The sequence below is a fragment of the Leptotrichia sp. oral taxon 417 genome, from assembly GCF_013394865.1.
Taxonomy (GTDB): domain Bacteria; phylum Fusobacteriota; class Fusobacteriia; order Fusobacteriales; family Leptotrichiaceae; genus Leptotrichia; species Leptotrichia wadei_A.
The window spans coordinates 1,614,802-2,076,174 of sequence record NZ_JABXYV010000001.1 but is presented as its reverse complement, the minus strand read 5'-3'; the positions used below and the strand labels follow the sequence as shown (position 1 = coordinate 2,076,174).

The 461,373-nt window shown below is 30.4% G+C and carries 399 protein-coding genes, 11 tRNA genes, 3 rRNA genes and 6 pseudogenes (2 of these 419 cut by a window edge); 318 read left to right on the top strand and 101 right to left on the bottom strand.

The features are described 5' to 3' along the window. From HW276_RS09505 to HW276_RS11860, 21 genes and pseudogenes are all read left to right on the top strand, one after another. On the top strand, window positions 1-568 hold the 3' portion of the coding sequence (locus tag HW276_RS09505) for a hypothetical protein (RefSeq protein WP_178938286.1). 326 nt of this gene lie to the left of the window's left edge; the window shows 568 of its 894 coding nt (coding positions 327-894); its start codon lies off the left edge, out of view; it ends in the stop codon at window positions 566-568. 16 nt (window positions 569-584) lie between these two features. Further along, window positions 585-1,223, top strand: a complete 639-nt coding sequence (locus tag HW276_RS09500; RefSeq protein WP_178938285.1) for a hypothetical protein — start codon at window positions 585-587, stop codon at window positions 1,221-1,223. Between the two features lie 64 nt (window positions 1,224-1,287). Then, window positions 1,288-1,722 carry a hypothetical protein gene (locus tag HW276_RS09495; RefSeq protein WP_018499355.1) on the top strand — a complete coding sequence of 145 codons (435 nt, stop codon included), beginning with the start codon at window positions 1,288-1,290 and terminating at the stop codon, window positions 1,720-1,722. 15 nt (window positions 1,723-1,737) lie between these two features. Then, window positions 1,738-2,214: a phage head-tail adapter protein gene (locus HW276_RS09490; protein WP_178938284.1), complete on the top strand. Its 477-nt coding sequence runs from the start codon at window positions 1,738-1,740 to the stop codon at window positions 2,212-2,214. A gap of 174 nt (window positions 2,215-2,388) precedes the next feature. Then, window positions 2,389-2,724 carry a hypothetical protein gene (locus tag HW276_RS09485; RefSeq protein WP_255460438.1) on the top strand — a complete coding sequence of 112 codons (336 nt, stop codon included), beginning with the start codon at window positions 2,389-2,391 and terminating at the stop codon, window positions 2,722-2,724. 27 nt (window positions 2,725-2,751) lie between these two features. Next, window positions 2,752-3,900: a leucine-rich repeat domain-containing protein gene (locus HW276_RS09480; protein ID WP_178938283.1), complete on the top strand. Its 1,149-nt coding sequence runs from the start codon at window positions 2,752-2,754 to the stop codon at window positions 3,898-3,900. Window positions 3,901-3,902: 2 nt separating this feature from the next. Further along, window positions 3,903-4,379, top strand: a complete 477-nt coding sequence (locus tag HW276_RS09475; RefSeq protein ID WP_178938282.1) for a T6SS effector amidase Tae4 family protein — start codon at window positions 3,903-3,905, stop codon at window positions 4,377-4,379. Window positions 4,380-4,614: 235 nt separating this feature from the next. Further along, the gene (locus HW276_RS09470) at window positions 4,615-4,869 is read left to right on the top strand and encodes a hypothetical protein (protein ID WP_255460437.1); all 255 of its coding nucleotides are present in this window, start codon (window positions 4,615-4,617) and stop codon (window positions 4,867-4,869) included. Between the two features lie 41 nt (window positions 4,870-4,910). Continuing rightward, a complete protein-coding gene (locus HW276_RS09465; RefSeq protein WP_178936919.1) occupies window positions 4,911-5,177 on the top strand; it encodes a hypothetical protein in 267 nt (88 codons plus the stop codon). A 51-nt stretch (window positions 5,178-5,228) separates the two neighbouring features. Beyond that, window positions 5,229-6,455, top strand: coding sequence for a sel1 repeat family protein (locus HW276_RS09460; RefSeq protein ID WP_178938281.1), 1,227 nt, complete (start codon window positions 5,229-5,231; stop codon window positions 6,453-6,455). A 75-nt stretch (window positions 6,456-6,530) separates the two neighbouring features. Then, window positions 6,531-6,683 (top strand): hypothetical protein, encoded by a 153-nt coding sequence (locus HW276_RS11880; RefSeq protein ID WP_255460436.1) that lies wholly within the window; start codon window positions 6,531-6,533, stop codon window positions 6,681-6,683. Continuing rightward, entirely contained in the window at window positions 6,683-7,462 is a 780-nt protein-coding gene (locus tag HW276_RS11875) for a hypothetical protein (protein ID WP_255460435.1), read from the top strand. Before HW276_RS11880 ends, HW276_RS11875 begins: the two co-directional genes overlap by 1 nt. Next, entirely contained in the window at window positions 7,374-8,186 is an 813-nt protein-coding gene (locus tag HW276_RS11870) for a phage baseplate assembly protein V (protein ID WP_255460434.1), read from the top strand. Before HW276_RS11875 ends, HW276_RS11870 begins: the two co-directional genes overlap by 89 nt. A 16-nt stretch (window positions 8,187-8,202) precedes the next feature. Next, entirely contained in the window at window positions 8,203-9,195 is a 993-nt protein-coding gene (locus tag HW276_RS09450; RefSeq protein ID WP_178938280.1) for a lipopolysaccharide assembly protein LapB, read from the top strand. After that, window positions 9,188-9,316 (top strand): hypothetical protein, encoded by a 129-nt coding sequence (locus HW276_RS11865; RefSeq protein WP_255460433.1) that lies wholly within the window; start codon window positions 9,188-9,190, stop codon window positions 9,314-9,316. The genes HW276_RS09450 and HW276_RS11865 overlap by 8 nt, the downstream gene beginning before the upstream one ends. A gap of 95 nt (window positions 9,317-9,411) precedes the next feature. Continuing rightward, window positions 9,412-9,627 (top strand): hypothetical protein, encoded by a 216-nt coding sequence (locus tag HW276_RS09445; RefSeq protein WP_178938279.1) that lies wholly within the window; start codon window positions 9,412-9,414, stop codon window positions 9,625-9,627. Between the two features lie 67 nt (window positions 9,628-9,694). Further along, window positions 9,695-10,453 (top strand): sel1 repeat family protein, encoded by a 759-nt coding sequence (locus HW276_RS09440; protein ID WP_178938278.1) that lies wholly within the window; start codon window positions 9,695-9,697, stop codon window positions 10,451-10,453. Window positions 10,454-10,484: 31 nt separating this feature from the next. Continuing rightward, on the top strand, window positions 10,485-11,807 hold the full coding sequence (locus HW276_RS09435; RefSeq protein WP_178938277.1) for a hypothetical protein: 1,323 nt from the start codon (window positions 10,485-10,487) through the stop codon (window positions 11,805-11,807). A 154-nt stretch (window positions 11,808-11,961) separates the two neighbouring features. Then, window positions 11,962-12,522 (top strand): hypothetical protein, encoded by a 561-nt coding sequence (locus HW276_RS09430; protein WP_178938276.1) that lies wholly within the window; start codon window positions 11,962-11,964, stop codon window positions 12,520-12,522. 298 nt (window positions 12,523-12,820) lie between these two features. Continuing rightward, window positions 12,821-13,721, top strand: a pseudogene (locus tag HW276_RS09425) (IS30 family transposase). A 271-nt stretch (window positions 13,722-13,992) separates the two neighbouring features. Then, a complete protein-coding gene (locus HW276_RS11860; protein WP_255460432.1) occupies window positions 13,993-14,127 on the top strand; it encodes a hypothetical protein in 135 nt (44 codons plus the stop codon). An 86-nt stretch (window positions 14,128-14,213) separates the two neighbouring features. Here the strand turns inward: HW276_RS11860 and HW276_RS09420 are convergent, their stop codons facing one another. From HW276_RS09420 to hrcA, 8 genes are all read right to left on the bottom strand, one after another. Continuing rightward, window positions 14,214-14,876, bottom strand: a complete 663-nt coding sequence (locus tag HW276_RS09420) for an MIP/aquaporin family protein (protein ID WP_178938275.1) — start codon at window positions 14,874-14,876, stop codon at window positions 14,214-14,216. Between the two features lie 411 nt (window positions 14,877-15,287). Further along, window positions 15,288-16,478 carry a molecular chaperone DnaJ gene (gene dnaJ / locus HW276_RS09415; RefSeq protein ID WP_178938274.1) on the bottom strand — a complete coding sequence of 397 codons (1,191 nt, stop codon included), beginning with the start codon at window positions 16,476-16,478 and terminating at the stop codon, window positions 15,288-15,290. A 119-nt stretch (window positions 16,479-16,597) separates the two neighbouring features. Further along, window positions 16,598-17,080, bottom strand: coding sequence for a phosphatidate cytidylyltransferase (locus tag HW276_RS09410; protein ID WP_178938273.1), 483 nt, complete (start codon window positions 17,078-17,080; stop codon window positions 16,598-16,600). A 186-nt stretch (window positions 17,081-17,266) separates the two neighbouring features. After that, on the bottom strand, window positions 17,267-18,196 hold the full coding sequence (locus HW276_RS09405; protein WP_255460431.1) for an aldose 1-epimerase family protein: 930 nt from the start codon (window positions 18,194-18,196) through the stop codon (window positions 17,267-17,269). A gap of 22 nt (window positions 18,197-18,218) precedes the next feature. Further along, the gene (locus tag HW276_RS09400; RefSeq protein ID WP_178938272.1) at window positions 18,219-18,806 is read right to left on the bottom strand and encodes a hypothetical protein; all 588 of its coding nucleotides are present in this window, start codon (window positions 18,804-18,806) and stop codon (window positions 18,219-18,221) included. Window positions 18,807-19,063: 257 nt separating this feature from the next. Further along, window positions 19,064-20,890 carry a molecular chaperone DnaK gene (gene dnaK, locus HW276_RS09395; RefSeq protein WP_178938271.1) on the bottom strand — a complete coding sequence of 609 codons (1,827 nt, stop codon included), beginning with the start codon at window positions 20,888-20,890 and terminating at the stop codon, window positions 19,064-19,066. Between the two features lie 99 nt (window positions 20,891-20,989). Further along, on the bottom strand, window positions 20,990-21,553 hold the full coding sequence (gene grpE, locus HW276_RS09390) for a nucleotide exchange factor GrpE (RefSeq protein WP_178938270.1): 564 nt from the start codon (window positions 21,551-21,553) through the stop codon (window positions 20,990-20,992). Window positions 21,554-21,571: 18 nt separating this feature from the next. Next, the gene (hrcA, locus tag HW276_RS09385; protein ID WP_178938269.1) at window positions 21,572-22,585 is read right to left on the bottom strand and encodes a heat-inducible transcriptional repressor HrcA; all 1,014 of its coding nucleotides are present in this window, start codon (window positions 22,583-22,585) and stop codon (window positions 21,572-21,574) included. 334 nt (window positions 22,586-22,919) lie between these two features. Here hrcA and HW276_RS09380 point away from each other — a divergent pair, with 334 nt between their 5' ends. Beyond that, entirely contained in the window at window positions 22,920-24,617 is a 1,698-nt protein-coding gene (locus tag HW276_RS09380) for an AAA family ATPase (RefSeq protein WP_178938268.1), read from the top strand. Between the two features lie 235 nt (window positions 24,618-24,852). Here the strand turns inward: HW276_RS09380 and HW276_RS09375 are convergent, their stop codons facing one another. From HW276_RS09375 to truA, 4 genes are all read right to left on the bottom strand, one after another. Then, on the bottom strand, window positions 24,853-25,539 hold the full coding sequence (locus HW276_RS09375) for an N-acetylmuramoyl-L-alanine amidase (protein ID WP_178938267.1): 687 nt from the start codon (window positions 25,537-25,539) through the stop codon (window positions 24,853-24,855). Window positions 25,540-25,696: 157 nt separating this feature from the next. Further along, window positions 25,697-25,936: a hypothetical protein gene (locus HW276_RS09370; protein ID WP_178938266.1), complete on the bottom strand. Its 240-nt coding sequence runs from the start codon at window positions 25,934-25,936 to the stop codon at window positions 25,697-25,699. A gap of 208 nt (window positions 25,937-26,144) precedes the next feature. Beyond that, window positions 26,145-26,621, bottom strand: a complete 477-nt coding sequence (locus tag HW276_RS09365; RefSeq protein WP_178938265.1) for an N-acetyltransferase — start codon at window positions 26,619-26,621, stop codon at window positions 26,145-26,147. A 42-nt stretch (window positions 26,622-26,663) separates the two neighbouring features. Beyond that, the gene (truA, locus tag HW276_RS09360; protein ID WP_178938264.1) at window positions 26,664-27,422 is read right to left on the bottom strand and encodes a tRNA pseudouridine(38-40) synthase TruA; all 759 of its coding nucleotides are present in this window, start codon (window positions 27,420-27,422) and stop codon (window positions 26,664-26,666) included. Window positions 27,423-27,586: 164 nt separating this feature from the next. Here truA and HW276_RS09355 point away from each other — a divergent pair, with 164 nt between their 5' ends. From HW276_RS09355 to HW276_RS09195, 33 genes are all read left to right on the top strand, one after another. Then, a complete protein-coding gene (locus HW276_RS09355; protein WP_178938263.1) occupies window positions 27,587-28,072 on the top strand; it encodes an HMA2 domain-containing protein in 486 nt (161 codons plus the stop codon). 26 nt (window positions 28,073-28,098) lie between these two features. Beyond that, window positions 28,099-28,470 carry an HMA2 domain-containing protein gene (locus tag HW276_RS09350; protein ID WP_178938262.1) on the top strand — a complete coding sequence of 124 codons (372 nt, stop codon included), beginning with the start codon at window positions 28,099-28,101 and terminating at the stop codon, window positions 28,468-28,470. 30 nt (window positions 28,471-28,500) lie between these two features. Then, the gene (locus HW276_RS09345; RefSeq protein ID WP_178938261.1) at window positions 28,501-30,684 is read left to right on the top strand and encodes a heavy metal translocating P-type ATPase; all 2,184 of its coding nucleotides are present in this window, start codon (window positions 28,501-28,503) and stop codon (window positions 30,682-30,684) included. 36 nt (window positions 30,685-30,720) lie between these two features. Continuing rightward, window positions 30,721-31,467 carry a hypothetical protein gene (locus tag HW276_RS09340; RefSeq protein ID WP_178938260.1) on the top strand — a complete coding sequence of 249 codons (747 nt, stop codon included), beginning with the start codon at window positions 30,721-30,723 and terminating at the stop codon, window positions 31,465-31,467. A gap of 151 nt (window positions 31,468-31,618) precedes the next feature. Then, window positions 31,619-31,906: a hypothetical protein gene (locus HW276_RS09335; protein WP_178938259.1), complete on the top strand. Its 288-nt coding sequence runs from the start codon at window positions 31,619-31,621 to the stop codon at window positions 31,904-31,906. A gap of 494 nt (window positions 31,907-32,400) precedes the next feature. Next, the gene (gene gpmA / locus HW276_RS09330; RefSeq protein ID WP_147004277.1) at window positions 32,401-33,087 is read left to right on the top strand and encodes a 2,3-diphosphoglycerate-dependent phosphoglycerate mutase; all 687 of its coding nucleotides are present in this window, start codon (window positions 32,401-32,403) and stop codon (window positions 33,085-33,087) included. A gap of 320 nt (window positions 33,088-33,407) precedes the next feature. Then, window positions 33,408-33,806 (top strand): DUF2721 domain-containing protein, encoded by a 399-nt coding sequence (locus tag HW276_RS09325; RefSeq protein WP_147004276.1) that lies wholly within the window; start codon window positions 33,408-33,410, stop codon window positions 33,804-33,806. Window positions 33,807-33,926: 120 nt separating this feature from the next. Next, entirely contained in the window at window positions 33,927-35,267 is a 1,341-nt protein-coding gene (gene glmU, locus HW276_RS09320) for a bifunctional UDP-N-acetylglucosamine diphosphorylase/glucosamine-1-phosphate N-acetyltransferase GlmU (protein ID WP_178938258.1), read from the top strand. Between the two features lie 74 nt (window positions 35,268-35,341). Beyond that, a complete protein-coding gene (locus tag HW276_RS09315) occupies window positions 35,342-36,334 on the top strand; it encodes a ribose-phosphate pyrophosphokinase (RefSeq protein WP_178938558.1) in 993 nt (330 codons plus the stop codon). After that, a complete protein-coding gene (locus HW276_RS09310; RefSeq protein ID WP_255460429.1) occupies window positions 36,327-36,953 on the top strand; it encodes an L-threonylcarbamoyladenylate synthase in 627 nt (208 codons plus the stop codon). The genes HW276_RS09315 and HW276_RS09310 overlap by 8 nt, the downstream gene beginning before the upstream one ends. A gap of 21 nt (window positions 36,954-36,974) precedes the next feature. Beyond that, window positions 36,975-37,448 carry a viral A-type inclusion protein gene (locus HW276_RS09305; RefSeq protein ID WP_178938256.1) on the top strand — a complete coding sequence of 158 codons (474 nt, stop codon included), beginning with the start codon at window positions 36,975-36,977 and terminating at the stop codon, window positions 37,446-37,448. 37 nt (window positions 37,449-37,485) lie between these two features. After that, entirely contained in the window at window positions 37,486-38,694 is a 1,209-nt protein-coding gene (locus HW276_RS09300; RefSeq protein ID WP_178938255.1) for a GspE/PulE family protein, read from the top strand. A gap of 233 nt (window positions 38,695-38,927) precedes the next feature. Further along, window positions 38,928-39,004: transfer RNA gene (locus tag HW276_RS09295), tRNA-Pro, on the top strand. A 13-nt stretch (window positions 39,005-39,017) separates the two neighbouring features. Then, window positions 39,018-39,093 (top strand) — tRNA-Gly (locus HW276_RS09290). Window positions 39,094-39,124: 31 nt separating this feature from the next. Then, window positions 39,125-39,200: transfer RNA gene (locus HW276_RS09285), tRNA-His, on the top strand. 6 nt (window positions 39,201-39,206) lie between these two features. Next, a tRNA-Lys gene (locus HW276_RS09280) sits at window positions 39,207-39,282 on the top strand. Between the two features lie 23 nt (window positions 39,283-39,305). After that, window positions 39,306-39,389 (top strand) — tRNA-Leu (locus HW276_RS09275). A gap of 201 nt (window positions 39,390-39,590) precedes the next feature. Then, on the top strand, window positions 39,591-41,756 hold the full coding sequence (locus HW276_RS09270) for a Tex family protein (protein WP_178938254.1): 2,166 nt from the start codon (window positions 39,591-39,593) through the stop codon (window positions 41,754-41,756). A gap of 415 nt (window positions 41,757-42,171) precedes the next feature. Further along, window positions 42,172-43,734, top strand: a complete 1,563-nt coding sequence (locus tag HW276_RS09265; RefSeq protein ID WP_178938253.1) for an L-lactate permease — start codon at window positions 42,172-42,174, stop codon at window positions 43,732-43,734. Between the two features lie 258 nt (window positions 43,735-43,992). Beyond that, entirely contained in the window at window positions 43,993-46,782 is a 2,790-nt protein-coding gene (gene ileS, locus HW276_RS09260) for an isoleucine--tRNA ligase (RefSeq protein ID WP_178938252.1), read from the top strand. Window positions 46,783-46,828: 46 nt separating this feature from the next. After that, window positions 46,829-47,353: a signal peptidase II gene (lspA, locus tag HW276_RS09255; protein WP_370464649.1), complete on the top strand. Its 525-nt coding sequence runs from the start codon at window positions 46,829-46,831 to the stop codon at window positions 47,351-47,353. A gap of 6 nt (window positions 47,354-47,359) precedes the next feature. Next, window positions 47,360-48,070: a hypothetical protein gene (locus tag HW276_RS09250; protein ID WP_178938250.1), complete on the top strand. Its 711-nt coding sequence runs from the start codon at window positions 47,360-47,362 to the stop codon at window positions 48,068-48,070. A gap of 27 nt (window positions 48,071-48,097) precedes the next feature. After that, window positions 48,098-48,973, top strand: a complete 876-nt coding sequence (gene glyQ / locus HW276_RS09245; protein ID WP_178938249.1) for a glycine--tRNA ligase subunit alpha — start codon at window positions 48,098-48,100, stop codon at window positions 48,971-48,973. 43 nt (window positions 48,974-49,016) lie between these two features. Then, window positions 49,017-50,285, top strand: a complete 1,269-nt coding sequence (locus HW276_RS09240) for an AAA family ATPase (protein ID WP_178938248.1) — start codon at window positions 49,017-49,019, stop codon at window positions 50,283-50,285. Then, the gene (locus HW276_RS09235) at window positions 50,275-50,805 is read left to right on the top strand and encodes a hypothetical protein (protein WP_178938247.1); all 531 of its coding nucleotides are present in this window, start codon (window positions 50,275-50,277) and stop codon (window positions 50,803-50,805) included. Before HW276_RS09240 ends, HW276_RS09235 begins: the two co-directional genes overlap by 11 nt. A 47-nt stretch (window positions 50,806-50,852) precedes the next feature. Continuing rightward, window positions 50,853-52,889, top strand: coding sequence for a glycine--tRNA ligase subunit beta (gene glyS / locus HW276_RS09230; RefSeq protein WP_178938557.1), 2,037 nt, complete (start codon window positions 50,853-50,855; stop codon window positions 52,887-52,889). Window positions 52,890-53,324: 435 nt separating this feature from the next. Continuing rightward, window positions 53,325-54,434, top strand: coding sequence for an OmpA family protein (locus HW276_RS09225; RefSeq protein WP_178938246.1), 1,110 nt, complete (start codon window positions 53,325-53,327; stop codon window positions 54,432-54,434). Between the two features lie 435 nt (window positions 54,435-54,869). Beyond that, window positions 54,870-55,307, top strand: coding sequence for a CGGC domain-containing protein (locus HW276_RS09220; RefSeq protein ID WP_010126594.1), 438 nt, complete (start codon window positions 54,870-54,872; stop codon window positions 55,305-55,307). A 22-nt stretch (window positions 55,308-55,329) separates the two neighbouring features. Further along, complete coding sequence (locus tag HW276_RS09215) at window positions 55,330-55,650, top strand: HPr family phosphocarrier protein (protein WP_178938245.1); 321 nt, start codon at window positions 55,330-55,332, stop codon at window positions 55,648-55,650. Window positions 55,651-55,702: 52 nt separating this feature from the next. After that, window positions 55,703-57,505 (top strand): S1 RNA-binding domain-containing protein, encoded by a 1,803-nt coding sequence (locus HW276_RS09210; RefSeq protein WP_178938244.1) that lies wholly within the window; start codon window positions 55,703-55,705, stop codon window positions 57,503-57,505. A gap of 232 nt (window positions 57,506-57,737) precedes the next feature. Further along, window positions 57,738-58,679, top strand: a complete 942-nt coding sequence (locus HW276_RS09205; protein ID WP_178938243.1) for an aminotransferase class IV — start codon at window positions 57,738-57,740, stop codon at window positions 58,677-58,679. Between the two features lie 527 nt (window positions 58,680-59,206). Then, window positions 59,207-60,304 (top strand): RNA-guided endonuclease TnpB family protein, encoded by a 1,098-nt coding sequence (locus tag HW276_RS09200; RefSeq protein WP_178938242.1) that lies wholly within the window; start codon window positions 59,207-59,209, stop codon window positions 60,302-60,304. Window positions 60,305-60,422: 118 nt separating this feature from the next. After that, the gene (locus HW276_RS09195; RefSeq protein ID WP_370464648.1) at window positions 60,423-61,322 is read left to right on the top strand and encodes a family 1 glycosylhydrolase; all 900 of its coding nucleotides are present in this window, start codon (window positions 60,423-60,425) and stop codon (window positions 61,320-61,322) included. Window positions 61,323-61,446: 124 nt separating this feature from the next. On the opposite strand, the gene HW276_RS09190 is transcribed toward HW276_RS09195, so the two are convergent. The 3 genes from HW276_RS09190 to HW276_RS09180 form a co-directional block, all read right to left on the bottom strand. Further along, window positions 61,447-62,190 carry an NAD-dependent protein deacylase gene (locus tag HW276_RS09190; RefSeq protein ID WP_178938241.1) on the bottom strand — a complete coding sequence of 248 codons (744 nt, stop codon included), beginning with the start codon at window positions 62,188-62,190 and terminating at the stop codon, window positions 61,447-61,449. Between the two features lie 58 nt (window positions 62,191-62,248). Continuing rightward, window positions 62,249-63,181, bottom strand: coding sequence for a dihydroorotate oxidase (locus HW276_RS09185; RefSeq protein ID WP_178938240.1), 933 nt, complete (start codon window positions 63,179-63,181; stop codon window positions 62,249-62,251). A gap of 145 nt (window positions 63,182-63,326) precedes the next feature. Next, window positions 63,327-64,358: a lipopolysaccharide assembly protein LapB gene (locus HW276_RS09180; RefSeq protein WP_178938239.1), complete on the bottom strand. Its 1,032-nt coding sequence runs from the start codon at window positions 64,356-64,358 to the stop codon at window positions 63,327-63,329. 311 nt (window positions 64,359-64,669) lie between these two features. Here HW276_RS09180 and HW276_RS09175 point away from each other — a divergent pair, with 311 nt between their 5' ends. After that, on the top strand, window positions 64,670-66,664 hold the full coding sequence (locus tag HW276_RS09175) for a translation factor GTPase family protein (RefSeq protein ID WP_178938238.1): 1,995 nt from the start codon (window positions 64,670-64,672) through the stop codon (window positions 66,662-66,664). A gap of 161 nt (window positions 66,665-66,825) precedes the next feature. Here the strand turns inward: HW276_RS09175 and HW276_RS09170 are convergent, their stop codons facing one another. Further along, window positions 66,826-69,228, bottom strand: a complete 2,403-nt coding sequence (locus HW276_RS09170) for a glycyl radical protein (protein ID WP_178938237.1) — start codon at window positions 69,226-69,228, stop codon at window positions 66,826-66,828. Window positions 69,229-69,274: 46 nt separating this feature from the next. Further along, window positions 69,275-70,093, bottom strand: coding sequence for a glycyl-radical enzyme activating protein (locus HW276_RS09165; protein ID WP_178938236.1), 819 nt, complete (start codon window positions 70,091-70,093; stop codon window positions 69,275-69,277). A 539-nt stretch (window positions 70,094-70,632) separates the two neighbouring features. Between HW276_RS09165 and HW276_RS09160 the strand changes: the two genes are divergently transcribed. The 3 genes from HW276_RS09160 to HW276_RS09150 all read left to right on the top strand — a co-directional run bounded on the left by HW276_RS09160 (window position 70,633) and on the right by HW276_RS09150 (window position 72,675). Then, complete coding sequence (locus HW276_RS09160; protein ID WP_178938235.1) at window positions 70,633-71,358, top strand: transaldolase family protein; 726 nt, start codon at window positions 70,633-70,635, stop codon at window positions 71,356-71,358. A gap of 173 nt (window positions 71,359-71,531) precedes the next feature. After that, the gene (locus HW276_RS09155) at window positions 71,532-71,816 is read left to right on the top strand and encodes a hypothetical protein (RefSeq protein WP_218975057.1); all 285 of its coding nucleotides are present in this window, start codon (window positions 71,532-71,534) and stop codon (window positions 71,814-71,816) included. Window positions 71,817-71,904: 88 nt separating this feature from the next. Further along, complete coding sequence (locus tag HW276_RS09150) at window positions 71,905-72,675, top strand: DeoR/GlpR family DNA-binding transcription regulator (protein ID WP_178938234.1); 771 nt, start codon at window positions 71,905-71,907, stop codon at window positions 72,673-72,675. A gap of 335 nt (window positions 72,676-73,010) precedes the next feature. On the opposite strand, the gene HW276_RS09145 is transcribed toward HW276_RS09150, so the two are convergent. Beyond that, on the bottom strand, window positions 73,011-75,275 hold the full coding sequence (locus HW276_RS09145) for a bifunctional (p)ppGpp synthetase/guanosine-3',5'-bis(diphosphate) 3'-pyrophosphohydrolase (RefSeq protein WP_370464637.1): 2,265 nt from the start codon (window positions 75,273-75,275) through the stop codon (window positions 73,011-73,013). 493 nt (window positions 75,276-75,768) lie between these two features. Here HW276_RS09145 and sufC point away from each other — a divergent pair, with 493 nt between their 5' ends. The 7 genes from sufC to sufU all read left to right on the top strand — a co-directional run bounded on the left by sufC (window position 75,769) and on the right by sufU (window position 82,886). Next, window positions 75,769-76,515 carry a Fe-S cluster assembly ATPase SufC gene (gene sufC / locus HW276_RS09140; RefSeq protein ID WP_147004248.1) on the top strand — a complete coding sequence of 249 codons (747 nt, stop codon included), beginning with the start codon at window positions 75,769-75,771 and terminating at the stop codon, window positions 76,513-76,515. A 15-nt stretch (window positions 76,516-76,530) separates the two neighbouring features. Further along, window positions 76,531-77,961: a Fe-S cluster assembly protein SufB gene (gene sufB, locus HW276_RS09135; protein ID WP_018450889.1), complete on the top strand. Its 1,431-nt coding sequence runs from the start codon at window positions 76,531-76,533 to the stop codon at window positions 77,959-77,961. Between the two features lie 126 nt (window positions 77,962-78,087). Next, complete coding sequence (gene sufD / locus HW276_RS09130) at window positions 78,088-79,215, top strand: Fe-S cluster assembly protein SufD (RefSeq protein ID WP_178938233.1); 1,128 nt, start codon at window positions 78,088-78,090, stop codon at window positions 79,213-79,215. Window positions 79,216-79,318: 103 nt separating this feature from the next. Beyond that, entirely contained in the window at window positions 79,319-80,410 is a 1,092-nt protein-coding gene (locus tag HW276_RS09125) for a site-specific DNA-methyltransferase (RefSeq protein ID WP_147004245.1), read from the top strand. Continuing rightward, complete coding sequence (locus HW276_RS09120; protein WP_178938232.1) at window positions 80,391-81,191, top strand: HinfI family type II restriction enzyme; 801 nt, start codon at window positions 80,391-80,393, stop codon at window positions 81,189-81,191. The genes HW276_RS09125 and HW276_RS09120 overlap by 20 nt, the downstream gene beginning before the upstream one ends. A gap of 10 nt (window positions 81,192-81,201) precedes the next feature. Beyond that, window positions 81,202-82,407 (top strand): SufS family cysteine desulfurase, encoded by a 1,206-nt coding sequence (locus tag HW276_RS09115; protein ID WP_178938231.1) that lies wholly within the window; start codon window positions 81,202-81,204, stop codon window positions 82,405-82,407. Window positions 82,408-82,445: 38 nt separating this feature from the next. Beyond that, entirely contained in the window at window positions 82,446-82,886 is a 441-nt protein-coding gene (sufU, locus tag HW276_RS09110) for a Fe-S cluster assembly sulfur transfer protein SufU (RefSeq protein WP_178938230.1), read from the top strand. An 85-nt stretch (window positions 82,887-82,971) separates the two neighbouring features. Here the strand turns inward: sufU and HW276_RS09105 are convergent, their stop codons facing one another. From HW276_RS09105 to HW276_RS09090, 4 genes are all read right to left on the bottom strand, one after another. Further along, window positions 82,972-84,303 carry a spherulation-specific family 4 protein gene (locus HW276_RS09105; RefSeq protein WP_178938229.1) on the bottom strand — a complete coding sequence of 444 codons (1,332 nt, stop codon included), beginning with the start codon at window positions 84,301-84,303 and terminating at the stop codon, window positions 82,972-82,974. A 385-nt stretch (window positions 84,304-84,688) separates the two neighbouring features. Further along, window positions 84,689-85,267, bottom strand: coding sequence for a 5-formyltetrahydrofolate cyclo-ligase (locus HW276_RS09100; protein WP_178938228.1), 579 nt, complete (start codon window positions 85,265-85,267; stop codon window positions 84,689-84,691). A 105-nt stretch (window positions 85,268-85,372) separates the two neighbouring features. Beyond that, the gene (gene cobU / locus HW276_RS09095; RefSeq protein ID WP_178938227.1) at window positions 85,373-85,960 is read right to left on the bottom strand and encodes a bifunctional adenosylcobinamide kinase/adenosylcobinamide-phosphate guanylyltransferase; all 588 of its coding nucleotides are present in this window, start codon (window positions 85,958-85,960) and stop codon (window positions 85,373-85,375) included. 259 nt (window positions 85,961-86,219) lie between these two features. Beyond that, window positions 86,220-86,876, bottom strand: coding sequence for a metalloregulator ArsR/SmtB family transcription factor (locus HW276_RS09090; RefSeq protein ID WP_060917655.1), 657 nt, complete (start codon window positions 86,874-86,876; stop codon window positions 86,220-86,222). A gap of 202 nt (window positions 86,877-87,078) precedes the next feature. Between HW276_RS09090 and trxA the strand changes: the two genes are divergently transcribed. The 19 genes and pseudogenes from trxA (at window position 87,079) to HW276_RS08995 (ending at window position 106,197) form a co-directional block, all read left to right on the top strand. Beyond that, window positions 87,079-87,390 carry a thioredoxin gene (gene trxA, locus HW276_RS09085; RefSeq protein ID WP_060917656.1) on the top strand — a complete coding sequence of 104 codons (312 nt, stop codon included), beginning with the start codon at window positions 87,079-87,081 and terminating at the stop codon, window positions 87,388-87,390. Window positions 87,391-87,605: 215 nt separating this feature from the next. Then, window positions 87,606-88,541, top strand: coding sequence for a thioredoxin-disulfide reductase (gene trxB / locus HW276_RS09080; protein WP_178938226.1), 936 nt, complete (start codon window positions 87,606-87,608; stop codon window positions 88,539-88,541). 447 nt (window positions 88,542-88,988) lie between these two features. Beyond that, complete coding sequence (wzy, locus tag HW276_RS09075) at window positions 88,989-90,401, top strand: O-antigen polysaccharide polymerase Wzy (protein WP_178938225.1); 1,413 nt, start codon at window positions 88,989-88,991, stop codon at window positions 90,399-90,401. A 16-nt stretch (window positions 90,402-90,417) separates the two neighbouring features. Then, entirely contained in the window at window positions 90,418-91,362 is a 945-nt protein-coding gene (locus HW276_RS09070) for a hypothetical protein (RefSeq protein ID WP_178938224.1), read from the top strand. A 21-nt stretch (window positions 91,363-91,383) separates the two neighbouring features. Further along, window positions 91,384-91,866, top strand: a complete 483-nt coding sequence (locus HW276_RS09065; RefSeq protein WP_178938223.1) for a GNAT family N-acetyltransferase — start codon at window positions 91,384-91,386, stop codon at window positions 91,864-91,866. Then, a pseudogene (locus tag HW276_RS09060) lies at window positions 91,853-92,200 on the top strand (glycosyltransferase family 32 protein); the annotation flags it as partial. The gene HW276_RS09065 and the pseudogene HW276_RS09060, both read left to right, overlap by 14 nt. Before the next feature lie 69 nt (window positions 92,201-92,269). Beyond that, on the top strand, window positions 92,270-92,386 hold the full coding sequence (locus tag HW276_RS09055; RefSeq protein ID WP_080680096.1) for a MarR family transcriptional regulator: 117 nt from the start codon (window positions 92,270-92,272) through the stop codon (window positions 92,384-92,386). A gap of 7 nt (window positions 92,387-92,393) precedes the next feature. Further along, on the top strand, window positions 92,394-92,579 hold the full coding sequence (locus HW276_RS09050) for a hypothetical protein (protein ID WP_005899771.1): 186 nt from the start codon (window positions 92,394-92,396) through the stop codon (window positions 92,577-92,579). Window positions 92,580-92,810: 231 nt separating this feature from the next. Beyond that, on the top strand, window positions 92,811-94,058 hold the full coding sequence (locus HW276_RS09045) for an RNA-guided endonuclease TnpB family protein (RefSeq protein WP_178938222.1): 1,248 nt from the start codon (window positions 92,811-92,813) through the stop codon (window positions 94,056-94,058). Between the two features lie 29 nt (window positions 94,059-94,087). Then, complete coding sequence (locus tag HW276_RS09040; RefSeq protein ID WP_255460427.1) at window positions 94,088-94,564, top strand: hypothetical protein; 477 nt, start codon at window positions 94,088-94,090, stop codon at window positions 94,562-94,564. Between the two features lie 101 nt (window positions 94,565-94,665). Then, on the top strand, window positions 94,666-95,439 hold the full coding sequence (locus tag HW276_RS09035; protein ID WP_178938221.1) for an endonuclease/exonuclease/phosphatase family protein: 774 nt from the start codon (window positions 94,666-94,668) through the stop codon (window positions 95,437-95,439). A gap of 32 nt (window positions 95,440-95,471) precedes the next feature. Beyond that, the gene (locus tag HW276_RS09030) at window positions 95,472-96,305 is read left to right on the top strand and encodes a glycosyltransferase family 2 protein (protein ID WP_147004232.1); all 834 of its coding nucleotides are present in this window, start codon (window positions 95,472-95,474) and stop codon (window positions 96,303-96,305) included. Between the two features lie 16 nt (window positions 96,306-96,321). Continuing rightward, entirely contained in the window at window positions 96,322-97,506 is a 1,185-nt protein-coding gene (locus tag HW276_RS09025) for a CDP-glycerol glycerophosphotransferase family protein (RefSeq protein ID WP_178938220.1), read from the top strand. Between the two features lie 66 nt (window positions 97,507-97,572). Further along, window positions 97,573-97,662, top strand: a pseudogene (locus HW276_RS11975) (hypothetical protein); the annotation flags it as partial. 576 nt (window positions 97,663-98,238) lie between these two features. Then, window positions 98,239-99,486 (top strand): RNA-guided endonuclease TnpB family protein, encoded by a 1,248-nt coding sequence (locus HW276_RS09015; protein ID WP_178938218.1) that lies wholly within the window; start codon window positions 98,239-98,241, stop codon window positions 99,484-99,486. Window positions 99,487-99,568: 82 nt separating this feature from the next. After that, on the top strand, window positions 99,569-102,148 hold the full coding sequence (mutS, locus tag HW276_RS09010) for a DNA mismatch repair protein MutS (RefSeq protein ID WP_255460426.1): 2,580 nt from the start codon (window positions 99,569-99,571) through the stop codon (window positions 102,146-102,148). A 17-nt stretch (window positions 102,149-102,165) separates the two neighbouring features. Continuing rightward, window positions 102,166-104,619, top strand: coding sequence for an LptA/OstA family protein (locus tag HW276_RS09005; RefSeq protein ID WP_147004229.1), 2,454 nt, complete (start codon window positions 102,166-102,168; stop codon window positions 104,617-104,619). A 271-nt stretch (window positions 104,620-104,890) separates the two neighbouring features. Then, the gene (locus HW276_RS09000; RefSeq protein WP_178938217.1) at window positions 104,891-105,565 is read left to right on the top strand and encodes a hemolysin III family protein; all 675 of its coding nucleotides are present in this window, start codon (window positions 104,891-104,893) and stop codon (window positions 105,563-105,565) included. Between the two features lie 53 nt (window positions 105,566-105,618). Further along, the gene (locus HW276_RS08995; protein WP_178938216.1) at window positions 105,619-106,197 is read left to right on the top strand and encodes a helix-turn-helix domain-containing protein; all 579 of its coding nucleotides are present in this window, start codon (window positions 105,619-105,621) and stop codon (window positions 106,195-106,197) included. A 101-nt stretch (window positions 106,198-106,298) separates the two neighbouring features. Here HW276_RS08995 and lgt read toward each other — a convergent pair whose 3' ends face one another. From lgt to kdsA, 3 genes are all read right to left on the bottom strand, one after another. After that, a complete protein-coding gene (gene lgt, locus HW276_RS08990) occupies window positions 106,299-107,195 on the bottom strand; it encodes a prolipoprotein diacylglyceryl transferase (protein ID WP_178938215.1) in 897 nt (298 codons plus the stop codon). A 72-nt stretch (window positions 107,196-107,267) separates the two neighbouring features. Continuing rightward, on the bottom strand, window positions 107,268-108,356 hold the full coding sequence (locus tag HW276_RS08985) for an alanine--glyoxylate aminotransferase family protein (RefSeq protein ID WP_178938214.1): 1,089 nt from the start codon (window positions 108,354-108,356) through the stop codon (window positions 107,268-107,270). Window positions 108,357-108,391: 35 nt separating this feature from the next. Further along, window positions 108,392-109,228 carry a 3-deoxy-8-phosphooctulonate synthase gene (kdsA, locus tag HW276_RS08980; RefSeq protein ID WP_178938213.1) on the bottom strand — a complete coding sequence of 279 codons (837 nt, stop codon included), beginning with the start codon at window positions 109,226-109,228 and terminating at the stop codon, window positions 108,392-108,394. A 249-nt stretch (window positions 109,229-109,477) separates the two neighbouring features. On the opposite strand from kdsA, the gene HW276_RS08975 reads away from it, so the two are divergent. The 16 genes from HW276_RS08975 to aroC all read left to right on the top strand — a co-directional run bounded on the left by HW276_RS08975 (window position 109,478) and on the right by aroC (window position 124,730). Next, a complete protein-coding gene (locus tag HW276_RS08975) occupies window positions 109,478-110,281 on the top strand; it encodes a mannose-1-phosphate guanylyltransferase (RefSeq protein WP_178938212.1) in 804 nt (267 codons plus the stop codon). A 42-nt stretch (window positions 110,282-110,323) separates the two neighbouring features. Further along, window positions 110,324-111,304, top strand: coding sequence for an SIS domain-containing protein (locus HW276_RS08970; protein WP_178938211.1), 981 nt, complete (start codon window positions 110,324-110,326; stop codon window positions 111,302-111,304). Window positions 111,305-111,330: 26 nt separating this feature from the next. Further along, a complete protein-coding gene (gene rlmB, locus HW276_RS08965; protein ID WP_178938210.1) occupies window positions 111,331-112,029 on the top strand; it encodes a 23S rRNA (guanosine(2251)-2'-O)-methyltransferase RlmB in 699 nt (232 codons plus the stop codon). Between the two features lie 213 nt (window positions 112,030-112,242). Further along, a complete protein-coding gene (locus HW276_RS08960) occupies window positions 112,243-112,824 on the top strand; it encodes a hypothetical protein (protein ID WP_178938209.1) in 582 nt (193 codons plus the stop codon). A gap of 35 nt (window positions 112,825-112,859) precedes the next feature. Then, complete coding sequence (locus HW276_RS08955) at window positions 112,860-113,132, top strand: DUF1871 family protein (protein WP_026231249.1); 273 nt, start codon at window positions 112,860-112,862, stop codon at window positions 113,130-113,132. A gap of 148 nt (window positions 113,133-113,280) precedes the next feature. After that, window positions 113,281-113,520: a type B 50S ribosomal protein L31 gene (locus HW276_RS08950; protein ID WP_006806019.1), complete on the top strand. Its 240-nt coding sequence runs from the start codon at window positions 113,281-113,283 to the stop codon at window positions 113,518-113,520. 603 nt (window positions 113,521-114,123) lie between these two features. Continuing rightward, window positions 114,124-114,444 carry a putative heavy metal-binding protein gene (locus HW276_RS08945; protein ID WP_178938208.1) on the top strand — a complete coding sequence of 107 codons (321 nt, stop codon included), beginning with the start codon at window positions 114,124-114,126 and terminating at the stop codon, window positions 114,442-114,444. Between the two features lie 53 nt (window positions 114,445-114,497). Next, on the top strand, window positions 114,498-115,517 hold the full coding sequence (aroF, locus tag HW276_RS08940; protein WP_178938207.1) for a 3-deoxy-7-phosphoheptulonate synthase: 1,020 nt from the start codon (window positions 114,498-114,500) through the stop codon (window positions 115,515-115,517). A 21-nt stretch (window positions 115,518-115,538) separates the two neighbouring features. Continuing rightward, window positions 115,539-116,540: a lipopolysaccharide assembly protein LapB gene (locus HW276_RS08935; RefSeq protein WP_178938206.1), complete on the top strand. Its 1,002-nt coding sequence runs from the start codon at window positions 115,539-115,541 to the stop codon at window positions 116,538-116,540. A gap of 345 nt (window positions 116,541-116,885) precedes the next feature. Beyond that, on the top strand, window positions 116,886-117,761 hold the full coding sequence (locus tag HW276_RS08930; protein WP_218975007.1) for a prephenate dehydrogenase: 876 nt from the start codon (window positions 116,886-116,888) through the stop codon (window positions 117,759-117,761). Window positions 117,762-117,894: 133 nt separating this feature from the next. Then, window positions 117,895-118,986: a 3-dehydroquinate synthase gene (gene aroB / locus HW276_RS08925; protein ID WP_178938204.1), complete on the top strand. Its 1,092-nt coding sequence runs from the start codon at window positions 117,895-117,897 to the stop codon at window positions 118,984-118,986. 118 nt (window positions 118,987-119,104) lie between these two features. Next, window positions 119,105-119,641 (top strand): DUF2262 domain-containing protein, encoded by a 537-nt coding sequence (locus HW276_RS08920; RefSeq protein ID WP_178938203.1) that lies wholly within the window; start codon window positions 119,105-119,107, stop codon window positions 119,639-119,641. 45 nt (window positions 119,642-119,686) lie between these two features. Continuing rightward, the gene (locus HW276_RS08915; protein ID WP_178938202.1) at window positions 119,687-120,217 is read left to right on the top strand and encodes a DUF2262 domain-containing protein; all 531 of its coding nucleotides are present in this window, start codon (window positions 119,687-119,689) and stop codon (window positions 120,215-120,217) included. Window positions 120,218-120,255: 38 nt separating this feature from the next. Beyond that, entirely contained in the window at window positions 120,256-121,551 is a 1,296-nt protein-coding gene (gene aroA, locus HW276_RS08910) for a 3-phosphoshikimate 1-carboxyvinyltransferase (protein ID WP_178938201.1), read from the top strand. A 94-nt stretch (window positions 121,552-121,645) separates the two neighbouring features. Beyond that, window positions 121,646-123,598: a peptidase gene (locus tag HW276_RS08905; RefSeq protein ID WP_178938200.1), complete on the top strand. Its 1,953-nt coding sequence runs from the start codon at window positions 121,646-121,648 to the stop codon at window positions 123,596-123,598. Between the two features lie 34 nt (window positions 123,599-123,632). After that, a complete protein-coding gene (gene aroC / locus HW276_RS08900) occupies window positions 123,633-124,730 on the top strand; it encodes a chorismate synthase (protein ID WP_178938199.1) in 1,098 nt (365 codons plus the stop codon). Between the two features lie 54 nt (window positions 124,731-124,784). Here aroC and HW276_RS08895 read toward each other — a convergent pair whose 3' ends face one another. The 7 genes from HW276_RS08895 to HW276_RS08865 are packed head-to-tail and all read right to left on the bottom strand — an operon-like array spanning window position 124,785 to window position 133,312. Further along, window positions 124,785-125,750, bottom strand: a complete 966-nt coding sequence (locus tag HW276_RS08895; RefSeq protein ID WP_178938198.1) for a M23 family metallopeptidase — start codon at window positions 125,748-125,750, stop codon at window positions 124,785-124,787. Between the two features lie 38 nt (window positions 125,751-125,788). After that, complete coding sequence (coaBC, locus tag HW276_RS08890) at window positions 125,789-126,997, bottom strand: bifunctional phosphopantothenoylcysteine decarboxylase/phosphopantothenate--cysteine ligase CoaBC (RefSeq protein WP_178938197.1); 1,209 nt, start codon at window positions 126,995-126,997, stop codon at window positions 125,789-125,791. Window positions 126,998-127,051: 54 nt separating this feature from the next. Further along, window positions 127,052-128,503 carry a cysteine--tRNA ligase gene (gene cysS, locus HW276_RS08885; protein WP_178938196.1) on the bottom strand — a complete coding sequence of 484 codons (1,452 nt, stop codon included), beginning with the start codon at window positions 128,501-128,503 and terminating at the stop codon, window positions 127,052-127,054. A 57-nt stretch (window positions 128,504-128,560) separates the two neighbouring features. Beyond that, the gene (locus HW276_RS08880) at window positions 128,561-129,040 is read right to left on the bottom strand and encodes a hypothetical protein (RefSeq protein WP_178938195.1); all 480 of its coding nucleotides are present in this window, start codon (window positions 129,038-129,040) and stop codon (window positions 128,561-128,563) included. A gap of 50 nt (window positions 129,041-129,090) precedes the next feature. Beyond that, window positions 129,091-129,756 (bottom strand): retron system putative HNH endonuclease, encoded by a 666-nt coding sequence (locus HW276_RS08875; protein ID WP_178938194.1) that lies wholly within the window; start codon window positions 129,754-129,756, stop codon window positions 129,091-129,093. Beyond that, window positions 129,740-130,942, bottom strand: a complete 1,203-nt coding sequence (locus tag HW276_RS08870) for an AAA family ATPase (protein ID WP_178938193.1) — start codon at window positions 130,940-130,942, stop codon at window positions 129,740-129,742. The genes HW276_RS08875 and HW276_RS08870 overlap by 17 nt, the downstream gene beginning before the upstream one ends. Window positions 130,943-130,972: 30 nt before the next feature. Beyond that, on the bottom strand, window positions 130,973-133,312 hold the full coding sequence (locus HW276_RS08865; RefSeq protein ID WP_178938192.1) for an endonuclease MutS2: 2,340 nt from the start codon (window positions 133,310-133,312) through the stop codon (window positions 130,973-130,975). Window positions 133,313-133,581: 269 nt separating this feature from the next. On the opposite strand from HW276_RS08865, the pseudogene HW276_RS08860 reads away from it, so the two are divergent. The 3 genes and pseudogenes from HW276_RS08860 to adhE form a co-directional block, all read left to right on the top strand. After that, window positions 133,582-133,692 (top strand): annotated as a pseudogene (locus tag HW276_RS08860) (zinc ribbon domain-containing protein); the annotation flags it as partial. A 162-nt stretch (window positions 133,693-133,854) separates the two neighbouring features. Continuing rightward, window positions 133,855-136,656: a phosphoenolpyruvate carboxylase gene (gene ppc / locus HW276_RS08855; protein ID WP_178938190.1), complete on the top strand. Its 2,802-nt coding sequence runs from the start codon at window positions 133,855-133,857 to the stop codon at window positions 136,654-136,656. A gap of 300 nt (window positions 136,657-136,956) precedes the next feature. Next, window positions 136,957-139,584 (top strand): bifunctional acetaldehyde-CoA/alcohol dehydrogenase, encoded by a 2,628-nt coding sequence (gene adhE / locus HW276_RS08850; RefSeq protein ID WP_178938189.1) that lies wholly within the window; start codon window positions 136,957-136,959, stop codon window positions 139,582-139,584. A gap of 44 nt (window positions 139,585-139,628) precedes the next feature. Here the strand turns inward: adhE and cobJ are convergent, their stop codons facing one another. The 3 genes from cobJ to HW276_RS08835 form a co-directional block, all read right to left on the bottom strand. After that, window positions 139,629-140,378, bottom strand: a complete 750-nt coding sequence (cobJ, locus tag HW276_RS08845; protein WP_178938188.1) for a precorrin-3B C(17)-methyltransferase — start codon at window positions 140,376-140,378, stop codon at window positions 139,629-139,631. 92 nt (window positions 140,379-140,470) lie between these two features. Further along, window positions 140,471-141,835, bottom strand: a complete 1,365-nt coding sequence (locus tag HW276_RS08840) for a PFL family protein (protein ID WP_147004203.1) — start codon at window positions 141,833-141,835, stop codon at window positions 140,471-140,473. A 27-nt stretch (window positions 141,836-141,862) separates the two neighbouring features. Then, complete coding sequence (locus HW276_RS08835) at window positions 141,863-142,138, bottom strand: ACT domain-containing protein (RefSeq protein ID WP_178938187.1); 276 nt, start codon at window positions 142,136-142,138, stop codon at window positions 141,863-141,865. Window positions 142,139-142,404: 266 nt separating this feature from the next. Between HW276_RS08835 and sppA the strand changes: the two genes are divergently transcribed. Both sppA and HW276_RS08825 read left to right on the top strand, forming a co-directional pair. Continuing rightward, a complete protein-coding gene (sppA, locus tag HW276_RS08830) occupies window positions 142,405-144,192 on the top strand; it encodes a signal peptide peptidase SppA (protein ID WP_178938186.1) in 1,788 nt (595 codons plus the stop codon). Window positions 144,193-144,410: 218 nt separating this feature from the next. Continuing rightward, entirely contained in the window at window positions 144,411-145,268 is an 858-nt protein-coding gene (locus tag HW276_RS08825; RefSeq protein ID WP_178938185.1) for a YitT family protein, read from the top strand. 164 nt (window positions 145,269-145,432) lie between these two features. Here HW276_RS08825 and HW276_RS08820 read toward each other — a convergent pair whose 3' ends face one another. Beyond that, window positions 145,433-146,530, bottom strand: a complete 1,098-nt coding sequence (locus HW276_RS08820) for an RNA-guided endonuclease TnpB family protein (RefSeq protein ID WP_178938184.1) — start codon at window positions 146,528-146,530, stop codon at window positions 145,433-145,435. Between the two features lie 288 nt (window positions 146,531-146,818). On the opposite strand from HW276_RS08820, the gene ahpC reads away from it, so the two are divergent. From ahpC to HW276_RS08805, 3 genes are all read left to right on the top strand, one after another. Continuing rightward, window positions 146,819-147,385 (top strand): alkyl hydroperoxide reductase subunit C, encoded by a 567-nt coding sequence (gene ahpC, locus HW276_RS08815; RefSeq protein WP_147004199.1) that lies wholly within the window; start codon window positions 146,819-146,821, stop codon window positions 147,383-147,385. Window positions 147,386-147,443: 58 nt separating this feature from the next. Then, the gene (locus HW276_RS08810) at window positions 147,444-148,076 is read left to right on the top strand and encodes a thioredoxin family protein (protein ID WP_010128384.1); all 633 of its coding nucleotides are present in this window, start codon (window positions 147,444-147,446) and stop codon (window positions 148,074-148,076) included. 236 nt (window positions 148,077-148,312) lie between these two features. After that, complete coding sequence (locus tag HW276_RS08805; protein ID WP_178938183.1) at window positions 148,313-149,410, top strand: RNA-guided endonuclease TnpB family protein; 1,098 nt, start codon at window positions 148,313-148,315, stop codon at window positions 149,408-149,410. A 168-nt stretch (window positions 149,411-149,578) separates the two neighbouring features. Here HW276_RS08805 and HW276_RS08800 read toward each other — a convergent pair whose 3' ends face one another. From HW276_RS08800 to argS, 7 genes are all read right to left on the bottom strand, one after another. Continuing rightward, window positions 149,579-150,055 (bottom strand): hypothetical protein, encoded by a 477-nt coding sequence (locus HW276_RS08800; protein ID WP_010128382.1) that lies wholly within the window; start codon window positions 150,053-150,055, stop codon window positions 149,579-149,581. Window positions 150,056-150,074: 19 nt separating this feature from the next. Next, the gene (locus HW276_RS08795) at window positions 150,075-150,707 is read right to left on the bottom strand and encodes an RNase H1/viroplasmin domain-containing protein (protein ID WP_178938182.1); all 633 of its coding nucleotides are present in this window, start codon (window positions 150,705-150,707) and stop codon (window positions 150,075-150,077) included. Window positions 150,708-150,713: 6 nt separating this feature from the next. Next, on the bottom strand, window positions 150,714-151,424 hold the full coding sequence (gene fabG, locus HW276_RS08790; RefSeq protein WP_178938181.1) for a 3-oxoacyl-ACP reductase FabG: 711 nt from the start codon (window positions 151,422-151,424) through the stop codon (window positions 150,714-150,716). Between the two features lie 159 nt (window positions 151,425-151,583). Beyond that, window positions 151,584-152,081, bottom strand: coding sequence for a septal ring lytic transglycosylase RlpA family protein (locus tag HW276_RS08785; protein ID WP_021746977.1), 498 nt, complete (start codon window positions 152,079-152,081; stop codon window positions 151,584-151,586). 151 nt (window positions 152,082-152,232) lie between these two features. Then, window positions 152,233-153,087, bottom strand: coding sequence for a polysaccharide deacetylase family protein (locus tag HW276_RS08780; protein WP_178938180.1), 855 nt, complete (start codon window positions 153,085-153,087; stop codon window positions 152,233-152,235). A 20-nt stretch (window positions 153,088-153,107) separates the two neighbouring features. After that, window positions 153,108-153,395, bottom strand: a complete 288-nt coding sequence (locus HW276_RS08775; protein WP_018499676.1) for a hypothetical protein — start codon at window positions 153,393-153,395, stop codon at window positions 153,108-153,110. 347 nt (window positions 153,396-153,742) lie between these two features. Beyond that, complete coding sequence (gene argS / locus HW276_RS08770) at window positions 153,743-155,467, bottom strand: arginine--tRNA ligase (RefSeq protein ID WP_178938179.1); 1,725 nt, start codon at window positions 155,465-155,467, stop codon at window positions 153,743-153,745. 380 nt (window positions 155,468-155,847) lie between these two features. Between argS and HW276_RS08765 the strand changes: the two genes are divergently transcribed. The 28 genes and pseudogenes from HW276_RS08765 (at window position 155,848) to ilvC (ending at window position 182,885) form a co-directional block, all read left to right on the top strand. Next, window positions 155,848-156,642, top strand: coding sequence for a lipopolysaccharide assembly protein LapB (locus HW276_RS08765; protein WP_178938178.1), 795 nt, complete (start codon window positions 155,848-155,850; stop codon window positions 156,640-156,642). A 31-nt stretch (window positions 156,643-156,673) separates the two neighbouring features. Continuing rightward, window positions 156,674-157,414 carry a tetratricopeptide repeat protein gene (locus tag HW276_RS08760; protein ID WP_178938177.1) on the top strand — a complete coding sequence of 247 codons (741 nt, stop codon included), beginning with the start codon at window positions 156,674-156,676 and terminating at the stop codon, window positions 157,412-157,414. A 346-nt stretch (window positions 157,415-157,760) separates the two neighbouring features. After that, the gene (locus HW276_RS08755; RefSeq protein WP_147004193.1) at window positions 157,761-157,922 is read left to right on the top strand and encodes a LemA family protein; all 162 of its coding nucleotides are present in this window, start codon (window positions 157,761-157,763) and stop codon (window positions 157,920-157,922) included. 216 nt (window positions 157,923-158,138) lie between these two features. Further along, window positions 158,139-159,812 (top strand): dihydroxy-acid dehydratase, encoded by a 1,674-nt coding sequence (gene ilvD / locus HW276_RS08750; protein WP_178938176.1) that lies wholly within the window; start codon window positions 158,139-158,141, stop codon window positions 159,810-159,812. Between the two features lie 103 nt (window positions 159,813-159,915). Further along, window positions 159,916-160,785 (top strand): alpha/beta hydrolase, encoded by an 870-nt coding sequence (locus HW276_RS08745; RefSeq protein WP_178938175.1) that lies wholly within the window; start codon window positions 159,916-159,918, stop codon window positions 160,783-160,785. Between the two features lie 163 nt (window positions 160,786-160,948). Next, the gene (ilvA, locus tag HW276_RS08740) at window positions 160,949-162,172 is read left to right on the top strand and encodes a threonine ammonia-lyase (protein ID WP_147004590.1); all 1,224 of its coding nucleotides are present in this window, start codon (window positions 160,949-160,951) and stop codon (window positions 162,170-162,172) included. 33 nt (window positions 162,173-162,205) lie between these two features. Continuing rightward, window positions 162,206-163,927 carry a biosynthetic-type acetolactate synthase large subunit gene (gene ilvB, locus HW276_RS08735; RefSeq protein ID WP_178938174.1) on the top strand — a complete coding sequence of 574 codons (1,722 nt, stop codon included), beginning with the start codon at window positions 162,206-162,208 and terminating at the stop codon, window positions 163,925-163,927. Next, a complete protein-coding gene (gene ilvN / locus HW276_RS08730) occupies window positions 163,920-164,408 on the top strand; it encodes an acetolactate synthase small subunit (RefSeq protein WP_147004189.1) in 489 nt (162 codons plus the stop codon). The genes ilvB and ilvN overlap by 8 nt, the downstream gene beginning before the upstream one ends. 121 nt (window positions 164,409-164,529) lie before the next feature. Continuing rightward, window positions 164,530-165,279 carry a class I SAM-dependent methyltransferase gene (locus HW276_RS08725; protein WP_178938173.1) on the top strand — a complete coding sequence of 250 codons (750 nt, stop codon included), beginning with the start codon at window positions 164,530-164,532 and terminating at the stop codon, window positions 165,277-165,279. Window positions 165,280-165,388: 109 nt separating this feature from the next. After that, on the top strand, window positions 165,389-166,921 hold the full coding sequence (locus tag HW276_RS08720; protein ID WP_370464647.1) for a 2-isopropylmalate synthase: 1,533 nt from the start codon (window positions 165,389-165,391) through the stop codon (window positions 166,919-166,921). Between the two features lie 22 nt (window positions 166,922-166,943). Further along, the gene (locus tag HW276_RS08715; RefSeq protein ID WP_255460425.1) at window positions 166,944-167,390 is read left to right on the top strand and encodes a DUF1016 N-terminal domain-containing protein; all 447 of its coding nucleotides are present in this window, start codon (window positions 166,944-166,946) and stop codon (window positions 167,388-167,390) included. Between the two features lie 128 nt (window positions 167,391-167,518). Further along, a complete protein-coding gene (locus tag HW276_RS08710; RefSeq protein ID WP_178938171.1) occupies window positions 167,519-168,082 on the top strand; it encodes an NAD(P)H-dependent oxidoreductase in 564 nt (187 codons plus the stop codon). A 59-nt stretch (window positions 168,083-168,141) separates the two neighbouring features. Beyond that, window positions 168,142-168,348: a PspC domain-containing protein gene (locus HW276_RS08705; protein WP_255460424.1), complete on the top strand. Its 207-nt coding sequence runs from the start codon at window positions 168,142-168,144 to the stop codon at window positions 168,346-168,348. Window positions 168,349-168,396: 48 nt separating this feature from the next. Further along, window positions 168,397-168,873, top strand: coding sequence for a hypothetical protein (locus tag HW276_RS08700; RefSeq protein WP_178938170.1), 477 nt, complete (start codon window positions 168,397-168,399; stop codon window positions 168,871-168,873). Then, window positions 168,848-169,693 (top strand): metallophosphoesterase, encoded by an 846-nt coding sequence (locus HW276_RS08695; RefSeq protein WP_178938169.1) that lies wholly within the window; start codon window positions 168,848-168,850, stop codon window positions 169,691-169,693. The genes HW276_RS08700 and HW276_RS08695 overlap by 26 nt, the downstream gene beginning before the upstream one ends. 19 nt (window positions 169,694-169,712) lie before the next feature. After that, on the top strand, window positions 169,713-170,552 hold the full coding sequence (locus HW276_RS08690) for a YwqG family protein (protein ID WP_178938168.1): 840 nt from the start codon (window positions 169,713-169,715) through the stop codon (window positions 170,550-170,552). A gap of 37 nt (window positions 170,553-170,589) precedes the next feature. Beyond that, entirely contained in the window at window positions 170,590-171,264 is a 675-nt protein-coding gene (locus HW276_RS08685) for a Fic family protein (RefSeq protein WP_178938167.1), read from the top strand. Window positions 171,265-171,325: 61 nt separating this feature from the next. Continuing rightward, a complete protein-coding gene (gene leuC / locus HW276_RS08680) occupies window positions 171,326-172,744 on the top strand; it encodes a 3-isopropylmalate dehydratase large subunit (protein WP_178938166.1) in 1,419 nt (472 codons plus the stop codon). 874 nt (window positions 172,745-173,618) lie between these two features. After that, entirely contained in the window at window positions 173,619-174,194 is a 576-nt protein-coding gene (gene leuD, locus HW276_RS08675) for a 3-isopropylmalate dehydratase small subunit (protein ID WP_178938165.1), read from the top strand. Between the two features lie 231 nt (window positions 174,195-174,425). Next, window positions 174,426-174,971 (top strand): DUF2262 domain-containing protein, encoded by a 546-nt coding sequence (locus tag HW276_RS08670; protein ID WP_178938164.1) that lies wholly within the window; start codon window positions 174,426-174,428, stop codon window positions 174,969-174,971. Window positions 174,972-175,050: 79 nt separating this feature from the next. After that, a pseudogene (locus HW276_RS08665) lies at window positions 175,051-175,155 on the top strand (type II toxin-antitoxin system mRNA interferase toxin, RelE/StbE family); the annotation flags it as partial. 14 nt (window positions 175,156-175,169) lie between these two features. Further along, entirely contained in the window at window positions 175,170-175,955 is a 786-nt protein-coding gene (locus HW276_RS08660) for an OmpA family protein (RefSeq protein WP_178938163.1), read from the top strand. A gap of 48 nt (window positions 175,956-176,003) precedes the next feature. Beyond that, window positions 176,004-176,792 carry a toxin-antitoxin system YwqK family antitoxin gene (locus HW276_RS08655; protein WP_147004171.1) on the top strand — a complete coding sequence of 263 codons (789 nt, stop codon included), beginning with the start codon at window positions 176,004-176,006 and terminating at the stop codon, window positions 176,790-176,792. A gap of 47 nt (window positions 176,793-176,839) precedes the next feature. Then, the gene (gene leuB, locus HW276_RS08650; RefSeq protein ID WP_178938162.1) at window positions 176,840-177,898 is read left to right on the top strand and encodes a 3-isopropylmalate dehydrogenase; all 1,059 of its coding nucleotides are present in this window, start codon (window positions 176,840-176,842) and stop codon (window positions 177,896-177,898) included. A 266-nt stretch (window positions 177,899-178,164) separates the two neighbouring features. Then, window positions 178,165-179,856, top strand: coding sequence for an AAA family ATPase (locus HW276_RS08645; RefSeq protein WP_178938161.1), 1,692 nt, complete (start codon window positions 178,165-178,167; stop codon window positions 179,854-179,856). Between the two features lie 38 nt (window positions 179,857-179,894). After that, window positions 179,895-180,680, top strand: coding sequence for an ABC transporter ATP-binding protein (locus HW276_RS08640; protein WP_178938160.1), 786 nt, complete (start codon window positions 179,895-179,897; stop codon window positions 180,678-180,680). Between the two features lie 37 nt (window positions 180,681-180,717). Further along, the gene (locus HW276_RS08635; protein WP_178938159.1) at window positions 180,718-181,788 is read left to right on the top strand and encodes a DMT family transporter; all 1,071 of its coding nucleotides are present in this window, start codon (window positions 180,718-180,720) and stop codon (window positions 181,786-181,788) included. An 86-nt stretch (window positions 181,789-181,874) separates the two neighbouring features. Continuing rightward, window positions 181,875-182,885 (top strand): ketol-acid reductoisomerase, encoded by a 1,011-nt coding sequence (ilvC, locus tag HW276_RS08630; RefSeq protein WP_178938158.1) that lies wholly within the window; start codon window positions 181,875-181,877, stop codon window positions 182,883-182,885. 288 nt (window positions 182,886-183,173) lie between these two features. Here the strand turns inward: ilvC and HW276_RS08625 are convergent, their stop codons facing one another. The 6 genes from HW276_RS08625 to HW276_RS08600 all read right to left on the bottom strand — a co-directional run bounded on the left by HW276_RS08625 (window position 183,174) and on the right by HW276_RS08600 (window position 196,207). Then, window positions 183,174-184,949 carry a L,D-transpeptidase family protein gene (locus HW276_RS08625; RefSeq protein WP_178938157.1) on the bottom strand — a complete coding sequence of 592 codons (1,776 nt, stop codon included), beginning with the start codon at window positions 184,947-184,949 and terminating at the stop codon, window positions 183,174-183,176. A gap of 34 nt (window positions 184,950-184,983) precedes the next feature. Continuing rightward, on the bottom strand, window positions 184,984-186,630 hold the full coding sequence (locus tag HW276_RS08620; RefSeq protein WP_178938156.1) for a L,D-transpeptidase: 1,647 nt from the start codon (window positions 186,628-186,630) through the stop codon (window positions 184,984-184,986). Window positions 186,631-187,079: 449 nt separating this feature from the next. Beyond that, the gene (locus HW276_RS08615) at window positions 187,080-188,285 is read right to left on the bottom strand and encodes a MalY/PatB family protein (RefSeq protein ID WP_178938155.1); all 1,206 of its coding nucleotides are present in this window, start codon (window positions 188,283-188,285) and stop codon (window positions 187,080-187,082) included. A 17-nt stretch (window positions 188,286-188,302) separates the two neighbouring features. Next, window positions 188,303-189,883: a tetratricopeptide repeat protein gene (locus HW276_RS08610; RefSeq protein WP_178938154.1), complete on the bottom strand. Its 1,581-nt coding sequence runs from the start codon at window positions 189,881-189,883 to the stop codon at window positions 188,303-188,305. 90 nt (window positions 189,884-189,973) lie between these two features. Further along, window positions 189,974-191,644 (bottom strand): formate--tetrahydrofolate ligase, encoded by a 1,671-nt coding sequence (locus tag HW276_RS08605; RefSeq protein WP_178938153.1) that lies wholly within the window; start codon window positions 191,642-191,644, stop codon window positions 189,974-189,976. Between the two features lie 219 nt (window positions 191,645-191,863). After that, the gene (locus HW276_RS08600) at window positions 191,864-196,207 is read right to left on the bottom strand and encodes a PolC-type DNA polymerase III (RefSeq protein WP_178938152.1); all 4,344 of its coding nucleotides are present in this window, start codon (window positions 196,205-196,207) and stop codon (window positions 191,864-191,866) included. Window positions 196,208-196,394: 187 nt separating this feature from the next. Here HW276_RS08600 and nadE point away from each other — a divergent pair, with 187 nt between their 5' ends. The 3 genes from nadE (at window position 196,395) to HW276_RS08585 (ending at window position 198,985) form a co-directional block, all read left to right on the top strand. After that, window positions 196,395-197,132, top strand: a complete 738-nt coding sequence (gene nadE, locus HW276_RS08595) for an NAD(+) synthase (protein WP_147004157.1) — start codon at window positions 196,395-196,397, stop codon at window positions 197,130-197,132. A 1-nt stretch (window position 197,133) separates the two neighbouring features. Next, window positions 197,134-198,330, top strand: a complete 1,197-nt coding sequence (gene pncB / locus HW276_RS08590) for a nicotinate phosphoribosyltransferase (RefSeq protein WP_178938151.1) — start codon at window positions 197,134-197,136, stop codon at window positions 198,328-198,330. A gap of 118 nt (window positions 198,331-198,448) precedes the next feature. Further along, window positions 198,449-198,985 (top strand): adenylyltransferase/cytidyltransferase family protein, encoded by a 537-nt coding sequence (locus HW276_RS08585; RefSeq protein ID WP_178938150.1) that lies wholly within the window; start codon window positions 198,449-198,451, stop codon window positions 198,983-198,985. 198 nt (window positions 198,986-199,183) lie between these two features. Here HW276_RS08585 and HW276_RS08580 read toward each other — a convergent pair whose 3' ends face one another. Then, complete coding sequence (locus HW276_RS08580; RefSeq protein ID WP_178938149.1) at window positions 199,184-200,068, bottom strand: fructose bisphosphate aldolase; 885 nt, start codon at window positions 200,066-200,068, stop codon at window positions 199,184-199,186. Window positions 200,069-200,267: 199 nt separating this feature from the next. On the opposite strand from HW276_RS08580, the gene HW276_RS08575 reads away from it, so the two are divergent. The 4 genes from HW276_RS08575 to HW276_RS08560 all read left to right on the top strand — a co-directional run bounded on the left by HW276_RS08575 (window position 200,268) and on the right by HW276_RS08560 (window position 203,510). Then, window positions 200,268-200,987, top strand: a complete 720-nt coding sequence (locus HW276_RS08575; RefSeq protein ID WP_147004153.1) for a YebC/PmpR family DNA-binding transcriptional regulator — start codon at window positions 200,268-200,270, stop codon at window positions 200,985-200,987. 68 nt (window positions 200,988-201,055) lie between these two features. Beyond that, a complete protein-coding gene (locus tag HW276_RS08570) occupies window positions 201,056-201,787 on the top strand; it encodes a tRNA1(Val) (adenine(37)-N6)-methyltransferase (RefSeq protein WP_178938148.1) in 732 nt (243 codons plus the stop codon). A 248-nt stretch (window positions 201,788-202,035) separates the two neighbouring features. Next, window positions 202,036-202,758 carry a queuosine precursor transporter gene (locus HW276_RS08565; RefSeq protein ID WP_178938147.1) on the top strand — a complete coding sequence of 241 codons (723 nt, stop codon included), beginning with the start codon at window positions 202,036-202,038 and terminating at the stop codon, window positions 202,756-202,758. A 47-nt stretch (window positions 202,759-202,805) separates the two neighbouring features. Beyond that, a complete protein-coding gene (locus tag HW276_RS08560) occupies window positions 202,806-203,510 on the top strand; it encodes a radical SAM protein (protein ID WP_178938146.1) in 705 nt (234 codons plus the stop codon). A gap of 142 nt (window positions 203,511-203,652) precedes the next feature. Here the strand turns inward: HW276_RS08560 and HW276_RS08555 are convergent, their stop codons facing one another. Beyond that, entirely contained in the window at window positions 203,653-204,033 is a 381-nt protein-coding gene (locus HW276_RS08555) for a hypothetical protein (protein WP_178938145.1), read from the bottom strand. Window positions 204,034-204,365: 332 nt separating this feature from the next. On the opposite strand from HW276_RS08555, the gene HW276_RS08550 reads away from it, so the two are divergent. The 17 genes from HW276_RS08550 (at window position 204,366) to HW276_RS08475 (ending at window position 221,194) form a co-directional block, all read left to right on the top strand. Continuing rightward, the gene (locus HW276_RS08550) at window positions 204,366-204,503 is read left to right on the top strand and encodes a hypothetical protein (RefSeq protein WP_178938144.1); all 138 of its coding nucleotides are present in this window, start codon (window positions 204,366-204,368) and stop codon (window positions 204,501-204,503) included. Between the two features lie 26 nt (window positions 204,504-204,529). Beyond that, window positions 204,530-205,264: an LPS export ABC transporter ATP-binding protein gene (gene lptB / locus HW276_RS08545; RefSeq protein ID WP_178938143.1), complete on the top strand. Its 735-nt coding sequence runs from the start codon at window positions 204,530-204,532 to the stop codon at window positions 205,262-205,264. Window positions 205,265-205,277: 13 nt separating this feature from the next. Continuing rightward, window positions 205,278-205,898 carry a Type 1 glutamine amidotransferase-like domain-containing protein gene (locus HW276_RS08540; RefSeq protein WP_370464636.1) on the top strand — a complete coding sequence of 207 codons (621 nt, stop codon included), beginning with the start codon at window positions 205,278-205,280 and terminating at the stop codon, window positions 205,896-205,898. A 51-nt stretch (window positions 205,899-205,949) separates the two neighbouring features. Further along, entirely contained in the window at window positions 205,950-208,565 is a 2,616-nt protein-coding gene (gene alaS, locus HW276_RS08535; protein WP_178938142.1) for an alanine--tRNA ligase, read from the top strand. A gap of 98 nt (window positions 208,566-208,663) precedes the next feature. Further along, window positions 208,664-209,080, top strand: a complete 417-nt coding sequence (ruvX, locus tag HW276_RS08530; RefSeq protein WP_178938141.1) for a Holliday junction resolvase RuvX — start codon at window positions 208,664-208,666, stop codon at window positions 209,078-209,080. Window positions 209,081-209,377: 297 nt separating this feature from the next. Then, window positions 209,378-210,595: a protein translocase subunit SecD gene (gene secD, locus HW276_RS08525; protein ID WP_178938140.1), complete on the top strand. Its 1,218-nt coding sequence runs from the start codon at window positions 209,378-209,380 to the stop codon at window positions 210,593-210,595. Then, window positions 210,585-211,556: a protein translocase subunit SecF gene (gene secF / locus HW276_RS08520; RefSeq protein ID WP_178938139.1), complete on the top strand. Its 972-nt coding sequence runs from the start codon at window positions 210,585-210,587 to the stop codon at window positions 211,554-211,556. Before secD ends, secF begins: the two co-directional genes overlap by 11 nt. A 66-nt stretch (window positions 211,557-211,622) precedes the next feature. After that, window positions 211,623-212,720: an alanine racemase gene (gene alr / locus HW276_RS08515; protein ID WP_147004143.1), complete on the top strand. Its 1,098-nt coding sequence runs from the start codon at window positions 211,623-211,625 to the stop codon at window positions 212,718-212,720. A 10-nt stretch (window positions 212,721-212,730) separates the two neighbouring features. Then, the gene (locus HW276_RS08510) at window positions 212,731-213,312 is read left to right on the top strand and encodes a CvpA family protein (protein WP_147004142.1); all 582 of its coding nucleotides are present in this window, start codon (window positions 212,731-212,733) and stop codon (window positions 213,310-213,312) included. A 65-nt stretch (window positions 213,313-213,377) separates the two neighbouring features. Continuing rightward, complete coding sequence (locus HW276_RS08505) at window positions 213,378-214,475, top strand: LptF/LptG family permease (protein ID WP_147004141.1); 1,098 nt, start codon at window positions 213,378-213,380, stop codon at window positions 214,473-214,475. A 13-nt stretch (window positions 214,476-214,488) separates the two neighbouring features. Beyond that, window positions 214,489-215,565: an LptF/LptG family permease gene (locus HW276_RS08500; RefSeq protein ID WP_178938138.1), complete on the top strand. Its 1,077-nt coding sequence runs from the start codon at window positions 214,489-214,491 to the stop codon at window positions 215,563-215,565. A 153-nt stretch (window positions 215,566-215,718) separates the two neighbouring features. Continuing rightward, window positions 215,719-216,939 (top strand): pitrilysin family protein, encoded by a 1,221-nt coding sequence (locus HW276_RS08495; protein ID WP_147004139.1) that lies wholly within the window; start codon window positions 215,719-215,721, stop codon window positions 216,937-216,939. A gap of 53 nt (window positions 216,940-216,992) precedes the next feature. After that, complete coding sequence (gene rodA, locus HW276_RS08490; protein WP_147004138.1) at window positions 216,993-218,099, top strand: rod shape-determining protein RodA; 1,107 nt, start codon at window positions 216,993-216,995, stop codon at window positions 218,097-218,099. Window positions 218,100-218,120: 21 nt separating this feature from the next. Then, a complete protein-coding gene (locus HW276_RS11855; protein WP_255460422.1) occupies window positions 218,121-218,363 on the top strand; it encodes a S4 domain-containing protein in 243 nt (80 codons plus the stop codon). A 44-nt stretch (window positions 218,364-218,407) separates the two neighbouring features. Further along, entirely contained in the window at window positions 218,408-219,055 is a 648-nt protein-coding gene (locus HW276_RS08485) for an RluA family pseudouridine synthase (RefSeq protein ID WP_255460421.1), read from the top strand. A 305-nt stretch (window positions 219,056-219,360) separates the two neighbouring features. Further along, window positions 219,361-220,212, top strand: coding sequence for an acetyl-CoA carboxylase, carboxyltransferase subunit beta (gene accD / locus HW276_RS08480; RefSeq protein WP_178938137.1), 852 nt, complete (start codon window positions 219,361-219,363; stop codon window positions 220,210-220,212). 34 nt (window positions 220,213-220,246) lie between these two features. After that, the gene (locus HW276_RS08475; RefSeq protein ID WP_010128486.1) at window positions 220,247-221,194 is read left to right on the top strand and encodes an acetyl-CoA carboxylase carboxyltransferase subunit alpha; all 948 of its coding nucleotides are present in this window, start codon (window positions 220,247-220,249) and stop codon (window positions 221,192-221,194) included. Window positions 221,195-221,384: 190 nt separating this feature from the next. Here HW276_RS08475 and HW276_RS08470 read toward each other — a convergent pair whose 3' ends face one another. The 4 genes from HW276_RS08470 to HW276_RS08455 all read right to left on the bottom strand — a co-directional run bounded on the left by HW276_RS08470 (window position 221,385) and on the right by HW276_RS08455 (window position 223,610). Beyond that, window positions 221,385-221,789, bottom strand: coding sequence for a hypothetical protein (locus HW276_RS08470; RefSeq protein ID WP_010128485.1), 405 nt, complete (start codon window positions 221,787-221,789; stop codon window positions 221,385-221,387). A gap of 42 nt (window positions 221,790-221,831) precedes the next feature. After that, window positions 221,832-222,185, bottom strand: a complete 354-nt coding sequence (locus tag HW276_RS08465; RefSeq protein WP_147004134.1) for an AtpZ/AtpI family protein — start codon at window positions 222,183-222,185, stop codon at window positions 221,832-221,834. A 74-nt stretch (window positions 222,186-222,259) separates the two neighbouring features. After that, window positions 222,260-223,048, bottom strand: coding sequence for a class I SAM-dependent methyltransferase (locus HW276_RS08460; protein ID WP_147004133.1), 789 nt, complete (start codon window positions 223,046-223,048; stop codon window positions 222,260-222,262). 127 nt (window positions 223,049-223,175) lie between these two features. Next, a complete protein-coding gene (locus HW276_RS08455) occupies window positions 223,176-223,610 on the bottom strand; it encodes a hypothetical protein (protein WP_178938136.1) in 435 nt (144 codons plus the stop codon). A 245-nt stretch (window positions 223,611-223,855) separates the two neighbouring features. On the opposite strand from HW276_RS08455, the gene HW276_RS08450 reads away from it, so the two are divergent. Next, window positions 223,856-225,568, top strand: coding sequence for a proline--tRNA ligase (locus HW276_RS08450; protein ID WP_178938135.1), 1,713 nt, complete (start codon window positions 223,856-223,858; stop codon window positions 225,566-225,568). Between the two features lie 115 nt (window positions 225,569-225,683). Here the strand turns inward: HW276_RS08450 and HW276_RS08445 are convergent, their stop codons facing one another. From HW276_RS08445 to HW276_RS11850, 6 genes are all read right to left on the bottom strand, one after another. Beyond that, window positions 225,684-226,049, bottom strand: coding sequence for a Rid family detoxifying hydrolase (locus HW276_RS08445; RefSeq protein ID WP_147004130.1), 366 nt, complete (start codon window positions 226,047-226,049; stop codon window positions 225,684-225,686). A 105-nt stretch (window positions 226,050-226,154) separates the two neighbouring features. Next, window positions 226,155-228,515 (bottom strand): patatin-like phospholipase family protein, encoded by a 2,361-nt coding sequence (locus tag HW276_RS08440; RefSeq protein ID WP_178938134.1) that lies wholly within the window; start codon window positions 228,513-228,515, stop codon window positions 226,155-226,157. A 28-nt stretch (window positions 228,516-228,543) separates the two neighbouring features. Continuing rightward, complete coding sequence (locus HW276_RS08435) at window positions 228,544-229,260, bottom strand: YjjG family noncanonical pyrimidine nucleotidase (RefSeq protein ID WP_147004128.1); 717 nt, start codon at window positions 229,258-229,260, stop codon at window positions 228,544-228,546. Between the two features lie 405 nt (window positions 229,261-229,665). After that, complete coding sequence (locus HW276_RS08430) at window positions 229,666-230,664, bottom strand: hypothetical protein (protein WP_178938133.1); 999 nt, start codon at window positions 230,662-230,664, stop codon at window positions 229,666-229,668. A 53-nt stretch (window positions 230,665-230,717) separates the two neighbouring features. After that, window positions 230,718-231,995: a hypothetical protein gene (locus tag HW276_RS08425; protein ID WP_178938132.1), complete on the bottom strand. Its 1,278-nt coding sequence runs from the start codon at window positions 231,993-231,995 to the stop codon at window positions 230,718-230,720. A gap of 25 nt (window positions 231,996-232,020) precedes the next feature. Further along, complete coding sequence (locus HW276_RS11850; RefSeq protein WP_255460420.1) at window positions 232,021-233,277, bottom strand: YARHG domain-containing protein; 1,257 nt, start codon at window positions 233,275-233,277, stop codon at window positions 232,021-232,023. A gap of 270 nt (window positions 233,278-233,547) precedes the next feature. Here HW276_RS11850 and HW276_RS08415 point away from each other — a divergent pair, with 270 nt between their 5' ends. The 32 genes from HW276_RS08415 to HW276_RS08260 all read left to right on the top strand — a co-directional run bounded on the left by HW276_RS08415 (window position 233,548) and on the right by HW276_RS08260 (window position 267,041). Next, on the top strand, window positions 233,548-234,786 hold the full coding sequence (locus HW276_RS08415) for a family 10 glycosylhydrolase (protein WP_178938131.1): 1,239 nt from the start codon (window positions 233,548-233,550) through the stop codon (window positions 234,784-234,786). 210 nt (window positions 234,787-234,996) lie between these two features. Continuing rightward, entirely contained in the window at window positions 234,997-236,238 is a 1,242-nt protein-coding gene (gltS, locus tag HW276_RS08410; RefSeq protein WP_178938130.1) for a sodium/glutamate symporter, read from the top strand. Between the two features lie 354 nt (window positions 236,239-236,592). Further along, window positions 236,593-237,489, top strand: coding sequence for a F0F1 ATP synthase subunit A (gene atpB, locus HW276_RS08405; protein WP_178938129.1), 897 nt, complete (start codon window positions 236,593-236,595; stop codon window positions 237,487-237,489). A 128-nt stretch (window positions 237,490-237,617) separates the two neighbouring features. Further along, on the top strand, window positions 237,618-237,860 hold the full coding sequence (gene atpE, locus HW276_RS08400) for an ATP synthase F0 subunit C (protein WP_018450788.1): 243 nt from the start codon (window positions 237,618-237,620) through the stop codon (window positions 237,858-237,860). A 159-nt stretch (window positions 237,861-238,019) separates the two neighbouring features. Further along, window positions 238,020-238,508 carry a F0F1 ATP synthase subunit B gene (gene atpF, locus HW276_RS08395; protein WP_147004122.1) on the top strand — a complete coding sequence of 163 codons (489 nt, stop codon included), beginning with the start codon at window positions 238,020-238,022 and terminating at the stop codon, window positions 238,506-238,508. Window position 238,509: 1 nt separating this feature from the next. Further along, window positions 238,510-239,037 (top strand): ATP synthase F1 subunit delta, encoded by a 528-nt coding sequence (gene atpH, locus HW276_RS08390; protein WP_178938128.1) that lies wholly within the window; start codon window positions 238,510-238,512, stop codon window positions 239,035-239,037. Window positions 239,038-239,055: 18 nt separating this feature from the next. Further along, window positions 239,056-240,561, top strand: a complete 1,506-nt coding sequence (atpA, locus tag HW276_RS08385) for a F0F1 ATP synthase subunit alpha (RefSeq protein WP_178938127.1) — start codon at window positions 239,056-239,058, stop codon at window positions 240,559-240,561. Between the two features lie 15 nt (window positions 240,562-240,576). After that, window positions 240,577-241,437 carry an ATP synthase F1 subunit gamma gene (gene atpG / locus HW276_RS08380; RefSeq protein ID WP_147004119.1) on the top strand — a complete coding sequence of 287 codons (861 nt, stop codon included), beginning with the start codon at window positions 240,577-240,579 and terminating at the stop codon, window positions 241,435-241,437. Window positions 241,438-241,507: 70 nt separating this feature from the next. Continuing rightward, window positions 241,508-242,905, top strand: a complete 1,398-nt coding sequence (atpD, locus tag HW276_RS08375; protein ID WP_178938126.1) for a F0F1 ATP synthase subunit beta — start codon at window positions 241,508-241,510, stop codon at window positions 242,903-242,905. Window positions 242,906-243,010: 105 nt separating this feature from the next. Further along, a complete protein-coding gene (atpC, locus tag HW276_RS08370; RefSeq protein ID WP_018498553.1) occupies window positions 243,011-243,400 on the top strand; it encodes an ATP synthase F1 subunit epsilon in 390 nt (129 codons plus the stop codon). Window positions 243,401-243,748: 348 nt separating this feature from the next. Continuing rightward, the gene (locus HW276_RS08365; RefSeq protein ID WP_178938125.1) at window positions 243,749-244,747 is read left to right on the top strand and encodes a DUF4912 domain-containing protein; all 999 of its coding nucleotides are present in this window, start codon (window positions 243,749-243,751) and stop codon (window positions 244,745-244,747) included. Window positions 244,748-244,778: 31 nt separating this feature from the next. After that, a complete protein-coding gene (locus HW276_RS08360) occupies window positions 244,779-245,162 on the top strand; it encodes a VOC family protein (protein WP_178938124.1) in 384 nt (127 codons plus the stop codon). 117 nt (window positions 245,163-245,279) lie between these two features. Beyond that, a complete protein-coding gene (dapB, locus tag HW276_RS08355; protein WP_178938123.1) occupies window positions 245,280-246,014 on the top strand; it encodes a 4-hydroxy-tetrahydrodipicolinate reductase in 735 nt (244 codons plus the stop codon). A 198-nt stretch (window positions 246,015-246,212) separates the two neighbouring features. Further along, entirely contained in the window at window positions 246,213-246,617 is a 405-nt protein-coding gene (locus HW276_RS08350) for a MarR family transcriptional regulator (RefSeq protein ID WP_178938122.1), read from the top strand. Between the two features lie 63 nt (window positions 246,618-246,680). Continuing rightward, entirely contained in the window at window positions 246,681-247,280 is a 600-nt protein-coding gene (locus HW276_RS08345; RefSeq protein ID WP_178938121.1) for a peptidylprolyl isomerase, read from the top strand. 33 nt (window positions 247,281-247,313) lie between these two features. Next, complete coding sequence (locus tag HW276_RS08340) at window positions 247,314-248,516, top strand: argininosuccinate synthase (RefSeq protein WP_178938120.1); 1,203 nt, start codon at window positions 247,314-247,316, stop codon at window positions 248,514-248,516. A gap of 586 nt (window positions 248,517-249,102) precedes the next feature. Beyond that, the gene (gene metF / locus HW276_RS08335) at window positions 249,103-249,978 is read left to right on the top strand and encodes a methylenetetrahydrofolate reductase [NAD(P)H] (protein WP_147004111.1); all 876 of its coding nucleotides are present in this window, start codon (window positions 249,103-249,105) and stop codon (window positions 249,976-249,978) included. 36 nt (window positions 249,979-250,014) lie between these two features. Beyond that, window positions 250,015-250,827 (top strand): pyridoxine/pyridoxal/pyridoxamine kinase, encoded by an 813-nt coding sequence (pdxK, locus tag HW276_RS08330; protein WP_178938119.1) that lies wholly within the window; start codon window positions 250,015-250,017, stop codon window positions 250,825-250,827. A 383-nt stretch (window positions 250,828-251,210) separates the two neighbouring features. After that, window positions 251,211-252,359 (top strand): cysteine desulfurase family protein, encoded by a 1,149-nt coding sequence (locus HW276_RS08325; protein WP_178938118.1) that lies wholly within the window; start codon window positions 251,211-251,213, stop codon window positions 252,357-252,359. A 39-nt stretch (window positions 252,360-252,398) separates the two neighbouring features. Continuing rightward, on the top strand, window positions 252,399-253,589 hold the full coding sequence (gene thiI / locus HW276_RS08320) for a tRNA uracil 4-sulfurtransferase ThiI (protein ID WP_178938552.1): 1,191 nt from the start codon (window positions 252,399-252,401) through the stop codon (window positions 253,587-253,589). Between the two features lie 182 nt (window positions 253,590-253,771). Then, a complete protein-coding gene (locus tag HW276_RS08315) occupies window positions 253,772-255,388 on the top strand; it encodes a YhjD/YihY/BrkB family envelope integrity protein (RefSeq protein ID WP_178938117.1) in 1,617 nt (538 codons plus the stop codon). Between the two features lie 35 nt (window positions 255,389-255,423). After that, a complete protein-coding gene (locus HW276_RS08310) occupies window positions 255,424-256,860 on the top strand; it encodes a DNA recombination protein RmuC (RefSeq protein WP_178938116.1) in 1,437 nt (478 codons plus the stop codon). 211 nt (window positions 256,861-257,071) lie between these two features. Continuing rightward, complete coding sequence (gene nadR / locus HW276_RS08305; protein ID WP_178938115.1) at window positions 257,072-258,145, top strand: multifunctional transcriptional regulator/nicotinamide-nucleotide adenylyltransferase/ribosylnicotinamide kinase NadR; 1,074 nt, start codon at window positions 257,072-257,074, stop codon at window positions 258,143-258,145. 289 nt (window positions 258,146-258,434) lie between these two features. Then, window positions 258,435-259,946: ribosomal RNA gene (locus HW276_RS08300) — 16S ribosomal RNA — on the top strand. Between the two features lie 38 nt (window positions 259,947-259,984). Further along, window positions 259,985-260,061: transfer RNA gene (locus HW276_RS08295), tRNA-Ile, on the top strand. 11 nt (window positions 260,062-260,072) lie between these two features. Next, window positions 260,073-260,148 (top strand) — tRNA-Ala (locus HW276_RS08290). Window positions 260,149-260,230: 82 nt separating this feature from the next. Continuing rightward, window positions 260,231-263,133, top strand: a 23S ribosomal RNA gene (locus HW276_RS08285). Between the two features lie 59 nt (window positions 263,134-263,192). Next, window positions 263,193-263,305: ribosomal RNA gene (rrf, locus tag HW276_RS08280) — 5S ribosomal RNA — on the top strand. Together the 16S, 23S and 5S rRNA genes with 3 tRNA genes alongside form the textbook arrangement of a ribosomal RNA operon. A 16-nt stretch (window positions 263,306-263,321) precedes the next feature. Then, window positions 263,322-263,398: transfer RNA gene (locus HW276_RS08275), tRNA-Asn, on the top strand. 398 nt (window positions 263,399-263,796) lie between these two features. Continuing rightward, complete coding sequence (locus HW276_RS08270; RefSeq protein WP_178938114.1) at window positions 263,797-265,023, top strand: ABC transporter substrate-binding protein; 1,227 nt, start codon at window positions 263,797-263,799, stop codon at window positions 265,021-265,023. 282 nt (window positions 265,024-265,305) lie between these two features. Further along, window positions 265,306-265,998, top strand: coding sequence for a GTP-binding protein (locus tag HW276_RS08265; protein WP_147004103.1), 693 nt, complete (start codon window positions 265,306-265,308; stop codon window positions 265,996-265,998). A gap of 245 nt (window positions 265,999-266,243) precedes the next feature. Continuing rightward, window positions 266,244-267,041 carry an ATP-binding cassette domain-containing protein gene (locus HW276_RS08260; RefSeq protein ID WP_218975045.1) on the top strand — a complete coding sequence of 266 codons (798 nt, stop codon included), beginning with the start codon at window positions 266,244-266,246 and terminating at the stop codon, window positions 267,039-267,041. A gap of 94 nt (window positions 267,042-267,135) precedes the next feature. On the opposite strand, the gene HW276_RS08255 is transcribed toward HW276_RS08260, so the two are convergent. Together HW276_RS08255 and HW276_RS08250 are read right to left on the bottom strand one after the other, a co-directional pair. Further along, complete coding sequence (locus tag HW276_RS08255; protein ID WP_178938113.1) at window positions 267,136-267,825, bottom strand: YoaK family protein; 690 nt, start codon at window positions 267,823-267,825, stop codon at window positions 267,136-267,138. Window positions 267,826-267,872: 47 nt separating this feature from the next. Then, on the bottom strand, window positions 267,873-268,562 hold the full coding sequence (locus HW276_RS08250) for a response regulator transcription factor (RefSeq protein WP_178938112.1): 690 nt from the start codon (window positions 268,560-268,562) through the stop codon (window positions 267,873-267,875). Window positions 268,563-268,871: 309 nt separating this feature from the next. On the opposite strand from HW276_RS08250, the gene HW276_RS08245 reads away from it, so the two are divergent. From HW276_RS08245 to HW276_RS08200, 10 genes are all read left to right on the top strand, one after another. Beyond that, the gene (locus tag HW276_RS08245) at window positions 268,872-270,407 is read left to right on the top strand and encodes a hypothetical protein (protein ID WP_178938111.1); all 1,536 of its coding nucleotides are present in this window, start codon (window positions 268,872-268,874) and stop codon (window positions 270,405-270,407) included. A 94-nt stretch (window positions 270,408-270,501) separates the two neighbouring features. Continuing rightward, window positions 270,502-271,737 carry a histidine--tRNA ligase gene (gene hisS / locus HW276_RS08240; RefSeq protein WP_178938110.1) on the top strand — a complete coding sequence of 412 codons (1,236 nt, stop codon included), beginning with the start codon at window positions 270,502-270,504 and terminating at the stop codon, window positions 271,735-271,737. A 17-nt stretch (window positions 271,738-271,754) separates the two neighbouring features. After that, window positions 271,755-272,057 (top strand): hypothetical protein, encoded by a 303-nt coding sequence (locus HW276_RS08235; RefSeq protein ID WP_370464635.1) that lies wholly within the window; start codon window positions 271,755-271,757, stop codon window positions 272,055-272,057. A 15-nt stretch (window positions 272,058-272,072) separates the two neighbouring features. Beyond that, window positions 272,073-272,258 carry a DUF3791 domain-containing protein gene (locus HW276_RS08230; protein ID WP_370464634.1) on the top strand — a complete coding sequence of 62 codons (186 nt, stop codon included), beginning with the start codon at window positions 272,073-272,075 and terminating at the stop codon, window positions 272,256-272,258. Between the two features lie 123 nt (window positions 272,259-272,381). Next, complete coding sequence (gene aspS, locus HW276_RS08225) at window positions 272,382-274,163, top strand: aspartate--tRNA ligase (protein ID WP_178938108.1); 1,782 nt, start codon at window positions 272,382-272,384, stop codon at window positions 274,161-274,163. A 71-nt stretch (window positions 274,164-274,234) separates the two neighbouring features. Then, complete coding sequence (locus tag HW276_RS08220; RefSeq protein ID WP_178938107.1) at window positions 274,235-274,450, top strand: zinc-ribbon domain-containing protein; 216 nt, start codon at window positions 274,235-274,237, stop codon at window positions 274,448-274,450. A 184-nt stretch (window positions 274,451-274,634) separates the two neighbouring features. Next, entirely contained in the window at window positions 274,635-275,618 is a 984-nt protein-coding gene (locus HW276_RS08215) for a DNA polymerase III subunit delta (protein ID WP_178938106.1), read from the top strand. 371 nt (window positions 275,619-275,989) lie between these two features. Next, entirely contained in the window at window positions 275,990-277,087 is a 1,098-nt protein-coding gene (locus tag HW276_RS08210; protein ID WP_178938105.1) for an RNA-guided endonuclease TnpB family protein, read from the top strand. Between the two features lie 134 nt (window positions 277,088-277,221). Then, complete coding sequence (locus tag HW276_RS08205) at window positions 277,222-277,770, top strand: flavodoxin family protein (protein WP_178938104.1); 549 nt, start codon at window positions 277,222-277,224, stop codon at window positions 277,768-277,770. A gap of 6 nt (window positions 277,771-277,776) precedes the next feature. Beyond that, window positions 277,777-278,406: a hypothetical protein gene (locus HW276_RS08200; RefSeq protein WP_178938103.1), complete on the top strand. Its 630-nt coding sequence runs from the start codon at window positions 277,777-277,779 to the stop codon at window positions 278,404-278,406. Between the two features lie 225 nt (window positions 278,407-278,631). On the opposite strand, the gene rpsT is transcribed toward HW276_RS08200, so the two are convergent. Beyond that, the gene (gene rpsT, locus HW276_RS08195; RefSeq protein ID WP_147004090.1) at window positions 278,632-278,898 is read right to left on the bottom strand and encodes a 30S ribosomal protein S20; all 267 of its coding nucleotides are present in this window, start codon (window positions 278,896-278,898) and stop codon (window positions 278,632-278,634) included. Window positions 278,899-279,229: 331 nt separating this feature from the next. Between rpsT and gpmI the strand changes: the two genes are divergently transcribed. From gpmI to HW276_RS08045, 29 genes are all read left to right on the top strand, one after another. Continuing rightward, complete coding sequence (gpmI, locus tag HW276_RS08190) at window positions 279,230-280,765, top strand: 2,3-bisphosphoglycerate-independent phosphoglycerate mutase (RefSeq protein WP_147004089.1); 1,536 nt, start codon at window positions 279,230-279,232, stop codon at window positions 280,763-280,765. 454 nt (window positions 280,766-281,219) lie between these two features. Continuing rightward, window positions 281,220-292,385, top strand: coding sequence for an autotransporter-associated N-terminal domain-containing protein (locus tag HW276_RS08185; protein WP_178938102.1), 11,166 nt, complete (start codon window positions 281,220-281,222; stop codon window positions 292,383-292,385). Window positions 292,386-292,891: 506 nt separating this feature from the next. After that, a complete protein-coding gene (locus HW276_RS08180) occupies window positions 292,892-296,293 on the top strand; it encodes a DUF4132 domain-containing protein (protein ID WP_178938101.1) in 3,402 nt (1,133 codons plus the stop codon). A 34-nt stretch (window positions 296,294-296,327) separates the two neighbouring features. After that, window positions 296,328-296,858, top strand: coding sequence for a hypothetical protein (locus tag HW276_RS08175; RefSeq protein ID WP_178938100.1), 531 nt, complete (start codon window positions 296,328-296,330; stop codon window positions 296,856-296,858). 9 nt (window positions 296,859-296,867) lie between these two features. Continuing rightward, a complete protein-coding gene (locus HW276_RS08170; RefSeq protein ID WP_178938099.1) occupies window positions 296,868-297,833 on the top strand; it encodes an FAD:protein FMN transferase in 966 nt (321 codons plus the stop codon). Window positions 297,834-297,863: 30 nt separating this feature from the next. Continuing rightward, window positions 297,864-299,537: a ClC family H(+)/Cl(-) exchange transporter gene (locus HW276_RS08165; RefSeq protein WP_178938098.1), complete on the top strand. Its 1,674-nt coding sequence runs from the start codon at window positions 297,864-297,866 to the stop codon at window positions 299,535-299,537. Window positions 299,538-299,667: 130 nt separating this feature from the next. After that, the gene (locus HW276_RS08160) at window positions 299,668-302,316 is read left to right on the top strand and encodes a valine--tRNA ligase (RefSeq protein WP_178938097.1); all 2,649 of its coding nucleotides are present in this window, start codon (window positions 299,668-299,670) and stop codon (window positions 302,314-302,316) included. A 203-nt stretch (window positions 302,317-302,519) separates the two neighbouring features. Next, on the top strand, window positions 302,520-302,675 hold the full coding sequence (locus HW276_RS08155; protein ID WP_010128571.1) for a hypothetical protein: 156 nt from the start codon (window positions 302,520-302,522) through the stop codon (window positions 302,673-302,675). Between the two features lie 45 nt (window positions 302,676-302,720). After that, window positions 302,721-302,834 (top strand): lipoprotein, encoded by a 114-nt coding sequence (locus tag HW276_RS08150; protein ID WP_172617466.1) that lies wholly within the window; start codon window positions 302,721-302,723, stop codon window positions 302,832-302,834. Between the two features lie 28 nt (window positions 302,835-302,862). Continuing rightward, on the top strand, window positions 302,863-303,291 hold the full coding sequence (locus tag HW276_RS08145) for an NfeD family protein (RefSeq protein ID WP_010128573.1): 429 nt from the start codon (window positions 302,863-302,865) through the stop codon (window positions 303,289-303,291). Between the two features lie 31 nt (window positions 303,292-303,322). Further along, the gene (locus HW276_RS08140; protein WP_010128574.1) at window positions 303,323-304,231 is read left to right on the top strand and encodes an SPFH domain-containing protein; all 909 of its coding nucleotides are present in this window, start codon (window positions 303,323-303,325) and stop codon (window positions 304,229-304,231) included. Between the two features lie 140 nt (window positions 304,232-304,371). After that, window positions 304,372-305,226: a patatin family protein gene (locus HW276_RS08135; RefSeq protein WP_255460415.1), complete on the top strand. Its 855-nt coding sequence runs from the start codon at window positions 304,372-304,374 to the stop codon at window positions 305,224-305,226. Between the two features lie 182 nt (window positions 305,227-305,408). Beyond that, complete coding sequence (locus HW276_RS08130) at window positions 305,409-306,857, top strand: alcohol acetyltransferase (protein ID WP_147004080.1); 1,449 nt, start codon at window positions 305,409-305,411, stop codon at window positions 306,855-306,857. 48 nt (window positions 306,858-306,905) lie between these two features. Then, complete coding sequence (locus HW276_RS08125) at window positions 306,906-307,586, top strand: DUF6320 domain-containing protein (RefSeq protein ID WP_178938096.1); 681 nt, start codon at window positions 306,906-306,908, stop codon at window positions 307,584-307,586. A 178-nt stretch (window positions 307,587-307,764) separates the two neighbouring features. Then, the gene (locus HW276_RS08120) at window positions 307,765-308,418 is read left to right on the top strand and encodes an MliC family protein (protein ID WP_178938095.1); all 654 of its coding nucleotides are present in this window, start codon (window positions 307,765-307,767) and stop codon (window positions 308,416-308,418) included. 465 nt (window positions 308,419-308,883) lie between these two features. Next, complete coding sequence (locus tag HW276_RS08115; protein ID WP_218975004.1) at window positions 308,884-309,618, top strand: hypothetical protein; 735 nt, start codon at window positions 308,884-308,886, stop codon at window positions 309,616-309,618. Window positions 309,619-309,734: 116 nt separating this feature from the next. Continuing rightward, on the top strand, window positions 309,735-311,063 hold the full coding sequence (locus HW276_RS08110) for a B12-binding domain-containing radical SAM protein (protein WP_178938094.1): 1,329 nt from the start codon (window positions 309,735-309,737) through the stop codon (window positions 311,061-311,063). Beyond that, window positions 311,047-312,975 (top strand): GH3 auxin-responsive promoter family protein, encoded by a 1,929-nt coding sequence (locus HW276_RS08105; RefSeq protein WP_178938093.1) that lies wholly within the window; start codon window positions 311,047-311,049, stop codon window positions 312,973-312,975. Before HW276_RS08110 ends, HW276_RS08105 begins: the two co-directional genes overlap by 17 nt. After that, the gene (locus HW276_RS08100; RefSeq protein ID WP_178938092.1) at window positions 312,972-314,294 is read left to right on the top strand and encodes a B12-binding domain-containing radical SAM protein; all 1,323 of its coding nucleotides are present in this window, start codon (window positions 312,972-312,974) and stop codon (window positions 314,292-314,294) included. The genes HW276_RS08105 and HW276_RS08100 overlap by 4 nt, the downstream gene beginning before the upstream one ends. Window positions 314,295-314,625: 331 nt before the next feature. After that, entirely contained in the window at window positions 314,626-315,930 is a 1,305-nt protein-coding gene (locus HW276_RS08095; protein ID WP_178938091.1) for a B12-binding domain-containing radical SAM protein, read from the top strand. Continuing rightward, window positions 315,927-317,249, top strand: a complete 1,323-nt coding sequence (locus HW276_RS08090) for a radical SAM protein (RefSeq protein WP_178938090.1) — start codon at window positions 315,927-315,929, stop codon at window positions 317,247-317,249. The genes HW276_RS08095 and HW276_RS08090 overlap by 4 nt, the downstream gene beginning before the upstream one ends. A gap of 91 nt (window positions 317,250-317,340) precedes the next feature. Beyond that, window positions 317,341-318,357, top strand: coding sequence for a contractile injection system protein, VgrG/Pvc8 family (locus HW276_RS08085; protein ID WP_255460414.1), 1,017 nt, complete (start codon window positions 317,341-317,343; stop codon window positions 318,355-318,357). 40 nt (window positions 318,358-318,397) lie between these two features. Then, window positions 318,398-318,877, top strand: coding sequence for a toxin-antitoxin system YwqK family antitoxin (locus HW276_RS08075; RefSeq protein ID WP_370464646.1), 480 nt, complete (start codon window positions 318,398-318,400; stop codon window positions 318,875-318,877). A 20-nt stretch (window positions 318,878-318,897) separates the two neighbouring features. Further along, complete coding sequence (locus HW276_RS08070) at window positions 318,898-319,176, top strand: PAAR-like protein (protein ID WP_178938089.1); 279 nt, start codon at window positions 318,898-318,900, stop codon at window positions 319,174-319,176. 198 nt (window positions 319,177-319,374) lie between these two features. After that, window positions 319,375-319,512 (top strand): hypothetical protein, encoded by a 138-nt coding sequence (locus HW276_RS08065; RefSeq protein ID WP_178938088.1) that lies wholly within the window; start codon window positions 319,375-319,377, stop codon window positions 319,510-319,512. 12 nt (window positions 319,513-319,524) lie between these two features. Next, on the top strand, window positions 319,525-320,196 hold the full coding sequence (locus HW276_RS08060) for a hypothetical protein (protein ID WP_178938087.1): 672 nt from the start codon (window positions 319,525-319,527) through the stop codon (window positions 320,194-320,196). 43 nt (window positions 320,197-320,239) lie between these two features. Beyond that, window positions 320,240-320,743, top strand: coding sequence for a hypothetical protein (locus tag HW276_RS08055; protein WP_178938086.1), 504 nt, complete (start codon window positions 320,240-320,242; stop codon window positions 320,741-320,743). An 8-nt stretch (window positions 320,744-320,751) separates the two neighbouring features. Continuing rightward, complete coding sequence (locus HW276_RS08050) at window positions 320,752-321,729, top strand: hypothetical protein (RefSeq protein ID WP_178938085.1); 978 nt, start codon at window positions 320,752-320,754, stop codon at window positions 321,727-321,729. A 27-nt stretch (window positions 321,730-321,756) separates the two neighbouring features. Continuing rightward, a complete protein-coding gene (locus HW276_RS08045) occupies window positions 321,757-323,091 on the top strand; it encodes a radical SAM protein (RefSeq protein ID WP_178938084.1) in 1,335 nt (444 codons plus the stop codon). A gap of 219 nt (window positions 323,092-323,310) precedes the next feature. Here the strand turns inward: HW276_RS08045 and HW276_RS08040 are convergent, their stop codons facing one another. Then, window positions 323,311-324,174, bottom strand: coding sequence for a lysophospholipid acyltransferase family protein (locus HW276_RS08040; RefSeq protein WP_178938083.1), 864 nt, complete (start codon window positions 324,172-324,174; stop codon window positions 323,311-323,313). A gap of 601 nt (window positions 324,175-324,775) precedes the next feature. Here HW276_RS08040 and HW276_RS08035 point away from each other — a divergent pair. The 15 genes from HW276_RS08035 to HW276_RS07965 all read left to right on the top strand — a co-directional run bounded on the left by HW276_RS08035 (window position 324,776) and on the right by HW276_RS07965 (window position 342,155). After that, on the top strand, window positions 324,776-325,516 hold the full coding sequence (locus HW276_RS08035) for an MBL fold metallo-hydrolase (RefSeq protein ID WP_178938082.1): 741 nt from the start codon (window positions 324,776-324,778) through the stop codon (window positions 325,514-325,516). After that, window positions 325,497-326,441: a GNAT family N-acetyltransferase gene (locus HW276_RS08030; protein WP_178938081.1), complete on the top strand. Its 945-nt coding sequence runs from the start codon at window positions 325,497-325,499 to the stop codon at window positions 326,439-326,441. The genes HW276_RS08035 and HW276_RS08030 overlap by 20 nt, the downstream gene beginning before the upstream one ends. Before the next feature lie 214 nt (window positions 326,442-326,655). Further along, window positions 326,656-327,885 carry a chloride channel protein gene (locus tag HW276_RS08025; protein WP_178938080.1) on the top strand — a complete coding sequence of 410 codons (1,230 nt, stop codon included), beginning with the start codon at window positions 326,656-326,658 and terminating at the stop codon, window positions 327,883-327,885. Window positions 327,886-328,108: 223 nt separating this feature from the next. Beyond that, window positions 328,109-328,471, top strand: a complete 363-nt coding sequence (locus tag HW276_RS11845) for a DUF333 domain-containing protein (protein WP_255460413.1) — start codon at window positions 328,109-328,111, stop codon at window positions 328,469-328,471. A gap of 114 nt (window positions 328,472-328,585) precedes the next feature. Then, window positions 328,586-331,054 (top strand): ATP-dependent DNA helicase, encoded by a 2,469-nt coding sequence (locus tag HW276_RS08015; protein ID WP_178938079.1) that lies wholly within the window; start codon window positions 328,586-328,588, stop codon window positions 331,052-331,054. Window positions 331,055-331,116: 62 nt separating this feature from the next. After that, window positions 331,117-333,180, top strand: a complete 2,064-nt coding sequence (locus HW276_RS08010) for an HD family phosphohydrolase (protein ID WP_178938078.1) — start codon at window positions 331,117-331,119, stop codon at window positions 333,178-333,180. Window positions 333,181-333,208: 28 nt separating this feature from the next. Further along, window positions 333,209-333,685: an rRNA maturation RNase YbeY gene (gene ybeY, locus HW276_RS08005; protein ID WP_178938077.1), complete on the top strand. Its 477-nt coding sequence runs from the start codon at window positions 333,209-333,211 to the stop codon at window positions 333,683-333,685. A gap of 36 nt (window positions 333,686-333,721) precedes the next feature. Beyond that, window positions 333,722-334,552 (top strand): diacylglycerol kinase, encoded by an 831-nt coding sequence (locus HW276_RS08000; RefSeq protein WP_178938076.1) that lies wholly within the window; start codon window positions 333,722-333,724, stop codon window positions 334,550-334,552. A gap of 176 nt (window positions 334,553-334,728) precedes the next feature. After that, entirely contained in the window at window positions 334,729-335,811 is a 1,083-nt protein-coding gene (gene prfA, locus HW276_RS07995) for a peptide chain release factor 1 (protein ID WP_178938075.1), read from the top strand. After that, entirely contained in the window at window positions 335,804-336,943 is a 1,140-nt protein-coding gene (prmC, locus tag HW276_RS07990) for a peptide chain release factor N(5)-glutamine methyltransferase (protein ID WP_178938074.1), read from the top strand. Before prfA ends, prmC begins: the two co-directional genes overlap by 8 nt. A gap of 73 nt (window positions 336,944-337,016) precedes the next feature. Then, on the top strand, window positions 337,017-338,090 hold the full coding sequence (locus tag HW276_RS07985; RefSeq protein ID WP_178938073.1) for a hypothetical protein: 1,074 nt from the start codon (window positions 337,017-337,019) through the stop codon (window positions 338,088-338,090). 100 nt (window positions 338,091-338,190) lie between these two features. Further along, window positions 338,191-339,213, top strand: a complete 1,023-nt coding sequence (gene queA / locus HW276_RS07980; protein ID WP_178938072.1) for a tRNA preQ1(34) S-adenosylmethionine ribosyltransferase-isomerase QueA — start codon at window positions 338,191-338,193, stop codon at window positions 339,211-339,213. 161 nt (window positions 339,214-339,374) lie between these two features. Further along, a complete protein-coding gene (locus HW276_RS07975; protein WP_178938071.1) occupies window positions 339,375-340,427 on the top strand; it encodes a hypothetical protein in 1,053 nt (350 codons plus the stop codon). A 25-nt stretch (window positions 340,428-340,452) separates the two neighbouring features. Then, window positions 340,453-341,142, top strand: coding sequence for a PspA/IM30 family protein (locus HW276_RS07970; RefSeq protein ID WP_178938070.1), 690 nt, complete (start codon window positions 340,453-340,455; stop codon window positions 341,140-341,142). A gap of 29 nt (window positions 341,143-341,171) precedes the next feature. Then, the gene (locus HW276_RS07965; RefSeq protein WP_178938069.1) at window positions 341,172-342,155 is read left to right on the top strand and encodes an SPFH domain-containing protein; all 984 of its coding nucleotides are present in this window, start codon (window positions 341,172-341,174) and stop codon (window positions 342,153-342,155) included. A gap of 291 nt (window positions 342,156-342,446) precedes the next feature. Here the strand turns inward: HW276_RS07965 and HW276_RS07960 are convergent, their stop codons facing one another. Beyond that, window positions 342,447-342,947, bottom strand: coding sequence for a TlpA disulfide reductase family protein (locus HW276_RS07960; protein WP_147004055.1), 501 nt, complete (start codon window positions 342,945-342,947; stop codon window positions 342,447-342,449). Between the two features lie 326 nt (window positions 342,948-343,273). Between HW276_RS07960 and HW276_RS07955 the strand changes: the two genes are divergently transcribed. Then, window positions 343,274-344,284: a YiiG family protein gene (locus tag HW276_RS07955; protein WP_147004054.1), complete on the top strand. Its 1,011-nt coding sequence runs from the start codon at window positions 343,274-343,276 to the stop codon at window positions 344,282-344,284. 324 nt (window positions 344,285-344,608) lie between these two features. On the opposite strand, the gene HW276_RS07950 is transcribed toward HW276_RS07955, so the two are convergent. The 5 genes and pseudogenes from HW276_RS07950 to HW276_RS07930 all read right to left on the bottom strand — a co-directional run. Beyond that, window positions 344,609-344,684: transfer RNA gene (locus HW276_RS07950), tRNA-Thr, on the bottom strand. 162 nt (window positions 344,685-344,846) lie between these two features. Continuing rightward, complete coding sequence (locus HW276_RS07945) at window positions 344,847-344,990, bottom strand: hypothetical protein (protein WP_172617465.1); 144 nt, start codon at window positions 344,988-344,990, stop codon at window positions 344,847-344,849. 14 nt (window positions 344,991-345,004) lie between these two features. Further along, the gene (locus HW276_RS07940) at window positions 345,005-346,141 is read right to left on the bottom strand and encodes a toxin-antitoxin system YwqK family antitoxin (protein ID WP_178938068.1); all 1,137 of its coding nucleotides are present in this window, start codon (window positions 346,139-346,141) and stop codon (window positions 345,005-345,007) included. A 64-nt stretch (window positions 346,142-346,205) separates the two neighbouring features. Further along, the gene (locus HW276_RS07935) at window positions 346,206-347,294 is read right to left on the bottom strand and encodes an SMI1/KNR4 family protein (protein WP_178938067.1); all 1,089 of its coding nucleotides are present in this window, start codon (window positions 347,292-347,294) and stop codon (window positions 346,206-346,208) included. 75 nt (window positions 347,295-347,369) lie between these two features. Further along, window positions 347,370-347,563: pseudogene (locus tag HW276_RS07930) on the bottom strand (ISLre2 family transposase); the annotation flags it as partial. Window positions 347,564-347,948: 385 nt separating this feature from the next. On the opposite strand from HW276_RS07930, the gene HW276_RS07925 reads away from it, so the two are divergent. The 10 genes from HW276_RS07925 to HW276_RS07880 all read left to right on the top strand — a co-directional run bounded on the left by HW276_RS07925 (window position 347,949) and on the right by HW276_RS07880 (window position 357,549). After that, complete coding sequence (locus tag HW276_RS07925; protein ID WP_018449618.1) at window positions 347,949-348,206, top strand: SemiSWEET family transporter; 258 nt, start codon at window positions 347,949-347,951, stop codon at window positions 348,204-348,206. 335 nt (window positions 348,207-348,541) lie between these two features. Beyond that, complete coding sequence (locus HW276_RS07920; RefSeq protein ID WP_178938066.1) at window positions 348,542-349,183, top strand: TraX family protein; 642 nt, start codon at window positions 348,542-348,544, stop codon at window positions 349,181-349,183. Between the two features lie 16 nt (window positions 349,184-349,199). Further along, a complete protein-coding gene (nth, locus tag HW276_RS07915) occupies window positions 349,200-349,847 on the top strand; it encodes an endonuclease III (RefSeq protein ID WP_147004050.1) in 648 nt (215 codons plus the stop codon). Between the two features lie 121 nt (window positions 349,848-349,968). Beyond that, complete coding sequence (locus HW276_RS07910; protein WP_147004049.1) at window positions 349,969-351,462, top strand: D-alanyl-D-alanine carboxypeptidase family protein; 1,494 nt, start codon at window positions 349,969-349,971, stop codon at window positions 351,460-351,462. 259 nt (window positions 351,463-351,721) lie between these two features. After that, window positions 351,722-352,468, top strand: a complete 747-nt coding sequence (gene kdsB, locus HW276_RS07905; RefSeq protein WP_178938065.1) for a 3-deoxy-manno-octulosonate cytidylyltransferase — start codon at window positions 351,722-351,724, stop codon at window positions 352,466-352,468. 36 nt (window positions 352,469-352,504) lie between these two features. Beyond that, the gene (locus tag HW276_RS07900) at window positions 352,505-353,947 is read left to right on the top strand and encodes an alpha-amylase (RefSeq protein ID WP_178938064.1); all 1,443 of its coding nucleotides are present in this window, start codon (window positions 352,505-352,507) and stop codon (window positions 353,945-353,947) included. Between the two features lie 55 nt (window positions 353,948-354,002). After that, window positions 354,003-354,146, top strand: a complete 144-nt coding sequence (locus tag HW276_RS07895; RefSeq protein WP_172617464.1) for a hypothetical protein — start codon at window positions 354,003-354,005, stop codon at window positions 354,144-354,146. A 31-nt stretch (window positions 354,147-354,177) separates the two neighbouring features. Continuing rightward, a complete protein-coding gene (gene proB / locus HW276_RS07890) occupies window positions 354,178-355,320 on the top strand; it encodes a glutamate 5-kinase (protein WP_178938063.1) in 1,143 nt (380 codons plus the stop codon). Between the two features lie 41 nt (window positions 355,321-355,361). Continuing rightward, on the top strand, window positions 355,362-356,618 hold the full coding sequence (locus HW276_RS07885; RefSeq protein ID WP_178938062.1) for a glutamate-5-semialdehyde dehydrogenase: 1,257 nt from the start codon (window positions 355,362-355,364) through the stop codon (window positions 356,616-356,618). A 58-nt stretch (window positions 356,619-356,676) separates the two neighbouring features. Beyond that, entirely contained in the window at window positions 356,677-357,549 is an 873-nt protein-coding gene (locus HW276_RS07880) for a tetratricopeptide repeat protein (protein WP_147004044.1), read from the top strand. 412 nt (window positions 357,550-357,961) lie between these two features. Here HW276_RS07880 and HW276_RS07875 read toward each other — a convergent pair whose 3' ends face one another. After that, complete coding sequence (locus HW276_RS07875; protein WP_178938061.1) at window positions 357,962-358,186, bottom strand: heavy-metal-associated domain-containing protein; 225 nt, start codon at window positions 358,184-358,186, stop codon at window positions 357,962-357,964. A 201-nt stretch (window positions 358,187-358,387) separates the two neighbouring features. Here HW276_RS07875 and HW276_RS07870 point away from each other — a divergent pair, with 201 nt between their 5' ends. The 12 genes from HW276_RS07870 (at window position 358,388) to HW276_RS07815 (ending at window position 367,451) form a co-directional block, all read left to right on the top strand. Then, window positions 358,388-359,038: a class I SAM-dependent methyltransferase gene (locus HW276_RS07870; protein ID WP_178938060.1), complete on the top strand. Its 651-nt coding sequence runs from the start codon at window positions 358,388-358,390 to the stop codon at window positions 359,036-359,038. Window positions 359,039-359,211: 173 nt separating this feature from the next. Continuing rightward, window positions 359,212-359,430, top strand: a complete 219-nt coding sequence (gene infA, locus HW276_RS07865) for a translation initiation factor IF-1 (RefSeq protein WP_006805851.1) — start codon at window positions 359,212-359,214, stop codon at window positions 359,428-359,430. A gap of 21 nt (window positions 359,431-359,451) precedes the next feature. Beyond that, window positions 359,452-359,565 (top strand): 50S ribosomal protein L36, encoded by a 114-nt coding sequence (gene rpmJ / locus HW276_RS07860; protein WP_015770204.1) that lies wholly within the window; start codon window positions 359,452-359,454, stop codon window positions 359,563-359,565. Window positions 359,566-359,775: 210 nt separating this feature from the next. Then, entirely contained in the window at window positions 359,776-360,141 is a 366-nt protein-coding gene (gene rpsM, locus HW276_RS07855) for a 30S ribosomal protein S13 (RefSeq protein ID WP_021744138.1), read from the top strand. A 31-nt stretch (window positions 360,142-360,172) separates the two neighbouring features. After that, window positions 360,173-360,562, top strand: a complete 390-nt coding sequence (gene rpsK / locus HW276_RS07850) for a 30S ribosomal protein S11 (RefSeq protein WP_147004041.1) — start codon at window positions 360,173-360,175, stop codon at window positions 360,560-360,562. Window positions 360,563-360,590: 28 nt separating this feature from the next. Continuing rightward, window positions 360,591-361,178 (top strand): 30S ribosomal protein S4, encoded by a 588-nt coding sequence (rpsD, locus tag HW276_RS07845; protein ID WP_018451246.1) that lies wholly within the window; start codon window positions 360,591-360,593, stop codon window positions 361,176-361,178. A 30-nt stretch (window positions 361,179-361,208) separates the two neighbouring features. After that, a complete protein-coding gene (locus HW276_RS07840) occupies window positions 361,209-362,183 on the top strand; it encodes a DNA-directed RNA polymerase subunit alpha (protein WP_146964627.1) in 975 nt (324 codons plus the stop codon). A 54-nt stretch (window positions 362,184-362,237) separates the two neighbouring features. Continuing rightward, window positions 362,238-362,612 carry a 50S ribosomal protein L17 gene (gene rplQ, locus HW276_RS07835; RefSeq protein WP_147004040.1) on the top strand — a complete coding sequence of 125 codons (375 nt, stop codon included), beginning with the start codon at window positions 362,238-362,240 and terminating at the stop codon, window positions 362,610-362,612. A gap of 292 nt (window positions 362,613-362,904) precedes the next feature. Then, entirely contained in the window at window positions 362,905-364,500 is a 1,596-nt protein-coding gene (locus HW276_RS07830) for a subtype B tannase (RefSeq protein ID WP_178938059.1), read from the top strand. Window position 364,501: 1 nt separating this feature from the next. Beyond that, entirely contained in the window at window positions 364,502-366,298 is a 1,797-nt protein-coding gene (locus tag HW276_RS07825) for a sensor histidine kinase (RefSeq protein ID WP_370464633.1), read from the top strand. A 203-nt stretch (window positions 366,299-366,501) separates the two neighbouring features. Beyond that, window positions 366,502-366,918, top strand: a complete 417-nt coding sequence (locus HW276_RS07820) for a Fur family transcriptional regulator (RefSeq protein WP_147004037.1) — start codon at window positions 366,502-366,504, stop codon at window positions 366,916-366,918. Between the two features lie 35 nt (window positions 366,919-366,953). Continuing rightward, the gene (locus tag HW276_RS07815) at window positions 366,954-367,451 is read left to right on the top strand and encodes a ferritin (RefSeq protein ID WP_147004036.1); all 498 of its coding nucleotides are present in this window, start codon (window positions 366,954-366,956) and stop codon (window positions 367,449-367,451) included. Between the two features lie 290 nt (window positions 367,452-367,741). Here the strand turns inward: HW276_RS07815 and nadR (HW276_RS07810) are convergent, their stop codons facing one another. The 6 genes from nadR (HW276_RS07810) to HW276_RS07785 form a co-directional block, all read right to left on the bottom strand. Then, on the bottom strand, window positions 367,742-368,902 hold the full coding sequence (gene nadR, locus HW276_RS07810) for a multifunctional transcriptional regulator/nicotinamide-nucleotide adenylyltransferase/ribosylnicotinamide kinase NadR (RefSeq protein ID WP_255460488.1): 1,161 nt from the start codon (window positions 368,900-368,902) through the stop codon (window positions 367,742-367,744). Between the two features lie 176 nt (window positions 368,903-369,078). Then, window positions 369,079-369,498: a transcription antitermination factor NusB gene (nusB, locus tag HW276_RS07805; RefSeq protein WP_178938056.1), complete on the bottom strand. Its 420-nt coding sequence runs from the start codon at window positions 369,496-369,498 to the stop codon at window positions 369,079-369,081. After that, the gene (gene amaP / locus HW276_RS07800) at window positions 369,498-370,181 is read right to left on the bottom strand and encodes an alkaline shock response membrane anchor protein AmaP (protein ID WP_178938055.1); all 684 of its coding nucleotides are present in this window, start codon (window positions 370,179-370,181) and stop codon (window positions 369,498-369,500) included. The genes nusB and amaP overlap by 1 nt, the downstream gene beginning before the upstream one ends. Window positions 370,182-370,368: 187 nt before the next feature. Further along, window positions 370,369-370,764: an Asp23/Gls24 family envelope stress response protein gene (locus HW276_RS07795; protein WP_147004032.1), complete on the bottom strand. Its 396-nt coding sequence runs from the start codon at window positions 370,762-370,764 to the stop codon at window positions 370,369-370,371. A gap of 112 nt (window positions 370,765-370,876) precedes the next feature. Next, window positions 370,877-372,232: an acetyl-CoA carboxylase biotin carboxylase subunit gene (accC, locus tag HW276_RS07790; RefSeq protein ID WP_147004031.1), complete on the bottom strand. Its 1,356-nt coding sequence runs from the start codon at window positions 372,230-372,232 to the stop codon at window positions 370,877-370,879. Window positions 372,233-372,316: 84 nt separating this feature from the next. Further along, window positions 372,317-372,724, bottom strand: a complete 408-nt coding sequence (locus tag HW276_RS07785) for a biotin/lipoyl-containing protein (protein ID WP_147004030.1) — start codon at window positions 372,722-372,724, stop codon at window positions 372,317-372,319. Between the two features lie 252 nt (window positions 372,725-372,976). On the opposite strand from HW276_RS07785, the gene coaE reads away from it, so the two are divergent. Genes coaE through yihA form a run of 3 tightly spaced genes read left to right on the top strand, consistent with a single transcriptional unit; the run spans window position 372,977 to window position 375,033 of the window. Next, window positions 372,977-373,591, top strand: a complete 615-nt coding sequence (gene coaE / locus HW276_RS07780; protein WP_178938054.1) for a dephospho-CoA kinase — start codon at window positions 372,977-372,979, stop codon at window positions 373,589-373,591. A 35-nt stretch (window positions 373,592-373,626) separates the two neighbouring features. Then, on the top strand, window positions 373,627-374,427 hold the full coding sequence (locus HW276_RS07775) for an LCP family protein (protein ID WP_147004028.1): 801 nt from the start codon (window positions 373,627-373,629) through the stop codon (window positions 374,425-374,427). A gap of 15 nt (window positions 374,428-374,442) precedes the next feature. Then, window positions 374,443-375,033 (top strand): ribosome biogenesis GTP-binding protein YihA/YsxC, encoded by a 591-nt coding sequence (gene yihA, locus HW276_RS07770; protein ID WP_178938053.1) that lies wholly within the window; start codon window positions 374,443-374,445, stop codon window positions 375,031-375,033. Window positions 375,034-375,352: 319 nt separating this feature from the next. Here yihA and HW276_RS07765 read toward each other — a convergent pair whose 3' ends face one another. Beyond that, entirely contained in the window at window positions 375,353-376,876 is a 1,524-nt protein-coding gene (locus HW276_RS07765; RefSeq protein WP_178938052.1) for a YifB family Mg chelatase-like AAA ATPase, read from the bottom strand. A gap of 165 nt (window positions 376,877-377,041) precedes the next feature. Continuing rightward, window positions 377,042-377,479, bottom strand: coding sequence for a Dps family protein (locus tag HW276_RS07760; protein ID WP_178938051.1), 438 nt, complete (start codon window positions 377,477-377,479; stop codon window positions 377,042-377,044). 207 nt (window positions 377,480-377,686) lie between these two features. Between HW276_RS07760 and HW276_RS07755 the strand changes: the two genes are divergently transcribed. The 11 genes from HW276_RS07755 to HW276_RS07705 all read left to right on the top strand — a co-directional run bounded on the left by HW276_RS07755 (window position 377,687) and on the right by HW276_RS07705 (window position 404,194). Then, the gene (locus HW276_RS07755) at window positions 377,687-379,030 is read left to right on the top strand and encodes an ISLre2 family transposase (RefSeq protein ID WP_178937091.1); all 1,344 of its coding nucleotides are present in this window, start codon (window positions 377,687-377,689) and stop codon (window positions 379,028-379,030) included. A gap of 216 nt (window positions 379,031-379,246) precedes the next feature. Continuing rightward, window positions 379,247-386,383 carry an autotransporter-associated N-terminal domain-containing protein gene (locus HW276_RS07750; protein WP_178938050.1) on the top strand — a complete coding sequence of 2,379 codons (7,137 nt, stop codon included), beginning with the start codon at window positions 379,247-379,249 and terminating at the stop codon, window positions 386,381-386,383. A gap of 292 nt (window positions 386,384-386,675) precedes the next feature. Beyond that, window positions 386,676-393,011 (top strand): autotransporter-associated N-terminal domain-containing protein, encoded by a 6,336-nt coding sequence (locus HW276_RS07745; protein ID WP_178938049.1) that lies wholly within the window; start codon window positions 386,676-386,678, stop codon window positions 393,009-393,011. 140 nt (window positions 393,012-393,151) lie between these two features. Continuing rightward, window positions 393,152-393,844, top strand: coding sequence for a hypothetical protein (locus HW276_RS07740; protein ID WP_178938048.1), 693 nt, complete (start codon window positions 393,152-393,154; stop codon window positions 393,842-393,844). Between the two features lie 42 nt (window positions 393,845-393,886). Further along, window positions 393,887-394,852 carry a lipopolysaccharide assembly protein LapB gene (locus HW276_RS07735; protein WP_178938047.1) on the top strand — a complete coding sequence of 322 codons (966 nt, stop codon included), beginning with the start codon at window positions 393,887-393,889 and terminating at the stop codon, window positions 394,850-394,852. Between the two features lie 349 nt (window positions 394,853-395,201). After that, window positions 395,202-397,880, top strand: a complete 2,679-nt coding sequence (gene leuS, locus HW276_RS07730; RefSeq protein ID WP_178938046.1) for a leucine--tRNA ligase — start codon at window positions 395,202-395,204, stop codon at window positions 397,878-397,880. A gap of 50 nt (window positions 397,881-397,930) precedes the next feature. Beyond that, window positions 397,931-398,854, top strand: a complete 924-nt coding sequence (locus HW276_RS07725) for an SDR family oxidoreductase (RefSeq protein ID WP_255460410.1) — start codon at window positions 397,931-397,933, stop codon at window positions 398,852-398,854. A 254-nt stretch (window positions 398,855-399,108) separates the two neighbouring features. Continuing rightward, entirely contained in the window at window positions 399,109-400,053 is a 945-nt protein-coding gene (locus tag HW276_RS07720; protein WP_255460409.1) for a LysR family transcriptional regulator, read from the top strand. A gap of 242 nt (window positions 400,054-400,295) precedes the next feature. Continuing rightward, complete coding sequence (gene metE / locus HW276_RS07715; protein WP_178938045.1) at window positions 400,296-402,584, top strand: 5-methyltetrahydropteroyltriglutamate--homocysteine S-methyltransferase; 2,289 nt, start codon at window positions 400,296-400,298, stop codon at window positions 402,582-402,584. Window positions 402,585-402,665: 81 nt separating this feature from the next. Next, window positions 402,666-403,811 (top strand): 5-methyltetrahydropteroyltriglutamate--homocysteine S-methyltransferase, encoded by a 1,146-nt coding sequence (locus tag HW276_RS07710; RefSeq protein WP_147004011.1) that lies wholly within the window; start codon window positions 402,666-402,668, stop codon window positions 403,809-403,811. Between the two features lie 122 nt (window positions 403,812-403,933). Beyond that, window positions 403,934-404,194, top strand: a complete 261-nt coding sequence (locus HW276_RS07705) for a DUF1858 domain-containing protein (protein WP_255460407.1) — start codon at window positions 403,934-403,936, stop codon at window positions 404,192-404,194. 63 nt (window positions 404,195-404,257) lie between these two features. Here the strand turns inward: HW276_RS07705 and HW276_RS07700 are convergent. Both HW276_RS07700 and HW276_RS07695 read right to left on the bottom strand, forming a co-directional pair. Beyond that, window positions 404,258-404,342, bottom strand: a tRNA-Leu gene (locus tag HW276_RS07700). Between the two features lie 34 nt (window positions 404,343-404,376). After that, window positions 404,377-404,462 (bottom strand) — tRNA-Leu (locus tag HW276_RS07695). Window positions 404,463-404,625: 163 nt separating this feature from the next. Here HW276_RS07695 and HW276_RS07690 point away from each other — a divergent pair. The 22 genes from HW276_RS07690 to HW276_RS07590 all read left to right on the top strand — a co-directional run bounded on the left by HW276_RS07690 (window position 404,626) and on the right by HW276_RS07590 (window position 425,024). After that, complete coding sequence (locus HW276_RS07690) at window positions 404,626-405,618, top strand: ABC transporter ATP-binding protein (RefSeq protein ID WP_178938044.1); 993 nt, start codon at window positions 404,626-404,628, stop codon at window positions 405,616-405,618. 33 nt (window positions 405,619-405,651) lie between these two features. Further along, window positions 405,652-406,623, top strand: coding sequence for an ATP-binding cassette domain-containing protein (locus HW276_RS07685; protein WP_178938043.1), 972 nt, complete (start codon window positions 405,652-405,654; stop codon window positions 406,621-406,623). A gap of 3 nt (window positions 406,624-406,626) precedes the next feature. Then, window positions 406,627-407,589, top strand: coding sequence for an oligopeptide ABC transporter permease (gene opp4B, locus HW276_RS07680; protein ID WP_146964568.1), 963 nt, complete (start codon window positions 406,627-406,629; stop codon window positions 407,587-407,589). A gap of 11 nt (window positions 407,590-407,600) precedes the next feature. Beyond that, window positions 407,601-408,536, top strand: a complete 936-nt coding sequence (locus HW276_RS07675; protein ID WP_178938042.1) for an ABC transporter permease — start codon at window positions 407,601-407,603, stop codon at window positions 408,534-408,536. A gap of 26 nt (window positions 408,537-408,562) precedes the next feature. Then, a complete protein-coding gene (locus HW276_RS07670) occupies window positions 408,563-410,344 on the top strand; it encodes an oligopeptide ABC transporter substrate-binding protein (RefSeq protein WP_178938041.1) in 1,782 nt (593 codons plus the stop codon). 123 nt (window positions 410,345-410,467) lie between these two features. Then, entirely contained in the window at window positions 410,468-412,948 is a 2,481-nt protein-coding gene (locus HW276_RS07665; protein ID WP_178938040.1) for a glycogen/starch/alpha-glucan phosphorylase, read from the top strand. A gap of 282 nt (window positions 412,949-413,230) precedes the next feature. After that, window positions 413,231-414,415, top strand: coding sequence for a chorismate mutase (locus tag HW276_RS07660; protein ID WP_178938039.1), 1,185 nt, complete (start codon window positions 413,231-413,233; stop codon window positions 414,413-414,415). A gap of 43 nt (window positions 414,416-414,458) precedes the next feature. Further along, window positions 414,459-415,178: a 16S rRNA pseudouridine(516) synthase gene (locus HW276_RS07655; protein WP_178938038.1), complete on the top strand. Its 720-nt coding sequence runs from the start codon at window positions 414,459-414,461 to the stop codon at window positions 415,176-415,178. Between the two features lie 138 nt (window positions 415,179-415,316). After that, window positions 415,317-416,132, top strand: coding sequence for a shikimate dehydrogenase (locus tag HW276_RS07650; RefSeq protein ID WP_178938037.1), 816 nt, complete (start codon window positions 415,317-415,319; stop codon window positions 416,130-416,132). 69 nt (window positions 416,133-416,201) lie between these two features. Continuing rightward, window positions 416,202-417,023 (top strand): hypothetical protein, encoded by an 822-nt coding sequence (locus HW276_RS07645; RefSeq protein ID WP_178938036.1) that lies wholly within the window; start codon window positions 416,202-416,204, stop codon window positions 417,021-417,023. Window positions 417,024-417,126: 103 nt separating this feature from the next. Continuing rightward, window positions 417,127-417,972 (top strand): hypothetical protein, encoded by an 846-nt coding sequence (locus HW276_RS07640; RefSeq protein ID WP_178938035.1) that lies wholly within the window; start codon window positions 417,127-417,129, stop codon window positions 417,970-417,972. Window positions 417,973-417,991: 19 nt separating this feature from the next. Beyond that, window positions 417,992-418,180, top strand: coding sequence for a DUF4250 domain-containing protein (locus tag HW276_RS07635; RefSeq protein ID WP_178938034.1), 189 nt, complete (start codon window positions 417,992-417,994; stop codon window positions 418,178-418,180). Window positions 418,181-418,303: 123 nt separating this feature from the next. Then, entirely contained in the window at window positions 418,304-418,798 is a 495-nt protein-coding gene (locus HW276_RS07630; protein WP_178938033.1) for a shikimate kinase, read from the top strand. Window positions 418,799-418,822: 24 nt separating this feature from the next. Next, entirely contained in the window at window positions 418,823-419,263 is a 441-nt protein-coding gene (gene aroQ, locus HW276_RS07625) for a type II 3-dehydroquinate dehydratase (protein WP_147003998.1), read from the top strand. Between the two features lie 25 nt (window positions 419,264-419,288). Beyond that, complete coding sequence (locus HW276_RS07620) at window positions 419,289-419,723, top strand: HutP family protein (protein WP_147003997.1); 435 nt, start codon at window positions 419,289-419,291, stop codon at window positions 419,721-419,723. A gap of 28 nt (window positions 419,724-419,751) precedes the next feature. Then, complete coding sequence (locus HW276_RS07615) at window positions 419,752-420,426, top strand: HAD family phosphatase (RefSeq protein WP_178938032.1); 675 nt, start codon at window positions 419,752-419,754, stop codon at window positions 420,424-420,426. A gap of 30 nt (window positions 420,427-420,456) precedes the next feature. Further along, complete coding sequence (locus HW276_RS11840) at window positions 420,457-420,645, top strand: hypothetical protein (RefSeq protein ID WP_255460406.1); 189 nt, start codon at window positions 420,457-420,459, stop codon at window positions 420,643-420,645. 5 nt (window positions 420,646-420,650) lie between these two features. After that, a complete protein-coding gene (locus HW276_RS07610; RefSeq protein WP_255460405.1) occupies window positions 420,651-421,433 on the top strand; it encodes a dipeptidase in 783 nt (260 codons plus the stop codon). A 27-nt stretch (window positions 421,434-421,460) separates the two neighbouring features. Next, on the top strand, window positions 421,461-422,189 hold the full coding sequence (locus HW276_RS07605; RefSeq protein WP_178938031.1) for a gamma-glutamyl-gamma-aminobutyrate hydrolase family protein: 729 nt from the start codon (window positions 421,461-421,463) through the stop codon (window positions 422,187-422,189). Between the two features lie 243 nt (window positions 422,190-422,432). Then, window positions 422,433-423,263, top strand: a complete 831-nt coding sequence (locus HW276_RS07600; RefSeq protein WP_178938030.1) for a tetratricopeptide repeat protein — start codon at window positions 422,433-422,435, stop codon at window positions 423,261-423,263. Window positions 423,264-423,285: 22 nt separating this feature from the next. Beyond that, window positions 423,286-424,227 carry a DUF4037 domain-containing protein gene (locus HW276_RS07595; protein WP_178938029.1) on the top strand — a complete coding sequence of 314 codons (942 nt, stop codon included), beginning with the start codon at window positions 423,286-423,288 and terminating at the stop codon, window positions 424,225-424,227. Window positions 424,228-424,400: 173 nt separating this feature from the next. Further along, a complete protein-coding gene (locus HW276_RS07590) occupies window positions 424,401-425,024 on the top strand; it encodes a DUF4125 family protein (protein ID WP_178938028.1) in 624 nt (207 codons plus the stop codon). A gap of 297 nt (window positions 425,025-425,321) precedes the next feature. On the opposite strand, the gene HW276_RS07585 is transcribed toward HW276_RS07590, so the two are convergent. From HW276_RS07585 to HW276_RS07510, 16 genes are all read right to left on the bottom strand, one after another. Next, window positions 425,322-426,134 carry a lipopolysaccharide assembly protein LapB gene (locus HW276_RS07585; RefSeq protein WP_178938027.1) on the bottom strand — a complete coding sequence of 271 codons (813 nt, stop codon included), beginning with the start codon at window positions 426,132-426,134 and terminating at the stop codon, window positions 425,322-425,324. Between the two features lie 11 nt (window positions 426,135-426,145). Then, window positions 426,146-426,649, bottom strand: coding sequence for a very short patch repair endonuclease (locus tag HW276_RS07580; RefSeq protein WP_178938026.1), 504 nt, complete (start codon window positions 426,647-426,649; stop codon window positions 426,146-426,148). 181 nt (window positions 426,650-426,830) lie between these two features. Next, window positions 426,831-427,385: a hypothetical protein gene (locus tag HW276_RS07575; RefSeq protein WP_178938025.1), complete on the bottom strand. Its 555-nt coding sequence runs from the start codon at window positions 427,383-427,385 to the stop codon at window positions 426,831-426,833. After that, window positions 427,385-428,827 carry an adenylosuccinate lyase gene (purB, locus tag HW276_RS07570; RefSeq protein ID WP_178938024.1) on the bottom strand — a complete coding sequence of 481 codons (1,443 nt, stop codon included), beginning with the start codon at window positions 428,825-428,827 and terminating at the stop codon, window positions 427,385-427,387. The genes HW276_RS07575 and purB overlap by 1 nt, the downstream gene beginning before the upstream one ends. Window positions 428,828-429,082: 255 nt before the next feature. Beyond that, window positions 429,083-429,547, bottom strand: a complete 465-nt coding sequence (locus tag HW276_RS07565) for a hypothetical protein (RefSeq protein ID WP_178938023.1) — start codon at window positions 429,545-429,547, stop codon at window positions 429,083-429,085. Between the two features lie 64 nt (window positions 429,548-429,611). Beyond that, window positions 429,612-430,049: a rhodanese-like domain-containing protein gene (locus HW276_RS07560; RefSeq protein ID WP_178938022.1), complete on the bottom strand. Its 438-nt coding sequence runs from the start codon at window positions 430,047-430,049 to the stop codon at window positions 429,612-429,614. Window positions 430,050-430,067: 18 nt separating this feature from the next. After that, window positions 430,068-430,553, bottom strand: a complete 486-nt coding sequence (locus HW276_RS07555) for a hypothetical protein (RefSeq protein ID WP_178938021.1) — start codon at window positions 430,551-430,553, stop codon at window positions 430,068-430,070. Between the two features lie 29 nt (window positions 430,554-430,582). Continuing rightward, window positions 430,583-431,881, bottom strand: coding sequence for an adenylosuccinate synthase (locus HW276_RS07550; protein WP_178938020.1), 1,299 nt, complete (start codon window positions 431,879-431,881; stop codon window positions 430,583-430,585). 306 nt (window positions 431,882-432,187) lie between these two features. Beyond that, a complete protein-coding gene (locus HW276_RS07545; protein WP_147003979.1) occupies window positions 432,188-433,828 on the bottom strand; it encodes a Na/Pi cotransporter family protein in 1,641 nt (546 codons plus the stop codon). A 166-nt stretch (window positions 433,829-433,994) separates the two neighbouring features. Beyond that, window positions 433,995-434,813 (bottom strand): oligoendopeptidase, encoded by an 819-nt coding sequence (locus tag HW276_RS07540; protein WP_178938019.1) that lies wholly within the window; start codon window positions 434,811-434,813, stop codon window positions 433,995-433,997. 226 nt (window positions 434,814-435,039) lie between these two features. Next, window positions 435,040-435,687 (bottom strand): OmpA family protein, encoded by a 648-nt coding sequence (locus HW276_RS07535; RefSeq protein ID WP_178938018.1) that lies wholly within the window; start codon window positions 435,685-435,687, stop codon window positions 435,040-435,042. 278 nt (window positions 435,688-435,965) lie between these two features. Further along, complete coding sequence (locus tag HW276_RS07530; RefSeq protein ID WP_178938017.1) at window positions 435,966-436,244, bottom strand: hypothetical protein; 279 nt, start codon at window positions 436,242-436,244, stop codon at window positions 435,966-435,968. Next, the gene (locus HW276_RS07525) at window positions 436,245-436,994 is read right to left on the bottom strand and encodes a hypothetical protein (protein WP_178938016.1); all 750 of its coding nucleotides are present in this window, start codon (window positions 436,992-436,994) and stop codon (window positions 436,245-436,247) included. A gap of 12 nt (window positions 436,995-437,006) precedes the next feature. Next, on the bottom strand, window positions 437,007-438,497 hold the full coding sequence (locus HW276_RS07520; RefSeq protein WP_178938015.1) for a dynamin family protein: 1,491 nt from the start codon (window positions 438,495-438,497) through the stop codon (window positions 437,007-437,009). Between the two features lie 210 nt (window positions 438,498-438,707). Beyond that, complete coding sequence (locus tag HW276_RS07515) at window positions 438,708-439,022, bottom strand: hypothetical protein (protein WP_178938014.1); 315 nt, start codon at window positions 439,020-439,022, stop codon at window positions 438,708-438,710. Window positions 439,023-439,052: 30 nt separating this feature from the next. Beyond that, window positions 439,053-439,658, bottom strand: a complete 606-nt coding sequence (locus HW276_RS07510) for a lysozyme inhibitor LprI family protein (RefSeq protein WP_178938013.1) — start codon at window positions 439,656-439,658, stop codon at window positions 439,053-439,055. 452 nt (window positions 439,659-440,110) lie between these two features. On the opposite strand from HW276_RS07510, the gene HW276_RS07505 reads away from it, so the two are divergent. The 11 genes from HW276_RS07505 (at window position 440,111) to secA (ending at window position 454,171) form a co-directional block, all read left to right on the top strand. After that, window positions 440,111-441,088, top strand: coding sequence for a tRNA-dihydrouridine synthase (locus tag HW276_RS07505; RefSeq protein WP_178938012.1), 978 nt, complete (start codon window positions 440,111-440,113; stop codon window positions 441,086-441,088). A 282-nt stretch (window positions 441,089-441,370) separates the two neighbouring features. Then, window positions 441,371-442,684, top strand: a complete 1,314-nt coding sequence (locus HW276_RS07500; protein WP_178938011.1) for a hypothetical protein — start codon at window positions 441,371-441,373, stop codon at window positions 442,682-442,684. Window positions 442,685-442,899: 215 nt separating this feature from the next. Beyond that, window positions 442,900-443,385, top strand: a complete 486-nt coding sequence (locus tag HW276_RS07495; RefSeq protein WP_178938010.1) for a YhcH/YjgK/YiaL family protein — start codon at window positions 442,900-442,902, stop codon at window positions 443,383-443,385. 182 nt (window positions 443,386-443,567) lie between these two features. Then, window positions 443,568-444,530 (top strand): LD-carboxypeptidase, encoded by a 963-nt coding sequence (locus HW276_RS07490; RefSeq protein ID WP_178938009.1) that lies wholly within the window; start codon window positions 443,568-443,570, stop codon window positions 444,528-444,530. A gap of 159 nt (window positions 444,531-444,689) precedes the next feature. Next, on the top strand, window positions 444,690-445,952 hold the full coding sequence (locus HW276_RS07485) for a TolC family protein (RefSeq protein WP_178938008.1): 1,263 nt from the start codon (window positions 444,690-444,692) through the stop codon (window positions 445,950-445,952). 152 nt (window positions 445,953-446,104) lie between these two features. Further along, window positions 446,105-447,424, top strand: a complete 1,320-nt coding sequence (locus HW276_RS07480; protein WP_178938007.1) for an efflux RND transporter periplasmic adaptor subunit — start codon at window positions 446,105-446,107, stop codon at window positions 447,422-447,424. A 44-nt stretch (window positions 447,425-447,468) separates the two neighbouring features. After that, window positions 447,469-448,161 (top strand): ABC transporter ATP-binding protein, encoded by a 693-nt coding sequence (locus HW276_RS07475; RefSeq protein ID WP_021746030.1) that lies wholly within the window; start codon window positions 447,469-447,471, stop codon window positions 448,159-448,161. Continuing rightward, the gene (locus HW276_RS07470) at window positions 448,162-449,376 is read left to right on the top strand and encodes an ABC transporter permease (protein WP_178938006.1); all 1,215 of its coding nucleotides are present in this window, start codon (window positions 448,162-448,164) and stop codon (window positions 449,374-449,376) included. Window positions 449,377-449,695: 319 nt separating this feature from the next. After that, entirely contained in the window at window positions 449,696-450,883 is a 1,188-nt protein-coding gene (nspC, locus tag HW276_RS07465; RefSeq protein ID WP_178938005.1) for a carboxynorspermidine decarboxylase, read from the top strand. A gap of 136 nt (window positions 450,884-451,019) precedes the next feature. Next, entirely contained in the window at window positions 451,020-451,433 is a 414-nt protein-coding gene (locus HW276_RS07460) for a hypothetical protein (RefSeq protein ID WP_178938004.1), read from the top strand. A gap of 77 nt (window positions 451,434-451,510) precedes the next feature. Continuing rightward, window positions 451,511-454,171, top strand: coding sequence for a preprotein translocase subunit SecA (gene secA / locus HW276_RS07455; protein ID WP_178938003.1), 2,661 nt, complete (start codon window positions 451,511-451,513; stop codon window positions 454,169-454,171). A gap of 155 nt (window positions 454,172-454,326) precedes the next feature. On the opposite strand, the gene HW276_RS07450 is transcribed toward secA, so the two are convergent. The 3 genes from HW276_RS07450 to HW276_RS07440 form a co-directional block, all read right to left on the bottom strand. Then, window positions 454,327-455,631, bottom strand: a complete 1,305-nt coding sequence (locus tag HW276_RS07450) for a thymidine phosphorylase (protein WP_178938002.1) — start codon at window positions 455,629-455,631, stop codon at window positions 454,327-454,329. Between the two features lie 164 nt (window positions 455,632-455,795). Continuing rightward, window positions 455,796-456,836, bottom strand: a complete 1,041-nt coding sequence (locus HW276_RS07445; protein ID WP_178938001.1) for a BMP family protein — start codon at window positions 456,834-456,836, stop codon at window positions 455,796-455,798. A gap of 152 nt (window positions 456,837-456,988) precedes the next feature. Continuing rightward, window positions 456,989-461,373, bottom strand: partial view of an autotransporter-associated N-terminal domain-containing protein gene (locus HW276_RS07440; RefSeq protein WP_178938000.1) — the 3' portion only. Its footprint extends 2,674 nt past the window's final position; 4,385 of the gene's 7,059 nt are visible here — the last part of the coding sequence; its start codon lies off the right edge, out of view; it ends in the stop codon at window positions 456,989-456,991.

Here is a 461,373-nt window from a genome sequence, read left to right as displayed (position 1 = left end):
AGGGATAGTCAGCGGGATAATGGGAACACTTGGTATGGGAACATTATTTAACCAATATAAAAGTGTAAAACACTTATTTGACAAAGATAATGAAGCAGGAGAAGAACTTCCAGAAGTCTCATTAAGCAGCAACCTCTTATCATCAAGCGGAATTACTGAATCAGTCGAAAAAAAAACAAAAGAAAGCAGTAAAAGCAAACTTGTTTCTCAAGTATTAGGAGTAAGTTCAGCACTTCCAATGACAAATTCGTTTACAAATGGAATAGGAAATAGCCTGAAAGGAATGTTTGGAGGACTTGGAAATTTCGGAGAAAGCAATTCATATGATCAAAATAAGCAGAATGTGAAAGAGCTATCATTGTGGGCAATGACTTATGGAGATGAAAAATCAACTAGGGATGTAATGGTGCAGACAGATTTGGGAGGAGGAAAGACGTTTGAGCTTTATTTTCCTAAAATGTATGTTTCTGGTTTTGATCAAAGATTTAATACTAGAGCTGGAGAAGGATATTTTGAATTAGAATTAAAACAGACAGCTTTCAATGAAAGTGATATAAATTTAAATTAAAAGGAAGTTATAGCATATGAATAGAAAAGGTAAAATAACAGCAATAGAAATTAATGAAATAAAAAATGCTTTAAAGTATGGTTATATACATTATAGAGAATTAGATAGTTTTTTTAGAAATAATCTTTTAGGCTCAGATCCATTAATGATAAGGACTTATGTTGAAGAAATTACATTTAAAGTAGTAAAAACTATAGAAGATAATATAAACCCAACTAAACTTCCTTATAATGCTACGAGAAATTATTATTATAAACTATACCAATATATTAAAAGATCAGGTACAATTTTTAGAATCATAGATGATGATGATAAATTAAGAGAAGTAAGAAACGGTCGAGAAGTTTATGAACATTTATCTTATTTATTGGCAGAAGGGAAATATAATAAAGAAGTTAGAAAGAGTAATAAAATAACCAAAATTATTCAAAGCATTATAGAAAAAGGTTTACAAGAAATGCAAAAAAAAGTTTCTTCATTTGTTTTTGGGCTTTTAGAAATAAAAGAAGTAGAAAACCAAAGAGATTTATTAATAATTTATGTATTATCTACTTTATCAGTTGATCAAAAAGAGATAGAAAGAATAATAAAAGAACTAGATTCAGAATTAAGAAAAGGAAAAGATGCTAATAACAATAATAAATATTTATTTTAAAGACGGATTCTTATAAAAATATTAGATATATATAAAAATTTTTTGAATTAAGAGGAAATATAATATGAAAAAATGTATAACTATAGTATTAATTTTTTTCTCATTAATTATTGTATTTATAATTAGAGAAAAACAAAATAATATAAAATGTAAAATAAATTCATTAGAAGAAGAAAAAGAATATTACTTTAATTCGTATCAAGAACTTAAAAAGAAAAATATAAAGTTATACAAGTTAGACGATAACCAAAATTTGGTGGAAGTAAAAAGTAGCTGGGATATCATAGTTTCTTTAGGAATGATTCTAAGTTATGGTGAAAGTAAACGAAATTTTTTTGATTCTAAAAAAGTTGTTTTAAGTAAAATGTTGGGGTTAGAAAAAAATGAAAAAAATATTTTAATTTATATTCCAAAAGAAAAAGAAAAAGATATACTTTCTAAAGCTTCGAAATATCAAAAAATGAATGCATGTAGTCTAATGGAAATATTAAAAAACTAAAAGAGGAAATCAACTATGAATAAATTTTTTAAATTAACATTATTGTTTGTTTCCATTATTGTGGTTATCTTACTTTATAAAAATCATTCAAAAAGAGTAAAAGTAAATGTGTCCGATTGTCCAAATAATCGCTATATGGCAAACAGAAAAGAATACTACCAAAAAAATTATAAAATTTTTAAGGAAAGGAACATAAAATTTTATATAGATGATGAAAATGGAAAAATGCGAGAAATTACTAATCAAGATGAGTTTTTTACTTCATTAAGAGAAGCCAAAGATTATGCTTATGAAATAGTTGGGGAAAAATGGTTTTATACAAAAAGAAAGTTATTTGGGATAGCATTTGGAATTGATAGGGAAGCAAAAATAAAATATATTTTAGTACCAGAAGAAGAAAAGAAAAATATATTAGAAAATATAGACAAATATCCTAAAAAGAATATAGAAGATAGATGTGTATTAGTAGAAGTGTTAAAAGGTAATTATTAAGAATATTAGAACTAAAATTAACTTTGGATTTTAAGTTAAAAAGTAAAAATGAAATATTAAAACTGAAAAGGGAGAATATATGACAGATTATTATAAAATACTAGGTGTTTCAGAAGATGCTGATGCAGCAGTAAAAGCAAACTTGTTTCTCAAGTATTAGGAGTAAGCTCAACATTGCCAATGACAAATTCGTTTACAAATGGAATAGGAAATAGCCTAAAAGGAATGTTTGGAGGACTCGGAAATTTTGGAGAAAACAATTTATATGATCAAAATAAAGAAAATGTGAAAGAACTGTCAATGTGGGCGATGACTTACGGAGATGAAAAATCAACTAGAGATGTAATGGTGCAGACAGATTTAGGGGGAGGAAAGACGTTTGAGTTGTATTTTCCTAAGATGTATGTAGATAGTTTTAATCAGGATTTTAGTGTTGGAAGTGGAGAAGGTTTTTTTATTTTAAAGTTAAAACAAACAGGATTTAATGAAGATAATAATACTTTAAAATAAAAATTATAAAAGTAATGGAGATAAGTGATGAAAATTAGAAAAATATTAATAAAAAATAGAATTATAATATTATTTATTTTAATTTTTTTTATTAATTGTACTAAAAAAATAAATAATAAGAATTTAGAAAAAAGAAATAGCACAGTAGATTTAAAAGAAAAGTATTTAAATTATGGAATAGATTTAGAAAATGTAAAAGATAATTTAGTGATATTAAAAAAAATAAATAATAATTATTTTATAAATTTTAAAGATCCTATTTTAGTAACTTGTAAATATAATAATAATAATAATATTGAAAAAATTTTTTTTGAAAATGTTAATTTAAACGAAATTTATAATATTGATTGCATTTCAAATTACGATAAAAATAAAGAATATTTAAAATGGTTTATTAATTTAAAAAGTATGGAAAATTATGAATCTAAAGATTTAAAAAATTTACCTCCTAAACTAAAAAAACAAATAGAAACAATATCAATTGATGAGTTTTATAGAGGAGATACCTTTGATATTAATGAAATTATTGAGTTTAAAAATTTAAAAAATATTACAGTGGTAGATAAAAAATTAAAAAACTTTAATAAAATGGAAAATTTTTTAGAAATAGAAGAAATTAATTTAGATTCTGTAGAAATAGTAGATAGTGATTTAAGTATTTTTGATAATAAGTTAAATAATTTTACTAAATTGATGAAGTTTAAAATTTTTGATGTGAAAGAATTTAAAAATATAAACATATTAAATAATTCCCCTAATTTAAAAATTTTAAACATTGCTGGAGTTGAGAACATCAAAAATATAGATATTTTAAAAAATTTTAAAAATTTAGAAGAAGTTGATATTTCCAATAATAAAATAAGTGATATTTCTCCATTAAAAAATTCTAAAAATATTAGAATACTATCAATAAGTAATAATTTAGTTAAGGATATTGAGGTAATAAAAAATTTTAAAAATTTAAAAGAAATTTATATTCCTCACAATAAAATAAAAGATTTAACTCCCTTGAAATCTTTAGAATTTTTAGAATACATTCTTTTAGATGATAAAACAAGTATAACAGAAATTAAAAAAATTTTACCTAAAAGATTATATAAAAATGCAAAAATATACACAGATGATGCTGCCTATTTAGGATTAATAGAAGTGTCTTATGAAAAAGGAGAAAATTAAAAATGTATAATATAGTAAAAAATTATCCAAGATATGAGACTATTAATAGTAAAGATTTAGTAAAAAAACTATTTAATTCAAGAAGATTACTAGATTTATCAGCCCCTAATACATGTGCAATAAGAGTATCAGAGGCTTTAAATAAAGCAGGAGTTACAATAGACGGTACTATTTTATCTGAAAATGAATATGAAAAAGGGAAAAATGGTAAATTGTATGTATTAACAGCTATGGGAATGAAAAGATATTTAGAAAAAAAATATGGAGGGCTTGCTAGATATTCTGTTAATACTCCTGAATTATATAGAAGATTTCGTCAATTACTAGGATCAGGAATTGTTATATTACAGCCAAATTCTAAAAGCTTTACAGGACATGCTGATATATGGTTTGAAGAAAAATTTGTTGGAAAGAATTATATACATAATAAATGGGTTAAAGAAGTTTATATTCTTCCAAGCTTTAAACTAAAAAAATAAATTTAATATTGCAAACTATAAATAAAATAAAAAACTAGATGATAGTAGCAATATATTTTAATTGTGAATAACTTTTTTATTTGATTGTCTATTAATTTATAGATAGAAGTTTTAATCTTTCAAATTTTAAAAAATGGAAAGGAGAGGAGTTTTATTTGGAAAATTATTATAAAACACTAGGTGTTTCAGAAGATGCTGATGCAAAAGAGATAAAGGCAAAATAAGAAAACTAGCGATGAAATATCATCCAGACAGGAATCCTGATGGTAAGAAAACTGAAGAAATTTTAAGACAATCAGCGAGGCGTATGAGATACTTGGAGATGAGAATAAAAGAAAAGAATACGATGAGAAGAGGAATAATAAGGGAAATGCTGGAAGTCAAAGATTTGGTGAGAAGAAATCAAGCAGGGCAGAACAGAATAGTGAATCAGCTAAAAGGGGGGCTGAGGCATTTTTCCGTAATTTTTCAGCAAATCCAAATGATATAAAGAATATGTTTGAAAGTGCTAAGGATGGTTTAAAGGAAGGGGTGAAACCAGAAAAAAATATATTTAGAGAAGTGTCAAGCGAATTAAAACCTAAAAAAGTAGGATGGAATATAATAAAAGAAAAATTAAAGAAAGCAACAGTGAATTATGAAGTGTACGATTATATAAATCATCATGTCCCAGAACACAGAAACTTTTTAAAATTTTTTTATCCTAGTAATAATCGATATAGACGGAGTATAGAGTATATGAAAAATAACAAGTATCTTATTATGACTGAAAAAGACAATACTAAACCATTGTTCTAAATAAACATCATAAAGTAAAATTTAATATTATTTTGTAGGAGAAAAATTATAATGAAAAAATTTATTTTGATAATCTTTTTTTGTATATTAATGAGTTGTGGAAATCGAGAAAAAGAAGTAATAATAGAAGATATTGATGATGTTTCTTTTCATCAGGAAAACAAAAAAAATCCTCAAAAAGCTCAATTAATGGCAAGAATTGCCTATGAATTGAACAGAGAAAACTATAAAGAAGCAGAAAAGTATTTTTTAAAAGTGGCAAAATATGACAAAACTGCTTATGTTTCAATTGCAGATATGTATTATGAACATATTGATGAAAATGAAGGGAAAAAGAGGTATGAGATAGCTTTTGAAAAAGGAAATAAAAAGGCAGGTACAATTTTAGGTATGATTGCTGAGGATAATAATGATTATAAAAAGGCGGAAGAATGGTACAAAAAATCATTGGATAAAGAGAATGTATTAGGATATAAATCTTTTGCTACGTTTTTATATAAAACAAATAGGAAAAATGAGGCTGAGAAATATTTTATAGAAGCTGGAAATCGCAAAGATGCGGATTCGATGTTATACTTAATAAAAATATATTATATGAAAAAAGATAATGAAAAATTGAAATACTGGCAAGATAAAATATTAAATACAAAAGAAATTTTTAGATTTGATGATGAAGCAAATGATTTACTGGAATACAGTTTATCAAAAGATAGAATGGATAAAGAGTTCTTTGAGTTGTATATAAAAGGAGAGGAAAGTATTTTAAAAAAAGATTATGATACAGCAGAAAAATATTTTTTACAAATGGAGAAGTTAAAAAAAGAAGGAATTTTGTATACAGCTGATTTTTATTATCGTTTTAAGGATGAAAAAGAAAAAGGGATGGAAAAATATAAAAAAGCATATGAAAATGGTTTAAAGAAAGCTGCTGTTTTTATAGGAATTATTGAGCATAGAAATAGAAATATTGATGAAGCAAAAAAATGGTATAGGATAGCAGCGAATGCAGAATACACTGATTCACAAATATATTTAGCACAAATTTTGGAAGAAGAAGGTTATAAACTCGAATCTTTTGATTTGTACTTAAAAGCAGCTGAGCTAAAAGATTATAGAGCAATTGATTATTTGTTAAAATATTATTATAGAGAGAAAAATTTGAAAGAAATAAAAAAATGGGTAGATGTAGTTAAAAAATCAAATGGATTAAAAAATTATAGTGAAGCCTATAGTGGAAGAATAAAGGAATATGAAAAATTTTTAAATAAAAATAATTAAAATTTATAGTTAGAAAAGTTATAATTGCAAATCAATTTTAATTTAAAATAAAAAATATAAAAGGTAGGTTAAAAAATGGAGAATAATTTAAATAATCAAGAGCCTGTAGAATTTTTTTCAGCTGAAAGAATAAAGGTAGAAATTGATGGACAGCAGATACTTTGGAGAGATATGAATCTTGAAATAGATTCAAAGATAGGGGAACATACAATTGGGAAAATAAAATAATGGCATCACCAAACCAGTTAAGTTTATACGATGCCCTGATAGATAAAAAAGGCGACAAGACAATAGTAGTTACAGGAAGAAGCAACATATCGGATGAAGCAGGAAATGCTACAGATAAAATATTCTTAAATGGAGCTATAAGCAAACTTAGGATAAAGGAAACAAAGGCAGGAGCGTTGGCAGTTGAATTATTGTGCAGTTCAAAGAGCATACTTCTTGACAGAATACCAAGATACCGTTCATTTCAGGATCCGACACTTACATATATAGATATAGCACAGGAAGTGAATAAAAATTATAATGATGGAGAAACATTGGTAAATGTAGGGGAAGATATGAAAGAAGTCTCAAGAATGACAATCCAGTATAACGAAACAGACTGGGAATATATAAAAAGACTGGCTTCATATACAGGACAGCCAGTAATCCCTTATTATGATAAAGTGCTAGTTGGATTCTTGAAAAATCAGGCTGTGCAGACACCGAATACAACATATTCCCAATATGGAAAAAGCAAGAAAAATAAAAGGACAATGTATAAAATAACAGGAACAGAAGTATATCCCGTTTCAGCCCCAATAAAATTAAAGACTAGAAACAGGGCAGGCGGAGAAGAAACTGAAAACGACTATTACGTTATAGAAACCAGAATATACAACGAAGGAAATATGTTAAAATGTGAATACACACTTGGAAAACAGACAGACTACGATACCACACGAAAAGATAAGAGGAGCAGTAATAGAGGCGAGAACAGTACATATTGCAAGAACAGATGAGAGCAAGAGTGAGCATGGAAGAACTGATGGGAGTTCAGATAATCTTGAAGGCAGAACAATTGGAGCAAAGCCACTTAATAAGTATATAGAAAAAGCTGAAAATCAAAATGCAAACGTAAAAGAAAGAGTTAAAGCAAGTGATATAGCTGTAATGATATTAGATTTAACGGAAGGATTTCTAAAATTGGGAGAAAATGGGCAGTCTTTTGAAGATAAGTATGCAGGAAAGAGTTATTTTCCATATGTAACTCCGTATAGTCAAAGTAATACAGGGTTTACACCAGCACCAGAAGCAAATGACAGAGTGGCACTCTATTTTCCGAATGGAAATGAAACACATGCAATAGTTTTAGGAGCGGTTAATAATGATGGAAATGGTAGATTTACTGATGTGGCTAACAGGAATTATCATGTTGGAGATTCGGACTTTAATATGGTGCTTGCGACTAATAGTTTGTCAACAATGGCGGCAAGTTCAATTTCACAGACTGCTAGCAGTATATCGGAAAGTGCGGACAGTATTTCTGAGAGTGCGGGGAATATAAACAATATAGCTAATAGTTATTCTGAAATTATTAAAAACGAAAAAGCAATTTTAGCAAAAAATATTGTACAAGTTGCTCAAGAAAATATTGATATGCAATCAAATGGAGATACAATTGTGAATTCAGATGGATTTTCTGTAGTAAATGGTGGAGCAAATGTATTTATAAATAAATCTTAGTATAGAGGTGATATAAATGAAAAAATTTTTTTTAATTGTTATTTTAAGTTTATTTTTATTAAACTGTTCTAATGATACAAGAAAAGGAGAAAAAGAAAAATTAATTCAGGCAAAATCAGAAATAAAAAAAATAGGGAAAAATCCCTCAAAAGAAGAAATTAATAAAATTTATGTGAAAGGTTTAGAATTAAATAAAATATATCCTGAAATTTCAAAAAAATATTTTGAAAGTATAGAAAAATATGATGCAAGAGCAGGTTATCAAATAGCATTATACTATCAATTTAAAAATAAAAATATTTATCTAGAAAAATTAAAAAAGGCTTCAGATAGAGGCATTGAAGAGGCAAGTAGAAAATTAGGAGAATACTATTTTACAAATAAAGAATATAATTTAGCAGAAGAGTATCGATTAAAAACTTTAGAACAAGGAAATTATTCCTATGAAAATTTTGATCAAGCATTATTTTATTTGACTTTTACTTCAAATCCAATAAGTTATACCAATAAAATAGAAAATTTTTTAAAAAAAAATGAAGATAATATAAATATTAAATTATTAAAAGCTAGATACTTAGTAAATCAAAAAAAATATGTAGAGGCTGAAATTTTATATAAAGAATTAATACAAGAAAGTTTTAAAGACAATGAATATGTTGCAGAAGAATTATTAGGGAAATTTTATATAGAAACAGAACAATATGAAAAGTCAGAAGAATATTTATTAAAAACATTAAAAAAATATGGAAATCGTAAAAAAACAATCGATATTTTATTTAATTTGTATATTAGGACAAATTCTAATAGTAAAATAAAAAAATTAATTCTTAATTTATCAGAACCTGAAAGAGAAAAATATTTGTTTAAATTAGCAGGATATTATAAAAATAAAAAAAAATATAATGAAGCTAAGAAAATTTATGCAGAATTAGTTAAAAAAGATAAGAAATATGATAAATATTTAAAAAAATTAGAATATTTGATAAAGGATTTGGGTAAAAATGAGTAAAAAAAATATATTTATTAAAATGTGGAATGGTTTTCTTACAACTTTAAATGATTTTGCTCATTGGAAAGAAAATGAAAAAAAGCAAGAAAAACAGCAGAAGAAGCAGAACTTATATTTTTAGATAAAAAATGGAATGGAAGTTATATAACCTTTGGTGCAAGATTATGGTGTTCTAAACAGGAAGCTTCCGTTTATGAAGAAACTGGAAATAGCATAATGTTTACCCCAACACATGCTAGTGCTTTTTATAAATTAAATGAAAATAGTAGAATGGGTACAACAGTAGACAAAGATCCAGAAATTTTTTATATACAAGGTACCATAAAATGTACAAAGAGTGGAAATTGTATAATAAATAATTGTGGTGCAGATGAGTGGGAGGAAACGTCAGATGTTATGATAGAAGAAGGAAGAAAAAGCAGGAAATTTTGAAAAGGCGGAAAAATGGTACAAACGAGGTGTAAAGAATAACAAAGGATTATCTGCATATGCATTAACAATGTTTTATTACAATAGAAATGATAAGGAAAAATCTAAAATATATTTAAGGCAGGCTGCTAATAAAAAAGAAGGCCAAGCAATTTATTTTCTTGCAAAAATGTACTATAAAGAAAAAAATTGGGAAGAACTAAAAAAATGTCAAAAACAAATACTAGAAGAAAAAGAAATTTATCGTGTTAAAGATTATATGAAAAAAGACATTGAATACATGCTTGGGACGGAAAAAGAAAAGCAGTATTTTGATTTAACAGAGGAAGCAAATAAATTTGTTGAAAAAAAAGATTATGAAAAAGCTGAAAAAATATTTTTAGAAGCTGCAAAACTTAATAATGAAGGTTATTATGAAATAGCAAAAATGTATGTAGATATATCAAATGAAAAAGCCGTTGAAAAGTATAAAATTGCTTATGAAAAAGGAGTTGCAAGAGCAGCAGGAGATGTTGGATCATATTACTATGATGAGAAAAAAGATGTGGAAACGGCTAAAAAATGGATTCAAATGGCAATTGATGGGGGAGATGTTGATTCTAATTTTTATTTGGGCGAGATTTATGAAGATGCAGGAGATTTAAGACAGGCATTAAAATATTACTCTATTCCTGCTAATAATAAAAAAGCAATAGCAATGTCGATAGCAAGAAGTTTAGCTTCTGAATTGGGTGATAAAAAATTAGCTGACTACTGGTATAATAAAATATTTTCTGAGCCAGGTATAGAACAATTGAGTGAACAATTAGTTATAGGACTGGGTAAATAAAAAAATTTTAAGTATAATTGGAGAAGTGTTTATGAAGTTAGGAAAAATAGAAAAATATAAACTTAAAATATTATTAACATATAAATTATGTCAAAATTCAATGAAAAAAGAAAGTATTTTAAAAAGTCAAAAAATAAATATTCAAAATATTACTGATGAAATAACAGGAATAGAATTTTTTAAAAATGATGAAAACTATAATACAAATCTTGAATTACAAATTTTAAAGGAAATAAAAGAAGATAATAATGTTTTCATAATTGATTTTTCCAATAAAAATAATCCTCAAATTTTAAATAAGGAGTTAATTGTTGAAAATATAGATAAAAATTTATTTAAATATTTTAAGGACAGAAATGAATTTGCCAACAGAATTCATCTTACGATTTTCAATTATAAAAAGTTAATTAGTTCAGATTATTTTGGAAGGCTTCTGTTTACTGAAACTCCACTTTCATTTTTATTTTTAGATATTTATGATAAACAAATTAATGATGAGAATGAATTTGAGGTGGAATATATTATTCAGTCAATACCAATAGATGAAAAAATACCTGTTAAACTAATATTCAAGTTGGATGAAGAAGAAAAAAATAATATAAAATTGAATTTCAGGATGGACTATTATGATAACAGGATGAGCAGGAATGTACTTGTTTCAAAGGTTCGGGATTTGTTAAAAAAGGAAATCTTTGAAAAGATGGATTTTGATCTGGGTTTATCAGGATATTATATTTTGGACAAGGAAAATTTTAAGATAAAGGGAATAAAAGCGGAACAGAAAATTAAAATAGATGATAAATTATACAAAAGGAAATTTTTTATAAAAGAAGAAATTGAAAATGAAGAGTCAGAGATAAAATCAAATGAAGAAATTACTGAAAAAGATAGTTTGTTGCAAGTCAAAACCCAAAAAGTTGAAAAACTAAATGAAAATAAATTGACTGAATTAGAAAAAACTTCATTTAAAAAGCCTAAAAAACCCAAAGAACAAACTTACGACAATATCCGCAACAGGCTACTTCCACTTCTAAGAGAAGATGATAAAATAATATTTCCAAAAGAAGAGTTTTTAGAAAGAGTGAAACTTTTTGATGAAGCTGAAAAAATGAGGACATTTAATGTGATAAAGTCGGCTGTTGAACATGATAATTATTGTGTGAAATTTGAAAAAGGCAAGACAATAAGGAAATATGAAGTTATAAAGGCTTTTGGAGAAATGCTGGGAATTGCTATTGGAGAGGAAGTTGTGGAAAATGTGGAAGAAACAGAAGTAGAAGAAGAAAAGAAATTTACGCCACAGCAGTTGAGGAAGAAATATTTTCTCAAAAGAATGAAAGGGGAAGACAAATAGAAATAAGAAAATTAAGGATTTTTAAAAAAAGAGGTTTTGAAGGTTTTTGAAGAAATTTTTGATGTGTAGTTTTAATTTAAATTAAGGGGTTGATGATAGAATGAGGAAAATTTTGTTATAAAAACTGAATTGATGAAGAAAGGAAAAAATAAAAATGAGATTATTTTATGAAGACGAATTGAGAAGAAAGTCGTATAACGAGATGTACCAGATTGCAGTAGAGGAAAAACTTGTGGATATATATTTGGAGAATCCTACCAGGGAGGAACTGATAAATATTCTGTTAAAATTTAGAGGGGCAAGGCCAGATTACAGTATTAATAAATATAATGAAAATGGGCTTCCTATGGTTCAAGCTCTGTTTGATGACAAGTTAAGTGTTAGGATTCACCACGAAAATGAGATAAAGATACCGCACAAGATAATTTTGTATAAGGATTTGAATTTAACAAGGGAAGATAACTATAAGATAATTATTCCTGATAAAATTGGGAATGCAAATGTATTTTTGGTAAATGCAAATAACTATGTCTGTGGAATATTTAATCTTGAGAAGGATCTTGAAAAAAATGATGAATACTATTTGACGTGCAAGACAGAGTTTTTAAGGGTAGAAAAGTTAAGAAATAATAAATTTTCATTTTTATTCTTTAAGTCAGATGACCTGAAATATATAGACTTTGAAGGACTTTTGAATGTTCCAATGAGAAACTAATATTGAGTGAATTATCAGAAGGAGAGTTTGAGTTGGTAGTTAAACAAAGTCCAAATTCAGTGAATAGAATGGAAGTGGGCAAAATGAGGTTTAATTTTGTGGTTTTATTTTTACTGTTAACCGCTATTGCTAGTGCAATTCCTCTAAATGAAGTTAGCGGAATAAAGAAATTGAGTAACTGCAATGAATGATAGATTGTATAATAAAATGCAACAAATTTTAAAATAAAATAGAACTCATGATAATTTCGTGTTAAAATGTTAGTAACCACAAAAACATTAACGAAAGGAAATATATCATGAGTCATAAATATTTTACCATAAATGAAAGAAATAAACTAGAGGTTTTGCTAAAAGAAAATTACAAAATAGCTAGAATTACTGAAATTCTTGAAAAAGATAGGACTACTATTTATCGAGAAATTAAGAGAGTTAAAGGTGAATACTGTGCTGAAAAAGCTCAAATAAATGCCAATTAAAAAAGGTAGAAATTACAAAATCACTTCTGAATTAAAGAATTTGATAGAGTCTAAACTTTGTGAAAGGTGGTCGCCAGAACAAATTGTAGGACCAGAACTAAAAGGAAAATTATCTTTTAAAACTATTTACAACTGGCTGTATAAGAATTTTTTTGATGTATCAAGAAAAGGAAAAACAGCGAAAACTAAAGAAACGAGAGGAAAATTTAATATTGGAAAGTCAATTAGTGAAAGACCAGAAGAAGTCAAAAAAAAGAAGTTTTTGAACATTGGGAGTTGGATTCCGTAGTTTCGTCAAGAGGAGAGAGCAAAGCTTGTTTTGCAACATTTGTGGAGTTAAAGACGAGATTTTATGTAGCAATAAAAATGCCAGATAGAAGTAAAAATTCGATGTTGGAAGCAATAAAGCAGTTAACATCAAATATTCCGAAAGAAGTTTACATCAGATAGAGGAAAAGAATTTTCATGATGGAAAAAAGTAGAGGAAATGGGAATAGATTTCTATTTTGCAGATCCTTATTGCTCATGGCAGAGAGGATGCAATGAAAATAGTAACGGTCTTCTAAGAGAATTTTAACCAAAGAAGACCGATATATCAAAAGTAGAAACAGAAGACTTGCTAAGAACCTTAATGCTAATAAATTCAAGACCTAGAAAATGTTTAAACTATGCAACACCATTTGAAAAATTTTTACATGAAATTAAATTTGAGGAAATTTGAAAAATGTTGCATTTAATATTACAATTTAGGGTGAGAATTTGAAATTTTATGAAAAGAAATTTTAAAAAAGTAACTGAAATTTTACTGGCAACTTACTGACAACTTTTATCTTTCAAATACACATTTTTAGCTAAATAACTATGCGTGGGCACCATTTAAACAAAAAAATAAATATAGTATTTATATTAACATAAAGATTCATAAAGTTATTGTGGATGATTTATGTTTTTTTTTATTAAAATTTCAATTTCTTGTTATGATGAAGCTGGAAATGAATTGGGGAAGACAGGAAGATACAGTTGATAATGCTGGGATAAATGAGAAATGGGAATTTAAAGCTGCATTTATAGGAACTAAACTCGAAAGATGTGATGTTGACAATAGTATTAGGATTTTAAAAAAATAAAAATTAAATAAAAACTGCACTTAAATAAATAAGAAATGCAGTTTTTTTAGTTTATTTTTAAAAGGAAAAATAACTTTTAATTTTCGTTATTCTTCAATTTCAGCAGATAACCATTTATAACAAAGGGCTGCTAATGCTCCACCAATTAGAGGTGCTACAATAAATACCCAAACTGATGTTAATGCATCTCCACCCATAAATAATGCTGGGCCAAAACTTCTTGCTGGATTTACAGATGTTCCTGTAAAGTGAATTCCAAAAATATGAATTAAAGTTAATGACAAACCGATTACTAATCCTGCAACCGCTCCATTTGAGACTTTTGAAGTGACTCCTAAAATTGCGATTACAAATACAAATGTTAAAATAATTTCAATTAATAATGATTTTCCAATACTTGCATCAAATAATCCGTTTGTACCTAATCCATGTTCTTTTCCAATCAATGACATTAAGATAAATGCTCCAAAGATTCCTCCTAAAAATTGAGCAATAACATATCCAATAAAGTCTTTAATGCTCATTTTTCCTGATAATAAAACTCCGATCGAAACTGCAGGGTTGATATGGCATCCTGATATGTTTCCGATTGAGTAGGCCATTGCTACGATTGATAATCCAAATGCAAAGGCTGTTGCTAAGTAGGCGACATTGACTTCGCTACCTTTTGTACCTAAAACTGCTGCAGTTCCACAACCGAATAGAACTAGGACAGCTGTACCAATAAATTCTGCTACATACTTTTTCATTGTACTTTTCCTTCCTTTTTTTAATTTTTTGAATTAATTAATATTATACTTTAAAATAATGTGATTTTTGTTATTATTCTATTATAATATTCTTGTTTTTAGGAATATATTCAAATTCTTTTGATATTAGTATTTGATATATTTGATAACTTAAGTTTTTTACCTGCTTCAGGATATTTGTTTTACTAAATTTTAAGTTTACATAGTTATCAAAGGTTTATTGTTCTCAATATTAAATTTCATTAAATTAAAATTATATTTTATTTATTGACAAAAGTCTTTAATCTTTGTAAGTAAATCTGGTATCAAAGGGAATAATAAAAAAATACTCCAATTAATTTAAATCAGAGTATTTTTATTTAAATATAGTATAATTTTTATCAATCTTTATTTTTATGATTGCCAGAATTTTCAATTTTCAAATTTACTGAAAAATCTTTTTATTTTGTCTTTAAATGAATGAGCTTTTTTATAATTTTTCTTATTGTCAAGCGAACCGTCAAATTCACGTAAAATTTCCTTTTGCTTGTCAGTAAGATTTGTTGGAGTTTCTACTTTTATTTCTACAATTTCATCTCCTCTGTTTTCACTTCGGCTATATTTTATTCCTTCATTTTTCAATCTAAAGATTTTTCCGTTTTGAGTTCCTTCTGGAATTACAATTTTTTTCTTACCATTAAGTGTAGGTACTTCTACTTCGCCACCTAAAATAGCTGTTGTCATTTTTAAAGGAACTTCACAACGAATGTCATATTCACTTATTCTATCAAAAATATCATGTTTTGCAACAGTTATATATACTCTTAAATCTCCAAAGATTCCACCGTTTGCTCCTGCATCTCCACATCCTCTTACTATTAATTTTTGTCCAGTTTGAAGACCTGACGGGAATCTTACCTTTTTCGTAAATGTTTCTCTTTCCAAACCTGTTCCATGACAAGTATGACATTCTTTTTCAGGTATTTTTCCAGTTCCGTGACACTTATCACATTCTTGTATTCCGCTTGCCATTCCAAATAATGTTCTTTGCTGAACTTTTATATGTCCCGAACCATTACATTTATCACATGTTTTTGTACCGTGTCCAGGTTCAGCACCGCTTCCATGACAAGTGTGACATTGTCCATTTCTTTTATATTTTAATTCTTTTTCTACACCAAAAGCCACTTCTTCAAGAGTTAATACCAAGTTGTATCTTAAATCATCTCCTCTATGCACTTTTGGTCCTTGACTTTGAGCTTGACCTCTTCCACCAAAAAAACTTCCAAAGCTTCCAAAAATATCTCCTAAATCTTCAAAATCAAATCCGCCAGCACCGCCAAAACCTTGTCCACCGAAGCCTTGTCCACCAAAGCCACCTGCTCCAGCTCCTCCATTTTCAAATGCCGCATGTCCATACTGGTCATAAGCCGCTCTTTTTTGCGGATCGCTTAATACTTCATTTGCTTCCTGTACTTCCTTAAATTTGGCTTCAGCTTCAGGATTATCCTTATTTCTATCTGGATGATATTTTTTCGCCATACTCCTATACGCTTTTTTTATATCCTGTTCCGAAGCGTTTTTAGGTACGCCAAGCACTTCATAATAATCTTTTTTTGCCATTTTCTATCTTTTATCCTTTCCGCTTCTGCAAATTTTATTTTATCTATTTATGTTTTTTATTTTTTATAAATTATAATTATTTATTCAAAAACTTTAATTTTATTTTTGGTACAATAAATTTAAATACTTCCAATTAAACTTATTAATCCAAACAATATTAACATTTCGTTAGTTATATTTTCTACACCTCTAAAGTACAATATAGAACCTGGATTTTTATAAAATACAAATAGTACTGTTAAGGCAATTAATAAATATAAAATCCCTGTAATGGAATCCTTTCCTTTTCTAGACTCTCTTATTTTATTAAAAATTGAACTAATTGAAATAAATATGGCAACTCCATATAAAAATGATTTAAAACTTATATTCAATTGAAATATATGAATTAAAACTAATAAAAAAGTTTCAACAATCGCATTTCCAAATCCTATTTTTAGTGATTTGCTAACGAAAAAACAAATTCCTAACATGATTATAAAATATATAATTATATGTAAATTAAAGAAATTAATGCCATAATTATAAAATAATCTTCCAAACGAAAATGCACCTACAAAAATTGAAAACTTTTTTAAATTATTTTTTAGTACATCTAACATTTTCACTTCCTTCTATTATAATTCCATAAAAATATTGTCAACTAATGGAACTTATAATTTTTTAGTCTACATTAAACCTTAAATATCATACTAAAAATATAATTGTTTAATAATCAGTTTTAAAGTTAATTGAATATATTATAACTTAATTTTCCAATAAATCCAATATAAAATTTAAATTTTTGTTTATTTTTTTCCTTCAATAACTAATTTTGCAAAAAATTCCTCTCCAGCTTCCAATTTCAAAATTCCAATTTTTTCTTCTAATTTCCCGCTCGTATTCTCAAAATCAGAAATTCCATACCAAGGCTCTATGCACACAAACGGAGCTTTCGATTTGCTCCAAAATGCAACATAATGAAAACCTTTATATTTAACACTTAACTCTTTTGAATTTTTACTATTTTTTATCACAACCTTTTCTGATTTCAAGTCTTCAAAAATTATCGCATCATCATCAAACACTGTTTCAGTAATATGCAATTTATTTTCATTATTCAAGCAATCAGCTTTTTCATCTAAAACAAGCCCTTTTTCATTCAATTTATATTTCTTTGAAGTCTCATTTTTCTCAAATTCCAAATAATAATCACTCAATTTTATGTCATCATTTACATCAAGTGCAAATGCAGGATGTGTTCCAAGCGAAAAATATATATCAGAATCATTTTTATTCACAACATTATACCCGATCTCCAGAGTATTTCCAACAATTGTATAAGTTATAAACAATTCAAACTCAAACGGATACTTCTCCAAAGTTTCCTTATTAGAAGAAAACCTAAACTTCAAAAAGTTTTCAGACTTCTCAACCAGTTCAAAATCCTCAGTCCGAGCAAACCCATGCCGTGTAGAAATTTCATACTTTTCCCCATCAAAACTATAAGCCCCATTTTTTATAGTTCCAACAAACGGAAACAGCACAGGCGAAGTAGCAGCCCAAAACTCAGGCTTTCTGTCCCACATAAACTCTTCTCCATCCACTTTATAACTTCTTAATTCCGCTCCTCTATCTGCAACTGCAATTTCAACATTCCCATATTTTAGGGTATTTATTGTACTTTCCATCTTTAACACATCCTTTTTTAAAGATTTTCTCAAATTTTTATACATCATTTTATCATCCTATTTGTTTAAATTACATTTCAGTCTCAAGTAAGGCTCTATATTTTTCTAATTTGTTTACTTCTTCTTCAGAAAATAAACAACATCTTCTATCTTTATGTAATTTAGCCATTTTTTTTAATTCATCATATGCTATTTTCTTTCTGTCTGATTTTAGTTTATTTTTATCATACTTTTCAATAAAAGAAGAAAGCACGTTTAATCTTTCAATTAATTCTATTTTTTCTTCTATTTTAAGCTGTTCTTTATACAATATCATACAAGATATTAATAAAAATAAACTTTCAGGGGTATTTTTTAAATCTAACAAATTTATTTCATTTCCATTTTTTAAGTAATGTACTACTGTGAATAATACGGTGATCAAACTTATTACTATTAAAATTATTTCCATTAAGTAAAATTCTGTATCAGAATCTTTTCCGAATTTTATATACCCAAGTTTACCATGTATTGCTAAAAATAAAACGAAGAATATAAAAAAACCACCAAAAACTGCTATATATAATAATATAGAATTTGCCCCCTTTTCTAATGACAATTTTCCTACGAATATGCCAAAAAAAATAGCTCCAAGTAGAATTGAAAATTTTTCTATCACTTTTAAAAGTAAAGGTCCCATTGTTTTCCTTTCTTGATTGTATAAAATAAATTTCTACAATCTTTTTTATTTTAATTATATAAGAAAATGAAACAATATTCAAATTTTTTTATTTACAGAATCGATTGAGTTCATTGAGATTCATTGAATTTATTATTTTTTATAATAATTTTATTTTAACAATTATTTTTTGCAAAAGAAGGAGAACTAATTCCCCTTCTCATTCCTATTTTTCACTTTAAATTTCTATTTCTTAATTAATCCACAACTTCTGCATCTTCCACATCATCAGAACCAGAATTATTGTTATCTCCAGCTGTTTCTCCACCTTGTGCTTGTTGTTGAGCCGCTGCTGCTTCTTGGTACATTCTAGTTGCAAATCCTTGAGATACTTTCGACAATTCTTCGATTCCTTTTCTGATTGCTTCGATGTCGTCTCCATCTTTTACTTTCTTCAATTCTTCGATTGCTTTTTCGATGTCTTCTTTTTCAGTTCCTTGCAATTTAGATTCATTTTCTTTTATAGTTTTTTCAGTTGCAATTACTAATTGGTCAGCTTGGTTTCTAGCTTCTACTAATTCTTTAAATTTAGCATCTTCAGCTTCATTTGCTTCAGCATCTTTTTTCATTTTTTCGATGTCTTCTTTAGATAAATTAGATGAACCAGAAATTGTTACTGTGTTTTCTTTTCCTGTTCCTAAATCTTTAGCAGATACATGCACGATACCATTTGCATCAATATCAAATGTTACTTCGATTTGAGGTACTCCTCTTGGTGCAGGTGGGATGTCGTTCAAGTTAAATTCTCCTAATTTATGGTTGTCAGCCGCTCTAGCTCTTTCCCCTTGCAATACAACGATTGATACTGCTGGTTGATTATCTGCTGCTGTTGAGAATACTTGTGATTTTTTAACTGGCACAGTAGTATTTCTATCAATGATCTTAGTAAATACTCCACCCATTGTTTCAATTCCTAATGACAATGGAGTTACATCTAATAACAATACGTCTTTAACGTCTCCCATTAATACTCCACCTTGAATAGATGCTCCTGCTGCTACAACTTCATCAGGGTTAATTGATTTATTAGGTTCTTTTCCAAAGAATGATTTAACCCATTCTTGAACTGCTGGGATTCTTGTTGATCCACCAACTAATAAGATTTCATCAATTCCACTTGGATCTAAGTTTGCATCTTCTAACGCTTGTTTAACAGGCCCTTTAGTTGCTTCAACCAAGTCTTTTGTCAATTCATCAAATGCTGCTCTAGTTAATTTCTTTTCCAAATGTTTTGGTCCACTTGCATCCATTGTGATGAATGGTAATGAAATTTGTGTTTCTAATGTAGTTGACAATTTTTTCTTAGCATCTTCTGCTGCATCTTTCAATCTTTGAATTGCCATTTTATCATTTCTTAAATCAATTCCAGTTTCTTTTTTAAATTCATCAGCTAACCAGTCAATAATTTTTTGGTCAAAGTTGTCTCCACCTAAATGGTTGTTTCCTGAAGTTGAAATAACTTCTACTACTCCATCTCCAATTTCCAATACTGATACGTCAAATGTACCTCCACCTAAGTCAAATACTAGCACTTTTTCTTCTTTTTTCTTATCCAATCCATAAGATAATGCTGCTGCTGTTGGTTCATTAATAATTCTTTTTACTGTAAGTCCTGCAATTTCTCCTGCATCTTTAGTTGCTTGTCTTTGAGCATCAGTGAAGTAAGCTGGTACAGTGATTACTGCTTCTGTTACAGTTTCTCCTAAATAGCTTTCAGCATCTTTTTTCAATTTTTTCAAAATCATTGCTGAAATTTCTTGTGGTGTATAATCTTTTCCATGAATATTTACTTTATAATCTGATCCCATTTGTGTTTTAATTGAAATTACTGTTGAATCAGGATTTGTAATCGCTTGTCTTTTAGCAATTTCCCCAACTATAATTTCTCCATTATCTTTAATATTTACTACTGAAGGTGTAGTTCTTCCTCCATCACTATTTGGTATTATCGCAAAGTTTCCACCTTCCATAACTGCCACGCAGCTGTTTGTTGTCCCTAAATCTATTCCTATTATTTTACTCATATATATCATTCTCCTTAATTTTCAATTTATTTAATTTTTTTATAAAAGTATTATTTTAAAATTTATTCTTTGAATTTTCAAATTATAACTTTTACAAAATTACTTTTTATTAACTGTTACCATCGCTGGTCTAATAACTTTTCCTTTCAATTTATATCCTTTTTGGAACACTTTCACAATAACATCATTGTCTAAATCTTCCACATTTTCAGTCATCATTGCTTGATGTTCATAAGGATTAAATTTCACACCTTCCGCTGCTTCCAATTCTTCAACACCTTCTTCAGTCAAAAGATTTCTCAGATTTCTCAAAATCATATTAACTCCTTCAACCAATGCGTCAAAGTTTTTAGTTTCAGCAGAAGCTTGTTCAGCTCTTTCTAAATTATCAATATTATCTAATAATTTTGTAATAATACCTTCCGAAGCATATTTTTTCATTTCAGCAACTTCATTTTCTTTTCTTTTTGTGAAGTTTTGAAATTCAGCTAATTTTCTTGTATAAGAGCTCTTCCATTCTTCCAAGTCCGCCTCAAGTTTTGCGATTACTTCGCAAGGATTTTCTTCTTTAACTTCCTCTTTTGCAGTAGAATCAGCTTTAGCTTCTTTAGTTTCTTTATCTAGCGTTTCTTTTACTTCTTTTTCTAAATCTTTTTCAGACATTTAAAAACCCCGCTCTCTTTATTGTTTATTTTTTTGATTTAATAATTGATTTACTTCTTCTGCTACATATTCAACTAATCCAACTGTTTTTGAATATTCCATCCGCTTTGGCCCAATTACACCGATAATTCCTCTCGCATTATTTAACGTATAAACTGAAAACACGAATGAGAAGTCTTCAAGTCCTGCAATTTTCAAATCTTCTCCAAAAATTACATTTACCTCTCCATCCTTAAACTCTTCCATTTGCAAAAACTGTGAAAATATATTTCGCAAATCATTTGGGTTATTAAACAATTTTACACGATTTATAATGTTCATTACATCGGATGTATTGTTTTCAATAAGATTTGTTCCGCCTTCAAAAAATAACTTTCCTTCATCTGAAATCCCGTTGCCTTGAAAATCGCTTTGTGAAAATAAATTTGTATTTGTGAAAAAATCCTTTAAATCAGATAATGTAAAATACTGACTATTTGCAATTTTTTCATTTAAGAAATTATTTATTTTCTCAACTTCGCTTTCAGTTACAGGATTTTCCAAAAAGATATTCAAATTTTTTGTAAGGGATGAATTCATTACAACCACAGCAAGTACAGTCGTGTCATTAATATGCACCAGTTTTACTTTTTTTACACCTTCCTGCGTAAATGCCGGCTCTAAAACGACTCCAGCATATTGACTAATCTTTGACAATAACCTGGATGTTTCTTCAAATATCATATCAATTTGATTCATCCGTTTATTGTACGCCTGCATGACTTTTGCCTTTTCTTCTTGGGAAATATCCCTAATTTTCAAAAGCTCATCGACATACAGCTTATATCCTTCACTTGTCGGAATACGTCCAGAAGATGTATGTGTTTTTGCAATCAGACCCTTATCTTCCAAATCTGCCATTGTATTTCTGATAGTGGCTGAAGACACTCCAATATTATATTTCTTCTCAAGTGTCCGTGATCCCACGCTCTCGCCAAATTCCAGATAATGTTTGATAATAGCCTTTAAAATTAATTGCTCTCTATCATTCATCTCGGCACCTTCCTTATTTTTTGTTAGCACTCTCTAACTTAGGTTGCTAACTACAAATATATAATATTACATTTTTTCAAATTTGTCAACACTTTTTTTAAAAATTTTTTCATTTTTTTTAAAAAATTTTAATTAAGATCAAAAAAGTATTATAAATAGGCTATTCATAACAGTTTTAAATATTTAAATAAATAAACATTTTCAATTGATATGCTAAAAATTATAAAAAAATTTTATGATAAATTTACTGAAAAGTATCAAGTAATGTAATTGACAAAATGTTTATATTTTTGATAAAATTGAAAAAAGTATTTAAAAAAAAGGGGGAATTATTATGAAAAAAAGGAAAAAGAAATTACCGATTGGATTATCTGATTTTAAAGAAATTATAGAATACGATTACTATTATTTTGACAAAACTAAATTTATTGAAAATATTTTAGAAGATCGTTCAAAAGTAAAATTATTCACTCGTCCAAGACGATTTGGGAAAACACTGAATATATCGATGTTGAAATATTTTTTTGATGTTAAAAATAAAGATGAAAACAAAAACTTATTTGAAGGACTTAATATTTCTAAAAGTGAATATTTTAATAAACAAGGGGAGTTTCCCGTAATTTCAATTTCGTTTAAAGATTATAATGAAAAAAAGTGGGAAAGTGGATTTAGAGAAGTTAAAGGAATTATTGAAAGGCTTTATACAAAATATAAATTTTTAACTGAAAAAATGGACGAAATTGAGATTGAAAAATTTAATTCAGTAAGAAGAACTTTAGATTTAGCAGATTGGAAAAATTCTTTGTTAAATTTGTCAAAATATTTGTATGAATATTATGGGAAAAAGGTGATTGTATTAATTGATGAGTATGATCAGCCAATAATAAATTCCTATATAAATGGTTATTACAACGAAACTATTGATTTTTTCAAAAGTTTTTACGGATCTGTTTTGAAGGATAATGAATATCTTGAAATGGGTGTAATAACTGGAATTTTAAGAGTTGCGAAGGAAAATATTTTTTCAGGGTTGAATAATTTGGAAGTTCATACGATTTTGGATAGTGAATTTACGGAATATTTTGGGATTATGGAAAATGAAGTTGAAGATGCTTTGAAAGATTTTGGTTTGGAATATGAGTTGGAAGATGTTCAAAAATGGTACAATGGTTATTTGTTCGGAGATACAAAAGTGTATAATCCTTGGTCGATTATTAATTTTTTGAAAAAGGGGAAATTGCGACCTTATTGGGTAAATACAAGTGGGAATGGATTGATTCAGTTATATTTGGAAAAATTGAAGAATGAGATTTTTGATGAGTTTTCAAGACTTTTAAATAAAGAAAATATTTTTGAAACGATTAATGATAGTATGACTTTTGGAAATTTAGAAGCTAATTTTGAGAAAAATATATGGAACTTATTTTTTCATAGTGGATACTTAACTTTAGCCAAAAAAAACGATGAAGATGAAGAAGAAGTTTATTTGAAAATTCCAAATGAAGAAATTTTGAAGATGTTTTCTAAAATGTTTATAGAAGTTTATTTTAGAGATTCTAATAATTTTTCAAAATTTACTAATGCATTAAAAAGTGGAGATATTGAAAAATTTAAATTTGAACTGAATAAAATTTTATTGGAAAATACTGGAATTTTTGATGTAAATGGAAATTATAAAGAGCAATTTTATCATGGATTGATGTTGGGGTTGATTTTGAAATTAAGAAATGAATATGAAATTACATCAAATGGCTTTGCAGGAAAAGGTAGATATGACTTGCTTTTGAAACCTAAAAATATTTTAGGAGGAAGAGAAGGAATAATTTTTGAGTTAAAAATTGTGAATTTAGTTGAAAAATTAGAAAAAGATAATTTAAAAAAGAAACTTGAGAAAGAATGCGAGATTGCATTAAGACAAATTGATGAAAAAAAATATTCTTCAGTTTTGAGAAACGCTGGGGTTGAGAAAGTTTTAAAGATTGGGATTGCATTTTTGGGGAAAGAATTTGAGGTGAAATTTGATAGAGATTAGTTGAAATGAAGTGGAAAAACTATTAAATTTTAAATAAGATTAGATGTTAAAAAATAAAGGCTGTTTTGGGATTAGCAGCCTTTTTATAGTGGAAAAAATTTTTTGATTTTAAGAAATATTATTTTATTTTTAAAAATTAAATAATGAGGTATAATATTAGTGAATTAATCTTTATATAAAAAAGTCTGCCAATTATGACAGATTTTTTTATTGTTCAAATTAAAATAAAATTTTGTTATTTTTCTCTAAAATATTTTTCAATTCCATTTACAATCCCTTTTACCATCACATTTTGGAAGTCAGGAGAAGCCATTTTTCTATCTTCCTCAGGATTTGTCATGAATCCCATTTCTAGTAATGTGTTTGTAACTGTTGACCAGTTTGTTCCTGTCAGGTCATCTCTGTAGGAAACGCCTCGGCTTTTGAAGCCTGTTGCTTTTGTGTATTCTGACAGGATTGCTTTTGAGAATTTATCGCTTGATTGCTGTACGCTTTTTGTGTACGGATTTTTAGATGATGATGTAAGTACAGTTGCTCCTCTGTTACTGCTTCCTCCTGCATCTGCATGTAATCTTAAATATACATCACAGCCTTCTTTATTTGTCATTAAGGCTCTTTCTTTGTTGCTTATATTTACATCATTTTTTTCTCTTACCATAAATACTGAGTATCCTTTATCCTTTAAAGCATCTCTTAATTTTAAGCCTACTTCAAGGGCTAACTGATATTCAGGCTTTTTAGTTGCAACACCTCTTGTTCCGTAAGCTACTTTTGGTCTTCTTTTGCTTGAACCAGGCGCTATTTCTTCAGTTTGCATATTTCCTTTTGCTTGGTGTCCTGGATCAATACATACTTTTTCAGCTGCATTTGCCAATCCTGAAATGCTGCTAATTAAAATTGCTAATTTTAATAATAATTTCATAGTTGATTCCTTTCTTTTTTTATTTTTAAATTTATTTATTTTATTATTTGAGTATAAAAATTAGATTTTTAATGTTTATTGTCTGGTAAAAATAGAAATTTCTAAAATTACTAAAAAGTATTGGAAATTTTTTGACTTAGTTTGTTACAAAATAAATTTAATTGTAGAGATATTCATTTCCTGTGAAGTACAGGTTTTTATATCCATTTCCTTCAAAATATACTCTGTAAACGCTTCCATATGCAGCTGATGCAAAAGGATGACCGCTAAAATTAAATCTTTTTCCTGATTTTAAACTTACGCAAATATTATCTGACACTATTTTGCAACGTTCTACGTATCTTGAGAAACTAAGAACGCTAAATAATAAAAATATTCCTAATATTAATTTTTTCATAATTAATCACTCCTCAATATAATTTTATGGGGGGTATTACAATTAATATATTTAATAATTTTAAAATTTTGATTAATTTTTTACCAAACAATAAAAGTGTTCCTCAAATTTTAAATACATAAAAATTAAGTTGCATTATATTATATCTTTATTTTATTTGATTATCATTTTAATTTTATTATATAAAAGTTAATAAACAAAATAATTCTTATTTTATCGAATATCTCATCAAATATCGTTCAACATTGTCTCCATATTCGTTATCTAAATTATCCACTATTTTAAATCCCAATTTTTCATAAATTCTTTTCGCAGTAAAGTTATCCATATCAACAGTAAGTTCTATTTTTTTTATTCCCATTTCCTTCAAAGTTTCCATTACAAATTGAAGAAGTATTCTAGCATATCCGTTTTTTTGAAATTTTGGGACAGTAGAAACTCCATAAACATAAGCAATTTCCCTGTCAAAACTGTTTAAAACCTCAATAACCGACATTAATTCATCCTTACTGTCTTTATCATCGCTTAACATTGCAAAAACTTTTCCATATTTAGCAAACGGCTTAATATTCCAGTTCCCAACAGTTGCTTCTCCAAAAACTTCGTTTTCATGTTCTACAATTTTAAATAACAAATCTGAATCTTTTTTTGCATCCAGAATTTTTATTTTATAATTTTTTTTCATAAAACCTCTCTTTCTTTTTTTTCTTTTTTTAATAATAACTTTTTAGTAATTCACTTTATACAGATATAACCCTTCTGAAGGTGCTAAAATCTTTTTATTATCAGCATCAGGATTTTTTAGCCTTTTTATAATATAATCTTCTTTTTCTTTTCCAAAATAAACAGCAAGTGCTGAGCCAATCATAATTCTGACCATAGTTTTTAAAAATCCATTTCCGCAAATTTCAATATTTACCTGATTTTTCCCGAATTTTTTATCATAATAGCATTTTATATAAAAAATTTCTCTCACAGGATTTCTATAAGCCTTGTCCTTTTTCATAAAACTGCTGAAATCGTGTTTTCCGATAAAGGAGTCCATTATTTTCTGAAATTTTTCTACTTCCACTTTCTCTTTAAGACCAGTTATGTAATTTGACTCAAATGGCGTAATATCCTCCTCTGCTCTCATAATATATAAATAAGCCCTATTTTTAGCATCAAAACGTGCATTAAAATTTTCATTTGCTTCTGTGATATTTAAAATTTTAACCTCACCTTTCAAAGATTTATTAATTTGCCTTTTTATTGCTTCCAGAGGAATATTGCCGTCAATTAGAAAATTAGAAACTTGTTCTATTGCATGAACGCCTTTGTCAGTCCTTCCTGAAGAAATCATATTTATATTTTGGGAAAATGTTTTTAAAATTACTTTTTCAATTTCTCCTTGAACAGTTTTTATATTATTATCCTTTTGCCTTTGAAATCCCGAAAACTTGCTTCCATCATATTGATAAATGATTTTTACATTTCTTTTTTTCATATTTTTCCTTTTTATTTTTCCTTTTTCTTTTTTATATTGTATCGTTAATTTTGTCTAAAGTAAAGGTAAAAATAAAAATTTAAAAAGATTATGAAGAAAATCTATCTTGTAATTTAAAATGAAAAGGTATATAATGAATTATAAAAAAGGTTAAGGAGTCGGTTATGTTACAAAGTTTTTATGGCGTTATTCAAGTGAAACATTATCAAAATGGGCGTTTGCGGTTGCAGACAGAAGTGCTGAAGGATGACGAGGAGATAAAAAAGGAATTTTTAAATAATATTCGTAAAATAGAAGGAATAAATTCTGTGGAAGTTAATTCTGTTACTGGAAGTATTCTGATTTATTTTGATGAAAAAGTTATTGAAAGTTCTTTTTTGTATTTGGTAGTGTTGAGATTGCTTCATTTGGATGAGGAAGCCTTGAAAAATAAACCTGGGAGAATAAAAGAGTTGTTAAAACAGGTATTTGAATCAGCAGATATGGCTGTTTATAACAAGAGTAAAGGTTATTTGGATTTGAAGACATTAACTGCAGGTATTTTTATTTTTTATGGAATAAAAAAAATATGGAAAGTTCCAGGATTACCTAAAGGAGCTACATTGTTATGGTGGGCTTCTAGACTTTTATCAGATGAGAAAAGAAAATAGTAGACAAAAAATTGAAAGGGAAAAACATGTTAGAAAATTTTTTTAGAACAACATATCTGATGTTTAATCAGATAAAGGTAGTGCACAGTATTCCTGGAAGACTTAGGCTATTCGTTCCAAATTTATCAAAAGTTCCAGAGGAATTAAAAAAATATGATAATGAAGTAAAAAAACTTATTTTGTCGAAAAAAGGGATAAAAAGTGTTGAATATTCGTATATAACGAATAAAATTTTGCTTTATTATGATCCAAATTTGATTTCAGAAAAGGAAATATTGGAATGGATGAATAAAGTTTGGAAAACAGTGATTAATCATCCTGAATTGTACGAAAATAAATCCTTGAAAGAAATAGAAGATAATCTGGAAATTTTTTATGATTTGATAAAAAGACTTTAAGTTTGTGGAATAAAAAGAAAGGAAAATTTTATGGCTGGTAGAAATTATTTGCTAAATTGTGAGATTTTGCATGAAATTCGTGGGAGAATCAGAATTCGTTCAAGAGCGTTAAAATATCTTGGCGTTCACAAAGAAGAAATAACAAAGCGTTTAATGCAAGTTCATTATATAAAAAGTGTTGAAATTTCAACTATTACAGGTTCTGTACTTATTTATTTTGATAACTTTTCGCTAACTGGAGAAAATTTTGTATCTTTGCTTCAAAATACATTGAATGGGTATTTGGTGGATATTTACAAAAATGAGAAAAAACAAGCATCGAATAAATATGTGATAGAAAGACGATTACAAGAAGAATCACCAAAAGAAATTATGAAAAATATTGGAGCGGCAGTATTATTGCTTTTGCTTCCAGGTCCAAAAACGAGATTGACTGGAATTAGAAGATTATTTAATTACAAAACTATTTCAACAATTTCTTTGGCATTGCCTGTTTTAAAAAATGGAATTTTGTCATTGATTCAGAATAAGCGTCCGAATGCGGATACATTGAGTTCTACGGCGATTGTAAGTAGTATCGCTTTAGGAAGTGAGCGAACAGCTTTGACAATTATGATTTTAGAAAGAATTGCAGAACTTTTGACGGCTTATACTATGAAAAAAACTCGTGGCGTAATTAAAGATATGCTAAGTGTTGGAGAAAACTATGTTTGGAAAGCGTCTGAAGATGAAGACCAAGTGGCGAAAAAAGTTCCAATTGAAGAAATTAAAAAAGGTGATTTGATACTTGTTCAAACTGGAGAAAAAATAAGTGTCGATGGAACAATTGAAAAGGGAAGTGCGGTAATTGACCAATCGGCGATTACTGGAGAATATATGCCTGTTAAAAAAGAAACAGGACAGGAAGTTTTTGCTGGAACGCTTTTGAAAAGCGGAAATATTACTGTAAGAGCTGAAAAAGTTGGAGATGACAGAACGGCTTCAAGAATTATAAAATTGGTGGAAGATGCTTCATTTAACAAAGCGGACATTCAATCTTACGCCGATGCATTTTCTGCACAGTTGATTCCGTTAAATTTCCTTCTTGCTGGAATAGTTTATGCTTCAACTAGAAATTTACAAAAGGCGTTGAGTATGCTTGTAATTGATTATTCATGCGGAATAAGATTGTCGACAGCGACAGCATTTTCTGCTTCAATTAATACAGCTGCTAAAAACGGAATCTTGATTAAAGGAAGCAATTATTTGGAAGAACTTTCAAAGGCTGATACTGTAATATTTGATAAAACTGGAACAATTACAGAAGGAAAACCTAAAGTTCATACAGTAAAAACTTTTGCTAAAAATATGAAAGATAATAGAATGATTGCATTAGCTGCGGCTGCTGAAGAAACTTCTACACACCCTTTGGCGAGTGCGATTTTAAACGAAGTAAGAAATAGAGGATTAAAAATACCACGACATAAAGAAGATGTAATTAGAGTGGCAAGAGGAATCGAAACTTATGTAAATAAGGATATTATTCGTGTGGGAAGCAGAAGATACATGGAAGAAAACAATATTTCAGTAGAAATATCAACTGATGTGGTAAAAGGAATGCAAAATAATGGAGAAATCGTTATTTATGTGGCTAAAAATGAGAATTTAATCGGTGTAATCGGAGTTTCTGATCCACCAAGGGAAAATATCAAAAAAGCTATGAACCGTTTGAGAAATCAAGGAATAGACGATATTGTGCTACTTACGGGAGATTTGAGACAACAGGCTGAAACCATTGCAAATAGTATGTCGATGGATAGATACGAATCTGAATTGTTACCAGAAGATAAGGCGAAAGATATATTGAAATTCCGTTCAATCGGATCAAAAGTTATTATGATTGGAGATGGAATAAACGATGCTCCAGCTCTTTCTTACGCAAATGTAGGAATAGCACTTGGAAGCACTAGAACAGATGTCGCAATGGAAGCTGCCGATGTTACAATAACTTCTGACGATCCGTTGTTAATACCAGCTGTAATCGGTTTAGCTAAAAATACTGTAAAAATTATAAAACAAAATTTTGCGATGGCGATTGGAATAAACAGTTTTGCACTTGTATTAGGTGCGACAGGATTGCTACCAGCAATATATAGTTCAGTTTTACATAATTCAATAACAATTTTAGTAGTTGGAAATTCATTAAGACTTCTAAAATATGATGTCAATAAATAGAATTTTTGTGGCGTATCTGATTTTGGAGGAAATTATATGAAAAAATTAACTTTGACGGTATTGCATAAGTTACCGAATCGTGTCAGATTTAAAGTTTCACACGAAATTATTGACACAAAAAAATTTTTTGAAACAATAAAAGTTGGAGCAAAAAGTACAGCGTTACGATATAATAAAACTATAAATACATTGCTTATAACTTTTGAGCCAGAGGAAATTACGATTGATGAAGTGATTTATCGAACTGCGACAGCATTATCAGTTGAGCACGGCATGACTTCAGTAAAATTAGTGGAAGATTTTGAGGAAAAATCAATAGATTCGTTGTCTGTATATTCTGGAGCTGCGATTTTGCTTTCTTTCTTGTACGGACTTGGAAAAAGTAAAATTGAAAAATTACAATTGGATATAAATAATTTTACAGCGGGACTTACGACAGCGGCAATTATGGAACATGCCTATATGGAAACACAACGAAAAGGTTTCTTTGACATTGAAATTTTACCAGCATTGTATCTTTTAAGATCCTATATGGCGAATAGATCAGTTACAGCAATAGCACTTATGTGGCTTACAACTTTTGGACGACACCTTGTATTAAATAATGTATCGAATAAAGAAGTGAGAATTTATCGGTTAAAAGCTGAAAATGGGAAATTCCATTATGTTGTGGATGTGAAAAATGATAAAACTATTGAGAATGTAAGTGATTTAATAGATCATATATTCTTTAGCAAGAGATCAGATGAAGATTCGGATGATAAATATATAGCTTTGAAATAAATTGTGATTTAAAGTAAAAGAATTTAACAAAAGATATCAAGAAATCACCAGATTCTACAAGTAGGAGTAATTCACATAGTTATAAAAAAATATTAATATATAATTATTTGAAAAAATATAATAAATAAATTAAAAATTTGGAGGTAATAAAATGATAAAATTCGGAAGTATAAAGAAAGAGCATTTAGTGGGAGCGGCAGTTGGAGTGGGAACAGTTGCAGTTGGTTACTATTTATACAAAAAAAATCAAAGCAAAGTTGACAGTTTTTTAAGAAAACAAGGGATAAATATAAAAACATCTTCAGAAGCAACTTACGATAACATGAATCTTGAAGAATTGATGACAACAAAAGAACGTCTTGAAGATTTAATTGCTGAAAAAGAATTATCTACAAATACAGCTGTTTCAGAAACAGTTGTGGAAGTTGAAGAAAAATAGTTGATTTTTTAAGATTAAGCTGATAAAAATTAATTAAAATTAGAGTTTAAATAAATAGACCAGTTGTAATTTTTGAGTTCAATTTTAAAGCAGTTTTGCTGCAATTAAATATAAAAAAGTTTATGAAATAGTGCAAGAATACTCGGAATTTTAGTTGTGAGATGAATTGCACGAAAATTTAGTAAGCATATGGAAAAATTTTAGTAGATAAAATGTAGAATATGTAATATAATATCTTTGATTGAAGACTGTAATGGAGTATTAAATATTCTAAAGAAAAGTAAAGTTGTGGACTTAAATGTTGTCCTATACAATAGGGGTGAGCTGAACACGCCTAAAAGAATAAGGATAGTTGTTGTGCTATCAAGATTCTTAGAAAATTTTTAAATACTTTTAAAGATTTTAAAACCCTGCGACTTTAGTCGTGGGAGGTTCAGGTTTTTAAGCATAAAATGTGTAACATTAATAAAAATATTATTTTAAGGAGGAAACTTATGAAATTAGTATTAATCAGACATGGTGAAAGCCAATGGAATTTGGAAAACAAATTTACTGGTTGGAAAGATGTGGATTTGAGTCCTAAAGGAGTTGAAGAAGCAAAAGCTGGAGGAAAAGCATTAAAGGAAAAAGGATTAGTTTTTGATGTTGCTTATACTTCTTACTTAAAAAGAGCTATCAAAACTCTAAATTATGTTTTGGAAGAATTGGATGAATTGTACATTCCAGTTTACAAATCTTGGAGATTGAATGAAAGACACTATGGTGCATTACAAGGATTAAACAAAGCAGAAACTGCTAAAAAATACGGAGACGATCAAGTTCTTATTTGGAGAAGAAGTTTTGATGTTGCACCACCTGCAATTGACAAATCAAGTGAATATTATCCAAAATCAGACAGAAGATATGCTGATTTAACTGATGAAGAAGCACCACTTGGAGAAAGTTTGAAAGATACAATCGCAAGAGTGTTACCTTACTGGCATTCAGATATTTCAAAAAGCTTAAAAGAAGGTAAAAATGTTATTGTAGCAGCTCATGGAAACAGCTTGAGAGCATTAATAAAATATTTGTTAAATATTTCAGATGAAGATATCTTGAAATTAAACTTAACAACTGGAAAACCATTAATTTTTGAAATAGATGAAAACTTGAACGTTGTTTCATCACCAGATTCTTTTTAGTTAAAGCATGATATAATTTTAGCAAGGATGAATTTAAATAATCCTTGCGTTTTTTGTATTTTTTAAAAATACAAGCTTGAAACTAATGTTGTAGCAGGACTGCTTTAAAATCGAACTTGAAACAACTGGTCTATTTATTTAAACTCTAATTTTAATTAATTTTTATCAGTTTATTAGGCATATTTTTTATTTAGTAATAGATTTCTGTTGGCTTTTATTTAGCAGTATTTTAAAACTTTTTGTTATCAAATAAATAAAATATTTTTTTATTTTTAAATGGATTTTAGAATAAAAATAAATTTTAAAGGAAGGTGAAAAATATGACTTTGGAAATAACTACACCTGCAGTTCTTTTTCCTACCGTATCTTTACTTTTGCTTGCATACACAAATAGGTTTCTGGCACTTACAGCGATTGTGAGGCAGATGGATTCAAGCGGGGAAGTGGAGCATGAGTTTTATCAAGTTAAAAATTTGAGAAAAAGGCTAAATTATATAAAAAAAATGCAGTATTTTGGAGTTTCAAGTCTGTTAATGTGTGCCATTTCTATGCTATTTTTATTTCTTCAAATGGATTTTATTGGGAAAATAAGTTTTGGAATAAGTCTTGTATCGTTGATAGTTTCACTATTATTTTCACTTTTGGAAATTCAAATTTCGCTAGAAGCTTTGAGAATTCATTTGAATCATAATAGTGAGAGTGAGGAGAAAAATAAATAAAATTTTTTTATCATTTGACATAAATTAGAAAAAATTGATATAATTAGTGTGTAAAGTATAGTTTGAGTAAAAATTAAAGACAAATATTTTAATTGTTGATTATTAAATTAAGGAGGAAGGATGATTTCGGTAATTTTGGCGGCTGGAAAAGGGACTAGAATGAAGTCTGAGCAGTCTAAGGTTTTGCACAAGGTAAATGGTGTTCCGATGATTAGAAGAGTTGTGACTGTTCTTGAAAATATTGGGAATAAAAAAAATGTTTTTATTTTGGGGCATAAAAAGGAAGATGTGCTGGCTGAAATGGGAGATGTTGATTTTGTTACACAAGAGGAGCAGCTTGGGACAGGACATGCTATTTTGATTGCAAAGGATAAAATTAAGGAATATGGTGAAGATGTGCTTATCACTTGTGGAGATACGCCTCTTTTGAAGGAAGAAACGCTGAAAAAGCTAAAGGATGCTTTTGAGGAAGGAAAACTTGACTGTATTGTGCTTTCCTGCAAGGTTAAGAATCCGTTTGGATATGGACGGATTGTTAAGGAAAATGGAAAAATTTCAAATATTGTCGAAGAAAAGGAAGCAGATGAAAATGAGAAAAAAATAGATGAAATTAATACAGGAGTCTATATTTTTAAAAATGAAAGTTTGCTTTATGCAATTAAAAAAATTGACAATAACAATTCAAAAGGTGAATATTACTTGACTGATGCCATAAAAATTTTGACAAGTGAAGGATATAATGTTGACAGTTTTCAAATTGAAGATGAAGATGAAATTTTAGGAGTAAATTCTAAGGTTCAGTTGGCACAGGCAGAGAAAATTTTGAGAAATAGAAAAAATATTGAACTGATGGATAGTGGTGTAATTTTGATTGATCCAGATGCGACTTATATTGAAGATAATGTTCAAATTGGGCAAGATACTGTAATTTATCCAAATGTTACAATTCAAGGAAATACTAAAATTGGAAAAAATTGTGAAATTTTAGGAAATACTAGAATCGAAAACTCTGTAATTGCTGATAATGTTAGAATAGAAGCCTCTGTTGTAGAAAAGTCAACTCTTGAAGAAGGAGTAACTGTAGGGCCGTTTGCACATTTACGACCAAAGGCATACTTAAAAGAAACTGTGCATGTTGGAAACTTTGTGGAAATAAAAAACTCTACTCTTGAAAAGGGTGTAAAAACAGGGCATTTGACTTATATTGGAGATGCTGAAATTGGGCAAGATACAAATGTTGGCGCAGGAACTATTACTTGCAATTATGACGGGAAGAATAAACATAGGACAAAAATTGGAAAGAATGCATTTATTGGAAGCAATTCAATAATTGTAGCACCTGTGGAAATAGGAAATGAAGTTTTGACAGCTGCAGGTTCGGTTATAACAGAGGATATTCCTGATGAAGCGCTTGCTTTTGGAAGGGCAAAACAGGTAAATAAGGAGAAAAAAAATAAATAATTAGAAATAGGGAAATGTCAGAAAATAAAAAGTTAATAAAAATAAAAAATATTAATGAGAGAAAGGGAAATAAAATGATAACATTAACCAAAGAAGACAAAGACAAAATTAGAGTATTTGCAGGAACATCAAGTGAAAAATTGGCAGAAAAGATTGTAAAATACTTGGATATGGATTTATCAGCTGCTGAAATTGTAAAATTTGCTGATGGAGAAACTTTTGCAAAGGCGAAGAAAAGTGTACGTGGCTGTAAAGTATTTATTGTTCAGTCTACTTCAAAACCTGTAAATGAAAGCCTTATGGAACTTTTAGTCTTTATTGATGCAATTAAAAGATCTTCAGCCAAGGAAATTATCGCTGTAATTCCTTATTATGGATATGCAAGACAAGATAGAAAGGCAAGTCCAAGAGAGCCGATTACATCAAAACTTGTTGCAAATTTGCTGACAGTTGCAGGAGCTACAAGAGTAATTACAATGGACTTGCATGCAAGACAAATTCAAGGATTTTTTGACATTCCAGTGGATCACATGGAAGCATTGCCAATTTTGGCAAAACACTTTATAAAATACGGATTTAGCCCAGAAGATACAGTTGTTGTATCGCCTGATGTTGGTGGAGTAAAAAGAGCTAGAGGACTTGCAAACTGGCTGCATACACCGCTTGCAATAATTGATAAAAGACGTGCCAAGGCAAATGTTTCAGAAGTTATGAATATTATTGGTGATGTAAAAGGTAAAAAGGCTATTTTGATTGACGATATGATTGATACAGCCGGAACAATTTGCAATGCTGCTCAAGCTTTAATTGACAAGGGTGCTTTGGAAGTTTACGGATGTGCAACACATGCTGTTTTCTCTGATCCTGCAGTTGAAAGATTAAAAAAATCAGCATTTACTGAAATTGTAGTAACAGATACTATTCAATTGCCTGAAGATAAAAAATTCGATAAATTAAAAATATTGACAACAAGTAAAATGTTTGCAGAAATAATAACTAGAATAGCTACAAATAATCCAATAAGCGGTTTATTTGAAATGCCAGTTGATGATGGAAATGATGACTAAGATTGATAAAGATAAAAAAAGTAAAATTGAAAAAGCTATAAAAATTTTAAAAAATGGAGGAGTTGCTGTATTTCCTACAGATACTGTCTATGGAATTGGCTCTCTTCCTGAAAAGAAAGCTGTTGAAAAAATTTATAAAATAAAAAAACGTGATTTTTCTAAAAAAATAATCGCATTAATTAGTAATAAGGAAATTTTGAAGGATCTGGTAAATGAAACTGAAGAAAATATGGAAAAAATTTCTAAAATTCTCAATGAATACTGGCCAGGAGAACTGACGGTCATTTTTCGTGCAAATTGTAATTTTACAAGGAAATTTGATGAAAATATGGAAACTGTTGGGATTCGGATTCCAAAAAATAAAATTGCTTTGGAAATAATAAAAGAATCTGGAGGAATATTATTGACTTCAAGCGCTAATATTTCAGGTGAAAGTTCGGTTAAAAAAATTGAGGATTTAAGTGAAGAATTGCTAAAAAATGTGGATATTGTTATTCCAAATGAAGAATCAGAATTGACAGGGAAGCCGTCTACAATTGTAAAATTTGAAAATGGAGAGATTACGTTATTACGAGAAGGTAATATTTTATTTGAGGAAATAGTAAAAAAATTAAAATGATAAAAAAAGAAAGGAGAATTTATGGCAAAAATGGTAAATCCAAATACTGTTAGCAATATGGATTTAATAAATGCAAAATCACAGGCTAAAATGCAGCAGCTTGTGCAAAAAATTGGAAAAGGGAAAAGAAAAGTCAATGTTACATTTTCAAAAATGTCAAGAAGTTATTTGGCAAAAATGATTGAGGAAATGAGAAAAATGATGAGCCAATATGAAAAACAGCTGCCAAATGTATTTAGTTTCTTTAAATATTTGGAAAATGAAGTTAAAATTACAAAGGCAAATAAAAAGGAAAAAACTAAAAATGTAAAATTGTCTTACGAAGAAGTTGACTTTTTTAAACTGCAGCTAAAGGAAACATTAAAAGGGATTGATGCTCAACGTGCGACTTTGAAGTGGTACAATCTGATTAAAAAGGGATTGTTTAAAACATTGAAAAAACAGACAGAATTGGTGCTGGAGGAATTTAGCAGCGGAACTGTGAAAAAGAAATAATTGAAAATATAAAAGCGGGAAGGGAAAATTGAGGACAATGAATGAAAAAATAATTGAAAAGGCAAAACTAAAGGATGTTGTCGATAATAAAAAGAATAGTTTTTTATCAAAAGATACTGTTTCTTATTTAAATGAAATTGTAAAGACTGGATTTAAGGAGCGGGCTAGTGATATTCACGTGAAATTTGACCTGCTGGAAGGAATGGAAATAAAATACCGGGTTGACGGCTATCTGAAAGAAAGCCAGAAATTGTATGAAGCAGTGAATAGAAAAGTTCTTGAAAAAAATATTACAGAAATTATTGCCAGAATGAAAATTTTGGCTGGAATGAACGTTGCAGAGAAAAGAAAGCCACAAGATGGCAGCTTTTCTTTTTTATTAAATGCAAAAAATACAAATAAACGTTATGATATAAGGGCTGCCTATATGCCGACAGCTGGCGGGGAGACTATGGTTTTACGTATTTTGGAAAATTATTTAAAGGATATAAAACTTGAAACATTGGGATTTTCAAGTCAAAGCATTAAAATGTTAAATGAAACTTTAGATAGAAAATATGGAATGATTCTCGTAAGCGGGCCTACAGGTTCTGGGAAATCTACAACATTAAAATCCCTAATAAATATGCTAAATAATGGAAGAAAAAAAATCATAACCGTAGAAGATCCAGTTGAAAGCAAAATTAATGGGACTGTTCAAATACAGATAAATCAAGAAATTGGAGTAACATTTTCTGAAGTTTTGAAAGCCACATTGAGAAATGATCCTGATATTATCGTAATTTCTGAAATTAGAGATGAAATTACTGCAGAAATAGCTGTAAGAGCTGCATTGACAGGACATCTTGTAATTTCCACAATTCACACAAATGATGCTGTTTCTACGTTAATTAGGCTAGTGGATATGGGAATTCCGAAATATTTGATACTAGATTCATTAATTGGAGTTATTGGACAGAGGCTAGTTGGAAAAAGATGTCAGAAGTGCATGGGAGAAGGCTGTGATGAATGTTCTAGCGGATATAGCGGAAGAATTTCAATAAATGAAATACTCGTGTTAAATCAAGATGTACGGAATATTTTGAAGGAGGACAATCACCTTGGATCTGAAACTAAAAATAAATTGAAGACTCTAAACCAAAAATATGAAAATCAGAAGTGTTTTATTGATTTTATGGAAGATGCTAATGAAAAAATTGAAAAGAAATTGATTTTTGAAAGAGAAAAGGGAACTATTATTTTTTAAAAATTATTAATCAGTATTATAAAATTTTTTGAAATTATATTTGTTTTGCTCAAACTCCAGATTGATTATATTTTAAAGGGGTTTGAGCATATTTTATAAAACTGGATTTTAGTTAAATTTAGAAATATGTAAAAAAAATTCAAAAAAAGTGTTGACATTAATTTGAAATTATGATATTATATTCCTTGTCCGAGAGTGATTGATGAAAATGAAAAAATCACTTGTTGAAGGGACGGTGTATAGCGCAGTTCGGTAGCGCACCTGCCTTGGGAGCAGGGGGTCGCAGGTTCAAATCCTGCTACACCGACCATTTTAGAAGTTTTGCGGGAGTAGCTCAGTTGGTAGAGCGTCAGCCTTCCAAGCTGAATGTCGCGAGTTCGACCCTCGTCTCCCGCTCCATTTTATTTAGAAAGAAAAATTCATATATATGGTGATCGTAGTTCAGTTGGTAGAGCGCCAGTTTGTGGCACTGGTTGTCGCGGGTTCAAGTCCCGTCGATCACCCCATAATATGAGCCATTAGCTCAGTCGGTAGAGCACTTGACTTTTAATCAAGGTGTCACTGGTTCGATCCCAGTATGGCTCACCATTTGTTAAAATAAAATTTTTTTTGCGAGAGTGGCGAAATTGGTATACGCACTAGACTTAGGATCTAGCGTCTTCGACATGTGGGTTCGAGTCCCACCTTTCGCACCATAAAAGCCCACACGAAATAGTGGATTAGTTCAGTAGTATCAGCACTTTTAAAAGGTTGATATTTTTTTTTGCAAATATTTGCCCTTTAAAATTTTCAACTCATCTCATAAAATTATTCAACTGGTTATTTTTTATAAATTATGCTAAAATAGTTTTGGTAAATTTAAAATAAAAAATTAAATTGCAAATGGAGGAAAGACATTGGATATTTTAAAAAATGTGGCAAGTGAGCTAAAATTTGGCGAGTCACAAGTGGAAAATACAATAAAACTTTTTGATGAAGGGGCAACTGTGCCGTTTATTGCTCGTTATAGAAAAGAAGTTACGGGAAATTTGGACGAGGAGCAAATTAGGGATGTAATTGAGAAAGTTACTTATTATAGAAATTTGGAAAAGAGAAAAGAAGAAGTTTTAAGACTTATAGAAGAGCAGGGAAAATTGACTGATGAACTGAAAAATAGCATAACTTGTGCAACAAAACTTCAGGAAGTGGAAGATCTTTATTTACCTTACAAAAAGAAGAAAAAAACGAAGGCGGATATTGCGAAAGAGCAAGGGCTAGAACCTTTGACAGAATTTGCGTTGATGCCGACAACTACTTTTGAGATGTTAGAGAAAGAAGCGGAAAAATATTTGAGTGAAGAAGTTTTGTCGATTGAAGATGCGATTAATGGAGTGCATTTGATTATTGCACAAAATATTTCAGAAGATGTGAAAATAAGGGAATTCTTGAGAGATAAAATTTCAGAATTTGGAATTTTGGCTTCTAAAGTTGTGGAGAAAAATAAGGAAAATGATGAAAAAGGGGTTTATCAGGATTACTATGATTATTCGGAGCTTGTTAAAAAAGCGGCTTCTAATAGAATTTTGGCGATAAATCGTGGGGAAAAAGAAAAAATATTAAAAGTTGACATTGAAATTGACGAAAAAACTGAAAAATTTATAATGGACTTTATTTTGGATACTTTTGAAAATAAAAATTTAGTTGAATTTTTGAGTGAAGTTATAAAAGATTCACTGGATAGACTGGCTTATCCGTCGATAAAAAATGAAGTGAGAAATATTTATACTGAAAAAGCTGAGGAAGAAGCGATTAATATTTTTTCTGAAAATTTAGAAAAACTTCTTTTACAACCGCCTTTGAGTAAAAAAACATTGATGGGCCTTGATCCTGGTTATAGAACAGGTTGCAAACTGGTAATTATTAATAAAGACGGTTTTTATGAAACAAACGATGTGCTTTTCTTGGTTGAAGGAGTGCATAATCCAAAACAGCTTGAAACGGCAAAGAAAAAAATATTGGATTACATAAAAAAATACGATGTTGATATTATTGCAATTGGAAATGGGACAGCTTCTCGTGAAACTGAAAGTTTTGTGGCAAATGTTATAAAAGAGGCATCAAAACCTGTTTCATACTTGATTGTAAGTGAGGCAGGAGCTTCAGTTTATTCAGCTTCAAAAATTGCGATTGAGGAGTTTCCTGATTTGGATGTAACGGCGAGAGGAGCGATTTCGATTGCTAGAAGAATTCAAGATCCGATGGCTGAGCTTGTAAAAATTGATCCAAAATCAATTGGAGTTGGAATGTATCAGCACGATGTAAATCAAAAAAAATTGAATGAAACATTGGAACAAACGATTGAGCATGTTGTAAATAATGTTGGAGTCAATATTAATACGGCTTCTTGGGCATTACTTAGTTTTGTTTCAGGAATTAAGAAAAATGTAGCAAAAAATCTTGTAGACTATAGACATGAAAATGGAGATTTTAAGGATAGGAAAGAATTGAAAAAGGTAAAAGGGCTTGGAACGAAGGCGTTTGAACAAATGGCAGGATTCGTTGTAGTGCCTAATAGTAAAAATCCTTTGGATAATACGATAATCCATCCAGAATCGTATCATATCGCTGAAACTATTTTGAAGGAAGCAAATTGTAAGGTTGACGATTTAAAATCTGATTTGGATGAAGTTAGACAGAAATTGAAAACAGTGGATTTGGACAAAATTATAAAAGAAAATGATTTTGGACCACAAACTGCAAAAGATGTTTACGAAGCGTTGTTAAAAGATAGAAGAGACCCAAGAGATGAGTTTGAAAAACCGTTATTGAGATCGGATATTTTAAATATGGATGATTTACAAGAAGGAATGGTTTTGGAAGGAACTGTGAGAAATGTCGCTAAATTTGGGGCTTTTGTGGATATAGGACTAAAAGGGGATGCACTGCTTCATATTTCTGAAATTTCTGACAAATTTGTTAAAGATGCAACAAAAGAGTTATCTGTGGGGCAAATTATTAAAGTTAAAATATTGTCGCTGGATAAAGAGCGTGGAAGAGTGGGACTTACGAGAAAAGGATTATAAAAAAATTTAAAAAATATTAAAAAAGTGCAGATATTATAAAAAAATAAAAAATTTTTAAAAAAATATTTGTACTTTTTTGAAAAATTTGATAATATATAAGTGAGAAATTTGGGTTATTAAAAAGTTATAAATATTATTTTAAATTATAAACTTCTAATTCTTGCAATAGAAATGTTTAGAAACTTATGATTTTATTTATATCAAGTAGACAAGTCTCTTTGTCAAATGATCATAGTAAAATAGTTTATGTAGTTGTCAAGCAAGTCTAAAAAAATATAACCTAAAAAAATTTAAAGAATTTTTAAAAAACCAAATTAATTTTAAAAAGTAAAATATTTTATGTATTTTAAATTTTAAAAGAAATTTTTCTTTTTAAAACTTTTTTAAAAAAAATATAGAGAAGGAAGGTTCGGAAATGGGATTATTTTTAATCGGATTAGTGCCAATAGTTGTATTTTTGATACTATTAACTTTTTTGAAAAAATCAGCTATGTTTAGTGCGTATGCCAGTTTAGTAGTGGCAATTATTTTAAACTTTATTGTTCCTGGATGGCAAATGCCAGTTCAAGGGGTTATCGCTTCAATTATTGAAGGATTTGCAACAGCGTGGATGCCTATCGGTTTTGTAGTATTTGCTGCATTGTTTGCTTATGATTTATCAGTAAAAACTGGTAAAATTGAAACAATCAAATCAATGTTAGGAAGCATTTCAACAGATAAAAGAGCTCAAGCATTGATATTAGCTTGGGGATTTGGTGGATTTATAGAAGGTATTGCAGGATATGGAACAGCAGTTGCGATTCCAGCAGCAATCATGGTTTCATTAGGATTCACTCCACTAAGTGCAGCTTTAATTTGTCTTATTGCAAACTCAACACCAACAGCGTTTGGAACAGTTGGACTACCAGTTACAACAATGATTTCAAACTTTAAATTGAATGCTGGAGAAACAGCATTTTACACATCATTATTATTATTGTTATTGACATGTATTATACCATTTATCTTGGTAATAATGGCTAATAAAGAAATTGATGGTGGAAAAAATGCAGCATTTGGAAGAGGAATTTTACCTGTAGTTATTGCTTCGATTATTGGTTATTTAACACAACCATTTATCGCAAAAGCAATGGGTGCAGAATTACCAACAATTTTATCAAGTTTATTTGCAATGATCTTAATGATAGTTGCTACTAAAATCTTTATTAAAGAAGATGAAAGTGCAAAATCTAATAAAGGTCAAGCTATTACTGGAAAAGATGCATTTATGGCTTGGATTCCATATATTTTGATGATAATCTTAATTATTGGAACAAGTCCAGTTGTAGAAGCTGTTCATAAAGCGTTAGAACCAACAACTACACATTTCAATTTTGCTTTAGGACATGAAGCTACATGGTTTAAGGATAAAGGAGATCCAAGCGTAATATTCAAATGGATTTTAGCACCAGCTGCACCATTATTTGTTGCAACTGTTATAGCAGGATTCATTCAAGGTGTAAAACCAAAAGTTATGGCTGAAACATTAAAAGAAACAATTTTAAGTAAATTACCTTCAGTTGTGGTAATTATGGGAATTGTGGCATTATCAGTAGTAATGAAACATAGTGGAATGATTGAAAGTATAGCAAAAGGATTTGCTGCAACAGGTAAATTCTTCCCAGTAATTTCGCCGTTCCTAGGAACTATCGGTACATTCGTAACAGGAAGTGACTTGGCATCTAACTTATTATTCGGTGGAGTTCAAGTAAATATAGCAGGATCGCATGATGCATTGAAAGCATTGTATATTGCCGCTGGTACAGGTGGAGCAACAGGAGGAAAAATGATTTCTCCGCAAAATATTGCAATTGCCGCTTCAACAGTTGGATTGATGGGTAAAGAAGGAGATATGCTTAAATTCACTGTTAAATATTCAATAGCTTATGCAGCTGTTTTAGGTATTTTAACATTCATCGGAGCAGGAATACTTCATTAAAAACTTAAAACTAAGAATTATGAAGTTTTAAAAAAATAAATGCAATAAATAGTTAATAAAAAGGAGAATACTGAAGTTATAAAAATTTTAGTATCTCCTTATTTATTTAAAAAATTAAATTTTGCTGCCAAATAAAATATTATTTTATTTTTTAAGCGGGATTTAGTGAGAGTTATTTAAAAATGTATAAAATTGTGATATAATAAAAGACATAAAAACAGTAAAAAAAATAATTTTAAATAAAAGTAGGAGGAAGTAATGTCAGAAAACAACAATCCAGAAAAAGTGGATTATGCAAAAACGCTTAATTTGCCAAAGACAAGTTTTAAAATGAAAGCTAATTTGGCACAAAAAGAACCTTTGACATTAAGGGACTGGAAAAAAGCTGAAATTTATGAAAAATCATTGAAAGAAGGAGCACCATTTTTTGTGCTTCACGATGGACCGCCTTATGCGAATGGAGATATTCACATTGGACATGCGTTAAATAAAATACTGAAGGATATTATCTTAAAATATAAGAGATTAAGAGGTTATAATGCACCGTATATTCCAGGATGGGATACTCACGGACTTCCTATTGAGTGGAAAATAATGGAAGAACTTGGGGAAAAAGCAAAAAATATGACTCCACTGCAAATTAGACAAGAATGTAAAAAATATGCATTAAAATGGGTGGAAAAACAAAAAGAAGGATTTAAAAGACTTGGAATTTTAGGAAACTGGGATAATCCTTATATCACTTTAAGACCTGAATATGAAGCAGAACAATTAAAAGTATTTAAACAAATTTATGAAAATGGATATATTTATAAAGGGTTAAAACCAGTATACTGGTCGCCAACTACTGAAACTGCACTTGCAGAAGCAGAAATTGAGTATAAAGATGTAACTTCTCATTCAATTTATGTAAAATTTGAAGGGGAAAAAGATTTGACTGATAAATTAGGTGTGGATGAAGCAAGTATTTTAATTTGGACAACAACACCTTGGACATTGCCAGCAAACTTGGGAGTATTCTTACATCCTGAATTTGATTACGGATTGTATAAAACTGAAAAAGGTAATCTTGTAGTTGCAAAGGACTTGGCTGAAGATGTGTTTAAAACATTGGACTTGTCGTATGAATTATTAAAAGAATTTAAAGGGACAGAATTGGAATATACTCATTATCAACATCCGTTCTTAGATAGAAAAGGGTTAGTAATGAATGCTGATTATGTAACAATAGATGCAGGTACAGGAGCAGTTCATACAGCGCCTGGACATGGGGCAGATGACTATAATTATTCATTGAAATATAACATTGGAATTTTGTCGCCAGTAGATGATAAAGGGCATATGACTAAAGAAGCTGGAAAATATGAAGGAATGTTCTATGCAAAAGCAAGTAAAGCGATTGTTGAAGACTTGACCGAAAGCGGACATATGTTATATCACACAACTTTTGTTCACTCGTATCCACATGATTGGAGAAGTAAAAAACCAGTTATTTTCAGAGCAACTGAACAATGGTTCATTAGCATTGACGAAAGCGATATTAGGGAAAATGCATTAAAGGCATTGGAAAATGTTGAATTTGTGCCATCTTGGGGTAAAAATAGAATTGGTTCAATGTTAGAAACTCGTCCTGACTGGACTATTTCAAGACAAAGAGTCTGGGGAGTGCCAATACCATTATTTTACAATAGAGCGACTGATGAAGTTATTTATGAGCCAGAAATTATGGATAGAATAATTGAATTGGTTAAAAAAGAAGGAACTGATATTTGGTGGAAATATGAAGCCAAAGAAATTATTGGGGATGAACTTTTAGAAAAATATAATTTAAAAGATGTGGATATTAGAAAAGAAAGAAGTATAATGGATGTCTGGTTTGATTCTGGAGTTTCGCATAGAAGTGTGCTAGTGCCAAGAAACTTGCCAAGACCAGCAGATTTATATCTTGAAGGAAGTGACCAGCACAGAGGTTGGTTCCAATCTTCACTATTGACATCAATTGCAAGTACAAAAGATGCACCTTACAAGAGAATATTAACTCACGGATTTACAATGGACGGACAAGGTAGAAAAATGTCTAAATCACTTGGAAATACAATACTTCCAAAAGATATTACAGAAAAATACGGAGCAGATATTTTAAGACTTTGGGTATCATCAGTAGATTACAGAGAAGATGTGAGAATTTCTGAAAACATTTTACAACAAATGTCAGATGCATACAGAAGAATTAGAAATACAGCAAGATTCTTGATGGGTAACTTAAATAACTTTGACTATGCAAATGATAAAGTTGACTATAAAGATATGTTTGAAATTGACAAATGGGCAATGCACAAACTGGAAGAATTAAAAGAAAAAACAACTGAATATTATGATAAATACGAATTTTACAGTTTATTCCAAGAAATTACATATTTCTGCTCAATGGAAATGTCTTCATTCTATCTTGACATCGTAAAAGACAGACTTTACTGTGAAGGTACAACTTCAATCGAAAGAAGAAGTGCTCAAACTGTGCTGACAGAAGTTCTAAAAGTGTTAGTAAGAATTATTTCACCAGTATTGTCGTTTACTGCTGATGAAATTTGGGAAAGAATTCCAGAAGCGTTAAAAGAAGAAGAAAGTGTGCATTTATCAAAATGGATTGAAGCAAATCCTGAATACTTAAATGAAGAGTTGGCTAAAAAATGGGATAAAATCGCACGTCTAAGAAGAGAAGTGAACAAAAAGCTGGAAGCAGAAAGACAGACTGGATTAATAGGACATTCTCTTGATGCAAGAGTTCTTTTAAATATTGCCAATGATGAATATTCATTTATAAAAGATTATACAGAAAATGAAGTTTCTGATTTATTTATCGTATCTCAAGTTAAATTTGTAAATGATAATTTAGCAGAAAGTGAAATCGAAGGAATAAGTATAAGTGTGGAAAAAGCGTCTGGAGAAAAATGTGAAAGATGCTGGAAGTATGATGAAGAAGTTGGGCACGATCACAATCATTCAGATGTTTGTCCGAGATGTGCAAGCGTTTTGGAAAAAATGTAACATAAAATTTATTTTGTAAAATAGGACTAAATACAGCTAAATAAAAATAACTTATTTAGTTCGTTTTTTACAAACATGTGTTAATAAAAAATGTGAGGAGAAAAGAATGCCTTATATAATTATTATTTTGGTTTTAGCTGCATTAGATCAAATTACAAAGCAGTTAATGTACAATGTAGCAGGTGGAATACAAGGTTTTTCAATACCATTAATAAAAAGATTTTTTCATTTGACTTATGTTGAAAATCACGGTGGAGTTTTTGGACTTTTGCAGGGTAAAATCAACCTTTTTACGATAGCAAGTACGGTTCTGATTATATATGTAGTCGCTATGGAATATAAGAATTTTAAAAATTATAGCAAATGGACTAAAATAGGAGTGGCAGTAATTGCTGCTGGAGCTTTGGGGAATATGATTGATAGAATTTTTCGGGGATATGTAATTGATATGATTGATTTTCGGGGAATTTGGGTTTTTGTATTCAATGTGGCGGATATGTATGTACATATTGGTATTTATATTATTATAATTGATTATTTGGTGAGAAAATATTTGAAAAAAAATAGGTGATAATATATGTTTGGAGCAGTATATTTGGCAATGATGCTATTTCGGGTTTTAGTTGTGATTATTGCTGTTATGGCTATTATTATTTCGGTTTCTAAAAATAAGTTAAGAACAATATTTGGAATAGATATTGCGATATTGATTTTTACAGTTTTGTTTTTCTTTGTGTGGTTTCCAGTTAAGGAAAATACAGTTTTGAATTTAAAAAACGGATATTCAGTGAGTACAGAGTATAACGAAGCGATTCCAGAAGTGAACTATTATTTGTCAAATATAGGATATTTGGGGAAATTAGGAAAAATAAAAGGTAGTTGGGTAGGATATGTGTACAATGCCAACGAAGCGATTGCTGAAGTTTTTTATGTAAATGCAGATTTTGACTTAATGGAAGATGAAAAAAACAAACAGGAAGAAATGAAGGAAATTGATAAAAAATCAGGATATTTTATTATTAATTCAAAAGAACAGACACTGCATTTAACAGAAGAACAAGTAAAAGAAAAACTGAAAATAAAAAAAGTTAATCTGAAAAATCCAAAAAAAATTATAAGAAAATATGGAGAAAAGAAAGAATTATCAACTTTCTATAAAATAGCAGAGGATTATTTTTTGCCAAAGAAAATAGGTGCTACAGCATTTAATGTTATCAAATACGTTATTATTTCACTGCTGATTTTAGTAGCAGTGTATTTAAAAAAACGTTTGAATAAGAAAAAATAGTAAAATATAGAGAAAGGATAGAGAAAAATGACTTTTCAGGAAATTATATTAACTCTTCAAAAATTTTGGGGAGATAAAGGATGTATAATATCAAATCCGTATGATATTGAAACAGGTGCAGGAACATTTAATCCAGATACTTTTTTGATGTCATTAGGGCCTGAACCTTGGAATGTTGCCTATGTTGAGCCATCACGTCGTCCAAAAGATGGAAGATATGGTGAAAACCCTAACAGAGTGTACCAACATCATCAATTTCAGGTAATTATGAAACCATCACCAGAAAATATTCAAGAACTTTATTTAGAAAGTTTGGTTGCACTAGGAATTGATCCGAAGGAGCACGATATAAGATTTGTAGAGGATAACTGGGAAAGCCCTACACTTGGAGCGTGGGGATTAGGATGGGAAGTTTGGCTAGATGGAATGGAAATTACGCAGTTCACGTATTTTCAGCAAGTTGGAGGACTGGAAGTGAAAATCGTTCCATCAGAAATAACTTACGGACTTGAAAGAATTGCACTTTATTTACAAAATAAAGATGATGTAAAAGATTTAGAATGGACAAAAGGTGTAAAATACGGAGAAAGAAGATTCCAGTTTGAGTATGAGTTATCAAAGTACAGTTTTGAAGTAGCAGACGTTCCAATGCATTTCCAACTTTTTGATATGTACGAAAAGGAATCTAAAAATTGTCTAAACAACGATTTAGTATTCCCAGCTTATGAATATGTTCTAAAATGCTCACATACATTTAATAACCTTGATGCAAGAGGGGCAATTAGTACAACAGAAAGAATGTCTTATATTTTAAGAATTAGAGATTTGGCCAAGGGATGTGCAGAAAAATTTGTAGAAGCTAGGGAAAGATTGGGATTCCCATTGCTGAATAAAAATAAATAGACATAAAAGAGGGGGATTCTTCTTTTGAAAGGAGGGCTGTTGAATGAAATTGTCGATAAGAAATGTTGGGAAACTGAAGGAAGCTGATGTTGAGATAAATGGGATAACTGTTATTGCGGGAGAGAATAATACAGGAAAAAGTACAATAGGGAAAGTTTTGTTTTCAATATTTCAAAGTCTGTATAAGCTGGATGATCAAATTATAAGAGAAAAAAGAAACACTATTAAACATAATTTAGAATTACTTTATGTTCATGCTACAGGTTCGTTTTTTTATAATGTTGAGTTCAAAGAAATTATTGATGAAATTTTGATTGAAGGATCAAAATACGATATTGAAATATTAAAAAATAAAATTTTAGAATTTATCTCAAATAATAGTGAGAAAACAAAAAATGAGATACCTGAAGAACCTGTAAAAAGAATATTTGATTTGCTGAAAATTCCTAAAAAATCATTTGTTTTAGCAATATTAAATAGAAATTTTAGTAATGAATTCAATAATCAAATAACGAATATATATACAGAATTAGTTGGAAATATAAAATTAAAAATACAAGATAAAGAAAGTTTCTTAAGTATTGAAAATAATATAATAAAAGAAATAAAAAATGAACACTTTTTAAATACAGAAATAGTTTATATTGATGATCCTTTTATACTAGATGATTTAACAGATGAATTGTTTGTAAGAAATGCAATAAAAAATACTGATTATAATACTATTTATAATCATAAAAATTATTTGAAATATAAATTAATACAAAAAAAAGGTAGTTTAGTAGATGAAATTATATTAAATTCTAAATTAGAAAAATTCTATCTGAAATTGAATGAATTATTTGAAGGGGATATTATTTTAAGTAATAGGGGAAATTATGTTTACAGGAGAAAAAATAAAGGGAATGAACTTAATTTAATAAATTTATCAGCAGGATTAAAATCTTTTGCTGTTTTAAAAATGTTATTTATTAATAATACACTTCAGGAAAATGGTACTATAATTTTAGATGAACCTGAAATACATCTTCATCCTGAATGGCAAATAAAATTTGCAGAATTAATTGTATTGTTGCAGAAAGAGTTTAAAATGCACATTTTACTAACAACACACAGTCCTTATTTTCTTAAGGCTATTCAAGTTTACTCAAAAAAGTATAAAATATCAAATAAATGTAAATATTATATGAGTGAATTGGATGGAGAACAAGCAATTTTAGTTGACAAGACTAACAAAACAGATGATTTATTTTATAAGTTAGCTATTTCTTTTGAAAATTTGATGAATGAGGAAGAATTGTATGAAGATTAGTGATTTGAGAATAGAATGTAAGTCAACTTTGAAAAAAACTTCAAAGGATGATAGCAATAATTATATGACAAATTCTGATTTGCAAGTAATTGATTTTGATTGTTTAAAAGATAAATATACAGGGAAGATAGAGTTTAAGGGAGTAGGTATTAAATCAAATGATGCTTTGTTTATTCAAGATGAAAATTATGTCTTTATTGAATTTAAAAATGGAGAAATGAAAAATATCAAAGAATTTGAACTTCATAAAAAGATATATGACAGTGTGCTTATATTTTGTGATATTTTTGATAAAACATTGAAAGATACTAGAAAAGAATTGGATTATATTTTAGTTGCTAATTTTTCAAATTCTGAAAGAAATGATAAAAAATTGTTAGATAACTTGTTAAAGACTGTAAAAATTGAGGAAAGGTTGAGAGCTGGGTTAAGAAATTTTAAAGGTTACTGCTTCAAAAATGTACACACCTACTCAAAAGAGGAATTTGAGGAAAAATTTGTAAGAAAATATGAGAAATAAATAAAAAATGAAAAAAGATGAACAGAGTACCGAAAGGAGTGAAAAAATTGAATTTTCTTTTTGAAATAGGATTGGAAGAATTGCCTGCACAATATGTGGATAAGGCGGAAAAGGATCTGAAAAAAATAATAGAAAATGAATTAAAATCTGAAAGAATCAAGTTTTCAGAAATTGAATCGTTTAGTACGCCTAGAAGGGTTACAGCGATTATAAAGGATTTGGCTGAAAAACAGGATGACTTGGATAAGAAAAGTGTAGGGCCTTCAGTTGAGATTGCTTATAAGGATGGACAACTTACGAAAGCTGGTGAGGGATTTGTGAGATCTCAGGGTGCTACGGCTGATGATATAAAGATTATTGAAAATGAAAAAGGGAAGTATATTTCGATTGAAAAGTTTATTGCAGGGAAGGATACTAGGGAGATTTTACCTGAAATATTGAAAAATGCGATAAAGAAAATAGAGTTTGAAAAATCTATGAAATGGGCGGATAGAACATTTAGATTTGTAAGACCGATTAAATGGTTTGTGACTTTATTTGATAATGGGGAAATTTTACCTTTTGAGTTTGAAGGGCTAAAAGGTGGGAATAAGACTCGTGGAATGAGATATTTTGCTTCTCAGGACATTGAGATTAATAATCCGCTTGATTATGAAAAGATATTGCTTGAAAATTTTGTTATTGTGAATGGTGAAAAAAGAAGAGAAGAAATTTTGAAAAGCATAAAAGAAAATGGTGAAAAGGATGGAGATACTGCGATAATCAATAAATATTTATTGGATGAAGTGGTTAATGTGGTAGAATATCCTTATGCAATAAAGGGTGAATTTAACAAGGATTATTTGCAGCTTCCTGAAGATATTATAACAATTACATTGGAAACTCACCAAAGATATTTTCCAGTAAAAGATAAGAATGGGAAATTGTCAAATAAATTTATTGTTATAAGAAATGCGCCTGAATATTCAGAAACTGTTAAAAAAGGGAATGAAAAGGTTGTAGAGCCAAGACTTGCCGATGCGAAATTTTTCTTTGATGAAGATTTAAAAGGTAAATTTGCAGATAATGTGGAAAAACTGAAGGAAGTTACTTTCCAAAAGGATATGGGAACAATTTTTGAAAAAGTTAAAAGAAGTGAAAAAATTGCTGAATATCTGATTTCAGAGTTAAACTTGACTGATAAGAAGGAAAATATCATAAGAACTGTAGATTTGGCAAAAGCAGATCTTGTTTCAAATGTAATTGGAGAAAAGGAATTTACTAAGTTACAAGGATTTATGGGTTCCGTTTATGCTCAAAAGCAAGGTGAGGATAAAGATGTAGCACTTGGAATTTTTGAACATTATTTGCCACGTTATCAAGGGGATAAATTGCCTACGACTGTGGAAGGTGCAATTGCTGGAATTGCTGACAAGATGGATACAATAATTGGATGTTTTGCAGTTGGATTAAAACCTACAAGTTCTAAAGATCCTTACGCTTTGAGACGTGCTACACAAGGAATTATTCAAGTTGTATTAAATTCAAAATTGTCTTTTGATTATAAGGAATTAATTGAAAAAGCTTATGAAATTTTCTCGGCAGATAAAAAAGTATTGGAAAAGAATGTCGTGAAGGATGTAACGGAATTTTTCAAACAAAGAATAATTAATGTGCTTTCTGAAAAATACAAGAAAGAACTTATAAATTATGAAATAAATCTTGAAAACAATGTTGTAGAATTGGATAAGAAATTATCTGAACTTCTAAAATTATCACAAACTGAAAATTTTGAGATTTTAATAAATCTTTTAAAACGTGTAAAAAATATTGTTAAAGATGAAAAAAATGTAAATCTAAATATTGACAGCGCATTATTTGAATCAGATGAAGAAAAAGCATTATACAATTTTGCAAATCAGTTGGAAAGTATTGAAAATGCAGATTTTTCAAGTTATATTGAAACATTATTAAATAATGCCGATACAATTAATCAATTTTTTGATAATGTAATTATTAATGCTGATGATGAAAAATTAAGAAATAATCGTATTGCATTATTGAAAAAACTAGAAAATTCTATTGATAAAATGATAAACATATAACTTAAATTTTGGCAATTTACACAGAAATAACACTTTGAAATCAAACTAAAAAGTAATAGTTATTCTGATTAAATCTAAAGTTTAATCTAATTTTATACAGTTTGAATTAATTATTTGGCTAATATAATAGTTTATAGGAAAATAAAAAAAATGAAATTTTAAAGTGACTAATAAGTCAATAAAATTAGGTTATTTTATAGGAAATAGTAGTAAACATAATACTTAAAATAGAATATTGGTTAATTTTTTTATTGACTTTTTGTTAAAAAAGTGATATTATAACTTGTAAACGGAAAGTTTTAACTATAATAATAAATTAATTAGTAAAAACATTGATTTTTCTCTTAAAATATTGTATAATCTAAAAGAGGATTAGGAGAAAGAAGTACTAATTTAAAAAGTTAGAGTAAAAAATAAAATTCGGGAGGAATTAAAATGAAAAAATTAGTTATTTTAGGAACAGCTTTATTGGCTTTAAATGCTGTAGCATCTGAAGTACAAGTTAAAAGTGGATATGATTTCTACAGAAAATTTAAAGCAGGTTCAAGTGATCTTAGTGATGATTATGAACTTAAACATGGACCAACACTTGGTTTAGAATATATTGTTGATAACCAAGGTGAATTTGAATGGGGATTAGGAGCAGAATACAAATTATCTGCTAATTCTGGAAAATTAATTAGAAAAGATGACAAAGCTAAATTAATGAGAAGTGTTCCAGTTTACGCATTAGGTAAATTCAACTTAATCACAACAAACAATGGAAATGATGCTTTATATGTATTAGGAAGAGCAGGATATAACTTCGCTCACGGAACTAAAAATTTAGCAGATGCTAAAGTTAAAGGTGGATTATATACTGCAGCAGGAATTGGTACTGAATTTGGGCCAGTTTCATTAGAAGCTATTTATGAAAGATCAGGTGTTAAAGTTAAAGGATTTGTAGATTCAGCAGGAAATTCTGTTGAAAGAACAAGAAACTACAATGATTCAGTAGGAGTTAGAGTAGGATATAGATTTGGACAATTGAAAAATGACAGATCACCTAAAATCATAACTCAAACAGTTGAAGTGCCTGTACCAACTCCAGTGCCTGCACCAGCTCCAGCACCAGAACCAATTGTTAAACCAAATACTGCTGTGTTACCATTTAGTTGTGAAACTGATACAAAAAAATGTGTAATCAGAGGATTTAAAGTAGATGGTAGAGTACCTAACGAAGGTGAAGCTGCTGACTTGAGAACTATCGCAGGTGTAATTAACCAATTTGCTGATGGTGGATCAATTGATTTCGTTGGACATACAGATTCAACTGGATCAGCTGCTTATAACCAAAAATTATCAGTAGCAAGAGCACAAAACGTAGCTAGATTATTAAGAGACTACGGATTGAAAAATTCTATTTCTTACGGAACAATCACTGGTCAAGGAGAAAGCAATCCAGCTGACACTAATGACACAGTTGAAGGAAGATACAATAACAGAAGAGTTGAATTATTCTTCCAAAACGTTGACTTCACTAACGTAAGATTTATTACTCAATAATCTTTAAAATAAAAGGTTTAAAATATAAATTTTCGGAGAGGCATTTAATTATGTCTCTCTTTTTTACTATACAAAAGAATTACTAATACTATGTCTTTTTATAGTAAAACTGTCTTAAAACTAAACTAATACTAAACTCCATTTGAATAACGAATATGTTGTAAATCTTTTTAGCAGATTAAACCTGATATTTATTTTCAAATAATTAAAATAAATATTTGCTTTTTAAACGGGGAATAGTATAAATATAAATTTCTCGCAAAAGAGTCAAATTAAAATATAGTTTCCATTTTTAAATGAAGTTTAGTAGAAATAGACTTAATATTTAATTTTTATTTTTACAGAAAAAAATTAGATAAATATTGATTTTTAATCTAATAAATGATATTATTTAAATAGGTTTTAAGAGTTGCGAATATATTTTGAGGTGGTGTTATGGATTTATCAAAAATTAAGCTGGTCGTAATAATTCAATGTGAAATTGCAAAAAGACGTTGCAGCGGATATCATTGCAGCCAGTCATTTTACGAGAGAAGTGGTGGATTTTCAAAATATCCTATGGAGCAGGATATGAGAGTTTTGATGTTTCAATGTGGAGGATGTAATGGGAAAGGAGTTAATTCTCTTTTATCAAATGTGAATAAATGCCTGAAAAAGGAAGGGAAGATTACGCCAGAAGAAGTGGCTATACACTTTGCTTCTTGTGTTACGCTTGATAATCATCATTCTTCCAGATGCATGTTTTTAAATTATATGAAACAGCAAGTTTCTAAAACTCCATTTAAGGATTCAATTATTTTGGAAGACACCTGGCATTCTAAAACTGCTACTAGAAGACGTGCAGAAGGGATTTACAAAACAAATAAAAACTAGGAAATATCAGGAAAGGAAAGCTATGAAGGAAATTATTGTAGAAATAAAAAACGATCAGGGAGTCCATGCACGGCCATCGGGGCAGATTGTGAATATTGCCAAAAAGTATGATGTGGCTTTGGAAATAGAAAAAGTTTTTGAAAATGAACAGGCAGAAAATAACAAAGAAGAAAATGAAAAAATTGATGGAAAAAATGTATTTGGAGTTATGATGCTTGGAGCAGGAAAGGAAGAAAAATTGAGACTTAGGGCAATTTCAGAAAATGGAGGGAATCCAGAAGAAGAGATTAAATTGCTGGAAGAGTTAAGACAATTAATAGAAATTAATAAATTTTTTGAATAAATATAAAGAAGGGAGAAGGACTGGCTAATTTTAGGCAGTTCTGAAGTACAAAATGAGCGAAAAAGAATTTGAGACATTATTGGAGGATTATTTACCTGAGGAAAAAAAATCGGGAGATGTAGTTGAAGGAATTATTACAAGAAAAGAATTGGACTATGGATTTCTTGATTTGAATGCAAAAAAAGAAGGAAGAATTTATGCTAGTGAAGTTAAAGACTTTGAAATTGGAGATAAAATTGAAGTGAAAGTTTTGAGGGAAGATGAGGATAACATCATTGTTTCAAAATTTGTGCTAGATAGAGCTAAGGAATTGGCATCATTTAATGTTGATGATATTGTGACTGGAGAAATTGTTAAGAAAATCAAAGGGGGATATACTGTAAGAATTGGGAAAAATGAGGCATTTTTACCATTTTCTCTGGCTAGATTTGAGAAAGATAAGGATTATACAGGACAAAAATTTAAATTTATTATAAAAGAAAAAAACAGAAGCAATATAACTATTTCAAGAATTGACTTGATAAAAATCGAAGAGGAAAAATATTTTGAAAGTGTTAATGTTGGAGATGTAGTTACAGGAAAAGTTAAGGAAATATTTGATTTTGGAATTATATTGGATTTAGGGGCTGCAAGCGGATTTGTTCATATTTCTGAAGTTTCTTGGGATCAAGTGGATAATTTGCATGAAAGATATAAAATTGGAGATGAAGTAACTGCTAAAATTATTGAAAAGGATGTTGAAAAAAATAGATTAAAGTTAAGCATAAAGCAGTTATCAGAAGATCCTTGGGTTGCATTTGAAAATAGCCATAATGTTGGAGATGTGGTTGAGGCTGTTGTTAAAGATGTTCTTGATTTTGGGATAGTTGTAACTGTTGATAGGAATTCTGGATTTGTACATGTTTCAGAGCTTGCTTGGCACAATGGATCTAAAGAATTGAAAAATTATAAAGCGGGAGATAAATTTTCTGCAAAAATTATTCAAATTGAAAATGAAAAGAAAAATGTTAAATTAAGTGTAAAACAACTTTCAGAAAATCCTTGGAATACAGTAAAGGAAAAATATCATATAGGAGATATTATTGAAAAGCCAATAACAGAAGTATTTGATTTTGGATTATTAATCTCGCTTGAAAAGGATATTGACGGACTTTTACATGTTTCTGACTTGTCATATAAGAGAGAATCTAATCTAACTTCAAAATATAAGGCTGGAGATTTGATTAAATTTAAAGTAGTTGACTTTAATGATGAGAAAAATAGAGTTACTTTAAGTGCAAAAGCACTGCTTGATGATAAATGGGATGTTCTTGAAGAAACTTATGACTTTGATAAATCATATAAGGGAAAAGTTATGAATGTTCAAGATTATGGAATTTTTGTTGAACTTGAAAAGGGAATAGAAGTGTTTATCCATAAAAATGAATTTTCTTGGGATAAAAGAGAACATAAGGAATACAAAGTTGGCGATGAAGTTGAATTTAAAGTGATCGTAATTGACAAAATTGAGAAAAAATTATCTGGAAGTATTAAGCAATTGGAAAAATCGCCTTGGAAGGAAGTTACTGAAAAATATAAAAAGGGAAATATTGTAAATACTGAAATTGTGGAAATTCAGGAGAATTTTGCGCTTGTTAAATTAACAGACAGATTTAATGGAATTGTACCAAAAAGAGAATTGACAGAGGACTTTTTGAAGGATATTTCTGAAAAATTCTCAGTTGGAGATAAAGTTGAGGCTGTTATTACAGATATAAATGAAAAGAGAAAATCTATTGCATTATCTTTGAAAAAAGTTCAAGAAATGGAAGAAAAGAAAGAAATGGATGAGCTTATGAAAGTTTATGGAGTTTAATTTTGCCAAACTTAACAATAACTGAAAAAATACTATTTGCAAGGGGGATTCCCCCTTGTTGCTTATATAATTTTAAAGATTTTAGAACCCTGCGACTTTAGTCGTGGGAAGTTCAGAAAGCATAAATTGGATATATAGTTATGTATAAAAAATAAATTTTACATAATTTAAAAAAAGTGCTAAAATATAATAGTAAATATTAGAACATTGAAATTATATGGAGGTAAATTTAATGGCAGGTAAAACTGAATTTATGAAATATGCATATTTCGATAAAGAAATAGTAGAATTTGAGAAAGCGACAGTAAGTATTGCAACTCATAGTTTACAATATGGAACAACTTGTTTCGGTGGAGTTAGAGGATACTACAGAAATGGGAAAGTAGCAATTTTTAGATTGGAAGATCACTATAAAAGACTTATGACAGCTTCAAAAATGTTAGGTTTTGAATTTTTCATGGAATGGGATGAATTCAAAAATATCGTAACTGAATTAGTTAAAAAGAACGATATTAAAGAAGATTTCTATATGAGACCGTTCATTTTCTGTAAAGAACCAAGATTATCACCTAAAAAAGCAGGACTTGATTTTGATTTAGCAATTTATATGTTGCCACTTGCAGATTATGTAAGTACAAAAGGTGGATTAAGATTGATGAGTTCAACTTATAGAAAATATAACGATTCATCTATCCCAACTAAAGCAAAAGCAGGTGGATCTTACATCAATTCATTCCTAGCTACAAGTGACGCTCAAAGAAATGGTTACGATGATGCGTTAATGTTTGATGATGCAGGAAATGTAGTAGAAGTTTCTGTTGCAAATATTGTATTAATCTACAGAGATCAAGTAATTATTCCTGATACAGGAAATGCAGCACTTGAAGGAATTACAGTAAGATCAGCATTAGAATTATTAGAATACAACGGATACAAAATCAACCGTGGAAAAATTGACAGATCAATGGTATTTACAGCAGATGAATTGTTAGTAACAGGAACAGCAATGAAAATCACTTATGCTGAATCATTAGACCAAAGACCAATTGGACAATTAGACTTCCATGCTGAACCAAAACCTGGTAAATTCTATGAATTGTTAAAAGGTGAATATGAAAAAGTTATTAATGGAGATCACGAATTATCTAAAGAATGGTTATTTGTTGTTGAATAATAAATTTCTTTAAATTTAAAATAAAAAATAGAATATAATGAAATAAAAATACACTGAAAGTGCTATAAAAAGTATTGAAGGTGTATTTTTTTATTATAAACTTGTTTTTTTTATTTTAAAAAAAACTTGTAATTGGAAAAAATTAGGAGTACAATATAATTAAAGAGGAAAGAAAACAATGGTTTAAATAAAGTTTGGACAATAATTAGAAATGGATAAAAAGGATATAATTATTGGGAAATTAAATAGTAATGTAAAATTTGGGAAGAGAGATGGTTGATCATAATCATCTCTCTTTTGAAGTTATGAAGATTTTTTAATTTTAAAAATTTTTAACAAAAAGATAGCAAGAAGTCGTAGGCTTTCTATAAGTGGGAGATGAATTGCTTTTTTTGTAAAAAAAATTGAAAAAAGGATACACCTATGATACAATTTTTGTATAAAATATCGAAGAAAAGTCATTAATGATAAAATCTCTAAAGAAATAATTAAAAATAATATTCAAAATCAAAAGGAGGTGTAATTTTATGAAATATAATTTGGCATTCAAATACAGAATTTATCCAAATAAAGATCAGGAATTATTGATAAATAAGACTTTTGGATGTGTTCGTTTTGTTTACAATACGATTTTGTATACTGCGAATAAATTTTATGAAGAAACTGGAAAAAATAAAATAATTACACCTGCTAGTTTGAAAAGTGAAAATCAATTTCTAAAAGAAGTAGACAGTCTAGCACTTTCAAATGCTCAATTGAATGTAAAACGATCGTTTACGAATTTCTTTCAAAAGAGGGCAAAATTTCCAAGATTCAAATCTAAAAAGAATAATGTTAAAAGTTACACGACAAATTGTGTGAATAATTCAATACGAATTGAGGAAAACAAATATTTGGTTTTGCCAAAATTGAAAAAAGTTAAATTAAAATATCATAGAGAAATACCGAAGGATTACAAGATAAAGTCAGTAACATTGACAAACAGTAATGGAAATTACTATGTTTCTGTTTTGACAGAATTTGAAAAAGAAATTCAAAAAATGTCAAGTAATGATAAAGTGATTGGACTTGATTTTTCGATGTCTGAATTATTTGTCAGTTCTGAAAACCAAAGGGCTGATTATCCAAGATATTTTAGGATGTTGGAGAAAAAATTGAAAAAATTACAAAAATCATTATCGAGAAAAGTGAGATTTTCTAAAAATTGGTATAAACAAAAAATGAAAATATCAAAATTGCATGAATATATCAAAAATTGTCGAAGAGATTTTCTACATAAATTATCAAAAAAATTGTCTGAAACATATAATGCTGTGGTTGTTGAGGATTTGAATATGAAAGGGATGAGCCAGGCATTAAATTTTGGGAAAAGTGTAGGAGATAATGGATGGGGAATGTTTTTGAGAATGCTTGAGTATAAACTGATGTTTTTAGGGAAACAATTTTTGAAGATAGATAAGTGGTTTCCATCGTCGAAAACTTGCAGTAGATGTGGAAATGTTAAAGAGAAACTGGAATTATCAGAAAGAAGTTATAAATGTGAGTGCTGCGGGATTGAAATTGATAGAGATTACAATGCGGCACTGAATATAAAAAACATTGGAAAAGCGATGTTGGAATATTAAGAAAATAAAAGAAAACAGGGCAGGGACTGCCCGAAGAGCTTGGTAAATATATTTGGCTAATAAAAGCAGATACTTCCCAAGAAGCTCCCGCTTCTAAAAGCGGGAGTAGTTCACTGAAATAAATTCTGTTTTACACGCTCCATTTATAAGTGGAGGAATTCCAACTGATGGAGAAGTAAAACCAACTAAACAAGAATTGTACCAAGCTGTCCACAATGAATTAGTAGCTTCTGCATTAGTCACAAAAGTTGGACATGAAATTAATCCAGATTTTAAAATAGGATGTATGATTTTATCAATGCCAGCTTATCCAATGACATCACATCCGCTTGATATATTAGCTGCAAGAGAATTTGAAAGAGAAAATTATTTATTTGCTGATGTGCATGTAAGAGGGAAATATCCAGCTTATGCGAAAAGATATTTTAAAGAAAATAATATAAATATTGAATTTGCTGAAGGTGATGAAAAATTATTAGCTGAAAATCCAGTTGATTTTGTATCGTTCTCGTATTATGTGAGTGTTGCTGCAGCACATAATCCGCAAGATTATCAAGTTGGAAAAGGTAACTTGCTAGGTGGATTGAAAAATCCATATTTAGAATCAAGTGAATGGGGTTGGCAAGTTGATCCAGTTGGACTTAGAATTGTATTGAATGATTTTTATGACAGATACCAAATTCCATTATTTATCGTAGAAAACGGACTTGGAGCAAAAGATGTTTTAGTTGATGGACCTAATGGCCCAACAGTTGAAGATGATTATAGAATTGATTATTTGAGAAGACATTTGGAACAAGTGAGAGAAGCGATTGAAGACGGAGTAGAAGTGCTAGGATATACTTCTTGGGGTTGTATTGATTTAGTTTCTGCATCAACAGCTCAAATGAGTAAAAGATACGGATATATTTATGTAGACAGAAATGATGATGGAACTGGTTCATTAAATCGTTATAAAAAGAAATCTTTTGACTGGTACAAAAAGGTAATTGCAAGTAATGGAGAAGATTTAGATTAATGTTTTGAGTAATTTTATACTATTTCCCATTTGAATGGGTCTTAGGATTAATAAAAATAAAATTGGTGCTATTTATTTTTTGAAAAATTAACAAATTTTTAGCACCAAATATTTTTTATTTAACTTAAATTATTTTTTTTAATTTTTTAAAAACTTCTCCAATACTTTCATGTATAACTAAATTTGCAAAATGATCCTGTTCGGTTTTAGATTTATTTATTAAAACAAGATTTTTTCCTTGAAAGTATTGAACTAAGGAAGCGGCTGGATATACAACAAGCGAAGTTCCGCCTATAATTAGCGTATCAGCTCTTGATATTTCATTTATTGCATTTCTAAAAGTGTCTGGATCTGGCACTTCTTCATATAAAGTGACATCTGGCTTTATAGTTCCTTTACATTTTGGACAATGCGGAATGCTTTTAGTTTTGCAGATTTCTAAAAATTCTTCTAAATTATATTTATTGCCACAAATGACACAAGTATTTTTATCAACTGTTCCGTGCAGTTTTAAGACATTTTTACTGCCAGCCATTTCGTGAAGGCAATCAATATTTTGAGTTACTATAGCCGTTAATTTTCCATTTTCTTCTAATTTTGCCAAGTATTTATGGGCAAAGTTGGGTTTTGCTTCTGGATAAACAAGATGTTTTTTGTAAAAGTCGTAAAATTCTTCTGGGTATTTTTCGTACATTGTGTGGGAAACAAGCTCTTCTGGAGAAAAATTTCTGTCCAGTTTTAAGTTATAAACTCCATTTGCACTTCTAAAATCGGGAATTCCTGATTCTGTAGAAACTCCCGCACCTCCAAAAAAAACGATTCTTTTACTTTCATCAATTATTTTTTGAAGTAAACTTATTTTATCCATTTCTTTATCACCTTGCTTTGTATTTTTTGTTTTATTTTTATTATTTTAATTTAAAAAATTATAAATATTTCAATTTTCCTTTAAAGTCCTCAATAGTTTTATATCCCTTTTTATCCATAATAGCCTTTAATTCATTAGTTATTCTTTCAAAGGCAGAAGGTCCTTCCTTATGTAAAGTAGTTCCAAGCTGAACCATGCTTGCTCCACATAAAATATGTTCAAAAGCATCCTGCCCTGTAAGAACTCCTCCTGTTCCAATAATTTGAATAGATGGATTTAATCTTTTATAAAATGCGTGAACATTGGCAAGAGCTGTAGGCTTTATGTATTCTCCTCCAATTCCTCCAAATCCATTTTTAGGCTTTATTACAACGCTTTCATCTTCAATTACAAGTCCATTTCCAATACTGTTTACACAGTTTATAAATGTCAATGGAAATTTGTTAAATACTGCGGCTGCCTGGTCAAAATGAACTATATCAAAATATGGAGGCAATTTTACTCCAAGTGGTTTTTTAAAGTATGAGAAAATATCTGCCAGTAAATTTTCTGTAGTTTCCATATCATAGGCAATTTGCGGCTTTCCTGGTACATTTGGACAAGATAAGTTAAGTTCTGTAATTCCGTTAAAATCACTTTCTTGAACTTTTTTTAATAATGTGTGGGTATCTTCAGTCGACATTCCAACAAGTGAGAAAAAGAAAGTTCTATCTGGATGTGATTTTTGTAATTCTAATAGATAATCTAAATAATAATCGAATCCTAAATTTGGAAGTCCCATTGAATTTATACTTCCTAGAGTCGTGTCATGATATCTAGGTTCAGGATTTCCTGGTCTTGATTGCAATGTAGCAGTTTTAGTAACAAATGTTCCAGCTGCGGAATTTATTACTTGTTCAAGTTCGTTTTTATCGTAGCAGTAGACACCTGCTGCATTCATAAAGCAATTTTCAAATTCAAAATTACCTATTTTTGTTTTTGTAGTTGCCATTTTTTCCTCCTAAATTATTTTTTTATTTATAAGATTTTATTTATAGACTTGTCTGATAAATTAACTTTTACTGACAAGGGGTCAATTCCCCTTGTTTCATAATATTTATTTCAGATATATGTTCATATTTAAGTTTTTATTGAAATTATACATGCAAAGCTGATTTGTAGTATTGAATAGCTATTTTCAGCTGTTCAGCTTCTTCATAAAGTTTCGCAACTTCAATGACGTTATCTGAAACTTTTAGATAGCTGTTATCTTTCAGATTTCTTTCGGCCTCTTCAAATTTACCTAATTTTATGCAGCATTTTCCAAAATTAAATTTAAGTTTTTCCTCATCAATTTTTTTCATATCAACTTTTGCATTTGAACGTTTCTTTCCTTCAAAAAAATGAGTATAGTTTGTATAAGCAAGATTATAATTTTTTTCATCAGAAAATATGTTTCCAAGCAATACAAATGACTCTAGATGATTTTCATCTGCAAGCAATGTTAAGTAATGTTTTTCAAGCGTTAAATTATTATTGTCGGCATAAAGTTTGTAAAGAACTTCCTGAGCTCTTCTATTATCATAAATATCTGCAGCTGTTCTAAGATGCTTTTCAGCAGTTTCAATATCCTGTTTTTCTCCATACAGCTTTCCAAGCAAGTAATAGGCCTCTCCATTGTCTTTTGCCTTATATAGATATTCTTGAGCCATATCTACCTGACCGTTATCATAGAAAATTTTAGCAAGTAGAACTTGTGCTTCCTGATCTCTTTCATCAGCAGCAGGTTTTAAGTAATTTACTGCAAGATTTTTTTTGTTAAATTGGTAATATAAATTTCCTAAGTTATATCTAGATTTTTGATAGCCGTTATTTATAGCCAGCTTGTAATAGTATTCAGCAAGTTCAAAATTAGATTTTCTCTTGTAGACAGTTCCAAGTTTATCTTGCAGCTGAAAATCTCCGCCATCGGCAATTTTCTTCAAATATTTTTCTGCTAAATTTAATTTGTCGTGTTTTAGATAAATATCTGTAAGTATAAGAACTGCATTTCTATTTCCGCATTTAGCAGCTTCCTTTAAATACTTTTCTGCCAATGTTTCAGAACCGTTATCAAAATAATTTTTTCCCATTTGGTACAGTCGTTCAGAATCATTGCTGTCAATATTATCAAATTCCATATTTTCCATAAAAATAGACCTCCTATATTTTGTTTTTTATTTTTTCAAATATTTTAACCTTAAAAAATTAAATCATCATTACATTATACTATATTTTTTTATATTTGTCATAATATTTTGAAAAAATAACAAGATTTTTATATTAACTAATTTAAAAAAAAAACCTTAATAAAATTTATCAGAAAATTATTTTACTGCTTTTTTTGTATATTAATAATTTTTTTAATTAACTTGATTTTTTCAAATTTCAAGTTAAAATTTAATATAGGGTATTTTAAAAAGATAAATAAAAAAGTAGAAATATATAGGGAGGAACTGTTATGAGAATATATGACAGCAGCAACATAAGAAACATTGGAATTCTAGGACATAGTGGATCTGGAAAGAGTAATATGGTAGAAGGATTGGAGTTTACAGCAGGGCTTACTAATCGGATTGTGGGGAATGAAAATGATACTAAAATTACGAGTTCTTTGAGTCTTCATGCAGTGGAATATCAAGGGGCTAAGTATAATTTTGTGGATATTCCTGGATATGGTGATTTTTTTGGAGAAGTTGAATCAGGACTTGCGGCAGTTGATGGGGCGATTATTATTGTTGATGGAACTACAGATTTGACAGTTGGGACTGAAACGGCTTTGGAATTGACTGATAGCAGAAATATTCCGAGAATAATTTTTGTGAATAAAATTGATAATGAAAAGGCTGATTATGAAAAAATTCTTTCACAATTAAGGGAAAAATATGGGAAACGGATTGCACCATTTCATGTACCTTGGGGAACTGGAGAAAATTTTAGAGGACATATCAATGTAGTTGACATGTTTGCAAGAGAGTTTGATAAGAGTAAAAATGAGTGTAAAACAGTAGAAATGCCAACTGATATGGATAATGAAATAAATTCTGTACGTGAAATGCTTTTGGAAGCAGTTGCAGAAACTGATGAAGAATTAATGGATAAATATTTTAATGGAGTTGAATTTACGACAGCTGAAATTCATCGTGGTCTTAGACAAGGAGTGCTTGATTGTTCAGTAATTCCAGTAATTTGCGGTTCAACTTTGAAAAATATTGGACTTCATACAACTTTTGATGTAGTGAAGGATTTCTTGCCATCGCCTGATGATAATGAAAAAGTACAGCCTGAAAAAAATAGTTTTGTATGCCAAATTTTTAAAACAACAATTGATTCTTTTTTAGGAAAAGTTTCTTATGCAAAAATTTATTCTGGCGAAATTAAGCAAGATATGGAAGTTTTTAACTTGAATAGAAAAACGAAGGAAAAAATTGGGAAAATTAATACGTTTGTGAATAATAAAATGGATGAGGTTCAAAAGGGGATTGCAGGGGATATTGTTGTATTTTCAAAATTTAATAGTACGAAAACTTCTGATACACTTTCGACTAGTGAAAAGGAAGTGCCATTAAAAGATATAACTTTTCCAAAACCGCAATTATTTGTGGCAATAGAGCCATTGAATAAAAATGATGATGAAAAAATGTCGTCTGGATTGAATCGTTTGATGGAAGAAGATCCGTCATTTACTTGGCATAGAAATCTTGAAACAAGTCAAACAGTTCTTGGAGTACAAGGAGAACTTCATTGTGCAACAGTTATAGAAAAATTGAAGGCAAAATTTGGAATAACAATAAAAACTGTGGAATTGAAAGTGCCTTACAGGGAAACAATTAAAGGAACTTCAGATGTTCAAGGAAAATACAAGAAACAATCTGGAGGACATGGACAATATGGAGATGTTTTAATTAAATTTTCACATGTAAATGAAGATTTTGTATTTGAAGAAATAATTACAGGTGGAAGTGTTCCAAAATCATATATTCCAGCGGTTGAAAAAGGATTGAGGGAATCATTAAAAGAAGGAGTTCTTGCAGGATATCCAGTGACTAATGTAAAGGCTGTTTTATACGATGGTTCTTATCACGATGTAGATTCTTCTGAATTAGCATTCAAAATTGCAGCAAATTTAGCTTTCAAAAAAGGGATGCTTGAAGCAAATCCAATATTGCTTGAACCAATCATGGAACTTACGATTATTGTTCCAGAAGAATATATTGGGGATATAATGGGGGATATTAATAAAAAGCGTGGACGTGTTTTAGGAATGGAAGCTCACAAAGGTACAAAACAAAAAATTATTGCTGAAGCTCCAATGTCTGAAACTTTCAAATATGCGAATGAATTGAAGGCAATTACACAAGGTCGTGGATATTTTGAAATGAAACTTGTAAGATATGAAGAATTGATGGGAGATTTAGCACAAAAAGTAATTGAAAAGAGACAAAAGAAAAAATAGTTAAAAAAATTTTTAAATAAGATTTAATATAAATAAGAATTCCTGATAAGTAATAATTATTGGGAATTTTTTTATAAAAAATACAAGGAGCTTAAAATTAGTCAGCCCCTTGCAATAAGGAAAGAAATTTATTTTAGAATTTTATCAAAGACAATAAGAGATTATATTCTTTGTTCAGTTCTTGAAATAATATCATTTTGTGTAGTTCTGTCAAGTGTAACAAATTGAGCGCAATATCCGGCAACTCTTACGATAATGTCCCTATGCTTTTCAGGTTCAATTTGAGCCTGTTTCAATGTTTTTCCTGAAATAATGTTAAATTGAATATGCCATCCTTTTGAGCTTATAAATGATTTTATTATATTTACAAATTTTTCAAACTGTTCTGGAGTATTTACCAATTCTGGTGAATATTTTTGATTTAATAATTGTCCACCTGTAATCATCAGAGTCGGCAATTTATTTACAGAATTTAATACTGCTGTTGGACCGTTTGTGTCAGTTCCTTGAGTTGGAGAACCTCCTTCAGCTGCAGGAGTATAAGCGTATCTTCCGTCTGGAGTTGCACCGCTCACTGTTCCCATTGGCACATTTGAAGAGATTCCAGATGTTGAAACCCCATAACCGCCGTTAATTGGGCCTCTTCCATATCTTGTATTATGATATTTCTGAATCTCATCAATGTATGTCCAGTAGATGTTTGTAGCAAATTCATCCACTTCATCAATATCATTTCCGTATTTAGGAACTTCTAACAATATTTTTCTGATTCTTTCTCCATTTTCACCTTCATAATTTGTCTGAAGTGCATTGTAAACTTCTTCTTTTGTCAAGATTTTTTTATCAAAAACAGTTGTTTTTAGAGCATATAGTGAATTTGCAGCATTTGCAATTCCAACTTGGAGTCCTGAAATAATGTCATAAACAGCTCCGCCTTCTTTTGCAGAAAGTCCTCTGCCAATACAGTCATCAACTAGACTTGATAATAAAATATCAGGAAAATCTTCCAAATGTGTATCAGCCAGCACATCAAGAGCAACTGATAATTTTGTATAATGTTTCATATATTTTTTCCATGCTTCCCATAAATCATCATAAGTCTCATAGTCAGTCAATTTCCCGGCTTTTAATAATTGAAGCCCAGTTCTGGCATCATAACCATCATTTAATACAAGTTCAGTAGCCTTTACAAAGTTTAAAAATGTCATTCCAGTACATCTGTATCCCCATTTTCCAGGAACAGCCACTTCAACACATCCAACCATTGAGTAATTATAGGCATCTTCGATTTTTACGCCTTTATTTAATAATGCAGGAACTATTATTTCATCTGTGTGCATTGCAGGCATTCCATAACCTGTTGCAGCTACTTCAGCACATTTTCTAATAAATTTTTCTGGAGAATTTATATGAAATCTTGCAGATAAATTTGGCTGTGTAAGTTTGTTTTCTGCAACACTTTCTAAAATTAAGTAGCTCAATTCATTTGTAGAATCTTTTCCGCTTGGAGTTGAACCTCCAATTGTAACATTCTGATAAGTTGGGTAACCTGCGCCGTAACCAGAATGTGAAGTTGAACGGACTTTTATTACAGAGTAAAGTTTTACCCATAGACATTGCAGCATTTCCTTTGCAAATTCCCTGTCTAAATCTCCTTCCAGCACATCTTTTTTATAAAGTGGATATAAATATTGATCCACTCTTCCAAGTGAAGCCGAATGACCATTACTTTCAATCTGAATTACTAGATGGATAAACCAGATTGCCTGTACTCCTTCCCAGAATGTCTGAGCAGGATTTTCAGGGACATTCAAGCAATTTTTCTGAATTTGAAGCAATTCTTCTTTTCTTTGCGGATCAGTTTCCTTTTCAGCAAGTTCTTTTGCCAAATTTGCAAATCTATGAGCAAAATCAATAGTTGCCTGAGCCACAATTTGTACAGCTTTTAGAAAGTCAATTTTATTGTATCCTCCATAAACTGTAATATCCACTTTTTCCATAGAAGCTTTAGCTTCTTCAATTACACCCTTCAGACCTTTTGTCAGAACTTTTTTGAAGTCAGGAACAATGTGGCCGTCACCAGAAGTCATATTTCCTTCTCCATGAATAATTTTCACAATTCCAGCTTCTTTTATTTCTTGCGGCATCTGAGCGTGAGCTTTATCTTTTAGTGTTTTTCCTCGCCACCATTCACATATTTCCAAAAGTTCAGGAATTTCTTCTTCAGGGATTCTGAACTTATCTCCATCACGGTGATCAAAGTTTCCTTTTGCATTAATTTCATCTACAATCCAGTCTACTGCATATTCTGGGAAAAGAGGCGCTGTTCTTTCATCTACGGACTGATTTCCTGCAATAAGTTCCCCATCTTTTATGTAAATTGTCATATTTTCCAGAATTTCTTTAACTGCATAAGCACGAACCATATATTTTGATTCCCCTTCATGTTCCTTATATGCCTTTGTTAAAAGCCTGCCTCTTTCGACACTGACATCAGGGAATTTTGATAAAGCCGATTCTCTTAATTTTTTCACTCTTTCACTTTTTAAAACAAATTCTCTCATTGCTTTTCCCTCCAATATATTTTATTATTTATCTTTAATTTTTGTATTATCCATTCAGTTTTGCCTTTAAACCATAACTTTTCATTATTTGTAAAGCATTATCAAGTTCTTCCTGTGTATGTTTTTCAAGTGTTTTCATCGGATACTGCATTCTTAGTTTTCTATATTTTTCAAGTCCCATTGTATGATAAGGAAGAATATTTATTTCCAGCAAATTTAATTTTTTCAAGAACTTTGCTGTTTCATGAATATTTTTTTCATCATCATTTACCCTTTTTATAAATGGGAATCTCATAATAATTTTTTTATGCCATTTAGAAAGTTTTGTAAGATTTTCTAAAATTATTTCATTTGAAACAGCGGTATATTTTTTATGTTTTCCACTATCCATATGCTTTATGTCAAATAAAATTGTATCTGTCAATTTTGCCAATTTTTCAAGCTCTCTGTAACTTCCATATCCAGTAGTTTCTATCGCTGTATTAACATACTCGTCTTTTAATTTTTCAAAGAGTTTTATCGCAAATGCCGAATTTACAAGCACTTCTCCGCCACTTAATGTAACTCCTCCTCCAGAATTTCTATAAAAATTTTCATCCTTCATCACAATTGTAAACACTTCTTCCAGAGTCATATCTTTCGCAACTTGTTTTAATGTACTTGTGGCGATACAGTCAGAACACGAAGTTCTATTTCCTTTATAAAGAGAGCCTTCATAATCCCAAAATTCATTTTCCAGCTTCTGTGTTTCAGGATTGGAACACCACAGACATCTAAGCGGACATCCTTTGAAATATACAACTGTTCTGATCCCAGGCCCATCAAATGTAGCTCCTCTTTCAATGTCCGTAACTAATGTTCTCATACGTTTCACCCTTCTTTTTTTCTTTAAAAATATCTTTTTATTTCATTTTGTTTCTTTATATTTCGATTTTACATTATTTTTTAAAATTTGTCAATAGTTTTTGAAAAAAATTTATAAAAAAACCTGCAATAAATAATAATTGCAGGGAAAAAATTATTTTTTCATTTTGGGGTGTTATCTTCTACTTAGGATGTAGTAAATAACCACAAGTTGAACTAATATAAAAACTATATCCCGTTCCATTTGGACATCACCCCCAATCATAATATGAATTAGGCAACGAACCCAAAAATATTATAGCAAAACTTAATACAAAAAGCTAGTTCAATTTGAACTAGCCCTTGTCGTTGTTTTTTTCATATTATGATTGTTTCTTTGCATGTTAATTATAACATAAAGAAAGTAATTATTCAATCAAAATTTTTAGAAAAGTTGAAAAAAAGCATTGACATTTTTTAAATTATATATTAAAATAATATCGAAATAAAACGAAACTAATTAAAATATTAAATTATTATTTCAATAAAAAAAGAGAGAGGATGATGAGAGTGCAATATTTTATTGATACAGCGAATTTGAAGAGTATAAAAAAAATTAGTGATATTTTTCCGATAGCAGGGGTTACTACAAATCCTACTATTATTGCGAAGGAAAAAAGAGATTTTAAAGAGATTATAAATGATATTTTTGATATTATTGGAAAAGATAAAATTGTGCATGCGCAGGCTGTGGGAAGCACAGCTGAAATAATGGTAAAGGAAGTGCAGCTTTTGCATGATACGTTCGGAGAAAATTTTTATACAAAAATTCCTGTAACGCCTGAAGGGATAAAAGCTATGAAAATTTTGGCAAAGGATGGGCATAAAATAACTGCAACTGGAATTTTGTCACCACAACAGATAATTATGGCGGCGGAAGCAGGGGCAGAATATATGGCTCCATATATTAACCGTTCTGACAATATTGGGGAAAATGGAATTGAAATTGTTAAAGATGCCTATAAAATTCTTGAAATGAATAAAAAAACGGATGAAGAAAAATTGGCGCAGTATAAAAGAATTTTTGAGCCTAAAATATTAGGTGCTTCGTTTAAGAATGTAAGACAAGTTCATGAAACAATTTTGGCTGGTTCCAAATCGGTAACTGTAGCTCCAGATGTTTTTGAAAAGTTAATTTATCATCCTTATACAGACTGGAGCATGGATACTTTTAATTCAGATTGGGAAAAAGTTTATGGAAATAAGACATTGCTTGATTTATTATAGAAAAATATTTAGAAGTCTTTAGTTCTAAAAAATTACAAAAAAAAGAGAATAAAAGTTTAAATTGAATTTAAAATTTTAATATTTAAAAAAAATACAAATACTTGACAAAATAAAATGTATAAGTTATAAATTATTAAAAAGATATTTTATAGCATATAATTGGAGGTTTTTTAATGAATGAGGAATTTTTGATAAAAGGATTTGTAGAACTTATAAAAAATGCACCAGATGTGGTTGATAAATTAAATGAGTTAGATGTGTCTTTTCCAAATATTCCATTTCCAACGATGGGTGGAAAAGTTTTTTGGTTAACTCTAAAAGAATTTAATGGATGGAAATTACAAAGAAATTCATTTACACAACATTACAGAATTTTAGATTCAAATGATATAAGGCAAGCATGGGGAAATGAAAAAGCTATGTTAAGACTATTTAGTCAATTTAATCATATAAAATAATATTTTTGAAAAAAAAATATAAATTTTGAAATATTAAATGAATTTTGGTATAATCTAGGTAACTATAAAAAAGCATTGGAGATTTGGTATGTTTTTGGATGAAAGACTGGAAAAAATATTAGAAATTTTAGAAAATGAAAAGAAAGTAAAAGTTACTAATTTGGCAGAAAAATTTAATGTTTCAGAAGTTATTATAAGAAAAAATTTGAAAAGGCTAGAGCAGGAAGGAAAATTGAAAAGAACTCATGGAGGTGCAATTTTACTAAAGGAACTGGTACATTCAAGCACTCTTGAGGAAAGAATTATAAATAGAACAAGGCAAAAGGAAACTGTTGCAAGAAAAATTATAGAAAATATTGAAAATGGGGAAACAATATTTTTTGACATTACAAGTATAAATTATATTGCGGCAGAATATCTTGCAAATTCTGAAAAGGAAATAACTCTTATTACAAATATGCCTAGTATCACCACACATTTTAATAAAAATTCTAAAGTGGATATTATTATGATAGGCGGGGAGTATAATAAAAAAGTAGGTGGCAATGTTGGAAGTGAAGCGATTAATTATATAAAAAGATATAATGTTGACAAGGCTTTTATTGGAAGTGCCGGGATAGATCTGGAAGCTGAAAAGGTTATGAATTTTGAATTAAATGATGGGAATACAAAAAAAGAAATAATGAAAATTTCTAAAAAAATATTTTTAGTGACTGAATATAAGAAATTAGGAATATTAGGAAGTTATAAATTCAGCAATTTGTCTGATTTTGATGTTTTTATTTGTGAAAAGGACAAAAAGGATTATTTGGAAAGTTATAAAAAAATTTTTGATGAATGTGAAGTTAAAATTATATAGACTTAGGGTTTGAGTAAAATAGTCATACTTTTTGAGTTCGGCTTTAAATCAGTTTTACTATAAAATGAATTGTGAAATTATAAAATAAAAAATGTACCAATAGACTTTAATGTTTAAAGGTACATTTTTTTGAAAAGAGAATCTAGTTTAAATTGAATAAATTTAGTTAATATCTAAAATAATTTATAATAACCATAAAAATAACAACTATAAAAATTAGAAAAATAATTTTTTTGGTAATATTTATAAGAATTTTAAATAATAATATGAATACAATTAATGCAATTAAAAATTTTAGATCCATTTATAACGCCCCCTTTTTATAAAAGAATAATTTATTTTTTTATTATTTCAATTACTTCTGACATTGATTTTAAATTATTTGCCAATCTTTCAAAATCTTCACGGCTTCTTATTGTTATTCTTAAATGTATAAGTATTCGTCTGTTTCCGTTTTCTTTAAAAGTATTTGTATTTACATTTAAAAGGCTCATTTTATATTCGTTTAAAATTCGGATTATATCTAGAAGCAATCCATTTCGATCTGAAGCTTTTATTGTGAAGTTAAATTCGTATGTTGTATTGGCAGATATTGCAGATTTATCCCAGTAAACGTCAACTTCCCTTTCAGGTTCCCTTTCCATAAGGGAAATAAAGTTTTCGCAGTCAGAGCGATGTATTGCAATTCCACGTCCTCGTGTCACATAACCTCTTATTTCATCGCCTGGAAGCGGACTGCAGCATTTTGCAAAACGGTACATTGTGTTTTCAGTTCCAGATATTTTAATACCGCCATTATTTTTTTCCTTTTGCTTATTCGCCTTTTCTGTTTCTTCTTCAAGCACTTCTTCCAGAGCCTTTTTTTCCTTTTTCTCAAATTTATTTAAAAATCCGTCAAGTGACAAATCTCCAATGGCGAATCTGTAAAATAACGTCTTGTTATCAGGAATATTGAATTTTTTCATATAAAGGAAAACCCGCTCATCTTCAAGCATATCCTTTAATTTTAATCCAAGCCGTTCAAATTCCTTTTCTAAAATTTGTTCCCCTTCTTTAGACTTTTCTTCAAATTCCTTATCTTTGAACCATTTTCTGATTTTTACACGTGAACTATGGTTATTTACCATTTCAATCCAGTCTTTTCCAGGTCCCTTATTAATGTTTTTAGAAGTCATAATTTCGACTTTATCTCCATTTTTAAGCACTTGGTTAAGCTGCGTAATTCTTCCATTTACCTTTACTCCAATTGTTCTATACCCAATTTGTGTATGAACTTGGAATGCAAAGTCAAGGGCAGTTGAATTTCTAGGCATTTCCACAACATCATCTTTAGGCGTAAATACAAATATTGTCTGTTTAAGCACATCTCCAGTAACTTCCTGAGCAAATCCCTTTTGCTCCTTTTCATCCATTTTTCTTTGAACTGAATCTGTCAATTTTTTTGCATCTGCATAAAATTTTTCATTTTTAGATTTTGCTTTTTTATCTTTGTATTTCCAATGTGCTGCAACTCCTTCTTCTGCAATTTCATGCATTTTTCTTGTTCTAATTTGAATCTCTACATTTTGGTCATTCGGTCCTTTTACTGTTGTATGAATGGACTGATAGCCATTTGGCTTTGGCTGTGAAATATAGTCCTTGAAACGTTTAAATACTGGAATAAATAAATCATGAATTATTCCAAGTACATTGTAGCATTCATTTTTCTTTTCAACGGTAATTCTTATTGCAATTAAATCATGCAAGTCAACAAATTTTTTTTCCTTTTCGTGCATTTTTCGGTAAATGCTGTATAGGTGCTTTGGACGTCCTGTAACTTCTCCCTTTATATTATTTTTTTCAAGATCTTCCCTTATTTTTTCAATAAATTTTGCAGTGTATTCTTCACGTTCTTTCCTTTTGGAATTAACAAGATCTTTAATTTCATAATAGTCATCTGGATACAAAAATCTAAAACTTATGTCCTCCAGTTCCCATTTTATTCTAGCCATCCCGATTCTATGGGCAATTGGCGCATAAATTTCAAGAGTTTCTTTAGATTTTTCCAGCTGTTTTTCAGGCGTCATATATTTCAATGTTCTCATATTATGAAGTCTATCTGCCAGTTTTATAACTACAACCCGAATATCTTCCGACATTGCAACAACCATTTTTCGTATATTTTCCAATTTTTTACTATTTGTTCTCGGCAAATTTCTAAGTTTTGTAACGCCATCCACAAGTTTTTTTACATCTGTTCCAAAGTTATACTCTATATCCGACAAAGAAATAAGCGTATCCTCAACTACATCATGAAGCAGCCCAGCCACAATCGTATCTGTGTCCATACGCATATCAACTAATATTTCTGCCACTTCAACTGGATGTAAAATATAATCTTCCCCACTTTTTCTCTTTTGCCCAATATGCGACTCGTAAGCAAGCATAAAAGCCTCTGAAATCTTATTCATATCCACATCTAGATTATTTTTTCTAATTGCATCTGTCAATTGCTGGTGCAGTTCATCATAGCTTTTATTTATTATTACAGGAACATTTGTATTTCCCATTTCCTCATCTGTCATTTTCCAGTCGTTTTTTAATTTGCTTTTTTCATCCATTTCGTTCACTCTCCTTGTGTCAAAGAAAATTCATTTTATAATAAAAAATTCGCTATTTAAATAGGGAATGATATTATATAGTTTTTGTTGAAATAATAAATTTATTGTAGATTTTGAATAACTATTATTTATTACATTCTTCTTGAAATCATTTTACTATATATTTAAAAAAAAATCTATTATAAAGTTTTATATTGCTAATTATTTTTGTTTTGAAAGTCTAAATTATTGAAAAAATGTAAAAAATTAATATTTGTAAAGATATTTAATTTGATAAACAAATAAATTTATGATAAAATTAGTTTAGGAATTAAATTTAAAAATAAAATGCAAATTGCTAAATATACTTTATTCAATTCTTGGAAGATTTGTTCGTGTAGCCGTATCATAATATTTAAACAAAATAAAAAAATAGGTTATCGAACATATTTAGTTTATAAAATTTATGAGAATTTGGATATGTTTATAAAATTTTTTTGGAGGTAAAATTAACATGAGTTTATTAGAATTAAAAAATGTAAAATCGGAAGTAGAAGGAAAGGAAATCCTGAAAGGATTAAATTTAACTATAAACAAAGGGGAAGTTCACGTAATTATGGGGCCTAATGGAGCTGGAAAATCTACGCTTGCAAGTATTCTTGTGGGACATCCAAAACATGAACTGGTTTCTGGGGACATTATTTTAGATGGAGAAAATATTAATGATGCTGCTGTAGATGAAAGGGCTAAAAAGGGGATTTTCCTGTCATTCCAATATCCAGAGGAAATACCAGGGCTTACTGTGGAGGATTTCTTGAGAACAGCAAAAGAGGCTGTTACTGGAGAAAAACAATATTTGATGCAATTTCATAATGAATTGGTGGAAAAGATGGAAAAACTTCATATAAATCCTGAATATGCAGATAGACATTTAAATGTTGGATTCTCTGGTGGAGAAAAGAAAAAGAATGAAATTTTGCAAATGGCAGTTTTAGAGCCAAAATTGGCTATTCTGGATGAAACTGATTCTGGGCTTGACATTGATGCGACAAAGATTGTATTTGAAGGAGTTCAAAAGTTAAAGACTAAGGATACAGCTTTGCTTATAATTACTCACTATGATAAAGTTCTTGACTATTTGAAGCCTGATTTTGTTCATATTTTGATGAATGGAAAGATTGTAAAGACAGGCGGACAAGAATTGGTGGAAAGAATTGAAAAAGAAGGTTATGCTAAAATAAAAGAAGAATTAGGATTATAAAAATTTTAATACAGAATGGAAAGTGTGGGAATAATGGAAAATAGAAAAAAAACATATATTGCAGATATTGAGCGTGGTGTTTATGATATAAAGGATGAAGAGCATTATAGATATAAAGTTGAAAAAGGGCTTACTCCAGAAATTATTAAAAAAATTTCAGAAAGAAAAAATGAGCCTGAATGGATGAGGGAATTTAGATTAAAGGCATTGGAAGTTTATAATTCAAAGCCAATGACTGATTGGGGTCCAGATTTATCAGACCTTGACATGAATGACATTGTACATTATTTAGAGCCTGATTCGGCACCAATGAATGAAAATTGGGATGATGTGCCAAGCTATATAAGGGATACATTTGACAGGCTTGGTATTCCAGAAGCTGAGAAGCAGTCACTTGCGGGAGTAGGAGCACAGTATGACTCTGAAGTGGTTTATCACAGCGTTCATAAGGAACTGGAAGAACAAGGGGTAATTTATACAGATATTGAAACAGCAATTGTAAAATATGGAGATATGCTAAAGGAATATTTTATGACATTAATTACAGTCAATGACCATAAATTCGCAGCATTGCACGGAGCAGTATGGTCTGGAGGATCATTTATTTATGTTCCAAAAGGAGTAAAGGTAAAAATGCCGTTACAGTCATATTTTAGGCTAAATGCGCCAGAAGCTGGACAATTTGAACATACCCTTATAATTGTTGATGAAGGGGCAGATTTACATTTTATCGAAGGATGTTCAGCGCCTAAATATCAAAAAAATGCATTGCATGCTGGAGCAGTGGAACTTTTTGTCAGAAAAGGGGCACGATTAAGATATTCTACAATTGAAAACTGGTCAAGAAATATGTATAACTTAAATACAAAAAGAGCATTGGTGGAAGAAGATGGAGTAATAGAATGGGTGTCAGGATCATTTGGATCAAGAGTTTCTATGCTTTATCCAATGAGTATTTTAAAGGGAGATCGTTCAAGATGTGAATTTACAGGAGTTACATTTGCTGCAGCTGGGCAATATTTAGACACAGGATGTAAAATTATTCATCAGGGAAAAAATACAAGCTCGACAGTTCATTCAAAATCTATTTCAAAAAATGGAGGAACAGCTTTTTACAGGGGGCTTTTAAAAGTTCTGCCAGAAGCAACGGGAACAAGGTCAACTGTAGAATGTGAATCATTAATGCTGGATAATGAATCAACTTCAGATACAATACCAATAATTGATATAAATAACGACAGTGTGGATATTGGACATGAAGCAAAAATTGGAAGAATAAGTGACGAAGCAATATTTTATTTGATGTCAAGGGGTATTAGCGAAGATGAGGCAAAGGCGATGATTGTAAGAGGATTCGTTGAGCCAATTTCAAAGGAATTGCCACTTGAATATGCAGTTGAATTGAATAAGCTGATTGAATTGGAACTAGAAGGGACAATTGGATAATTAAAAAACTTTAGATTTGTTTGATAATTATACGGATTTAAAATTGTGTAAAATATACATTGATTATTTATCAAAAAAATTAAATTATCAAATACATTTATGGCTTAAAAAATGAGAGGAGAGAAAATGTTAGAAAAATCAAGCATACAGAATCTTGATAACAGCGATTACAGATTAAAAATCTTTGAAGAATATAAAACGCTTGAAAAGGTTAATTGGAAAAGAGTAGGCTATCAGTATGAAGAACCTGAAGCATTTAAAGAATTTAATAATTTGGAAATAAAAAATGAAAATCAGGATGGAGTTGTTATAAAAAATATAAGTGAATCGTTAGAAGAATTGGAAAAATTGAAAAATGAGAATGATTATGGATTAGGAGATTTTTTCAAAAAACAAAATTTCGCTTTTTATAACGAAGGGAAATATTTGAAAATTGGAGAAAGAAAAAAAATTGATAAGCCAATTTATTTAAATTATCATACAAATAAGGAAAATAACTTTTTAGTTGACTATAATGTAATTGAAGTGGAAGATTTTGCAAAAGTTACAGTAATTATTAATTATGATTCACTAGATGAAACACCAGTTTATCATAATGGAATTATCAAAGTGGTTACTGGAAGAAATTCAGAAGTAAAAATTATAAAAATACAGACACTAAATACAAAAAGCTCTAACTTTGAATCATCGAAAATTGAAACAATGGGACAAGGAAAAACAGAATATTATAGCGTTGAATTAGGTGGGAAAATTAATGCGATAAGCCATAAATCATATCTTGAAGAAGATTCATCAGAAGTTTATGTATGGCCTGCATATCTTGCTGATGAAGACAGAAAGCTGGACTTGGAATATTCGGTAGTATTTCGTGGACGTAGAACGATTGGGGAGCTTCAGGCAAGGGGAGCTGTAAAAGATACTGCTAAAAAGGTATTTCGTGGAAATCTTTACTTTAAGCAAGGTTCTAGCAAGTCTGAAGGGCGTGAAGGAGAATTTGCGATTTTATTAAATGATGAAATTAAAGCTGATTCGATTCCAACGTTATTTTGCAGTGAAGATGACGTTATTGGAGAACATGCCGCTTCTGTTGGAAAAGTTGACGAGGCTAAATTATTTTATTTAATGAGCCGTGGACTCTCTGAAAGCAGGGCAAAAAAATTAATAGTTGAATCTTCATTCCGTCCAATAATGGATAATATTGATGATGAAAAATTGAGAGATAAATTATTTGATGAATTGGAAAGAAGAATTTAAAAAGGAAGTTAAGAAGTAAGAATATTAAGTTTGAAAAAATACCCGCAAAGTGATATAATTTTGTATTGCTTGTGGGTAAAATTATGATTAAGGAGAGCAGTAGATGCATTTAAAGAACATATTAAATACTATTATAAAGGGAGATACAGTTGAAGAATTAAAAAAAATCCCAACTGAATCGGTAGACTTTATTTTTGCAGATCCTCCTTATTTTATGCAAACTGAAGGAGAGTTACTAAGAACTGATGGAACAAAGTTTAACGGTGTAGAGGATGAATGGGATAAATTTGATTCATTTTATGAGTATGATAATTTTTGTAATAATTGGTTAAAAGAATGTAAAAGGATATTAAAGAAAGATGGAAGTATTTGTATTATAGGATCTTTTCAAAATATATTTAGAATTGGATATTTAATGCAAAATTTAGAATTTTGGATTATAAATGATATTATTTGGAATAAATCAAATCCGGTTCCTAATTTTTCTGGCACAAGATTATGTAATTCACACGAAACAATGATTTGGTGCAGTAAAAATAAAAAAAGTAAAATAACATTTAACTATAAAACAATGAAATATTTAAATGATGGAAAACAAGAGAAAAGTGTGTGGAATATACCTGTTTGTAATGGAAATGAAAGATTAAAAGATACAAATGGAAATAAGCTGCATTCAACTCAAAAACCAGAAAAACTATTGTATAAAATTATTCTAGCAGCAACAAAACCAAATGATGTAATACTAGATCCTTTTTTTGGAACTGGGACAACTGGAGCAGTAGCAAAAGAATTGGGAAGAAATTATATAGGAATTGAAAGAGAAGAAAAATATATAGAAGGAGCAAAAATCAGAATAAATGCAAAAAAAGTAATAATTGATAAAATTTCTAATTTAGAATTAGAAACAAAACCTCCAAAAGTTCCTATGAAAAAATTATTGGAAAATGGCTATATTCAAAAAGGACAAAAGCTGTATTCAAAAGATAAAAGACAATTTTGTGAAATTCTTGAAAATGGAAATGTTTTTGATGGGACAGAAGAATTATCTATACATAAAATGAGTGCAAAATTTTTAAATAAAAAAAATAATAATGGTTGGAATTACTTTTTTTTAAATTATAATGGAGAATATATAGAGCTGGATAAATTAAGATATTTATATGTGGAGGAAAATGATGCAAAACAAACTAGATGAATTAATAAATAGCTCAATTATAGAAATAATAAATCATTCAAAAAACAGTAAAAAATTAAAAGAATTGAAAAATAAACATCTAAAAAAATTACATTTTATTCCGCAAAGATATAGAATATTTGGCGGAATACTTCAAAGCATGAATATTCAGTTTGGAAATTTTATAGAGATCTTGATGACTAAATTGATAGAAAATGAGGGAAAATATGAAATAATAGAAAAATATAGTGGTAAAAGAAATAATAAATTTCAAATTTTATCTGCAAAAGATAGTTTAATTGATGAATATATAACAAGATGTCAAACTGAAGAAATAATACTAGAAGATGAGTTTTATAAATTGAAAAAAAGATTAAGTAAAAAATATTTTAATGGAACAATGATACAAGTGAAACATGATATTGATTTAGTATTTAAAGATAGAAAAACAGGGATTATTTATTATGTAGAGATAAAATATAATGATGATCACGATACAGGAAAATTTGTAGATATTAATAGAAAATTTATAAAAACTTATGCATATTTATTAACTGAATTTAATATAGAAGATCCTTTAAAAATAGTTCCTATCTTATTTTATTTTAATAATAAAAAAATGAAAGGTAATAATTATATTCCAGAAAAAACTAATATAAGAAGAGGAAAAAGATTTTTTGATGAGTTTTTATCACTTTCTTATGAAATCCTTGAAAACTATTTACTAGAACTATCTGAAAAACCAGAAAATATAAAAAAATTTGATGACTTATATAAATTTGTTATGGCAGAAAATTATTAAGGAGGGAAAGATGGATTATAGAAAAGAATTTCCAATATTTAAAAATAGAAATAACCATTATCTAGATACAGCGGCAACTTCACAAAAGCCAAAAAGAGTCCTAGATAAAATTATGGAATATTATGAAAAATATAATGGAAATCCAGGACGTGGTTCACATACATTGTCCATGGAAGCCTCAAATTTGATGGCAAATGCACGTAAAACTGTACAAAAGTTTATTAATGCAAAATATCCTGAAGAAGTGATTTTTACAAAAAATACGACAGAATCAATTAATTTGATAGCTTATTCCTATGGAATGGAATTTATAAATGAGAATGATGAAATAATACTGGGAGTTTCCAATCATCATGCAAATATTGTGCCGTGGCAATTTGTGGCTAAAAAGAAAAATGCTAAGATAAAATTTGTATATCTTACTGAAAATGGACAGTTTGATATTGAAGATTTTAAAAGTAAATTGTCTGATAAAACGAAACTTGTGGCGATTTCTGCCGTGGTAAATGTTACAGGAGTTATTCAGCCGATAAAAGAGATTATTGAAATCACACGTAATAAAAATAAAAATGCACTTGTTCTTGTGGATGCTGCACAGTCAATGCTGCACTTTAGACACGATGTTCAAGATTTAGATGCAGATTTTCTTGTATTTTCAGGGCATAAACTGTTTACACCGATGGGAATCGGAGTTATGTATGGGAAAAAGGAGCTTCTTGAGAAAATGCCGCCTTTTTTGTATGGTGGAGATATGATTGAGTTTGTAACGGAGCAGGAATCGACATTTGCACAGCTTCCTAACAAGTTTGAAGGCGGGACTCAAAATGTGGAAGGCGCTGTAACTTTGGAGGAAGCGATTAATTTTATTGAAGAAATAAGTTATGAAAAAATCAATGAAATTGAAAATTCGCTTACAAAAAATGCTTTGGAGAAATTGAAAAAATTAGATTTTGTGGAAACATATTTTATAAAGAATGTTGAACATGCTGGAATTATCGCTTTTAACGTGAAAAATGTACATTCCCACGATGTGGCATTTATATTGGATTCCTATGATGTGGCAGTTCGTTCAGGGCATCATTGCGCTCAGCCTTTGATGAGCTACTTGGGAATACCATCGTGCTGCCGTGCTAGTTTTAGCATTTACAATAACGAAGAGGATATTGATAAATTGATAGAAGGACTTTTAAAAGTAAAAGAAGTTTTTGGATTGTAGAAAAAAATAAAAAATAAAAATTTGAAAAGAAGGTTATTATGAATTTAGAGAAAATTTATCAGCAGACAATATTAGAATACAGTAGACGTAGAGAATTAAACCGTGAAATTGAAAATCCGACATTTGCTGAAAGAGGGCATAATCCAAACTGTGGAGATGACTTAACTTTGGAAATAAAAACTGATGAAAATGACATAATAGCAGATGCCGCATTTATCGGTTCTGGATGTGCCATTTCAACAGCTTCTATGGCTATGCTGATTGACTTGATAAAAGGAAAGTCGATGGAAGAGGCAAAAGAAAAGGTAGATTTATTTTTTAAAATGATGAAGCAAGAGGAAAAGCTGACAAGTGAAGAAAGTAAAAAGCTAGGAGATGCAGTACTTATGGAGTATGTAGCTCAAATGCCTGCAAGAGTCAAATGCGCTACGTTAAGCTGGCATTCGTTAAAAGTAATTGTAGAAAAGAGTGGAAAATAAAAAAATAAATAAATAATAATAAAAAAGCTGTATCATAAATATCTATGAAGCAGCTTATTTTTTTATCTTTTTTTACTAAATTTTATTAAACATCCCAATTTTTACTTAAATTAAATTTAAAATCTCCAAATTTATTTATTCTTTCTGAAGGTTTTACAGTAAATTCACCTAAAATATCATACCTGAGATTAAAATAAGAAAGAAATATATCAGGTTTACATTGGAGATTTAAAAAATTCCAAAAGTCAAGGGCTGAAATTTTAAGATTCCCATTAATGCTATATTTTCCTGAGGAAACAAATTTTTGTAAATCAAACTTATCTTCTATTCTTAAATTTTCTGCAATTTCTTCAGATGCAGGATTTTCCGAATTATTAGAAATTAATTCTGTATCTGTATTTTCTGTTGCCAGTTGTTCATTTGAAATATTTTTTTCATCTGAAGCAGTTTCGGTTTCAGGAGTATTTACTGATAATATCAGATTTTCAAAATTTTGCGGCAAATTGCCTGGAACATTTGGAATATCAGTTGCTATCATTATAAAGCCTGCATTCCGTTCTTTAGACAGTTTTAGCAAGGTTTCGTATTGTTCAGGCGTTGCCGAATGAATAACATGGACAATACGGTTTGCATTTTTAGGATCGTTTTCAAAGTTATAAGTTCTTGGTGTCCAGTGGTTGATGTAATTATCGGCTGATTGTTCGCTTGTTAGCCATAAATCAGAGTATTTAGACATTGCATCGGTTATTGTGCCGCCAGGATTTGCAACTACGATTGAGTTGGGATACTTGTTTTTTATATAATTATATATTTGTTCCATATAGTCGACTTCCAGTGGATTTGTTCCTGACGAGATTTCATCAATAAAAAATCCAGAAATATTGTTTGAGCCGTAAAACTGTATGTATTTATCAATTTCAGAAGTTACTTTTTTTATACTTTTTGTATATTCATCTGTTGTGACATATCCTAAATTTTTGATTCCCATTTCCTTATTTTTTCTAATTTGAACAACATATTCATATTCTGCCTTGTCAGAAGGTCCATTTTCAGGATTAATAATAACATAAGGAACTGTTGTTTCAGTTTTGGTGGAATCTTTTTCATTAATTTTTTCAGGCTCCGAAAAAGAATTATCAATTGGACTCTTATGAAACCCATTTGAATATCCAAAATCTACTTTAAATTCATCTTCATTTTTCAAGTTATTTTTTATAATATCATAAATTTCTTCATTTTTTGAAAATTTAATATTTTTTTTATTTGATAAATTTCTTTTATTTCGAGATAATTTCTCATTTGAAATATTTATGGATGGAGCATTATTTGATTCCACTTTTTCTCCAAATCCTAAACCTGTCATTCCTGCTAAAAAAGATGGGATCAAAAAATTATTATTTTTTAACTTTTTCTTCATATAGACCTCCTTCCTGAAATTCACTTCTTTTAATTTTATACTAAATCCCATTTAAAAATAGGAATTATTATTTGATAACAAGAGATTTTAGTCTCTTGCAAGAAAATTTATAGCCAGTTCACTGTTTAAATGGGAAATAGCGTTAAAAGAATTTTTTGACCAATAGAAATTATAAAATAATAAATTCGGACTGTTGAATTTGCTTTGTAGTCCGAATTAGAATATACTCGAACCCCATTAATACTGATCTAATTAATAGTGAATAAACTTTTGGGGATTTTTATTAAAATATTTTGTTTATTTTAGCAATATATAATATCATTTTTTTTTTATAATTTCAAGAAAAAATTTTTTTTAATTTTTATTTTCCATAGTTTTCCAAGAATTATAAAACTTCGCTTTCATTAATGACAAGATCCAAAGTTATATCATGCCCTTCAATCGGCACTTCCTCAATCATTTGAAAATCATAGCAAACTCCGATAAACAAAGTATTCTTATTTTTTCCCCTAACCTTATTCAGAAAAGTGTCATAATATCCGCCACCAAATCCAATCCGATTTTTACTGAAATCAAATGCAAGTGCTGGAACAATCACAATATCCAGAATTTTTTCATCATAAAAATCATCAGAAGAAGATTCGTAATACCCAAATTTATGCAAAACAAGCTCATTTTCATTATATTTGTTAATTTTCATTTCTCTGTTTTTGCTATTTACAATTTTTGAAATAAAAAAATTTTTTTTAGGGTAAAATTCTAATAATTTTGTAATTCTAACTTCATTTTTCATATCCATAAAAATCATTATATTTTGAGCATTTTTTAGATATGGAGATAAATTTTTTATAATTAATTCACTTTTTTTGTCTACTTCTTCAAGAGAAAGATTGCTTCTCTTTTCTAAAATCTGTTTTCTAATTTCATCTTTTTTTATTTGTAAATCTGTTTTTTGTTTTTTCATATTAAAATGTTCTCCTTTATTTTACCTTGTTTTTTATCATTTGTAAAAGTCTGTAAAATCTGATTAATACTAAATTTCATTTGAAAAATAAAAAGTATATTTTATTTATTTTATTTTCATTGGAATCCCGGAAACTACAAGATACACTTCATCTGCTGTTTCAGCTACAATTTGATTCATTTTCCCGGCAATCTCACGAAAATACCTTCCCAGCGGATAGCTTGGCACAAGTCCCATTCCCAGCTCATTTGAGACAATTATAGCATTTTCAAATTGATCTGCAACATTTAGCAGTTCAATTACTGAATGTTCCACATCTTTATTTAGTTTTTCTAAAGTTTGAATATACAATTTTTTTTCAAAATTATCCCAGTCAATGTTCTGATTTTCAAAAATTATATTAGTAATCATATTTGTAAGGCAGTCTACAAGCATATTGTTTTTTATTTTATCATTATTTTCAAAAAAATTACTTAATTCATTTTCAAAATTTTTGTAAGCCTCTACTGTAAACCATTCATCTTTTCTTCTTTTTTTGTGCAAACGCACCTTTTCCTTCATTTCTTCATCAAATACAAGCGATGTTGCCAAATATATATTTTTCTGCTTTCCATTATTTAATTTTAAAAGCATCTCTTCAGCAAATTTGCTTTTCCCGCTTTTAGCACCGCCAGTAACAAAAATTAATCCCATTTTTTCTCCTGTTTTATATCATTTTTTTTATTTCAATAGACCTGTTCAATAACCATGCAAACCTGAAATTTAATAAAATAAATATCCTGAAGCAAGGAGTCTTGCCCTCCCTTGTAAAAATAAAAAAACTTAGATTATATAGTGAACCCTATTTAGATTAAACTGCTAAAAATTATAAAAATTTAAGGTTTGAGTAAATTAGTCATAACTTCGAGTTTAGTTTTAAAGCAGTTTTACTATAAAATGCATCTAAATAAAACTAAAAATTTTTATTTTTCTGCCAGTCATAGTAGCTTTGATTCAGGCTATATGCCTGAAAACCGTTATCATTTAACAATTTGGAAGCCAAATTTGCATAGGCGCAGTTTCTTCCACGACAGTAAACAATGATTTTCTTATCTTTTGGCAAATTTTTAATATTTTCTTCAAGATGTTTCATTGGAATATTAATTGCATTTTCTATATGGCTTGAATTAAATTCATCTTCAGGCCGTAAATCTATTATTAATGTTTCATTTTGTTCAGCCATTTCATAAGCCTGTTCTAATGTAATAGGGCGGATTTTCATACAGCTGTCATTAAATTCATTATGTATTCGCTGAATATCTGCCAGCTGTTTTTCCCCCACTCCAATTAAAAGGTATACCAAGTCAATTATCTGCGTATTTGCAATTTCATAAACAACATAATTTCCCTTTTTTTCATTAATGACTAGGTTTCCATCCTTTAAAATCTGCAAATGCCTAGAAGTATTTGCAATGCTCATGCCTGTTTCATTTGAAATGCTTTCCACAGTTTTTGCCCCTTGCACAAGCAGATCCAGTATTTCAATCCTTTTTTCGCTAGACAGGCATTTTCCAATTTTCGATAATCCAGAATACAGGCTATTTTTATAATTTTCACATATTTTATCCATTTATTTATCTTCCTTTTTAATTATAATAGTAAAATTTTAAATAAAAGTATTGACAATTTTTTTTAAATATGATACTATTCAATTACTTAATTGAATAGTTGATTTTCTAAAAATAGTATAACACAAATTTTTTAAAAAATAAACTATAAATTTACTAACTTAAATAAAGAAAAAAATAAAAAAAGAAAGAGGATGATGTAAAATGGCATTAAATTTAAACAAAGATAATTTTGAAAAAAGTATTGCAAATGGAGTGGCTCTAGTAGATTTTTGGGCTAGCTGGTGCGGACCTTGTAAAATGCAGCTTCCTATTATTGAAGAATTTTCAGGAGAAATGGAAGGAAAAGCTACAGTTGGAAAAGTAAATGTAGATGAAGAATTGGAGTTGGCACAATCTTTTGGAATCCAAAGTATCCCTACATTAATTTTATTCAAAGATGGAAAACCTGTTAAAAAATTAGTTGGATTACATTCAAAAGAAGCGCTTTATGAAGAAGTAAATCAAGTATTATAATTGTAAATCAGGTAAAATAGGTTGTTAAAGAAATATTTATTTATAGGACAAGTCTAGTGGTTATTTTTTCTGCTAGACTTTAATTATAGTATTTAATTTCATAGAAAAACAGAGTAATGTTTTATTCATTTAACAGTAAATTTTAAAAAAGAATTTATACAGATTATTATTTGAATAAAAAATGATATAAAAAATAAAAAAGGAATGGTGAAAATATGTACGATTCAGTAATTATCGGATCAGGACCGGCAGGACTTACAGCCGCAATTTATTTAAGCCGTGCTGGACTAAAAAATATCGTAATAAATGGAATGGAGCCAGGCGGACAGCTTATAACAACAACAGAAGTTGAAAACTTTCCGGGATTTCCACAAGGAATCTCAGGACCACAATTAATGGAAGATATAAAATCTCAATCCCAAAATTTTGGGACTGAATTTTTGCAAGCGGTGGTAAAGGATATTAAAGATGTTGAAAATAATGGGAAAAAGACATTTGAATTACATTTAGATAATGGAAATGTTGTAGAAACAAAGACAATAATTTTATCAACAGGGGCAAGTGCAAAATATCTTGGAATTGAAAATGAAAGGGAAAATATTGGAAAAGGAGTCAGCGCCTGTGCTACTTGTGATGGATTTTTCTATCGTGGAAAAGAAGTGGTTGTAATTGGCGGGGGAGATACTGCAATGGAAGAGGCTTTATTTTTAACAAAATTTGTAAATAAAGTTACTATTATTAATAGAAGGGAATTTTTACGCGCTTCTGCAATTATGCAAAAAAGAGCAAGAGATAATGAAAAAATCGAGTGGAAGCTGGATTACGCACCTAAAAAAGTATTGGCAGATGAAAAAGTTACAGGAATTGAACTTCTAAATAATAAAACCGGAGAAATCGAAACTTTTAAAACAGATGGAATTTTTGTGGCAATTGGAAGAACTCCAAATACAAAATTTCTTGAAGGAAAAGTTGAAATTGATGACAGAGGCTACATTATGACAAAGGGAAAATCTTCTAAAACAAGCACTTCTGGAATTTTTGCAGCAGGAGATGTTCAAGATAGTAAATATCAGCAGGCGATTGTTGCGGCAGGAAGTGGAGCAATTGCGGCACTTGATGTGGAAGAATATTTGAGGGAAAATAATTTATAATTTTTTAGATTGAAAATATATTTGAAGAAACTGTCTTAAATTAGATAGTTTCTTTTTTGTTTTTTTAAATATATATTCAAACTTATTTAAAATTAAACTATTAAAGATCATATAAATTCAGGGTTTGAGTAAAATAATCATAATTTTTGAGTTCAGTTTTTAAAGCAGTTTTACTATAAATATTCTGAGGCAAGGAGTTTTGAGCCTTTGTGAAATAAAAAATTAAGTTGTCAAACAGGTCTGTAATAAAAAGTGAAAATTAAGAATTGAAAAAAATATTTATCATTGAAGTTTTAGTGGCGATATGATAAAATTTTAAATGAAATCATAGTAAAACTAATTTAGAAAAAACTATGGATATTTATTCAATCCCATGTTTGATTTGAAACAGATTGATATTAAAAGGATTTGAGTATAAAAGAAAAAAATGAAAATAGAGGTAAATTGATGAAAAGTAGTAATCTTATAAAAGAAGATAGAATTGGATTTTTAATATTTCATATGTTTGTTATTGCATTTGTGCTATTTTTAAAAAGTGTGGTGACTTTTCCAAATGATGCATTGGAAATGAAATTTTTAGAATATCTGCTTATGGGAGTGTATATTTATACATTTTTTACGGCAAAAATTTATTTAGAGTGGTTAAATTCGTATATGATTTTTTTGTATACGCTGTTTTTGTTTAATTTTACAAGGATATTTCTGGATATTGTGAATTATAAGGAATTTGGATGGGCTACGAAGTTTGCTAACTTTTACTTTTATTATGATGTGAGAAATGAGATAATAACAGTTTTTTTACTTGTCTTATTGTTTACACATTTGGGATTTTTTATTGGAATTTCAAATGAAAAAATTAGTGAAATAAGAAGCAGCATAACGCTTGAAAGCAGAAGAATGTTTACAGATATTGGAATGGCTTTATTTATAATCTCATTGCCTGCTTTAGCCTACAAAATGTTCATACAGTTAAGAGTAATATTACATGCTGGATATGAGGCTTATTATACTGGAATTTTAAAGGGTGTCGATTATCCTGCATTTACAAAAGGTTCTGGAACAGTAATGACAATCGGATTTTTAATATTTTTAATTTCTATTCCATCCAAAAGAAAATTTTTGACAATTTCTTCCCTTTATCTTATGGTAAAACTGCTGGATTCATTCAAGGGGGCAAGAGCAATATTTTTGACACAGCTGCTTTTTATAATGTGGTATTATGCAAAAGTCTATGGAATCAGGATAAAAGCCAAGACAATGGTAAAATTAGTAGGATTTACAGTGATTTTCTCACAAATTCTAGTATCTATCCGAAGTAAAAAAATATTCAGTTTAGATTTAATAAACACAATTTATAATTTCCTGTTTTCTCAAGGTGTAAGCTACCTTGTCCTAGGCTACACAATTAACTTCAAGCATAACATTGTCGGACATGGAAGCTATCCGTACATTTTGCAGGGACTGTTAGGATTCCAACCACAGTCGCTTGAAACTCTTGAAACAACAAATTCACTTGCAGACAGATTAACATATTACCTAAATTCAGGAGCTTATTTAAAAGGTGAAGGAATCGGTTCAAATTACATCGCTGAAATGTATGATTTAGGATATATCTGGTTAATTATAATTTCAATTTTACTTGGAATTGCAATTATAAAGTATGAAAAATATGTTGTAAAAAATAGATTTTTATTATTAACAAGTTATTACTTTATCCCAAATTTATTTTACATCCCAAGAGGTTCATTCTTTGGAGAAGGATTAATAAAAAATATGGCAATGCTAATTGCAGTTTACGTTCTAGTCTTTAGCTTTGACTATATGTACAGGAAGATTGAGGAAAAGAAGGAACTGATTTGATTTTTTAGGGAGTTGAGTGAAGTTGGGCAAAAAAGAGCAAGTATTTAAAGTTCATTGGGTAGAAGAATTGAAAATATTATGTAGAATAGTTTGTGTTCCGGCAATAATTATTTATCAAGGAATAATAATATCTTCTCAGTTTTTAACTTCAAAAAAAGAAATATTTTTAGGATATTTTTTAATTGCTTTGCTTTCAATTATAGCATTTATAATTTTGTCTATTTATATTTTTAATAAAAAAGTTGTAATATCTAATGGTATTTTGACATATTATAGAGGAAAGAAAGTTTGGAGCAGAAAGATAGAAAAAGATAAGATTAGAGTATTTAATGGCAGTAGCTGGTTTTATGAAAATATTAAATATTTAGAGATAGATTGTTGTAATATTCCAATTTATTTGTTTGGAAAGAAAAATTGTTCAGAACTTGAAAAAATTATTTATGAATTTCAACTTGAAAAAAAGGAAATTGAAGATACAGTATTTGAAATTCCAAAAAAGGAATTACTTCTAGAAAAATTCAAAGATATTTTTAAAAATAATGCTATTGGGGTAATTTTTACTTTGATAATAGTTAAAATGCTCTCTTCTGATTCTATTTTTTGGAAATATTTTTTGATAATTATTACTTTTGGTGCTATTATTTTGGAGATTATTTCTTTAATTAGGATGAAAATTTATACACCGAAAGTTATAAAAATATTTAATAATTTTATAAGTATTGATGATGAAAAATATAGTAAGTATGATATAAAAAAGTTGATGATTACAAGTCCGAATACAAAAAGTGGAACAATAGATTTTGGATACAGAATGTTAAAAATTTTTGGAAATAATGAAAAAAAGATTTATACACTAATTACTTCTAAAAATTCAGAGTTTAAAAATGAGGATTATGAAACTTTTTATGGAGAAATAGTGAAATTTTGTATTGTTAATGGAATTGAGTATGAGTTGGTGTAGAAAAATAGGAGTTCAACGTTGATGGAAGTAGAAAATATAAAAATAATAAACGGAATAAATGACAATAATAAAAATGATATAGTCAAATGGACTAATGAAAAGGGAAAGGATTTTCTTGAGCAATGGGCTGGAAAAAGCCTTGATTTTCCGCTTACAGAAAGCCAAATTGATGATTTGAAGGATATTTACTCGATTTTTTGTGAAAATGAATTTGTGGGGATTATTCAGAAAATACGAAAAGAAATGAATAATATTCATATTGGGCGATTTTTGATTAATCCTGAACTTGCTGGAAAAGGACTTGGAAAAAGGGCTTTGTTGGAATTTATAAGTTTGATTTTTCAAGAAAAGAATGTAAATTCTATTACGTTAAATGTGTTTGATTATAATGTGGGGGCAAAGAAATTGTATGAGAAAGTGGGATTTAAAGTTGTGAATATTACTAAAAATCCGATGAAAAAGTATATGATGATTAGAAAAAAGTTGAAAAATAGGAGAAAATGATGATAGAAAAAAAATATATTATGTCTGGGTTGGAAATGCCAAAAAGCCTGATATTTTCTATAAATGTTTGGAATCTTGGAAAAAGAATTTGCCTGATTTTGAAATTATAGAGATAAATGAGAAAAATTTTGACATGGAAAAACATCTTGCGAAAAATAGATTTTTCCGTGAATGTTATGAAAGAAGGCTTTGGGCTTATGTTTCAGATTATATGAGAGTGCATTTTATGTATGAAAATTCGGGAATTTATGTTGATACAGATATGGAAATAATTAAAAATTTGACACCGATTTTAGAAGAAAAAGATTCTTTTTTTAAAAATCCAGAAAATGAGAAATTAAAAAAAATGGATTTTTTTATTAAATAAAGCAAGAACACTCGCGACTTTTAGTCGTGAGATGAATTGCACGAAAATTTTAGTAAGCATATAGGGAAACTTGTATGTAGACACGGAGCAAAACCGTGCAACAAAGAAACTGAATTGCTAGGAACTCTTAAAGCTAGTATAACCACAACATAATGCTTAAGTGAGAATATGGTATAAGTGTGATGGTGGCGAAAGCAGAAAAAATATACTAGATGGTGCAAGGTTAAATCCTAAACATTATGATAATAGACAATCAGCAGCTAAGCCTGAAAAGGAAAGTTCAACGACTATCCCTCGTGAGGGGAGTACAATACAAGCGATTGGTATTGGAAGTGGTTTCGCCTAAGGTGTTGAGATACACTATGGATAAGATATAGTCTGTGCTTGTTAGAGATAACAAGAAGTTCATAAGGGAACTGCGTAAGTAGTAGCGTACTTATGTGAACGACGCTTCCCACTGTTGTGGGGTTTTAAAAACTTTAAAAATATTTAAAAATAAATAAAAAATATTACTTTTTTGACAGATAAAATGTAGAATACATGATATAATATCTCTGATGAAAAGGAGGTGATATCTATGTATTTGACATTAAAACAACAAGTAAAACATCTTAGTAAAAAAGAATTTAAAATTTTGAAATATTTGTGCCATATAGCTAAGAATTTAAAGAATCAAGTTATATATAATGTTAGACAATACTATTTTGAAAATAAAAAGTATTTAAGTTATAATGAAAACTATAAAATGCTTAAAAATAGTGAGAACTATAAGAAATTAAATTCTAATATGGCTCAACAAATTCTAAAAGAAGTAGACGGAAGTTTCAAATCATTTTTTGGACTTTTAAAACTTGCTAAGAATGGTCAATATAATTTTAAAGATATAAAATTACCTAAATATCTTGCTAAAGATGGATTTACAACTCTTGTTATAGGTTTTGTTAGATTAAAAGATGGTATGCTGATAGTTCCTTATTCAAATTCATTTAGAAAGACACATAAGGAAATCGCAGTAAAACTACCACCAGTATTAAAAGACAGGAAGATAAAAGAGATTAGAATAATACCAAAACAACATTCTAGGTACTTTGAAATTCAATATACTTATGAGGTAGAAGAAGTTCAAAGGGAATTAAATGAAAACAATGCACTAGGAATTGATTTAGGCATAAATAATCTTTGTACTTGTGTTACAAATACTGGAGCTTCATTCATAATAGATGGTAGAAAATTAAAATCAATAAATCAATACTATAACAAGACAAATGCAAAATTACAAAGTATAAAAGATAAGCAAAAGATCTCCCGCACAACATTAAGACAAAAGAGAATAGCTAGAAAGAGAAATAATCGCATAAATGATTATCTTTCAAAAGCAGCAAGAATAATAATTAATTATTGTCTTAATAATGATATAGGAAAACTAGTTCTAGGATATAATGAAGATTTTCAAAGAAATTCAAATATTGGAAGTATAAATAATCAAAACTTTGTAAATATACCATATGGAAAATTAAGAGATAAATTAATATATCTATGTAAACTATATGGAATAGAATTTAAACTGCAAGAAGAAAGTTATACATCAAAAGCAAGTTTCTTTGATGGAGATGAAATTCCAATATATGATAAAGAAAATCAAAAAGAATATATATTCATTGGAAAAAGGATAAAAAGAGGACTATATCAAACAAGTGCAGGTAAACTCATAAATGCAGATTGTAACGGAGCATTAAACATATTAAGGAAAAGTAAAGTTGTGGATTTAAGCGTCCTATACAATAGAGGTGAGCTGAACACACCTAAAAGAATAAGGGTAGTGTAAAGCTATCAAACTTCTTAGAAAATTTTTAAATGTTTTTAAAGATTTTAGAACCCTGCGACTTTAGTCGTGGGAGGTTCAGAGGTTATGAAGATGAAAAGCATATAAGTGTTGGGATTTTTGGGACAACGAAGCATAATGAAGTGCTGAAGGATATTAAAGAGTTTTATGAAAAAGAGATTTGGGAAAAGCCAGTTTGGACGATTCCCAAAATATTTACGTATGTTTTTGAGAAAAAATATAATTTGAGCGAGAAAAGAGAAAATTTATTGGAAGATGGGAAAATAGTGATTTTTCCGAAAGAATATTTTTATCCTTACGGGTTTCATGAAAAATATGCAGATGACTGCATAAAATCTGAAACTTATGGGATACATTGGTGGAATGACAGCTGGAGCAGCTTGAAGGCAAGGCTGTTTTTGGAAGCGAAGCATTTGTCGGGAGTAAAAAAGTTAATGAAGAGGGCTAGGATAATTGCTAGGTATTATTTGAAGGAAAAACATAAATAAAATACAAAGGAAAAAATAAAGTTGGTAGATACTTAAAAAAGTGATATAATGGAATGAAATATTTATACAATAAACAAAGGATTAGGAGAAACAAGAGAAAAATGAGCAAATTAAAAAAAGTATTATTGTCGCTTATGATTTGTGGGGCGACTGTTAGTTGGGCAAAAGAATTTAAGATGATGACATATAATATTTATGGGGCAAGGCTTACAAACGGACAGAAATTGGGAGAAAGCATAAAGCCGTATGCACCTGATTTTATATCGCTTCAGGAAGTTGATAAATTTACAAAGAGAAGCAATTTTAAGGATGTGACATCTGATATTGCAAAAGTTTTGGGATATGATTATTACTTTTTTAAAAAATCTAGAGATTATGATGGCGGAGAATATGGAATTTCATTTATTTCAAAATATCCGCTTGAAAAAATATATACTTATGAATTGCCATCGGAAGGCGTGGAAAAAAGACAGCTTATTGTTGCGGAACTTTCTAAAAAGACTTTTGGAGAAAAAGTTCTGGTGATGAATACGCATTTGGACTTTAAGCCAAATATAAAGCCTGAAGAAATGGCATCAATTGATTTGCTTACGAAATTTTTTGATAAAAATGATGTAAAATTCATAAGTGGAGATTTTAATTTTTTGCCATCAACAAAATATTATAGCCAAATGACAAAGGACTGGAGAGATACATATATGGAAGCTAATTTTAGCGGTGTGAGATCGCTTTCAGATCCAAGAATTGACTATATTTTTGGAAACCAGTCTAAAAAATGGAAGGTAAAATCTAGCTATTTTATTAACGATGCAACTCAAGACTGGACAAAATTATCGGATCATCTTCCATATATAACAACTGTGGATATAAAATAAAAAATTAAAAAAAATAAAAGGAGATATAAAATATGAAGGTTTCCCTTGTAATGCCGACAATTAATGTCACAACTGAACTTGAATTGTTTTTGAAAAGTCTGAAAACACAGACTTATAGGGATTTTGAACTAATTGTGGTGGATCAGAATGAAGGAAATGAAGTTTTTGAAATTGTAAAAAATTATGAAGAGGAATTTAAGATAAAATATGCGAAAAGTGATGAAAAAGGGCTTAGTTTAAACAGGAATAGAGGGCTTGTGCTTATGGAAGGGGAAATTGTGGGATTTCCTGATGATGACTGTGAGTATCAGCCTGACACATTGGAAAAAGTTGTTGCTTTTTTTGAAAAAAAGAAAGATTATCGAATTTATTCATGCCGTACACTTGAACGTGGGAAAACTTATGGAACAGGTGTTATGGAAAAAAAAGATATGGAAATAGCCAAGAATAATGTGGATAAAACTGTGAAGTCTATAACTTTTTTTGTGAATTATAAAAAAGATGACATTATTTTATTTGATGAAAGTTTAGGAGTTGGTGCAACTTTTGGAAGTGGGGAAGAGACTGACTATGTGTTGACATTGCTTCATAAGGGCTACAAGGGAAGATATTTTGCAAACGACATAATTTTTCATCCAGCTAAAAAAGGAAATTACAGTGACCTTGAACGTGCCTATAAATATGCTTTGGGATTTGGAGCATTGGTAAAAAAGGAAGTAAAGGGCAGAAAAAACAAATTTTACATTCTGAAATACTGGAAACGGCAATTTAGAAGTTTTGTCGGAACGATTATTACAAAAAATAAAAAATATCATAAAGTTGTGATGAAAGGCAGAAAAGTTGGATATACAAAATATGAAATTTAAAAAATAGGAGAAGAATATGGATAAGGTAAAATGCTTGATAAATATGATAATAGCTTATCTTATTTATCCATTTAACAAAGGCAAGTTCAAAAATAGAAATATTTGGCTTGTGGGCGGAAATGCAGGAGAGCTTTTTGTGGATAATGGACGTGCGATGTATGAATATTTACGGTCAAAACAGCAGGAGGAAGTATACTGGGTAATAAATAAAAATGCTAAAATTGCTAAAAAAATTCCAGGAGAAAAACTGATAAAAGGAAGTGTAAAGAGCTACCTTTATTTTATGAATGCAAAAGTTGCGTTATTTTCCCATTCAATTTCTGCAGATATTGCCCCGTACCTTTTTGTAGTGCCGTTAATAAACAAATTTCACAAAAAAATATTTAAAGTATTTCTAAATCACGGAACAGTAGGCTTTAAAGTACGTCAGGCGATGAATCCAAAGACGGCAAAAGTGGCAGAAGCCCTTGTAAAATCCTATGATTTAAATATCTGTGACTCAGAATTTGAAAGAAAAGTGAAAACAGAAGTCTGGTGGGAAGTGCCGAAAGAAACAGCAGTTATAACAGGTTATCCAAGATATGACAAATTATATAACTTGGAAATCGCTGAAAAACAAATATTTTTTATGCCAACTTGGCGAAACTGGCTAAAATCAGAAAATCAAAAATTTGAAGATACAAAATATTTTCAGAATATCTCAAATTTAATTACAGATAAAAAATTAAATGATTATCTGGAAAGAAATAATATTAAATTAAATGTCTACATTCATCAATTAATGCAGGATCATTTAAAAAATTTTGGAAATATAAAACTTGGAAAAAATATAAGAATACTTCCAAAAGAAGTAAATATAACTGAGGAACTTCAAAAATCAAAGTTATTAATAACAGATTATTCAAGCGTAGCCTACGACTTTTATTATCTAAACAAGCCAATTATCTTCTTCCAGTTTGATAAACGTGAATATGAAGAAAAAGTTGGATCTTATGTGGATTTAGATAAGGATTTGTTTGGAAAGCAGGCTAAAACTGTGGAAAAATGTGTAGAGGAAATTATTGAGATTTCTGAAAATAATTTTCATTATGATAAGGATATGAAACAGAAATCTGATAAATTACGAGAGAAGTTCTTGAAGTATGTGGATAAAGGAAATTGTGAAAGAGTTTATAGTGAAATTTTAAAAAGGATAAATTGAAAATTGATATAAAAAAATAAGTATAATAAATTTAAAAAATAAAGATAGAACAGAGGTAAAATAACGATGGCAGATACACCGCTTATGAAGCAATATAAGGAGATAAAATCTAATTTTGAGGATTCTATATTGTTTTTTAGATTGGGTGATTTTTATTAAATAGTGCAAGAACACTCGCAACTTTAGTCGTGAGATGAACTGCACGAAAATTTTAGTAAGCATATAGGGAAACTTGTATGTAGACACGGAGCAAAACCGTGCAACAAAGAAACTGAATTGCTGGGAACTCTTAAAGCTGGTATAACCACAACATAATACCTAGGTAATAATATATGGTATAAGTGTGATGGTGGCGAAAGCAGAAAAAATATACTAGATGGTGCAAGGTTAAATCCTAAACATTATGATAATAGACAATCAGCAGCTAATCCTGAAAAGGAAAGTTCAACGACTATCCCTCGTGAGGGGAGTACAATACAAGCGATAGGTATTGGAAGTGGTTTCGCCTAAGTCCTTGAAACAGGATATGGATAAGATATAGTCTGTGCTTGTTAGAGATAACAAGAAGTTCATAAGAGAACTGCGTAAGTAGTAGCGTACTTATGTGAACGACGCTTCCCACTGTTGTGGGGTTTTAAAAACTTTAAAAATATTTAAAAAATATTACTTTTTTGACAGATAAAATGTAGAATACATGGTATAATATCTCTGATGAAAAGGAGGTGATTATATATGTATTTAACATTAAAACAGCAGGTAAAACATCTTAGTAAAAAAGAGTTTAGGAATTTAAAATATTTATCTCATATAGCTAAGAACTTAACTAATGAAGCTATATATAATATTAGACAGTATTATTTTAATAAGAAAAAGTATTTAAGTTATAATGAAAACTATAAAATGCTTAAAAATAGTGAGAACTATAAGAAATTAAATTCTAATATGGCTCAACAAATTCTAAAAGAAGCAGACGGAAGTTTCAAATCATTTTTTGGACTTTTAAAACTTGCTAAGAATGGTCAATATAATTTTAAAGATATAAAATTACCTAAATATCTTGATAAAGATGGATTTACAACTCTTGTTATAGGTTTTGTAAGATTAAAAGATGATATGCTGATAGTTCCTTATTCAAATTCGTTTAAGAAAACTCATCAGGAAGTTAAAATTAAGCTGCCACCAGTATTAAAAGGCAAGAAGATAAAAGAAATTAGAATAATACCCAAACAGCACTCTAGGTACTTTGAAATTCAATATACTTACGAAGTAAAAGAAGTTCAAAGGGAATTAAATGAAAACAATGCACTAGGGATTGATTTAGGTATAGATAATCTTTGTACTTGTGTAACTAATAATGGAGCATCATTCATAATAGATGGTAGAAAATTAAAATCAATAAATCAATACTATAATAAGATAAATGCAAAATTACAAAGTATAAAAGATAAGCAAAAGACCTCCCGAACAACATTAAGACAAAAAAGAATAACTAGAAAGAGAAATAATCGTATAAATGATTATCTTTCAAAAGCAGCAAGAATAATAATAAATTATTGTCTTAATAATGATATAGGGAAAATAGTTCTAGGATATAATGAAGATTTTCAAAGAAATTCAAATATAGGAAGTATAAATAATCAAAACTTTGTAAATATACCATATGGAAAATTAAGAGGTAAATTAATATATCTATGTAAACTATATGGAATAGAATTTAAACTGCAAGAAGAAAGTTATACATCGAAAGCAAGTTTCTTTGATGGAGATGAGATTCCAATATATGATAAAGAAAATCAAAAAGAATATATATTCAGTGGAAAAAGGATAAAAAGAGGACTATATCAGACAAGTAAAGGCTATCAATTAAATGCAGATTGTAATGGAGCATTAAATATATTAAGAAAAAGTAAAGTTGTGGATTTAAGTATCCTATACAATAGAGGTGAGCTGAACACACCTAAAAGAATAAGGGTAGTGTAAAGCTATCAAACTTCTTAGAAAATTTTTGAATATTTTTAAAGATTTTAGAACCCTGTGACTTTAATCGTGGGAGGTTCAGGAGATGTTTTTTGAGGATGCGGTAAAGGCGTCGAAGGAGTTGGGACTTACCCTTACTTCGAGAAATAAGGAAAAAAATGCAGATGTTCCGCTTGCGGGGATTCCGTTTCATTCGGCAGATTCATATATAACAAAACTTGTTTCAAAAGGGTATAAAGTTGCGATTTGTGAGCAGACAGAAGATCCGAAGATGGCAAAAGGAATTGTAAAACGGGAAGTTGTGAAGATTATAACGCCAGGGACAGTTGTGGATGTGGAGGCACTTGATGCCAAGAGCAATAATTACTTGATGAGTATTTTGAAAGTTGAAAATAAACTTGGAGTTGCGTATATTGATATAACGACTGGGGAGTTTAAGGTAACGGAAGTTGAAAAGGATGATGATTTTGTAAAATTATTTAATGAAGTCAATAAGATTGAGCCTAAGGAAGTGCTTGTAACAGAGGATTTTTATGGGGAAATTAAGGAAAAGTTAGATGATTTTTTACAAAAAAATGATTCTGTTGTGACTTTTGTGAATAAAGTTCGGGATAGTGCTAAATATCTTATGGAGTATTTTGAGATTGTGTCGCTGGAAAGTTATGGAATTAAGGATAAAAAAGGGATAATTGGAGCTGCTGCAATGGCGCTTGATTATGTGGCTACTATGCAGGTTGAGCATGAATTGACTGTGGAGAAAATTGAGTTTGTTAATATTTCCAATTATGCTGAAATAAATGCGATTACAAGCAGAAATTTGGAACTTTTGAAAAATCAGAGAGAAAAAACTGTGTATGGGTCGCTTTTGTGGGTTCTGGATGAGTGTAAAACTTCGATGGGAACACGGCTATTAAAGAGATTTATAAATAATCCGCTTTTGAATATTGATAAAATAAAGAAAAGGCAGGAGGATGTTCAGTATTTTATTGATAATATCTTGATTCGTGAAGATTTGAGGGAGAAACTTGAAGATATTTATGATCTGGAGCGGCTTCTGGGGAAAATAATCTTTGGGAGTGAAAATGGGAAAGATTTGACGGCATTGAAAAAGACAATAAAATCCGCTGTTGAAATAATGAAAATTTTGGAAAATACTGATTTTTTTAAGAGTATAGATGTAAATATTTTGTTTGAGTGTTATAAAATAATTGATGACAGTATAAATGAAGATGCACCGTTTTCTGTGAGGGAAGGCGGAATTATAAAATCTGGGTACAGTCAGGAATTGGATGAAATTAGAAATATTATGAATTCCGGGAAGGACTTTTTGCTGGATATTGAGCAAAGGGAAAGAGAAGCGACTGGAATTAGAAATATGAAAATAAAATTCAACAAAGTTTTTGGTTATTTTATTGAAATTACGAAGTCAAATCTGAATATGGTGCCAGAGCATTACATAAGAAAGCAGACACTTTCAAATTCAGAACGGTATATTACGCCTGAGCTGAAAAAATATGAGGATACGATAATAAATTCTAAAGCAAAAATCGAAGATTTGGAATATCATTTATTTAAGGAAGTTAGCAGGAAAGTAAAAGAGCATCGGAAAATTTTGTCAAAATTAGCGGAAAGGCTGGCATATATTGATGTGATGGTGTCTTTTGCAGTGAATGCCATTGAAAATGATTATGTGAAACCTGAAATGAGTGAAGAATATTCCTTTGAAATTGTGGATGGAAGGCATCCGGTTGTGGAAAAATTAATTGGAAGGACAGATTATGTTTCAAATGATACGATTTTTACTGAAAAAGAAAGCTTTGTCGTGCTGACAGGGCCTAATATGTCAGGAAAATCAACGTATATGAAGCAAATTGCACTAATTTCCATAATGGCTCAAATCGGTTCGTTTGTGCCTGCTGGAAAGGCGAGGTTGTCGATTATAGATAAGTATTTGACGCGAATTGGGGCTTCTGATGATATTTTGACTGGGCAGAGTACGTTTATGGTGGAAATGAGCGAGGTTTCCAACATTTTGAACAATGCGACTGAAAAAAGTCTTATTATATTAGATGAAGTTGGACGTGGAACTTCCACAACCGATGGAGTTTCCATAGCGACTGCCATTTCAATGTATATTCACGATAAAATCGGTGCTAAGACAGTTTTTGCAACACATTATCATGAACTTACTGATTTGGAAAATAAATTTTCACATATTGTAAATTACCGGATAGAAGTGGATGAAAAACAGGGAAAAGTAATGTTTTTACGAAATATTGTGAAAGGTGGAGCGGATAAGTCTTATGGGATTGAAGTGGCAAAATTGGCTGGACTTCCAAAGGAGATACTTGTTGAAAGCAGGAAAATTTTAAAAAGGCTGGAGCAGAAGAAGGAGCTTATTGAGAAAACTGTGGATGTTCGCCAGCTTTCGCTTTTTGGTGAAAATTTAGAATTTGAAGATGATTTTGAGGAAACTGAAAAGGATTCTGAAAATATTGAAAATAATCAGTTCTATGAGGAAAAATTGTTGCAAATTGAAAAAGAGAAGGAAAGTTTGCAAGAAATTGTGAATAAGATAGAAGATTATGATATAAATAATATTACGCCGATGGATGCGATGAAATTTTTGTTTGAACTGAAGGAAAATATGAAAAAAGATAATTAAAATAGGAGAAAAAAATAATGTGGAAGAAAATAGGTTATGGAGGGCTTATATTAATACTGATATATTTTATATATGCGGTATTCTTTAAAAAAATTCCGGCACCGCTTGATCAGATGCAAAAGGATATGAAGGCTAAAAAGGTTGTGTACAGGTTAAGGGATGAAGCGATTGTTTATGCTGATGAGCAAATTGGATCTGAAGGAGATGAAGTCATCAGGTTTAAAAATGTAATCGTGGATCTTGTAAAAAAACAGATGGTAATTTCCGGGAAAGAAGGGATTGTAAATACCAAGACGCTTGATGTTTCATTGATGAAAAAAGTTGTTGGTACAACAAAGGACAGAAAGTGGGAAATTTATACAGAACGGGTAGATTATAAAAAACAGGGAGATCAGCTAATTTCACCAGTAAAAACAAAACTGGTAAATACCTTTGACGATACTTTTTCTGAAGCGGATAAAGTTGAAACGACAACGAAGTTTGAAACGATTGTAGCGACAGGGCATGCAAAATATAATAATAAAAAAGACAAAAAAACTATGACAGCAGATAAGATTACGTATAATGATCCGACAAAGGTAAGTTTTGCAGAAGGTCATGTTGTCTATAAGGAAGAAAAAACTAAAAGAATGCTTACAGCAGATAAGATGCGATATGATGACATTAATAAAATAGGAAATGCAGAAGGTCATGTGCATTACACTTCTCCTGAAAGCAAGCTGGATGCTCAAAAGGCGGATTATTATATGAATGGTGATGATGAAAGAGTAGAAGGTTTTGGAAATGTTGTTTATACAGGGAAAGAAAGTGTAATTACAGCAGACAGTGCCGTATATTTCATCAAGAAAAAACAAATTAATGGAAATGGACATGTTGTTTATAAGAGCAAGGAAAGTGTAATTACAGGAGACAGCGCTGTTTATCTTGTTGACAAGAAACAAGTTGATGGAAGAGGACATGTTAGATATACGGGAAAAACTATGATAATTACAGGAGATCATGTTTTTTATGATAAAGTTGCCAATATAATAACTGGTGATGGAAATGGTACTTATAATTACTTGCCGAGAAGAACGACAGGAACTTATAGAAGTGGAGTTTATGATTTGAAAACGCACACTATGACTACAAGTGATTATTATACTGCTAATTATGATGATTATAAAATGGATGGAACAGGGCTTGTGTATGTTTTTCCTACAGGAAATGCTACTATGAATGGACCTTTTAATGTAAAGAAACAAAACTTTAATGTTCATGGTGCAAACGGAAAAATGAATACAATTTCAAAAGATATTTTTGCAAATAAAATGGAAATGACAAGTGTTCAAGGGGACAAAATTTCATCTGATGTTGGACAGGGAAGTTTTGAGAGAAAGGAATTTAGGTTTGATGGACATGTAAAAGGAAAAATTAGAGGTAATGTAAAGGATTTGATACATGATCCAAGACCGCTTGTGGAATCAGAAGCAGTACATTTTGTCGGAAATACTGCAAAAGTTTATTTTGTTTCCCATAAAAATGGAAGTAATATGAGTATTACACGTAGTGAAATTAAGGAAAATGTACGTATGACATATAAAGATATTACTTTGGATTCCCAATATAATGAAATGGATTCAAGAAGAAACCTCATACTTGCAAGAGATAAAGTTATGGTTGACTTTAAGAATAATACTAAAATGACTGCAAATTATTTGTATATGGATATGAATAAGCAGGAAGGATATGCTAGAAATAATGTAAAGATCGTAAGTACATTGCCGCAATTTAAGACAATTAATACAAGTGCTGATAAGGCTACAATTTATCTGAAGGACAAAAAGATAAAATTAAATGGAAATGTAGTAACTTATCAAGGTAAAAATCAGATTTCATCTAAAAATGCAATATACGATATGGATAAAAAAATTCTTGAAAATGAAGGAAATATCCAAATGCGATATGAAGTTCAGAATAATGATGGTAATAATAGCATTAACGGTAATAGCAATGAAATTCCAGGAAGATCGGATCCTAGAAATTCTGAAGCGGTTCAAGAAGTGATAGGCAAGCTGTCAGTTTCTGAAGGAGGTCGCCTTCCGAAATCAATGACTGCCTCAAATGGCGTTCCAGTTACAATAAGATGGCATTCTTCAAATTCAAGCTTATATTCAGTGTCAGGAAGAGTCAATAAGCAATTTTATGGTGGTGGAAGTAAAGGGGCAACATTAACTGCAACTGCAACAGCTGGATCAAATACAGCGGAAAAAACCTTTAGTGTAAGTGTTCCGACAGAATCAGCCCATGAAATGCTGGTAAGGGCAGCAAGCAATATTTATGTTCCAGAAGATGGAGAAAATCTGCCTTCATCAGTTAGAGTAAATGTAAATAAAGGAACAATAGATATACCAATATCTTGGAGCAAAAATGGAGACAGAAATGTGGCAACGCTAAGATACGGTGGTGCTTCCTATCGTCAACAATTTTAAATGATTTTTATTAAAAGTGAGTCAAATAAAAAAACTCACTTTTTTAATTTTTTAAAATACAAAAAAAATATAATAATAATCAGATTTTTAGTTGAATATAATTAAAACATCTGTTATAATAAATTATGAGAATAATTTTACTTATGAAATAAAAAACTACAAGTATTTCAGAATTAATTATGTTTTATTTAATTTTAAAAAAGTTAGATTGTATATTACTGTAAATAACTTTAAAATTATATAAAATGTTTTTGTATTTAAGGGGGAAAATATGAATAAAAAAACTAAAAAAAATATATTAAATGAAATACATAAACAGGCAGAAAATTTTTCACACGGGGAAGAAATTGCTAATTTTGTAAGTCATACTGTAGGAGCAGGGTTAGCAATTCTGGCTTTTTTAATATTGACAATACGTGCTAGCTGGACACGTGATGCTGGAACGATAATATCCTTTATGGCATTTGGCTTTGGATTGATAGTTTTGTATACAATGTCGGCTATATATCACGGATTAAAGCCAGGAACAGCCAAATCAATATTTGAAATTTTTGATCATTCGGCAATTTATATTTTAATAGCGGCTTCTTATACTCCATTTCTATATTTAGTTGTCAATTCTCCAATGAATAAAATTATATTGACAATTCAATGGGTAGTCTGTATTTTGGGAATTGTGTTTAAAGTATTTTTTACCGGTAAATTCAAATTGTTTTCAACATTGCTTTATTTAATAATGGGCTGGATGATTGTATTTGCCTGGAATGATTTAATAAATAATATAAATAGAGTTTCATTAATCTATTTGATTTTAGGCGGAGTTTTGTATTCGCTTGGAACAATTTTCTATTCGTGGAAAATCTGTAAGTTTAATCATATGATATGGCATATTTTTGTAATTCTGGGAAGTATTTCACATTTTCTAGCTGTGTATTATTTAATATAATTAAAAAAATAAAAAATAAAGGATGTATATTTTATTTTAGAAAGGGTAATTTAATGGGAAGAAAATCAAAAGTATCTAATGAACTAAAAATTGAACTCGTAAAAATGATATTGGAAGGGAAAGGGACTATTCAAGGATTGTCAAAGGAATACAATGTTGCGAAGTCATCATTAATGACATGGAAGAAAAAATATCTTGAAATAGGTGAAGAAAGTATAAAAGTTGAAGATAAAAATAGACATTACTCTCGTGAAACTAAAGATAAAGCTGTTAAAAGCTACTTAAATAATGAAGGTTCGTTATTTGAAATTTGTAAAAAATACGATATTGCTTCTGTAAGTGTGCTAAATTACTGGATTAGAGATTATAGAAGAAGTATTGATGAAAATGGAAAAGTATCATCATTAAAGAAACACGTAAGAAAGACTATCGAAGCTAAAGTTGAAGCTGTTCAATTTTGTCAAAATAATAATCATGACTATAATTTAACTATCCGTAAATTTGGAATTTCATATCAGCAAATTTATTCATGGGTAAAGAAATATGAAAAGGGCGGAATTGATGCATTGGCTGACAACCGTGGGAAAAGACATTCTGAAACTAAAAAAGAATCTGATGAAGCAAAGAAATAATATTAAATATCTAAAAAAATAACTGTCAAATTCATTGATAAAGGTGAAAATGACAGTTTTTTATTTATATTATTCTATTTTATGAAATTTAGTATAATTTATTATTTTTCTTCACTTTTAACAGGTACAAATTTTCTTTCTGGACTGCTAAAGAATTTTATTCCAATAATTGCAACAATAATCATAGCTATACTTATTAAATATGGAAGTCTTATTCCAAAAATTAATAAGTCTTCTGCTCTAAATGTACTTACGAATGTTCTTATAATCGCATACATAATTAAATAAATCATTGATAAAACTCCAGGATTATATTCTTTTTTTCTAAAATAAAACCAAAGAATTATAAATCCGATTAAATTTAAAAATGCTTCGTAAAGCATAGCAGGATGTAACGGCAAATTTGGAAATTCTGAACCAGCTGGCGTATTTAATGGAAAAACTAATCCCCAAGGTACAACCTGCTTAAATTGGGCTTGTGCTGCAGTGCTCATTGACTGGTATTTTATCCACCATTCATTGAATCTTCCTGAAAAAATTACGCTAAGCGGAGTAAATGTAGGAACTCCGTGAACTTCACCATTTGCCAAGTTTCCAAATCTTCCTAAAAATTGTCCAAATAATAAAGGTCCAACAGCCATATCTGTAAGTACCCATAAGTTCATTTTATTTTTTTTAGCATAATAGCAGGCACCTATAAATGCTCCAATAATTCCGCCGTGAATTGCAAGGCCGCCTTCCCAGATATAAAATATGGATAAAGGATTTCCAATATAATCGGCAAATTTAAAAATAACATAATATAATCTTGCTCCAATCAATCCCGATACTATCGTTGTAAATGCAAAATCTTCAATAATTTTTCGATCATCAACTCCTCTTTTTTCAGCAACATCATCTGCAAGTGCGATAAACATTCCAAAAAGAAAGGCCAAAATATACATTAAGCTGTAAATTCTAAGTTCAAAGCCTCCAATTTTAAATAAATATGGTCTCATCTACGCTCCTTTTCAATATTATGTAATAAGGGCTTCTAATTTTTTTTAAAACAAGCCCCTATTTTTTTAATTTTATAATTGTTTTTTTAATTCTTCTTCAAAAATAACAAAGAAGTCATCAATCTGTTCTTTGGAAATTTGTCCTAAAATACCAATTCTCATAAGGCTTTCAGCGTATTTACCCTTTCCGCCTGTAACTGTGTAACCCTTTTCTTCAAGAGCATCAATAATTGATTTTATTATGATTCCTTCTCTGTAAACAGAAATTAATGTATTTGTTCTATTTTCTTCGTTTTTAACTAATAATTTAAATCCAAGTTTTTCTGCTTTTTCTTCCACATACTTTCTCAAGTCGTGTTTTTGTTTTATTGTGTTTTCAATTCCATTTTTGACTAAATCCTTCAATGATTGATTTAATGCTAGAATTAGTGCGATTGCTGGAGTATAAGGTGTTTCTCCTTTTTCTTCAAAATATTTTACATATTGCTTCAAATCAAAGTAATATTTTGGCAGATCAGAAGTTTCCATCGCTTTTTTCGCCTTGTCGCTAATTGCTACAAAAGCTAAACCTGGAGGTATTAAAAATGCCTTTTGGCTTCCTGCAATTGCAACGTCAACATGCCATTCATCAAAGTTGAACTCATTTACTACAAGTCCGCTGATTGTGTCAACTACTAATAAAATTTCAGTGTTTTTAGTCAAATCTCCAAGTGATTTTATGTCATTTAAAATTCCAACTGAAGTTTCACTATGAGTAGCTAAAATTCCCTTTAAATCAGGATTTTCTGAAATAACTTTTTTAACATCTTCTAATTTATAGCTTTCTCCAAATTCATATTGTAAATTAATTACATTCAAGCCATAAATTTCTGCAATTTTTCTAAATCTGTCACCGAAATATCCAGTATTTACAGCTAAAACTTTATCTCCCTTTGAGAAAAAGTTTACAATGGCAGTTTCCATTGAACCTGTTCCAGAAGAAGTTAGAACAGCAACATCATTTTGTGTTGTCTTGAATACTTTTTTCAAGTTTTCATTGTTTTCCTTCATAATTCTTCTAAATTCAGGTGTTCTGTGATGAATAATGTCACTTCCTAAAATTTCTAGATATTCTTCTGGTATATTTGTTGGTCCAGGTGTTAATAATAATTTTGAACTCATAAATTTTCCTCCTAAAGTTTATATTTTTTATTTTTTTATAATTCTTTTGTTAATTTATCATATTTTAAAAGTTTTGTTAAAATTTCTTCAACATTATCTAATTTTAGCATGTTTGGCCCGTCAGATAGTCCTTTGTCGGGATCAGGATGTACTTCTGCAAAAATTCCGTCAACTCCTACAGATACAGCCGCCCTTGCAAGTGGATAAACATAAGCTCGGTTACCGCCTGAAGTTTCTCCCTGACCGCCTGGAATTTGTACCGAATGTGTTGCATCAAATACAACTGGATATCCAAATTTTCTCATTTCCAAAAGTCCACGCATATCTACAACAAGATTATTGTATCCAAATGAAGCTCCACGTTCGCAAAGCATTATATTGTCGTTTCCAACTTCTTGAAATTTCTTGACAACATTTTTCATGTCCCAAGGTGCTAAAAATTGTCCTTTTTTAATATTTACAGCTTTTCCAGTTTCAGCTGCTGCAATAAGCAAGTCAGTTTGCCGCGATAAAAAAGCCGGAATTTGCAAAAGATCAATTACTTTGGCAGCTTCTTTACATTGATAAGGTTCATGAATATCAGTTGCAAGGGCAACGCCATATTTAGACTTGACTCTTGATAAAATTTCGAGCCCTTTTTCAAGTCCAGGTCCTCTAAAGGATGAAATTGAAGACCGGTTAGCCTTGTCAAATGAAGCCTTAAAAACATATTGAATACCCAATTTATCCGTAATTTCTTTCATTTTCCCAGCCACTTCCATAACCAGATCCTCCGATTCAATCACGCAAGGTCCTGCAATCAAAAAAATCTTATCATTGCCAATTGTAATATCATCAGTAATTTTAACTTTTTTTACTTTATCTATTAGCATAATCTGAATCCTTTCTAAAAAGTTTTTCATATAATTTATTTTATCACAATATTACTTTTTTTGCTAATTTTTTTCTAAATAATTCCTTTTGATAAAACAAATAAATTATGTTATACTTTTATTTGAAAAACAACTGGATTTACTATGATATTTATATAAATCAATTATTTGATTTCTTGTCATAAATTTATGATTAATTGTAAATGATTAGGCAATGGTACAAATTAACGAAAAGAATAGGAGAAAAATATGGATAAAGTAGCTTTAATTATGGCTGGAGGAAGTGGAACAAGATTTTGGCCGCTATCTACAAATGACAAGCCGAAGCAATTTTTGGATCTGGTGTCGGAAAAGACAATGATTAAGGAAACTGTTGACAGAATAAAGGAAATTATTCCAGCAGAAAAAATATTTATTTCTACAAATATTAAGTATTTTGACATAATAAAAAAAGAATTGCCAGAAATTGCCGACAGAAATATAATTTTTGAGCCAATGGCACGAGATACGGCGGCTTGTATCGGATATGCGGCCTGTATTATTAGAAAAATTTATAAAAATAGCATTATGACAGTTTTGCCGTCAGATCATTTGATAAAAAAAGAAAAGGAATTTTTGGAAAGTCTGAAATTTGCATTTTGTGAGGCTGAAAAGAATAAGATTGTTACGCTTGGGGTTAAGCCAACTTATGCTGAAACTGGATACGGATATATCGAGTATATTGATAGAAAAAATAAAAAAAATGATTGTGAAAAGAATGGAATTAAAGAAAAATTTGAATCGTATAAAGTGAAAAAATTTAGAGAAAAGCCAAATAAGGAGTTGGCTGAAAAATATATTGAGCAGGGGAATTATCTTTGGAACAGCGGAATGTTCGTATGGAAAACGGAATTTATTTTAAGCGAAATAAAAAAACACATGGAAACACATAAAGTGATTTTGGAAAATATTGTTATTGTAAATACAAAGGATGCCTTGCTTGTTTGTCATAAGGATAAAAGTCAGGAAGTAAAGAAAATCTTAAATAAAATTGAATTAAATAAAAAAAATTAAATTATTTAACAGATATTATTCAAAAAAGGAGAAAAATAAAAAATGGAAATAGATATTATAAAAGAAGCTAGAAATGTATTTGATATTGAAATTGCAGAACTTGAAAAATTGAAAAGTAAATTGGGAGATACTTTTCAAAAATTAGTTCAGATGATTTTAGAATTAAAAAATAATAATAAAGTTATTATTACAGGAATTGGAAAATCTGGAATAATTGGGAAAAAAATTGCGGCGACACTTGCTTCGACTGGGACAACAGCAGTATTTATAAATGCGGCAGAAGCGCTTCACGGCGATTTGGGAATGGTCAGTAATGGAGATGTGGTAATCGCCATTTCAAATAGCGGGAATTCTGATGAAGTATTGAGCATTTTAGCACCAATAAGAAAAATTGGAGGAAAAATTATTGCATTTACTGGAAATCCTAATTCTACGTTGGGAAAATATGCAGAACTTACGGTTAATGTTGGAATTGAAAAGGAAGCATGTCCGCTGGGGCAAGCACCAATGAGTTCAACTACGGCAACGCTTGTAACAGGAGATGCCCTTGCAGCCTGTCTTATGAAGCTGAAAGACTTTACTGAAAATGACTTTGCAAAGTATCATCCAGGTGGAAGCCTTGGAAAACGTTTGTTGCTTCACGTTTCAGATTTAATGCATATTGGAGATGAATTGCCAGTTGTAAGGAAGGATGAAAAAATTGAAAATGTGCTGATGGTGCTTACTAAGAAAAAGTTAGGGGCTGTGTGTATTTCAGATACAGGTCTTGAAAATGGAAAGTTGCTTGGAATTATAACAGAAGGAGATATTCGGCGTGCATTGGAGCATAAGGACAAATTTTTTGATTATGCGGCTTCTGATATTATGATTTCTAATCCAGTAACGATTGAAAAAAACGCAATGGCTCTTGATGCGCTTCATCTGATGGAAAATAGAAAAAGCCAGATTAATGTGCTGCCAGTTGTAGAAAATGGGAATATTGTGGGGCTTATAAGAATTCACGATTTAATAGGATTGAGATAAGAATAAAAAATAGAAAGAGAGAGAAAATGGAAAAAATAATAGGAATAAATCCAGTAATAGAAGTATTAAAATCAGATAAAAATATTGAGAAACTGGAAGTTTATAAAAAAATAAAGAAAGAAACAATAAAAGAAATATTGAATTTGGCGAGCAAAAGAAACATAAAGATTTTTTATACTGATAGACGGACTGAAAATTCTCAAGGGGTTGTGGCACTTGTTTCAGAATTTGACTATTATGTTGACTTTGCCGAGTTTCTGGAAAAACTTTTAAGAAAAGAAAAATCAATAGTTGTTGTACTGGATCAAATTCAAGATCCGAGAAATTTTGGGGCAATTATAAGAAGTGCAGAATGTTTTGGAGTGGATGGAATTATTATCCAGGACAGAAATAGCGTAAAAGTTACAGAAACCGTTGTAAAATCATCGACAGGAGCGATTGAGCATGTAGATATTGTAAAAGTTACAAATATTTCTGATACGATTGATAAATTAAAAAAATACGGATATACAGTTTACGGTGCAGAAGCTGATGGGCAAAATTATTATTATGAAGAAAATTATCCAGAAAAAACGTGCCTTGTGCTTGGAAGCGAAGGAAATGGTATGAGAAAAAAAGTGAAGGAACATTGCGACAAAATTGTAAAAATACACTTGAAGGGGCAAATAAACTCACTGAATGTATCTGTAGCTGGAGGAATAATATTGTCGGAGATATCGAAATAATAAATTTAAAATTTTCTCATTTGTAAAAAATATTTAGGAGATTATAAAAGTGATAAAGAACGAGTAACAGCAGTATTTATAGTCACAAAGAGTCAAGACTGCTTGTTAGTGAGTGAAGCAAAACAAAAAACTCAAGCATAAAAGAGACAGTATTTATCGGATTTTTAGATTTTTGAAAATAGCTAAAGAAATATTTTATGGGAGGGAAATTAAATGGGAAAACAAAAGTATATTTTAAATAATACTTATGGAATTAATGGGATAGAAAAAATATCTTTAAAGGAGATAATGAAGATTTTTTCTGTTCCTGAAGAAATAGAAATGAAATTGAGTGATGATAAAATAACGATATCAATAGATTTAATATACAAAGGTTTGAAAATATACTATTCATTAAGTTACTTTGTTGAAAATCTTACAAAACCAGAAACTCAATTTTTAACTTTTTGTATGGAAAAGTTGTATTTAAACAATAGAGAAAGTATAAAAGTAGGAGATGAAATAAAGACAGTTCTTCCTAAAATAAGAAAATATCTTAAGAGAAACAATAAAAATGTTAAATTTGAATATGAGGAAGATAAGTATGCAGGGAGATATTTATTTGATAATGGAGAGATTGATATATTTTTTGAAAAATTTGGGAGTAAAAAAGTAATGGATGGTATAATGATAAGTTTGCCTTATGAAGATATATTGCCAGAAAATAAGGAAGTTTTGGCAGAAATTAGTAAAATAATGGAGATAAAAAATAAAATAGATGGATTATTTTGGGAAAAATACAAGAGAGTTGATTAATTGTGAAATTCAAAAAGTATAATAAAAAAGAGGAAATGTATAAAATAAAAAAACTTGAAAATAATATAAAAGAGATTATTGATTTTTGGGATCCAATCAAGTTATTGTCTTTTGCTCCACAGGATGAATACGATTTTGAAATTAAGCAAATTAAGAATAAAATGCTTATAAATAAAGATATTAAAACTGACGAATTGGCTCTTGTGATACAGACTGTATTTAAAAATGCTTTTGGAGAAGATGTATATTATTCTGATGAAAATATAGAGTTTGATATTGCAAAGAAAATTTTGAAGAAATGTATTTAAATATTTTCAAAATACAAAAAAATAGAATCTTATATATTTCATCTAAATTTTACTATATGGAGACTTGAAAAATAAAGAAAAATATGGTATTATTATATGAAATATTGAAAATAATTATAGTTATAAATAGAAAGGAGCATAGGCAATTATGAAAAAAGATTTACATCCATCATACGGATTTGTAGTATTTGAAGATACAAGTAACGGAGAAAAATTTTTAGGAAAATCAACTAAAACTTCTAAAGAAACAACAACTTTTGAAGGGCAAGAATATCCGGTAATAAAAGTTGCAACAAGTTCAACTTCTCACCCATTCTATACTGGAAAATCTAAATTTGTTGATGAAACTGGAAGAGTTGATAAATTTAAGAAAAAATACAACTTATAATTTTAAAATATTGGAAACAGGGATAAATTATTCTCTGTTTTTATTTTTATTAAATTTTAATAGTTGACAATACATTTAATATTTGTTATTATATAATAAATCATTTTAAAATTGAATCGAAGGATAATGGATAATTTTTTTAAATTAAAATTTATAGTTTGATTTTAAAGGATTTGGGAAAATAATTTAGTAGGATAGTAGGGTAGAAGAAATTTAAATTTATAGAAGAATAGAAGATAATTTAGTAGTTTAGAAAAAATGTAGCATTGAAGTTTAGAAGGAAATTGTAAAAAAGTGGGAATTTACGGGTAATTAATTTTGAAAAATATTTAATATTGTATATTTAAAATTATAAAATTGAATAATTTTTTAGATTAATTCAATTATAATTGATGGATGTAGAGTTTAGAATAGGATAACTGTTTAGAGTATTTTATAAATTAATTTAGTTGGCGTAAATTTTAGCTGTAGCAAATGAACTATTAGAGTATTGTAAAATGTGTAAATAAGTATTGATATATAGATATTTAATTTTATCCTCTCCTAAAGTTATTTTAAGAGAGTTTTTTTTATAAAAAAATTAAAGAAATGAGGTAGGTAAGGATGGTTATTACAACTACGAATGAAGTCCAGGATAAAAAAATTGTGGAATACAAGGGAATTGTCTTTGGAGAAGTTATTTCGGGAGTTAATATGTTTAAGGATTTGGGAGCAAATTTGAGAAACATATTTGGAGGAAGATCTAAAGGATATGAAAATGAACTTTTGGCTGCTAGAACAAATGCTTTGGAGGAAATGGAGAGCAGAGCGGCGGCTATGGATGCAAATGCTGTTATTGGCGTAAAAATGGATTATGAAGTTTTGGGAGCGGATAACGGAATGCTTATGGTAACTTGCAGTGGTACAGCTGTAGTTGTAGATTAATTTATAAAAAATAAAAAAAATAAAAAAATAAAAGAAGAACAGGAGAAAAAATGATGATTATTAAAGTAGACGGTGGAATTGATGAAAAAATTTTGGAGAAAATGATAAATAGATTGGAAACAGAAAATAACGTAAGTGTAAAATTAATTACTGGAAAAGATTACTCGATTTTAGGATTAGTTGGAGATATTAGTACAATTGATATTAAACATATTCAATCGCTTGACTATGTATTAGATGTTCAAAGAGTTCAAGAACCTTATAAAAGAGCAAGCAGAAAATTCAAACCAGAAGATACAATTGTAAAAGTTGGAAATGTTGAAATTGGTGGAAATAATCTTGTGATGATGGCAGGGCCTTGCTCAGTGGAAAATGAAAAACAAATTATTGATACTGCAAAAGCTGTTAAAGCCGCAGGAGCAACTATTTTAAGAGGAGGAGTAGTGAAACCTAGAACATCTCCTTATGCATTCCAAGGACTTGGGATGGAAGGTGTTAAACTTATGGAAAAGGCAAAAGCGGAAACAGGACTTCCAATAATATGTGAAATTATGTCAATTTCTCAACTTCATGAATTTGGTCCGCATGTTGATATGATTCAGCTTGGGGCAAGAAATATGCAAAACTTTGACTTGTTAAAAGAAGTTGGAAAAACAAATATTCCAGTGCTTTTAAAAAGAGGACTTAGTGCGACAATAGAAGAATGGCTTATGTCAGCAGAATATATTTTAGCTGGTGGAAATGAAAATGTGGTTCTTTGTGAAAGAGGAATAAGAACTTATGAAACAGCTTACAGAAACGTATTAGATTTAAATGCAGTGCCAATGATTAAAAAATTAACACATTTACCAATAATTGTAGATTCAGCTCATGCGACTGGAAAATATTGGATGGTAAAACCGCTTGCAATGGCAGGAATTGCTGCTGGAGCAGATGGACTGATGGTAGAAGTGCATCCTGAGCCAGACAAGGCGTTGTCAGATGGACCTCAATCATTGAAATTTAATGTATTTGAAGATTTGATGCAAGATGTGGAAAAAATTGCAAATGTGTTGGGAAAAACTTTTAAATAAATTTTTAGAAGGTTGTAAAAAATGAAAAGAAAATGGCTATTATTATTAATTATAATTTCTTCAATTAATTCTTTTGCTAAAGAAACTTACACTAAAGAAGAAAAACAATATTTAAAGCAAATTGAAAAAGGCGATAAGGATTCACTGTTAAAATTAAGTGATTATTATTTTCGAAATAGAAAATTTGAAGAATCTGAGAAGTTATTATTGAAATATGAAAAAGAAAATAACAGTTTAGAAAATAGTAGAGAAATAAAAGAAAAAATTATTTTATTTTACAGATATTGGAGAGATTCAATAGAACGTTCGGTTTTAAAAGTAAATATAGAAAAAACTAAAGAATTGGAAGAAAAAATTATTGAACGGTATAATGACTTAATAAAATCTGGTGATATAAAAGCATTGAATGATCTAGGAGAATTTTATATTTGGATAAAACAGGATGAAAAAGGAAATAAATTATTGAAAGAAGCTGCTGATAAAGGATATAAACCAGCTCAAGAAACTTTAGAAAGAAAGAGTAAGGATAACAGTTTTGGTGAACAGAAATTGCAAGAATATCAGAATAATTATAAAGAAACAGGTGATATTCGGATTTTAAGAACATTGGCAAGTTTTTACGTAAGTTTGAAAAAATATGATTTAGCAGAAAAAACTTATTTACAGTTAATTGAATTAGAGAACTATCAGCCTGATTATGCTTCATTAGCTCAAATGTACGATTATAAAACCCAAAATTATGAAAATGCAATAAAGTATTATAAATTGGCAATAGAAAAAATATCTAATAAAACTCAAAAATTTGATGCCCGAGATTATTGGGTTAGAATAGGAGATATGTATTTTTTGCAAAATAATTTTGTTGAAGCTGAAAAGGCATATAAAAATTCTATGGCATTTAAACATCCAACGGATGGTAAAACATACGAGCGAAATATGCTAATAGAAATTTATAAGTCACAAGGAAGAACGGAAGAAATGAAAAAATTGGAAAAGCAGAATAAAAGCTGGTGGAATAATTAATAGTTATGTTCAGAAACTGCACTAATAAAGCAAATATTATGAACCAAGGAGTCTTGATTCTTTGTCAAGTTCAAAAGAATTGGACTGGTGAACAATTTAATAAAAATTTTCATATTTTGTGTACAGTATTTGGCTATAGTAATTATTTATAAGAAAAATTGTTAGCTGGTTATAAAAGTGAAAGCAATAAATAGTGAACAACAGCATTATAATCACAGAGGATCAAGACCCTTTGACAGATAATGAAGAAAAATAATAAAGCTAAAAATATAAAAATACTGTTTTATTGAAAGTTTTTACTTTTTCAAATGGCTAAAAAATTTGTAAAAAGAGGTGTTTACAATTTTGAAAAAAATAGAAGATTTAACGGTAACGATAGTAGGACTTGGAGTAATTGGAGCAGCTTTTGCGCAAAGTTTTAAGGAAATCGGTATCAAAACTGTTTATGGGATTGATATTGATGAGGAAACTTTGAAAAAGGCAGAGGAGAAAAATATGATAAATAAAGGGTTTCTTGAAACTAAGGACCCTTTGGAAAAATCAGATTTTGTTGTAATTACTCTTTATCCTAACTTGATGAAATCGTTTTTTGTGAATAATATTGATAATTTTAAGGAAAATGCTATAATTGCTGATGTTGTGGGTATTAAGGAGAAAATTATTGGAGATATTGATCCGATTATTGAGGAAAGTAATAAAAAGAATGGGAAAAATATTGACTTTATTTTTGGGCATCCGATGGCAGGGCGTGAAAAAAGAGGAATTGATTTTGCGGATAACCGTGTTTTTCAAAATGCAAATTATATAATTATTAAGGATGAAAAAAATAAAAAGGAAAATTTGGAATTACTTTCGGAAATTGTAAGATTGATGGGATTCAAGAAGGTTAGTTTTCTTACGGCACAGGAACATGATGAGATTATTGCGTTTACGAGTCAGCTTACTCATGCGATTGCGGTTTCGCTTGTGAATAGTGATAATCAAAAATATGATACGAATAGATTTATTGGAGATTCTTTCAGAGATTTGACAAGAATTGCCAAAATTAATGAAGACTTGTGGTCAGAGTTGTTTTTGGGAAATAAGGAAAATTTGCTGAAAATGATTCAGCAGTTTGAAAATGAACTAGATATAATAAAAAATGCTTTGAAAAATGATGATATTGGTACATTAAAAGAGCAGTTTATAATTTCCACAAGAAGAAGGGAAAAAATAGACTGAAAAATTTTTATTAAAAATAAGAAAACAAAAAAATATAAAAAGTAAAAAATAGTGAGTGCTTTCACAAAAAAAATTTTGTAGTTAAAGCCTCACTTTTGAATTATAAAAATATAAATATTTAGGAGAAAAAATTATGGAAAAATTACATGTTGGATTGGGAAAAAATTCTTATGATATTATGATTGGGGAAAATTTTTTTGAGGAATTTCCAAAATATATTGGAGAAGTTTATACTGGGAAAAAATTGTTTGTAATTACAGACTCAAATGTTCATGAGATTTATGAAGAAAAGTATAAAGAAATGTTTAAAGGATTTAATTATAGCATATTTGTACTACAAGCTGGTGAAAAACATAAGCATATTGGGATAATGCCTTCGATTTATTCGGCTATGGTGAATGAAGGGCTTACGAGAAAGGATATGGTTGTTGCATTTGGTGGCGGAGTTGTTGGAGATATTGCTGGATTTGCAGCGGCTAGTTATATGCGTGGGATTGGGTTTATTCAAATTCCTACGACAATTGTTTCGCAAGTTGACAGTAGTGTTGGTGGAAAAGTTGGAGTTGATTTGCCTGAGGGGAAAAATCTTGTTGGGGCATTTCATCAGCCAAAACTTGTTTTAATTGATAATTATTTTTTAAATACATTAACTGATAGATATTTTTACGATGGATTTGGGGAAATTGTGAAATATGGATGTATTTATGACAAGAATTTTTTTGATAGACTTGTGGAAATTGTGGAAAAAGTTGGGGTTTCGCAAGATGATGAAAATTATATACAAAAATTGCGTGAACATTTGATGAAGTATGTGAATGAGCTTGTTTATCGTTCTTGTGAGATAAAGAAGGAAGTTGTGGAAAAAGATGAAAAGGAAAGCAACTTGAGAATGATATTGAATTTTGGGCATACGATTGGTCATGCGATTGAGCAGTTTACAAATTATGAAAAATATTCGCACGGAGAGGCAATTTCTGCTGGAATGGTGGATATTACAAAAATTGGAGAGAAAAAAGGATTTACTAAAGAAGGGGAAGATGTGAAAATTGCAAAATTGCTTAAAGCATTGAATTTGCCAACTGAAATTGAGTATCCGAAAGATGAGATTGCTAAGATTATGAAAAGGGATAAGAAAAGTACGAATGACGGGATTAATTTTGTGATTTTGAAAGAGATTGGGCAAGTTGAGATTATGAAGATTGGGGCGGAAGAGATTTTTGAGTAAACATTTGAAATTGTGGAAATAGAAATGTGTGATTATATTGGAAAATTGAAAAGGTTAGGCGGTGTCTGATAAAGTTATTAAAATCTTGAATTGGAAAAGAATAAAATGGAGGAATAAGATGGATAATAAAATTATTAAAGATGAAATTTTTGGAGAAATAAAAAATTTTGAAACTGAAGTTGAGTGGCTTGGGAGAAAAATAAGTGTGAGTTTTGATGGTGGAATTGGGCATAATTGGAGTGAAGATAAAAAAGTAGAAGAAGTTAAAGGAGCAATTGAACAATTTAAAATTATGTATCTTAATCAAAAAGAATGGGATGAGAGAATAAGGGATAGAATTGTGGAAGATTTGATGGAAGTGGCAGAAGATTGGTTTTCATCTATAAACGAAGAAGATTTAGATGAAATGATAGCTGTACTTGAAAAAAATTTAAATTCTAAATTTACGGAAAAAGAAAAGGAAGAGTTAAAAGAACAAAAAGTTTCAAAAGAAGTTTTTAAAAATGGGATTTATCTTGAAGGGTTGCATATAACTTCTGATGGAGATTTTACGGTGTACTATTATGATGATGAAGTATTTTTTGCAGGGCATGGGATTGAATTAATGGGGAATATTAACGGGGAATTTAGAGGTGAAGCGGATATTGTAGGATAATTTTAATTTTATGAAATAAAAAAAATAATAAAATGGAGGATTAGTGTGTGTAAAGCAATTATAGATGAAATTTTTGGAGAAATAAAAAATTTTGAAACTGAAGTTGATTGGCTTGGGAGAAAAATAGACGTGAGTTTTGATGGTGGAATTGAGAGTGATTGGAGTGAAGAGAAAAAAGTAGAAGAAATTAAAAGGGTAATTGAACAATTTAAAATTATGTATCTCAATCAAGAAGAATGGGACACAAAAATGAAGGATTTGGTAAGTGATTATGGGAAAGACGGAGTTATGGATTGGCTTCGTGTTGACGATGAAGAAGAATTGGAAGAATTTATTGAGAATATTCATGAAAATTCAGAGATTGAATTATCAGAGGAAGAAATTGAAGAATTGAAGAGAGAAATAATTCCTGAAAGAGTATTTAGAAATTGTATTTATTTGCAATGTTTATGGGTAACTGCTGATGGAGATTTTACAGCATTTTATTATGACAATGACATATTTTTTCTTGGACATGCTATTATGTTAAGTGGAAATGTTAATGGAGAGTTGAATTGTGATGGTGAAGTAGGATAAAATTTTTAAAGTAGAATGAATAAAAAGGAGAAAAATTTATGAAAATAAAAATAAAACCAAGTACATTAAATGGAAAAATAGAAATACCACCGTCAAAAAGTTATTCTCATAGAGCGGTGATTGCAGCGGCATTAGCTGAAAGTGAGAAGAAGTCGATGATTGATAATTTAAAGTTTTCTGTGGATATTACTACAACAACGGATATTATGGAAAATTGGGGAGCGAAAATTAAAAGATTTGAAAGTGCTCTTGAGATTGTCGGGAATGATGGGAGAGTTGTTCCGAAGGATAAATATGTGCAATGTAATGAGTCGGGGTCGACTATTAGATTCTTGATTCCTGTTGGGATTACGAGCGAGAATGAATTGATTTTTGATGGGAAAGGGAAATTGGTGGATAGACCGCTGGATTCGTATTATAAAATTTTTGAGGAGCAAGGGTTGAAGTATGAGACAACTGGTGGGAAATTGCCACTTACGGTTAATGGAAAATTGAAGGCTGGGAATTATGAGATTGACGGAAATATTAGTTCGCAGTTTATTACTGGGCTTTTGTATGCTTTACCACTTCTTGATGGGGATTCTAAGCTGACTATTAATAAAAATTTGGAGTCGAAGGGGTACATTGATTTGACGCTGGAAATTTTGCAGTTGGCTGGAATTGAGATAAAAAATAATGATTATAAATCGTTTGAGATAAAAGGTAATCAGAGTTATAAGCCTTTTGATTATACTGTTGAAGGGGATTATTCGCAAGTGGCGTTTTGGATTGTTGCGGGGATAATTTCGGCAAATCGTGATAATGAAGTGAAATGTTTGCATGTGAATAAAAATTCGTTGCAAGGAGATAGGGAAATTATTGAGATTGTTACTAGAATGGGTGCAAATCTTGAGATTTTTGATGATTATGTGATTGTGAAGCCATCTAAAACAAAAGGAACTGTGATTGATATTTCTCAATGTCCTGATATTGCACCGATTTTGACTGTGCTTGCTGCATTGAGTGAAGGGGAGACTCGAATTATTAATGGAGAAAGACTTAGAATTAAGGAGTCAGATAGAATTATTTCAATAAAAACTGAGCTTAATAAACTTGGTGCGAATGTGGCTGAGGAAGGGGATAGCTTGATTATTCAAGGTGTACAAGGATTTACTGGTGGAGTTACGGTAAGTGCTTGGAATGACCATAGAATTGCGATGTCTTTGGCAGTTGCGTCATCTCGATGTGAGAAAGAGATTGTTTTGGAAGAGGCTGAAAGTGTCAGAAAATCTTATCCGCATTTTTGGGATGATTTTGTGAAAATGGGTGGAGAGATTGAAATTGTTGAGAAGTAAAAAATTACAAATTAGTTAAGAATATCTTTTGCTTTTTATATAAAGTTTGTTTATACAAATGATACTGAATAAATGATTGGAGAAAGGAAAGTTTATGAAATTAGATTGTAAAAAGAAAATATATTTTGGAATGATGGCTTTATTTTTGACAGGAATGGCATTTAGTACAGTTTCTTTTGCAAAAACTGTGAATAAAAGTAAAATTATAAAATCGGTTTCGGCTGATAATGCGATTGTTGATGTCAAATCTTATGGTTTTGTTGATTTAGAAGGTGCTAAAACTTCGGCAATTATTGTTGAGTATAATCAGAATATTAAAGCTGATTCTGTAAATAAAAATGATTATGAAATTACAGATTATGCGATTTACAACGAGAAAAAAGATGGTTTTGAGAAGACTGTGGAAATTGATAGGGATAATACAAAAGGGAATGAAGGGCAAATCACAAAAGTTTATGTTAACGATAAGCCAGAAATTTCTAAAAATGGTGGTACTAAAGAAGGAAAATATGTAATTATTGAAGTGAATACAGATTATATGCTTACTGGACAAAATTTATCCTATACAAGTACAATGATGGCTGGTGTGAAACAAATTGGAGAAGTTGTTGGTAAGAATGGAAAAATTGCTGCTGGAACGAGGGAAATTTCAAATTATACTTTGGAAGATAAAACGCAAACTAGACCAACAGGTGAAACAGTTAAGCAAACTGTTATTAAAGCAGATAAAAATAAAATTATTTTGCCAGAGTTTGACAAAAATAGTGGGTGGAAAATAAATTATATTGGAAATGGTGGATTTAAAGCAACTAAGGCATATAGTGAATATACTGGGAAATATGAAAATTTTGAGTTACCTTATGCAATTTATGTTCCAAATAAAGAGGTTTTAGAAAAGAATAAAGGAAATATCTCGGTTGTACTTCATATGGAACACGCAGGAGCAAATGACATTGATCCAATGGCTTCGCTTACTTCTACAAAAGCGGCTACAAAAATGGCAAGTAAAGAACTTCAAGAGAAAAATCCAGCAATAATCATTGTTCCACAAGTTGAAGAAAGTCGTCGTTCTACAAATGATGTTGTTTCTTCAAGTGAAGCAAATACAGCAATTTGGGAACTTCTGGATTCTGTTTTGAAGGAATATAAAGGATATATTAATGAAAGCCGTATTTATGGAACTGGTCAATCTATGGGAGGAATGCTTCTTTTAGATATGGCAGCACAAAGAGATAATTTTTTTGCAGGAGTAGCAATTTTAGGATCTCAATGGTCTAATAATTATAATAAAGATTTTCAAAATAATGGTGCAGCAGCTCGTTCGCCACAAAATGATCTGATTAGTTTTAATGGATTTGGACTTGATAAAAAGAATTATCAGAATTGGTATTATATGATTTCTGATGATAATATATTGGTTCATACGGCTGCAGATGATTTGATGGCAACAAGTTTGTGGAAAACAATTCAGGAATATTTTAAGGCTACAGGAGTTGAAATTTCACACAACGAATGGGATCCTTATCTTTCTGTTGAAGAGCAAAATAAAATTGATAAAAAAATGACAACTCATGATAATACAAAACCAGGTACAGGAATAAACTGGGGAGAATTTAGTAGAGGTTCTCATATGTCGACTTGGAAATATGGATATCAAATAGATTATCCATTTGAATGGTTATTTGAACAAAGACGTGAAACTGCTCAAGCTCGTGGAAAAGTGGAACAACTAAAAAATAAATGGATTGGTCGTGACAAAAATGGAAATATTAAAAAGGGTTCAGGAACTGCTGGATTGAACACGGCTCAATATACACCTAATGGAAAAAATGATACCTATATAGAAGATTGGAAACCTTATGTTATTGTAAGTAAATTGATAAGTGATATTCCAAATGCAGAAAAAATAGTATTGAATAATAGAACTGGCGAAAAATATACGAAAAAATCATATTTAGAAATGGTTCGTAAATTGTATAATTTACTTTCAAAAGAGGATAAAAAGAAAGTTAAAAATTATGATGAATTGGTAAAAGCAGAAAAATAGAATTTTAAATTTAAAAAAGAGAAGGAGCTAGAAAATGGGAGCAAATTTTGGAAAAAATTATAGAATTTCATTGTTTGGAGAATCGCATGGAACGGCATTGGGAGTGAATATTGACGGAATTCCAGCGGGAACTGAACTGGATTTAGAATTTATCTCGCAGGAAATGAAAAGAAGAGCACCTGGAAGATCAAAATTGACAACGCCTAGAGTGGAAAAAGATGAATTTGAGATTTTGAGTGGATTTTTTGATGGAAGAACGACTGGAACGCCACTTGCGATGATTGTTAGAAATTCTAATCAGCGGTCAAAAGATTACAGTGAATTGAAGAGAAAACCTAGACCAGGGCATGCAGACTGGAGTGGATTTAACAGATATAATGGGTTCAATGATATTAGGGGAAGTGGGCATTTCTCAGGACGGATAACGGCTTCACTTGTATTTGCTGGGGCGATTGCAAAGCAGATTTTGAAGGAGCATGGAATTTTGGTTGCGGCACATATTAAATCGGCGAAGGATATTGAAGATAGGGATTTTTTAGAAAGTGATATTACACAGGAAAATATTGATAAATTGAGAAATATGACTTTGCCTGTGTTGAATGAGGAAATTGTGGAAAGAATTGAGAAGGCTGTGGAAAAAGCTAGGGAAGAAAAGGATTCGCTTGGTGGAATTGTAGAAATTATGGTTACAGGACTTCCAGCAGGAATAGGAGATCCGTATTTTGAGTCGATGGAAAGTGAACTTTCGAGAATGATTTTTTCCGTCCCAGCTACAAAGGGAATAGAGTTTGGGGCAGGTTTTGGAATTACAGAAATGACTGGATATGAAGCAAATGATGAGATGTATTTTGATGAAAATGGAGAAATAAAATCATTTACAAATAATAATGGTGGAATTATAGGGGGAATAACGACTGGAATGCCAATTTCATTTAAAGTGGCGATAAAGCCGACAGCTTCGATTGAAAAAGCTCAAAAAACTGTAAATCTTGAAACAAAACAGAATGATATTTTGGAAGTGCATGGAAGACATGATCCAATAATAGTGCCGAGAGCAGTGCCAGTATTGGAGGCGGCTACGGCGATTGTGATTTTAGACAGAGTTTTGGAAGCTAAAAAACGTTCATTGTAAATAAAAAAATATAATAAATAAGCAAGAGATTTAATGTCCCTTGCTCTTTTCGCCTTATTTTCTTTTTACCTTTTTTAAGTCCGCTTTTTTTAAATTTTTGTCATTTTTAGCTTTATCTATTATTTTTTCATTTTTATGCAAATCATCTTTTTTTTCTAAAAATATACTCTTATCTCTAAATCCAATATCATAGCCTTTTGGTTCAAACCATTCTGTTTTAGCCGCTTCAGTTTGTATCTTTATTTCTTGTTTTGTCATTTGATTTCCATTTTTTATTTTAAAGTACATTTCTGGATCGACTCTGTTTGTAAGTCCTCTTCCACGCATTTCAAAAGCTATTTCAAAATGAACATGAGGAGCATGAGTTCCGCTCGCATTTCCAGTTGTCCCTGTCTTGGCAATCACTTGTCCAGCTTTTACTGTATCTCCAATTTTTACATTCACTTTACTCAAATGGCAATATCTAATATATTTTATCTGCATTGTACCTGGGTTATAATTACTGCTGTAATCCATTTCTCTGGCACTTAATTTCGGTTTATAATTCTTTCTTTTTATTTTTTCAAGTTCCTTTGGATCAACTTCCAAATAAAGATTTAACCCATATCCTTTCTTATCTACATACATGTCCACAATTTTACCATCTAGCACAGCATAAACATCCGTTCCCGGCAATGCAAAAATGTCAATTCCTTGATGCCCTCTTGCTCCATTGCTTCGAGTAAGCCCAAATTTAGCCCAGTCAGGATAAACTTCTCCACGAAAATTGTAATACGTAACTTGTGGATCTTTTACTGGATTAATTCTAAAAATTTTATCATCTTCATCTTCAGTCGCAATATTTCCAAAATTAATGTTTTTTCTGCCAAATATCATCCCCAAAATTATAATTCCTAAAATCAATAAAGCCGTTATTCCTAAAATTATTCCTGTTTTTTTTCTAGATTTTGAATTTTTCTTTTCTAGATTTTCTTTCTTTTCATTCAAAACTCTATTTACATTTTTCTTTTCATTATCCATAACATTAATTCGCTAAATTTGTATAGCCACTCCTTCTTTTATTTATTTTTTTCCAATTCACAAATAATCTCATTTAAAATATCATAAGCCAACTCAATCTTACTTTTCTGACTAATTTCCACCGAAGTCCTATCTTTTTTAATAATCTCAATCACATTTTCATCGCTGCCCATTACAGACGCATTATTTGCCACTATAATATCTAAATTTTTCTTTTCCAGTTTTTTCAAGGCATTTTCCCTTATATCGTTAGTTTCTGCCGCAAATCCAACTAATAGCTGTTTTTCTTTCTTCTTGCTCATCTCTAGCAAAATATCAGGATTTCTAATCAATTCTATAACAAGATCCGCATCAGATTTCTTTATTTTTTCCTTTTTGTATTCCTTTGGTCTATAATCAGCAACTGCCGCACAAGCTATGAAAATATCGGTATTTTTAAAATATTCATCCACTTTCTCATACATTTCCAGCGCCGATTCCACAGAAATAAAGTTTTCAAGTCCATTTGGAACTTTCAAATCCGTAGGACCGCTAATTAACGTTACTTCCGCTCCCAAATCAACAGCCGCCTGAGCAAGTGAATATCCCATTTTTCCACTTGAATTATTTGACAAGTATCTTACAGGATCAATATTTTCCTTTGTTCTTCCGCTTGTTATAAGAATTTTTTTGCCTTTTAGTGCAGTATCAAAATTTTTTATTTTTGAAAAAATACTGTATCTTTCTATTTCATCGACAATATCTTCTGGCTCGCTCATTCTTCCTTTTGCACTATAATTGCAAGCAAGTAAGCCTTCTTCTGCATCAATAAACCTATAACCAAAAGATTTTAACTTATTAATATTTTCTTTTAAAATCGGATTTTCATACATATTCACATTCATTGCCAAAGCAAAAAATACTGGCTTTCTTACTGAAACAGCAGAAATAACTGTTGTAAGCATATCATCTGCAATCCCATTTGCTACCTTTCCAATTATATTATAAGTCGCAGGTGCAATCAAAACAACATCCGCCCAATCCGCAAGTGAAATATGCTCCACCTCATAATGCGGATTACTGTCCCACATATCCACATAAATCCTATTTCTTGATAAAGTTTCAAGAGTCAAAGGTCCAATGATTTTCGTAGCATTCTCAGTCATCACAACTTTCACATTATATCCCTTCTTTTTCAAAAGCGACACAATCCCAGCTGACTTATATGCTGCAATTCCACCTGTAACTCCTACTAAAATATTTTTCATATTTTTCCTCATTTTTCCAAAATTTTTCAGATTCTATTCAAATTCAATCTCAAATTACACAAAGTCATAATCTGTCGTTCCATCACGATTATCCTTAATTTCCACTCCAAGTCCCTTCAATTCATCCCGAATTTCATCAGATAATTTGAAATTTTTCTCGCTTCTTGCCTCACTTCGTAATTTTATCAGCAATTCAATTAATTTTTTAGTCAATTCCATATTTTCTCCATCTTCTTCCTTTGCAGAATTTTCCATTTCAATTTCTATTCCAAAAACATTTCCTATTTTTCTTTTTAAAGATTCATAAGATTTTTCTATTTCAGCATAAATTGTAGAAAGTTCATCTTTATTTACAGAAATAAATTTATTCGTTTCCCTGATCTGATCAAAAATAGTCGCCAATGCCTGTGGTGTATTCATATCCTCATCCATCGCCTCTTCAAATTTTTTATCAAACTCATCAATTTTTTGAGAAAAATCCAAATTCTTAATATCTGCTGTTTTTTCATTCTTATATTTTTCAACAATGCCTTCAAATTTATTCATTGATTTCACAATATTTTGCAATGCCTTTTTTGTATCTTCCATATTCTCGAATGAAAAGTTAATCGGCTTTCTATAATGCGTGCTTAAAATAAAAAGCCTTACTACATTCCCGGAAAATTTTTCAAGTATTTCACGAAGCAAAAAGAAATTTCCTAGTGATTTTGACATCTTGTCGCCATTTATCTGAATAAATCCGTTATGAAGCCAGTAATTTGCAAAATTTCCATGATAAGCGCACTTGCTTTGGGCAATCTCATTTTCATGATGTGGAAAAACCAAATCCTGTCCACCACCATGAATATCAAACGTGTCCCCAAGATATTTCTTTGCCATCGCACTACATTCTATATGCCACCCAGGACGTCCTTCACCCCAAGGCGACACCCAAAATGGCTCTCCATCTTTTTTCTTTTTCCAAAGTGCAAAATCCATCGGATTTTTCTTTATTTCTGATACATCAATCCTAGCCCCAAGTTCCAGCTCCTCAATTTTCTGATTCGACAATTTCCCATAATCCTTATACTTCTTCACCTCAAAATAAACATCCCCATCTTTCTCATAAGCAAACCCATTATCAATCAATTTTTGAATAATCTCAATAATTTCTGCCATATTCTCAGTAACCTTAGGTCTTTTCACACTTTCAAGAATATTCAGCCTGTTAATATCTTCAAAAAAACACTTTATATATTTTTCTGAAACTTCACTTGCAGAAATTCCTTCTTCAATTGATTTGTTTATAATCTTATCGTCCACATCCGTAAAATTCTGCACATAATCAACTTCCATCCCTTTATATTTAAAATATCGTGCCAACGTATCAAAAACCACAATCGGACGTGCATTCCCCAAATGTATGTAATTATAGACAGTAGGTCCGCAAACATACATTTTTACCTTATTTTCTTCTATTGTCTTAAATTCTTCAATTTTATTTGTCATTGTATTGTAAAGTTTCATTTTTTATTCTCCCTGCTTTTGAAAACTTTTAATTTATTTTAGCTCATTTAATTTTAGTTATTCCGATTTTTCTTTTATTAAATCACTAGGATAAAAAATAATAGCTGGATCAAATGTCATTATCAAATTTTTCCTTTTATATTTCTTACCTTTTCGCTCAAAAAAATATACTTCCCTTATATCTTTTGTATTTTTTAATATTAACTGAATGTTATCTTTTTTCTCACCATAACTGACAATCAATGATATTTTTTTATTTTCCTTATAAAAATATCGATTTTTATAATAATTAATATACTCATCTTCTAAATAGCATTCTCTAAGAGCATCATCATTTACTTCCTTAAATTCCCCATACCGTTCCCCATTCTCATCCAAATGCCCAATAAAAGACTGTCCATTTAATTCCCATCCAATTTTCCTTACTTTTTTATCAGGAATACATTCATATTTTTCATTTTTTTCGATAGTTCGTATTATTTTTTCTTTTGGATAATTTTCTGAAAAAAGCAATGTTCCAAATAATAAAAATATCATAGTTATTTTCCCCATAATTAAACCTCGATTTTTAATAATTTGTATTATTTTCAAATCATTTCTTCTAAAATTTTAATGTTTCCTATTAAAAACTTTTTTAATGTTGGAAGTTCATCAAAATAATTTATAATTTCTATTTTTTCATCATTATTTCTTGAGTTTTTAATGCTATTTAATATCTGATTTATATAACTTTTTCTATAATCACATAATTTATTTTCATTTAAATTTAAAATTTCAATTGTCTTTATTGCCTTCTCGTATTCAAGTCCAGTTTCTTTTTTTGGAATAATTTTACCTGTTCTTATACTATATGAAAAATATTCTTCTGGATTTTCTTCAACTGGATTTATAAATAATTTATTATCCCAAGTAGATTGTTTTTTATGCCCACATGTTTTGTTTTCTGAACAGGATGTTAAAAAATTTCTGTAATCAAAAGTGAGATTGGCAAATTTACTTTTTGGTTTTATATGTTCTATATGGCTTTTTTTATCTTCTTTTAAATCATTATCTTCAAAAAACAGTATCATTTCACAATAAGGACAGTAACTTTTATCTCCTATTTTTTGTTCATTTTTTAACATATAAGATTTTAACTCTGGTTTTATATGAAGATTCTCTGGTTTATTAAGAACATCCCAGTGTTTAGGATTTTTCTTTCTTTTGAACTCTGAAAAAAATTCTGGTTCATCCTTTTTATTTACTTTCAACATTTTTCAAACCTCGTTTTTTTCTAATTTGAATATCCATATCCATTAAAAGCAAATCCTCATCCTTATTACCTAATATTTCTCGTAATTTTTTATATTTAGTTTTAAATTCTTCACTCTCATATTCATTTTTATCCACTAACTCCCCAGCCTCTTCCAACAACTTAAACACTTTAGGATTTCTAGTAGTTTCCAAGCCCATAATATCCTTCAACACTCTATCCGTCGGCTGTCCATAAGAATCATACAACTCATCCCCAGTCCTAACCACAATTTTCCCTTCATCATCCTTATCCAGCAACATAATATTCTCTTTTCTCGCACTCCCCAAAATATGTGGCGAATGTGTTGCAATAATTATCTGATTATTTTTCCCAATTTTTCTATAGACATCAACAATTCTTTGTTGCCACTTCGGATGCAATGAAAGTTCTGGCTCGTCAATCAAAATAATAGAATTTTCAGGATTTAACATTCTTATAGCTAAAGTACGTAAAAATAACTGCTTTTCCCCAGAAGACAATTCATTTATATCAAATTTATCTCCTGAAGAATTTGTGAAAATCGGTATACTTTTTGCATTTTTAGAAATTCCTGAAATTTTTATATCTAAATCCAATATTTCAAAAATCTCATTTATTTCTTTGAATACAGCTGTCCTTATTTCTTGCATTGGAGTATCTTCCTGATCATTAGCCATTTCTATAATTTTTGTCGCTATGTAGGAAGGCACATCTTTTATTAATTCCGTATCTACAATGTTTAAAAACTTATATTCTCTAACTAACATAGGAGAAGCGATTTCTACTTTTTGAAAATTTGTCTCTGTTGGCACATAAATTATTTTGGGGAAAACTTTTAAATTTTCTTCAACAACCTTACGTCCTCTTTCAACATTATTTTCATCATTATAATAATTTAATATTAAGTACAACATGTTTGAATCATAACCTTGGTTTAGACAATTTTGTTCATCTGTTTCAAAAAATACCCCTGCTACATTTTTATTTTCTGTATGATTTACAATTTTTTGAAAATAATCTAATATACTTTCTAATATTCTAGTTTTCCCACTTCCATTTGAACCTGCTAAAACTACTAAATCTAACGGCTTATCATTTTTTTCAAAATTTATAGATATATCTCTCAATCCTTTAAATTCTTTTATATGAAGATTTTTGATTTTCATAAATTTTCATTCTCCTTTAAATCAAATGTCCTACTTCAAAGTAACTACCGTACACCCAACTCCCCCTTCATTCTGATTAGCATCCTTAAATTCTGCCACATATTTTGAAGTTCTTAAATATTCATGAATCTTCTTTCTTAAAACCATTGTTCCTTTTCCGTGAATTATATAGATTTCATGATACCCTGTGAGCATTGCTCTATCCATATAAGTTTCAAGTTCTGCGATTGCTTCATCGGCGTTCATTCCACGTAGGTCGATTTCTCCTCGGACTTGGGAAGTTCGTTTTAGTGAGGCGAAGTTTTTAAATTTATTTGTTTTTTTCTTTTGAATTTTTACAATGTCATCAGTTGATACAACCAGCTTTAATATTCCAGTTTGCACTTGAATGCGGTTATCTGGCATTAATTTCAAGATTTTTCCATTTTGATTCATTGTTTTTACAAGCACTTCTTCCCCAATGGCAAAATCTACATTTTGAGTGATAATTTTCTTTTCCTTTACATTTTTCTTTTTGTCTGTAATGAATGATTCACGTAGCATATTCAGGCTTCTTTGAGCATTTTTGGCATCTTCTTTTTTAGATTCCTCGCTGTTAATTTTGTCAATCAGATTTTTGGCTTTTGCCTGCATATTTTTCAGGTAATTGTCGGCTTCTTCGTAGGCACGTTTTATAATTTCATTTTTTTCATTTTCGAGTTTTACCATTTTTTGCTCGTAAATGTTTTTCTGTTTATCAAGTTCGGCTCTTGTTGCCTCCAATTGCGCATGCATCATTTCCAATTTATCATTTTTTTCCTTTATGGATTTTAACATTTCCTCAACTCGCTGATTATCTTCACTTATATAACTTTTTGCATTTTCAATAATTTCTTCGCTAATCCCATATTTTCTTGCAATTATAAGAGCGTTGCTTTCTCCAGGTATTCCTTCCAGTAATCTGTATGTTGGTGACAATGTTTCCACATTAAATTCCATTGAGGCGCTTTTAATTCCTGTTGTGTTAAAGGCATAGGCTTTTACTTCGCTGTAATGGGTTGTAATTATTGAAGTTACGTGCTTCTTGTTCAAATAATCAATGATTGCCATTGCAAAAGCCGCTCCTTCCATTGGGTCAGTTCCGCTTCCTAATTCATCCATTAATACAAGTGATTTACTGCTTGCATGTTCAATTATATCTTTTATTTTGCTAACATGCCCTGAAAATGAGGATAAATTTTGCTCCAGACTTTGTTCATCCCCAATATCCGCTAATACATTGTGAAAATATCCAACTTCAGTTTTTTCATTTGCGGGAATTGGAATACCAGATAGTGCCATAATTGTAAGAAGTCCAGCCACTTTCAATGTTACCGTTTTTCCACCAGTATTAGGTCCTGTTATAAGCATTATATTTTCAGGGTTTCCAAGCTCAAAATTAATTGGTACAACTGTATTTTCATCAATTAACGGATGTCTTGCCTCAACCAGTTTCAAATATTCCTTGTTAATAATTTTTGGAACGATACATTTTTTATTAACTGAATAAGTCGTTTTGGCATCAATAAAGTCCAGTCTTTCCAGAATTTCCTTGATTTCCAGAATTTCTTCCTTTTTAGTTTTTATAATTTCTGTAATTCTAAGCAATATTTTCCTGATTTCCTCACGTTCACGAGCTTCATATTCACGTAATTTATTATTCAACGAAACAATGTTTAAAGGTTCAATGTAAACTGTGCTTCCAGTTGCAGACCTATCGTGCTCTATCCCTTTTACAAGGCCTTTAAAATCAGTTTTTACAGCAATTACGTATCTGTCGTTTCTTTGGGTTACTATTCTTTCCTGAATTGCATTTTGTGTATTTTTATTGGAAATCAGCTCATCAAATTTTTCCTTGATATTCGCATTGATATTTTGTTTCTGTCTTCTGACATCTCGAAGTCCAATCGAAGCATCATCTTTTAAAATACCTTCATCATTAATTGCTTCTGAAATAAAATTTTCAATTTCCCTAACTTCCTCAACATCACTAAATAAATTCCAAATTGTCTTATATTTATCCCTCACATTTTTAGCCCGGCTTTTAGAAATCCTAAAAATTGTCAAATTCTTCTTCAAAGTCGCCAAATCCTCAACACTCAAATAAGATCCAATAATATCAATAGAATTCATCATTTTAGTAATATCCGCAAGCCCCGCAAGTTCCAGTCCGTCATCATACTTATAAAAGTCAATCATCTCCTTCATAAGCATAAGTTCCCTGTCTAAAATCGACTTTTCCTTTATAATGTCAATATCTAAAAACTTCTCCTTAGTCTTTTCCAATCTTGATAAATCAATAAGTTCATTAATTATTTTATAAAATTCCAATACATCATAATTTTTTTTCATTTTTCCTCTTTTCCAATATCATTAAATTATTTATCTAAAAAGCTATTTTTAACTAAATAATAGTTTTTTCAATTATATTTGTAATTTTTTTAACGCAAGAGCATTAGAGGCCATATTCTTACTTGACCTTTTTTACTAAAATTATAGCATATTTTTCAATAATTTAAAATTGCTATTTAACAAAAAGATAGTAAGAGCTTTCTACAAGCAGGAGATGAATTGCTTTTTTTTATTGAAAAAAGGATACATCCATGATATAATTTTTGTATAAAATATCGAAGAGAAGTTATAAATGTGAGTGCTGCGGAATTGAAATTGATAGAGATTACAATGCAGCATTGAATATAAGAGGTGTTAGAAAAGAAATGTTGAAATATTAGGAAATAAAAAAACAGGGCAGGGACTGCCCGAAGAGCTTGGTAAATATATTTGGCTAACAAAAGCAGATACTTCCCAAGAAGCTTCCGCTTCTAAAAGCGGGAGTAGTTCACAAATTAATTAAATATACAAAAGTACTACAAAAGAAAGAGAGTGTGAAATAAATGGATTTAAAGAATTTACCAATAACTCCTTTACCGTCAGTAAAACTGGATAAGCATCAGGAGGATCTGCTCCTTCATAATGAGCTGTTTTCCAATTTGCTTGGAGAAACGATTTTTAGGTATGCAGGATTGCATATTTATGAAGTTACTGAGAAGTTAAAGGAGGCTTCGAGTAAATATTATAAGACACAAAAACAAGAGGCTAGAAAAAATTTATCGTCTTTTTGTTCAGACCTTACTGATGTAGAAATTTTAAGAGTGATAAGAAGTTTCTCGATTTTTTCGGCTCTTGCCAATATTGCTGAAGATGTGTATCAAACTCATGAACAGCGATATGCAAAGATTTCCAATAAGCTGCAAATTGGGTCGCTTGAGAAATCATTAAAAAATTTGAAAAGTAAGGGAATTAGTCAAGATAAAATATTAAAGGCTATGGAAAAGGTTTCGATTGTTCCTGTATTGACAGCGCATCCGACTCAAGTACAAAGAAAAAGTATCTTGGATTTGACAAAAAAATTAACGGATATTCTGGATAAATATGAAAATGTAAAATTACATCAAATTGATGAAAATGAATGGCTAAATGACTTGAGCCGTGGTATTCAAATCTGGTGGCAAACTGCAATGCTGCGGGCTACAAAACTACGTGTTACAGATGAAATAAGCAATGCTTTAAGTTATTATAACATCACATTTTTCAATGAAGTTCCACGATTGATGAATAAATTTCAGGAAATTTCAAAAAAATTAGGAAATTCTGAAATGAAATCCCAAGCATTGATTCCACTTACAATGGGAATGTGGATTGGTGGAGACAGGGATGGAAATCCTTATGTTACAGTAAATACACTTGAAACATCGGCACAAGAGCAGGCTATCAAATTATTCCAGCACTATTTAGATGTAGTCCGTGAAATTTATAGGGATTTGTCAATGTCAATTGCCATGACAAATGTTACTAAAGAATTGCAAAAGTTAGCCGATGCTTCTGGAGAAGTTTCGCCTCACCGTACACGTGAGCCATACCGTCGTGCTTTAACAGCAATAACAGACAGATTGCTTGCCACAGCTTACAATTTGTGCGATTATAACTGTGATTTATTGCCTCCAAGAAGAAAAAATGGAATTGACATACCTTATAAATCAGCAAGCGAATTTACGAAAGACCTGGTAATTGTGGCAGAATCGCTTAAAAAGAACAATAGTGAGTTTTTGATACAAGGAAAATTAAATAATTTGATCAGCGCTACGAAAATATTTGGATTCCATCTTGCAACAATTGATTTAAGACAGGATTCAAGTGTTCATGAAGTGTGTGTTGCAGAACTTTTAAAAAGTGCAAATATTTTAGGAGATTATTTAAGTTTGTCAGAAGATGCAAGATGTGAAATTTTATTAAGGGAATTAGAGTATGATCCTAGAATTTTAAGTGATCCGACAATTCCGCAAAGTGAAACATTAGCTTCAGAACTTGCAATTTACAGAAAAGCAAAATCATTAAGAGATCGTTTTGGAGATAAGATCATTGAAAAAAATTTGATTTCCCATGCAACGAGTGTTTCGGATATGCTTGAAATAGCTATTTTATTAAAGGAAGCTAATCTTGCAAAAGGAAACGAAGGAAATGAATTTTGTGATTTGCAAATTGTGCCACTTTTTGAAACAGTTGAAGATTTAGTTGCAGCTCCTGATATTTTGAGAAAATGGTTTAATTTGCCATTAGTGAAAAAATGGATGGATAAAAAGGGAAGAAAACAGGAAGTTATGCTAGGATATTCAGACAGTAACAAAGATGGAGGATATCTAAGTTCAAGCTGGTCATTATATAAGGCGCAAAAGGAATTGACTGCAATTGGACGTGAATTTGATGTGGAAATTTCATTCTTCCATGGACGTGGCGGAACAGTCGGACGTGGTGGAGGTCCAAGTTACGAAGCCATTTTAGCGCAGCCTGAAGGAAGTACAGATGGAACAATCAGACTTACAGAACAAGGGGAAGTAATCGGTGCAAAATATGGAAATCCAGATTTAGGGTTGAAAAACTTGGAAGCATTAGTTTCAGCAGCCCTTGAATCAAGTGCATTGACAGTAGAAGATGCAAATTGGGAAGAATATGAAAAAATAATAGAAGATGTTTCAGAGTTGAGTTATCATGCTTATCGAGACTTAGTTTACAATACAGATGGATTTTCAGATTTCTTTTTTGAAGTTACTCCAATAAACTTCATTGCCGGGTTAAATATCGGTTCAAGACCATCTTCACGTAAGAAAACACAGTCATTAGAAAGTTTAAGAGCAATTCCGTGGGTATTTTCTTGGTCGCAAGCTAGAATAATGCTTCCAGGATGGTACGGTGTCGGAACAGCATTTACAAAATGGATTAACAATAATGACAAAAACTTGGAAATTTTACAGAAAATGTATAAGGAATGGCCATTTTTCCGTTCTACAATTTCAAATGTAGATATGGTTTTGTCAAAATCTGATTTATCAATTTTTTCTGAATATGTAAAATTAGCAAGTGATCAGGAAACTGCACAAAAAATCTTTAAGGAAATTGCAAAAGAATGGATTTTGACAATTGACGTTCTGAAAAAAATTACAGGAAACGACGTTTTACTTGCAGATAACCCAGAATTAGTAAGCAGTTTGCGAAACCGTCTGCCATATTTTGATTCAATGAATTATTTGCAAATTGAATTAATAAAACGTTCAAGAGCTGGAGATGATTCAGAAGAACTTAAAAAAGCCATCCACATTTCAATAAATGGACTTGCAACAGGACTTCGTAACAGTGGATAATTTTGTAAAAATTAAGTAATAAAGATATTTAAAAATAAAGAAACTATTTCTAGAATAAAAATTGGAATAGTTTCTTTTTTTGCAAAAAATAAATATTAATATTAAATTTCATTTAAAAAATTATACTTTATATTATGCTGACAAAAGCTCTTAATAATTTTCAAAAAAACTTATAACTATTCCACTAAAAATAGCATAAAATTAAAAAGTGAAAAAAAAAACTTGAGTTTTTTTAGAAAATAGAGTATTATTATAGTATAAATGGAATTATAAAATACATGCTTTATTTTAGGAGGAAAAATGGCAATAGTTAAGGATTTAGAGAGTTTGAAGGATCTTATTCAAAGGGTTAGAAAGGCTCAGGAGGAATTTGCAACATTTGATCAGGAAAGAGTCGATAAGATTTTTAGAAAAGTAGCTCAAAAAATGAATGATGAAAGAATTACACTGGCAAATTTGGCAGTGGCAGAAACTGGAATGGGAATTGTGGAAGATAAAGTTATAAAAAATCACTTTGCTTCTGAATATATTTACAATAAATACAAAGATGAAAAAACTTGTGGAGTTTTGGAAGATGACAGATCTTATGGAGTAAAAAAAATTGCAACTCCAATAGGAATTATCGCAGGAATTGTACCTACAACAAACCCAACTTCTACAGCAATGTTTAAAACATTAATTTCATTGAAAACAAGAAATGCAATAATATTTTCACCGCACCCAAGAGCAAAGCAGGCAACAATTGAAACAGCTAGAATTGCCTTGGAAACAGCAGTAAAATATGGAGCGCCAAAAGATATCATCGGATGGATTGATGAACCAAGCGTAGAATTGTCAAGAGAACTTATGGCAAATGCCGACTTGATACTTGCAACAGGTGGGCCTGGAATGGTTAAGGCCGCTTATTCATCTGGAACTCCTGCGATTGGAGTTGGAGCTGGAAATACGCCAGTTGTAATAGACAAATCAGCAGATATAAAAATGACGGCAAACTATATTTTAATGTCTAAAACATTTGATAATGGAGTAATTTGTGCAACAGAACAATCTGTAATTATAGACAAGGAAATTTATGACAAAGTTAAAAATGAGTTTTTAAATAGAGGAGCTTATATCTTAAATGAAGAGGAATTGGATAAAGTGAGGGAAGTATTATTTAAAAATGGAAGCCTGAATGCGGATATAGTTGGTAAAAGCGCCTATATTATCGCAAGTATGGCAGGATTTGAAATTCCAAAAAGTTCAAAAGTGCTAATTGGAGAAGTAACTTCAACTGGAATGGAAGAACCTTTTGCGCACGAAAAATTATCTCCAGTGCTTGCAATGTATAAGTCTGAAGATTTTGAAGATGGGCTTAGAAAAGCTGATGAATTGGTAAAACTTGGAGGATTGGGACATACTTCTTCATTGTATATCAATTTAGCAGAAAAAGAAAAAATAGATAAATTTGGAAGATTGATGAAAACAGGGCGTACATTAATTAATATGCCAGCTTCACTTGGAGCAATCGGAGATGTATTTAACTTTAAATTAGAGCCGTCATTAACACTTGGATGTGGTTCGTGGGGAGGAAATTCCGTGTCAGAAAACGTAGGAGTAAAACATTTGTTAAATGTAAAGACAATCGCAGAAAGAAGAGAAAATATGTTATGGTTCAGAGTTCCTGAAAAAGTTTATTTCAAATATGGTTCATTGCCAACTGCTTTGGAAGAATTAAAAGGAAAACATAAAAAAGCATTTATTGTAACAGATAAAGTATTAGCAGAATTAGGTTATGCAGAACATATTACAAAAGTATTAGACAGCTTGAATATTGATTACAGAATATTCTCTGAAGTAAAGGAAGATCCAACATTAAGTTCAGCTCAATCTGGTGCAAAGGCTATGCTTGAATATAATCCAGATGTTATTATAGCCCTTGGTGGAGGTTCTGCAATGGATGCCGCTAAAATTATGTGGGTACTATATGAACATCCAACATTAAGATTTAGAGATCTTGCAATGAGATTTATGGACATTAGAAAGAGAATCGTTGAATTCCCTGAAATGGGTAAAAAAGCTAAATTTATCGCAGTTGCAACTTCAGCAGGAACTGGTTCAGAAGTAACTCCATTTTCTGTAATTACAGATGATGAAACAGGAATTAAATATCCGCTTGCAGATTATGCATTGACACCAAATGTAGCAATTAACGATCCTGAACTTATGCTTACAATGCCAAAAGGACTTACAGTAGCTTCTGGAATTGATGTATTTACGCATGCGCTTGAATCTTATGTTTCAGTTATGGCGACAGAATACACAAAACCATATTCAAAAGAAGCGGCAAGACTTGTATTCAAATACTTGCCAGAATCAGTGGAATTAGGTGCAAGAGCAATTAAGGCAAAGGAAAAAATGGCAAATGCATCTTGTCTTGCTGGAATGGCTTTCGCAAATGCATTTTTAGGAATAAATCACTCGCTTGCACATAAACTTGGAGGAAAATTCCATATTCCTCACGGTATAGCAAATGCAATAATTCTTGAAGAAGTAATCCGTTATAATGCAGCTGAAGCTCCAACAAAAATGGGATTATTCCCGCAATACAGATATCCTGATGCAATGCAAAGATATGCTGAAATGGGAGAACATTTAGGATTTGGTGGAAATACTAAAGAAGAAAAGTTAGAAAATTTAATTAAAGGAATTAACGAATTAAATAAAAAAATTGGTATTCCTGCCACTATTAAAGAATGGGGAATCCCAGAAAAGGATTTCTTGGAAGCAGTAGATGAAATGTCGCTGGAAGCCTTTGATGACCAATGTACATCGGCTAACCCAAGATACCCATTGATAGAAGAATTAAGAGAAATTTACTTAAAATCTTACTATGGAAAAGAATGGGAAAACGAAAAGGAAAGAGTAGCAAAAATTTTAAATTTTTAATTAAAGAAGGGATTTTCTCAATTTGAGATTATCCCTTTTTAAAATTAATATTCATATTTTTTTTCATATCCTCTAGGTGTAATCATTTTTCCATTTTTTACATAAGTATTTGAATTTCCAATTAACACAATTGTAAGCATATTTATTTCAAAATCAAGCATATTTTCAAGTGTTGTAATTTCATATTCTTCGTTTTCACGTCCTGCATTTCTTACAATCGCAACTGGAGTATCTTTTGACTTATATTTTAGCATAATTTGCTGTGCTTTCACAATTTGTGTTGTTCGCCCTTTACTTTTTGGATTATATAAACTTACGATAAAATCACCTTGCGCTGCCAATTCTAGACGTCTTTTTATCAATTCCCAGTCTGTTAAAAGATTGCTTAGGCTAATTGTTACATAATCGTGCATAATTGGGGCTCCAACAATTGCGGCTGCGGCATTTGTCGCTGTAACTCCTGCGATTACTTCAACTTCTACATCATCATTTTCATCAATTACTTCATACATAATTCCAGCCATTCCATAAACTCCAGCATCTCCGCTACTAATCAAAGCTACATTTTTCCCATCTTTTGCAAGTTCTAAGACTTCTATACATCTGTCAACTTCCTTCATCATACTGGAACTTTTAATTTCAGTACTTGGAAAATATTTTTTAACCAAATCAGTATAGGTTTTATATCCTACGATAATGTCGCTATTTTCCATCGCTTCATAAGCCTTAAAAGTCATATCTGCCTTTTTTCCAGGTCCAATTCCTACTACATAAATTTTTCCGTTTTTACTCATTCTATCTCCTTGTTTTTATTTTTATTTACAGCTTAAAAAGAAAGTCAAGAATAAATCCTAACTTTCTTATCTTCATATTTTTTATTTATAAATTAATTTTTTAAAGCCTGAATTGGAGGCGCTACTTTTCCACCACGGTTTATTAATACTGAACAATCTAAATTATTTATATTTATTATATCAGCTTCTCCAAGAAGTCCGCCAAATACCACTCTATCTCCAGCTTTTTTACCTGGAACTGGGATTACTCTGACTGCAGTAGTTTTTGTATTTACCATTCCAATTGCCATTTCATCAGCTATTATTCCAGAAATTACAGCTTCTGAAGTATCTCCTGGAATAGCGATCATATCAAGTCCAACAGAGCATACACAAGTCATTGCTTCTAATTTTTCAAGTGTTAAATAACCTTTACTTGTAGCTTCTATCATTCCCTGATCTTCACTTACTGGGATAAATGCTCCTGTTAAGCCTCCAACACGAGTTGCAGCCATTGCTCCGCCTTTTTTCACAGCATCATTTAATATTGCAAGTGCAAGTGTTGTTCCATAAGCTCCAACTGATTCTAATCCAAATTCTTCCAGAACATTTCCAACACTGTCTCCCACAGCTGGAGTCGGTGCAAGTGATAAATCGATTATTCCAAATTCAACTCCAAGTCTTTCGGCAACTTCCTTTCCGATTAGTTCTCCCATTCTTGTAATTTTGAAACTTACTTTTTTAATTGCTTCTGTTATTTCATCAATTTTTGCAGTTTTTGAAATATTTGCAAGTGTATGTCTTACAACTCCAGGTCCGCTGATCCCGACATTTAGCACAACATCTGGATTTTCCACTCCGTGAAATGCTCCTGCCATAAATGGATTGTCAGGAACTGCATTTGTAAATACAACAAATTTTGCTGCCGCTAATCCATCATTATCCTTTGAAAGTTCAGCCAAGTCTTTTACAGTTTTTCCCATCATTTTTACTGCATCCAAATTAATTCCAGATTTTGTAGAACCTACGTTTACAGATGAGCAGACTCTGTCAGTTTCTGAAAGAGCTTTTGGAATGCTGTTTATAAGATTAATATCGCCTTTTGTAAAGCCTTTGTCAACAAGAGCTGAAAACCCTCCAATAAAGTCAATTCCAATTTCCTTTGCCGCTTTATCAAGAGCTTTTGCAAAAATTGTGTAATCTTGTGCATCTGTTGCATTTCCAATTATTGAAATTGGAGTAACTGAAACTCTTTTGTTTATGATTGGCATATTGTATTTGCTTGCCACTTCATTGGCGATTTTTACCAAGTCTTTTCCATTTTTTATAATTTTGTTATAGATATTTTCTGCTGTTTTTTCTGCACTTGCGTTAATGCAGTCAAGCAGGCTTATTCCCATTGTTACAGTTCTTACATCAAGATGCTGCATTTCAACCATATCTATCGTTTCCAGTATCTCATCAGGTAATAAATTCATTTTTTCCTCCTAAGTTTTAATAACAAACTATATTCTGTGCATAGTTTTAAAAATATTTTCATGTTGCAGGAAAACTCTTACGCCTATTTTATCTTCAAAAACTTTAAATTCTTCTTGAAGTTTTTTAATATCTGTATTTTTAGGCGCTTCTACAAGCATAATCATCGCAAAAATATCATCTTCAAAAACCTTTTGCGTAATATCGATAATATTTAAACTCAATTCACTTAATTTTGTTGAAACATTTGCAACAATTCCTGTTTTATCCGCTCCAATAACTGTAATAACAATTCTGTCGTTCATTTTCAGTCCTCCATTTTCAAATTTAAATTTTTTATATTTATATGTTAAATTATCGCATAATTTTAGATATTTAGCAAGCAGAAAATTTATTGATATTTATTTTGTAAAGTGATATAATTTGTCATACTTATGGCTATGCATAAAATAGATGATTGTAAAAATAAAAGTGATAGAATATAAAGGAAAATTCAAATTTTAACAAAACTTTTTAAACTTTTACAAATTATAAATTATTAAATCACATAGATGCAAGGAGGAAAATAAAAATGAAATTTTGGGATTTTTTCAAAAAGTTTTTAATATTTACAGGAAAAGAAATATATTCATTTTTTTTAAAACTTTCATTGTCAATACTAATAATTTTTATTATCGGAATGTCAATAATTGCTATTGTCAGTTCAAAAAATAAAAATGAAAATGCGAAAAAAAGCTATGAATATATACTTTTCAATGTTTCTGACGTTACTGAGGATAAAGTTATAGGCTCAGATTTTCTTTCAGATAGAGAAAATTTATCCTATATGGATGTTTTAAATAGTTTGGATGATATAAAGAAAAATAATCAGGTAAAAGGAGTTATCATTGCTTTAGATACAGTAAATCTGTCATCTGCAAAAGTGGAGGAATTATCAAAGAAATTTGAAGAATTGAAGGCAAATAATAAAAAAATATATGCTTTTGGAGCTTATATTACAAATGCCAATTATAAATTAGCTTCCATTGCAAATGAAGTTGTAATGATTCCATCTGCTTCAGCAAGTTTGGATTTGACAGGTTATCATTATTCAGATATGTATTATAAAGGTCTTTTTGATAAGCTAGGAGTAAATATGGAAGTTGTCCGTATTGGAAATTACAAGTCTTATGGGGAAAATTATACTGGAAATGAGATGACTCCTGAATTACGTTCTGAACTTACAAGAATCTTGGAAAATAGATATGGCAAATTTATTGAAGATATTTCTAAAAATCGTAAAATTGACAAGAATACGCTAAATGATGATATTGTGAATGGAAATGATACTAATTTGACACCATTTGCCGCACGTGATAAAAATTTAGTTGACAAGCTGGAACAATTTTCTGATTTTACAAAACGTTTGAATATTCGTGAAGACAATGTTGCAGATATTACTGACTATTATGAAAAAAGGGTAAAGGATGAAAAAATCGGAAATCCTAGAAATGGTACTATTGCTGTAATTTATGCCGAAGGTTCGATTATGTATGATCCAGATGGAGCTACAGAAGGTGTCATAACTCCAGACAATATTTTAGAAAAAGTTGAAAAGGCAATGAAAACTAAAAATTTAAGAGGTATCGTGCTTCGTGTAAATTCAGGCGGAGGTTCAGCTCTAGCTTCTGAAGTAATCTATCAGGAATTGACAAAGTTAAATATTCCAATTTATGTTTCAATGTCAGATACTGCAGCTTCTGGAGGTTACTACATCTCAATGGCAGGAAATAAGGTATTTGCCAACAGTGCCACAATTACAGGCTCAATCGGCGTAGTTTCAATGATTCCGAAATTCTACAATGCACAAGAAAAATTTGGAGTTCATTCAAATTCAATATCAAAGGGTAAATATTCAGACATTAATGATAGTTTTGCACCATTATCTCAAGAATCTCGTGATAAAATCACCCAATCAATGCAGGAAACATACAGCGAATTTAAGTCACGTGTTTCTAAAAGCCGTAAAATTGATGAAAATACTCTTGAAAATTATGCACAAGGTAAAATATGGCTTGGTGATGAAGCTAAAAATATAAATTTAGTTGATGGAATTGCAAGTCTTGATGAGGTTATAAAAATAATGGCAAGAGATTTGGGATTACGTAATAATTATGCTGTGGAAAATATTTATTTGGAAGAAGATCTTTCTAAAAAGTTAAAAGCTCTTACAAAAATGATTGCTGAAAAATTCAGTTTATCTGCACAACTTCAAAAAAATATTCCACAAGCCAAAAATGCATTCAATGAATATGATTTCGCAGTGCAGAATCAAAACAAACCATTATATTATTTAACATATAAATTGAATCTATATTAATAAGTAAATTTAAGCGAAGCGAAAAAAAGAATAGTATTTTAAAGTAGCTTCGTTTTTTTATTTTATAATCGAACTCATTTAAAATAAAGCTATTAAAGCAGCTATTAAAGATTATATAAATTTAAGTTTTGAGTGAAATAATTATAGTTTTCAAGTTCAGTTTTAAGACAGTTTTACTGTATTTATCTTTTTTTATTTTTTGGTGAAAGGAGCATTTTATGAATAAAAAAACAATTTTTAAATTAATCAAGGAATATTTTTTAATCGGATTAGGAACTCTTTTTCTTGCAATGGGATTGCAGTTTTTCTTTTTCCCAAATAAAATAGCAAGTGGAGGAGTAACAGGGCTAGCCCTGGTTATAAACAGCTTATTCGGCTTTCCCACAGGGCTTTTTGTCGCTATTAGCAATTTAATTTTATTCGCTTTAGCTTTTATTGTAATTAGCGGACAATTTGGATTTAAGAGCATTTATGCAACTGTGCTTTTATCTTTTTTTCTTTCTTTTTTTGAAAAATTTTATCCCAATTACACTATTACTAAAGACATATTTCTAGCCACAGTTTTTGGAAGTGCAATTTGTGCCTTAGGAATAACAATTATTTATTTATATGAGTCTTCCACAGGCGGAACTTCAATAATTGCGAGAATTATTAACAAGTATTGCCACATTGGCTATGGAATGTCCAGCTTCATTGTTGACGCTATCGTTACTCTTTTGGCGATTTTTGCATTTGGTGTGGAATTGGGGCTTGTGGGACTGTTAAGTGTTTATGTGACAGGATTCATTACAGATAAATTTATAGAGGGATTTAATTCACGTAAACAGATTATGATTATTACTTCCAATAAGGATGTTGTGTTAAATTATATTTTAAGGGACTTTGATAGGGGATGTACGATTTTAAAGGGAGTTGGAGGATATTCTGGAGCTGAAAAGGATATTTTGCTTACAATTATTGAGAGAAGGCAGTTTATACAGCTAAGAAAATTTTTAAAGGCACATGATCCTACTGCTTTTGTTACAGTTACAGATACTACAAAAGTCTTTGGTGAAGGATTTGACCAGCTGCATTAGCGTTGAAAAAAAGAATTTTGAAATAAAATCAAAGGTTATAAAATAAAATGGTGAACTACTCTCGCTTTTAGAAGCGGGAGCTTCTTGGGAAGTACCTGCTTTTACTAGCCAAATATATTTACCAAGCTCTTCGGACAGTCCCTGCCCTGTTTTCTTTTACTTTCTTAATATTTCAACATTGATTTTCCAATATTTTTTATATTTAATGCCGCATTATAATCTCTATCAATTTCAATCCCACAGCACTCACATTTATAACTTCTTTCCGATAATTTCAGTTCCTCTTTAACGTTTCCACATTTATTACAAGTTTTTGACGATGGAAACCACTTATCTATCTTCAAAAATTGTTTCCCTAAAAACATCAACTTATACTCAAGCATTTTCAAAAACATTTCCCATCCATTATCTCCTACACTTTTTCCAAAATTTAATGCCTGACTCATCCCTTTCATATTCAAATCCTCAACAACCACAGCATTATATTCTTCAGACAATTTTTTCGATAATTTATGCAAAAAATCTCTTCGACAATTTTTGATATACTCATGCAATTTTGATATTTTCGCTTTTTGCTTATACCAATTTTTAGAAAATTTCACTTTTCTTGACAATGATTTCTGTAATTTTTTCAATTTTTTCTCCAGCATTCTAAAATATTTTGGATAATCAGCCCTTTGGTTTTCAGAACTGACAAATAATTCAGACATTGAAAAATCAAGTCCAATCACTTTATCATTACTTGACATTTTTTGAATTTCTTTTTCAAATTCTGTCAAAACAGAAACATAATAATTTCCATTGCTGTTTGTCAATGTTACCGACTTTATTTTATAATCCTTTGGTATTTCTCTATGATATTTCAATTTTACTTTTTTCAATTTTGGCAAAATCAAATATTTACCTTTCTCAATTCGTATCGAATTATTCACACAATTTGTCGTATAACTTTTAACATTATTCTTTTTAGATTTAAACCTTGGAAATTTTGCCCTCTTTTGAAAGAAATTCATAAACGATCGTTTTACATTCAATTGAGCATTTGAAAGTGCCAAACTGTCTACTTCTTTTAAAAATTGATTTTCACTTTTCAAACTGGCAGGTGTAATTATTTTATTTTTTCCAGTTTCTTCATAAATTTTATTAGCGATACACAAAATCGTATTGTAAACAAAACGAACACATCCAAAAGTCTTATTTATCAATAATTCCTGCTCCTTATTTGGATAAATTCTGTATTTGAATGCTAAATTATATTTCATAAAATTACACCTCCTTTTGATTTTGAATATTATTTCTAATTATTCCTTTAGAAATTTTATTATTTATAACTTCTCTTCGATATTTTATACAAAAATTATATCATGGATGTATCCTTTTTTCAATAAAAAAAAAGCAATTCATCTCCCACTTGTAGAAGTTGGAGACTTCTTGCTATCTTTTTGTTAAAAAATATTTGACAAATTTCTATTTTATGATATAATGTAACTAAGAAATAATTGTAATCATTTCAAATTAAAAATAATAATATTAATAATTAGGAGGAAATTATGTCACTAATAGGAAAAAAAATTGAAAACTTTACAGCACAAGCTTACCAAAATGAAGAATTTAGAGAAGTAAGTTTTGAAAAGGACTTTTTAGGAAAATGGAATGTTGTGGTTTTTTACCCAGCTGATTTCACTTTCGTATGTCCTACAGAATTGGAAGATTTGGAAGATCATAGGGAAGAATTGGAAAAAATAGGATTTAATGTTTATTCAGTAAGTACTGATACTCATTTTACACACAAGGCTTGGCACGATCACTCTGAAGCAATCGGAAAAGTTAAATTTACAATGATCGGAGATCCAACAAAAGCTATTTCAAGAGAATTTGAAGTATTAAATGAAGAAAGCGGACTTGCCTACAGAGGAACATTTATTATAAATCCAGAAGGAAAAATCGTTGCTTATGAAGTAAATGACGAAGGAATCGGAAGAGATGCCTCAGAACTTGTAAGAAGAGCAAAAGCTGCAAAATTCGTAGCTGATAATCCAGGGTTAGTTTGTCCAGCAAAATGGAAAGAAGGAGAAGCTACTTTAAAACCAGGATTAGATCTAGTAGGTAAAATCTAAAAATTTTATGATAATTATAAAAAAATAAATTGTAAAAAATTACTTAGAAGGAGGGAAAATGGCTTTATTAGATAGTAATATTGTAGAGCAGTTAAAAGGTTATTTTGATAAAATCAGCACAAATATTGAATTAGCTGCATTTTTAGATGATAGTGAAAAATCAAAGGAATTAGATAGTTTTTTACAGGAAGTTGATGCAATTTCTGAAAAAGTAAACTATGTGAAAAAATCGTTTGAAAATGATAAGGCTGATTTGGATAAAGCGAATATCACTCGTCCAATATCTTTTACACTTTTAAAGGATGGAGAAAATACTGGAATTAATTTTTCAGGAATTCCTGGCGGACACGAGTTTAACAGCTTTATTCTGGCAATTTTAGGATTGGCTGGACTTGGGAAAAAGTTAGAAGGAGATCAGCTTTCAAAAGTTGAATCTGTTAATAAGCCTTTAAATGTTGAGACGTTTGTTTCATTATCTTGTACACATTGTCCAGATGTAGTTCAAGCTTTAAATCTTATTTCAACATACAATAAGAATATTACAGTAACAATGGTTGACAGTGCAGTATTCTTTGAAGAAGCGAAGGAAAAGGATATTCAGGCAGTACCAGTTGTATTTATAAATGGAGAGCAAAAATCAGTTGGTGCTAAAACTATTGAAGAGTTGATAAATCTTATTGTTAATGCCTAAAATAAGATTAAAGAATCAAAATTGGTTTATCTGAAAGAATAGAATTTTTAAAAAGAGAAAATAAAAAACTTGTGAAATCATAAAACTAAAAATGTACCAATAGACTTAATGTTTAAAGGTACATTTTTTTATAAAAAAAATTGAAAAAAGGATATGCTTATGATACAATTTTTGTATAAAATATCGAATAGAAATAATTAAAAATAATATTCAAAATCAAAAGGAGGTGTAATTTTATGAAATATAATTTAGCATTCAAATACAGAATTTATCCAAATAAAGAGCAGGAATTATTGATAAATAAGACTTTTGGATGTGTTCGCTTTGTTTACAATATGATTTTGTATACTACGAATAAATTTTATGAAGAAACTGGAAAAAATAAAATAATTACACCTGCCAGTTTGAAGAGTGAAAATCAATTTCTAAAAGAAGTAGACAGTCTAGCACTTTCAAATGCTCAATTGAATGTAAAACGATCGTTTACGAATTTTTTTCAGAAGAGAGCGAAATTTCCAAGGTTCAAATCTAAAAAGAATAATGTTAAAAGTTATACAACAAATTGTGTGAATAATTCGATACGAATTGAGGAGAATAAATATTTGGTCTTGCCAAAATTGAAAAGAATAAAATTAAAATATCATAGAGAAATACCAAAGAATTATAGAATAAAGTCGGTAACATTGACAAATAGTAATGGAAATTACTATGTTTCTATTTTGACAGAATTTGAAAAAGAAATTCAAAAAATGCCAAGTAATGATAAAGTGATTGGACTTGATTTTTCAATGTCTGAATTATTTGTCAGCTCTGAAAACCAAAGGGCTGATTATCCAAGATATTTTAGGATGTTGGAAGAAGAATTGAAAAAATTACAGAAATCATTATCGAGAAAAGTAAAATTTTCTAAAAATTGGTATAAGCAAAAAGCGAAAATATCAAAGTTATATGAGTATATTAAAAATTGTCGAAAAGATTTTCTGCATAAATTATCAAAAAAATTGTCTGAAGCGTATAATGCTGTGGTTGTTGAGGATTTGAATATGAAAGGGATGAGCCAGTCATTAAATTTTGGTAAAAGTGTAGGAGATAATGGATGGGGAATGTTTTTGAGGATGCTTGAGTATAAACTGATGTTTTTAGGGAAACAATTTTTGAAGATAGATAAATGGTTTCCGTCATCGAAAACATGTAGTAAATGTGGAAATATTAAAGAGGAACTGAAATTATCAGAAAGAAGTTATAAATGTGAGTGCTGTGGGATTGAAATTGATAGAGATTACAATGCGGCATTGAATATAAAAAACATTGGAAAATTGATGTTGGAATATTAGGAAAATAAAAAAAACAGGGTAGGAACTACCCGAAGAGCTTGGTAAATATATTTGGCTAACAAAAACAGATACTTCCCAAGAAGCTCCCGCTTCTAAAAGCGGGAGTAGTTCACTAAATTAAAGAGACTTAATTCATTTGAAAAAAGTCTCTAAAAAACAATTTAAATATTAGTTTCCTTGGTTAAAGAATGAACCAGTATTATTTAAATTTGGTGTTTCAGTTTCATTATTTGATACACCTGCTGTATTGTCATTAGTAGTTTCTGTATTTGTTGATGATGACGGCAATCCAAATACAGATGGATGTAATCTATCTTCAGGTATTTGATAATTAGTTATTTTTTTAATAGTCATAACTTTGTTTTTATTAGAAGCAGTACCTTCAATGTCTAAAACGACAACATCAGTATCTGTAACTCCATATTTTTGACCAATGAAATTATAGATTTGATCTAGTAATCCAGAATCATCTTTTACTGTATAGTTAATTGTCTTATTTGGGAATACCAGATTATCTTTTACATAAGTAAAAGTATTTGTTGATCTTACATATTGCCCTTCAAAAGACTTATTTAAAGTTTTTTTAGCAGCTGTCCCAATAACAGACATTACAAGCATCATTATTAGTAATAGTAATTTTTTCATAAAATCTCCTTGATTAATATTATTTATGGAAACCTAAATCAGCTGGATTGACATCTCCAGAGATTTTTTTTACAGTTCCTCCTCTTTTCTCAAACTCATTTCTCATCAGAGCAGTTTTTTTTATAAGTTCAACTGTATCACTTTCGAGGTTGGAACTGTTATATCGCCCTTTAGTCCAGTATTCGATAACCAGCGAACTATCTCCACAAATTATTTTTGTACCATATTTTTTTGCATAGACAAAAGCTGTATAAATACCAACTAATTCACCAAAATTGTTTGTTCTGGTGTTGGCAACATAATAATTTCCAAATTCATTGATATTTTTTTCATTCATAATTTTATAAAGCAGCGAATTGCCATCAAAATCAGTTAATCTGACTTCTACGCCATTGCCTCGTCCTGTTCCCGCATCAAAGTAAATTGCCTCCCGTTCCAGTTCAGAGTACAGTTTTGTTAAATCCTTTTTTTCTTTTTTTTCATAATTTGCTCCAGAATTTAACCATTCTTGTGCTTCTAAAAGGTTTTTAAACGATTTATAACGGGCTTTTTTTCCGCTTACTTTTTTTTGACATTCCACCCAATTTTCAAGTATTCCATTTTCATTTGTATTTATAATGAAATAGGCATAAAATTTTTGATTTCTTGACATTTCAGATTATAAGTTTAATCCTCCGTCAACTCTTAATACTTGTCCTGTAACGAATTTAGACATGTCACTTGCTAGATACAATGCCGCATTTGCTACATCTTCAGCATCACCCATTTTTCTAAGTGGAGTGTTTGCAAGTACATTTTCTACAATTTTTTCAGGTAATACGTGAGTCATATTTGTTTCGATGAAACCTGGCGCAATTGCATTTGCTCTAAGATTTTTTCTACCAAATTCCTTTGCCCAAGTTTTTGCCATAGCAATTACTCCACCTTTAGTAGCGGCATAGTTAGTTTGCCCTGCATTTCCATCAATTCCGACAACAGAAGCCATATTAATTACGCTTGAGGCTTTACTTTTTAATAGTAGTGAAACAAATCCTTGCATTACGTTATAAACACCTTTTAAGTTAATGTCAATTACCAAATCCCAGTCAGCTTCCTTCATTCTTTGAAGCAATGCATCTCTTGTAATTCCTGCATTATTTACAAGAATATCTAGTCTTCCATATTTTTCCTTGATTTCCTTTGCAGCTTCCTTGATATTTTCTCTATCTGTAACATTTAATTTTATATGTGAAACATTTTCATGGCTGTAATCAGGATCAATTAAATCCCCAGAAATAACTGTAGCTCCATTTTCTGCAAATTTTAATGCAATTTCCTTCCCAATTCCTCTTGAACCACCTGTAATTAATGCAATTTTACCATTTAACACTATACTTCCACCTTCCTATTTTTAATTTTTCTAATTTCTAATTTTTTGGCTTTGAATTTTTAATTAATACTATTTCCCATTTAAATAGTAAATTAATTATGAGTTTTTTGCAATAGGAGCAAATAACATAAAATTTAATTTCTGTTTTTTAAATGGGATTTAGTATAAATTATTTAGAACTTCTAATTTTACATTTGTAAGCCCTTTTCCTGGACTTTCAATTTTTGAAAAAGCTCCGTAGCTTAAATCTATTACACGTCCTTTTGCAAAAGGACCTCTATCATTTATTTTTACAATAACTTCCTTACCGTTACTTAAATTTGTAACTTTAACTTTTGTTCCAAATGGTAAACTTCTATGGGCAGCTACCATTTCATTTGAATTGTGTCTTTCTCCACTTGCTGTTCTGCTTCCATGTAATTTTTTACCATAATATGAAGCAATTCCTTTTTGTGAATGTTTGGAAGTTTTTGATTTTGCGGCTTCAGAAGTTTCATCTTTTTTGGAAACAGTTAAATCTGTTACATTATCTACATCATCAGCTGCCTTCATCATTTCTTTTTTTATGTAAATTATATTTGTTCCATCTGTTTTTGTTTCTGAAACTAATGACAATGAAACCATCAGACCCGCAAACATAGTAATTATTTTTCTCATTTTAATATTTGCTACTAAAAATATATAAAAACATATTCTCCAATTTGATATTTATTAGTAGACTCTCCTTTTATTACCTATTTTGAGAATATTTAACTTAATTATACCATATTATTAAAGTCAATTTACTTTTTTTTTTCTTATTTTATAATTATTTTATTTCAGGCTGTTTAACATGTTGGATTCTAGGGCTGTTTACATTTAACGTTTCAAATGTATATCCTGCCTTTTTATACCCGTCTATAATTTGCTGTAAAGCCTGAACAGTAGTTTTCTTAGCATTTGTATCGTGCATTAGGACATTAATGTCAGGATGAGTTGTACAAACACCATATTTTACTAATTTTGCTACAGGAACATTATTTCCAGAAGCATCTGTACTGTCACAGTTCCAATCAAAATAAACAAACCCTTCTCTTGTCAATCTGTTAATGATAGCAGTTTTTAAAGCCTTTGAAGCAATAGCATTGCTAGAACCTCCAGGGAATCTTATAATTTTAACATCTTGCCCGGTTGTAGATTTTACAGCATCACGTATTTGATAAAATTCTTTAAAGAAACTGTCTTCATTTGCATAAACTTTTTTATATTCATGTGTAAAGCTGTGTAGCCCAATAGAATGTCCCTGATCAGTTATTTTTTTGTAGTCTTTAAAGTTTTTTCCAATTCCGATTACAAAAAATGTAGCTTTTATATTATTTCTTTTCAGGATTTCAAGAATTTGATCAGTGTGTCCTGAAGGTCCGTCATCAAATGTCAAATAAACTGTTTTAATTTTTTTGTCAGCTTTTAACTTTTGATATTGTGCTTTTACATCATCATTTTTCTTAATAACCGCAGCTAAATCTGCAGTTTTTGTGTTTTTTTCATGTGTTAATTTTTTTATGCTTGATTCTAAGCTATGGTGTTCAATAAATTTTGCAGTTGTACCAAAAATATGCACTCCTGAATATAGGAATCCAATTATAGCCACTATTATACCAATGACTGAAAATGTTTTTTTCATTTTTTATTACCTCTCATTTCTTATTTATATTTGTTAATTAACGCTTCAACTTTTTTGTAGCTGTCTTCACCGTGTTTTATATTTCCGTTAAGAACTTCAACTTCCTTTTCCAATTTTTGCTTGTTTTCCTTCAATGCTGGAATTTCTTGTTTAAATTTTTCACCTTGTTTAATTAGCACAAAATGTGAAAAAAGAAATAGCAATATAGAAATAACAAGTAAAATAATTGCATTTCTTGCTAATTTTTTGTTATTTTCTTCATTATGATCATCTCTATAATCATAAATAAATTCGTGTTGTTTTGACATTTTTTTTCCTCTCTTTTCTTTTTTTATTTTGTTGTTATTAATTTAATAAAATTATTTAAATATGTTTGAACCCTCTGATACCAAATTCTTAAATCAAGTAAATTTTAGAATATAAAATGAAAAAAGACCTCTTAAAAAAGAGGTCTCATAAAAGGGGGGGTTAATTGAGGTTTCAGATCTTTTAATCGATCTGAGTATAGTATACACTATAACAATTAAACCACCATTAAATCAAAATTGTTTTTTGATTAATTTTCTTCTCTTTTTTAATTGACAATGTATTATTATTGATTTTAAGGGCTGAAACTATACATTTCAAATTTTATTGACAATTTAAATTTTTTTATTTACATTCTATTTACTGTATTTATTCCAAGCAGGCTAAGTCCTTCTTTTAATACAAATGCAGTTTTTCTTGCCAGTAAAATTCTTGCATCCATTACTTTTTTATCTTCCTCCTTCAAGATAGAACTTGAATTATAGAAGTTATTAAATAATTTTGCTGTGTCAAATAAATAATCTGCAATTATATTTGGACGGTAGTTTTCATAGGCTTTTACCACGGCTTGAGGAAATCTTAATAATTCAACTGCAAGCTCACGTTCGATTCCATTCATATCATCCAAAATAACATCGTTATTTTTAACTTCGATATTTTCTTCCTTCAATTTTCTAAAAATTGACATAATCCGAACGTAGGTATATTGCAGGTAAGGTCCTGTATTTCCTTCAAAACTAAGCACTTTATCCCAAGTAAATGTTATATCAGAAGTTCTATTTTGACTCAAATCAAAATATTTTATAGCTCCGCTTCCTACAATTTCAGCAATTTTGTCCTTTTCATCTTCTGGAATATCTGGATTTTTTTCATCAATTACTTTTTTTACTTGAGCTTTTGCTTCATCTAGCAAATCCACAAGCCTTATTGTGTTTCCGCTTCTAGAAGAGAAAATTATTCCATTACCAAGTCTCATAATTCCAAATACAATGTGAGTCTTTTTATAATTGTAAGGCTCGCCTAACATTCTTCCAATTTCAAAAACCTGCTTAAAGTGATTTTGCTGTCTGTCGTCAGTTAAATAAACTGCTTCATCGACTTTTAACTCATCTTTTCTAAACTTCATTGTAGCAAGATCCGAAGTCGTATACAAAAAACTTCCATCTTTCTTTTGAACAATTGCAGGCGGCAATCTATTATTTTCAAAAAATACTACTAGTGCACCTTGATCTTCTTTTGCGATACCTTTTTGCTTTAATTCTTCAAGAACCGATGGCATCATATCATTGTAAAATGACTCACCAAAATAGTAATCGAAGTTTACATTAAGTCTATCATAAACTTTATTGTATTCTTTTAGTGAAATATCAATAAATTCTTTCCATAATTTTTGGTTATTTTTATCTCCAAGCTGTAATTTCTTCAATTCTTCTCGTGCTTCATCTTCCAAAGCAGGATTTATTTTAGCTTCATCTGAAAATTTTACATAGATTTTTTCCAGTTCTCCAATGGGATCTTTTTCATAAGCCTTTTTATCCAGCCAGTTCTTATAAGCCACAATAAGTTTTCCAAATTGTGTTCCCCAGTCACCAATATGGTTATCGGCAAGTGTATGAAATCCCAGAAATTGTAAAATTCTCTTGATGGAATCTCCAATAATCGTGCTTCTCAAGTGTCCAATGTGCATTCTTTTTGCAATATTTGGAGAAGAGTAGTCGATAATTACAGTTTTATCGGTATTTAAAAATGAAAAGTCATATTTTTCATTTTCCACTTTTTTTATTTCCTCATTTAAAAAACCGTTTTTAAGATAAATATTGATAAATCCAGGTCCTGCAATTTCCAACTTTTGAATGATGTCATTTTCTGAAAAATTTTCCACAAGAGTACTCGCAATTTCACGGGGATTTTTTCCAATTAATTTTGAGCTGACCATTGCAAAATTTGTTTGAAAATCCCCAAATTCCTTTTTAGTAGAATTTTGAATATCAATTTTTTCCGCATAATCAGCACCAAAAATATTATTTATATTTTCTGAAAACAACTTTTTTAATTTTATTGTCAGCAATTCCATTATTTTAAATTTTTTCCTTTCTTTCAAAATTTACGTTAATTTTAGGATAACGCATAATCCTTTTTTTCCAAAAACATTATACTATAACTAAAGACTTTTTTCAAATTTTTTATAAATAAAAAAAAAACATCATTTTTCTTAACTCAAAGAGAATATTTTAGCAGTATTTAATTTATAGTAAAACTTATTTAAAATCGAACTCAAAAGCTATGACTATTTTGTTCAGACCCTAAGTTTATATGATTTTTAATAGTTCAATTTTAAACAAATTCGAGCATACATTTAAAATAGAGAATTGACATATAAAATTAAAAATGTTACTATAATTATAAATTTTACATACAAATTTCATAAAAAAATAAAAGAGGTGAACATAAAGAATGAAAAAAATATTAGTTTTTTTAATAATTTTATCTAATTTATCTTTTGCAGCACAAAATTTACCTGTAAATTCAAAAGAATTGGACAAGATTCTCGATCAAGCTTTTGAAAATATTGATAGAGGAAATACTCAAAAAGGTGTGTTAATATTAAAAAAGAAAATATCGGAAGATCCTACAGAAATTATATATAAAGCGATATTAGGATCAATTTATGATGGAGCTGGAAGAAAAAATGAAGCTGAAAAGGAGTTTGACGAGGCTGTAAGATTGCAGGAAAAATATCCTTTTATTGCTGGAGATGGTAAAAAATACGACATACGATTTATGATTGGAATGTTTTATGGTTTTACAGAAGATTATACAAGTGCATTAAAATGGTTAAATCAAGTTGATGAAAAAGAATATAATGAGATGTTTAAAGATGAACCGGAGTTAAAGGATTTTCTTTTTGGAATTTTTAATTATAATGATAATAATCCAGAAGAAGCGAAAAAGTATCTTTTTAAGTCATCTGTTTATGATAAAGATGGAGTGTCGGAAAATATTCTAGGAATGATTTATTTGGATGAAGGAAATCAAAAGGAAGCAAAAAAATGGCTATTGGCTTCTGCAAATAAGGGATGTCTAGGAGGCCAGTTTAATTTAGGCGATCTCTATTATCAGCTGGGAGATAAAAAAATGGCATTGGAATGGCTTCAAAAAGCCTTTGAAACAGCAAAAAAAGAAAAAAATAGTGAAAAAATGAAGGAAATACAGGAAACTATAGAAGAAGTTAAAAATAGTCAAAAATAATATTTTTATCTTAGGAAAGGAAAGTTTTGATATGAGAAAATATTTGATTTTATTAGTATTAATTGCGAATTTAGGGTTGGGGATTCAAAGTTTCTCAGCAATGACAAGACAGGAAAGAGAAAATTTGGAAAAACAGATAAGTGAGGCTTATGATAGGGATGATCAGAAGAAATTATTGCCTTTAGTTTCTAAATATGTGAATGAGTTTCCGAATAACGCGGATTATTTGAATAAACTGGGAGTTTTATATGATAATTTGGATAATTATTCAGAAGCTGAAAAATACTATTTGAAGGCTATAGAAAGAGGAAATTATAATGCAATTTCAAATTTGGCTTATGTTTATTATGAAAAGGAAGATTATGAGAAGGCTATAAAATATTATAAGGAATATCAGAAAATAGCAGATAATACTGATAATTATTTTTGGATTGGAGCATCTTATGAAGAATTGGAAGATTACAAAAATGCGAAGGAATGGTTTTTGAAAGTTACGAAATTTGAAAAGGATGGATCTTCAGAAAATAGATTAGGATTAATTGCTGAAAATGAAGGAAATCAAAAGGAAGCAATAAAATGGTATCTGGTATCAATACAAAAGGGCAATTTGTGGGCTTACGATAATTTGGCAGTTTTGTATATTGATTTGGGAGATTATGATAATGCAGAAAAATTAGCAAAAAAAGGGATGAATTTGGCTAAAAATTCAGATGATGAGGATTTGAAAAAGGAATTCAATGAAACACTTGACATTATTCGAGCAAAAAGATAAATTTTATAATTAACTAAATTTTTTTCAATAGAAGATTCATTATATTTTTTTGTAGAGATTTACAATTTTATGCTAATAAATATTGAAGCATAACCTTATTTTTAAATGAAATTGTGAGTGTATAAAAATTTTTGTGTAAATAGAACATATGAATATTTAATTTGCTAGATTTTCTATTAGTTTACACAAAATTATAGACATCTCGAAATTGTTAATAACAGTTAATTTTTCAAAGATTAATAAAATAGATAGATTATATATATAATATATATTTTACAAAATTAATGATTTTTGCTATAATAATTTCATGAAAATAAAGTAAAAAATTGAAATACTGGAGGAAATTATGTCATTATTAATTTTAGTCTTATCATTATTACTGATTATTGAAATTTTAGAAATTAAAGTCGTGCAAAGTGGAAAATATGTTGCCTTGAAAGTTTCTAGCAGTGATTTTATTGGATTGGTAAATGATGGAAGAGTAATGGCTAGTTTTACTGAAAGATAATTGATAGAATCATAATAATAAAAAAACTATTTTTGTTTTTATAACTTTGAGGCGATTTATATTTAAATCGTCTTTTATTTTTTATAAAAAAAAATAGGTAAAAATTTTGTGAGATATGTGATAAAATATATTCAAATAACTTTAAGTAATTATTTTTTAATTTTTAAAGTTGGCTGATGTTTATTTATATAAAAAAATTTAGGAGAGTGAAAATCAATGGATGGAAAAAAAAGAAGTAATAACTTGACAGAAGGTGCGGCTAGAGCGCCACATAGATCGTTATTAAAAGGATTGGGTTTCATAAATGACGAAATGGAAAAACCAATAATTGGGATTGCGAACTCATTTAATGAAATAATACCAGGGCATGTTCATTTGAAAAACTTGGTTCAATCGGTAAAAGATGGAATTAGAATGGCTGGAGGAGTTCCAATGGAATTTAATACAATTGGAATTTGTGATGGACTTGCGATGAATCATATTGGGATGAAATATTCGTTGGTTACGAGAAATATAATTGCAGATTCGATTGAAGCGGTTGCTATGGCTACTCCATTTGATGCGATTGTGTTTATGCCAAGCTGTGATAAAGTAGTGCCTGGAATGTTGATTGCTGCGGCAAGATTGAATATACCTTCAATATTTGTAAGTGGAGGAGCAATGCTTGCAGGAGTTTATAAAGGTAAAAAAATTGGATTAAGTAATGTATTTGAAGCGGTTGGAGCTTATAACACTGGGCAAATTACTAGAAAAGAATTAAATTCTGTAGAAGAAATGGCTTGTCCGACTTGTGGATCATGTGCAGGAATGTATACTGCAAATACTATGAACTGCTTAACAGAAGCACTTGGAATGGGACTTCCAGGAAATGGAACTGTTCCAGCTGTATTTTCAGAAAGAGCAAGACTTGCTAAAAAAGCGGGAATGCAAATTATGGAAGTTTTAAAAGCAGATTTAAGACCAAGCGATATTTTAACAAGAGAAGCATTTGAAAATGCGGTTGCAGTAGATATGGCACTTGGAGGATCTTCTAATACAGCGTTACATTTACCTGCGATTGCTCATGAAGCTGGAATTGACTTGACTTTAAGTGACTTTAATGAAATTGCACAAAAAACTCGTCAAATTTGTAAATTGTCACCATCTGGAGAATATTTCATTGAAGACTTGTATAGAGCGGGTGGAGTTACTGGAGTTATGAAGAGATTGCTTGAAAATGAAAGATTGCATGGAGATGCGAAAACTGTAGCATTGCAAACACAAGGAGAATTGGCAAAAGATGCATTCATTAATGATGACGATGTAATCAAACCTTGGGATAAACCAGCTTACAAAACTGGAGGAATTGCTGTATTGAAAGGTAACTTGGCACCAAATGGATGTGTTGTTAAAGAAGGTGCGGTAGATCCAGAAATGTTGCAACATACAGGACCTGCGAAAGTATTTAATAGTGAAGAAGAAGCCGTTAAAGCGATTGTTGGTGGAGAAATTGTAGCAGGAGATGTTGTAATTATTAGATATGAAGGACCAAAAGGTGGACCAGGAATGAGAGAAATGTTATCACCAACAGCTATGATTGCAGGAATGGGTCTTGATAAAGATGTTGCGTTAATTACAGATGGAAGATTCTCTGGAGCTACGAGAGGTGCTTCGATTGGACACGTTTCGCCAGAAGCTGCTTCAGGTGGAAATATTGCGATTATTCAAAATGGAGATATTGTGGAAATTGATATTCCGAACAGATCAATTAATATTAAAATCTCTGATGAAGAAATTGAAGCTAGAAAAGCTAAATTAGAACCATTTAAACTTCAAGTAAAAGGATACTTGAAAAAATATGCTATGCATGTGTCTTCTGCAGATAGAGGAGCAATTGAAATTTTAGATTAGTAAATACCACATTACTGTTCGTCAGAAAATAAACATTAGATGGAATTTGATATTGCTAACTTTAATCGTAATTATTAGGAAAATTTCAGAGGAGAAAAATCAAATGGTAAATGATAATGAAAGTGAAATTCTAAATGTTAAATTGACACAAGAAAAAATAAAATCAATAGTAAATGTTACTTATTCACAGCCAGTTAGCTATTTTAGGAAAAATATAAAATTAGAAATGGATATTTTAAAGCCTAATAGAGAGGGGAAATATCCAACAGTATTATTTGTGCCAGGAGGGTCTTTTGCACACAGCTATAAGGAAAATTATTTGCAACAAAGATTGGAAATAGCTAAAGCAGGTTATGTAGTTGCAAGTATGGAATATAGGACTATTCCTGATGGAGTTTTTCCGCAAAGTCTGGAAGATGTGAAGGCAGCAATAAGATTTTTAAAGGCTAATGCTGATGAGTATGGAATTGATAAGGGGAAAATAGCATTGATGGGTGAATCTGCTGGAGGTTATCTGGTAGCAATGGCAGGAGTTACAAGCGGAACTACGAATTTTGACAGGGGGGAGAATTTATCTGAAAATAGTGATGTGCAAGCAGTTATAGATATTTATGGCGTAACAGATTTTGGAGAGGTTGATTTTGATATTCCTGAAGATGTAGAAGAAGGTTATAGGGCGATACTTATGTCAGTAAAGTTCTGGCTAAATGATGTAAGGAATAATATTGAATCTACAAATCCTATATCTTATATTTCACAAAAAACGCCTCCATTTCTATTAATGCATGGAGATGCAGATACATTGGTTCTTCCGAATCAGACAGAAATGCTTCATAAGGCGTTGATTGAAAAGGGTGTGGACTCAAAAAGATACATAGTTCCAGGAGCAGGACATTCAGATGAATATTGGTTTCAGTCTGAAGTTACAGAATTGATAATAGATTTCTTGAATAAAAAAATAAAAAATATTTAAAATAAGACAGGGAGTGCCTAATAAATCAGAAGTAATTTTATTGGCATTAGTTGAAAGATGACAATGTTTAGTGTAAATTATTTTTATTTGATTTATGAGATAACTCCTTGTAAAAAACTGAAAGAAAATTAGGGAAATAAAAAAATTGGAGAAGGTGAAAAAATTGCATAAATTATATGATTTTATGGAAGCTAGAGAACGATTGGGGACAGTTATTGAAAAGACGAAATTGATTCATAGCAATATTTTTTCTGATGAATCAGGAAACGATGTTTATATTAAACCAGAAAATTTGCAAAGAACAGGTGCATTTAAAATAAGAGGTGCTTATAATAAAATTGCGAAATTGACGGAAGAAGAGAAAAAAAGAGGAGTAATTGCAGCATCGGCTGGAAATCATGCACAAGGTGTGGCATTAGCTGCTCAAAAATTGGGAATTAAGGCTGTAATTGTTATGCCTAAACATACGCCGCTTATTAAGGTTGAAGCGACTAGAAGATATGGTGCGGAAGTTATTTTGACTGGGGAAGTTTATGATGAGGCTTATGAGTATGCAAAAAAATTGCAGGAAAAAGAAGGGTACACTTTTGTGCATCCGTTTAATGACGAAGATGTAATTGAAGGGCAAGGGACTATTGCTTTGGAAGTTTTGGAGGAATTGCCTGACGCTGATATTATTTTGGTGCCAATTGGTGGAGGAGGACTTATTTCAGGAATTGCTTCAGCTGCGAAATTAAAAAATCCATTGATAAAAATAATTGGTGTTGAGCCAGAAGGTGCAGCGAGTGCATTGGAGGCTAGAAAAAGTCATCATGTGGTTGAACTTGATGAAGCAAACACAATTGCAGATGGAACAGCTGTTAAAAAAATTGGTGACATTACATTTGACTATATTGAAAAATATGTAGATGACATAGTTACTGTATCTGATTATGAGTTAATGGCGGCATTTTTGGTTTTGGTTGAAAAACATAAAATTGTTGCGGAAAATTCAGGAATTTTGGCTGTGGCAGGATTGAAAAAATTGAATGTTACAGGGAAAAAGATAATTTCAATAATAAGTGGTGGTAATATAGATGTATTAACTATTTCATCTATGATTAATAAAGGATTAGTAGCTAGAGGAAGAATTTTTACATTTGCGGTTGATTTGCCTGACAAACCAGGACAATTGGTGGCTGTATCGCAAATTCTTTCGGAACAAAATGCGAATGTAATTAGACTTGAACATAATCAGTTTAAGAATTTAGACAGATTCCATGAAGTTGAATTACAAGTTACAGTTGAAACAAATGGAGAAGAACATATTAATAAAATAACTCAAGAATTTGAGAAAAAAGGATATATAATTAGAAGATTGAATGCACAAGCAATGATTGATGATTAGAAAATAAAAAATTAAGAAAAGGTGGTTGAAACAATGAGTGAAACTAAGATGATAAACGGTGGTAGAATTTTACTAGAATCGCTACACAGATTAGGAATAACAGATATTTTTGGATATCCGGGAGGAGCGGTAATTCCAATATTTGATGAAATTTATAGTTATGACAAAATAAATTACTATTTTGCAAGACATGAGCAAGGATTGTCACATGCGGCAGATGGTTATGCGAGAGTTTCTGGAAAAGTGGGAGTTTGTCTTGCGACTTCAGGGCCTGGTGCGACAAATATGGTTACAGGAATAATGACAGCACATATGGATTCTGTACCAATGATTGCGATAACTGGACAAGTTAGATCAAATTTATTGGGAAGAGATGCTTTCCAAGAAACTGATACAGTTGGAATTACAATGCCAATTACAAAATGTAATTATTTGATTCAAAATATAAAAGAAATACCTAGAGTTGTAAAAGAGGCTTACTACATTGCGACAACAGGTAGACCAGGACCAGTTCTTATTGATATTCCAAACGATATTCAAGTTCATCAAATTCCATATGAAGAATTTGAGAGATTATTTGATGAAAAAATTGAATTGGAAGGATATTCGCCAACTTATGAAGGACATCAAGGTCAAATTAAAAGAGCAATTAAATTGATAAAAGAAGCGAAAAAACCGTTGATAATTGCAGGAGCGGGAGTTTTGAAATCGAAAGCGTCGAAAGAATTGTTTGACTATGCTGAAAAGACACAAACACCTGTGGCTACGACATTACTTGGATTGGGAGCATTTCCTGAATCGCATGAATTATCTCTTGGAATGTTAGGAATGCACGGAACTGTACCAGCGAATTATGCGACAGATGAGGCAGATTTAGTAATTGCGGCTGGAATTAGATTTGATGACAGAATTGCTGGAAATCCTAATAAATTTATTGAAAATGCAAAAGTTATTCACATTGACATTGATCCAGCTGAAATTGATAAGAATAAAAGAGCTGATGTGCCAATTGTTGGGGATTTAAAATATGTATTGACTGATATTAATGCTGAAATTGAGCCACAAACTCACGAGGAATGGGTTAAAAAAGTTGTTGAATGGAAAAAAGAATATCCATTAGGACATAGAGAAGTTGGAGAAGATAAATTGCTTCCACAAGAAGTTCTAAAAGCGATTGACGATATCTTGCAAGGGGACACAATTGTAGTAACTGATGTTGGTCAACATCAAATGTGGGCTGCTCAATATTTTACTTACAAAAATCCTGATTCAATCGTAACTTCAGGAGGAGCTGGAACAATGGGATTTGGACTTCCTGCGGCAATTGGAGCACAAATAGGAGCACCTGATAAAAAAGTTGTTTTAATCGTTGGAGATGGTGGTTTCCAAATGACATTGCAAGAATTAATGATGATTAAACAATACAATTTACCAGTAAAAGTTGTTATTTTGAACAATTCTTACTTGGGAATGGTTAGACAATGGCAAGAATTGTTTAAAGATAGAAGATATTCATTCGTTGATTTAGAAATAAATCCAGATTTCATTAAAATTGCAGAAGCGTATGGAATTAAAAATGCAAAACTTACAAACAAAGAAGATTTGAGAACAAAATTGAAAGATTTAATATTATCTGATGAAGGTGTGTTAATCGAATGTGTTGTTGAAAAAGAAGAAAATGTATTCCCGATGATTCCAGCAGGAAAAACTGTAAGTCAAATGATCGGAAAGAAAGGTGTGTTAGAAAATGAATAGAGAGCATGAAATTTTAATAATTGCAAAAAATACTGATGGAATTGTGTCGAGAATAATGTCTTTATTCAATAGAAGAGGATATTCTGTTTTAAAAATGACAGCAGGAGTTACAAATAAACCTGGTTATGCGAGATTGACAATGACAGTAGAAGGAGATGACAAAACATTAAATCAAATTCAAAAACAAGTTTATAAAATTGTGGATGTTGTAAAAGTAAAAGTTTTCCCAGTTGAAAATGTTATTAGAAGAGAATTGATGTTAATAAAAGTGAAATCTGATCCAGAAACTAGAGCACAAATCGTTCAAGTTGCGGATATTTATAGAGGAAAAGTTTTAGATGTATCACCAACTTCATTAGTTATTGAACTTACAGGAGATGTGAAAAAATTGCGTGGATTTGTGGAAATTATGCACAATTATGGAGTTTTGGAAATTGCAAAAACTGGGGTTGTAGCGATGAGTCGTGGAGAAAAATTGTAGAATTTTAGAAATTTTGAAGTGAATTTTGGGATTTTAGGATTGAGTATCAATGAATATAAATATTGATTATTTTGTTAAAAATAGAGAAATATTGTAATAGCACAGAAAGAAGGTACAGAAAATGAGTGTGAGTCAGCATTGGGAAAAGGAAAAGTATGAAAAAAATGCACGGTTTGTTTCGGATTATGGAAAGGAACTGATTGAATGGCTGAATCCGAAAAAGGATGAATATATTTTGGATTTAGGCTGTGGAGATGGTGTATTGACTAAGGAAATTTCAAAATATGGGTGCAAAGTTTTGGGACTAGATGGAAGTCAGAAATTTGTTGAAGCAACTAGAAAATTGGGAGTTGATGCGATACAAGGCGATGCACAGAATATGAATTTTGAAAACGAATTTGATGCAATTTTTTCCAATGCGGCACTTCATTGGATGACAAATCCTGATAAAGTTTTGGAAGGTGTGGCAAAAGCACTCAAAAAAGGTGGACGATTTGTGGTCGAAATGGGTTGCAAAGGAAATGTGGAAAAAATAGAAAATGCAATGTTTGAAGTTGCAAGAAGACATAATTTTAAAGCTGTAAAATGCTGGTTTTTTCCGACAGAAAAAGAAGAAACAGAATTACTTAATAAATATGGCTTAAAAGTGAAAAGAATGATAAGTTTTTCTCGTCCAACTTTACTTCCTACAGGGATAAAAGGATGGCTACAAACCTTTTCTGCACCTGCTTTTGTGAATATTCCGAAAGAAATGCACGAAAAATTGATTGATGAAATAGCTGAAAAAGTGGAAAAAGAGCTTGAAAAAAATGAAAATGGACAAATTATAGCTGATTATGTAAGATTGAGATTTGAAGCTGAGAAGAAATAGTAAATTTTTGTTTTTAAAGTGAACTTTTTTTAGAGTGAATATTTTGAAAGAAATTTTTGAATTTGATAAATTGAGGTATAGAAAATAAAAAAGCGAAACAAGAAAATTAATTTACAAGGAGAATAAGACAATGAAAACGCATATTAAAATATTCGATACAACACTAAGAGATGGAGAACAAACACCAAGAGTTAATCTTAATGCTGAAGAAAAATTAAGAATTGCAAAACAATTGGAAAGTTTGGGAGTGGATATAATTGAAGCTGGGTTTGCTGTGGCATCGCCTGGAGATTTTGAAGCTGTAAAAATGATTGCTGAAAATGTAAAAAATTCAACAGTTTGTAGTTTGTCAAGAGCTGTGAAAAAAGATATTGAAGCAGCAGGGGAGGCTCTAAAAGGTGCGGCAAAACCTAGAATTCATACATTTATTGCAACTTCGCCTATTCACAGAGAGTTTAAGCTGAAAATGACAAAAGAGCAAATTCTTGAAAGAGTAAAAGAAATGGTAGAACTTGCAAAATCATTTGTTGATGATGTTGAATTTTCTTCAGAAGATGCGACCAGAACAGAAAAAGAATTTTTGGTAGAGGTGTATGAAACAGCTATAAAAGCTGGAGCTACTACATTAAATGTGCCTGATACTGTGGGTTACAGAACTCCAAATGAAATGTTTGAACTTATAACTTATTTGAGAAAAAATGTAAAAGGAATTGAAAATGTTGATATTTCTGTGCATTGTCACGATGATTTGGGACTTTCTGTAGCAAATTCGGTTGCAGCGATTCAAGCTGGAGCAACTCAAATTGAATGTACAATTAACGGACTTGGAGAAAGAGCCGGAAATACTTCACTTGAAGAAATTGCAATGATTTTGAAAACAAGAAAAGATTTATTTGAAGAATATTACACAAACATTGATTCAAAGCAAATTTATCCAACAAGTAAATTAGTAAGCCTTTTGACAGGAGTTGCAACACAGCCAAATAAAGCAATTGTTGGAGCAAATGCATTTGCACACGAATCAGGAATTCATCAACACGGAGTTTTAGCAAATCCTGAAACTTACGAAATTATGAGTCCAGAATCTGTAGGAAGAAATCCAGACAGCTTGGTACTTGGAAAACATTCAGGAAAACACGCTTTTATACAAAAGTTGGAATCTTTAGGATTTGACCATGTTGGAAGTGACAGAGTGGAAGAATTATTTGTACAATTTAAAAAATTGGCAGACAAGAAAAAATATGTTTTAGATGAAGATATTATCGCATTAGTTGCTGGAGATGCGGCAAAAATCGAAGGAAGAATCAAATTGTCTCACTTTGAAATTTCAAGACAAGAAGGTAAAAAACCAAAAGCTACAGTTACAATTGACTTAGATGGAGAAAAATTAGTCAAAGAAGCTCTTGGAGATGGACCAGTTGATGCAGCTTACAATGCAGTAAATTTAGCAGTGAGTGACACTTTTGTCTTAGAAGAATATAAATTGGAAGCGATTACAGGGGATACGGATGCACAAGCACAAGTTGTTGTTGTAATTGAAAAAGATGGAAATAGATTTATTGGTAGAGGACAAAGTACGGATGTAGTTGAAGCTAGTATAAAGGCTTATATTAATGGGATAAATAGACTTTATAATAAGTAATTTTAAAAGGGAGGGGATTTTGATGGAAATATCAAATAATTACATTAATGAAATAAAGAGAATACTTAAAAATGCTAGACAAAAAGCATATACCGCTGTAAATTCGGCGATGGTGGAAGCATATTGGGAAATTGGAAGAAGAATTGTAGAAGAAGAACAGAACGGGAAAGAAACAGCTGAATATGGGAAAGAAATATTACAAAATTTATCTAAGGAACTTACAGAAGAATTTGGAAAAGGATATAGTTATAGAACATTAAGAGAAATAAGACAATTCTATCTTATGTTTTCAGATTTTGAAAAATGGCGAACAGTGTCCGCCAAATTGACATGGTCTCATTTTCAAAAAGTTTTAAGAATTTCCGATAAGAAAGCCAGAATATTTTATTTGACGGAAGCAGCAGAAAATATGTGGTCTGTAAGAACTTTGGATAGGAATATATCTACACTTTTGCAAGTAAATATATAAATTATCTGCCTAGCGAAGAGGAATTAATAAATGAAATAGAAAGGCAGAAGACATTGTTTGAAAGTAGAAATAATAATGAAGTGGGATATTAATTAGAAAATTGATTACAGAGAGAAGGAAATTTACAAATGAAAACAATAATTTTTTCACACCCATGGAATGGAAGTTTTAATAAAGCAATTTTAGATAAAGTAGTGGAAAAGTTGGAAGAAACAAAAGAAAAATATACGATTATAGATTTGAATAAGGATGGATTCAATCCTGTGATGACTGAAAAAGATTTGGAATTGTATTCGCAAGGAAAAAGTGCTGATCCTTTAGTTCTGAAATATCAGGAAATTTTGAAAAATACAGATGAGCTAATATTGATTTTTCCGATTTGGTGGATGTCGTTACCTGCGATATTAAAAGGATTCTTTGATAAAGTTATGTTGAGAGGATTTGCTTATGAAAGTGGGAAATATGGAATAAAAGGACTTTTACCAATAAAATCGGCTAAATTGATTACAACGGCTGAAGCACCAAAGTTTTTATTAAATATAATGGGATTTGGAATGACGATGAGAAAAGCGAATCTCGGTGGAGTTGGAATAAAAAACACAAAATGGATTCATTATAGTTTAAGAGCAAAAGGAAAAGCTGAAGACAGGAAGAAATTTCTTGAAAAAGTTGGTAAATTTGTTGGGAATTAAGAAGAAAAGTAGAAAATACTCTTAATTTAAAGCGAATAAAAAACAAGGAGTTTTATATTATGAAAAAGAAATTGTACAAATCAGTAAAAGATAGAAAATTTACAGGCGTATGCGGAGGAATTGAAGAATATTTTGATATTGATTCAAGTATTGTGAATAGTATGGCTTGTTTTGATTTTTTGTGTAGGAATGGGTCTACTGGCTTATATTATTTGTGCGATAGTTCTATCCTAATGAATAAAATATTTTTGAAAAAACGAATTTAATTTTTGAAATTCTTAAATAGTTAAATAAAAATTAGGTGGAGAATGAAAATGAAAAAAGTATTTTTTTGGTTATCCTACTTGTTGTTTTTAATATTTTTTGACATTGTTTTAGCGATTATAAGGTTTAATAATAATATTTATAATAGTATTTACGAATTTTTTATAAATCTGAATATAAAAAATGAGTGGATTTTAGAAAAATTATTTTCATTAATAGAGATTATTTTTATTATAATTTGTTTAACTTTTGCTTACTTAATTTCAAAAATAAGAGTCAGTAAAAAAAGTTTGTTAATTCCACCATTAGTTATAATGGTGATAAAAGTAATAATATTTTTTTGCATATTTGGATTTTTTATATTGAGTCCTGAACCAGAAGATGCGGGAGAAGGATCATTTCTTTTATATCTTATATTACTAGGCTTTGGAGCTTATATGGGAATGATGAATTTATACTTCTATTTGGGGTTATTGTTTATTTTATTTAAAAGGAGAAAAAATGAAGGCAAAAAATTGGATTATTAAATTTCTGTTGGTTTTTGTAGGATTAATTGTGATATTTTTAATTTATGCTCATTATGAGTACAGGCATATTAAAATTAGGACAATTGAGATAAAGTCAAAAGATATTCCAAAAGAATTTGATGGAAAGAGAGTGCTATTTGTGGCGGATTTTCAATATGATACGATGACACGGTTTAATAGAAAGCAGCAGAAAAAGGCAATTGAACTGATTAATGCACAAAAAAAGGATATGATTCTTTTAGGTGGAGATTATGCGACTTGGGAGAAAAATATTCCTAAGTTTTATGAAGATGCTAAAAATATTAAAATTCCTGAACTTGGAGTATATGCGATTTATGGAAATCATGAGTATCCAGGTGAAAAGGAAACTGCTGAAAATATGAAAAAACTTGGGTTTAATCTGCTTACAAATGAAAATAGAAAAGTAATGATAAATAATGAGAAAATATACATCGCTGGAGTGACTGACTTGTGGCATGGAAAACCTGATGCGAAAAAAGCTCTTGAAGGTACGAAAAAAGAAGACTTTGTGTTATTTTTAACTCATAATCCTGAATATTTTGAGCAAATGTCGGAAACTGAAAAGGAAAAAACTGATATGATTTTAGCAGGACACACCCACGCTGGACAGGTTACTTTTTTTGGAAAAATTATTGTGTCGGCAGTGAAGGATAAGAAAAAATATGGCTACGGAATGAAAGAGTATGGCGGACATAAAATTTATATTACTTCTGGAGTTGGTGGTGCTTTTCTTGAGATGTTTATTCGATTTTTCGCACAGCCTGAAATTGTGATTTTTGAGTTGAAGAGAATTAATTAAAATTTGGAAGTGGTGTGATATGGAAGATAAAGAATTAAAGAAGTTGGCAAAAGAGATTTTTGAAAAAATTAAAAAAAAGTATTATGAAACAGCAAAAGAAATGATAGTTGCAAATGCTTCAGTCAATACTTCAAAGGAAATAAAAATAACAGACAGTAAAATTGAAGGAATTCCATATATTCCAAAAGGGAGTAAAATTCCAACAAATTCAGAAGGGAAACAGTTTATGTTTCTTGCACAGATAAATTGTGCTGACTTAAAAGGTCTAGAAAATTTTCCAAAAGAAGGAATTTTACAATTTTGGGTTTTGGGAGATGACTTGATGGGATTAGATTTTGACAACAGTACAAATCGGAATGGTTTTGATGTAATTTATTATGAGAAAATTGAAGATTACTATTTGGAAGATGAGTTTAAGAAAATGTATAATCCTTGCAAATATGACCCAGCATGGGATTTTTTGATAGCACATCATCCTTGCAAAATGGAATTTTCTTTGGGAAAACAAAAAGAGAATTTAGACTATGATTTTTTAGATATTTTATTTGAAAAAGTATGGGAAGAAGAAAATTTTAAATTTGATGAAAAAGATAAATTGTCTGAAGAAGTGGAAGAAATTTATGGATATGAATTTTATGAAGAAAATATTGGTACAAAATGTAATGGATTTCCATTTTTCACACAATCTGAACCAAGAAAAGGTGAGGAAATGAATGAATACGATACTTTATTATTTCAAATTAATAGTGGAAAAGAAATAATGATTGGAGATTGTGGAGTGATGAATTTCTTTATTAATCGTGAAAAGTTGAAAAATAGGGACTTTTCAGATGTTTTTTACAATTGGGATTGTTATTAATTTTATTGAATAGATAGAAAAATAGAAAGTTGGGAAAATGGATATAAAAACTATAAATTATGAATATTTTTTAGATTTATCAGTAAGAATGACGCATCATTCAAATGCAATTGAAGGAAATACATTGACACTAAATGAAACTGCTACAATTATTTTAGATAGTACAATACCTGGAAGTAAGAGTGTTCGTGAGGTTTTTGAAGTTTTGAATCATAAAAGGGCGATTGACTATATGTTGACTGAACTTGCGAATGACCAAAAATTGGATATCTATGTGATTAAAAATATAAATAAGGAAATTTTAGACAGGTTGAATGATAATGCGGGAAATTTTAAAAATAGCAGTAATGCAATAATTGGTGCAGATTTTGAAACTTCTACACCAAGTCAGGCACCAGCTCTTACAAAAAATTGGATTGAAAACTTGAATTATAGGTTGGAATTGTGTAAAACTGATGATGAAAAGTTGTCAGAAATATTAAATTCTCATATAGAATTTGAGAGAATTCATCCTTTTAGCGATGGAAATGGACGAACAGGAAGGCTGATTATGCTGTATTTGTGTTTTCAGGAAAATATAAGTCCGTTTGTGATTGAAAAAAATGATAGAGCATTGTATATGAACTATTTAAGGGAACAAAATGCAGATATTATTTTAGATAAAGTGAAGGAATTGCAAGAATTTGAAAAGAAACGAATGGAACAATTTTAAATAGGTTAATAAATAAAAAAATATAAATAAAAAATTTGGAGAGAAAATCGGAGGAGAAAAAATGTCAGAAATTAAAAATAAAGAGAAAAACCCAAAAACTTTGTTTGATAAAGTTTGGGAAAAACATGTGATTACAGGAGAACCTGGAGAAGCACAACTTTTGTATATTGATTTGCACTTGATTCATGAAGTTACTTCGCCACAAGCGTTTTCAGGATTGAGAATTGCAGGGAGAAAGGTTAGAAGACCTGACTTGACATTTGGAACAATGGATCACAATACGCCAACAATTATGGCTGACAGAATGAATATTAAAGATAAAGTTTCAAAGGCACAATTGGATGCGTTGTCAGCTAACTGTAAAGAATTTGGAATTGAATTGGTTGATATGTTTAATGAAAATAACGGAATTGTGCATATGGTTGGACCTGAACAAGGATTGACACAGCCTGGAAAAACTGTAGTTTGTGGAGATAGCCATACTGCGACTCATGGAGCTTTTGGAGCTTTGGCATTTGGAATTGGAACAAGTGAAGTGGAACATGTTTTGGCGACACAGACAATTTGGCAAAAGAAACCAAAAACAATGGGAATTGAAATAACTGGTGAATTGCAAAAAGGTGTTTATGCGAAGGATATAATTTTACATATTATTAAAACTTACGGAATTGGTCTAGGAAATGGGTATGCATTTGAATTTTTTGGAGATACAATTAGAAATATGTCAATGGAAGGAAGAATGACTATTTGTAACATGGCAATTGAAGGAGGAGGAAAATCAGGAATTATCGCACCTGACGAAACTACTTTTGAATATGTAAGAGGAAGAAGATTTGCACCAAAAGGCGAAGAATTTGATAAAAAAGTGGCTGAATGGAAAGAATTGTACACAGATTCTGTAGATGCATTTGACAAATACATAAAAGTTGATGTTTCAAACCTTGAACCACAAGTAACTTGGGGAACAAACCCTGAAATGGGAATTGGAATAAGTGAAAGATTCCCTGAAATTAAAGATGTAAACTACGAAAGAGCGTACAACTACATGGGACTTACACCAGGAGGATCACCTTACGACATTCCATTAAAACATGTATTTATCGGATCTTGCACAAATGGAAGATTAGCAGACTTAGAAATTGCAGCAAAAATTGTAAAAGGGAAGAAAGTTGCTCCAAACATTACAGCAGTAGTCGTTCCAGGATCACAACTTGTTAAAAAAGCAGCCGAAGAAAACGGAATCGCACAAATATTCAAAGACGCAGGATTTGAGTGGAGAGAAGCTGGATGCTCAACTTGCTTAGGAATGAACCCAGACTTAATTCCAAGCGGAGAACACTGTGCGTCAACTTCAAACAGAAACTTTGAAGGAAGACAAGGAAAAGGAGCAAGAACTCACTTAGTAAGTCCAGCAATGGCTGCGGCTGCTGCAATTTATGGAAAATTTGTGGATGTAAGGGAATTGGATGAAGTGAAATAGGAATTTTAGTATAAAGGAAACGATATATCATGAAAGTAAAATTGATGAATTTTAGCAAGATATTAATTTTTATTATATTATGTTTAATATTGATTCTTTACAATTTTGCTATTTTTACCAGTATAATGCTAATTTTAATTTATTCAATTTTAAATTCAATTAATATTTTTGATAACAAAATGAAAATAGATTATGAAAAATTGGTATTTCAAAGTGCAACAGGATTATATCTTCAAAGAGATCTTCTTTTTTTGGATAAGGAAAATTTTTTAACAGTTAAAATTTTATCAATATTATTCATAATTTTGGTATTCTACATTATAAAAATGAATTTAAAAAATAAGAACCTAAAAAAATATTTTGATATTCTTTTATTAATTTCTGCTATAAAGTACATATATTTAAAATTTTTTATGTTTAATTTTATTATTTATTCATTATTTTATATGTTTTCATTTATAGTAAAAGTATATTTTATTGATATTATAATAATAATATTTTTTTTAAGGAAAATATGCAATTTAAAAATAAGAAGTAATTATTATATTTATTTGTTTATTATTTTGTGTATAATTATTAGAATAAAAGTAATTTTTTAGGAGATATGCAATGGGAAAAATAAAAAATAGTATAGAAAATATTAAAAATATCGTTTCCAATACAGAAAAGAAGTGATCACCATTTTTTTAAATCAAAAGGAATAGGTACTTATGATCTTGTAGTTGAAACTTCTGCATTGAAAAAATGGGAAGAAAATAAATTGGTAGCACCATTTTTAAATTTTATTGTATATACTTCAGAAGAAAAAGTTTATAGTAAAACAAGATACCTTAGACCATAAAAATCAAAATAAAAAAAACAAGGAGAATAAAATATGAAACCATTTACAAAATATGAAGGAACAATTGTTCCAATAATGAATAATAACATAGATACAGATCAATTAATTCCAAAACAATACTTGAAAAGTATTGAAAAAACAGGATTTGGAAAACATGTTTTCGATGAGTGGAGATATAACGAAGACGGATCTGACAATATGGATTTTAATTTGAATAAGCCAGAATACAAAAATGGAACAATTTTGATTACTGGAGAAAATTTTGGTTGTGGATCGAGTAGAGAACACGCTGCTTGGGCATTGCAAGACTATGGAATCCATGTAATCGTGGCGGGAGGATATTCGGGAATTTTTTACATGAATTGGTTAAATAACGGACATTTGCCAATAACATTGCCAGAAGCAGATAGAATCGAATTATCAAAATTGCCTGGAGATGCGAAAGTTACAGTTGATTTGGAAAACAATAAATTGATTGCGAATGGGAAAGAATATGTTTTTGAGTTGGAAGAAAGCTGGAAACAGAGATTGCTTAAGGGGTTGGATTCGATTGGATTGACATTGCAGCATGAAGATGAGATTAGAAAATATGAAGAAAGTCATAGATAGTCGATAAAGATTGTGAGAATCTTAAATTTAATGGAGAAATAGAAGAATTTTTTATGGATTAAAGAATAAAATGTGTTTGGGAACTGTAAAATAATAGAAAAATTTGAAAAAAGAAAATGTAATTTTTGTAAAAGTTGTTAAATTCAATATTTTGAGTTTTCAGGCACATTTTTAAAAAAAATTGATTTTTGAATAAAAAATATAAAATCTAACAAGAAGGAGAATTTAAATTTGAAAAATAAAATTTTAAAAGAGATAAATGTTAATGAAATAATGGAGGAAATTAAAAAAAATCCAGAAGAAAATAGCGAATTCAAAGTTTTGTGGAATGGTGAGGAAATTGAAGTATACTTGGATTATTATGATTTTGAAAAAGAAGTTGATGAAGTTCGAGAAAAATTGGAGAATTTGAAAATATTGGTTGAAAATGCGAAAGAATGGGACAAGAAAATAAAAGATGCAGCGGGAGAAGATTTATTTGAAATAATAGAAGATGATAATTGGCCTAGGTCAGATTTTGAAGAAGAAGATATACCAAATTTAATTAATGATATAGAAAAATATATTGGGAAAGAAGAAGCTGATAATTTGAGAAATGGAAATTTTACAAGAGAAGCATTTAAAAATTTACTTTATGTAAGTTCAATTACGATGGATAATAATGGCTGTTTTAATGTTGGATTATTTGATATAGATTATATAATGTTTGGAGGTCATATTTTATTTATTGATGGAAATATAAATGGAGAATTTTATGGTGGAGATATGGCAGGATAAATTTTTAATAAAAATATTGATTTTTACGCTATTTTAGTAATACAATTACATTGTATAGCAAAAGTATTACAAAAAATTTAGGGAATGTCATATTCAACCTGATTGGCTCTTAATTTATAAAATTGAAAAAAATATCTTGGTTTTGACATTGTCGAGAACTGGGACACATTCGGATTTGTTTTGAGTTGGAGGAATTTGATGAAAAAAATTATTTTATTTTGTCAGTTATTACTTTTGATAAATTTATTTTCTCAAGATGGAAATATCAAAAAATTTAACGGTTTAAAAAGAAACATCTTTGGATATTCAATGGCAGATTTTGATTTTCAAGGATATTATAAAAAAATTAAAGAATTTGAAGAAAAAATTGAAAATGGCGATGTAAAAGCAATGAACAATTTAGCAAATTTTTATGCTAAAAATGACCAAATTGAACAAGCTGAAATGTATTATAAAATGGCAATTCGAAATGGTTCTAAAAAAGCTGAAAAAAATTTGAAGATTTTGGAAAAATTTCCACTTATGAGTGATCCGATGGTTATGGACGATTTGGCTTGGGATATTCCAATGGAAGATGCTAAAGGTGAGATAAAAATTGCAATTAGAGGATTTAAAGAAAATGGTAAAGATTTAAATGAGTATGAACGAAATAGAATGAAAGGCATTGTTAGAAAAATTTGGAATAAACTTTATGAAAGTGCAGATTTAGAATTTATCGGATATAATGATAATACAGAAAATAAAAAATTATCATTGGAAAGAGCTAAAAGACTTGCAGAGTTATTTCGTGAAAGTGGACTGAAAGATGAAATGCGAATTGTAAAAGTTTTTGGAAAAGGGTCAGAAAATCCGGTGGATAGTAATGATACAATAGAAGAAAGATATAATAATAGAAGAGTAGAAATTATTGTAAAAAATATAGTTGAAAAAAATTTTGATTTAAGCTTGCTTAATGAACTAAAAAATCAATTGGATGATGAGTAATTTTTATAAAATATAAATACAGTTGAAATAAAGAAAGGCAGGTAATAAATGTTAAAAAAATTTATATTTTTGATAATGATGTTAGCAGTGCAATTAGTTTTTGCAGATATAAATGATATTAAAGAATTAGGAAAAGCAATGGATGATTTGTCATTTGAGAAATCGGCAGTAAGCGGTTCTAAAACAGCATATAAAGTAGGAATAGCAAAATATACTTTTAATAGACCGTATAAAAGTGGCGAAAAACAATTAGAAGTGCATTATTTGAATGGAAAAAGAGAAGGTGAAGCGAAATTTTATTATCAAAATGGAAATTTGCTCGCAAAAGGTAATTATAAAGATGATAAAAAAGATGGGGTTTGGGAGTTTTTTAATAATGATGGTGGAAAAATTGTAGAAGTAAATTATAAAAATGGGCTTTTTGACGGAGTTGTAACAGAATATTTTGAAAACGGACAAGCAGATACGGTTTCAAATTATATTCAAGGAAGAAAAGAAGGTGAAGAAAAACAGTATTATATGTCTGGAAAATTACAGTCAGTTGGAACTTATGTAAATAATAAAACAGAAGGGAAATTTGTGATTTATTATCCTAGTGGGAAAATTTATATGACAAGTAATTTTTTGAACGATAAACATAATGGAGAAATTAATTATTTTTATGAAAATGGAAAACCTCTTTTGAAAGGAACTCTTAAAAATTCAGAGGCTGATGGAATTTGGGAATTTTATGACGAGAAAGGAAATTTAAAGTACAAAGGGGAATATAAAGAAATTAAACCGAAGTTTATTTCAGAATTTGAAAAAAATAGACAGAAAATTTTGAAAAAAAATTAAAAAAAAATATAAAAAAGTTTAAATGAATAAGAAAGGAAGTAAAAAAAATGAACTACAAAATTGCATTATTAAAAGGGGACGGAATTGGTCCAGAAATCGTTGATGAAGCGGTAAAAGTTTTGAATAAAATTGGAGAAAAATTTGGGCATAAATTTGAGTATACGCAAGGATATTTGGGAGGAGAATCTATTGATAAATATGGGATTCCTTATTCTGAAGAAACTGCGAAAATTTGTAAAGAAAGTGATTCGATTTTGTTGGGATCTGTTGGAGGGCCTAAATGGGATAATGTTGAGCCTGATAAAAGACCTGAAAAAGGGCTTCTTGCGATAAGAAAAGACTTGGGAGTTTACACAAATTTAAGACCAGCGGTTTTGTTTAAACAATTAAAAAGTGCTAGTCCATTGAAGGATGAAATAATTGGAGAAGGGCTAGATGTAATGATAGTTAGAGAGCTTACAGGAGGAATTTATTTTGGACCTAGAGAATATTCTGATGAAAAAGCTGTCGACACATTGCCATATACAAAAGGGGAAATTGAAAGAATTGCAAAAAAAGCATTTGAAATTGCAAAATTAAGAGGGAAAAAAATTACAAGTGTGGATAAACACAATGTTTTAGATACTTCAAAATTGTGGAGAAAAACAGTAAATGAACTTGCAAAAGATTATCCAGAAGTGGAAGTTTCCCACATGTATGTGGATAACGCTGCAATGCAATTAATTGCAAATCCAAGACAATTTGATGTAATTTTGACAGACAATATGTTTGGAGATATTTTATCAGATGAAGCTTCAATGCTTACAGGTTCTTTAGGAATGTTGCCATCAGCAAGTTTAGGAGACGGAAAAGTTGGACTTTATGAGCCAAGCCACGGTTCAGCACCAGACATCGCTGGACAAAACATTGCAAACCCAATCGCAACAATCTTATCAGCAGCAATGATGTTAAGATACGCATTTAACTTGACAAAAGAAGCAGATGCAGTTGAAAAAGCAATCGAAGAAGTGCTAGAAGATGGATTCAGAACAGCTGATATTTATACTGATGGAATGAAAAAAGTTGGAACGGCTGAAATGGGAACTGAAATTGCTAATAGAATATAATTTACTTTTTTAAATTTTAGAATTATACTCAAATTTATTTTAAATTAAACAGCCAAAAATTATATGAATTTAGGAATTGACTAAAATAGTCATAGTTTTTGAGTTCAGTTTTAAAGCAGTTTTACTATAGAATTGTTGATAATAATATAAATTTTGAATTTAATATTAGTAAAGTAAAACAAAGAGTCTTGATTTTTTGTGTAATTAAAAGATTTCGATTACTAAATAAGAGTTATTAAGGAAAAGTAAAAAAAGGAGGGGTTAGCATGAAAAAAAGTATGCCAATCGGAATTTCAGATTTTAAAAAAATCATCAAAGAAAATTATTATTATTTTGATAAAACAAATTTAATTGAAAAAATTTTAACAGATAATTCAGAAGTCAAATTATTCACTCGTCCAAGAAGATTTGGGAAAACATTAAATATGTCAATGTTAAAATATTTTTTTGATATTAAAGAAAAAGATGAAAACCGAGAATTATTCAAAAATTTGAAAATTTCTAAAAGTAAATTTTTTGAAAAGCAAGGATCAGCTCCTGTTATCTCGATTTCTTTTAGAAATTATTCTGAAAAGAATTGGGAAAATGGGTTTAAAACGATAAAAACAACGATTGCTGATATTTATGCTGAATTTAAATTTTTAATGGATAAGTTAGATAAAAGAGAGTTAAAGAAATTTGAGAATATTTGGTTGGAAACAGATGAAGGAGATTGGAAAAATTCCTTACTAATGTTGACTAAGTATTTGTATGAATATTACGGACAGAAGGTAATAGTTTTAATAGATGAATATGATCATCCAATAATTGATTCTTATGTTAAAGGTTATTATGATGATGCAATAGATTTTTTTAAAAGTTTTTATGGTACGGTTTTGAAGGATAATAATTACTTGGAAATGGGAATCATGACAGGAATTTTACGTGTTGCAAAAGAAAATATTTTTTCAGGATTGAATAATTTAGAAGTTCATACGATTTTGGATAATGAATTTACAGAATATTTTGGAATTACAGAAAAGGAAGTTAATCAAGCTGTAAAAGATTTTGGTTTGGAATATGAGTTAGAAGATGTTCAAAAATGGTACAATGGATATTTATTTGGCGATAGAAAAGTCTATAATCCATGGTCTATTGTAAATTTCTTAAAGCGAAAAAAATTAAAGCCATATTGGGTAAATACTAGTGGGAATGAACTTATAAAATTATATTTGAGAAAATTGAAAAATGAAATTTTTGATGATTTTTCACAACTTTTAAATAAAAAGAGTATTTCCAAAAGAATAAATGATAATATGATTTTTGAAAATTTAGAAGCAAATTTTAGTAAAAATATATGGAATTTATTTTTTCATAGCGGATATTTAACTTTAGCTGAAGAGTACGACGAAAATAGAAATGATGTAAGTTTAAAAATTCCAAACGAAGAAATTTTGAGAATGTTTTCTGAAATGTTTATTGATTTGTATTTTGAAAATTATGATATATTTTTAGAAGTGACAGAGGCATTAAAAAAAGGAGACGCTGAAAAATTTAAGAGAGAACTGAATAAAATTTTATTGGAAAATGTTGGAATATTTGATGTAGGTGGAATTTACAAGGAACAATTTTATCACGGATTTATGTTGGGATTAGTTATAATGCTAAAAAATGAATATGAAATTTCTTCCAATAATTTTGCTGGAAAAGGCAGATATGATTTACTTTTGAAGCCAAAAAATCTTGAAAAAAGAAAAGAAGGAATTATTTTAGAATTGAAAATTGTAAATTCTTCTCAAAAATTGAATGAAAATGAAATTCAAAAAGAGTTAGAAAAAGAATGTGATATTGCATTAAAACAAATTGAGGAAAAGAAATATTCTTCAGTACTAAAAAATGCTGGAATTGATAATATTTTGAAAATTGGATTGGCGTTTTTTGGAAAAGAAGTAGAAGTTAAATTTGAAAAGGAAAAATAATTTTTATAAATAATAGAAAAAAGAAAGGATGGTTTTTTATGGAAGAAATTTTACATTACGAAAACATAACTTTCAGACGAGAAGGAAGAGAAATTTTAAAAGGTGTCGACTGGCACATAAATAAAGGAGAAAACTGGGCTTTATTAGGATTAAATGGTTCTGGAAAATCCACTCTTTTGGGAATGATTCCAGCTTACACTTTTCCAACTTCAGGAGAAGTGCGAGTTTTTGGTCATAAATTTGGAAATTATGCTTGGACAAAAATTCGAGATAGAGTTGGTTTTGTGAGTTCTACTTTGAATAATTTTTTGAGTACATTAAATTCGCAAAAATTAAAAGATATTGTAATTTCTGGGAAATTTAATTCGATTGGAATTTATCAAGAAGTGACGGATGAAGATAGGAAAAAAGCTGAAAAAATAATTGAAGATTTTGGGATAACTTACATTAAGGATAAATATTTTGCAACATTGTCACAAGGTGAGCAAAGACGGACATTACTTGCACGGGCATTTATGAATGAGCCAGATTTATTGATTTTAGACGAACCTTGTTCAGGATTGGATGTAAAATCTCGAGAATATTTATTGTCTGTCTTGGAAAAAAATTCTAAAAATGAAAATGCGATTCCATTTATTTATGTGACACATCAAATCGAGGAAGTGATTCCAGCGATAACTCATGTGACACTTTTAAAGGATGGTAAAGTTTTTGCAAAAGGTAGAAAAAAAGACATTTTGACAGATGAAGTTTTATCGGAAATGTTTGAGATGCCAGTAAAAGTTGTTTGGGAAAATGATAGACCTTGGTTGATTGTGAAGTAAATTCAGTAATCACTTAGAAGGAGTTGATTTATTTTAGATGGATAAAAGCAGAAAATTTATGGCAGTAATTTTAGCATTACTCGCAGCTATTTTTTATGCAATAAATACACCATTTTCTAAAATACTTTTGAATAAGATTTCGCCCACATTTATGGCATCTTTTCTATATCTAGGAGCAGGAATTGGTGTAGGTATTATGTACTTATTTCATAGAAAAGATGAGGAAAAGCATGAAAAATTAACTAAGTCAGATCTTCCATATACTATTGGAATGATTGTTCTTGATATTGCGGCACCTATATTCCTAATGATTGGTATAAATATTGGTTCAGCTTCAAATGCTTCATTGCTTGGTAATTTTGAAATTGTAGCAACAACCCTTATTGCTCTTTTAGTATTTAAGGAAAAAGTAACATCAAAGTTATGGATTGCTATTGGTTTTATTACAATATCAAGTATAGTTCTTTCATTTGAAGGAGCTGAAAGTTTCAAATTTTCTTTAGGTTCATTATTTGTAATATTAGCAACTTGCTGTTGGGGACTTGAAAATAATTGTACTAGAAAACTTTCAGATAAAAGTACTTATGAAATTGTTACTTTAAAAGGATTTTTTTCTGGTGGTGGTTCGTTTATAGTTGCTCTTATTTTAGGAGAAAGTATTCCTGAAATTAGATATATATCAATTGCTTTGTTACTTGGATTTGTAGCATATGGACTCAGTATTTTTATGTATATCAGAGCACAAAGGGATTTAGGTGCTGCAAAAACTAGTGCATATTATGCTGTAGCTCCATTTGTAGGTACTTTCTTAGCATTTATAGTAAATGGAGAAAAACTTACTTTGCTGTACTTTGTTGGACTTATTTTTATGTTAATTGGAAGTGCATTTGTTGTGTATGATACAGTGGTTAAATATCATAGTCATAGCCATTCACACATAATAGTTCATACACATGATGGGACAACACATACGCATGTTATTACTCATGAGCATGGTCATAGTCATTTTATATCAGAAGAAAGACACGAGCATAATCATGAAGACTACATGAATAGTGAAGAACATAAATTGTTACATAAAAAGGATAAAAAAATTAAAAATATATAAAATATATTAATACCTAAAAAAAATATTTGCAAATATTTTTAAAAAGTGTATAATATATACATACAAAATTTAGGAGGATTATAAAAATGGCAGGAAACATTTTAGGAACAACAGTTTATTATGACGCTGATTGCGATTTAAGTAAATTGGAAGGTAAAAAAATTACAGTTTTAGGGTATGGATCTCAAGGACATGCTCATTCATTAAACTTAAAAGAAGGTGGATTTGATGTAACTGTTGGACTTAGAAAAGGTTCTAAATCTTGGGATGCAGCTACAGAAGCTGGATTTACAGTTAAGGAAACTGCAGATGCTGTAAAAGGTGCAGATATAGTTATGATCTTAATTCCAGATGAATTACAAGCAGAAGTTTATGCAAAAGACATCGCACCAAACTTAAAAGAAGGAGCATATATTGCATTTGGACATGGATTTAACATTCACTTCAAAAAAATAGTTCCAAGAGAAGATATAAGTGTATTCATGGTTGCACCTAAAGGACCTGGACACTTAGTAAGAAGAACTTTCCAAGAAGGAAGTGGAGTACCTTGTTTAGTAGCAGTAGAAAAAGATCCAGCAGGAGATGCTATGGAAGTAGCTAAAGCTTGGGCATCAGCAATTGGTGGAGGAAGATCAGGAATTCTAGAAACTACATTCAAACAAGAAACTGAAACTGACTTATTTGGAGAACAAGTAGTATTATGTGGTGGAGTTGTAGAACTTATGAAAGTTGGATTTGAAGTATTGACAGAAGCTGGATATGACCCAGTAAATGCTTACTTTGAATGTATTCACGAAATGAAACTTATCGTAGACTTAATTTACGAAGGTGGACTTGCAACAATGAGAAATTCAATTTCAAATACAGCTGAATACGGAGACTACTTAACTGGACCAAAAATTATTACGCCTGAAACTAAAGAAGCTATGAGAGGTGTTTTAAAAGATATTCAATCAGGAAAATTTGCTGATGACTTCTTAGCTGACTACAAAGCAGGACAACCATTCTTAAAAGAAAAAAGAAAAGAATTTGCTAATCACGGCGTAGAAAAAGTTGGAGCAGAATTAAGAAAACTTATGCCTTGGATTAAAAAATAATTGTTTAATGCAATTAATTTGAAAGATAATAAATAATAAAGCACTCTAAAATTAGGGTGTTTTATTTTTTATTATTTTATACTCAGACTTATTTAAAATTAAACTACTAAAGATCATATAAATTCAGGGCTTGAGTGAAATAGTCATAATTTTTGAGTTCAGTTTTAAAGCAGTTCTACTATATATTGCTTGCTAACAAGGGTTATAAAGAAATTCATAACTATTTTTCTATTTAAATAGAAATAATAAAAAAATAAGCCCCAAAACATTTAGGGCTTAATAAGATTTTTATTTAACTAGCATTACAGTAGGAACACTAGGAACTCTGAAACCTTCCTTATGTCCTGGTGTAGAATTTCCTAACCAGTCATAAATGAATTTAATTTGATCATCATAATGTCTTATACATTTATGTGATTCTGGATAAGTTCCAATTTTTTTGGCTGTTGCAGCCTTTCTTTGTTCTCTTGTGTTTTTAGGTTCAAATAATGACGGGATACTGTGCATATAACCTCCGCCACTAAATCTTACTGCGTTTTTTGCATCTCCAACAACAGTTTTATTGTCTGAACCTGTGTATTGCATTACTGGTTTAGAATAGGCAATTAAGAATGTCCCATAAGGAGTGGCAAATGAGCTTCCACTATCTTTTCCAGTAGTTACAAATGAAGAAGTTACGACATTCCAGTTATCTCCAGTTTTTTCAATAACCATTTCATTTTGGCTGGCTCTGTCAACATAGATAAATCTAGTTATTTCCCCTGTAATTCCAGCATCTTTCAAATACTTGCCTGTAGAAGGCTTTAAATAATAAATACCGTTATCATAGGCATCTATTTTAACTTTTATATATTTGTCATTTTGTTCATCAACAACCATAATGGTTCTATCTGGAATATTTATATAATCTTTAAAAGTTTTATCTAAATATCCAAATTCGCTTTGGTTAGCACGATTTCCAAATTTATCTCGCTTTCCATTTTCACCGCCGCCAAGAGGAGTATAGTCATCCAAAACATATAATTTTTTATTTGCTGAAAGTGCTTCATTTATGAATTTATTTGTTTTTTCAACTTTATTCATCATGTCATTCCAGTCAAATTCCCTTTTTTCAGCAGCAGATTTTGGAATGTATCCAAGCTGATTGTCAAAAAATACTTCATACCATTCATCTGACTTGCTTCCCACAATACCTGTAGTTTTATATTTTTGGGAATATGATGCAGATTTTATTGTTTTAGAGCTTGAATTTGGCTCTTTTTTTATGCTTGTTGCAGTTTTTATAAAAACAAATTCATCCATATCCTTTGGAGAATGTTTGTCATATTGAAAATTAAAAGTAAGATTTTTAGGTCTTTGTGCTGAAAATTCCTTTATGTAGGAATGAGATCCTTTTGAAGGATTTGTATTTTTAGGTGTTTCTGTTTTTGCATTTCCCTTTATATCATCTTCTTTTTTATTTTTGTCAATTATAGAATCTTGAGCCTTTTCCATATTTGTTGTTTTTTGAGGTTCAGTATTATTTTTTATATTTTTTTCATTTTTTGAAGTATCATTTTGTACAGCAGTTTTTTTATTTTCTTCATTAACTTTAGTTTCTGCTGGTTTTTTGTTATTTGGTGCTTGAGTCTGAGCCTGTGTATTTGGTTTCGCAGAAATTCCTGATTTTTTAGGATACTCTGATATAAATCCTTTTATAAAAGTATCAAATTTTGCTTCAAATTCAGATTTGCTTATTACTTTTTCTACACTTTTTCCTTTTACAAACTTAGCCTTTTCGCCAAATATATACGGTGTAAACTTTAAACGGACATTATTTCCTTCTACTGCATAGTCTACATCAATCTTATCTTTAATTCCGTCTCCATCTAAATCAGGTTCTAAAGAAATTTGCTTCCATTCTGCTTTTTTAGGTTCTGCTTTTTTGGGTTCTATCTTTTTCGTTTCAACTTTCTTTATTTCCTTTGCCTTTGGTGCTGAAAAAGCATTAATTGACATTACAGAAAGTATTACTAATGCCGCTATTAAAAATTTCATTTTTGTTAAATTTATTTTTTTTGTCATAAATCTGTTCCTCCTTTTTATTTTAAAACTTATTTTATAAAACTACTGCTATTACAGGTTCTTCAGGTATTGTATTATCCCTGTCCTTAATTTTACTGTCTGCATTTATCCATTTGACAATAAATTCAATCTGATCATCAAAGTGTCTTACACATTTATGAGAATCCTTGTATGTTCCAATTTTTTGAGCAGTTCCCGTGCTTAATGTAGATCCTTTAAAATTAAGTCCCACAGGAATTCCGTGCATATAACCTCCACCACTGAATCTTACAGCATATTTTGCACTTCCTCCAATAGTTAAATCAGATCTTCCAGGAAGAGTTTTGTCTCCTTCTCTTGCATGTCTTGTAAATGTCATGTATGGTCTTGTGAATGCTATTAAAAATGCTCCGTGCGGTGTTTCATAAGAACCGCTTCCATCTCTTCCAGTTGTTACATAAGAATACGTCACAACTTCATATTTTTGTGTTTCAGGAATTCTTTGGAAAAGTACTTCAGTTTGGCTGCTTGGATCAACTGCAACAAACTTATTAACTTCTTCTTTTATATTTTCCACCTTTTGATAAGTTCCTCCTGTTTTTTCAATAAAATAAGGTCCTCCGTAAAATGGTGTCTCAATTTTTAACATATTGTTTTCTTCACCAATTATTCTAAAAATTGTCTGATCAGGAATATTAATTATTTCCCCTTCCTTTTTAGAATTTGTATATCCAACAATGCTTTGATTATTTTTATTTCCAAATTTATCCTTTTTACTTGGCTTGTCACGTGATAAAGGTGCATATTCTGTAACAATATATAATTGCTGGTTAGCTTTTATTGCTTTAACGATAAAATCATTTACAATTTCTATTTTACTAATCATTTTATCCCAATAAAATCCTCTTTTAGAAACGTTATCATCTCCGCCTGCAATAAATCCTTTAACAGTAGTTGGATTTTCTGGAATAACTTTACCATTTTTATCCTTTTTAACTTTTTTGCTCACATTAGTAGTAAGTCTTTTTGTAAATTCAGTATAGTACCATTTTTTCTGTGCATTTGGAGCATCTGACACCATATCAAACAGTATTTCAGGTTTTTCGCTAAATCCCAAGTTAGCTATTGCACTTCCGTTTGGAGCATCTAGCATACTCGATGATTTTTTTATAAATAAAAAGTTATTTGTGTTTTCAGGAGAATGGTTATTAAATTTTATTTTATCAAAAACAATGTCATTTGTTTTGTTATCTCCATAAATTGTAATATATCTAGTTTCATTTGGCTGAATATTTTTAGAATATTCAGGATAATATTCCTTCACTTTATCAAGCATTTTCTGCATAGCCTGAAGATCCATTATATCAAATTTTTTATCAAAAGTTATCTGATATGTCAAAATATCCTTTCCACCTTGATTTGTATAAATTGAAACAACGGCTCCAATTAAATTGTCAACCATATTATAAGTCACAACAACTTTTTCATCAGTTCCATCATTGTTAAAATCATAATCAAATACATCTTTTTCATACCCTTTTACTGCAATATTTTCAGAATATTCCTTAGGCAAGTTTAATGGCTCTGCATTTACATTAAATCCTACGACTGTATTAATTAAAGCTAACATTCCAATTTCTATTTTTTTTCTTTTTATCTTTTCTTTTCCAGAATTAATAATTTTATTTATTTTTTTTCTCACAATTTCCCCTCCAATACTTATTTTCTTCAAAAAATTTAAATTTATTATCAAAAAAGCTACTCACTTTTTTCATTTTTTATATTTCCATCCCTTTCCAAAATTTTTATTAGATAAAGTGTAAAAAAACTCGCACTTTTAAAGTCCTAAAATTTTGTTATGAGCAATTCACTTTTCCCGTATATTATACCATAATTCTCATAAAAAAGTAATATATAAAATTAATTTAACTTCATAATAAAACCATTTTTAAAATAAATACAAAAATTATAAATATTTTGTATCATTTTCCATTATAATAATGGAATATTATAAATTTTACTTTAACAAGGCAGCTTGATCCCTTGCCAGAAAATAAATAAAATATGCTTTCTATTTTTTTAATAGGATATAATATTCCTGGTATTATTTAATACTTTATTCAAATTTTGTCTAAAATAAGCTGGTAAAATTTACTTGCAAAATCTAGGATATTTTTCCTTAACAGCATTATAAATTCTCTCTAAAACTTCCCCAATATATCTCGTAGGCACCGCCAAATTAATTCTCTCAAATCCAGAACCAGCTTTTCCAAAAATGTATCCTTCATTAAAAAACGCATTTGCCTTTTTTGTCACAAATGCCTTTAACTCTTCATCTTTCAATCCTAAATCCCTAAAATCAAGCCATTGTAAATAAGTTCCTTCAATTAATGGAGCTTTAAATCCAATAAACTTTTCTTCAAAAAATTGTTTTACCAACTTTTGATTTTTATCCACTAATTTCAAAAACTGATTAAACCATTCTTCTGCTTCATTATACGCCAACTCACAAGCCTTAAATCCAAGTGCCGCAAACACATGTGAACCATCTTTCGTCATTTGAGCTTCAAACTGTTTTCTCAATTTCTTATTTTTAATAATAATATTCGACACTCCAATTCCAGCTAAATTAAAACTTTTAGTAGGTGCAGTACAAGTAACTGTTATCTCTGCCAATTCATCCGATAAAGTCTGCAAAACAGTATGCTTAAATCCAGGCATCAAAATATCACAATGAATCTCATCAGAAATAATTATCAAATTATTCTCCAATGCAATCTTTCCTATCTTTTCAAGCTCTTCCCTTTTCCAAACCCTTCCAACTGGATTATGTGGACTACACAAAATCAACATTTTATTATTTTCATTTTTTGCAAACTCTTCAAACTTCTCAAAATCAATTTCATAATATCCGTCAGTTTCAATTAATCCACAATCGACAATTTTTCTATTAGAAGATTTAATCGCATTATAAAAAGGATAATACACTGGCGTAAAAATAATTACACCCTCACCTTCTTGTAAATAAGCCTTCACTCCTGTATAAAGTGCCGCAACTACACCACTCGTACAAACAATCCAATCTTTTTCCACTTCAAAATTATGTCTTCTCTTCATCCAAGAAATAACCGCTTCATAATATTTGTCAGTCGCTCCAGTATAACCTAAAATCGCCTCATCAATATATTTTTTCAATCCTTCTCTTATCTCAGGAGCAATCTTTAACTCCATATCCGCCACAGAAAACGGAACAATATCATCTGATAAATTAGGCACTTCTCTGTACATTGCTTCCCATTTAAATGAACCTTGCCCTTTTCTGCTTAAAAGTGTTTCAAAATCGTAATTTTCTGACATTTTTTCACCTTCTATCGTTAATTATTTTTCAATTCTGAATTATTCTGTAATTTTTTTAATTTTGCCAATGCTTCTTGTTCTATTTTACACGTTGGGTAACCTTTCAACGAATCTAATACTTTACCATAATATTCTTTCGCAAGTTCTATATTGTTATTTTCTTCATAATAATTTCCAAGGTTGAAAAATGCTAAAGGATTACCTTTTTCAGCTGATTTCAGATAAAGTTTCATTGCTTCTTCTTTATTTCCTTCCTCACTATAAATATTAGCAAGATTATTCATAGCTGTTGTATGTCCTTTTTTAATTGCTTTTTTATACCATTTTTTAGAATCATCTATTTTATTTTGTTCGTCAGCAAAAAGTCCTAATTCATACATTGCTTCAACATTTCCTGCTTCAGCAGAATTTTTTAAATATCTATCTACTTCATTCGTATATTTCCCAGTTTCAGAATAAACAAATAATGCATAACTAAACATACATTCGTTATCTCCAAATTCAATTCCTTTCAAAATATATTCTTTGTATTTTTCTATATTTCCTTTTTGTCTATTTATTACTGCTAAATTATAATAACATTCCTTTATCCCATATTTTTCAACCAATATTTTTAAATATTTTTCAGCTTTATCAAAATCTCCACTGGTTAGATAGACATTTGCTTGACTGTTATAAACATTTATTAATTTTTCAATAGCACTTTCTTTAAGATGTGGGACTTTTTCTATCACTTCCTGAAAATACTTCTCAGCTTTTTCAAAATTTCCAATTTCATAATAAACATACCCTAAATTATATTTTGCCTCCAAAAAACCTAATTTTTCAGACTCTAAGTACCATTTTTCAGCCATTTTATAATCTTTTTTATGAAAATAAAGATTTCCTAAACTTAAAAAATCTTCACCTCTTTTAGTTTCATCTTTTTCAATTAATTCTCTAAATTTTTCTATATTTTCTGTTGTTTGATAAAGATTGAATAATTTATCCTTTGAATCAGGACTTCCATTTTCCAAAGCCATTTTATAATATTTTTCAGAATTTTCAAAATCACCTTCAACAAAATATGCATCACCTAAACAATTAGGAGCATACTTATCATCTTTCTTATTTTTTAATATTGTAAAATTTATTTCTTTCACTTTATCATAATTATCTTGAAACATATAATAATTTGACATATAGGCTAACACGTCATAATCTTCCTTATCATCAAGTTTATTGTACCATTCTAACATTTTCTCTTCATTATTATTTTTTGCATAAAATATAGCAAGACTTTTCTTTGCTATATTTTCTCCTTGATTTGCAGCCTTTAAACAATATTTTTCATACATTTCATCATCTTTATCCATATAAAAAGTAGCTAACATTGTCGAAGCATGAGGAAAATAATCTTCTATTCGTTCAAAATACAATTTTGAAACTTCTGGATAAAGTTCCCTTGTATCCATTCCTAACTTCATCATCTCTTCAATTTGCTCTTTTGTTAAATTTTCCCCTGCTTTATCAATATGCTCCTTAGCAATCTTCAAATATTTTTTCTCTTCATTATTTTTATTTCGAAATTTGTCAACTATTTTTCCAAATACACCCAATCAATTCACCATCCTTAAAACAAAAACGGAAACAGCACTAACCTTTTTCAGTCATCCTGTCCCGCCTTAATATTTCAACTTTTTAATTTTTTAGAATAACCCAGAAATAGTACCATTTTCATCAATGTCAATTAACTCCGCCGCTGGCTTTCTAGGTAATCCTGGCATATCGATGATTGTTCCTGCCATTGCTACTAGGAAACCTGCTCCTGCTGATAATCTAACTTCATTAATTGTTATTTTAAATCCTGTAGGACGTCCCAATAGATTTGGGTTATCTGACAATGATTTCTGTGTTTTTGATACACATACCGGCAATTTGTCGTAGCCGTTTTCTACGTATTTTTTAATATTGTTAAGTGCTTTTGGTGCAAAATCCACTCCATCTGCTCCGTAAATTTCTTTTGCAATTTTTTCGATTTTTTCTTGAATTGATAAGTCCAAATCGTAAAGTGGAGTATATTTTTTCTCAGATTTTTCATTTTTTTCAATGGCATTTAGAACTTTTTCTACAAGCTCTTTACCACCTTCTCCACCTTTTTCCCAAATTTCACAGTTAGCGACTTCTACATCCATTTTTGCACAAAAATCTTTTATTACTTGAATTTCAGCATTAGTATCAGTTATAAACTTATTAATCGCCACAACAACTGGTAAATTGTACTTTTGCATGCTTTCAATATGTTTTTCGAGGTTTACAAGCCCTTTTGTCAATGTTTCAATATTTTCCGATTTCAAGTCTTTGTCTCCGCCGTGATGCTTTAATGCACGAACTGTTGCAACAATTACAATAACATTTGGCTCTAGATTTCCAAGTCTGGCCTTTATATCCAAAAATTTTTCAGCTCCTAGATCAGCAGCGAATCCAGCTTCTGTAACAACATAGTCAGACAGTTTCAAAGCCATTTTTGTAGCTAGCAGAGAATTACATCCATGTGCAATATTCGCAAAAGGCCCACCGTGAATAAATACAGGTGTATTTTCCAAAGTTTGTACTAGGTTAGGCTTTATAGCATCTTTTAGCAATGCTGCAACTGCCCCTTGAATATTAAGCTGTTTAACTTTAAGCATTTCTCCTTTTCTGTTATATGCAAAAACTATTTCTCCGATTCTTTCCTTTAAGTCAGTAATTGAGTTAGCAAGACAGAAGATGGCCATAATTTCTGATGCAACTGTTATTTGAAAAGAGTTTTCACGAGGCACGCCATTTACTTTTGGTCCAAGTCCGACAACGATACTTCTTAAATTTCTGTCGTTCATATCAATAACACGTTTAAAAGTAATGTTATTCACATCAATATCAAGTTCATTTCCAAAATGTATATGATTGTCAATACAAGCAGAAATTAAGTTATGCGCAGCCGAAATTGCATGAATATCCCCTGTAAAATGCAAGTTTATTTCTTCCATTGGCACAACTTGTGACATTCCTCCACCAGCAGCTCCACCTTTCATTCCAAATACAGGCCCTAAAGACGGCTCTCTAAGCGCTGCAATTGATTTATACCCAAGTTTATTTAATGCTTGAGTCAATCCAACAGTAACAGTTGATTTTCCTTCCCCTGGAGGTGTCGGAGTAACAGCAGTCATCAAAATCAGCTTTCCATCTTTTTTCTCTGCATTTCTTTTCAGCACGTCCAAACTAACCTTAGCCTTGTATTTTCCATAAGGTTCATAATCATCCTCTGTAAGTCCAATACTTTGTGCAATTTCACCAATCTTTTTCAATTTCGCATTTTGAGCGATTTCAATATCTGTCATCTTTAAAACCTCCTATATTCTCTATTATTTAATAAAAATCGAAAAAGCCGCAAACTGCTAATTAGAAAACTTTTCCGATATTCATTTATAATTTGTTCTTTTCAACTTTCTTTCAAAAATTTTATTAAAAGACTAATCATGCCTTTTTTGTTATATGATATTATATCTTTTTGTAATTGTCAATTAATATTTATTAAATATTTTCATTTTGAATAAAACCTAAAATAATGTTTGCTGATTCGTATTTGACAATCCTTGGAAACATCCATAGTCCTTCATTAGTTCCACAATTGTCTTATTCAGTTTTGTACGTTTTACCAAATCTTCAATTGATAAAAAACTGTCTTTCTTTCGTTCAGAAACGATATTTTCAGCAACAGCATCTCCAAGTCCGTCCATTGCGATTAACGGCATTCTTATTTTTCCATCCTGTATTGTGAAAAGTTTTGCCTCTGATTTATAAATATCAATTTGTTCCAGCTCAATTTTACGATAGTGCATTTCAATTAATATTTCATATAAAAATAATTCCTGCTTTTCTTTTGCATTTAAATTCCCTTTTTTGTCCATTTCCATTTTTGCTTTTTTTAAGTCATCTATTGACCTGAACATTGCTGTCATTTTAAAGTCTCCAACTTTTCTGTTCAGGAAAGCCGTATAAAACTCAATTGGATAGTGGACTTTAAAATAGGCGATTCTGACTGCCATCATTACATAAGCCACAGCATGCCCTTTTGGGAACATGTATTTTATTTTTTCACATGAATCAATGTACCATTGCTCTACACCATGCTCCTTCATTTTTTTAGAAAATTCCTTCCATTTTTCAGGATTTTTAGTAGGCTGCCCTTTTCTAACAAATTCCATTATAGAAAATGCCAATGATTTATCCAAGCCATCATCAATCAATTTATTCATAATGTCATCCCGCACCGTGATAATCTGGCTCAAGGTTGCAATCCCGCTTTTTACATAGTCTTGTGCATTGTTCAGCCAAACATCTGTTCCATGTGAAAGCCCAGAAATTCTAACTAATTCTGCAAAAGTTTTTGGCTTTGTGTCAACGAGCATCTGTTTTACGAAAGATGTACCAAATTCAGGTATTCCCGATGTACCTGTTGGAGATCCTATTTCCTCTGGAGTTACACCAAGTGCCTCTGTACCGCTGAATAAGCTCATTACTTCCTTATCATCAAGCGGAATCGTGTAAATGTCAACACCTGTCAAATCCTGTAAAATTCTAAGTGTTGTCGGATCATCGTGTCCCAGTATATCCAGTTTTACAAGCTGTTCATCCATTACGTGGTAATCAAAGTGAGTTGTCTTGGAAGTTGACTTCATATCGTTGGCAGGCCGCTGGATTGGGCAAAAGTCGTAAATTGACTTGTCTTTTGGAACGACTATCATTCCGCCAGGATGCTGTCCAGTTGTTTTTCTCGCACCTTCACAGCCTTTCGCAATTCTCATAACTTCTGCTCTTCTTTCCTTTATTTCAGGTGTTCCTTCCACTTCTTCAAGATATTTCTTCACATATCCGAAAGCATTCTTTTCAGCAAGTGTAGAAATCGTTCCCGCACGAAAGACATTGTCGCTTCCAAACAGCTCTTCCGTATATTTATGAATTTCCCCTTGATATTCTCCAGAAAAGTTCAAGTCAATATCTGGCACTTTATCTCCATTAAATCCCATGAATACTTCAAATGGAATAGCATGCCCATCTTTTATGTATTTTGTACCACATTTTGGACAATTTTTATCAGGATAGTCAACTCCGCTTCCTTCTTCATTCATAAACTCAGTATGCTTACAGTTTGGGCATCTATAATGTGGATAAAGTCCGTTTACTTCGGTAATTCCCATAAGATAGGCGACAATTGAAGAACCGACTGAACCACGTGAACCTACAAGATAACCTGCATCTACCGATTTATGCACAAGTTTTTGTGCAATTAGATAAAGTACGGCAAATCCGTTTTGAATAATTGAATTAAGCTCCTTTTCCACTCTTTCCTTCAGGCTGTCATCAATATCTTCTCCGTAAAGCTCTTTAAGTCTTTTATAAGTCATTTCCCTTACTTCTTCTTCAGCTCCGTCAATTTTTGGGGGATAGAATCCAGTTGGAACTGGTCTTACCTGCTCAATCATATCGCTAATTTTATGGGTATTTTCCACAACAACTTCCATAGCTGCATCTTCACCCAGATAGTCAAAGGCTTTTAGCATTTCTTCAGTAGTTTTAAAATACAGTTTTCTGTCAAAAAATTCATATTCCCTGACTCCTTCTGAAATTTTAGTTTTCCACATTGTCCCGCTTCCCAAAAGCAGGACATTCCTGTTAATTGCTTCCCGTTCTTCAAGATATTGTGCATCCCCTGTTGCAACAACAATTTTATTCTGGCTTTTTCCAAGTTCGTAAAAATATTTATTCATTTCCTTGACTATATCGTAGTTTTCAATTTCCTTATTCGTTCTTTCCACCATGTCGGCATAATTTGTATGCGGCTGAATCTCGATATAGTCATAAAATCTTGCTTTTTCTTCAATGTCAGTTTTTTCTGCTCCACGTAGATAAAGATTTACAAGTTCACCTCTATTTCGTTCAGAAGCCGAAGCAGAACTTGCAATTAACAGATTTTCTCTCATGCTGTTTAACAGAGTCTTGGGAATTCTAGGTCTACGCATTCCAAAAAATTCTATATTTGAACGTGATACAAGTTCATACAGGTCACGAAGCCCAGCCTGATTTTTTACTAAAATCATTGTATTCAATGTTTCAGAATTTTGAATATTTGGCTGCAGCTCTGTATTAATTTCAGTTAGTTTCATAAGCCCTTTACTTAAAATCATATATAAAAATTTCTGAAAAACTTCTGCAGTCGCCTTCGCATCATCAACAGCCCTATGGTGTGTTTCAAGCGTAATCTCAAAATAGTCTACCAGACTGGCAAGTCCATATTTATTCAATTCTGGAAGCAGCGTTCTAGCCAAAGGCAACGTATCAATTACACTTGGAGAATATTCAAGCCCTTGATCAATAGTTTTTTGCTTTATAAATCCCACATCAAATTTTGCATTGTGGGCAACTACCGTTGTATTAGCACAAAATTCTAGAAATTTTGGCAGTACAGTTTCTATTTTTTCAGCATTTGCGACCATTTCATCAGTAATTGTTGTAAGTTCCGTTATTTTTGGCGGAATTGGAATTTCAGGATTTACAAATTCAGAAAATTCCCCGATAATTTCCTTTCCACGCATTTTTACAGCCCCAATTTCAATTATCTTATCATTAAATGGATCAAATCCAGTCGTTTCAATATCGAATACAACATAAATTTCATCTTCAATCATTTTATCCTTAGGATTCGTAATCAAGTCCTGCTCATCATCAACCATATAAGCCTCTATCCCCAAAATAACCTTAAAATCCTCATTTGCCTCCTTAAATGCAAAGGGAAAAGAATGAACTACTCCGTAATCTGTTACAGCAATCCCGCTATGTCCAAATTCTTTTGCTCTTTTCGCATAATCCTTAATTGACATAACTCCGCTCATTTCACTCATGTTTGTATGTGCATGAAGTTCTATTCTTTTTTTAGGAGCGTTATCTTCTCTTTTCACATCTTTAGAGTCAATAGCTTCAGCTTTTTGTGTTCTGACATACATTTCTCCAGTATACATGTCTGATTCAAAACTTCCAGTAACTTTTACCCATTCTCCAAGCTTTACTTGAATATCTTCACTTGTATTAAAGAAAATTCTGCAGCTGACTGAATTTGTATAATCTGTAATCATAAAGTCGCACATAAGTTTCCCGTTTTTAGTTTCTTTCATATCCAGATTAAATACTTTCCCTTCCAAAGCAACATTATCTCCAATGTTCAAGATATCAAGCATAGAAAAAGGCACAGCATCCATATCAGGAATTTTTTTCCGTCTATACCCATTATTATTTCCATTAAAATTCCCTCCATTTGAATACCCATTTCCATTCTTTACCCCAGTATTTTCATATTTAGGAAGTTCGCTAGCCTTTACCGAATTTAATTCACTTTGAGCCTTCAATTTTTCCTTGATTTCCTTAAACTCGCCATCTGTAAATTCAACTTTTATCAAATCATCAGTACATTCACAAATCTTATTTTTCAGCTCTTCCTTTACATTGGTTTTTTGAGCCTCTTCTATCAAATGACGAGATGGCAATTTCACAAATACATTATTTTCTACATTTTCCACTTCATAAGTTGCAAAAATATACTGGTATCTCTTACTTTCATCCCTATAATTCTCAATCATGAATTTTACAAATCCAGCAACATTCTTCCGTATCAATTCAGGATTAACATCTAGCTTAATTTTCAGCTTTACCCCATCTTCAAAATTTCTATAAATCATCTGTCTTAAATCCTGTATTTCCCCATGTGCAGCAAAATCATGAACCTTTACAAATATCTCCATCTCTCTCTTTTTAGAAAACAAATTAATATACTCAATCTCAAAATTTTTAATCCCGTATTTCCTGAAAAAATCATCTGATGGCTTAATCTTCAAATATTTAGCGCTCATTTTTTATTTATCCCCCTTACTTTTTTTATTTTTTATATCAAATAATCATAATTTAATATTTATTCTTAAATTTAGTTATAAAACAAATTTATTATATAATTTTTACAAAGTTTTAGCAATATAATTTTCTTGAAAACCTTGCCATTCGCAAAACTTCCAGGTATAATTAAGGTAAAGAGGTGATTTTATGAAAAATGAAAAAGAAAAAGTTATCGAATGGATAAAAAAATATTTTGAAGAAAATGGAAAAAACTGTAAAGCAGTTGTAGGAATTTCTGGTGGAACGGATTCTTCGGTTGTGGCAGCACTTTGTGTGGCAGCTCTGGGACGAGAAAATGTAATAGGAGTTCTTATGCCAAAAGGTATGCAGCATGATATTGATTATTCCAAAAAATTAGTTGAGTTTTTGAAAATAAAACATTATGAAATAAATGTGGAGAAGCCTGTGAATGACTTAAAAGAATTAATTTCACAGCAAACGGGAGTAAATCCTGATGAATTTGATGCCTACAAGACTAATCAGCCTGCCAGAATACGGATGGCTGTGCTTTATGGAATTTCTGCCATTGTTGGTGGGAGAGTGGCTAATACTTGTAATTTGTCGGAAGATTTTGTGGGTTATTCAACAAAATTTGGAGATGCTGCGGGGGATTTTTCTCCAATTTCTGATTTTACAAAAACCGAAGTGCGAAAACTTGGATCTGAACTTGGACTTCCTGAAATGTTTTTGAAAAAAGTGCCTGAAGATGGAATGAGCGGGAAATCTGATGAGGAAAAATTGGGATTTAGCTACGAAGTTTTGGATGAATATATTAGAACGGGAAACATTTCGGATTTGAGAATAAAAGAAAAAATAGACTATTTACACAAAATAAATTTACACAAAATTTTACCTATGCCATCGTATAAAAAAGGAGAAAAATAAAATGAAATTAAAACCAATTATAACATCACTGCTTGATACAGATCTTTACAAATTTAATATGAACCAGGTAATTTTTCACAAACATACTGATTTAGTCGGAGAATATCACTTTAAATGCCGTACTCCAAATATTTTCTTTACAAAAGAAATGGTTACGGAAATAAACGATCAAATTGACCATTTGTGCAGTTTACGGTTTAAAAATGAAGAATTAAACTACTTGCGTTCGATAAGATTCATAAAGCCAGACTATGTCGAGTTTTTAAGGCTTTGGCATCCGATTAAGGATTATGTGACTACGGTTCTTGAAAATGAAGAACTTAGAGTTATTGTCTCTGGACCACTTTTTAGTGCAATGCAGTTTGAGATTTACTTGCTTGAAATTATTAACGAAGTGTATTTTAGAATGAAGTTTAATTATGATGAATTGCTTGTTTCTGCAAAAGAAAAATTAGAAAAAAAGATTTTGGATTTTAAAAATAAAAAATATAATTTTAAATTTGCTGAATTCGGCTGCAGAAGACGGCTTTCAAGAGAATGGCAGGAAGAAGTAGTGAAAAAATTATCCAGCGAAACTCAAAATATGGTAGGAACTTCCAATGTATTTTTGGCAATGAAATACAATTTAGTGCCAATCGGAACTTATGCACACGAGTATGTCCAAATGTACCAAGGAATCGACTCAATACCGCTATCTTACACAAATCATTACGCATTAAAAGACTGGTATGACGAATACAAGGGAGATAACGGGACAGCACTTACCGACACAATAACGACAGACTTATTTTTAAGAGATTTTGACAGAAGTATGGTAAATAACTACACAGGAGTGCGGCATGATTCAGGTGATCCATATATTTGGGCTGAAAAAATATTGAATCACTACGAAAAATATGGAATAGATTCAAAAACAAAGATGCTTTTATTCAGCGATTCGCTAAATTTTGACGAAGCAGAAAAAATTTACAATACATTTAAAGACAAAGTTAAACTTTCTTTTGGAATTGGGACATTTGTAACTAATGACACAAAAGAAAAACCATTAAATATTGTAATCAAACTTCAGTATGTAAATGGTAGACCAGTTGCCAAATTAAGTGATGTGGAAGGAAAAGTTATGTGTGATGATGAAAAATATTTAAAATATTTGAAGGCATCAGTAAAATTTAGGCTAGAGCGGGAAAAAGAATATTAAAAAAGTTTAAATCTTTAAATAAGCAGTTATAGCAACAAGAAATCTTGACTCCTCGTAAAAATATAAAAAAATTTTGAAATTTTATATTTAATTTATAAAAAAAAACGGAGAAACTTTAATGAAAAAATATAAGACAGGCTTGGTTCTGGGAAGATTTCAGACATTTCACAAAGGACATGAATACATTATAAATAAAGCTCTTGAGATATGTGACAAAGTTTTGGTATTTATCGGTTCTAGTGATAAATCTGGAACAATAGAAAATCCTTTTTCCTATGAACTAAGGGAAAAATTGATAAAAAAAATTTATGGAAATGAAATCGTGGAAAATAAATTGATAATTTCTCCACTCGCTGACTTGGGTGCTGGAAATGTTACAAAATGGGGGGATTATTTATTTTGTGAAGCAGAAAAAATTTTGGGAAAAGTTGATTGTATTGTTTATGGAGAAGAATCTAAATGCAAGAGCTGGTTTAGTGAGAAAATAAAAAAATCTGTAAATTTTATTGTAATTTCTAGAGATGACATAAAAATAAATGCTTCCACTTTGAGAGAATATATGAGAAAAAATGATTTTGAAAGTTGGAAGAAATTTGTGAATGAAAAAAATTGGAGTGAATTTGGAAAAATGAGGGAAATTTTGATTAAAATATAAAAAAATTAATAAAAAATTTTTTCCTTGCTAAATAATGTTAAATGAAACATTAAATTATTCTTGTGTATCAATTTTTATCTTTCAACTAAAAAAACTGGCTCATTATTTTAAAACGAGCTAGTTTTTATTTGATAATTTTTAATCCTTTACAAAATAACAGTTATTTATCACATTTCCAGTATTTGATTTTATGCAGAATTATTTTACAGAAGCTTCGTAAATTTCTTTAATAGCTTCAGCCAAATCTTTGTTAAATTCATCATCACTTTGTTGTGCTGACAATCCTTCAGTTAATGCTCTTGAAAAACTTGCGATAACTCCTTTATTTTTAGCAAGAATTTCGTTTGCTTCTTTTCTTGGATAACCTCCTGATAATGCGACAACTCTTACAACTCTTGGATGTTTTGTCAAATCTTCATAAAAGTTTTCAACTGTTGGAAGTGTAACTTTTAACATAACATTTGAAGTTTCAGGCAATTTATCAAGATGTTTTTTAATTTCATTTTTCAAGATAGTTTCGCATTCTGCTTTATCAACATTGTGGATATCTACTTCTGGTTCAATAATTGGAACAAGTCCAGCTGCAATAATTTTATCTGCAACTTCAAATTGTTGATCTACAACTTTTGCAATTCCTGTTTGAGATGCTTTTTTAATAACAGAACGCATTTTTGTTCCGAAAATATGTCTTTCGTTTGCTCTTTTTAAAAGATCGTCCAATCCAGGAATAGGTTTCATAACTTGAACTCCGTCTTCCAATTCTTCTAGTCCTTTATCAACTTTTAAGAAAGGTAAAACTCCTTTTTCTTCCCACAAAAAGTCAGCTGTATATTTATCATCAATTTTTCTATCCATAGTTTGTTCAAATAAAATAGCTCCTACAATTTCCTTATCATTAAAGGCAGGACTTTTTATAATTCTAGTTCTCATTTTATGAATTAAGTCAAACATTTCTGTATCATTAGAATATTCACTTTCGTCAATTCCATACAATTTCAAGGCTTTCGGAGTACTTCCACCACTTTGATCCAATGCTGCAATAAATCCTTTTCCATTTCTCATTCTTTCTAATCTTTCTTTCATTATAATCTTCCTCCTAATTTTAAAACAAAATAATTTGATTTTCAAAATTTTTTTTACTTCTATATTTATAATATCACTTTTTTAAAAAATGTCAAGGATAAATATAAAATTTTTTAAAATCAAAAAATCCTTTAATTTTCCCATTGATTAGACTTTTTTTTTATGATATAATTTTACATAATCAATTTAGGAGGAAAAAATGGGAAGACATGGTACAATAGCTGGGCGTAAGGAAGCACAGGATAAAAAAAGAGCCGCATCATTTACAAAACTTGTTAGACTTATAACAGTTGCAGCAAGAGGAGGAGAAAATCCTGAATTTAACGTTGCACTAAAACACGCAATTGAAAAAGCAAAGGCGATTAATATGCCTAATGATAACATCAACAGAGCAATTAAGAAAGGAGCAGGAACTGATGGTTCAACAGCCTTTGAAACATTGAATTATGAAGGTTATGGACCTGCGGGAGTTGCTATTATTGTAGAAGCTCTTACTGATAACAAAAATAGAACTGCTTCATCTGTAAAAATGGCTTTTGATAGAAATGGTGGAAATCTTGGTGTTTCTGGGTCAGTTTCATATATGTTTGGAAGAAAAGGTGAAATTATTATTGAAAAAACAGATGACATTGATGAAGAAGCATTGATGGAAGTGGCACTTGAGGCTGGAATGGAAGATATGGAAACTTTGGAAGACAGTTTTTATATTACAACTGAAACAGCAAACTTTGATGCTGTGGCAGATGCCTTAAGAAATGCAGGATACAAATTATTGGAAGCAGACATTCAATATTTGCCATCAATTGAAGTTGAAACTCTTGAAGAAAATGATTTACAAAAATTAAGAAAATTAATTGATGTTTTGGAAAATGATGACGATGTTCAAAAAGTTCACCACAATTATGCTGGAGAATTATAAAAAATACAGATATTGCGGAATTAATTTCCGCATTTATTTTTTTATTTTAAAAAAAGGAGACATATTTTATGAAAAAAACTGGAGAAGAAACAATTACTCCAATAAAAAATATGAAAATAATTCAGCGAAATGATTTTCAAAACTTCACGCTTGATTCAGTTTTACTTTCTGATTTTGTAAAAATTAATAGGAAGACAAAAAATATTCTTGATATTGGAACTGGCTGCGGAATTATCGCTTTACTTCTAGCACAACGCTCAAAGGCACAAATTAAAGGTATTGAATTACAAAAAACAATGGCGGAAATTGCTGAAAGAAATGTTGAAAATAATAAATTTGAGAATCAAGTTAAAATAATAAATGAGGATATAAAAAATTACAAGAATATTTTTAACCGTGATGAATTTGACACAATAGTTACAAATCCGCCATATTTTGAATTTACTGGCGACATTTCACAAACCAATGACCTGGAGCAGCTGGCAAATGCAAGACATAATATAAATTTGTCACTTGAGGAAATTATAAAGATTTCTTCCTATTTATTAAAAAACATGGGCAGTTTTTCAATTGTGTTCCGAAGCGAACGGCTGGTGGAAGTTCTAGCGCTTTTACAAAAATATAATTTAGAGCCGAAAAGAATGAAGAATTGCTATACAAAATGGAATGAAAACTCAAAAATTTGCTTATTGGAAGCAATAAAAGATGCTAAGAAGGGATTTTCCGTTGAAATGCCAATTTTTGTTTATGATGAAAATGGACAAAAGAACGAATATATTGAAAATTTGTATAAAAGTTAGGACTTAAAAATTAAAAAAGAATAAAAAAATTATTATTTCCTTGCATTTTTTGCCAAATGCTTGTATAATAAAAGCCTGTAAAAATAACTATAAATGGTTGTAATAAAAAAAATATAACGATGTTTGGGATATTCCATCTATAAAAAAAACCTTTTGGAAACACATATTATTCAAAAGGATAGTATGTTTTTTTTATTGCTTAAATTATAGAAAAAAATAAAAAATAAAAATTTTTAAGGAGGAAATGAATGCTTAATTTTTTTAATCACCTGCAATTTGGAGTAAATGAATTATTATGGCTAGGATATCTAATATTGAATTTTTCAGCAGTTGCTCTGGCTTACAGATTTTGGGGAAAAGGAGGACTTCTATCAGTTGTGCCGCTATCAATCGTTCTAGCTAACATTCAAGTTGGGAAAATGATGACTTTGTTTGGTTTTGACGGAATTACAATGGGAAATATTGCTTATGGAGGAATTTATTTGGCGTCGGATATTTTGACAGAAAACGAAGGGAAACATTATTCGAGAAAAGTGGTTTCGCTAGGTTTTGCTGCAATGTTATTCACAACATTTATAATGCAAATTGTGTTAAAAGTAAAAGTTTCGCCTGATGATACAATGCAAGGTGCTTTATCAGCAGTATTTGGATTCATGCCAAGACTTGCAATTTCAAGTGTGTGCGGATTTGCAGTTTCTCAGTCGTTTGATATTTGGTCTTATCAATTTATTAGAAAATTTAGACCATCTTATAGAGATATTTGGATTAGAAACAACGCAAGTACAATGATAAGCCAAATTTTAGATAATATTGTATTTTCATTTTTGGCATTTACAGGAGTTTATCCATTTAAAACAGTAATTGGAATTATATTTTCAACATATTTATTAAAAATTGTAATTTCACTGTTGGATACACCGTTCGTGTATATTGCGACTTTATGGAAAAAACAAGGTAAAATAAGTGATTAATATTAAATAAATAAAATGAAAAAATAAAAAAGGTATAAATATATAACATGGAAAGATATAGTGTAATAAAAGAGAAAAATCCTCGTGAAATCGTATTATTAAAAGGGTTTAGCTGTGTTTATGGAAAGTGTGCTTTTTGTAATTACATTTTAGATAATACGAATGACGAAGAAGAGATGAAAAAAGTAAATTTTGAGGCTTTGAGCAGAGTTACTGGGGAATATGGAGTTCTTGAAGTTATAAACTCTGGGTCGGTGTTTGAGCTAAGTGGTGCGACATTGGAGAGAATAAGAGAAGTTTGTAAAGAGAAAAATATAAAAATACTTTATTTTGAAGCGTATTTTGGGTACTTAAATAGATTGAATGAAATTAGAGAATATTTTTCTGAACAAGAAGTAAGATTTGCATTTGGATTGGAAACTTTTGACGATGATTATAGGACTAAGGTTTTGAAGAAAAATTTTATTTTAAATGAAAGGGTTTTGGAAAAATTAAAAAGCGAATATCAAATGTGCCTATTAATGATTTGTACAAAAGGACAGACGAAAGAACAGATTTTAAGCGATATTGAGCAAGGAATGGAAAATTTTAAGGAGCTAGTTGTAAGTGTATTTGTAAATAATGGTACGGAAATTGAAAGAGATGAAGAGCTTGTAGCTTGGTTTTTGACAGAAATTTATCCTAAATATAAAGATGTTCCAAATATTGAGATTTTAGTTGACAATAAAGATTTTGGAGTGTATGTTCAATAAAATTACTCGAATTTTTAACATTGAATTTTAATAAAAAAAAGACTATGTTTTATTTATTTTATGACAAGGGGTTTTAGCCCCTTGCTAAAATTAAAAATTTATAATGGATTTATTACGTGAAAATGTGAAATAGTATGAGTTTTTAACTATTTTTTTTGGAAATGCCAATACCGTTTTCAAACATATCAATTTCATTTTCCAATTCTTTTAAATCACTCCGGACATAATGGTCGTTATCGGTTCCAAGTCTAAAGGTTCTCGCTAATGGCATATTTTTGTGATTTATTTCAAATAAGTATTCTTCTACAATCATTTTTGTCTTATTATTTTTATCATCATCTTCAAAATCTATGACAAGTGTTACATTTAAATCCGAGAGTTCATTAATGTCAATTTTCTTTTCATTTACAAAATAGTTTAAAATGCATTGCTTTATTACAAATTCTAGTTCCTCTTCGATTACTTCACGTGGCTTTTCGATATTTTGTGTTAAGTACAAAATAGCTTTATCTAAAAAAATCATTTTTTTTATTTCCTTTCTTCTTACGATTATATTTCTTTTTCAATTATATAATAAAAATATTTTAAAAACAAATTTTTTTACTAAATTAAATCATTTGTTAAATTTTTACGTAGTCAATTTTAAAAAAAAGTAGAAAAAAAAGCAAAAATGATTTATAATATATCGAAGTAATAATAATTTTAAGAATTTAAAATTATTAGGCTTGCTCGGAAACTACATGTATTTAGAATTTAATAAAACAAATGTTCTGAAGCAAGGAATTTTGATTTCTTGTAAAATAAAAAAGATAAGTTGCCGAACAGATCTATTGAAGTTAAAATAAATAAACGACATTGAAAAGAAAAAAATTAGAAAATATAAAAATGAAGGCTGTAAAATTGAATAATAGTAATATTTATAGTGGAGTGAAATTTTTGAATCTTGTAAAAAAAGGAAGAAAAATAAAAATTAGAATTTTTATAAAGGAATAGAAAAAAGAGAATAAGTAGGAGAGAATATGGCTAGAAAAATTAGTATAGAAGCCGATAGCTTGAAAAAGATATATAAAAACAGGGAAGTTGTAAAAAGTGTAAGCCTTGCGATGGAAAAGGGCGAGGTTGTGGGACTTCTTGGACCTAATGGGGCAGGAAAGACAACTACGTTTTATATGATCACAGGAATTGTAAGGCCAAATCACGGAAGAGTTATGTATAATGGGCAGGAAATTACAAACTTGCCAATGTACAAAAGAGCTAGGCTAGGGCTTGGATATTTGCCACAAGAGGCATCCGTTTTTAGAAATTTGACTGTGGAAGAAAATATAGTTTCAGTTTTGGAAATGCGTGGTGTTCCTAAAAAAGAACGTATTGCTACAATGCAAAGTTTGATCGAAGAATTTAAATTATCACATGTTGCAAAAAGTTTAGGATATGCACTTTCAGGAGGGGAACGAAGACGTGTGGAAATTGCTCGAACGATTTCTACAAATCCAGATTTTATATTGCTAGATGAACCTTTTGCGGGAGTTGATCCAATTGCAGTAGAAGATATTCAGAATATAATAATGCAGTTAAAGGAACGTGGGCTTGGAATATTAATTACAGACCATAATGTGCGTGAAACACTTAGAATTACTGAAAGAGCATATATAATGGCTGAAGGGACAATCTTGATTTCTGGAACTGGTGAGCAAATTGCGAATGATGAAACTGCCAGAAGAGTTTACCTTGGAGATAACTTCAAGCTGGATTAGGAGGTTGATTTTTTTGAAAAATATGATTTTGACATCATCTTTATACGAAAGTATAGGATTTGTAAAAGAATTTTTGGATAAAAATGCTAAAAGTAAAAAAATATTATTTATTCCGACAGCAGCTAATGTGGAAGAATATAAGAATTATATGTATCTTACAGAGAAGGCTTTTGAGGATATTGGATATGAAGTGGATAATTTTGATATTTCTGTTTTTTCAGAAAAAACAGTGAAGGAGAAATTATCGAAGGCAGAGATAATCTTTATTTCTGGTGGAAATACATTTTATTTATTACAAGAATTGAAAAGAAAAAATTTAATTTCTTATTTGAAGGAAAGAATAGAAAATGGATTGCTTTATATCGGAGAATCGGCAGGGTCTGTAATAACAGGTCCTAATATCGAATATGCTTCTCTTGCAGATGATAAAATGTTGGCAAAGGAACTGAGTGATTATACAGGAATGAATCTGATAGATTTTTATTTAGTTCCTCATTTTGGCGAAGAACCGTTTGCAGAAAGTTCTGAAAAAATAGTTGAATTGTATAAGGATAAATTAGATTTGGAATTAATAAATAATAAAGAAGCGATATTAATTAAAAATAATGATTTTAAAATATTAAAAAATAAATAAGAAGATAAATTAAGAAAGGAGAGAGGTTGTTTTTACAATCTCGGATAAATAATGACAGGAAATGAAATAAGAAAAAGTTTTGTAGATTTTTTTAAATCAAAGGAGCATAAACATTTTGAAAGTGCTTCGTTAATACCAGATGATAAAAGTTTGTTGTTGACGGTTGCTGGGATGGTGCCGTTTAAGCCATTTTTCTTGGGAGAGAAGGAAGCTCCGTTTCCAAGAATTACGACTTATCAAAAATGTATAAGAACTAATGATTTGGAAAATGTAGGAAGAACGCCTAGACACCATACATTTTTTGAAATGCTGGGAAATTTCTCGTTTGGAGATTACTTTAAAAAAGAAGCAATTGAATGGTCTTGGGAATATATAACAAAAGTTTTGAAATTGGATCCAGAAAGACTTTATGTTTCTGTTTATAAAACAGACGATGAGGCTTATGAAATTTGGAATAAGGAAATTGGAGTGCCTGAAGATAGAATTGTTAGACTTGGAGAAGAAGATAACTGGTGGGCAGCTGGACCTGTAGGTTCTTGTGGGCCTTGTAGTGAAATTTACTACGATACACAAAATATGGGTAAAAATAATGAAGAAATTAACTGTAAGCCAGGAGATGAAGGAGATAGATTCTTAGAAATTTGGAATCTTGTGTTTACTGAATGGAATAGACTTGAAGACGGTTCACTTGTGCCACTTCCAAAAAAAAATATTGATACAGGAGCAGGACTTGAAAGAATAGCTTCAGTTGTGCAAAAAAAAGATAATAACTTTGAAACTGATATATTTATGCCAATAATAAAAGGCATTGAAAAAGTTTTAGATATTAAAAAAGAAGAATTTGAAATTACGGTAAAAGTTATTGCGGATCATATTAGAGCGTCAGTATTTTTGATAGCGGATGGAGTTTTGCCATCAAATGAAGGTCGTGGATATATTTTAAGAAAAATTATAAGAAGAGCATTTGGTGCGGGAATCGTTGCGAAACAAAAATTGGATATTACGAAAGATGATTTGTTCTTGTATAAATTAGTGCCTTATGTTGTGGAAAATATGAAAGAGGCATATCCAGAATTAGTTGAAAAACAAGAATATATTGAAAAAGTTTTAAGACTTGAGCAAGAAAGATTTGCGTTGACATTGAAAAATGGAATCGAAATGCTAACTGAAGAAATTGAAAAAATGGATAAAGAGGGAATTAAAAAACTTTCTGCAGATGCTTCATTTAAATTATACGACACATTCGGGCTTCCATTTGAGTTAACAGAATTAATTTTGGAAAATCAAGGGTATGAAGTTTCTGAAGAAGAATTTAATCAAAAATTAGAAGAACAAGTAAAAAGATCAAAAAATAGTAGAGTTACGGTTTCAGATATGATAAAAGATGACTTTATTGATAAATTCTTTGAAGAACATGGAAAAACTGAATTTACAGGATATGAAAAATTTGAAGATGAAGGAAAGATTTTGCATATTGCTAAAAGTGAAGGGATTTCAGGATATGAAGTGATTTTTGATAGAACACCATTTTATGCGGAATCAGGAGGACAAGTTGCGGATACTGGAATTATTACTTCTGGAGAATTTGAAGGAAAAGTTGTAAATGTTGTGAAAAAACATGATGTGTTTATTCATCAAGTTGAGGTTAAAAAAGGAATTGCTCCAGCAGTTGGTGCAGAAGCAAAAATGAAAATTGATGCGGATCGTAGAAAAGATATCCAAAGAAACCATACTGCAACACATATTTTACATAAAGTTTTAAGAGAAAATTTAGGGACTCACGTTGAGCAATCTGGTTCGCTTGTGGATGATGAAAAATTGAGATTTGACTTTTCACATTATGAAGCAATTGAGCCAGAAATGATTGAAAAAATCGAAAAATCTGTAAATGACATTATTTTGTCTAACTTGAAAGTTAAAATTGATTTTGAAAATATTGAAGATGCGAAAAAAAGAGGAGCAATGGCACTTTTCTCTGATAAATATGGAGATGTAGTTCGTGTCGTTGAAATTGACGGATATTCAATCGAGCTTTGTGGAGGTGCACACGTTAAATCTACTGGAGAAATCGGATTATTTAATATTGAATCTGAAAGTGGAATAGCTTCAGGAACTCGTAGAATTACAGCAACAACAGGACATGCAAGTTTGAAATATGTTAATAAATTTGAAGAAAAATTAAGTAAAGTTGCTGGAATGTTGAAAACTGATGGAAAAAATGTGGTTGACGTTGTAGAGAAATATATCGCAGAAGCTAAAAATATCGTAAAAGAATATGAGCAATTACAAACTAAATTAGTAAAATATGAAATCAATGAATTACTTGAAAATGTAGATGAAATAAATGGAGTAAAAGTATTAAAAGCTGCATTTGCAAATAAAGATGTAAATGAATTAAAAGAAATCGTAGATAGAGGAAAAGAAAAACTTCAATCTGGAATTATTATTTTGGGAACAAATAATGATGGAAAAGCGATTTTTGTAGTTGGAGTTACAAAAGACTTGATTTCAAAAGTAAAAGCTGGAGAAATAGTAAAAGTTGCGGCTCAAGTTGCTGGTGGAAACGGTGGAGGAAGACCTGATTTCGCACAGGCTGGTGGAAAAGATGGAAATGCTGTAAAAGAAGCTGTTGATAAAGCATTTGAGTTTGTAAATGAAAAATTGTAATTTATATGATTGAATAAATGCCAATTAGCAAGGGGTTTATCCCCTTGTCGAAAAATTAATTCATAATTTGAATAATAAAATTTAGAAATGAGAAAAAGATGAGAAAATTTATTGGACTTGATGTCGGAGATGTGAGAATTGGGGTTGCGAAATGCGATCCTTTGGGAATTCTTGCGACTGCTCTTGAAGTGATTGATAGGACGAAAATAGATCCGATTGCAAGAATAAAAGAGATTTTAGATGATGAAGGTACGAAAAAAATTGTCGTAGGAATGCCGAAAAGTCTTGATGGTTCAAAAAAACGTCAAGTTGAAAAAGTGGAAGAATTTGTGGAAGAGTTAAAAAAAGAAATACCAGGAATTCAGATTATTTTTGTGGATGAGAGATATACGACGACAGAAGCGGAACATTATTTGAAAAATTATTCTAAAAAGAATGGTAAAGAGCGAAGAAAAGTTGTGGATATGGTGGCAGCTTCGATAATTTTACAAAAATATTTGGATACATTAGCTTAAAAAGTCTAAATATAGAGTTTTTAACAAAAAAATAGCAAGAAGTTACCGACTTCTATAGGCGGGAGTAGTTCACTTATTTGTATTAAAGATAATTGAAATTGAAAAGCAAGTTCTATTTCTCTTTTGTAAGAAAGTTTTGCGTAAAGCAAAAGGACATGGTGTTTGATATTCTTGCTTAAAGAAACTTAAAAATAAATAAAACTTAAAGAGTAATAAAAGTATATTTATTTTAAAATTTATTAAACATATTTATAAGAATAGATATTTAAATAAAATAAAAAAAGAAAGGATGAAAAAATGCAAAATAAAAAATCACATTATATTTGGCTGCTTGTAGTTATTATTGTTCCAATTGTTATTTTAGCATTGAATAAAATAAAATTGGGGCTTGATTTACGAGGTGGAACATCAGTTGTATTGCAGGCACAGGGGAAAATTGAGCCTGATACGATGAGTAAAGTTAAAAGTATTATTGAAAGAAGGGTAAACAGTATTGGGGTGGCTGAACCTGTTATTCAGCTTAGTGGAAATGATAAATTGATAGTGGAGCTTGCGGGAATAAAAGATCCTCAAAAGGCTGTTGAATTAATTGGTACGACTGCAAAACTTGAGTTTAGAATAAAAAATAGGGATGGTTCTTATGGACCTGTGCTTTTGGAAGGATCTGCCTTAAAATCTGCAGGGGTAACAAGAGATCAAATGGGAATGCCATCAGTTAGTTTTGAATTGAGTTCGCAAGGGGCAAATACCTTTGCTAAGATTACAAGAGAGAATATTGGAAAGCAGCTGGCAATAATGCTGGATAATAAAGAACAGTCGGCTCCTACGATTAACAGTGAAATTAGTGGAGGAAGTGGAGTTATAACTGGAAGATTTTCAATGGAAGAAGCAAATAACCTTGCAAATCTATTAAAATCAGGAGCGTTGCCTGTGGAAATAAAAATTGTTGAAAATAGAACGGTTGGTGCGACACTTGGAGTAGATTCGATAAAACAGACTGGAGTAGCTGGACTAATTGCTTTATGTGTAATTTCAGTATTTATGATTGCTATTTATAAAATACCTGGAATTGTGGCAGATATTGCGCTTCTTATAAATGGAGTTCTAGTTTTAGGATTGCTTAGTGGAGTTGGAGCGGCCTTGACACTTCCTGGAATTGCAGGATTTATCTTGACATTGGGAATGGCAGTCGACTCGAATGTAATTACTTATGAAAGAATAAAAGATGAACTGCGGTTTGGAGAATCGCTGCACGATGCAGTGGAAAAGGGTTATGAAAATGCTTTTCCTGCGATAATTGACGGAAATATAACAACGTTACTTGTGGCGGCTGTATTATTCTTCTTTGGAACAGGGCCAATAAAAGGCTTTGCTGTAACATTGTCACTTGGTGTGGTTGCTACGGTAATTACAGGGGTATTTGTATCAAAAATATTTTTAAGATTGTTTATACAGGTGTTTAAGATAAAAAGAGAGCAGTTGTTCTGGAAAGGAGCTTTAAATAATGAAGATTAATTTGAAAGTTATTAAAAATAGAAAACTTTATTTGGGAATTTCAACGGTAATGGTTTTAATTTCACTAATTTCACTATTTACTATAAAATTAAATTTAGGTGTTGACTTTAAAGGTGGAGAATTAATTCAACTGAAATACAGTAAAAAAATAGATCAAAATGCAGTAAATAGCACGTTAAACAGTTTAATTGGGAAAATTCCTCAAATGAAGGCAAAAAGAGTACAGTTTTCTGATACGGATAATACAGTTATTATAAGAACTGAGCAAATGAGCGGTACTCAAAAAGCAAAAGTAATGTCAGAATTAAAACAAAATACTGGAAAATTTGAAGTTGTAAAAAATGAAACTGTAGGTGCGGTAATTGGTAAGGAATTAACAGCAAATGCATTTCAAGCGTTATTGATAGGAAGTATATTGATTATTATTTATATTACAGTAAGATTTGAGTTTATTTATGCAATAGCGGGAATTGTGGCATTAATTCACGATGTTATTATTGCTTTTGGGGTTATTACAATGCTTAGATATGAAATAGATACTCCATTTATTGCGGCAATTCTTACAATTTTGGGATATTCCATTAATGATACGATTGTCGTATTTGACAGAATTAGGGAAAATATTAAGAAAAATAGATCAGGAAGAAATAAAGTTTCAATGTCATTTGGTGAAATAATAGAAAAATCTATAAATCAAGTATTTACAAGATCGATTTATACTTCATTGACTACTTTATTTTCTGTAATTGTACTTCTTATTCTTGGGGGAGATACGTTAAAGACATTTAGTATGACATTGTTTGTGGGAATGTTAGTTGGAACGTATTCATCAGTATTTGTAGCAAGTCCTTTGGTTTATATCATGAAAAAAGGTAAAGATGAGCCAAAAACTAAAGATACTACAAACCATTCAGGAAAAACAGTAAATGGATATGATGAAAAGGATAAAGTTTTAGTTTAGTTAAATTGTTTGAAAGATAGGATAAAATAAAAAATAAAATGATAAGTTTAGAAGGTGAAATGAAAAATGCGATGCTGGGCAGAAATAAATATAAATAATTTGTATAGCAATATTGATGAAATTGAGAAAATTGTGCCTAAAGAGAAAATAATAGCGGTAATAAAGGCAGATGCTTATGGGCATGGAATGTTAAAAATCTGTGACGCTTTAATAAAAAAGGGAATTAAGAATTTTGCTGTGGCGACAAGTGATGAAGCGCTGAAAATAAAGGAACTTCATAATGATATTATGGTGCTGATATTAGGACCTGTGGAAAATGAATATATGGATCTCATTGCTGACAAGAAGATTTATTTTATGGTGACAGATTTTGAAGAAATAGAATTTTTGGAAAAAACTGGAAAAGAAAACGGGAAAACTGTAGACGTGTTTATAAAGATAGATACAGGAATGGGACGTGTAGGATTTCAAGAAAGCGAAGTGGAACAATTAAATAAAATTCTTAAAAATGTAAAACATATTAATCCAATAGGAATCTTTTCGCATTTTTCATCATCTGACAGCGACAAAGAATATACAAAATTGCAGGAAAGAAAATTTAAAGCAATGTGTGAAAAAATATCAAGTGGGATACCATCAATACGATACAGACATCTGCACAACAGTTTTGGAACTTTAAAATTTCAAGAAAGCATACAGGATTTTGTGAGAGCGGGAATTATAATTTATGGAGGAGTTACAGATAAGGAAACTGCACCGTATAAATTTAAGTCTGTAATGTCTCTTTTTGCTAAAATAAGCTATATAAAAACATTAAAGGAAGACAGCTTTATAAGTTATGGAAATACTTATCTTGGAAAAGCTGGGGAAACTTATGCGACTGTTTCCATCGGGTATGCTGACGGAGTAAGGCGTGATTTGTCAAATAAAGGCTATGTTTTTTATAAAGGGCATAAATGTAAAATTGCAGGACGTGTTTGTATGGATCAGCTTATGATTTTACTTCCTGATGAATTAAAGGATGAAGCTAAAAAAGGCGATGTTGTGGAATTTTTTGGTGAAAATATAAGTGTTGTGGAAGTTGCTGAATTGTGTGGCACTATTTCGTATGAGATTTTATGTGGAATAAGTCAAAGGGTGCCTAGAATTTATGTAGAAAAATAGGAGTAAAAAAATGATACTGGATATTGGATTTGTAGTTTTGCTGATAATATTTATGTTTCTTGGGTACAGGAGAGGTTTTTCGCTGGAATTTTTTAATATGTTTAAGTATATTTTTATTATTTTTATAACAAATTATGTTTATAAATTTTTTCTGGATTCAGAGGGAATTAAGTCTCAAAATCAGTTGAAAGTATTTATTGTAATCGTTGCAATCCAATATCTTGCCTATTCTGCTATTTTGATAATTAATAAAAAATTTTTAAAGAGTATAAAAATAAATAAATTTGATAAATTGTCTGGAATGATATTTGGAATAATGAAATTGTTTTTTGTTGCAATTATTGTATACATTGTAGTAATTGCAGGCTCTCTAAAAAGTAAAAGCATAAAAAATGCAAGGAATAAAAGTATTTGCATTAAGATTATGACAAAATATGCACTAAGGTTTACGGATTCTTTTCCTGGATTTATAGAAAATGATGTGAAGAGATATGTTATAAGTCAACGGGAAAAGGAAGTAATAAATGATGTTTTACATGATTATGAAAATCCAGAACCAGATAAATTTGAAAAATCAAAAGAGATTAATTAAAATAAATAAAAAAATTTATGAAAAAAATGGAATAAAAGAAAAATAAAAAAGGAAAATTGATAAAAATGAAAATAATTGACAGGTATATTTACAATTCACTTATTTTGCCGTCATTGTTTGGAATTAGCATATTTACATTTATTATGATGTTAAATGTTGTAATGGAAGTTATGGAGCGTCTGTTTGCAAGTGATTTGCCGTTTATATCCATAATAGACTATCTATTTTATGCAATGCCAGGAGTTCTTGTGCAGACAATACCGATGGGAGCGTTTCTTGGAGTAATGCTTGTCTATGGCGGACTTTCAGAAACAAATGAGATTGTTGCAATGGAAGGTTCTGGAATAGGGCTTTTTAGAATACTTAGACCAGCATTTATTTTTGGTGTAGTGTTAACATTGATTGGATTAGGACTTGAAATTTATGTAAATCCCCGTGCCTTGGAAAATATAAATGCTCAGACAAAGCAGGTGCTTGCTTCAAAGCCTAGTTCACTGACGGAAGAAAAAGTATTTCTGACAAATGAAGAAAAGGGATTTGGTTTTTATATTGATGAGGTAAATAATGAAGCGGCAACAGCAAAAAACTTTCTAATAATAAATAAACGTGGGGATAACCATTATCCAATAGTTTTTTTGGCTGAAAATGCAAGATTTGATCCAGGAATCATAAATTTGAGCAAAGTAAAAGGGTATGCTTTTGAAAAAGATGGCAGCAATCAAGTTTCAGCTGAGTATATGGAACAGGAAATACCTATTACTACTTTTTTTAGAGAAAGCAAGAAGGAAGTGAAAAAAAGCCGTAAGGAAATGAATATAAAAGAGTTAAATAAATTTTATAAGGAAAATATAAACAAGCCTGGAGAAAAGGAAACAGCTTTAAAGGCACAGGTAGAAATTTACCAAAGGCTTATAGGCCCGCTAGCAAGTACATTTTTATGCTGGCTTGGAGTGCTTCTTTCAGTTGGGCATAGAAGAAGTGGAAGAGGAATAAGTTTTGGTGTAAGTTTAATCGTTATATTTGGTTATATAGGAATGGCAAGTTATGCAAAAATTATGGTACTGAAGAATAATGTGCCTGCAAATATTGCAATGTGGGTTCCTAATTTTGTTTTATTTATATTGTGTATATATTTCTCAATAAAGAAATATAGAGGAAAATAACGAAGGGAGGAGTATGAACAAATTAGACAAGTATATAATTTCAAATTATGTAAAAAGTTTCCTTTTGGGTATGATGATGTTTTTTTTGATTTTCTTATTAGCAGAAAGTATCAGCTTGACAGGATGGATTATGGATGGAAAGCTTAAAGGCCACGATGCCATAAAGTATCTGAGATATGGAACACCTGAAATTATAACAAATACTGCTCCTCTTGGAGTATTGCTGGGAAGCCTGCTGTGTATAAGCAAGATGGCAAAACAGCTGGAAATTGCCGCAATGAAAACAAGTGGAATAAGTTTTGCAAGAATAGTGTTATTTCCTATGATTTTTTCATTTCTTGTAAGTATGGGAGTATTTTGGATAAACTATGACATATTAGGGAAATCAAATACTAAGAAAGAAAATTTAAAGTCCCTTAAAATTGATAATAAGGAGCCTGTAAGGGCGCAAAAGAAATTCGTTTTCGTAAAAATTGATAAAAAGACAGTTCTGTATAGTGAAAATGTAAATAAAAATACTGGAACAATGGAATATATTGAAATTTTTAAATTTGAAAAGGGATTTAGTAAAATCAGCAAGATATATACTTCGCCATTTGCAAAAATTAATCCGAAAACAAATGTATGGACTTTTAAAGGTTTAAAGGAATATGACAGCAGGACTAATTTAACAAAGCCTGCGGATACAAAGAAATTCAGGTTTGTTGCAAGTATGGAAGATGTCCTGGCAAGTCCAGTAAAGGCTAAAAATTTGACAATGCCTGAATTACGTGAGAAAACAGTCTATTTTACAAGGGTCGGAGCAGATTCCTTAAATTTAAGAATAGAATTTTATTATAGAATATCTTTTGCATTGTCATCATTTGTCATGTGCTTAATTGGACTTTCACTTGGAAGTAGATATGTAAGGGGGGGAGCTGCGTTAAATATTGGATTATCTGTAATAATAGGTTATGCCTATTACGGTATCAGCACGATTTTGCGTTCAATGGCAGTTGCAGGCACAGTTCCAATTTATGCGGCTTGCTTTATTCCGTTAATTGTATTTTTTGTAGTTGGAATAAAATTATTTAGAGATTCGGAATATTAATATGTAGTATTATTTTTTTATTTAATACTGTTTCATGTGCAAACAGTGGACTCTTTGCAAAGGGTCAGAAACTATTGTTAGCATATAATATAAAATATAATTCTGTTTTTAAAATAGAGTTTAGTGTAAAATAAGGATTGAGAGAGGATTGAAATGATAGAAAAAATAAGGACAAATACTGGAATAGAAGTTATTTTTGATAAATTAGAAAGTATTTCTACTTGTTCAGTTGGTGTATTTGTAAAAACAGGATCACGGGATGAAAGTGATACAGAAGAAGGAATTTCACATGTTTTAGAGCATATGATCTTTAAGGGGACTCCTAATAGAAATTATTTTGAAATTTCAGATGAGATTGATTATCTTGGGGCGAATGTGAATGCGCATACGACAAAGGAGGAAACTGTTTTTTATATAAATGCCTTGACACAGTTTCTGGGAAAATCTGTTGATATTTTGTTTGATATTGTTATAAATTCTACGATTGATGAAAAGGAATTGGAAAAGGAAAAGGATGTAATTGTGGAAGAAATTAAAATGTATAAGGATTCGCCAGATGACCTGGTATTCGAGATGAATTATGCAGATTGCATAAATGGGCAGTATGGAAAGCCTATTATTGGGACAGAGGCAAGCGTGAAGGGATTTACAGCAGAGGAAATCAGAAAATATTACAGGGAAAGATATACTAAGGATAATATTTTAATTGTTGTTTCTGGAAATTTTGATAAGGATGAAATTATTCAGAAAGTAGATGAATATTTTGGAAAGCTGGCTGATAAGAAGGTTAATAGACGTGAGAAGACAGAGTTTTCATTTAATGCTGGAAAAAGAGTTGTTTCAAAGGATATAAATCAAGTTAATATTTGCATTTCACATCAAAGTGAAGATTATAACAGTGAAAATAAAATATATACTGATATTTTAGCAAATATTATCGGCGGTTCAATGAGTTCTAGACTTTTTCAGGAAATTCGTGAAAAAAATGGGCTTGCATATTCTGTTTACACATTTAATCAGTATTACCTTTCTGGAGGTTTGACATCAACGTATATTGGGACAAATCTGGAAAATTATGAAAAGGCAATAGAAATAACACTTGCAGAATTTAAGAAATTACGTGAAAGTGGAGTAACAGAAGATGAACTTCAAAAGGCAAAAAATAAATATATGAGCCGAATTGCATTTTCAATGGAAAATCCACGTTCAAGAATGGGAATTTTGGGAAATTACTATATTAGAAAAAATGAAATATTAGATGCAGAAAAGATAAAAAATGAAGTAAATTCAGTAAAACTTGAAGATGTGAATAATTTTGCAAAAACTGGATATTTAACAGAAAATATTACGGTTCTTGGAAATATTAAAAAGTAAGGTAAAGTTAAAAGGAATTTATGATAATTAAAAAATAGGGTTAGGAGAAGAGAATGTTTCAAAGTCAAAGAATAATTGAAGATCTGAAAAATAATATTTTTCGTATGGACAAAATGATTTTACTGATAGTTTATGCACTTGTGACAATTAGCACAGTATTTGTATATAGTGCGACAAGACAAAGCGGAATGGTTGGTAAAAATATTTTATGGATTGTTATAGGGACAATATTGATGTTTATTATAGCCGCATTTGATTATAGACATATAAAGCTGTATATTTGGCATATTTACGGAATTGGGGCAATATTGCTGCTGCTTGTACGTTTTGCAGGAAAAAAGACTCTTGGAGCGCAACGTTGGATTGCACTTGGGCCATTTCAGCTGCAGCCGTCGGAATTTGTGAAGGTGATAATTATTCTAGTTATTGCCTACTGGATTGTAGAAAAATATAAAAATGGAATTAACAACTTAAAGGATATTGTTGGTTCAATTCTGCCAGCAATGCCTCTTATATTGCTTATTTTAATACAGCCTGATCTGGGAACGACATTAATAACAATTTCTGCATTTTTATTTATGATTTTTCTGTATGAAGCAAATATGAAGCCAATCTGGATAATAGGAATTGTAGTAATGTTATCAGTTTATCCAGTTTATAGATTTGTACTTAGCAGTTATCAAAGGGATCGTGTAGAAACATTTTTACACCCTGAAAAGGATAAAAAAGGAAGCGGATGGCACGTAATCCAGTCAAAAATTTCAGTTGGAGCAGGAGGTGCATTAGGTAAGGGAGTGTTACAGGGAAGCCAAAGCAGATTGGAATTTCTTCCTGAAGCGCAGACGGATTTTATTTTTTCAGTATTATCTGAAGAAATGGGATTTTTTGGATCCACACTAGTCTTACTTCTATATTTCGGATTAATTTTGGAAATAATGAGGATTACCCGAATTATACAGGACAGTTTTGGCAGGCTTATACTGTATGGCTTGGCAGGTGTAATATTTATGCACGTAGTTGTAAATGTAGGAATGACAATTGGACTTGTGCCAGTTACAGGAAAACCCCTATTGTTCATGAGCTATGGAGGAAGTTCATTTTTAGCTTCGTTTATTATAATAGGAATAGTGGAAAGTATAAAAATTCATAACAATAAATAATTTAAAAAATGGGAGAAATTTTTGGAAAAGAATGAAATTATTGTAAATTCTGAAATGGAAGGGATGAGGCTGGATAGATACTTGAGGAAAAGTTTTAAAAATGAGCCGCTTAGCAGGATTTTTGGTGCAATAAGATCTGGAGATGTAAAAATTAATGGGAAAAAGTCGAAGGAAAATTATCGGCTGTTATTAAATGATAAAGTTATAATAAAAAATTTATCAATAGGAAATATTAAAAAAATGAGAAAGCAGAAAATAAAATAAAAAAACTGCAAATTTCTCAAAATGAGCTTGAAAAATATAAAAAAATGGTTATTTTTGAAAATGAAGATTTTTTTATTGTAAATAAGGCGGAAAAAATCCCGATGCATAAGGGAACAGGGCATAAATATGGACTCAGTGAAGTTTTTAAAAAAATTTATAAAAGTGAGAATATTAATTTTGCAAATAGAATTGATTTTGAAACGTCGGGACTTGTTATCGGATGTAAAACATTGAAGTTTTTGAGATATATTTCTGAAAAAATTAGGGAAAATGAAGTTCATAAAAAATATTTTGCGATTGTTCATAATGGAGAATTTAAAAATAAAAAAGATTTTAAAATTGAAAATTATTTGACAACGGCTGAAAATAGGGTTATTGTTTCTGAAAATCCTGTTTCAAGGGAATCTAAAAAAAGCATTACTTATTTTAAATATATAAATATTGATAAATTGAAAAATCAGAAGAAAATATTGGATTTACTGGGGAAAAATAAGGATGTTTCGCTTTTGGATATTGAGCTGATTACTGGGAGGAAGCATCAAATTAGGGCTCAGCTGGCTGATAAGGGGCTTTTCATAGTTGGAGATAAGAAGTATGGAATAAAGGATGGAAGTGACAGATTTTTTCTCTGCTGCTATTTTCTTTCGTTTGATGAATATAAGTTTTCGATTTTAGATAGAGTATTTTTTTAGGAGTGTATATTTTTTCAAATTTTATTCTAATGGAAATGATGTATGATATAATAGTATTATAACACCTGTTATTTAGGTTTATGCTCAAACTATATTAGTATCAAATAAAATTATACTATTTTTCATTTTGGTAATGAATTTATTGTGTAAGGAGTTAAGACTTCCTTGTTTCAAAGTGATAAGTATGATTTGTGTTTTTTTATCGGATTTACTGCAAATATATTTGAGTAAAGGAGTTATAATTTTTAAGTTTAATTTTAAAATAACTTTGTTATAAAAAATAAAATTTTTGAGAGGTGAAAAAAATGGGTTTGTTTTCAAGCAGAAAATCAAAAAAAAAGTATGTTACGCTTACATCTAAGTCAAAATTGACGGTGGATATTGTGGATGACAATAAGTGGAAAAAATGTAATCAATGTAATGAAATCATTTACAATGAGGATTTGAAAAATAATCTGAATGTATGTCCAAAATGTGGAAATTATTTTAGGCTTACAGCATTTGAAAGAATTGAACTTTTGATTGATGAAGGAACTTTTATAGAAGAGGATATGACGCTTAATTCTAAAAATGTGTTAAATTTTCCAGGATATGAGGAAAAATTGGAAACATCACGTGAACGAAGCCGTATGCTGGATGGAGTTATAAGCGGAACTGGGAAAATTAATGGAATAGAAGTTAGTATTGCTGCGATGGAATTTAGCTTTATGGGTGGAAGTATGGGTTCTGTTGTTGGAGAGAGAATTACAAGGGCAATGGAACGTGGCCTGAAAAGGAAAATACCTGTTGTGGTAGTTTCAAGTTCAGGAGGCGCTAGAATGCAGGAGGGGATTTTATCACTTATGCAGATGGCAAAAACTTCAGGAGCAGTAAAAAAATTAAATGATGCGGGGATTCCATTCATTTCTGTGCCTGTTGATCCTACTACTGGTGGAGTTACAGCTTCATTTGCAATGCTTGGAGATGTGATTATAACAGAGCCAAATGCTTTCATCGCTTTTGCAGGACCTAGAGTTATTGAGCAAACGGTAAACCAAAAATTGCCGAAGGGATTTCAAAGGGCAGAATTTTTATTGGAACACGGAATGGTTGATATAATTTCAGAAAGAAAAGACTTGAAAACAACGATTTACAGAGTATTGGAAAAATTAGTGTAAATTTAAAAATTTTTCAAATGAAAGGATAAAAAAGATGAGTATAAAAGATGAAATTAAGGAATTGGAAGAAGCAATATCGGAGTTAAAGGCATTTTCAGCTGAAAAAAACATTGATTTTTCTGCTCAGATTACAGAACTTGAAAAAAAACTGGAAGATAAATATAAGGATTTTGAGGAAAATGAAATGGATGCCTGGAATAGAATCCAAATTTCAAGAAATCCGCAAAGACCGTATACTTTAGATTATATAAATGAGCTGACACAGGATTTTGTGGAACTTCACGGTGACAGGTTATCTAAGGATGATCATGCAATTGTCGGTGGACTTGCAATGATTGATGGATACAAAATAATGGTAATCGGGCATCAAAAGGGAAGAGACATTGATTCAAACCTTTACAGAAATTTTGGTATGGCAAGTCCTGAAGGATATAGAAAGGCATTGAGATTAATGAGAATGGCAGAACGTTTTAAATTGCCGGTTTTAACATTAATTGACACAGCTGGAGCTTATCCTGGAATAGAAGCCGAAGAAAAAGGGCAAGGTGAAGCTATTGCTAAAAATCTTGAAGAAATGTTTGGACTGCGTGTGCCGATTGTGTCGGTTGTAATTGGTGAAGGTGGAAGTGGAGGAGCATTGGGAATTGGAGTTGCTGATTCTATTTTGATGCTTGAAAATAGTGTATATTCAGTTATTTCTCCTGAAGGATGCGCTTCAATCCTGTTTAATGATTCAACAAAAGCGCCAGAAGCTGCTAGAAGTTTAAAAATGGATGCAATCAGCTTAAAAAGTTTAGGGATTATAGATGGAATTATAAAGGAGCCGCTGGGAGGAGCGCACAGAAACCTTGAAGAAATGGCTCAAAACTTGAAGGCTGCAGTTGTAGAGGAATTCAAGAGAATCGATAAATATTCGTTACGTGAATTATTGAGAAAAAGATATGAAAAATATAGAAGAATAGGAGATTTTTTTGAAGAGTAATTTTTTAGAGAATTAAAGTCAGTAGATTTATTATCATACTGAACCATATTAGAAAAAAGAAGACATGTTTTATTTGTTTTATTGCAAGAGGTCAAAACTTTGTTAAACAGAGTCTATAATAAATTTACTATTCTGAGGAAATAGTGTTAGAAAGGGGTCAAGGCCCCTTATTTTAAAATAAAAAATTATTTTATTCTTTATTTTTTAAGAAAAACTTTTTTCCAAAATGATACAAAAAATACGAAAATTTAAAGTTCAAAACTCCAATGCCAGTTGCTAAAATATTTGTTAAAACGTGATTTGGGAAGTATTTTTGGCTGATTTTTCCAACAATAAACATTCCAAGGCAAAAGATTGCCATCCGCTTTAAATATTCTAAATTTCCCCGTAATTTAGGCTTGTCTTGAAAAAATAGAATTTTTTCCACGCCGTTTATAAGTAAATTTATATTTATTGCCGAAATTACTGCTCCAACTAAGTAACCGAAATAAAGTTCAGAATAATTGAAAAATATTCCTAAAAGAGGGAAAAATATCATAGTAAAAATTGAGATAATGTATGCACTTTTTATATTTTCAGGCATTTTTTCCAGCATTTCTGTATTTCCTTTCTTTCCTTTTATATTGAAATTTAGAAATTATTTTATATTATTTATTTGCTTTATAAGCGACCAGTATCCTGAAATAGCCCCTAAAATAAGAAAAATAATCAGGACAATTGGCTGATCCGTTTTAAATAAATATTTTTTCAAAAGCAAATAAAAACCGAGCATAATCAAAATTGGCAGAGCAAGAATATAAACCATATTCGTTGCAAGGGCAAAATATTTCATAATCTTATTATTTCTTTTATTTTTTACTGCCTTGTCATTGTTATGCCTTCCGAGTTTTTTTTCTATTTCAAAAAGTCTTTGTTTTCTTTTTTCTTCTTCTTTTATTCTTTCTTCTTCAGTTGAATCATTTTTTTTGTTTTCTTCATTTTCAATTTTCATAAGTTACCTTCTTTTTTATTTTATAAAATAGCCTATACTAAATTTGTTATATCTAAGTTGGGAAAATATTAGTTTTATAATTTTTTCAGGATAAAAAATATTCGGCTTTCTCCAAATTCAGGGTTTGAGGCGGTATCGAATATTTCAAAGCCTTTATTTTGGACAGTTTTTATAATCCATTCTGGGTCATAGATAAATTTTTTCTGAATTTCATTGTATTTTCTAAATAGATTGTCGTTTTCATTTTCACGGATAAATAAATCTATTTCTATCAGATGTTTTCTTTTGGATAGTTTCTCATGCCGCCAGATGCTTGTGTATTCCGGCTCTTCATCCAGAAAGATGTCATTTTCAAATATTTCTTCAAAAATATCTTCAGTTACAGCATCAAAAATTAAGAATCCATCTTTTTTTAAATTTTTATTACATTTTTCAATAAATTTCAAAAATTCCTTTTCATCCTTTAAATAATTTACCGTATCAAAATTGCAGACAATATAGTCGGCTTGATATAAACTGCCATTTTTATTATTTTCAAAATCTACAGTATTTTCAAAATTTATAATATTTTCTTTAACAAGTTTGTACTTATCTTTTCCAAATTTTTCTTTACCTAATTTTTGTCCATTTAACCTTTTTTTTTCTAATTTTTTTTCTGCAACTTCCAGCATTTTTTCAGACAAGTCCACTCCAACAACAGAAAATCCATCTTCAAGAAACCGTAAAATAAATTCTCCAGTTCCACATCCTAAATCTAAAATAGTTCCTTTTGTTTTTATAAATCTCTTTAAAAAATTATACCATCCATCGTAATCTACATATTTCATAAAAATATCATAAATTTCCGCAAATTGCTTGTGCATAGATCAGCTCCATTTCATCTTGTATTTTTTCTTTTTATATTTTAAATTTCATTTACATTATACTTTAAATAATATAATTTTACAAGTTTATAAATTTAGAGAAAAATGACTGAAGAAAAGTTTATGTTTAATTGTTTTCTTCTATAAATTTATGAGTTTTAAAAATTCTTTCCATTTCTTTTTTAAATGTTGGAGATCCGACTAAATCATATTGTTTTTGTGTAGGCTTCTTGCATACTGCCGCATAGTAAAATTCATGGATTTTATCTTTTTTGCCATTAATATCACGAAGCCCTGCTTCACCTAGCATTTCGTTAAATTGTTTAATTATATTTTGGACTTCAGTTAAAGTATGTGGCATTTTTTTGCCATCTTTTATATAGCTTTCTTCCATGATCATAGATCCAATTGGAATACATGCATCCACATCTTGTCCATCTTTATTATAAAATCTTCCCCATTCTTCTTCAGACATAAAAAGCACGCCTCTTTCATCTCTGTAAGGTTCTGCTATTCCAAAGGCTGAAAATGCCAATAATCCCAATAAAATAAGTTTTTTCATTTTAAATCTCTCCTTTTTTTATTATTTGTCAAAATTTATAAATCGCATTAATACAATATTTTTCGATTTTAATTTTACTGTGTTTTCTAAGATAATTATACTATATCTTTCCTAAAATTCCAAATATTCAGCTTTAAAAAATTTATTTTTCAAAAAACTATTGCTAAAAGTCAAAAAAAAATATACAATATAAACATTATAAATACTTTATTTAAATAAAAAAAATGAATATAGAAGGAGAAGATATGAGATTATCGAAAGCATTTTTAAAAACATATAAAGAAGCACCAAAAGAGGCAGAAGTTATAAGTCATAAATTGATGTTGAGAGCTTCTATGATTAGACAATTGACAAGAGGAGTTTATAGCTATTTGCCATTGGGATATAAGGTTTTGAAAAAAATTGAGAATATTGTTAGAGAGGAAATGGATAGAGCTGGGTCGCAGGAAATTTTAATGCCAGTGTTGCAACCGGCTTCGTTGTGGGAAGAGTCTGGAAGATGGTTTGCTTATGGTTCGGAACTTATGAGAATGAAGGATAGAAATGAGAGAGAATTTGCGTTGGGACCTACGCATGAAGAAGTTGTTACGGATATTGTTAGAAATACAATTACTTCGTATAAAGAATTGCCGTTTAACTTGTATCAAATTCAGACAAAATTTAGAGATGAAATGCGTCCAAGATTTGGTCTTATGAGAGGAAGAGAGTTCTTAATGAAAGATGCCTACAGTTTCCATTTAACAAAAGAATCGTTGGATGAAGAATTTTTGAATATGAAAAATGCATATTCTAGAATTTTGGAAAGAATGGAGTTAAAATTTAGAGCGGTTGATGCGGATTCTGGTTCGATTGGAGGAGATGCTTCAAATGAATTTATGGTACTTGCTGAAAATGGAGAAGACGATATTTTATACAGTGACTCATCAGATTATGCTGCAAATGTTGAAAAAGCTACGAGTATCATTGAATTGAAGGAAAGTTCAGAGGAAAAATTGCCAAAAGAATTGGTTGAAACGCCTAATACTAAGACAATTAAGGAATTGTCAGAATTTTTGAATATTCCAGAAGAAAAAACTGTTAAGGCGGTTATGTTGAAGGAAGTATTGGAAGATAAAGTAAATTATGTGTTGGCACTTATTCGTGGAGATCTGGATGTAAATGAAATTAAATTGAAAAATGCAGTGAATGCTTCGATGGAATTGGAAATGATGACTGAAGAAGAATGCGAAAAATTTGGGATTGTTCCTGGATTTGCGGGATCTTATGAGAAAAAAGAAGGACTTACAGTTGTTATTGATGAAACTGTAAAATATGTGAAAAATTTTGCATTGGGAGCAAATAAAAAGGATTATCATTTTATTAATGTTAATTTGGAAGATTTGCATTATGATGTAGTTGCTGATATTAGAACGGCTAGAGCGGGAGATATTTCGCCAGACGGGAAAGGTGTGCTAAAAATTGCTCGTGGAATGGAAGTTGGACATATTTTTAAATTGGGAGATAAATATTCAAAAGCGTTAGATGCAAAAGTTTTAGATGAAAATGGTAAACAGCAAGTAATCCAAATGGGATGTTACGGAATTGGTGTTTCAAGATTGATGTCGGCTGTAATTGAGCAAAAACACGATGATTTTGGAATTATTTGGCCAAAATCAATTGCACCGTATATTGCAGATGTGATTATTGCTAATGTAAAAGATGAAACACAAGTAAATGTTGCTGAAAGAATTTATGAGGCGTTGAAAAATGAAAATATAGATGTTGTTTTAGATGACAGAAATGAGAGAGCAGGATTTAAGTTTAAAGATGCTGACTTAATTGGGTTTCCACTTAAAATTGTAGTTGGAAAAGGTGCAGCTAATGGAATTGTGGAAGTTAAAGATAGAGCAACTGGAGAAAGCGTTGAAGTTAAGGTTGAGGAAGTTGTTAATTTTGTGAAAGAATTTTTGGCGAAATAATTCAAGAAGTATACTCATTTGAGTGGAATTTTATTTAAAAATTTAAAAATAATAAAAAAGATGACTTTAGATTAATCTTTCTGAAGTCATCAATTTTTTTCATATTAAGTAAAAATTATTTGCCAAAATAAGCTATTGCTTCAATTTCTACTAGTACTCCTTTTGGTAGCTTATCTACAGCAAAAGCTGATCTTGCTGGATATGGTTCAGTAAAATATTCTGCATAAATATTATTTACTGTCACAAAATCATCAATATTGTCTAATAATACAGTTGTTTTTATAACATTTCCTGTTGACAATCCATTGTTTTCTAAAATTGCTTTTAGGTTTTCAAGCACTTGTCTTGCCTGATCTTCAACTGTAACAGCTTCAACTTTCTGATTTTCAGGATTAATTGCAATTTGTCCTGAAATATACAAAAAATCTCCAGCTTTTCTAAATGCTGAATAAGGACCAACTGCTTCAGGTATTTTTTTCATTTTTTCCTCCTAAATTTTTATATTTTTAAATTTTTACAATTTCATTTTATCATATTTTTTCAATATTAAAAAGAGATTTATCAATTTTTTTGACATTAAATTATTTTATTCTGGTGAATATCCAAAATTTAATAAATATCTCCAGCTTTCTCCCGGTACTTTCGCAAATCCAAAGTAAATCGGTATTGTCAAGGCTTTTACTCCAATTCCGAATTTATAACTTTCCTTCACGTCATTGCCAAAACTGTAACTTTTTCCAGAAATATTTGCTCTTGAATAAGTTGTATCCAAATATACAAGATTTGATAAATTATATTGAGCTTTTAACTTTCCTGTAAAAATACTTCCGCCACGAATTTTGTCAGCCGGCATTCCTGCAAATTCCAATGAATTATCAGCAGTTCTTATTCCTCCCATTTTGGGCTTGTATGTTTCAGGAATGTCTTTTCCGTAAGATGTCAAATAGGCTATTCCAGGAGTAATCGTTACTTTTTCGCCAATTGGAATATTAATTTCTCCGCCTGCATACAGTGAGTTAAAGTTAGCATGCTTTGAATTTGCCAATGTGTAATTTGAAAATAGGTAAATTCCTTTTGTTGCAAAGTTAAGGCTGTCTCTTGTATCGTAATTTAGCTTTGCTTCAAAATACGGAAATGGTTTTCTCACATTTTCAGCATTATTTTCATGTTTTTCCACATCTGATATCTGATAACCTCCACCAATTGAGAATAGCAGATTTTTATACACTTCTACACCTATTCCCGTTCCAATTTTAAATTTTCTGTTTTCAAAACTGAAATATCCATTTCTATATTTTTGATTTTCAATAATATCACGTTTATATTCAAATTCTCCATAAATTATTGCCTTTGAATTTTTTCCAAGCTCTGCGGTTGCTCTTCCTTTTGCTCCATATTCATTTGCAACTGTTCCACTTACTGAATATCTGACATTTGTATTATTTATAAGCTTGCTCCCTTGGAAACCTACATTTACAGTAGCCAAATCCTCATTATTTATATTTCCTGAAAGCGTTAAATAATCGCTTGGCTTTTCCTGAACATTTATTATAAGGTCGTTATCCTTCACTTCATAATAAACAGTTGTAAAATCACCATTCTGATAAATATTATTAACAATCTTCTCCATATCCAGCCTTGTTAAAGTTCCAAGCTTTTTAGGAAAAAATTTATCAAAATATGCTCTTGTATATTTTTTATTTCCATCAATTACAATTCCGGTAATATTATATTCATCCTTCCAAGTCTGCCTAAATTCTTTTCGTTTTTCCTCTAATTTTTCATAAAGCTCAGGGTTTGATAATTTTCTGATTTCGTTTATATTTGCCCTTGCCACAGCCTCCCCAGCCGCAATAATATCTTTAACTTTTAAAAAATCATAAGCTTCAAACTTTTCCAAGTCAGGTTTCATATACAAGTCAAGCATCCGGATTTGCCGTTCAACTTCCTGTCTTCCTGCAATCGTTGTTGCATCTGAAATTACATCAATCAGATTCATTTTCGATTCATCCCTTTTTGTAAATCCATCTCCCACGTTTACTCCAATTGTATAGTCAGCTCCAAGCACCTTTACATCTTGAACTGGCAAGTTTCGCACTACTCCGCCATCAATGTAAAGTCTTTTTCCATCTCGTATCGGAGCAAAAACTGATGGAATTGACAGGCTTTCCCTTATTGCTGTTGCAATCGAACCTTTATCAATCATTACGCCTTCTCCAGATTCCAAATCAGTCGCAACTGCCGCAAATTTTCTTGGGAATTTTTTAAAATCTTCAACTCCCAGTGCACCGTAAAAAAGTTCATTTAATCTCTGGCTAGCTGTTTTTCCGCCAACAGCCCCACTTGGTAATTTTGGCATAAAGTTTTTTATCGGAATTACCGTACTATTTTTATCTTCAATCGAGTTTCTTACAGCTCCTTTATCCTTTCTTTCGATTTTATCGTTAAAAAGGCTCATCCAGTCCATGCTGACCGCTATTTCCTCAATTTCGTCCGGAGTATATCCAACACTGTACATTCCTCCAATAATACTTCCCATGCTAGTCCCTGTTACATATTCTATCGGCACCTTTTCTTCATCCAGAACTTTTAATATACCAATGTGGGCAAGCCCTTTTGCAGTTCCTCCGCTAAGTACCAGCCCAATTCTTTTGTCTTCCTGATTAATTACATTTTTTCTATTGGCATCGTTTTCTTTGTTTTCAAGATTTTTTTTAATGCCATTATTTTCATTATTTTTTAAATCCATATTTTTTTTTAATTCAGATTCTTTTTCGTTATTTCCATTATCACTTTTCAAATTCCTATTATTTTCATTTTCCAGAGCAACGTAGTTTTCAGATTTCCAGTTTTTTTCATTTTGAGTTTTTTCATTTTCAGACAATCCAAAAGCATTTACCAACAGAAAAATAATAAAAAAACAGATTGCCTTCTTCTTTCCAGTCACTGCCTAATCTCCTCCATTCTTTATTCATTTATAAGATTTCAAATAATTCTTCTAATTTTTTTACTTCATATTTTGGAACTGATCCAGTATCATTCACAATATTTTTAAAATTTACCCAGCAAGTGTCAATTCCGGCATTTTGCGCACCTTTTATATCAGCCTCCAAAGAATCGCCAATCATTATTGCAGATTTTTTATCCGATATTCCAAAATATTCCATTGCACATTCAAATATTCTTTTATCAGGCTTATTCACTCCAACTTCTTCAGAAATAACAATTTTATCAATGTATTTTGCAATTGCTGAATTTTTTATCCGTGAATGCTGAACTTCCTTTATACCATTTGTAATAACTCCAACTTTATATTTAGAATGTAAATATTCACACAGTTTTTCAGTCGCCTCAAATGGAAAAACTCCTTCTCCCAGTTTTTTTAAATACAGTTTACTTACCTCAATCGAATCATACTCCAAGCCAAATTCCTCAATTATTTTTTCAAATCTCAAAACTTTCAGTTTATCCTTATCCATTTTCCCCTTTTCCAAATCCTTCCACAACTGTAAGTTTATCTCTTTATACCGTTTCCTTATTTTCTCATAATTTTCTTCAATTTTTTCTTTTTCAATCTGATTTACTTGAAAAAATCCCATTTTTTCAAATGTTTTTCTAAATGCTGAATCTTCCGTCTTTGAATAATCAAAAAGCGTATCATCCAAATCTATCAATACGAGTTCATATTTCATTTTTATTTTCTCCTTTCATTTTTATTCCATAGTCATTTGTAGAAGTCTAAAATTTTTAATATTTTTATTGAGTATTTCTGAAATAAAGCTCTAATATTTTAAATAAAATACTGTATTTATCGAGTTTTTGTCTTATTATTTTTACAATTGCCTATTTTAATTATTTATAAAATATTATTATGTTATTTTACATTTAAATAATAAATTTGTTATAATTCCTATTTTTGATGGGGTTTAGTATTAATTATAATTTAAAATTTATTTAGAAGCGATGCTATAATTATATCACAATTTGATGAGAAACTTAATTTTAAATATTAATAAAAATTACAAAAAAGGGCAAAAATCTAACTAATGCCCTTTTTATATTTAGATTCAAAATAATTTTTTGAATTTTTTTCTATTTTAATTTATTTTTGAAAATCCTTCTAATCTTAGTCTTGAATCCATTTCTTGTGAATTCATTTCTCCATTTAGATTTGAATCTGATGTAATAGTAGCTCTAGTTGCTGAAATTATTTCATTATTACTGTTCTGCATAAGATTTGAAAGTTCCAAATAATCATATTCAACAGCTTTTCCGTCATAATACATATTTCTAGACTTTATTTTGCTGTATATCCTTAATATAGCTTGTCCATTTGAATCTTTTCCTGAATACATTCCCAAAATTTCATATAATGTTGAATAGTAATCTGTCCTTCGTCCCAATTCTGATATAAAATAGTTTTCATATAATTTTTTTATTTGCGATAAATTTTTAACTTCTGAAATATCTTTTACAGGATTAGGAAGATCACTAACTTTTATTTCAAATTTATCATTTATAACTTTGATTTTATTAAACTTTGCTAATCTTGTGTCATAAATTGCATTAACTTGTATAACATCTCCATTTTGAATAGCTTCACTTTTAGAAAGTTCAAATTTTATATTAGCTTTATCTAAAAAATTTTTTAATTTTAAATTGGAACTTTTTTTGGATTCATCCCCAGTTGCTTCTTTTGGCAAAATTTCCGCTTTAGCTTCTCCAGAAATTCCATCCACATTTACTGTATAATAATTACTTATGTCAAATTTATCAATAAATATGTAGTTTGTTGCTACATAATATCCAATTATTGCTACTACTATCCCTATAATGATAAAAATAGTTGTATTATTATTTTTTTTATTGTTATAATTATAATTTTGATTTTCATAATTTCCATTAAAATTTTGATTGTTAAAATTATTATAATAATTTTGATCATTATAGTATGGTTCATTGTAATTATTATTTCCATTATTGCCATAATTCATATCATCATTATGTTCATTATAATTATTGTATCCATTAGAGTTTCCGTTACTATAATTCATATCATAGCCTTGATTATTATAATTCTGATTTTTTTCATTCATACTTACTCCTATTTTTACAAAACTTTGTAAAACGATTATTTAATGCTTTTTATTTATCTATAATTTTGATTATTATAATCATTATTTGTGTTATTGTTCCAGTTTTCATTATTATTGTTGTTATTGTTGTTATTGTTGTTATTGTTGTTTTGGTTATAGTAATTATTATTATTTTTCATAACTTTATTTTTCATTGTTCTAAATTCTCTTTGTATATCTTGCATTTCAAATTTTTTATTTCTAAATATTAAGAAAAAATTCGTAACAACTGCGATTAATGAAAATACAAGAAGAACTATAAAACAAGTTTTTATCATAAATATGTCTGGAACAGTATTAAAAATATCTGCTGAAGCTCCTAGATCTCCCATACCTAAATTCGCTAATGAACCTGTTAATTTATCAATAAAATCTGTATATTTAATTTCAGCGATACCAGCAATACAAAATATTATTACTGATAAATAATTTATATTTTTAAATTTAAATAAATTATTTGTCTTACGGAGTTTTAGAAAGATTAATATTAGTAATACAAATAAAGCTATAAATATATATTTTAAAGTATTACGAATGGATAAAACCTCTAAAGAAGTAGTTGCTGATTTTCCTAAAAATGCTTTCAATGGAGCTGGCATTTCCGACGAAAAATATGCTGAAATATTTGAAATAAGACCACTTTTTTGTAAATCCATAAATTGCATATAAAGTGCTATTCCTTTTATTGTTATCCAAGCAACCAAACCAAATACAACCGTACTTATCCAAAACATTAATTTTAAGAATAATTTATTTTGTGGATTATCTTTTTCAAGTATTGAATCCAAAAAAGATTTTTGATTATTAAAATTATTGTTTTGATTCATATTTGGATTATAGTTTTGATTATTTTGATTCGGATTCATATTATTGTAATTAGAACTATTATGGTTATAGCTGTTTTGGTTTTGATTCATGTTATTGTAATTCTGATTTTGGTTATTTTGGTTCATAGGATTAAAATTTCCATTATTCCGATTTTGATTATTTTGGTTCATAGGATTAAAATTTCCATTATTCCGATTTTGATTATTTTGATTCATAGGATTAAAGTTTCCATTATTTCGATTTTGATTATTTTGGTTCATAGGATTAAAGTTTCCGTTATTTCGATTTTGGTTATTTTGGTTCATAGGATTAAAGTTTCCATTATTCCGATTTTGGCTATTTTGGTTCATAGGATTAAAATTTCCGTTATTTCGATTTTGATTATTTTGGTTCATAGGATTAAAATTTCCATTATTCCGATTTTGATTATTTTGATTTCCTGTTTCAAAATTATTTTTTTCCATTTTTTACTCCTTTTAATTTTTTATTTTATTCTTTTGATAATATTAATTCAGCTAATTTTTTTTCATTAGGTGTTATTATATTTTCGCTATATGAAGTTCCTTTATACCAGCTTTTTCTAGAAAAATAGTTTTTGTATTTTTCTTTTTTAAAAATATATCCTCTTTTGGCATATATTGTATTTCTAATAATAGAAAGCTGACTGCTTGAAAAATTATTTAAATAACTCTCATTTCCTTTATTAATGACTTCGTCATAGACACGATCCAATGTTGCTAGATCTTCATCAGAACTTTGATTATTACTTGTGTTATTATTCTGAGAAGGCGCAGATGTAGATGTAGATGTACTCTGATAGTTTGTCGCAGTTTCTTGAGTCATTTCATTATTTGCATTTGTATTTGTATTTGTATTTATTTGAGCATTTGAAGCACCTTGTATATCTGTAAAAATGCTTTTGAACACTTTTAACATATCTTTACTGAATCTTGGGAAGATTTCTTCTTTTTCGCCCATAAATACTAAATATCTGTAATTTTTTTTATCCCCTTTATATTGTCTTTCAGTTATAATTATATAATTGTCGTCTTCTCTTAAAGAATAATTATAAATAAATATTTCATCTTTTTTATCAACGATTATTTCATTCTTATTATTATTTTCACTTTCACTTTCAGTTTCATTGTTTAGACCATCTTTGATTTTTTTTGTACTCTCTGAGAAATTATATATTTTTCCAAATTTTTTTATTTTACCTGAAAATTTATTTGAAAAATCAAAATTATCTTCATACTCTCCATCTACATAGTTTACTTCTTTTATCAAGCCATTATTTTCATCATATATAATTTCATTTTCATAACCAGAATTTGATTTTGTTTTTACATATATAGCTTTATTTCCAGCTGTTTTTCCAATTTCTACATTACCATTTCTTTTTAGTTCATATACTCCTTCCATCACTCCGTTACTAAATGTAAAATATCCACTATAACCTTCATTTGTTGTAAATGTTACTCTTCCTGTAAAAAGTTGTTTATTATAGTATAACAGTTCATTTTCAATTGAAAAATTAACTGCATCTAAAGGAACTGTAATACCTGTGTATTCTTCATTAATTTGCTCTTTTTGTTTTTTTTCTTCATTTTCTTGTTTTTCTTTACTTTTACTATTCGTTTTGTTTTTGTTTCCAAAATTGAATATATTATTGCAAGATACAGCGAATATAAAAACAAAAATGAGGATTAATATTTTTAAAAGCTCCTTTTTTTTAGTTTTTAACATACACTTCCCTCCTTCTTTTTTATTGATTTTGTTAAATTAATTTTTGATATTTTAATTTGTCTGTTGAATATTTTTTATTTATGAAATGAGATTATGTAATATTTTGTTTTAACTTAATTTTTCTATATAATAATATCCAACTTTTTAATAAAAGTCAATACTAAAAAAGAAAAAATTAAAGTAAGAAAATAAATGAGAATATATATTGAAAATTTGTAAAAAATATACTAAAATTATAGTGAAGATTTAACATTCAGAAAGGAGATGCGAGTGAAAGCGATTTTAAGAAAAGTATCATTATTGGCAATTACAGTTTTAACGGCAGCTTCGTTGAACGCCTCTAGCATTATAATGGGGAATCGTAACAATGCGGCAAAAGTTAATAATCAGAAAGTAACAAAAAATAGGGAGTTAAGAGGTGTATGGGTAGCGAGTGTAAGCAACATCGACTGGCCATCTAAAAAAGGACTTAGTGTAGATCAGCAAAAAAGAGAATTTTTAACAATTCTTGACAATGTAAAAAAATGGAATATGAATGCAGTATTTGTACAGGTAAAACCGACATCGGATGCCTTTTATCCATCAAAATACGCACCTTGGTCTGAATATTTGACAGGAACTCAAGGGGTAAATCCTGGATATGATCCATTAAAATTCATGGTGGAAGAAGCGCATAAGAGAGGAATCGAATTTCATGCATGGTTTAATCCATACAGACTTTCGACATCTGGATCAAGAGATAAATTATCAAAGGATAATATTGGACGTAAAAAGCCTGAATGGACTGTTTCTTATGGAGGACAGCTTTATTTAAATCCAGGGATTCCTGAAGTTGATGACTATGTTGTAGACAGTATTGTTGAAGTTGTGAAAAATTATGATGTTGACGGTATTCACATGGATGACTATTTTTATCCATACAAAGTTAAGGGGCAGGAATATCCTGATTCAGCACAATATCAAAAATATGGTAAAAATTTTGCAACAGTTGGAGACTGGAGAAGAGATAATATAAATAGACTAATTGAAAAATTGCACAAAGCTATAAAAAATGAAAAAGAAAATGTGGAATTTGGAATAAGTCCATTTGGAGTATGGAGAAATGCTTCTACTGATCCGTCAAGAGGTTCTGACACAACTGCAGGTGTGCAAAATTATGATGACTTGTATGCAGATATTTTACTTTGGATGAATAAAGGATGGATAGATTACGTTGCACCTCAAATTTACTGGAATCAAGGATTCAAAGCTGCTGAATATAATACGCTTGTAAAATGGTGGAGCAAATATGCTGGACAAACGAACACAGATTTATATATTGGGCAAGCAGCTTATAAAGTAAACGACTGGAAAAATGCAAAAGAGTTAATAAATCAAGTTAATTTCAATAGAACTTATCCAGAAGTAAAAGGAAGCATATTCTTTAGCTACAAGTCATTACTGACAAACCCTAAAAATGCTACAAATAGCCTAGCTCAAGGGCCTTATGCCAATATTGAAAATCAATAATTTTTAGAAAAAGTAATTTTTTGAAAAAAGAAAATAAATTTAAAATTGAAATTTAAAAAATCAAGAAAAATCAGTATCAGAAGAGTTTTTAAAACTTAATAATGGTACTGGTTTTTTATTTTATATTTTTTATAAATTTGCACTTTCATAGGTTTTATAGTATAATAACTTATTGTGAAAAAAAAAATTAGATCGAGGTGATAATGTTTTATGGTGAAGATTAACATGGATATGATCCAGACAATCGGGTTGGCAGTTATTCTGCTTTTAATTGGAATGAAGCTTAGAAAAAAAATTCAATTTTTTGAAAAATATTGTATTCCGGCTCCTGTTATTGGTGGATTTTTATTTTCAATAATCGTTTTTATTTTTAGACAGACAAATGTAGCTCAAATTAAATTTGATGATACGCTTCAAAAGTTTTTTATGGTAATGTTTTTTACAAGTGTAGGATTTAACGCCAGTCTTAAAGTATTGAAAAAAGGTGGAAAAAAGGTTGTTATGTTTTTATTTGTTGCGGCGGGATTATGTGTTATGCAAAATGTTGTTGCAGTAGTGCTTTCAAAATTTGTGGGAATTCCTCCACTGCTTGCGTTAATGACTGGATCGACTCCAATGACTGGTGGACACGGTACTTCAGCAGCTGTTGCACCTACAATTGAAGCTCTTGGTCCAATATATAAAGGAGCAAATGCGATTGCAATTGCATCGGCAACTTTTGGGCTGATTATAGGATCTGCGATGGGAGGGCCTATTGCTAGCAGACTTATTAATAAGCATAAGTTATTGCCTGAACATTTTACGAAAGATGGAGTAAAGCACGGTGATGAAGATATAGATGAGGAAGTTTTAAAAAGACAGAAGCCTTATCTTGACGGAGAGCGTTTTTCAATGGCGTTTTTTTATATTTTAATTGCAATGGGGATCGGTTCATATTTATCAATGTTTATTGATTATCTTATGAGTTTTACAAACTTTGAAGCACATTTTCCTATTTATATCGGACCAATGATTATTGCGGCTATTATTAGAAATATTTCTGACAATGTAAAGGCTCTGAATGCTCCAATCAAGGAAATAAGCATTCTTGAAGATGTGGCACTTAGCTTGTTTCTAGCAATGGCACTGATGACTTTAAGATTGTGGGAACTTATTGACTTGGCGCTTCCAGTATTTATATTGTTAATTGCGCAAGTTGTATTAATGTATGTTTACTTGAACTTGGTAACATTTAAGGCGATGGGATCAGATTATGATGCGGCTGTAATGGTTTCTGGACATTGCGGATTTGGATTGGGTGCGACTCCAAATGGAATTTCAAATATGAAAGCCGTTACAGAAAAATACGTTTATTCTAAAATGGCATTTTTTGTAATTCCAATAGTCGGTTCATTATTTATCGATTTCGTTAATATTAGTATTATTACTGTATTTACACAGTTTTTTAAATAATAAAATGGATAGTTCACAAGATAATAAATTGCTAAATTGTAAATTTTATTTGTTTTATAAAAATAATATAATTTATGAGAGTTAATTTATTTTTGACTTGTGAACTTTTTTTAATTCTTTTCAAATTTTATTTTTTTATTTGTTATAACTGTTAATATTCTTTTTAGAAAAAAAATAAAAGTGATTTAAATAATTTGTCATTTTCTCCCAAAAAATATAAAAGATATGCGGTAAATAGCAGGTTAAATTAAATAATAATAAAATTTGCAAAAAAAATTTAATTGGAGTATAATAAATATATGTAACAAAGTTTTTTAAATCTTTACTCAAAGTTGAGGGAAAGGAGGGAAATCAATGAAAAATAAAATTTTTAAGTTTTTAGGCTTCCTATTTCTTATGATGGTTGTCGTGAATCTGATTTTGTCAGTTATTTCGACATTCTTACCAGTAAAATTTGAGTCACCAAGTTCAGTTGTAGAAGCTCCGCATTATTTTAATTTTGTTCTGGGCGGACTTAAGTTCTCACTTAGTCAAACTGTAATTAATACGTGGGTGCTTATGATTATAATTATGTTTATTGTAGGGGCTGGAACAAAAAAAGCAAGTGTTGAAAATCCAAGTAAAATGCAAATTGTGATGGAAGAGTACTATCACTTTATTGAAAACACTTTTTTAACTACATTTGGAAAGCATAAAAAAACTTATGTTCCGTTTTTCTCGGCATTATTTGCGTTTATAATGTTTTCAAACTTAAGTACATTTTTATTTCCATATATTATGATGGTAGTTAATGAAGATGGAGTTAAAATGGTAAAACCGTTTTTTAGAACGCCGACAGCAGATCCAAATACTACAATTGGATTATCGCTTGTAGTAATTGTACTTTTTCTGGCGGTATCTATAAAGCAAAAGGGATTAAGGGGATATATAAAATCACTATTTGAACCAATGTGGTTTATGTTTCCGCTAAATATTGTGGATATTTTTTCAAAAGTTTTAAATACTTCAATGCGGTTATTTGGAAATATGCTTGCGGGACTTGTAATTGTAGGGCTTTTATATAGCCTTGTTGGCAGAGGTCTGCTTCAATCATTGACACATGATATGTTGAAGGGAAGTTTCTCCTTTTCAGTTGGATGGCCGATGATTATACAGCTTTATTTGGATCTATTCATTGGTATTGTTCAAGCATTTGTGTTTACGATACTTTCATCAGTTTACATAAGTGAAGCATTGGGTGAAGAGGAATAAAATAAAAACTGCAGTCCTGAAATTCTTTTATATGTTCAAAGTTAGTATTTTGTATAAATAAGAGTATTGTAGGGCAAGATTAACTTTATCAAGCAAAAAAATAAAAATAAAAATTAGGAGGATTAAAAATGGCAGGAGTAGAATTAATTAAGGCAGCAGCTTTATTAGGAGCGGGAATTGCAGCAATAGGAGGTGTTGGAGCAGGATTAGGACAAGGGATTGCAACTGGTTATGCAGTAGAAGCAGTTTCAAGACAGCCTGAAGCTAAGCAAGACATTATGCAAACATTAATTACAGGGCTTGCGATTACAGAATCATCAGCAATTTATGCATTAGTAATAGCATTCCTATTAATTTTCTTAAAAGGATAAGACTTAAAAATAAAAAAATAATATTTGGTATTTTTAGAATTTGAATCAAAGTTAGATTTAAAGGAATAAAAAAAGAATTCTAAAAAGTGAAGAGTTATAAAAAAGAAAATAGGATTAATATGTAAAATCAGGTTAATTTCTCAAAGTTAAGGAGTAAATATGGGAGGAAAATTAATAAACATCGACTTTACGATGGCTATTGAAATAATAAACTTTATAGTATTAGTCTATTTTTTTTCACGAACTTTTTCAAAAAAAATCGGTAAAGTTCTAGAAGATAGAAAAAAACTGGCTTTATCTGAAATGGAAATTGTTGAAAATGAAAAAGAAAAACTGGAAGATCAAAAAAAATCAATTGAAAAATTGAAAAAGGAATCTAAAAGACGTGCCAATGATATTTTGATAAAAGCTGAAAGACAGGCTGATGACAGAAAAGATCAAATTATATCGCTGGCTATGAGCAATCGTGAAAGAATGATGATGAAGGCGGAAGCTGATATTGAAAAAATGCGTCAAAATGCTAAATTTGAACTTCAGAAGGAAGTCGGAGAAATGGCAGTTGAACTTGCTGAAAAAATTATCAAGGAAAACATTGACGAAAAGCAGGATAAAACTATAAACAAGTTTATTAATGAGATAGGAGATTAAAATGGCTAATGATGAGATTGCAAAAAGATATGCATCAGCAATTTACAATATAGCAAAATCTTCTGACAGTATAAATGAAGTTAGGGAAGTATTGAATATTCTTAAGGAAAATTACGCGGAGGAAGAGGAGTTCAGGAAAATTTTGGAAGATCCTCTTAAAAAGTTTCCAGAAAAGGAGAAATTTTTGGAAAAATCCTTTAGTCACGTATCTAGCGAAGCACTTGGAATAGTAAAATACATTGTAAGAAAACAGCGGTTATCGTTGATTGGCGATATAAAGGAATATTTTTTGAAACTTTATTATGAGGAAAATAATAAACTTCCAATAACTGCTATATTTGCAAAGGAGCTATCGGAAAAACAAAGGGATCTGTTAGTACAGAAACTTGAAAAAAAATATGGTAAAAAAGTCGTTCTTGACCTTAAAGTTGACAAGGGAATTATCGGTGGAGGAATTTTAAGAATCGGTAATGAGGTTATTGACGGTTCAATAAAAAATCAAATTGATGAAATAAAGAAAAATTTTTAGAAATGGAGGTGCTTTTCTTTGAGAATCAAGCCAGAGGAAATAAGTAAAATAATCCGAAGCGAAATCGAAAATTACAAAAGTTCACTGGATATTTCCAATACTGGAACGGTTTTGGAAGTGGGAGATGGAATTGCCAGAATTTACGGATTAAGTGACGCTATGGCAGGAGAGCTTTTAGAGTTTGAAAATGGAACTATCGGAATGGCACTAAACTTGGAAGAAAGTAACATCGGAGCAGTAATTTTTGGGAAAACACAAGGAATAAAAGAAGGAAGCATAGTAAAAGGATTGGGAAAAGTAGCTGAAGTTCCAGCAGGAAAAGAGCTGCTTGGAAGAGTTGTTGATGCGCTTGGAAATCCTATCGATGGAAAAGGTTCAATAACTGCTGACAAATATATGCCGATCGAAAGACAAGCATCAGGAATTATCGCAAGAAAACCTGTTACACAGCCTATGCAAACTGGAATTAAGGCAATAGATGGAATGTTCCCAATAGGAAAAGGGCAAAGGGAATTAATAATTGGGGATAGACAAACTGGTAAAACAGCAATCGCAATTGATGCAATTATAAATCAAAAAAATAACGATGTTTTATGTATTTATGTAGCAATTGGACAAAAAAGATCGACAGTTGCGCAAATTTATAAAAAATTGGAGGAAGCAGGTGCATTGGAATATACAACTATTGTTGCGGCAACTGCTTCAGAATCAGCGCCACTTCAATATTTAGCACCATATTCAGGGGTTGCTATGGGTGAATATTTTATGGATCAGGGAAAAGATGTATTGATAGTTTATGATGACTTATCAAAGCATGCCGTTTCATATCGTGAAATGTCATTATTATTGAAACGTCCACCAGGAAGGGAAGCATATCCAGGAGACGTATTCTATCTTCACTCAAGACTTCTTGAAAGAGCGGCAAAATTAAGTGATAAATTAGGTGGAGGTTCGATTACAGCGCTTCCAATTGTAGAAACACAGGCTGGAGATATTTCAGCATATATTCCGACAAATGTTATTTCAATAACAGATGGACAAATATTCTTGGAAACAGATCTGTTTAATTCTGGATTTAGACCAGCGATAAATGCAGGAGTTTCAGTATCACGGGTTGGAGGAGCAGCACAAGTTAAGGCTATGAAGCAAGTTGCTTCAAAAGTAAAACTGGAACTTGCGCAATACAATGAATTGCTGGCATTTACACAATTTGGATCAGATCTGGATAAGGCTACTAGAGATCAGCTTAACCGTGGATCTAAAATTATGGAAGTGTTAAAGCAGCCGCAATATAGTCCATACAGAGTTGAAGAACAGGTAATTTCATTTTACTGTGTAACAAATGGATATTTTGACGATGTTCCAAATGAAAAATTGAGAACATTTGAAAAGGATTTAATTGAAGCAATTAGAAATGATTCAAATATTTTAAGTGAAATTTTAGAGAAAAAATCATTAGATGATAACTTGAAGAATGAACTTGATGAATTTATAATTAATTATAAAAAAGAATATGTCTGGTAAAGCAGGTGAAAATATATGGCAGCAAATATGAAGGAAATAAAGGAACGTATTGACAGCGTAAAAAATACCAGTCAAATTACAAATGCGATGAATATTGTATCTTCTACTAAATTTAAAAGATTTCAAGTTCTTACTTTAAAATCAAGAAATTATGCACGTGCTGTAAATGAAGCCTTTGATAATCTAGTTGCAAGCCTTACAGGAAATAAATTTGTAATTTTTGATGGAAAAACTGAAGTTAAAAGGGTTGGAATTATTGTGATGACATCGGATAGAGGACTTTGTGGAAGTTTTAACTCAAATACTTTTAGAAGGCTTGAAAGCATGAAGAAGGAATTCCAAAAGGAAGGCAAGGATGTTTCAGTTATAACAATTGGAAGAAAGGCTAAAGAATATTGTAAAAATCGGGATATTAACGTGGATAGCGAATATACGCAGATGATTCCTGAGACAATGTTTGAAACTGGGAAAAAAATTAGTGAAGATGTTGTGCAGTTTTACTTAAATGATTTTTATGATGAAGTTTATATGATTTATTCAAAATTTGTATCGGCAGTTGAGTATAATATTCAAGTGGAAAAATTGCTTCCAATTGAAAAAAAGGAAGGATTGCCAACAAAGGAATATGTATTTGAGCCATCAGAGGAAGAAGTATTAAATTCATTTGTGCCGCAAGTGCTGAATATAAAGCTGTATCAATCATTGCTTGAAAATTCGGCAAGTGAACATTCGGCCAGAATGTCAGCGATGAAACAGGCTAATGACAATGCTTCTGAAATGATAAGAAACTTGGAAGTACAGTATAATCGTGAAAGACAAGGAAAAATAACACAGGAACTGACAGAAATAATAAGTGGTTCATTAGGTGTACAGTAATTTTTAAATTAATAGAAATATTAACAAAACTAAAAGAGCAGAATTTTAAGAAGGAGGTTAGACTTAACCTATGAATAAAGGTAAATTAGTTCAAGTAATTGGACCGGTTATTGACGTAAAATTTGAAAAGCAGTTGCCGGATATTTACAATGCGCTTGAAGTATATAATGAAAATGGTGAAAAACTAGTAGCTGAAGTTCATGCACACAATGGAAATAATGTTGTAAGAGCAGTTGCAATGTCTGGAACTGAGGGATTAAGACGTGGACTTGAAGTTATAGATACTGGTAAGCCAATTCAAGTTCCCGTTGGAAGATCTACACTTGGAAGAATTTTCAATGTGCTAGGAGAAACAGTTGATGATGGGGAAAAACTTGATGCAGATGTTTTAAGGGAATCTATCCATAAGGATGCTCCATCATTTGAACAGCAAGGTACTGATTCAGAAATATTGGAAACAGGAATAAAAGTAGTTGACTTATTGGCTCCTTACCTAAAAGGTGGAAAAATTGGACTATTTGGAGGAGCAGGAGTTGGAAAGACAGTATTAATTCAAGAATTAATTAATAATATTGCAAAAGGGCATGGAGGACTTTCTGTATTTGCAGGAGTTGGAGAACGTACACGTGAAGGACGTGATTTGTATAATGAAATGACTGAAAGTGGAGTTATCGACAAAACAGCGTTGGTGTATGGACAAATGAACGAACCGCCTGGTGCAAGATTAAGAGTTGGACTTACAGCGCTTACAATGGCAGAATATTTTAGAGATAAGGAAGGACAAAACGTACTTTTATTTATTGACAATATATTCAGATTTACTCAAGCAGGTTCAGAAGTATCTGCACTACTTGGAAGAATGCCGTCAGCCGTAGGATACCAGCCAAACTTGGCAACTGAAATGGGAGCATTGCAGGAAAGAATTACATCTACAAGTACAGGTTCAATTACATCAGTGCAAGCTGTATACGTACCGGCAGATGACTTGACAGATCCGGCTCCAGCAACAACATTTGCCCATTTGGATGCAACTACAGTATTATCAAGACAAATTGCATCGCTTGGAATTTATCCGGCAGTTGACCCGCTTGATTCAACATCAAGAATATTAGAGCCAGAAATTGTTGGAAATGAACATTATAAAATTGCAAGGGAAACTCAGAAAGTATTGCAAAGATATAAGGAATTGCAAGATATTATAGCAATTTTGGGAATGGATGAACTGGATGAAAGCGATAAATTGACAGTAAACCGTGCTAGAAAAATCCAAAGATTCTTCTCGCAACCATTCTCTGTAGCAGAACAGTTTACAGGAATGAAAGGAAAATATGTTCCATTAAGGGAAACAATACGTGGATTTAAGGAAATTTTAGATGGACTTCACGATGACTTGCCTGAACAAGCATTCCTATATGTTGGAACAATTGATGATGCAGTTGCAAAAGCAAGAGAATTAATGAGTGAATAATTAATTTTAAAGATTATATTAAAGAAAGCAGGGATTTAACATTCCCTGTTTTCCCATAAATTTTTTTAAATTTTTAAAAATCACTTTTAAATGGAAGGAGGCTTTATGGCAGCAGAATTTATTTTGGAAGCAGTAACTCCAGAAAGACTCGTTTTTGAAAAGCCTGTCGAATTTGTAAAATTACGTACAGAAAGTGGAGATATTGGAATACTTGCAAAGCATATTAATTATATAACAGCTATTGGTGCAGGAGAGATGCTTGTACGTGAAAAGGACAAGGAAGATGTGACATATTATCTGGAAGGTGGATTTTTAGAAGTTAGACAGGATAAAGTTGTTATTTTGGGAGTAAATATAGTTGAAACAACTAAGGCAGAAGCTGAAAGAATGGCAAGACAAGTTGCTATTGAAAAGGCAAAAAATCAAAAGTTAAAAGAAGATCGAGATATTTTAGGAACAAAAAAACGTATTCAGAGTAATTTGAGCAAAAAGTAAATTTTAAAAAATGTGTTAAAATAGTTTCAAAAAATCAAGTAAATTAAAATAAAAATATTTGAATTTCTCTTTTATTTATGATAAAATATAAACAAAGAAATAAAGTTCTTTTTATGAAGTAGTATTTGGTTTAAAAAATTTTTTAAACAAGGAATAGTAAAGAGATTCTTTAGAAAAAAAGCTAATAATAACAATTTTGTTAGATTTAGCAGTGGTATCCAGTATACCATTTATTAAGATTTAATTTTAATAATAAACTTGAAAAATATAAATTCTTATTTTTTAAGAACTGTTATAAATATTATAAATAAAAATTAAATAAATAATTAATGTAAAGGTGGAATGGGAATGGAGCAAGCAAGAAAAAATAGAAAAAGAACACATTATAGAAATTACATAAATGAAAAATTAGTTGGAAATAAAAGAAAAAGCTTTAAAAAAGTTGAAGAAATAGTTTCTTTTGAAGTTATTGAAAGAGAAATTATTGAGAGAATTTTAGTAAAATGTTTTTTAATAAAAAGAAGCAGAACGTTTTATAGAAATTTCATAAATAGAAAATTAGTTGGAAATTTTGGGAAAAAATATAAGAGAATGTTTAAATCTTTGAATTTTGACTTTGAAAAAATTTCGCCAGATCAAATAAGACGTAGATATGTAGAAACTGAAATTAACCGTTCAAAATTTGCAAAAGGTGTTGAATACGATGGAAACTCAAACCATGAGGATATTTACTTCGATAAAGCTCCATTGCCAGCAGCATATTTTGTTGATGAAATCGTGCTAATGCCAAAAAATCCTACAACATTGTTTATGTATTGGGAAATTCGTGATGATACGTATGAAAGATTATCATCAAATAATGGAGTCATTGACAATGTAGTTATAAAACTTTTCAAGAATGGACAAGAATACAGAAAAATTATAAGACATGAAAGAATAGGTTCACACTATATTACTGGCATTGATGTAAATCAAGATTATGAAGTATTTATCGGATATGAAGATCAGTACGGAAACTTTTCTGAAGTAGCTCATTCGGTACAAGCTATAACACCAAATGACAAAGTTTCAGATAATTTTGACTTAGTATGGGGAACTGTAAAATTAGATGAAAATACAAATCAATTAATAAAATATATAAATACACCAGTTTCTACTCCAGAAGGAAGAGAACTTTTAGGAATACCTGAAGGTTCTTATGTTTCAGAAGAAAATGATGAATTTATAATTGAAGTTATAGAAAGATTGACAAAAGTTGGAGCTTCAGAATCATTAATTGAAAGAAGAGTAGTAAAAGGAAAACTTCCAGGTCTTAGACTTGATATGAGTGGAGCAAGAAGTAGTTAAAATAAATTAAAATGAAAAGGAAGGGAATGAAATGGCTATTTTAAACATGTTGCATGCTTGCTTACGTGTAGAAAATTTGGAAGCGTCTATTGAATTTTATGAAAAGGCATTTGGATTTAAAGAAGATCGACGTATGGATTATCCAGAGCATAAGTTTACTATTGTTTATTTGGCTCTTCCAGGTGAACATTTTGAAATTGAGCTGACTTACAATTACGGTCACGGACCATATACGATTGGTGATGGTTTTTCACATCTTGCAATTGCTTCAGATGATTTGGAAGGTGACAATGCAAAACATAAGGCACTTGGATATGAAACAACTGATATTAAAGGCTTGCCTGGAAAGCCAGGACATTATTATTTTGTGACAGATCCAGATGGTTACCGTATGGAAGTAATTCGTGCAAAATAAAAATGTTAAGAACAGTTAAATAGAAATTTTGATAAAAACAATATAAAAAGACCGAGGTTTTCGGTCTTTTATAATAATGGTAAAAAATTGAAATTGAGATTATAAGGAGATTGTTAGATGAAAATAGTAGTTTACGGTGCTGGAGTTATGGCACAATATGTGAAAGAATCTGTAATAAATTCAGGAAATGAATTTGTTGGATTTGTTGACCCGCTTGGAAATGGAGATTTTAAAAACTTGAAGGAAAATAATGTGGATTTTGATGCAATTATAGACTTTTCACACTTCAGCCTTTTGGAAGATGTGCTGGAAGCGGGAATTAATAAAAAAGTTCCAGTGTTAATCGCTACAACTGGACATTCTGAAGCTCAAATAAAGGAAATTGAAGAAGCTTCAAAAAAAATACCAATAATTAAGGCTACAAACACTTCGGTTGGAGTAAATATTGTCAATGAAATTGTAGCATTTGCAACAAAATTATTAAAAGATTTTGATATTGAAATAGTTGAAAAGCATCATAACAGAAAAATTGACGCTCCAAGCGGTACGGCAAATACTTTGCTGGAAATTGTGAAAGAAAACTTGGATAATAATGGAAAAGATTACAGAACAGTTTATGGAAGAGAAGGGCATAGTAAACGTGCTGAAAAGGAAATAGGAGTTCATGCTATCCGTGGTGGAAATATCGTGGGAGAACACACTGTGATCTATGCTAAAAATGATGAAATAATTGAGATAAAACATGAAGCATTGTCAAGAAAAATGTTCTCAGATGGTGCAGTTAGGGCTGTGGAATTTCTTTTTGGGAAGAAAGCAGGGCTTTATACTATGAAGGATGTATTGGGATTATAGTAAAAATTATTTTGAATAATCTAAATATAAGAAAAAATGGAAAAATTAGACAAAGTGTGCTATACTATACATAGTAAAATCGCTTTAAAACCGAACTTACAAAGTTATAACTATTTTAAGGGAGATTCCGATATTATTTAATTTTATCAGTTTGATGTTAAAGAGATTCGAATATATAAAATTAGGAGGAAACTTATTATGAAAAAAAGTATTTTTGCACTATTTGCAATTTCTATGACAATGTTTGCGGCTGGAGAAAGTAAGAAAGTTCACGAAGTAACAGCAAAACTTCAAAAGGATTCTTATTGCAATGTTCCGAAGGAAGATGGTGAATTTAAAAAGGTAGACGGCAAGGATTATTCTAGAATGGATGTAAATTTTGAAAAATGTGTGTTTGATGGAGAAACTTATGAAAATGTAAAAGTTGGAGTAATAGTTAAGGATATTGAAAAGGCTAAAAAGTATTTGAAAAAATATAAATACATGCATTTGAAGGCAGGTAGAAATTTAGTCTACAATTCAAGTGATAATAGCTATTATTATACTGGTTCTTGGGCTTTTAACAATGATAAGGCATATCCAACAGTATTTGACGGAAAATAGTAAAAAAGGTTTTAAGTGCGTTAAAATATGCAACTAAAACAAATAAGAAAAGGAGAGGAATGTATGATTAGAAAAGTATCATTGTTAATGTTGTCGTTTCTGATGATAATGATGGCAGGCGTGATATCATACAGCAGGGAATATAAGATGAAAGTAAAAATTATGACTGAAAAAGGTGATATAAATATTAATTTATTGCCTGAAAAATCGCCTGTAACTGTGGCAAATTTTGTAAATTTGGCTAAAAAGGGATATTATGATGGATTAAAATTTCATAGGGTAATTGACAACTTTATGGCTCAAGGTGGAGATCCTACGGGAACTGGTGCTGGAGGACCTGGATACCAATTTGAAGATGAAGTTAATAATGGACTGAATTTTTCAAAGGCTGGGAAATTAGCTATGGCAAATGCAGGACCTGGAACAAATGGAAGTCAGTTTTTTATTACAACTGTTCCAACAGAATGGCTAAATGGCAATCATACAATTTTTGGAGAAGTTGTGTCAGATGATGATTTGAAAGTTGTAAAAAAATTGTCTAATGGAGATGTAATGAAAAAAGTTGTAGTTGAAGGAGATGTTGACACATTTTTAAAAACACAAAAAAATAGAGTTGACAGTTGGAATAAAATATTGAAACAAAATTTTCCAAACAAATTTTAATTGAATAAATCTTAAATTAGAAAGGACAAAAATATGGCAAAAGAAAAAGTAGTTTTAGCATATTCAGGTGGACTTGATACATCAATTATCATTCCTTGGCTAAAAGAACATTACGACTTAGATGTAATCGCATGTTGTGTTGATGTGGGACAAGATGATGATATGGAGGAAGTAAAGGTAAAAGCTATTGAATCAGGTGCTTCAAAAGTTTATGTGGAGGATATGAAAGCAGAATTTGTAAGAGATTATGCATTCCGTGCATTAAGAGCAGGAGCAGTTTATGAAAACAAATATCTTTTGGGGACTTCAGTTGCAAGACCTTTGATTTCTAAGGCATTGGTAGATGTGGCTCATAAGGAAGGGGCGGCATATATTTGCCATGGATGTACTGGAAAAGGGAATGACCAAGTTAGATTTGAAACTGGTGTATTTTCATTGGATCCGACATTAAAAATAATTGCACCTTGGAGAATTTGGGATATTTCTTCAAGAGAAGATGCCATTGACTATGCACAAAAAAAAGGTATAAAAATAAGTGTAACAAAGGAAAAAATTTATTCAAGAGATCAAAATTTATGGCATATTTCACATGAAGGTGGAGATATTGAAAATCTTGAAAATGAGCATAAGGAAGATGTTGTATATATGATGACAACTCCACCCGAAAAGGCACCAGATAAGCCAACTTATGTGGATATTACATTTGAACAAGGCTGGCCTGTAAAAGTAGATGGTGAAGCTCTAGAGCCTGTGGAATTATTGAGAAGATTAAATAAAGTCGCTGGAGAAAATGGTGTTGGAGTAATTGACATTGTGGAAAACAGACTAGTTGGAATGAAATCAAGAGGGATTTATGAAACTCCAGGTGGAACATTGCTAATGGAAGCATTAAAGGAACTGGAAACTTTGATTCTTGATAAAGATACTTTTGAATTTAAAAAATTAGTATCACAAAAATATGCAAGTATCGCATATTCAGGACAATGGTTTACACCGCTTAGAGAAGGGCTTGATGCATTTGTGGATGAAACTTCTAAAAATGTGACTGGTACAATAAAATTAAAATTGTATAAGGGAAGCATAAAAATTGCTGGAAGATTTACTAATTTTGCATTGTATGACGAAGAAATTTCTTCATTTGGTGCAAGTGAACTATACAGCCATAAGGATGCAGAAGGATTTATTAAATTATTCTCACTTCCAAATAGAATCAGATCTTACAAAAAACATAAATAAATTTTAGTTAAAAATTCCTGGAATTAAAAAATTCTGGGGATTTTTTTGTATTTTTCAATGTAGTTTAATACTATTTACACTTAAATAGTAAAGCTCTAACGGAAACTAGTATAAATTTAAAAATTATAACTTTTAAATTTTGCTATAACTAAAATTTATTGCAAACAAAAACTAAAAAATATAGTTTAAAAATTTACAAAATGGATTTTTTGTAGTACAATATAAGAGAATTGATAATACAAATGTAAGTGATATTATAGTAAAATTGCTTTAAAACTGAACTCAAAAGTTATAACTATTTTATTCAAATCCTAAGTTCATGTGATTTTTAATAGTTCGATTTTAAATAGAGTCGAGTATGTTTTTTATTTAATATAGTAAATTTGCTTTAAAATAAATATAAAAATAGTTGTAAAAGTAAAAAGTTTTTACAAATTAAATGATAAAAAATTTATGTAATCAGAAATTAAAAGTTTTTGTTGTGAAATTGAATAAGAATAGGAAGCATAAAATTGAAAAAGAGTGTGTTAATAGGATTTTATAAACTTTTAAAAATAATAAAAAATAATTTAAATTGGGAGGATTTATGAGAATAAAAGATTTGTTTGAGAAAAAGGAGCATCTGATTTCCTTTGAGATTTTTCCGCCAAATAAAAATTTTTCTGAAGAAAAATTAAAGGATGTAACGGCTGAATTAGTGCAATATAAGCCTGATTTTATCAGTGTTACTTATGGAGCGGGCGGAAAAACTAAAGGCGGGACTATTGAGATGGCTTCGCATATTAAAAATAATTTGAAAACGGAAGTGCTGGCTCATTTGACTTGTGTTGGAAGTAAAAAAAGTGAAATTAATGATTATTTGCAGGAGGCTAAAAAATGCAATATCAAAAATATTTTGGCACTTCGTGGGGATGTTCCGCAAGGAGAGACAGAAGATATTTATAATAGAGGGGATTATAAGTATGCTTCGGAGTTAATTAGCGACTTGAGAAAAAATAGTGAATTTAATGATTTATCAATCGGCGGTGCATTTTATCCTGAAACTCACTATGAAAATAATGATTTAGTTGACTTGTTTCACTTAAAGAATAAAGTTGAAGCTGGTACTGACTTTTTGGCTTCACAAATGTTCTTTGACAATGATGTTTTTATAAAATTTAAGGAACAGGCTGAAAAATTAGATATAAAAGTTCCGTTAATTGCAGGAATTATGCCAGTTACAAATGCAAAACAGATAAAAAGAATTATAGAATTGTCAAAATGCTCTGTGCCTGAAAAACTGGATAAGTTATTGGAAAAATATGGAGATAATCCAGAATCTATGAAAAAAGCGGGAATAATGTATGCAAGTGAGCAAATTATAGAATTACTGGCTTATGGAATTAGAGGAATTCATATTTATACGATGAATAAGCCTGAAATTGCTAAGGAAATTATGAAAAATATTGAATTTGCAAGATAATTTAATAAAAAAAAATACAAAATAGGAGGTAGCATAATGTCTATAAAAAAAGTTTTAACAATTGCAGGATCTGATACGAGTGGAGGAGCTGGAATACAGGCGGATTTAAAGACTTTTCAGGAAAGAGGAGTTTATGGGATGAGCGCCCTTACGGTTATTGTTACCATGGATCCACGAAATAGATGGGCACATAAGGTTTTCCCAGTTGAAATGAATGTTATTAAAGAGCAAATTGATACTGTTATAAATGGAATTGGAGTGGATGCATTAAAAACTGGAATGCTTCCAACAGTGGAAATTATTGAATATGTGGGATCTGTTTTAAAGGATTTGAAAAATCCGATTGTTATTGATCCTGTCATGGTTTGTAAAGTAACTAGCGGATCGACTGAAAATCTTTTTCCAGAAAATGTAGAGGCAATGAAAAAATGTTTGTTGCCTTATGCAACTGTTGTTACTCCAAATCTATTTGAAGCAGCGCAGTTAGCTGGAATGGAAAAAATAGATACAGTTGAAGAAGCGAAGGAAGCAGCTAAAAAAATATGTGACTTAGGTGCAAAAAATGTTGTAATTAAAGGAAGAAAGTTTTTTGCAGGAGATAAATCTGTAGATATTTTATATGATGGAAAAGATTTTGAATTTTTTGAATCTGAAAAAATAGATACAGAATGGAATCATGGGGCAGGATGCACATTCTCAGCTTCAGTAACTGCAGAAATCGCCAAAGGGGCGACAGTATCTCAGGCTGTTGCTACAGCTAAAAAATTAATAGCAGAAGCCTTGAAGCAATCCTTTAAATTAAATGATTATACTGGACCGTTGAACCATAAGGCATTTGCACTAAAATAATATTTTGAAGTATGAAAAACTAAAGGATAAAAATAATTTGGAGAAAATTTATTGTAATTAGATTTTACAGTTAATTTTCTCTTTTTTTATTTTAAAATTTTTAAATATGTTTTTGTAGGAACTTTATTTTTGATAATTTTTTCAAAATATAGTATAATGTAAAAGTAAATCAAATATTGAATAAAATTAGGAAATAATATAATTTTTTATGAAATAAAAAAACAAAAAATTATAAAAGTAAAGACTATGAAAATTAATCAACGTTAGTATTTATTGCAGTAGAAAATTAAGAACTTTTATTGGAAAATAATAGAATACTGTGTTAATTGGAGTTTTAGATTTTTACAAATGATTATATTGATAAAAATTGATAAGGAGGGAGAATGATTTATTTAGATAACTCTGCTAGCACAAAGCCGTATAAAGAAGTTATAGATGTGCTAGTTCAGACAATGGAGGAAAATTATGCGAATGCTGATGCGATTCATGATTTTTCTCATAAAATTCTTTTGAAAATAAAAAAGGCTAGAAAAATTGTGGCTGATTATCTAAAAGTGGAGGCTGACAGAATTTATTTTACAGCAGGAGGCGGAGATGGAAATAATCTTTTGCTGCAAGGGATTATCAATGCAAATTCCCGTATAAAAAAGCATCTGATTACGACAAAGATTGAGCATCCATCTGTTTATGAAGTATTTAGGCATTATGAAAATGCTGGATTTGAAGTTGATTATCTGGATGTTGACAAGGATGGATATATAGATTTAAAGCAATTAGAAAATTTGGTTCGTGAAGACACGATTTTGGTTTCTATGGGTGCTGTAAATAGTGAAACTGGAGCAATTCAGGATTTGGATAAGATTTCTAAGATTATTCGGAATAAAAATAAGGATACATATTTTCATACTGATTTTGTGCAAGGATTTGGGTGTACAAATATAAAATTTGATAAAATTCCTGTGGATGCGATAACGGTGAGCGGTCATAAAATTCATGCACCAAAGGGAATTGGGGCGATTTATGTAAATAAACGTGTTAAAATTGCTGATGTAGTTTTTGGTTCAAATGCAGAAAATGGGATTGTAAAAAGAACAATGCCGACAGAATTGATTCTTGCATTTGCGAAGGCTGTGGAAATTTTGTCAAAAGAGGATAAAAAAGATATGGAACATTCTCAAAATATAAAAAAAATGCTTACTGATAAAATTTGTGAAGAAATTACGGAGATTAAACTTAATTCATCGCTTGATCCTGAAAAATCGAGTCCAAAGGTTTTGAATGTTTCTTTTAAGGGGACAAAAGGTGAAGTGCTGACACATTTTTTAGGGATGTATCAGATTTATGTTTCTACAGGTTCGGCTTGCTCTTCTAAAAAAGGGAATAGCAGAATACTGGAAGCTATGGGTCTTAATCAGTCGGAACTGGATGGGGCGATAAGATTTAGCTTTTCAAGTGAAAATACAGTGGAGCAAATTGATGAAGTTGTAAAAAGGCTGAAGGAAAGTGTGGCAAGAATTAGGAAAATGAGATAGTTTTATTATAAATTTAGATAAAATATGGAAAGGAAAAAAATGAACAATTATACTGACAAAAATTTATTGAATGCAGTGGGGCTTTCTTATGGGGAGTTGTCGTTAAAGGGGAAAAATAGAGGGCAGTTTGAAAAAAAATTGCGAAATAAAATTAATAAAGTGTTGAAGGGGTTTGAATATCAATTATTTGATGATTTGTCAAAATTATATGTTTTTATAAATCCTGGGAATTTAGATGAAATAACAGATAAATTAAAAAAGGTTTTTGGAATTGTGGGGCTTAATCAGTCGGCTAAGGTTGAGAGAAACGATGAATTTATTAAGGAAAAGGTGCTGGAGTTTGCAAATTATGCTTATGAACAAGGGGCAAGGACATTTAAGATAAAAGTTAATAGAAGTAATAAGGGATTTGAGAAGAAATCTATGGATTATGCACGTGAATTGGGGGCTTATGTGCTTGTAAACAGTCCCTTTGAAAAGGTTAAGATGAAGGATCCTGATGTTATGATAAATGTCGATATTAGAAAAAATGTTTATATTTATACAGATAGAATAAAAACTTATGGTGGACTTCCACTTGGGTCAACTGGAAAAGGGCTTGTGCTTTTATCTGGAGGAATAGATAGTCCTGTTGCGTCTTTTATGATGGCAAAAAGAGGAATGCGTCTGAATTTTGTAACATTCCATAGTTTTCCATTTACAAGTCAGCAGGCTCTTGAAAAGGTGAAGGAACTGACAGATATTTTATCGCTTTATGTCGGAAAAACAAGACTTTATTCATTAAATATATTAAAAATTCAGGAAGCAATAAATACACAGACAAAAAAAGACCTGGCTACGATTCTAACAAGACGTGCTATGATGCGTCTGGCTGAGAGAATATCGAATACTATGCAATATCAGGCTTTAGTTACAGGAGAAAGCCTTGGGCAAGTTGCTTCTCAAACAATGGGAGGGCTTACTTGTACAAATGCTTCGGTAGAAAAATTGCCAGTATTTAGACCGCTTATTGGGATGGATAAAACGGAAATAATAGAAATTGCGAAGGAAATAGAGACTTATGAAAAATCTATTGAGCCGTATGAGGATTCCTGTGTAATTTTTGCTCCAAAACATCCAGTTACAAATCCTAAGTTGGAGGATGTGCTGGCTGAAGAGGCAAAAATTGAAAATTATGATGAAATTATGGATGAAATTTTTGAAGAAAGGGAATATTTTAATTTTGGATAAAAATTATAATAAAATTATTTTAGTTTAGATAATTGTAAAAATAAAGTAATGGAAAATTAAATAAAAACAGCAATTTAAAATTTTTAGAAAAAATAAGAAAAAGTATGGAAAAATTGCTATATTAGGAGAAATTTACTAATTTTTACGAATGGTTATTTAAAAAAATAATAGTGGATAAATTTATGAAAGAAAAAAAAGACTTGAAAGGAAAGAAGCAAAAAAAAGAAGCTAGATTGAAAAAAAGAATTGATGAAATCAGAAGGATAATTTATTTAATTTATAGAAATTATCGGGATGGAGAAACTCAAATACTTGCTATATCCCTGACTTATTATTCGCTTCTTGCAATTTTTCCTGTGGTTGCCCTTGTATTGGGAATCACAAAGGGATTCGGGCTAGACAAGATATTTATACAGAAATTTTTTGAACTGTGGCCTGGAAATAATAGCTTTTTAAAAGTAATTGTGGATATAGCCCAAAGACTGCTTTTATCAACTGAAAGCAGTATATTAACTGGAGTTGGAATTGTAATTTTAATTTATTCTGCGGTAAAAGTGCTCATAATGCTTGAAAATTCATTTAATAAAATATGGAAAATAAATAAAAAAAGATCACTTGCAAGAAGAATAGTTGACTATGTTGCAATTATATTTTTAGGACCGATATTTTTTGTTTTATTATCTGCATTAAATTCAGTTGTAGTTGAAGAAATGGTAAAAAAATTTCCAAATAATGTTATTTTAACAAATTTATTTATTGGATTTTTTGGGCCTGCGACTTATATTATTTTATTTAGTTATTTATTTTATGTTATTCCAAATACAAATGTGAAAGTTAAGCCAGCTGTTTTTGCTGGAGTTGTTACAACTGGACTTACTTTTGGATGGAAATTGATATTTTTGCTGTTGCAATCTTCAATTACAAAATATAACATAATTTATGGAAGTCTTGCATTAATCCCAATTTTTCTAATCTGGGTTCAGTATGTATGGGTAACAATTTTGCTTGGAGCCCAAATAGCCTTTTCAATACAGACTTCAGATGAATTTTTGTATAATGAAAAAATTGAGATGCCGATAAAGATAAAAAGGGAAGCAGGAATACTGATTTTATCGCTGATTATTAAGAATTTTGTAGAAAAAAAAGAAGCCTTCACATATCAGAAATTGACTGACAGGCTTGGAATGGAAGTGTTCTTTGTAAAGGAAGTGCTTTCAGACCTTGAAAAAATGGGATTTATAAATGAAGTATTCTATGACAAGAATTCAGATAGCCAATATCAGGTTGCTTATAGTCCAGAAGCTATAACAATTAGGGAATTTATGAAAAAATTTGATACTAAAAATATTGAATATTATGAAAATATTTTTGACAATTTAAATGAAGAAGATCGAAAATTACTTGAAAAAATACGGGAAAAACTGGCAATGAAAAAGATTGAAAATCCAGAAAGTGAAAATGGAAGTAAAAATGAGGGTGAAGATGAATTTCAAAAGCAGAAATCACCACTTCCAAAAGCAGAATATGCTGAAAATTTAGAACGTCCTGTAAAGCCAAGAAAATCAGAAGAATTAAAAATAGATTTTCAAATTTCAAAAGAGCCAAAGCAAAAGGATGAAAATATTCAAGTGAAAAAATCGCAGGAAACAGTAAAAAAAGAAATAATAAATTTTGAAGATAAAGAGCAAGAAACTGAAGAAAAAATAGAAAGTCAAACTGAAGAAGTGGATGAATTAGAAGATTCTGAAAATAACAGAAAAAAAGTTAGATATGAAGATGGAACTTGGAAATTTTTCTAATAACAGTGTGAGTAATAAAAGAAGGAGAATAGCAAATGATACTGATAGCAGTGGCAGTTATTATAAATATTCTTATAATGGCTGTGATAATTGTTTTTTTGAATAAAAAAAATAATGAGAATTTGGAAAGATTAATGTTAAATCAGATTAATGAAAATAATCGACAGAATTTTGAAGAAAATAAGCGAAAATTTGATGAAATTGAAAAATCAATAAATTTAGGTACAAAAAATAGTTTGCTTGAAGGGACAGGAAATATTGGTACACTTCTGGCAGAAAATAATGAAAAAATGCTTTTGAGATTTAATGAGCTTGGGCAGAATATAAATGGGACGATAAATACGAATAATCAGCTTTTGTCTAAGAATTATACGGAAAATAGCCAACTTTTGACTGATAGTATGAATAATGCCATTCAAAAGCTGTCAACGGGATTGAGTGAAAATAATACAGTGCTGACTGGAGTTATGACTGAGAATAATAACAGGCTGACAAAAAATATAAATGAATTTAAGGATGTGCTTAATCAAAATATAAATGAGAATTTTGAGAAATTAAATCAGAAGGTGGAAAATAGGCTTGATTTGATGAATACAAAAGTGGAAGAACGTTTGTCGAAGGGTTTTGAGGAAACAACAAAAACTTTTGGAAATGTTTTGGAACGGCTTAGTAAAATTGATGAGGCACAGAAAAAAATTGAAGCATTGTCAAGTAATGTCGTTTCGCTTCAAGATGTTCTTACTGATAAGAAAAGCCGTGGGATATTTGGCGAAGTTCAGCTTTATCAAATTTTGGCATCAGTTTTTGGAGAAAAAAACGACAAACTTTACCAGAAGCAATATAAACTTTCAAACGGCACAATAGTTGACTCAATTATTTTTACACCTGAACCATTGGGAAATATCGCAGTCGATTCAAAATTTCCGCTGGAAAATTATAGAAAAATGTATAATAATGAATTGAACCAAATTGAGCGGGAAAGCGCGAGAAAAGATTTTGTAAATGACCTGAAGAAACATATAGATGCAATTTCTTCAAAATATATAATAAAAAATGAAACAAGTGAACAGGCAGTGCTATTTTTACCTGCTGAGGCAATTTTTGCTGAAATAAATGCCTATCATACTGACATAATAGAATATGCCAACAAGAAAAATGTAAGAATAGCTTCACCTACAACATTAATATCGGTATTAACCGTAATTCAAGTTATAATGACAAATATGGAACGTGATAAATATGCTAGCGTTATTCAGCAGGAACTTGAAAAATTAAATATTGAATTTGGAAGATACCAAACTCGTTGGAACAGTCTTCAAAAGGATATTGAAAAAGTTTCCAAAGATGTAAAAGACATTACAACAACTTCCAATAAAATAAGCAAACGTTTTACAGAAATTTCAAATGTAAAATTTGATAAAAAATCAGATAATTTATTTGAAACTGTTCAAAGTCAAATTACTGAAAATTAAATTAAGTAAAATATTTATTTTATCAAATAATAAAAAAATATAACTTGAAAAAATTGCAGGCAGACTAAGAATAAAAACAATAGAGATAAATAATAACAAGATTTATAACAAGGAAGCAGAAAAAAATAACAAATCTAAAAATGCTGTGTTTATTGGAATTTTATAATCTTAAAAATGGTTAAATAAAAAACAGAAAAAGGAGAAAATTTAGATGTTAAAAAATGGAATAATATTTGGAAAATTTTATCCACTTCATATTGGACACGTTGATTTCATACAGCAGGCAAGCGGTTTTGTGGAAAATTTATACGTTGTTGTCTGTAGTGATGTCGATAGAGATAAAGAACTTTTTGAAGAATCTAGGATGAAAAAAATGCCGACTATAAAGGATCGGCTTAGATTTGTTGAAAAAACCTTTAAGCATCAGAAAAATATAAAAATCATACATTTGGCAGAAGATGGAATCCCATTTTATCCAAATGGCTGGAAATTATGGAGTGAAAGAGTACAGGAAACACTTTTGAAAAATAATATAAAAGTAGATGTGATTTTTACAAATGAAACTCAAGATGTAGAAAATTACAAAAACAATTTTTTAACATTACCAAATTTTGAAAGCACATTCAATAAAAATTTAAAAATCCAAATGATAGATACAAATAGAAATAATTTTCATATAAGTGCAACAGAAATAAGAAAAAATCCTTATAAAAACTGGTTTTTTATTCCAAAATACGTAAGAGAATTTTTTGTCTTGAAAGTGGCAATAATAGGTTCACAACATTCAGGAAAAACTAATTTAACCCATAAATTAGCAAATTATTACAATACAACTTATGTAAAAGAGTATAAAAAAGAATATGTAAAAGATGAACTCCAAAATAATGTAGATAATCTTCAATATGATGATTACAGCAATATAGCCTATGAACATAACAGAAGAATAATGGATTCTATAAAAAATGCAGAAAAATTAAGTTTTATCGATACAGATTTTTATTCTTTGCAATCCTTTTCGATTCTTGAAACGGGAGAAAAACATCCAGTAGTGGAGGATTTTGTAAGACATACAAATTTTGATGTATTATTATATATAAAAAAAGATACAACTGATAAAGCTATTTTAGATCAAGATTCTGAATATGATAAAATATTACAAAATTTATTAAAAGAAAATAATCAAAAATATATTGAATTATTACATAAGTCAAATAAGAGTCTTACAGAAAATTATATAAAAAGTATTCAAATAATAGATAATTATTTAGAAAATCAAAAAAATTAAGAAATATGCTCAAACTCTTTTAATATCGAATAGGAATAGAATAGTGAAATGGAAATAAATATGGAAAATTGAAAAATTTTAAAAAAATCAAAAAAAATTTCAAAAAAGTAGTTGACAAATATTTCCTTTTATGATAATATATATCTTGTCGATACGAAAATGTATCAACGGACAATAGAGATATTAATAATGTAAAGAAGCAATTAAGTGTATAATCAATAAAGTCAAGTATCTTGAAAAAGATAACGTCAAGACTAATTAGGTGAAATTTAAATATATGTTTATATATTGAATGAAGAGTTTGATCCTGGCTCAGGATGAACGCTGACAGAATGCTTAACACATGCAAGTCTTTGGCGAAGCTGTGCTTGCACAGCCTAGCCAAGGCGGACGGGTGAGTAACGCGTAAGGAACTTGCCCTGCAGTCAGGGATAACAGACGGAAACGACTGATAAGACCTGGTAAAGTCAGGCGGACTCATGTCCAGCCTGATGAAAAGAGATGCTGCAGGAGAGCCTTGCGTCCTATTAGCTTGTTGGTGGGGTAACGGCCCACCAAGGCGATGATAGGTAGCCGGCCTGAGAGGGTGGACGGCCACAAGGGGACTGAGATACGGCCCTTACTCCTACGGGAGGCAGCAGTGGGGAATATTGGACAATGGGGGCAACCCTGATCCAGCAATTCTGTGTGCACGATGAAGGTTTTCGGATTGTAAAGTGCTTTCAGCAGGGAAGAAAAAAATGACGGTACCTGCAGAAGAAGCGACGGCTAAATACGTGCCAGCAGCCGCGGTAATACGTATGTCGCAAGCGTTATCCGGAATTATTGGGCATAAAGGGCATCTAGGCGGCCAGATAAGTCTGGGGTGAAAACTTGCGGCTCAACCGCAAGCCTGCCCTGGAAACTATGTGGCTAGAGTACTGGAGAGGTGGACGGAACTGCACGAGTAGAGGTGAAATTCGTAGATATGTGCAGGAATGCCGATGATGAAGATAGTTCACTGGACGGTAACTGACGCTGAAGTGCGAAAGCTAGGGGAGCAAACAGGATTAGATACCCTGGTAGTCCTAGCTGTAAACGATGATTACTGGGTGTGGGCATGAAGAGTGTCCGTGCCGAAGCTAATGCGATAAGTAATCCGCCTGGGGAGTACGGCCGCAAGGCTGAAACTCAAAGGAATTGACGGGGACCCGCACAAGCGGTGGAGCATGTGGTTTAATTCGACGCAACGCGAGGAACCTTACCAGATCTTGACATCCTGCGAAGGCCTGCGAGAGCAGGCTGTGCCTCCGGGAACGCAGAGACAGGTGGTGCATGGCTGTCGACAGCTCGTGTCGTGAGATGTTGGGTTAAGTCCCGCAACGAGCGCAACCCCTATTGCTAGTTGCCATCATTAGGTTGGGAACTCTAGCAAGACTGCCTGCGAAGAGCAGGAGGAAGGCGGGGATGACGTCAAGTCATCATGCCCCTTATGATCTGGGCTACACACGTGCTACAATGGCCGGTACAGAGAGCCGCAAGGCGGCAACGCCAAGCCAATCTTTAAAGCCGGTCCAAGTTCGGATTGAAGTCTGCAACTCGACTTCATGAAGCTGGAATCGCTAGTAATCGCAGATCAGCAATGCTGCGGTGAATACGTTCTCGGGTCTTGTACACACCGCCCGTCACACCACGAGAGTTGTCTGCACCTGAAGCTGCTGGTCCAACCGCAAGGAGGAAAGCATCTAAGGTGTGGATAGTGATTGGGGTGAAGTCGTAACAAGGTATCCGTACCGGAAGGTGCGGATGGATCACCTCCTTTCTAAGGAGAAACAAGCACTGCTTCTTTATATATCTTATGGGCGTGTAGCTCAGGTGGTTAGAGCACTGTGCTGATAACGCAGGGGTCGCTGGTTCGAGTCCAGCCATGCCCACCATAAGAAGTCTTGGGGATATAGCTCAGTTGGGAGAGCGCTGCCCTTGCAAGGCAGAGGTCAGCGGTTCGAACCCGCTTATCTCCACCAATATTATTATTATTTAGGACAATGGGAAATGAATAGTAGGTAAAAGATTATAACTAAACTAGAGTAAAAAGTTATTCTGGATATAAAAGCTAATAAGGGCACACGGAGGATGCCTAGGCAGCAACAGCCGACGAAGGACGTGATAAGCTGCGATAAGCCGGGAGAAGATGCACATAATCATTGATCCCCGGATTTCCGAATGGGTAAACCTGCATGCCTGGAGGGCATGCGTGAAAACGGCAAGCCTGCGAACTGAAACATCTAAGTAGCAGGAGGAAAAGAAAGTAAAAACGATTCCCCAAGTAGCGGCGAGCGAACAGGGAAAAGCCTAAACCGTGCCAGTGTCAAGCGGACAGCGTTGCTGGCACGGGGTTGCGGGACTTCCATTAACGGATTGTCATAATGTTTAATCTGTACATGTGTAAGTGGAATCAGTTGGGAAGCTGAACCAGAGAAGGTGAAAGTCCTGTAGAACATAAAGCATATATGGAGACTGGAAGCACCCGAGTAGCGTCAGGCACGAGGAATCTGGCGTGAATCAGCGTGGACCAAATCACGTAAGGCTAAATACTGTTGTTGACCGATAGTGAAGAGTACCGTGAGGGAAAGGTGAAAAGAACCCTGAGCAAGGGAGTGAAACAGAATTTGAAACCGTGTGCTTACAAACGGTAGGAGCACTTTATGTGTGACTGCGTGGATTTTGGTTAATCATCCTGCGAGTTATGGCTGGTGGCAAGGTTAATAGACGGAGCCGAAGGGAAACCAAGTCTTAATAGGGCGTCAAGTCGCCAGTCATAGACGCGAAACCTAGTGATCTAGGCCTGTCCAGGCTGAAGCTGAGGTAAGACTCAGTGGAGGGCCGAACTCACCGCCGTTGAAAAGTTGGGAGATGAGATAGGTCTAGGGGTGAAAAGCCAATCGAACTAGGAGATAGCTCGTTCTCTCCGAAATGCATTTAGGTGCAGCCTTGAACTGAGATATGTGGGGGTAGAGCTCTGTATGATCTAGGGGGCGTACTGCTTACCGAAATCAAGCAAACTGCGAATACCATATATCATGTTCAGGAGTGAGTCCGTGGATGACAAGGTCCTCGGACGAGAGGGGAACAGCCCAGACCGCCAGCTAAGGTCCCTAATTATGTCTAAGTGGGAAAGGAGGTGGACATTCATAGACAACCAGGAGGTTGGCTTAGAAGCAGCCATGCCTTGAAAGAGTGCGTAATAGCTCACTGGTCGAGAGTGCCTGCGCCGAAGATGTAACGGGGCTAAGACATAAACCGAAGCTGCGGAAGATACACCGTATCTTGGTAGGAGAGCGTTCTGTAGGCCGTCGAAGGGATGCCGCAAGGCCGTCCTGGAGGTATCAGAAGCGAGAATGCAGGAATGAGTAGCGAGAAGGCGGGCGAGAATCCCGCCGGCCGGAAGTCCAAGGTTTCCAGGGGAAGGCTTGTCCGCCCTGGGGAAGTCGGGACCTAAGCATAAGCAAAATTGTGATGGCGAATGGAAAACAGGTTAATATTCCTGTACCGCTGTTATCGCTTGAGAGACGGAGTGACGCAGGAAGGTATGCGAGAAGGCTGACGGTTTAGCCTTTCTAAGGGCCCAGCGTGGGCGTGCAGGTAAATCCGCACGCCTAAACGTGAGACCTGACGGGGAAGTGCATTTGCATAAGTCGCAGATCCTACACTGCCAAGAAAAACTTCTATCGATGAGAAGCAGCGCCCGTACTGTAAACCGACACAGGTGGACAGAGTGAGAAACTTAAGGCCGACAGGATAACTCTAGCTAAGGAACTCTGCAAAATAGCCCCGTAACTTCGGGAGAAGGGGTGCCTGACATACCTGAAGGAGAGAAGCGCTCCCAGGGGAAACAGGCCGCAGTGAAGAGTCTCAAGCAACTGTTTACCAAAAACACAGGTCTATGCTAAGCTGAAAGGCGACGTATATGGGCTGACACCTGCCCAGTGCCGGAAGGTTAAGAGGAGGAGTGAGAGCTCCGATTTGAAGCCCCGGTGAACGGCGGCCGTAACTATAACGGTCCTAAGGTAGCGAAATTCCTTGTCGGGTAAGTTCCGACCTGCACGAATGGTGAAATGATTTGAGAGCTGTCTTGGCTGGAGACCTGGTGAAGTTGTAATGCCGGTGAAGATACCGGCTACCTGCAGTAGGACGGAAAGACCCCGTGGAGCTTTACTGTAGCTTGGCATTGGGTTCTGGCAATGTGTGTATAGGATAGTTGGGAGACTGTGATGTGATGGCGTCAGCCATTGCTGAGTCGCTGTTGGAATACCAACCATATGCTGTCGGAATTCTAATCTGGCAACGGAGACAGTGCTAGGTGGGCAGTTTGACTGGGGCGGTCGCCTCCCAAAGAGTAACGGAGGCGTTCAAAGGTTCCCTCAGGCTGGATGGAAATCAGCCTAAGAGTGCAAACGCATAAGGGAGCTTGACTGCAAGACTGACGGGTCGAGCAGGTACGAAAGTAGGAGTTAGTGATCCGGCGGTTCCGTATGGAAGGACCGTCGCTCAACGGATAAAAGCTACCCCGGGGATAACAGGCTGATACTTCCCAAGAGTCCATATCGACGGAAGTGTTTGGCACCTCGATGTCGGCTCGTCTCATCCTGGGGCTGGAGAAGGTCCCAAGGGTTGGGCTGTTCGCCCATTAAAGAGGCACGCGAGCTGGGTTCAGAACGTCGTGAGACAGTTCGGTCCCTATCCACTGCAGGCGCCTGAATATTGAAAAGATCTGACCTTAGTACGAGAGGACCGGGTTGGACAGACCTCTGATGTATCAGTTGTCACGCCAGTGGCATGGCTGAGTAGTCACGTCTGGTACGGATAACCGCTGAAAGCATCTAAGCGGGAAGCCGGCTTTGAGATGAATATTCGTAGTATCCATAGAGAACATATGGTCAATAGGCTAGGGGTGTAAGTGCAGCAATGCATTTAGCTGACTAGTACTAATATTACGTCTGCTTTTAAGATAATCTTTTGCTGCTGCTATTTATTTCTCATTGTCTTAATGGACAGTATATATATCTAGTTTGGTGATGATAACGACAGGGATACACCCGGAAACATTTCGAACCCGGCAGTTAAGTCTGTTAGTGCCTAAAATACTTGGATTCGTCCTGGGAAGATAGGTAGTTGCCAAACTTTTTTAAATATGTGTGTCTCCGTAGCTCAGCCGGTTAGAGCATCTGACTGTTAATCAGAGGGTCGTTGGTTCGAGTCCAACCGGGGACGCCATTTTTTTATTTGCAGAATTGAATTTATTTTTGTCATGTCATATTCTCCTTAGCGGAGTTTTTTTTATTTATAGTAAACTACTTTAAAACTGAACTTAAAAATTATAATTATTTTGCTCAAACCTTAAATTTATATAATTTTAAATAGGTTTCACTATACTATGATAATTTTTTGATTATTTACTAGATACTATTTAAAAAAAGGTCGAGATTTTGATTTATAATAGATCTGTTATTTTAATAGGAAATAGTATAAATAGAATTTAAGTATTAGATAAATATTTGTAAATTTGTGTAATATATATTACACTTTTTTTTGTTATTTTATGTTATAATTCACTCATAATAAAATTGTTTTAAAATCAAAATAAAAAATAGAGAAATTTAGGAGAATGTAGTATGTTTAATTTAGATGATACGCTTTATGAGATTATAAAAAAATATCCTGAGGCTTTAGATTTTTTTATTGCTAATGGGTTTGAGCAGCTTAAAAATAAGCAGATGCTTGAGGTTATGGGGAAAAATATTAAGTTGCGAATGGCACTTATGTCTAAAAAGATTAATCAGGAATTGTTTGTTGAGAAATTAAAAATGTTTTTGAAAAAGGATGCGGATATTGATGTTTCTTTGGATGAAAGTAAGGCTGATGAAAATAGTGATTTAATCATTGAGGGAGTTTTGCCTTGTCCTATTAGAATACCGCTTTTGGAGGGAATTAAGGATTGGGTAAATGAGCAAAATGTGAAAAATGATTATTTTATTTCGTATAATTTGAAATCGGCGAATTTGGGACTTGACTGGGTTGTGGAAAAAGTTAAGACAGGAAATCCTGATAAGGTTTCAGATGTGCTGCTTTCGGCTGGATTTGAGCTGTTTTTTGATAAAAATTTGATGGGTCAGTATATGGAAAATGGGATTTTTGAGACGTATATTGAAGATATGAATAGTGATTTTTGTAATGAAAATATTGATTTGAGAGATCCTAAAAAGCGTTATGCAATAATGGGAGTTGTTCCAGCAATATTTTTGGTGAATAAAACTTCTTTGGGTGATAGAAAAATGCCTGAAACTTGGTCAGATTTATTAAGTGAAGAATTTGAAGATTCTGTTGCATTGCCGATGGCTGATTTAGATTTGTTTAATGCATTGCTTGCTAATCTTTATAAGGATTTTGGAATGGATGGGATTCATAAGCTGGCTCGTTCTTATAAAAAAAGTTTGCATCCAGCTCAAATGGTAAAGGCTAGAACTAGAACACCTGAAGCACCTGCAGTTAGTATAATTCCATATTTCTTTTCACAAATGGTTAATGGAACAGGAGATTTAGAAGTTGTTTGGCCTAAAGATGGGGCTTTGTTAAGTCCAATATTTATGATTACTAAAAAATCGAAGGCTGATAAAATTAAGCCGTTTATGGAGTTATTTATGTCAAATGAAATTGGAACGATTTTTTCTGCAAATGGTAAATTTCCGTCAACAAATCCAAATGTGGATAATCATTTGGAAAAATATCAAAATTTCAAATGGATTGGATGGGATTTTATCTATAGTCACGATATTGGAAAAATTATTCGTGAATGTGAAGAGGAATTTAATAATGATGTGAAAAAAAGTCTTGAACAATAAAGTAAAACATTGATAAAAATTATAAAAAATTTTGAAAAAATTTATATTTATTGAAATTTTTGGATATTTAAAAATAATTAAATTGATTAAAGATTAAAGAAATTCAGGATTTGTGGCAGTAAAGATAAAAATAGAAAGTAAAGAAAATAAATTTTTAGAAATAACTAAGAAATAAAAAAGAAATAGACAATTATGAATGTAAAGATTAGAATTAGAGATTGAAGAAATGTTGTATTGATTTAGATTTTTAATTTTTAAAAATAGAAAAAAGGAGAAGAAATTATGAATTTAATAATATTTTCAGGTCCGCCATCTTCAGGGAAAACGAGTGTTATTTTAAAAACTGTGGAAGCCTTGAAATCGCAGGGAATGTCGGTTGGAGTGGTAAAATTTGACTGCCTTTATACGGATGATGATAAATTGTATGCGAAGGCAGGGATTCCTGTAAAAAAGGGAATTTCTGGGGCTTTATGTCCAGATCACTTTTTTGTGTCTAATATTGAAGAAGTTGTGCAATGGGGGAAAAGTCTTGGGCTTTCAATATTAATTACAGAATCGGCAGGGCTTTGTAATAGATGTTCTCCGTATATTAAGGATATAAAGGGAGTCTGTGTGATTGATAATTTATCAGGAATTAATACTCCAAAGAAAATTGGACCGTTATTAAAGGCTGCGGATATTGTTATTATTACAAAGGGAGATATTGTTTCGCAAGCTGAAAGAGAAGTTTTTGCTTCACGTGTGAACTCTGTAAATCCAAAGGCTGTGACTATGCATGTTAATGGGCTTACTGGACAGGGAGCTTATGAATTGAGTACGCTTCTTTATGAGAAAAAGCTGGAAATAGACAGTGTTCAAGGAATGGAACTTAGATTTCCGATGCCATCGGCACTTTGTTCATATTGTCTGGGAGAAAAGAGAATTGGGGAAAAATATCAGATGGGTAATGTTAGAAAAATGAATTTACAGCAATAAAAAAATAATTAATAAAAAGGAAAAAATATGAAAAAAAAGATTTGATAAATAAATTAAGTATTAGTGAACTTGTTCAGAAATATCCGTTTGCAGAGAATTTTTTTACTGAAAATAACTTGCCTGTGGAAACTTTTTACAATAGTACTTTTCACGAATTTATTGTAACTTTTGCAGAAGATAAAATTGAGGATTTTGCATTAGATGTGGAAAAAATTGAGGAAAGTTTAGTTGACTATATTGAGCAAATGAAATTATTTTTGGGAATGGAAGATGAAAATTCGATTGATGTGCTTACAATTGTCGCTGGGCAAGATAAATCGGGAAATAAAGAGGGGTTTGAAAGGCTTGATATTCATAAATCAGAAATTATTTCAATTGTAGGACCTACAGGTTCTGGAAAATCAAGACTTCTTGCTGACATCGAATGGACTGCCCAGAAGGATACGCCGACAAAGCGTCAGATTCTTATAAATGGTGAATTTCCAGATAAAAAATGGCGTTATTCTTCAAATAATAAATTAGTCGCACAATTATCCCAAAATATGAATTTTGTTATGGATTTGTCAGTAAAGGAATTTCTGGAACTGCATGCACAAAGCCGAATGATTGAAAACATTGATGAAACTGTGGAAGAGATCATTAGTGCGGCAAATAAGCTGGCTGGAGAGCAATTTGACTTAACTACTGCAATTACAGCTTTAAGTGGTGGACAGTCTCGTGCCTTGATGATTGCTGATACTGCAATTTTAAGTTCATCTCCAATTGTTTTGATTGATGAAATTGAAAATGCTGGAATTGATAGGAAAAAAGCCTTGGAATTGCTTGTTTCTTCAGATAAGATTGTGTTAATGGCAACACATGATCCAACGTTGGCATTAATAGCAGATAAACGGATTATAATAAAAAATGGGGGAATTAGTAAAATTATTACAACAAGTGCTGAAGAAAAGAAAATTTTGAAAAAACTGGATGAAATGGATGATGTCATTCAGAAAATGAGAAGTGATTTAAGAAAAGGGGAAATTTTGAGAAATGAATTTTAGTCGAGAGATTTGTTTCACATCTAAACAGTAGGATAGTTATAAATTTTTTTACAAGGGGTCAAGACCCCTTGTTGTAAAATATAATTTTTATTTTTTAAATAGTTTTCTTAAACATTATTATAAATACAAAAATTAGCAAAATACAGCAAATTAATAGAGAAATTATCCCATAAATATTTACTAAAATTACACAAAGTAATGATCCGATAAGGAAAAATCCATCTAAGCCTAAATATATCCAGAAACTTTGTAAATGTGATTTGTCTTTAGTTTTGATGTATTTAACTAAGTTGTCCATTCCGCTTCGTAGGTTTCCTGTGCACATTGTAGTGGCTCCTGCAAGACCTCTGATTTTTCTGAAGCCTTGATACTGAATGGCGGCGATGAAGGACATGATTATGTTTACGATAATGTTCCAGTTTCCGCTTGGTATGAAAGAAATAAAAAACATTACTATAATCTGATAGATTATTACGATTTGCTGCCATCTGAAAATCTTATGTTTTTCAAATTTCGTTTTTATAAGTTCAGTAAATAATATGCCAAGTGCAAAAAATAAAATTGGCATAAAGTAATCAAAGGATTTTACCCATTCTCTTTTTCCTAAATTTATTGCAAGGTAGACAATGTTTCCAGTTTGTGCATTGGCAAGTACTTTTCCACGTGTAATGAATGTGTATGCATCCATAAATCCTCCAACCATACACAGCATCATTCCTAATCGAAATGTTTCAGGAGGATATTCTTCTCCGTTAAATAAAATTTTTTTTATTTTTTTACTCATTAAAAAAATCTGCTCCTTTCTTTTCTTTTTTTTCTTCAAATTAATTATTATTTTTCTAAAATATCAAATTTATACCCAACACCCCAAATTGTTTTAATATTCCATTTTTTATGCTCATAGTTGTCTAATTTTGCACGAAGCCTTTTTATATGCGTATCAACAGTACGGCTTTCTCCAAAATAATCAAATCCCCAAATTAAGTCTAACAAATTCTCCCTTGTAAAAACTTTATTCTGATTTGTTGCAAGAGTCCATAAAATTTCAATTTCTTTTTTTGTCAATGAAATTATCTCGTCATTTACCTTTACTGTAAAATTATTTAAATCAATTTCAAGATTGTCAAAAGTAAAGATTTTTTCACTTTGATCATTTTTAGGCATTATTCTACGCAAAATTGCATTTATTCTGGCAATTATTTCTCCTGGCGAGAATGGTTTTACAATATAGTCATCTGCCCCAATTTCAAGCCCCATTATTTTTTCGTAATCTTCTCCACGTGCTGTAATCATTATAATTGGAACATTTGAAAATTTTCTCGTTTCACGGCACACATCAAATCCATCTTTTTTCGGCATCATTACATCCAGCAAAACTATATCAAACTTATTTTTCTCGATTTCCTTTAATGCTTCTTCTCCATCAAAAACAGTACTTACAGTAAAATTATTTTTTTTGCAGTATTCTGAAAGTATTGACACAATTTGCTTATTATCATCTGCAATCAGTACTTTATACATATTTCCCTCACTTCTTTTCAAAACTAATATAATAAAATTTTATCATAAATTTCTTAAAATATAAACATTAATTTTTATGTTATAGTAAAACTTAACTCAAAAACTATGACTATTTTACTTAAATACTAAGTTTGTATAATCTTTAATAGTTTAATTTTGAATAGGTCTGAGTGTATGTTTAAATATTCAATTTCTTTAAAAATTAAGTTGAAAAAAATAATTGAATAAAATATTTTAGTATTTAGACTAGACTTGAGACAGTCTTTTTTATATAATATAACAAATAAAAAAGGAGAAAAGAAGAAAAAAATGAAAGAAATTATAAAAGTTTTACAAGTTTTGTATAAAATTATTGTTTCTTATATTATTTCTACAAAAGTAAAACTTATGCGAAATGAAAATAAATATTTGAAAAATGATGTTCGTTTAGAGAAGTTTAAATTTATGATGTTAAAAAAAATAGAAAATGAAATAAGGAAATTAAGAAAAGTTTGTGAAGAAAATAAGACTAAGAAAAATTTAAAAAAGCTTTATTACAAGCGAAAAAAATATTTGAAAATAAAAAATAATCAAATTAAAATAATGGATTTTTCCCAATTCTTTTTGGAAATCACGGTTTATGTAATGTTGATATTGACTTCTTTAAATATCGCCTGGCAAATTAAAGTTTTGGATTATCACATTTATTTATTGATTTTTGTGAGCTGGATAACATTTGTCATAGTTTGGATGAGTTTGGTTTTTATAAGGTGGGCAAGTCTATTTTGGGTGCAGATGACGAAAAAGTTTTATATTGGTGCTTTTTATTTGCATATTAAATGGGATAAAATAATAGTTGGAATAATTTTGCTGTTTTTGGCAAATCTTACTTTTCAGAATTATACAAAAAAACTTTTGGAGAAAAATCAGAGTTTTTTAATTTTGGAAAGCGATGATGTGGATGATATGGATTTGTTGAAAAATTCGACTATTGAAATTTTGAATGAAAATTATCACTTTAAATGGTCGGTTGATAAAGATGGGAAAATTATTGATTCGAGAAATAAAATAGAAGGAAATTATAGAGTTGAAAATTTGTTAGTCAAGGAAAATAGCAGTCTTATGCTTTATTATGAAAAAAATAGAAGTAATTTTGAAGAAGAAAATGGAAATTTGAATTCACAAAAGGGTGAATATGTTGATTTGAAAAATAATGTTGTGAAAATTTTTTCAAAAAATAAAATTTATAGCGGAAATATTATTTCAGGAAAAGTTATAAAACTTTCAAATGGAATTTATTTACCGTTAAACAGCAGTTATCGGTATTTTCAAAAAGATAAAGGGAAAGAAATTTTTATTGTGGATAAAAAATTGAAAATAAAAAAACAGATTAATTATGTGATGTTTTTGATTTCTGTAATTTTTATGTTACTTTTGACTTTAAAAAATAGATATTTTGAGCTGGAATTTATTACAAAAGAAAAAATTATGTATAAAATTTTGCAAAGAGAGGAAAAATATTCGTTTGAAATAAGAAAACTTGTACTTTCAATATTAAAAATAATCCGCATGGCAACTGCAATTTATATTCCTTTGCAAGTTTATTTGCTAAGAAATATCGTTTTTAGCCTTTTTTTGGAAAAAAGTTTGTACAAAATCAACAAAAACATAAATTTATTATTTTCATTATTATTTTCACAAACTTTTCTTTTGACAATTTTAATATTTTACGGATTGAGAAAACTTTATAAAATTTTGAGAGTTATTGCAAAAATAATTTATGAAGAAGGAAGCAATGATTTAAGAGATTTGATAGAAAATGAAAATGAAAAAGATAAAAAAAATAAATTAAATAAAATAAATTAAACTAAAAAATCCCACATCTTAAAATCTTTAGTCAATTGTGGTATAATAATTTATAAAATAAAATTGACGATATTAATTAAGAAAGGAAAAAATTATGATAACTGCCTTAAAAGGAATGAAAGATAGATATTCTGACGATGTAAAAAAATACGATGCGATTGTAGATGCTTCAAAAAAAGTTTTTGGAAAATATGGATTTGAACGAATAATTACGCCGATTTTGGAGGAAACGGAGCTTTTTAGAAGAGGTGTTGGAGATGAAACTGATGTTGTTTCAAAAGAAATGTATGATTTTAAGGATAAGGGAGAAAGAGATGTTACAATGCGTCCAGAAGGAACTGCTGGAGTTGTAAGAGCATATCTTGAAGCTGGATTTCATAAGTCTTCTCCAATAGTGAAATGGTTTTACAATGGTCCAATGTATAGATACGAAGCACCACAAAAAGGGAGAATGAGAGAATTTCATCAAACTGGAGTGGAAATGTTTGGTGTGAGAAGTGCTTATTTAGATGCGGAAATTATTAAAATGGGTTGCGATTTTCTTGAAGAACTTGGAATTACTGGCTTAGTTGTGGAGATTAATAGCTTAGGAAATGTTGAGTCGAGAAAAAAATATATTGAAGATTTGAAAAAATTTATGGTTGAAAGACTTGATAAATTGAGTGAAGATTCGCAAAAAAGATATGAGAAAAATCCTTTGAGAGCTTTGGATTCTAAGGATAAAGGTGATCAGGAAGAGTTTAAAAATGCACCAAAACTTTATGATTATTTGGATGAAGAAAGTAAAAAATATTTTGAAGATACTAAAAAATATTTGGAATTGTTGGGCGTGAATTATGTTGTAAATGATAAATTAGTTAGAGGGCTTGACTATTATTCGGACACGGTTTTTGAAATTAAATCGAGTAAATTGGGGTCACAAGCGACAGTTCTAGCGGGTGGACGATATGACAGATTGCTTGAAATATTAGGAAATGCGAAAGTTCCCGGAATTGGATTTGCCGCTGGAATGGAAAGAATTGCGATGTTAATGGATGATTCTATAATTTCTGAAAATGAAGAAAAAATTTATGTGATTTATTTCGATGATACAAAAGAATATTTTGTAAAAACCGTAAATGAACTTAGAAAAAATGGCATTAAAGTAAACTTTGACTACAATGCCAAAAGCTTTGGAGCACAAATGAAAAAGGCAAACCGTGAAAATGCTGAATATGTTTTGATTTTAGGAGAAGAAGAACGAGATGAAAATGTGATTACGGTTAAGAAATTTAGTACTGGGGAGCAGAAAAAATATAACTTTGAAGAAGTTTTGGAGATTTTGAAATAAGTTGTGTAAATTAAACTGTGGAAAGGGGAAAAATTGAAGTTTATGGAGTTGATAAAAGTATGAATATGAAAGAAATATTTTCAGATATTTTGGCAAATTACGATAGTGAAGTTATAAAATTTATTTCAGAAAAATATGGATTTAGTGAAATGGAATCAATGAGAAAATTTTTGTATTCAGAAACTTATGAAATGCTTTCAGATTTTGAATTGGAAATGTGGGAATTTAGTCCATTAGTAATTTTAGACATGTGGGAAAATGAGAAAATTACTGGAGATCCTAGAAATTCTGTGTATATCAGAGGTGAGAGCGGTGTCTGAAAAATGAAGTTTTTTGTGTATTTGCTCGAAAAATATGCAGAATGGAAAAATGAGAATGCAAAAAATATTTTAGAAAAATGGGATAAACTTCTGGTAACTGAAAAAATATTTGATATGTATGAAATGTATCATATAGAAGCGATGGAAAATGCATTTGAAGATATTGAGTTGATTTATGCTGAAAAAGAGGAATTGGATTGAAAATTCAAAAAGATTTGACTATTTTTATTGATTAAAATTAAGAATAATAAAAAAACTTAGGTTATCAAATATATCTTATAAAAAATTAAAATATAAAATCATTAAATAAAGAAAGGAAAGAAAATGTATAGAGATTATAAATTAAATGAATTAAGAATGGAAAATATTGGCGAAGAAGTGACTTTATCAGGATGGATTTCTAAAGTTAGAGATTTGGGTCACTTTGTGTTTATTGATTTGAGGGATAGATATGGGGTTACTCAAATTTTGTTGAATGAGGAAGTTTCTGGGAGTGAACTTTTTGAGGAAGCTAGAAAATATAAGAATGAATGGGTTTTGAAGGTTACAGGAGTTGTGGCTGAAAGAAGTAGTAAGAATAAAAATATTCCAACTGGGGATATTGAGATTGAAGCGAAAAAAATTGAAGTTTTAAGCCGAGCGAAACAGTTACCGTTTGAAATTAGTGAAACTGGGAATCTTAGTGAAAATATGAGATTGACTTATAGATATTTGGATATTAGAAGACCGAAAATGTTGAATAATATTATTAAAAGAAACGATATGCTGTTTTCAATTAGAAAATTTATGAATGAAAATGGATTTTTAGATGTCGATACTCCGATTTTGGCAAAGGCGACACCTGAAGGAGCGAGGGATTTTATCGTGCCAAGTAGAACTAACAAAGGTGATTTTTATGCATTGCCACAATCACCACAATTGTTTAAGCAAATACTTATGGTTTCTGGGATTGATAAATATTATCAATTAGCAAAATGTTTTAGAGATGAGGATTTGAGAGCAGATAGACAGCCTGAATTTACTCAATTAGATGTGGAAATGTCGTTTGTTGAGCAAGAAGATGTGATTTCAATGGCTGAAGAATTAACAAAGACAGTATTTAAAGATGTTACAGGAATTGAAATTACTGAAAAATTTCCAAGAATGAGCTACGATGATGCGATGAATTTTTATGGTTCAGACAAGCCAGATTTGAGATTTGATATGAAATTGATTGATTTGTCAGAAGAAACTGCTGATTGTGGATTTGGCGTTTTTGAAAATGCATTGAAAGATGGTGGGAATGTAAAAGCAATTGTTGCACCAAATGCGGAAAAATTCTCGAGAAAATACATTAAAGACTTGGAAGATTATGTGAAAACATACTTTAAAGCAAAAGGTTTGGCGTATATTAAAGTGAATGAAAATGGAGAAATAAATTCTCCAATTGCGAAATTCTTCTCAGAAGAAAAATTGGCACAAATTATTGAAAAATTGGGAATTAAAAATAATGAAGTTGCGTTAATTTTGGCTGATAAATATAAAGTTGTGCATGATGGATTGGGAGCGTTGAGATTGAAACTGGGAGAAGAGTTGGAATTAATTGACAAAAATGCGTTTAAATTCTTATGGGTAGTTGATTTTCCTATGTTTGAATGGAGTGAAGAAGAAAATAGATATAAAGCACAACACCATCCGTTTACTTCGATTAAGGAAGAAGATAGAAAGTATCTTGATACGAATGAACTTGCAAAAATTAAAACAGATTCTTACGATATTGTCTTGAATGGTTATGAAATCGGTGGAGGAAGTATCAGAATTCACGATGAAGATTTACAAGCGAAAGTTTTTGAAAAATTAGGATTTAGTCAAGAAGAATTAGAAGACAAATTTGGATTCTTCTTGGAAGTGTTGAAATATGGAGTTCCGCCACATGGAGGACTTGCTTACGGAATTGATAGATGGCTTATGGCAATGTTGAAGGAAGATTCAATAAAAGAAGTAATTCCGTTCCCTAAAACTAATAAAGGACAAGACTTGATGACTGGAGCACCTGCAGGAATTGAAGAACAAGTGCTTGAAGATGATTTGAGATTGAAATTGCTGGAAGTTGAAAAAGAAGATTAGTAATTAAAAAATTAGCAAGGGGTATTGACTCCTTGTCAAAAAATGTAAAAAATAAAGGAGAAGTATCCAAAATGATTTTAGTATTTGGAACAAAAAGAAAATTTAAAAATTTAGGATCATTGGAAAACTGCCATTGCTCAAGATGTAATAACACATCTGACTGGAATTTTATGGAATATTGTGACTGGTTTACTTTGTTTTGGATACCAGTTTTTCCAATAAGTGGTAGAAAAGAATATTTAGAATGTCCGATTTGTCGTCAGGTTTATGATGTGCCAAAGGATTAGTTATTTGAATTAATGAGTATTAGAAGATATTTTTTTGGGTTTTATACTATTTCCCGTTAAAATAATAGATTTATTATAACTTCTATTATGCAAGGGGTCAAGATCCCTTGTCAGGAAATAAATAAAATATAATTTCTATTTTTCAAATGGGATTTAGTATTAGATTAAAAGTGTGAGGAAATAAATGATTTATTTTATTGGAGGGAAAAAGCAGAGGGAATTTAAGTATTTTGAGATTCTGGAGAAAATACGGAAGGAAAATGTGGGGATTAGTGAGAGTTTTTTTGATGTGGATCTGAAGGAAAACGAGCAGTTTTTGGAGAAAATTAATATTAATTCGATATTTTTAAGTCAGGAACTGGTTGTGTTAAAAAGGGCAGAAAAACTGAAAAATATTGAGGAAATCTTGAAATACATAGCAAATCTTGAGATAGTAAATAAGGAAATTATTATTGATTATGACAAGGAAGATGGGAAATTTGGGGCAAAGTTAAAAAAGTTGCTGGATGAGCTGGAAAAAAATAGGAAAATGAAAGTCTTTTTGTTTCAGAAGGAGACTGAAGAGGAAATACGGGCCTATATTGTGAATGAACTAGGAATAAATGGCAGAGATCTGGCATTGCTTCTGGAGATGATTGGAAATAATCCGTTTAAAGTTAGAAATGAAGTGGAGAAAATTAAGGTTTTTTTGAATGGAGAGAAATTTGATATTGAAAAAATAAAAAATGTTGTGTCGGCTGAAAAGGAATATCAGATTTATGAGATGACACGGAATATATTGTTGAATAATCCAGCGGATGTAATGAGATATTTGGAGCAGAAGAAGGAATATATGGGAATTTTGTATTCTCTTTACAGTGAACTTGAAACGATGTATAAAATAAGTTCATTAAAAAAACATGGGAGAAAATTTAGCAGAAATTATAATGCTTTCAAAATGGAATTTGAAGAAATAAAGGAAGTTTTTAAATCCAATAATCGAATTCCAAATTCTTATGTGATTTTTAAAAAGCTGGAACTTGAGCAAAATTATACAAATTTAAATTTAAAAAAATTAGTTTTTAGATGCTGGGAAATTGAGAGAGATATAAAAATGGGAAAAATCGAGATGGAAACTGGAGTTAATGTGTTGATAATGGAAATATGTTCATTATTTGGGAAAAAATAATTTTCCAGTTCAATATAGAAATGGAGAAATATAGCTTGAAACAGTTAATAAAATCAGTTTGTGCAATAAAGTAATTTTATGTCGCTTCCCATTGTAAATAATAAATTTATCATAAATTTTTAGTCTTAGTAAGGGATTAAGCCTCTTAAAATAGATAAAATATAGTTTTTGTTTTTAAAACAGGATTTAAAAGATATATAAATTTAACAAAAAGATAGCAAGAAGTCGTAGGCTTTCTATAAGTGAGAGATGAATTGCTTTTTTTGTAAAAAAAATTGAAAAAAGGATACACCTATGATATAATTTTTGTATAAAATATCGAAGAGAAATAATTAAAAATAGTATTCAAAATCAAAAGGAGGTGTAATTTCATGAAATATAATTTAGCATTCAAATATAAGATTTATCCAAATAAAGATCAAGAATTGTTGATAAACAAGACTTTTGGATGTGTTCGTTTTGTTTATAATACGATTTTATATATCGCTAATAAAATTTATGAAGAAACTGGAAAAAATAAAATAATTACACCTGCCAGTTTGAAAAGTGAAAATCAATTTTTAAAAGAAGTAGATAGTCTGGCACTTTCAAATGCTCAATTGAATGTAAAACGATCATTTACGAATTTCTTTCAAAAGAGAGCAAAGTTTCCAAGATTCAAATCTAAAAAGAATAATGTTAAAAGTTACACGACAAATTGTGTGAACAATTCGATACGAATTGAGGAAAACAAATATTTGATTTTGCCAAAATTGAAAAAAGTTAAATTAAAATATCATAGAGAAATACCGAAGGATTACAAGATAAAGTCAGTAACATTGACAAACAGTAATGGAAATTACTATGTTTCTATTTTGACGGAATTTGGAAAGGAAATTCAAAAGGTAGCTAGTAATGATAAAGTAATTGGACTTGATTTTTCAATGTCTGAATTATTTATCAGTTCTGAAAACCAAAGGGCTGATTATCCAAGATATTTTAGGATATTGGAGAAAAAATTGAAAAAATTACAAAAGTCATTGTCAAGAAAAGTGAAATTTTCTAAAAATTGGTATAAACAAAAAATGAAAATATCAAGATTGCATGAGTATATCAAAAATTGCCGAAGGGATTTTTTGCATAAATTATCGAAAAAATTATCTGAAAATTATAATGCTGTGGTTGTTGAAAATTTGAATATGAAAGTGATGAGCCAGGCATTAAATTTTGGGAAAAGTGTAGGAGATAATGGATGGGGAATGTTTTTGAGGATGGTTGAGTATAAACTGATGTTTTTAGGGAAACAATTTTTGAAGATAGATAAGTGGTTTCCATCGTCGAAAACTTGCAGTAAATGTGGAAATATTAAAGAGGAACTGAAATTATCAGAAAGAAGTTATAAATGTGAGTGCTGCGGGATTGAAATTGATAGAGATTACAATGCGGCATTGAATATAAAAAACATTGGAAAAGCAATGTTGGAATATTAAGAAAATAAAAGAAAACAGGGCAGGGACTGCCCGAAGAGCTTGGTAAATATATTTGGCTAACAAAAGCAGATACTTCCCAAGAAGCTCCCGCTTCTAAAAGTGGGAGTAGTCCACTCTTAAACAGGGTGAAAAACATGGAATTGATTATACATGATTTAGATAATGAAAAATTGGAAAATTTAAAGTGGAAAATTGAAAAAAAAGAAAAAATTATAGATAAAATAAAAGAAAGTATAAATAAAAAGAAAATAATAGCTGATGAAGATATGTTTATAATTTGTGATAATAATAAAATTAAAAGCTGCATGGGGTGCTTTGAATGCTGGATTAAAACTCCTGGGAAATGTAAAATTAGGGATGGATATGAAAATTTAGCAAAATTATATTCAAAATCAGACAAAGTTGTGATTATAAGTCAATGTGTCTATGGTTCTTATAGTCCGTTTGTAAAAAATGTGCTGGATAGGACAATTCCATATTTGTTGCCATTTTTTAAATTTAAGAATAAGGAAATGCATCATATCGCACGAAATAAAACGAGATTTGATTTAAATGTATATTTTTATGGAGAAAATTTGACACAAAGTGAAAAAATGGCGGCTAAAGAAATAGTAAAGGCTAATAGTGTGAATTTAAATACAAAAAATTTTAAGGTTTTTTTTTTAGAAGATCAGGGAGAATGATAAAATATGAAAATTACTGTAATAAATGGAAGTCCAAAAGCAGTTAAAAGTAATTCTGAAATATTAGGAAACTATCTTTCGTCTTTACTTAAAGAAAATGAAATAAAAAAATATTATTCAATTTCTTTTAAGTTAAATGATAAAATGAAAAATGAAATCTACAATAGCGATGTTTTAATATTTCTTTTTCCTTTATATGTTGATGGAATTCCATCCAATTTACTAAAATTACTTGTAGAATTTGAGAAGGAAAAAGTTATAAAATCTGGAAACAAAATTTATTGCATAGTAAATAATGGATTTTATGAAGGAAAACAAAATCAGTTGGCAATTTTGCAGATGAAGAACTGGTGCGAGAAAGTTAAGGCAAAATGGGGACAAGGAATTGGTGTGGGTGGTGGAGAGTTGTTGCCATATTTGAAAAAATGTAAATTGGGTAAAGGACCTCTGAAAAATTTAGGTATAGCATTAGAAAAGTTTTCTGACAATATTTTAAATTTGAAAAGTGATGAAGATATTTATATAAATCCAAATTGGCTAAGAATTTTGTATTTTGTACAAGGATCGATTTCTTGGATTTTAAAAGCGAGAAAAAATAATTTGCGAGTAAGGGAACTTTTTAGAAAAAATGATTAAAATTGTATAATTAGTTGTTCAAAAATTATATGTATAGTAAAACTGCCTTAAAACTGAACTCAAAAGTTATAACTATTTTACTCAAACTCTAGTTTTATATAATTTTTAACGGTTATATTTTAAATGGGTTTGAGTATATAATAAAAAGACTACCTTAAAAAATGGAATAGTCTTTTTTTCATTAATCTTAAAAAAATTTTTTTAAAATCAATCAGTGGCAAAAAATTAATTTGCCAATGAATTAACTTTTAATGTAAGTCTTGATTTTTTTCTTGATGCGGCGTTTTTCTTGATAACACCTTTTGTTACAGCTTTATCTAATTCTTTGTATGCTGCGCTTAATGCTGATTTAGCTTCGTCGACATTTTTAGCTTCAACAGCGGCAAGCACTTTTTTAACGAAAGTTCTAGTTCTGCTTCTGATAGCTTGGTTTCTAGCTGCATTTCTTTCACCAATGAAAACTCTTTTTTTAGACGCTTTTGAGTGTGCCATTTATGCTTCTCCTTTCAATGATTTCTCTTTATTTAATAAAATGCCACATAATTTAAATATGTGCAAACTACATAATATATTATCATTTTTTTCAATAAAAATCAAGTCGTTTTCACTAGAATACAAAATAATTTTTATTTTTTATTTGCTTTAACAAAAGATAGCAAGAAGTCTCCGGCTTCTAAAAGCGGGAGTAGTTCACTAAGCTGCTAGTGTAAAAAATATAAAAATAAAACACATAATTTCTTGAAAATTTGTGAAAAAATTAGTATAATAAATGTAGTAAGTTAGCAAGTGAAATTTAATATATTAATTTGAAAGGACAATTAAGATGAAAAAAAGACCTGTAGTTTTAGTAATTTTAGATGGTTGGGGAATGAATCACCACGACGATCAAGTTAATGGGATTAAAATGGCAAAACCATTAAATTTTGAGAGATATAAAAAAGAATATCCTTTTACAGAACTTCGTGCTGATGGAGGACATGTTGGGCTTCCAGACGGACAATTTGGAAACTCTGAAGTTGGACATACAAATATTGGAGCAGGAAGAACAGTTTTCCAAATGCTTCCAAAAATTTCAAAAGCAATTAACGATGGTTCAATTTTAGAAAACGAAGTTTTAGCAAATGTGATGGACACAACTAAAAATAATGGTAAAGCTCTTCATATCTTAGGACTTGCATCTGATGGTGGAGTTCACTGTCACATTGACCATATTATTGGATTAGTTGACATGGCAGCTAAAAAGGGACTTACAGAAGTTTATGTTCACCCTATTACAGATGGAAGGGATACAGCGCCTGAAAGCGGAGTAAATTATTTGGCTCAGTTGCAAGAAGGCTTGGATAAAATTGGCGTTGGAAAAATCGCAACTGTAATTGGAAGATATTATGGAATGGACAGAGATAACAACTGGGACAGAGAAAAATTAGCTTACGATGCGTTGACTATCGGAGATGGAGAAGTTTACCCAACTGCTGATGAAGCAATCAAAGCGTCTTATGCAAAAGGTGTAACTGATGAATTTGTAGTTCCTGTTAAAATTGGTTCAAAAGACAATGGATTAATCAAAGATGGAGATGGAGTAATTTTTGCAAACTTCAGACCAGATAGAGCAAGACAGCTTACAAGAATATTTGTTGATCCAGAATTTAAAGGATTTGACAGAAAAGTTTATCCTAAAGTAAACTTTGTTACAATGGCTCAATATGATGCATCATTTGATTCGCCAATCGCTTTCCCGCCTGAAAAAATAGTAAACTGCTTTGGGGAAGTTGTTTCAAAAGCTGGATTAATTCAAGTAAGAACAGCAGAAACTGAAAAATATGCACATGTTACATTCTTCTTCAACGGTGGAAAAGAAGAACCTTATCCAGGAGAAATCAGATTGCTTTCTGATTCACCAAAAGTTGCAACTTATGACTTGCAGCCAGAAATGAGCGCTTACAAAGTAAAAGACAGATTAATCGAAGAATTAAATACAGGAAAAGTTGACACAGTTATCTTAAACTTTGCAAATCCTGACATGGTTGGACATACAGGAAATGTACAGGCAGTAATTGAAGCTTGTCAAGCTGTGGATAATTGCTTAGGACAAATTGTAAGAAAAGTGCTAGAAATGGACGGAGCATTATTTATAACTGCAGATCACGGAAATGCTGATTTATTAGTAAATCCAGAAACAGGAGAACCTCATACAGCTCACACTGTAAACCCTGTTCCATTCATCTTCATTTCAAACGACATGAAAGATGCTAAATTAAGAAAAGGTGGAAAATTAGCTGATATTGCACCTACAATGTTAGAACTTTTAGGATTGGAAAAACCTGCTGAAATGGATGGAAGCAGTTTGATAGAAAAATAATTTTCTCATATTTTGATTAAATCTCGCTCATAAAATCTCTCTAAATAATATATTTGGAGGGATTTTTTATTGATTTTATAATTAAAAAATAATGCAATTAATAAATAAGGCTTAATAAAATATTATAAATAAATATATTGTAATGAAAATAAAAAAATGATATAATGTAATAAGTTCAGATTAAAAGTATATTCAAATTGTAATTTATACAAAAAATAATAAAAAAAATATGGAGTTTTGCAGGTTGATTATGGTTTTATGAAATAGGTTTTGTTATAAAAATTAAAATTATAAAAAAATTAGTATACTATAAAAGCAATAAAGATTGAATAATAATCGTAATATTTGCAGAAAAATGGAAAAAACAGGGAAATTAAGCGTAAAAAATACAGTGTTTATTGAATTTTTAGGCTTTTATAAATAACTGATTAAAAAAAATAAAAAGGAGAAGTTTATGAGTAACAATTTAAGACAGGCAAAGAAAGATCTAAAAGCATTTGCCAAAAGAGCAAAAGATGTAAAATATACAGAATCATTGCTGTTTTCATACTTGATAACGGGAATGATAACTTTTTCAATTGGGTTAAATACATCTTCAAACGTGCTTTATGAGCGATTAAATAAAGAGCTGGTAATGTCGGCAGATAAGACACGTACTGCGATTAAGAAAAAGAAAAAGGCAAACGAAGAGGCGATAGAAGACTTGAACTTGGAATTAATCCAGTTAATGGAACAAGGAGATCAGGTCGTAAAATCTCCATGGCAATCATGGCAATTCGGTGCCAATACCTTTATATCAAGCAATAACGGCACTTATAAAGGAAGAGGCGACAAAGCCGAGAAATATTCGTTTAACAGCATTTATAACCGTGAAAACTGGGCAGATACTGGAATTTTGTCAAACAGAAGAAAAAGTTACATGACTTCTTCACTTAGCACTTCCACAATAGGAAAGCAGTCTTACGGATTAGCTTCATTGCTTCATGTTCAAGAGCCAGAAGTGGAAATCCAGATAATGGCAAACGTACGTCCAAAATCAGTATCAAAAGAGGAAATCGCAATAAATCCAAAAATTGATATGCCAAGGGAAGTAGTGCGTCCGAATATTAATTTGAAGGTGACTGAGCCAATAACAGCACCGACAATACTAATTCCGACACTAAAAGCTATAAACATAAACGTGCCAGACACACCAAACCCGGGTGAAGTGTCGAAAGTAGAAGCACCTTCAATTTCAATAACGTTGGCAGCACCAACAATAGGAGTGAGTATAACTCCGCCAACTCCAAAGTTGACAATTGATTCACCAACTCCAAGTGTTAATACATTGACGATTGAGGCTCCAGAAGTTTCTGAAGTTAGTGCTATTACTGTAAATAAGCCAGTTGCGCCAAGTATTACACCACCAAATCCATCAGTGAATGCAGTATCTTTTGAAGTTCCGTCTTTGACTTCGTTTGGAAATTCTCCAACGGGTGATAATTCTCTTTTTGGAGTTTTACCTACTACACAGAGTAGAGATTACAGATTAGTTTTTAGTGGAGAGCATAAAATAACTGATGGAATACCTAAAAAACAAAATTCAATTATAGAATATATGGGAAATGGACAAGAATATAAAATAGCAGAAGGTAGTATTTTGACTGTAGATGTATCACGTTCAAGAGCCGTAGCATTGGATACAGGATTTAAAAAATATTTAGGAGGAAAAGATGGAACTAGTTATGATTCAGGAATAAAATTTTCTGTAGAAAATAAAGGTACTATTGATTTAACAAGTCCAGTTACAGGTGGGATGGAAATACAGCCTGATGTTTGGGATTATGCACAAGCTACTGCAATAAATAGTGGTATAATTAAAGGAAATAGTGATAATCAGGCTGCTCTCTTAATTACAAAAGAAACGACATATCGAGATAATTTTGAAGGAACGACAAGACCGAGTAAAGGTAATAGACTTATTTTAATAAATAAAAAAAATATAGAACTAGGTGGAAAAAATTCTGCAGGATTTGCAACAGGAAATTTTCAAGATGATATGGAAATGGATAAATTTGGTATTCTTCGCCCAAAATGGTCACGAAATATAGAAGCAGTTGCAATAAATGAAAAGGATGCAATAATTACATTAACTGGTGAAAAAAGTCATGGAATGGTAGTTTCTCAAACTGATAACGAATTAGAAGAACATTCTAAATTTGAGAATAAAGGACTTATTAAAGTAAAAGGTTCAGAATCTGGAGGAATAACTTTGTTAGCTAAATTGTCTGATGGTGCAATTAATAGCGGAACAATTGAAATAACAGGTAACAACTCATTTGGACTCTATTCACAGTATTATGAGTATAATGACACAAAAACTAGTGGTACTCCCAGAGTTAAAGTGGGGGGAAATATTTCACCAGTAATTAATTCACAAAGTGGAAAGATAAACATTGAAGGTACTGCAACTAAAAGTATAGGAATAAGAGTTGGAAGTGAATCAGGAAAAGAAACAGGATTAAAAAATCTTGGAACCATAACAATAAATAGTATTGGTGGTGAAAATATTGGAATTTACTCTGGTACATCTGTAATTAACAATGATGGAACAATAGAAGTAAGAGGTAAAAAAAATATAGGGATGATGTTAAAAGAAACAAAGTCTGACACAAATAGTCCTAGTGGAAATAAGAAAAAAATAACTGTTGATGGGACTAATGGTTTTGGAGTTATGTTGATTGATAATGATAATTCAGCTGAATTTAATAATTACACTAATGCTGAAATAGTTGCTACTGGAGTTAATTCAGTTGGATTGTATACAAAAAATTCGATAGCTACAAACAAGAATGGAGCTACAATTTCAAGTACACAGTATCATGCTGTTGTTCAAAATGGGGGGACATTTACAAATTCAGGTATTGTTTCTACTGAATCGGGTGGAAAAGCAGGATTGTATTCGGAAAATGGGACATTTACAATTAAAAATGATGGAGAAGTAAAATCAAGTAATGGTGGAATTGCGGTATTTACTAGTGGATCTATAGGGACTATCGAAGGAAAGGTTACAGTTGGAGCTTCTGCTAATAGTAGTACTGGAATAGGAGTATATTCAGATGGAAGTTCCACAAGAACTACTTTTCAAGGAAATAATGCAGAATTAACTTTAGGTACTGGAACTGTCGGACTTTATTCTTCTAAGGCAAGTGATTTTGGAAATGTGTTTACAATTAATAAGTTAAAAACTTCGATTGGAGATGGAGCAGTATTTGCATATTTTGGAAATACTGGAAATACGACGGATGATACTGTAAATATAACGAATACAACTTTACAAAATTTGACGGTTTCAAGTATGGGAACAAATTCTGCTATATTTTATGGTGCAAAAAATACAACTATAAATATTAATGGAAATATTACAGCTGATAGTACAAAATTTTCTAATATTAATGATTCAGCACAATTCTTAGTTTCAGATAACGGTATTGTAAATATCAATTCTGGAAAAACTTTGACTTCTGAGTTAAAAACAACAATTTCAGGATTAAATGGAGCTACTGTAACAAATGAAGGTACACTTGCATTGACTGGAAAAGATGGAGCTGTAGGAATTTATTCAAATGCATCTACAGCAACAAATAGTGGAACTTTAACAACAAATAATCAATCTTCAATTGGAATTTATGGAAAATGGTTTTCAACGTTGACAAATAATAATGTGATAACGACTTCAGGGAATAAATCTGTAGGGATATTTGCTGAAAACAGTACAGTAGAAAATAAAGGAGCAAATGGGAAAATAACTGCTAAGGGAACACAGTCAGCAGGAATTTACGGAATGGGGTCGATAATTACAAATGAAAAGGAAATAATTACAGAAGAAACAGGTTCAGCAGGGATTTATGCAAACGACAGTGATGTTACTAATAAATCAACAGGGAAGATAACAATTCAAAAAGGCAGTTCAGCAGGAATTTATGCGACATCTACATCTATGAAGAATGTTACCAACGATGGCGATATAGAAGTGGGGCTAGCAGGATCATCTGAAATTAAAGGAGTTGGGATTTATGCAGGAGGATATCAGAATGTAGAACATAATGGGAATATAAATATTCATATGGGGAATTCAATTGGAATTTATGGAGAAGGAGAAAATGTTTCAATTGAAAATAAGAATAAAATAACGTCAGATGCTTCGGTTTCGAGTGTTATAGGAATAATGGCTGATAAAGCTAAAGTGAGCAACTTGATAGGTTCAGAGATAAAATTACAAGGAAAGGATTCTGTAGGAGTTTATGGTATAAATGAATCTGAAATTGAAAATAGTGGAAGTATTTTAATTACAAGCACAGATAATGATTCAAAATCAGTTGGAATTTTAGCAGATAAAGGGACTGCTACTAATAAAGGAACAATTAAAGTTGCTGGTGGAAAATCAGCAGGAATGCTTGGATTAAATGGAGCAACTATTACAAATGATGCTACAACTGGAGTAATTACGATAACTGGAGATGCTTCAGCAGGAATGTATGTAGAAAATTCATTGCCTTCAAATGCTGGAACTATTAATATTGAGAGTAATAAATCAGCAGGTATTTTTGCTAAAATTACAGATGCTGTTACTCGTAATATTGAAAATACAGGGACTATTAAATTAGGAGGAACTGCTAAAACTGAGTCAGTTGGAATGTATGCTGAAATTGGAAGTACAGCGACTGGAACTACAACATTGGATAATAAGAACCAGATAACTGTGGAGCAGGAAAAATCAGTTGGAATGTTTGTAAAAAATGGAACTAATGATAGAACTAAAGGAAAAGCTCTAAATAATGCTACAACAGGTAAAATTGATTTGAATGTAAAAGAGACAGTAGGAATTTACGCATATAATGCTGAAGGAGTAAATGATAATGTGATAAATGTTACAAAAGAAAATTCAGCAGGGATGTATGGAAGTACAGATTCTCATATAACTAATAATAAAGAAATAAATGTATCACATGAAAACTCAGCTGGAATGTATGCTTTAGATTCAAATGCTACAAATGCAGCAACTGGAACAATAACATTGACAGGTTCTGCTACAGCAACTAGTGGTTCGGCAGGGATGTATGGGAAATTGACTAGCAATGTTACAAAAGTAGACTATACAATACTAAATCAAGGTCAAATACAGCTTACCTCTGTTACGAAAAATGTTGGAATTTATGGGACAACTGAAGTAAATGTAACTAAAATATTGACTTTAAAAAATGAAAAAGAAATAAATATTGCTAGTGGAAGTACTCAGTCAGTAGGAATTTATGCGAAAAATGATGTTTCAAATGACAAGAATAAATTGGTAGCAGTTAATACGGCTGATGGAACAATTATTGTAGATTCAAATAAATCAATTGGGATTTCAGCAGAAAAGAGTACTGTTGACAATAGCGGAACAATTACGATGAAAAAGGCAGAATCTGCAGGAATCTATGGTAAATCTGGATCTAAAGTCACTAATAATCTTAAAATAGAAATGAAAGAAAATCAATCAGCAGGAATTTATCTTGAAAATAGTGATGCAGAAAATGCCGCAAATGGAACAATTACTGTAGATAAGGGAGCTTCAGCAGGAATTTATGGTAAATTTACAAGCGATGCAACTGCTGATAATACGATAGTAAACAATGGAACAATTACTTTGGTTGGTACAACTACAGAAAATAAGAGTGCAGGAATTTATGGAGAATTGGCGTCAAATGCATCTAAAAAATTGACTATATCTAATAATAAAAAAATTGATGTTAATATGGAAAAATCTGTTGGAATATATGCTTTAAATGAAACAAATGACAGAGCAAATTTGACTGCAGAAAATAATGCAAGTGATGGTGAAATTAATGTAAATTCTAAAAATTCTGTCGGAATGCTTGCTAATAATTCTATAGCAAATAATAAAAATAAAATAAAAGTAAATAATGAAAAAGCTACTGGAATGTATGGAGAAAATGGTTCGTTGGTAACTAACACAAGTACTGGAGAAATTGAGATTAAAGCTGCTGGTGAAAAAGGAATGGGAATTTATGCAACAGGGAAAAACACAACTACAGGAAAAGTTACAGAAGGTGTAAATGATGGAACTATTAATATAAATGGTAAAGAAGGCATAGGAATGCTTGCGACTGCTAAAGGGAAAGTAACAAATAAGAATAAGATTAATGGTTCTGGTTCAGTTGAAGGAATAATTGGAATGTATGGTTCAGATGATGGAACTAAAGTTGAAAATGCAAGTGCAGGAAAAATTGAGCTAGCTGGTAAAAAATCAACTGGAATGTTTGCTAAAGATGATGCTGTTGCAGAAAATTCTGGAAATATAAAATTAACTTCTACTTCTAAAAATTCAGTTGGAATGTTTGGATCATCAAGTGGAGCTGGTAAAAAAATTAATTTGACAAATAAAAATGGTGGTACTATTGATATAGAATCTGAAAGTTCTACAGGAATGTTTACGAAAAACCTTGGAAATTTAGCAGATTCAGTTATAAAGAATGAAGGAACTATAAATCAAAAGGCAAAAAATACAGTTGGAATTTACACACCAAAATCTGATATTCAAAAAGTTGGAAAAATAAACTTGAATGATGCTGCTGAATCTTCTGTTGCTGTATATTTATCAAATACTGCAAAAGCAGATACTTCAACAGGAGAAATTGACTTAAACAGTACTTCTCAAAATCAGGTTGCTTATTATATAAAAGGTACTGCTACTGAACCAACTGGAGCATTGTATGGAGGAAATATTGGTAAAGTAAAAGGATATGGAGTTGGAGTTTATCTTGATGGTGGAGTTTTGAATGCAACTACTTCTAAATTGGACTATACTGCTAATGGAATGAATGGAAATGGATTAATTGGAGTTTTAATGAAAGGTGCTACTGCAGATATTTCAGCTTATAATCAGGAAATAAAAGTTGGAGATTCAGCATTAGGCGGTAATTCAGGAGACTTTTATGCAATTGGAATTTATACTGATGGACAAGGAATTCCTGGAACTCCTGCTACTCAAACAACTCCTAGGGTTTTAGGAACTCCAAAAACAATATCGACTGCTATCACAACAGGAGCAAATGGAGTTGGATTATTTGCTGAAAATTCAAGTAATATCACTTACACAGGTACTATGAATATTGGAGATAATAAAGTAGCTGGAACTGGTATCTATGTTGGAAATGGTGGAACAAAAGCATCAGAAGTAACAATCGCAAGTGGTGCAACAATTAATTTGAAAGGATCAAATGGAGTTGGGGCAATTGTAACAACTGGTGCAACTGTTGATTTTCAAAGTGGAGCAAAAATTGAATTTGGCGGAGATGGAGTCGGTATCTTTGCTCAAAAAGGTGGACACATTATTGACAATGGTGGAACATTAGTTACTAATAAGCATTCTGTAGAAAGAACACGGGTTACTGAAGGAAGTTCTGAAACTGCACATGATTTGACAGTTGCAATTGGAAATGCTCTTGATACTGGAAATATTCTTTCACATGTTATAAATGGGGAAGCTATTATACAAACAGGAGTTACAGTTGAAGCAAAACCATCAACTGAAAATATCATTGGACTTATGGCAGATGGTAATAGTAATCCTGGATTGCCTTGGGTTGGAACATCTGGATATGATGCTGAAAATAGAGGAAAATTAGACTTATCAAATGCCGAAACAAGTACAGCGATGTATCTTGATTCTTCAAGAGGACTTAATTCAAAAGATATTCTTGTAGGAAATAAATCAACTGGAATTTATGGAATTTATAAAAATACAACTGCAGGCTATATTGGAGCACCTGCCGGATTTAAAAATGAAGGTATAATTACAACAACTACTGGTTCTAAAATAACAGTTGGTGATGAATCTTCTGCTATTTACTCAATCGGATTTAACAAAGTTGAAAATAAAGGAGAAATAACTGGTAAAGATAAATCAGTTGGAATTTATGCAAAAAATACACCGGTAAGCAGTAAGAAAATAGATGTGTTAAATACAGGAAATATTACATTAGGAAAAGGCTCTGCTGGAATTTATATTGCACCTGAAACTTCCAATAATCCAAATGCAACGGTTACAAATAGTGGAAATATAACAATTGGTGATTCGACATTGGATGCAAGTGGAAATGTCACTTCAACTTCAGTTGGAATTTATGCAATGAAAAAGACAAATGTTACAACTACTGGAGATGTGACTGTTGGAAATAGAGGATTTGCACTTTATGGAAACGATTCAACATTGACAGTAAATGGTGGAAATTATAACTTTGCAAATAGTGGAAGCTTGGCATATTTGGAAAATAATGCTGTGTTAAATTATAATAATACTGGAACATTGACAACTTCTTCAGAGCCAATGTTATACATTATTAACAGTAAAGCTCATATGAATAATAATGACATTGTGGTGTCTGCAGGCGGAACTGGAGTTTATATGAATGGAACATCTGCATTCAGCGGATGGAATAATATGACATTGAATAATGGCTCTACTGGAATTTATGTGGATAAATCTAGCGCTGTAATAGATGGTAACAAGATAACAGGTGTATCTAATAAGGCAAAAGGTATTGTTGCGATAGATTCTAATGTTACAAATAAGGCAAATATGGAATTTAGCAGTGATGATTCAATTGGAATTTTCTCTCAAAATAAATCAGGTGCAGCAAAAACGATTGTAAATAGCGGAAATATTGATATTACTGGAAAACGTTCAATTGCGGCATATTTGGAAGGGACATCGGATCAGACATTTGAAAATAGTGGAATAATAAATGTTGATAGAACTGCAACTTCTGTTAAAAATGATTCTACAGTTGGAATTTATGCTCAAAATGGTTCGACAATTAATGTTAAGAATAGCGGAACAATTAATGTTGGAGAGTCTTCATTTGGAATTTATTCACTTAGTGAAAATGGAAAAGTGGAAACTGCAGGAAGTTCTGTGATTAATGTTGCGGATAAGGCAATCGGAATTTATAAAAAAGGTGGAATTGCTAATGTTGGCGGTGTAATTAATGTCGCTAACCATACTGCTACGGATGCAAATAGTGAGCCTGTGGGAGTTTATGGATCTAATGGAATTACAATTACAGACACTACTTCAAGCTTTAATGTTGGGGATAAGTCTTATGGTGTAATTTTGGCAAATCCAGGATTGAGTAAGACAAATGTTTATTCAAATTCATCTTCATCAAATGTGAATTTAGGAAATGAATCAACATTCATTTATACAGAAGGTTCATCGAAAGTTACAAATAATGCGACAATTACATCTGGAACAAATGGTAAGATTATTGCCATTTACGGAAAAGATGGAGCAGATATTGTAAATAATGGAATAATTGACTTGTCACATGGAACTGGAAATCAAGGTATTCTTGTTACAGGGGCCTCTAATGCAGTAAACAGGGGAGTAATTAAAATTGGAAAGACAGACAAGTCTGATCCGAATAATATAATTTATGGAATTGGAATGGCAGCTGTAGGCGGAGCAAATATTTCAAATGAAAGGGATATTTATGTAACAGAAAACTTGGGTATCGGAATGTATGGAGATGACAGGGGAACAACATTGAGAAACTCTGGAAACATTTACTTGGATTCATCAAATGCATCAGCTTCTAATAAAGTTCAGACAATGATGGGAGTATTTGTAAATAATGGAGCAAAATTTGTAAATACAGGTAATATTACTACAACAGGTTCTTATCACGGAAATGACAACGTTCAGGGACTTGTAGGAGTTGCTGTATTAAATGGAAGTACGCTTGAAAATTACGGTAAAATAGATATTGATGCAGACAGCAGCTATGGTGTGTTAATTAAAGGGACTTCAAGTAATAAATCTATAATCAAGAACTATGGAGAAATCAATATAAGTGGACTGAAATCTTATGGAGTCAGATATGATGCAGATTCTCAAGGAGTGTCAGGCGATTTGCCGATAGGAACTGATGCAACTCCAGGAAATGTATTGCCGGCATTGAGTTCAGGAAATGGAAGAATTGCTTCTGCAAATGGGGCACAGGATTATTATGCTCCAAAAGATCCAAGCAAAACCCTTGGAGGAGTAGGAATTGTTCAGCTGCCAAACGGAAGATTGGCAATCCAAAGAAATGGAGTAATATTAAATGACAGCCAAGTTCAGACAATAAATTATTCTGCACCTAATGTAAACTATGCATTCTCGAACTTTGGAGTTTATGTGGATACATTGGGAAGAACACGTCCAATTAACGTAAATGGAGCAACTTCACTTGGAATTAACAGTGATTTATTAATCGGAACAGAATTTTCAGTGCTTACAAATTCTAAGAATGTAATTATTGGAAAACAAATATTGCAGCCGTTCCTGAATCAGATAAATGCTGGAATATTCAACTTTACTCCATATTCTGCTTCGTTAACTTGGATGGCAACGCCTGAAGTAGATCCGGCAACACAGCAGATTACACGTGTTCTTATGACAAAGATTCCTTATACGGCATTTGTTTTGCCAACCTCAAATGAATTTAACTTTACTGACGGACTGGAACAAAGATATGATGTAAATAGCCTTGACTCAAGGGAAAAAACATTATTTAACAAGTTGAATACTATTGGAAATAGTGAAGAAACTTTACTTGTTCAAGCAATTGATGAAATGATGGGACATCAATATGCAAATGTTCAGCAAAGAATTTTTGAAACTGGTAATTTATTAAATAAAGAATTTGGATATTTGAGAAACGAATGGGAAACAAAATCTAAAGATTCAAACAAAATAAAAGTATTTGGAATGAAAGGCAACTACAAGACAGATACTGCTGGAATCATTGATTATACAAATAAAGCTTATGGATTTGCATATTTAAATGAAAATGAAACTATAAAACTGGGAGAATCTTCAGGATGGTATGCAGGAGCAGTTAAGAACAAATTTGACTTTAGCGACATAGGAGGTTCAAAAGAGGAACAAACTATGGTAAAAGCTGGAGTGTATAAATCAAAACCGCTTGGAAGAGATCATAATAACGGTCTAAATTGGACTGTTGCGGCTGAAGGATTTGTAGGAACTGGTGATATGGATAGAAAATTCCTTGTTGTTGATGATATATTTGAAGCGAAGTCACAATTCCATACATACGGGCTTGGACTTAGAAATGAGCTTAGAAAGAATATCAGAACAAGTGAAAGAACAAGCATTTCACCTTATGGAAGCTTAAGAATGGAATATGGAAGATTTGGCGGAATAAAAGAAGACAACGGACAAATGCGTCTTGAAGTTAAGTCAAATGACTATTATTCTATAAAGCCTGAAGTTGGAGTAGAATTTAAATACAGACAGCCAATGGCAGTCAGAACAACTTTCATTGCAAAATTAGGACTTGCTTATGAAAATGAACTTGGAAAAGTTGGAGATGTAAATAATAAGGCAAGAGTTCGTTATACAACGGCTGACTGGTTTAATATAAGAGGTGAAAAGGATGACAGACGTGGAAACGGAAAAGTTGATTTGAACCTTGGAATTGAAAACACAAGATTTGGCGTAACTGTAAATGCAGGCTATGATACAAAAGGTGAAAATGTAAGAGGTGGAATCGGATTTAGAGCGATTTACTAATTTTGATTATTATTTAACTGTATTTTATTTAAGAAGGGGGTTTTTTCCCTTTCTTTTTTTGTTTTATACTATTTAATATTTAAATAGCAGATTCATTATGAATTTCTTTAAAAAAATTAAGTATTGTTGCTAGAAAATAAATAAAACATAATATACTCAAACCTATTCAAAATTAAACTATTAAAGATCATATAAATTCAGGGTTCGAGTAAAATAGTCATAATTTTTAAGTTTAGTTTTAAAGCAGTTTTACTATATTAAATAATAAAAATTTTAGTATGGGAAAAGCCTTTAAATATATTTGTTATATTAGTTTTTTTTTTTTTTTTTTTGATTTTTAGAAAATAATGTGATATACTAAATTGAAGAATATTAAATAAGTTATTATATTTTTATTTAATAAAATATAAATAATAGCAAAAAAAAAACAATTAAATAAAATCTTGTTTATTTTTTAAACGGATTTGATATAAAATAGTTTTACTGTAAGATGGAGGCACATAAAAATGACTGAAGAAATGATAAAGAATCTTGTCGAATCTGCTAAAATGGAATATGTTCGCAATGAGATTCGATATCTTTTGAACGGATCGATAGAAAAAGTCGTAAATATTCACAAGAGAGATTTACACTATATTAATGATCTTGAGATGAAGGAATTTATGGAAAAGGATGAATTTTTGGAAAGTGAAGCAGGAGAAATAATTATTAGATATTTTAAATATATGTATGAACATTTTCCTGATGAATTAAGTTACCAGTTTACAAATTTTCCATTAAAATACAAAATTTATAAAATTTTAGGCTTTTCCTGTGAATTTGTAAAAAGAGATTTTGAAAATAATTCAGAAATTAAAAGCAAGGAAATTTTTTGGAATAACTGTAAATATTTTCTTGATTATTTTGGAGATTTGGCAGATGAATATATTCAAAATTATAAAATGTATTCAAATAACTTTTTGATGAAATTAGGAGTATTAATAATCGTTAAAAATGTTGAGGCTATAAATAAGGGTGAAGAAAAAAGCGAAGAGGAAATAGAAGCGCTGGATAATATTTTTACAGGCTATATTGCGAGTAAAATTAATCAAACTGGCATAAATGAAATTTTTGAGAAATATTTGGATAGCGGAAATTTCAGAAGACATTTTGAAAGTATGGAAATGCTTGAATTTGGAGAAGCGAGAAAATATCTTGAAAAAAGATTTTATGAGATTATAATAGAAAATAGCAAAATTTCAGATGTTATTACTGAAGGAATCAAATTATTTGTCATGTTTTCAGGGATAGAATTTTCACCGACAAATAATAATTACAGTTATCGTAATAGAATGTTCAGAAAAATAACGGAAAATTTTGAGAAATATGATTTTTCTCAAGGACAGAAAATTTATCTTCTTGTAAATTATGGATCTAATACTGTTTTTGAAAATCTTAGAAATTCTGAGATAATGTATAAGTTGTTTCAAGATACAATTAAGGAGAATTTAGAGAATACAAAGGAAATTTTATATTATAATTTAAATGAAAATAGATTGGAATATTCGTTTTTATTACATTTTTTCATAAGAGAAAACTTGATTGGTGAAGATGAGAAAAATGAATTGCTAAGAAAATCTGAAAATATACTGGTTAACCGTCTGAAAAGACTGTTTGAAATGAAAGCATGGGAATGGAATCCGCCAAGTTTCAGAAACTTGGATTTTTTACAAAAAAATGATATTAATTGGGAGGACATTTCTGTAAGTTGCCAAGGAAACAAGGCGGCAATTATTTTAAATAAAAAGAGCAAAATAATATTTTCACTTTTAAAATATTCAAATATGTATCAAAAGATTTTTCAGCTTTTGACAAGATGTGTGAAAAGAGTAAATATATTTAAGGATATTTTTATTAAATATAGCATAGTTTATGGAATGAATGATCTAAAACAAGTAATGGATGAATTGTGGGTTTACAATTTGCCAATCAGCTTTATTAATGAAAAATATTTTGAATATATTGAGAAAACAGGGGATAATAATGAAAATAATAAAATTTGGATTGAATTTTTACATGAACATGAAAAAGAATTGTATGAAAGTTTTAAAAATGATGAGATACCAGGCAAGATTATTGAAAAGTATGTAAATATTCTATATTCAGAGAATAACGGGTTTGACTATGCGCAGCTGCCTGAGTTATTGATGAAGTCTGATAAAACTGTAAGAGATAAAATTAAAGAAATCTTGAAAAATCAAATGGATAATGAAGAAGTGAGACTTAAAATAGAAAAAATTTCTAAAAGTCAAATTGACTCTGTTGAGCATGTTGCCGGTAATCTTATTAAGCACTGGAAAAATATTAAGGCTCAGGAGGGAATAGAAGGTCTTGAAGATGCAAAGGACATTATTAAGTATGCAGATAGTCTGTGTCTTGAAAAACATGAGGAAAATGCAGTATTTAGTACAGAAGTTGACTATAACTCGATAAGAGTGAAGGATGAAGACAGGAGAATGCCATCTAGCTTGATGAAGTATTATATTTCAGAATACATATTGTCAAAGGATATAAAAAGCCTCGATATTTGCAATAAAATTGAGGAAGTGGCGCAAAAGGAAGATTTAAGAAAATTTATAGAAAAAATATTTGAAAGATGGAAGGTTCATAAATTTAATCCTAAGTATAAAAATCTTTTTGTACCGTTAATAAGAACTGCGAGCCTGGAACAGATATATGAGATGATAAATATAGTTGATATGCTTGTAAGCGAGTATAATAAAATTGCGCTTGCCGCTTATGGAATAAGAGTTTTGACCTTGCGAAAGGAAGTTAAGGAAATAGGGATACTTCTAAACGGGTTTAGTTTAAATTATAAGGACAAGAGAATTAGAATTGCCGCAGATGAGGCGTTAGGCATGATTGCAGAAAGAGAAGGGATTTCCAGAGATGAACTAAATGATATTTTAGTTCCAGATTTTGGCTTTGGAATGGACAGGACAAAAATTTTTAATTATGGGGAAAAGAAAATAAAGGCAGTGCTTGAAATTGAAGAGGAGCCTCAAAAAATTCTTCTCTGTGATGAAGCCGGGAGAACTATGAGAAGTTTTCCAAGAACAAATAAAAAAAGAAACAGCAGCAATGGTGAACTTGAAAAATGTAAGAAAGAGTTAAAATATATAAAGAAACAATTAAGGGCAATATCATTAGTTCAAAATGACAGTTTACTAAAATCTTTTTTTACTCAAAGAAGATGGGAAACTGAAAAATGGCAGGAAGTGTTTGTAAAAAATCCTGTTATGCAGAAATATGCAATACTGCTTATCTGGAAGGAAATTGACAGTGAGAATAAAATAATAAATACATTTAGATATACGGAAAACGGAACTTTTGAGACAATTAACGGAAAAGAATATAAATTAAGCGAAGGCACTTATGTAAATCTTTTATATTTTCCTGAAATACCTGATGATGAACAGGAATACTGGAAAAAATATTTTAAGAAGAATAAATATTCTCAGCCAATAAAACAAGTGGACATGCCAGTTTGTAAATTGACAGAAAAAAATCAGGAAAATATAGAAATTATAGATTATAATGGAAAGGAATTCAGCATAAAAGAATTACAAAAACAAAATTTAAAACTGAACTTTGAAATGAGCTATGGAAATGATGGATTAATATATGGAACTCATTATTATGATAAAAATGCAAATATAAAAATTGTTATTATGACAGATTCATTTTCTCCAAAAGAATATGGAAAAATATCAAAGATAGACAAGATATTATTTTTTAAAGGTAATGTTTCAATTCAATATGAGAATATTTCAGAAGGTATTCAAAATCAGAGCATAGAACCTTTAAAATTAAAGGAAATTCCTGATCGTATATTAAGTTTAGCATGTTATATGGCTGAAATTCTATAATTCAGATTAAAAAAAAGTATTAAGGAGAAGAAAATTGACTAATAAAAAAAAGATAATATTATTTTTAGGAGCAGTTTCATTAGTTGCTTTTGGAAATTATAGACAATTTATAGATAATAATAAAGGTAAAACTACGGTAGAGGGAAAGGCTAGTGAAAAAGCCACTTCGTCAGCAGGCAGAAATTCAAAAGAAAGTAAAGCGAGTGAAAAGGCGACATCATCTAAAGGAGGAAAAACTGTCGAAAAAACTGTTCCGCCAGCTAAAAATAATCAAAATAAGGCAAATCCTGAAGATAAGAAACCAGTGGCAGAAGCAAAATCTGTTCAGCAGACAAATAAGCCAGTAAATAATGCACCGCAAAAACTTTCAAATGAAACAGGAAATAAAAAGGCTGACAATAGTCAGAATAAAAAAAATAATCCTGAAAATACAAAAAAAATACAGCAAAATGAAGAAGGGCAACTGAAGATTGATAGAAATAAAGATGTTGAAAGTCAGTTTAAATTAAATATGCCAAATAAAGGTAAAGAAAGTGAAAATGCTAGTTCATCAAGTGGAAAATAGGTAAAAGATATGATGTATAAGGTTCAAGTGCGTTTTTTATTTCATTCAGATATAAAAATAAAAATACCTGAAATTTATGATGATTCAGTTTTTGATGATTTGTTTGGAATTTTGGAAGAGGTGAATAAAAGGTATAATTCCTACTCAGAAAATTCATATATTGATAAAATTAATAAAAATAGCGGGCATTTTGTAAAAGTTGATATTGAAACTGTTGAGATTTTAAGAAAAGTTATTCATTTGTCAAAAATTATTGGTGGAGAATATGATATTACAATAATGCCTCTCATAAGACTTTGGGGATTTTATAAACAAAATCCCGTTTTGCCATGTTTTGAAAAAATAAAAAAAGTAAAAAGACTTGTGGATTATAAGAAAATTATTATTGACAAAAAGAGAAATCGTGTAAAAATTGGGAAAAATCAGGAAATTATAACTGGCTCATTTATAAAGGCTTATGCAATTGAAAAAATGGTTGAGGAAATGAAAAAAATTGGGATAAAGGACGCAATTGTAAATGCTGGAGGGAGCAGTATTATTGCTATTGATGAATGGGGAATTATCGCTGAAAATCCTGAAGATGAAAAAGAGGTATTGAGAAATATAAATAGAATGCCTGTTAGAATAACGAAATATGAATATTCTGGAAATGGAGATAATGACTTGTTTGAAATAAAAATAAAAAATATGAGTTATTCGACTTCCAATCAGAAAAACACATATCTTATGATAAATAATGAAAAATATGGGCATATAATAAGCCCCAAAACAGGTTTTCCATCTCAAAATAAGCAAGTTGGAGTAATTACAGAAAATGCCTTTTTTGGTGATATTATTTCAACGGGGCTTTATAATCAGACACCTGAAGGATTTTATGAAATTATGGAAAAGTTGTCTTGCGAAATGGAAATTTCAGGATTTTTGATTGATAAGTCTGGGAAAATACATTATTTTAATATGGAAAAGTATTTTTAAAAAAATTTTGTTGGAAAGGAGAAAAATAAATTGGCAAAGGATATTTTACATGAATTAAGGGATATAAATTCATTGAAATCACGAAGAAATAATGTAGTGCTGATATTCCTGTGCTTTGTTGTGGGGATTTTTTCTGGGATTATTGTTGGAAGTTATACGTTAATATTAAAAAAGATGACAATTTTTAGAGAGTTTTTCACTACAAATTTGGGATTTCCTAAAATAATTATCGGAATAACAGTTTTTATATTATTGGGACTGGCTATACAGTTTATGCTTTCTAAATATCCATTAATTAGTGGAAGCGGGATTCCGCAAGTTAGCGGGCTGCTTACGAAAAAAGTAAAGTTTAAATGGCTTGGAGAGTTAATTACAAAATTTGTGGGGGGAATATTGGCGATTGGGGCTGGAATGTCAATGGGACGTGAAGGGCCTTCAGTACATTTGGGAGCTTTAGTTGGATCTGGAATAAAGAAGCTTGCAAGGCGTTCAGAAGCGGAGGAAAAATATCTTGTAACTTGTGGGGCAAGCGCTGGTATTTCTTCGACATTTAATGCTCCACTTGCGGGAGTTATATTTTCACTTGAGGAAATCCATAAATTCTTTTCTCCGCTGCTGTTAATTTGCGTTATGGTGGCAAGCGGTACCTCTAACTTTGTTTCTAGAATGATTTTAGGTTCACATACGTCTTTTCAATACAATTTCATATTGCCAAAAGATATTCCATATTACGTAATTGCACTTGTAACAGTTGTTTTTTGCATTGTAATTACAATTACTGGAAGAGCATTCAGCTATTTTTTACTGCTTATTCAAAAATATTATAGGAAAATAAATTTGAATAATTATGTGAAAATGTCAATATTTATGGTAATAGCGTATATTGTAGCTGTGTTTTTTAGTGACATTACAGGCGGCGGACATGAGCTTATTGAGGAAATGTTTGGAAAAAATGTGATGTTAAAAACAATTATTGTAATTCTAATATTAAAATTCTTTTACACAATGCTTTGCTATGCAACAAGCGCTCCAGGAGGAATTTTTCTTCCAATGCTTGTAATAGGGGCTTTGACTGGAAAAGTCTATGGCGAAGTGTTAAATCACTATTTTTCAATTCCAAATGAAATAATTGTGCATTTTATGCTGCTTGGAATGGCGGCTTATTTTACGGCAGTTGTTAGAGCTCCAATTACTGGAATTACATTGATTTTGGAAATGACGGGCAATTTTTCATATTTGTATATGTTAATAGTTGTTTGTACAATAACTTACATTTTTACAGAACTATTAAAAATGGAGCCAATTTATGAAAGGCTTTATTTGAATATGTTTCAAAAGCAGATTTTGGAAGAAAACGAAGAAAATGAAAAAATCCAAAAACATGTCAAAAGATTGGAAATATTGGAAAAATGGTGGAAAAATAAAAAATTTGGAATTGGTGTAAGACCAGATGTAAAGGATAAGATTGTAACACTTTTAATTCCGGTAGGAGCAAATTCTGAATTTGACAATAAATTAGTAAAGGATCTTAAATTACCAGAAAATTTATTAATTGTAAGTGTACGTAAGTCTGGAAAAGATACTATTGCACGTGGAGATACTCCAATTCAAAGTGGAAATCAGCTTGTAATTATAACGGATTATGAAACTGCCCGTAAATATGCTGGAGAATTGCGGGAAAGAGGAATGAAAATTATTGAATAGTTCACGAAATGTAATAGTAGAAAAAAAGTCAGGTTTGTGATAAAATATGTATATAATTTGTAAAAAAATATAAATAAAAATATCTAAAAATTTTAAAATTTAGAAATTTAAACAGGAGGATATAAATAAAATGTCAAATGAATTAAGTAAAACATATTCACCAACAGAAATAGAAGACAAATGGTACAAAATTTGGGAAGAAAAAGGATATTTTAACGCACAGCATAATAGCGAAAAACCAGGATATTCGATTGCTATTCCGCCACCAAATGTAACTGGGATTTTGCATATGGGACATATGTTGAATAATGCGATTCAAGATGCAATTATTAGATATAAAAGAATGAGTGGATTTGAAACACTTTGGATTCCTGGGATGGATCATGCTGGGATTGCGACTCAAAATAAAGTTGAGAGAATGTTAAAAGAAGAAGGAACTTCAAAAGAAGAAATTGGATACGATGAATTTTTGAGAAGAACTTGGGAATGGAAAGAAAAACATGGTGGATTAATCACTAAACAGTTGAGAAAATTGGGAGTTTCGCTTGACTGGGATAGAGAAAGATTTACGATGGATGAAGGTCTTTCAAGAGCTGTAAAAGAAGTTTTCATAAAATTGTATAATGATGGTTTAATTTATAGAGGAGAGTACATTGTAAACTGGTGTCCTCACGACAAAACGGCTTTGGCTGATGATGAAGTTAATCACATTGACAAAAAAGGGAAAATTTGGGAAATCAAATATAGAATAAAAGATACTGATGATTATGTTATTATTGCGACAACAAGACCTGAAACAATGTTAGGAGATACAGGGGTTGCAGTAAATCCAAATGATGACAGATACAAACATTTAATTGGTAAAAAAGTTATTTTACCGTTGATGAATAGAGAAATTCCAGTTGTTGCAGATGAATATGTAGATATGGAATTCGGTACAGGGGTAGTAAAAATGACACCTTCACACGATCCTAACGACTTTGAAGTAGCAAAAAGAACTGGACTTGAATTTATAAACATTTTTACTGAAGATGCGCACGTAAATTCAAATGGTGGAAAATACGAAGGATTAGAAAGATTTGCGGCTAGAAAAGCGATTTTGGCTGATTTAGAAGCTGAAGGATTACTAGTTGGGACAAAAGAACACAATCATGCTGTGGGACATTGTTACAGATGTGATTCTATTATTGAGCCAAGAGTTTCAACTCAATGGTTTGTAAAAATGGAACCACTTGCAAAAAGAGCATTGGAAGTTGTAAAAAATGGACAAATTCAAATTACTCCAAAAAGATGGGAAAAAGTTTATTACAACTGGCTTGAAAATATAAGAGACTGGACTATTTCTAGACAAATTTGGTGGGGACACAGAATTCCTGCGTACTATGCTGAAGATGGAACAGTATTTGTTGCTAGAAATATGGAAGAGGCAAAAGCTCAAGCGAAAGAAAAATTTGGAAAAGAAGTTTCATTAAGAGAAGAAACAGATGTGCTAGATACTTGGTTTTCATCAGCATTGTGGCCATTTTCAACATTAGGTTGGCCTGACAAAACTCCAGATTTGGAAAAATTCTTCCCAACAAATGCGTTAGTAACAGGAGCAGATATTTTATTCTTCTGGGTAGCGAGAATGGTTATGATGAGTTTGTACATTAATGATGAAATTCCGTTTAGTTATGTATACTTGCACGGAATCATTAGAGATGAATTAGGTAGAAAAATGTCGAAATCATTAGGAAATTCACCTGATCCATTGGATTTAATTGCAAAATATGGAGCAGATGCGATAAGATTCAGTTTCTTGTATAATACTTCGCAAGGACAAGATATTCATTTTTCTGAAAAATTATTGGAAATGGGATCTACGTTTGCAAACAAAGTTTGGAATGCTTCAAGATTCGTTTTATCTAATTTGGAAGACTTTGATAAAAATGCAGTTATTGACGAGAAGGAATTTAAGCTAGAAGATAGATGGATTTTATCTAAATTGCAAACAGCTTCAAGACAAATTAACGAATATATGGATAAATATGAATTGGATTCAGCAGCAAAAGTTGCTTATGAATTTTTCAGAGGAAATTTCTGTGACTGGTATGTGGAAATCGCAAAAACTAGAGTTTATGGACAAGAAGGTTCAGATAAAACTGTGGCACAATATGTGTTGAAAACAGTTCTTGATAAAGGATTGAGAATGCTTCATCCATTTATGCCGTTCATAACTGAAGAAATTTGGCAAAAATTAGGATTAGACGAAGAAACAATTATGTTATCAGAATTCCCAACAGAAAACAAAAAATATGTTGATTTGGCAGCTGAAAAAGAATTTGATTACTCGAAAGAAATCGTTAATGCGATTAGAAATATTAGAGGGGAAGCAAATGTTTCACCAGCGAAGAAAATCGAAGTAATCTTCAAAATCGTAAATGATGGAGAAAAAGAAATTTTAGAACATAATGCGAAAATATTAGATAAATTAGCAAATGTTGAAAAATATGAATTTAATACAGAAATTCCTGCGTTAGTTGGATTCAAATTAGTTGAAACAACAGAAATTTACGTTCCACTTGCTGATTTAATCGACAAAGAAAAAGAAATCGCAAAACTTGAAAAAGATATTCAAAAAACACAAAAAGAATTAGACAGAGTTTTAGGAAAATTATCAAATGAAAAATTCTTGTCTAAAGCACCAAAAGAAGTTATCGACAAAGAAAATGGCATAAAAGAAGAATTAGAAAACAAAATTGCTAAATTTAAAGAATCTATTAAATTGTATCAAGGATAATTGTAGATGTTCTAAGAGATAGCGATAAATATTAATTAGGAGGTCATCTTGTAAGTAAAAATAAATTTTTAAACTTATGAGATGGCTTTTTTGAAAATAATACTTGCAAGAAAGTTAATAAAATTATAAAATATAAAAGATAGCAACAAGAAAAATAAATAAATTAAAGGAGTTGGTATGAAGAAATTAATTTTGGTAATTTCATGCTATTTTCATTGACTTCGTGCATAACTGGAGGAATTGGGGTTGGAAGCGATGGAAAAGTTAGAGGGAATATTGGAGTGTCTACAGGTGGATTGATTCGAGGTGGAATCGGAATTGATACAGATGGTAGACTTTCTGGAGGAATTGGATTTTAATTATTTAATTTAATTAAAAAATAAAAAATGAAAGGAAGATAGATTATGAAAAAAATTATTATTGCAATATTGATGTTATTGGCTTTGACATCATGTTTAAGTGCTGGAATTGGAGTAGGAACAGGAGGAATCCACGGAGGAATCGGAATCGGATTTTAATGAAAAATAAAATTGGGAGGAAGAAATTATGGGAGCATTGTTTTGGGCAATTTTGTCAGGAATAATGGCAATTCTGGAAATAATTATTCCAGGGCTTGTGACAATCTGGTTTGCACTTTCAGCTTTGATTGTAATGTTTCTTTCAAATTTTATTGGAGATTCACTGATTCAATTTTTAATATTTGCTGTGCTTTCAATAATTTTCTTGATTTTTACACGTCCAGTTTTGAGAAAATATATTGAATTACAGAGGAAAACGAATTTTGATTCAAGTATGAAAGGAATGGATGTAAAAGTTGAAAGAGTAGTTGACGCTAGAAAAGCTGAAAAGGAATATGAAGTGAAATTTAAAGGATCTATTTGGACTGGAGTAAGCGAGGAAATGCTGTCAAGTGGAGAAGTTGTAAAAATTAAAGGATTTAGAGGGAATAAAATTATTTTAGAAAAGAATAAGTAACTATAAAAATAAAAAAATAGGAGGTAGAATTATGTGGGCTTTGCCAATAGTAGTAATTCTTATTGTAATTGCATTAATTTATATTTTAAAATCAATAAAAATCGTGCCTGAATCACGTGTGCTTATTGTAGAAAAATTGGGAAAATATGATAGATCTTTAAGTTCAGGACTTAGTTTTCTGAATCCATTTTTCGACAGAGTTGCAAGAAGCGTATCACTAAAGGAACAAGTTGTGGATTTTCCGCCTCAGCCAGTTATTACAAAAGACAATGCGACAATGCAAATTGATACAGTTGTTTATTTTCAAATAACTGATCCAAAATTGTATACTTATGGAGTGGAAAGACCGCTTTCTGCGATTGAAAATTTGACTGCTACAACTTTGAGAAATATTATCGGAGATATGACAGTTGATCAGACATTGACTTCAAGAGATATTATTAATACGAAAATGCGACAGGAATTAGATGATGCAACAGATCCTTGGGGAATAAAAGTAAATCGTGTGGAATTAAAGAGTATTTTGCCACCAGCCGATATTCGTGTTGCGATGGAAAAGGAAATGAAAGCCGAAAGAGAAAAGAGAGCTAATATTTTGGAAGCACAGGCTAAAAGAGAAGCAGCGATATTGGTTGCTGAAGGAGAAAAGCAGGCTGCAATTTTGAGAGCTGAAGCCAAGAAAGAGCAACAGATAAAAGAGGCTGAAGGGGAAGCAGAAGCTATTTTGTCAGTTCAAAGGGCAAAAGCGGAAGCATTGAGATTGTTAAATGAAGCATCACCAAATGAAAAAGTTTTATCTTTAAGAGGATTGGAAGCGTTTGAAAAAGTTGCCGATGGAAAAGCTACAAAGATTATTATACCAAGTAATATGCAAAATTTAGCAAGTATTGCGACAGCGTTTTCTGAATTGACTAAAAATGATAACGAGATTAAAAAATAGATTGAATGGGACTGAGTGAACTACTCAGTCTTTTTTTTGTAAATATTTAAATACTGACTATAAAAAAGTTTATTAAAAAAAGTAGAAAAATACAATTAATAGGTGTATAATAATGTAAAATAAAATTGAAAGGGATGAAAATGATGGATAAAAAAATTGGGTTAGTTCTGGAAGGTGGAGGAATGAGAGGAATCTTTACAGCAGGAGTTTTAGATTTTTTTCTGGAAAAAAATATTGAAGTAGATAATCTAATTGGGGTGTCAGCTGGAGCGGCATTGGGTGCAAGCTATGTTTCAAAGCAGTATAAAAGAGGGTTTGATGCAATCGCTGATCATATAAATAAAAGAGAATATGCAAGTTTTTATAATTTACTAAAGACGGGAGATTTTTTTGAGGAGCAGTATGCCTATCACGATATTCCTGAAAAATATAATCCGTTTGATAATGAAACTTTTAAAAATAGTAAAACGGAATTTCAAGCAGTTATTACAAACTGCGAAACTGGAGAGGCAGAATATCCCGTGGTTAAAGATGCAATAAAAGAAATTGATACTTTAAGAGCATCGGCTTCACTTCCGTTTTTGTCAAGACTTGTTAAATTAAATGGAAAAAATTATTTGGATGGAGGAGTTTCTGATCCGATTCCTTTGGATTATTCAATAAAAAAGGGGAATGTGAAAAATATCGTTGTACTGACACGAGATAAGAATTATCGTAAAAAACAAAGTAGATTAGGAACAATTTCAGCAATTAGATATAAAAAATATCCTAGATTTGTAGAACTTATGAAAACTAGATATAGTCGATATAATGCAACTTTGGATCATATTTACGATTTAGAGAAAAAGGGAGAAATTTTTGTGATTCAGCCATCAGTTCCACTGACTTTGGGAAGAATTGAGAAAAATAGAGATAAGTTACAGAAAGTTTATAACATTGGGTATGAAGAGGCAAAGAAAAATTATGAAAAATTGAAAAAATATTTAGAAAAGTAATTTTTAAGAATATTTCTAATAAAAATAGACCTGTTCGATAATTATATAAATTTAATAAAATAAATGTCCTGAAGCAAGAGATTTTGACTTCTTTTACGAATAAAAAAACTTAGGCTGTTGAACAATCTAATATGAAACTGTAAATTTATAAATGATAATAAAAAACAAGAAGGGAGGGAAAAGTGAAAAATGAAAAAATCTGGTATGAGTTAGATGCCTTTGCAAAAACGTATTCTTCAATAATTAGCGAAGGGAGAACGACATGTTTCAGGCTTTCGGCATTGTTTTCTGAAAATATTGATTTGAAAGTATTGAGAAATGTGGCAGTTTTACTTGAAAGAAAGTATCCGTTTTATAATTCAGAATTGAAAAAGGGGATTTTTTGGAATTATTTACAGCAGAAAAAGACACATTTTATGATTGAGAAGGAAAAAACTTATCCTTGTACGGATATACAAAAGGATAATCCGTTGCGAATTATTTATTTTAATAATAAATTGTCAATAGAAATCGCACATTTTTTAACAGATGGAAAGGGTGCGATGCTATTTTTTCAAGATTTAATTGAAGAATATTTGGAAGAGAAGTATTTTTCTAAAAGAAGCAGGAACAGGAATTTTGAAAATGTAGATATTATTATTGAAAATAAGGGAAAAAATAAAGATGAAGACAAAATTGAAATAAAAGATAAAGATTTGATAAAAGATAAAAAAATAATTGATTTTCCGAAAATAAATGGTGAAATTAAAAATTTTGAGAATAAGAGTTTTTTAGAAAATAAAAAAAAGATTTTAGAAAAGAACGAAGAAATATTTGGAAACGATAATGAGGAAAATGGTGCAAAGGAAAGTAAATATATTGACCTTTATGAAAAATATATGCAGAAGGTAAGCAAGGAAACTACGATAAAGTCTGCATTTCATTTACCAATAAAAATATTGGAGAAGGGGCAGTATCATATTACAACTGGCGAGATTTCTACTGATGATTTGAAAATGGAAAGCAAAAAGCATAAAACTACAATTGGAAAATATCTGCTTGCAGTTTATTTTAAAGTTTTGCTGGATAGGTATTCAAGTGCAAAAAATCTGATTGTTATTGGAGTTCCTGTTGATTTGCGAAGAATTTTTGAGGAAAAGACGTATAGGAATTTTTTTATGAATATAACTCCAAGTGTGGATGCCAGTCTTGGGGCATATTCCCTCTCTGAAATTATCACTTATCTGGATAATTATTTTGCCTTGAAAATTACAAAAAAGGAATTTTACAAAAGTATTTATAAAGCAATGAATCCGATGAGAAATATAGTTATAAAGTCCGTTCCATATTTGGTAAAGCGGATATTTTTCCCATTTATATTTGATTATTATGGAGAACGTGGCTACACAACAGGATTTTCCAATTTGGGAGTTTTTAAAATTGAGAAAAAGTACGAAAAATATTTAAAAGGATTCAGATTTTTGCCACCACCAAGCAAAAGGTGCAAAATTAAAATGGGAGTTATAAGCGATAGTAAAAAAGTTTATATAAATTTTGGAAATTTGACTGCAAATTATGATATTGAAAGAGATTTTTTTGTTTATTTACGAAAAAGAGGGATAAGATCTAAAATAATTACTAACTATTTTTAAAAATTAAGAAAATATTGTTAAAAAAAATGATAAAGAGGGAAATGAAAAATGTATTGCGTAAAATGTGGAGTAGAGTTGGAAGATGGAGTGAAAAGATGTCCGCTATGTGAAACAGCTGTTCCTGAAATAAAGGGAATGGAAGAGGAATTTGCAAAGGAATATCCGATTGTCAATATAAATTTGTATGAAATGAAGATGAAAAAAGTGAAAAAAGCTGTATTTATGTCATTTTTTACAATTTCAATTATTTCAATATTAGAAGTTTTTTTTCAAAATTTGATAATGTATGGGAAACTGGAATGGGGATATTATGCGATTCCATCTATTTTAGTCTTTGATTTGGGATTATTCGTATTTTTAGATTCCTATAGAATGAGAACAAATTTATTTTTGATATTGACTGGTCTTACGGCTTTTTTCCTTTTGCTTGATTTTGGAGATAAAAAATTGACTTGGAGTATTGGACGTGGAATTCCTATTGTTGTTGCATTTTATCTCATTAGCCTTGTTTTTTCGTATGTCTGGGATAAGCATAAAAATGATCGGTTAAAAATATTGAATTTTTTTATTTTTTTGGTTGGAATATTTCTTTTAGTTTTAGAATTAATCATAAGCAAAAAGATGACATGGAGCATATTTTCTTCGATTCCGTTATTTATTTTAAGCATAATGTTACGATATGCCTATAAATCCTATAAAGAAGAGTTTAAGCGAAGGTTGCACAGATAACAAATATCGCTTATTTAGGCATATTTATATAAATTGTAAAACTATTAAAATTATAATTGATTTAATATTAAAAACAAAGTAATCTGTAGTATACTCATATTGAAATTTGAGAGATGAAAAAGATCAAAAATTTCAAAAAATAAATATAAAAGATTGAAGAAAAGAGAGAGTGATTATTATGAGATCTACAAAAAAAATGATTCTAGCAACTTTAATTGGAGTATTGGCTATCGGTTCTATTGGTTATTCAGCTGTATCAAAAACTTCTAGAAAAAAAGCTGCAAATAAAACAGCAGTAACTTCTAAAAATTTAACAAGAAAGTTTAGCTGCAGCAGCAGAAACGTAACAGTAGAAAATCTTTCAACAAATAAAGTTAGATTGACAGATGACAGCGGAAAAGTTTACAATTTAAAATTGACAAGATCTGCTAGTGGAGAGTTATATTCAGGTAACGGAGTTTCTATTCAAATAAAAGGAAATGATGCTGTATTTACAGCAAGTGGAAATGATGAAAGCTGTAATTTAACAAGCGATTCAAATTCAAATAGCGGAAACTCAAATAAAACTGCAAGTGGAAATTTATTAAGAAAATTTAGCTGTGACGGTTACCAAGATATAACAGTAGAAAATCTTTCAACAGATAAAGTAAAATTAGCTGATGGTTACGGAAGCATCTATAATTTAAATTCTGCAGTGGCTGCAAGTGGAGAAAAGTATTCTGATGGAAATATTTCAATTCACATGAAAGGAAACGATGCTATTTACACAGAAAATGGAAAAGACAAAAGCTGTACTTTGAAAAGTACTGGTCACGGTTCTATTGAAGAATAATAGATTCGTTTAGAAAATTGTATTTAAAATTTGAAAAATAAAAATTTTAAAGCAAAGAATTTTATCTTCTTGTAAAAAATTCTAATTATTGAAAAAATTTAATATAAAAAAGCTATTTATGTAATTTTATTGATTATGCCAGGATACTTGTGACTTTAGTCATGAGATGAATGGCATATTTTTTGTTTACCAAAAACTTGAAATAGCTAAATGTACATGGTATCATAAAAGTAGTAAAATAAAACTTTTTAAAAGATGGATATAAATAGTGGAAAATAGAATACAAAGAGATTTGGATTCAGCATTTTTAATAAAAATATAAAAGAAAATTGAGAAGAAGCAGATATAGAAAAAGCTAAAAAAGGATTTAAAAATTTTGTAAAAATTAAATTAACAAATACGGTGAATCCGAAGTTTGAATAAAATTATTTTGGTTTTACTGTAAAGAAAAAGGAGTTTATAATAATGAAATGTAAAATTTTTTCTGTATTGGATATAAAAGATGATGAAAAAATTGTGGAAAGTATGTTTTTACTTATGAAAAATCATTATGAAAATATGAAAAAAGATAAATTTTTAAAAGATTTGTATGATAAAAATAATGTTTTTTTGTTATTTGAAAATGATGAATTAAAGGGGTTTTCTACAATAAAAAAAATGGAGTTAAATATTGAGAATGAAAAAGATACTGTTAATGAAAAAATAGTCGGTTTTTTTTCTGGGGATACAATTATCGAAAAGGGATTTTCTTGGGGAATCGAATTTCAGAAAGAATGGATAAAATATTGCCTTCTGGAAAGTGAAAAAAATATGAAAAATGGGCTAAAAACTTACTGGTTTCTGATTTCTAAAGGGATAAAGACATATATGTATCTTCCAACATATTTTAAAAAATTTTCTCCTAAGGCGGATTATACTGAAAATGAGATGGAGAAAAAAATAAAAGATATTTATGCTGAAAAAATATACGGAAATAGATATAATAAGGAAAATGGAATTGTAAAAAATGATGGAACAAATGATTTTTTACGGGAAAATGTCGTTGTACTTTCGGAAAAGCAGTTAAAAAATAAAAATGTGCAGTTTTTTTTAGAGAAAAATCCTAGTTATCAGAAAGGTGATGAACTGGTATGCCTTGCAGAAATTTCTTTTGAAAATTTGACAAATTTGGGAAAACGGGTTTTGAAGGAAATCTTTTAATTTTTAAAACTAAATAGTTTGATTTGAAAAGTAAAATTTACTTTAAAAAAAAATAAAATTCAATGATTTGTGTGTTAAAATATTGGAAGTTAAATAAATAAAAAAAGGTGAATTTTATGAAGATGTTGTTTATTTATCCTGGATTTGGAAAGAAAAAGGGACAGAAGTATATTTTTCAGCTGAGGACGTTTGAGCCGCTTACGTTTGCTTACTTGCGGGCATTGACTCCTTATGATATTGAATGTGAGCTGATTGATGAAAGAGTTGAGGCGATAGACTATGATAATGATGCGGATGTTGTTGTAATTACTTTGGAGACTTATACGGCACGGCACGGATATGAGATTGCTAAAAGATTTAGGGAAAAAGGAAAGAAGGTTATTATTGGGGGGACACATGCTTCGCTTGTGCCAGATGAGGCTATGAAGCATGCAGATTCTGTAGTTACAGGATATGCTGATGATATTTGGGGGAAAATTATTGAGGATTATAGGAATGGGACAGAAAAGAAACTGTATATTGGTGGACTTAGCAATAAGTTTTTAATACCAGACAGAAGTATCTTTAAGAAAAAATATTTAATTTCAGTTGTAGAAACTGGACGTGGATGTCCTCATCACTGTGAATTTTGTGCAATTTCGGCAGTTAATAAGAAACGGTATGCTAAAAGGCCCGTTGATAGTGTAATTGAGGAATTGAAGCATATAAAGTCAAAATATATATTTTTTGCTGATGATAACTTTGTTGCAGATCCTAAATATGCATTGGAGCTTTGTGAGAAGATAAAGCCGTTAAAGAAAAAATGGATTTCGCAAGGGGCAATAACGATGGCAAAAAATGAGAAATTGCTTGCGGCTATGAGAGACAGTGGATGTCTTTTTATTTTAATCGGATATGAGTCGATAAATAAAGAGGCTCTTGACAATATGAAAAAGGAATGGAGCTACAAGCTGGGAGATATTGAGGAATCAACACGGATTATACATAAATACAATATTGGAATTTATGCCACATTCGTTTTTGGGTTTGAGGAAAAAATCGGCACTACGTTTGAAGATACTGTAAAATTTGCACAAAAAAACCATCTGGAATTTGTCCAGTTTAACTATCTTGTACCTTTTCCAAATACTGAACTTTATTTTAAAATGGAAAAGGAAGGAAGGCTTTTATACAAAAAGTGGTGGCTGGAGCCGCAAAAATATTCGTATTTATTTTTTGAGCCTTATGATATTTCTACAAATGAGTTTCGTGACAGGTGTATTGCAGTAAGATATGCATATCATTCTGTAAAAAATATTTTGGGAAGAACTTTTGATGTGTTAAAAAGGACAAAAAATATACCATTTTCCATTATGTATCTGTTTTTGAGCTTTGGGCAGAAGGCTGTTATAAAAAAATTTCAGGATTTGCCAATTGGAGATAATTTAGATGAAAAAATTCGGTAAAAAAAGTAAATTTTATGAAGTAAAAAATTTAAAATATGTGATTTTAAACAGATTATTCATATTTTTTTGTAAAAAATCCTACAAAGATTTTGTTTTCAATATAAAAAGTAAAAGTAAAATTCGGGAAACACAAGTAAAAATACTTTTGGAAATATTGAAAACTAATAAAAATACAGAATATTTAAAAACTTTTGAAACAGAAAAGCAAATTTTAAGTGCAGAAAATGAAAAAGAATTAATAGAAAAGTTTCAGAATAAAATTCCGATTGTGAATTATGAGAATGTTAAGGAGTTTGTGGAAAGAGAGAAAAGTGGGGAAAGTAATGTTCTTTTGAGTGATAAAATTAAGCTGTTTGAACTTACGAGCGGAAGTACGTCTGATGTCAAATATATTCCGTATACAGAAAATTTTTTGAAAAGTTATATGAACGGAGTTTTTTCATGGATCTATGACTTGTATAAAAATAATAAAAATCTTTTTCTTGGAAGTTCCTACTGGTCTGTTTCTCCAATTTTAAAGCGAGAAGCTGTAACTAGCGGAGGAATCCATGTGGGAATCGAAGATGATACTTCGTATTTTGATAAAATTTCTGCATTTTTTTTAAATAAACTGTTTACAGTTCCAAAAGAAATAAAAAATACCCAAAATATGGAGGATTTTTTGCTAATTACAGCAGTATTTCTGCTTTTATCAGAAAATCTTGCGATGATTTCGGTATGGAGTCCATCGTTTCTTATGATTTTGCTTGATTTTATTGAAAAAAATCATAAAGCGATTTGCAAAATTTTAAAAAGTGAGGATTTGAGTGCTGAATTTTTTGTTGAGAAAAATTTAGGAAGTAAAAAGTATTTTCAGATTATTAAGAAAAAATACAAAAAATTGTGGAAAAAAAGCAGAAGTGAATTTTTGATAAATTATTTTGAAAGAAGTGAAAATAATACTTTAAATCAAAATAGTGGAATTAAACAAAATGTTGGAAAAATAGTAAATGAAAAAATAGATTCCCAAAATAAAAAGTTAAAAAATAAAATGGAAAATAAAATTATGGAAAATTTTGTGGATTACTCTGTGATTTGGGAGAAACTTTCGCTTGTGAGTTGCTGGGCAGATAGTGATTCCTATGAAATTTTTATAAAATTGAAGGAGAAATTGAATTTTGATAAAAAAAACATGGATTTGAAATTTCAAGGAAAAGGGCTTATGTCAACAGAATGCATTGTAAGTTTTCCGCTGGAAAATGTGGAAAATGGGAGTGTTGTTGCCTATAACTCGTTTTTTTATGAATTTATTCAAGTTTCTGGTGATGAGTTAGAAAACAGCAGTCCAAAACTTTTGGATGAATTGGAGAGGGGAGAGCGTTATTGCATTGTTGTTACTACAAATGCTGGGCTTTACAGATATAATACGAATGATATTGTGAAAGTTACAGGATTTTATCATAAAATTCCTGTTGTGAAATTTGTTGGAAGAATGAATAATTTTTCTGATATTGTTGGGGAAAAGTTGGAAAATTCGTTTGTTGAAAAGCAAGTTTTAAATTTGTTGAAGGAAAATAATATTAAAGAGGAATTTTTGCTATTTTCACCAGTAAAAAATGAAAATGGAAAAATAAGTTATACATTATTTTTAGAAATAAAGAATAAAAATAAGAAACTGGATTTTGAAAAGCTGGAAAATAAAATAAAATTTGAAAATAAACTTAATGAAAAACTGTGTCAGGCATTTCATTATGAATATGCATATAAATTGGGGCAATTAGGGAAAGTAAGAATATTTTTAATAGAAAAGGATGGATTAAAAACATATACAGCTGAAAAATCAAAAAGGCAGAAAATAGGAGATATAAAATATCGAATACTGGATAAAAATTTTGGCTGGGAAAATAAATTTTTAGGAGGATTTGGAGAATGAAAGTGGCATTACTGGCACCAGCAGGGGCAATGTACAGATTTAATGGAACATTTAAGAAGGCGATTCACTATGCACCGCTCACATTATCGACACTTGCGGCATATATTCCAGAAGATATTGAAGTTGTAATTTATGATGAAACGATTGAAAAAATACCGCTTGAACTGGATGCGGATATTGTGGTTATGACTTCGATTACGGGAACCTCGGAAAGAGTGTATAAATATGCAAGATACTTTAAAAGCAAAGGAAAAAAGGTTATTTTAGGTGGACCGCATCCGACACTTTGTCCAGAAGAAGCGATACAACATTGTGATTCTGTTGTAATTGGGCGTTCTGAATGGCTTTTTACGGAAATAATGGAAGATGCGAGAAATAACAGTTTAAAGAAATTTTATGTCCAGAAGGAAAATAGCCTAGAAAATTTAAAATTACCAAAAAGGGAACTTCTGAAAAAGGAAAGATATGTTTCGATAAACAGCATTGAGGCAACTAAAGGCTGCTCTTTTGACTGTTCATTCTGTGTTGGGAAGGCTTTATATCCAACATTTTTAAAAAGACCGATTAATGAAATTATTGCAGAAATTGAGACTTTTAAGAAAAAAGAAGTTTTGTTTATAGACTTAAATTTAATTGCTGACAAAAATTATGCTAAAAAACTGTTTATTGAATTGACACCTCTAAAAAAATGGTGGTTTGGGCTGGCAACTTCCAACCTTGTTCATGATGATGAAATGATAAAGCTAATGGCAAAAAGTGGCTGTAAAGGCTTGCTTATTGGATTTGAAGCTGTCTCGAAGGAATCGCTGCGGGCTATGAATAAAGGGGTAAATGTTATGGCTGATTATCATTTGCTTATGAAAAAGCTGCATCATTATGACATTGCTGTAAACGGAACTTTTACATTCGGAGCAGATGGCGATGATAAGGATATATTCAAGCGAACTGTGGAGGAAGTAATAAAAATGAAAGTTGACTTGCCAAGATACTCTATATTAACTCCATTTCCTAAAACAAAACTTTATAATGATTTGGAAAAGCAAGGCAGAATCTTTGAAAAAAACTGGACAATGTACGATGTTCAGCACGCTGTATTCCATCCAAAAAAAATGACAGCGCAGGAACTGCAGGAAGGCGGAATTTACGCTTGGAGGGAAACTTATAAAGTAAGCTCGATTTTTAAAAGAATCGCAAGATTCAGCGTTATTGCACCAATTATGCTTAATACTAACTTGGGGTATAGGCATTATGCCGATAAACTGGAGGAATTTACTTTTGAAAAAATGACAGATAATTCTGATATTCCAAATGTAGATTAATTAGTTAACTTTAAATAAACAATTATATAAATTATTTTTTTATTAAGAAATTTTGATTAATAATAGTTTTTTCATTTATATTTATGTCTTTTTTTATATAAAGCAAAGGGGAACAGTCGCCATCCCCTTTGCAAACCCGGCTTGTCTAAGCATTTTTTGAAAACAAAAATTAAACTCGCTTCGCTCAGACAGTAATTTTTATTTCCAAAAAATCACGACATTTTAATTCAATATATACCAATTATGATACTGTTAAAAAACTTTATATAAATAAGATTTTAAATTTAATTATAATGTTTAAGATAATAAATTATTGATAAGGAGAAGAAAAATGAAAATAGCTTTTTTACGTCCAAATATGGGAGGGAAACGTTCCAATGATGCGATAGAGCCACTTGCTTTTGCGGTGCTTTCGGGGCTTACGGATAAGACTCGACATGAGCTTATGCTTTTTGATGATAGGATTGAGGATATTCCGATGGATCTTGAGGTTGATTTGGTTGTAATTTCTACGTTTACAATGACGGCTAGACGGGCTTATGAATTAGCAAAAAATTATAGGGAACGTGGAGTTTATGTGATGATCGGAGGGTATCACGCTTCGCTTATGCCTGATGAAGTGCAGGAACATGCAGATACAGTTTGTGTGGGAAGTGGAGAAGTTACTTGGAATGAATTTTTGAACGATTTGGAAAACGGGGTGCCGAAAAAGAGGTATGAATGTAGAAAATTACCAGATATTAATAATGTTGTTTATGATAGGAGCATTTACAAGGGGAAAAAATATTCTTTTGTCGTGCCAGTTCAGTTTGGGCGAGGCTGTATGCACCAATGTGAATTTTGCACGATTGGGGCAGTTCACAAAGGAGATTTTCAACATAGGGATGTTGAGAACGTGATAAATGAGGTAAAGGAAATTTTTAGAACGAATAAAAGGGCGAAAATTGTTTATTTTGTGGATGATAATATTTTTGCAAATAAGAAAAAGGCTTTGCAGCTGTTTGAAGAATTGAAAAAACTGAAAATAAAATGGGCTTGTCAAGGCAGCATCGATATTGCAAGAGATGAGAAATTGATAAAATTGATGTCAGAAGCAGGGTGCATTGAAATGCTTCTGGGATTTGAGAATATAAATATAAAAAATATTAAGAAAATGAAAAAGGTTGCAAATTATGAGTTTGACTATGAAAAAATCATTAATATCTATAAAAAATATAGAATACTTGTGCATGCAAGCTATGTGATTGGGTATGATTATGATGATAAAAACTGTTTTGATGAAATTTTGGAATTTTCTAAAAAGCATAAATTTTTTCTTGCAGGCTTTAATCCAGCATTGCCGATACCAGGAACTCCTTTTTATGAAAGATTAAAAAAAGAAGGTCGGTTGCTTTATGAACGATGGTGGCTGGATGAGAACTTTCGTTATGGGAAAGCATGCTTTGAGCCATATAATATGACGATTGAGGAATTTGAGGCTGGAATTTTGAAATGCAAGGTGGAATATAATAGACATTCGAGTATCTGGAAAAGGCTGTTTGACGGTGCTGCCAATTTTAAACATGCCCTTGTATTTCTTGCTGTGAATTATATCAACCGAAAAGAAGTTTATAACAAAAAAGGAATAAAATTATGAGAATAATGCTTGTTTTAGCAAAGGATAACATTTACAAATACAATTCGATTCACAAAAGAAAATATTATCCGCAAATTACGTTAATAACGCTGGAATCACTAATTGACAGAAAGTATAATGCTGATGTTGTTATTGTGGATGAAGGTGTGGAAAAATGGGATGCTACTTCTAAAAAATATGAAAATGAAAAATTTGACTTAATTTGTATTTCTTCGGTAATTTCAGGATCGAAAAGGGCAAAAGAGATTGCCAAGTTTTGGAAAAGTAAAGGAGCGCATACATTAATTGGCGGGCATTATGCGACTGCTTTGAAAGAAGAGGCGTTACAATATTTTGATACAGTAATTACAGGAGCTGCTGAAATTTCATTTCCGATGTTTCTTGAAGATTTTACAAATGGAACTCCAAAAAGAGAATATTTTAACCTCGTTGGAAATGATTATGAACCGAAGCCATTAAACCGAAAACTTTTGAAAAATAAAAAATATTTTAAAAATTATGGCACAATTGTCGCAAACAACGGCTGTCCCAATAAATGCTCTTATTGTTCCATCACAAAGATATATTCTGGAAAAAATCAGATAAAAAGCATAGAGTACGTGATAAATGAAATAAAAACGAATAAGCCTAAAAAATGGATATTTCTTGATCCAAACTTTTTAGGCAACAGAAATTACGCCATTCAGCTAATGGAAGAATTGAAGAAATTAAAAATAAAATGGACTGCTTCTGCAACAATAAATATCGGTAATGATAAAAAAATTCTGCAGTTAATGAAAGAGTCTGGCTGTATAGGCTTGGTTATTGGCTTGGAAAGTTTTGTTCAGGAAAATCTTGATGGAGTAAATAAAAAATTTAACAATGTCGCAGAATACAAAAAACTCGTAAAAACGATCCAGTCTTATGGAATATCAGTCCTTTCCACACTTATGATAGGAATGGAAACTGACACAGTGGAGTCAATTCGCCAAATTCCTGATATTATTGAGGAAATTGGGGTAGATGTGCCAAGATATAACATAATCACTCCGTATCCAGGAACACCTTTTTTTAATCAGTTAAAAGAAGAAGGAAGATTGCTTACAGAGGACTGGTATTACTACGATACTGAAACAGTCGTATTCAAGCCTAAAAATATGAGCTACGACACATTGCAAAAGGAATTTTATAAATTGTGGCTTGACACTTTCACTTTCAAGCGAATTTTAAGAAGAGTGAAAACTTCTAGGAATAAAGGGCTGAAATTCATTCTGGAAGTATTTTCAAGACAGCATGCACGGAAATTTAGGAAGTATGGGAAGATAAAATTTGAGAAGTAAATAGCTTTTGAATATGAACAGTTTTATTTATTTTAAAAAAAAATTACAGGGAGATAAAAATAAAATTTTAAAGAGAAAAAAGTGATATGAAATGAACAGTATCTTACAAAATCAGGAACTAGTGAAATTTTTTTCGGCAGAAAGAATAAAAATAGAAATAGATGGACAGCAAATATTGTGGAGGGATATGACTTTAAAAATAGATTCAAAAATTGGGGAGCATACTGTTGGAAAAATAAGGTACATAGCCTCTTTACAGCAGATAAATATTTATGATGCTGCAATAGACAAGGATGAGGATATTAAAATTATTATTTCTGGAAGAAGCAATATTTCAAATGAAAACGGAGTTTCAAATGATAAAATATTTTTAAATGGAATAATTGATGATATTAAACTTTCTGAAATTAAAACAGGTTCTTTGGTAGTTGAAATTACCTGCATTTCCAAAAGCGTTCTTCTTGACAGAATACCAAGATACCGTTCATTTCAGGATCCTGCACTGACTTATTCGGCAATAGTTGAAGAGATTAATAAAAATTATGGGGCAAATGGAGAAAGAATAATAAGTGTTGGGGAAGATATGAAAGAAGTACCAAGAATGACAATCCAGTACAACGAAACAGACTGGGAATATTTAAAAAGGCTAGCTTCATACACTGGCTCTCCAATAATACCTTACTATGACAAGGTTTTAGTCGGATTTTTGAAAAATCAGGTAACACAGACACCAAACACGACATATTCCCAATATGTAAAAAGCAAGCGGAATAAAAGAACAATGTACAAAATAACAGGAACAGAAGTATATGCCGTTTCAACACCGATAAAATTGAAAACTAGAAACAGGGCATCAGGAGAAGATGTTGAAAATGACTATTTTGTTATTGAAAGTAAAATATACAATGAAGGAAACACCTTAAAATGTGAATATACGCTAGGAAAACAGACAGACTACTTTGTAGATCCAATACCGCACGAAAAGATAAGAGGAGCAGTTAATAATGATGAAAATGGTAGATTTACAAATCCTGATAAAAGGAATTTTACTTTGGGAATAGTCAAAGTGGGGCGAATAATGGGAAACCGATGTATAATTTTACTTTAGACAGCGAGGAATTTAGCATAAGTGTTGGAAGAGTGATAAGATTAGAGCAGAAGAACAGATAGAAAAAGGATTAAAATCAGGAGAATGGAAACATTATTATGAAAATGGAAATATTGAAAAGATAGAAAATTGTAAATTTGGAGAATTGAATGGTATTTTTATGTATTATTATGAAACTGGAGAAATAAAGGAAAAAGGGAATTTTAAATATGATAAGAAAGAGGGTATATGGCAATCATATTTTAAAAATGGAAACATTAAAATAGAAACTTCTTATTATCTAGATAAACAGATAAATGGCATATGGAAAAAATTTTATGAAACAGGAGAATTAATGTGTGAATGTCCTGTTGTAGATAATAAATTCTTTGGAGATTATAAACAATATAATAAGTATAACGTTTTAGTTTATAAATGTTTTATGCATGATAATATGAAAAATGGTGATGAAATTTATTATGATAAACAAGGAAAGGAAATTATAAAAAGGCAATATGTAAATAATAGAGAAATAAAATAAAAAGTTAAAGGAAGCTCTGAATGGATTCAATAGCAACTTTGATTTTAAAACAATCCGAAGCAATAGGATTATCTCTGATAGAATCTTCAGAATTTCAATTCGTTGTAGATGGTGCTGAATTAGTATGTAATGGGTGTCCAGGGCAAAAAACTGTTTTGCAAGTAACAAGTCGAAATAAATTTTATATGAAAAATAAGTTAATTGCTACCAAAAAAGATAAAGAACCAATAAGAAATATAGTCCCTTTTCCAAGTTGCACTTTTATAGGAGAATGTGAGCTGATGATAGAAGGTGATTAGGGAAATTATTCCACAAATACTTTTAGTGGTGAAAATGAATGTTTAACAACAAATTCTTTTGCAAGATGTAGAAATGGTGGAATAATAAGGATAGAACATTCAGGACAATATTTATCGTCAGAACAGATAGCTAAGGATTCAGAAGAGTTATTCAAAATAACTGGAAAAACAGGAACCAGTGAAACAAAAAAGAAAGAAATGGGAGAGTATTTATCAAAAAAATATGGAGAAAAAATAGTTGTAGAAGATTTTAATTTTAAAAGAGGGAATCAAGTTCCTACACTCGATATTGTAATAAGAGGACAAGCGAAGAATAATATTTATATGAGCGAATAAAATAAAAATATATTGCATGATATTGAAAATTATAACAAAAATGGAGTATTTTTTCATGAAAGAAATAAAGTTTATGAGTATGAACAAATACAATCAAATTCCGTATATAGAGGTGTCAGAGATATAGATTTTCCAATAAAAGGAAATGTATATGAAAATTCTGCTGATTATTACAAAAAAAGAAACATTAGTCAATCAGAACTGAACAAGACAAAAGAGAATTGGAATAATAAAAGGATAGAAAGAGAAGAACGTGAACATAAAGTATTGAATGATATAAAACGAGTAAAAAATATTACTGTTTTTGATAAAAAATTTGATAGTTTTTGGCTTAATGAGTTAGATGTTGAACTTGTTGGAAGTAAGAAAGATAAAAATGGAAATACTATTTTAATAGTTAATGATTATGGAAATAACTTAAACAAAATAAAAAATCAAAATTTAATAAAAAAATACAATAAAAATGGAATAAAATTTGAAAAAAGTTTTGTAGGAAGACAAGCAAGCACACTTACTTCATTATATGAATATGAACGGTTAAAATATAACTATCCTAATGAGTATACCGATTTTTTTACAACAGCTCCATTTTATTATACATTAAAAAAAGCACAAGAAGGTATAGTAGCCTCTGCTTATATTAATGATTTCCCTACTGAAGGAAAAAAATTTATCAAATTCTAAAGAAGGGTATGTATCTAACGATAAAAAATCCTCTGGAAGTAAAATGAATAATAAAGAATTTGAAAAAATCAACAAAGAAGTTCTTGAAACAGTTGAAACAAATAAAAAAAGAAATATAAATGTAGAACTTCATAAGAAAATAAATGAGCGAGAAGAAGGTTATTACTTTAAAAAACAATTTGAAAAAATTGAATTGGATATAGAGACAAAATATAAAAATATACGTGCAGTAAATGAGATTAATAGAGGGAATTTGCCTGAAAATCCAGTGACAGAGATATCACGTTCCATAAATTCTCGGAACGCTGCTAAAGATTTTGCAATTAGGTTACTCGGTAGGAAACCGACAATGGAAGAGTGGATGAGAGGAAATAAAATAAAAATTAATGGAAAAATTTGTTATAATTGTTGGATTGCTAGTGAAAAGGGAAGAACAGTTACTTATAGACCATCAGGTTGGGCAAGTGGCAGAACTTCAGATAATGCTTCTTCAGTAGATTTAAATGATAATGGTGTATTTAAAAAATTTAAATTTGAACAGAAATAGGAGGTAAAATGAAAAAGTGGGAAAAAATAGAATTTCAAAAATTATCAAGTCTTTTTTGTACTGATAATTATCATAAACTTTCAGATAAAAAATATTGCTTTGAGAGTTATTCAATATCCTTTTTTTTAAGTTTTCGATCGAAAAATATAAAGGAATATTGGTTATTTTATGTTGAGATAATTTATAGGTTATTAAAATGTAAAATGATAGAAACTGTTGGTGGTTATGAAGAAAATAAATTAACTCTTATAGTTAATTTAGAAGATAATCCAGAATACAAAAATTTAACAATAAAGGAATTTTGTAGCATAATAGCTGAAAGATATAGATATAGAGAAATGGATTATATGTATGAACCTTCAATATACCCTATAGGAGAATATGAAAGTTTGTTGAGAAAATATGGAGATTCGATAAGTATAAATAATTTACAAGATGAAGTTGAAGAGGAAGAAACTAAAAGAAACTATCGGGTAAACGAAAAATTTATAAATGAAATTGAAAAAATATTTGATAAAAATGGAGTCCCTTGGACAGGAATTTACATTTTTGATACAGAAAGAACAGTAAATAAGAAATTAGAGATTATAAATTCTGAAGAAGAAACATTAAATCTTAAAAAACCAATAGAACAAACCTACGACAGCATTCGTGACTGGCTGCTCCCTCTTTTAAGAAAAGATGATAAAATAATATTTCCAAAAGAAGAGTTTTTAGAAAGAGTGAAACTTTTTGATGAAGCTGAAAAATTGAGAACATTTAATGTGATAAAATTGGCTGTTGAACATGATAATTATTGTGTGAAATTTGAGGAAGACAAGATAATCGAAGGATACGAGGTTATAAAAGCTTTCGGAGAAATGTTGGGAATTGCTGTTGAAGAGGAAACTGGGGAAAAGGTGGAGGAAAAAGAAGAAGAAAAGAAACTTACGCCACAACAGTTAAGAAAGAAATATTTTCTTAAAAGAATGAAAAATTCTGAATAATAAAAAATCGTAAAAGGAGAAAAAACAGTGAAAATAACATTTATACTGCCTGCCATTGGGAAGAAAAAAGGGCAGAAATATATAAAAACATGGAAAAATATGGAGCCACTTATGATTGCAGTTTTAAAATCTTTAACTCCTGAGGATGTTGAAACGAATTTTATGGATGACAGGAATGAGTTTATAAATTATGAGGAAAATACAGATTTGGTTGTGATTTCTGTAGAAACTTATACTGCCAAAAGGGCTTACGAAATAGCAAAAAAATTTCAGAAAAGAGGAACAAAGGTACTTGCAGGGGGGTATCATCCAACTGTAGAGCCTGACGAGTGTCTGGAACATTTTGATTCGATTATTTTGGGAAATGCGGAAAGCGTGTGGACAAAGATGTTGAATGATTTGAGCAAGAATAAGTTGGAAAAACGGTATTATGGGGTAACTACTTCTTTTGCAATGCCTGACAGAAGTATTTACAAGGACAGGAAATATTCACCTCTTGCACTGATTGAAACAGGGCGTGGATGTAATTTTGGGTGTGATTTCTGTGCAATTCATTCATATTATCAGAAAAAATATTTTAGACGACCTATTGAGGAAATTGTGCAGGATATAAAAAACTCTGGGAAGAAGTATGTTTTTTTTATTGATGATAATTTTGTGGCGGATCATAAACATGCGATTGAGATTTGCAAGGCAATTGAGCCGTTAAATATAAAATGGGTAACGCAAGGGGCTATTACCATTGCGAAAAATGATGAATTGCTTTACTGGATGAAAAAAAGCGGATGTAAAATGATTTTGATTGGGTATGAGTCGATGAATCCAAATATTTTAAAGGATATGGGGAAAGGATGGAGAAGTGGCGTTGGAGAAATAAATGAACTGACGGAAAAAATTCATAGTTATGGAATCGGAATTTATGCTACTTTTGTATTCGGTTATGGAAATGACACGAAGGAAACTTTTGATGAAACGGTAAAATTTGCCAAAAAACATGGATTTTATTTTGCGGCATTTAACCATCTTGTACCATTCCCAAAAACAGGCGTTTATAGAAAATTAAGAGAAGAAAAACGACTTCTTAGTGAAAAATGGTGGCTGGATGAAAATTATCCTTATGGGCGAATTTCCTTTCTTCCAAGCGATCAGACTCCCGATGAGCTTTCCAAAAAATGTGCCAATGCAAGAAAAAGCTTTTTTGGATGGCGTTCAATACTTAAAAGAGGATTTATGCAGTTAAAACGAAGCCATGATTTGGGAATGTTTGCAATATTTTTTGCACAAAACTTTAATTTGAAAAAAGAAGTTATGGGGAAATATGATTTACCGTATGCACAAAACTTGGATGAAGCTCCAAAATAATTTTCAGTAAAATAAGCCGTAAGTATTGTGAGAATAAAAAAACCTTATGTTATTGAACAGATTCAGTAAGTTTTTAAAAGATGTATTAGACCTGTTCGACAACCTAAATTTTTTATTTCCACAAGGGGTCAAGACCCCTTGTTTAAGAATATTCGTTTTATTAAATTTTAGAAGTTTCCGAACAAGTCTATTGAAAATCAAGGACAGAAAAAATAAAAATTAGATTCCATCCCGCCATCTGTCCTGAAACCAGAACCATTGTTCTGGCAGTTTTAAGATAATTTTTTCATATTCAGCTAAAATAGATTTCATTATTTCGTGTCTATTTTTGTAATTTTCAGGATGGATAATTTTGTCTATAAAAATATGGCAAATATTATTCTCATCAACTTCATTATGAATAATAACAATTGGAATATTCTCTTTCTTGGAAAAATAGGCAGGAAAGCCTGAATTAGTTGTAGGTAAGTCAAAAAATGCTATTTTATCCCCATCTGGTTTTCGTACGTCACTTAAAAGCACAAAAACGCCCTTTGAATTTTTATTTTTCAAAAAAGATTTGTAATTTTGTTCTGGAAAATAAGTCATGTTATCCTTAAAACGGATTTTATCCATATAAGATTCAATAAATTTGTTTGGAATAATTCTAATAGGAATAAACATTGTATCGTTTCTCGTTGGAAAAAGGCTGGCGTGAAAAAATCCAAAATGTGAAGTAACAAGAATAATCCGTTCATTTTCACTCTTTAATTTTTCCAGTAATTCAGAATTATATATTTTTGGTGAAAAATTTTCAAAATATTCATAAATCCAGAAGGGCAGTAAAAACGACTTTGCAGTATTTTTATAAGATTTTATTGCAATTTCCTTAATTTTTTTCTTTGAATAATTAAAACTATTTTGCTCATTTAAAATCAAATTTAAGTTACGATACGACAATTTTCTTCCTTTTGGAATGAGATAAAAAAGCAAAACACCAATAAATTCAGATATTTTTAGCCTAATTTTGGGTGAAAGAAAATTAAAGATTTTTATAAAAATATAAAAAATTGAGAATATTATAAAATCTATGGTTGTTTTCATAAAATGCTCCTTTAAATATAATCTATTTAACAAAAAGATAGCAAGAAATCTTCGAATTCTATAAGTGGGAGATGAATTGCTTTTTTGCTTGATATTTATAATAAAACACATCAGGGCAGGGACTTCCCGAAGAGCTTGGTAAATATATTTGGCTAATAAAAGCAGATACTTCTCAAGAAACTCCCGCTTCTAAAAGCAGGAGCAGTTCACTAAATTATACCACAGAAAATAAAAAAAATTAATTTTTTAGTATTGAAATTTATCTTTAGAAGTGTTATAATATTTTTGAGCAAAAACCAACAGATTGAATGTAACAAATTGTGAAAAAAAAGTCTTGTTCATTATTGAATGGGACTTTTTTTTATGTTATAATCATTTGTCAAGGCTTCACAAACCTTGATGTTATATTCGATATGTTGGGAGGTGGTCTCAATGATGAACTGGGATTTGACTGTTTTAGCAGTTATAATCGCTGCTTTTTTATTTTTTAGCAGTCAAAAATAATTAAGTAAATTCCCATTGTTCTTCCCACCTTATGCCTGTTAGTTCTATCTACTGGACTGGCAGGTTTTTCATTAAAACATCAAGGAGCTTTCTAAAAATGATAGAAAAAATAAAAATTGGTTTAAATAATTTGTATTTATTTAAAAATAAAAATGATGAATATTTATTGCTGGATACAGGAGTAAATGTGAAAAAGAAAAAAATTTTGAAGAAAATAATTCAGAAAATTGAAAATGTAAAAAAGATAAAAGTGATAGTTCTAAGCCATTCTCATTCTGATCATGTGGGAAATCTGAAAATGCTCGTTGATGAAATTGGAGATGTCAGGGTTATTGCACATAAAAATTCTGAAAATGTATTAGCAACAGGAAAAAGTGTTATTCCAAATGGATTTTATCCGTTTACAGAAAAAATTTCTAAAAAATTGAAAAGTAAAAAGAATTTTAGTAAAAATATCTTTCCAAAATTGGAGAAAACTGATATGGAAAAGGTGATTTTTATTGATTTTTTACAAAAGAAAAAAAATTTACTTTCAGAATACGGTTTTGGAAATATGGAAATTATTGAAACAAAAGGACATTCAGATGATTCGGTTTCGGTTGCAGTTTTTGATGAAAAAAATAATAAGAAATATTTATTTTGTGGAGATCTGGTTCAGAATTTATGTTTTAAAATTCCGTTAATTCCGTTATTTGGGGAGAATAAGGAAGAGTTGATTGAAAATTGGAAAAATATTATTCTGAATGGATATGATAAAATTTTTCCTGCAACTGGGAAAGAAGTTATAATACGGGATTTAATCAGAAGATTGGGGAAAGATGAAAAAAATAGAATTTAAAATTATTCAAAATAGTGATTACAGTGATGAAATAAGAAATATTCTGAATGATGAAGAAATGGAGTCGCTTGTACAGGTAACGTATGAAAAAGTGCCGAATTTATTTGAATCATTGCAAAAGGATAGTGAAAAGACACCTATTATTGTTGCAGGAATTGATGTTAAAACTGGTTATCTTGTGGGTGTTGGAGCTTGTTCAATTTTCAAAAATAATATCGGATATTTAAATTCATTTAGAATAAAAAAAGAGTATCGGAATAAAGTTAATTTTGGCAAGGCTTATGAAATGCTGATAACAGAAGCAAAAAAACTTGGGGTAAAAAACATAGTTACGACTATTTTGGAAGAAAATAAAATAGCACAAAAAATTTTGACAAAAAGGCGAAAAAGTATGCCAATTTATGAGTTTTATAAAAATATTGTATTTTTTAGCTTGAAAAATGTGAAAAAGGGTGATTTAATAGTAAAGGATGAAGAAATTTTGAAATATGGAAATTTTGAGATTCATCTGAAAAATAAGACAAATAAAAAATATGTTGTGAAAGATTACAAAAAAATTTATAAATTTTTGTATAAATTTAGGAAAGTAATAGCTTTTTTTGGATATCCAGAAATGCCTGAAATTAATAAAATTTCAAATTTTTTGTATACGGATTTTGTTTTAAAGGGAAAAAATGCAGATGAGAAAAAAAATAAAAATGAATTTAGAAAAGCTGTAAAATTTGTTCAAAATAAAGGCTATAATTGTGATTTTTTTATGATTGGAAGTTATGAAAACTCGTTTTTGGAAAAGAATTTGGATAAAATGAAGGTTTTTAAGTATAAAAGCAAAATGTATAAAGTTTTTTATGAAAAAATTGAAAATGTTGAAAGAGATAATAATTTTAGAAATGAAAATATTGAAATTTTATTTTGGAATTTGTAGAATAATTGAACCCAAAAGTTATGACTATTTTACTTGAACCATAAATTTATATAATTTTTAATAATTTGATTTTAAATAGTTCAAGTATAAATAGCGAGATGGTTATGGACTTCTTTACAAGGAGTTGACATTTCTTGTCACTAAATAATATAATTTTAAATGGAGCCTAGTACAAACAATTTGATGTTAATAAATTTTAGAGAGGAGAAGTTAAGTGTTAAAAAATATAAAAGAAAGCTATCAACATTCGTATTTTCTGTATTTAAAATTGATAATAGCGGGTATTATTATTGGTCTTATCGTTGGAATAATTGATACGATTTTTGGAAGAGGATTGCTTTTAATTGGAGATATTCGGAAGGAATATTTGTATTATTTTGTGCCTTTTCTGGCTTTGGCAGGACTTTTGATTGTTTTTATTTATCAAAAATTTGCTGGGAAGACTGGCAAGGGGATGGGACTAATTTTTGAAGTTGGTCATGGGACTGAAAAGGAAATTCCTTTGAGACTTATTCCGATTGTGACGGTTGCGACTTGGATTACGCATTTGTTTGGAGGAAGTGCTGGGCGTGAAGGAGTTGCTGTGCAGCTAGGGGCGACGCTTTCCCATAGATTTAATAAGTACTTTAATTTTCCTGATAAGTCTAAAGTCTTTTTGGTAACAGGAATGGCGGCAGGTTTTGGTGGATTGTTTCAAACACCGATTGCAGCGTTATTTTTTGGTTTAGAAGTTTTAGCATTGGGGAATTTGCAGCTATATGCTTTGCTTCCAGCAGTTGTTGCAGCATTTACTGCTAGCTGGACTTCATCTTTTTTAGGACTGGAAAAGTTTACTCACATTGTAAATACAAATTTGTCAATAACTCCAATGACATTTATAAAATTTGCAATTTTAGGAATAATTTTTGGAATTGCTGGAAATTTATTTGTTTATTTACAAAGTTTCTTGAAAAAATTTGCTGCAGAAAAAATTAAAAATCCATATTATCGAATTTTTATTATCGGAATTTTTCTTAGCATAATACTTTTATTATTGCATGAAGGTCGATATACTGGGCTTGGAACAAATTTAATTGAAAACAGTTTTTCAGGGAAACAAATTTTTGGATATGACTGGATATTAAAATTGTTATTGACAACATTGACATTGGCTGCTGGATTTCAAGGTGGAGAAGTGACGCCACTATTTTCAATTGGAGCTTCCTTGGGTGTTGTGATAGCGATTTTCTTTGGTCTGCCGATTGAATTTGTTGCAGCTGCAGGTTATATAAGTGTATTTGGAAGTGCGACAAATACTTTATTAACACCGATTTTTATTGGCGGAGAAGTTTTTGGATTTAATAATTTGCCATTTTTTGTGATAATTGTGATTTTTGCTTATTTGGTTAATCGGAAAATATCGACTTATGGATTGCAGAAAAATTATTTTGAAGAGATTGGGTAATTGATAAATAATGAAATAAAAATATGGAATTAAGGTAAAAATATAGATTAATATATATAAATTTTATATAATACTTGTAAAATATAGGAATCGTAATCGTCTACAATGATAAATTAATTTTAAGGTTATAACTGTTTATGGATAATTGTAAAAGATAAAATTATAGAAATTAAGGTTACAGGTTTCTATAAATAATACAAAAGTAAAATAATAAGGAGGAAAAATGAAAAAAGTATTTGGAATTTTATTGGTTGGATTATTATCGATGTCGTTGGAGGCACATAGCAAGGATGTAAGTAGAAAGGTGACAAAACCAGTAGGAATAAATCAGAATGTTTCTGTTAAAAATAATGAAAATAAGGATTTAAATGAAGATTTTCCTGAACAAAAAATGATTGGAATGGCTAATCCTGCTTCGGTTTATTGTGTGGAACAAGGTGGCGAGTCGATTATAAAACAGGATAAAGATGGAAGTGAATATGGAATTTGTAAATTTAAGGATGGTAAAGAAGTTGATGAATGGGAATTTTATAGAAAAAATCATGATTTGACGGAAAAGGGAGTTCCTGAAATTAATAAAAAATAAGAAAATCAATTTCTAAGTAAATAATCATTGTTGTATAAGCAATGGTTATTTTTTTGTAAAGAAAAGTTGAAAAAAAACTTTTTATATAGTAAAATCTTTAGTATAGGAGGAAAAATGAAAATTTCTGAATTTATTAATGAAAAAGCGGCAAGCGGGATGCGGTCAGAAATAAAGAGATATGGCGGGAATGAGATATTTTTTAGGGGAATTCCTGATAAGAATGGAGTTGTTTCTAAAGTTGAGGTTATTGCTAGGGGAAATGCTGGCTCTGTTGCTGCGTTGCTGAATATGATGAGAAAAAATGAGGTTATAATACATAATCATCCATCTGGAGTGCTGATTCCATCTGATGAGGATGTGAATATTTCTAGTATGTATGGAGAAGTTGGCGGAGCTTCATATATTGTAAATAATGATGTGGATGATATTTGTGTGGTTGTGCCTTTAAGGGAATTTATAAAAATTGATATTGATGATTATTTTGGAGAAAATGGGATTATTCATAAAAATTTTGGAAAGTTTGAAGTACGGCGGGAGCAGTATGAGATGGCTAAGTTTATTGAAAAAAGTATGAATGAGAATAAAAAGCTGATAGTGGAGGCTGGGACTGGAACTGGAAAAACGATTGCTTATCTTTTACCTACATTGATTTATGCCGTTGAAAATAATTTAAAAGTAATTGTTTCTACAAATACGATTAATTTGCAGGAACAGCTTATTAATAAGGATATTCCACTTTTGAAAAAAATTATTGATGAAGATTTTAATTACCAGATTGTGAAGGGAAGAGGAAATTATCTTTGTAAAAGGAAACTTTATAATTTGGAGGTTGTTGATAAGGAAACGGATACGGAAGATGAAAAAAAGGAAAAAAATATTATAAGAAATCTTATAGAATGGGATAAAAAGGTTACGAAGACAGGTGACAGGAATGAGCTGAAATATGAGATTTCAAACAGTATTTGGGAAAAAGTGAATAGTGAAGCTGATATGTGTAAAGGCGTAAAATGCCCATATTATTCAAAATGTCATTTTTTTAATGCAAGAAAAAATATTTCAGATGCGACACTTCTTATTGTGAACCATCATATGTTCTTTGCTGATTTGGCAATTAGAAATCAGACGGGATTTTATACAAATTATTCAATTTTGCCAAATTATGATATTTTAGTTTTTGATGAGGCACACAATATTGAAGATACTGCTAGAAATTATTTTACTTTTGAAACGTCAAAAATTTCCTTTGGACGGCTTATGGGAAATATTTATAATAAGCGTGTTGTAAAATCAAGCAATGGTGGGGCTCTTGTAAAACTTCTGACTTACTTGAATGAAAGTCTTTCGAGTGAAGAATACAGGGAAGTTGATGAATTGCAGGAAAATGTTGTTGAAGAGCTGAATAAATTTTATGATAAGGGAATTGATATTTTTGATAAGTTGACTTTTCTTTTTTCGGAAAATAATGACAATAGGGAAATTAAAGCAAAAATTGATAAGGAAAAAATGCAAAGCAATAAATTATTTCGTGAAACTATGGAATTAAATAGCCAGTTTAAGGAAATTTATGGAAATTTAGTTATGAAAATTAATAAATTTCTGAATAAAGTGAATAATTATAATCTTGAAGATAAAGATGGATTTTTATTTGAATTTTCAAGATATTATGAAAGGCTGAAACAATATTACAAAAAGTTTGAGTTTATTTTGGAAGGGAAAGAGGAAGGCTATGTTTACTGGGCAAATGTTACGACAGTACGTCCAAATGTGAAATTGTATGCGACACCATTTGATATTTCAGATGAACTGAATGATAATTTGTTTAATAAATTGGATAGAATGATTTTTACTTCGGCGACACTTGCTGTTGACAATAAATTTGACTATTATAAAAAAAGTGTTGGACTTGTGAAGGAAAATCCAAAAAAAATAGATGAAAAAATTGTAAAATCGCCATTTGACTATGAAAAGCAAATGAAGGTCTATATTCCAGAAGATGCACTTGATCCAACGAATACTGAATTTATGAGAGATTTGGAAGGATTTGTTGAAGAAGTGATAAAAAGTACGAAGGGACATTGCTTTTTATTATTTACTTCGTATAGTACCTTGAATTTTTTGTATAGCCGGCTAAAAACACGGTTTTCGCAAAAGGAGTATACGCTTATAAGGCAAAATGACTTTCCACGGCATGAAATGATTGAAATTTTTAAAAACTCTAAAAACCCAGTATTATTTGGGACAGACAGTTTCTGGGAAGGTGTCGATGTGCAGGGAGATCAGCTGAAATCGGTAATTATTACAAAACTGCCGTTTAAGGTGCCGAACGATCCTGTGACAGAGGCGATTATTGAAAATATAAAAAGGAATGGACAAAATCCGTTTAATGATTATCAAGTCCCGCAGGCTGTGATTAAATTTAAGCAGGGAGTTGGAAGGCTTATTAGAAGCAAGTCAGATAGCGGAAATATAATTATTCTTGATAATAGAGTAATAAAAAAAATGTATGGGAAGAAATTTTTGGCTGCTCTTCCAAGGAATAAAATAGTTGGAAGTAAAAATGAGATTTTAGAGAGAATGAAGTAAAAATTTTGAATATGATAAAAATAAAAAGGGAGGATTATAAATTTTAGGAAAGGATAGGGAAAATGAGAGTAAATATATTAGGGCGGGAATTTCTTTTTGAAGTTAAAGAAAGAAACAAAAAAAATGATGAATCCCAATCTTATATCAAAAATAGATTTATGTTCAGGTTCGTTATTTTGGCAATAACATTTATGATATTTGGAATAATTATAGAAATGTCAAGACTGAATGTAAACTACAATGTTGGAAGTATTGCAAAATCTGATATTGTGGCATATAAAAATATGTCGTATTTTGTAGATATTTTAGATGACAGCATTGAGGAAAAAATAATGAGAACAACACAGCCTGAATATGATAAAATAAAGGATGTAAACAGGGAAACGGTGATTGCTCTTAATAAATTTTTGCGGGATATACGGAATATGAACTTGTCTGATGATGCGACAATTGCAAAGTATATAAAAGATAACAAATATACATTTACAAATGCTGATATTAGAGAAATAGTGGAAAGAACAGAAAATGTGGAATATTCTGTAAATCTAAATGAAACTATGTCTGAAATTTACAGCACAGGAATTTATAAAATGGAGAATTTGCCAAAAATTATCAGAAGAAAGAATATAAAGGCTGATAATTTAGATATGAAAGTTCTTCAAAATTTTATAAAGCCAAATCTAGTCATAAATGAGGAAGCAACAAAAAAGAAAATTGCAGATAATATGATGTCATTGAGAGATAAGGAAATTAAGATTTATAAAGGGGATATTATTGTAAAAAAAGGTGAAATAATTGATTCAGATGCATTTTTAAAATTGGAAAAACTGAATTTGGTAAGAAATGGGGATAAATTTAAAAAGGCAGTTGGACTAATAACAACATTTTCATTGCTTTTAATTTTAATATATTTTCTTCTTAAAAAAAATGTAAGAAAAGTTGTGGAGTCAAATGCATTTTATCCGACATTGCTTACAATAATAGTTGTAAATATATTTTATGTTTTATTTTCAAATAATCAGTTTCTTATTTACTTGCTTCCTTTTGCAATGCTTCCGATTATTTCGACAATTATAGGAAATAAAACTTATGCGATTATTATGACGTTTTCTAATATGGTTATGCTATCTCAGGAGGAATCGTGGTTTTTTGTCACAATAGCGGTTTCGCTTGTTGCTGTTTACAAAGCGGATGACCTTGTTGGAAGAAGCGATATTATTAAATTGAGCTTCTTTTTGGGAATATTTCAGGCATTGCTGTCATTTAGCTACGGATTGGTAAATCAGTCAAATTTTGGCTTAATTATGCTGATGATAGTGTTTTCAGTATTTTCCGGGATTCTTACTGGAATGATGTCGCTTGCGGTATTGCCATATTTTGAAGATTACTTTGATATTTTGACAACGATGAAATTGCTGGAATTAAGTGATTTTTCACATACATTGCTTAAACAGCTGCTTATAAAAGCGCCAGGGACTTTTCATCATAGTATAATGGTTGGAGCGCTGGCTGAAGGAGCGGCTGAAAGTATAGGAGCAAATGCGACTTTTGCGAGAATTGCTTCGTATTATCACGATATTGGAAAAATGAAGCGTCCAGAATTTTTTGTGGAAAATCAGCGGGATGGAATTAATCCGCATAATAAGATAAAGCCATCGTTAAGTGCGTTGATATTGACTTCACACACGAAAGACGGATATATAATGGGTAAAGAAAATAAATTGCCAAAGGAAATATTGGATGTGATTTTACAGCATCATGGAACAACTTTGACTCAATATTTTTACTATAAGGCTCTGGAAAATGGAGAAAAAGTTGTGGAAAGCAACTTTAGATATAGTGGGCCTAAACCAAAGACAAAGGAATCAGGGATAATACTTTTGGCGGATACGGTGGAAGCGGCTACGAGAACGCTTGAAAATAAAAGTAAGGAAGGAATTGAGAATTTTATCCGATATTTAGTAAAATCAAAAATCGAAGACAAGCAATTAAGCGATTCTGATTTAACTTTGGGAGAATTGGAAAAAGTTATTCAATCCTTTATAAATACGTTGCAAGGTGTTTATCATGAAAGAATAAAATATCCAAAAATGGATGAAAAAATGAAAAAAATTGAGAAAAAATAAAATTATGAAAATGGAGAAAATATAAAGAATGGAAAAAGAAAAAAAATTAGAAATAGATATAACCTATAACATTGAAAAAATTGACAGTTTCTTTGATGAAGAAAAGATAAATGAATTTGTAAGCTATATTTTAAAGGATGAATACAAGAAAGATTTTGACAAAAGTGAATACTATCTTTCGCTATTGATTACGACAAATGATGAAATCCAGGAAATAAATCGTGAATATCGCCAAAAAGATGCCCCAACGGATGTAATTTCTTTTGCCTATAATGAAACAGAGAATATTGGGGCGGTCAATATGTTAGGTGACATCGTAATTTCAATTGATCGTGTGAGAGAGCAGTCTAGTGAATATGGACATTCTGATGAACGCGAATTTTACTATGTTTTATGTCACGGAATGTTGCATTTGCTGGGATATGATCATATTGAGGAAGAAGATAAGGCTGTTATGAGAAGGCGGGAAGAAGAAATTTTGAGCAAGTTTAACTATATTCGATAAATTTTTGTAAAAATTTAGGAAGGAGTGGAAATTCTAATGGGAAAAAATAAAAATGAAAATAGTGATAAAAAAAAGAAAAGATCGATATTTTCATTGTTCCATAAAAAGAATAGATATAATTGGGATATAAAAAAAGAAAGGGCAAGGGATAAAAGGCTTGTTGATAGCTTTAACTTTGCGATAGAAGGGCTAATTTCGGCATTGAAGAATGAAAAGCATATGAAAGTTCATATACTTGCGGCAATTATTATTGTGATTTTGGCGATTGTTATAAATGCGAGCAAAGTGGAAATTTTAATAATTTCCTTGTCGGTTTCATTTGTAGTAATTACAGAACTTGTAAATACTGCAGTTGAAGCAATTGTTGACTTGGTTTCTCCTGAGCGTCATCCACTTGCAAAATTGGCTAAGGATGTAGCGGCTGGAGCGGTTCTGGTTGCTGCGATTAATGCGCTTTGCGTGGGATATTTGCTATTTTATGATAAATTGCTGGATATTTTTGATGGTGCGAATAAATTGCATGTTATTGCTGGAAGAAAAGGTAATATTTCAATTTTGATATTGATTTTAGTTTCAATTTTAGTAATTGTTCTGAAAACATTTTTTAGGAAAGGCACTCCACTTGAAGGAGGTATGCCTAGTGGACATAGCGCGATAGCTTTTGCTGCTTTTGGAATACTTGTATTTATGACTTCAGATGTGAGAATACTGGTTTTGGGATTCTTTATGGCCGCATTAGTTGCTCAAAGCAGAGTTAAGTCTGGAATTCATAGTATAAGGGAAGTTCTGGCGGGTGGACTGCTTGGATTTTCAGTTGCATTTGTCATATTATTTATAATGATGCAATTTGGAATTTTATATAATTAAAAATTGAAAAAGATAAAAAAATGTGCTATAATACTTAACGTTAAAAGTTATCTAAAAAGAGTTGATTAGAAAATTTATTTTAGGTAATTAAAAAAATTAATATAAAAAGTTCAGAAATAGTTTGGATTATAAATTATTTAAATAAAATAAAGAATTTAGGAGTTGGAAAATTAATTATGTTTCAAAAATTAGACGATGTTGTTTTAAAGCATAAGGAACTTACAGAAAAGCTTATGGATCCTGAAGTTGTGTCAGATCCAAAGAAAATTATGGAGTATAATAAGGCTTTGAACAGTATTGATGAAGTTGTTAAAAAATATACATATTACAAAAGCCGTAAAGAGGAATTAGAAGGTCTGAAGGAAGACTTGAAAATTGAAAAAGATGCGGAAATGAAGGAAATGATGCATGAAGAAATTCATCTGATTGAAGAAGAAATTCCACATCTTGAAGAAGAATTAAAAGTTCTTTTACTTCCAAAGGATCCCAACGATGACAAAAATGTTATCATGGAAATCCGTGCTGGTGCGGGTGGAGATGAAGCGGCATTATTTGCAGCTGATATTTTCAGAATGTTTACAAGATATGCAGAAAGAAACCGTTGGAAAACTGAAATCATTGAAAAAAATGAAATCGGTGTTGGTGGATTAAAAGAAGTAACATTTTTGATTAAAGGACACGGAGCTTATTCAAGATTAAAATTTGAAAGTGGAGTTCACCGTGTGCAAAGAGTTCCAGCTACTGAATCTTCAGGAAGAGTTCATACATCTACAATTACAGTTGCAGTATTGCCTGAAATAGATGATGTAAGTGAAGTTGAAATTAATCCAAGTGATTTGAAAATTGATACGTACAGATCGAGCGGTGCAGGTGGACAGCACGTAAATACGACTGATTCTGCTGTAAGAATTACCCATTTGCCAACTGGACTTGTGGTCACTTCGCAAGATGGACGTTCACAAATAAAAAATAAGGAAGCTGCAATGAAAGTGCTAGTTTCTAAATTGTATGAAATGGAATGTGAAAAACAAAGAAGTGCAGTTGAAAATGAAAGACGTTCGCAAGTTGGAAGTGGAGACAGATCTGAAAAAATCAGAACTTATAATTTCCCGCAAGGAAGAGTTACAGATCACAGAATTAAATTGACGCTTCATAGGCTTGAAGGAATTTTGGATGGGGATCTGGATGAGATGATAGATGCCTTGATAGCTTATGAACAAGCTGAATTATTGAAAGAGGTTGGAAGTAACAATGAATAATTTGCTGGATATTTTAAATAAATCGGTTAATTATTTGGAAAAAAAAAATATAAAAAATGCTCGGCTAACGGCAGAAAGCATAATTGCTGAAATAATGAAAATGGAAAGAATTATGCTGTATGCTGAATTTGAGCGAGTATTATCAGAAAATGAATTAAAAAAAATTCGGGAAAAACTGAATGAAATTGTAAATAAATCAAAAGAGAAAAAAAAATCTGATAATAATGATTTTGAAAATACAGTAAAGTCTGAAAAACAATTGAAATTGCTGCTTGATAAAAGTGTTCAATATCTTGAAAAAAACGATATTCAAGAGGGGAAATTAATTGCAGAAATTGTATTTTCACACGTTTTGAATATTGATAGAATGATGCTTTTTACAAAGTACAGGGATGATGTTGAAGATGAGGAAATCGAAAAAATCAGATATTTTATTCAAAAAATTGGACGTGAAAAATTTCCAGTTCAATATTTGCTAAATGAGCAGGAATTTTATGGAAGAAAGTTTTACGTTGACAAAGGGGTTTTAATTCCACGGCAAGATACGGAAATTTTGGTTGAAAAAATGATTGATACTTTGAAAGATAAGGTTTTAAAAAATGAAATTCATCTAAAAATACTTGATATTGGTGTTGGAAGTGGTATAATAGGGATTACAGCCGCATTGGAAATAGAAAGTTCTTATGTGCTAGGTGTGGATATTTCAGACAAGGCGCTTGAAACTGCTCAAAAAAATAAAGAGATTTTAAAGGTTTCAAATATAAAATTTTTAAAATCTGATTTATTTGAAAATGTGGAATTTAGGGAGTTTGATATGATAGTGTCAAATCCGCCGTATATTTCCCTTAATGAAGTTGGTATTATGTCAGATGACACTTTATTACATGAGCCAAGCGAAGCACTTTTTGCAGAAAATGACGGATTATATTTTTATTATGAAATTTGTCAGAAGGCATCTGATTATTTGGCTGATTTTGGGTATTTGTTATTTGAGATTGGCTATAAGCAGGGAAAAAATGTTGCTAAAATTATGGCAAGTTCAGGTTTTAAAAATATTGAAGTTGTGAAGGATTTAGCGGGATTGGATAGAGTTGTTATAGGACAGAAAATTATAAATAAAATTGAAAATTAGTTAAGCATTAAATGATTTTTACTATTTAAAAATATAAAAATTATTTAATAAAAAAAAGAATGGAGATGAGTTAATGATTAGTGATAGGAAATTTTTTAAAAGAACAGGAATATTATTATTGGGTATAACATGCTCAATAGCATTATTTGGAAATGAAAATATTAAGGAGGTGTCGTTAAAAGGGAACATTGAAAGCGTAAATACGCCTAAAAAAGAACTTGTATCGGTAGCTTCAACTAAAACTAATAATTCTCAATTGGAAAAATTAATTAAAAATCAATATAATAATAAAAGCATAGATTTAAATGTAAATACAAGTTTAAAAAATATGCGTGATAGTGGAAGTTACGAACGTCCAAATGAAAATACCTACACAGCAAACAGAAAAACTCAGCAAGGAACGCCTGATATGAAATTATCAAGAGAACAATTACTTGCTGTAGCGGAGAAAATTTTCCAGAATGAAACTGGTGGAGTTAGAAATAATCTAGTTGACTGGAACGATGGAGAAAATTTTCCGTCACTTGGAATTGGACATTTCACGTGGTTTAAGGCTAGCGGTGGAAGAAGTGGATTTGGAGACAGTTTGCCTGATATGATTGCCTATTATAAGGAAAAAGGTATTGCATTGCCAAAATTGCTTGCAGAATTTAAACATTCCCCTTGGAACAGCAAATCAGAGTTAATGGCTAAAAAGGCTAACGGGGATAAGGATATTCAAGAATTAATTGCGTTTTTTGACAATACAAGAGATATTCAGGTAATGTTTATTTATGACAGGTTAAAAAGTTCGCTTGATAAAATGATACAGGCTTCTTCAAATAAGGAGAATTTAAAAAATCAATTTGATAGAATGGTAAACACTCCCAATGGGCTATATGCGTTAATTGACTATGTAAACTTTAAAGGTGAAGGATTGAAAGGTGTTTCATCGTATAACAATGTTGCTTGGGGATTGAGGCAAGTACTTGAAAATATGAAGGGAACAGCGACTGGACAAAGTGCATTGGTAGAATTTAGTAATTCTGCTAAAGATATATTGGCAAGACGTGTAAAAAATGCTCCAAGAAATGAAAGCAGATGGCTGCAAGGATGGTATAATAGAGTAGACACTTATAAAACATTTGAAATTGGAAGTGCATATTAATAGATATATTTAAAAATAAATAAAAATTGTGGAAATTGGCAGGGAATTATTAAATTCCCTGTTTCCTTTAAAATAAGAGAAAGTGAGAAAAATAAGTTAAATGAAAATTTCAGATTTTGATTTTGAATTGCCAGAAGAGCTGATAGCACAGCATGCAGTTAATCCAAGAGATCATTCAAGATTGCTAGTATTAAATAAAACAGAAAAAACATTGGAACATAAAAAATTTTATAATATAATAGATTATTTAAAAAAAGATGATGTTCTTGTAATTAATCGTACAAAAGTTATTCCTGCAAGATTGTTTGGGCATAAGGAAAATGGAGTTGTACTTGAATGTTTTCTTTTAAAAAGATATGATTTGTATACGTGGGAAGTTTTGTTAAAGCCTGCTAAAAAGTTGAAAATTGGGCAGAAAATCATATTTTTAGAAGGGGTTCTGGAGGCGGAACTTTTGGAAATTAAGGAAGATGGGAATAGAGTTGTAAAATTTAATTTTGAAGGAAGATTTGAGGAAATATTGGATAAGTTGGGGGAAATGCCGCTTCCGCCATATATTATGGAGAAATTGGAGGATAAGAACCGATATCAGACTGTATATGCAAAGGAAGGGGAATCTGTCGCTGCTCCAACTGCAGGACTTCATTTTACAAATGAACTTTTAGAAAAAATTCGTGAAAAGGGAGTTATCATTGCAGAAGTATTTTTGGATGTGGGACTTGGAACGTTTAGGCCTGTAAAAGTAGAAAATATAATGGATCATAAGATGCACAGTGAAAAATATCGAGTACCTGAAGAAACGGCTAAAATTATCAATGAGGCTAAGGAGAAGGGCAACCGTGTAATTGCAGTAGGAACAACATCGGTAAGAACATTGGAATCGGCTGTTGATGAAAGCGGAAAACTTATGGCAGCTGAAGGCAATACAAATATTTTTATTTATGGAGAATATAAATTTAAAATTGCTGATGCGATAATTACGAATTTCCATTTGCCAAAATCTACGTTAATTATGCTGATTTCAGCATTTGGCGGAAAAGAGTTTATTTTTGAAGCCTATAAAAAGGCTATTGAAGAGAAATATAGATTTTATAGCTTTGGAGATTCTATGTTTATTTATTAGACTTGTTCAATAATTACACAAATTCAGAATTTAATAAAATAAATATCTTGAAGCAAGGAGTCTTGATCCCTTGTATAGATAAAAAAAACTTAGGTTATCGAACATATCTATTAAATTTTATTTAACTTGAGGTTAAAAACCTTTTGTCAAGGAGTATTTTAATGAAAAGTGATGATTTTAGATGTAAAAATTGTGGTGGAATGATGCGGTTCGATCCGAAATCTGGGAATCTGAAATGTGAGAATTGTGAAACAGAAGAGGAATTGCCAAAAGTTTTTACGCATAAAAGACACGATATAAATGATTATGAAAAAAGGATAAAAAATAAAATAACTGAAGAAAAAACTATTGTTCAATGTAGTTCCTGCGGTGCTATGGTCGAGATGGAGCCACTTGAAACTTCAAAAAAGTGTCCCTATTGTGATACAAATATTGTATTAAGTGAAAAGGCGGTATCTGTATTAGAACCTGATGGAATAAGACCTTTTCTTGTGGATAAAAGGGAAATTGGAAATCTTTTTTCAAATTGGCTAAAAAGAAGATGGTTTGCTCCAAATGTTTTAAAAAATTTGTACCAAAGTGGAAAAGTAACTGGAATATATCTCCCATACTGGTCTTTTGATAATAGTGCAGATACTGAATATACTGCTCAGGGAGGGATTGACAGGACAGAAACTTACGAAGAGGATGGAAAGACTAGGACAAGAATAGTCACAGACTGGTATTATGTAAGTGGAGAAGTTGGGAACAAATTCAGAAATGCTATAATGAGAGCTTCCAGAACGCTAAATGACAGGCTTTTAAAAAGTCTTGGAGGATTTAATGTGGAAGATACGATAAATTTTGATTCAAGATATTTGTCAGGGTACAACTCTGAGATTTTTAAAGTTCCCATGAGGCAAGGCTATGAAGAGGCTAAAGTAAAAATGGAAGATGAAATTTACAATACAATTTCTTCAGATGTGCTAAGAAGATACGATAGAGTACGAGATATAAGATATTCCATCTATTGGAGCGATGAATATTACAGGCTTTTACTATTACCTGTATATTCAATGTCTTATTCATTTAATGGAAAATCCTATCAAATTGTTATAAATGGGGAAAACGGGAAAATAGTTGGTGAATATCCAAAATCGGCTGTGAAGATAGCCATTGCAGTTATATTGGCTGTAATAGCATTGGGATTATTATTTTACTATATGAATAAATAAAAAAAATATATTGGAGGAATTTGAAATGGCTGGTATTTTAGAAAGATTTAAAACAATAATGGCATCAAATATTAATGCGGTGCTGGATAAAATGGAAGATCCTGAAAAAATGATAGATCAGTATTTAAGGGATATGGAAAAAGATCTTGGGAGTGTAAAGGCTGAAACAGTTGCTGTAATGGCACAGGAAAGCGCAGCAAAGAGAAAAGTTTTGGAATGTGAAGATGAAATTAAAAAAATGGAAAGTTATGCGAAAAAGGCTCTTCAAGCTGGAAATGAAGCTGATGCAAGAATGTTTTTGGAAAAAAAGGAATCTATTAAAATAAAATTGGAGTCGCTTGAAAAGGAAAAAATGGTTGCAGTTGAAAACTCTTTAAAAATGAGAGAAATGCACGATAAACTTACATCAGATATACAAAAACTTAATGCCAGAAGAAATGAAATAAAGGCAAAAATCAAAATGGCAAAATCTGCTCAAAAAATTAGTAAATTATCATCTTCTACTGGCATAAGCGGAAAAATGGATGCCTTTAATTCTGTTGAAGAAAAGGCTAACAGAATGTTAGATGAAGCAAATGCAAGTATAGAACTTAATTCTCCAAAAAGAGATGAAGTAGATGACCTTATGAAAAAATATGATGATGCGGAATCTAAGGAAAATTCATCTGCGGTTGATGATGAGCTTGAAAGATTAAAAAAGGAAATGGGGATATAAAAAATAAAAATTGAAAGGAGAAATTTATAATGGGATTATTTGGAAATCAGCTTGCTAACGTTATAGAATGGGAGCAGTATAATGATGAAACTCTTTTCTGGAAATGGTCAAACAAAGAAATAAAAAAAGGGTCAAAATTGATTATAAGACCTGGACAAGATGCAATTTTTCTTTCTAATGGAAAAATAGAAGGTGTTTTTGAAGATGAAGGAAGTTACGATGTCGCTTCACAAATAGTTCCTTTCTTGTCAACATTAAAAGGATTTAAATTTGGGTTTAATTCAGGAATGAGAGCCGAAGTGCTTTTTATCAATACAAAGGAAGTTGCTGTAAAATGGGGAACTAAAAATGCCATTAATATTCCGGCGCCAGGGCTTCCAGGAGGAATGCCAATAAGAGCCTTTGGCGTAATGGCCTGTAAAGTTGATAACTACAATGTATTTATTGATAAAATTGCTGGAATTAAGCAGCAGTATAATATTGATGATGTAAAAGAAAGAGTAATCTCAATGCTGGATCAGCTTCTTATGAAATGGATAGTTAGAGAAGGAAAGGATATGTTCAATCTTCAGGCAAATTCTTATGAAATTGGAAACGGAATTAAAGAAGATATGGATTTTGAAATGAGAAAAATCGGACTTTGCATTCCAAGTTTCACTATTTCAAGTTTCAATTATCCAGAAGAAATAAAACGTATGCAGGAAAAGGCAGCAGGACAAAGTATGGTCAGCGATGTAAATAAATACACTCAAATGGCAATGGCTGATTCTATGGAAAACGGAGGAGGTGCAGGAAATATGGCTGGAAATGTTGCAGGAATGCAAATGGGAATGATGATGGGACAGCAGATGGCAAATCAGATGAATCAGCAACAAACTCCCAATAATAATCAGCAGCCATCAGAAAATAATCATCCTGCAGGAAATACTGCCGCTCCAAAATTCTGTCCAGAATGTGGAACAAAGACAAATGGAAGCAAATTTTGTCCAGAATGTGGAACAAAATTATATTAATTTTATGAATTAGAATCAGTATTAAATTTATGTACTAAATCCCTTTTGAAAGGGAGAAATCATAGTCTATTTTTTTGGCAAGGGGTCTTTTGACCCCTTGTATTATATAGTAAAACTGCTTTAAAACTAAACTCAAAAACTATGACTATTTTACTCAACTCTTAAATTTACATAATTCTAAATAGTTTTGGCTATAATAAATCTGTTATTTTAATGGAAAATAGTATAAAAAAAGGACTTAAAGCACAAAACTTTAAATCCTCATAAATTTACTAAAACTTAATAACAAATTTACTCAATGCCAAATGCTGATTTTATAGCATCATATTGCATAGTTCCACCTAAAATTTCTTGAATTTTTGAATTTTCAATTTTTATATTGTATGGAATACTGTTTACTTTGAATCCCTTCATTATTGAATCATCGGCATCGTAGTAAACTGGGAAAGTAAATTTGCTTTCTTCTGCATATTTTTTAGTTTCTGATAAATTTGTTTTTCTTCTTGTAAATACAACTACTACGTTTACATTATCCTTATTTTCTTCATAAAATTTTTGAACATCAGGCAATTCTGAACGGCAATATGGACACCATTCTGCTGCTAAAACTAATAATGTAGGCTTTCCGTTATTAAATATTTTTCTGCTATTTGTGTATTTTCCGCTGAAGTCCCTTAACTGAAAACTAGGAATTTTAGCTCCAGTTTCCATATTCACATCAAGTGCCTTTCCCTTTCCATACCCAATCATAAATACCATAAACATTGAGATAATAAGCAGTACTTTTTTCATCTTGAATCATTCTCCTTTTTTATTTAATGTTAAATTTCAGAATAATTAAATAATAAATATTTAACATCTTTAATTGTTGAATTTAGTATAGCACATATTTTAAAATTTTTCAAAAATATATTTTTTTGTTTGACATTATGTATAAAAATTATTATAATTGTACTAAGGAAGTAAAATGGATTTAAAATAAAACTCAAAGAAATTTAGATGAAAAATTGCCTGGAAATTATGTTGAATACTAGAAATTGATGGAATGATTATAACTCTTTAGATTGGGTTTTAAAATAAATTTGTTATAAATTAGAAGGAGGAGTGAAAACAATTATATGAAAAAAATAGGGATAATAGTGCTAGTTATGCTAGGAATAGTGATTTTATCAATGATGTCGGGAAAGGTAGAAAAGAAATCGTTGAGCGGAATTTCCAAAGAGCAGGAGATATTGGACAGAAATAAAGATAAATATAGTAAGCACATACGTTTTTATAATAGAATACTTAATATTGACAAGGGGCTTTTATATTATTTTGAAGATGCTGGAACAGATAAGAAGTTTAGAACTATTCAAAATGAGGATATTACAGCGGATATTGCAATTGATAAGGATTTTATTGATAAGTTGAAGGAATTGGAAACTAGCAAGGAAAGAAAAGATGAAATGGATAAAAAGGCGATTGCGATGATTCCGATACTTGAAAAAATGATGCCAATTACAGATGAAATGAGAACATATTATAAAAATAAAGAATACTTAAAAGATAATTATGAAAAGGCACAGGTTTTGCATACGCAATTACTTGCAACTTTGGATAAATATAACCAAGTTACTAAAAGTTATAAAAACGTGTTTGAAAAGAAATCTGATGAAATAAAAAAATTGATGATAAAGGATTATGATAAACGAAAACAGTTTATTACATATAATCAATTTATGTTTATTACTGAAGGTGAAAAAATTATAAAGGAAATACATAAGCAGGAATTAGATGCAAGCGACTTTATTTCAAAGGGAAATGCTAAACAATTTAAGAAGATGGAAGAAAAAATGGATAAGGCCCTTATAAAATTTGAAAAATCCTTAAAAAATACAAAACAGCTTGAAAAAGAAGGATATATGCCTGGAGATCACAGCGAATTTGTTCAAAAGGCTAATAAATTTAATCAATCTGTAAATGTATTTATTCAAAGAATAGAGAAAAAGGAAAAAGCCTCACATTCTTCAGTAAGTGACAGTTTCTTTGCACAGACAGAAGATGGAACACCTGAAAATGTACTTGCAAACTTTAATGAAGTAATAAAGGAACATAATAAATTATTGGCTAAGAAAACCAAAAAATAATACGAGTAGTATTTAAAATTAATTTAGAAAAGAAAGATTTGAATTTATCAGATTTTTCTTTTTTTTTGAAAAAATAAAAGATAAAGGAGGAAATAAGAGAGGAGTTAAGATAATTTTTACTATAGTAAAACTACTTTAAAACGGAACTCAAAAATTATGACTATTTTACTCAAATCCTGAATTTATATGATCTTTAATAGTATACTTTTAAATTAAGTAGATTTGAGTATAATGTGAAATTTAAAAATTTTTAAAGTAAATAAAAAAACTATTTTATTTTAATAAAATAGTTCAAAATTCATAATATGAGTGATATTTTTAAAGTGGTGCCGCTTGTCGGACTCGAACCAACCACCTACTGATTACAAGTCAGTTGCTCTACCAGATGAGCTAAAGCGGCAAAACTAACAAAAGTATTATACCGAATTTTTTACCTAATGTCAAGTAAAAATTTAGAAAAGGACAGAGTAAAAAATATAGGGACAGCCAAAATATGGGTGCATAAAAATTTTTGTGTAAATAGAACAGTAAAGTATTAGATTTACTGGATTTATCTATTAGTTTACACAAAATTATGGATACTCTCTAAAATATTTTTATCTGTCTTTTTTATCTGCATCTTTTCTTCATCATCATACATTTTTATTCTTGAAGTTGATAAAATTTCATATTTTTTTTTATCAAAATTTCTTATTTTCCCTATCATATTCCCTCCATTCCCTAAAAATTTTCTTCACTTACTAATTCATCTTCATGAAACTTTTGCTTTAATATTAAATTTCCTAGTTCATCATAGTATTCGGCTATTCCTTCCAGTTTATCATTCAGGTATCTTTCTATACTTTCGACTGTCTTTCCATCATCATTATATGAAATTTTTTCTCCATTTTTCTTACCGTTTATATAATCAACTTTTTTTGAAATTAAATTTCCTCCATAATCAAAATATGTAACTATTTTCCCATTTAATTCCCCATCTTTCATAAATCCTGACTGCTTAATTCTACCATTTGGATAGTAATCCGTATATTCTCCATTTAATTTATTATTTTCATATCTTTCTATGCTTTCAGGAGTTCCATCTTCATAATATCTTTTCACTATTCCTTCTAGCTTACCATTTTCCCAATTAAATTCACCCTCAATGTTCTTATTTCTATAATAAAAAATTTGATAGCCATTTAATTTGTTTTTGCTCCATTGCTCTTGTGCTTCAATCTCGCCAGTTTCAAAATATGAAATCCACTTGCCTTCCCTTTTTCCATTGATTTCTAACCCCTGATACTTTGTATTTCCATTTTCATAATATCTTCTGTATTCTCCTTCCGTTAAGCCATCCACTCTTTTATATTCTGCCTGAATATTTCCATTCTCATAGTATATTTTCACTTTCCCATTTTCAAGCCCATTTTTATAGCATGTTTCCATAAAAAGATTTCCACTTTCAAAATTTTGGATAAACTTCCCTTCCCTTCTATCTTCAATATATTCCCCTTCTACTTCAATTATTCCATTTTCATGATACCAGCACCAATGTCCTGATTTCTTTCCTTTTTTAAACTGTCCACTAAATATTTTTGAGCCATCTCTTCTGTACTCCTCATTCAGCCCATCCAGTAGTCCACTTTTATATTCATTGACTCCTTTTGGTTCTCCTGTATCAAAGAAATACTCCCATCTCCCTTCCCTTAATCCATCAATAATTTTCCCTCGTGTAATTACCACATTTTCTGAAAAAATCTCTATTTCTGCTATTACTTTTTCCCCATTCCTGCTTAAAATTTCTGTTTCGTCTACTGTTTCCACATCAAAATATTCATAAAACTTTTCATGCTCGTCTATTTTCAATACTTTCATTATTTTTTAACACTCCCTTTCCTTAACATTGTCCTATTTTCATTTTAGAATAAATAAAACCTTCCTATTCTTCCTCCCTTATCATCTCCAATATCTGATAACCATACAAATATCTTTCCTTCATCGCCCTCTTTTCACTTTCAACCTTCTTCTCGTCAATTTCTATCATGTCCAAGAATGCCTCATAACTGTCCGCTATCGGCACAAACCTTCTATTCCCCTCTTCTTCTGAATTAAAATACGTTATTCTCGGTTCTTTCAGCGTCGTATTCAGTTTTCCTCTGTAGTCAAGGCAGATGTAACGTTCATACAGGCAGTCAAATATTGGAATTAATTTCTTCGGATATGGTTTAAATTCATCCAGTAAAAATTGATAATCTTCTTTTACTTGATCTAACATCATATAAGCCCCATTTTTAAAATTCGTTTGTTCTAATTTTTCTTTATATTCTTTTTTATACTTTTCAGGATATATTCTTATTCCATTTTCATCAATTGCCTTATACAAAAAATTCAAATATTTTTCTGGAAACTTTAAACCAATCTCTTTCTGAAACTCCTCTATCTCCTCTTTTGTTGAAAATTCCTCAAATAGCCATCCTGGTTTTATCTCTTCTGGTTTGTCATCTGTTAAATATAAATAATCCAGTATTGCCAAACTATCATTTCCTAATTTTTTTTCTGTAACACTATCTTCTATATATCTATATCTTTCATAACTTTTACCAGTATCTTTAGCTTTATAAGTTATAAAAATTATTTCAGGATTATTAATATTATTTGTAAAATCATATGCAATAACAAACTCCTTTAATTCACTTGGTTGAGTTAAAAACTTAGTATTAGATATTATAGGAATGATTTTTCTATTTTCAAAATAATTTCCTGTCAGTCTATGAAAATATTTTAAATTTTCAGAAAAATATTTATATTCCAAAGTATCAAATTTTAAATAAAATTTTTCATTTTCAATATTAAAAATTACATTTACACTTTTTCCACAGTTAAAGACTTTCAAATATTTTATATCATTTTCAGGAAATTTTATTCCCAACTTCTTTTCTATTTTTTCAAAGTCTTTACTATCAACTTTAAAAATTTCTTCCCATATCATATCACCTAAATTTTTATTATTCAATTTTTCTTTTAGCATATATAAATCTCCTATCTTTACTATTTTCTTAAATTTTTTTGATTTTTAATAAAAATCCTGTATTTATGAACTTTTGCTTTGCGATATTTCCTTATTCCTTTTGGAAATCACCAGATGGAACTTGTCATAGATGTGTATGGGATTGTTCTAAGTTCTCCTACAAACCTGTCTATCCATTTTCCGCCATCAGAGTTCACAATCGGTTTCTTTTTATCCATACTGTATCTTTTTTCAAGGTAGTTAAGCACATACTCCGACACTTCCTCAACTTTTTTGACATAACTCTAAACAGTGTTTCAAAAGCCTTTACGACAAATAGTTTAAATGAATACTCAAATGAAAGTTTGAAGGAAAAAATATTTTAAAAAAAGTCTTTACAAGTGAATAAAAATTTGATATTTTGATCATAGAAGAAACCACCTTTCAATAGGATTGGGGGATTATATTGTAACTGGTTTTCTCTTTTTTGTTAATTAAAAATTTAATTAAATTTATTTGCCCCTATATTTTTTACTCTGTCAACTAAAAATTATTTATTTGAAATTATAAATAAAAAATGTTATAATGATAAGATATAAAAAAATTTATATGTTATATTTTCAGTTGGGAAATATTAAACTGACCTGATTAAAATATAATGGATAGGAGGAAAATATGAGTGAAAAGAATTTAAAAATTTTAGGATGGCTTGGAACATTACTTTCTGTAATAATGTACGTATCTTATGTTCCCCAAATTATGGGAAACTTACACGGTCACAAAACATTTTTTCTACAACCTTTGGCAGCTACTATTAACTGTGCAATATGGACAAGTTATGGACTTTTAAAAGAACAAAAGGATTATCCATTATCAGCAGCAAATTTACCAGGAGTAATTTTTGGATTTTTAGCAACAGTAACAGCGTTTTAAATAATTTAAATTTAGTGGTAAAAAAATAGCAAGAAATTTTTGACTTTTATAAGTGAAAGATGGATTGCTTTTTTTTATGATTAGTTTTCTGTTTAAATGGAAATAGTGTTTATGGATTTATTTTACAGTTTTATTTAACAGGGAATTGCAATTTTCCGTTGCTGAATACAGAAAGATTATTTTATTTTTTAAATAGAATTTAGTATAATTTTTCTAAAAAAAATTCTTGAAATTAAACTGAAAAAATGATATTATTAAATATGATATATTTATTAGAATAATCATATTTTTTTAGATGTGTCATTGTAGTTTTTATATTGAATTTAGGAGATGAATTGAGTTTATTTATTTTGAAGGTAATTGGGATAGTGACAATGTTTTTGGATCATTATCATTATGTAATTGGTGGAAGTGAGATTTTAAATGTTGCTGGAAGGATTGCGTTCCCGATATTTGCATTTACACTTAGTGAAGGGTATGTGCATACTCGGAGTTTGAAAAAGTATCTTTTAAGGTTATTTATTTTTGCTGTTAGTATTCAAATGCCATCAGTCCTGCTTGGTTACAATTATCCAATGAATATCTTTTTTACGTTATTTTTAGGGCTTTTGTCCATTTATATTTTTAGTTTGAAAAAAATAAGTATAATTTTGAAAATTATTCTGATTGGATTTATTTTATTTTTTTCGCAAAAATTTAAATTGGATTATGGAATGTATGGGATTTTACTCATTATGAATTTTAGTATTTTTAGAAATGATAAATTTAAAATTTTGATGAATTTTCTTGTATTAAATGTTTTCAATGCAATTTTTCCTGAGGTCTTTGATTTACCTGATACTCAATTTTTTTCACTAATTTCGTTAGTATTTATTTTTATGTATAACGGTGAAAAGGGAAGAAGTATGAAATACTTTTTTTATTTATTTTATCCAATACATTTTTTTATTTTAGAAGCAATAAAAAATTTTTTTTGAAATTTTGGAGAGAGAAATGACAAAAAAGGAAAGATTTAAAAAGGTATTTCCAATATTAAAGGAAAAGTTTGGAAATCCAAAAGCGGCTTTGGAATTTGAAACACCTTATCAGCTGATGGTTGCGGTGATTCTCTCGGCTCAATGTACTGATGCACGTGTCAATATTGTTACAAAGGAACTTTTTAAAGTTGTGAAGGAACCTGAGGATATAAGGCAAATGGACTTGGAAACATTGGAAAAGTACATAAAGTCAACGGGATTTTACAGAAATAAGGCTAAGAATATAAAATTGAATGCTGAAATGATATTGGAAAAGTATGATGACAAAATTCCAAAGGAACTGGAAAAGTTAGTGGAACTGCCAGGCGTAGGTCGAAAAACTGCAAATGTCGTTCTAGGTGAACTTTGGAACATTCGTGAAGGAATTGTAGTCGATACACATGTAAAAAGGCTATCCAACCGTATTGGATTTGTAAAAAGTGAGAATCCTGAAATTATCGAGAGGGAACTTATGAAATTCGTGCCTAAAAAGGACTGGTTTGTATATTCGCATTATATGATTTTACATGGGCGGGATAAGTGCATTGCTAGAAGTCCGAAATGTGATATATGTGAAATTCGGAATTATTGTAAATATAATTTAGATAATTTAAGGAAAGAGTAATATAATTTGTAAATTTTGTTTTGTGCTATTTTTTATTTAAATTAAATAAAAATTAGTGTAAGGTTGTTTTAAAGTGGTTTAGTGTAATTATTAATTTTAAATAATATGAGAAAGGAAAAGAATGGTTAAAAGAGTAAAAAGAGTTTTGGTTTTGGGAGTTGTTGCATTGCTTGCATCGTTAGTTTATGCGGAGGGTGAACAGGAAGTTGGAAGTACTGCTCCAAAAGAAAGTGTTACAGTTAGGGAAGAGAAAAAAAGTGCTCCGGCTGTAAGGGAAAACAGTGAAAGACATAGCGAGGTTGAACATCGGTCTGTAAAAAGGGAAGAACCGAGAAACGAAAAAATTGAGAAAAAGAAGAAAATTGAAAAAAGCAATGAACAGGTAAAAACTGTAAATGAAAAAAATTTAAAGGATAATAAAGCAAAAGAAGTTAATAATAATGAAAATAAATCTGTAAAAGTAGAGAATAGCAGCAGCAATAATAAGCCTGCTCCAAAAAGAAAAGTTGTAAAAGCGATAGAACATGAGCAAGAAGGCGTTTCACAATATTCTGGAGAAGTAATAAAATATATTGCAACTACAGATGGAAAAGTTTTGAAGGATAAAATGTCAAGACAAAAACATCCGATAGCATCACTTACAAAAGTTATGAATATTCTTGTTACACTTGATCAAGTGGATAGAGGAAATGCAAAACTTGATGATAAAGTATGTTTTACGCCTGAAACAGTAAATATGGGAGGAAGCTGGCTAAATGCAAAAGCTGGTGACTGTTATACATTAAGAGATTTATTGCGTGCAGAAATTATTTATTCTGCCAATAATGCTGCATATTTGGTGGCATATCACATTGGGCATGGAAATTATGATAATTTTGTAAAATTGATGAATGAGAAGGCTAAAGAACTTGGAATGAAGGATACACATTATTATACTCCAGCAGGTCTGCCATCTTCTATGACTAAGAAAAATATGGATATTTCTACAGCTTATGATATGTATCTTCTTGGAAAAAGAGCAATTAGAGATGAAAGATTAAGAGCATGGATGAAGGAATCTGAATTGGTATTGCAAAATTCTGAAGGAGAAGATGTAGTTTATAATAATAGAAATCATCTTTTGGATCAATTTGGAATTTATGGTCTAAAAACAGGATTTCATGCGCAAGCTGGATATAATATGATTGTTTCAAGCAAAATTGGAAATCTTGAAATTATTTCAGTAACATTGGGAAACAAGACAGATAGCGACAGAACTGAAGATCAGAAAAAAGAATTTACACAGCTGGAAAAAAGAATGATCCCAGTTTATAAGGCAGGACAGGAAATAGGAAGCAAATTTAAAGTAAAAAATGCTCAACAGAAGGAAATAAACGGTGTCCTTTCAAGCAATGTGTATCAAATTGACAATACAAATTACAAATTTGAAGTAAAGGATTTGCAAGTTACAGCTGAAAAACAAGGAATTTCAAAAGGAGATATAATCGGTAAGCTGGAAGTGCTGTCAAAGGATAACCAAGTTGTAGGAACTGTGGACATTTTAGCTCAAAATGATTATAAGCAGTTATCTGTGTTTGGACGTATTTTAAGATTTGTAACATTTGGAATGGCATAGGATAAAAAATATGGAGTTGTTTAAAGATTTAAATGACTCTTTTTTTTATATTTTTTATTAGTGTAAGATTATAAAATAAAATAATGTAATTTATCTTAAAATATGGTAAAATAAAGCAGATTGTTTTTGATAAAAAATAAAAAGAGATTGCAGATTTTTTAAAATTGGAGAAAATTAGATATTAGAAAATACTGTATTTGCTGAAAGTTTTAGATTTTTTCAAATGGCAGATATAAATTATAAATAGGAGAAAATAGTTATGAGAATATTAGGAGTAATACCGGCAAGATATGCGTCTAGCAGGTTTGAGGGAAAGCCGTTAAAGGATATTTGTGGACATCCTATGATTGAATGGGTTTACAAAAGAGCTAAAAATGCAGATATTGATGAGTTAGTTGTGGCGACTGATGACGAGAGAATTTTTGAAGCTGTGAAAGAATTTGGCGGAAATGTGGTTATGACTGCTGAAAATCATCAAAATGGAACTTCCAGAATAATTGAAGTTATAAATAAAGATGAGTTTAAAAATTATGATTTTGTGATAAATATTCAGGGGGATGAGCCGTTAATTGACATTGAATCAATTAATATTCTTGCAAATAATTACAGAAGTGAAAAGTCAGAAATTGTTACGTTAAAGCAGGAAATAAAATCTCGGAAGGAAATTGAAAATCCAAATCATGTAAAGGTTATTACAGACTTTAGTGACAATGCAATTTATTTTAGCCGTTCAATAATTCCTTATGAACGTAATGAAAATGAAAACTTTAAGTATTTTAGGCATATAGGGATCTACGGATATACAGTAAAATTTTTGAATGAATTGAATAGCCTGAAGGAAGGTGTGCTTGAGAAAATTGAGTCGCTTGAACAGTTGAGATTTATTGAGAATGGGTATAAAATAAAGGTTTTGGAAACTAAGTCAAATGTGATAGGAGTAGATACCGAAGAGGATTTGAGAGAAGTTATTAAGTTTGTAAAGGAAAAAGGAATAAAAATTATGTAACAATAAAAATATTGTAAAAAAGGAGGAGATTTTTTTATGGAAAATGGAGTAATGATACAGTATTTTGAATGGAATTTGCCGAATGACGGGAAACATTGGAAAAGATTGAAGGATGATGCGAAACATTTAAGTGAAATTGGAGTTAGTGGAGTTTGGATTCCACCTGCATATAAAGGAACTTCTCAAGCGGATGTTGGTTATGGATCTTATGATTTGTGGGATCTGGGAGAGTTTGATCAGAAGGGGACTGTCAGAACGAAATATGGAACGAAGCAGGAATTGATTGAGGCGATTGAGGAGCTTCATAAATATAATATAAATGTGTATCTGGATGCGGTTTTGAATCATAAGGGAGGAGCTGATGAAACGGAGAATTTTTTGGTGATTGAAGTTGATCCGGAAGATAGAACTGTGGAAATATCAGAGCCTTTTGAAATAGAAGGATGGACAAAATTTACTTTTCCTGGGAGAAATGGTAAATATTCCGCATTTAAGTGGAACTATAATCTTTTTAATGGTGTGGATTTTGACAATAAGACAGGGAGAACTGCAATTTATAAAATTGTTGGAGAAAATAAGGACTGGGATGAGGGAGTTGATTCTGAACTTGGAAATTATGACTATTTGATGAATGCTGATATTGATTTTTCTCATCCTGAAGTGCGTGAGGAAGTAATCCGATGGGGAAAATGGGTTGTAAATGAACTAAAAATTGATGGATTCAGGATGGATGCGGTGAAACATATAAAAGATGAGTTTATAGCAGAATTTTTAACACAAGTAAGGGCAGTTTATGGAGAAAAATTTTATTCTGTGGGAGAATACTGGAGAAATGACTTGGAAAAATTGAAGGAATATTTGGATAATGTTGGCTATAAAACTGATTTATTTGATGTTGGACTTCACTTTAATATGTATGACGCTTCTAAAAAGAAACAAGATTATGACTTGCGAGAAATTTTTGAACATACAATAGTTGCAACAAATCCAATGGCAGCTGTAACATTTGTGGATAATCATGATTCACAAAAGGGAAGCGCTTTAGAATCACAGGTAGAAAACTGGTTTATTCCACATTCCTATGCTATAATTTTATTATCCAGGGATGGTTATCCTTGTCTGTTTTATGGAGATTATTATGGTGTAGGCGGAGAAAATAGCCCGCATCAATGGATAATTGACAAACTTCTGGAAGTCAGAAGCCTGCATGCCTATGGTGATCAAATAAATCACTTTGAAGATCCAAATATAATTGCAATTCAAAGAACAGGAAGAGATGAATGGACTGGATGTGTGGCTGTGCTTTCAAATTTAGATGAAGAAGGAGAAATTCAGGTTGAAGTTGGAAAGGAACGGGCTGGTCAGGTTTGGCAGGAAGTTACAGGAAGCGGATTTGAGGATGTTATAATTGATGAAGAAGGAAATGGTAATTTTAAAGTTGAGGCTGAAAAAATTTCTGTTTGGATACGTAAAAACTAAGAAATTATAATAGAATGTAAAAATCTAAAAAAATTAAATTGAGAGGTTAGGAAAGATGAAAAGAGTTAAAATTATAGGAGCAGTAATTGCATTGATGTTGAGTTTGAGTTCTTGTACAGCAGTAGCATTGGGGGCTGGAGCTGTTGCAGGTGGGTATACTTGTGTAAATACAAATCTTTGCAATAGATTGAAAAAATAAAAATAAAATATAGAAAAGGGGAATAAAAGAGATGAAAAATAATAATAGGAGAGAAGAAATATTAGAGAATGTTCAAAGAGTCGTTGTAAAAGTGGGAACATCGACCCTTACGACTGAGGATGGACGTTTAAATATCGATAAAATAAAAAAAATTGTAATGGAATTGAGTAATTTGCAAAATAAGGGATATGACGTGATACTGGTAACTTCTGGAGCAGTTGGTGCTGGGATGGGACTTCTTAATATAAATGAAAAACCTAAAACATTGGCAGAAAAACAGATGTTATCAGCTGTTGGTCAGGTTTCGCTTATGCAGATTTATCAGACGCTTTTTAAAGAACATAACAAAATAATTGGGCAACTTTTATTGACAAAAGAGGAATTTTCAAATAGAAAAAGATATTTGAATATGAGAAACGTTTGTAACGCATTTTTGAAAAGAAAGATTATTCCAATTATAAATGAAAATGATGCGATTGTATCAAATGCTTTAAAAATACAGGTTGGTGATAATGATACGATGTCAGCACTTGTTTCAGGATTGATTGATGCTGATTTATTGATTATTTTGTCGGATATTGATGGGCTTTATAACAAAAATCCTAGAAAATATGAGGATGCTAATCTAATTAATATGGTTGGAGATATCAATGAAGACATAAAAAATATGGCAGGAGCAGAAGGTTCAAAATTTGGGACTGGTGGAATGATTACAAAAATTGTTGCTGCAGAGATGGTAACAAAAATAGGAACAAGTTTAGTTATTGCAAGTGGAGACGACCCTAGAAACATAACTAGAATTGTTGAAAAAGAAAATATTGGAACACTTTTTGTGAAGAAAAATAAAAAAATCAGCTTGAAAAAATATTGGCTTGCTTACGGTCCTAATAAAGAAGGTGTAGTAACAATTGATAATGGTGCAAAAACAGCCTTGAAAAATGGTAAGAGCCTATTATCTGTTGGAATAAAATCAGTTGAAGGAAATTTTGATAAAGGAGCTGTTATTGAAATCGAAAGTCTAGAGGGAAAAGTTATCGCAACAGGAATTTCAAATTATTCGGCAGAAGAAATTAATCTTATAAAAGGCGTTAAAAGTGAAAATATTGAAGAAATTTTAGGTTATAAATATGATGATGCAGTGATTCATATTGATAATGTTGTAGTAAAAAAATAAAAAAATATATATAAATTAAAAAATGAGAAATGAGGGAAAATATGAGTTATATAGAAGAACTTGGAGAAAAAGCAAAAATTGCATCAAGGGAGCTTTTGAAAATCGGAACTAAAACTAAAAATGATGTTTTGCTTGCAATTGCAGATGAACTTATAAATAAAAAAGAGGAAATAAAAGCAGCGAATAAAATAGATTTGGAAAAAGGGGAAAAAAATGGGCTTTCTTTTGCTTTGCTAGATAGAATGACATTGACTGATAGCAGAATTGAAGGGATGGCCCAGAGTTTACGAGAAATGGCTGCGTTCCCAGATCCAATTGGAGAAGTCGTTACAGGATGGAATCATAAAAATGGAATGAGCATTACTAAAAAGAGAGTTCCCCTTGGAGTAATCGGAATGATTTACGAATCACGTCCAAATGTTACAGTCGATGCGGCAGGACTTGCGATAAAATCTTCAAATGCGATAATTTTACGTGGTTCAGAGGATGCTCTAAATTCAAATATTTATTTAAATAATTTGTTAAATAGAGTTGCAGATGCTCATGGATTGCCAAAAAATACAGTTCAGCTTGTGGAAAAGCCAGATAGGGAATTGGTAAAGGATTTAATTCGTGCAGATAAATATATTGATGTAATTATCCCGAGAGGTGGAAAAGGGCTAAAAAGACTTATCATTGAAAATGCAACAATTCCAATGATAGAAACTGGTGCAGGAATTTGTCATATTTTCGTAGATGAAACAGCTGATATAAAACAAGCATTGCCAATTATTGAAAATGCTAAAGTTCAACGTCCAAGCGTCTGTAATGCCATTGAAACAACGTTAATTCATGAAAATATTGCAAAAGAAATTTTGCCTGAATTGACAGAAATGCTTTTGAAGGATGGAGTAGAGTTAAGATATAGTAAGGAAGCATTGGAAATAGTAGGAAATAGATCGGATGTAAAATTGGCAGCTGAAGAAGATTTCGGATCAGAATATTTAGATTTGATAATGTCATTAAAATTAGTTAAAAACGTAGATGAAGCAATAGAATACATAAATAATCACGGAACTCATCATTCCGACTCAATCTTGACAAAATCTATAGAAAATGCTGAAAAATTCTTAAATGAAGTAGATTCAGCCAATGTTTATTTAAATGCTTCAACAAGATTTTCTGACGGAGGAGAATTTGGCTTTGGTGGAGAAATTGGAATTTCCACACAAAAACTGCATGCTCGTGGGCCTATGGGAATTAGGGAATTGACTACGACAAAGTATGTGATTAGAGGAGAAGGACAAATTAGAGAATAAATTTTTTCAATATTATATTTTGGTTTAGAAAGGATAAAATATTTAAAAGGAGGATAGTGTGAATAATAGATATTTAAAAATTTTAATTTTATTAAGTTTTTTTGTATTAAGTTTTGGGATTTTAGCTGAAGATCAGGAAGAAATTATGAGAGTTACACGACAGGAACTGAAAGAATTGAAGATAAACGATAAATCAATTGAAAAAACTTTTGAGGGAATAAAAATGCAAGGAATAGATTTTTCTAAATCAAAAAAACCATTTGAAGAAGCTGTTCAGCTAGATAATAAAAATTATCTTGCCATGTTTTATATTGGAACATACGAAAGAGTGTTTAACAAAGATACAAAAAAAGCAATTGAATATTATCAAAAAGCAATAAATTTAAATCCGAAAAATCCAAGACCATATAACAATCTTGCAATTGCTTACGGATATTTAGGTGATACTAAAAAATCTGATGAAACTATAAAACAGATAATGTCATTATTTCCCGAATATCCAGAGGGATACTATCAATGGGCTTTAAAGTTATTAGATAATAAAAAATATTCTGAAAGCACAGAGTATATGAAAAAAGCAATTGAAAAATATAACAAGATAAAAAAAATTGATTACTGGTATATAACTCAAGATATGAAAAAAAGTTTTATAATAGATGCCCAAAAAATAATAATTAATAACTATGTAAAACAGGAAAAATTAGCAGAGGCAATAGAGTTTTTTGAAGATTCCTATATTAATATGAAACAGGATAATTCTTCTGTTGTAAATGAATTAATGGAGCTATTGTATTATAAAAATCAAGAATTGTATGAAAATAAAAATTCTAAATTGTACAAAGAAAATTTTGATAAATTGAAATCTATTGAGTTTCTTGGACTTTTAATGGAGGCAAATGATCATTTAAAAGGTAAAAATAAAGGAAAATAGTTAAAAAAATTTAAAAGATGATAAAGAGCAGTAAAATCGTTTAATATCATCTTTTTTATTTTATAAAAATTTGTAATTTATTAAAAAAATTAAAAAATAGATATACAAACATTTCAAAAAATATTATAATTTTAGCAATCCTTGAGAAAGGAGGTAATACTATAATGAGAGTGTTATTGATAAAAATCTTAGTTGTAATTTTATTACAAATAGTAATAATTTTAATTCAAGAATTTTGGAAATAACTAAAAAAGAGAGCTTACTTTGGGGGTTAGCTCTCTTTTGATTTGTAACACTACAACGAGAATTTTTATTCTTTTACATTCTTATTATAACATTTTATAATAAAAAAATCAACTCAATTCAAAATAAATTTTTTAATTTTTTATAAATAAATAGTTAATAAAAAAAATTAAGAAATTTCTGTAACATCCTTCACTTTATAATGTCCAGCACCATTTACCACATCTGCTATTAGCAAGTCGTCAACTTCTTCATTTAAAGTAACTTTTGCATTTTTATCAGAAAGATTTACTTCCACATCTTCTACTTCTGGCAATCCGAATAAAGCATTTTTCACTTTTTTTGCACAGTTTTCGCAGTGCAGCCCTTCTATTTCAATAAGTTTTTTAATCATTTTAAAGACCTCCATAAAAATTTATTTTTATTAGGGCACAAAATTATTTTGTGTCAAAAATATTATATAAAAAAATTGGATAAAATGCAAGGAATTTTGTATGTGCAAAAAAATAAATATGTGGTATGAGCGGTAAAATATGGTATAATGGTATGAAATTAAAAAAATTATGAAAAACAAAAATTTAAGAGGTGAAATAGGATGAGTCATTATTTTTCAGAAAAGCAGGAAGTTAAATCAGACAGAAAAATAATAAGATATGAGATAGAAAATAGAAATTTTGAATTTGTGACAGATAATGGGGTATTTTCAAAGACAAAGGTGGATTTTGGGACAGATGTTATGCTGAAGGTGTTTTTACGGGAAAATTCAAATAAAAAAAATCAAAAATTTGATGTGCTGGATATTGGCTGTGGATATGGAGTTGTATCGGTTGTTGTAAAATCTTTTTTTAAAAATGCGAGAACTGTTTCATCAGATGTGAACGAGCGGGCTTTGGAGCTTACGAGGGAAAATCTTTTTAAAAATGGAGTTGTAAAAAGTAATGATTCTGAGGATAATGATTTTGGAAATAGTGACTTTAAAGTGATAAAATCTTTTGCATTTGATAATATTTCTGAAAAGTTTGATGTGATTTTGTCCAATCCGCCGATTCGGGCTGGAAAACAGACTATTTTTCAGATTTATGAAAAAAGTTTTGAGCATTTGAATGAAAATGGGGAATTTTATTGTGTGATTCAGACAAAACATGGGGCGAAAAGTACACAGAAAAAACTGGAGGAGATTTTTGGGAATTGTGAAACGCTGGAAATTAATGCTGGGTACAGGATTTTTAGAAGTGTTAAAAAATAGAAGATTTTCTGTAAAATAAAAATAATTGACAAAATGTGATAAATACTGTATTATGATATAGTAAATAAAAAATGTAAATTGTTTTTTGAGATTTTATCAAAATTAAATATTGAAAAAAACTGGACATTTATTTATTTTTTTGTTATAATAAAAAGGATCCGAGGTGATTATTTATGGCAAAACAGGATGTTCTTGAGCTGGAAGGTGAAATAATCGAGGCATTGCCTAATGCGATGTTTCAAGTAAGGCTTGAAAATGGGCACGAAGTTTTAGGACATATCTCAGGGAAAATGAGAATGAACTATATAAAAATTTTACCAGGAGATAAAGTTACAGTGGAAGTTTCTCCATATGACTTGTCAAGAGGTAGAATTGTATATAGAAAAAAATAACAGTTGGAAGGAGGGTTTTTAGTGAAAGTAAAAGCTTCAGTAAAACCTATTTGTGACAAATGTAAAATCGTTAAACGTCACGGAAAAGTAAGAGTAATATGCGAAAACCCTAAACACAAGCAAATACAAGGATAATCTTAAAATATTTTTTATTTTAAAAAACAGATTAATAAACCTGAAAAAAATTTTTATTAAAATATATATAGACTGAAGGAAATTGAGATTACTATGGATATTGAAATAAAGATTGTAAAGGTATGTTTGGCTGTAGAGCTTATTCCTTATATTGTGTATGTGAGGGCATATTGAAGAAGATTAAAATATCAAAAATGAGGAGGAAAAAATTTGGCTAGAATAGCAGGAGTAGATATTCCAAGAAATAAAAGAGTAGAAGTTTCTTTAACTTACATTTTTGGAATCGGTAGAAGTACTTCAAACAAAATTTTAGGAGCAACTGGTATCGACAGAGATACTAAAGTAAAAGATTTAACGGAAGAACAAGTAGCAAAATTAAGAGCTGCTGTAGAAGAGTACAAAATTGAAGGAGAGTTAAGAAAAGAAATTAGACTTAACATCAAACGTCTGCTTGACATCAAGAGTTACAGAGGATTAAGACATAGAAATGGATTACCTGTAAGAGGACAAAAAACTAAAACAAATGCAAGAACTAGAAAAGGGCCAGTTAGAATGGCAATTGCTAAGAAAAAATAATAGACTATTAAGTTAAAGGAGGAAACCATAAGTGGCAAAAAGACCAGCAACTTCAAAAAAGAAAAAATTAAAAAATATTCCTAATGGAATCGCATATATACATTCTACTTTTAATAATACTGTTGTAACTATTACAGATGCAGAAGGAAAAGTAGTAATCTGGAAATCAGGAGGAACTTCAGGGTTCAAAGGAACTAAAAAGGGAACTCCATTCGCAGCTCAAATAGCAGCTGAACAAGCAGCTCAAGTTGCAATTGAAAATGGAATGAAACAAATCGAAATTAAAATAAAAGGACCTGGATCTGGAAGAGAAGCTTCTATAAGATCAATACAGGCTACTGGATTAGAAGTAACAAGAATAGTTGATATAACTCCAGTACCTCATAATGGTGCAAGACCACCTAAAAAGAGAAGACCGTAATTTTATAAACTAAGGAGGAAAAAGATAAATGGCAAGAGATAGACAGCCTGTGTTAAAAAGATGTAGAAATCTTGGTTTAGATCCTATTGTTTTAGGGGTAAACAAAAAATCAAACAGAAATATTAGACCAAACGCAAATAGAAAATTAACTGAATATGGAACACAACAAAGAGAAAAACAAAAAGTAAAATTTGTTTATGGAGTAATGGAAAAACAATTCTATAAACTATATGAAGAAGCAACAAGAAAAGAAGGAGTAACAGGGGAACTATTACTTCAATATCTTGAAAGAAGATTAGATAACGTAATTTACAGATTAGGATTTGGTGCTACAAGAAGACAAGCAAGACAAATTGTAAGTCACGGACATATCTTAATAAATGGAAAAAGAGTAAACATTGCATCATACAGAGTAAAACAAGGTGATGTAATTACAGTTAAGGAAGATTCTAAAGAATTAGCTTTAATTAAGGAATCTGTTGGGCAAAAAGCAATTCCAGGATGGTTGTCACTTGAAGAAAACACTTTAAAAGCTCAAGTGCTTGAAAATCCAGGAAGAGACGCAGTTGACTTTGAGGTTGACGAAGCGATGATTATCGAGTTCTACTCTAGATAATAATATTTTAATCAGAGGAGATGAATTAGCTTGTTAAATATTGAAAAAATAGCTAAAAATGTAAGATTGACTGAAGAAAAAGAAGATAATTATACAGCAAAATATACATTGGAGCCTTTATATAGAGGATATGGAAATACTATTGGAAATGCGCTTAGAAGAATATTATTATCATCAATTCCAGGAACTGCAATAAAGGGAATCAAAATTGAAGGTGTATTAAATGAATTTTCTACAATTGAAGGTGTAAAAGAAGCAGTTACAGATATTATTTTGAATATTAAAGAAATAGTAGTTGAAGCTGATGAACCTGGTGAAAAGAAAATGACACTTTCAGTAAAAGGACCAGCTGTGATTACAGCGGCTGATATTCACGTAGAACCAGGACTAAAAGTTATAAATCCAGAACAAGTCATTATGACAGTTACAACTGACAGACAGATTGATATTGAATTTCTTGTGGATTCAGGGGAAGGATTTGTAATTTCTGATGAAATTAATACTGATGGATGGCCAATAGGATATTTAGCAGTTGATGCGATTTATACGCCTATCAAAAGAGTAAATTATAGTGTTGAAGATACTATGGTTGGACGTGTTACAAATTATGACAAGTTAATTTTGGAAATTGCAACAGATGGAAGTATCGAAATTAAAGATGCCTTGTCTTATGCGGTAGAATTACTAACTTGGCATTTGGAACCATTTACAAATATTGGAAACAGTATGAGTAAATATAGAGATAGTGAAGAAGAATTGACAGAAACTGAAGAAGAAAACGAAAATAACATTGAAGATATGAAAATTGAAGAACTTGACTTTACAGTACGTTCATATAACTGCTTGAAGAAGGCAGGAGTAAATACAATTTCAGACTTAACTTCAATGACTTATAATGAATTATTGAAAATTAAGAATTTAGGGAAAAAATCACTAAATGAAATTATCGATAAAATGAAAGAACTTGGTTACGATTTAGGCGATAACGTAGGCAGTGAAGAGTAATCATAAAAAAAATTAAACTAGGATATAGAATAAAATCTTAAACGAGGAGGGAAAATGAATCATAATAAATCATACAGAAAATTAGGTAGAAGAACAGACCATAGATTAGCTATGCTTAAAAATATGACAATTTCTTTAGTGAAACATGAGCAAATCGAAACAACTGTAACTCGTGCTAAAGAATTAAGAAAATTTGCTGAAAAAGCAATTACTTTAGGGAAAAAATACAATAATTCAACTGATACTGCAAGAAGAATACATTTAAGAAGACAGGCTTTTGCATTTTTAAGAAATGAAGAAGCAGTTGTTAAAATCTTTAATGAAATTGCACCTAAATATGCTGAAAGAAATGGTGGATATACAAGAATCATTAAAACTGCTGTAAGACGTGGAGATTCAGCTGAATTGGCAATTATTGAATTAGTATAATAATTATAATAGTTAAAAGGCATAGGTTTTATACTTATGTCCTTTTTTTATATTTTTATTTAAAAACTGAATGATATTTTATTTAAGTAAAACTGCTTTAAAACTGAACTCAAAAACTACGACTATTTTACTCAATTCCTAAATTTATATAATTTTTAGCAATTAATTTTAAATAGGTTTGAGCATAATAACAAGAAATTTTAGTAAATTGTTAAAAAGTATAAAAAAATAGAAATTAAAAAACTTAGGTTATCGAACATATCTATTTCATAAAAATAAAAGGAGATCAACTATGAAGAAAAAATTGATTGTAATGAGTTTATTAATTTCAGTTTTTTTAATGGCTACTGATAATGAAAGATTAACAGATTCTAGCAAATATCAGAAAAATGCTGAAGTAAATAAAAATGAAGATAAAAAAACACAAATGGGAGCACCTATGAATAAAAAAGTAATAACCGAAGATATGATAACAAATAAAACAGAAAATGGTTACAACTTAAATTTTGATGCAAATAAAATTTATACAACAAAAACAGCGACTGTTAATGGAAAAACTGTTACTTATCGTGCCTATGAAAATATAGTTTATGTAGCAAAACCAGTTGATATTGCATATCAAACTATAAATATCTATATTCCAGAAGAATATTTTAAAAATAAATTAGTTGGAAAATACAATGCAAAAAGCGCACCGATATTTTTCCCAAATACAGTTGGAGGATATATGCCTGGAGCAGCTGGAGTGCCTGGAAATGGAAGAGATGGGAAACCTAATGCTTCATTAGTTGCATTATCAAATGGATATGTTGTGGCAAGTCCTGGAGCTAGAGGTAGAACTTTGGAAAAAGATGGGAAATATACAGGAAAGGCACCTGCTGTAATTGTAGATTTGAAAGCGGCTGTGAGATATTTACGTTATAATGATAATAAAATGCCTGGTAGAGCTGACAGAATTATTTCTAATGGGACAAGTGCTGGAGGAGCAGTTTCAGCTCTGTTAGGTGCGACTGGGAATAGTAAGGATTACGAGCCTTATTTGAAGGAAATCGGAGCATTGAAGGCTAGAGATGATATTTATGCAGTTTCAGCTTATTGTCCAATAACTAATTTAGAAAATGCAAATACAGCTTATGAGTGGATGTTTAATGATGTGAAAACATATAAAAAGATAGAAATTTCAATGCTAGATTACAATGTGGAAAGAAAATACACTGAGGGTACGTTGACTGATGATGAAATTTTACGTTCAAATGATTTGAAAAAAATGTTTCCTGATTATGTGAATAGTTTAAAGTTAAAGGACAAAAATGGTAAACTTTTAACGTTGGATAAAGATGGAAATGGAAGCTTTAAAAATCAAATTAAGCAGTATTACATTGATTCTGCAAATGTGGCTTTGAAAAAAGGAACTGATTTATCAGAATTTGACTTTTTAACAATAAAAAATGGAAAAGTTGTAGATTTGGATTACGATAAATATATTGCTTACATGGGTAGACAAAAAACGCCTGGAGCCTTTGATAATGTGGATTTATCAACAGGAGAAAATAATGAATTTGGAGATGAAACTACAGATAATAAGCATTTTACAGAATATATGCTAGAACATTCGACAGTAAATGGAACAATGGCTGATAAGAAAATTATAAAAATGATGAATCCGATGAATTATATTGGAAATTCAAAAGTGAAATATTGGAGAATAAGACACGGTGCAGTTGACAAAGATACTTCACTTGCAATACCTGCGATACTTGCCATAAAATTGGAAAATCTTGGGAAAAAAGTTGATTTTGCATCACCTTGGGCGACACCGCATTCAGGGGATTATGATTTGACAGAGTTGTTTAGTTGGATGGATAAGGTTGTGGCTGAAGGAAAGTAAGGTGAAATTAATTAAAAAAGCGCAAAATGTTAGATTTAGGAATAAAATAGCTATAAAGTTGCTGTCGTATTTTGGAGTATCACTTTTTTTATTTTCAATTGTAATTGGAAGTATTTTTGGGTATATCTATATTCAGAATACAGTTGCAATGCATAAAAAAGATTTAGAGGAAAGGGCTTGTAAGATTTCAGAAACTTTGTCTAAAGTATGGTTTGAGAATGAAAAAAGTCCAGATAGGGATTTGAGTGCGGATGGAAAAAGAAGAACTGGAAATCCTGAAGAAGATAGAAATAAATTTCCGCATAGAAAAAATGCTGAGATTGTAGGAAATATAAAGGGGAAAATTTTTGAAAATAATATTATTGAAGATATACGAAAAGATGAAGATGAAAGAAAGCCTGAAGAAAGACATAAAATTTTAGAAAATAAATTGAGAAAAAGGGAAGATAGTAGAAATATAGAAGATGAAAAAGATAATATTCCACCTGAAGAAAGACGTTTTCATAGGCATAGAATTGTAGATGAAAAAGATAACAATGTTAAAATTTTTAGAAGTATGAAAATGATTGAAAATCTTGCAATGGGAGAAGTTTGGATAGTTGATGCGAAAACAGGAAATATTGTCCAAGGAAGAAGTGAGAGAACCCAGTCGCTCTCTTATTTAAAGTTGCCGCCAAATGCTGAAAATACTATAAAAAGGGCACTCGCTGGAGAGACAACTACAACAGAAAATTTTAATGAATATTTAAATGAAAATTCAATTACTGTGGCAGTTCCAATAAAAAATGGTAAAATCATCGAAGGAGCAGTTTTGCTTCATTCTCCAGTAAAATATATGTCATCTGCCTTAAAAAGCGGAATTTATACGCTTATTTTCAGTATTTTAGCAGCTCTTGCAATAGCAAGCATCAGTGCAATATGGCTTTCTATAAGTTTTACAAGGCCACTTAACAAGATTAGAAATGCTACGCTTAAATTGGCACAGGGAGATTATGAGGTGACAACAGATGTGGATCAAGGGGATGAAATTGGAGAACTTGCAGAAAGTATTGATAAATTGGCAGTTCAGCTTGATAAAAGCTCTAAGGAAAGTGAGCGGTTTGAAAAAATGCGGCAAAATTTTATTGTGAATATTTCTCATGAGCTGCGGACACCGATTACTGTGATTCGAGGTTCGATGGAAGCCATTTGTGACGGGATTATTAGTGATCCTGAGCAGTTAAAAGAATATAATAGGCAGATTTTATCAGATAGTATTCATTTACAAAGGCTAGTCAATGATCTGATCGATTTGACAAAACTTCAGAACACGGATTTTTCCATTGATAAAAGTATAATTGATTTATCTGAAATTGTGAATGATGCGGTTAGAAGCATGAAGCAGATTTCAACCAAAAAGAATATAAAAATTAATTTTTTTGGAAATAAAGTAAATCAAAAAAAGGAAAATTATCTTTTTACTGGAGATTATCAGCGAATTAGGCAAATGATAATAATTATCTTGGATAATGCAATAAAATTTTCAAGTGAAAATCAGAAAATTGACATTTATTTAAGAAAAGTAAATAAAAAATACGAACTTAAAATTTGTGATTACGGAAAAGGAATAGATCCTGAAAATATCGGAGAAATTTTTAATCGTTACCACAAGTCAAATACAGAAGAAAATAAGAATGGAATGGGGCTAGGCCTTGCAATTGCAAAGGAAATTGCGATACGGCATAATATTGAAATTTTGGCGGAAAGTGAACTAGATGTGCAAACGGTTTTTACTTTTTTGATTCCTTTTGATAAATAATAGAATTGTTTGGAAAAATTAAAATTGAAAAATATTTTATTTATGAGTTTACTTTTAAAATGGATTTATTGTTGTATTGAAAAAAAATAAATTTTGATAATAAAAATAAATAAAGGTGTTGACAAAACTTAGAAAAAGGTATAAAATTGTAATGGATACAAGGAAAAGCAAATATAAATAACTTAATAGTAATAGGAGGAAAAATGCAAATAGAAAACGTTGGTGAATATTTGAAAAAAAATGGGATTAAGCCATCAATACAAAGAATGAGAATATTTCAATATCTAATGGATAATCATACACATCCAACAGTTGATGATATTTTTCAGAATTTATCTCCTGAAATGCCTACTTTGTCCAAAACTACAGTATATAACACATTAAATACGTTTGTCAGAAGTAACATTATTCAAGAGATAATAATCGAAGAAAATGAAGTGAGATATGATGTAGTGACGGAAAATCACGGACATTTCAAATGCAAGACTTGTGGAGAAATAATGGACTTCGATGTGGATTTATCAAAAATTGATTTATCAAAATTGGGTAATGTGGAAATTGATGAAATACACTTTTATATAAAAGGTGTTTGTGAAAAATGTTTAGAAAAACATAACTAAAAATAAAAATATAAAAAATAAAGATTGGAGTAAAAATGAAATTAAATAAAGAATTGGAATTATTATTAAATGATCAAATAAATATGGAACTTGCAGCTTCTTACCAATATCAAGCAATGGCAGCATATTTTGATGAAAGAGCATTGGAAGGATTCTCAAAATGGATGAGCAAACAATCAAAGGAAGAAGTTGAACATTCAAATGAATTCTATAATTACGTATTAAAAAGAAATGGGAAAGTAGAATTTTTTGCACTAGATAAACCTAGAATGGACTTTAAATCAGTAAAAGAAGTATTTGAAGCTACACTTGCACACGAAGAAGCAGTAACTGCAGCTATTGAAAAAATTCATAAACTTGCAAGAGAATTGGGAGATTATGGAGCTGAAGTGTTCTTAAACAAATTTGCTGAAGAACAAGAAGAAGAAGAAGAACAAGTTCAAAAAATAATTGATAAAATAGTTTCTTTAGATATTGATAATAATAGTGCTACACTTTATCTATTAGATAAAGAAATGGGAGCAAGAGAATAAGTAATTTTATTTGTATAATTAAATAAGATAATAAAGTGGTTTTTTAAAAATGGCTAGGTATGCACGATTTAGGAGGGCACGGCAAAAGTATTTAGCTGTTTTTCATAAAAAAGCACATAAAATTTAGTTCTAAAAAAGAACCTATTACTAAAGTTTTTCATATTTAGTAAATAGGTTTTTATTTTTTTATTTATCAAAATTATTAAGACTTATGTTATTTTTCTTTAGAGCATATGTATTATTTGCAAAAAAAGTTTGTAACCAGCTCGCTGTTTAAATAATATCTTCAGCTATATAAAACTATCTGCAATTTCCTGTAATTGAGAATTGTCAGCACCATCTAAATAAGCCTTTATAATATCTTTACAAGCTAAATATCTTTTTTCATAACTGTTGGATTTTACTGTAATATAGGGAATATTATATTCTTTGTACAGCTGTTTTAGTAAATTTTGAAATTTTTCCCGCCTGTCATTGTCTCCAATTGAACGAAGCCCATCATTTACCCATGCCACATTATTTTCCAGTAAAATTGTCAAATCAAATTTATAATTTTGAACAAATTCACGGACAATTGGATTATCTCTTTTTTCATAAGTTAGGCAAAAAGCAAGAGTAGCAATATAGTCTGTGTCGATTAATGCAAACTTATTAGCATTTCTTGCGGCATAGAGTACATTTGACTGGTGTCCAAAGACAATTTTTTCATAATCAGAATACTGAAGGGATTCTTCATCGCCGCCTAGTTTTTCAAATACATATTCACGTCCATATTCCCAAGCTGAAGTTGTATTAAATACATTTGCAAGTTTATCAATCATTACACTTTTTCCGCTGCTTTCTCCACCACAAATTGTAATAATCGGGATTAAATGCTCCCTCACTTCACGTGGCAAAAAATCCCAGTATTTACTTGGATTTTCACGTATCTGCTTGGAATTGACGTTGTATTCAATGTAATTTTTGTCTATGGATCTAGTTTCTGAACCAAAATGTTTTAAGTTATACTCCTTGTCTTCATCACGGTTGCTTATGAAAATAACATTGTTTTTCCAGTCTATTTCTGTTTCATTTTCCAGCTTTTCCCTTTTTTCAATTTCTTTCTTTAAAGTGTTAGCCCATTCTTCCCAATTTTCACCTTGTTGGGAAAAATGATTTTCATCTAGCAAAAAAGATGAAATATTTGGCTGATTTTTAAATGTCTGTTTTACAAAACGTAATCTGTCTTTTGGGGTAATTTCCTTTACAAAACGGGAATTGGATGTAAGCAGGTCATCTGCATCGTCAGAATATGAGATGACAACGTACAGTCTGTCTACAATACCGCTGGCTCTCTGAATGAAATTTACATGTCCGATGTGAAGCGGGAAAAATTTCCCGATAATTATTCCTATTTTTTTCATTAATTTTTTCCTTTCTAATAATATAATTGCTTGATTAGATCTGTTCAACAACTTTTTTTACAAAAGATTGAGACTATTTGCTTTAGAACATTTGTTTATTTACAGATGGTTTATGAACAAATCTATTATATAAATTTTAAGTAAAAATTTCACTAGATTATTTAAAAAAAACTCCCATATTCAAAAATATAGAAGTTTTTTATATAACCTATTTTAAAATGAATTTAGAAGTTACTCTTTCCTTCTTTAATATTTTTTACTAATCTTGCAAGAATTCCATTTAAAAATTCTTTCGTATCATTGTAGGAATATTTTTTTGAAATTTCTAAAACTTCATTAATTGCAATTTCGTATCCGATTTTTTTTATTGTGATTTCATAAAAGGATATTTTTAATAAAACTTTCTCGATTGTTCCAAGACGTTCGTAAGTCCAGCCTTCCAAAACATCTTTTATTCTTTCAATCAAAATATCTTCATTTGCAATTATGTCAGTTACATAACTTCTTAAGAAATCAATTTCATCTTCTTTTTTCAAATGTTCTTCTTCAATTACATCATTTATTCTTTTTTCAATATTATTATCAATTAGTTCGTATTCAAAAAGTAATTTAAATATTTCTTCTCTAATCTCTCTTCGTGTCATTAATTTTCCTTTCCAGATGGGGAAGTTTTGCTATTTTCTTTATTTTTTAAATTTTCGTCATTGTTAATTTTACTTGCTTCAACTTCTAATTTTTTCTTCTCTTCTTCTTTTTCAATTTCCTCTTGAACAGCTGGAGAATCAATGACTTTTTTTTCAACAATTGTTTTGCCTAAAACTTTTTTTAACTTAACTTTACTTTTTTTTACGGTAATTCCAGTAGAATGGAAAATGTAATCGGATAATTTGTTTTGAATATCTGCTAATTTTTCATTTAAGTTATCAACGTTGTAGGTATCAACAGTAGCTTCAATAATAACTGATCTTCCTTTTGGATATGACTTTACTTTTGAATTTTTTATAATTTCCATTGAACTTAAAAAACTTTTTGATGTTTCATTTATTGTTTTAATGGAAACTTCGATTTCTCCATTTTTATTTTTTACTTTTCTATTTTGAGAATATTTTGTAAGTTTGTTAATGTAAGAAAGTAAAAATATAACTAAATAAATTATTGATAACAGCCCGATTAAAATTTTAAAATTTAGGCTGCTTAAATCTATAAAACTGTCAAGCTGCCCCAAGTAATCGGTTCTGAACAAAGTATCTGATATACTTGAAAATGCAATACCGATAAATCCAAGTATCACAGATAATCTTGCTAAAAATCCCAATATTGCAATCATTAATTTTGTAAACTAGCAAAAATACACCATATTTGTTTTATCATAACTTGTCTGCATAGCTTCTAACTGAATCTCCCACGACTAAAGCTGCGAGTGTTCCTGCACTATTTCATAAACTATTTTTTATTTTAAAAATTAATAATAGTAAATTATGGTGTATCTCTGTCAGTTTCTCCTTTCTTTTTTCTTACTCTTCGATTTCAGCTGTTTCTGCTACAGCAGCTGGAACTACATCTTTCTTTTCATCTTTTACAATTTTTTGAATGTAGACATTAACTTCCTGTACTTTTAATCCTGTCATTTCAGTAATTGCTTTTACTACTTTTGTTTGGATTTCTCCAGCTAATGCTGGTAATTTGTATCCCATTTTTGCTACAATGTAAAGATCTAATGTACATTCAGTTTCGCCAACTTCCACTTCGATTCCTTTTCCGCCTGAAGATACATTTTGGAAAAATTTAACAATTTCATTTTTTGAAGTTCCACCAACAAGGCTGTTTACTCCTTCAATTTCTGATATTACTGATTCTGCGATTGTTGCTACCACTTCCTGTGATATATTTACATTTCCTAATTCGTTCATTTTGATTCCTCCTAATTTTTAATTAATTTATTTATTTAATGGCAAGGGATTTTGTCCCTTGTTAAATAACATCTTAAATATAATTTAAACCTGTGTAGTTTGAATAGGTTTATTATTTCCCAAGAACTTCCTTAAAGTGAGTTTCAATAAAGTTTGTATAGACAGTTCCCTTTTTAAAGTCCTCATTGTCAAGCACTTTCAAGTGGAAAGGAATAGTTGTATCTACACCTTCTATAATAAATTCCCTCAAGGCACGTTTCATACGTGAAATAGCTTCTTCCCGATTTTTTCCCTTTACGATAAGTTTTGCTATCATTGAATCGTAGTAAGGCGGGATTTCATAATTTTGGTAGGAATGTGAGTCAATTCTTACTCCAATTCCTCCAGATGGAATATATGTTTCTAAAGTTCCTGATGACGGCAAGAATCCATTTTCAGAATCTTCTGCATTTATTCTGCATTCAATTACATGTCCATTAATATGTATATCTTTTTGAGAAATACTTAACTTTTCTCCTGCAGCCACTCTTATTTGTTCTTTTACCAGGTCAACTCCAGTAATTTCTTCACTTATTGTATGCTCAACCTGAATTCTTGTATTCATTTCCATAAAATAGAAATTCATGCTCTTGTCAACAAGAAATTCCAATGTTCCAACACTGTCGTAACCGATACCTTTTGCAAGTTTTGCAGCGAATTTACCCATTTTTTCACGTGTTTTTGAATCAATTCCTGCTGATGGAGATTCTTCGATTAATTTTTGGTGTCTTCTTTGAATTGTACAATCTCTTTCACCAAGATGGACTACGTTTCCAAATTTATCTCCTATAATCTGAATTTCAACGTGTCTTGGCTCTTCAACATATTTTTCAATATAAACATCTGGATTTCCAAAATTTGCTTTTGCTTCGTTTTGTGCAACAATATAATTTTCAGCCAATTCTTTTTCATCACGTGCAATTCTCATTCCTTTTCCGCCACCACCGGCAGTAGCCTTGATCATAACAGGATAAGTTATCCATTCTGCAACTTTTTTAGCTTCTTCCAAAGTTGGCACAATTCCATCTGATCCCTTTGTTATCGGAACTTTATGCTTGATGGCAGTTTCCCTTGCAGTTGCCTTATCTCCCATCATACTTATCAGTTCAGGTTTTGGACCAATAAATACAATTCCATTTTTATCGCATATTTCAGCAAATCTTTGATTTTCAGATAAAAATCCATATCCTGGATGGATTGCTTCACTTTGTGTAATTTGAGCCGCTGAAATAATATTTGGTATTTTTAAATATGAATCTGCGCTGCTGGCAGTTCCAATACAAATGGCTTCATCAGCTAATCTTACGTGAAGCGAATCTTTATCAGCTTCTGAATAAACTGCAACTGTTGCAATTCCCAATTCTCTTGCTGCCCTGATTATCCTAACAGCAATTTCCCCTCTATTTGCTATTAATATTTTTTTGAACATTAATATTCAGTCCTCCTAAAAGATTTTCTGTTTCTAAAAAAAATTATTAACTATTTAAATTTAAATTTTTTCTAAATTAGTTTATTAATTAACTTCAATTTTAAATAATTCCTTTGCAAAATCAACTGCTGAGCCATCTGCTACAAGCACTTCCTTTAAAGTACCGTTCACAGTAGCCTTTACATCATTGTCAATTCCCATTGTTTTAATTTTGGCAAGAATTTGCCCTTTTTTCACCAAAGTTCCAGTTTTTGGACTTAACAGCTTTATTTTACCTACATTGCTAGATTTAACAATTTCTTCCGCTGGCAATACCGCTTTAGCGATTTTTTTCTCTTTTGTAACTTTAGGCAATGCTGCTGCAGTGTTTACAATTTTTGTATTTTCAGAATTTGTTAAAGTAAGTTTTACTTTTCCGTATCTTACTTTTAGTTCCGCTATGTCTTCTTTTTTCAGAACTTTCATTAATTCCTGAATATCCTTAAGTTCCATAGTCCCTCCTTAATTTTGAGTTAAATATTTTATTTCAATAAATTTTTTATAATTTTTTTAAAATTTCATATTATAATTTTACCATATTAAAAGTATTTTTTCAATTTTTTCTTTTTTTAGAACAAAATAAATTTGTTAGAAGTCTCTTGTTTTTTTATTTTAAAAAATTATTGCAAATAAATGAAAAAAGGTATAAAATATATCATAATCTTTTTTGTAGAAATAAATTATTTTTGGAAAGGAAAATAAATAATGGTTATCGGACTTACAGGAGGGATTGGAACGGGGAAGAGCACTGTTAGCCAGATTTTGAAGGATAGAGGATTTCCTGTGATTGATTTGGATGTGATTTCACATGAAGTTATTGAATTTTCATCGGTTGTGGAAAAAATTGTACAAAATTTTGGAAGAGAAGTTCTGGATGAGGATGAAGCTGGAAATTGTACTATTTCACGGGAAAAGCTGGGGAAAATTATTTTTTCCGATAAGAAAAAAAGACTTGCTTTAAATTCTATTATGCACCCTGAAATTTTAAAAGTTATGCATAAAAAAATTTTGGAATGTGAATTGGGAAAAAATAAAAAGAAAAATAAAATTATTTTTGTGGAAGTTCAGCTGCTTTTTGAAGTCCAATGGGAAAAGGAATTTGATTATATACTGCTAGTTGCTGCAAAAAGGGATATGCAAGTTAGGCGTGTTTTGGAAAGGGATAAGCGTAGTGAAGAAGAAGCCTGGAATATTATAAATTCTCAGATGTCTTTGGATGAGAAAAGGGAAAAAAGTGATTTTGTCATTGAAAATGATGGAAATATGGATGATTTAAATAAAAAAGTTGATAAATTTTTAAAAAATTTAGAACGACAGTAATTTCAAAAAAATTAAAATACATAAGAGGTAAAAAAATGAAAAAAATATTTTTAATATTGGGAATATTCCTGATAGCATTTATTGGATGGCTTTCTATACCGTTTAATATTCTTGTGATAGGAGTCGATGCTTATGCTAATCAGCCTACGGAAGGGTCTAGAAGTGACGGGCTTATTGTTATAAGAGTTGTTCCGTATTTGGCACAGGTGAAAATGATTTCAATTCCACGTGATACTTATGCGGAAATTCCGTGTGAAAATTATAAGCAGGATAAAATTACACATTCACACCATTTTGGAGGAGTGCAATGTACGATTGACGCTGTGGAAAATTTACTTGAAACTAAAATTAATTATCACGTAAGATTTAGATTTGAAGATGTTATGAATATAACGACTTTAATTGGAGGAGTTAATGTTGTTTCAAATCATACGTTTAATCAGGACTATTTTGATCAGGAAGTGTTTCACTTTAATCAAGGGCAAGTTTATAATTTACAAGGAAGAATGGCGCTTGCATATACAAGACATAGAAAAAGTGACACGGCTTTTAAGCGTGATGAACGTCAAAGACAGGTTATTCAAGGAATTGCTAAAAAGTTAGTTGCCCCATCTGGATGGAAATATGTGCCACAAGTATATAATTATTCAAAACAGCATATGGATATTGCAGTAAATCCGATTAAAGCATTGTCAGTATTGCCAGCATTTCTTATGCATCAGTCAAATATTGATCAATATGAAATTACTGGAGATGGAAAAATGATAAACGGAATTTGGTATTTTATGCCTGATGAGGCATCGCTGGAACAAGCAAGGGAAGAATTTAAAAATTAAAAAAAGAGGTGAAATATGGAAATAAATAAGTCAGAATTTGTAAAATCGGCAGTCGTGGAAAAGGATTATCCAAAATTTAATAATGTTGTAGAATTTTCATTTATTGGAAGATCAAATGTTGGAAAGTCTTCGCTTATAAATTCTCTTACAAAGAGAAAAAATCTTGCAAGAACAAGTAAAACCCCAGGAAGAACACAGCTTATAAATTATTTTTTGATAAATAATGCAATTCATTTTGTAGACTTGCCAGGATATGGGTTTGCGAAAGTACCTGATTCAGTAAAGAAAAACTGGGGAAAAACAATTGAAGGCTATCTTATGTCAGATCGTGAAAAAGTTGTATTTCTTTTGCTGGATTTGCGTAGAATCCCAACGGGCGAAGATATGGAAATGTTAAAGTGGCTGGAACATTTTGGAATTGAATATTATATAATTTTTACAAAGGCTGATAAATTGTCTAATAATGAAAAATTTAAGCAGTTAAAGGAAATTAAGAAAAAACTTGTGTTTAAAAATGAAGATGTGTTTTTTTATTCTTCCTTAAAAAATACTGGAAGAAAAGAATTGCTTGATTTTATTGGGGAAAGAGTTAATGAAAAAAAATAAAAATGTCTATTGATTTTCAAATTAATTTTCAAAAAAGCAAAAGTTATTTTAACAAGGGGTCAGAGCCCCTTGTAATTAAATAAGTAAATAAAATAGTTTTTTTAAACTGTGTCTTTTAAGGGATTTTAAGTCCCTTATTTTTATTATGAATAAGTAATCTCCATAAATATTCAAATCTATTTTAAATTAGACTGCTAAAAATTTTATAAATTTAATTTTTTATTAATCAGGATTTATAATGAATCTATAACATCAATGAAAAATATCAGTAATAGCAATTTTTCATAAGTTTTTTAGCAAATTGCTGCCAAATAAAAAATTACTGTTTTTTTCGATAATTCAGGGCTTCTAATAAATGTTCTTTTTTTATATTTTCCTGACCATCTAAATCTGCTATTGTTCTTGAGATTTTTAATATTTTGTCGAACATTCTGACTGACAATTTTAGATTGTCGATGGCGGCCTTCATAATTTCTTGGCTTTCCTTGTCAATTTTGCAATATTTGTTTAATTGCTTTTTGTTCATATCTCTGTTTAGCGTATTTGAATTAAATCGATGTTTTTGGATCTCTCTGGCTTTTATTACTCTTTCTTGGATGTCTTTTGATTTTTCTGAAAGGGATTCATCAAAAATTTCATCTTTTTTTAGCTGATGCATTTCAACGTAAAGGTCCATTCGGTCAAGAAGAGGTCCTGAAAATTTTTTTTGATAGCGTTTTATTTCTTTCAGACTGTCGCTGCATAGCGGATTATCGGGAAAGTAGCCGCTTGGAGTCGGATTTGAAGCCGTTATCGTGATATTTTTTACAGGATAAGTTACGCTGAAATTTGCTCTGGAAATGACAATTTTTCCATCTTCCAGAGGCTGTCGGAGCGCTTCTAGCGTTTTTCCCTCAAATTCTCCAATTTCATCCAGAAAAAATACTCCGTTTAGTGCTAATGTTATTTCTCCGACTCTGTTTGCACCGCCTACAAGTGCCACTTGTGTTGCAGAATAATGGGGTGCTCTGAATGGTCTTTTGCGGATTATTGGTTCTTTTTGGCTAAGCATTCCTGAAATGCTGTAAATTTTGGTTGTTTCGATTATTTCTTCCTCTAGCATGTCAGGCAAAATTGTATTAAATCTTTTGGCAAGCATTGACTTTCCTGAACCTGGGTCGCCTATTAGAAACACGTTGTGTCCACCAGCTGCTGCGATTTCTAAAGCTCTTTTTGCCATAAGCTGCCCTTTTACATCTGAAAAGTCAATGGCTTCTTCTGGCTTCTTATCCTTTTCAATTTTTGAAGTATCCATTTCAACGGCTTTTTTGCACAAAGTTTCCACATCAATTTTTCCATCTAGAAAGTCCAGAAGTTCACTAATTTCATCAACTGGAATAATTTCTGCTCCTGAAATCAGCTTTGCTTCGTTATAGTTTTCCATTGGAACGATAACTCCTTTAAAGTCGGTTTCTTTTGCTAAGATTGTGGCATTTATTGCTCCATTTATTGATTTTATTTTTCCATTTAGGGAAATTTCTCCCAAAATTAGGTATTTTTTTAGTATTTCTATATTTGAAATATGTCCTGTGTTGGCAAGGATGCCTAAAAATATGCTTAAATCAAAATGGCTTCCTTTTTTTCTAATATTTGCAGGCGATAAATTTACTAGCACACGCCTGACCGGGAACTCAAATCCCACATTTTTAAAGCAGCTTCTAATTCGCTCCTTGCTTTCTGAAATGGCTTGATCTCCCATTCCAACTATATTAAAAACAGGCAGTCCTCTGGAAAGGTCGACTTCCACCTCTACAACGTAGGTATCAACTCCCAAATAACTGCAGCTAAATAAACTTATTGCCATAACTCCCACCCTTTAATCTTTAATTAATAATTAATTATAACATTTTTTAATGAAAAATGCAACTGGAAAATAAAAAAGAGAAAATCTATAAAAAGACTTTCTCCCTAAAGTATATATAATAGGCAATTTTAATAATTTTGTAAAGTTTTGTCTATTTTTAAAGATTTATTTTAAGTATGCGTTTAACATCCATAAATCTTTTTCATAAGTGCTGATATATTCATCAACCATTGCAGATGTTCCGTAATCGTTTTCTGAGTCTGCAGTTTCTTTAACTTCTTTTACTAATTTTAACATTGCTTCAAATTCTTTTTTAACGTCAGCAACTGCATCAGCAATAGAAATTTCTTTGTTTTCAGCTTCTTTAATAGTAGTAACTGCTAAGTAGTCTTTTAATGTTCCTAAAGGACGACCACCGATTGAAAGGATTCTTTCAGCTACATCATCAATTTGTTCATTTAATGCATCATAGTATTCTTCCAATTTTGCATGAACAGAAAAGAAACCTGCACCAACAATATTCCAGTGGTAATTTTGAACCTTTCTGTATAATACGTTTAAATTTGCTAAATAAAGATTTAATTTTTCAACTGTTTTTGACATATTTATCACTCCTTAAATTATAATTTGTACTTATCTCAAATACAAACTAATTATATCAAAAATAATTCAAATTGTCAACGATTTTTATAATTATTGACAGAGTAAAAAATATAGGGGCAAATAAATTTAATCAAATTTTTAATTAACAAAAAAGAGGAAACCAGTTACAATATAATCCCTCAATCCTATTGAAAGGTGGTTTCCTCTATGATTAGAATATCAGATTTTTATTCAATTGTAAAGACTTTTTTTAAAAATATTTTTTCCTTCAAACTTTCGTTTGAGCAACAATTTAAACTATTTATCATAAAGGCTTTTGAAATACTGTTTAGAGTTTATGTTAAAAAAGTTGATGACAACTTTTTTTATTCCAATGAAAGAAAGAATAGATTTAAAAGTAAAGGGTTTGTCAAAAGAACTGTCACTACTGCTTTTGGATATGTAACTTTTGAACGTCGAAAATATGTAGATAAGAAAACAGGCGTTTACTACTACATTGATGAAAAAATTGGACTTAAACGGTACAGACGGCTTTCTGAGGAGCTGATTTTTACCATACTTTTTGAATATCAGCATACTGCAGCTTCATTTGTTGCAAAGACTTATGCTGTTTCAAAAGCTACCGTGTATAATCTTGTCAATTCTTTTGAAATGCCAAAACTTGATATTGGAAGGTTTGAAAAGGATGATGATTCGCCAGTATATATGGAAATTGATGAAGACCATATGAAATGCAGAAGAAGCAGAAATACATATATGAGGATGGTTGCTATACATCGTGGAATTGAGAAAGTCTGCAAGGACAGGAACAAGCTCATTGACAAGCATACAGTAATGTTCCCTACATCTGTATCGCTTGAGGAAGTGTCGGAGTATGTGCTTAACTATCTTGAAAAAAGATACAGTATGGATAAGAAAAAACTGATTGTGAACTCTGATGGCGGAAAATGGATAGACAGCTTCGTAGGAGAGCTTAGAATTTACAAGCCGGTACATATTTATGACAAGTTTCATCTGGTAAAAGCCATAGGCGAGATTTCCAAAAGGGATAAGGAAATATCAAAAAACCTTTACAAATGGCTTGAGAAAGATAATTTTACAGAACTTGAAAACTTTTATGAAACTTTTAAGGAAAAAGAAAATATAAGCCAGAGAAGAAAAGATCAAATGAAGATGCTGCTTAACCAGTATGAGAAGATAAGAAGAATCTATACAGAAAAAGATTACATAGGGTCAAGGACAGAAGCTCTTGTATCCCATGAATGCTCAAGATTCCTTTCAAGCAGACCAAAAGCCTTTTCAAGAAAAAGGATAAAGAGAAGAGCAATGTACCAAACTTTCTTTGCAAACTATGGCAAGGACAGGGACAAGGCTCACAAACTGTATTTTAATGGGACAAGAGTGGGTTCAATGGAAAAAGTAATAGAAACAAGTTGTTTGCCAGATATCATTAGCGAAGCAGGAAAAGGGACAAACATTCCATATTTAAGAGGAGGAGAAAGTTTGATAAGGGAAGCTCTGAAGGAAATATCACAAAGCAGAATGATTTAAAAAAGACAGCCCAAAATTTTTATTATGTTATTTTGGCTGCCCCTATATTTTTTACTCTGTCTTATAATTATTTTAAAAATAAAATTATTACAATTTTAAAACTAAAATTATTATGGGCATATTTAAAAAAAGATTGATTTTTTTTTGCTTTATGATATAATACCTTGTAAGATTTAAAATAATAGAAATATAAGAAGAAAAAAGGAGAGAAAAAAGATGACTAACAATTTGAGAAAGGCAAAGAAGGATTTGTGTGCTTTTGCAAAAAAGTGTAAAGACTTTAAATACACGGATTCTGCATTAATTACATTTTTGATTACAGGAGCGGTGAATATTTCAAATAATTTATTTTCTGCTGAAACAAATAAAAATATAGATAATCAAAAGCAGGCAATCCACACATCAATTAAGGATATACATCAAGAAGTTCAGAAAACCAGGGAAGAAAACAACAAACTTTTGAAAAAAACAAATCTGGAATTAATTCAGTTAATGGAGCAAGGAGATCACGTGGTCAAATCTCCATGGAGCAGCTGGCAGTATGGAATTAACGGATTTTATAACAATTGGGGAGGGACATACAAAGGAAGAGGAGATAAATCTGAAAAATATCCTTATGAAGGAAAATTTGAAAGAAGCCAAAACAGATTCGAGAGAAATATATCTCCCTTGAGTTCAAACTATGATTTGTTAAGTAAATCAAGAAACCCAAGATCAGCCACAACAAGCGGAAGATTCGGCTATGAAAAAGGATATGGAATTTCGAGTACGGAAAAAAGACAGGAGCCAGTGGCAAGTCTAAATATAGATGCCTCAATTAAACCTAAAGATGTACATAAAAGTCCTGTTGCTGCACCAAATGTTAATGTGAGTGCACCAGTATTGGCACCCTTGAGTATACCAACAGTGATTCCGCCTACTTTGACAATACCTACTCCTAATCCACCTGTGGTTAAGGTAAAAATACCTGAAGTTAATGCAAAACCATTTTTAGATTTTTCTTTTACTAATGGTGCAATAAGTAAATGGTATGTTGTAAATACAGTTGATGATCAAGCAACATATACAGCTAGTCCTACTAAATTTACTGATGGTGAAAATCATTCTTTTTGGTCAGGATATAATCCAACTACTGGAACATTAGTTCCAAAGTCTGGAATAGATGGAACACCTTCAAATATAGGATACATAAATGCAATTAGTTCTAGAGCTGTTACTCCTAGAGATTCAGTTTTGTTTTATTTTGGAAGTCAGTTTTCAGGAGGTAATTCAGATATCAATAAGAGAAAATTTCATATTAAAAATATGAATTTATATCTTGCTGGAGATGTAGGAGCTGCAGGACTGACAGATGGTGGTAAACAAGGGGCTTTAGGAATACATACTGTATGGAATGGAAAATTATCAAATGTTACAGCAAATATGTATGGAAAATCAGCGTTTTTATCACTTGAAACATGGTGGACTGGAAAAATAGAATTTGATGAAACTCCAGGAAATAAAGTAAAAGTAAATATAACAAAAGGACATTTAACAGCTCCAGGAGCTGGAGATGAGAATACAATATTTTTAATATTTCCAGGAACATATCCTGTAGTACAGGACTGGAGTATCAGTCGTAATGGAATACCTTTACAACGTGGAGGATTTATAGGTAAAGTTGATGCTGATATAGAAACTAATAAGAATATAGTTTATTCAGTAGTAGGGACTCAAGGATCATTTGAAATAAATAGTAAAGGAAAATATAACATTACGGGAGATGAAAATATAGTTTATTCAGGATTTGGATACGTTCCTAACTGGAATAACTTTGTAGGAAAAGCTGATGTCGATGGAACGATGCCAGGAGGTACTGCAAGAATAAAGGATACAAATCATACTGGAATGACGCCAACTGTAAAACTTACAGAAGCTCCTATTGTAAACGGAAACAGAAATATATTACTATTATTTAATGACAAGATGCCTGATGCAGAATCTTCAAGATTATCTGTATGGGATCAAACTAATAATCCAGATTGGAAAAAATCAGTTATTGGAATATATCAAGGACAAATTGATGCAAGAGGAAGAATAGGGACAACAAGTGCTACAACGATTGCTACAAATAATATAGGAATTTATTCTAAATCGGGTCAAAGAGGAGAAGAAATTATAAATGGACAGACTGCAAAGATAAAAACAAAAGAAGATTTGGGAGCTAATGTTAATGTTAAGATTAATTATGAAAATGACCCAATACATTCTCTACAAATAAATAATATTGATATAACATTTGGTAAAAATTCTAAAGATGGTATAATGATAGCATCTGAAAGAGGAACAGTTATTGATGTAGCAAAATCTACAAATGAACACGGTAAAGCTATAAAAGATACGAGTGGAAATGATATCTCAGGGAAATCAGATTCTACAACAGTAGATATTATGACTACACCTATAAAAGATTATACTTTAGATGGTACAGCGACTTCACTTGTTGCTTCTGCAGATGATACTAAAAATGAAGTAGCCACTGGAACAATTATTGCATATGCTGAAGGAACATGGAAAAATAGCGACCATGTAATGACATCTAATGAAGCAAAAAGATTTGAAGGAAAAGGAAGTCAAGTAAATCTTGGACAAGATGTTGTGATGAGTGCAAGATATAAAGACGATACTCCTTTAGGATCAACAACAAAAGTGGAATCTTTTCCAATAGCATATGTTGCTAAAAATGGTGGAGAAATAACGGCTGAAAAGACTACAGACGCAAAAGGATTTGGATCAATAATTGCATACGCAGACAATAGTGCGAAAATTACTTTAGATGGTGCAGTTACAGCGGTTGATGAATGGGCTGCAAATGATGCTGATACAAAACCATATTTATACAAAAATATTGGTGGATACGCAAAAGCAGGGACAACTACTGGAAGTGGAAGTACTATAACATTTAAAGATGATGTTAAAATTCATGGTATGGGAGGATTTGCTCAAGGGAGCGGTTCGTTAATTAAATTTGAAGGTACTAAAAATGAAATTTATTCTGCAAAAGAAGGAGGTCTTGTAGCTTGGGATGGCGGTAAGATTGACTTTAAAGGTGGAAAGATTGATACTAGAAAAAGAAATTCTACAGATGATTATAGTGGAGTTGTGCCGTTTTTGGCTGATGCTGGGTCGAATATAAATTTCTCAGGACATACTGATGTAACGATTTCCGATGGAATTCTTATGCCTGGAACGGCTGCTGACTATGATGGTAATGATGTATCAATCGCACCAGCTGGGAAAAAATACACTGGTATGAGTAATATGGATGTTACTGTTGATGGTACTGGAGTTATTTTGCGGATTACAGAAGGTGGAACAACGGCGGATAATAAATGGACAGGGCCTGGTGGACTATTAACTGGTATAAAAAATGATATGCATTTGAATAAATTGACTGTAAATCCAGGGGCGGATTATAAAGTATTTTATAAAGATGGGCAATATTCTATAGAACAAAGTATTGATTTGGATAATGCTACTGAATTTGACAGAATAAAATTCTTGAATGAAAAGATTTTTATAGCACCTTCTACTAGTATTACTTCTACATCTGGAAAAGGTATGATAGTGGGATCTTACGATTCTACCAATGCACCTTCTAATGCATCTACTGGGTATGTAAATAACGGAACAGTTGATATAAGTGGAGGAAAGGCTTCGACTACTGCTTTGAGTACAAGTTATGGAAGTATAGAAAACAACAGTTCAATTAAACTTGATAAAGGTGTTGCAGTTTACGGAATTAATGGAAGTAAACTTGTAAATGAAACAAAGGGAACTATTGAACTTTCGGATAAAGGTGTTGGAATGGCGGCATTTACTTCTGGAAATAATTTACAAAGTTATGGAACTGATAAAAAGATTGCTGCTGGGACACTTGGAAGTACTGAAAAAACGCTTGAAATAGAAAATAAAGGGCTTATAAAATCTAATGCTAATGGATCTGTTGGAATTTATGGAGAGTTAAATACTGTGACTGGAGCACATTCGAGCATTGAAGTTGGAAAGGCTGGGACAAGTCATGGAAGTATTAGAAATGCTGGAAAAATTGTGTTGACAGGAGATAATTCAGTTGGAATTGTGTCGAAAGTAACACCACCTGCTGGAGCTGCTGATCCTTTACAATTTGGTGGGCCTGAAGTGAAACTTAACGGAACTGGAAGTTCGGATATTGTGACTACTGGAAATGATGGAATTGGTGTTTATGCGGATAATACGAAGGTTACATTTGAAACAGATTATGGAGTGGAAGTTAAGGATAGAGGAACTGGTATTTTTGTTGAGGGAAATAATCCTTCATTGAATGACAGTAAAAACTTTGAACTAAAATATTCTGGAGCACCTACAGCATCTGCGGTTGCATTCTTTATGAATAATAAATCAACATTGCCTACATCTAGTATGACAAACAAGATGAATATTACTCTTAATGATACAGTTAACAATACAGAAGGTCTTGTTGGAATATTGGCAAAAGGGACTGCAGGAGATATTAACAATCAAGGAAATATTACTGGAAATGCGGGATATGGAATTATTTCTGAAGGTGTAGAAGTTAGAAATAGTGGAAATATCACTTTACCAAATCCGTTGGATGCTGCTAATAAAAAAGCTAGTGTTGGGATTTATGTTAAAAATGGGAACAAAATTACAAATAGCGGAGATATTACTATAGGAAAATATTCTGTTGGAATTTATGGACATCAAGTTGAAAACAGTGGAAATATTAATGTTGGCGATGCGGGAACTGGAATATTCAGTACTGCTGGAAATGTTGACTTGATTGCTGGAACAATAAATGTTGGAACGGATCAGGCTGCAGGAATTTATGTGAATGGAGATAATCAAATTGTAACTGCACATTCTGGAGCAAATATGACGATTGCTGATAATTCGTTTGGAATTATTTCTGAAAAAGGAACAGGTTCTGCTGGAAACAAAATTGTAAGTAACATTGGAAGCATTAATAATCTTGGAAATGACACTGTTTATATTTATTCAAATGACAACAGAGCCGGAGCACAAGTTACAAATAATACAAACTTGACTTCTACAGGTTCTTACAATTATGGTGTTTATTCTGCTGGAGAAGTTGTAAATAACGGAAACATTAATTTTGGTTCAGGATATGGAAATGTGGGAGTTTACAGTACTCTTGGCGGAACTGCTACGAATAATGCTTCGATTACGGTTGGAGAATCGTATTTTGATCCAATTAGTTCATTAAATAATCGTTATGCTATAGGAATGGCTGCTGGATATACTCCAACGGCTGCTGAAATTGCTGCAGGAAAAGTGGGATATACTGGAAATATTGTAAATAATGGCGTTATTAATGTTACAGGAAAAGGAAGTATTGGAATGTACGGAACTGGAGCGGGAACAACGGTTTACAACGGTACTGCTTCAAATCGTAATGCTGTGATAAACTTGAATTCGAGTGAAACTACTGGAATTTACTTGGATAACGGAGCTTACGGATACAATTATGGAACGATTAAATCGAATGGTTCTGGATTGAAAAAAGTTGTCGGAGTTGTAGTAAAAAATGGTTCGACAATTGAAAATCACGGAAATATTGATATTACTGCAGAAGATGCAAGAGGAATTCTATCGAAAGGGAATGCTTCAGGAGCTAATCTTGGAATAGTTAAAAACTATGGAACATTCAATATTAATGGTGTAACAGATTCGACTGATGCGACAGTTATTGGAGTGGATGCTGCGAGTGACTTGACAAAAACAGTATCTGGAATAAAAATTGATGTTCCTAGAGGATCTTCAGTTGGAACAATAACAGTAAATGGAAATCCAGTAATACCTGAATTAGCAACAACATCAGCAGAAGAATTTCAGCCAATGGAATTATCAAAAATAGGAATGTATATTGACACTTCAAATAAAGTGTACACAAATCCTATTACAGGACTTAGTTCTTTGACAGGATTGAAAAAAGCTGACTTAATTGTGGGAGCTGAAGCTGCTCAAAATACGACTGCAAAATATATTCAAGTGGATTCAAAAATAACTGATCCATACAATGCAACAATTAGAGCTAATCCACAAATTGAAAAATGGAACATTTATTCAGGATCATTAACTTGGATGGCAACAGTTGCACAAAATTCAAACGATGGAACAATAGAAAATGCCTACCTTGCTAAAATACCATATACATACTGGGCAGGAAATGAAGCATCACCTGTAAATCCTACAGATACATACAATTTCTTGGATGGATTAGAACAAAGATATGGTGTAGAAGCACTTGGAAGCAGAGAAAATCAATTATTCCAAAAATTAAATGGAATTGGAAATAATGAAGAAGTATTATTATATCAAGCGATGGATGAAATGATGGGACACCAATATGGAAATATTCAGCAAAGAATCAATGCAACTGGAAACACTTTAGACAAAGAATTTAATCATCTACAAAAAAATTGGCAAAATCCATCTAAACAAAACAATAAAATCAAAGTATTCGGAATGAAAGATGAATATAAAACTGATACAGCAGGAATCATTGATTATACAAACAATGCTTACGGAGTGGCTTATGTTCACGAAAATGAAACAGTTAAATTAGGAAATTCAAGCGGATGGTATGCTGGAGCTGTGACAAACAGATTTAAATTCAAGGACATCGGACATTCAAGTGAAGATCAGACAATGCTTAAAGCTGGATTATTTAAGACAATGTCGCCTAAGAAGGACTATAATGGAGCATTGCAATGGACAATCGGCGGAGATGTATTTGCCGGAATTAACAATATGAAGCGTAAGTTCCTAGTTGTTGATGATGTATTTGAAGCCAAGTCAAATTATAATTCCTACGGTGCTGCACTGAAAACAGATTTAGGATACGACATAAGAATGAGTGAGAGAACACATTTAAGACCTTATGGGATGTTAAAAATGGAATATGGAAGATTTAACAGCATAAAGGAAGATTCAGGACAAATGAGACTAGAAGTGAAAGGAAACGACTATTTCTCTGTTAAGCCTGAAGCTGGAGTAGAGTTTAAATATGTACAGCCGTTGGCAGTAAGAACTAATTTGACAGTTGGATTGACAGCCGCTTATGAAAATGAACTTGGAAAAGTTGGAGATGTCAATAACGAAGCGAGAGTTAGATATACGAATGCTGACTGGTTTGGAATTAGAGGGGAAAAGGAAGATAGAAGAGGGAACGGTAAATTTGATCTAAATATTGGAGTTGATAATACTAGATTTGGTGTTACAGTGAATGCTGGATACGATACTAAGGGAAGTAATGTTCGTGGAGGTATTGGATTTAGAGCGATTTACTAAAACTTTTAAAATAAAAGAAAGAGCAGTGAAATTTAAGTTTTGCTGTTCTCTTTTTATTTTATAATGAATCCATTGCTTTGAGAGAATTATGATATTTTTAGAATTTGTAAAAAAATTAAAAATTTAAAAATTTTTTTGAAAAATCTTTTTTTTATGTTATAATAATTAATGGCATGAAATATAATTATTTCACTTTTTTTATGACAAAAAATCAAATAAAAACTAATAAAAAAGGAGTAATATAAGTCATTTAATAAAAAACTAAAATTTAATTAAAAGGAGAGAATTGAAAATGACTAATAATTTAAGAAAAGTAAAAAAAGATCTATGTTCATTTGCAAAAAGATGTCAGGAATTTAGGTACACTGATTCAGCGCTTATAACATTTTTAATAACAGGAACAGTAAACATTTCAAATAACCTATTTTCTGCTGAATCCAATACAACTATCGAAAAGCAAAAGCAAGTAATTTCTACATCAATTAAAGATATACATCAAAAAGTTCAAGAAACTCGAAAAGAAAATGACAAACTTTTGAAAAAAACAAATTTAGAATTAATTCAACTTATGGAACAGGGGGATCATGTTGTAAAATCGCCTTGGAGTAGCTGGCAATTTGGGACTAACGGATTTTTCAACAAATGGGGAGGAACTTATAAAGGAAGAGGAGATAAAGCAGAAAAATATTCCTATGAAGGGATTTTTGAAAGAAGTTCGAATATTTATGAAAGAAGTACATCTCCACTTAGTGAAAATTATGCTTTAGTAGGGAAATCTGGTAAATTAGCTCATGCTTCAGGAGGAGCAAATAGATATGGATTGACAAGTACAACTTTGGCAACAGAACCATTGATAAGTTTTGAAGTAAGTGCAGGAATAAATCCAAGAAGTATTAATAAATCTACTATTACAATATCAGAAAAAACAGCAATTACACCTACATTACCATCAACAATCAGTTTTACACCACCAAAACCATTAATAACATTACCAGTATTACCAGAGTTACCTACACCACCATCTTTTAACATAAAATTGGGGTCTTTTTGTAATAGTATGAGTGGCCATGGTTGTAGAAATGGTGATGTTCAGAATAACCCTGTTAATGGAGGTCAATATGGCTATGGAACTTCAAAAGCTATAGGAACTCCAAGGTCACTTCTTATTGGGGGTATATTTATAGGATATGTAAATAATGTAACACTTAATACTAATGATCCTTCTTTAACACATGGATGGGCAAATAATACGGGAGGAAACAGTGCATTATTCTATGCTTATTTTGATGCAACTGATGGAAATAAGGGACCAAATTCAAGTGTAATATTAAATGGAAATTTGACTATTACTTCGATTAACCCGGTACAAGCTGATACTAGTTTAAGTTCATATAACAGACAGAAATTTCTTGTTGGTGGTTCAAGAATAGGAACATTAGATAATGCAAGGGATGCTACTTTAAGAAATAATGCAATAATAAATTTAGTTGGTCCTTTAACTACAGGTTTTGAAGTACAGTCAGATAAACGTTTTGCTGCTAATGCAGGAGCAAGAATATTGGAAAATGCAGGAATAATAACAGATGAAGCTGAGAAAACTAATACAGAATTAGATGGAATACTGGCAAAAGGATCAGCACCTATGATGCTTGATTTGGCACCTGGATTAGGTGGCCCTGCTCAAATTAAAGTTTCGAGAACATCGGAAGGTTATACAGGTTATAAGGTAGGATTAATTATGACTTTCGAGGAAATAGATACATTTCCAAATAGTAATTATATATTAAAAAATACCAATAAAATCAGCTTTGGTGGGGAAAAATCAATAGGAATCCAAGTATTTGCACCAACATCACCCTCTCGTGTTGAAGTATCGAATACTGCTACTGGGAATATAACTTTAGGAGGAATAGAAAGTTATGGTATGAAATGGTCAACACGTGTAGCGAATAACAGCACAATGGATAATAGTGGAACTATTGAAATATCAGGAGATGCAGGAACTGAAATTCTTCCGGATGGGACAACAAAAGTAATAAATTCATTATCTTCAGGACTTGCAGTCATAGAAGATAGTAGTAGCGGAAGTGGGACTTCTGCAATAAGAGCATATCAAGGAAAAGTTACAAACTCTGGAATAGTTAATGTTTCAGGCGGTAAGGGAAATACTGGAATGGTTCTTGTTGTAGATGCACCAGATGATATAACAAATACAGCCAATGGAACAATTAATGTTAAAAGTACAGCTGGTAAACAAAATATAGCCATGAGAGTAGACAAAGGAAATGTAGCAACAGATATTTCTGGAACACCGAAAGCAATAAATGACGGAAACATTTATTTAGATGGGGATTCATCTATAGGAATGGTTGGAACAAATGCTGATGTTGAAAATAAACTTAATAAAAAAATTGTAACAAAAGCAGGTTCAACAATTATTAATGGAATTGGAATGGTAACTCGTGGTGGAAATCTTGAAAATGCAGGTGAAATTGATTTAGAAGGGACAGGAACTTCAACAAATATTGGTATCTATATGGCAAAAGGAATTAACAGTCCGACAGGAACATTTGCCGCAACAAGCAAAGTTACAGTAAAGGGAGATGACTCAACAGGGGTATTGGTGTCTAATGGTGCATTGAATTATGGAGGAAATATCACTGTTGAAGGAAATGGAGTTTCTGGATTAATTGTTGGAGATAATGATTCCAGTGTTACTAATGCAACAATAACAAATAATGGAACAATAACTGTAAATAATGGAGCAACAACAGCTGCTGGAATTTATGAATATACGAATGGTACAAATAGAATAAAAAAAGGTTCTTACGGTATTGTTGTTGGTAAAAATTCAAAATTTGTAAGCGATGGAACTCATGATGCTAATGTAAATATAAATGTTAAAGGAACAGAATCAATAGGACTGTATGCCGGAGAAAATGCTGAACTTGAAGTTAAAAATTATACTATAAATGCTGACAATGGAGCAGTAAATTATGATGCTGATAAAAATTCAATTTTAAAATTAAAAGGAACTGGAACGGCATATACAGGTAAAAAATCATTGTTATTTTATCTTGGTGAAGATGGGACAGGTAAAGTTTCAATAGGAAATACTATGAATGCAACTATTGAAGGAGGAACAAGTCCTGCTGACAGAGGGACTGCATTTTACTATGTTGGAAATGGATCGTCTGTTGGAATAACTGACATTCAAAACTGGGCAAAAAATAATTTCGGAGATGGTGTAAATTCAACTTTAAGTAATTTGAATTTAACTATGAATCCAGGGTCAAGACTATTTATAGCACAAAATACTGGAATGAATTTATCTGATACAACAGGAACAGCTATTTCAAGTGCAACTGGAGCTAATATAACTGGAACTGGTTACAAAACATTTATGTTGTATTTGAGTAAACTGACAATTAATCAGGATGTAAATCTAAATAATATTGCAGATACATACAACCAGCTTGAAATTGTAAATTCATCAATAGCAAATGCAAATAATAAAACAATGACAGGAACACAAATTAATGATATTGCCATGGCTCAGGAAAATGATAAAACCTTATATCCAAGAAATAAAGTTACATTGGGAAATGAGGGGAAAATTAATTTAAGTGGTACAAATTCCACAGGAATGTATGCAAAGTATGGAGAACTTTATAACAGGGCAACAGGTGTTATAACAATGTCTGATACTTCAACTGCCATGTATGGAATTGATGATTCGATTCTTGAAAATGCAGGTGAAATAACAATAGGAAAAAATGCAATTGCAATGTATTCAGAAGGTTCTATAACGCAAGGTATGAAAAATACTGGAACTATTAAGCTTCCTCAAACTGACTCAGTTGCAATGTCTTATAACCCTGATTCAGCACTCGCAGCAGGAGTAGTAGTTGAAAATACTGGAAATATAGAATTGTCAGGAGATAAAAATACAGCAATATATTCTACAGGAACACCTGTATATAAAGTTAAAAATAGTGGAACTGTAATATTATCAGATTCAGCTACGATTAATAATCCTAATGTTGCATTGTACACTAATAATAGCAATGTAACTTCAAAAAATACCGGAATAATAGTTGCAGGAAATAACACAATCGGAATTTATGGATATGAAACAGAAAACAATGGAGATATTAAAGTTGGAAATTCAGGAATTGGAATTTATTCTAAAAATGGAAATGTAACTTTAACTGGAGGAAAAATTAAGACTGGAACAGGTGAAGCTGTGGGAGTTTATACTGTTGGAAGTGGACAGAATATAACAAATACAGGAACTGAATTTGAAATGGGTGATAATTCGTTTGGATTTGTAAATGTAGGAAATAACAATACAATAACTTCTAGTTTTGCAAATATAGGACTGAATAATAAAAATGTATACGTTTATTCAAATGATGTTAATAGTTCTGTTATAAATTCTTCCAATATTATATCCACAGGAAAAGAAAATTATGGAATCTACTCAGCAGGAACTGTTGAGAATTATGGAACCATTGATTTGTCAAGTGGAGAAGGAAGTGTAGCAATTTATAGTATCAAAGGAGGAACTGCAACAAACCATACGTCTGGTATAATAAATGTTGGAGCATCAAATGTTACAAATAGTAAATATTCAATTGGTATGGGAGCAGGATATACAACAGTAGATACAGGAAATATTATAAATAAAGGAACTATTAATGTAAATGGTAAAAGTGGTTTTGGGATGTATGCGACTGGATCAGGAAGTACAGCCAGAAATGAGGGGAATATCACATTAAATGCTGATAATACTACAGGTATTTATGTTACAGATGGAGCAGTAGCTATAAATACTGGAACTATTACAACAGGAGCAGGAAATTATCGTAATGTAGTTGGAGTTTACCTAGGAGAAGGTTCAACTCTTAATAATACAGGAATAATAAATATAAATGCTAAAAATGCTAAAGGAGTTTATCTAAAAGGTGGAACAATAATAAATTATGGAAGTATAACAGTAAATGGAGAAACAGATAGATATAGAACTGTAATCCCATTTACAACGCCTGACACAGGTAAAGAATTGGGTGGAGTGGTAATTAAAGCACCTGTTGGAGCTTCAACTGCTACAATTACAGTGAATGGAGTTCCACAAACGCCAGTGGTAATTAATACTAAAGCAAGAAATCCAATATCAGTATCAGCTTCAAGTGTTGGAATGTATGTAAATACTTCAGGAATAAACTTCACAAATGCAATAAATGGTTTAGAAAATTTAACAAATGAAGCAGATTTAATTGTTGGAACAGAAGTAACAGAAGTAACAAATGAAAAATACATTTTAATAAATGATCCTAGAATTTTGGGTACATACATGAATGCAATGGCAAGTGCACCTAATATAAAATGGAATATCTATTCAAGTTCATTAACATGGATGGCTACTCCAACTTTGGAATTGGGAACTAATAGAATAACAGGATTATATATGACAAAAGTTCCATACACAACATGGGCAGGAGCAGATGAAACACCTGTAGATAAAACAGACACGTATAACTTTGCAGATGGACTGGAACAGAGATATGGAGTGGAAGCACTTGGAAGTAGGGAAAATCAATTGTTCCAGAAATTAAACAGCATTGGAAATAATGAAGAAGTTTTACTATACCAGGCATTTGATGAAATGATGGGACATCAATACGCAAATACTCAAATGAGAATAAATGCAACTGGAAATATGCTTGACAAAGAGTTTAGATATTTGAAGCACGACTGGAGAAATCCTTCAAAACAAAACAATAAAATAAAAGTATTTGGAATGAGAGATCAATATAAAACTGATACAGCAGGAATCATTGACTATACAAGCAATGCCTGGGGAGTTGCCTATGTTCACGAAGATGAAAAAATTAAAATGGGTAATTCAGATGGATGGTATGCCGGAGTTGTAACAAATAGATTTAAGTTCAGCGACATCGGGCATTCTAAAGAAGATCAGACAATGCTTAAAGCTGGATTATTTAAGACAATGTCGCCTAAAAATGATTATAACGGAGCATTGCAATGGACAATCGGCGGAGATGTGTTTGCTGGAATTAACAACATGAAACGTAAATTTTTAGTTGTTGATGATGTATTTGAAGCCAAGTCAAATTATAATTCCTACGGTGCTGCACTGAAAACAGATTTAGGATATGACATAAGAATGAGTGAGAGAACACATTTAAGACCTTATGGAGCATTGAAAATGGAATATGGAAGATTTAATAACATCAAGGAAGATTCAGGACAAATGAGACTGGAAGTTAAAGGAAACGACTACTTCTCAGTTAAGCCTGAAGCTGGAGTAGAGTTTAAATATGTACAGCCGTTGGCAGTAAGGACTAATTTGACAGTTGGATTGACAGCCGCTTATGAAAATGAACTTGGAAAAGTTGGAGATGTCAATAATGAAGCTAGAGTTAGATATACGAATGCTGACTGGTTTGGAATTAGAGGAGAAAAAGAAGATAGAAGAGGGAACGGTAAATTTGATCTAAATATTGGAGTTGACAATACTAGATTTGGTGTTACAGTAAATGCTGGATACGATACTAAAGGAAGTAATGTTCGTGGAGGTATTGGATTTAGGGCAATTTACTAAAATTTTAAAATTTGTTAAACTAATTTTTGAGAAGGAACATTGAAACTTAGGTTTTGGTGTTCTTTTTTGTAAAAAAAATGAAAAAATAAAATTTTTATGATATAATTTATTAAATCATAAGTTTGTTTTTGGAGGTAAGTATGAAAAAAGTAATTTTAAGTTTGTCAATATTATTAAGTTTATCAAGTTTTGCACAAGAAAAATATCAGGTGGAAGTAGAACCAGCTGTAAAACTTAACCAAAGTATCCTTTCAGATTACAATTCTCAAATTGAAAAGGAAGTTAGCAGAATTTATTCAAAAGAGGAAATGTTTGGAATGATGAATAAAATGATGAATGGAGTTTTTACTGGAAGTCAAAAAGATGGGTCAAATCAGATGAAAGAAATGATGGGTTCTTTTTTTGGAGAGGATTATTTTTCTAAAATGATAGATACAATGTATAAATATTACAAGATTGATATAGAAAAAATAGATTATATCAATGGAGAAAAAGCATATGTAAAAGTTAAATTGGGATTTCCTGTAAATACAGATGAAATGAGCATGGATAAGATGATTGAAAGATCTGGAGAAATGGCTGAAAAAATGGACGAAGCCTTTAAGAAAAAAACAGGAAAAACAATGGAGAAATATCAAAAATCAATTTCACAAAATGATAAAAAAGCTACGGAAAAATATTTTAAAATAATAGGTGAAATTCAATTAGAAATGATGGATCAAGAATTAGAACGAATTACAAAAAATGGAAAATATGTAGGAAGAAAAGAAATTTTAGAAGCTAATAAAAAGAATGGAAAATGGGTTATTGAAAATCCAAGTTTTGGGTATTAGCAGATTGAAATAGATTACTTATTGAAAGGGAAATAGGGAATTATGCATAGGGAAATAGAAAAAATATACGAACAATTTAAAAAATTTATGGAAGAATATCCGACTGAAGAAATGAGCGAAAGTGAAATTCAAAAACTAATAGATGAATTTGAAAGACAATATAATGAAAGTACAATGAAAGGTGAAGAGGATAATTCTTTTGATGAAAGTGATTCTGAAAAGATTTATGACTATTTAGAAATGGCATTTGAAACAGAGGATGATAGTAAAAGGCTAAAATATGCAAAAGAAGTATTAAAAATGGATAAGGATAATTTGGATGCCGAATATTTGATAGCTAGTACAGATGCAAAAGATTCAATTGATATGTTAAATAGATTGGAAAAAATATTGAAGCATGGAAATGAAATAGTGGAGCGGGAAGGTTTCATGGATGAAGAAAATATTGGAGAGTTCTGGGAAATAGTTGAAACTCGGCCATATATGAGGATAAAACAAAGCTATGCAGAAATTTTGGCAGAAAATGGAATGATGAAAAAAGCCGTTAAAGAATATGAAGAAATACTAAAATTAAATGAAAATGACAATCTGGGAGTCCGATTTAGATTGATGTCACTTTATGCTTTTTTTGAAGATGAAGAAAATGCATTAAAACTTTACAAAAAATATAATGGACAAAATTCAGTACAGATGTTGCTTCCAATTTCAGTTCTTTATTTTAAAAAGGGAGAATTTACCAAATCATTAAATTATTTGAAAAAAATTGAGAAAAATGTAAAAGGATTGAAAAAATTCTTTAAAGATATGATGAATGAAAGAGGAGAATTTTATCTTAATCAATTAAGCAGTATGGGATATAGACCATTTTCAACTGATGAACTTATATTATCAATGACAGAGAATGATTATTTATTTTTGACTGCAAGTTCGTTTGTTGAATGGGCTTATGAGAAATTAGGGAAGAAAACTGGAGGGAAATCGAAAAAGGTTGTGAAGTTGAAGAAGTAAATTGGTTGAATGATAAATAGAGTTTAGGAAAAAGATAGATTTTATTAGATTTTGTTGTTTTATGCGAAGAGGAAATAATATTTATAGGATCTCTAGAAATATTATGAAACAAAAATAATTGTCAAAAATTCCAAAATATAGTACAATTATTAAGTAAAAAATATATAATGATTTAAATTTCAAACAATCGTTATATTGTTTAATAATCTAGAAGGAAAAATTATGAAATGGCTTGAGATTGCAGTAATTGTATTATGTACTGTAAAAACAATAGAATTTAGTTACAGATTTATAAAATGGATAAAAAAATAAAATTTATAAATACTGAAAAAATGGAGGAGAAAAAATAATGATTAAGGAATATAATCCTAATGAAATTGAGAAAAAATGGCAAGATAAATGGGCTGAAAAAGATGTTTTTAAGTCTGAAAATAAAGCCGATGGAAAAGAGAATTATTATGTGCTTGAGATGTTTGCATATCCATCAGGGAAATTGCATGTTGGGCATTTGAGAAATTATGCGATTGGTGATGCGATTGCTAGATATAAGAAAATGAAAGGGTTTAATGTGTTGCATCCGTTTGGATGGGATAGTTTTGGGCTACCTGCGGAAAATGCGGCGATTGATCATGGGGCTCATCCTGGAAAATGGACTAAAGCGAACATTGACAATATGAGAAGACAGTTGAAACTTATGGGTCTTTCTTATGATTGGGATAGAGAACTTAGCACTTACACTCCAGAGTATTACAAATGGAATCAAAAATTCTTTATTGAAATGTACAAAAAAGGATTGGTTTATAAGAAAAAATCTTTTGTAAACTGGTGTCCTGATTGTAATACGGTTTTGGCGAATGAGCAAGTTGAAGATGGGAAATGCTGGAGACATAGTAAAACTGATGTTATTCAAAAGGAATTGTCGCAATGGTATTTTAAAATAACTGATTATGCTGAAGAATTGCTGCAAGGGCATGAAGAACTTAGAGGACATTGGCCTGAACAAGTTTTAACTATGCAAAAAAACTGGATTGGAAAATCAACTGGATCTGAAGTTGACTTTATTTTAGATTACAAATTTGAAAATAATGGACATACGCATTTGAAATTGAATGACAAGGGAGAAGTTGTAATTTCTGTGTTTACAACAAGACCTGATACACTTTATGGAGTTACTTATGCAACTGTTGCACCAGAACATCCATTAGTTGAGGAAGTTATTTTAAAGGAAAATCCTAGTATTAGAGAAAAAGTTGAAGCGATGAGAAATGAGGATAAAATCGCTCGTACAGCGGAAGATAAGGAAAAAGAAGGAGTATTTTCTGGACTTTATGTGATTAATCCTGTAAATGGAGAAAAAGTGCAATTGTGGGTTGCAAATTATGTGTTGATGGATTATGGGACAGGAGCTGTTATGGCGGTGCCTGCACATGATGAAAGAGATTTTCAATTTGCTAAGAAATATAACTTGGATTTGAAAATTGTTGTAAATCCTGTTGACAAAAATGGAAATTTAGAAGAAGTTTCTGTTGAAAAATTGGAAAATGCTTTAACAGTTCCAGGAATACTGGTAAATTCAGAAGAATTTAACGGATTAAATAGTAATGAAGCAAAAGAGAAAATTACTGAAAAATTGGAAAAAATTGGGCTTGGTAAGAAAACGGTAAATTATAGACTTCATGATTGGTTGATTAGTAGACAAAGATATTGGGGAACTCCGATTCCTGTAATTTATGATGAAGATGGGAATATTTACTTGGAAGAAGAAGAAAACTTGCCTGTGAAACTTCCTACTGATATTGAATTTAATGGGAAAGGGAATCCGCTTGAAACTTCAGAAGAGTTTAAGGATGTGATTTTGCCGAATGGGAAAAAAGGTAGAAGAGAAACTGATACGATGGATACTTTCGTTGACTCGTCTTGGTACTATTTGAGATATTTGGATTCTCATAATGCGGATAAGCCATTTGAAAAAGCGGACGCAGATGCTTGGACACCTGTAAATCAATATATTGGTGGAATTGAACATGCGGTAATGCACTTGCTTTATGCGAGATTTTTTCACAAATCACTTAGAGATTTAGGATATATTGATACAAATGAGCCATTTAAAAAATTGTTGACGCAAGGAATGGTTTTAGGGCCTTCATTCTATTCGCAAAACGAGAGAAGATACTTATTTCCAAGAGAAGCTGAATTTAAAGATGGAAAAGCGTTCTCGATTGAAACAGGGGAAGAATTAGTTACAAAAGTAGAAAAAATGAGTAAATCGAAAAATAATGGAGTTGATCCTGAAGAAATCGTGAAAGAATATGGAGCTGACTCTTCAAGAGTGTTTACATTATTTGCTGCACCGCCTGAAAAAGAATTGGAATGGAACATGAACGGACTTGCAGGGGCATACAGATTTATAAACAGATTGTATTTGTTAGTTTCTGGAACTGCAGAATTTTCTGACCATAATGCGAAATCAGCAAATCACTATGGAGTTGAATTAAAAAATAGAAATCAAAAAGATGAAGAAATTCAAAAGAAATTGCATCAAACAGTTAAAAAAGTTACAGAAAGCATCGAAGATGATTTCCACTTCAATACCGCAATTGCAGCTGTTATGGAATTGTTAAACGACATGACGACTTACAAGCAAGAAGTAATTGATAAAGACAATATATCTTCAGAAAGCAAAAAAATCTGGCGTGAAGTATTGGAAAAAACAATCTTGTTAATCACACCATTTGCACCACATGTAGCTGATGAATTGTGGGCTTATTTAGGAAATAAAACATTTACTTTTGAAGAAGAATGGCCAAAATATGACGAAGAATTGACAAAAGATCATACTTTCAATTTGGTAATCCAAGTAAACGGAAAAGTGAGAGACATGGTTTCAGCTCAAATTGGTATTTCAAAAGATGATGCTGAAAAACTTGCGTTTGAATCAGAAAAAGCTAAGAAATTTATTGATGGAAAAGAAGTTGTGAAAGTGATTGTTGTACCAAATAAATTGGTTAATGTTGTTGTAAAAGGGTAAATAATTTTTATAAAAGGTGGGGGATTTTTTTTTAAATTAAGAAAATCTCAATGGATATTTTGTTTGAAAAAATAGAAGAAAATAAAGAAGTATTTATTAGATTACGTGATAAATTGAGAATAAGAGGCGATATTAAAATGACAAGAATAGCAGTAACTGGAGTGACAGGACATTTAGGTGGAATTGTTTCAAAATTATGTAAGAAAAATGGAATAGAAGTTAGAAACTTGGCTAGAAATAAAGAAAAGGCTGAAAAAATGGGATTTTCTAATGTTTTTAAGTCGAGTTATGATAAATCAGAAGAAACTGTGAAAGCGCTAGAGGGAATTGATGTTCTTTTTATGGTGTCTGGTTCGGAAAATCCTAACCGTGTTCAGCAACATAAAGATTTTATTGATGCGGCTAAAATGGCAAAAGTTTCGCACATTGTGTATCTTTCGTTTTACAATGCTTCAAAAAATTCTGTATTTACATTGGGAAGAGATCATTATGCAACTGAAGAGTATATTAAAGAAAAAGGGTTTAAATATACATTTTTGAGAGATAATTTTTATGCGGATTTCTTTGTGGATATGTGTAGAGAATATGGAGAAATAAAAGGACCTGCGGGGAATGGGAAAGTCTCTGTTGTAGTTCGTTCAGATGTTTCGGAAGTTGTTGCTAAAATTTTGGAAAATCCAAAAAAATGGGAAAATCAAACTTTGAATATGACAGGGCCTGAAGAACTTACAATGAATGAAATTGTAAAAATTGTGAGCGAATATTTTGGAAAAGAAATTAAGTATATTGATGAAACTGTGGAAGAAGCTTACGAAAGTCGTAAAATTTGGAAGGCTGAGCAATGGGAATATGATTCTTGGGTTTCGACTTATACTGCGATCGCTCAAGGTGAACAATCTGGAATTTCTAATGACATTGAGAAAGTTTTAGGGCGTAAAGCTACTTCGCTTTTGGAATATTTGGAAAAATTATAAGGGAAATATGAAATTATTTAATGAATTTAACAAGGGGTTCTTGACTCTTTGTTATAGAATAAATATTTTTTTGACAAAATAAAGAGTCGGCATTGAAGCTGGCTTTTTATTATATTATAAAATTTATTTTATAATATTAAATAAAAGAAAGAAATTATATTTTATATTATTTTCTAATAGAGTATTTTAATCTCTTGCAAAGAAATTTATAACCAATTTGTAGTTTAAATGGGAATAATTTAGGGTAAAAAATTATGGAAGAAAAATTATGGAAGGAGAAAAAAATGACATTACAGCAGTTAAAATATGTAGTTACAGTCGCTGAAAAAGGGACATTGAGTGATGCTGCAAAAGAGCTTTTTGTTTCTCAACCAGCACTGACCAAGGCTATAAAAGAATTGGAAGATGAAATGAATGTGTCAATTTTTAACAGAACAAATAAGGGAGTGATTGTTTCTCTTGAGGGAGATAGATTTTTGGGGTATGCAAGGCAGGTTTTGGAGCAGACAGATTTATTGGAGGAAGAGTATAAGAAAGGGAATAAGATAACTCGGCATTTTTCAGTATCTACACAGCATTATTCGTTTGCGGTGAATGCTTTTGTGGATGTGATTAAAAAGTTTGGGGAAAATAAATATGATTTTACGCTTAGGGAAACTCAGACTAATGAAATTATTGAAGATGTGAGCAAGAGAAAAAGTGAAATTGGGATTTTGTATACTTCAGGGGCAAATAAAACTGTGATTGAGAAAATGATAAAAAGAAATAATTTGAAATTTATTGAATTATTTACTGCGAAGCCGCATGTTTTTATTAGTTTCAATCATCCTTTGGCAAAAAAAGAAAGCATTAGTCTTGAAGATTTGAAGGAATATCCATATTTGTCGTTTGAGCAGGGGGATTACAATTCATTTTATTTTTCGGAAGAAATACTTAGCACGATTGACAGGGATAAAAATATAAAAGTTAGAGACAGGGCGACTTTGTTTAATTTGGCAGTTGGGCTTAATGGGTATACTGTGAGTACAGGGATAATCAGTAAAGAGCTGAATGGGGAAAATATTATTGCAAGACCGCTGGAAGTTGATGAGTATATGAAAGTGGGGATTATAATGCAGAAAAATATTAAACTTAGTGTTTATGGGAAAGTTTATGTTGAGGCTTTGAAGGAGCATTTGAAATATACGGAAATTTTGTAAAATTTATAAAAATTATTTTGAGATATTATTGAAAAAACTGAAATAAAAAGAAATAAAAAAGACTGAATTAGAATTGTAAATTTTAGTGCAGTTTTTTTTATAAAAAAAAATGATATAAATAAAAGTTATAGCAAACCAAAAAATAAATATATTTTACAGAAATAATATATTTGTATATAATAATTTTATCAAAAATAATTAGAGATATTACTAGTGTAACAAATAGATAAAGGAGATAAATTATGAAAACGGCGATTATTGGATACCCTAGAATTGGGGAGAATAGAGAATTAAAATTTGCGATAGAAAAATATTGGAGAAATGAAATTACAGAGAATGAACTTTTGGAAATAGCGGAAAAGCTTAGAAAAGACCAGTGGTTAAAACAGAAAGAAGAGAAAATTTCATTTATTCCAGGAAATACATTTTCATTTTATGATGGAATGCTGGATACAATAATTTTATTGAATGCGATTCCAAAACATTATAAAGATTTAGGATTGAATGAACTGAATACATATTTTGCAATTGCGAGAGGTTATCAAGGGGAAAAAGGAGATGTAAAAGCTCTTTCAATGAGAAAATGGTACAATACCAATTATCATTATATGGTTCCTGAACTAGATGATTATGCAGAGATTAAATTAAATGCAGATAAGATATTTAATGAACTTGAGGAAGCTAAAAAATTAGGAGTGAGTACTCATCCGTCAGTAATTGGACCATTTACATTTTATAAATTGGCTAAAACAACTGGAAATAAAGAGAAAAAAGAATATTTAACTGATATTGTAAATGTTTATGTGGAATTGCTGAAAAAATGTAATGAAAAAAATATCGATTGGATTCAAATTGAAGAACCGCAATTAGTAACAGATCAGACAGAGGAAGATATAAAATTGTTTGAAGAAATTTATACAGAAATTTTGAAGAATAAGAAAGATGTAAAAGTATTGCTTCAAACATATTTTGGAGATGTGAGAGATTGCTACAAGACAATAACAAAACTTGATTTTGATGGGATAGGTCTTGATTTTGCTGAAGGAAGACAAACTGAGAAATTAATAACTGAAAAGGGATTTCCAAAAGATAAAATATTATTTGCAGGAATTGTAAATGGGAAAAATATTTGGAAATGTGACTATAAAAAAGTTTTAAATATATTGAATAATTTAAAAGGAAAAGTTGAAAATATAGTAATAACGACATCTTGTTCACTGCTTCATGTGCCTTATACTTTGAGAAATGAAAAAAAATTATCAGAAAATATATTAAGATATTTCTCGTTTGCTGAGGAAAAATTATCAGAATTAAAAGAGTTGGGAGAATTGAGTCAAGTTCTTTGGAAAAATTCGCTGGAAAAAGTGCAGGAAAATGAATTTTATGTAAAAAACCAAAAAATTATAACTTCTGAAAAAGGAATGGAAGATAAGGAAGTTAGAGATACGGTTAAAAAATTGAAAGATAGTGATTTTGTAAGAGAGGGAGCAAGAAAGGAAAGACAGAAAATTCAAAGGGAAGAGTTGAATATTCCTTTACTTGCAACAACTACAATAGGTTCTTTTCCGCAAACAAAGGAAGTGAAGCTAAATAGAAGCAAATTTAGAAAAGGTGAAATTAGCAAAGAAGAATATGATAAAAATGTATTTAACTTCATAAAAGAATGTATTGAATTGCAGGAAAAAATTGGACTTGATGTACTTGTGCATGGAGAGTATGAAAGAAATGACATGGTTGAATTTTTTGGAGAAAATCTGGCAGGATATATATTTACAGAAAAAGCGTGGGTTCAGTCTTATGGAACAAGATGTGTAAAACCGCCAATAATTTTTGGAGATGTGAAAAGAACAAAACCAATTTCAGTTCTGTATTCTGAATATGCTCAGAAATTAACTAAAAAGCCTGTTAAAGGAATGCTTACAGGGCCTGTAACAATATTAAACTGGTCATTTCCAAGAGAAGATATTTCATTAAGCGAAATGGCATTTCAAATTGGACTTGCCATACGAGAAGAAGTATTGGATTTAGAAAAAGCAGGAATAAAAATAATTCAGATAGATGAAGCTGCACTTAGGGAAAAATTACCGTTAAGAAAAGAAGATTGGCATAAAGAATACCTTGATTGGGGATTGAAGGCATTTAGACTTTGCCATAGTGGAGTAAAAGTGGATACGCAGATTCATACACATATGTGCTACAGCCAATTTGAAGATATAATAAAAGACATTGACAATATGGATGCCGATGTTATAACATTTGAAGCTTCAAGATCAAAATTGACAATTCTTGATTTCCTAAAAGAAAATAACTTTGAAACAGAGGTAGGTCCTGGAGTTTATGATATTCATTCTCCTAGAGTACCTTCAGTTGAAGAAATTGTAGCAGCTTTAGAAATAATGGTTAAAAAAATTGGAAAAGAAAAATTATGGGTAAATCCTGATTGCGGATTAAAGACAAGAGGAATTACAGAAACTGTAAAAAGTTTGGAAAATCTTGTTGAAGCTACAAAAATTGTGAAAAGTAGATTATAGAAATATTATTAAAAAAAAATAAAAAAATGCAAAAAATATAATAAATTTATAAATAAATAATAAATAAAGGAGCTGATAAATATGTGTACAATAAATGCACCTCATAGACATGATACGGTAGGAAGCTTTTTAAGACCTGAAAGATTGAAAAAGGCTAGAAATGATTTTGAAAAGGGGAAAATTGACAAGGAAGAATTGACAAAAATTGAGAATGAAGAAATTAAAAAAATTGTGGATAAGCAAATTGAACTTGGATATACAAGTGTTACTGATGGAGAGTTTAGACGAAGTTACTGGCATTTGGATTTCTTCTGGGGATTTAATGGAATTGGACATATTCACGCTGATAAGGGATATGAATTTAATGGAGTTGTAACTCGTGATGATACTGCGATTGTTACTGGAAAAATTAGCGGGGAAAATCATCCATTTGTAAAGCATTTTATATTTTTGCGAGATTTGGTAAAAGATAAAAAAGGTGTGGAAGCTAGATTTACGATACCAGCTCCAGCACAGTTTTATGCGGAATTAGTAAGGGAAGATAAGCATGTTGAGGCACTTCTTAAAGTTTATCCTAATTTTGAAGGTTTGGAAGATGATATTGTAAATGCTTACAAAACAGTAATAAATGATTTGTATAATGAAGGGCTTAGAACTTTGCAGATTGATGACTGTACTTGGGGATGTCTTGTTGATGACAACTTTATTGCTTCATTTATTGAAAAAAGTGATAGGGATAAGGAAGTTATTAGGCGTGAATTTGCAGAAAGATTTTTGAATATAAATAATAGAGTTTTCCAAAATAATCCAGAAGATTTGGTAATTAATACACATGTTTGCCGTGGAAATTATGCTTCGACCTGGTTTGGGCAAGGTGGATATGATAAAATTGCTGATGAACTTTTTGGAAAAGAAGATGTGAACGCTTATTATTTGGAATTTGATACAGAAAGAGCTGGAACTTTTGAATCACTTGCAAAAGTTTCTGGGGATAAAAAAGTTGTATTGGGGCTTATAACTTCTAAAAATCCGACTTTAGAGGAAAAGGAAACTGTGATTGCTCGTATAAAAGAAGCATCAAAATATGTTCCGCTAGATAGACTTTATTTAAGTCCACAGTGTGGATTTGCTTCAACAGAGGAGGGAAATCATCTTACAGAAGAACAGCAATGGGCAAAGCTTAGATTTATTAAGGAAGTTGCTGATGAAGTATGGGGAAAAAAATAATAAAAGAAAATTATTTAGAAAAGTGTGCTATTTGTCACACTTTTTTTAGTGAAAATATGATAAAATAATTTTGTTAATCAAAATATTTTGTTTGATAAAAAAGAAAATAAGGAGTCAAAAAAATGAAAGAGGAATTTAAGAGCAAGTATAATTTGAGTGGAAAAACTGTAATAGGAGATGTTATTAAGAAATATCCTTATATTAAGGAATATATGCCGATGATTTCTCCAGAATACAAAAAACTTCTGGATCCTGTTCAATATATGATGATGTCTAAAATAGCAAATCTTAATATGATAGCAGAACGTGGGGAATTGGAACTTGATTATTTGATTATGCTGATGGAAGCTAAGATTGATGAAGAAGAAAATAAAAAGAAATAAATTTTTAAAATAAGAAAGCATCTGTTTTGATGAAAATCATTCAGATGTTTTTTTATAAAAAAATGGTGCGAGTGACGGGAGTCGAACCCGTACGGCTACTGCCACTACCCTCTGAAAATAGCATGTCTACCAATTCCATCACACTCGCATAGAATATTAAATTTTTATAAATATTATTATAATGGTGCGAATGACGGGATTTGAACCCGTACGACCAGGAGTCACTACCCCCTCAAGATAGCGTGTCTACCAGTTCCACCACACTCGCATATTAAAAATTTTTTAATTTAAATTATTAAACTCTAAAAGCATTATACATTCAAAATTTAAAAATGTCAATTATAAATTAAAAAAAATGAGTAAAAAATTTGATTTTGTGCTACAATATGGATATGAAATAAATTTAAAAAAAGTTTTTGAAGGAGATGAATATGGAGAAAGCTGAAACGTTAATAGAAATTAACAATCTTATTACGAGTTTTCGGATAAAAGATGAATATTTTCCAGCTGTTGACAATGTTTCATTGAAACTTGGAAGAAATGAAATACTGGCAATAGTTGGAGAATCGGGATGTGGGAAAAGTACGCTTGCTACTTCCATTATTGGACTACATAATCCGAATAACACTAAGCTGGAGGGAGAAATAAATTTTGAAGGTAGAAATCTTTTGAAAATTGGGGAGGAGGAATATAACAAGATTCGTGGGAATAAAATTGGGATGATATTTCAGGATCCATTGTCGGCTCTTAATCCGCTTATGAGGATTGGAGATCAGATTGAAGAGGGGATGATTTATCATACTAAACTATCTAAGAAGGAAAGGGAAGAACGTGTACTTGAGCTGTTAAATCACGTTGGAATAAAAAATGCTGAACGTATAGCAAGACAATTTCCACATGAATTATCGGGAGGAATGCGGCAAAGGGTTATAATTGCAATAGCGCTTTCATGTAAGCCTGAAGTTATTATAGCTGATGAGCCAACAACGGCACTAGATGTTACAATTCAGGCACAGATACTGGATTTGCTAAAAACTTTGCAAAGTGAGATAAATGCTGGGATTATATTAATTACTCATGATCTGGGTGTAGTTGCAGAAATGGCAGACAGAGTGGCGGTTATGTATGCTGGAGAAATTGTAGAAATTGCCAATGTGAAAGAATTGTTTGACAATCCAAAGCATCCTTATACAAGATCACTTTTAAGTTCAATTCCACAACTTGACAGTGAACACGAAAAGTTGCATGTAATTAAGGGAATTGTTCCATCAATAACTAAGATGGAGAGAACAGGCTGCCGATTTTCTAAAAGAATTCCTTGGATAAAGGAAAATGAACATGAAAAAAATCCAAAGCTGCATGAAGTTGAAGAAGGGCATTTTGTAAGATGTACCTGCTGGAAAAATTTTCATTTTGAAAAGTAAATTTTAAAAATTTAGAGAGGAAAAAATAGAAGTATGAGTTTTATTGAAGTAAAAGACTTAAAAGTTCATTATCCTATTCGTGGAGGATTTTTTAATAAGATAATTGATTATGTTTATGCTGTAGATGGAGTCAGTTTTACTATTGAAAAAGGAAAGACTTATGGACTTGTGGGAGAATCGGGATCTGGAAAGTCTACAATTGGAAAGGCGATAATTGGGCTGGAAAAAATAAAAAGTGGAAAGATTATTTATGAGGGAAGGGAAATTGACAGAAAATTTAGAAATAGAAGAAGTGAATATAATAGAAATGTGCAAATGATATTTCAAGATTCGTTATCCAGCTTAAATCCTAAAAAAAGAGTAATTGATTTAATTTCAGAACCTTTGAGAAATTTTGAAAATTTGACGCTAGATGAAGAAAAAAGGAAAGTATCGGAACTGCTGGAAATTGTAGGAATGAACAGAGAAGATATTTTTAAATATCCGCATGAATTTTCTGGCGGGCAAAGACAAAGGCTAGGGATTGCACGGGCTGTTGCGACAAAGCCTAAGCTGATTATTGCAGATGAGCCTGTGTCAGCACTTGATTTGTCAGTCCAGGCGCAAGTATTGAATTATATGAAGGATATTCAGGAGCAGTTTGGGCTTAGCTATCTTTTTATTTCCCATGATTTAGGAGTTGTAAAGCATATGTGTGACTATATGTTTATAATGTATCACGGAAGATTTGTGGAAACTGGAGAGAAAAATGATATTTACAAAAATCCTGAACATTTTTATACAAAACGGCTAATTGCAGCGATTCCAGAAATACATCCAGAAAAACGGGCAGAAAATAAAAGAAGACGGTTAAAAATCGAAAAAGAATATTTAGCAAATGAAAAAAAATATTATGATGAAAATGGACGTGTCTTTGATCTAAAAAAATTAACAGATACACATTTTGTTGCTTTTAAAGATAAAAATCTGAGAAATAATGGAAATAGTGAAAAAGGAGGCAAATAATCAATGTGGAAAACAGTTTTAAGAAGAATACTTGTTATGATACCGCAATTATTCATACTTAGTGTATTAATCTTCATTTTGGCAAAACTTATGCCAGGAGATCCGTTTACTGGGCTAATTACACCGCAAACTGATCCTGCGGCACTTGAAGAATTGCGAAGAAAGGCAGGGTTGCTCGATCCTTGGCATATTCAGTATGTAAGATGGCTAAAAAATGCTTTTTCCGGTAACTTGGGAATGAGCTATACTTATAACGTTCCTGTAAAGACGCTTATTGGAGAACGTGCAGTAAATACTTTTATTTTGTCGCTGCTTAGCCTTATTCTGACATATTGCATTGCAATACCGCTTGGAATGCTTGCTGGACGTTATCAAAACTCAATGCTTGATAAATGTGTTACATTTTATAACTATGTGAGCTATGCGATACCGACTTTTGTGCTTTCGCTTATAATGATCTGGTTTTTTGGATATACGCTTGGGTGGTTTCCGACAACTGGTTCAGTGACGGCTGGGCTTCATACTGGAACTTTTGGTCAGATTCTTGACAGGATTTATCATATAATATTGCCTGCAATTACATATGCATTGCTGGGAACAACTTGGATTGTGCAGTATTTGAGAAATGAAGTGATTGATGCTAAAAATCTGGATTATGTAAAAACGGCGAAAAGTAAGGGAGTGCCTGAAAATAAGGTTTATTCTAGACATATTTTCAGAAATTCGATTTTACCAATTGCAGCGTTTTTTGGCTATTCGATAACAGGACTTCTGGGAGGTTCGATTTTTATTGAAAAAATATTCAGTTATCCTGGAATGGGAGGACTGTTTGTAAATTCTATAATAACACGGGATTACAGCGTTGTTACTGCATTAATATTGCTTTTTGGATTTTTAACATTGCTTGGAAGTTTGCTTTCAGATATTATTCTTAGTATTGTTGATCCTAGAATTAGAATAGAGTAGGTGGTGAAGGAATGTCTAATAATGAAATTTTAAAGGGAAATAATAGAAAAACAGAAGATTTTAAAAATATTAAGAAAAGTGATAACAAGCCAACTGGAATTAGTGTTATTACAAGGGAAATATTAAAGGATAAACTGGCACTTGCTTCGCTTATTATTCTTGTAATCCTTTTTGGAATAATTTTTATTGGATCGCTTTTTGCAAATCAGGATGAAATTATGAAAATAAGTCTGCTTGATAAGTATGCCATTCCAATGAAAGAGGGATTTTGGCTAGGTTCTGACTCTGGAGGACGTTCGATATTAGGACAGCTTATATTAGGAGCAAGAAATTCGATTATTATTGGTTTTGCAATAACTATTCTAACTTCAGGAATTGGGATATTTCTAGGTTTAATAGCAGGATATTATGGAAAATGGGTGGATAATGTAATAATGAGAATTATTGACTTTATCACAATTTTACCGACACTTATGATAATTATTGTATTTGTTACAATTGTTCCAAAATATACAATTACAACTTTTGTTCTTATAATGAGTGCATTTTACTGGGTTGGATCAGCACGTCTTATTAGAAGTAAGGCACTTTCAGAAAGTAAAAAAGACTATGTTTTAGCTTCAAAAACTATGGGAACAAAGGATTTGACAATAATTTTCAGAGAAATACTGCCTAATTTAAGTTCAATTATAATTGTGGAATTGACATTGGGATTTGCTGGAAATATTGGGATTGAAACAGGGCTTAGTTTTCTAGGATTTGGATTGCCGCTTTCTACACCGAGTCTTGGGACATTAGTTGGTTATGCAGCAGATCCCGAAGTGCTGTCGACAAAATTGTGGATATGGCTTCCAGCTTCAATATTAATTTTGATTATGATGCTTTGCATAAATTATGTTGGTCAGGCTTTAAATAGGGCAGCTGATGCAAAACAAAGAAGAGGATAAAAATTTTAGGAAAAGGAGAATTAAGTATGAAAAAATGGAAGTTGATAATAACGTTTTTAGTATTAATATTCGCAATGTCGTGCAGTCCAGGTAAAAAGAGAAGTGAAATGCCTGGCGCAAAACTGAATTTATCATTATTTCCAATAAAAACATCAAATAATGAACCTGCAATAGAAGGTGGAACTTTACAAGTGGCGATGGTAAAGGATGATCCGCTTGTTGGAGTTTTTAATGAAGTGCTTTATACAGATGGCTATGACGGCGATATTATTTCAACATTTTTAAGTTCAGGAATATTTGAGGTAGATGGGAATTTTGAAATAACAGATACTGGAGCTGCCACTCTTAAAGTTGATGCTCAAAATAAAAAAGCTACAATAAAAATAAAAGATGGAATAAAATGGTCGGATGGACAGCCTTTGACTGCCGATGATGTAATTTATGCCTATGAAGTTGTGGGAAATAAGGATTATCCAGGTGTCAGATATACAGAGGAAAGTCAAAAAATCGTTGGAATGAAGGAATATCATAGCGGAAGTGCAAAAAATATTTCAGGAATAAAAAAAATAGATGATAAAACAGTAGAAATTTCATTCTCGCAGTTAGGACAAAGTATCTATGCAGTTGGAAATGGTTTAATTGGAAATGCATTACCAAAGCATTATTTAAAAGATATTCCAATAAAAGATTTAATTTCATCGGATAAAATTAGAGTAAAACCAGTAACATTAGGTCCATATAATCTTACAAAAGTTTCACGTGGAGAAAGCCTGGAATTTACTGCAAATCCATATTATTACAGAGGAAAACCTAAAATTAACAAGGCAATATTACAAGTGGTAAACTCACAATCTATAGTAGCGGCATTAAAGACTGGGAAATATGACTATGTAATGAGTATGCCTGATTCTCTGTATAATAATTATAAGGATTTGAAAAATATTGAAACTTTGGGGCAACAGGATTTGTATTATTCGTATTTGTCGTTTAAATTAGGGCATTACGACAAGGCAAAAGGGGAAAATATAACAGATCCGAACGCCAAGATGGCAGATGTGAGATTGCGTCAAGCTCTTGCTTACGGTATAAATGTTGAAGAAATAGCGCAGGCATTTTATTTTGGATTAAGACAGGAAGCAACTTCATCAATTCCGCCTGTTTTTAAAAAATATTTTCCAAAGGATTTAAAGGGTTATCCGTATAATCCTGAAAAGGCAAAGCAACTACTGGATGAAGCGGGATATAAGGATGTAAATGGAGATGGATACCGTGAAGATAAAAATGGGAAACCTTTTGAAATAAAGATGGCATTTATGGCTGGTGGAGATGTGGCAGAGCCGCTTGCGCAAAATTATATTCAAAGTTGGAAAAAAATAGGAATAAAAGCCGTTCTTACATCAGGAAGATTACTGGCTTTCCAAAATTTTTATGAAAAAGTGGAAGGAGATTCTAAAGATATAGATGTATTTTTTGGAGCATGGGGAGTTGGGACAACCCTAGATCCAACTAGTTCAGCAGGAAGAAAGTCTCAACTTAATTATTCACGTTTCGTATCGGAAGAAAACGATAGACTAATGGCAGAAATATTAGGTGAAAAATCATTGACAGTTCCAAATTATAAAGCAGAAGCATTTAAAAACTGGCAAAAATATTATATTGGACAGGCGGTGGAAGTTCCGCTAATGTACAGATATAAACTTACTCCAGTAAATAAACGGCTAAAAAATGTATATATTGGCTATGATGCAGCATTAAAGGATGAAGGAATTTATAAGTGGGAACTTACGGCAATTAATCCGATGAGATAAGTATTTTGATATACAAAATTAAAAAAATAGATAAATGTAATTAAATTTGTCAAAAACTATTGAAATAATGCTAAAAAAGTGGTAAAGTGAAAATGGTAAATAAAAAAATATTTAGGAGGAGATATGGAAATTAATAAAGCTGAATTGAAGGACAGTATTCTTAGGGAACTGAGAAGGCAATACGGAAAAACTCTTGAAGAAGCTCATGAATTTGAGTTATATAATGCGGTTTCAAAAGTAGCGTTGGATTACGCAATGGAAAAATGGTACAATACTAAAAAGACTTATGCTAAAAAACAGGTAAAGCAAATGTACTACTTTTCAGCAGAATTCCTAATGGGAAGATTTATGGGAAACAACCTAATCAACTTGCAAATCAATGACGTTATTAGAGAAACATTAAATGAATTGGGCGTAGATATTAATAAAATTGAAGATCGTGAAATGGATGCAGGACTTGGAAATGGAGGACTTGGAAGACTTGCAGCCTGCTTTTTAGATTCACTTGCAACATTATCATTACCGGGGCATGGATATGGGCTTAGATACAAATATGGAATGTTTGAGCAAAAAATTGAAAATGGATTCCAAGTAGAATATCCAGATGACTGGACAAAATATGGCGACCCTTGGTCAATTAAAAGAATGGACAGAGTATTTGAAGTAAAATTTGGAGGACAAATCGAAGTTCATCGTGATGAATTTGGAAAAGAATACTTTAAACGTGTAAATACTGAAACAGTTCATGCCGTGGCTTATGATGTGCCAGTTATCGGTTATGGAAATGACACAGTAAATACATTGAGATTGTGGGAAGCCAGATCACCTGAAGGATTTGACCTAAAATTATTTAATGATCAAACTTATTTACAAGCTTCTGCAAAAGCAGTTCAAGCAGAAGATATTTCAAGAGTATTATATCCAAACGATACTGAAAAAGATGGAAAACTGTTAAGATTGAAACAGCAATTTTTCTTTACGTCAGCTTCATTGCAAGATATTATCAGAAGGTATAAATCTGTATTTGGAAATGATTTTTCTAAATTTGCAGAAAAAGTGGCAATTCAGTTAAATGATACTCACCCAGTAGTTGCAATTCCTGAATTAATGAGAATTTTCCTGGATAAGGAAAAATTAGGATGGGATGAAGCTTGGAACATTTGTAAAAATGTATTTGCTTACACAAACCATACAATCTTGTCAGAAGCATTGGAAAAATGGGATATTTCACTATTCCAGCCATTATTGCCAAGAATTTACCAAATTATCGAAGAAATTAATAGAAGATTTGTTGCAGAATTACAGGAAAAATATCCTGGAGACTGGGAAAGAATCAATAAAATGTCGATTATTGGAAATGGGCAAGTTAGAATGGCATGGCTTGCAATCGTAGGTTCGCACAAAGTAAACGGAGTTGCTGAATTACATACAGAAATTCTTAAAAATACTGAATTAAAAGAATGGAATGAATTATATCCTGAAAAATTCCTAAATAAAACAAACGGAATTACTCAAAGAAGATGGCTATTAAAATCAAATCCAGAATTAGCGGCATTAATTACAGAATTAATTGGAGATAAATGGATTACAGACTTGTATGAACTTAAAAAATTGGAACAATATTTAGATGATGATAATGTTTTAAACAGAGTTTCTGAAATTAAGCTGCATAATAAGGAAAAATTGGCTAAATATATAAAAGATACTACAGGAATTGAAGTAGATCCTCATTCTATCTTTGATATTCAAGTTAAGAGACTGCATGAATATAAGAGACAGTTATTAAATGTGCTTCATATTATGGATCTTTATAATAAATTAAAAGAAAATCCATATTTAGACGTTGAACCAAGAACATTTATCTTTGGAGCAAAATCAGCCGCTGGATATAGACGTGCTAAAGGAATTATTAAATTAATTAATTCTGTTGCTGAAAAAGTAAATAACGATTCTGAAATTAATGGAAAAATTAAAGTTGTATTCCTTGAAAACTACAGAGTTTCACTTGCAGAAAAAATATTCCCATCAGCAGATGTATCAGAACAAATCTCTACAGCAAGTAAAGAAGCATCTGGAACTGGTAATATGAAATTTATGTTAAATGGTGCATTAACTCTTGGAACAATGGATGGAGCAAATGTGGAAATTGTTGAAGAAGTTGGACTTGAAAATGCATTTATCTTTGGACTTTCTGCACAAGAAGTTGAAAGTTATCAAGAACGTGGAGGATACAATCCATTTGATGAATATAATAATGTGGAAGGACTTAAAAAAGTTATCGATCAATTAGGTGACGGAACTTATGATGATAATCATACAGGAATCTTTAAAGAATTACAAAATTCATTATTATATGGAGTAGATGGTTCACGTCCAGACGTGTATTTCCTATTAAAAGATTTCGCATCATACAGGGAAGCGCAAGACAGACTTCAAAAACAATTTAAAGATAAAAGAGAATGGACTAGAAAAGCGCTTAAAAATATTGCAAATGCTGGAAAATTCAGTTCAGACAGAACTATTGCCGAATATGCAAAAGAAATCTGGAATATTGAACCTGTTGAAGTTGAAGATTATATTGTTGAAGATTATATTGAAAAATAATTTTGATTTAAGCAATATAATAGCAGGATACAAAAAAAATTTAATTACAATTTTAAAATAAAATAAAAAAGGGAGTTATTTTTAATTAATAATTAATAATAGTTCCCTTTTTTGTATTAATTTTAAACTATTCTTGCTTTTTTTTACTGATTTTAGTATAATTTACTTATCAAAGAAATATTTATGATAATTTTATTTCTAAAGTAATCTAAAGAAAAATTAAAAAAGTTATGGTATAATAAAATGACTTGTTTTTAAATAAAAAATAAAAAGGAAAGACAGATGAATACAAATAAAAATTTAGATTTGGGAAAAATTCGGGAAAAGATTGATAAATTAGACAGCCAGCTGGTGGAATTGCTGGAGGAAAGACTGGAAATTGTGCAGGAAGTGGCGCAGTTTAAGAAGCAGACTGGGAAAAGAATCTTTGATGAGGAACGGGAAAAGGAAGTTGTTCAAAAAAATTTGAAAAGAGTGAAAAATAAGGAACTCAATCATTATATTGAACTAATTTTGAAGGATATTATGGATTCAAGCAAGGAATATCAAAAATTTAAAATAGGAATTTCAACTAAATATGTAAATGATTTGGACTTGAAGGATAAAAAGTTAGGATATACTGGAGTTCCAGGGTCGTATGCCTATGAAGTGCTTATGAATATTTTGAAAAATAATAAAAATTTAGATGTAGACAGCATTGAGGAAAATAAAAATATTTTTCATTTTAATTCACATAAGGAACTGGTGGAAGCTGTTCATACAAAAAAAATAGATATTGGGATATTGCCAATAGAAAATTCTATTGTAGGAGAAGTCAGGGACAGCATTGATTTGATTAATACGAAAAATATTCATATAATTGGGGAAGTTAGGCATAAAATTTCACATAATCTTTTAGGTGTGAAGGGGAGCAGAATTGAAGATATAAGGAATATTTATTCGCATGACCAGGCTTTTATGCAATGCTCACAGTTTTTATCAAAGCATGAATGGCATCTTAACCGTATGACAAATACTGCAATTAGCGGGAAGTATATTGCAGCAGAAGGTAAAAAGGAAAATGCCTGCATTGCTAATATGAAAACTAAAGAAGTTTACGGACTTGAATTACTGAAGAAAAATATTAATAACGAAGAGGAGAATTATACGAGATTTTTTATTATTTCAAATGAAAAAGCTGTAATTGACGGAAGTGATAAAATAAGCATTGTGACAAGTGCGAATAATGAATCAGGAGCATTAATTGGATTATTGCAGATTTTTTACAAATATGGGCTGAATATGGTAAATTTAAAATCACGTCCAAGAGCAAATAAGCCTTGGGAATATTATTTTTACATTGATTTTGAAGGAAATATGTCTAGTGAAAAGGTAAGGATGGCGCTTGAGGAAATGCGGGAAAAATCAAATTATCTACAGATTTTAGGCAATTATAAACTGTATAATTTGGAAATATATTCAAATTAACGGGATTTTATAAATAAAAAATAAAAAGAAAGAAAGAGTTTAGATGAGATTAGATAAATTTTTAGCAAATTCGGGGATTGGGACGAGAAAAGAAGTTAAGGAAATCATAAAAAAGAAAAAAATTAGTGTCAATGGTGTTTTTGTAAATGATGGAAAAATTCATATTGATGAAAATAAAGATGTTATAAAATATGAAAATAAAGTTGTCGGTTACAAGCCGTTTGTCTATATTATGATGAACAAGCCTGCTGGAGTTATTTCTGCAACAGAGGATAACTGCCATAAAACTGTTATTGATCTATTAAATGATGAATACAGGACTTATGATATTTTTCCTGCCGGAAGGCTGGATATTGACACTGAAGGCTTGCTTTTGCTTACAAATGATGGAATTTTGTCGCATAATTTACTTTCTCCTAAAAAGCATGTGGATAAGAAATATTATGTAAAAATTGCCAAGCCGCTTAGTGAAAATGATGTAAAAACCTTGGAAAACGGGATAAAGCTGGAGGAAAATTTTGTAACGAAAAAGGCGAAAGTTGAAGTAATTTCTAAAAATTTGCATGAAAATGGTGATAATCAAGTTTATATAACAATTTCTGAAGGGAAGTTTCATCAGGTGAAGAGAATGTTTAAGGCGGTTAATAATGAAGTTCTTTATTTGAAGCGAGTAAAAATGGGAAATCTTTCGCTGGATGAAAATTTGAAGCTGGGAGAATATAGGGAATTGACAGAAGAAGAGCTGGATGGATTAAAATTTTGAAATAAATTTGTTTGACAGCTTATCTGGCAGGATGTCTTGAGAAAAAGATAAAAATAAAAAATTAGATTATCAAATAGGGTTATGAATAATGATACTACAAAAATTAATATTTAAGAATGCAGGAAGGAAAATAGGAAAATGGAAAAATTTGGATTATTGGGAGAAAAATTGGGACATAGCTATTCAAAGGAAATTCATGAGATATTTTTTGAATTGACTGGGAAAAAAGCGAGTTATGAAATGATTGAAAGGGAAATAGGAGAAATTGAGGAACTGATGAAAAATATAAGAAATGGGAAGTTTAATGGAATTAATGTTACAATTCCTTATAAACTGGAAGTTATTAAGTATCTTGATGAAGTGTCGGAAATTGCTAAAAAAATTGGAGCGGTAAATACGGTAACTTTTAGAGATGGAAAACTTGTTGGAGATAATTCAGATTATTTTGGTTTTCTTAAAACGTTGGAATTAAATGGAATTGATGTTGCTGGTAAAAAAGTGCTTGTTTTGGGAACTGGCGGTGCTTCTAAAGCCATTTACAATGGATTGGTTGACAGCGGGGCTGAAAGTGTTTTTCTTGCGACAATTATAGAACATGATCCTTTTAAAGTGAGAAATCAGGACAGACTGATTCATTATTCATCAATCGCAGGACTTAGAAATATTGAATTAATCGTAAACTGCACACCAGTTGGAATGTATCCTGCAGTTGATAATTGCCCGCTTGAGGATAAGAATTTAATTGATGTAAATGCAGTCGTGGATATTGTTTACAATCCTGAAGAAACTGTGCTTATGAAAAAGTATAAATTAAAAGGGACAAAGGTGGCAAATGGACTTATGATGCTTATTTCACAAGCAATTAAATCTGAAGAAATATGGCATAATGAAGTGTATGGAGCAGAAATTATTGAGGAAATTCATAAAAGATTATCAGAAAAATTATATAAATAAAAATATTTGTACTTTAAAGAAAATTTGATTATAAAAAATAAAAAAGAGTTAAGAAGAGAGGAAGATTTTATGTTAAAAAAAATAATGATAGGAATAATTGTTGTTGCAGCTATTGGTTTTGCAAAGACAAATAAGGAGATAATTGATGAGGGAAATGCAAGGCAGAAGACAATTTTTGATAAGTATTTTACGTCAGCTGCCTTGAAAAGTGGAGAAGCTGTTGGAAATTCTGCATATTCTGAAGTAATGAAGACTTTATATAATGAAAATCGTTCATATTTTGACAGGGAATTTGCTAGGCTTTCGGGAAATAGAAAATCTAATTTTAGATCAATGTATGCATATTATAGCGATTATGTTGTAGAATATCCAAAATTTTTAAAAAGTGCATTTGGAAGTTTTTTAGAAGATATAGGGGATTTTCAGTCGTATTCTTATACAAATACTTATTTACTGCTGGAAACATTTAACTTGAATATGAATACATATTTGGAAGCTGAAAAGGATGGAAAAACTGTAGATGAAAATATTAATGACATTTATGATTATTTGTACAGCAGCGGAGATAAAATCTCAAAAGAGGAGTATAAAAAAATGTCGGCAACACGAATGAAAGAACTTGTGAATGAAGAATACGACAAATTGGAAGGAGTTTTAGAGGCTAGGGGAAATGAAGGGAAAGATAAGAAAAAAGCTGCCTCTTCAGCAAAATCAAGTTTAAAAAAATTGAGAAAGCTATATGGAAATTATGATAAATGGTTTGACAGCTATATAGATACTTCAGCATTATCTTATGAAAATAAGGAAAAATTAAAAAAATTAGTAAAATTTGAAAATATTTCAAATATTAAATTTATAATTCAGGCGATTGAAAATAAACAGGTGAAATAATAGGATTTTACTTCTTGATAAAGTCAGAATTAAATAATTGAAATAATAAAAAAGGATTATGCGTTATCCTTTATTAACGTAAATTTACTATGTGGGAGTCAAAATGAGTAATAGTGAAAATTCAAATGAAAAAAAACAAGAAGAAATAAAAGATGAAAAAATTAGTGAAACTGAAATTAATGAAGATAAAAATTTAAAAACTAGAAAAAAAGTCAGCAAAAATGACATGTTAAATCATATTGACCTGTCAATTTATAATGAACTTGATGATTTTGCTGCGGAAGTGCTGGATACTGATAACTTTTTGAAATATGTGGAGGCTAGAAGGGAATATTTGTTTGAAGCGGAAGAAGCTGTAAAAAAATATTTTGGAGAAGAGTTCTTAAATGACGGAGAAAACAAAATCAGTACATTTTCGGATTTTTATTATCAATATTTGGTAAAATATTCTGATAGCTATCTTTATAAATTTATGGCAAAAGGCTATACAGATGGATTTAGGGAACTGCTTGGGAAAAAGGGTATAAATCCTGACGGTTTAAATGTTGACTGGGAAAGCATACGACTGAAGGAGCTGGAATATGATGAATCTCTTGTGGATATTCTATATTCGATTGTAAATTATGAGCTGGAACATCGTAGATATTCTATTTTTGGAATAAATATGGGATATGAATCAACTTTATATTTTGTTGTTCCAGAAAAGACTTTTTTTAGAATTGATAATGAGCCTGAACTGTTTACTGTTTTTGATATTGGATTTTTGGAAACTATTTATAATGAAATTTATGAAGTTACAGGTGATCTTGGAACTGAAAATGTTAGAGTTGGAGATTTTCTAGAAAAACGTGGAAATGAATATTACACTTTATTTGATGATTTAAGTAAAAATGTTGTAATTGAAAATATTGATGAAAATGATGAATCAAAAGTAAAAATAATTTTATAAAAATAGAGAAGGAGATGAAATGATAAATTTTGAAACTAAAGATATAATGCTGCTTTATAGTCTTGTAAATATGAAATTACGTGATGAATTTTCAGATTTGGATGATTTGGTAAATTATTATGGTGTTGATAAGGATAGTTTATTAAATAGATTTTCAGAAGCTGGATATGAATATTCAGAAAGTGAAAATCAGTTTAAGAAAATATAATTTACTATTTTGTAAGTATTACCTAAATAAATATTATTTTAAATAAAATTCAGTATAAATTATAAAATTTGAGCAGAGTAAAGGAAACAAAAAACTTTATTTTATTAGGAAAGTAGATGATTTATGAAAAATATAGTATTAATTGGAATGCCTGCTTGCGGGAAAAGTACGATTGGATATTGGCTATCACAAAAAACTAATTATCCCTTTTTTGATGCTGATAAACATTTGGAAGAAAAGGAAAATAGAATTATTTCAGATATTTTTGCAAACGAAGGGGAAGAGTATTTTAGAGATTTGGAAACGAAATATTTAAAAGAATTGTCTGAAAGACAGGGAATTATTATTTCAACTGGCGGAGGAGCTGTTAAGAAAAAGGAAAATATTGATATTTTGAAGCAAAATGGGATTATTATATTTCTTGACAGAACGATTGAGGATATTTCAAGAGAAAACCATGAAAACAGACCTCTTTTGCAAAATATTGAAAATCTTTGGAAATTATATGATGAAAGAATAAATTTATATAGAAAATATGCTGATATTATAATAAAAAATGATGATGACATGGATGTAGTTACTGAGAGAATAATTACAACTTTAAAGGGAAAACTTTAGATTGAAAAATAAGGATGTGTAAAAATGAAGAAAATAATGATTATAAATGGGCCTAATCTAAATTTCTTGGGAATTAGGGAAAAGAGTATCTATGGAAATGATGACTATGAAAGTATTTGCAGTTACATAAAAGGAAAATTTTCAGATAAAAAAGTCAGAATAGATATTCTGCAGTCAAATTCTGAAGGAAAAATTATAGATTTCCTGCAGTCGGCATATTTTAGAAATTTTGATGGAATTGTAATAAATCCAGGAGCTTACACTCATTACAGCTATGCAATTTTAGATGCAATAAAATCAATATCTATACCAACGGTGGAAGTTCATTTGAGCAATATTCACGAGAGAGAGGAATTTAGAAAAACTTCAGTTACAGCTGCAGCCTGTATTGCTCAAATTTATGGAAAAGGCAAAGATGGATATGTGGAAGCAATTAAACTTCTTTTAAGGGGAGAAAATTGTTAAAAAGACGAAAAATGAGGATTTTAAAATGGAAGAAAATAATAAAAGTGTGGAAATATGCAGAATAGCATTAAAAATGTCGATTTCTTCACGAGATGAAGAACGAAAGCTAATGAAGGAATATAAGGAAAAAGGAATAAGAACAGCGGCAGTAAATGTTGGTGGAGCAATGCCTCAATCACGTTTTAAATTTATAGAAAGCGCATTAATGGCGGCAAAAAGAAATAATCTTATTCAAGATGTGCATGCTCACGATGGTGCGGTAATTGGTGCGATGCGGGAAGCAATGAGTCAAATTGAGGCAATTATAAATGGACTTAGTGTCGGTGGTAAAATTGGGCTGGCAAGAGATGGGGAACATCTGGCTGTGGCAATATTTTTAAGTGTTGGAATATTGCAGTTTAATGAAGTGATAACTTCTGTTGCCCATCGTTCGGTTTCGATACTTGACAGTGAAAAATAATTTTAAAAAAAATAAGGAGAAACTTGTAATGGGAAAGAAATTTTTTGAAGAAATTGAATTATTTTTGTTTGATATGGATGGATTGCTATTTGACACGGAAACCATTTATGTTGGATATGGGCATGAAGTGGCTAAAAAAATGGGATATACAATAACAAAGGATATTGTGGAAAAGACAACAGGTGTTACAAATGATAAGGCGAGAATATTATTTAAAGAGTCATTGGGGCAGGACTTTCCTTATGATGAAATGATGGGGACAGTAAAGGATCATATATTAGAATTGGCTAAAAAAAGTGAAGTGCCTTTAAAACCAGGTGCGTTGGAACTTTTAGAATTTTTGAGGGAAAATAATAAAGAAATGATTCTGGCGACTTCTTCGGATTTTTTTATGGCAGAAGCTTTAATTAATGGAAAAGATCTAAAAAAATATTTTTCTTATTTTGTAACGGCAGAAGATGTAGTTCATGGTAAGCCCGATCCTGAAGTATTTTTGATAGGAGCAAAAAAAGCGGGAGTATCTCCAGAGAAAACTGCAGTATTTGAAGATTCCTTTAATGGAATAAGAGCGGCACATGCAGCGGGAACATTTCCAATTATGGTACCAGATAAATTGAAACCGACAGAAGAAATTGAAAAATTAGTTTATAAGAAGTTTAATAGCCTGGTTGAAGTGCTTGATTATTTTAAGGGGAATAATTAAAATAAAAAATAAAGAAAGAAGGAAAAATTAATGTTTTTCGATATGCACGCAGATGTGTGGACAGATAATTTTTGGGAATATAAAAAGGGGAATAAAGATGTCATAAGAAATAAATATAAGGAAAAATTTTTGAAGGGAGGACTTTCTGGAGGAATTTTTGTAATTTATTTGAATGTAAATAAAGTAGAAAATGCTGAGGAATATTTTTTTCAGATTTAAGGGCAATGACTGAAGAATTGCATTATGCAAGGGATTTGATAAAAATAATAAAAGAGCCATCTGATTTTAAAATGATGGAAAAAAGTTTGAATGAAAAGGATAAAAAATTTGGAGTTGTGCTTGGAATTGAAGGGCTTCCTGGAATTGGGGATAAGCTTGACTATATTTATTTGCTGTATCAGCTTGGTGTGCGACATATTGGAATGACTTGGAATGAAACAAATGCTTTTGCGACAGGGCAAAGCGGGGATAAAAACAGAGGACTTACGCCACTTGGAATTGATGCTGTAAAAATAATTAATGAACTTGGAATCCTGCTTGATGTTTCACATGCAAATGATAAGACTTTCTGGGATATTGCAAAACATTCTAAAAAGCCATTTTTTGCTTCCCATTCAAATGCGAGAAGTCTTTGTCCATCAATGAGAAACTTGACTGATGATCAGATTTTGTGTATTGGTGAACGTGGTGGAATAGTTGGAATGAATAGTTATCATAATTTTGTCAGTCAAAATGAAAGTGATAAAAATTTGGAAATGCTTTTAAATCATCTGGAATATGTGGCTGAAAAAATTGGGCTGGATAAAGTTGGATTTGGGCTTGATTTTGCAGAATATTATACGCCAGAAGGGGAAGAAGTTTCTGGACTTTCAGGATTGCACGATGTTACAGAACTGGGAAATGTGGAAAAAGCCTTGAAAAAGAGAGGGTATTCTCAAAATGAAATTGAGATGGTAACTTATAAGAATTTTATTGACTTTTTTGGAAGAGTGAGAAATTTTAAATAAGAAAAAGTAAAGAAGGGAATTGCGGAAATGAATAACAAAAGAAAACCATTAATAGGAATCACAACTTCGCTGGAATTAAATCCGAACAGATTAAATGACCACAAAACAATAGTTTCAGTAGATTATAGCAAAGCCGTCATAAATGCTGGAGGAATTCCGTTTATTTTGCCAATAACTGAAAATCTTGAAGTTATAAAGGAACAGATACAAGTTTTAGATGGACTTTTACTTTCGGGCGGGGGAGATCCTGATCCAGTTTTATATGGAGAAGACTGTCTGCAGGAGGTTGGAAGCATTACACCGCAGCGTGATGAATTTGAGCTTGTAATTTTAGATGAATTTATGAAAACTGGAAAACCTGTTTTTGGAATTTGCCGTGGACTTCAAATTGCAAATGTTTATTTTGGCGGAAGTCTGTATCAAGATGTAAAATATATAGATACAACAATTAACCATATGCAAAAATGGCTTCCAGATTTGCCAACACACGATATAAACATTGAAAAGGACAATATTTTATTTGAAATTTTTGGAGAAAAAGCAAGGGTAAATTCCTATCATCATCAAATGATAAAAGATTTAGGAAATGGATTAACTTCGATTGCAAAGGCAAATGATGGAATAATAGAGGCTTTCCAAAATAAAAATCACAAATTCTTTTATGCTGTTCAATGGCATCCTGAAATGATGGCAGTTCGTGGTAATGAAAAAATGCAAAGAATCTTTGATAAATTTATTGAAAGCTGCAGGAAATAATTTAAACTTATTAATAAAGGCTGGCTAATTGCTGGCTTTTTATTTTATAAAAATATATTTAAACTATTGCAGAATATAATTTTGTGTGGTAAACTTTTATTAAGTAATAAATTTAAAAATGAAATCTATTCAAATAATAGAAAATTAGTTAAATAATTAAATAATTATATTAGCAAGGTATCAAAAAAAATATAAAAAACTTTACAAATAACTAAAAAAATTAGTATAAAGGAGAAATTTAAAATGTTAAATGAATTTGAAAAAAAAATTAGAATAAATGAATTGACAAATTTAAGAAAGGAACTTATGCAGCAGGGGAATGTTGTGGAGGAAGTCAAGGTGCTAAAGGAATTGGCAGAAATTACACAAGAGGTTTTTGGGGAAGAAAGTGATGAGAATATTAAGATTTTAAATGAAATCGGAGGGACGCTTAAATACGTTGGAGAATTTGATACGGCACAAAACGCTTTATTGAAAGCTCAGGGATTTATTGAGAAAAAATATGGGAAAAATAGTGTTCCGTATGCGACTTGCAGTTTGAATTTGGCGGAAGTTTATAGATTTATGAAAAAGTATGATGAAACTGAAGATATTTACCTTAATACTATGAAGATTTATGAGGATAATAATCTTCAGAATGATTATGTTTATGCGAGCGTATGCAATAATTTGGCTCTTTTTTATCAGGAGCTTGGAAGATTTGAAGAGGCGATTGAATTACAGGAAAGAAGTTTGAAAGTATTGGAAAAAGTTGGGGAAAATCCAATTCAGTATGCGATTACATTGAGTAATCTTGTACAGCCTTATTTGAAAGCAAAAAATATTGAAAAGGCTGAAGAATATTTACAAAAATCGTTAAAATTAATTGAAAAGGAAGTTGGGAAATCTCACAATTTATATGCGGCAGTTTTGAATAATATGGCAACTTTTTATTTTGAAGAGAATGAATACGAAAAGGCATTGGAATTATTTGAGGAAAGTGCAGAAATTTGTGAAAAGACTTTTGGAAAAGAAAGTAATAATTATAAGAATATTTTGGAAAATATCGAAATTGTAAAAGAAAAAATGGTTTAGATTTTTTGAAAAAGGAGAAAAAATGATTAAAGGATTGGAGCTTTCAAAAAAATATTTTGAAGAAATTTATCTGCCAGTTATAAAAAGTGAGTTTCCAGAAGTTTTTGAAAAAATGGCGGCTGGACTTGCGGGAGAAGGTTCAGAATGTTTTGGGTTTGATGATGAGATTTCGCAGGATCACGATTTTGGACCATCTTGCTGTATTTGGCTAACTTCGGAAGATTATGAGAAATATGGGCTGAATTTGCAAAAAAGACTTAGTGAATTGCCGAAGGAATTTTTAGGATTTGAAGCATTAAATGTTAGTGAATTTGGAGATGGACGACGTGGAGTCCTGAATATGGATGACTGGTTTTTTAAGTTTTTGGGGGATGTGAAGGTACCTGAAAATTTGTATGATTGGAGATTAATTCCAGAAGAATTGCTTGCAACGGCAGTTAATGGAGAAATTTTTATGGATAATTTGGGGAAATTTACAAAAATTAGAAGTGATTTGGAAAAATATTTTCCAGAAGATATACGGCTTAATAAAATAGCCACAAGATGTATGAAAATGGCACAATCTGGGCAGTATAACTATTTGCGGTGTATGAGAAGAAATGAGATTGTGGCGGCAAGGCTGGCGGAAACTGAGTTTATAAGCGAGGCAATTCATATAATTTTTTTATTAAATAAAAAGTATAAGCTGTTTTATAAATGGATGCCAAAAGCCTTGAAAAATTTGAAAATTTTAGGAGAAAAAACGTATTTTCTAATTGAGGAATTGGTAAAATTGCCAGTTGGCGCAGTAAACCGGAAATTTCAAATTATTGAAGAAATAAGTGCCAATGTAATTTTAGAATTAAAATATCAAAGCATTGTTCCACGACAATTAACGAGTGATTTCTTACAGGATTACGGGCCTTTTGTGCAAAATAAAATAGAAGACGAAAAGTTAAGAAACTGGAATCCTGCGATGGATTAATGTAAAAAATATTAGATCTATTCAATAACTATACAAATTTAGGATTTAATAAATAAAATATCCTGAAGCAAGGGGTCTTGACCCCTTGTAAAGACAAAAAAACTTAGTTTATCGAACATATATCTATTATATTTTATAAAATAATTATGGATTTAAAAATAGGAGAATCAAAAATGGAAATAGAAGTTAGTAAAAAAGAAAGTTTTATTAGACAAATTTTAAAAAGAGAATGGGAATTTTTTCAAAGTGTGCATCATACAGAAGGAAGAGCAGAATGTCAAGATAACCCGCAGGAATTTGAAATTATGAGAAGAAGCCAATGGGAAACATTACCTGATGAAATCTTGGAAAGTTATCTGGAAGACTTGATTTTAGCAAAACACCGTGGCGAAAACATCGTTCAGGATAAATATGCCAGAATGATGAAATATAGTGCCCCAAAAGAATATAAAGTAATCAAAAACTATTTACCTGAAATTCCCCAGGAAAAAAAAGAATTAATCAAAAAAATAGTAAAAATTTACTTACATTGGGAAGAGGAAATAATAGAAAAATATCCAAAACTTACCGCAAAAGGTCGTCCTTTACACTCAAAATACGATACTCCAAACTATACTTCAATTGAAACTTATTTAAAGGGAGAATTGTCTTCATATTCAATAAAAACTTTAAAATTATATTACGAATATATCCAAAACTGCGTTTCAAATAATATAAATTTAGCAGAAAATAATTTGGAAAATATTGTGTTAGAGAAAGGATATAAAACAATTGAAGAAGCGGAAGAAAGTTTGTAAAAAATAACTAGTTTAAATTTTTTTTGATTAGTAAATTTATCTTATTTAACAAGGGGGTAAAAATCCCCTTGTTATGAAAATGAGAATTAAATTAATATTAGACCTGTTCGACAACCTAAATTTTTTATTTCCACAAGGGGTCAAGACCCCTTGTTTCAGAATATTCGTTTTATTAAATTTTAGAAGTTTCCGAACAAGTCTATTATAGATTTATTTGATAACTACACAAACTCAGAATTTATCAAGATAAATATACTAAAACTCGAGATAAAAAACTTAGTTTATCAAACACATATTTTATAGACCATGTTCTTCTAATATCAATATAGTATTATATTCTGCTTCCGCTTCTCGTGAACCTCTATCCATTGCCATTTTATAATACTTTTTAGCATTGCTATAATCTTTTTCATCTCGATAGATTGCTCCCACATTTATCATCGCATCTACTTTACCTTTTTGAGCAAACGGTATCAAATATTTTTTAGCTTGTGCAAATTTCCCTTGAACTTTATATAAAATTCCTAAATTATATTCAGGATCATCGTTATTTCCAAGTTCTATTGCCTTCAAAAAATACTTTTCTGCTTCATCGTATTTTTTTTGATAGTAGCAAGAAACTCCTAAATTATAGAAAACTTCGCTTTCTTGATATTTTTCTTTCAATAATCGATTATAAAGTTCATCAACTTTCTGATAATTTCCTTCTTGCGTGTAAATAATTGCCAACTGAAATATTGCATCATTTTGATTTTTTGCAGCCAATCTTTCTAAATAAAATTTCTCTTTATCATAATTCTTTTGTCTATCATAAAACATTGCTAAATTAAACATCGCATCATCATATCCCATATCAGCAGCCATTTTATAATACTTTTCGCCTTCGATTATTTTCCCTTGCTCCATATAAAGATAACCTAAATTATATATCGCATGAACATCTTTCTTTTTAGCCAATTCCAAATATATCTTTTCAGCTTTGACATATTCTTTCTGCTCCAAATATGATTTTGCCAATTTAAATTTTTCACTAGAATTTGGATTTGAATTTGAAAAAACATTAAAAGAAAGTATAAAAATTGAAAAAATTAATAATATTTTACTTTTCATTACTTCGCTCCTTAAATTTTTGGATATTTCTTATTTTTCTCTGCAACTTCCATCTGAACTGAAATGTCTTTTTCTTCATAATTAAAGACTCTTTCGATTCTATCCTTCAAAATTTTCAAATATTTTTCCTTATATTCTTCATTTCGTTGCATTTTATTAATTTCACATTCCCAAATCGTAATCACACTAATATCCATCTCAAAAAGTTTCTCATAAACCTCAATATCCCTCTCCACATTTCTTTTGAACTTCTTTTCCCAATACTCCGTGTTTGTCTTAGGAAAAGTTGCAATTTTACAATTTTTATGCCTATGCCAGAAACACCCATTTACAAATATTGCTGTATTATATTTCAGAATAAAAATATCAGGTGTTCCTGGAAGCTGTGAATAGTTCACTCTGTACCTATATCCCATTTTATAAAGTAATTTACGGATATAGATTTCAGGTTTTGTATTTTTGGATTTTATTCTTGCCATGTTCTGGCTTCTTGTGAGGGGTTTTTTCTTTTTCATTTTTCCACATCCTTACGGACATTTACCCAGTATCAACTATACATACTCTTCCTATTAGTGCTGTAAGTGCTAATATCGCTGTTTCCAGTATTACTGCACAAAAACTTAACATTATAATGCAAAATATCAATAAAAATAGAAATTACTATTTTTTTATAAATTTCATAAAATCACCTTTTACTTATTTTTTAATTGCATCTAAAAACTCATCAAAACTATCAGAAATTGCACAAAAAAAGAATAATTCATAAATATTAATATACACTTCTCCAGTTCTTCTTTCAATGAATAACATAAATTCTTCATCTTCTGCAATTGGAATCAGATCTTCTTTTTTAAACTCTTCAATTTCTGTTTCTCCAAATAACATTTTATACATTTGAAACCAATGTTTCTGCTCATTTTTTACTTCTTCATCTTCAAAAAACAATTTATTTGGAATGTCTATTTCCATTTCATCAATATTGTATTTCTCATTTAACAGTTCACCAACTACTTCCTTTTCCATCCCTGTAAGTATTGGCAAATATGAAAAACAGTAATCCTTTATTTCATCAATTGTTTTTTTAGAAATTTTATATTTTGCACGATTTTTTATAGCTAAAGCATCAAATTTTTCAATTTCATCTTTATATTTTTTAATATTTATTTTATTCAAAAATTCTGAATTAAAATATTCTCTTTCTTCATTTTTCCTTTTCCAAGAATTTTCATAATCAATTATATTATTTTTCATTAAACCCTCAATTCCTCCCTATCTTCCACAATCTCATCCTTATACTTATCCAAAATCGGATCAATCTCATTCTTAACGAAATCTTCAGTTTGTTGTCCAGCAAATCCAGTATAATTAGCAGAAACCAAGATTCCTTCCATATCTTCTGCTTTAAGTCCTAATCTACCATCTTTTATAATTCTGTCAATTAGTCTGTTAGGATTTCCATTCAATTTAATTTCCTTTGTTTCTTCCATCGAAAGTTCTCTAATAATTTCGTGAACTTCTTGTCTGTCCATTCCTTTTTTAACTGATTCCATGATAATATTTTCAGTCGCCATAAATGGTAATTCCTTTTGGATATTAGCTTCAATTACTTTTGGATAAACAACAACTCCATCCATAATGTTAAGCCAAATAATTAAGATTGCATCAACTGCCAAGAATGCTTGTGGAATAGACAATCTCTTACTTGCAGAATCATCCAATGTTCTTTCAAACCATTGTGTTGCAAAAACTAACGCACCTGTTTGTGAGCTTGAAATTACATATTTTGCAAGTGATGAAATTCTTTCACTTCTCATTGGATTTCTCTTGTATGCCATCGCACTTGACCCAATTTGATTTTTTTCAAATGGTTCTTCCAATTCTTTCAAATGTTGCAGCAATCTAAAATCATTTGTAAATTTGTGAGAAGATTGAGCAATATTTGACAATAAATTCAAGATTTGTGCGTCCACTTTTCTATCGTAAGTTTGTCCTGAAACACCTTGTTTTTTACCAAATCCAGCTTTTGAAGTAACTAATTCATCCAACTGTTTTACTTTTTCAAAACCTCCTTCAAACAATTCTTTAAAACTAGCCTGAGTCCCAGTAGTCCCTTTAACTCCTCTAAATCTCAAGTTTTCTAATCTAAATTCCAATTCTTCAAAATCAAGAAGTAACGAATGAAGCCATAAAGTCGCTCTTTTTCCAACAGTAGTAAGCTGTGCTGCTTGAAAATGAGTAAATCCTAAAGTTGGCAAATCTTTGTATTGTAATGCAAAATCTCTCATTTTTTCAATTAAGACAAGTAGTCTTTTTCTAATAATTAAAAGCCCTTCCTTAATTTGAATCAAATCAGTATTATCTCCTACATACGCACTTGTCGCTCCCAAATGAATAATTTTTCTTGCATTTTTAGCTTGTTCTCCATAAGTATGCACATGAGCCATAACATCATGTCTCAATTTTTTCTCGAATTCAGCCGCAACTTCAAAGTCAACATCATCTTTATATTTTTTTAGTTCCTCAATTTGTTCATCAGTAATAAAATCAAGCCCAAGCTCTTTTTCAGCCTCCGCCAAATTTATCCACAATTTTCTCCAAGTTCTAAATTTAAACTCTGGTGAAAAAATATGCAACATTTCCTTACTAGAATATCTCTCCGCCAACGGATTTGAATATATGCTCATATCTGCCATTTCTAATTCCTCCTAATTATTTTTTATTTTTTGTAAATTTATACTCTGAATCTAAATTCCAGTTAAATTCAATCCCTAATTTGTCCTAATCATAATTTTTATTTTTAGATTTTAAGAATAACAATTTTCACAACAAGTCCATTATTTTAACTTCAAAAGAATATGATAATATTTCTAAAACCAAAAATAATATAATTATAACTTTATTCATACTTGTCTTTTTCTGCATAAATCACTTTTCACAAAACTTCCTAACTAATTATCCCAAATATAAATTGCTCCATCCTTAAAATAAATCTTTTTCACTTCATCTTTCTTTATGCTAAAACTAAAATCAAACGGTTTATACTCCATTCCTTCATTATTTTCATAAAATCTTGTTATGACTATTTCATCGTCACTTTCAATAAAATTTTCTATCATTTTTTTTGAAATTACTTTATTTGTAATAATTTTAGGATTTTTACCATTTATCTGAAAGTTTTTTTCCGTATACACTTTTTTATTTTTTCCAATTGCCTTAAAATTTTCATATTCCAATTCTATTTTATCTTTGTCAGTGTCCAACAGTTTGGTACCCTTTAATTTTATTGTAATTGTACTAAAAGGCACTTTTTTATTTGAAAAATTATTAATTTTAGATTTTTTACCATTTTGTGCCAAAGCTGAAAACGAAACAACCCCAATAACTAACATTAACATTACTAATATTTTTTTCATTGCTCATTCCCTTCTTATTCAAAATACAGTATTTTTTCTTTTACATCTTTAAATACTACATTTGTTATTTCACAACTTCCCCATTCCAATCTTTTATTCCGCCAAAATCAATCACGTTTGTATAACCTTTTTCAATCAATTTTAATGCTGCTTCCCTGCTTCGTCTTCCGCTTCTGCAATAAACTAAAATTAAATCGTCTTTATTTTTCAATTTTGCTTCTGCCTCATTTTCAATAGTTTCCAATGGAACAGAAATCGCATTTGGAATATGCCCTTCGTTATATTCTTCCAAAGTTCTAACATCTACAACTATAACTTTTTGAGTTTCCATCATCTTTTTAGCTTCATCTGAAGTTACTTTTTTATACTCTGTTTTTTTTCTATTTTTTACTTCTTTTGACATTGTTAAACTTTGTTTTTCATTTCCTGTTTTACTACAAGAAAATCCAAATACAGAAAATAATCCAATCATTGTCAGCAACATTATTTTTCTTATTTTCATTTTATCTTCTCCATTTCACTATTCAAATTTTTTCTCAAATTCAATATCTTGATTTTCTTTTATAAAATTCTTATTCCTATCCAAAAGTCTTTTTCTAAATTTCAAAACCTTACTCTCATAATTTTCTACATTAGCAAGATACAGCAACAATTCTAAACTATCTGTATCCAGTTCAAAAAAACTTCCTCTTTTTCTTAAATTAACAAGTAGAGAATTGTTTTTTCCATCATAAAAAGTTAGATTTAATTTATCTTCACTATGCTTAACAATACTCCCTTTTGGAATAAAAAATTTATATTTCTCATTTTTTTCGTTATAATTGAATTCATAAAAATCTTCTTCTAAAATAAATTTTTCCAGTCTTGTTTTAAGTTCTCCTTCTATTCCCGAACAATGATTACAATTTTTTAATTGTCGTTCAAAAGATGACAAATCAATAGTTGAAGCACTAAAATAACTAAAGATATTTATAAAAATCAAAATTAGCAAAATTTTCTTTTTCATAATTCAATACTCCTTATCAAATTTCTGTTCTATTTCACAAAATCTCCCAAATTATATCTATAAATATTCTGAGTTCTTTCAGGTCCAACTGAAATCATTGAAACACGGCATTTCAATTTATTTTCGATATATTCAATATATTTTTTACAATTTTCTGGCAAATCTTCGTAATTTTTTATTTGAGTAATATCTTCGTTCCATCCGTCCAATTCTTCGTAAATTACTTTCAAGTCTTTAGATTTTCTCAAGTTTCCAGGATATGAATAACAAACTTTTCCATCAATTTCATAACCAACTGCAACTTTAATTTTTTCAAATCCAGTCAATACATCTAATTTTGTCAACACGATGTCTGTCAATCCGTCAATTAGAACCGCATATTTCCCGATTACTAAATCAAGCCATCCACATCTTCTAGGGCGCCCAGTTGTAGCACCAAATTCATGTCCAACTTTTCTCAAAGTTTCTCCATCTTCATTTTCCAATTCTGTAGGGAAAGGTCCTTCTCCGACTCTTGTTGTGTAGGCTTTCATAACTCCAAGCACTCTTGAGATTTTTGTCGGTGCAACCCCAGTTCCTACTGTTACTCCACCAGATGTTGGCGATGATGAAGTTACATAAGGATAAGTTCCATAATCAATATCAAGCATTAACGCTTGTGCCCCTTCAAAAAGTACAACTTTTCCTTCTTCAATCCCTTCATTAATTTCCACAACTGCATCAATAATTCTAAATTTAATCTTTTCAGCAAGTTTCATAAATTTATCATAAAGTTCTTCCAAATTGAAAGTTCCTTTACCGTATCTAACTAACATATCATTTTTTTCATTTACATTCCAAGTAAGTTTATCTCTAAATCTTTCTGGCTCCAATAAATCTCCAATTCTAATTCCATTTCTAGCAATTTTATCAATGTAGCAAGGTCCAATCCCTCTTTGAGTAGTACCAATCTTATTTTCACCCATCGCTTCTTCCTTCGCCTTGTCAATCTCAATATGATAAGGCATTATCACATGAGCTCTTTCATCAATAAATAAATTATCCAATTTTTTCCCTCTTTTTTCTAATTCATCTATTTCTTGCAGCAAAACTTCAATATCAACTACAACTCCAGCACCAATTATACATTTTCCAGCTGAATTAATAATCCCAGATGGCAATAAATGTAAAATAAATTTTTCATCATTTACAACAACTGTATGTCCTGCATTATTTCCTCCTTGAAATCTAACCACATAGTCTGCTTTTGGAGATAAGACATCGATTATTTTCCCTTTTCCTTCATCTCCCCATTGTGTCCCCACAATTACAAAAGTATTGTTTTCCATAATTCATTCCTCCCAAATTTTTAGAATAATTCTCTTACTTATTTTTGTTGAAATGTAAAAAATCAAAAAAAATTTATATGTTTTTATCTAAATCAAAATTTTTATCTTTTACTATTTATTTTACTATATTTATTAGTTTTTTTCAACACTGTCTTTTCTTTATTTTCAAAATAAGAAACTTTTTCTATCAAACTATTTTATTAGACCTGTTCAATATAACATAAGAACGTTTGAAATTTTAATATTTTTCCAAAAAAAATAGGCAGTCTTAGCCTATTTTCATGTTTTTTTATCTTTTAAAATTTATTATTTAACAGTTTTATTTTCAATCATTTTTTCAACTAAATTTCTAGCATGATCTCCGATTCTCGTAAAATGTGACACAACATCTATATAGTAAAGTCCAGATTTTACATCGCATTCCTGCTTGCTCACACGTTTTATATGGGCTTTTCTTACTTCTTTTTCTTTTGCATAAAGTTTATTATGTAAATCAACTACTGCAAAGGCTTTTTCTGTGTCATCATTTTTAAGTGCTTCTTCAGCTGTTTCTATTATTTCTTTTGAAATTAAAAATAATTTTTGCACTTCTTTATGAGCTGTTTCAGTAAATACCAATTTTTTCTTAATTTCATATCTGACATCTCTTACAATTCCAATCGCATGATCTCCAATACGTTCCACATCACGGCACATATCTAGATACATGCTGATTTCTTCCCCATCTTTTTCAGTTATATGTTCCTGTGATAATGTTGTCAAATATTTTGTAATTTCCTGATCAATATTATTTATTGCCTCTTCTGTTTTTTCCACCTTTTCAGCAACTTTTTCATTATGTTCATGGAAAAAATCAATTGATCTGCTAAGATTTTTTACTGCAATTGAAATCATTGATAACATTTCCTGTTTTACTTGTCCCAATGCAATCGCTGGTGTATGAATTAGCGCTGCATCCAAAAATCGTGGCTGATGTTCTACAACATCTTCATCTTTTTCTTTAATCAATCTTACGACAATATATTCTAGAAGACCAATAAATGGAAATAGTAAAATTGTTGTTATGATATTAAACGAACCGTGTGCGAATGCAATTGTAACTTTTGGATTCAAATGAAGAATTTGTGACATTTTTTCTACAAAAATTGAAAATGGCGATAACATAATCATAAAGAATATTGTTCCCATGACATTAAACATTGTGTGCGACAATGCAAGCCTTTTTGCTGAAGTATTGGCACCAATTGCTGCAAGTATAGCTGTTATTGTTGTTCCTATATTATCTCCGTAAAGTACAGGCAATGCAGCTTTTAATGTTATAAGATGTTCTTGATAGACATTTTGTAAAATACTGATTGTAGCACTTGAAGCTTGAACAAGCATTGTAATCATTGTTCCGATGAATACTCCCAAAACTGGGCTATGACTAAGCCTTACTGTCAATTCTGTAAATGCTGGCAAATGTTTAAGCGGTTCCATTGCTTTAGACATCAAAGTCAATGCAAAGAATATTCCTCCAAAACCAAATAAAATTCTCCCTAAATTATTTATAAAATTGTTTTTTACAAAAAACAGGCATGCTGCTCCTAAAAATAATATTGGCAATGCATATTCGGTAATGTTAAATCCAATAATAAACGTTGTGATTGTCGTACCAATATTGGCACCCATAATAATTCCAATAGCTTGCCGTAAATTTAAAAGTCCCGCCCCGACCAGTCCAATTGTAATAACTGATGTACCTGAACTCGACTGAATTAATGCTGTCACAAGTATTCCAACTAAAACTCCTAAAAACGGTGAAGTTGTATATTTGTCCAAAATATATCTAAGCCTATCTCCAGCTGCCATTTGCAGCCCATCTCCCATATATTTCATACAGAACAGAAACATTCCTAATCCACCTAAGAATCCAAATATCATCTGCTGATAATTAATCGCATTCATCAAATCAATCCTCTCTTCATTTTTAATTTTTTATTTTAGTTTAAAAAATTCTATCACGTTGTATTTATACCATATTTTTTTTCAATTTTCTACTTTTTTTTACTAGAATTTCAAATAAAAAATAGTATGTGATTCAAAATTTATAAAATTTATTTGGTAAATTCTATTAAATAACTTGATACTTTTCTACATACTTTAATTTATGATTTATCCAATATTCCAGCTGATTTTGAGCCTGATTTATTTTGAATTCAACATTATATTTTGCCATTTCAACAAACAAGGAATTATCTTTTTGATAAATTGACATATAATGTTTTCCTTTTTTATCTGCAACTTCAATTTTTTCATTTTCTATTGAAAAAGTATACTGAATACTGTTATAATCACGATTTGGACTCCATACAAGATTTCTATCATTATTTATTTTTATATAAAATGCTGAATTTGTCGGAATAAATGCTAAATTCAGCCAATTTAATCCTTTACTGTCAATCCCGCCAGAAATTCCTTTGTTTCCGTAAGCAGTTATTTTATATTCGCCTGCACCGACATTTTTTACGCCTGCAAATACCATTCCCATTGATTTCATTTCAGATTTTTCAGAATCTGTATTTTCTGTATAATTAGAAAAAAAATCATTTGGCGAATATTTTATAATTTTTGACTCATTCGTTGTTTTTCCCTTTTTATTTATTTTTATAATTTTAAAATCTTTTTTCAAAGTATCGGATAAAAATTCATAAACATTGATTGCCGCATATCTTGAAGGCATAAAAGCCAGATAATTTCCAACATTCAGCTGAACAGGATATTTATTTCCGTTTCCTGAAATTATCGCATAACTGATATAATCTGGATTATTTGACATTCTGGCTGAAAACTTTTCAAAATTATTAAAATTTTCCTTATTTCCAGCATTTAAAGCAAAACTAAATAAAAGCCCCATTAATATTATAAATTTTGATAATATGTTTTTTCTCATAAAAACCTCCTGAATAGAAATTTATTTATACTAAACCCCATTTAAAAATAGAAGCCATATTTCATTATTTGCTAATAAGGAATTATACAACTAGTTTTCTGTTTGAATGGCAAATAGCATAAATTCATTATTTAAAGAAAATAAATTAAGTAAAAATATAATTAGAAGCAGAAAAAAAGGAGCTAATTCAAAACTCAATTTGAAAAAACTCCTAAAAAATTTTCAATTATTTTTGATTTGCAATTATAGCAATTTCAACTCTTCTGTTTTGAGCTCTTCCAGCTAATGTTGCGTTACTTGCAACTGGTTGTTTACTTCCGTAACCACGTGAAGTTATTCTTGAAGTTGAAATCCCTTGTGATTCAAGGTAAGATGCTACTGAACTTGCACGATTTACAGAAAGTGGATTGTTGATTGCATCAGTTCCTGTCGTATCTGTATGTCCTGAAACTACAATTGTTGAATCAGGATAAGTATTTAATACAGTTGCTACTGAATCCAATGTCTTTCTAAATTGTGGTTTAACCACATAACTGTTTGTATCAAAAGTAATATTTTCAGGTGCTGTCAATTTAATTTCACCTTCACCTGTTCTTTTTACATCTACACCAGTTCCTTGTAATTTATCTTTTAACTCTTTTTCCTGTCTATCAAAAATGTTTCCAATAGCCGCACCAACTGCAGCTCCTCCAGCCGTACCAATCAATGTACCTTTTGTATCTTTCCCAATAACTTGCCCAATAGCAGCTCCCGCAGCCGCACCAATTCCAGCACCAATTCCAGTTTTACTAATTTTCTTAGTTCCATCAGCAGCAGTTGTACAAGAAACCAATGCCAATGCTGATAACATAGTAATTGCCAATACTTTTTTCATTTTGACTCCTCCTTAAAATTTACTCTTTTTAACTTTCAGTTGGATTATACAATATTTTTATATTATTTTAATTTTTTTTGGCTTTGAAAATGTTGTGTTTTAAAAATTTAAAGTATTTATTTCAATATATCAACTAATCTAGACTATAAAGATAAAATTTAAAGAGATTCCAAAAACTTTCTAAATAATTAAAGAGAACAATAAAAAAAGTGACTTTATATTATAAATTTTAGATTCGTTAAAGGGAAAAAATAAAAAATTAGGCTGTTCGGGTAAAATTAATAGTTGTCATTTTTTATATCATCTAGTAAGTCTTTGTGTTTTTTTAATAAATCTTTTAAAAGTAGTTGATTTATAATTTTATAAATTTTTTTTATATCTGAATTATATGATTTTTCTAACTTAGAATATTCTTTTAATATTTGTTTTATTTCAGTTATATCATCTTTTATTTCTTTTTGATTTTTCAAAATATCATTTAATTTTTGGGTTATTTTTTTACCTTCATTTTTTGAAAAAAATAAAAAATTTCCAATTAATTCTTTTCTGTTTTTCATTTATTTACCACCTAAATTTAAAATTTTTCCTAGTAAATTTATTTCATCCAATAAATTTTTATAATAATTTTTTAATTGTATTCTTTCATTATCATCTTTTTTCAAACTTGCTAATATTTTTTCTGTTTCATTTTTAGAAGTAATCAAAGTATTTTTTCTATTTGTCATATATTCTGAAAGTTTTTCAGAAATAAAATTTTGCTGTTCTTTTGTAAAGTCAGATAATTCACATAATAATGTATTATTTGCCTTTGTAACAGTATTTACTGCTAAATCTCTCAATTTATCATTTTTTTTATTTCCTTTATCAAGTTTAAGAATATCTAGCAATTTATTATTGTTTAATGAAAAAGTATTGGATATTTGTTTTGAGTATATCTTATCTAGGCTTTTATTTATATTTTTAGCATTATTTTTAAAGCTCTCGAAGACAAAATTATCAATTATCGGTGTATCAGATGCATTGTTAATTTCAGAAAGTTTTCCTTCTATTGTACGAAAATTATCTTTTATAATGTTTTGAGCTAATTTATCGTATTCTTCGGCTTCTCTACTATATCCCTTTATACATTTTTCTAAAAGTTCATTAACTTTTTTAGTTTCATCAACAGTTGCTGTGCTTGAATTGTAACTAGGGGTATCACCTAAACTGAAAATTTTTTCGGCTACCCAGGTAATTACCCTTGCTGGAGTAAATATCACACTTCCAATTGCTTTAAGAACTCCTCCAATTGCAGACCAAAATCCCATAATTTCTCCTCCTTATTTATCTATTTTAATTTTTTTGATACCTTTTTCTAATTCTTTAAAATTATTTTCAAGTTTTCCAAAATCTAAATTGAAGCTGTCTGTTGTTTCTTTTATTTTTTGTTCAAGGCTGGCATTTATTTTTTCAAGTTCTTCAATTTTACGTCTTTCTTCTTCCACTTTTTTATTCAGTTCTTCAGAAGTTCTTTCTAAGTCGTCTTTTTTCTCAGTTAAAATATTTTTGTAATTATTTCTAAAATTATTTATTTCTTCTACTAAAATTTTATATTGTTCAACAAAATCTGTAATCATTGAGTTATTAAAATCTTGAAGTAATTCCTTTTGTATAATTTTATTAACTTTTTCAATTTGTGAAAAGTTGATAATTCTTTTTTTCAATTCTGCCAGCATTTCTTCTGTATATTTATTTTCTGATATCAAATCAATAATTTTTCCTGCTTCATCAAAATTTATTAATTTTTCATGTGTCAATTTTAAAACAGTTTCACGATTAAAAATACTATTTAATCTTGATGCTTCTGAATAAGCAAAAGAACTTATACCCAACAAATGATTAATTGCTGTTGATGCATTTCCGTAGCATTCTTCCTTTTTTAGAATATCGAGCCACAATGCTCTTTGTTCTTGCCAATCTTCAGCAGAGTTCATTATATCAATCTGAGTTCCTAAAATATAAACTTTATCTTTTTTGTATCTTGCTTTTGAAAATACTTTTGTAATTGTTAAAAATTCTTCATTTCGTAATGTTTTTGCGTTTACACATACAATTACGGCATTCGCATTACTGATATAATCTCTTGTTATTTTTGAACGGTAATCTATGACATCATTTAATCCAGGGGTATCTACCAGACATATTTGAGTTGGCAACTTTAAATCGTCTATACCAATTTCAAGTTCTTTAACAAAATAATGTTCTTTAGATCTTGAAGAAGTCCAACGTGAAATTTCTTTTTTCATTTCTTCGATACTATCAAATTCTTGATATACATCTTTTTTATTAAGTAATAGGTTTTTAACTTCATCAGCATTTAACTGCTTATATCCTTCGATAAATGTTGTAGCTTTTTTTTCAGTAGCATCAGACCAAATTTTGTCCCAATCATTTTTAGTATAAAATTTTATTTTTAAGCAATTTTTTTCAGAATATTTAAACTTTGTTAATGTTGCAGTTTCTGGAGTTACGTTTGTGCTAGCAAGCTCATGCCCAATAAGAGCATTTATTAAAGTTGATTTTCCTGCTTTTATTGCTCCGACAATTGCTATTTGATAATTTGGATTTTTTATATTTTCAATATAATCGTTTATTCTCCGATTAATTGATTCAAAAAAATTAGATTCTTCTTTAAAAAATTCTTCTTTACTCAAATTATTAAGGACAATTTGTGCTAAAACAATATTTTTAGCATAGTCATTAAGTATGTCATTCCAATGTATTTGTACCAATTTGTCACTATTGTCTTTTATAAATTTTTCTAATTCCAATATTTATCACCCTTTCTTAGTAATCTATTATATTTCTTTATCTTTTATTATATCATAATTTTTTTACAAAGTCATATACAATATATATATATATATATATATATATATTATTAATATATTTTATAAATGATTAAAATTTAAAGTGACAAAAAAAGCGAACATTTCCATGCCGCTTTATAAATTTTCTATTCAAAATAAAACTAAATCGTTCTAGTCTTCCTCATCATATTCATAATAGTAATAATAATCTCCATCATCATCGTTGTCATCTTCATCATAATAGTCGTTATCATTATCTTCATCTTCATCTTTATCTTCATCTTCATCATAGTAATAATAGTCATCATCTTCATCGTCATAACTGTCATAGTAAGCATTAGCATAATTATTGTTGCTGTCGTAAATATTTTGAGAACTGATTCCTTTTATTTCATCTGAAATTTTATTATTGTATTTTGCTTCTCCAGCATTCGCACTTATTGATATTAATACTAATATTCCTAACATAAAAATTTTATTTTTCATTTTGTTGCTTTTCCCTTCTGAAAAAGATTATTAATCCATATTATCATATATTCTTGCAAATTCAAATAATCTGTCTTTTGTAAATTCTTGATAAGTCATTATTTCCACATTTCCAGCTGCTCTTCCACCCATCATAGAATTTCCATCTTCATCATTGTTTGAATTTTCTACTTTTCTTTTTCTTATTTTTAGCCATTGTCTTTGTTCATTTCTAAGTTTTATTTTTCTTTCTTCTGGTAATCTTTCCATAATTAAATTGTAAACTTTAGTAAGCTCATCATCTAATTTTTCGTTAAGAGCTTCATTTGCTTGAGTTTCTTCAACACTCCATCCATTTTCATCGCTTATTTTATCTCTTTTGGCTTCGTAGTTTGAAATTCTGTTTTCTAATTTTCCTTCATAATTTAAAATTTTTTTAGGTTTTGAAGGTATTTCTGCCTTTTTTTCTTTTTTTATTTCATTTGTCTTGATACTTACTAAATTTTGCTGCTCTTGCTGCCTTTTAGCCAATTCAGCATTTTGCTTTTCTAAATTTGCAATTTTCTTTTCCAATTCAGTATTTTTATTTTTACAGGCGACACTTCCAAATAATAGTAAAATAACACCTAGTTTAATAATTAGTTTTTTTATTCTCATAATTTTCTCCTTTTATAATAAATTTAGAAAACTTTGAATTATATTGAATTTTTTTTATTTCGTTATAAGTATACTATAACTTTTTTGAAAGTCAATAATCAATATTATAAAATCTAAAAATGCTTTAAAGATAAAATTAAAAAAATTAATTTGATTTTTGAGGAAATTGAATATATAATAAAAGCGGATAAATAATTGTAAAAGCAAAAATTAATAGAAATAAGAGTTTATACTAAAACTGCTTAGACTTAGAATTTAATAAAATAAATATCCTGAAATAAGGGATTTTAACTCCTTGTATAGTTAAAAGATTTAGGTTATTGAAAATATCTATTAAAAAAATTAGGAATTTTTGGCAAAATTGGAAAATGAAAAATTAATTGGATTTTACATGCTTTTACAAATGGCCAAAGAAGAATAAAGTTAGAGAAGAATAGGATTTGGGAGAATTTATGAAAATATATGTTGCTCCGATGGCGGGCGTTACTGATTATTCTTTTAGGAAGATACTTGAAAAGTTTGAGCCTGATTTTTTGTTTACTGAAATGGTAAATGCTAATTTATTGAATCGTGAAGATGAAATTACTGTAAATGAGCTTTTGAAATGTGATGATAAGGAAAAAACAGGGACTCAAATTTTTGGTGGGGATAAAAATGAGCTGGTTTCTGGAATTTTGAAATTGAAGGATTTTGGATTTAGAAAAATTAATATAAATATGGGGTGTCCGCAGCCTAAGATTATAAAAAATGGGGCAGGATCGGCACTTTTAGAGAATTTTGAAGTGGTTGAGAAGGTGCTTTTGGAAACTAAGGGCATCGAGGCTGATATTTCTTTAAAAATTCGTGTTGGATATAAGGATTTTCAAAATCCTGAGATTTTTCTGGAACTGGCAAATAAATATAATCTTGATTTTATCTGTGTTCATGGGCGGACTCAAAAACAGATGTATTCTGGAACTGCAAATTGGGAAATTGTTGAAAGATTAAGCAAGATGCCAAGAAATATAGAGTTTTTTGGAAATGGGGATTTATTTGAGCCTATTGAAATAAAGCAGAAAATATCTTCATGCAATCTTGACGGCATAATACTTTCACGTGGAATAATTGGAAATCCTTGGCTTATTTCACAAACAAGGGAGTTTTTAAAATTTGGAAAAATAAATACGATTCAAACTTTTGATGGAACAAAATTGCTTGTTTTAGAACATTTGGAAAATATTTGGAAAAATAAAGGAGAAATAAAAGCCGTGCTTGAAATAAATAAGTTTTTGCGACCATATTTTAAAAGATTTTGGGAGAAAAATTTGAATAAAAATAGTAAAATTGTTACGGTTGAGGATTTTTATGATGAAAATTTGAAAGGCAAAATTGATAAAATTATTTTGGAAAAAGAGATTTTAGAAAAAATAAAAATGATAATACAGCTGTAATTTTAAAAATACTGGATTAATTGTGTTCAATAATTACACAAACTTAGAATTTAATAAGATAAATATTTTGAAGTAAGGAATCTAGACTCCTTAAAGATAAAAAAATTTAGATTATTGAACATATCTTTTGATTTTATCGACTTTTACAAATATGCTTGAATCTGTTCAAATTAGCTATTAAGAATCATATAATTAGGGTTTTAGTAAACATAGCCACAACTTTTGAGTTCAATTTTAAATCAGTTTTGCTATAATTAAAAATAACTGGAGAAAGGGATAAAAATGACAAGAAATAATGAAAAAATTTCGTTACTGATAGAAAAATTGAAATCTATAAATGAGAATATTTTTTTTGATTTGTTGGTCGATAATTTTAATAATGAGCTGTTGGAAAAGAAATTTGGTAAACCGTTTAATAAGAATTCAATTTTTTTTGAGAGAGAAATTGATATTATTGGGAAAATTGATGAGTCAAATAAAGATTTTTTGAGAAAAATTGTAGAAACAAATAATTCTTATGTTGAAAAGAAATGTTTGAATTTTGTGAAAGAAGACTATTTGAGGGAATTTCAGAGGGATAAAATTTTAAGGGTAAACGGAAGAGGATTGAATCCAGAGCAAATGATAATGTATGTTTTAAGTACGAATAAACTGGTTGAATTTTTAGATTTTTTCAAGGAAGAATATTTTAAATATATTGAGAAATTGAAAGAGAATAAGCAGGAAATATTGGGGAAAGAGACATTTTTGAAAGAAGCTATGGAAGAACTGGAAAATGAGGATTTTGAGAAGGAATTTCAAGAGAGTATAAGTGCAAAATATATAAATGTTAAGAAGAGAAATTTGGAAAAATTATCACAAAAATATGGTTTGGAATTTGATGAAGAAAATAGAAAATTTAATGTTTCAGCAGAATTTATCAGCTTTTTTGATGAAAAAATGAAGGAATATTTTTTGATGAGAAAAAATTTTAAGAGAGGATTTGAGTTTTTTAATATAAATTCGTATAAGGTTAGTGAAAAAGAAAGGGATTTGGAAGAGATAATTACTGATATTGAGGGAATTGAGCAGGAAAATAAATTTTTAAATTCTATTTGTGATAAACTTGAAGAAGAAAATAAAAAGTTGAAGGAAGATTTGAGAAAGCACAGGAATAAAGAGGCTGAAAAGACTATTGAAAAACAGAAAAAAGAAATTGAAAAATTGAATATTCGGATAAAAAGTCTTGAAAAAGAAATTGAAAATATGGAACAGGATGAGAATATTGAAGTAGTTGAAAATGTGAATATAAAAGAGTTGTCAGAAGAAAAGACGATAGACTTGACGAATCAGAATGTAAAAGTAGTTGGTGGTAGATGGAGTCAAAAAGTTATTGAAAAAGCTGAAAAATATGCGAAGGAAAAAGGATTTAAGATAGAATTTATTCATGCTACAGCCGTATTTAGAAACTCGGATAAATTAAAAAATTCAGATATCGTAATATTTGATACATCTTACAACTCTCATTCGGCATATTACAAGCTAAAAAGCTGTGGATTGAAAATATACAGGATTTCAACTTCAAATTTGGATAGAATTAAAAATCTTTCTAAATAATTTTTTTGTAATTTTATGTTTTACAGGAAAATAGTGCTATATTTATTGGAATTTTTAAATTTTTACAAATACTTGTTCGATAATCATAGAAATTTAGAATTTAATAAAATAAATATCTTAAAGCAAAGGGTCTTGAATCCTTGTAAAGATAAAAAAGTCTTAGGTTATTGAAAATATCTAATGACTAAAAAAAATGAAGAAAAGGAGAAAATAAAATGATTTTTACAAATATAAATGACAAATTGCAAAACAGCAGCCTGACAAAGGATATTCAATTTTGTATTGATTATGCTGGAAAAAATAGGGAGAAGATCTTGTCGCTGGAAAATGGAAGCTATGATGTTGATTATAATGGAATTAAGATGAATGTAGGGAAATATTTTACGAAGAAGGAGAATGATAAATTTTGGGAAAGCCATAAGAGATATTTGGATGTGCAAATTATGATTGATGGAAGTGAAAGGGTTGCATTTAACGATATTCATAATATGAAGGAAAAAAGTTTTGACCCTGAAAGAGATTTGGTTATTTTAGAAGGGAATAAATTGTTTGATATTATTATTGAAAATGGAGATGTGCTTGTGTTTTTTCCAAATGATGTGCATAAACCTGAACTTGATATTCTGGATTCTGAAAATGAAGAAGAATGTGAAAATAAAAAGAAAATTGTTACAAAAGTTGTCTTTAAAATTAAAATATAATTTTAGAAAATTATAAAAGTAAAAGATATAAAGACTATCTATAATCACAAGAGGTCAAAATCCCTTGTTAGAGAGTAGATTAAGATTAAGAAATTGAACTATTAAAAATTATATAAACTTAAGGTTTGGGTTAAATAGTCATAATTTTTGAGTTCGATTTTAATTTAATAAGGAGTGTGAAGATGAATTTTCCAGAACCATTAAAACGAGGAGATAAAGTATTTTTAGTCTGTACTTCTTCGCCTATTCTAGGGGAAGATATTGAGAAATGTAAGGAAGTTGTAAAAAAGTTGGGATTTGAGCCTGTGCTGGGGGAGAGCCTTTTTGAAGATATTGGTGGATATATGGCGGGAACACCTGAAATTAGAGTAAAGGATTTGCATAGAGCTTTTTCTGATGATGAGATTAAGGGGATTTTTTGCGTGAAAGGTGGGTTTAGTGCTTCACAGCTTTTGGATAAGCTGGATTATGAATTGATAAAAAATAATCCGAAGGTTTTTGTAGGATATAGCGATGTTACTAATTTGAATATTGTTTTTAATCAGAAGTGTAATTTGGGAACTTTTCATGGACCGATGGTAAAATCGAATATGTTTGATGATTTCAGTGATTTTACGAAAAAATCTTTTTTGGATGTATTAGATAAGAAAAAAGGAGAAAAATGGAAATTTGAAAATCCGATAGATGAAGAAAGTGGAATGGAAAAGAAAATTTTACTCTTAAATAAGAAAGATTTTGAAAATAAAAAAATAAGCGGTGAAATAGTTGGAGGGAATTTATCAATAATTGTTACAACTTTGGGAACTGATTATGAAATTGATACAAAGGGGAAAATACTTTTTATTGAGGAAATTGAGGAGGAAATAAGCAGAATTGATAGAATGATGACTCATTTGAAATATGCTGGGAAATTTGATGATTGTAATGGAGTTTTATTTGGAAATTTTGCAGGATGTGAGAATACTTATGGGGAAAATTATGAGCTGATGGATCTTTTGAAGAATTTTTTTAAAGATTACGAAAAACCTGTAATTTATGGGCTTGAAAGCGGACATGAAAAGCCTGATCTAGTTACGGTTCCGCTTGGGGCTAAATGCAGCGTAGAAATTGGGGAAGATGAGAATGAGATTTATTTTAAAAAATAGTTTCTAACTAAATGATCACTATTGTAAAAATGGTGATTATTTTTTAGTGAAAAAAAAACACAATTTTGTCAAAAATAAATGGTAAAATAAGACAAAAATGTTATAATTTTTTAACTTAAATCTGAGAAAAGATAAGTAACTAAAAAGAAAGGAGAGTAAATGGTAAAAATAAATAGAAAGTTTCAAGTTTTATTTGTTTCATTTATTTTAGGACTGAGGAGTTTTGCAGTCAGTGTAGATGACTTAATTGCAGAATATGAAAAAAATTCATATACTACAAAAATAAATGAGAAAAATATGAAAAAGTATGATATTAAAGAAAAAGCTTTAAAAAATGGTGATTGGAATGAAGTCAGTGTAAATTCAGATGAGAATTATTCGTTGCATGGTCAGGCTAATGGATTGACGATGGATAATAATGTGAAGTATGGAAATTTTTATTATAAAAATAGTTATAATTTTAGGACTAAGGAACTTACAGAAAATAAAATTGGAATTTCTAAAACTTTGAATGATTATTTTGGATATAGTGATAATAGTTATAATAAAAAAACAAATCAAATTTCTCGTGATATTCAAAAAATTACAAATGAAACTACTAAAAATGGAGAGATCCGTGATTTGATTGATTTGTATAAAAATTATAAAAATAAGCAGAAGGAGATTGAGCAGGAAGCACTTACGGTGGATGATACAAAAAAAGATTATGCGATTCAAACTAAAAAATATGAGGTTGGAACAGCGTCTCAATATGACTATGAGTTGGCAAAAACAGAGTATGAAAATTCGCAGTTGAAGTATGATAATCTTGGTAGAGAATTAAAGATTTTGGGAGAGCAGTTTATGATTTACAATGTTAAATTGCCTGAAAAAGAAAAATTGGATGATTTAAAGAAGGAGGAATTGAAAAAAGAAGACTTTTATGAGCTTAGATTATCTGAAGCAGAAGCAATAGAATTAAATACGAAACTTAATGAAGAGCAAATTAAAAAAGAGAATATTGATTATAAATATCCAAAATTAACAGGAGATTTGGGGTATTCGTTAAAGGATCATTCGGTTGTTGCGGGACTTTCTGTTTCTAAAACTTTTAAAAGATATAACGATACGATTGAAGATTTGAAAAATGAAAAAGAAAAATTAGAATTACAGTATGAACAGAAGAAAAATGAATTGGTATCAAATGTTGGACAGCAGATGATAACTTATACAACTTATCAGACGAATGAATTAACTGCAGAAAATACGATGAATATTAAGAAGAAAGAGTATGAAATTTATGCGAAAAGATATGAATTGGGAGTTGATACTTATTCAAATTATGTAGAAAAACGAAATAATTATAAAAAGGCTGTAATTGATTATGAAACGGCTAAAAATGAATTGGCGGCATTTACGAAAAAAATAAAATATTATAAATAATATTATATCTAAATTTTATAAAAAAATTAAAAATTATATTTTAGTTATTTAACGACAAGGAGTTTGGAGATTTTATGAAGAAGAATTTATAATAAGTTTACTTTTAAATAAAGAATAGCATAAAAAGAGAAAAAATAAAAAGAGGTGATTTTGTGAAGAAAAATTATATTTTAAAAGATAAAAAAAATATTGCAAAAATATTTTCGATTTTTGTTGTTTTATTATTTTGTCTAATCAGCTGTGGAAAAAAGGAAGAAGGAATAGAATATGAAGTAACAAAAGTTGGTATGGGAGATATTTCATTATCAGTTTCAAAGACAGGGCAAGTTGTATCGGATAATGTAGTGTCAGTTTATACGAGTTCCAGCCAAAGAGTAAAAGATGTATTTTTTAAAACGGGTGATAATGTAAAAAAGGGAGATGTAGTTGTTACATTTTATCCAGCTGATAAAAATGAAACTTTAAGAAAAATACAGATGAAAAATTTGGAAATTCAAAAATATGAAAGAAATTTAGCTAGTGCTCAAAGTTCCCTTAGAAGAAAAAAAGAAACTAAAAGTTTGGAAATTCAGCAAAAGTCACGAGATTTGCATAACGCTGAAGAGCTTTACAAAGTTGGAGGGGAAACTAGGGTTAATGTGGATGATGCAAGAAAAGCATTAAGAACTTCTAAGCTAGAATCAGACACCGTTGATAGCGAAGAAAGAACTAACATAGAAGACGCAAGAACAGCACTAAAAACTGCAAAATTAGAATTGGCGACATTACAGGAGGATATGACGCTTATAAAAAATGAAATAACAAGTCCAGTAGATGGAGTTATTACAGAAATGACTGCTGATGAAAACTATAAAGTAAATACAGAATCAACTTTATTTAAAGTATCAGATTCTAAAAATATGAAAGTTGAAGTGAGTCTTTCTGACACGCAGGTAAAGAATATAGAAGTAGGGCAAAGAGTGGAAATCACATCGGATGCACTGCCTAAGGGAGAAAAAGTGGAAGGATATGTGTCACAAATTGCGGGAGTGGCAAAGAAAAGTGAGAATTTAGATGAAAGTGACACGACTGTTACTATAAAAATGAATGATACTAAAAATTTAAGACCAGGAACTACAATAAGTGCCACAATTTTTTATGAAGAGAAAAGAAATGTTGTAAAAGTTCCATATAGTGCAGTAATGAATGAAAATGGAAAATACTTCGTATTTACAGTTGGGAAAGATAAAAAAATTACAAAAAAAGAAGTAAAAGTAGGAGTTAGTGATGAAAGCAACTATGAAATAACTTCAGGTTTAAACATGGGAGAAAGTATAATTTCTGTTGTTGATGAAACACTGAAGGATGGTCAAAAGATAAAAATTGCAGATCCTAAAAAGCCTAAAAAAGATAATAAAAAAATAATAAAATCACAAGATGTAGAGAGTGTACCAGCAGGCGAGGCAGCACCAGGAGGTCCTGGGCCTATGTAAAATTGTGTGAAAAATTTAAAATTTGATAAAGGAATTATAAATTTATGATAGATGTAAAAAATATTGTGAAAACGTATAAAAATGGGAATTTGGAATTAACTGTATTAAAGGGGCTTAATCTATCAGTTAAAAAAGGAGAACTTGTTGCATTTATGGGTCCAAGTGGAAGTGGAAAATCCACTCTTATGAACATTTTGGGGTGTCTTGACAGCCTGACTTCAGGAACATATATTTTAGATGGTCAAGATGTTTCCAGAATAAAGGGCGATGCACTGGCAAAAGTGAGAAACGAAAAAATTGGGTTTGTATTTCAGACTTTTAATTTGCTTCCTAAAATGAATGCTGTTGAAAATGTTGCACTTCCAGCACTTTATGCAGGAGTGAAAAAGTCTGAAAGAACAAAAAGAGCAATAGAAGCACTTGAGAGTGTGGGACTTGGGGATAGAATCCACCATAAGCCGAATGAGATGTCTGGAGGACAAAGGCAAAGAGTTGCAATTGCAAGAGCCATCATTAATAATCCAAGTATACTTTTGGCAGATGAGCCAACTGGAAATTTAGATTCCAAATCAACTGAGGAAATTTTGGAAATCTTTAAAAAACTGAATGATAAAGGAACAACGATTGTAATGGTAACTCATGAAGAAGATGTGGCCGAGCATTGTAAAAGAATTATTAGATTAAAAGACGGCGTGATTGAAAAAGATGAAATTGTTGTAAATCGGAGAGGAGGCTAAATGGATTTTTTAGAGTCGTTAAAGTTGTCTTTGTCCAACTTGCTTAGCTATAAAGTGAGGTCATTTTTGACGATGTTAGGTATAATAATTGGAATTGGAGCAGTTATTATGATGTCATCGTTAGGAGCTGGAATGAAGCAAAATATAACAGGGGACTTGAATAAGCTGGGAGTGGGAAATTTCAATGTTTCAATTGACACTTCTCCTGGACAAACTTATAAAACTGAAGATTTGATGACGGAAAAAGATATTGAAAATATAAAAAAAATAGAAGAAGTTGAAGCAGTCAGTCCAACTTCCAGTGCCTTTGCTAGAATTGAAATCGAAGGAAATACAAAAATGTTTATGGGAACGGGAGTTACACAAGATTATTTTAAAATATCAAATTTTACTATAGTAAAAGGAAGAAAATTTTTACCAAGTGAGTATAAAAAAGATGGAAGGTTCATAATAATTGACAGTTCTACAGCAGAGCAGCTTTATCCAGATGAAAACCCGATAGGAAAAAAGGTAACTCTAAACTTTAAAAAGAACAGATATGAATTAGTCATTGTTGGAGTGTATAAAGATCCCTATTCAAGTCTAAATTTTGGAGGTGGAGGAGGTGCTCCATCAAGCGGACTTATACCAAATCAGTTTTTAGTATTTATTAACGGAGGAGAACAGAATAAATTTGAAGAATTGCAAGTAAAGGCAACTTCTGCAAATTCTTTAAATATTGCAATGGCGGAAGTTAAAGATTTAATGTCAAGAAGAGGAAGTTCTTCTGATAAGTATAATGTGAGATCAGAAAGTTCGGGATTAGATCAATTTAATAATATTTTAAATATGGTAACTTTATTTATCAGTGGAGTCGCTGGAATTTCATTATTTGTTGGTGGAATTGGAGTTATGAATATTATGCTTGTCAGTGTTACAGAAAGAATAAGGGAAGTTGGTCTAAGGAAAGCGTTGGGGGCTAGAACAAAGGACATTCTTGTGCAGTTTTTGATTGAAGCGGTAATTTTAACATTTTTTGGAGGTATAATTGGAGTTGCAATTGGATATTCTTTGGCACTTCTAATCGGTATATTTATTAAGACATCTCCAATATTAAGCCCAGGTGTAGTACTTGTATGTATATTTGTTTCTACAATTATTGGACTTTTATTTGGAGTTTATCCAGCTAAAAAGGCAGCGGCATTAGAACCAATGGAGGCGTTAAGGACTGATTAATGCTTGATTACAGTTTAAAATTTAAATAATTATTAAATAAATTTAGTAAAAATAAAAATTGATTATTCTAAAAGTTAATTAGGATAATCTTTTTTTTAATTTTTGAAGAAAATATGATATAATGTATTTGGATTTTTTTTAAGTAAATTGATAGTTTTATTTTTTTTTACTATATTAATATTGTTTATACTAAACCCTATTAAAAAATAGTATTATTTTAAAAGATTATAAAAAATAAAAAAATAAAAATTGAGAAATATTGTAATAAAATTTTATAGAATTTAAAAAAGAGTTAAGAATATAAAAGGAGATGATAAAAATGCCAAAAAATAAATATATTGATATGGATATAACAAATTTGCCAACACCAGCGTTTATAGTAGATGAGAGATTGCTTAAAAGAAATCTTGAAATTCTAAAAAGTGTAATTGACAGGACAGGATGTAAAATATTACTTGCACAAAAGGGATTTTCAATGTTTTATTTTTATCCGCTAATTGGGAAATATTTGAATGGAACTACGGCAAGTTCGCTGTTTGAAGCAAGACTTGGGTATGAGGAAATGGAATTGAAAAATACGGAAAGAAAACTGGAAACACATATTTTTAATCCATCTTACAGGGAAGATGAATTTGATGAAATTATGGAAATTACAAATCATATTGTGTTTAATTCCTTTAATCAATGGAGAAAATTTAAAGATAAAGTAAGGGAATTTGAAGAAAAAAATGGTAAAAAAATTAGTTGCGGGCTTAGATTGAATCCAGAATTTTCTGAAGTTGAAACAGAAATTTATAATCCAGCGGGAAGATTTTCCAGATTTGGAGTGACGCTTGAAAATTTTAGGGAAGATGAGCTTGAAGGATTAGATGGATTTCATTTTCATGCGCTTTGTGAGCAAAATTCAGATGCCTTGGAAAATGTGCTGAAGATTTTTGAAAAAAAATTCGGGAAATATTTGTATGATATGAAATGGCTGAATTTTGGGGGTGGACATCATATTACAAGGGCGGATTATGATGTTGAAAAACTTATAAAATGGATAAATTATATTAAAGAAAAATATGATGTTGAAGTTTATTTGGAGCCTGGTGAAGCAGTTGCACTAAATACAGGATTTTTGGTTTCAGAAGTTTTGGATATTACAAAAAATGAGATGGATATTTTGTTGATGGATACTTCAGCTTCTTGTCACATGCCAGATGTAATTGAAATGCCGTATCGTCCATTTATTTTTGGTTCAGGAATGCCAGGAGAAAAAAAATATACTTATAGATTGGGAGGGCCTACTTGCCTTGCTGGAGATATAATTGGTGATTATTCCTTTGATGAGCCGGTAAAAGTGGGAGATAAGCTGATTTTTACTGATATGGCACATTACAGTATGGTAAAGACAAATACTTTTAATGGGATAAATTTGCCTGCGATTGCGGTTTATACTGAAAAAGGCGGAGTTGAGGTTATTAGAAGATTTACGTATGAGGATTTTAGAAATAGATTGTCGTAATTTTTAAGTTAAATAATTAAAATTAAATATAAAAAATATTAAATATAAGTACAATAGACAAAAGGCATAATAAATGATATAATAAGTAAATTTTGACTAAAATATATAACTTAATTTAGAGGAATAAAAAATAATAATGAAAAAGATGATTATAGATAGAAGAAAAAGTATAATGCTTGTGATGACTTGTATTATTTTTATGATGACTTATTCAAGTTTGATAGGAACGCCTAGTTTTAGCCATAAATTGAGTGTTTTTGTAAATGAGAACAATTTGAGCCATGAAGATATTAGGGATCTGATTGTGAAGATTAATCAGTTTAAGAGCAGGGATAATAGGCGCTTTACACAAGAACTGGAAAAGATTGGGAAAAGGAAGGAAAAGGAAAAAAATAATAATAACTTGTTTTTTTTGTTTAAAGGGAATCAGGATATTATTTATTTTGTAAATAAAAATTATCAGGATGATGGTAAAATTTCTGGAGGTTCCCAAGATATTTATGCTTTTTTTAGTAAAAAGAATGAGAATAATTTGAGAATACGTGAATAAAAACTGAATATTTTGTAATAAATGGATTTAATATATAATTTGAAAAATTTAATATGAGAAAGGAAAAATTATAAAATATGTTAAAAAAATTAGGAGAAAAAATATTTGGTACATCAGATGATAGAGAAATAAAAAAAATGCAGAAATTAGTAAATAAAATTAATGAAATTGAACCGATTTTTGAAAAACTGACAGATGAGCAGCTGCAGCATAAAACTGTGGAATTTAAAGAAAGACTGGCAAAGGAGTCACTTGATGACATATTGGTGGAAGCATTTGCGACAGTGAGAGAAACTGCTAAAAGACTATTAGGAATGCGTCATTATGATGTTCAGCTTATTGGTGGAATGATTCTGCATAAGGGAAGTATTGCGGAAATGAAGACAGGGGAAGGAAAAACCCTTATGTCAACACTTGCAATTTATTTAAACGCATTGCCAGGAAAAGGAGTTCATGTTGTAACGGTTAATGATTATCTTGCAAAGCGGGATAGAGATATTATGGCGGGACTTTTTGAGTTTTTAGGGCTAACTTCAGGAGTTGTTGTTGGAAATATTACGCCAGAACAAAGAAAAAATGCATATAACTGTGATATTACTTATGGAACTAACAATGAATTTGGATTTGACTATCTGAGAGATAATATGGTTGGAGAACTTGATGAGAAGGTTCAACGTGGGCATAATTATGTTATTGTCGATGAAATAGATTCGATTTTGATTGATGAAGCGAGAACGCCGCTTATTATTTCGGGAGCTGCTGAAGAAACTACAGAGTGGTATAACACTTTTGCAGAAGTTGCTAAAAAACTTAAAAGAAGTTACAAGACTGAAGAAATTAAAGATAAGAAAAATACAGTTATCCCTGATGAAGACTGGGAAGACTATGAAGTTGATGAAAAGTCGCATACGGTTACGATTACTGATAAAGGGATTAAAAATGTTGAAAGAATATTGAAAATTGAAAATTTGTATTCGCCAGAATATGTTGAACTGACACATTTTTTGACACAGGCATTGAAAGCAAAGGAATTATTTAAACTAGATAGAGATTATATTATTAACGATGATAATGAAGTTATTATAGTTGATGAATTTACTGGGCGTCTTATGGAAGGAAGACGTTATTCAGATGGGCTGCATCAGGCTATAGAAGCTAAGGAAAAATTGGAAGTTGCAGGAGAAAATCAGACACTTGCGACAATTACACTGCAAAACTATTTTAGAATGTATGAAAAACTTTCTGGAATGACAGGGACTGCAAAAACAGAAGAAGATGAATTTAAACAAATTTATAAGTTAAAAGTTATTGTAGTGCCTACAAATAGACCTGTAGCCAGAGTTGACCTGCCAGATGTAATCTATATGAATAAAAATGCTAAATATAAAGCAATTGCAAGAAAAATAGAAGAGCTTTATGAAAAGGGACAGCCAGTTCTTGTCGGTACAGCTTCAATACAACATTCTGAAGAAGTATCAGCACTTCTTAAAAAGGCAAAAATTCCGCATGAAATATTAAATGCAAAACATCACGAAAGAGAAGCGGAAATCATAGCACAGGCTGGACGTTTTAAAACAGTAACGATTGCGACAAATATGGCAGGACGTGGAACAGATATAAAACTTGGTGGAGATGCAGAGTCTTTTGCTACAAAAGTTGCAGTTAAGGGAACACCAGAATATGAAGATGTTTATAAAACTTATGCGAAGGAATGTGAAGAGGACAAAAAACGGGTTATCGAAGCTGGAGGGCTGTTTATTTTAGGAACTGAAAGACACGAAAGCAGACGTATTGACAATCAGTTAAGAGGACGTGCTGGACGTCAAGGAGATCCAGGAACATCTGAATTTTATTTGTCGCTAGATGATGACTTGATGAGATTGTTTGGTGGAGATAAGTTAAAAGCAATGATGAAAATGTTAAAAATTGACGAAGATGAGGAAATTCGTCATAAACAAATCAGTAAATCTGTAGAAAATGCGCAAAAACGTATTGAAAGCAGAAACTTTTCATCAAGAAAAAGCCTTATTGAATATGATGATGTAAACAATACTCAAAGGGAAGTTGTCTATGAACAAAGAGATGCCATTTTGAAAAATGAAAATCTTAAGGAGTTGATTACTGGAATGATTTCAGATACAGTGGACGATATTGTAAATTCAGCTTACGTTGGTGAAGGCAATGGAGAAAAGGACTTTAATTTATTGGCAGACAAACTTCAAGAAACATTTGAATATGAAATTTCAGAAGATTTACAAGATGCAAGCGCTGAAGAAATTTCTGACAAAGTTTATGATGACTTGATAAAAGTTTATGATGAAAAGGAAGAAGCTGTTGGAAGTGAAGTATTTAGAAGAATCGAAAGATATATTATGTTAGAAGTGCTAGATTCCAAATGGCGACAACATTTGAAGGATTTGACAGAACTGCGTGAAGGAATAAGATTGCGTTCTTATGGACAAAGAAATCCAATTCACGATTATAAAATCGTAGCTTTTGATGTTTATAATGAAATGATAGATGCAATAAAACGTGAAACAAGTTCATTTATCCTTAAACTAAGAGTTCGTAGCGAAGAAGATACAAATAATTTGACACATGAAGAAGTTTCAAATGTAAAATACGAACATAATGAAAATGAAATGATTGGTGACGATGTTTCAAATGATGCGGCAAACGAACCAAGACGTCCGCTTTCACGAAGAGAAAGAAGAGAACGTGAAAGAAGAAATGTATAAAAATAAAAGTATTTGATTAATAAAAACTACACTTAATACTAAACCTATTTAAAAGACAGAGATTATATACGCTAACAAGGGGTTTTGACCTCCTTGCAAAAAAATTTATGATTAATCTGCTATTTAAATGGAAAATAGTATAGAGTGTAGTTTTTTTATTCAATTATTTCTAAAATAGCTTCTGGTTTTTCAACTTTTTCTTTAGTCAGTTCAAAAGCCTCCAAGACCATATTTTGAGATTCGATTATATTTTTATTGTCGTTATAGTAAATTTCAGCAATTTTTTCATTTTTCGCAATTTTTTCTCCTGCTTTCTTAAAAATATTTATTCCCGCTGAATGATCGATTTCATCTCCTTTTTTAGCACGTCCAGCCCCAATAATCATTGCAGCCTTCCCAATTTTTTCTGTTTTTATTCTTTTTATATATCCTGCACTTTCAGAAAAAATTTCCATTTTATATTTGGCTTCTGGAAGCAAATCGTAATTATTTACAAGTTCCTTATTTCCGCCGCTTTCTCCAATAAATTCACCTAATATCCGTAATGCGCTTCCATTTTTTATAACTTTGTCTATTTTTTCATAAGCCTCGCAAAGTTCTGATATTTCACCTTTTTCCTTTAATGCAAGAACTGCGATTGTATAGACAACTTTTTTCACATCATCAGCACAGTTTCCCTTTAAAAATTCTATCGCCTCAATAATTTCATTCGCATTTCCAACTGCATATCCCAGCGGCTCATCCATATTGCTAAGTACAACCTTAACTTTTCTGCCTGCTCCTTTGCCAATTTCCATCATTCGTTCTGCTAATTTTTTAGCTTGATACAAATTTTTCATAAAAGCTCCATCTCCAACTTTTACATCAAGAATTATAACATCTGAATGAATTGCCAGTTTTTTGCTCATAATACTGCTTGCAATTAGCGGAATACTTGGAACAGTTGCCGTAACATCACGTAAAGAGTATAATTTTTTGTCAAGAGGGACAATTTTATTGCTGTAGCCCATAAGACCAATTCCAGTTTTGTTGGCAATTTTTGTAATTTCTTCTTTTGTCGTTGAAAATTTAAAGCCTTGAATTGATTCAAATTTGTCAATTGTTCCGCCAGTATGTCCAAGACCCTTTCCAGATAGCTTTACATTTGCCATTCCAAGTGCCGATAAAATAGGAGAAAGAATAACTGTAACTTTATCGCCAACCCCGCCAGTACTGTGCTTGTCCACAAGAAACCTATTTATTTCCTCAAATTTTATAGTATCTCCAGAATCTCGCATTAACATTGTAAATTTTAACAATTCATTTTTTGTCATATCGTTGAAATAAACAGCCATAAGAAATGCCGCCATCTGATAATCGGGTATATTTCCCGATAAATACCCATTTAATAAAAATTCAATTTCCGTTTCTGAAAGTTCGTTATTATCACGCTTTTTTTGAATTATGTCGACTGCTCTCATAAAATCATCTCCTATTTAATTTTAAATTTTCTAATAAAGAAAAGGCTGTAAAAGAATGATATTTAATTTTTATATCAATTCTAAAACAGCCGTTGGTAATTTTTTGAATTTAAAGAAATATTATCTAATATAGATGTCAAATAATTATATTTATTGCTTTGAAATTATATTGAAGGTTTTACTACAATTTTTCCATCTTTAATATCTTGTTTAATTTGTTCAAGACGTTTGATGTTTTCTTCACCAATTTTATCCTTTGTAAATTCAAAGTCTGTAGTTCCTACTCCATTTTCCTTGATTCCGAAAGTTTGGACTTTTGCTTGGAATTTTCCTTCAACAGTAGATTTTATAACATCAAATACTGCATTGTCAACATATTTCATCATAGAAGTTAAGATTGTTCCAGGATACAGGGAATCTTGGTTAGAATCTACACCAATTCCATAAACATTTTTTTCTTTAACTGCTTGGAATACTCCAAGTCCGCTTGCTCCAGCTGCGTGATAAATTACATCTGCACCTTGTTGAATTAATGTTTCTGTTTTTGCTTTAGCTGATGCCTGGTCATTGAAAGAATTGCTTCCTCCGATATAAACAGGTAAAACTTTGATACTAGGTTTTACATATCTTGCACCTTGTGCATATCCAGCATAAAATCTGTTAATTAGTTCAGATTCATTTGCTCCGACAAATCCAATAGTTCCTGTCTTGTCCATCATTCCGGCTAATGCACCTACAAGGAATGATCCTTCATGTTCTTTAAACAAGATAGAAGTAACATTTGGAAGGCCAGTTACAGTTTCGTCAATTATTGCAAATTTTTGATCAGGGAATGCTTTTGCTACTGCAACTAACGAATCTTTCATTGTATAACCAACTGCGATAATCAAGTCAAATTCTCCAGTTTCTGCAAATTGTGTCAAAGCATTCTTTGCTTCTGTCGCTGGATCTTTTGGCTCATATTCTTTAAAAGAAATCCCAAGTTCCTTCTGAGCCTTTTGCAATCCTCTAAAAGTTGCATCATTAAATGATTTGTCACCTTTTCCACCTGTAGAGTAAACTACTGCAACAGATTTTTTAGAATTTGTTGAGTCAGTAAAAGTTTTTCCATCTTTTACCTGCTCTCCAGTAGCTGGCTTATTTCCACAAGATGCGATTAACATTAGTGCAAAAATTACACTAAAAATTGTTACAATTCTTTTCATTTTCTCCTCCTAAAAATTTTATATTTTTTTCTATAATTAATTATACCCTATTTTTTAGAATTTTTAAATGATTTTTTTAAAAATTTTTTTATTCCAAAAAGTTTTTTCATATACAGCAAGCAAGGGACTAATATCCCTTGTTAAACTTAAAATTAATAAATTGCTCTAAATCCAATTCCACCTCGAATATTATTTCCCTTAGTATCATATCCAGCGTTCACTGTAACACCAAATCTAGTATTGTCAACTCCGATATTCAAGTCAAATTTACCATTTCCATGCTTATCTTCCTTTTCCTTTTCAAGATTGTACCAGTCTGCCGTTGTGTATCTTACTCTCGCCTGATTTCTATTTTGCAGTTTTCCAAGCTCATTTTCATAAGCAGCTGTAACTCCTACTGTCAAATTTGTTCTTACTGCAAGTGGCTGAATATATTTAAACTCTAATCCAGCTTCTGGTTTTACTGAGAAATAGTCATTTCCTTTTACTTCTAATCTAACTTCTCCATCATTTTCCTTGATGTTGCTAAATCTTCCATATTCCATTTTCAAGGCCCCGTATGGTCTTAAATGTGTTCTCTCGCTCATTCTTATGTCATAGCCAAGCTCATTTTTAAGAGCCGCTCCATAAGTATGGTATGTAGATTTGGCTTCAAATGTATCATCAACTATCCAGAATTTACGCTTCATGTTATTAATTCCTGCAAATACATCTCCTGCAACTGTCCATTGCAGTGCTCCGTTATAATCCTTTTTAGGTGACATTGTCTTAAATATTCCAGCTTTTATCATTGTCTGGTCTTCTGTCGAATGTCCTAGATCCTTGAATCTAAACCTGTTTGTTACAGCTCCTGCATACCATCCGCTAGAATTTCCCATCTTAATCTTTTCATCCTCATGAACATAAGCTACCCCGTAGGCATTGCTCTTATAGTCAATGATTCCAGGTGTATCAGTATTATATTCATCCCTTAAACCAAATGCTTTTATTTTGTTATTTTGCTTAGTTGGATTTCTCCATTCGTCCTTTAAGTATTTGAACTCGCTGTCAAGAGAATTTCCTGTAGCATTTGTTCTTTGCTGAATATTTGCATATTGGTGTCCTTTCATCTCATCAAATGCCTGAGCCAAGATATGCCCTTCTCCGCCATTTAGGCTGCTTATCTTATCAAACAGCAATTTTTCTCTTGTTCCCAGTCCTTCTACTCCATACCGTTGTTCAAGTCCGTCCAAGAAGTTATATGTATTTCTGTCATTCTTTTCTGCATACACTGTATAAGGAACCTTAATCAAGTATAGCTTGTCAAGAAGTTCTGTCACAGGATTCTTGGTAGGTTGTGCCATCCATGTCAAGCTTGACGATATTACATTTAATGTTGTTCCTCCTGTTACAACACCTTTCAAAGCATCATTATAAGGTTTTAAAATGTTATCTCCAACTTCAATTGCTTTTGCAGTGGTATATCTTGTAGCCTCTGCCCCGAACAGCAAGTTAATATCAGTCAATCCTGTTAGGTAATTCAATCCTTGAATAGGATTTGTATAATTAACTCCTGAAGTATCTACATACATTCCTATACTTGAGATTTCTGAAGATGATGGAAAATTCATATAGTAGTCGCTTGCTGAAAGATTTATCGGTGTAACTCCTGATGGTGATTTTATTATCACTTCAGCAGGTTGTGGTATTGCAGCATCTGTATCTAGTTTATATATTGGAATTATATTTCCTTGTGCATCTGCCACGGTAGGAACTGCAGCTTTAGGCGGAACTTTTACTACTATTCCTCCCATTTCCTTCATGTCACTTGCTGTAGCCACTTTCATTCTTGGTGTTGAAGTTCCTGTCTGGCTTGTCAAAGTTACAGGATTTATTCCATTTGCATTTTCTTCGGCGTGATCTGCATTATCTGTCCAAATTCCTGCACTTTGGCTATCTGAAGCCGCAATATTTATCACTCCGTAATTCTTGATATAACCTCCATTAGCTACATAGACTCCTTTTGCTGATGTAAGTCCGCTTGCCGTTGTCTGGATAGTTCCCCAGTTTTCTCCAACTGCTCCTCTGTCAATGTACATTCCAACAGTCTTGCTTCCCATAAGATTAATGTTTCCGTAATTGACTGCCTTAGATCCAGATCCTACTGCATACATACCTATTGTATCAGGCTTGCTTACTTCGATAGTTCCGTGATTTATAATTGTTCCTTGGTTGAAAATTTGTCTGTATGTTGGTGACAATGGGTTGTCATCATAATATCCTGTTGCCATACCTACACCGTATTCTTTTCTGTTAGTATCAGAATCTCCAACTTTTATTATTCCTCCAGTAAGGTTTGTCGCAGTTCCGCCGGTAGTTGCATACATTCCTACACTTCCAATACCATTTGAAAAGTCAATTACTCCATCATTGTATATGCTTCCATTTCCGTAAAGGCCGTAATTTCTATCTCCTGCAGATGTCAATGGAGTGTGATTAATCACAGTTCCTTTATTATCGTTCTGATAAATATAAACTGCATCTGTTCTCAAAGTTACTGGATTTGCTGTATTAGATGCTATAGTATTTCCTGCTCCAAGATTTACAATTCCAAATGAATTATCTCCAATTGTCATGCTAGATCCTGCATTTGCATTAATGTGCTGATTAGCTCCAACTGCATAAATGCCTACAGCTTGATCTTTTCCTACTGTAATTTTAGAATTTGCATTCAAGTTTACTGTACCATCTCCTTGAGTATAGATTGCAACTCCATTATCCCCAGCCTTAATGCTTCCTGTATTGTTGTTAATATTATATCCATAAATTCCTATTGCATTATCTCCAACAGTAATTTTACCATCATTAGTTATCGTATTTTTAGTTTTTGCATAAATGCCGACATTTGCATTTTCCTGTAATGCTGCATTTCCTAATGTTATATTTCCTTTATTAATTATATCTGCTCCATCTGATACAATACCAAATTCAAGCGCTGCCGATGAACCAGTAATATCTCCATTATTTGTAAGGGTATTTCCTGTCCCGGCTGTTGTATAAACTCCAATCATTCCGCCTGTTGTATTTGTAGCATTTGTAAGTTTTACATTTGCATTATTAGTATGCGATGCTACTCCTGCTTGGTCATAAATGATACCCATTCCTGTTCCTGTTGTGCTTCCATTGTATTTATATTCAAGAGTTCCAGTTACATTTGTATTTTTTGAGGCAAAGATACCAATACCTTTTTCAGGTGTTTCAATCATGTAATTTCCAGTTAAAGTAATATCAGAATTTTGAGCATAGATCCCTTTTCCGTTTACTCCTGTTTTAATATCAGGTCCTGTTCCTGCTGCAGTTACCGTAATTGTACCACCTTCATCAGAAGTTCCATGATTAACTAACATTAGTGCAGGTGTAGCCGAAACTACTGCAATTCCTACTCCATCTGTTCCAACGGTTAGTTGTTTATCGCTTGATACAGTTACATTGGCTTTAGGTGCATTCGTATTATTTTCAGCATAAATTCCTATTGAACCTGTTCCTGCTGCATTTATTGTTCCGTGATTTTCTATTTCTACTGTTTTAGTTCCTCCTAATGATGCGGAAGTTTTAACATCTGTTCCATATTCTTGCTTTGTACGGCCTGTTCCAATTCCGGCTATTCCTGCTCCAGAAGCAACGGTAATTTTTCCATTATTTACAAGTTTACTTCCGTTAGTTCCGTAAAGTCCAGCACCATTATCAATTGTTACTGAAGCGCTTGACCCTGCAGATGTTCCGTTGTTAATTGTTCCATAACTTACATTCATTCCAGCAATACCAGAAGTTGCTGTTCCTCCTGTAACATTTATTGTTCCTTCATTATTAAATCCTGTTGTTGCATTTGAAGTAGCTGTTTTTAGAGATCCCATTGAAAGCCCTTGACCTTTTATAGCAGCTGAAGATACATTTCCTGTAACATTTGTTGTGCTTCCAATTGTTACAACTTCATTTGCCATTTGTATTTTATTGTACTGGTCTGCAGCACTATCCAGCTCAATTTTTGTTGAAGTAACATTTAATTTTCCATCCGTCAAAATACTCTTGTATGAATGATTATTTGTAGTTATAGTATGTCCGTGGAATTTAGAAATTCCAGGTAGTCCATCTATGTATGTGTGGCCCGCATCTGTCTGGCTATTCCAATTTAAATTATTCAATCCGCTAAATGCTCCGATTGTAACATTGTCACTTTGTAAGTTTACAGATACATTTCCTAGCCCTCTATACATTTCTGTACCTGTAGTTGATGAATTATAATCAGTTTCTTGTCCTGTAATTAGTACTCCATCATACATATCCAAAGTTGTTGTTCCTGTAAATACAATTGATCCATTAGAACTATCTCCTTTAGCATAAAACGGTGTCGTATTATCATGGTCGTTAACTGATGTTCCTAAAGTTCCATTATTTTTATGAGTTATTGTTCCGCCTTCATATTCTACTTTACCACCGTTTAAAGCAAGCAATCCGCCGCTTGTACCTGTGTTAATATTAGTTGTTCCTCTTAAAACAA

What these genes read in the sequence shown, in the direction of transcription:
- hrcA (WP_178938269.1), bottom strand. Translation starts at nt 22,585, where the DNA reads ATGAATGATAGAGAGCAATTAATTTTAAAGGCTATTATCAAACATTAT.
- HW276_RS07875 (WP_178938061.1), bottom strand. Translation starts at nt 358,186, where the DNA reads ATGATTAAAAAACTTATTGAAATAGAAGGGCTGCACTGCGAAAACTGT.
- HW276_RS08725 (WP_178938173.1), top strand. Translation starts at nt 164,530, where the DNA reads ATGAGTGTGAGTCAGCATTGGGAAAAGGAAAAGTATGAAAAAAATGCA.
- HW276_RS07945 (WP_172617465.1), bottom strand. Translation starts at nt 344,990, where the DNA reads ATGATAGGGAAAATAAGAAATTTTGATAAAAAAAAATATGAAATTTTA.
- HW276_RS09155 (WP_218975057.1), top strand. Translation starts at nt 71,532, where the DNA reads ATGAATGAGGAATTTTTGATAAAAGGATTTGTAGAACTTATAAAAAAT.
- HW276_RS09150 (WP_178938234.1), top strand. Translation starts at nt 71,905, where the DNA reads ATGTTTTTGGATGAAAGACTGGAAAAAATATTAGAAATTTTAGAAAAT.
- HW276_RS08500 (WP_178938138.1), top strand. Translation starts at nt 214,489, where the DNA reads ATGAACAAATTAGACAAGTATATAATTTCAAATTATGTAAAAAGTTTC.
- HW276_RS07505 (WP_178938012.1), top strand. Translation starts at nt 440,111, where the DNA reads ATGAAAATATATGTTGCTCCGATGGCGGGCGTTACTGATTATTCTTTT.
- HW276_RS11850 (WP_255460420.1), bottom strand. Translation starts at nt 233,277, where the DNA reads ATGTTAAAAACTAAAAAAAAGGAGCTTTTAAAAATATTAATCCTCATT.
- HW276_RS08145 (WP_010128573.1), top strand. Translation starts at nt 302,863, where the DNA reads ATGGGAGCATTGTTTTGGGCAATTTTGTCAGGAATAATGGCAATTCTG.
- adhE (WP_178938189.1), top strand. Translation starts at nt 136,957, where the DNA reads ATGGCAATAGTTAAGGATTTAGAGAGTTTGAAGGATCTTATTCAAAGG.
- atpG (WP_147004119.1), top strand. Translation starts at nt 240,577, where the DNA reads ATGGCAGCAAATATGAAGGAAATAAAGGAACGTATTGACAGCGTAAAA.
- nadE (WP_147004157.1), top strand. Translation starts at nt 196,395, where the DNA reads ATGAAAAATGAAAAAGAAAAAGTTATCGAATGGATAAAAAAATATTTT.
- HW276_RS07705 (WP_255460407.1), top strand. Translation starts at nt 403,934, where the DNA reads ATGAAAGAGGAATTTAAGAGCAAGTATAATTTGAGTGGAAAAACTGTA.
- aroB (WP_178938204.1), top strand. Translation starts at nt 117,895, where the DNA reads ATGGAAAAATTACATGTTGGATTGGGAAAAAATTCTTATGATATTATG.
- HW276_RS08685 (WP_178938167.1), top strand. Translation starts at nt 170,590, where the DNA reads ATGGATATAAAAACTATAAATTATGAATATTTTTTAGATTTATCAGTA.
- HW276_RS08350 (WP_178938122.1), top strand. Translation starts at nt 246,213, where the DNA reads ATGAAAAAAAGTATTTTTGCACTATTTGCAATTTCTATGACAATGTTT.
- HW276_RS09035 (WP_178938221.1), top strand. Translation starts at nt 94,666, where the DNA reads ATGAGCAAATTAAAAAAAGTATTATTGTCGCTTATGATTTGTGGGGCG.
- ybeY (WP_178938077.1), top strand. Translation starts at nt 333,209, where the DNA reads ATGGAAAAAGAAAAAAAATTAGAAATAGATATAACCTATAACATTGAA.
- thiI (WP_178938552.1), top strand. Translation starts at nt 252,399, where the DNA reads ATGAACAATTATACTGACAAAAATTTATTGAATGCAGTGGGGCTTTCT.
- HW276_RS08660 (WP_178938163.1), top strand. Translation starts at nt 175,170, where the DNA reads ATGAAAAAAATTATTTTATTTTGTCAGTTATTACTTTTGATAAATTTA.
- HW276_RS07725 (WP_255460410.1), top strand. Translation starts at nt 397,931, where the DNA reads ATGGATATTTTGTTTGAAAAAATAGAAGAAAATAAAGAAGTATTTATT.
- HW276_RS07820 (WP_147004037.1), top strand. Translation starts at nt 366,502, where the DNA reads ATGCAAATAGAAAACGTTGGTGAATATTTGAAAAAAAATGGGATTAAG.
- HW276_RS08095 (WP_178938091.1), top strand. Translation starts at nt 314,626, where the DNA reads ATGAAAATAGCTTTTTTACGTCCAAATATGGGAGGGAAACGTTCCAAT.
- HW276_RS09170 (WP_178938237.1), bottom strand. Translation starts at nt 69,228, where the DNA reads ATGAGAGAATTTGTTTTAAAAAGTGAAAGAGTGAAAAAATTAAGAGAA.
- HW276_RS07885 (WP_178938062.1), top strand. Translation starts at nt 355,362, where the DNA reads ATGAGTTATATAGAAGAACTTGGAGAAAAAGCAAAAATTGCATCAAGG.
- HW276_RS09435 (WP_178938277.1), top strand. Translation starts at nt 10,485, where the DNA reads ATGAAGTTAGGAAAAATAGAAAAATATAAACTTAAAATATTATTAACA.
- HW276_RS08255 (WP_178938113.1), bottom strand. Translation starts at nt 267,825, where the DNA reads ATGAGTAAAAAAATAAAAAAAATTTTATTTAACGGAGAAGAATATCCT.
- atpC (WP_018498553.1), top strand. Translation starts at nt 243,011, where the DNA reads ATGGCAGCAGAATTTATTTTGGAAGCAGTAACTCCAGAAAGACTCGTT.
- HW276_RS07925 (WP_018449618.1), top strand. Translation starts at nt 347,949, where the DNA reads ATGAGTGAAAAGAATTTAAAAATTTTAGGATGGCTTGGAACATTACTT.
- coaBC (WP_178938197.1), bottom strand. Translation starts at nt 126,997, where the DNA reads ATGAAAAATATTTTAGTAGGAGTTACAGGTGGAATTGCAGCATATAAG.
- HW276_RS08160 (WP_178938097.1), top strand. Translation starts at nt 299,668, where the DNA reads ATGTCAAATGAATTAAGTAAAACATATTCACCAACAGAAATAGAAGAC.
- atpF (WP_147004122.1), top strand. Translation starts at nt 238,020, where the DNA reads ATGGGAGGAAAATTAATAAACATCGACTTTACGATGGCTATTGAAATA.
- HW276_RS09005 (WP_147004229.1), top strand. Translation starts at nt 102,166, where the DNA reads ATGTGGAAGAAAATAGGTTATGGAGGGCTTATATTAATACTGATATAT.
- HW276_RS07765 (WP_178938052.1), bottom strand. Translation starts at nt 376,876, where the DNA reads ATGGCAATAAGTTTATTTAGCTGCAGTTATTTGGGAGTTGATACCTAC.
- HW276_RS08210 (WP_178938105.1), top strand. Translation starts at nt 275,990, where the DNA reads ATGAAATATAATTTAGCATTCAAATATAAGATTTATCCAAATAAAGAT.
- HW276_RS08810 (WP_010128384.1), top strand. Translation starts at nt 147,444, where the DNA reads ATGGCTTTATTAGATAGTAATATTGTAGAGCAGTTAAAAGGTTATTTT.
- HW276_RS08315 (WP_178938117.1), top strand. Translation starts at nt 253,772, where the DNA reads ATGAAAGAAAAAAAAGACTTGAAAGGAAAGAAGCAAAAAAAAGAAGCT.
- HW276_RS08180 (WP_178938101.1), top strand. Translation starts at nt 292,892, where the DNA reads ATGACTGAAGAAATGATAAAGAATCTTGTCGAATCTGCTAAAATGGAA.
- HW276_RS09215 (WP_178938245.1), top strand. Translation starts at nt 55,330, where the DNA reads ATGAAGGAAATTATTGTAGAAATAAAAAACGATCAGGGAGTCCATGCA.
- HW276_RS08765 (WP_178938178.1), top strand. Translation starts at nt 155,848, where the DNA reads ATGAAAAAAATATTAGTTTTTTTAATAATTTTATCTAATTTATCTTTT.
- HW276_RS08655 (WP_147004171.1), top strand. Translation starts at nt 176,004, where the DNA reads ATGTTAAAAAAATTTATATTTTTGATAATGATGTTAGCAGTGCAATTA.
- HW276_RS07485 (WP_178938008.1), top strand. Translation starts at nt 444,690, where the DNA reads ATGGTAAAAATAAATAGAAAGTTTCAAGTTTTATTTGTTTCATTTATT.
- ileS (WP_178938252.1), top strand. Translation starts at nt 43,993, where the DNA reads ATGTCAGAAAACAACAATCCAGAAAAAGTGGATTATGCAAAAACGCTT.
- HW276_RS09000 (WP_178938217.1), top strand. Translation starts at nt 104,891, where the DNA reads ATGAATAAAAAAACTAAAAAAAATATATTAAATGAAATACATAAACAG.
- HW276_RS07870 (WP_178938060.1), top strand. Translation starts at nt 358,388, where the DNA reads ATGAGTCATTATTTTTCAGAAAAGCAGGAAGTTAAATCAGACAGAAAA.
- HW276_RS11860 (WP_255460432.1), top strand. Translation starts at nt 13,993, where the DNA reads ATGAATTGGGGAAGACAGGAAGATACAGTTGATAATGCTGGGATAAAT.
- HW276_RS07640 (WP_178938035.1), top strand. Translation starts at nt 417,127, where the DNA reads ATGAGTAATAGTGAAAATTCAAATGAAAAAAAACAAGAAGAAATAAAA.
- HW276_RS08185 (WP_178938102.1), top strand. Translation starts at nt 281,220, where the DNA reads ATGAGTAACAATTTAAGACAGGCAAAGAAAGATCTAAAAGCATTTGCC.
- HW276_RS07550 (WP_178938020.1), bottom strand. Translation starts at nt 431,881, where the DNA reads ATGGAAAACAATACTTTTGTAATTGTGGGGACACAATGGGGAGATGAA.
- HW276_RS09065 (WP_178938223.1), top strand. Translation starts at nt 91,384, where the DNA reads ATGGAAGTAGAAAATATAAAAATAATAAACGGAATAAATGACAATAAT.
- HW276_RS07450 (WP_178938002.1), bottom strand. Translation starts at nt 455,631, where the DNA reads ATGAGAGCAGTCGACATAATTCAAAAAAAGCGTGATAATAACGAACTT.
- HW276_RS09365 (WP_178938265.1), bottom strand. Translation starts at nt 26,621, where the DNA reads ATGAAAAAAAATTATAAAATAAAAATTCTGGATGCAAAAAAAGATTCA.
- HW276_RS07595 (WP_178938029.1), top strand. Translation starts at nt 423,286, where the DNA reads ATGATTAAAGGATTGGAGCTTTCAAAAAAATATTTTGAAGAAATTTAT.
- HW276_RS09405 (WP_255460431.1), bottom strand. Translation starts at nt 18,196, where the DNA reads ATGATGTATAAAAATTTGAGAAAATCTTTAAAAAAGGATGTGTTAAAG.
- ilvB (WP_178938174.1), top strand. Translation starts at nt 162,206, where the DNA reads ATGAGTGAAACTAAGATGATAAACGGTGGTAGAATTTTACTAGAATCG.
- HW276_RS08260 (WP_218975045.1), top strand. Translation starts at nt 266,244, where the DNA reads ATGAAATTATTTTTGGGAATGGAAGATGAAAATTCGATTGATGTGCTT.
- coaE (WP_178938054.1), top strand. Translation starts at nt 372,977, where the DNA reads ATGGTTATCGGACTTACAGGAGGGATTGGAACGGGGAAGAGCACTGTT.
- HW276_RS09240 (WP_178938248.1), top strand. Translation starts at nt 49,017, where the DNA reads ATGAAATTGTCGATAAGAAATGTTGGGAAACTGAAGGAAGCTGATGTT.
- HW276_RS08340 (WP_178938120.1), top strand. Translation starts at nt 247,314, where the DNA reads ATGGCAAAAGAAAAAGTAGTTTTAGCATATTCAGGTGGACTTGATACA.
- HW276_RS08510 (WP_147004142.1), top strand. Translation starts at nt 212,731, where the DNA reads ATGATACTGGATATTGGATTTGTAGTTTTGCTGATAATATTTATGTTT.
- HW276_RS09340 (WP_178938260.1), top strand. Translation starts at nt 30,721, where the DNA reads ATGAAAAAATTAACTTTGACGGTATTGCATAAGTTACCGAATCGTGTC.
- HW276_RS08710 (WP_178938171.1), top strand. Translation starts at nt 167,519, where the DNA reads ATGAAAACAATAATTTTTTCACACCCATGGAATGGAAGTTTTAATAAA.
- HW276_RS08975 (WP_178938212.1), top strand. Translation starts at nt 109,478, where the DNA reads ATGGATAAAGTAGCTTTAATTATGGCTGGAGGAAGTGGAACAAGATTT.
- HW276_RS09180 (WP_178938239.1), bottom strand. Translation starts at nt 64,358, where the DNA reads ATGGAAAATATGGAATTTGATAATATTGACAGCAATGATTCTGAACGA.
- yihA (WP_178938053.1), top strand. Translation starts at nt 374,443, where the DNA reads ATGGAAATAAATAAGTCAGAATTTGTAAAATCGGCAGTCGTGGAAAAG.
- HW276_RS08615 (WP_178938155.1), bottom strand. Translation starts at nt 188,285, where the DNA reads ATGTCAGAAAATTACGATTTTGAAACACTTTTAAGCAGAAAAGGGCAA.
- sufC (WP_147004248.1), top strand. Translation starts at nt 75,769, where the DNA reads ATGAGTTTATTAGAATTAAAAAATGTAAAATCGGAAGTAGAAGGAAAG.
- HW276_RS07740 (WP_178938048.1), top strand. Translation starts at nt 393,152, where the DNA reads ATGAAAAAAGTAATTTTAAGTTTGTCAATATTATTAAGTTTATCAAGT.
- HW276_RS08220 (WP_178938107.1), top strand. Translation starts at nt 274,235, where the DNA reads ATGATTTTAGTATTTGGAACAAAAAGAAAATTTAAAAATTTAGGATCA.
- HW276_RS07660 (WP_178938039.1), top strand. Translation starts at nt 413,231, where the DNA reads ATGAATACAAATAAAAATTTAGATTTGGGAAAAATTCGGGAAAAGATT.
- mutS (WP_255460426.1), top strand. Translation starts at nt 99,569, where the DNA reads ATGTTTTTTGAGGATGCGGTAAAGGCGTCGAAGGAGTTGGGACTTACC.
- HW276_RS09090 (WP_060917655.1), bottom strand. Translation starts at nt 86,876, where the DNA reads ATGGATAAAATATGTGAAAATTATAAAAATAGCCTGTATTCTGGATTA.
- HW276_RS08205 (WP_178938104.1), top strand. Translation starts at nt 277,222, where the DNA reads ATGGAATTGATTATACATGATTTAGATAATGAAAAATTGGAAAATTTA.
- cysS (WP_178938196.1), bottom strand. Translation starts at nt 128,503, where the DNA reads ATGAAACTTTACAATACAATGACAAATAAAATTGAAGAATTTAAGACA.
- HW276_RS09125 (WP_147004245.1), top strand. Translation starts at nt 79,319, where the DNA reads ATGCATTTAAAGAACATATTAAATACTATTATAAAGGGAGATACAGTT.
- HW276_RS08835 (WP_178938187.1), bottom strand. Translation starts at nt 142,138, where the DNA reads ATGAACGACAGAATTGTTATTACAGTTATTGGAGCGGATAAAACAGGA.
- HW276_RS07735 (WP_178938047.1), top strand. Translation starts at nt 393,887, where the DNA reads ATGCATAGGGAAATAGAAAAAATATACGAACAATTTAAAAAATTTATG.
- HW276_RS09350 (WP_178938262.1), top strand. Translation starts at nt 28,099, where the DNA reads ATGTTAGAAAATTTTTTTAGAACAACATATCTGATGTTTAATCAGATA.
- HW276_RS08135 (WP_255460415.1), top strand. Translation starts at nt 304,372, where the DNA reads ATGATGGATAAAAAAATTGGGTTAGTTCTGGAAGGTGGAGGAATGAGA.
- glmU (WP_178938258.1), top strand. Translation starts at nt 33,927, where the DNA reads ATGATTTCGGTAATTTTGGCGGCTGGAAAAGGGACTAGAATGAAGTCT.
- HW276_RS08055 (WP_178938086.1), top strand. Translation starts at nt 320,240, where the DNA reads ATGAATAATAAAGAATTTGAAAAAATCAACAAAGAAGTTCTTGAAACA.
- argS (WP_178938179.1), bottom strand. Translation starts at nt 155,467, where the DNA reads ATGGAATTGCTGACAATAAAATTAAAAAAGTTGTTTTCAGAAAATATA.
- rpsT (WP_147004090.1), bottom strand. Translation starts at nt 278,898, where the DNA reads ATGGCACACTCAAAAGCGTCTAAAAAAAGAGTTTTCATTGGTGAAAGA.
- ilvC (WP_178938158.1), top strand. Translation starts at nt 181,875, where the DNA reads ATGGCAGGAAACATTTTAGGAACAACAGTTTATTATGACGCTGATTGC.
- HW276_RS08435 (WP_147004128.1), bottom strand. Translation starts at nt 229,260, where the DNA reads ATGAAATATGAACTCGTATTGATAGATTTGGATGATACGCTTTTTGAT.
- HW276_RS09355 (WP_178938263.1), top strand. Translation starts at nt 27,587, where the DNA reads ATGTTACAAAGTTTTTATGGCGTTATTCAAGTGAAACATTATCAAAAT.
- HW276_RS08495 (WP_147004139.1), top strand. Translation starts at nt 215,719, where the DNA reads ATGATAGAAAAAATAAGGACAAATACTGGAATAGAAGTTATTTTTGAT.
- HW276_RS11840 (WP_255460406.1), top strand. Translation starts at nt 420,457, where the DNA reads ATGTTTTTCGATATGCACGCAGATGTGTGGACAGATAATTTTTGGGAA.
- HW276_RS08310 (WP_178938116.1), top strand. Translation starts at nt 255,424, where the DNA reads ATGATACTGATAGCAGTGGCAGTTATTATAAATATTCTTATAATGGCT.
- cobU (WP_178938227.1), bottom strand. Translation starts at nt 85,960, where the DNA reads ATGGGATTAATTTTTGTTACTGGCGGTGCTAAAAGCGGGAAAAGCAAA.
- HW276_RS08430 (WP_178938133.1), bottom strand. Translation starts at nt 230,664, where the DNA reads ATGAATGAAAAAAATCAGAATTATAATAATCAAGGCTATGATATGAAT.
- ppc (WP_178938190.1), top strand. Translation starts at nt 133,855, where the DNA reads ATGGATTTAAAGAATTTACCAATAACTCCTTTACCGTCAGTAAAACTG.
- lptB (WP_178938143.1), top strand. Translation starts at nt 204,530, where the DNA reads ATGGCTAGAAAAATTAGTATAGAAGCCGATAGCTTGAAAAAGATATAT.
- prmC (WP_178938074.1), top strand. Translation starts at nt 335,804, where the DNA reads ATGAATAATTTGCTGGATATTTTAAATAAATCGGTTAATTATTTGGAA.
- HW276_RS07590 (WP_178938028.1), top strand. Translation starts at nt 424,401, where the DNA reads ATGGAAATAGAAGTTAGTAAAAAAGAAAGTTTTATTAGACAAATTTTA.
- HW276_RS07585 (WP_178938027.1), bottom strand. Translation starts at nt 426,134, where the DNA reads ATGAAAAGTAAAATATTATTAATTTTTTCAATTTTTATACTTTCTTTT.
- HW276_RS07620 (WP_147003997.1), top strand. Translation starts at nt 419,289, where the DNA reads ATGGAAGAAAATAATAAAAGTGTGGAAATATGCAGAATAGCATTAAAA.
- HW276_RS08000 (WP_178938076.1), top strand. Translation starts at nt 333,722, where the DNA reads ATGGGAAAAAATAAAAATGAAAATAGTGATAAAAAAAAGAAAAGATCG.
- HW276_RS09220 (WP_010126594.1), top strand. Translation starts at nt 54,870, where the DNA reads ATGGATTTATCAAAAATTAAGCTGGTCGTAATAATTCAATGTGAAATT.
- HW276_RS07895 (WP_172617464.1), top strand. Translation starts at nt 354,003, where the DNA reads ATGAAAAGAGTTAAAATTATAGGAGCAGTAATTGCATTGATGTTGAGT.
- infA (WP_006805851.1), top strand. Translation starts at nt 359,212, where the DNA reads ATGGCAAAACAGGATGTTCTTGAGCTGGAAGGTGAAATAATCGAGGCA.
- HW276_RS07490 (WP_178938009.1), top strand. Translation starts at nt 443,568, where the DNA reads ATGAATTTTCCAGAACCATTAAAACGAGGAGATAAAGTATTTTTAGTC.
- HW276_RS08690 (WP_178938168.1), top strand. Translation starts at nt 169,713, where the DNA reads ATGGAAGATAAAGAATTAAAGAAGTTGGCAAAAGAGATTTTTGAAAAA.
- HW276_RS09335 (WP_178938259.1), top strand. Translation starts at nt 31,619, where the DNA reads ATGATAAAATTCGGAAGTATAAAGAAAGAGCATTTAGTGGGAGCGGCA.
- HW276_RS08200 (WP_178938103.1), top strand. Translation starts at nt 277,777, where the DNA reads ATGAAAATTACTGTAATAAATGGAAGTCCAAAAGCAGTTAAAAGTAAT.
- HW276_RS08600 (WP_178938152.1), bottom strand. Translation starts at nt 196,207, where the DNA reads ATGAGCGCTAAATATTTGAAGATTAAGCCATCAGATGATTTTTTCAGG.
- HW276_RS07530 (WP_178938017.1), bottom strand. Translation starts at nt 436,244, where the DNA reads ATGAAAAACAGAAAAGAATTAATTGGAAATTTTTTATTTTTTTCAAAA.
- HW276_RS08905 (WP_178938200.1), top strand. Translation starts at nt 121,646, where the DNA reads ATGAAATTAGATTGTAAAAAGAAAATATATTTTGGAATGATGGCTTTA.
- sufB (WP_018450889.1), top strand. Translation starts at nt 76,531, where the DNA reads ATGGAAAGTGTGGGAATAATGGAAAATAGAAAAAAAACATATATTGCA.
- gltS (WP_178938130.1), top strand. Translation starts at nt 234,997, where the DNA reads ATGGTGAAGATTAACATGGATATGATCCAGACAATCGGGTTGGCAGTT.
- HW276_RS09475 (WP_178938282.1), top strand. Translation starts at nt 3,903, where the DNA reads ATGTATAATATAGTAAAAAATTATCCAAGATATGAGACTATTAATAGT.
- HW276_RS08780 (WP_178938180.1), bottom strand. Translation starts at nt 153,087, where the DNA reads ATGAAAAAAACATTTTCAGTCATTGGTATAATAGTGGCTATAATTGGA.
- HW276_RS07655 (WP_178938038.1), top strand. Translation starts at nt 414,459, where the DNA reads ATGAGATTAGATAAATTTTTAGCAAATTCGGGGATTGGGACGAGAAAA.
- HW276_RS07675 (WP_178938042.1), top strand. Translation starts at nt 407,601, where the DNA reads ATGTCTAATAATGAAATTTTAAAGGGAAATAATAGAAAAACAGAAGAT.
- dnaK (WP_178938271.1), bottom strand. Translation starts at nt 20,890, where the DNA reads ATGAGTAAAATAATAGGAATAGATTTAGGGACAACAAACAGCTGCGTG.
- HW276_RS07545 (WP_147003979.1), bottom strand. Translation starts at nt 433,828, where the DNA reads ATGAATGCGATTAATTATCAGCAGATGATATTTGGATTCTTAGGTGGA.
- accC (WP_147004031.1), bottom strand. Translation starts at nt 372,232, where the DNA reads ATGTTCAAAAAAATATTAATAGCAAATAGAGGGGAAATTGCTGTTAGG.
- HW276_RS08570 (WP_178938148.1), top strand. Translation starts at nt 201,056, where the DNA reads ATGAAAAAAACTGGAGAAGAAACAATTACTCCAATAAAAAATATGAAA.
- HW276_RS08585 (WP_178938150.1), top strand. Translation starts at nt 198,449, where the DNA reads ATGAAAAAATATAAGACAGGCTTGGTTCTGGGAAGATTTCAGACATTT.
- HW276_RS09370 (WP_178938266.1), bottom strand. Translation starts at nt 25,936, where the DNA reads ATGAAAAAATTAATATTAGGAATATTTTTATTATTTAGCGTTCTTAGT.
- HW276_RS09025 (WP_178938220.1), top strand. Translation starts at nt 96,322, where the DNA reads ATGGATAAGGTAAAATGCTTGATAAATATGATAATAGCTTATCTTATT.
- HW276_RS08565 (WP_178938147.1), top strand. Translation starts at nt 202,036, where the DNA reads ATGCTTAATTTTTTTAATCACCTGCAATTTGGAGTAAATGAATTATTA.
- rodA (WP_147004138.1), top strand. Translation starts at nt 216,993, where the DNA reads ATGTTTCAAAGTCAAAGAATAATTGAAGATCTGAAAAATAATATTTTT.
- HW276_RS07900 (WP_178938064.1), top strand. Translation starts at nt 352,505, where the DNA reads ATGGAAAATGGAGTAATGATACAGTATTTTGAATGGAATTTGCCGAAT.
- HW276_RS08920 (WP_178938203.1), top strand. Translation starts at nt 119,105, where the DNA reads ATGGATAATAAAATTATTAAAGATGAAATTTTTGGAGAAATAAAAAAT.
- aroQ (WP_147003998.1), top strand. Translation starts at nt 418,823, where the DNA reads ATGAAGAAAATAATGATTATAAATGGGCCTAATCTAAATTTCTTGGGA.
- HW276_RS08865 (WP_178938192.1), bottom strand. Translation starts at nt 133,312, where the DNA reads ATGAAAAAAAATTATGATGTATTGGAATTTTATAAAATAATTAATGAA.
- HW276_RS09265 (WP_178938253.1), top strand. Translation starts at nt 42,172, where the DNA reads ATGGGATTATTTTTAATCGGATTAGTGCCAATAGTTGTATTTTTGATA.
- HW276_RS07630 (WP_178938033.1), top strand. Translation starts at nt 418,304, where the DNA reads ATGAAAAATATAGTATTAATTGGAATGCCTGCTTGCGGGAAAAGTACG.
- opp4B (WP_146964568.1), top strand. Translation starts at nt 406,627, where the DNA reads ATGTGGAAAACAGTTTTAAGAAGAATACTTGTTATGATACCGCAATTA.
- HW276_RS08250 (WP_178938112.1), bottom strand. Translation starts at nt 268,562, where the DNA reads ATGTATAAAGTACTGATTGCAGATGATAATAAGCAAATTGTGTCAATA.
- HW276_RS09450 (WP_178938280.1), top strand. Translation starts at nt 8,203, where the DNA reads ATGAAAAAATTTTTTTTAATTGTTATTTTAAGTTTATTTTTATTAAAC.
- HW276_RS08325 (WP_178938118.1), top strand. Translation starts at nt 251,211, where the DNA reads ATGATTTATTTAGATAACTCTGCTAGCACAAAGCCGTATAAAGAAGTT.
- HW276_RS07610 (WP_255460405.1), top strand. Translation starts at nt 420,651, where the DNA reads ATGACTGAAGAATTGCATTATGCAAGGGATTTGATAAAAATAATAAAA.
- HW276_RS07535 (WP_178938018.1), bottom strand. Translation starts at nt 435,687, where the DNA reads ATGAAAAAAGTATTGGCAATTACTATGTTATCAGCATTGGCATTGGTT.
- alaS (WP_178938142.1), top strand. Translation starts at nt 205,950, where the DNA reads ATGACAGGAAATGAAATAAGAAAAAGTTTTGTAGATTTTTTTAAATCA.
- HW276_RS07565 (WP_178938023.1), bottom strand. Translation starts at nt 429,547, where the DNA reads ATGAAAAAAATATTAGTAATGTTAATGTTAGTTATTGGGGTTGTTTCG.
- alr (WP_147004143.1), top strand. Translation starts at nt 211,623, where the DNA reads ATGCGATGCTGGGCAGAAATAAATATAAATAATTTGTATAGCAATATT.
- metE (WP_178938045.1), top strand. Translation starts at nt 400,296, where the DNA reads ATGAAAACGGCGATTATTGGATACCCTAGAATTGGGGAGAATAGAGAA.
- amaP (WP_178938055.1), bottom strand. Translation starts at nt 370,181, where the DNA reads ATGATTGCAATATTGGGATTTTTAGCAAGATTATCTGTGATACTTGGA.
- aroF (WP_178938207.1), top strand. Translation starts at nt 114,498, where the DNA reads ATGATTATTAAAGTAGACGGTGGAATTGATGAAAAAATTTTGGAGAAA.
- HW276_RS08560 (WP_178938146.1), top strand. Translation starts at nt 202,806, where the DNA reads ATGGAAAGATATAGTGTAATAAAAGAGAAAAATCCTCGTGAAATCGTA.
- atpB (WP_178938129.1), top strand. Translation starts at nt 236,593, where the DNA reads ATGAAAAATAAAATTTTTAAGTTTTTAGGCTTCCTATTTCTTATGATG.
- HW276_RS08705 (WP_255460424.1), top strand. Translation starts at nt 168,142, where the DNA reads ATGAAAAAGAAATTGTACAAATCAGTAAAAGATAGAAAATTTACAGGC.
- HW276_RS09345 (WP_178938261.1), top strand. Translation starts at nt 28,501, where the DNA reads ATGGCTGGTAGAAATTATTTGCTAAATTGTGAGATTTTGCATGAAATT.
- HW276_RS08035 (WP_178938082.1), top strand. Translation starts at nt 324,776, where the DNA reads ATGATAGAAAAAATAAAAATTGGTTTAAATAATTTGTATTTATTTAAA.
- HW276_RS08050 (WP_178938085.1), top strand. Translation starts at nt 320,752, where the DNA reads ATGAAAAAGTGGGAAAAAATAGAATTTCAAAAATTATCAAGTCTTTTT.
- HW276_RS08125 (WP_178938096.1), top strand. Translation starts at nt 306,906, where the DNA reads ATGTATTGCGTAAAATGTGGAGTAGAGTTGGAAGATGGAGTGAAAAGA.
- HW276_RS07635 (WP_178938034.1), top strand. Translation starts at nt 417,992, where the DNA reads ATGATAAATTTTGAAACTAAAGATATAATGCTGCTTTATAGTCTTGTA.
- secD (WP_178938140.1), top strand. Translation starts at nt 209,378, where the DNA reads ATGCAAAATAAAAAATCACATTATATTTGGCTGCTTGTAGTTATTATT.
- HW276_RS08800 (WP_010128382.1), bottom strand. Translation starts at nt 150,055, where the DNA reads ATGAAAAAATTACTATTACTAATAATGATGCTTGTAATGTCTGTTATT.
- accD (WP_178938137.1), top strand. Translation starts at nt 219,361, where the DNA reads ATGGGTTTGTTTTCAAGCAGAAAATCAAAAAAAAAGTATGTTACGCTT.
- HW276_RS09305 (WP_178938256.1), top strand. Translation starts at nt 36,975, where the DNA reads ATGGCAAAAATGGTAAATCCAAATACTGTTAGCAATATGGATTTAATA.
- HW276_RS07830 (WP_178938059.1), top strand. Translation starts at nt 362,905, where the DNA reads ATGAAGAAAAAATTGATTGTAATGAGTTTATTAATTTCAGTTTTTTTA.
- aspS (WP_178938108.1), top strand. Translation starts at nt 272,382, where the DNA reads ATGTATAGAGATTATAAATTAAATGAATTAAGAATGGAAAATATTGGC.
- HW276_RS07975 (WP_178938071.1), top strand. Translation starts at nt 339,375, where the DNA reads ATGAAAAGTGATGATTTTAGATGTAAAAATTGTGGTGGAATGATGCGG.
- HW276_RS08450 (WP_178938135.1), top strand. Translation starts at nt 223,856, where the DNA reads ATGAGATTATCGAAAGCATTTTTAAAAACATATAAAGAAGCACCAAAA.
- gpmI (WP_147004089.1), top strand. Translation starts at nt 279,230, where the DNA reads ATGAAAAAAAGACCTGTAGTTTTAGTAATTTTAGATGGTTGGGGAATG.
- HW276_RS09115 (WP_178938231.1), top strand. Translation starts at nt 81,202, where the DNA reads ATGGATTATAGAAAAGAATTTCCAATATTTAAAAATAGAAATAACCAT.
- HW276_RS08090 (WP_178938090.1), top strand. Translation starts at nt 315,927, where the DNA reads ATGAGAATAATGCTTGTTTTAGCAAAGGATAACATTTACAAATACAAT.
- leuD (WP_178938165.1), top strand. Translation starts at nt 173,619, where the DNA reads ATGAAACCATTTACAAAATATGAAGGAACAATTGTTCCAATAATGAAT.
- HW276_RS08950 (WP_006806019.1), top strand. Translation starts at nt 113,281, where the DNA reads ATGAAAAAAGATTTACATCCATCATACGGATTTGTAGTATTTGAAGAT.
- leuC (WP_178938166.1), top strand. Translation starts at nt 171,326, where the DNA reads ATGTCAGAAATTAAAAATAAAGAGAAAAACCCAAAAACTTTGTTTGAT.
- HW276_RS08760 (WP_178938177.1), top strand. Translation starts at nt 156,674, where the DNA reads ATGAGAAAATATTTGATTTTATTAGTATTAATTGCGAATTTAGGGTTG.
- HW276_RS08245 (WP_178938111.1), top strand. Translation starts at nt 268,872, where the DNA reads ATGAAAGAAATTATAAAAGTTTTACAAGTTTTGTATAAAATTATTGTT.
- HW276_RS08465 (WP_147004134.1), bottom strand. Translation starts at nt 222,185, where the DNA reads ATGAAAATTGAAAATGAAGAAAACAAAAAAAATGATTCAACTGAAGAA.
- HW276_RS07775 (WP_147004028.1), top strand. Translation starts at nt 373,627, where the DNA reads ATGAAAAAAATATTTTTAATATTGGGAATATTCCTGATAGCATTTATT.
- HW276_RS08960 (WP_178938209.1), top strand. Translation starts at nt 112,243, where the DNA reads ATGGGAAAACAAAAGTATATTTTAAATAATACTTATGGAATTAATGGG.
- nadR (WP_178938115.1), top strand. Translation starts at nt 257,072, where the DNA reads ATGTTAAAAAATGGAATAATATTTGGAAAATTTTATCCACTTCATATT.
- HW276_RS08870 (WP_178938193.1), bottom strand. Translation starts at nt 130,942, where the DNA reads ATGAAAATCAAAAATCTTCATATAAAAGAATTTAAAGGATTGAGAGAT.
- ilvN (WP_147004189.1), top strand. Translation starts at nt 163,920, where the DNA reads ATGAATAGAGAGCATGAAATTTTAATAATTGCAAAAAATACTGATGGA.
- secF (WP_178938139.1), top strand. Translation starts at nt 210,585, where the DNA reads ATGAAGATTAATTTGAAAGTTATTAAAAATAGAAAACTTTATTTGGGA.
- HW276_RS09375 (WP_178938267.1), bottom strand. Translation starts at nt 25,539, where the DNA reads ATGAAATTATTATTAAAATTAGCAATTTTAATTAGCAGCATTTCAGGA.
- HW276_RS09440 (WP_178938278.1), top strand. Translation starts at nt 9,695, where the DNA reads ATGTTTTATTACAATAGAAATGATAAGGAAAAATCTAAAATATATTTA.
- HW276_RS08470 (WP_010128485.1), bottom strand. Translation starts at nt 221,789, where the DNA reads ATGCTGGAAAAAATGCCTGAAAATATAAAAAGTGCATACATTATCTCA.
- HW276_RS09210 (WP_178938244.1), top strand. Translation starts at nt 55,703, where the DNA reads ATGAGCGAAAAAGAATTTGAGACATTATTGGAGGATTATTTACCTGAG.
- ruvX (WP_178938141.1), top strand. Translation starts at nt 208,664, where the DNA reads ATGAGAAAATTTATTGGACTTGATGTCGGAGATGTGAGAATTGGGGTT.
- HW276_RS08040 (WP_178938083.1), bottom strand. Translation starts at nt 324,174, where the DNA reads ATGAAAACAACCATAGATTTTATAATATTCTCAATTTTTTATATTTTT.
- nusB (WP_178938056.1), bottom strand. Translation starts at nt 369,498, where the DNA reads ATGACACGAAGAGAGATTAGAGAAGAAATATTTAAATTACTTTTTGAA.
- sufU (WP_178938230.1), top strand. Translation starts at nt 82,446, where the DNA reads ATGAATTTAGAGAAAATTTATCAGCAGACAATATTAGAATACAGTAGA.
- proB (WP_178938063.1), top strand. Translation starts at nt 354,178, where the DNA reads ATGAAAAATAATAATAGGAGAGAAGAAATATTAGAGAATGTTCAAAGA.
- ilvD (WP_178938176.1), top strand. Translation starts at nt 158,139, where the DNA reads ATGGATGGAAAAAAAAGAAGTAATAACTTGACAGAAGGTGCGGCTAGA.
- HW276_RS07985 (WP_178938073.1), top strand. Translation starts at nt 337,017, where the DNA reads ATGATTAGTGATAGGAAATTTTTTAAAAGAACAGGAATATTATTATTG.
- HW276_RS07795 (WP_147004032.1), bottom strand. Translation starts at nt 370,764, where the DNA reads ATGAACGAATTAGGAAATGTAAATATATCACAGGAAGTGGTAGCAACA.
- HW276_RS07760 (WP_178938051.1), bottom strand. Translation starts at nt 377,479, where the DNA reads ATGTCAAAAACAGTTGAAAAATTAAATCTTTATTTAGCAAATTTAAAC.
- HW276_RS08695 (WP_178938169.1), top strand. Translation starts at nt 168,848, where the DNA reads ATGAAGGCAAAAAATTGGATTATTAAATTTCTGTTGGTTTTTGTAGGA.
- HW276_RS09120 (WP_178938232.1), top strand. Translation starts at nt 80,391, where the DNA reads ATGCAAAACAAACTAGATGAATTAATAAATAGCTCAATTATAGAAATA.
- HW276_RS09300 (WP_178938255.1), top strand. Translation starts at nt 37,486, where the DNA reads ATGAATGAAAAAATAATTGAAAAGGCAAAACTAAAGGATGTTGTCGAT.
- HW276_RS08825 (WP_178938185.1), top strand. Translation starts at nt 144,411, where the DNA reads ATGAATAAAAAAACAATTTTTAAATTAATCAAGGAATATTTTTTAATC.
- HW276_RS09190 (WP_178938241.1), bottom strand. Translation starts at nt 62,190, where the DNA reads ATGGATAAAATAAGTTTACTTCAAAAAATAATTGATGAAAGTAAAAGA.
- HW276_RS08775 (WP_018499676.1), bottom strand. Translation starts at nt 153,395, where the DNA reads ATGTCAAAACAACACGAATTTATTTATGATTATAGAGATGATCATAAT.
- sppA (WP_178938186.1), top strand. Translation starts at nt 142,405, where the DNA reads ATGAAATTTTGGGATTTTTTCAAAAAGTTTTTAATATTTACAGGAAAA.
- HW276_RS11875 (WP_255460435.1), top strand. Translation starts at nt 6,683, where the DNA reads ATGGCATCACCAAACCAGTTAAGTTTATACGATGCCCTGATAGATAAA.
- HW276_RS08645 (WP_178938161.1), top strand. Translation starts at nt 178,165, where the DNA reads ATGAAAAAAAGTATGCCAATCGGAATTTCAGATTTTAAAAAAATCATC.
- grpE (WP_178938270.1), bottom strand. Translation starts at nt 21,553, where the DNA reads ATGTCTGAAAAAGATTTAGAAAAAGAAGTAAAAGAAACGCTAGATAAA.
- HW276_RS08140 (WP_010128574.1), top strand. Translation starts at nt 303,323, where the DNA reads ATGTGGGCTTTGCCAATAGTAGTAATTCTTATTGTAATTGCATTAATT.
- dnaJ (WP_178938274.1), bottom strand. Translation starts at nt 16,478, where the DNA reads ATGGCAAAAAAAGATTATTATGAAGTGCTTGGCGTACCTAAAAACGCT.
- HW276_RS07815 (WP_147004036.1), top strand. Translation starts at nt 366,954, where the DNA reads ATGAAATTAAATAAAGAATTGGAATTATTATTAAATGATCAAATAAAT.
- HW276_RS07575 (WP_178938025.1), bottom strand. Translation starts at nt 427,385, where the DNA reads ATGAAAAATAATATAATTGATTATGAAAATTCTTGGAAAAGGAAAAAT.
- HW276_RS09030 (WP_147004232.1), top strand. Translation starts at nt 95,472, where the DNA reads ATGAAGGTTTCCCTTGTAATGCCGACAATTAATGTCACAACTGAACTT.
- prfA (WP_178938075.1), top strand. Translation starts at nt 334,729, where the DNA reads ATGTTTCAAAAATTAGACGATGTTGTTTTAAAGCATAAGGAACTTACA.
- pncB (WP_178938151.1), top strand. Translation starts at nt 197,134, where the DNA reads ATGAAATTAAAACCAATTATAACATCACTGCTTGATACAGATCTTTAC.
- dapB (WP_178938123.1), top strand. Translation starts at nt 245,280, where the DNA reads ATGAAAATAGTAGTTTACGGTGCTGGAGTTATGGCACAATATGTGAAA.
- HW276_RS08070 (WP_178938089.1), top strand. Translation starts at nt 318,898, where the DNA reads ATGGATTCAATAGCAACTTTGATTTTAAAACAATCCGAAGCAATAGGA.
- HW276_RS08935 (WP_178938206.1), top strand. Translation starts at nt 115,539, where the DNA reads ATGAAAAGAAAATGGCTATTATTATTAATTATAATTTCTTCAATTAAT.
- HW276_RS08970 (WP_178938211.1), top strand. Translation starts at nt 110,324, where the DNA reads ATGGAAATAGATATTATAAAAGAAGCTAGAAATGTATTTGATATTGAA.
- HW276_RS08155 (WP_010128571.1), top strand. Translation starts at nt 302,520, where the DNA reads ATGCTATTTTCATTGACTTCGTGCATAACTGGAGGAATTGGGGTTGGA.
- HW276_RS09445 (WP_178938279.1), top strand. Translation starts at nt 9,412, where the DNA reads ATGTTTACCCCAACACATGCTAGTGCTTTTTATAAATTAAATGAAAAT.
- atpH (WP_178938128.1), top strand. Translation starts at nt 238,510, where the DNA reads ATGGCTAATGATGAGATTGCAAAAAGATATGCATCAGCAATTTACAAT.
- HW276_RS08605 (WP_178938153.1), bottom strand. Translation starts at nt 191,644, where the DNA reads ATGACAGATATTGAAATCGCTCAAAATGCGAAATTGAAAAAGATTGGT.
- HW276_RS09175 (WP_178938238.1), top strand. Translation starts at nt 64,670, where the DNA reads ATGAGAATATATGACAGCAGCAACATAAGAAACATTGGAATTCTAGGA.
- HW276_RS09500 (WP_178938285.1), top strand. Translation starts at nt 585, where the DNA reads ATGAATAGAAAAGGTAAAATAACAGCAATAGAAATTAATGAAATAAAA.
- HW276_RS07690 (WP_178938044.1), top strand. Translation starts at nt 404,626, where the DNA reads ATGGAGAAAGCTGAAACGTTAATAGAAATTAACAATCTTATTACGAGT.
- HW276_RS08455 (WP_178938136.1), bottom strand. Translation starts at nt 223,610, where the DNA reads ATGAAAAAACTTATTTTATTGGGATTATTGGCATTTTCAGCCTTTGGA.
- HW276_RS07445 (WP_178938001.1), bottom strand. Translation starts at nt 456,836, where the DNA reads ATGAAAAGAATTGTAACAATTTTTAGTGTAATTTTTGCACTAATGTTA.
- HW276_RS08485 (WP_255460421.1), top strand. Translation starts at nt 218,408, where the DNA reads ATGGTTATTTTTGAAAATGAAGATTTTTTTATTGTAAATAAGGCGGAA.
- HW276_RS08840 (WP_147004203.1), bottom strand. Translation starts at nt 141,835, where the DNA reads ATGAATTTATTACCTGATGAGATACTGGAAACGATAGATATGGTTGAA.
- HW276_RS08150 (WP_172617466.1), top strand. Translation starts at nt 302,721, where the DNA reads ATGAAAAAAATTATTATTGCAATATTGATGTTATTGGCTTTGACATCA.
- nspC (WP_178938005.1), top strand. Translation starts at nt 449,696, where the DNA reads ATGCCAAAAAATAAATATATTGATATGGATATAACAAATTTGCCAACA.
- hisS (WP_178938110.1), top strand. Translation starts at nt 270,502, where the DNA reads ATGATAACTGCCTTAAAAGGAATGAAAGATAGATATTCTGACGATGTA.
- HW276_RS08820 (WP_178938184.1), bottom strand. Translation starts at nt 146,530, where the DNA reads ATGAAATATAATTTAGCATTCAAATACAGAATTTATCCAAATAAGGAG.
- HW276_RS07470 (WP_178938006.1), top strand. Translation starts at nt 448,162, where the DNA reads ATGGATTTTTTAGAGTCGTTAAAGTTGTCTTTGTCCAACTTGCTTAGC.
- HW276_RS09160 (WP_178938235.1), top strand. Translation starts at nt 70,633, where the DNA reads ATGATGAGAGTGCAATATTTTATTGATACAGCGAATTTGAAGAGTATA.
- HW276_RS08065 (WP_178938088.1), top strand. Translation starts at nt 319,375, where the DNA reads ATGGGAGAGTATTTATCAAAAAAATATGGAGAAAAAATAGTTGTAGAA.
- HW276_RS09490 (WP_178938284.1), top strand. Translation starts at nt 1,738, where the DNA reads ATGAATAAATTTTTTAAATTAACATTATTGTTTGTTTCCATTATTGTG.
- trxB (WP_178938226.1), top strand. Translation starts at nt 87,606, where the DNA reads ATGTACGATTCAGTAATTATCGGATCAGGACCGGCAGGACTTACAGCC.
- glyQ (WP_178938249.1), top strand. Translation starts at nt 48,098, where the DNA reads ATGACTTTTCAGGAAATTATATTAACTCTTCAAAAATTTTGGGGAGAT.
- HW276_RS08120 (WP_178938095.1), top strand. Translation starts at nt 307,765, where the DNA reads ATGAGATCTACAAAAAAAATGATTCTAGCAACTTTAATTGGAGTATTG.
- HW276_RS08895 (WP_178938198.1), bottom strand. Translation starts at nt 125,750, where the DNA reads ATGGATAATGAAAAGAAAAATGTAAATAGAGTTTTGAATGAAAAGAAA.
- HW276_RS07475 (WP_021746030.1), top strand. Translation starts at nt 447,469, where the DNA reads ATGATAGATGTAAAAAATATTGTGAAAACGTATAAAAATGGGAATTTG.
- HW276_RS08985 (WP_178938214.1), bottom strand. Translation starts at nt 108,356, where the DNA reads ATGAGTTCAAAATTATTATTAACACCTGGACCAACAAATATACCAGAA.
- HW276_RS08170 (WP_178938099.1), top strand. Translation starts at nt 296,868, where the DNA reads ATGATGTATAAGGTTCAAGTGCGTTTTTTATTTCATTCAGATATAAAA.
- HW276_RS07650 (WP_178938037.1), top strand. Translation starts at nt 415,317, where the DNA reads ATGGAAAAATTTGGATTATTGGGAGAAAAATTGGGACATAGCTATTCA.
- gpmA (WP_147004277.1), top strand. Translation starts at nt 32,401, where the DNA reads ATGAAATTAGTATTAATCAGACATGGTGAAAGCCAATGGAATTTGGAA.
- HW276_RS09015 (WP_178938218.1), top strand. Translation starts at nt 98,239, where the DNA reads ATGTATTTAACATTAAAACAGCAGGTAAAACATCTTAGTAAAAAAGAG.
- HW276_RS09165 (WP_178938236.1), bottom strand. Translation starts at nt 70,093, where the DNA reads ATGAGAACATTAGTTACGGACATTGAAAGAGGAGCTACATTTGATGGG.
- HW276_RS07495 (WP_178938010.1), top strand. Translation starts at nt 442,900, where the DNA reads ATGATTTTTACAAATATAAATGACAAATTGCAAAACAGCAGCCTGACA.
- HW276_RS08445 (WP_147004130.1), bottom strand. Translation starts at nt 226,049, where the DNA reads ATGAAAAAAATACCTGAAGCAGTTGGTCCTTATTCAGCATTTAGAAAA.
- HW276_RS07720 (WP_255460409.1), top strand. Translation starts at nt 399,109, where the DNA reads ATGGAAGAAAAATTATGGAAGGAGAAAAAAATGACATTACAGCAGTTA.
- kdsB (WP_178938065.1), top strand. Translation starts at nt 351,722, where the DNA reads ATGAGAATATTAGGAGTAATACCGGCAAGATATGCGTCTAGCAGGTTT.
- HW276_RS07670 (WP_178938041.1), top strand. Translation starts at nt 408,563, where the DNA reads ATGAAAAAATGGAAGTTGATAATAACGTTTTTAGTATTAATATTCGCA.
- HW276_RS08880 (WP_178938195.1), bottom strand. Translation starts at nt 129,040, where the DNA reads ATGATATTTTTATTATTTGGAACATTGCTTTTTTCAGAAAATTATCCA.
- HW276_RS11865 (WP_255460433.1), top strand. Translation starts at nt 9,188, where the DNA reads ATGAGTAAAAAAAATATATTTATTAAAATGTGGAATGGTTTTCTTACA.
- HW276_RS11845 (WP_255460413.1), top strand. Translation starts at nt 328,109, where the DNA reads ATGAAAAAAGTATTTGGAATTTTATTGGTTGGATTATTATCGATGTCG.
- HW276_RS07510 (WP_178938013.1), bottom strand. Translation starts at nt 439,658, where the DNA reads ATGAGAATAAAAAAACTAATTATTAAACTAGGTGTTATTTTACTATTA.
- HW276_RS09235 (WP_178938247.1), top strand. Translation starts at nt 50,275, where the DNA reads ATGAAGATTAGTGATTTGAGAATAGAATGTAAGTCAACTTTGAAAAAA.
- HW276_RS07750 (WP_178938050.1), top strand. Translation starts at nt 379,247, where the DNA reads ATGACTAACAATTTGAGAAAGGCAAAGAAGGATTTGTGTGCTTTTGCA.
- HW276_RS08110 (WP_178938094.1), top strand. Translation starts at nt 309,735, where the DNA reads ATGAAGATGTTGTTTATTTATCCTGGATTTGGAAAGAAAAAGGGACAG.
- HW276_RS08635 (WP_178938159.1), top strand. Translation starts at nt 180,718, where the DNA reads ATGGATAAAAGCAGAAAATTTATGGCAGTAATTTTAGCATTACTCGCA.
- HW276_RS08555 (WP_178938145.1), bottom strand. Translation starts at nt 204,033, where the DNA reads ATGATTTTTTTAGATAAAGCTATTTTGTACTTAACACAAAATATCGAA.
- HW276_RS08745 (WP_178938175.1), top strand. Translation starts at nt 159,916, where the DNA reads ATGGTAAATGATAATGAAAGTGAAATTCTAAATGTTAAATTGACACAA.
- HW276_RS08030 (WP_178938081.1), top strand. Translation starts at nt 325,497, where the DNA reads ATGAAAAAAATAGAATTTAAAATTATTCAAAATAGTGATTACAGTGAT.
- pdxK (WP_178938119.1), top strand. Translation starts at nt 250,015, where the DNA reads ATGTCTATAAAAAAAGTTTTAACAATTGCAGGATCTGATACGAGTGGA.
- HW276_RS09480 (WP_178938283.1), top strand. Translation starts at nt 2,752, where the DNA reads ATGAAAATTAGAAAAATATTAATAAAAAATAGAATTATAATATTATTT.
- HW276_RS09310 (WP_255460429.1), top strand. Translation starts at nt 36,327, where the DNA reads ATGACTAAGATTGATAAAGATAAAAAAAGTAAAATTGAAAAAGCTATA.
- HW276_RS08875 (WP_178938194.1), bottom strand. Translation starts at nt 129,756, where the DNA reads ATGTTGAAAGTAAATAAAAAGGATGAACCAGAATTTTTTTCAGAGTTC.
- rplQ (WP_147004040.1), top strand. Translation starts at nt 362,238, where the DNA reads ATGAATCATAATAAATCATACAGAAAATTAGGTAGAAGAACAGACCAT.
- HW276_RS09200 (WP_178938242.1), top strand. Translation starts at nt 59,207, where the DNA reads ATGAAATATAATTTGGCATTCAAATACAGAATTTATCCAAATAAAGAT.
- HW276_RS09045 (WP_178938222.1), top strand. Translation starts at nt 92,811, where the DNA reads ATGTATTTGACATTAAAACAACAAGTAAAACATCTTAGTAAAAAAGAA.
- HW276_RS08995 (WP_178938216.1), top strand. Translation starts at nt 105,619, where the DNA reads ATGGGAAGAAAATCAAAAGTATCTAATGAACTAAAAATTGAACTCGTA.
- HW276_RS07755 (WP_178937091.1), top strand. Translation starts at nt 377,687, where the DNA reads ATGATTAGAATATCAGATTTTTATTCAATTGTAAAGACTTTTTTTAAA.
- HW276_RS07955 (WP_147004054.1), top strand. Translation starts at nt 343,274, where the DNA reads ATGAAAAAAATAGGGATAATAGTGCTAGTTATGCTAGGAATAGTGATT.
- HW276_RS11880 (WP_255460436.1), top strand. Translation starts at nt 6,531, where the DNA reads ATGGAGAATAATTTAAATAATCAAGAGCCTGTAGAATTTTTTTCAGCT.
- HW276_RS09325 (WP_147004276.1), top strand. Translation starts at nt 33,408, where the DNA reads ATGACTTTGGAAATAACTACACCTGCAGTTCTTTTTCCTACCGTATCT.
- HW276_RS08785 (WP_021746977.1), bottom strand. Translation starts at nt 152,081, where the DNA reads ATGAGAAAAATAATTACTATGTTTGCGGGTCTGATGGTTTCATTGTCA.
- HW276_RS08360 (WP_178938124.1), top strand. Translation starts at nt 244,779, where the DNA reads ATGGCTATTTTAAACATGTTGCATGCTTGCTTACGTGTAGAAAATTTG.
- HW276_RS08425 (WP_178938132.1), bottom strand. Translation starts at nt 231,995, where the DNA reads ATGGAAAAAAATAATTTTGAAACAGGAAATCAAAATAATCAAAATCGG.
- aroC (WP_178938199.1), top strand. Translation starts at nt 123,633, where the DNA reads ATGGGAGCAAATTTTGGAAAAAATTATAGAATTTCATTGTTTGGAGAA.
- trxA (WP_060917656.1), top strand. Translation starts at nt 87,079, where the DNA reads ATGGCATTAAATTTAAACAAAGATAATTTTGAAAAAAGTATTGCAAAT.
- leuS (WP_178938046.1), top strand. Translation starts at nt 395,202, where the DNA reads ATGATTAAGGAATATAATCCTAATGAAATTGAGAAAAAATGGCAAGAT.
- HW276_RS09105 (WP_178938229.1), bottom strand. Translation starts at nt 84,303, where the DNA reads ATGAAGAAAAAGTTAAAAAATAATAATTTTTTGATCCCATCTTTTTTA.
- HW276_RS09040 (WP_255460427.1), top strand. Translation starts at nt 94,088, where the DNA reads ATGTTTTTAAAGATTTTAGAACCCTGCGACTTTAGTCGTGGGAGGTTC.
- HW276_RS08805 (WP_178938183.1), top strand. Translation starts at nt 148,313, where the DNA reads ATGAAATATAATTTAGCATTCAAATACAGAATTTATCCAAATAAAGAG.
- kdsA (WP_178938213.1), bottom strand. Translation starts at nt 109,228, where the DNA reads ATGCTAATAGATAAAGTAAAAAAAGTTAAAATTACTGATGATATTACA.
- HW276_RS07515 (WP_178938014.1), bottom strand. Translation starts at nt 439,022, where the DNA reads ATGAAAAATAAAATTTTTATGTTAGGAATATTAGTATTAATATCAATA.
- HW276_RS08640 (WP_178938160.1), top strand. Translation starts at nt 179,895, where the DNA reads ATGGAAGAAATTTTACATTACGAAAACATAACTTTCAGACGAGAAGGA.
- HW276_RS08265 (WP_147004103.1), top strand. Translation starts at nt 265,306, where the DNA reads ATGAATTTAATAATATTTTCAGGTCCGCCATCTTCAGGGAAAACGAGT.
- HW276_RS07605 (WP_178938031.1), top strand. Translation starts at nt 421,461, where the DNA reads ATGAATAACAAAAGAAAACCATTAATAGGAATCACAACTTCGCTGGAA.
- wzy (WP_178938225.1), top strand. Translation starts at nt 88,989, where the DNA reads ATGAAAAGTAGTAATCTTATAAAAGAAGATAGAATTGGATTTTTAATA.
- HW276_RS07460 (WP_178938004.1), top strand. Translation starts at nt 451,020, where the DNA reads ATGAAAAAGATGATTATAGATAGAAGAAAAAGTATAATGCTTGTGATG.
- HW276_RS08955 (WP_026231249.1), top strand. Translation starts at nt 112,860, where the DNA reads ATGTATAAAATAAAAAAACTTGAAAATAATATAAAAGAGATTATTGAT.
- HW276_RS07645 (WP_178938036.1), top strand. Translation starts at nt 416,202, where the DNA reads ATGTTAAAAAAAATAATGATAGGAATAATTGTTGTTGCAGCTATTGGT.
- HW276_RS08115 (WP_218975004.1), top strand. Translation starts at nt 308,884, where the DNA reads ATGAAATGTAAAATTTTTTCTGTATTGGATATAAAAGATGATGAAAAA.
- HW276_RS08085 (WP_255460414.1), top strand. Translation starts at nt 317,341, where the DNA reads ATGAACAGTATCTTACAAAATCAGGAACTAGTGAAATTTTTTTCGGCA.
- HW276_RS08575 (WP_147004153.1), top strand. Translation starts at nt 200,268, where the DNA reads ATGGGAAGACATGGTACAATAGCTGGGCGTAAGGAAGCACAGGATAAA.
- HW276_RS07580 (WP_178938026.1), bottom strand. Translation starts at nt 426,649, where the DNA reads ATGAAAAAGAAAAAACCCCTCACAAGAAGCCAGAACATGGCAAGAATA.
- atpD (WP_178938126.1), top strand. Translation starts at nt 241,508, where the DNA reads ATGAATAAAGGTAAATTAGTTCAAGTAATTGGACCGGTTATTGACGTA.
- HW276_RS08270 (WP_178938114.1), top strand. Translation starts at nt 263,797, where the DNA reads ATGTTTAATTTAGATGATACGCTTTATGAGATTATAAAAAAATATCCT.
- HW276_RS07710 (WP_147004011.1), top strand. Translation starts at nt 402,666, where the DNA reads ATGTGTACAATAAATGCACCTCATAGACATGATACGGTAGGAAGCTTT.
- HW276_RS07745 (WP_178938049.1), top strand. Translation starts at nt 386,676, where the DNA reads ATGACTAATAATTTAAGAAAAGTAAAAAAAGATCTATGTTCATTTGCA.
- HW276_RS08700 (WP_178938170.1), top strand. Translation starts at nt 168,397, where the DNA reads ATGAAAAAAGTATTTTTTTGGTTATCCTACTTGTTGTTTTTAATATTT.
- cobJ (WP_178938188.1), bottom strand. Translation starts at nt 140,378, where the DNA reads ATGAGTAAAAACGGAAAAATTTATGTAGTAGGAATTGGACCTGGAAAA.
- HW276_RS09315 (WP_178938558.1), top strand. Translation starts at nt 35,342, where the DNA reads ATGATAACATTAACCAAAGAAGACAAAGACAAAATTAGAGTATTTGCA.
- HW276_RS07555 (WP_178938021.1), bottom strand. Translation starts at nt 430,553, where the DNA reads ATGAAAAAGAAAATTTTGCTAATTTTGATTTTTATAAATATCTTTAGT.
- HW276_RS08795 (WP_178938182.1), bottom strand. Translation starts at nt 150,707, where the DNA reads ATGTCAAGAAATCAAAAATTTTATGCCTATTTCATTATAAATACAAAT.
- purB (WP_178938024.1), bottom strand. Translation starts at nt 428,827, where the DNA reads ATGGCAGATATGAGCATATATTCAAATCCGTTGGCGGAGAGATATTCT.
- truA (WP_178938264.1), bottom strand. Translation starts at nt 27,422, where the DNA reads ATGAAAAAAAGAAATGTAAAAATCATTTATCAATATGATGGAAGCAAG.
- rpsD (WP_018451246.1), top strand. Translation starts at nt 360,591, where the DNA reads ATGGCAAGAGATAGACAGCCTGTGTTAAAAAGATGTAGAAATCTTGGT.
- HW276_RS08505 (WP_147004141.1), top strand. Translation starts at nt 213,378, where the DNA reads ATGAAAATAATTGACAGGTATATTTACAATTCACTTATTTTGCCGTCA.
- atpE (WP_018450788.1), top strand. Translation starts at nt 237,618, where the DNA reads ATGGCAGGAGTAGAATTAATTAAGGCAGCAGCTTTATTAGGAGCGGGA.
- HW276_RS08365 (WP_178938125.1), top strand. Translation starts at nt 243,749, where the DNA reads ATGGAGCAAGCAAGAAAAAATAGAAAAAGAACACATTATAGAAATTAC.
- HW276_RS07940 (WP_178938068.1), bottom strand. Translation starts at nt 346,141, where the DNA reads ATGAAAGTATTGAAAATAGACGAGCATGAAAAGTTTTATGAATATTTT.
- HW276_RS08625 (WP_178938157.1), bottom strand. Translation starts at nt 184,949, where the DNA reads ATGACAAAAAAAATAAATTTAACAAAAATGAAATTTTTAATAGCGGCA.
- HW276_RS07540 (WP_178938019.1), bottom strand. Translation starts at nt 434,813, where the DNA reads ATGAGAAAAAACATATTATCAAAATTTATAATATTAATGGGGCTTTTA.
- queA (WP_178938072.1), top strand. Translation starts at nt 338,191, where the DNA reads ATGAAAATTTCAGATTTTGATTTTGAATTGCCAGAAGAGCTGATAGCA.
- HW276_RS07970 (WP_178938070.1), top strand. Translation starts at nt 340,453, where the DNA reads ATGGCTGGTATTTTAGAAAGATTTAAAACAATAATGGCATCAAATATT.
- HW276_RS08215 (WP_178938106.1), top strand. Translation starts at nt 274,635, where the DNA reads ATGATTTATTTTATTGGAGGGAAAAAGCAGAGGGAATTTAAGTATTTT.
- HW276_RS07910 (WP_147004049.1), top strand. Translation starts at nt 349,969, where the DNA reads ATGGTTAAAAGAGTAAAAAGAGTTTTGGTTTTGGGAGTTGTTGCATTG.
- HW276_RS09225 (WP_178938246.1), top strand. Translation starts at nt 53,325, where the DNA reads ATGAAAAAATTAGTTATTTTAGGAACAGCTTTATTGGCTTTAAATGCT.
- secA (WP_178938003.1), top strand. Translation starts at nt 451,511, where the DNA reads ATGTTAAAAAAATTAGGAGAAAAAATATTTGGTACATCAGATGATAGA.
- HW276_RS09430 (WP_178938276.1), top strand. Translation starts at nt 11,962, where the DNA reads ATGAGATTATTTTATGAAGACGAATTGAGAAGAAAGTCGTATAACGAG.
- HW276_RS08475 (WP_010128486.1), top strand. Translation starts at nt 220,247, where the DNA reads ATGAGTATAAAAGATGAAATTAAGGAATTGGAAGAAGCAATATCGGAG.
- HW276_RS08755 (WP_147004193.1), top strand. Translation starts at nt 157,761, where the DNA reads ATGTCATTATTAATTTTAGTCTTATCATTATTACTGATTATTGAAATT.
- aroA (WP_178938201.1), top strand. Translation starts at nt 120,256, where the DNA reads ATGAAAATAAAAATAAAACCAAGTACATTAAATGGAAAAATAGAAATA.
- nth (WP_147004050.1), top strand. Translation starts at nt 349,200, where the DNA reads ATGACAAAAAAGGAAAGATTTAAAAAGGTATTTCCAATATTAAAGGAA.
- HW276_RS09380 (WP_178938268.1), top strand. Translation starts at nt 22,920, where the DNA reads ATGAAAAAAAGGAAAAAGAAATTACCGATTGGATTATCTGATTTTAAA.
- HW276_RS08105 (WP_178938093.1), top strand. Translation starts at nt 311,047, where the DNA reads ATGAAAAAATTCGGTAAAAAAAGTAAATTTTATGAAGTAAAAAATTTA.
- HW276_RS07665 (WP_178938040.1), top strand. Translation starts at nt 410,468, where the DNA reads ATGGAAATTAATAAAGCTGAATTGAAGGACAGTATTCTTAGGGAACTG.
- HW276_RS07525 (WP_178938016.1), bottom strand. Translation starts at nt 436,994, where the DNA reads ATGGGATTTTGGTCTGCAATTGGAGGAGTTCTTAAAGCAATTGGAAGT.
- HW276_RS09205 (WP_178938243.1), top strand. Translation starts at nt 57,738, where the DNA reads ATGGCAGGTAAAACTGAATTTATGAAATATGCATATTTCGATAAAGAA.
- rlmB (WP_178938210.1), top strand. Translation starts at nt 111,331, where the DNA reads ATGGAAAAAATAATAGGAATAAATCCAGTAATAGAAGTATTAAAATCA.
- HW276_RS07615 (WP_178938032.1), top strand. Translation starts at nt 419,752, where the DNA reads ATGGGAAAGAAATTTTTTGAAGAAATTGAATTATTTTTGTTTGATATG.
- HW276_RS09250 (WP_178938250.1), top strand. Translation starts at nt 47,360, where the DNA reads ATGTTTGGAGCAGTATATTTGGCAATGATGCTATTTCGGGTTTTAGTT.
- HW276_RS09470 (WP_255460437.1), top strand. Translation starts at nt 4,615, where the DNA reads ATGAAATATCATCCAGACAGGAATCCTGATGGTAAGAAAACTGAAGAA.
- lgt (WP_178938215.1), bottom strand. Translation starts at nt 107,195, where the DNA reads ATGAGACCATATTTATTTAAAATTGGAGGCTTTGAACTTAGAATTTAC.
- HW276_RS08015 (WP_178938079.1), top strand. Translation starts at nt 328,586, where the DNA reads ATGAAAATTTCTGAATTTATTAATGAAAAAGCGGCAAGCGGGATGCGG.
- HW276_RS09420 (WP_178938275.1), bottom strand. Translation starts at nt 14,876, where the DNA reads ATGAAAAAGTATGTAGCAGAATTTATTGGTACAGCTGTCCTAGTTCTA.
- HW276_RS08460 (WP_147004133.1), bottom strand. Translation starts at nt 223,048, where the DNA reads ATGCACAAGCAATTTGCGGAAATTTATGATATTTTTATGAAATATGTA.
- HW276_RS09185 (WP_178938240.1), bottom strand. Translation starts at nt 63,181, where the DNA reads ATGGCAACTACAAAAACAAAAATAGGTAATTTTGAATTTGAAAATTGC.
- HW276_RS08945 (WP_178938208.1), top strand. Translation starts at nt 114,124, where the DNA reads ATGGTTATTACAACTACGAATGAAGTCCAGGATAAAAAAATTGTGGAA.
- HW276_RS08345 (WP_178938121.1), top strand. Translation starts at nt 246,681, where the DNA reads ATGATTAGAAAAGTATCATTGTTAATGTTGTCGTTTCTGATGATAATG.
- HW276_RS08100 (WP_178938092.1), top strand. Translation starts at nt 312,972, where the DNA reads ATGAAAGTGGCATTACTGGCACCAGCAGGGGCAATGTACAGATTTAAT.
- HW276_RS09410 (WP_178938273.1), bottom strand. Translation starts at nt 17,080, where the DNA reads ATGTTAGATGTACTAAAAAATAATTTAAAAAAGTTTTCAATTTTTGTA.
- HW276_RS07500 (WP_178938011.1), top strand. Translation starts at nt 441,371, where the DNA reads ATGACAAGAAATAATGAAAAAATTTCGTTACTGATAGAAAAATTGAAA.
- HW276_RS07785 (WP_147004030.1), bottom strand. Translation starts at nt 372,724, where the DNA reads ATGGAACTTAAGGATATTCAGGAATTAATGAAAGTTCTGAAAAAAGAA.
- HW276_RS07935 (WP_178938067.1), bottom strand. Translation starts at nt 347,294, where the DNA reads ATGCTAAAAGAAAAATTGAATAATAAAAATTTAGGTGATATGATATGG.
- HW276_RS07960 (WP_147004055.1), bottom strand. Translation starts at nt 342,947, where the DNA reads ATGAAAAAAGTACTGCTTATTATCTCAATGTTTATGGTATTTATGATT.
- HW276_RS09145 (WP_370464637.1), bottom strand. Translation starts at nt 75,275, where the DNA reads ATGGATGAAAAAAGCAAATTAAAAAACGACTGGAAAATGACAGATGAG.
- metF (WP_147004111.1), top strand. Translation starts at nt 249,103, where the DNA reads ATGAGAATAAAAGATTTGTTTGAGAAAAAGGAGCATCTGATTTCCTTT.
- HW276_RS09495 (WP_018499355.1), top strand. Translation starts at nt 1,288, where the DNA reads ATGAAAAAATGTATAACTATAGTATTAATTTTTTTCTCATTAATTATT.
- HW276_RS07600 (WP_178938030.1), top strand. Translation starts at nt 422,433, where the DNA reads ATGTTAAATGAATTTGAAAAAAAAATTAGAATAAATGAATTGACAAAT.
- HW276_RS08010 (WP_178938078.1), top strand. Translation starts at nt 331,117, where the DNA reads ATGAGAGTAAATATATTAGGGCGGGAATTTCTTTTTGAAGTTAAAGAA.
- HW276_RS08580 (WP_178938149.1), bottom strand. Translation starts at nt 200,068, where the DNA reads ATGAAAGAAAGATTAGAAAGAATGAGAAATGGAAAAGGATTTATTGCA.
- HW276_RS09460 (WP_178938281.1), top strand. Translation starts at nt 5,229, where the DNA reads ATGAAAAAATTTATTTTGATAATCTTTTTTTGTATATTAATGAGTTGT.
- sufD (WP_178938233.1), top strand. Translation starts at nt 78,088, where the DNA reads ATGTTAGAAAAATCAAGCATACAGAATCTTGATAACAGCGATTACAGA.
- leuB (WP_178938162.1), top strand. Translation starts at nt 176,840, where the DNA reads ATGAACTACAAAATTGCATTATTAAAAGGGGACGGAATTGGTCCAGAA.
- HW276_RS07965 (WP_178938069.1), top strand. Translation starts at nt 341,172, where the DNA reads ATGGGATTATTTGGAAATCAGCTTGCTAACGTTATAGAATGGGAGCAG.
- HW276_RS07560 (WP_178938022.1), bottom strand. Translation starts at nt 430,049, where the DNA reads ATGAAAATAAGAAAAATAATGTTGCTGACAATGATTGGATTATTTTCT.
- HW276_RS09100 (WP_178938228.1), bottom strand. Translation starts at nt 85,267, where the DNA reads ATGAAAAAACAAAAAACAGATTTACAAATAAAAAAAGATGAAATTAGA.
- HW276_RS07685 (WP_178938043.1), top strand. Translation starts at nt 405,652, where the DNA reads ATGAGTTTTATTGAAGTAAAAGACTTAAAAGTTCATTATCCTATTCGT.
- ahpC (WP_147004199.1), top strand. Translation starts at nt 146,819, where the DNA reads ATGTCACTAATAGGAAAAAAAATTGAAAACTTTACAGCACAAGCTTAC.
- HW276_RS08715 (WP_255460425.1), top strand. Translation starts at nt 166,944, where the DNA reads ATGGAAATATCAAATAATTACATTAATGAAATAAAGAGAATACTTAAA.